The organism is Streptomyces sp. NBC_00078 (genome assembly GCF_026343335.1).
In the GTDB taxonomy this organism is placed as follows: Bacteria; Actinomycetota; Actinomycetes; order Streptomycetales; family Streptomycetaceae; genus Streptomyces.
On record NZ_JAPELX010000001.1, the window covers coordinates 8777419 to 9100912 of the forward strand.

General features: G+C 69.1%; 241 protein-coding genes and 39 pseudogenes (1 of these 280 cut by a window edge). 132 read left to right on the forward strand and 148 right to left on the reverse strand.

All coding sequences use genetic code 11. The features are described from left to right. Nucleotides 1–211, forward strand: the 3' end of a protein-coding gene (locus OOK07_RS40870; RefSeq protein WP_266801638.1) for an ATP-binding protein. It extends 428 nt beyond the left edge of the window; the window shows 211 of its 639 coding nt (coding positions 429–639); the start codon falls outside the window, past its left edge; its stop codon occupies nt 209–211. 180 nt (nt 212–391) lie between these two features. Here OOK07_RS40870 and OOK07_RS40875 read toward each other — a convergent pair whose 3' ends face one another. Next, nucleotides 392–826 (reverse strand): VOC family protein, encoded by a 435-nt coding sequence (locus OOK07_RS40875; RefSeq protein ID WP_266801639.1) that lies wholly within the window; start codon nt 824–826, stop codon nt 392–394. A 166-nt stretch (nt 827–992) separates the two neighbouring features. Between OOK07_RS40875 and OOK07_RS40880 the strand changes: the two genes are divergently transcribed. From OOK07_RS40880 to OOK07_RS40890, 3 genes are all read left to right on the forward strand, one after another. Beyond that, entirely contained in the window at nt 993–1820 is an 828-nt protein-coding gene (locus OOK07_RS40880) for an SCO6745 family protein (RefSeq protein ID WP_266801640.1), read from the forward strand. Nucleotides 1821–1989: 169 nt separating this feature from the next. Continuing rightward, the gene (locus tag OOK07_RS40885) at nt 1990–2367 is read left to right on the forward strand and encodes a VOC family protein (RefSeq protein ID WP_266801641.1); all 378 of its coding nucleotides are present in this window, start codon (nt 1990–1992) and stop codon (nt 2365–2367) included. 486 nt (nt 2368–2853) lie between these two features. After that, on the forward strand, nt 2854–3576 hold the full coding sequence (locus OOK07_RS40890; RefSeq protein WP_266801642.1) for a dienelactone hydrolase family protein: 723 nt from the start codon (nt 2854–2856) through the stop codon (nt 3574–3576). A 261-nt stretch (nt 3577–3837) separates the two neighbouring features. Here OOK07_RS40890 and OOK07_RS40895 read toward each other — a convergent pair whose 3' ends face one another. Further along, nucleotides 3838–7536 carry a LamG-like jellyroll fold domain-containing protein gene (locus OOK07_RS40895; RefSeq protein WP_266801643.1) on the reverse strand — a complete coding sequence of 1233 codons (3699 nt, stop codon included), beginning with the start codon at nt 7534–7536 and terminating at the stop codon, nt 3838–3840. Between the two features lie 409 nt (nt 7537–7945). On the opposite strand from OOK07_RS40895, the gene OOK07_RS40900 reads away from it, so the two are divergent. From OOK07_RS40900 to OOK07_RS40930, 7 genes are all read left to right on the forward strand, one after another. After that, nucleotides 7946–8968, forward strand: a complete 1023-nt coding sequence (locus OOK07_RS40900; protein ID WP_266801644.1) for a LacI family DNA-binding transcriptional regulator — start codon at nt 7946–7948, stop codon at nt 8966–8968. Between the two features lie 162 nt (nt 8969–9130). Further along, complete coding sequence (locus OOK07_RS40905) at nt 9131–10378, forward strand: sugar ABC transporter substrate-binding protein (protein WP_266801645.1); 1248 nt, start codon at nt 9131–9133, stop codon at nt 10376–10378. A 10-nt stretch (nt 10379–10388) separates the two neighbouring features. Beyond that, the gene (locus OOK07_RS40910) at nt 10389–11372 is read left to right on the forward strand and encodes a carbohydrate ABC transporter permease (protein WP_266801646.1); all 984 of its coding nucleotides are present in this window, start codon (nt 10389–10391) and stop codon (nt 11370–11372) included. After that, nucleotides 11369–12214 (forward strand): carbohydrate ABC transporter permease, encoded by an 846-nt coding sequence (locus tag OOK07_RS40915; protein WP_266801647.1) that lies wholly within the window; start codon nt 11369–11371, stop codon nt 12212–12214. Before OOK07_RS40910 ends, OOK07_RS40915 begins: the two co-directional genes overlap by 4 nt. An 80-nt stretch (nt 12215–12294) precedes the next feature. Further along, on the forward strand, nt 12295–14031 hold the full coding sequence (locus OOK07_RS40920) for a glucosylglycerate hydrolase family protein (RefSeq protein ID WP_266801648.1): 1737 nt from the start codon (nt 12295–12297) through the stop codon (nt 14029–14031). Between the two features lie 73 nt (nt 14032–14104). Then, nucleotides 14105–15958 carry an RICIN domain-containing protein gene (locus OOK07_RS40925; protein WP_266801649.1) on the forward strand — a complete coding sequence of 618 codons (1854 nt, stop codon included), beginning with the start codon at nt 14105–14107 and terminating at the stop codon, nt 15956–15958. Nucleotides 15959–16306: 348 nt separating this feature from the next. Beyond that, nucleotides 16307–18154 carry an RICIN domain-containing protein gene (locus tag OOK07_RS40930; protein ID WP_266801650.1) on the forward strand — a complete coding sequence of 616 codons (1848 nt, stop codon included), beginning with the start codon at nt 16307–16309 and terminating at the stop codon, nt 18152–18154. A 44-nt stretch (nt 18155–18198) separates the two neighbouring features. Here OOK07_RS40930 and OOK07_RS40935 read toward each other — a convergent pair whose 3' ends face one another. Beyond that, on the reverse strand, nt 18199–18483 hold the full coding sequence (locus OOK07_RS40935; RefSeq protein WP_266801651.1) for a hypothetical protein: 285 nt from the start codon (nt 18481–18483) through the stop codon (nt 18199–18201). A gap of 771 nt (nt 18484–19254) precedes the next feature. Between OOK07_RS40935 and OOK07_RS40940 the strand changes: the two genes are divergently transcribed. The 13 genes and pseudogenes from OOK07_RS40940 to OOK07_RS41000 all read left to right on the forward strand — a co-directional run bounded on the left by OOK07_RS40940 (nt 19255) and on the right by OOK07_RS41000 (nt 41990). Continuing rightward, on the forward strand, nt 19255–20385 hold the full coding sequence (locus OOK07_RS40940; RefSeq protein ID WP_266801652.1) for a glycoside hydrolase family 12 protein: 1131 nt from the start codon (nt 19255–19257) through the stop codon (nt 20383–20385). A 182-nt stretch (nt 20386–20567) separates the two neighbouring features. Further along, nucleotides 20568–21590, forward strand: a complete 1023-nt coding sequence (locus OOK07_RS40945) for a LacI family DNA-binding transcriptional regulator (RefSeq protein ID WP_266801653.1) — start codon at nt 20568–20570, stop codon at nt 21588–21590. 649 nt (nt 21591–22239) lie between these two features. Then, complete coding sequence (locus OOK07_RS40950; RefSeq protein ID WP_266801654.1) at nt 22240–23811, forward strand: arabinofuranosidase catalytic domain-containing protein; 1572 nt, start codon at nt 22240–22242, stop codon at nt 23809–23811. A gap of 66 nt (nt 23812–23877) precedes the next feature. Next, on the forward strand, nt 23878–26328 hold the full coding sequence (locus OOK07_RS40955) for an RICIN domain-containing protein (RefSeq protein ID WP_266801655.1): 2451 nt from the start codon (nt 23878–23880) through the stop codon (nt 26326–26328). Between the two features lie 83 nt (nt 26329–26411). After that, nucleotides 26412–27551 carry a ricin-type beta-trefoil lectin domain protein gene (locus OOK07_RS40960; RefSeq protein ID WP_266801656.1) on the forward strand — a complete coding sequence of 380 codons (1140 nt, stop codon included), beginning with the start codon at nt 26412–26414 and terminating at the stop codon, nt 27549–27551. A gap of 84 nt (nt 27552–27635) precedes the next feature. Then, nucleotides 27636–29108: pseudogene (locus tag OOK07_RS40965) on the forward strand (endo-1,4-beta-xylanase); the annotation flags it as partial. A gap of 402 nt (nt 29109–29510) precedes the next feature. Further along, a complete protein-coding gene (locus OOK07_RS40970) occupies nt 29511–30932 on the forward strand; it encodes an arabinofuranosidase catalytic domain-containing protein (protein ID WP_266801657.1) in 1422 nt (473 codons plus the stop codon). A gap of 43 nt (nt 30933–30975) precedes the next feature. Further along, on the forward strand, nt 30976–32625 hold the full coding sequence (locus tag OOK07_RS40975) for a glycoside hydrolase family 27 protein (RefSeq protein ID WP_266801658.1): 1650 nt from the start codon (nt 30976–30978) through the stop codon (nt 32623–32625). Nucleotides 32626–32696: 71 nt separating this feature from the next. Further along, nucleotides 32697–34232, forward strand: a complete 1536-nt coding sequence (locus OOK07_RS40980; protein WP_266801659.1) for an arabinofuranosidase catalytic domain-containing protein — start codon at nt 32697–32699, stop codon at nt 34230–34232. Nucleotides 34233–34269: 37 nt separating this feature from the next. Beyond that, nucleotides 34270–36102 (forward strand): RICIN domain-containing protein, encoded by a 1833-nt coding sequence (locus OOK07_RS40985; protein ID WP_266801660.1) that lies wholly within the window; start codon nt 34270–34272, stop codon nt 36100–36102. Nucleotides 36103–36152: 50 nt separating this feature from the next. Next, the gene (locus tag OOK07_RS40990) at nt 36153–38561 is read left to right on the forward strand and encodes a ricin-type beta-trefoil lectin domain protein (protein WP_266801661.1); all 2409 of its coding nucleotides are present in this window, start codon (nt 36153–36155) and stop codon (nt 38559–38561) included. A gap of 51 nt (nt 38562–38612) precedes the next feature. Then, nucleotides 38613–40595, forward strand: a complete 1983-nt coding sequence (locus OOK07_RS40995) for an alpha-L-fucosidase (protein WP_266801662.1) — start codon at nt 38613–38615, stop codon at nt 40593–40595. Between the two features lie 63 nt (nt 40596–40658). Next, nucleotides 40659–41990, forward strand: coding sequence for a ricin-type beta-trefoil lectin domain protein (locus OOK07_RS41000; RefSeq protein ID WP_266801663.1), 1332 nt, complete (start codon nt 40659–40661; stop codon nt 41988–41990). Between the two features lie 117 nt (nt 41991–42107). Here the strand turns inward: OOK07_RS41000 and infA are convergent, their stop codons facing one another. From infA to OOK07_RS41020, 4 genes are all read right to left on the reverse strand, one after another. Next, on the reverse strand, nt 42108–42332 hold the full coding sequence (gene infA, locus OOK07_RS41005; protein ID WP_266801664.1) for a translation initiation factor IF-1: 225 nt from the start codon (nt 42330–42332) through the stop codon (nt 42108–42110). Beyond that, the gene (locus tag OOK07_RS41010) at nt 42329–43120 is read right to left on the reverse strand and encodes a GNAT family N-acetyltransferase (protein WP_266801665.1); all 792 of its coding nucleotides are present in this window, start codon (nt 43118–43120) and stop codon (nt 42329–42331) included. Before OOK07_RS41010 ends, infA begins: the two co-directional genes overlap by 4 nt. A gap of 193 nt (nt 43121–43313) precedes the next feature. Further along, nucleotides 43314–44936, reverse strand: a complete 1623-nt coding sequence (locus OOK07_RS41015; protein ID WP_266801666.1) for an alpha/beta fold hydrolase — start codon at nt 44934–44936, stop codon at nt 43314–43316. A gap of 126 nt (nt 44937–45062) precedes the next feature. After that, nucleotides 45063–45485 carry an ATP-binding protein gene (locus OOK07_RS41020; protein WP_266801667.1) on the reverse strand — a complete coding sequence of 141 codons (423 nt, stop codon included), beginning with the start codon at nt 45483–45485 and terminating at the stop codon, nt 45063–45065. Between the two features lie 149 nt (nt 45486–45634). Between OOK07_RS41020 and OOK07_RS41025 the strand changes: the two genes are divergently transcribed. From OOK07_RS41025 to OOK07_RS41065, 9 genes are all read left to right on the forward strand, one after another. Next, the gene (locus OOK07_RS41025) at nt 45635–46402 is read left to right on the forward strand and encodes an IclR family transcriptional regulator (RefSeq protein ID WP_266801668.1); all 768 of its coding nucleotides are present in this window, start codon (nt 45635–45637) and stop codon (nt 46400–46402) included. Nucleotides 46403–46443: 41 nt separating this feature from the next. Next, nucleotides 46444–47958 carry a glycerol kinase GlpK gene (gene glpK / locus OOK07_RS41030; protein WP_266801669.1) on the forward strand — a complete coding sequence of 505 codons (1515 nt, stop codon included), beginning with the start codon at nt 46444–46446 and terminating at the stop codon, nt 47956–47958. 339 nt (nt 47959–48297) lie between these two features. Further along, on the forward strand, nt 48298–49305 hold the full coding sequence (locus OOK07_RS41035) for an NADP-dependent oxidoreductase (RefSeq protein WP_266801670.1): 1008 nt from the start codon (nt 48298–48300) through the stop codon (nt 49303–49305). Beyond that, complete coding sequence (locus OOK07_RS41040) at nt 49302–50108, forward strand: SDR family NAD(P)-dependent oxidoreductase (RefSeq protein ID WP_266801671.1); 807 nt, start codon at nt 49302–49304, stop codon at nt 50106–50108. Before OOK07_RS41035 ends, OOK07_RS41040 begins: the two co-directional genes overlap by 4 nt. Nucleotides 50109–50633: 525 nt before the next feature. Next, nucleotides 50634–51623 (forward strand): aldo/keto reductase, encoded by a 990-nt coding sequence (locus OOK07_RS41045; RefSeq protein ID WP_266801672.1) that lies wholly within the window; start codon nt 50634–50636, stop codon nt 51621–51623. Between the two features lie 425 nt (nt 51624–52048). After that, on the forward strand, nt 52049–53071 hold the full coding sequence (gene denD / locus OOK07_RS41050; RefSeq protein ID WP_266801673.1) for a D-erythronate dehydrogenase: 1023 nt from the start codon (nt 52049–52051) through the stop codon (nt 53069–53071). Nucleotides 53072–53319: 248 nt separating this feature from the next. Further along, complete coding sequence (locus OOK07_RS41055) at nt 53320–54255, forward strand: sigma-70 family RNA polymerase sigma factor (RefSeq protein WP_266802297.1); 936 nt, start codon at nt 53320–53322, stop codon at nt 54253–54255. A gap of 261 nt (nt 54256–54516) precedes the next feature. Next, the gene (locus tag OOK07_RS41060) at nt 54517–58692 is read left to right on the forward strand and encodes a beta-galactosidase (RefSeq protein ID WP_266801674.1); all 4176 of its coding nucleotides are present in this window, start codon (nt 54517–54519) and stop codon (nt 58690–58692) included. Between the two features lie 89 nt (nt 58693–58781). After that, nucleotides 58782–59423, forward strand: coding sequence for a hypothetical protein (locus tag OOK07_RS41065; RefSeq protein WP_266795180.1), 642 nt, complete (start codon nt 58782–58784; stop codon nt 59421–59423). A gap of 28 nt (nt 59424–59451) precedes the next feature. Here OOK07_RS41065 and OOK07_RS41070 read toward each other — a convergent pair whose 3' ends face one another. The 4 genes from OOK07_RS41070 to OOK07_RS41085 form a co-directional block, all read right to left on the reverse strand. After that, nucleotides 59452–60573, reverse strand: a complete 1122-nt coding sequence (locus tag OOK07_RS41070; RefSeq protein WP_323183025.1) for an IS630 family transposase — start codon at nt 60571–60573, stop codon at nt 59452–59454. A 363-nt stretch (nt 60574–60936) separates the two neighbouring features. Then, nucleotides 60937–61332: a DUF2267 domain-containing protein gene (locus OOK07_RS41075; RefSeq protein WP_266802299.1), complete on the reverse strand. Its 396-nt coding sequence runs from the start codon at nt 61330–61332 to the stop codon at nt 60937–60939. 112 nt (nt 61333–61444) lie between these two features. After that, nucleotides 61445–61840 (reverse strand): DUF2267 domain-containing protein, encoded by a 396-nt coding sequence (locus OOK07_RS41080; protein ID WP_266801676.1) that lies wholly within the window; start codon nt 61838–61840, stop codon nt 61445–61447. A gap of 102 nt (nt 61841–61942) precedes the next feature. Further along, nucleotides 61943–62374: an Hsp20/alpha crystallin family protein gene (locus OOK07_RS41085; protein WP_266801677.1), complete on the reverse strand. Its 432-nt coding sequence runs from the start codon at nt 62372–62374 to the stop codon at nt 61943–61945. A gap of 128 nt (nt 62375–62502) precedes the next feature. On the opposite strand from OOK07_RS41085, the gene OOK07_RS41090 reads away from it, so the two are divergent. Both OOK07_RS41090 and OOK07_RS41095 read left to right on the forward strand, forming a co-directional pair. Beyond that, nucleotides 62503–63135, forward strand: a complete 633-nt coding sequence (locus tag OOK07_RS41090; RefSeq protein WP_266801678.1) for a type III effector protein — start codon at nt 62503–62505, stop codon at nt 63133–63135. Between the two features lie 383 nt (nt 63136–63518). Then, nucleotides 63519–64171, forward strand: a pseudogene (locus OOK07_RS41095) (class I SAM-dependent methyltransferase). Between the two features lie 4 nt (nt 64172–64175). Here the strand turns inward: OOK07_RS41095 and OOK07_RS41100 are convergent. After that, on the reverse strand, nt 64176–66284 hold the full coding sequence (locus OOK07_RS41100) for a SpoIIE family protein phosphatase (RefSeq protein ID WP_406313175.1): 2109 nt from the start codon (nt 66282–66284) through the stop codon (nt 64176–64178). A 490-nt stretch (nt 66285–66774) separates the two neighbouring features. On the opposite strand from OOK07_RS41100, the gene OOK07_RS41105 reads away from it, so the two are divergent. Beyond that, a complete protein-coding gene (locus OOK07_RS41105; protein WP_266801679.1) occupies nt 66775–68007 on the forward strand; it encodes an AI-2E family transporter in 1233 nt (410 codons plus the stop codon). A 473-nt stretch (nt 68008–68480) separates the two neighbouring features. Here the strand turns inward: OOK07_RS41105 and OOK07_RS41110 are convergent, their stop codons facing one another. Further along, nucleotides 68481–69539, reverse strand: a complete 1059-nt coding sequence (locus OOK07_RS41110; protein ID WP_266801680.1) for a sugar ABC transporter substrate-binding protein — start codon at nt 69537–69539, stop codon at nt 68481–68483. A 493-nt stretch (nt 69540–70032) separates the two neighbouring features. Between OOK07_RS41110 and OOK07_RS41115 the strand changes: the two genes are divergently transcribed. The 3 genes and pseudogenes from OOK07_RS41115 to OOK07_RS41125 all read left to right on the forward strand — a co-directional run. Beyond that, nucleotides 70033–70713, forward strand: a complete 681-nt coding sequence (locus OOK07_RS41115; RefSeq protein ID WP_266801681.1) for a class I SAM-dependent methyltransferase — start codon at nt 70033–70035, stop codon at nt 70711–70713. A 485-nt stretch (nt 70714–71198) separates the two neighbouring features. Continuing rightward, nucleotides 71199–71894: a DUF4232 domain-containing protein gene (locus tag OOK07_RS41120; protein WP_266801682.1), complete on the forward strand. Its 696-nt coding sequence runs from the start codon at nt 71199–71201 to the stop codon at nt 71892–71894. A gap of 18 nt (nt 71895–71912) precedes the next feature. Next, nucleotides 71913–72269, forward strand: a pseudogene (locus OOK07_RS41125) (MmyB family transcriptional regulator); the annotation flags it as partial. A gap of 175 nt (nt 72270–72444) precedes the next feature. Here the strand turns inward: OOK07_RS41125 and OOK07_RS41130 are convergent. Further along, the gene (locus tag OOK07_RS41130; protein ID WP_266801683.1) at nt 72445–72858 is read right to left on the reverse strand and encodes a VOC family protein; all 414 of its coding nucleotides are present in this window, start codon (nt 72856–72858) and stop codon (nt 72445–72447) included. Continuing rightward, a complete protein-coding gene (locus OOK07_RS41135; protein ID WP_266802303.1) occupies nt 72855–73439 on the reverse strand; it encodes a dihydrofolate reductase family protein in 585 nt (194 codons plus the stop codon). The genes OOK07_RS41130 and OOK07_RS41135 overlap by 4 nt, the downstream gene beginning before the upstream one ends. A gap of 275 nt (nt 73440–73714) precedes the next feature. On the opposite strand from OOK07_RS41135, the pseudogene OOK07_RS41140 reads away from it, so the two are divergent. Then, nucleotides 73715–73879 (forward strand): annotated as a pseudogene (locus OOK07_RS41140) (IS5/IS1182 family transposase); the annotation flags it as partial. Nucleotides 73880–73975: 96 nt separating this feature from the next. Here OOK07_RS41140 and OOK07_RS41145 read toward each other — a convergent pair. From OOK07_RS41145 to OOK07_RS41185, 9 genes and pseudogenes are all read right to left on the reverse strand, one after another. Continuing rightward, the gene (locus OOK07_RS41145; RefSeq protein ID WP_266801684.1) at nt 73976–74611 is read right to left on the reverse strand and encodes a class I SAM-dependent methyltransferase; all 636 of its coding nucleotides are present in this window, start codon (nt 74609–74611) and stop codon (nt 73976–73978) included. A 99-nt stretch (nt 74612–74710) separates the two neighbouring features. Next, nucleotides 74711–74888 (reverse strand): annotated as a pseudogene (locus OOK07_RS43885) (IS256 family transposase); the annotation flags it as partial. 97 nt (nt 74889–74985) lie between these two features. Then, nucleotides 74986–77976, reverse strand: a complete 2991-nt coding sequence (locus OOK07_RS41155) for an aminotransferase (RefSeq protein WP_266801685.1) — start codon at nt 77974–77976, stop codon at nt 74986–74988. 59 nt (nt 77977–78035) lie between these two features. Then, nucleotides 78036–78476, reverse strand: coding sequence for an Lrp/AsnC family transcriptional regulator (locus OOK07_RS41160; RefSeq protein WP_266801686.1), 441 nt, complete (start codon nt 78474–78476; stop codon nt 78036–78038). A 668-nt stretch (nt 78477–79144) separates the two neighbouring features. After that, nucleotides 79145–79426: a zinc-binding dehydrogenase gene (locus tag OOK07_RS41165; protein WP_266802305.1), complete on the reverse strand. Its 282-nt coding sequence runs from the start codon at nt 79424–79426 to the stop codon at nt 79145–79147. After that, a complete protein-coding gene (locus OOK07_RS41170) occupies nt 79360–80058 on the reverse strand; it encodes an alcohol dehydrogenase catalytic domain-containing protein (RefSeq protein ID WP_266801687.1) in 699 nt (232 codons plus the stop codon). Before OOK07_RS41170 ends, OOK07_RS41165 begins: the two co-directional genes overlap by 67 nt. A gap of 138 nt (nt 80059–80196) precedes the next feature. Further along, a pseudogene (locus tag OOK07_RS41175) lies at nt 80197–80367 on the reverse strand (integrase core domain-containing protein); the annotation flags it as partial. Nucleotides 80368–80473: 106 nt separating this feature from the next. Then, complete coding sequence (locus OOK07_RS41180) at nt 80474–82276, reverse strand: reverse transcriptase/maturase family protein (RefSeq protein WP_266794913.1); 1803 nt, start codon at nt 82274–82276, stop codon at nt 80474–80476. Nucleotides 82277–82814: 538 nt separating this feature from the next. Continuing rightward, nucleotides 82815–83594 (reverse strand): annotated as a pseudogene (locus tag OOK07_RS41185) (IS481 family transposase); the annotation flags it as partial. A 179-nt stretch (nt 83595–83773) separates the two neighbouring features. Here OOK07_RS41185 and OOK07_RS41190 point away from each other — a divergent pair. After that, nucleotides 83774–84768, forward strand: a pseudogene (locus OOK07_RS41190) (IS5 family transposase). Between the two features lie 381 nt (nt 84769–85149). Further along, on the forward strand, nt 85150–86514 hold the full coding sequence (gene gad, locus OOK07_RS41195) for a glutamate decarboxylase (RefSeq protein WP_266801688.1): 1365 nt from the start codon (nt 85150–85152) through the stop codon (nt 86512–86514). A gap of 370 nt (nt 86515–86884) precedes the next feature. Here the strand turns inward: gad and OOK07_RS41200 are convergent, their stop codons facing one another. From OOK07_RS41200 to OOK07_RS41215, 4 genes are all read right to left on the reverse strand, one after another. After that, entirely contained in the window at nt 86885–87529 is a 645-nt protein-coding gene (locus OOK07_RS41200; RefSeq protein ID WP_266801689.1) for a GAP family protein, read from the reverse strand. A 272-nt stretch (nt 87530–87801) separates the two neighbouring features. Next, nucleotides 87802–89082: an MFS transporter gene (locus OOK07_RS41205; RefSeq protein WP_266801690.1), complete on the reverse strand. Its 1281-nt coding sequence runs from the start codon at nt 89080–89082 to the stop codon at nt 87802–87804. A 17-nt stretch (nt 89083–89099) separates the two neighbouring features. Continuing rightward, complete coding sequence (locus OOK07_RS41210; RefSeq protein ID WP_266801691.1) at nt 89100–89639, reverse strand: ArsR/SmtB family transcription factor; 540 nt, start codon at nt 89637–89639, stop codon at nt 89100–89102. A gap of 78 nt (nt 89640–89717) precedes the next feature. Continuing rightward, complete coding sequence (locus OOK07_RS41215; protein WP_266801692.1) at nt 89718–89951, reverse strand: WD40 repeat domain-containing protein; 234 nt, start codon at nt 89949–89951, stop codon at nt 89718–89720. A 297-nt stretch (nt 89952–90248) separates the two neighbouring features. On the opposite strand from OOK07_RS41215, the gene OOK07_RS41220 reads away from it, so the two are divergent. Both OOK07_RS41220 and OOK07_RS41225 read left to right on the forward strand, forming a co-directional pair. Next, nucleotides 90249–90524, forward strand: a complete 276-nt coding sequence (locus OOK07_RS41220) for a hypothetical protein (RefSeq protein ID WP_266801693.1) — start codon at nt 90249–90251, stop codon at nt 90522–90524. 55 nt (nt 90525–90579) lie between these two features. After that, entirely contained in the window at nt 90580–91017 is a 438-nt protein-coding gene (locus OOK07_RS41225; RefSeq protein ID WP_266801694.1) for an SDR family oxidoreductase, read from the forward strand. A 7-nt stretch (nt 91018–91024) separates the two neighbouring features. Here the strand turns inward: OOK07_RS41225 and OOK07_RS41230 are convergent, their stop codons facing one another. Beyond that, entirely contained in the window at nt 91025–91756 is a 732-nt protein-coding gene (locus tag OOK07_RS41230) for an HAD family hydrolase (protein ID WP_266794683.1), read from the reverse strand. A 71-nt stretch (nt 91757–91827) separates the two neighbouring features. Next, nucleotides 91828–93081 carry an IS256 family transposase gene (locus OOK07_RS41235; protein WP_266794684.1) on the reverse strand — a complete coding sequence of 418 codons (1254 nt, stop codon included), beginning with the start codon at nt 93079–93081 and terminating at the stop codon, nt 91828–91830. A gap of 392 nt (nt 93082–93473) precedes the next feature. Here OOK07_RS41235 and OOK07_RS41240 point away from each other — a divergent pair, with 392 nt between their 5' ends. Then, nucleotides 93474–93842 carry a nuclear transport factor 2 family protein gene (locus OOK07_RS41240; protein ID WP_266801695.1) on the forward strand — a complete coding sequence of 123 codons (369 nt, stop codon included), beginning with the start codon at nt 93474–93476 and terminating at the stop codon, nt 93840–93842. A gap of 89 nt (nt 93843–93931) precedes the next feature. On the opposite strand, the pseudogene OOK07_RS43890 reads toward OOK07_RS41240, so the two are convergent. The 5 genes and pseudogenes from OOK07_RS43890 to OOK07_RS41260 all read right to left on the reverse strand — a co-directional run. Continuing rightward, nucleotides 93932–94084, reverse strand: a pseudogene (locus OOK07_RS43890) (IS5-like element IS4811 family transposase); the annotation flags it as partial. A gap of 15 nt (nt 94085–94099) precedes the next feature. Continuing rightward, entirely contained in the window at nt 94100–95530 is a 1431-nt protein-coding gene (locus tag OOK07_RS41245; RefSeq protein ID WP_266801696.1) for an FAD-dependent monooxygenase, read from the reverse strand. Between the two features lie 32 nt (nt 95531–95562). Beyond that, on the reverse strand, nt 95563–96714 hold the full coding sequence (locus tag OOK07_RS41250) for an MAB_1171c family putative transporter (RefSeq protein WP_323183029.1): 1152 nt from the start codon (nt 96712–96714) through the stop codon (nt 95563–95565). A gap of 52 nt (nt 96715–96766) precedes the next feature. After that, complete coding sequence (locus OOK07_RS41255; RefSeq protein WP_266801698.1) at nt 96767–97963, reverse strand: hypothetical protein; 1197 nt, start codon at nt 97961–97963, stop codon at nt 96767–96769. Then, nucleotides 97960–98511, reverse strand: coding sequence for a toxin (locus tag OOK07_RS41260; RefSeq protein WP_266801699.1), 552 nt, complete (start codon nt 98509–98511; stop codon nt 97960–97962). Before OOK07_RS41260 ends, OOK07_RS41255 begins: the two co-directional genes overlap by 4 nt. A 1298-nt stretch (nt 98512–99809) precedes the next feature. On the opposite strand from OOK07_RS41260, the gene OOK07_RS41270 reads away from it, so the two are divergent. Then, complete coding sequence (locus tag OOK07_RS41270) at nt 99810–99965, forward strand: hypothetical protein (protein WP_266801700.1); 156 nt, start codon at nt 99810–99812, stop codon at nt 99963–99965. Between the two features lie 114 nt (nt 99966–100079). Here OOK07_RS41270 and OOK07_RS43895 read toward each other — a convergent pair. Together OOK07_RS43895 and OOK07_RS41280 are read right to left on the reverse strand one after the other, a co-directional pair. Next, nucleotides 100080–100552, reverse strand: a pseudogene (locus tag OOK07_RS43895) (hypothetical protein). A gap of 185 nt (nt 100553–100737) precedes the next feature. Continuing rightward, nucleotides 100738–101364 carry a class I SAM-dependent methyltransferase gene (locus tag OOK07_RS41280; protein ID WP_266801701.1) on the reverse strand — a complete coding sequence of 209 codons (627 nt, stop codon included), beginning with the start codon at nt 101362–101364 and terminating at the stop codon, nt 100738–100740. 816 nt (nt 101365–102180) lie between these two features. Between OOK07_RS41280 and OOK07_RS41285 the strand changes: the two genes are divergently transcribed. From OOK07_RS41285 to hypE, 18 genes are all read left to right on the forward strand, one after another. Continuing rightward, entirely contained in the window at nt 102181–103218 is a 1038-nt protein-coding gene (locus tag OOK07_RS41285) for a LacI family DNA-binding transcriptional regulator (protein ID WP_406313185.1), read from the forward strand. A gap of 470 nt (nt 103219–103688) precedes the next feature. Further along, complete coding sequence (locus OOK07_RS41290; protein WP_266801703.1) at nt 103689–104003, forward strand: DUF6400 family protein; 315 nt, start codon at nt 103689–103691, stop codon at nt 104001–104003. After that, on the forward strand, nt 103990–104247 hold the full coding sequence (locus OOK07_RS41295) for a hypothetical protein (RefSeq protein ID WP_266801704.1): 258 nt from the start codon (nt 103990–103992) through the stop codon (nt 104245–104247). The genes OOK07_RS41290 and OOK07_RS41295 overlap by 14 nt, the downstream gene beginning before the upstream one ends. Nucleotides 104248–104441: 194 nt before the next feature. Beyond that, nucleotides 104442–106223, forward strand: coding sequence for an enoyl-CoA hydratase-related protein (locus tag OOK07_RS41300; protein ID WP_266801705.1), 1782 nt, complete (start codon nt 104442–104444; stop codon nt 106221–106223). A gap of 63 nt (nt 106224–106286) precedes the next feature. After that, nucleotides 106287–107375, forward strand: a complete 1089-nt coding sequence (locus OOK07_RS41305; protein WP_266801706.1) for an NADH-quinone oxidoreductase subunit B family protein — start codon at nt 106287–106289, stop codon at nt 107373–107375. A gap of 79 nt (nt 107376–107454) precedes the next feature. Continuing rightward, nucleotides 107455–109239 carry a nickel-dependent hydrogenase large subunit gene (locus OOK07_RS41310; protein ID WP_266801707.1) on the forward strand — a complete coding sequence of 595 codons (1785 nt, stop codon included), beginning with the start codon at nt 107455–107457 and terminating at the stop codon, nt 109237–109239. Further along, on the forward strand, nt 109236–109769 hold the full coding sequence (locus tag OOK07_RS41315) for a NifU-related iron-sulfur-binding protein (RefSeq protein ID WP_266801708.1): 534 nt from the start codon (nt 109236–109238) through the stop codon (nt 109767–109769). The genes OOK07_RS41310 and OOK07_RS41315 overlap by 4 nt, the downstream gene beginning before the upstream one ends. Further along, the gene (locus OOK07_RS41320; RefSeq protein ID WP_266801709.1) at nt 109766–110407 is read left to right on the forward strand and encodes a DUF5947 family protein; all 642 of its coding nucleotides are present in this window, start codon (nt 109766–109768) and stop codon (nt 110405–110407) included. The genes OOK07_RS41315 and OOK07_RS41320 overlap by 4 nt, the downstream gene beginning before the upstream one ends. After that, the gene (locus OOK07_RS41325) at nt 110404–111093 is read left to right on the forward strand and encodes a DUF6084 family protein (protein WP_266801710.1); all 690 of its coding nucleotides are present in this window, start codon (nt 110404–110406) and stop codon (nt 111091–111093) included. Before OOK07_RS41320 ends, OOK07_RS41325 begins: the two co-directional genes overlap by 4 nt. After that, nucleotides 111090–112520: a hypothetical protein gene (locus tag OOK07_RS41330; RefSeq protein WP_266801711.1), complete on the forward strand. Its 1431-nt coding sequence runs from the start codon at nt 111090–111092 to the stop codon at nt 112518–112520. Before OOK07_RS41325 ends, OOK07_RS41330 begins: the two co-directional genes overlap by 4 nt. Continuing rightward, entirely contained in the window at nt 112517–113059 is a 543-nt protein-coding gene (locus OOK07_RS41335; protein ID WP_266801712.1) for a hydrogenase maturation protease, read from the forward strand. Before OOK07_RS41330 ends, OOK07_RS41335 begins: the two co-directional genes overlap by 4 nt. A gap of 11 nt (nt 113060–113070) precedes the next feature. Beyond that, entirely contained in the window at nt 113071–113175 is a 105-nt protein-coding gene (locus OOK07_RS43900) for a DUF6893 family small protein (protein WP_405669917.1), read from the forward strand. 143 nt (nt 113176–113318) lie between these two features. Next, nucleotides 113319–113717 carry a hydrogenase maturation nickel metallochaperone HypA/HybF gene (locus OOK07_RS41340; RefSeq protein ID WP_266801713.1) on the forward strand — a complete coding sequence of 133 codons (399 nt, stop codon included), beginning with the start codon at nt 113319–113321 and terminating at the stop codon, nt 113715–113717. A gap of 3 nt (nt 113718–113720) precedes the next feature. Next, entirely contained in the window at nt 113721–114473 is a 753-nt protein-coding gene (gene hypB, locus OOK07_RS41345; protein WP_266801714.1) for a hydrogenase nickel incorporation protein HypB, read from the forward strand. Next, complete coding sequence (gene hypF / locus OOK07_RS41350; RefSeq protein ID WP_266801715.1) at nt 114470–116863, forward strand: carbamoyltransferase HypF; 2394 nt, start codon at nt 114470–114472, stop codon at nt 116861–116863. Before hypB ends, hypF begins: the two co-directional genes overlap by 4 nt. Nucleotides 116864–116895: 32 nt before the next feature. After that, on the forward strand, nt 116896–117201 hold the full coding sequence (locus OOK07_RS41355; RefSeq protein WP_266801716.1) for a HypC/HybG/HupF family hydrogenase formation chaperone: 306 nt from the start codon (nt 116896–116898) through the stop codon (nt 117199–117201). Next, nucleotides 117201–118328, forward strand: a complete 1128-nt coding sequence (hypD, locus tag OOK07_RS41360) for a hydrogenase formation protein HypD (protein WP_266801717.1) — start codon at nt 117201–117203, stop codon at nt 118326–118328. The genes OOK07_RS41355 and hypD overlap by 1 nt, the downstream gene beginning before the upstream one ends. Next, nucleotides 118321–119400 (forward strand): hydrogenase expression/formation protein HypE, encoded by a 1080-nt coding sequence (hypE, locus tag OOK07_RS41365; protein ID WP_323183030.1) that lies wholly within the window; start codon nt 118321–118323, stop codon nt 119398–119400. The genes hypD and hypE overlap by 8 nt, the downstream gene beginning before the upstream one ends. 51 nt (nt 119401–119451) lie before the next feature. Here the strand turns inward: hypE and OOK07_RS41370 are convergent, their stop codons facing one another. Next, entirely contained in the window at nt 119452–119838 is a 387-nt protein-coding gene (locus tag OOK07_RS41370; RefSeq protein ID WP_266801718.1) for a hypothetical protein, read from the reverse strand. Between the two features lie 589 nt (nt 119839–120427). Between OOK07_RS41370 and OOK07_RS41375 the strand changes: the two genes are divergently transcribed. Continuing rightward, nucleotides 120428–123667: an ABC transporter permease gene (locus OOK07_RS41375; protein ID WP_266801719.1), complete on the forward strand. Its 3240-nt coding sequence runs from the start codon at nt 120428–120430 to the stop codon at nt 123665–123667. Between the two features lie 35 nt (nt 123668–123702). Continuing rightward, the gene (locus tag OOK07_RS41380) at nt 123703–126537 is read left to right on the forward strand and encodes a hypothetical protein (RefSeq protein WP_266801720.1); all 2835 of its coding nucleotides are present in this window, start codon (nt 123703–123705) and stop codon (nt 126535–126537) included. A 39-nt stretch (nt 126538–126576) separates the two neighbouring features. Here the strand turns inward: OOK07_RS41380 and OOK07_RS41385 are convergent, their stop codons facing one another. Then, complete coding sequence (locus OOK07_RS41385) at nt 126577–127542, reverse strand: ABC transporter ATP-binding protein (RefSeq protein WP_266801721.1); 966 nt, start codon at nt 127540–127542, stop codon at nt 126577–126579. A 156-nt stretch (nt 127543–127698) separates the two neighbouring features. Next, nucleotides 127699–127806, reverse strand: a pseudogene (locus OOK07_RS41390) (ABC transporter ATP-binding protein); the annotation flags it as partial. A gap of 136 nt (nt 127807–127942) precedes the next feature. On the opposite strand from OOK07_RS41390, the gene OOK07_RS41395 reads away from it, so the two are divergent. The 3 genes and pseudogenes from OOK07_RS41395 to OOK07_RS43905 all read left to right on the forward strand — a co-directional run. Next, entirely contained in the window at nt 127943–128494 is a 552-nt protein-coding gene (locus tag OOK07_RS41395; RefSeq protein WP_266801722.1) for a SigE family RNA polymerase sigma factor, read from the forward strand. Beyond that, entirely contained in the window at nt 128491–129195 is a 705-nt protein-coding gene (locus OOK07_RS41400; RefSeq protein ID WP_266801723.1) for a SecDF P1 head subdomain-containing protein, read from the forward strand. Before OOK07_RS41395 ends, OOK07_RS41400 begins: the two co-directional genes overlap by 4 nt. A 591-nt stretch (nt 129196–129786) precedes the next feature. Next, nucleotides 129787–130071, forward strand: a pseudogene (locus OOK07_RS43905) (hypothetical protein); the annotation flags it as partial. Nucleotides 130072–130092: 21 nt separating this feature from the next. Here the strand turns inward: OOK07_RS43905 and OOK07_RS41405 are convergent. Further along, the gene (locus OOK07_RS41405; protein ID WP_266801724.1) at nt 130093–131391 is read right to left on the reverse strand and encodes an MFS transporter; all 1299 of its coding nucleotides are present in this window, start codon (nt 131389–131391) and stop codon (nt 130093–130095) included. 116 nt (nt 131392–131507) lie between these two features. Then, nucleotides 131508–133844, reverse strand: a complete 2337-nt coding sequence (locus OOK07_RS41410) for an alpha-L-fucosidase (RefSeq protein WP_266801725.1) — start codon at nt 133842–133844, stop codon at nt 131508–131510. A 447-nt stretch (nt 133845–134291) separates the two neighbouring features. Here OOK07_RS41410 and OOK07_RS41415 point away from each other — a divergent pair, with 447 nt between their 5' ends. From OOK07_RS41415 to OOK07_RS41430, 3 genes are all read left to right on the forward strand, one after another. Continuing rightward, nucleotides 134292–135731, forward strand: coding sequence for an RICIN domain-containing protein (locus tag OOK07_RS41415; protein ID WP_266801726.1), 1440 nt, complete (start codon nt 134292–134294; stop codon nt 135729–135731). 1044 nt (nt 135732–136775) lie between these two features. Then, nucleotides 136776–139577, forward strand: coding sequence for an RICIN domain-containing protein (locus OOK07_RS41425; RefSeq protein WP_266801727.1), 2802 nt, complete (start codon nt 136776–136778; stop codon nt 139575–139577). Nucleotides 139578–139824: 247 nt separating this feature from the next. After that, nucleotides 139825–141051: an IS110 family RNA-guided transposase gene (locus OOK07_RS41430; RefSeq protein ID WP_266801861.1), complete on the forward strand. Its 1227-nt coding sequence runs from the start codon at nt 139825–139827 to the stop codon at nt 141049–141051. 630 nt (nt 141052–141681) lie between these two features. Here OOK07_RS41430 and OOK07_RS41435 read toward each other — a convergent pair. The 6 genes and pseudogenes from OOK07_RS41435 to OOK07_RS41460 form a co-directional block, all read right to left on the reverse strand. Next, nucleotides 141682–142420, reverse strand: a pseudogene (locus OOK07_RS41435) ((Fe-S)-binding protein). Between the two features lie 77 nt (nt 142421–142497). Next, nucleotides 142498–142584: pseudogene (locus tag OOK07_RS41440) on the reverse strand (L-rhamnose mutarotase); the annotation flags it as partial. A gap of 49 nt (nt 142585–142633) precedes the next feature. Then, nucleotides 142634–143629, reverse strand: a complete 996-nt coding sequence (locus tag OOK07_RS41445; RefSeq protein ID WP_266801728.1) for an aldo/keto reductase — start codon at nt 143627–143629, stop codon at nt 142634–142636. Continuing rightward, nucleotides 143626–144384, reverse strand: a complete 759-nt coding sequence (locus OOK07_RS41450; protein WP_266801729.1) for an SDR family NAD(P)-dependent oxidoreductase — start codon at nt 144382–144384, stop codon at nt 143626–143628. Before OOK07_RS41450 ends, OOK07_RS41445 begins: the two co-directional genes overlap by 4 nt. Further along, nucleotides 144381–145718 carry an L-fuconate dehydratase gene (locus tag OOK07_RS41455; RefSeq protein ID WP_266801730.1) on the reverse strand — a complete coding sequence of 446 codons (1338 nt, stop codon included), beginning with the start codon at nt 145716–145718 and terminating at the stop codon, nt 144381–144383. The genes OOK07_RS41450 and OOK07_RS41455 overlap by 4 nt, the downstream gene beginning before the upstream one ends. A gap of 14 nt (nt 145719–145732) precedes the next feature. Continuing rightward, entirely contained in the window at nt 145733–146584 is an 852-nt protein-coding gene (locus OOK07_RS41460) for a fumarylacetoacetate hydrolase family protein (protein ID WP_266801731.1), read from the reverse strand. A gap of 860 nt (nt 146585–147444) precedes the next feature. On the opposite strand from OOK07_RS41460, the gene OOK07_RS41465 reads away from it, so the two are divergent. The 4 genes from OOK07_RS41465 (at nt 147445) to OOK07_RS41480 (ending at nt 152079) form a co-directional block, all read left to right on the forward strand. Then, complete coding sequence (locus OOK07_RS41465; protein WP_266801732.1) at nt 147445–148494, forward strand: sugar ABC transporter substrate-binding protein; 1050 nt, start codon at nt 147445–147447, stop codon at nt 148492–148494. A gap of 135 nt (nt 148495–148629) precedes the next feature. Beyond that, the gene (locus OOK07_RS41470; RefSeq protein WP_266801733.1) at nt 148630–150243 is read left to right on the forward strand and encodes a sugar ABC transporter ATP-binding protein; all 1614 of its coding nucleotides are present in this window, start codon (nt 148630–148632) and stop codon (nt 150241–150243) included. Nucleotides 150244–150245: 2 nt separating this feature from the next. Next, the gene (locus OOK07_RS41475) at nt 150246–151289 is read left to right on the forward strand and encodes an ABC transporter permease (RefSeq protein ID WP_266801734.1); all 1044 of its coding nucleotides are present in this window, start codon (nt 150246–150248) and stop codon (nt 151287–151289) included. An 88-nt stretch (nt 151290–151377) separates the two neighbouring features. Further along, on the forward strand, nt 151378–152079 hold the full coding sequence (locus OOK07_RS41480; protein WP_266801735.1) for a FadR/GntR family transcriptional regulator: 702 nt from the start codon (nt 151378–151380) through the stop codon (nt 152077–152079). Between the two features lie 555 nt (nt 152080–152634). Here OOK07_RS41480 and OOK07_RS41490 read toward each other — a convergent pair. The 4 genes and pseudogenes from OOK07_RS41490 to OOK07_RS41505 all read right to left on the reverse strand — a co-directional run. Then, a complete protein-coding gene (locus tag OOK07_RS41490) occupies nt 152635–153693 on the reverse strand; it encodes an LLM class flavin-dependent oxidoreductase (protein WP_266801736.1) in 1059 nt (352 codons plus the stop codon). Then, on the reverse strand, nt 153693–154217 hold the full coding sequence (locus OOK07_RS41495; RefSeq protein WP_266801737.1) for an SRPBCC family protein: 525 nt from the start codon (nt 154215–154217) through the stop codon (nt 153693–153695). Before OOK07_RS41495 ends, OOK07_RS41490 begins: the two co-directional genes overlap by 1 nt. A 116-nt stretch (nt 154218–154333) precedes the next feature. Continuing rightward, nucleotides 154334–154831 (reverse strand): winged helix-turn-helix transcriptional regulator, encoded by a 498-nt coding sequence (locus OOK07_RS41500; RefSeq protein WP_266801738.1) that lies wholly within the window; start codon nt 154829–154831, stop codon nt 154334–154336. Nucleotides 154832–155320: 489 nt separating this feature from the next. Beyond that, nucleotides 155321–155869 (reverse strand): annotated as a pseudogene (locus tag OOK07_RS41505) (helix-turn-helix transcriptional regulator); the annotation flags it as partial. A 339-nt stretch (nt 155870–156208) separates the two neighbouring features. Between OOK07_RS41505 and OOK07_RS41510 the strand changes: the two are divergent. Further along, the gene (locus OOK07_RS41510) at nt 156209–156679 is read left to right on the forward strand and encodes a helix-turn-helix domain-containing protein (protein ID WP_266675650.1); all 471 of its coding nucleotides are present in this window, start codon (nt 156209–156211) and stop codon (nt 156677–156679) included. After that, nucleotides 156676–157350 carry an IS630 family transposase gene (locus OOK07_RS41515; protein WP_266675648.1) on the forward strand — a complete coding sequence of 225 codons (675 nt, stop codon included), beginning with the start codon at nt 156676–156678 and terminating at the stop codon, nt 157348–157350. The genes OOK07_RS41510 and OOK07_RS41515 overlap by 4 nt, the downstream gene beginning before the upstream one ends. A gap of 131 nt (nt 157351–157481) precedes the next feature. Here OOK07_RS41515 and OOK07_RS41520 read toward each other — a convergent pair whose 3' ends face one another. Next, entirely contained in the window at nt 157482–158480 is a 999-nt protein-coding gene (locus OOK07_RS41520) for a substrate-binding domain-containing protein (RefSeq protein ID WP_266801739.1), read from the reverse strand. A 107-nt stretch (nt 158481–158587) separates the two neighbouring features. On the opposite strand from OOK07_RS41520, the gene OOK07_RS41525 reads away from it, so the two are divergent. Then, complete coding sequence (locus OOK07_RS41525; protein WP_266801740.1) at nt 158588–159415, forward strand: LysR family transcriptional regulator; 828 nt, start codon at nt 158588–158590, stop codon at nt 159413–159415. 166 nt (nt 159416–159581) lie between these two features. Further along, on the forward strand, nt 159582–159776 hold the full coding sequence (locus OOK07_RS41530; RefSeq protein ID WP_266801741.1) for a hypothetical protein: 195 nt from the start codon (nt 159582–159584) through the stop codon (nt 159774–159776). A 28-nt stretch (nt 159777–159804) separates the two neighbouring features. On the opposite strand, the gene OOK07_RS41535 is transcribed toward OOK07_RS41530, so the two are convergent. Then, a complete protein-coding gene (locus OOK07_RS41535; protein ID WP_266801742.1) occupies nt 159805–160701 on the reverse strand; it encodes a phosphotransferase in 897 nt (298 codons plus the stop codon). A 231-nt stretch (nt 160702–160932) separates the two neighbouring features. On the opposite strand from OOK07_RS41535, the gene OOK07_RS41540 reads away from it, so the two are divergent. From OOK07_RS41540 to OOK07_RS41555, 3 genes are all read left to right on the forward strand, one after another. Then, on the forward strand, nt 160933–161739 hold the full coding sequence (locus OOK07_RS41540) for an SDR family oxidoreductase (RefSeq protein ID WP_266801743.1): 807 nt from the start codon (nt 160933–160935) through the stop codon (nt 161737–161739). A gap of 27 nt (nt 161740–161766) precedes the next feature. After that, nucleotides 161767–162660, forward strand: a complete 894-nt coding sequence (locus OOK07_RS41545) for a helix-turn-helix transcriptional regulator (protein WP_266801744.1) — start codon at nt 161767–161769, stop codon at nt 162658–162660. 578 nt (nt 162661–163238) lie between these two features. Continuing rightward, nucleotides 163239–163709: a WD40 repeat domain-containing protein gene (locus OOK07_RS41555; RefSeq protein WP_266801746.1), complete on the forward strand. Its 471-nt coding sequence runs from the start codon at nt 163239–163241 to the stop codon at nt 163707–163709. Here the strand turns inward: OOK07_RS41555 and OOK07_RS41560 are convergent. The 5 genes and pseudogenes from OOK07_RS41560 to OOK07_RS41580 form a co-directional block, all read right to left on the reverse strand. Next, nucleotides 163640–164461: a hypothetical protein gene (locus tag OOK07_RS41560; protein WP_266801747.1), complete on the reverse strand. Its 822-nt coding sequence runs from the start codon at nt 164459–164461 to the stop codon at nt 163640–163642. The genes OOK07_RS41555 and OOK07_RS41560 overlap by 70 nt on opposite strands. A gap of 319 nt (nt 164462–164780) precedes the next feature. Continuing rightward, nucleotides 164781–165020 carry a hypothetical protein gene (locus OOK07_RS41565; protein WP_266801748.1) on the reverse strand — a complete coding sequence of 80 codons (240 nt, stop codon included), beginning with the start codon at nt 165018–165020 and terminating at the stop codon, nt 164781–164783. A 163-nt stretch (nt 165021–165183) separates the two neighbouring features. Then, nucleotides 165184–166035, reverse strand: a complete 852-nt coding sequence (locus tag OOK07_RS41570) for a class I SAM-dependent methyltransferase (RefSeq protein WP_323183032.1) — start codon at nt 166033–166035, stop codon at nt 165184–165186. A gap of 251 nt (nt 166036–166286) precedes the next feature. After that, nucleotides 166287–166667, reverse strand: a pseudogene (locus OOK07_RS41575) (helix-turn-helix domain-containing protein); the annotation flags it as partial. 280 nt (nt 166668–166947) lie between these two features. Further along, a complete protein-coding gene (locus OOK07_RS41580; protein ID WP_266801749.1) occupies nt 166948–169485 on the reverse strand; it encodes a helix-turn-helix domain-containing protein in 2538 nt (845 codons plus the stop codon). 107 nt (nt 169486–169592) lie between these two features. Here OOK07_RS41580 and OOK07_RS41585 point away from each other — a divergent pair, with 107 nt between their 5' ends. Beyond that, nucleotides 169593–169892, forward strand: a complete 300-nt coding sequence (locus OOK07_RS41585; protein ID WP_266801750.1) for a hypothetical protein — start codon at nt 169593–169595, stop codon at nt 169890–169892. Nucleotides 169893–170424: 532 nt separating this feature from the next. On the opposite strand, the gene OOK07_RS41590 is transcribed toward OOK07_RS41585, so the two are convergent. Together OOK07_RS41590 and OOK07_RS41595 are read right to left on the reverse strand one after the other, a co-directional pair. Continuing rightward, on the reverse strand, nt 170425–171651 hold the full coding sequence (locus tag OOK07_RS41590; RefSeq protein ID WP_266802171.1) for an IS110 family RNA-guided transposase: 1227 nt from the start codon (nt 171649–171651) through the stop codon (nt 170425–170427). A gap of 239 nt (nt 171652–171890) precedes the next feature. Further along, nucleotides 171891–172280: a TIR domain-containing protein gene (locus OOK07_RS41595; protein ID WP_266801751.1), complete on the reverse strand. Its 390-nt coding sequence runs from the start codon at nt 172278–172280 to the stop codon at nt 171891–171893. A 70-nt stretch (nt 172281–172350) separates the two neighbouring features. Between OOK07_RS41595 and OOK07_RS41600 the strand changes: the two are divergent. Continuing rightward, nucleotides 172351–172753: pseudogene (locus tag OOK07_RS41600) on the forward strand (IS982 family transposase); the annotation flags it as partial. A 242-nt stretch (nt 172754–172995) separates the two neighbouring features. Further along, nucleotides 172996–173688, forward strand: coding sequence for an SDR family oxidoreductase (locus tag OOK07_RS41605; RefSeq protein WP_266801752.1), 693 nt, complete (start codon nt 172996–172998; stop codon nt 173686–173688). 1264 nt (nt 173689–174952) lie between these two features. Here the strand turns inward: OOK07_RS41605 and OOK07_RS41610 are convergent. Further along, nucleotides 174953–175696 (reverse strand): SDR family oxidoreductase, encoded by a 744-nt coding sequence (locus tag OOK07_RS41610; RefSeq protein ID WP_266801753.1) that lies wholly within the window; start codon nt 175694–175696, stop codon nt 174953–174955. Between the two features lie 94 nt (nt 175697–175790). Here OOK07_RS41610 and OOK07_RS41615 point away from each other — a divergent pair, with 94 nt between their 5' ends. From OOK07_RS41615 to OOK07_RS41630, 4 genes are all read left to right on the forward strand, one after another. Continuing rightward, entirely contained in the window at nt 175791–176351 is a 561-nt protein-coding gene (locus OOK07_RS41615) for a TetR/AcrR family transcriptional regulator (RefSeq protein WP_266802310.1), read from the forward strand. A 695-nt stretch (nt 176352–177046) separates the two neighbouring features. After that, nucleotides 177047–178036 carry an ornithine cyclodeaminase family protein gene (locus OOK07_RS41620; protein ID WP_266801754.1) on the forward strand — a complete coding sequence of 330 codons (990 nt, stop codon included), beginning with the start codon at nt 177047–177049 and terminating at the stop codon, nt 178034–178036. Nucleotides 178037–178179: 143 nt separating this feature from the next. Next, nucleotides 178180–178953, forward strand: coding sequence for a hypothetical protein (locus OOK07_RS41625; RefSeq protein ID WP_266801755.1), 774 nt, complete (start codon nt 178180–178182; stop codon nt 178951–178953). Between the two features lie 134 nt (nt 178954–179087). After that, complete coding sequence (locus OOK07_RS41630; RefSeq protein WP_266801756.1) at nt 179088–179594, forward strand: hypothetical protein; 507 nt, start codon at nt 179088–179090, stop codon at nt 179592–179594. A gap of 184 nt (nt 179595–179778) precedes the next feature. Here OOK07_RS41630 and OOK07_RS41635 read toward each other — a convergent pair whose 3' ends face one another. The 10 genes and pseudogenes from OOK07_RS41635 to OOK07_RS41680 all read right to left on the reverse strand — a co-directional run bounded on the left by OOK07_RS41635 (nt 179779) and on the right by OOK07_RS41680 (nt 194128). Beyond that, on the reverse strand, nt 179779–181221 hold the full coding sequence (locus tag OOK07_RS41635) for a non-reducing end alpha-L-arabinofuranosidase family hydrolase (RefSeq protein ID WP_266801757.1): 1443 nt from the start codon (nt 181219–181221) through the stop codon (nt 179779–179781). Nucleotides 181222–181669: 448 nt separating this feature from the next. Further along, nucleotides 181670–181788: pseudogene (locus OOK07_RS43910) on the reverse strand (IS6 family transposase); the annotation flags it as partial. Between the two features lie 91 nt (nt 181789–181879). Next, on the reverse strand, nt 181880–182305 hold the full coding sequence (locus OOK07_RS41645) for an adenylyl-sulfate kinase (RefSeq protein ID WP_266801758.1): 426 nt from the start codon (nt 182303–182305) through the stop codon (nt 181880–181882). 40 nt (nt 182306–182345) lie between these two features. After that, nucleotides 182346–183638, reverse strand: coding sequence for an MFS transporter (locus OOK07_RS41650; protein WP_266801759.1), 1293 nt, complete (start codon nt 183636–183638; stop codon nt 182346–182348). Next, nucleotides 183622–184596: a glycosyltransferase family 2 protein gene (locus OOK07_RS41655; protein WP_266801760.1), complete on the reverse strand. Its 975-nt coding sequence runs from the start codon at nt 184594–184596 to the stop codon at nt 183622–183624. Before OOK07_RS41655 ends, OOK07_RS41650 begins: the two co-directional genes overlap by 17 nt. 11 nt (nt 184597–184607) lie before the next feature. Then, complete coding sequence (locus tag OOK07_RS41660) at nt 184608–185579, reverse strand: dimethylarginine dimethylaminohydrolase family protein (RefSeq protein WP_266801761.1); 972 nt, start codon at nt 185577–185579, stop codon at nt 184608–184610. After that, a complete protein-coding gene (locus OOK07_RS41665) occupies nt 185570–186898 on the reverse strand; it encodes a sulfotransferase (protein ID WP_266801762.1) in 1329 nt (442 codons plus the stop codon). Before OOK07_RS41665 ends, OOK07_RS41660 begins: the two co-directional genes overlap by 10 nt. Next, on the reverse strand, nt 186898–188775 hold the full coding sequence (locus tag OOK07_RS41670; protein ID WP_266801763.1) for an alpha-galactosidase: 1878 nt from the start codon (nt 188773–188775) through the stop codon (nt 186898–186900). Before OOK07_RS41670 ends, OOK07_RS41665 begins: the two co-directional genes overlap by 1 nt. Nucleotides 188776–190166: 1391 nt before the next feature. Next, the gene (locus OOK07_RS41675) at nt 190167–191201 is read right to left on the reverse strand and encodes a ricin-type beta-trefoil lectin domain protein (protein WP_266801764.1); all 1035 of its coding nucleotides are present in this window, start codon (nt 191199–191201) and stop codon (nt 190167–190169) included. A gap of 236 nt (nt 191202–191437) precedes the next feature. Further along, on the reverse strand, nt 191438–194128 hold the full coding sequence (locus OOK07_RS41680) for an RICIN domain-containing protein (RefSeq protein WP_266801765.1): 2691 nt from the start codon (nt 194126–194128) through the stop codon (nt 191438–191440). Between the two features lie 752 nt (nt 194129–194880). Between OOK07_RS41680 and OOK07_RS41685 the strand changes: the two are divergent. Together OOK07_RS41685 and OOK07_RS41690 are read left to right on the forward strand one after the other, a co-directional pair. Next, nucleotides 194881–195276, forward strand: a pseudogene (locus OOK07_RS41685) (glycoside hydrolase family 5 protein); the annotation flags it as partial. 208 nt (nt 195277–195484) lie between these two features. Continuing rightward, entirely contained in the window at nt 195485–195754 is a 270-nt protein-coding gene (locus tag OOK07_RS41690) for a hypothetical protein (protein WP_266801766.1), read from the forward strand. Between the two features lie 442 nt (nt 195755–196196). On the opposite strand, the gene OOK07_RS41695 is transcribed toward OOK07_RS41690, so the two are convergent. From OOK07_RS41695 to OOK07_RS41730, 8 genes are all read right to left on the reverse strand, one after another. Then, nucleotides 196197–199226 (reverse strand): glycoside hydrolase family 2 TIM barrel-domain containing protein, encoded by a 3030-nt coding sequence (locus OOK07_RS41695; protein WP_266801767.1) that lies wholly within the window; start codon nt 199224–199226, stop codon nt 196197–196199. A 225-nt stretch (nt 199227–199451) separates the two neighbouring features. Further along, nucleotides 199452–200048 carry a glycoside hydrolase family 36 protein gene (locus OOK07_RS41700; protein WP_266802311.1) on the reverse strand — a complete coding sequence of 199 codons (597 nt, stop codon included), beginning with the start codon at nt 200046–200048 and terminating at the stop codon, nt 199452–199454. After that, nucleotides 199960–200940 (reverse strand): hypothetical protein, encoded by a 981-nt coding sequence (locus tag OOK07_RS41705; protein ID WP_266801768.1) that lies wholly within the window; start codon nt 200938–200940, stop codon nt 199960–199962. The genes OOK07_RS41700 and OOK07_RS41705 overlap by 89 nt, the downstream gene beginning before the upstream one ends. A gap of 411 nt (nt 200941–201351) precedes the next feature. Then, entirely contained in the window at nt 201352–201726 is a 375-nt protein-coding gene (locus OOK07_RS41710; protein ID WP_266802313.1) for a nuclear transport factor 2 family protein, read from the reverse strand. 41 nt (nt 201727–201767) lie between these two features. Continuing rightward, nucleotides 201768–202178, reverse strand: a complete 411-nt coding sequence (locus OOK07_RS41715; protein WP_266801769.1) for a nuclear transport factor 2 family protein — start codon at nt 202176–202178, stop codon at nt 201768–201770. A 2-nt stretch (nt 202179–202180) separates the two neighbouring features. Further along, entirely contained in the window at nt 202181–202987 is an 807-nt protein-coding gene (locus tag OOK07_RS41720; protein WP_266801770.1) for an MBL fold metallo-hydrolase, read from the reverse strand. A gap of 32 nt (nt 202988–203019) precedes the next feature. Continuing rightward, nucleotides 203020–203643: a DsbA family protein gene (locus OOK07_RS41725; protein WP_266801771.1), complete on the reverse strand. Its 624-nt coding sequence runs from the start codon at nt 203641–203643 to the stop codon at nt 203020–203022. A gap of 154 nt (nt 203644–203797) precedes the next feature. Next, on the reverse strand, nt 203798–204292 hold the full coding sequence (locus tag OOK07_RS41730; RefSeq protein WP_266801772.1) for a MarR family winged helix-turn-helix transcriptional regulator: 495 nt from the start codon (nt 204290–204292) through the stop codon (nt 203798–203800). A gap of 398 nt (nt 204293–204690) precedes the next feature. On the opposite strand from OOK07_RS41730, the pseudogene OOK07_RS43915 reads away from it, so the two are divergent. Continuing rightward, nucleotides 204691–205154, forward strand: a pseudogene (locus OOK07_RS43915) (transposase family protein); the annotation flags it as partial. Nucleotides 205155–205262: 108 nt separating this feature from the next. Here the strand turns inward: OOK07_RS43915 and OOK07_RS41740 are convergent. From OOK07_RS41740 to OOK07_RS41750, 3 genes and pseudogenes are all read right to left on the reverse strand, one after another. Then, nucleotides 205263–205766 (reverse strand): annotated as a pseudogene (locus OOK07_RS41740) (transposase); the annotation flags it as partial. A 291-nt stretch (nt 205767–206057) separates the two neighbouring features. Next, entirely contained in the window at nt 206058–206504 is a 447-nt protein-coding gene (locus OOK07_RS41745) for an NUDIX domain-containing protein (RefSeq protein ID WP_266529994.1), read from the reverse strand. A gap of 222 nt (nt 206505–206726) precedes the next feature. Further along, on the reverse strand, nt 206727–208109 hold the full coding sequence (locus OOK07_RS41750) for a condensation domain-containing protein (RefSeq protein ID WP_266801773.1): 1383 nt from the start codon (nt 208107–208109) through the stop codon (nt 206727–206729). A 791-nt stretch (nt 208110–208900) separates the two neighbouring features. Between OOK07_RS41750 and OOK07_RS41755 the strand changes: the two genes are divergently transcribed. Then, nucleotides 208901–211243, forward strand: a complete 2343-nt coding sequence (locus tag OOK07_RS41755) for a sialidase family protein (RefSeq protein ID WP_266801774.1) — start codon at nt 208901–208903, stop codon at nt 211241–211243. 70 nt (nt 211244–211313) lie between these two features. After that, nucleotides 211314–211766 (forward strand): annotated as a pseudogene (locus OOK07_RS41760) (tryptophan 2,3-dioxygenase family protein); the annotation flags it as partial. Between the two features lie 472 nt (nt 211767–212238). Here the strand turns inward: OOK07_RS41760 and OOK07_RS41765 are convergent. The 4 genes and pseudogenes from OOK07_RS41765 to OOK07_RS41780 form a co-directional block, all read right to left on the reverse strand. Beyond that, entirely contained in the window at nt 212239–212931 is a 693-nt protein-coding gene (locus OOK07_RS41765) for a hypothetical protein (protein ID WP_266801775.1), read from the reverse strand. Continuing rightward, nucleotides 212895–213383, reverse strand: coding sequence for an NsdA family TPR-like regulatory protein (locus OOK07_RS41770; RefSeq protein ID WP_266801776.1), 489 nt, complete (start codon nt 213381–213383; stop codon nt 212895–212897). Before OOK07_RS41770 ends, OOK07_RS41765 begins: the two co-directional genes overlap by 37 nt. Further along, nucleotides 213380–213811, reverse strand: coding sequence for a hypothetical protein (locus OOK07_RS41775; protein WP_266801777.1), 432 nt, complete (start codon nt 213809–213811; stop codon nt 213380–213382). Before OOK07_RS41775 ends, OOK07_RS41770 begins: the two co-directional genes overlap by 4 nt. Nucleotides 213812–214278: 467 nt before the next feature. Then, nucleotides 214279–215292: pseudogene (locus tag OOK07_RS41780) on the reverse strand (TIM-barrel domain-containing protein); the annotation flags it as partial. 83 nt (nt 215293–215375) lie between these two features. Here OOK07_RS41780 and OOK07_RS41785 point away from each other — a divergent pair. Next, nucleotides 215376–215690, forward strand: a pseudogene (locus tag OOK07_RS41785) (substrate-binding domain-containing protein); the annotation flags it as partial. Here OOK07_RS41785 and OOK07_RS41790 read toward each other — a convergent pair. After that, complete coding sequence (locus OOK07_RS41790) at nt 215687–217183, reverse strand: glycoside hydrolase family 43 protein (protein WP_266801778.1); 1497 nt, start codon at nt 217181–217183, stop codon at nt 215687–215689. The pseudogene OOK07_RS41785 and the gene OOK07_RS41790 overlap by 4 nt on opposite strands. Before the next feature lie 50 nt (nt 217184–217233). After that, the gene (locus OOK07_RS41795; protein WP_266801779.1) at nt 217234–220092 is read right to left on the reverse strand and encodes a glycoside hydrolase family 3 protein; all 2859 of its coding nucleotides are present in this window, start codon (nt 220090–220092) and stop codon (nt 217234–217236) included. 333 nt (nt 220093–220425) lie between these two features. Here OOK07_RS41795 and OOK07_RS41800 point away from each other — a divergent pair, with 333 nt between their 5' ends. From OOK07_RS41800 to OOK07_RS41850, 11 genes and pseudogenes are all read left to right on the forward strand, one after another. Next, nucleotides 220426–222099, forward strand: coding sequence for a type 2 periplasmic-binding domain-containing protein (locus OOK07_RS41800; protein WP_266801780.1), 1674 nt, complete (start codon nt 220426–220428; stop codon nt 222097–222099). Between the two features lie 42 nt (nt 222100–222141). Continuing rightward, nucleotides 222142–223152 (forward strand): ABC transporter permease, encoded by a 1011-nt coding sequence (locus OOK07_RS41805; protein WP_405673689.1) that lies wholly within the window; start codon nt 222142–222144, stop codon nt 223150–223152. Further along, nucleotides 223149–224105, forward strand: a complete 957-nt coding sequence (locus tag OOK07_RS41810) for a carbohydrate ABC transporter permease (protein WP_266801782.1) — start codon at nt 223149–223151, stop codon at nt 224103–224105. The genes OOK07_RS41805 and OOK07_RS41810 overlap by 4 nt, the downstream gene beginning before the upstream one ends. Before the next feature lie 5 nt (nt 224106–224110). Beyond that, nucleotides 224111–225160: pseudogene (locus tag OOK07_RS41815) on the forward strand (LacI family DNA-binding transcriptional regulator). After that, nucleotides 225157–227142, forward strand: a complete 1986-nt coding sequence (locus OOK07_RS41820; protein WP_266801783.1) for a beta-galactosidase — start codon at nt 225157–225159, stop codon at nt 227140–227142. Before OOK07_RS41815 ends, OOK07_RS41820 begins: the two are co-directional and overlap by 4 nt. 53 nt (nt 227143–227195) lie before the next feature. Continuing rightward, nucleotides 227196–228200: an acetylxylan esterase gene (locus OOK07_RS41825; protein WP_266801784.1), complete on the forward strand. Its 1005-nt coding sequence runs from the start codon at nt 227196–227198 to the stop codon at nt 228198–228200. A 47-nt stretch (nt 228201–228247) separates the two neighbouring features. Next, a complete protein-coding gene (locus OOK07_RS41830) occupies nt 228248–230305 on the forward strand; it encodes an alpha-galactosidase (RefSeq protein WP_266802315.1) in 2058 nt (685 codons plus the stop codon). Nucleotides 230306–230351: 46 nt separating this feature from the next. Continuing rightward, on the forward strand, nt 230352–232109 hold the full coding sequence (locus tag OOK07_RS41835; RefSeq protein WP_266801785.1) for a cellulase family glycosylhydrolase: 1758 nt from the start codon (nt 230352–230354) through the stop codon (nt 232107–232109). A 132-nt stretch (nt 232110–232241) separates the two neighbouring features. Further along, on the forward strand, nt 232242–234002 hold the full coding sequence (locus OOK07_RS41840; protein WP_266801786.1) for a cellulase family glycosylhydrolase: 1761 nt from the start codon (nt 232242–232244) through the stop codon (nt 234000–234002). Between the two features lie 120 nt (nt 234003–234122). After that, entirely contained in the window at nt 234123–235655 is a 1533-nt protein-coding gene (locus tag OOK07_RS41845; protein ID WP_266801787.1) for an alpha-N-arabinofuranosidase, read from the forward strand. 44 nt (nt 235656–235699) lie between these two features. Beyond that, a complete protein-coding gene (locus tag OOK07_RS41850; RefSeq protein WP_266801788.1) occupies nt 235700–236707 on the forward strand; it encodes a LacI family DNA-binding transcriptional regulator in 1008 nt (335 codons plus the stop codon). A 74-nt stretch (nt 236708–236781) separates the two neighbouring features. Here the strand turns inward: OOK07_RS41850 and OOK07_RS41855 are convergent, their stop codons facing one another. The 4 genes from OOK07_RS41855 to OOK07_RS41870 all read right to left on the reverse strand — a co-directional run bounded on the left by OOK07_RS41855 (nt 236782) and on the right by OOK07_RS41870 (nt 241039). Next, nucleotides 236782–237819, reverse strand: a complete 1038-nt coding sequence (locus OOK07_RS41855; protein WP_266801789.1) for a LacI family DNA-binding transcriptional regulator — start codon at nt 237817–237819, stop codon at nt 236782–236784. Then, on the reverse strand, nt 237816–238859 hold the full coding sequence (locus tag OOK07_RS41860; RefSeq protein ID WP_266801790.1) for a substrate-binding domain-containing protein: 1044 nt from the start codon (nt 238857–238859) through the stop codon (nt 237816–237818). The genes OOK07_RS41855 and OOK07_RS41860 overlap by 4 nt, the downstream gene beginning before the upstream one ends. A gap of 237 nt (nt 238860–239096) precedes the next feature. After that, nucleotides 239097–239336, reverse strand: coding sequence for a hypothetical protein (locus OOK07_RS41865; protein ID WP_266801791.1), 240 nt, complete (start codon nt 239334–239336; stop codon nt 239097–239099). 83 nt (nt 239337–239419) lie between these two features. Next, the gene (locus OOK07_RS41870) at nt 239420–241039 is read right to left on the reverse strand and encodes an ISAzo13 family transposase (protein WP_266794579.1); all 1620 of its coding nucleotides are present in this window, start codon (nt 241037–241039) and stop codon (nt 239420–239422) included. A 404-nt stretch (nt 241040–241443) separates the two neighbouring features. Between OOK07_RS41870 and OOK07_RS41875 the strand changes: the two are divergent. Further along, nucleotides 241444–241836: pseudogene (locus OOK07_RS41875) on the forward strand (transposase family protein); the annotation flags it as partial. Nucleotides 241837–241874: 38 nt separating this feature from the next. Here the strand turns inward: OOK07_RS41875 and OOK07_RS41880 are convergent. The 8 genes and pseudogenes from OOK07_RS41880 to OOK07_RS41910 all read right to left on the reverse strand — a co-directional run. After that, nucleotides 241875–242603 (reverse strand): annotated as a pseudogene (locus tag OOK07_RS41880) (IS701 family transposase); the annotation flags it as partial. 395 nt (nt 242604–242998) lie between these two features. Then, nucleotides 242999–245131: an alpha-galactosidase gene (locus OOK07_RS41885; RefSeq protein ID WP_266801792.1), complete on the reverse strand. Its 2133-nt coding sequence runs from the start codon at nt 245129–245131 to the stop codon at nt 242999–243001. Between the two features lie 27 nt (nt 245132–245158). Beyond that, nucleotides 245159–246301, reverse strand: coding sequence for a Gfo/Idh/MocA family protein (locus tag OOK07_RS41890; protein WP_266801793.1), 1143 nt, complete (start codon nt 246299–246301; stop codon nt 245159–245161). After that, a complete protein-coding gene (locus OOK07_RS41895; protein WP_266801794.1) occupies nt 246286–246948 on the reverse strand; it encodes a ThuA domain-containing protein in 663 nt (220 codons plus the stop codon). The genes OOK07_RS41890 and OOK07_RS41895 overlap by 16 nt, the downstream gene beginning before the upstream one ends. After that, nucleotides 246945–247073 (reverse strand): hypothetical protein, encoded by a 129-nt coding sequence (locus OOK07_RS41900; RefSeq protein ID WP_266801795.1) that lies wholly within the window; start codon nt 247071–247073, stop codon nt 246945–246947. Before OOK07_RS41900 ends, OOK07_RS41895 begins: the two co-directional genes overlap by 4 nt. A gap of 369 nt (nt 247074–247442) precedes the next feature. Continuing rightward, nucleotides 247443–247640: pseudogene (locus OOK07_RS43920) on the reverse strand (LacI family transcriptional regulator); the annotation flags it as partial. A gap of 62 nt (nt 247641–247702) precedes the next feature. Beyond that, a pseudogene (locus tag OOK07_RS43925) lies at nt 247703–247780 on the reverse strand (LacI family DNA-binding transcriptional regulator); the annotation flags it as partial. Nucleotides 247781–248070: 290 nt separating this feature from the next. Continuing rightward, nucleotides 248071–248520: a hypothetical protein gene (locus OOK07_RS41910; protein ID WP_266801796.1), complete on the reverse strand. Its 450-nt coding sequence runs from the start codon at nt 248518–248520 to the stop codon at nt 248071–248073. Between the two features lie 27 nt (nt 248521–248547). Between OOK07_RS41910 and OOK07_RS41915 the strand changes: the two are divergent. Beyond that, a pseudogene (locus OOK07_RS41915) lies at nt 248548–249013 on the forward strand (integrase); the annotation flags it as partial. Between the two features lie 61 nt (nt 249014–249074). Here the strand turns inward: OOK07_RS41915 and OOK07_RS41920 are convergent. Next, nucleotides 249075–249530, reverse strand: a pseudogene (locus OOK07_RS41920) (twin-arginine translocation signal domain-containing protein); the annotation flags it as partial. 119 nt (nt 249531–249649) lie between these two features. Then, a complete protein-coding gene (locus tag OOK07_RS41925) occupies nt 249650–250042 on the reverse strand; it encodes a hypothetical protein (RefSeq protein ID WP_266802352.1) in 393 nt (130 codons plus the stop codon). On the opposite strand from OOK07_RS41925, the pseudogene OOK07_RS41930 reads away from it, so the two are divergent. From OOK07_RS41930 to OOK07_RS41940, 3 genes and pseudogenes are all read left to right on the forward strand, one after another. Further along, a pseudogene (locus tag OOK07_RS41930) lies at nt 249962–250540 on the forward strand (glycoside hydrolase family 3 N-terminal domain-containing protein); the annotation flags it as partial. The gene OOK07_RS41925 and the pseudogene OOK07_RS41930 overlap by 81 nt on opposite strands. 319 nt (nt 250541–250859) lie before the next feature. Then, nucleotides 250860–252386, forward strand: coding sequence for an alpha-N-arabinofuranosidase (locus OOK07_RS41935; RefSeq protein ID WP_266801797.1), 1527 nt, complete (start codon nt 250860–250862; stop codon nt 252384–252386). A gap of 9 nt (nt 252387–252395) precedes the next feature. Beyond that, on the forward strand, nt 252396–252542 hold the full coding sequence (locus OOK07_RS41940; protein WP_181867906.1) for a hypothetical protein: 147 nt from the start codon (nt 252396–252398) through the stop codon (nt 252540–252542). Between the two features lie 206 nt (nt 252543–252748). Here the strand turns inward: OOK07_RS41940 and OOK07_RS41945 are convergent, their stop codons facing one another. Next, nucleotides 252749–254191, reverse strand: coding sequence for an NF041680 family putative transposase (locus OOK07_RS41945; RefSeq protein WP_323183051.1), 1443 nt, complete (start codon nt 254189–254191; stop codon nt 252749–252751). A 676-nt stretch (nt 254192–254867) separates the two neighbouring features. Between OOK07_RS41945 and OOK07_RS41950 the strand changes: the two genes are divergently transcribed. Then, nucleotides 254868–255074 carry a hypothetical protein gene (locus tag OOK07_RS41950; RefSeq protein WP_266801799.1) on the forward strand — a complete coding sequence of 69 codons (207 nt, stop codon included), beginning with the start codon at nt 254868–254870 and terminating at the stop codon, nt 255072–255074. A gap of 57 nt (nt 255075–255131) precedes the next feature. Here OOK07_RS41950 and OOK07_RS41955 read toward each other — a convergent pair whose 3' ends face one another. The 3 genes and pseudogenes from OOK07_RS41955 to OOK07_RS41965 form a co-directional block, all read right to left on the reverse strand. Further along, entirely contained in the window at nt 255132–256295 is a 1164-nt protein-coding gene (locus tag OOK07_RS41955) for a serine hydrolase domain-containing protein (RefSeq protein WP_266801800.1), read from the reverse strand. Between the two features lie 481 nt (nt 256296–256776). After that, complete coding sequence (locus OOK07_RS41960) at nt 256777–257037, reverse strand: beta-L-arabinofuranosidase domain-containing protein (RefSeq protein WP_266801801.1); 261 nt, start codon at nt 257035–257037, stop codon at nt 256777–256779. Between the two features lie 34 nt (nt 257038–257071). Then, a pseudogene (locus tag OOK07_RS41965) lies at nt 257072–257548 on the reverse strand (TIM-barrel domain-containing protein); the annotation flags it as partial. Between the two features lie 465 nt (nt 257549–258013). Here OOK07_RS41965 and OOK07_RS41970 point away from each other — a divergent pair. Together OOK07_RS41970 and OOK07_RS41975 are read left to right on the forward strand one after the other, a co-directional pair. Next, complete coding sequence (locus OOK07_RS41970; RefSeq protein ID WP_266801802.1) at nt 258014–259543, forward strand: DUF5605 domain-containing protein; 1530 nt, start codon at nt 258014–258016, stop codon at nt 259541–259543. A 59-nt stretch (nt 259544–259602) separates the two neighbouring features. Beyond that, nucleotides 259603–260157, forward strand: a complete 555-nt coding sequence (locus tag OOK07_RS41975; protein ID WP_266801803.1) for a hypothetical protein — start codon at nt 259603–259605, stop codon at nt 260155–260157. A 442-nt stretch (nt 260158–260599) separates the two neighbouring features. On the opposite strand, the pseudogene OOK07_RS41980 reads toward OOK07_RS41975, so the two are convergent. From OOK07_RS41980 to OOK07_RS41995, 4 genes and pseudogenes are all read right to left on the reverse strand, one after another. After that, nucleotides 260600–260764, reverse strand: a pseudogene (locus OOK07_RS41980) (IS256 family transposase); the annotation flags it as partial. A 258-nt stretch (nt 260765–261022) separates the two neighbouring features. Next, entirely contained in the window at nt 261023–262582 is a 1560-nt protein-coding gene (locus OOK07_RS41985) for an alpha-L-arabinofuranosidase B (RefSeq protein WP_266801804.1), read from the reverse strand. An 85-nt stretch (nt 262583–262667) separates the two neighbouring features. Continuing rightward, on the reverse strand, nt 262668–264224 hold the full coding sequence (locus tag OOK07_RS41990) for an alpha-L-arabinofuranosidase B (RefSeq protein ID WP_266801805.1): 1557 nt from the start codon (nt 264222–264224) through the stop codon (nt 262668–262670). 1087 nt (nt 264225–265311) lie between these two features. Beyond that, a pseudogene (locus OOK07_RS41995) lies at nt 265312–265651 on the reverse strand (alcohol dehydrogenase catalytic domain-containing protein); the annotation flags it as partial. A 173-nt stretch (nt 265652–265824) separates the two neighbouring features. On the opposite strand from OOK07_RS41995, the gene OOK07_RS42000 reads away from it, so the two are divergent. Next, complete coding sequence (locus tag OOK07_RS42000) at nt 265825–266565, forward strand: phosphotransferase (protein WP_266801806.1); 741 nt, start codon at nt 265825–265827, stop codon at nt 266563–266565. A 336-nt stretch (nt 266566–266901) separates the two neighbouring features. On the opposite strand, the gene OOK07_RS42005 is transcribed toward OOK07_RS42000, so the two are convergent. The 5 genes from OOK07_RS42005 to OOK07_RS42025 form a co-directional block, all read right to left on the reverse strand. Next, entirely contained in the window at nt 266902–267522 is a 621-nt protein-coding gene (locus OOK07_RS42005) for a sigma-70 family RNA polymerase sigma factor (RefSeq protein ID WP_266801807.1), read from the reverse strand. A gap of 290 nt (nt 267523–267812) precedes the next feature. Beyond that, the gene (locus OOK07_RS42010) at nt 267813–268523 is read right to left on the reverse strand and encodes a YcnI family copper-binding membrane protein (RefSeq protein ID WP_266801808.1); all 711 of its coding nucleotides are present in this window, start codon (nt 268521–268523) and stop codon (nt 267813–267815) included. Between the two features lie 651 nt (nt 268524–269174). Further along, on the reverse strand, nt 269175–271100 hold the full coding sequence (locus tag OOK07_RS42015) for a copper resistance CopC/CopD family protein (RefSeq protein WP_266801809.1): 1926 nt from the start codon (nt 271098–271100) through the stop codon (nt 269175–269177). Between the two features lie 477 nt (nt 271101–271577). Then, on the reverse strand, nt 271578–272087 hold the full coding sequence (locus OOK07_RS42020; RefSeq protein WP_266801810.1) for a hypothetical protein: 510 nt from the start codon (nt 272085–272087) through the stop codon (nt 271578–271580). 15 nt (nt 272088–272102) lie between these two features. Further along, a complete protein-coding gene (locus tag OOK07_RS42025) occupies nt 272103–272636 on the reverse strand; it encodes a hypothetical protein (RefSeq protein WP_266801811.1) in 534 nt (177 codons plus the stop codon). A 116-nt stretch (nt 272637–272752) separates the two neighbouring features. On the opposite strand from OOK07_RS42025, the gene OOK07_RS42030 reads away from it, so the two are divergent. From OOK07_RS42030 to OOK07_RS42040, 3 genes are read left to right on the forward strand one after another with little or no spacing between them, the layout of a single operon-like run. Continuing rightward, on the forward strand, nt 272753–273277 hold the full coding sequence (locus OOK07_RS42030) for a PadR family transcriptional regulator (protein WP_266801812.1): 525 nt from the start codon (nt 272753–272755) through the stop codon (nt 273275–273277). Continuing rightward, nucleotides 273274–273969, forward strand: coding sequence for an ABC transporter ATP-binding protein (locus OOK07_RS42035; protein WP_266801813.1), 696 nt, complete (start codon nt 273274–273276; stop codon nt 273967–273969). Before OOK07_RS42030 ends, OOK07_RS42035 begins: the two co-directional genes overlap by 4 nt. Beyond that, a complete protein-coding gene (locus tag OOK07_RS42040) occupies nt 273966–276308 on the forward strand; it encodes an ABC transporter permease (protein WP_406313224.1) in 2343 nt (780 codons plus the stop codon). The genes OOK07_RS42035 and OOK07_RS42040 overlap by 4 nt, the downstream gene beginning before the upstream one ends. 373 nt (nt 276309–276681) lie before the next feature. Here the strand turns inward: OOK07_RS42040 and tnpA are convergent. The 7 genes and pseudogenes from tnpA to OOK07_RS42080 form a co-directional block, all read right to left on the reverse strand. Continuing rightward, nucleotides 276682–277136 (reverse strand): annotated as a pseudogene (gene tnpA, locus OOK07_RS42045) (IS200/IS605 family transposase). After that, nucleotides 277091–277997 (reverse strand): annotated as a pseudogene (locus tag OOK07_RS43930) (IS630 family transposase); the annotation flags it as partial. The pseudogenes tnpA and OOK07_RS43930, both read right to left, overlap by 46 nt. A 550-nt stretch (nt 277998–278547) precedes the next feature. Next, the gene (locus OOK07_RS42060; protein ID WP_266530313.1) at nt 278548–279195 is read right to left on the reverse strand and encodes a response regulator; all 648 of its coding nucleotides are present in this window, start codon (nt 279193–279195) and stop codon (nt 278548–278550) included. Continuing rightward, nucleotides 279192–280451, reverse strand: coding sequence for a sensor histidine kinase (locus OOK07_RS42065; protein ID WP_266801816.1), 1260 nt, complete (start codon nt 280449–280451; stop codon nt 279192–279194). Before OOK07_RS42065 ends, OOK07_RS42060 begins: the two co-directional genes overlap by 4 nt. A 136-nt stretch (nt 280452–280587) precedes the next feature. Continuing rightward, nucleotides 280588–281733, reverse strand: a complete 1146-nt coding sequence (locus OOK07_RS42070; protein ID WP_266801817.1) for an ABC transporter substrate-binding protein — start codon at nt 281731–281733, stop codon at nt 280588–280590. Between the two features lie 423 nt (nt 281734–282156). Beyond that, nucleotides 282157–282567, reverse strand: coding sequence for a hypothetical protein (locus OOK07_RS42075; protein ID WP_266801818.1), 411 nt, complete (start codon nt 282565–282567; stop codon nt 282157–282159). 597 nt (nt 282568–283164) lie between these two features. Continuing rightward, complete coding sequence (locus OOK07_RS42080) at nt 283165–283359, reverse strand: hypothetical protein (protein WP_266801819.1); 195 nt, start codon at nt 283357–283359, stop codon at nt 283165–283167. 338 nt (nt 283360–283697) lie between these two features. Here OOK07_RS42080 and OOK07_RS42085 point away from each other — a divergent pair, with 338 nt between their 5' ends. From OOK07_RS42085 to OOK07_RS42100, 4 genes are all read left to right on the forward strand, one after another. Further along, nucleotides 283698–285761, forward strand: coding sequence for an alpha-L-fucosidase (locus OOK07_RS42085; RefSeq protein WP_266801820.1), 2064 nt, complete (start codon nt 283698–283700; stop codon nt 285759–285761). A gap of 166 nt (nt 285762–285927) precedes the next feature. Next, nucleotides 285928–287571: a GDSL-type esterase/lipase family protein gene (locus OOK07_RS42090; RefSeq protein ID WP_266801821.1), complete on the forward strand. Its 1644-nt coding sequence runs from the start codon at nt 285928–285930 to the stop codon at nt 287569–287571. Nucleotides 287572–287704: 133 nt separating this feature from the next. Further along, nucleotides 287705–288022 (forward strand): hypothetical protein, encoded by a 318-nt coding sequence (locus OOK07_RS42095; RefSeq protein WP_266801822.1) that lies wholly within the window; start codon nt 287705–287707, stop codon nt 288020–288022. A 688-nt stretch (nt 288023–288710) separates the two neighbouring features. Continuing rightward, nucleotides 288711–289757 (forward strand): SGNH/GDSL hydrolase family protein, encoded by a 1047-nt coding sequence (locus OOK07_RS42100; RefSeq protein ID WP_266801823.1) that lies wholly within the window; start codon nt 288711–288713, stop codon nt 289755–289757. Nucleotides 289758–289943: 186 nt separating this feature from the next. Here the strand turns inward: OOK07_RS42100 and OOK07_RS42105 are convergent, their stop codons facing one another. The 5 genes and pseudogenes from OOK07_RS42105 to OOK07_RS43385 form a co-directional block, all read right to left on the reverse strand. Next, nucleotides 289944–290723, reverse strand: a complete 780-nt coding sequence (locus OOK07_RS42105) for an electron transfer flavoprotein subunit beta/FixA family protein (protein ID WP_406313427.1) — start codon at nt 290721–290723, stop codon at nt 289944–289946. Between the two features lie 2 nt (nt 290724–290725). Then, entirely contained in the window at nt 290726–291814 is a 1089-nt protein-coding gene (locus OOK07_RS42110) for an amidohydrolase family protein (protein WP_266801825.1), read from the reverse strand. After that, on the reverse strand, nt 291807–292613 hold the full coding sequence (locus OOK07_RS42115; protein WP_266801826.1) for a CocE/NonD family hydrolase: 807 nt from the start codon (nt 292611–292613) through the stop codon (nt 291807–291809). The genes OOK07_RS42110 and OOK07_RS42115 overlap by 8 nt, the downstream gene beginning before the upstream one ends. Before the next feature lie 14 nt (nt 292614–292627). Further along, a pseudogene (locus tag OOK07_RS42120) lies at nt 292628–292831 on the reverse strand (hypothetical protein); the annotation flags it as partial. Nucleotides 292832–292919: 88 nt separating this feature from the next. Beyond that, a pseudogene (locus OOK07_RS43385) lies at nt 292920–293438 on the reverse strand (hypothetical protein); the annotation flags it as partial. Here OOK07_RS43385 and OOK07_RS42130 point away from each other — a divergent pair. Then, nucleotides 293413–294477 (forward strand): DODA-type extradiol aromatic ring-opening family dioxygenase, encoded by a 1065-nt coding sequence (locus tag OOK07_RS42130; protein ID WP_266801827.1) that lies wholly within the window; start codon nt 293413–293415, stop codon nt 294475–294477. The pseudogene OOK07_RS43385 and the gene OOK07_RS42130 sit on opposite strands and share 26 nt — an antisense overlap. A 36-nt stretch (nt 294478–294513) precedes the next feature. On the opposite strand, the gene OOK07_RS42135 is transcribed toward OOK07_RS42130, so the two are convergent. Then, the gene (locus OOK07_RS42135) at nt 294514–295293 is read right to left on the reverse strand and encodes an IclR family transcriptional regulator (protein WP_165340144.1); all 780 of its coding nucleotides are present in this window, start codon (nt 295291–295293) and stop codon (nt 294514–294516) included. Nucleotides 295294–295500: 207 nt separating this feature from the next. On the opposite strand from OOK07_RS42135, the gene OOK07_RS42140 reads away from it, so the two are divergent. Beyond that, nucleotides 295501–296685: an FAD-dependent oxidoreductase gene (locus tag OOK07_RS42140; RefSeq protein WP_266801828.1), complete on the forward strand. Its 1185-nt coding sequence runs from the start codon at nt 295501–295503 to the stop codon at nt 296683–296685. A 78-nt stretch (nt 296686–296763) separates the two neighbouring features. Here OOK07_RS42140 and OOK07_RS42145 read toward each other — a convergent pair whose 3' ends face one another. From OOK07_RS42145 to OOK07_RS42190, 10 genes are all read right to left on the reverse strand, one after another. Next, nucleotides 296764–297078: a non-heme iron oxygenase ferredoxin subunit gene (locus OOK07_RS42145; RefSeq protein ID WP_165340142.1), complete on the reverse strand. Its 315-nt coding sequence runs from the start codon at nt 297076–297078 to the stop codon at nt 296764–296766. Continuing rightward, nucleotides 297075–297899 carry an SDR family NAD(P)-dependent oxidoreductase gene (locus tag OOK07_RS42150; RefSeq protein WP_266801829.1) on the reverse strand — a complete coding sequence of 275 codons (825 nt, stop codon included), beginning with the start codon at nt 297897–297899 and terminating at the stop codon, nt 297075–297077. Before OOK07_RS42150 ends, OOK07_RS42145 begins: the two co-directional genes overlap by 4 nt. Continuing rightward, nucleotides 297896–298423, reverse strand: a complete 528-nt coding sequence (locus OOK07_RS42155) for an aromatic-ring-hydroxylating dioxygenase subunit beta (protein WP_266801830.1) — start codon at nt 298421–298423, stop codon at nt 297896–297898. Before OOK07_RS42155 ends, OOK07_RS42150 begins: the two co-directional genes overlap by 4 nt. Nucleotides 298424–298454: 31 nt before the next feature. Continuing rightward, complete coding sequence (locus OOK07_RS42160; RefSeq protein ID WP_266801831.1) at nt 298455–299228, reverse strand: acyl-CoA dehydrogenase family protein; 774 nt, start codon at nt 299226–299228, stop codon at nt 298455–298457. Continuing rightward, nucleotides 299189–299650, reverse strand: coding sequence for an acyl-CoA dehydrogenase family protein (locus tag OOK07_RS42165; RefSeq protein WP_266801832.1), 462 nt, complete (start codon nt 299648–299650; stop codon nt 299189–299191). Before OOK07_RS42165 ends, OOK07_RS42160 begins: the two co-directional genes overlap by 40 nt. Before the next feature lie 36 nt (nt 299651–299686). Further along, on the reverse strand, nt 299687–300790 hold the full coding sequence (locus OOK07_RS42170; protein WP_266801833.1) for an acyl-CoA dehydrogenase family protein: 1104 nt from the start codon (nt 300788–300790) through the stop codon (nt 299687–299689). Between the two features lie 29 nt (nt 300791–300819). Next, a complete protein-coding gene (locus tag OOK07_RS42175) occupies nt 300820–302139 on the reverse strand; it encodes an aromatic ring-hydroxylating oxygenase subunit alpha (protein ID WP_266801834.1) in 1320 nt (439 codons plus the stop codon). Between the two features lie 113 nt (nt 302140–302252). Beyond that, entirely contained in the window at nt 302253–302936 is a 684-nt protein-coding gene (locus tag OOK07_RS42180; RefSeq protein WP_266801835.1) for a dienelactone hydrolase family protein, read from the reverse strand. 106 nt (nt 302937–303042) lie between these two features. Beyond that, nucleotides 303043–304572 carry an AMP-binding protein gene (locus OOK07_RS42185; protein WP_266801836.1) on the reverse strand — a complete coding sequence of 510 codons (1530 nt, stop codon included), beginning with the start codon at nt 304570–304572 and terminating at the stop codon, nt 303043–303045. Continuing rightward, nucleotides 304569–306785: a CaiB/BaiF CoA-transferase family protein gene (locus OOK07_RS42190; RefSeq protein ID WP_323183035.1), complete on the reverse strand. Its 2217-nt coding sequence runs from the start codon at nt 306783–306785 to the stop codon at nt 304569–304571. Before OOK07_RS42190 ends, OOK07_RS42185 begins: the two co-directional genes overlap by 4 nt. A gap of 172 nt (nt 306786–306957) precedes the next feature. On the opposite strand from OOK07_RS42190, the gene OOK07_RS42195 reads away from it, so the two are divergent. Beyond that, nucleotides 306958–308556 carry an IS1634 family transposase gene (locus tag OOK07_RS42195; RefSeq protein WP_266679595.1) on the forward strand — a complete coding sequence of 533 codons (1599 nt, stop codon included), beginning with the start codon at nt 306958–306960 and terminating at the stop codon, nt 308554–308556. 111 nt (nt 308557–308667) lie between these two features. Further along, a complete protein-coding gene (locus OOK07_RS42200) occupies nt 308668–309789 on the forward strand; it encodes an IS630 family transposase (RefSeq protein ID WP_323182926.1) in 1122 nt (373 codons plus the stop codon). A gap of 28 nt (nt 309790–309817) precedes the next feature. Here the strand turns inward: OOK07_RS42200 and OOK07_RS42205 are convergent, their stop codons facing one another. Continuing rightward, nucleotides 309818–310459, reverse strand: a complete 642-nt coding sequence (locus OOK07_RS42205) for a hypothetical protein (protein WP_266795180.1) — start codon at nt 310457–310459, stop codon at nt 309818–309820. A 564-nt stretch (nt 310460–311023) separates the two neighbouring features. Here OOK07_RS42205 and OOK07_RS42210 point away from each other — a divergent pair. After that, nucleotides 311024–312361 (forward strand): glycosyltransferase family 4 protein, encoded by a 1338-nt coding sequence (locus OOK07_RS42210; RefSeq protein ID WP_266801837.1) that lies wholly within the window; start codon nt 311024–311026, stop codon nt 312359–312361. A gap of 177 nt (nt 312362–312538) precedes the next feature. On the opposite strand, the gene OOK07_RS42215 is transcribed toward OOK07_RS42210, so the two are convergent. From OOK07_RS42215 to OOK07_RS42230, 4 genes are all read right to left on the reverse strand, one after another. Continuing rightward, complete coding sequence (locus OOK07_RS42215) at nt 312539–313999, reverse strand: UvrD-helicase domain-containing protein (protein ID WP_266801838.1); 1461 nt, start codon at nt 313997–313999, stop codon at nt 312539–312541. Continuing rightward, on the reverse strand, nt 313996–314478 hold the full coding sequence (locus OOK07_RS42220) for a hypothetical protein (protein WP_266801839.1): 483 nt from the start codon (nt 314476–314478) through the stop codon (nt 313996–313998). The genes OOK07_RS42215 and OOK07_RS42220 overlap by 4 nt, the downstream gene beginning before the upstream one ends. After that, nucleotides 314475–315338, reverse strand: coding sequence for a DUF6083 domain-containing protein (locus tag OOK07_RS42225; RefSeq protein WP_266801840.1), 864 nt, complete (start codon nt 315336–315338; stop codon nt 314475–314477). The genes OOK07_RS42220 and OOK07_RS42225 overlap by 4 nt, the downstream gene beginning before the upstream one ends. Before the next feature lie 169 nt (nt 315339–315507). Next, nucleotides 315508–315771 (reverse strand): helix-turn-helix transcriptional regulator, encoded by a 264-nt coding sequence (locus OOK07_RS42230; protein ID WP_266801841.1) that lies wholly within the window; start codon nt 315769–315771, stop codon nt 315508–315510. 179 nt (nt 315772–315950) lie between these two features. On the opposite strand from OOK07_RS42230, the gene OOK07_RS42235 reads away from it, so the two are divergent. From OOK07_RS42235 to OOK07_RS42250, 4 genes are all read left to right on the forward strand, one after another. Further along, nucleotides 315951–317015, forward strand: a complete 1065-nt coding sequence (locus tag OOK07_RS42235) for a hypothetical protein (RefSeq protein ID WP_266801842.1) — start codon at nt 315951–315953, stop codon at nt 317013–317015. A 122-nt stretch (nt 317016–317137) separates the two neighbouring features. Next, on the forward strand, nt 317138–317794 hold the full coding sequence (locus OOK07_RS42240) for a zinc-ribbon domain-containing protein (RefSeq protein ID WP_266802319.1): 657 nt from the start codon (nt 317138–317140) through the stop codon (nt 317792–317794). A gap of 37 nt (nt 317795–317831) precedes the next feature. Beyond that, nucleotides 317832–318692 (forward strand): helicase associated domain-containing protein, encoded by an 861-nt coding sequence (locus OOK07_RS42245; RefSeq protein ID WP_266802321.1) that lies wholly within the window; start codon nt 317832–317834, stop codon nt 318690–318692. A gap of 205 nt (nt 318693–318897) precedes the next feature. After that, nucleotides 318898–319287: a hypothetical protein gene (locus tag OOK07_RS42250; protein ID WP_266801843.1), complete on the forward strand. Its 390-nt coding sequence runs from the start codon at nt 318898–318900 to the stop codon at nt 319285–319287. 76 nt (nt 319288–319363) lie between these two features. Here the strand turns inward: OOK07_RS42250 and tpg are convergent, their stop codons facing one another. From tpg to OOK07_RS42270, 4 genes are all read right to left on the reverse strand, one after another. Next, the gene (gene tpg / locus OOK07_RS42255; protein ID WP_266801844.1) at nt 319364–319918 is read right to left on the reverse strand and encodes a telomere-protecting terminal protein Tpg; all 555 of its coding nucleotides are present in this window, start codon (nt 319916–319918) and stop codon (nt 319364–319366) included. Nucleotides 319919–319924: 6 nt separating this feature from the next. Further along, entirely contained in the window at nt 319925–321973 is a 2049-nt protein-coding gene (tap, locus tag OOK07_RS42260; RefSeq protein WP_266801845.1) for a telomere-associated protein Tap, read from the reverse strand. A 16-nt stretch (nt 321974–321989) separates the two neighbouring features. After that, a complete protein-coding gene (locus OOK07_RS42265) occupies nt 321990–322376 on the reverse strand; it encodes a hypothetical protein (protein ID WP_266593270.1) in 387 nt (128 codons plus the stop codon). A gap of 65 nt (nt 322377–322441) precedes the next feature. After that, nucleotides 322442–323014: a hypothetical protein gene (locus OOK07_RS42270; protein ID WP_266801846.1), complete on the reverse strand. Its 573-nt coding sequence runs from the start codon at nt 323012–323014 to the stop codon at nt 322442–322444. Nucleotides 323015–323494: the final 480 nt, after the last annotated feature.

Genomic DNA, 323494 nt, shown 5'->3' on the forward strand with positions numbered 1-323494 from the left:
GACGCAGCGCTATGAGCATGGGGTTCCTGCGACTGGCCTGGAGCCTGTCGGGGCCGATGGGACCACCGGAACGCTCGTCTGTTTTCAGCCGGTTGAGTTGCTCCGCTCGCAAGCGCCGTTGACTGCAGGCGACCTGACACGGTGGATCGCCCACTGGTCCGACCTGGAGGTTCGCGTCGACGACCGACGTGACAGCGTTGGGATCAGCTGATCAAGGGAGTCTCGCGGGCGACGCTGTCAGATGAGGAGAAGCCCGGCGGCCAACGCACCGGCCAGTGTCCCGGCGGCAGCCGAGCGGACGGCGGACCAGGTGGCGGTGATCCGGCACCCCGGTCAGACAGCAGGTGCTCGGCATCGCCGGACTCCACAACCTCGCCGTCTCGGAGGATGTTCAGTCGAGACAGAACTCGTTGCCCTCGATGTCCTGCATCACGATGCACGACTCATTGACGCCATCGGCGCGCAGAAGTCGTTCGCGGACCGCACCGAGCGCGACCAGTCGTGCGCATTCGGCCTCGAGTGTGGCGAGGCGCTCATCGCCCACGAGCCCCGTGCCGGCCCGCACGCAAAGATGAACCCGATTCTTGACGACCTTGCCTTCGGGGACACGCTGGAAGTACATGCGCGGGCCGACACCTGAGGGATCCATGCAGACAAACCCCGCACCCTGGCGCTCGGGCGACAGCGAGCTGTTGAAATCGTCCCAACTGGCAAACCCCTCCGGGGGCGGCGGTACGACGTACCCCAACACCTCGCACCAGAAACGAGCGAGGCGCTCGGGTTCCGCGCAGTCGAAGGTGACTTGGAACTGCTTGATCGATGACATCGGCGCACCCTAGCAGGGGCTTCCCTTGCTCATATCCCGCTGTGGATCCGCAAGTCGTCGGGGGGACGAGCTCCGGGAGGGGCGGGAGTTCGACTGCCGCACCCAGGGGGCTTGTCCAGCGGCCTGTAGCCGCCTCCACGAGGCGGCTACAGGCATGATGTGGGCCATGACTCACGTCGCCCGCCGCATGTTCGAGCTCTTGGAGCCGATCTGCTTGGTCACCTTCTTCGCCGACGAGTGCAACGAGGAGCTGGCAGCGCTCGGCCACCGCACCTACTGGGACGGCTACTTCGCCAGCCGCGCCGCGCCGCTGGGGCGGGTGCCGGCGCAGGTCGTGCACGCGGCCTTCTACAGCTTCGCCGACGGGGAGGCCGCGCGGCACATCCCGAGTGCGTGGGAGACGATCCCGCCCGAGGCGTCCGTCGCCGCGCGGGAGCGGGGCAGCGCGGCCTCCCTACGGCGGATCCTCGGCGAGAAGTCGGCCGACTCCCCGGGCCTGGTGCGCGCCGCCGACCTCACCACCAAAGCCGCGACGAAAGCGCCCACAGAAGGCCGGGTGATGTACGCGGGGATGCGTACCCTTCCGGTGCCGAGCGACCCGGTCGCCCGACTGTGGCATTCCGCGACCATGCTGCGCGAGCACCGTGGTGACGGGCACGTCGCCGCTCTCGTCGGCGCGCGCATCGGCGGCACGGAGGCCCACGTGCTCAGCGCACTGGCGATGGGCATCCACCCGCCGGAGTCGTTCGGGCGCATCCACCACCTGCCGAAGGAGCGGCTGGCCGCGGTCATGGACGGCTTGCGCGAGCGCGGACTCGTCGACACCGGCGGCCACTTCACCGACGCCGGTCGCGAGACCAAGCAACGCATCGAAGCCCTTACCGACGAACTCGCCGCCCCGCCGTACGACGCCCTGTCTCCCGCTGAGCTCGACGAGCTGGTCGCCGAGCTCGAACCCATCACCGCGACGCTGGTGGCCGCGGGGTCGCGATGACGAGGAGCGACTGACGGGACGAGGAGTCCGCCCTCCGTCGGCGAGTTCTCGGCCCGGTATTCACGCCCGAGGTGCTCGATCCAACCGTCGACTTCCTGGCGGCATGTCCATGCCGACGAGTTGGTTCGACGAGCCGCGCGAGCCCGGCGCCGTTCTTTAGGATGATCGCATGCTCACGTTCACCGATGTAATCCTTGACTGTCCCGACCCCTGGAAGCTGGCCGAGTTCTACGCCGAGCTGCTGGGCTGGGAGATCAACACCGATATCAGCACCGAGCACTGGGTCAACCTGCGCAACGACGGCGTCGAGTTGTCGTTTCAGCGGGTGGAGAACTACAAGCGGCCCAGCTGGCCGGACCAGGAGCATCCGCAGCAGTTCCACCTCGACTTCGAAGTGGACGAGTTCGAGCCCGAGCACCGCCGCGTGATCAAGCTGGGCGCCACCCTCCAGAAGAGCTTCGTCGGCGAGTCCGGCTACGGCTGGCAGGTCTACGTCGACCCGGCCGGGCATCCGTTCTGCCTGTGCCGCAACCGTCCCCAGTCCTGACCGCGCACGGCGAGCAGCCGCCGCGGCTCTGAACGGCGCCGGGGCCCGGCAGATCCGCGGTCGGTCGCGGGCGCTCACCACGGCCACCAGGACGGCATGGAGGGCGAGTTCGGCGCCTTGGGCCTTGTCCTCAACGCGCTCGTGCTGTTCGACACCGGTACTTGGACGCAGGTGAACCAGCTGCGGCGACCCCCGGCCCGCCGACGACTGGTCGTTTCGTCACTGCTTGTCCTGACGATGACGACGACCACGGCCCGTAATCAGGAGGCACTGACCAACGCCGGCAGACACGCGGCGGGTCCCGGGGGCTTCGCAAAAACCCGTTGGCGGACCACGGCTGCCACTGCTACGTTTCCGGAGGCCGTGCGAAAGAGCGAGGAGGTGGTACCCGTGAACATATCGACGTGGGTGCTCCCCTCCGGGGTCGCGGTCGGGCGATAGGTCGTCCGGGAGCGCCGTTCATGCGCACTCCCGAAAGGCACGACCATGCAGTTCACCTCCCAACAGCGCCTCGACGACGGCGTCCTCGAACGCGAATTCACCCTCGGTGAGATCCCCGGCATCCTGTGGACGTCCGGATCCGCACCTGCTCCGCTGATACTGATCGGCCACAACGGCGGCTTGCACAAGCGGGAATCGCGGCTGGTGGCCCGGGCCCGGCACTGCGCGGCGGAGTACGGCTACGCGGTGGCCGCCATCGACCACCCCGGGCACGGCGACCGGCCCCGTTCCGCCGTCGATGAGCAGGCTCGCGCCGTCCTCCGCCGGGCGATGGCGGCCGGCGAGCCGGTCGACGAGATCTTCGAGTCCTTCATCGTCCCGCTGGTCGAAAAGGCGGTCCCGGAATGGCGGACCACGCTGGACGCCCTCCTTTCGCTGCCCGAGATCGGTGGCCCGGTGGGGTACTCGGGGATGACCGCCATCGGCATCCGCCTTGCGGTGGTCGAACCGCGCATTGCGGCCGCCGGTTTCTTCGCCGGGGGTTACGTGCCCCGCGCCCAGCGCGAGGAGGCCCGACAGGTCGCCATTCCGCTGCTGTTCCTGCTGCAGTGGGACGACGAAGGCAACCCCAGGCAGCGCGCACTGGACCTGTTCGACGCCTTCGGCACCAAGGAGAAGACGCTGCACGCCAATATGGGCGGGCACGCCGGCACCCCGTGGTTCGAGGTGGACGACGGGAACCGGTTCTTCGGCCGGCACCTGAAGTGAGGACGGGCCGTCAGGCCGGCAGCGGACGGTGGGCGGCGTCGGCCAGGATGCCCCCCCATCAGTGACAGGTCCCGACCGGGCAGTCCGTACGCCGGTCGCGCCTGACGGCCTCTCCTCGGCCGGAGCCAGCCTCGAAAGGCAGAGCGCCCGGGTCCGCCGACTGTGACGGACCCGGGCGCGAGGCTCCGCTTGCGGCTACTGGCGGCACGGGTGGGTGTGCGCCTTTCGCCGGCAGCCGTTACCTCATCTACCTCATCTACCTCATCGCGTCTCCCGCGCCTCGTGCGTCTTCCGTGTCTCCCGCGCGTACGGTGCGACGGTGATCCGGTCGATCAGGGGTGCGAAGCGGGAGCGGAGCAGCACGCCGGGGAAGGTGTCCGAGGCGTAGGTGGTGCCGTCGAAGTTCGGCAGCTCCTCCGAGCGGAAGGTGATCGTGTTCGGGCCCTTCTTGAGGCGGACGGGGACGGTCAGTTCCCAGAAGTTGTTCTGGTGGAAGGTGTGGGGGAAGCTGACCCGCTGCGTCGCGCCGCCGCCCACGGTGATGTCGGCGTGGCGGGCGAGTGGGTCCGGGTTGTAGTGGGTGGCCTCGGACTGTTCCGGGTTGGAGTAGCGGATGCGCAGCGCGTACAGGCCGGCCGTGTCCGCGGCGACCGTGAACGTCGCCGTGTTGCCGTTGCCCGGGTCGCCGCCGATCCCGGTGATCGCTGTGCCGTCGGTGGCAAGGGACAGCGGCGTCAGCGTGGCCGAGCCCGCGAGCTTGGCGTCCTGCGCCTCGTAGGTACGCCCCTTGAGCGTGCCGTCGGTGGGCGTGACCGTCAGACGATCTACAAGGGTGGCGGTCGAACCAGGAGCCGAACCACCGGTCACCGTCACCTTGTTGACACCGCCCGAGAGGGAGACGGCCACCTCGTGCCGGCCCTTGGTCACGTGCAGTACGTCGTGACCGTTGACGGACAGCCGAGCGTCCGCGCCTCCGAGGGTGTCGACTTCGAGCGTGGCCTCCCGGTCGGCGGGGGAGTAGACCCAGAACGTGGCCGTCTGGTTCCTCGCGAGGCGGACCGCGCCCGAGCCGGTGGCGGGGGTTGCGGTGTGCTTCGGCAGGTCGTAGACGGGCAGTGCGCCACCGCCCGTCCAGGCCAGTTCGCCCTCGTAGACCTCGGTGGCCGCCGACGCCTTCGGCAAGGACAGGGTGAGGCGGTCGACGATGGCGTCGCCCTTGGTGGCGCTCTTGCCGTCCAGGCTCTTCGCGGCGAGCGTCAGGGTGTGCCTTCCCTTGGTGAGGTGGACCTTGGTGTCGGTGTGGTCCCACACCACCCACTTGTAGCCGAGTGGCAGGTACAGCTCCTGCTCGCTGTCCGCCTTGCCGTCCACCCGCAGGAAGACGTTGGTGGGCCCCTGCTCCTTGACCTTGTCAAAGGTGTTGAGGGAGTTGGCGAAGGTGCTCAGGTCGTAGGTTCCGTCCTCGGGCACGTCCACGGCGAAATCGAGCGAGACGTCCGAGCCGGTGCGCAGACCGCCCACGTCGTAGCCGCCGGAGGTGTAGAACTTCGACACGTCGCCGGTCGAGCCCTCCGGGCCGTTCTTGGTGTAGCCGGACCCGGTGTGGGCGGCGTCCTCCGCCTCGTACGACCCCTGCCAGCGTACGGGCGGGGACTGCGTGCCCTTCGCCTTGCCGGCCGGGCTCAGGACGATCTCGTACGCCGAGGATTCCTTGAGATTCGGCAGCCCGCCGTCGCCGAAGTCGACGACGACCTGGCCGTTGTCACCGACCCTCAGGTTCGTCTCCGTCAGCAGCTTCGGGCCGGAGTTGTCGCCGACCTGCCCGCTCCACTCGATCTCGCGCACCCAGGCGTGGACCTGGTCCCCGAAGACCTTCTTGGGGACGCCTGCGAAAGTGATGTGGCCCTTGCCGGTGGAACCGCCGAAGATCAGCCGGGCCTGTTTCTTCTTCTCGTCGAGCGTGGCGACGCCCTGCATGGTGTAGTTCTGGCCGGGGAAGGGCGGGGCCACGTCCACCGTGTGGCCGCTCATCGAGGCGTATGAGTGCAGAAGCCACCACTGGCCGTTGCCGCGGTTGGACTGCACGGCGGAGTCGGAGAGGTTGCCGTCGATGTTCCAGTACGCGATGTCGGCGTCCACCTTGGACTCCTCGATCGCGGACACCCACTGGATCATCTGGCCGGGGACGGAGGTGTGGTAGTTGAAGGCGTACTCGTTGATGTTGACGGGGAGTTGGGTGCCCTCGTGGTCGGTGCCCTTGAACAACTCCTTCTCCCACACCCGGTACTTGGCGACGCTCTCACGCACAGCTTCCGGGTGGCTCAGCTCGTGCCAGGTGATCACGTCCGGGAGGGTGCCGGCGGCCAGGGTGTGAGTGAGGAAGCCCTTCACCTGGTCGTACAGGACGCTGGTGTTGGGGCCCGCGATGCGGGCGTGCGGCATCCTGCCCTTGATGAGTTTGTAGGCCTCGTCCCAGGCGGCGAAGTAGTCGGCGGGGTCGTTGAGCCAGCTGACCTTGTTGTAGCTCCACTCGCCGGTGCCGAACATGTTGCCCTCGGGCTCGTTGAACGGCACGAAGACGATGTTGTCCTGGTACTGCTTCGGCAGCTGCAGAACCTGGTCGACCTGTTTGGCGAGCTTCTCCTCGTAGAGCTTGAGCTTCTGCGCGGGAGTGTCGCCCGGCCACTCGTACGGGAAGCCGCGGTGGATGTCGGTCATGTAGATGTACACGTCACCGTCAGTGGAGTCGGCCAGCGGCTTCACCACGTCCAGCGCGTCGGCTCCGGGGTGCTGCGGGCCGTCCTGGGCCTTGGTGGAAACCGTGCGCAGGCCCATACCCTCGATGAGGTTGTTGGTGGGGACGCCGGGCCCGTACACGCCGTAGAGGGTGCCGGAGGCTCCGCCGTGGAAGGCGCCGGTGTCGGAGCCGAGGTCGACGGTCAGCTGTCCCTCGCGAACCACGGTGACGGTCGCCTTCACCGTGCGCCCGGCCGCGGTTCCGGCCACCTCGAACGTCCCCGGCCGGGCGTACTTCTCAGGCGGTACGTCGTCCCAGGTGACGGGGGTGTCGCGGTCGTAGCCGTCGGAGAACGAGGCGCGGACCGCCGCGGGGAGGGACGGGGCGGTCCCGGCGGTCGCACGGACCTCGAACGACGTCCGCGAGAGTTGCTGGAGGGTGGGGAGGTTCCCGACCGTGCCGGCCACCTGTTCGGGGCTGAGCGCCGAGTGCCAGACCTTGAAGTCGTCGATCGCGCCCTTGAGCAGCGGGTCCTGGTAGAAGGACTTGCCGATGTAGCCGGCGGCCGTGGCCGAACCGTCCAGCAGGTCCTTGGCCTTGACGGTCGTCGCGGCGGAGGAGACCGCCAAGCCGTCGAGATAGGTGGTGACCCGGTGAGCGGAGGTGTCGAGGGTGACGGTGACGGTCCGCCAACCGTCGGCGGGCAGGGGCGCGTAGCCCAGGACCTGTGCCTCCGCGCCGCCTCCGCCGGTGGTCACCGCGGTGCGCAGCACACTGCCGTTGGAGGGCGTGGTGAACAGGTACCTGGTGGTGTCGGTGCCCAGGTCGAAGATCCGTTGCCAGGACGACTTGTCGTCGCTCCACTTCACGCGGGCCGAGACCGTCAAGTCGGTCGCCGCGTTGAGTACTTCGCGGGGGAGACGGACATAGGCCCCGTCGGAGGTGGGCGCTCCGCCCGGCAGGGCGAGCGCCCGGCCGCCGTCGGTGCCGGTGACGGACTGGGCGGTCGAGCCGTTCACCAGGGTCGCCGTCAGACCGTTGCCGGAACTGTCGGTGATCTTGCCGGAGGCGAGATCGTCCTGGTCGAAGGTGTAGTGGGCGGCGGGCTGGGGCGTATCGGCTGCCTGCGCCGGGACGGCGGGCGCGGCCAGCAGGCCCCCGCCGAGCGCCAGTGCCACGGCGGCCGGGACACGGCGCCGGGCGGATCTGTCAGCGGATGGCATGGATTGCGTCCTCAATCCTTGATGTCGATGTGCGTCGAACCGGTTCGATGATGTGCGGCACGAGGGAACGGGGGAACATCTGAGGTGTGGGGGTGGCGGGCCCTGCGCGCCTTGGGGAAGGTCGGATCGGGGCCTTGGCTGTCGGAGGGATCTACGTCATCGAACCGGTTCGGGGAAGCTAGCATCGGTGCCTCCAGCCAGCAATCCCTTGTGCATATGGTTTTTGCGGCCGTATTACGGGTCGGAAAATTCCGACCAAGAGTGTTGACAGGTGCGGGGGCAGTTCCTACGTTCACTTCACGCGAACCGGTTCGACACACGGTCCGCGTTTCTCGTCCCACACCACGCCCTCACGACCGCGGGCGCCTCCTCCACCGAGGTGTCGAACCGGTTCGAGCAAGGAGTCGCCGTGAACATCGGTGAGATCGCCCGGCGGGCCGGTGTCTCGCGGAGCACCGTGTCCTATGCGCTGAGCGGCAAGCGCCCTGTCTCGGACGACACGCGCCGGAAGATCCAGGAGGTCATCGACGAGCTGGGCTACCGCCCGAACGCCAGCGCTCGCGCCCTGGCCAACGGCCGGACCAGCACCATCGGCCTCGTGTTCCCGCCGGCCGGCAACCACTACACCGGGATGCAGCTGGACTTCATCGGCAGCGTGGTGGAGGCCGCCGCGGCCCACGACTACGACGTGCTGCTCTCGCCGAGCGGTGTGGACAGGGACCGCTCCTTCCAGCGGTTGCTGGGGGAGCGGCGGGTCGACGGCGCCATCCTCATGGAGATCAGGCTGGAGGACGACCGGGTCGATCACCTGGCCGCCCTCGGCTTCCCCTCCGTCGCCATCGGCCGCACCGCCCACCCCGAGCGCGGCTGGTGGGTGGGCCTGGACCACACCGCGCTGGCGACGGCGTGCGTCCACCACCTGGCGGACCTCGGCCACCGCCGGGTCGCCTTCGTCAACCGTCCCGAGCAGCTGCTGCGGGCCGGATACGAGTCCGCGCAGCGAGGCCTCGACGGCTTCACCAAGGCTGTCGCCGAACGCGGGCTGACCGGACGGACCTACTGCTGCGGGGACGACGCCGCCTCGGGCCAGGCATGCCTGGAACGGATCCTGCACGACGACCCCGCCACCACCGCCCTGGTCACCCTGAACGAGGCCGCCCTGGGTGGCCTCTACCGGGGGCTCGCCCAGGCCGGCCGCCATGTACCGCGCGACTTCTCCGTCACGGGCGTCGTGGCCGGCCGCTGGGCGGAGACGGTGACCCCGCAGCTCACCGCCGCGGACGTGCCGGCGGAGGAGATGGGCCGACGCGCCGTCGACCTGCTGGTGGAGCGGCTCGACCATCCCGACGCGCCGCCCCGGCACCATCTCCTCGCGCCCCCGATCTCCCTAAGGGCCAGCACCGGTCCCGTCGGAGCCGGTACGGCGTCCTGACCGCACCGACGTAACCCTCCCGACCTCACGTAGATCTCCTCACTCACCGGACGCTCGAACCGCTCGGCAACGCCGTTCGCACCGCCTGTCCCTCCTCTTCACCCGTGCCCGCGGCACCCCCTGCCTCGGCACCCGTATGCCCTGAACAAAGGAACTCCTGCCATGAACAGCTCCTCCAGACAGCGCCGTCTGACCGCCGCGGCCCTGACCGCCCTGGCTGTCGCCGTCAGTGCCACCGCCTGCTCCTCCGGCTCGGGCAGCACCGACACCAAGGGCGCCGGCAGCGGCACCTACACCATCTGGGACCCCTACCCGCAGTTCGACAAGACCTCGTCCTGGGCGAAGCTGCTGGACCAGTGCGGCACCAAGGCCGGAGTGAAGATCAAGCGGACCGCCTTCGACACCAGCGACCTGGCCAACAAGTCGCTGCTGGCGGCACAGCAGGGCAACTCCGCGGACGTCCTCATCGTCGACAACCCGGTGGTGTCGACGCTGGCCGAGGCGGGCGTGCTCACCACGACCGACGACAGCAACCTGGACACCTCGAAGGTCGACCCCAACCTGCTCGCGGCCGGCCAGTCGGGCGGCAAGACCTACGGCATGCCGATCGGCGCCAACACTCTCGCCCTCTACTACAACAAGAAGGTGCTGAAGGCGGCCGGGGTGGACATCTCCTCGGTCAAGGACTGGACGTCGCTGACGGCGGCGCTGGCGAAGGTCAAGAGCGCCGGCAAGAAGGGCATCACCTTCTCGGCGATCGGCACCGAGGAGGGCAGCTTCCAGTTCCTGCCCTGGCTCTGGGGATCGGGCGCCAAGCTGACCGAACTCGACTCCTCCCAGGCCGTGTCCGCGCTGTCCCTGTGGAAGGACTGGCTGAAGCAGGGCTACGCCCCGAACTCGGTGATCAACAACACCCAGACCACCAGCTGGCAGGAGTTCGCCGGCGGCGACTACGCGTTCAGCGAGAACGGCACCTGGCAGCTCGCCAACGCCAAGAAGGCCGGCCTCGACTACGGGGTGCTGCCCATCCCGACGGCCACGGGCGGCAACGCCGCGGCTCCCACCGGCGGCGAGTTCGTGACCCTTCCGGTCCAGAAGGACACCGGCCGCTACGCCACTTCCCAGAAGCTGGTGACCTGCCTGACCAGCACCGACAACCTCAACAACACCGACACCGCCCTGTCCTACGTGGCTCCCACGAGCGAAGTCCAGGACAAGCAGGTGGCCGCGAACCCCGAGCTGAAGCCGTGGGTGGAGGCGGTCAAGGCGGCCAAGGGACGCACCAGTGACGACCTGGGCACCAAGTACCCCAAGATCTCCGAGCAGCTGTGGAAGGCCGTCCAGTCCGCCCTCAGCGGATCCAAGTCGCCCAAGGACGCGCTCAGTTCGGCGCAGGCCGCGGCCAAGTGACGAGAGCCCGATGAAGCACACGACACTTCCGACGGACCACCGGTCCACGGGCGTCCGGAACGGGGCGGCCATCGCCGCCCCGCCCCGGGACCGCCGCAGGAAACGCCGCCGTCCCGCCTCCCAGCAGTGGGCCGCCTGGGGATTCCTCGCCCCGGTCACCCTCTACCTGGCGCTCTTCTACGCGTATCCGCTCTACCGCAACCTCGATTTGAGCCTGCGCAACTACACCGTCCGCTCGTTCGTCCAGGGCGACGCCCCGTTCACGGGCCTGGCCAACTACCGCACCGTCTTCGACAACCCGACGTTCGCCCCGGCCCTGCTGCACACCGCGGTCTTCACCGCCGCCTGTCTGGTCTTCCAGTACGCCATCGGGCTCGCGCTCGCGGTCTTCTTCAACCAGCACTTCCGGCTGTCGGCCACGCTGCGCGCCCTGTTCCTCGTACCGTGGCTGCTGCCGCTGATCGTGTCGGCGTCCACCTGGTCGTGGATGCTCAACAGCGACTCCGGCATCGTCAACGCCACCCTGCACGCCATCGGTATCGGCCCGGTGAACTGGCTGACCTCACCCTCCTGGTCCCTGACCTCGGTGATCATCGCCAACATCTGGATCGGTGTCCCCTTCAACCTGGTCGTCCTCTACAGCGGCCTGCAGTCCATCCCCACCAGCCTGTACGAGGCCGCCGCCCTGGACGGCGCGGGCGCCTGGCGACGCTTCTGGAGCATCACCTTCCCGCTGCTGCGCCCGGTGTCCGCGATCACCCTCCTGCTGGGCCTGGTCTACACGCTCAAGGTCTTCGACATCATCTGGATCATGACCAAGGGCGGCCCGGCCGACTCCTCCACCACCTTCGCCACCTGGTCCTACCAACTCGGCTTCGGCAACCTGCTGCCCGCCTTCGGCCCCGGCGCGGCCGTCGGCAACCTGCTCGTCGTCGCCGCCCTGGTCTTCGGCCTGATCTACCTGAAGGTCCAGCGAAAGCAGGCGCTGTCATGACCACAAACGCCATCAGCACCCCGCAGCGCCGCAACCGCAGCTGGGTCAAGACGACCGTCGGCGTCCTGCTCACCGCGGTCATGCTCTTCCCGGTCTACTGGATGCTCAACGTGTCCTTCACCCGCGACCAGGACATGCGCAAGAGCCCGCCCAGCCTGTTCCCCGCCCACGGCACTCTGGAGGGCTACCGCGCCGTCCTCGACCAGCAGTTGCCCTACCTCGGCACCAGCCTCGTCATCGGCCTGGGCACCGTCGTGCTGACCGTGGCGCTGGCCGCGCCCGCCGGCTACGCGCTGGCGAAACTGCGCCCACGCGGCGGCGGCGTGCTCAGCTTCCTCCTCCTGGTCGCCCAGATGGTCCCCGGCATCATCATGGCGATGGGCTTCTACGCCATCTACCTCAGCCTGGGCCTGCTGCAGTCCGTCCCCGGCCTGATCGTCGCCGACTCCACCCTCGCCGTCCCGTTCGCGGTCCTGATCTTCACCGCGTTCATGTCCGGCATCCCCGGCGAGCTGATCCAGGCAGCGCAGATGGACGGCGCAAGGGCCCTGCGCACCTTCTGGTCGATCATCCTGCCGATGAGCCGAAACTCGATCGTCACGGTGTCACTGTTCGCGTTCCTGTGGTCCTGGTCCGACTTCATCTTCGCCAGCACCCTCGCCAACGGCGGCGCACACGAGCCGATCACCCTCGGCATCTACCACTACATCGGCAACAACAACCAGCAGTGGAACGCCATCATGGCCACCGCCGTCGTGGCCTCACTGCCCGCCACGGTGATCCTGGTCCTCGCCCAGCGCTACGTCGCCGCCGGCGTGACCGCCGGCGCCGTCAAGGACTGAGTCCCCCACTCCGCCCGGCAGCCGAAGCGTCCGTGCGTCAGCCGACCGCTGCCTCCTGCTCCAGAAACGAGTCACGCCCCATGACCGCCGCCTCGTCCGGCCCGGCCTTCTCCGTCCACGACATACCGTTCAGCACCTACGGATCCTGGTTCGACATCTCGCCCGTGGTCGCGGAAAAGACGTACGCCGAGGACCTCCACCTCGTCTCGCACCAGAACGGCATGCACGCCGTCCTGCGCCTGATCCCCGTGGACCCGGCCACCGGAGACCGGGCCGTCACCCGTGTGGACGCGACCCCCGGCCTGCTCAGCTGGATCGGTGAGAGCGGGCGCACGGACCTCGCCTACGAGTCGCCCGACACCGTACGCCTGCGGGGGAGCGGCCTGGATGTCGGCGTGTCCGCCGCCGCGCACACCCTGACCCCGTTCAGCGGAACGTACTTCTTCCACGATCCGGCGGCGGACGCCTACGTGTTCACGTCGTACGAGACCGGCCGCCGTTACCGCGTCACCGTGCTGTCCGGCACGATCACCGGCACGGCCGGAGCCCAGGCCCTGGGCAGCAGCGACCGCGGTCTCACCGTGACCGCCCAGTCGGACGGAGCCTGGGAGATAGCGATCGAGGAACTCGAAACCTCCCGCCCGCCGTACGTGCCCACGGCGACGTTCGACGACGTCGTGGAGTCCGTTCGGGGTGCGTTCGCGGACTTCGTCGATGCGGTGGCCCCTTGGCGCTCGTCCGCCACGCCGGCCGCCGAACTCGCCGCCTACGTGGTGTGGTCGGCGACCGTACGGCCGGCGGGCCTGGTCACCCGGCCCGCCGTGCTGATGTCCAAGCACTGGATGGACAAGGTCTGGAGCTGGGACCACTGCTTCAACGCCCTTGCCCTGGCTCCCGGTTGCCCCCAACTCGCCCTGGACCAGTACCACCTGCCCTTCGACCACCAGGACGACAGCGGCGCCCTGCCCGACTCGGTCACCCACTCCGAGGTCCTGCACAACTTCGTCAAACCCCCCATTCACGGCTGGACCTTCGGCCACCTGCGCCACCGTCTGCCGACCCCTCCCAGCCGGGCCCAACTGGCTGAGACCTACGTCCGGTTGGAGCGCTGGACCGAGTTCTGGCTCACCGTACGAAGAGCCCCCGCCGCCGAGCTGCCCCACTACCAGCACGGCAACGACAGCGGCTGGGACAACGCCACCACCTTCGACCCCGAGCGCGTGGTCGTCACCGCCGACCTCGCCGCCTTCCTCGTCCTCCAGCTGCACGAACTCGCCGCCCTGGCTGATGAGTTGGGCAAGCCGGACGAGGCACACAGGTGGACGGCGACAGCCGAGGAGACCCAGACGGCGCTGCTCGACCAGCTCTGGACCGGCGACAGGTTCGTCGCCCGGTCGGCCGCCACCGGGGACACCTGGAGCAGTTCCAGCCTCCTCGACCTGATGGCCATCGTCCTGGGCGAACACCTGCCCGGCGAGGTCAGCAGCGCACTGGCCGACCACATCAAGGCCCACCTGACCCCGTACGGCCTCGCCACCGAACTGACCACGTCACCGCACTACCTCGCAGACGGTTACTGGCGCGGCCCGATCTGGGCACCCGCCACCGTCCTCGTGGAGGACGGCCTGCGCCGCGCCGGTCACCAGCGGCTCGCGGACGACATCAGCGCCCGCTTCCGCGCTCTGTGCGAGACCCACGGCTTCGCCGAGAACTTCGACGCCCTGACCGGAACGGGTCTGCGCGACCGCGCCTACACCTGGACCGCCAGCAGCTACCTCCTGCTGGCCGAAGCGCACGCCCACCGAGAGAGCAGCTGAGGGCCGCCTCCCACCAGCCCCGGGACCGTAACGAGCCCCGGTTCCTCCTCCGTCCCCCTTCAGGAGCCGCACCATGTACTCACCCGCCACTCTGCCCCGACCAGCGAACCGCACCGGACGCCGAGCCATCTGGTCCGCCGCCGTCCTCGTGACCTCCCTGGCCGCGACCCTGATACCCGCCGCCCCCTCCCGGGCCGCGGACACCAGCGTCACCGTCGACTTCGCCAACGCCGGAGGCGCCCCCACCTACCGCGCCTCCGGAATGATCTACGGGATGACGCCGAACGGCTCACTCCCGCAGGACCACTTCTTCAAGGACATCAAGTGGCACTTCATGCGGGCCGGCGGCGCCCAGCTCAACAGCGGCGGCTATGCCACCAGCCTCGCCGAGTACCAGACCCGCTGGAACTCGACCCTGGCGCAGTACAGGCGCACCGCCGCCCTCGGCGGGACCTTCGTGATCCTGCCGCACGACCTGTGGGGCGCCGACAGCACCACCCACGTGGGCTGGCCCGGTGACAACGGAAACTGGACGCAGTTCGACAACTTCGTCACCCAGCTCATAGGCGACGTCAAAGCCAACAACATGACGGTCCAGTGGGACCTGTGGAACGAGCCCGACGGCAGCGGCTTCTGGGGCGCCTCGCAGGCGCAGTACCTGCAGATGTGGTCGCGGTTCTACGCCCGGGTCCGGGCGGCGTTCCCGGACCAGCTCATCGTGGGCCCCAGCATCGCCGGCCAGCCCACCTCCTCCAACAGCTGGTGGACCACGTATCTCAACTACGTCAAGGCCAACAACGTCGCCCCCGACATCTACAGCTGGCACGACGAACCCGCCGACCCCGTCCCGGGTGTCGCGAGCGCCAACTCCACCCTCGCCGCCGCGGGGCTGACCAACACCCGCCCCTACCAGATCAACGAGTACGCTGCGCTCTCCCAGCAGAACCCCGGCGGCGGAGCCTGGTTCATCGGCCGCCTGGAGCGGGCCGGCGCCGACGGCCTGCGGGGCAACTGGGCCTCCGGCACCGCCCTGCACGACGACGAGGCGAACCTGCTCACCAAGAACAGCGCCGGCCAGTACCTGCCGCTGGGCGAGTGGTTCATGTACCGCTACTACGGCTCCCAGACCGGCAACATCGTCAACCTCGTCCCCGGCTCCGGCACCGACGGCCTCGCCACCAAGGACAACACCGCGAAGAACGCCAAGATCCTGCTCGGCAGCAACGGCAACACCGGCAACGTCACCGTCAACCTCACCGGCCTGGCCAGCACCTCGGTGGTGGAGAGCGGCAAGGTCCGCGCGGTCGTCCAGCGCGTCCCCTACAACAACGGCGCCGCGGTGGCAGGCCCGGAGACGATCTCCGACACCACCCTGACGGTCAGCAACAACGCGGCCTCGGTCAGCCTGCCCTGGAGCAACGCCAAGGACGGCTACACCGTCACCCTGCTCCCGCCGTCCAACACGACGGTCTCCACGGTCGCGGTCAGCGAGAACAGCGGCCAGTGCCTGGACGACACCAACCTGAGCACCGCCAACGGCACCCAGTACCAGCAGTGGAACTGCGAGGGCGGCTACCAGCAGATGCTCGACCTCAAGCCGGTCAGCGGAAAGACCAATACCTACACCGTGGTCAACGAGCTCAGCGGCAAGTGCCTCGACGTCTCGGGGGCGTCCACCGCCGACGGGGCCGGCGTCATCCAGTACACCTGCAGCGGCGCCACCAACCAGCAGTTCACCCTCGATCCGGTCACCGCGCTGGGCAACAGCAAGGACTACCAGCTGGTCGCCGTCCACAGCGGCAAGTGCGTGGATGTCAGCAACGTCTCGACCACGGCAGGCGCGCTGATCCACCAGTGGACCTGTGACCCGGCGAGCGCGCTGAACAACAAGAGGAACCAGATCTGGCGCCTCCAGGGCATGGGCTGACTCGGCGGCGTGGGCTCCCAGCACGGCAGGGAGCACACGCCCGGGCCAGCCGGACTGACGCGCCGGACGGATTCCGACTCGATGCCGGGAGGCCGTCCTGGTTCGGGCGACCGATGAACCGTTCGCCGTCCCACAGCCCGTGACGGCCCGATCCCGGATGCGCCCCCGCCTCCGCCCTCGTCACCGGAACGGGCCGCCTGCGCGACCGCGCCTACACCTGGACCGCCAGCAGCTCCCTCCTCCTGGCCGAAGCACACGCCCACCGAGAGAGCCGCTGACCGGCCGCCTCCCCGCAGCCCTGGGACCCTTCCCGCCCCGGACTCCCCCCGAAAATGCAGGAGCCGCACCATGAAATCCCCCTGGACACGTCCCAGACCCGCCGCCCGCACCGGACGCCGGGCGACAGCGTCCGCAGTCGTCCTCCTGGCCGCGCTCGCCACGACCCTGATACCGGCTGCCTCCTCCCAGGCCGCGGACACCAGCGTCACCGTCGACTTCGCCAACGCCGGAGGCGCCCCCACCTACCGCGCCTCCGGCACCCTGTACGGGATGAGCCCCGACGGCTCGCTGCCGCAGGACCACTTCTACAAGGACATCAAGTGGAACTCCGAGCGGGCCGGCGGTGCCCAGCTCAACAACGGCGGCTACGGCACCAGCCTCGCCGCCTACCAGACCCGCTGGAACGCCACGCTCGCCCAGTACAAGCGCACCGCCGCCCTCGGCGGCACCTTCATCCTCCTCCCGCACGACCTGTGGGGCGCCGACAGCACCACCAGCCAGGCCTTCCCCGGCGACAACGGCGACTGGACCAAGTTCGACGCCTTCGTCAACCAGCTCTTCTCCGACGTCAAGGCCAACCACATGACGGTCCAGTGGGACCTCTGGAACGAGCCCAACGGCCAGGGGTTCTGGCCCCGGCCGGAGACCCAGTACCTCCAGATGTGGTCCCGCTTCTACGCCGCCGTCCGCGCCAACTTCCCCGGCCAGCTCATCGTCGGCCCCAGCTACTCCCAGCACCCCGAGAACAACACCTGGTGGCAGGCGTTCCTGCCCTACGTCAAGACCAACAACGTCGTCCCCGACATCTGGAGCTGGCACGCCGAGGCCGGTGACCCCGTCGCCGACGCCGGCGCCATGGACGGCCTGCTCTCCTCCTACGGCCTCACCAACACCCGCCCCTACCAGATCAACGAGTACGCCACGCTCGCCCAGCAGAACCCCGGCGGCGGCGCCTGGTACATCAGCCGCCTGGAACGCGCCGGCGCCGACGGTCTGCGCGGCAACTGGGCCTCCGGCACCAACCTGCACGACGACGAGGCCAACCTCCTCACCAAGAACAGCGTCGGCCAGTACCTGCCGCTGGGCGAGTGGTTCATGTACCGCTACTACGGCTCCCAGACCGGCAACGTCGTCAACCTCGTCCCCGGCTCCGGCGTCGACGGCCTGGCCACCAAGGACAACACCGCGAAGAACGCCAAGGTGCTGCTCGGCAGCAACGGCAACACCGGCAACGTCACCGTCAACCTCACCGGCCTGAACACCACCTCGGTCGTGGAGAGCGGCAAGGTCCGCGCCGTCGTCCAGCGCGTGCCCGGCGTCAACGGCGCCGTCACCGGGCCCACCACCATCTCCGACACCACCCTGACCGTCAGCAACAACGCCGCCTCGGTGACGATCCCCTACACCAACGCCAAGGACGGCTACACCGTCACCCTCCTGCCGCCGTCCAACACCACCGTCTCCACGGTCGCCGTCAGCGAGAACAGCGGTCAGTGCCTGGACGACACCAACCTGAGCACCGCCAACGGCACCCAGTACCAGCAGTACTACTGCGAGGGCGGCTACCAGCAGATGCTCGACCTCAAGCCGGTCAGCGGCAAGACCAACACATACACGGTGGTCAACGAACTCAGCGGCAAGTGCCTCGACGTCTCCGGGGGCTCCACCGCCGACGACGCCGCCGTCATCCAGTACACCTGCAGCGGCGCCACCAACCAGCAGTTCACCCTCAACCCCGTCACTGCCCTCAGCAACAGCCAGGACTACCAACTCGTCGCCGTCCACAGCGGCAAGTGCGTCGACGTCAGCGATGTCTCGAAGACGGCCGGAGCCAAGATCCACCAGTGGACCTGTGACCCCGCCAGCGCACTGAGCACCAAGAAGAACCAGATCTGGCGCCTCCAGGGCAAGGGCTGACACCGTCCGCCCCGGGAGCTTCCCGGCAGGGCGGCCGTACGGCATCACTGCCGTACGGCCGCCCTTCGCTTGTGCCCGGCCGGCTTCACGACGTGGCCGCAGACGGTGCAGACCACGCCCAGGACGAGGAGGTCCCCGGAGTAGGTGAGCAGGCTTGCGACCTGGACCAGGAGGCCGAGCCCCCACAGTCGGGGGTTGCGCACGATGCGGCGCAGCAGTCGGCCGGGCACACGGTTGCCGGTGAAGGCATAGATGCCCAGTGAGCCCACGCACAGCGAGACGAGGGCGACAAGGCCCAGGCTGAGCAACATCATTGAGCCGTACGACATGAGACACCCCCCAGATTGTTCTGTACGGGACAATATCCCCGGCCAGGAGCCCCATGTTCACCGGGTCAGCATCCAGCACTGCTGAGGGGTGTGCGGCCACGACCGGGAGGCGCGGCCTTTCCGGTGGCGGCTAAAAGTACTGAATGCGGGGGTGTCGCATCAGCGGCTCCCTGCCGCTCGGCAGGCGGTGACGTACGCGTCGGCTGATGGAATCGCTCCCACTGGTGCAACGGACGGTAGCGCCAACACGACTGGAAGCACAGGGGTGTTGCCCAACTTTTCTCGACTCGTCCAGATCCAGCGATTCAACTTCTTGACGTCTTGACCGAGCGCACACCTGTCCCCACTATTGGGAGCGCTCCCACTGGTTCAAGTCTTGACCCCCTCGAGCCGCACTCCGCAAGGAGGAACCAGAACCATGGATCCCGGACGCAAGAGCACGGCCACGCACCAGACGTCGCTCACAGAGGCCGCGCCGCACCGCCCCTCGCCCCGCACCGCTTCTGGGCCCGTGCGCACAACGCCCTGGTCGTGAACCCGGCCGCGGTGAACTCGTACGCGAGCGCCCCAGCCACCCCTTGAAGTTCCGCGTGCCGCACTCCGTCGCAGCCTGACGGGGTCACCAGCCGGGCGGCCCTCAGTCCCCAGAGGGCTGCCCGGCGTTGTCGCCAGGAACAAGATCGACCCACCCGTCCCGGCGAACCCCCAGGGGAGCGCTCCCGAACCGAGGACGCTCCGCCGCTTCCCCTCACACCCCCGCGGAGGATCCGCATGCAACTCCCACTCCCCAACCCCAGGAGCAGAGCACAGGCCGTGCTCGGAGCCCTGCTCACGGCACTGCTCACCCTCACGGCGCTGCTCACCGCCGCTCCGCCGTCACACGCCGACTCGACCATCTGCGAGCAGTTCGGCTCGACCACGATCCAGGGCCGTTACGTCGTCCAGAACAACCGCTGGGGCACCGACGCCACCCAGTGCGTCACCGCCACGGCCTCCGGCTTCAGGGTCGCCCAGGCCGACGGCGCGGTTCCGACGAACGGCGGCCCGAAGTCCTACCCGTCCGTCTTCTACGGCTGTCACTACACCAACTGCTCACCCGGTACGAACCTCCCGGCCCGGCTGAGTTCGATCTCGAACGCGCCCACGAGCATCTCCTACAACTATGTCAGCGGCGCGGTCTACGACGCCGCGTACGACATATGGCTGGACCCGACACCCCGCACCGACGGTGTGAACCGCACCGAGATCATGATCTGGTTCAACCGCGTGGGGGGCGTGCAGCCGGTCGGCTCGCAGACCGGCACCACCTCCGTGGCCGGCCGTTCATGGCAGGTGTGGAGCGGCAACAACGGCACCAACGACGTGCTGACCTTCGTCGCACCGTCTGCCATCAACAGCTGGAACTTCGACGTGATGGACTTCCTCCGCCAGGCCGTCTCCCGGGGACTCGCGCAGGACAACTGGTACCTGACGAGCATTCAGGCAGGGTTCGAGCCCTGGCAGAACGGGGCGGGACTGGCGGTGACGTCGTTCTCCTCGACCGTGAACCTCGGCGGAGGCACCCCCGGCGGTCCGGGTGGCTCGTCGGCGTGCAAGGTGGCCTACGGAACGAACGTGTGGCAGGGAGGCTTCACCGCCGAGGTCACCGTGACCAATACCGGTTCCTCTCCCGTCAACGGCTGGAGTCTCGCGTTCACACTGCCGTCAGGCCAGAAGACAACGAGTGTGTGGAACGCCAACCTCTCCCCGTCATCGGGGGCGGTGACCGCCGGCGGTCAGCAGTACAACGGGGACATCGCCCCCGGCGGGCAGGTGTCCTTCGGGTTCCAGGGCACCTACGGCGGCACCTTCGCCAAACCGGCGGGCTTCAGCCTGAACGGCACGGCCTGTACCGCCGCGTGAAATCGGCCGGCCCACCCTGCCTGACCCGCCCATCGCAACGCCCTCCCAACGCAAGCTCGGCGCCCACACGGGCCACGCGCATGGCCAACTCTGCCTATCCGGGGCCGAGTTGTCAGCCACCGATGTTGCTGCGCCGCGGTGCCTTCCGCCGTAAGATCGGTGATCTCGTGGGGGAGGTGGTCATGGGCAGGCGACGCCCTGGGGCGCCCACGCTGGAAGAGGTGGCCGCCCACGCCGGGGTGGGGCGAGGCACGGTCTCCCGCGTCGTCAACAACGCGGCCGGCGTGGCCGATTCGACACGCCGGGCCGTACAGCGAGCCATCGAGGAACTGGGTTACGTGCCCAATCTCGCCGCCCGGTCCCTGGCCGGGCAGCGGGCCGACGCCGTGGCCCTCGTCCTGACGGAACCGGACTGGAGGCAGTTCGCGGAGCCGTTCTTCTCGGAAATCGTGAGTTCGATCGGCGACGGGCTGGCCGACACCGGCATGCAACTGATGCTGACTCTGGTCCGCTCGAAGTCCGAGCGACAGCGCTTTTTGGAGTACGCGCGCGGCGGCCGGGTCGACGGCGCCCTGCTGATGTCCGTGCACGCGGGCGATCGGCTGCCGGACATGCTCGCCGAGGCGCGGTTGCCGACCGTGCTGCTGGGGCGTCGCTCGGCCGACGAGTACGTCAGCCACGTGGACGCGGACAACCTGGGCGGCGCCCGCAGTGCCGTCTCCTACCTGCTGAAACAGGGCCGTCGAGCGATCGCCACCATTACGGGACCGCTGGACATGTACGTCGCGCAGGCAAGGCTTCAGGGTTACCGCAACGCCCTGGAGCTGACCGGTCTGAAGAGTCCGCACTCCCTGGTTGCCGAAGGCGATTTCTCGCAGGACAGCGGTCGCCGTGCCATGACGGAGCTCCTGGAACGGCACCCGGAGATCGACGGCGTCCTCGCCGCGTCGGACACCACGGCGGCCGGGGCGCTGCAGGCGCTGCGGGCCGCGGGACGGCGCGTTCCCCAGGACGTCGCCGTGATCGGCTTCGACGACTTTCCGCTGGCCCAGCGCACCGAGCCGCGCCTGACCACAGTGCGCCAGCCGTTGGAGGAGATAGGACGAGCCATGATCAGGCTGCTGCTGGAGGAGATCGAGGAGCCGTACGTGGCCTGGCGCCACGTCATCCTGCATACGGAGCTGGTCGTTCGTGAATCGGCGTGACGAGCGGGGCGCGGGCGGCGGGTACAGGACGCGGTCTGCCGGAGTCTCATAAGCCCGGTGCAACGGCGCCGAGTTGCCCGAACCGGTATACGTTCCGGTCTTCCGAAATACCGGCAGGAATGGAGCGAATCGGTTCGACGTAAGCGCTTCGACAGGACGGCGCGACCGGCCGCGTGTGGGTTCGATGGCGTTCCGGGAGCTGAATGTGTCACCGACATCTGGTGGGGGTCCGGCCCGGTCGGCCAGTGCCCTCGATGTCGGCCCTCCCGGGTCCGATCCGATCGGCTGCGCTCCTGTTCAGCGGCATGATGGTGGGTCACACGGATGGTCCGGATCCTGCCGCCGGTCGCTGCTGGCCTTCCGTCGGTTTCCGCGCGGCAAGCGGTGGCGGCGCGGTGCGCCTGTTTCGGACCGCAACTTTTCGACGGTGCTGACGGCTTGCGTAACACGGGAATCAGCAGTCGAATCGATTCCGCAACAAGGTGCGCAGCAGAGGCCTGTGCACTCTTGGCAGCCCCGAGGCACCGGGAGCACCGGCTCCCGCAGAACCTCTCTGCATCCCACTGCACAACGGCACGTTCAAGCGCTTCGGTATGCAACAGCGCCACCACAACCCGACAGGGTTGCGCCGGCACGGTAGGGAGACCAGATGGGAACCACACGTACAAGACGCCGTCCGCTGTCCGGGCGCGGCGGCGTCGCGCGGTTGTTCGCGGTGGCATGTGACAGGTCGGCCGACGTGCCTTCGCCGACCCGCTCAGCACGCTCTCGTTGGAAGACGCTCGCCCGGGCGGCGGCCGCGGCCGCGCTCGTCGGCGGAGCCCTGGCCGGTGCGACGGCCACAGCCGGTACGGCCCGGGCCGCCACGTCCGGTCCGTGCGACATCTACGCGGCCGGCAACACCCCCTGCGTGGCGGCGCACAGCACGACGCGGGCGCTGTATGCCTCGTACAACGGACCGCTCTACCAGGTTCGGCGCGCCTCGGACAACACGACCCGGAACGTCGGTGTCCTGGAGGCGGGCGGGTACGCCGACGCCGCCGCCCAGGACTCGTTCTGCTCGGGCACGACCTGCCTGATCACGATCATCTACGACCAGTCGGGCCGCGGCAACAACCTCACCCAGGCACCCGGCGGCGGTGCCGCGGGCGGCCCCGACAACCTCGCCAACGCGACCGCCGCGCCCACCACGGTGGGAGGTCACAAGGCCTACGGCGTCTTCGTGGCGCCCGGCACCGGCTACCGCAACAACCACACCAATGGCGTCGCCACCGGGGACAACCCCGAGGGCATGTACGCGATCCTCGACGGCACGCACTACAACGGCGGCTGCTGCTTCGACTACGGCAACGCCGAGACGGACAGCAACGACGACGGCAACGGCACCATGGAGGCCATCTACTTCGGCAACATCAAGGTCTGGGGCTACGGTTCGGGCAACGGCCCGTGGATCATGGCCGACCTGGAGAACGGTCTGTTCTCCGGAGTGAACCAGCACTACAACGCCAACGATCCGACCATCAACCACCGGTACACGACCGCCGTCATCAAGGGCGGTGCCAACCACTGGGCGATCCGTGGCGGCAACGCGCAGTCCGGTGGCCTGTCGACCTTCTACGACGGTCCGCGCCCCAACGTCGCGGGATACAACCCGATGCGCAAGCAGGGCGCCATCATCCTGGGCACCGGTGGCGACAACAGCAAGGGCGCCCAGGGCACCTTCTACGAAGGGGTGATGACCTCCGGCTATCCGTCGGACGCCACCGAGAACGCCGTCCAGGCCAACATCACCGCGGCCGGGTACAGCAACTCCACCGGCGGGACGGGCACCGGGGCTCTGCACGCGGTGGGCGCGGGCAAGTGCCTGGACGTGCCGAACTCGTCCACCACGGCCGGCACGCAGCTGCAGATCTGGGCCTGCAGCGGCGGAGCCAACCAGACCTGGACCCGTACGTCCTCGGGCCAGCTGACCGTCTACAGCGGCGGCAGCCAGATGTGCCTCGACGCCTACGACAACCAGACGTCCGCCGGCACCAAGGTGGTGACCTGGCCGTGCAACGGCGGCGCCAACCAGCAGTGGCAGGTGAACTCCGACGGCACCGTCACGGGGACTCAGTCCGGGCTCTGCCTCGACGTCACGGGAGCCGCCACGGCCAACGGCGCCCTGGCGGAACTGTGGCCGTGCAACGGCGGATCCAACCAGCGATGGAGCCTCAGCTGACCTGGACGGCCCCGCTGCGCGCCCTGCTCACCACAGAACCCCACGTGACACCACCGGAGGATGACCATGTCCAGAGCCAGAGCGCTCCGTGGCCTGTGGGCCGCCCCCGTAGCTCTGCTCGCCCTGCTCGGCGGAAGTCTGCCCCTGGCAGGGTCCGCCTTCGCCGTACCGGCCGGGCGCCAGGCGTCGGCCGCCGACCTGTACGTGACGCCGGGTGCGGCTCCTGGCGGGACCGGCACCGCCGACCAGCCGTTCGCGACGATCGACCAGGCGCAGCAGCCCGCGCACCGGCTCTCGGCCGATTCTGACGTCGTGGTCCACCTGGCCGGCGGCACCTACCGGCAGTCCAAACCGCTGACCTTCGGCTCCGGCGACGGCGGTCAGAACGGCCACACCATCACCTACCAGGCCGTGTCCGGGCAGCACCCGGTCGTGAGCGGCGCCCAGCAGATATCGGGTTGGCAGGTGCATGATCAAACCAGCAATATCTGGTCGGTCCACGTCGGCACTGGTGTGAACACGCGTCAGCTGTACGTCGACGGCAAGCAGGCACCGCGGGCGGCGATCCAGGTGCCCCGCTCCAGCCTCACCTTCACCCAGACCGGCCTGACCATCAACGACTCCTCCCTCGACTACCTGGCCGGCCTCTCGGACCAGAAGCACATGGAAGTCGAGAGCCTCAACTCCTTCACCGACCGCTATGCGCCGGTCCAGTCGATCAGCGGCAGGACCATCACGATGCAGCAGCCCGCATGGAACAACAACTCCTGGGGCTACGACACCATCAACGCGCCGTTCGCCGGCGGGACCATGTACCTGGAGAACAACTACGCCTTCCTGAAGCAGGCCGGGCAGTGGTACCTCGACTCGTCCTCCGGCGACCTGTACTACCGGGCCCAGGCGGGCCAGAACCCGAACAGCCTCGACGTCGAACTGCCGCGACTGCAGAGCCTGCTGGGCATCAGCGGCAGCTACGGCTCGCCCGCGGCCGGACTGGGATTCACCGGCATACAGTTCACCGGCACCTCCTGGCTCGGCCCGAGCGGACCCGACGGTTACGCGGACCAGCAGAGCGGCGCACACATCACCGGTGCCTTCGCGATGCCCGCCAACTGGCTGAGCACCTGCAAGTCGGGCTGCACGCAGTTCGAGGCCACCCGCAACCACTGGGAGCAGATGCCCGCTGCCGTACAGGTCTCCGCCGCCACCGGCATCACGTTCTCCGGCAACACGTTCTCCGAACTCGGGCAGGCCGGACTGGGCGTGGGCAACGACGGTGTCGCCACCGCCTCCGGCACCGGACTCGGAGCAAGCGGTGTCACCATCACCGGCAACACCTTCACCGACATCGCCGGCAGCGGCATCCAGGTCGGCGGGATCCTGCCGGACGCGCACCACCCCAGCAACCCGCAGATGACCAACCAGAACATCACCATCAGCAACAACAAGGTCAGCGGCGTGGGCACCGACTACAAGGAGACCGCGGGAATCCTGTCGACCTACGTCACGAACGCGACGATCACCCACAACCAGTGCGACCACCTGCCCTACGACGGGATCGACATCGGCTGGGGCTGGGGGATGAACGACCCCGGCGGCAGCCAGGACTACGCCAACCGGGGCACGTACAACTACCAGCCCGTCTACAGCACTCCCACGACCCTGAAGAACAACACCGTCACCCACAACCTGGTCTTCGACACCAAGAACGCGATGTTCGACGGCGGCAGCATCTACAGCCTGTCCGCGAACCCCGGCTCGGTGATCTCCGACAACTACATGTACGACAACAACCACACCACCGCGCTGTACCTCGACGAGGGCTCCCGGTACCTGAAGGTGTCCAACAACGTGGTGCAGGACGCGAGCAACTGGGCGCTCACCAACGCCAACGCGAACAACCACACCGACGACAGCACGTTCTCCGGCAACTGGTACAACGGCGGCAACACGTACGTGGCCACCGGTCCTCCGCACAACAACGTCCTCACCGGCAACGTCCAGGTGAGCGGCACCAACTGGCCTCAGGGCGCCAAGCAGGTCATCCAGCAGGCGGGCCTCCAGTCGTCGGGCGGCGGGGGCGGCTTCCCCACCGGCCGTCACCAACTGGTGATCAGCAGCAACAGCCTGTGCCTGGACGTCTACGGCAACTCGGGCAGCGCGGGCGCCGCGATCGACCAGTGGACCTGCAACGGGCAGAGCAACCAGCAGTTCGAGTTCGTGCCGGTCTCGGGCGGCTACGGGCAACTGCGCGCGCAGAACTCCGGACAGGTCGTGACGGTGTCGGGCGGCTCCACGGCCGCCGGTACGCCGAACATCGTGCAGCAGGCCGCCGGCGGAGCGTCCAGCAGTCTGTGGCTGCCGGTACAGCAGTCCGACGGCTCGTACTCCTTCCGGAACCAGAACAGCGGTCTGTGCCTGGACGCCTACGGCGGCGGCAGCAACCCGGGCCAGCAACTGGACCAGTGGCAGTGCAAGAACGCACCCGGCACCAACCAGGACTTCACGCCCCGCTGACCGGCTCGTGCCTCCGAAACACCCGCACGGACCGGCAGTGCGTTCGCCCCCACCCGCTGTCCCGCACCCAGTGAGGAACGCTGATGAAGAAGTACTGGGCACCCTTGGCCGTGGCGCTGACGGCCTCCCTCGGGATGTGCGCCGCATGGCCCGCCGCGGCCGCCACCAGCGCCGAGGCGCCGCCCTCCGCGACGCGGGCCGCCGCCGCACCCGCGTCCCTGCGGCTGATGCCGTTGGGCGACTCGATCACCTGGGGCGTCGGCAGCCCGTCCGGGAACAGCTACCGCGACTTCGTGGGGAACCAACTGGCCGCCGATGGGCACGCTTTGGACTTCGTCGGTTCGGGCCGCAACGGCACCATGTCCGACCCTGACAACGAAGGGCACTCCGGCTGGCGGATCGACCAGATAGCCGGGATCGCGGACTCCGTGCTGGCCCGTTATCGCCCGAACGTGGTCACTCTGGAGATCGGTACCAACGACCTGAACGGCAACTACCAGGTCCCGACCGCCCCCGACCGGCTCCGCGCACTCATCGACCAGATCACCCGCGACGCCCCGGACGCGACCGTCCTCGTCGGCACCGTGATCGTCTCCACCAGCGGCAGCGAAGAGCCCCACCGGCCCGCGTTCAACGCCAAGATCCCCGGCATCGTCCAGGACGCACAGGCCGCCGGCAAACACGTACGTCTCGTGGACATGAGCGCGCTGACCGCCGCGGACCTCTCCGACGCCCTGCACCCCAACGACAACGGCTTCCGCAAGATGGCGGACGCCTTCCACGCGGGAGTGCAGGCCGCCGACGCGGCAGGCTGGATCAAGCCGCCGGTCTCCGTGGGCGGGCCGGTGCGCTCCGGGGTCGCGGGGAAGTGCCTGGACGTCAACGGCGGCAAGAGCGCCAACGGGACCGCCGCGCAGATCTGGTCCTGCAACGGCGCCGACGCGCAGTCGTGGTCCGCACGCTCGGACGGCACCTTGCGGGCGCTCGGGAAGTGCCTCGACGCCACCGGCTTCGGTACCGCCAGCGGCACCAAGATCGAGGTCTGGGACTGCAACGGCGGAACCAACCAGCAATGGCAGGCATACAACGGCGGCTACCGCAACCCGGTCTCCGGCCGCTGCCTCGACGACCCCGGCGCATCCACCACCGACGGCACGCAACTGGTCCTGTGGGACTGCAACGGAGCAACCAACCAGCAGTGGACCGCCCTGCCGGTCTCCTGAGCTCGTGACCCCAATCCACCGCGGCACCGTCTCGTGGCCGGTGCCCACCCCCCTCACGTCCCCACCCAAGGAGGCTGATCCTTCATGTCCTGGCTCAACAAGGAGCCCCTGCTCCGCAAAGCCCTGGTCTCGGCCACCGGCTTGTTGGCCGGCACGGCACTGGCCCTGACCGGGCCGGCGAGCCTCGCCGCACACGCGGCATCCGGCACGCTCGGCGCGGCCGCCGCCGACAGCGGCCGCTATTTCGGTACGGCCGTGGCCGGCGGGAAACTCGGCAACTCGACGTACTCCACGATCCTCGACCGGGAATTCAACATGATCACCCCGGAGAACGAGATGAAGTGGGACACCACCGAGCCGTCCCGCGGCAACTTCAACTTCGGCCCGGCCGACCAGATCGTCAGTCACGCCACCGGGCACGGGCAGCGGATGCGCGGCCACACCCTGGTGTGGCACTCGCAGCTGCCCGGCTGGGTCAGCTCCATCGGTGACGCGAACACCCTGCGCAGCGTGATGAACAACCACATCACCACGGAGATGAACCACTTCAAGGGCAAGATCTACGCCTGGGACGTGGTCAACGAGGCGTTCGCCGACGGCGGCAGCGGCCAGCACCGCAGCTCGGTCTTCCAGAACGTGCTCGGCAACGGCTTCATCGAGGAGGCGTTCCGCACCGCCCGGGCCACCGACTCCTCGGCCAAGCTCTGCTACAACGACTACAACATCGAGAACTGGTCGGACGCCAAGACACAGGGCGTCTACAACATGGTCAAGGACTTCAAGGCGCGCGGTGTGCCCATCGACTGCGTCGGATTCCAGAGCCACTTCGGCGCCGGAGGCCCGCCCGCCAGTTTCCAGACCACCCTGTCCAACTTCGCCGCCCTCGGCGTCGACGTCCAGATCACCGAACTCGACATCGCCCAGGCGTCGTCGACCGCGTACGGGAACACGGTCAGGGCGTGCATGAGCGTCGCCCGCTGCACCGGCATCACCGTGTGGGGGATCAGGGACAGCGACTCCTGGCGGACGGGGGAGAACCCGCTGCTGTTCGACAACAACGGCAACAAGAAGCCGGCCTACGACGCGTCCCTCTCCGCGCTCGGCGGAGGCACGGGGAACCCGGGCGGCGGCATCGTCTCGGGCCAGGTGTACTCGCTCACCGATGTCGCCGCGGGCCGGGTGCTGGACGTGCCGGGTGGACAGACGGCGAACGGCACCTCCTTGCAGGTCTGGGACGCCAACGGCACTGCTGCGAACCAGCAGTGGCGGGCGAGCCAGAACAGCGACGGCTCCTACACGCTGACCAACGTCGGCAGCGGACGCGTTCTGGACGAGCCGGGCGGACAGACGGGGAACGGAACGCGGATGGAGATCTGGGACTCCAACGGCGGCGCCAACCAGCACTGGAGGGCGAGCCAGAACGGCGACGGCTCGTACACCCTGACCAACGTCGCATCCGGCCGGGCGCTGGAGGTCCCCAGCGGGCAGACCGGCAACGGGTCCCCGGTCCAGATCTGGGACGTCAACGGCGGCGCCAACCAGCACTGGAGCTTCAGGTGAGGTGACCCGCGCCCAGCGCGCGGACCTGCACCCTGACGAACACCCGCGTCCGGTACGACGGCCGTCGCCGGACGCGGGTTCGGCATGCCCTCAGAACGTCCTGACCAGGAAAAACATGGGATGGATCGGATCCGAAATCGCGAAGACAGGTCTATTGACAGTGGGTTACGCCTGTGGGATCACTGTGCGACATGGGATGTATGAGTGTCCTCGTGAGCGTTCCACTGCGCGCGCTGACGGGAGCGGTCGGCACCCCTTCGAACCCTTTCGGACAGGCACGGCACTCTCCGTCCCCCTCCCCCGCATATCCGAGGACACAGGATGCAGCCTCTATGCGCTCCGCCCCGCGGCCCCGCGGCTCGTGCACCACGCCTGCCGGCGCAGGCCGCCCTATGCGTGATGGCACTGCTGGCCATGTTCCTGACCGCCGCGCCGGCATGGTCGGCGCCGACGGCCGGTGCACCCCTGGTGAGTTCGGCGTCGGGGCGGTGCCTCGACGTCAAGGGCAACGTCGACACATCGGGTACGGGGCTGCAGATCTGGGACTGCAACGGCCAGGCCAACCAGGCGTTCGCGTTCACGGCGGCCGGTGAGCTGAGGACGATGAACGGCACCCGGTGCGTGGACGCCTACGACACCCGTACCGCTCCGGGGGCCGCGGTGGTCATCCGGCCGTGCGACGCACGGGCGACCCAGATGTGGCGACAGAACTCCGACGGGAGCGTCACCGCTGCCGCCTCCGGATTCTGTCTGGACGTGAGCGGGGCGGGCACGGCCGACGGCACCGCGGTCATCGTGTGGACCTGCAACGGCGGAAGCAACCAGAAGTGGACCGCGCCGGCGCCTCCGGCGAGCGGGTCGCGCCCGTGCGACATCTACGCCGCGGGCGCAACGCCGTGCGTGGCCGCGCACAGCACGGTGCGCGCGCTCTACGGCTCGTACAACGGCCCCCTCTACCAGGTCAGGCGCGCCTCCGACAACGCAACCAGGGACATCGGGGTACTGGCGTCCGGCGGCTTCGCCGACGCCGCGGCGCAGGACTCGTTCTGCGCGGGCACCACATGTGTGATCACGGTCGTCCGCGACCAGTCCGGACACGGCAACGACCTCTGGTACCAGGGCTCGGCCCAGGTCCCGGGCTCGACTCAGAGCAGTCCCGCGAAGGCGACCTCCGAGTCGCTCACCGCCGGGGGCACCAAGGCCTACTCGCTGTACATCAACCCCGGCAACAGCTACTGGCGGGACGGCCACCTGACGGGCGTGCCGACCGGTGCCGCACCCGAAGGGGCGTACATGGTGACCAGCGGCACCCATGTCAACGGCGGCTGCTGCTTCGACTACGGCAACAGCGAGACGACGCGGAAGGCCGACGCGGCCGGGGCGATGGACGCGATCAACTTCGGCACCGAGTGCTGGTTCGGCGGCTGCTCCGGCAGCGGTCCCTGGGTGCAGGCCGATCTCGAATGGGGCCTGTACTCCGGCGGCAGCCAGTCCTGGAACCCGGCCCAGCGCGCGTACCCGAACAAGTTCGTCACCGCGATGCTCAAGAACAACGGCACGTCGAGGTTCGCCCTCAAGGGCGGCAACGCCCAGTCGGGTGGCCTGAAAACCCTGTGGGACGGCGGCCTACCCGGCGGATACAGCCCCATGAAGAAACAAGGGGCCATCGTCCTGGGCAGCGGCGGCGACTGCTGCAAGCCGGGCGGCGGCGCCAACCTGAGCGCCGGCACCTTCTACGAGGGCGCCGTCGTCGCGGGCTACCCCTCCGACGCGACCGACAGCGCGGTGCAGGCCGACATCGCGGCCGCAGGCTACCGCTGAGCCCTCTCAGCTTGTCCCCACTCGTCTCAGGAGTCGATGAGGTATGCCCACAACCACCGCGAGTGCCTGGCGTCTTCGGCCGCTGCCGCCGCTGCCGTCCCTGCGCAGAACCCTGGCGCTCGCCTTCTCGGCCGTGCTGCTCCTCGCGGCGGCCCCCCTCCTGGCGCTCGGCACGGCGCCACCCGCCGCAGCACTCGGCAACGGGCTCGCGCCGACCCCGCAGATGGGCTTCAACGACTGGAACGCGTACGGCTGCAGCGTCTCCGAGTCGCTGATCAAGTCCACCGCCCAGGCGATGCACACCAACGGCATGCAGGCGGCCGGTTACTCGTACGTCAACATCGACGACTGCTGGATGACCCACAACCGCGACTCGGGCGGCCACCTGGTGCCGGATCCCGCGAAGTTCCCCGACGGCATCAAGGGCACCGCGGACTACGTGCACTCACTGGGGCTGAAGCTGGGAATCTACGAGGACGCGGGCACCGCGACCTGCGCGGGCTACCCGGGCAGCCTCGGCCACGAGAGCACGGACGCGCAGTCGTTCGCGTCGTGGGGCGTGGACTACCTGAAGTACGACAACTGCAACAACACCGGCGTGCCGGCACGGACCCGGTACACCGCGATGCGGGACGCCCTGGCGGCCACCGGCCGGCCGATCCTGTACAGCCTGTGCAACTGGGGCCAGGACAACGTGTGGACGTGGGGCGCGGACGTGGGCAACAGCTGGCGCACCACGGGCGACATCAGCCCGAGCTTCTCCAGCATGCTGTCGATCTTCCACAGCAACGTCGGGCTGGCCTCCTACGCCGGCCCCGGCCACTGGAACGACCCGGACATGCTGGAGGTCGGCAACGGCTCGATGACGGCCACCGAGAGCCGCAGTGAGTTCAGTCTGTGGGCGGAGATGGCCGCACCGCTGATCGCGGGCACCAACATCCCCTCGGCCAGTGCCGACACCCTGTCCGTCCTGACCAACTCCCGGGTGATCGCGGTCGACCAGGACCCCCTGGGCAAGCAGGGCAGCATGGTGTCCTCCTCGGGCGGCCTCGACGTGCTGGCCAAGCCGCTCGCCAACGGGGACGTGTCGGTGGCCCTGTTCAACGAGACGAACTCCACGGCGGCCATCACCACCAGCGCGGCCGCGATCGGCAAGACAGGGGCGTCCGCCTACACCCTCACCGACCTGTGGTCGGGCGCGTCCTCGACCACCTCCGGCACCATCAGCGCCTCGGTGCCGGCCCACGGCACCGTGATGTACCGGGTCGCCGGCGGCACCGGCGGAGGCGGCACCGGCGTGACCGGTGCACTGCACGCGGTCGGCGCGGACAAGTGCCTGGACGTGCCGAACTCCACCACGACCGCCGGTACCCAGGCGGAGATCTGGAGCTGCAACGGCGGGGCCAACCAGACCTGGACGCATTCCGCCTCCGGCTCGCTCACCGTCTACTCCGGCAGCCGCCAGATGTGCCTGGACGCCTACAACAACCAGACCACGCCGGGGACGAAGGTGGAGATCTGGAACTGCAACGGCCAGAGCAACCAGCAGTGGACGCTGAACGCCAACGGCACCATCACCGGCGTCCAGTCCGGCCTGTGCCTGAACGTCACCGGAGGGGCCACCGCTGACGGAAGTCTCGCCGAGCTGTGGACCTGCAACGGCAGCAGCAGTCAGCGATGGACGCTGGGATGACTCACCCCTCCCTCCGGCCACCGGCAACTTCGGTGCCGCCTTACGGCGGCACCGCCACGAAGGAGGTTTCCATGCCCGGATCAGCAACCGATCGCCGGCGCAGACGTTTCCCGGCGGTCCTCCTGATCGCCCTGGCGATGGCCCTGGCCGCGTTGGGGACACCCTCGTTCGCCACATCCGCGCGGACCGGCACACCTGCCGTCGGCCACGCGCAGGCGCCCGCGCCCGCGGCGGACGCGTCGCTTCCCTGCGACCTCTACGCGGCGGGCGGAACGCCGTGCGTGACGGCGCACGCCACGACCAGGGCGCTCTTCGCGGCGTACAACGGGCCGCTGTACCAGATCCAGCGGTCCTCCGACCACAGCTACCGCGACATCGGGGTGCTCGCCGCGGGCGGGTACGCCGACGCGGCGTCCCAGGTGTCGTTCTGCGCGGGCACGTCGTGCACGATCACGAAGATCTACGACCAGACCACCCGGCACAACGACATGCCGATCTCTTGGGGCGGCTACTGGAAGGGGCCCGGTCCAGGCGGATCGGACGTGGGAGCCGACGCCATGGCCCTGCCGGTGACCGCGGCCGGCCACCAGGTCTTCGGTGTCAAGGTCACCCAGGGTGTCGGGTACCGCATCGACCACGCGAGCGGCGTGGCCACGGGCTCCCAGCCCGAAGGCATCTACATGGTGACGTCGTCGAACTACACCAACCAGTGGTGCTGCTTCGACTACGGCAGCGGCGAGAACTCCCACACCGACACCGGCAACGCCACCATGAACGCCATCTACTGGGGCAACGCCTGCTGGTTCAACGGCTGCACCGGCAGCGGCCCGTGGGTCGAGGCCGACCTGGAGAACGGCATGTTCCACACCAACACCGGCTCCAACAAGGACCCGAACAACCAGGGTGTGCACTACCCGTTCGTCAGCGCGTGGCTGAAGAACAACGGAACCAGCAACTTCACACTCAAGTACGGCAACGGAGCCGGGGGAGGCCTGACCACCACCTTCTCCGGCCCCCTGCCCAACGGATACTCCCCGATGAAGGTCGACAGCTCCGTCCTCCTCGGCACCGGCGGCGACAACAGCGTCTCGGGACAAGGCGAGTTCTTCGAAGGCGCGATCACGGCGGGCTACCCCTCCGACGCCACCGAGAACGCCGTCCAGGGCGCCATCACCGCCGCCGGCTACGGAACGGGAAGCGGCGGGGGCGGCACGACCGGTGCGCTGCACGCGGTGGGTGCGGGCAAGTGCCTGGAGGTGCCGGGCGCTTCGACGACTCCGGGCACGCAGACACAGATCAGGGACTGCTCCGGCGCGGCGAACCAGACCTGGTCCCAGAGCGCCTCGCACGAGCTGGCCGTCTCCGTGGGTGGCAGCCGCCTGTGCCTTGACGCCAACGAACGGGGCACCAGCCCCGGCACCAAGGTCATCACCTGGACCTGCAACGGCCAGAGCAACCAGCAGTGGACGCTCAACACCAACGGCACGGTCACCAGCACCCTGTCCGGGCTGTGCCTGGACGTCTCGGGTGCCGCCACCGCCAACGGAACCCCCGTACAGCTGTGGACCTGCAACGGCCAGTCCAACCAGAAATGGACGCTGAGCTGACCCGGTGAGGCACAGCACCCGATCTCAGGAGGATCTGATGAGGACGAGAGCGAGACCCGGCGGTCTGGCACTGGTGAGCGGTGTCGTCCTGGCACTCGTGCTGGCGCTGTTGTCGACGGCCCCGAGCCGGGCCGCCTCGGGCACGTCGCTGAGCGTCGACCTGGCGTCGGCCCGGGGACCGTCGACCGGCGTGGGGGAGGGATTCCTCTACGGCATCAACCAAGACGGCAGCCAGCCCGCCGACCAGTTCCTCCAGCCGCTGGGGATCAACGCGTTCCGCGGCGGCGGATGGTTCTCCGGCGGCTGGATCAAGGACGGCTACCAGAACGGCCCGGCCACGCGGGCCGACCTCGACTCGATCATCTCGCAGGCGAAACGGCTCACCCGGCCGCCCTACCACGCGCAGTACCAGGTACTGGTCAGCGACATCTACGGTGCGAACGGCGGCCAGCCCTCGAACACGAGGTACCCGTGCGACAACGGCGACTGCTCCAACTGGATCAGCTTCATCGACTCCACGGTGGGAGCGCTCCAGGCCTCGGGACTGACGTTCTCCTACGACATCTGGAACGAGCCTGACATCTCCGTCTTCTGGACCCGGGGTGTCAACAGCGCCCAGTACTTCCAGATGTGGGACACCGCCTACCGGGAGATCCGGCGTATCGCCCCCGGTACGCAGATCGTGGGGCCGTCCCTCGCGTTCACACCGCAGAGCAACCCGGGCGAATGGCGGACCTGGCTCGCGCACGTGAAGGCGGCGGGGACGGTGCCGGACATGATCGCCAACCACAACGAGGGCGACGTCGACGACCCGGTCACCGTCGCGCAGAGCCTGCGCAACGCACTGAGCGCGGCGGGCATCGGTCCGCTGCCGCTGTCCTCGAACGAGTACCAGCCGGCCGACCGGCAGAGCGCCGGGGTGACGGCCTGGTACCTGGCGCGGTTCGCGCAGTCGGGGTACGCCAACGCGATGCGCGGCAACTGGGTGTGCTGTGTCACCCCGAACCTGACGGGAGTGCTCACCCAGAGCGGGGGCACCTGGCAGCCGACCGGCAACTGGTGGGCGCTTCGGGACTACGCCGACATGACCGGAACCCTCGTCGACACCTCCGGCCAGGTCGGCTCGACGGCCATCGCCGCCGCCGAGGACGCCGTCGGCAAACGCGCGGTGGCCGTGATCGGCGACTCCAACGGCTACACCGGCGCCGCGTCGGTGACCTTCAAGGGGCTGTCGTCCGTGCCCTGGCTGACAAACGCCGGCAGTGTGCACGTCAGCGTGCGCCGCATCCCGGACCAGGCGCCGCTGGCTGCGCCACAGACCGTGTACGACCAGAACGTGAGCGCCTCCGGCGGCTCTGTCACCGTGCCCTTCACGTTCCAGGGCTCGCACGACGCGTTCGCCGTCTATCTGACCCCGGCGTCGTCCGGCGGCGAAGGCTTCCCGGACGGCTACCACCAACTCGTGGCCGCCCACGACGACTTGTGCCTGGACGTGTACGGCAACTCCACCGGCGCGGGCGCCGTGATCGACCAGTGGACCTGCAACGGGCAGGGCAACCAGCAGTTCCGGTTCATGCCGGCCTCGGGCGGCTACGGCGAACTGCGCGCCCAAAGCTCCGGCCAGGACGTGGCGGTCGCCGGCAGCTCCACGGCGGCCGGCACCCCGGACATCGTCCAGCAGGCCCCCGGCACGGCGGCCAACGCCCTGTGGCTGCCCGTGCCCCAGTCCGACGGCACGTATGCCTTCCAAAACCGCAACAGCGGTCTGTGCCTGGACGTCTACGGCGCCGCCAGCAACGCGGGACAGCAACTTGACCAGTGGCAGTGCAAGAACGCGCCGGGCACCAACCAGGACTTCGCCGTCCGCTGATACCGCACCCGACGCGGACCCCCCACCAACCTGCGAAAGGAACCCCCACCGTGTCAGCATTCAGACGGCTGCTGCGGCGCCTGCGCGCCTCGACGGCCGTGCTCACGGGCCTCATCCTGGCCGCCGGCGGCCTCGTCGGCACGGTCGCCTCTCCGGCCCATGCCGCGACCTCCATCACCATCAACGGCGCCTCCGGCGGACGGACCTTCGACGGCGTCGGCGCGATCAGCGGCGGGGGCGGCAACAGCAGACTCCTGACCGACTATCCCGAGCCCCAGCGCGGCCAGATCCTCGACTACCTCTTCCGGCCCGGCTACGGGGCCTCCCTGCAGATGCTCAAGGCCGAGATCGGCGGGGACACCAACTCCACCTCGGGCGCCGAGCCCAGCCACCAGCACACGCGCTCCGACCTGAACTGCGACCGGGGCTACGAATGGTGGCTGATGGAGCAGGCCAAGGCGCGCAACCCGAACATCAAGCTGTACGGGCTCGCCTGGGGCGCCCCGGGCTGGATCGGCAACGGGAACTTCTGGTCCACCGACATGGTCAACTACCTGGTCTCGTGGCTGGGCTGCGCCAAGCAGCATGGGCTGAGCATCGACTACCTCGGCGGATGGAACGAGCGAGGCTACAACGTCTCCTGGTACCAGCAGCTGCGGAGCGCGCTCAACAGCAACGGCTACGGCAGCGTCAAGATCATCGCGGCCGACTCGGACTGGTCCGTGGCGAACGACGTCAACTCCAACCCGGCGTTCGCCTCCGCGGTGAGCGCCATCGGCACGCACTACCCCTGCGGATACCGCTCCTCCCAGTCCAACTGCTCGGTGCCGTCGGCCGCCATGTCCTCCGGCAAGCCGTTGTGGGCGAGCGAGAACGGCTCGGACGACTACAACGGGGGAGCGCAGGCCATGGCCCGCGGCATCAACCGCGGATACATCGACGGCCGGATGACCGCGTACCTCAACTGGCCGGTCGTCGCGGCCATCACACCGAACCTGCCGTACCCCACCATGGGTCTCGCCCTTGCCTCGCAGCCGTGGTCCGGCCACTACGCGATCGGCAAGAACACCTGGGTGATGGCGCACACCAGCCAGTTCACCGCCCCGGGCTGGAAGTACCTCGACTCCTCCAGCGGCTACATCGGCGGCAACCGGAACAACGGCAGCTACGTCTCGCTGAAGTCCACCAACAACTCCGACTACTCCACCGTCATCGAGACGATGGACGCCGGGAGTGCCCAGACCCTGAACTTCAACGTCACCGGAGGCCTGTCCGACGGAACCGTCCACGTCTGGTCGACCGACGTCAACTCCGCCAATCCGGCCGACTACTTCGTGCACACCACTGACATCACCCCGTCCGGCGGCGCCGTCAGCCTGACCCTGCAGCCCCATCGCCTCTACACCCTGACCACCACGACCGGTCAGGGCAAGGGCACCGCGACCGCTCCCGCCCAGGGCGCCATGAGCCTGCCGTACAGCGACTCCTTCGACGGCAACGCCACCGGCACCGAGGCGAAGTACCTCATGGACTGGCAGGGCGCCTTCGAGGTCGCGGGCTGCGGCGGCGGGCGCAGCGGCAAGTGCGTACGCCAGATGAGCCCCCAGAAACCGATCACCTGGGACGCCTTGTCCGATCCGCACGCCCTGCTCGGTGACGTGAGCTGGAGCAACTACACGGTCTCCTCCGACGTGCTGCTCGAACAGCCGGGGTACGCCGAACTGATAGGACGCGCGAACGGGCAGGACTACAGCAGCACCGGCGGACTCAACGCATACCACCTGCGCGTGAGCGACACCGGAGCCTGGTCGATCCTGAACTCCGGCACCAACGGCACCGTCTCCACCCTCGCCCACGGCACGACCGCGGCCCTGGGCACCAACCGGTGGCACACGCTCGCGCTCACCTTCTCCGGAACCACCGTCACCGCTGTCATCGACGGTGTCACGGCCGGCTCCGCCAACGACCGCACCTGGGCGGGCGGACAGGTCGGCTACGCGACCAGCCAGGGTGAGACGGCGCAGTTCGACAACCTTTCCCTCACCCCCGGCAGCGGCGGATCCGGCGGCGGCACGACCGCCCCGATCGTCGGGGCCGCCTCCGGCCGGTGCGTGGACGTACCGAACCAGTCCCAGACGTCCGGCACCCAGGTGGAGCTGTGGGACTGCAACGGCGGCAGCAACCAGCAGTGGACGAGCACCTCGACGGGTGAACTGCGCGTCTACGGCAGCGTCTGCCTGGACGCCTCGGGGAGCGGCACCAGCCCCGGCACCAAGGTCGACATCCGGCCCTGCGAGGGCGGCGGCAACCAGAAGTGGACGCTCAACGCCGACGGCACGATCACCGGCGCCCAGTCCGGTCTGTGCCTGGACGCCACCGGCGCGGGAACAGCCAACGGCACCCTGCTGGAGCTGTGGACCTGCAGCGGGGCCGGCAACCAGAAGTGGACACGCGAATGATCCGGCGCCGGCCGCCATCACCCATCCCGTCCATGACGTGAGAGGCCCAGCATGACTTCCTCCCCCCTCCCCATCAGCCGACGCCGGCTGCTGGCGGCGACCGGCGCGGCCACGGCCTACGGCCTGCTGCGGTTCGCCCCCGAGGCCGCCGCCACCGACGGCCCCGCGAGCTACTCCGCGAGCTGGTCCTCCGTCGACCAGCACCCGCCGGCGCCGGCCTGGTTCCAGGACGCCAAGTTCGGCATCTACTACCACTGGGGCGTCTTCAGCGTTCCCGCGTTCGGCAACGAGTGGTATCCGCGCAACATGTACATCGGCGGCTCGGCCGAGAACAACCACCACAAGGCCACCTACGGCGACCCCTCGGCATGGCCGTACAACAACTTCATCGACGGCGCCCGCGACAAGGCGGGCAACTTCGTCCAGTTCGCTCCCAAGCTGGCCTCCCAGGGCGGCAATTGGGACCCGGATGCCTGGGCCCGGCTGTTCAAGTCCGCGGGCGCCAGATTCGCCGGCCCGGTCGCCGAACACCACGACGGCTTCTCCATGTGGAACAGCCGCGCCAACCCGTGGAACTCCGTCCAGCACGGCCCCCGGCTCGACCTCGTGGGGCTGCACGCTCAGGCCATCCGCGGTCAGGGGCTGAAGTTCATGGCCTCCCTGCACCACGCCTACCACTTCAACGGCTTCTACGACCATGTGCCGTCCCAGTCGGATCCGGCGCTCCGCGTTCTCTACGGCCAGCAGGGCTCGGACGCGGAGAACAAGCTCTGGTACGACAAGCTGATCGAGGTCATCGACGGCTACCGGCCGGACCTGCTCTGGCAGGACTTCGACCTGGGCCTGGTCCGGGAGTCCTACCGGCTCCAGTTCCTCGCGCACTACTACAACCAGGCGGTCTCCTGGAACAAGGACGTGGCCGCGACCTACAAGGACGGGCTCAACAACAAGGGCGAGGTCTTCGACTTCGAGCGCGGCGGCCCGGCCGGACTGCTCACCCCCTACTGGCTGACCGACGACAGCATCTCCTCCTCCAGCTGGTGCTACACGGCGGGCATCGGCTACTACTCGACGCAGGCGATGCTGCACTCGCTGATCGACCGGGTCAGCAAGGGCGGCACCATGCTGCTGAACATCGCCCCCATGGCCGACGGCACCATCCCCGCCGGGCAGCAGTCGATCCTGCTCGCCATGGGGGACTGGCTCGGCCGCTTCGGAGAGGCCGTCTACGGCACCCGCTCCTGGGCCAGTTACGGCGAGGGCCCCACCAAGATGGGCGGAGGCTCGTTCAGCGGACCGGTGGCCGGCAAACCCCAGGACGTCCGGTTCACCCGCAGCCAGGACAACAAGGTCCTCTACGTCACCGCGCTGGGCTGGCAGGGCGGCACCATGACCGTCACCACGCTGAACTCGAACCAGATCAACCTCAGCAGCCTGACCGGCGCCCAACTGCTGAACAACACCGCCGGCACCTACGTCAACCTGCCCACCCCGACCCAGGACGCGTCCGGCCTGCACCTGGCCATGCCTTCGTCGAACCCGCCGTTCAGCGCCCTGGCCTACACGGTCAAGCTCACCTTCTCCGGTGACATTCCCGTCCTGGGCGCGCCGGGCGGCTCCACCACGTGGGTCAAGATCGCCAACGTGACCAGCGGGCTGGTGCTGGACAGCGGGGGCAACGTCGCCTCCGGCTCCAACCTCAAGCAGTGGAGCTACGACGGCAGCGCCAACCTGCAGTGGCAGCTCATCGACCTGGGCAACGGCTACCTCCGCATCATGAACCGCGCCAACGGTATGGCCGCCGACAGCTGGGGCAACTCCGCCAACGGCGCTCCCGCCCGGCAGGAGGCCTGGAACGGCGGCAACAACCAGCAGTGGTCGCTCACCAGCCTGGGCGGCAACCGCTACCAGATCGTCAACCGGGGCACCGGAACCGCCCTCGACGGCAGCGGCAGCACCGCGGTGGGCTCGACCGCGGTGCTGTGGACGCCGAACTCGAACACCAACAACGAATGGACCGTCACCGGCGTGTGAACCGCCCCCGGGTGGCCGACCGACGCTCCCCGTCCATTCCCCCCACCAAGGAAGCAGGAGCGCATGAAACGCACACCGCTCTTTTTGACCATCGCGGCGGCGCTACTTCTCGTCCTGTCCGCTGCGGGCATCTCGTCAGGCAGCGGTCTCGGCGCGCACGCGTCGGGCACCACCGGCGCCGCCGCGGCGACCGCCGGCTGCGGCAAGGCCCCGGCCCTGACGAGTGGCACCCACACGATCCAGAGCGGCGGCCAGACACGCAGTTACATCCTGCGGGTCCCCGCCGGCTACGACAGCAACCACCCCTACCGGCTGGTCTTCGGCTTCCACTGGCGTGGCGGCACGGCCAACGACGTCGACTCGGGCGGAACGGACGGATACAACTGGTCCTACTACGGCCTGAGGCGCCTGGCGGACAACGCGAACAACAGCACGATCTTCGTCGCCCCCCAGGGCAACGGCAACGGCTGGGCCAACCCCGGCGGCCAGGACGTGGCCTTCGTCGACGCCATGGTCAGCCAGATCGAAGCAGGTCTGTGCGTCGACACCACCCAGTTGTTCTCGGCCGGCTTCAGCTACGGCGCCGCGATGTCGTACGCCCTCGCCTGCTCACGGGCGACGGTCTTCCGCGCTGTCGCGGTCTACTCCGGTGCGAACCTCAGTGGGTGCAACGGCGGCAACCAGCCCATCGCCTACATGGGTCTGCACGGCCTCAGGGACAACGTGCTGCCCATCGCGCTGGGACGGGAACTGCGCGACACGTTCGTCCGGACCAACGGCTGCACACCGCAGAACCCGCCCGAGCCGGCCAACGGAAGCCTGACGCACATCATCACCACCTACTCCGGATGCAAGTCCGGATATCCCGTCGTATGGGCCGCGTTCGACGGAGCGGGCCACGACCCCGGCCCGATAGACGGTTCCACCGGTGACGGCTGGCGCACCTGGACGTCGGCAGCGGTGTGGCAGTTCTTCACCCAGTTCGGCTCGAACCAGCCGCCGCCGCCCTCCGGCAACCAGGAGATCATCGGTCAGCAGTCGGGGCGCTGCCTCGACATCAACAACTCCACGACCGCCAACGGCACGCAGGCACAACTGTGGGACTGCAACGGCGGCTCCAACCAACGGTGGACCCACTCCACCACAAAGCAACTGGTCGTCTACGGCAACAAGTGCCTGGGCGTCGGCCAGTCCGCGGGCAACGGCACCCCGGCGGCGATCGGTGACTGCAGCGGGCAGCCAGACCAGCAATGGAACGTGAATCCCGACGGCACGATCACCGCAGCCCAGTCGGGTCTCTGCCTGGACGCGAGCGGCCAGGGCACCGCAAACGGGACGAAGGTCCAGTTGTGGAGCTGCTCGGGCGGCGCGAACCAGCACTGGCGCCTGAGCTGACCCACGGGGGCCAGGACGGCACCCCGCCGTCTCGTGCGGCCGGTGGTCAGAGCCCCGGTCACGGAAACGTCGTGACCGGGGCTCAGGATCAGCCGTCGCGGCAGCCGCCGACCGCCGCTAGTTCCGGTACCGGAACACGATCCGGCCGCGCGTCAGGTCGTACGGCGGGAGTTCCACCAGCACCCGGTCTTCCAGCATGATCTTGATGTAGTTCTTGCGGATCTTCCCGCTGATGTGCGCGAGCACCCGGTGGCCGTTCTCGAGCTCCACGGTGAACATGGCGCTGCGCAGGCACTCGACGACCTTGCCCTCGACCTCGATGACGTTCCTGTTCTTCGTCATCGCACCAGCTCCAGGTTGCTGCTCATCGGCCGGGCGCCGATGCCCTCGAACAGCGCCGAGGCCGCTTGGTTGGACTCCTGGACTTCCGTCCAGGCCGTGGCGAACCCGGAGCGGTCCAGCGTCCCCAACGCGTGGGTCAGCAATGCCCGCGCGATGCCGCGGCGCTGTTCACCGGCCCGGACCGCGACCAGCCCGATGCGCGGCCGGTTCACCGTGACCACCCGGATCAGACCCAGATAGCGGTCCGGCGCCGCGGCCACCGCGTACTTCGACGGGTCGACGATGGTGTCGCCCCCGGGGCGAGGGATCACCTCCGCGGGCATCGACTGCCACCCGACGGTCGCCTCGACTTCGTCACGGATCGCGCGGTCCGCCGCCCGCAGCAGACTCTCGTCCGCCTGACCGGCGGGCACGATCGTCACGCCCGAGGGCGCCAGGACTTCGTCGAGCCCTGTGACCTGCGGGTCGGTCGGCACGACGTACTCCCACTCGCGGCGCCGGATCGTGAAACCGGCTCGCTGCCAGCGGTCCGTCAGCTCGACGTCGGCTTCGTCGACCACCGTGTACAACGGCGCCGGCAGTTGTGCCAGCATCGCCTCGGCGAGCCGGTCGAAGGCGGTGTCGTGCCAGGCGTCAATGCTGACGAACAAGCGTCCGTCGGGCCGGTGTTGCGCATGCCCGCGGCCGACCACCAGGTCGTCGTCCAGCGCATGCCATTGCCTGTCCGCGACGCGCGTGATCATCACCGCGTTCTCGCTCAGGCCAGATGTGAAAGGTTTTGTGTTCATCGGAGTCTCCCTCCAGGAGTGCCTCGATCTCAGGCGCTCCTGGCGACACCGAACGTCAGCCGCCGGACCGTGACGGGTTGAGGGAGCACCCACGGGTAACTGTGTTCACGGGGCTCACCTCCATACGACGATTTCACGGTCCATCGCGAAAGTAGCAGCGAGGCGCCGCCTGGCTCAAACCATTTCCTGCCCGTCAGCTGTATCGCTGCAGCAGTCCGTCCACGTACGCCTCCAGCCGTGCTCCCAGCACCTCGGACGTCAGATCGAGCCGCCCCAGTTCACGCCACGGCCCGGCCAGTTTGGCCGCGTCGGGGCAGTAGTGCAGGGCGTCGAGCAGCCGCCAGTACAGGTGGTCGGGGCCGTCGGCGAGGGCGCGGCCGCCGTGTGCCTCGTACCGTTCGCGGAAGTCCAGCCCGCAGGCGGGCCCGTGCAGCAGCGCGAGCGCGGTCGAGCAGTGCGCCACGTCGAGATCAGCTGGTCCCCACGAGGTCTCGACCCAGTCCACGACACCGGTGATCCGCAGGGTGGGCCCGGCTCCCGTGAAGAGCACGTTCCCGGGGTGGAAATCGCGGTGCAGAAAGCGGCCTTCGTACGGCGGCGGGTCTCGGCGGATCACGTCCACGGCCCGCTCCCACAGAGGACCGTCGGGGGCGCGGACGCGCTCCGGGGACGTCCACGCCTGGTAGGGACGCGGTCGTTGGGCCGGTACGACGCCGTGGACGCGGACGAGTTGGGCCGCGAGCAGGTCCAGGCGCGGGTCGAGGTCGTCCCCGTCCACGCGGACGCGGCCCGGCAGCGCGGACATCAACAGGGTCGGATGGTCGCAGTGTCCGGCCGTGGCGTCCACGGCGACGAGTCCGGGCGCCGGGATGCTCTCCTGTTCGGCGAGCAGCGCAAGGACGGACGCCTCGCGGGCCAGCAGCCCAGGCCCGTGGCGGCGGAAGAACGGCTTCACGAAGGCCCGTTGCACCAGGGCCGTGCCGTCGTCAAGGGTGAGCCGGCGCATCTGGGAGCTCCAACCACCGGACAGGAGGCGCGAGTCGGCGACCGAGCGGCCATGGGGGAGCTGCTTGACCACCCATGCCTGCGTGGCCGACCAGCCACGGTCGTCGAGGCCGGTCAGCACCGCCTCCACGAACTCCCGCCGGTCGTCGCCGTGGTCGCGGAGCCACAGCCCCAGCTGGTGCTGGGCGTCCGGAAGGCCGAAGCGCGTGTACTGGGCGCGTGCTGCCAGTGCGTCCTGCACCGCCTCCGTCACCGCCGGCGGGATCACCGTGTCCGTGCCCGGAACGGCGAGCACCGCCCGGCCCTCGTACATGCGCAGTATCTCGAGCGCCGGCGCCTCCCGCCAGCTGTCCGGCCGCCGGATCATGCTGCTGAACGGGCCGTTCCCGTCCCCGAAGGGCACATCCCACGCCTTCGCGGTGTACACGGCGGGCGCGCACAGTCCCAGCGCCGCCACCCGGTCGCCGTAGTGCCGGACAAGATCGGCCACCGTCTGCCCACTCATGCTGAATCCCACCAGGACCAGCGGCCCGACCGTCCCCGCGTACGCGTCGATCACGGCTACGGCCTGCTCGAACCGCCGCCGCAGGCTCAACTCACCGAGCTTCCCGTTGCTTTCGCCGTGCCCGGAGAAGTCGAAGGCGATCCCCCGACAACCCTGGGCCACGAACTCCCGCACCAGCGGGAGCAGTCGCTCCTTGCTGCTGGTGCCGGCTCCGTGCAACACCACGGCGGTGGCCCCGGACAGTTCACCGCCGTACACACCGCTGAGCCGTTCACCGTCGTGGGCGTGCGTGAAGTCGAGGAGCATGTCCCCTATTCACTCACGCCGTTTCGTTCGCCTTCCGGGAACGTCACTGAGCCCTGAGACGTGCGACACCGAGTGGCTCGCACGGCGGATGCGGTCGGTGGCGGAGTGCCGCCGGACTCTCGGCCCTCAACCCACGGGCACCTCTGCCCAACGGCACGTTCCGCCGGAGTGCACCTGGACCCCGCATCGGGCGGACAGGGCGGTGACGATGTCGAGGCCCCGCCCGTGCTCATCCGGGTCGGGCATGGACGGCCCGGCCGGCGCTGCGGGGCCGGTGTCGTTCACTTCGACGCGGACGGCACGGCATCCGCCGTCCGCGGCCCGTGACACCCGCAACGTCGCCGGGGGCAGGGCGTGGACCACTGCGTTGGTGAGCAGCTCCGAGACCACCAGGAGGACGTCGTCGGTGCCCTCGGCGGACAGGTTCCAGCTGCTGAGGACTGCGGCTACGCGCTGGCGCACAGCCGAGACGGCCCTGGCGGCGTGCAAGAGCGGAAAGACGTGTTCGACTTCCCAGCGAAGCGCGGCGCTGGGCGGCGCTGCAGTCATGTGCCGATCTCCTCCGAGGAATGTGCTGCTGCCGGCTGGAGGCCGGGCGTCATGTGACGCTATGGAGGGATGTGCGGTCGGTCAATGAACTGCGGTCGGCATTACCGAACGGCAGTCCTGAGGGAGGCAAACGCGGCTACGATCGCCGTATGGCCGGGCCAGTCCAGTCCATAGAACGGGCGGCGGCGATCCTGCGCCTGCTGGCCGGCGGTCCCCGACGGCTCGGACTGGGCGAGGTGGCGTCGTCGCTCGGGCTGGCCAAGGGCACCGTGCACGGCATTCTGCGCACCCTGCAGCACGTGGACTTCGTGGAACAGGACGAGGCGACCGGAAAATACCAGCTCGGGGCGGCGCTGCTGCACCTCGGCACGAGCTACCTCGACGTGAACGAACTGCGGTCGCGCTCCCTGAACTGGGCCGACGCCCTGGCCGCCCGCAGCGGAGAGGCCGTCCGCCTGGGCACGCCCCTGGAAGGCAAGGTGCTCATCGTGCACCACGTCTTCCGGCCGGACGACACCCTCCAGACCCTGGACGTGGGCGCGTTCCTGCCGCTGCACGCGTCTTCCCTCGGCAAGGTTCTGCTTGCCTTCGGGGCGGCGTCCGTCGAGCCGTTGCTGGAGGCGGGGCTGGAGGCGTACACCCGGCACACCCTGGTCTTCCCGGAGGCCCTTCACCGGGCGCTCGGCGAGATCCGGGAGCTCGGCTGGGGCGCCGAGGTGCAGGAAATGGGCATGGGCGAGGCCGGAATCGCCATGCCCATCCGGGGGCACGGCGGCCTGGTGGTGGGTGCGATCGGCGTGTCCGGCCCGTTGGAGCGGCTCTGCGACACCACAGGCAGGCCTCGGCCGACCCCGGTCACCTTGCTCCGGGAGGCCGCCCGTGCGATTTCCAGAGACCTGGGCGCGGGACGCTGGTAGGTCCCCGTACCTTCGCGACGCATCGGAAGGCAGGCCCGATCATGGTTGAACGGTATGTGATGTCCATCGACCAGGGCACCACCTCCACTCGATGCATCCTGTTCGACCACGGCGGGCGGTTGGTGTCGGTCGCCCAGCGGGAACATCAGCAGTATTTCCCGCGCCCCGGCTGGGTCGAGCACGATGCCGTCGAGATCTGGCGCAATCTGCAGCGCGTCGTGCCCGAGGCACTGTCCAACGCCGGCATAGACGCCGGACAGATCGCCGCCATGGGGATCGCCAACCAGCGGGAGACGACGGTGCTCTGGGACCGGCGGACCGGTGTCCCGCTGGGCAGGGCGATCGTATGGCAGGACACGCGCACGGCTGAGTTCGTCGACGAGCTGAGACAACAGCCCGGGGACGATTTCTTCCTCGACCGCTGCGGTCTTCCGCCGTCGACCTACTTCTCCGCGCCCCGGATCCGCTGGCTGTTCGACCATGTCGACGGGCTGGGCAAGCGTGCCCAGGACGGCGACGTGTTGTTCGGCACCATGGAGAGCTGGCTGGTCTGGAACCTCACCGGCGGCACAGACGGCGGCCTCCACATCACCGACGTCACCAACGCCAGCCGCACCATGCTGATCAACATCCGGACGCTGGCCTGGGACCGTGAGCTGATGGAGTTCTTCGGCGTGCCGCGCCCGATGCTGCCGGAGATCCGATCCTCCGCGGAGGACTACGGGGAGGCTCGCACGGTGGTCCCCGGCGTCCGCATCACGGCCGCACTCGGGGACCAGCAGGCGGCCCTGTTCGGACAGACCTGCTTCTCGCCCGGAGAGGCGAAATGCACCTATGGGACCGGGAGCTTCCTGCTGATGAACACCGGTCCCGACGTCGTGCGATCCCGCCACGGACTCCTCACCACCGTCGCCTACAAGATCGCGGACCAGCCGACGGTCTACGCCCTCGAAGGCCCGATCGCGGTCACCGGCTCGCTGGTCCAGTGGTTCCGCGACCGGCTGGGCCTGATCCACAGCGCACCGGAGATCGAAACCCTGGCGCGCACCGTCGAGGACAACGGCGGCTGCTACATCGTCCCCGCGTTCTCCGGCCTCTTCGCCCCCCACTGGCGCAGCGACGCCCGCGGTGTGATCGTCGGCCTCACCTCGTACATCACCAAGGGTCACCTCGCCCGAGCCGCGTTGGAGGCCACCGGGTGGCAGACACGGGAGGTCGTCGACGCGATGAACGCTGACTCCGGTCTCGCCCTCAGACAACTGAAGGTCGACGGAGGCATGACATCCGACAACCTGCTCATGCAGCTGCTGGCCGACGTGCTGGACGTTCCCGTCGTACGGCCCCTGGTCGCCGAGACGGTGTCACTCGGCGCGGCCTACGCCGCGGGCCTCGCGGCAGGCTACTGGCCGGATCTGGCGGTCCTGCGCCGGAACTGGCACCGGGCCGCCCAATGGCTGCCGGACATGGATCCCAAAAGGCGAGAGAAGGAGTACGAGTGCTGGCAGCGCGCCGTCGAGCGGTCCGTGGGCTGGGTCCAGCCACCCAGACGCACGTGAGGATACTCGACGCGGCGGCCACGTGACGCTCGACGCGCCGCACGGCATGGGCGCCGGCTCTTCCGGTCGGACACAGCGGGCGGTGCGGGGTACTAGGGCGTGGCCCGGGCGACCGGGACGAGAGCGGACTCCCCAGCCCGAGCCCCGCCCGAGCCGTGGGTCCGCCCGAGCCCGAGCCGTGAGTTCGGCCCGGATGCCTCGCCCCGCGGGCGGAGCTGCGGATACGGTCCCAGAGGCATCGCGGCCCAGAACCGACGTACGGCGTGTGGCGAACCTCACTCCACTTACGTACCAACTGGTCGGTATGGTCGCTGGGAGCCACGAACGACAGGAGCCGCGATGCCTGCGACCAACCGCCAGATACGTCTGGCTGCCCGCCCCGTGGGTGAGGCGAAACCGGATGACTGGGAGCACTGTTCCGGGACGGTCGAGGAACCGGGCCCGGGCCGGTTCGCGGGCCGGACACGCGTCATCTCCCTGGACCCGGCCATGCGTGGCTGGCTGGACGACCGCCCCTCCTACCTGCCGCCCGTGGGCATAGGCGAGGTGATGCGCGCCGGATCGGTCATCGAGGTCACCGCATCGAACCACCCCGACTTCCAGCCCGGTGATCACGTGGCCGGCATGTTCGGCGTCCAGGAACACGTCGTCTCCGACGGCCGGGGCGCCCTGAAGATCGACACCGCCCTCGCGCCGCCTGCGACGTATCTGGGGGCGCTGGGCATGCCCGGCATGACCGCCTACTTCGGCCTGCTGGAGGTCGGGGCGCTCAAGGACGGCGAAACCGTCGTGGTGTCGGGGGCGGCCGGCGCCGTGGGCACCATGGTGGGGCAGATCGCGAAGGCCAAGGGCTGCCGGGTCGTAGGCATCGCCGGAGGCCCGGAGAAGTGCGCGCTGCTCACCGACGAGCTGGGATTCGACGCCGCGATCGACTACCGCGCCGACGACGTCAAGAAGGCGCTGCGCCAGCAGGTCCCCGACGGAATCGACGTCTACTTCGACAACGTCGGAGGGGACATCCTCGACGCCGCCCTGACCCGGCTGGCGATGCACGCGCGCGTCGTCATCTGCGGTGCGATCAGTCAGTACAACAGCGCCAGTCCGGTCAAGGGACCCTCCAACTACCTCTCCCTGCTGGTGCGCCGCGCCCGTATGGAGGGCCTCGTCGTCTTCGACTACGCCAAGCGCTACGCGGAGGCCACACAGGAGATCGCCGACTGGATCGGCGCCGGCCGCATCAAGGTCAAGGAACATGTGGTGAGAGGCGACGTGGACGACTTCCCCGAGACGCTGCAGATGCTCTTTCGCGGCGAGAACGTCGGCAAGCTCGTGCTGGAGCTGGCGTGACCGCCGCCGAGAGCGGGGCCGCGGCCCAGCGCGGAACGCAGACAAACGGCGCCGCGCTGCAGGGCAAGGTCGCGATCGTGACCGGCGGTGCCGGCGGACTGGGCCGGGCCAGCGCGCTGGCGCTCGCGAAGGCGGGAGCCCGAGTGGTCGTCGCGGACCTCGATGCGCGCGGTGGCAGGGAGGTGGCAGACATGACCGGCGGCCGCTTCCGTGCCTGTGACGTCTCCGACCTCGACGCCAACCGTGCGCTGGTCGACTTCGCCCAGGAGCAGTTCGGCGGTGTCGACATCGCGCTGCTCAACGCGGGAGTGGCGACCGGATGCGGCGTCGGTGAGGACTTCGACACCAGCCGTTACCGCCGGGCGATGGGCGCCAACCTCGACGGGGTGGTATACGGCACCCACGCCGTGCTGCCGGCGCTGCGGGCCCGCGGAGGAGGATCGATCGTGGCGACCGCGTCCCTGGCCGGCTTGGCGGCCGTACCGCTCGATCCCCTGTACGCGGCCAACAAGCATGCGGTGGTGGGTCTGGCACGCTCCCTGGGACCGGCCCTCGTGCCGGACAACGTGCGCTTCAACGCGGTCTGCCCGGGGTTCGCCGAGTCGCGGATCATCGACCACCTGCGCGACATGCTCTCCGAGCAGGAGCTGCCGGTCATCCCGGCCGAGGTCGTGGCGGACACGATTGTGCGGATCATCACCGGCGACGGCACGGGGGAGTGCTGGTTCATCCAGGCAGGCCGCGAACCGGAGCCGTTCCGCTTCCGCAATGTCCCCGGCCCGGGCAAGCCGGCCTTCGCCTGAGACCGCTCGCGACGGTGCCGTCCAGGGCCTGTGCCCAGAAGCCCGCAAGAACGAACTGGTCGGCGGCGTCGATGTGACGTGGCGTATCAAAGAACTCATCCCCAAGCCGATCATGAATGCCTCCCACCGTCCAGAGGCGGCCGGCCTCCACGCCGACCGCCTCACCAGGCGCCAGGCATGACCGATGAGGTGGCCCGCCTCCCCGGGCCCGGCCGATCCGATGGTCGTATCGTGGGGCCCGTGGGATCGTGGAATCGACTTGACCACCCACGTGATCAGCCCGGCAGCGTCCGCCCTGGCCGGGAGCCCGTTCTGCACAGTGCTCGCCCCGGCAGCCTCCGCCGCCTGAAGGGCTGACTTGCCTTGGAGTGCGCTCCAAGTCGTAGCGTCGGAGACACCGCGACGCACAAGGCCCCGCCGTCCGGTGCCCACAGGATGTCGGGCGGCGGAATCCATCGCCAGAGCGATGAGGGCCTGTTGCCGTCCGAACATCGTACGAGTGTGCAAGAAAGGCTGGGACACGGCATGCAGAAGCGCAGTCTGCGGGACCTCCAGGTATCGGCCATCGGCCTCGGATGCATGGGCATGTCCGCCTTCTACGGATCCACCGACCAGGAGGAGGGGATCGCCACCATCCGGCGCGCCCTCGACCTCGGCATCAACTTCCTCGACACCGCGCAGATGTACGGGCCGCTCACCAACGAATCACTCGTCGGCGAGGCGATCCAGGGACGTCGCGACGAGTACGTGATCGCAACGAAGTTCAACTACCGGATGGACAGCGCCGTACCCGGCGACATCAGCACGGTCGGCCCGCAGGACGGTTCGGCCGAGCACGTCCGCAGCTCGGTCCACGGCTCCCTGAAGCGTCTGGGGACCGATTACATCGACCTGTACTACCAGCACCGGGTCGACCCGAACGTGCCGATCGAGGAGACGGCCGGCGCGTTGGGCGAACTGGTCGCCGAGGGCAAGGTGCGGTACATCGGGCTGAGCGAGGCGAGCGCGGAGACCATCCGGCGTGCCCACGCCGTGCATCCGGTCACCGCCGTGCAGAGCGAGTACTCGCTCTGGTCGCGGGACGTGGAGGCCGAGGTGCTGCCCGCCTGCCGGGAGCTGGGCATCGGCTTTGTGCCGTACTCGCCGCTCGGCCGCGGCTTCCTCGCGGGTCGGTTCAGCTCGCCGGACGAGCTGGACGCGAACGACTGGCGCCGCGAGAACCCGCGCTTCCAGGACACCAACCTGGAGGCGAACCTGCGGCTGGCGGCCAAGGTGAAGGAGATCGCCGCCGAGAAGGACGTGACCCCGGCCCAACTGGCCATCGCCTGGGTGCTGGCCCAGGGGGAGGACCTGGTACCGATCCCGGGCACCAAGCGCCGTGCCTACCTGGAGCAGAACGCCGCCGCGGTCGACATCGCGTTCACCGAGGACGACCTGGGCCGCATCGACGCGGAGCTGCCGGAGGCGGCGGGGGAGCGGTATGACGAGGCGGGGATGCGAAGCGTCAATCGCTAGCCAGGGCGCGGAAGCAACTGTCAGCTTCTGCCGTGGCCGTGGCCGTGGCCGTGGGCGCGAACGGATGCGTAGTGGCCGCCGTCGCGCCTACACGGCGTCAGCCGCCTCCGCACGGCCGGTGGCCTGCGGAGGCGGCACGGGAGGAGACGCGAAACCGGCACCGTCCACTGCGGCATCACGCACATACAACTGCCGGTCCTTCGCGACGTCGCTCACGATCACCGTCCCCGCCTCGCTGGGTACCGCCGAGTGCTCGGGTGTGCGGTGTTCGCAGGCGATGCGGGAGCCTGCGTAGGCCGCGCATCGCAGCCGCCGTCGACCGACCCCGGGGCGTGTCGTTGGTGGTGCGCACGGTAGGTGGGCTGTCGGGGGCCGGTTGGGTGCGGCATCGTGGGGGCGGCAGTCGCCGTGCGAGGAGGTGCCGGGTGCGGGTTGTGATCACGGGCGCGTCGGGGTTCCTGGGAGCTCTGCTGGCGGGGAGCCTGCTGCGGGCGCGGGTGTTGGCCGGCGTGCCGATCACTCGGTTGGTGTTGGCCGACCGTGTGCCCTGGCCTGGTTCGCAGGGCGGTACCGACCCGCTCGTGGAGGTGGTGCACGGCGACCTGACCGACCGCGTCGATGAGGTGTTCGCGACGCCGGTCGATGTGCTGTTTCATCTCGCGGCGGCGGTGTCCGCCGAGTGCGAGGCCGACTTCGACCTCGGCATGCGTTCCAACGTGGATGCCACCCGCGCCGTGCTGGACGCGGCCCGGGCGCAGTTCGCCGCCGGCGGGCCGAGGACACGGGTGGTGTTTGCCAGCAGTCTCGCCGTCTACGGTTCCCCGCGGGGGACGCCCCTGCCGCTGGTGGTCGGTGAGACGACCTTGCCGCTGCCGCAGTCGAGTTATGGAACGCAGAAGCTGATGTGCGAGCACCTGGTTGCGGACATGACCCGCCGCGGTTTCATCGACGGACGTGTCGCCCGGCTGATGACCGTTGCGGTGCGGCCTGGACGGCCGAACGCGGCCGCCTCCGGCTTCGTGTCCGCCATCGTCCGCGAACCGCTCGCGGGACTGCCTGCCATCTGCCCGGTCGACCCCGGCCTGCGCGTGGCTCTGGCCTCACCCCGGCGCACCATCCACGGGATCCTCCGCATCGCCGAGGCCGAACGCGGCACCGGCGCCGGTCGCCTCGACAGCCCGCTGCCGGTGAACCTGCCCGCCCTCACCGTCTCGATCGCCGAGGTACTTGCCACGCTGCGGCAGATCGCCGGGGACGCGGTTGCCGACCTGGTGACCATCGCCCGCGACCCGGTTGTGGAGGCCATGGTCGGCTCATGGCCGGCCGACTTCGACAACCGGCGGGCCGCCGCTCTCGGCCTGCGGCCCGACCCCGGCTTTGAGACGGTGGTGCAGGACTACCTGTCTGGTCCCGGCGTTGAGCCGCCCGGACAGTCGGCTCCGATCTAAGGGCCTGCCCAGGCGCTGCACCAGGTTCGGCACCGAGTTGCCCCGAGTGCGGACGCCATGCGTTCTCCCCTCCTCAAACCCTGTCGGCATCCTGTGGTTGCGAATCGAGGCGTCGGACGAGGCGTCTGAGCGTGCCGGACAGTGAGGCTCGCAGGTGGTGCGAGAAAACACTCGCCAGTTCTGTCACAGGCGTCCGTCGGCCGCGGTCTATGAAGCAGACGCAGCGGAGCAACGGAGGCCATTGGCGCATGTATCTCGAAGAGTCCCTCACCCCACCTGTCGATCTGGACGAGGCCGTCGCCGTCTTCGTAAGGCATCGCAGGCGGCTTTTCGGGATCGCCTACCGCATGCTCGGCAGCGCGGTCGAGGCCGAGGACGTGGTGCAGGAGGTGTGGCTGCGCTGGCAGATGACCGATCGCTCGGTCGTGGTCAATCCCGTGGCCTTCCTCTCGAGTGCGACGACTCGTCTGGCCATCAACGTCGCGCAGTCGGCGCGCGTGCGTCGGGAGACGTACATCGGGCCGTGGCTGCCTGAACCCGTCGACACGAGCGCGGACCCGGAGGTCGGCGCGCAGCGCGCGGAGGCAGTAGAACTGGCGCTGTTGCTGGTGCTGGAGAGACTGAATCCCGTCGAGCGCGCCGCCTATGTACTGCGCGAGGCGTTCGACTACGCCTACGCCGAGATCGCGGACATGCTCGAGCTCAGCCTCGTCAACGTGCGGAAGATCGTCAGCCGTGCACGTCGGCACCTGCTGGACGAGCAGCGGGAGAGTGTGGACGCCGCCGAGCACCGACGTCTGCTGGACGCGTTCGTCTCGGCGGCCCGCACGGGAGACATAGCGTCACTGGAAGCCCTGCTCACTCCGGATGCCGTCAGTCTGTCCGACGGCAACGGCATGCGGGGCTGTGCTCGTGTACCTGTGCTGGGGCGGGACCGTGTGGCCAGACTGTCGACCTATCGACAGCTTTGGCGGGGAGCCGTGCCCGAACTCGTCGATGCCAACGGGGCCACGGGCGTGATGATCTCCCGGGACGGGCGGCCTCTCGCGTTCATGACGGTGGCCGCCTCGAAGGACGGCATTCACCAGGTGATGTGGGTGTTCCCCCCGAGCAAGGTCGCCGCGTTCCTCGATTCGCGTCGCCGAATCGCGGTCCTCCCCGGCGCTGTGCCGGATGGTGTGTGAGGGCGGCGCGGGTGTGCCTTTCGAGTCGGGGGGGGTGGACGGTCCACCCCAGCGGCACGGGCCCTGACCGAACAGGCCCGGTCATCACTGGAGACTGCCGGGCCCGGTGATCCAAGGGACGACCCTCAGGCCACCCCTGCCACTTCGGCGCTACCTCAGTTGTGTTCTCCCGCCCCATTGTGTTGAGCCTTGTGCCCCTTTACTGTTCGGCTTTGCCTGAGTCTGTTTGACCCTGAGTGCTCAGGCGGTATGGAGGCCGCAGTGCGGGGTAATCGGATCGGTTCAGAAGGTACGAGATCTGGTCGGCGCCGGTGGTGGAGGGCGGTTCTGGCGACCTCCGCGACCATCGCCCTGGCCCTGGGCATGACCGCGCCCGCCGTGGCGCAGGACGTCGGCGGGCAGGCGCCCGCCGCCACTCCTGCCGCCAGTGCGCGGACGCACACCGTCACTCTCGATGGCTACTCGTTCCTCGTCGACGGCAAGCGCACCTACCTCTGGTCGGGCGAGTTCCACTACTTCCGGCTCCCGAGCCCGGACCTGTGGCGGGACATCTTCCAGAAGATGAAGGCCGCCGGATTCAACTCCACCTCGCTGTACTTCGACTGGGGATACCACTCGCCGAAGCCGGGTGTGTACGACTTCAGTGGCGTGCGTGACGTCGACAAACTGCTCGACATGGCCCAGGAGGCCGGGCTGTACGTGATCGCGCGCCCTGCGCCGTACATCAACGCCGAGGTCGACAGCGGCGGCCTGCCCGGCTGGATGACCACCAAGGCCGGCCACAACCGCAGTGACGACCCGCAGTTCCTGAAGTACGCGGACGAGTGGCTGACCCAGATCGACCGGATCATCGCCCGCCACCAGCTGACCAACGGCACCGGGTCGGTCATCGCCTACCAGGTCGAGAACGAGTACTACAACGGCTCGGACGCCGGCCGCTCCTACATGAAGCACCTGGAGGACAAGGCCCGCGCCGACGGCATCACGGTACCGCTGACCGGCAACAACAACGGCACCTTCAACTCCGGTACCGGCGCCCTGGACGTCGACGGGCCGGACTCCTACCCGCAGGGTTTCGACTGCTCGAACCCCTCGAAGTGGAACGGCGTCCCCGACATCAGCTACGACCACCCGGCCGGCAAGCCGCTGTACTCGCCGGAGTTCCAGGGCGGCGCCTTCGACCCCTGGGGCGGACCGGGCTACGACAAGTGCGCCCAGCTGATCAACGACCAGTTCGCCAACGTGTTCTACAAACAGAACATAGCCGTCGGCGCCACCGCGCAGAGCTTCTACATGACCTACGGCGGCACCAACTGGGGCTGGCTGGGCATGCCGGAGAACTACACCTCGTACGACTACGGCGCGGCGATCCGCGAGAACCGCCAGCTCGATCCGAAGTACGACGAGGACAAGCTGATCGGGTACTTCACGCAGTCGGTCGCCCCGCTGACCAAGACCGAGGCGATCAGGGCCACACCGCCGGACGACTCGGCGGTCGTCGACACCGCACGGATGAACCCCGACACCAAGACGCAGTTCCACGTCCTGCGGCACGGGAACTCCACGTCCACCGCGGTCGACAAGACGCACATCTCGCTGGACCTCAACGCACAGCCGTCCACGGACACCACCTACACCTACGACGACCCCGACTCCGCGCTGCAGTACACCGGTTCGTGGTCGCACGTGGCGAACCAGAGCTACACAGGCGGCGACTACAAGCACACCGAGTCGTTCTCCAACAAGGCCGGTGACTCGCTCACCGTCCCCTTCGACGGCACCGCGGTCCGCTGGATCGGCCCGAAAACCAACAACCACGGCAACGCCGACGTCTACCTCGACGGCACCAAGGTGGCGACCGTCGACGACTCCGGCAGCGAGAACCAGGCGGTGATCTTCCAGAAGTCGGGCCTGACGGCTGGGGCGCACACACTGAAGATCGTCGTCGGCGGGAACCACAGCTCGGGGTCCACGGACAACTACGTGTCCATCGACGCCATCGACGTGCCGACGGGAGCCGCCGCCTCGCAGCCCACCTACCCCCTCGTGCCGCAGCAACCGGGCACGGCGATCACACTCGACGGACGCGACGCGCACGTGATCGTGGCCAACTACCGGCTCGGGGACGCGCAGCTGCAGTACTCGACCTCGGAGATCATGACCAGCGCGACCATCGGCAACCGGGACGTGGCCGTGCTCTACGGCGACCCGGCCAGCGACGGCGAAACAGTCCTTCGCTACGCATCCAAACCCACCGTGACCACCACCGGCGGCACGGCCACGACCACCTGGGACGCGGCCACCGGTGACCTGCGGCTGAACTACACCCACAAGGGCCTCGCCCGCATCAGCATCAGCGGCGGCGGGCAGCGCCCGCTACTCCTGCTCGTCGGCGACAAGGCCACGGCGAAGACCTTCTGGCGTCAGGACACGGCGAGCGGTCCGGTGCTCGTGCGCGGCACCCACCTGCTGCGGACGGCGACCAGCCTGAAAGACGGCCGTACCGTGGCCCTCACCGGTGACAACGCCGACGACAAGAACATCGAGGTGTTCACCTCCGCTGCCCATGTCACCTGGAACGGCAGGCCGTTGGACACTCAGGCCGCCGGCGCCGCAAGCCTCACCGGGAAGATTCCGGCGGCCGCCGCGATACACCTGCCGACTCTGACGAACTGGAAGCACGCCGAGGAATCCCCCGAAGCGGCCCCCGGTTTCGACGACTCCAGCTGGCAGGTGGCCGACAAGACAACCACCAACAGCGTCTCCGGCGCCAACTCGCTGCCGGTGCTCTACGCGGACGACTACGGCTTCCACACCGGCAACACCTGGTACCGCGGACGCTTCCGCGCCACCGGCAAGGAGACCGGCATCCACCTGGTCTCGGACTCCGGCGGAGACGCGCAGGCGTTCTCCGCCTGGCTGGGCAACACCTTCCTGGGCAGCTCCACCACAGGCCGTGCCGACTTCACCTTCCCGGCCGGTTCGGTGAAATCCAAGGGCGACAACGTCATCTCCGTACTCACCGTGAACATGGGGCACGAGGAGGACTACAACTCGACCAACGGCAACAAGACCGCGCGCGGCCTGACCAGCGCCTCTCTCCTCGGGGCGCCGCTGACCTCCGTCACCTGGCGGCTGCAGGGCGTACGGGGCGGCGAGGACCTCCAGGACACGGTGCGCGGCCCCCTCTCGACGGGCGGTCTGTACGGCGAGCGGGCCGGCTGGTCCCTGCCGGGCTACCCGGACGACAAGTGGAAGCGGGTGTCCCTGCCGACGACCGACAGCCGTCCCGGGGTGTCCTGGTACCGCACCGACGCCAACCTGGACCTGCCGCGCGGCCAGGACACCTCGCTCGGGCTGACGTTCACCGACGACCCGTCACGCAAGTACCGTGCCACGATCTTCGTGAACGGCTGGCAGGTCGGCAACTACGTCAACTACCTCGGCCCGCAGCACACCTTCCCCGTTCCCAACGGGATTCTGAACCCGAACGGCCACAACAGCATCTCCATCGCCGTGTGGAACCTGGACGGCAGCACCGGCGGGCTGGGCAAGGTCTCGCTCACCGACTACGGCAGCTATGCCTCGTCTCTGCGCGTCGCCCAGAACGACAGCCCCCGCTACGATCCCCGGACGTACGCGATGCCGAAGCGTCCGGGTGCGGATGTCAAGCTGGACGTCCCGGACACCGCTCAGTCAGGACAGCCCTTCACGGCCAAGGCGACAGTGCAGGTACCGAAGGACAAGCCCTCCGCCTCCCGGCTGACGTCCTCGCTGTCCGCGCCCGACGGCTGGAGCGTGAGTGCACCGAGCCCAACGTCCGTCAAGCGCCTGCAACCCGGCCAGTCGGCAACCTTCAGCTGGAAAGTCGAACCGCCCGCCGGGAAGCTGCCGTCCGCCTCAGCACTCACCACCACGGTGCACTACCGGCAGAACGGGCGGCAGGCCGCCGCCGGTGACGAGCGCATCGTCGGCGGGATCCCGCCCGCTCCGCCGGCCGGGAAGAGCGCCGTGAGCGACCTGCCGTTCTTGTCGTCCACCAACGGGTGGGGCCCGGTCGAGCGTGACAGCAGCGTCGGCGAGCAGGCGGCCGGTGATGGCCGTCGGATCACTGTTGACGGTGCCGACTACGCCAAGGGCCTGGGCACCAACGCGGTCAGTGACGTGGAGCTCTACCTCGCAGGAAAGTGCTCTCGGTTGACAGCGGACGTCGGTGTCGACGACGAGACAGGCGGTGCGGGAACGGTGACGTTCTCCGTGATCGCCGATGGCAAGACCTTGGTGACCACGCCGACGATCCATGGCAAACAGGCTGCGGTGCCGATCGATGTCGACGTCAGCGGCGCCCAAGTTGTCGACCTCAAGGTCGGCGACGCCGGCGACGGCAATGGCAACGACCACGGTGACTGGGGGACGCCGACGCTGACCTGCGGCTAGTGCTCTGACCGCATACCTTCGCCGGGTTGAGCGGGTGTGTGGCCATTGATGCCGGCTACCTGGCCGTGGCATCCGCCTATGCTCGGCTCGTGCAGCCGCTTTCCGACAGCAGCAATCCGTTGGTCACGGCGTTCCCAGCCGAGCTTGCAAGCGATGCCGAGGCAGTCCTGGCGGTGATGCCTGATTCTCGGTTCCCGCCGCATGCCTCGTTCTCGGTCGCTGTAGAGGGCCAGCAGGTTTTGATCCCCGGCCGCCTCTACAACGGCGAGCCGCCAACTGACGCGGTGGCGTCGCTTTCGTCGCGCCAACGGCAGCTTCTGCACTGTCTGTACTCAAGGCACTGCGACGGGGTGGTCAGACAGCGTCATCTGGAGAAGGTCGTTGGTTCCACGGACCCATGGGTCGTCCCCTTCGTCGTGCAGCTGGTTGGCGAGTACGTCTTGGAAATCCTGGTGGTCATCTGCGATGAGCTCCGTGGCCTCGCCACGCCCGGCACCTGCGGCCACCTCGCTTACGGGCAGTTCATCGTGGACAACCCGGCCTTCTTCGCACGCACGCAACGGCGGGTCGTGAGCTACTGGAACTGCTACTACCGGGGCACCTACGCGAGCTTCCGGGGCTACCCAGGGTGCACTCTTCTTGACCTCCTACGGTCCGCTGCCTCCGACAGAGCAGGGCGTCCCTGGCCCAACCTCGCTCCAGTCGGCGCCAGCGTGGACGGCTACTGCTAGGACTCGGCCGGGAAAGATATCCGGCCGGTCAAGCGGCATCGGCGAGGGGACGTCCGCCCCAACGGATGCCCTTCTCGCTGCGGATGCGAGCGCGCTCGCGGCGCTGGGCTGCCAGCACGTCGGGGTGACGGGCATTCGCGTTGCGCCAGCGCAGATAGGCGTGCAGGGCCCGGGTCTGCACGGTGTGGTTGCGGTGGTTGGAGTTCGCGACGGTGAACTGCCGCAACGGTCCGAAGTGCGCCTCGATCGGGTTGGCCCAGGACGCGTATGTCGGCGTGAAGCACAGCTCGACGCGGTTCTTCTTCGCCCAGCGGCGGATCGTCTCGCCCTTGTGGGCGGACAGGTTGTCCAGGATGACGTAGATCGGGGCGCCGTCCGGGCGGGCGGCCCGGATCGACCTGAGCGCGGCCAGGGTGTTCGCGGCCCCCTTCTTCCGGCGGTTGACGCCCCAGAGCGTGTCGTCGCCGACCGAATAGCAGCCGTGGAAGTACCTGACGCCGTGGGTGCGGTGGTAGGTCGCCGGGTGCCGCTCGGGATGACTGGCGGGAGCCCAGCACGCACCGCCGGTGGGGCGGATTCCGAGCGGGCCGAACTCGTCGAACGCGAAGACCCGGTCCGGGAAGCGGTCCAGGACCTCCTCGATCCGGTCCAGCTTTGCCTCGCGGTCGGGGTCCGGGGACTCCTTCCACGTCTTGGTGCGCTGGAAGGTGATGCCGCGGCGGGCGAGCAGACGGCGTAATGCCTCGCGACCGATGCGGATGACCCGCCCATGGACTTTCCGCAGGTAGGCGGCGAGTTTGCGGATGGACCAGCGGGTGAAGAGCTGGCCGAGCTTGGTCGGGCGGGTGGTGGCCGTCTGGACGACGAAGTCCTCGTCGTCAGGACTGAGCAGGCGGGGACGGCCTCCCGCCCACCGAGGGTCCAGACAGGCCAGGCCGATCTCGTTGAACCGGTGGATCACATCCCGGACTGTGTCCTCGTCGGCCTGCACCAGCTGGGCGATCACCGGGACCCGGTTCCCGCCAGCCGACGCCAGTAGCATCATCGCGCGTCGGAAGCGCACCGAACTGGTGCTGCCCCGGCGCACGATCTGCTGCAGCTTCTGCCCCTCCTGGTCGGTCAACCTGCGCACGCGGACAGGCTCAGCCACCGCACCCCCAGCACTCGGATCGGACGTCACCGCACATCCAACCGCCCCGACCACCAACCCGGCGAACCAATGTGGTCAGAGCACTAGGGACCGCCTGCAAGCAGGGCTTGCCCAGAACAGCGACGATGCACGACAAGACCGCCGCCTCACACGAGGCGGCGGTCTTGTCGTACCTGCGCCGCAACACCTTTCCCAGCATCCGCCGTTGCGTGAGCACGCGACCGCCCCGGGGGTAAACCCGGTGATCACGGGTGGGCGCCGCAGCACGGCCCCCGCTCGCCGGCGTACGAAGCGAGGGAGACCGTCGGTAGTCCTCGCAACGCCGCAGCACCGGGGAAACGGCGTCGGACCGGGCCGGGTGGTCTAAAGCGGTTGCGGCTCCCTCATCGGGGCGAGTTCGGGCCGGCCGAACAGCAGGGCGTAGCCGGTGGGGAGCTGTTGGAGGATGCGGGTGATCAGGTCGGGGCCGGCGTAGGCGGCGACGGCGGAGAAGACGGAGCCGGTGTCCCAGCGGGTGGTGGCCAGGGAGGCGCCGGTATGGGCTGCGAGGTCCTTGACGAACGACCAGCCGTTCAGAGGCTGGTGGTCGGGGATCTGCGCGGTCAGTACGCGTGCGGCTTTCAAGGGCAGGCAGGCGGCCAGGTCGACGCGTTCGTCGCCGGTCAGCTGGCGTCCCAGTCCGGCAAGAACCAGGCGGACGGCTTCGTCGGCTCGCTCGTGGGTGGGGTAGGCGCCCTCGTAGCGGACCTTCTCCAGCATCTGCTCGTATGCCGTCCCGTACGCCTGCTGGGACGGTGCGTGCTGGTGGGAGATCACTGGGATGATTGCCTTTCTTGCTGTGGCCGGTGTTCGGGCACCGGGTGCGGGACGGTCAGGTGGGCTGGGGGCGGCCGAAGAGCAGGTCGTAGCCGACGGGGAGCTGGAGCAGGATCTGGCCCAGCAGGTCCTCGCCGGCGGCGTCGGCGACGGTCGACAGCACGGCGCTCACGTCCCAGGCCGCGGTCTGCTCGGTGGCGCCTTCGATCCACGCGGCGGTCGCGCGGACGAACCGCTCCGGGGGCAGCGGCTCGGCACTCTGCAGCGGGTTGAGCAGGATCAGCGCGAACGCGTCAGGCAGGCGCGCCGCGAGCTGGGCGCGGACGTCGCCGACGAGGTGCGCGCCGAGGAGGGCCAGTACCACACGGGCCGCACGCTCCGCTTCCTCCGCAGAGTCGTAGCGGCCGCGTTCCATCACGTGGCCGAGGAACGCTTCGCGTCGCAGAGTCATCTCGGCTGCCGCCCCTTCTTCTTCGGACTGCCCACGGGGGGGTGCGGAGAGAGGGGTGAGGGGGAGATCAGGTGCCCGCCCTCCGCACCCGTCCGGCCGGTGTCAGCCGGAGATCTCCGTGCGGCCTGATCCGACGCCGATGGAGATCTTGCGGGGCTTGGCCCGCTCGGCGATCGGGATGCGCAGAGTGAGCACGCCCGCCTCGTAGTCGGCCTGGATGCGCTCGGTGTCGAGGGTGTCGGCGAGCACGATCTGGCGGGAGAAGACGCCCAGCGGCCGCTCGGACAGCTCCATCTGCACGTCGCCGCTCTTCGCCACCGGCCGTCGCTCGGCCTTGACGGTGAGCATATTCCGCTCGACGTCGATGTCGAGCGCGTCCGCCGTGACGCCCGGAAGGTCGAAGGCAACCACATACTCGTCGCCCTCGCGGTAGGCGTCCATCGGCATCGCTGACGGGCGGGACCAGGTCCCCGGGCCCATCAGCTGCTGCGCCAGCCGGTCCAGCTCACGGAAGGGGTCAGTGCGCATCAACATCGTGAAAACACCTCCAGCAGGTTCAGGCAGTTGCTGCCAATGCGCCTCACTGACACCGTTGTAGCATGTCATCCAATGGATGACAAACACGATGTCGTCTACATGATGACAACACGAGGGAGGTGGCCGTGACCGCAGCCGACCAGCCGTCCATGACCAGCACGAATGCCCACGGACCGGCGTCGTTCCTGGCCGCTGCGGCGGCCCTGCACGCCATAGACGACGCCCTGCGCGACGCCAAGCGAGAGTCTCAGGACACCCCGGATGCGGCCGGCCCCGGGCCGGAGCAGGCGCTGGCCTCTCTGCTGCTGCTGCGGCAGGTACGCGATCAGCTCGCCGGATGGGAGACCGGCCTGATCGAAACCGCCCGCGACGCTGGAGCCAGCTGGGCCGACCTCGCCCACCCCCTCGGCGTCGCCAGCCGCCAGGCCGCCGAACGCCGCTACCTGCGCGGCCGCCCCGGCCCCGCCGGAACCACCGGCGAACAACGCGTCCAAGCCACCCGCGAACGCCGCGCCGCCGAACGCACCAACGCCGACCGGGCCCGCCGCAACGCAGCCGAGCTGCGCCGCATCGCCGGCCAGATCACTGCCCTCACCGACCTGCCCGCCACGGCCGGCCTCCCGCTCAGCCAGCTCCACGCGGCCCTGGCCCACGACGACCCCGCCGAGCTCATCCGCCCCCTCAAAGCCACCCGCCCCCACCTGACCACCACCCACCCCGACCTCGCCGCACAGCTCGAAACCCTCACCCACCCCTGAACCCACCCGTTCCGGCGCTCTGTTCCGTTGCTGCTCGGGCCCCTGGTTGTTGGCGCATGCCCAGGTCCGCACTGGCTGTCGCGGCGGCCGGTGGGTCTGGGCGCGCTTGCTTGACCGAACTGATCCTGAACGGGCGTGTTGGCTTCGTTCGGCATGCGTTCTCGAACCCGGGCCGGCCGCGGGAACGGCAATCGGGACCATCCGCTGTCATCCGGCGTGGTCCTTCTGGCGACGGCGGGTGTGAGATCGGTCGGCGAGGACGGCCCGAGGCCCTCATGGCTCTTGGCCTTGCCCAAAGATGAAGGCCGACACTGTCTGTCCGTGGCGACCACTCCCGCGAGCTGACCGCTCGCCTCTGACCGGACCCGGATGAGAGGACCTGCATGGATGACGACGCTCTCCTGGCAGAGCAGATGGCCTACTACGGGGCCGGCGCGGCCGAATACGACCGGCCCTACGCAGAGTACGAAGACCTGCAGAGGTTGTTGGCTGTCGTCGAGGACCTCCCGATTGCCGGGGATGTGCTGGAGTGGCCTGCGGAACGGGCCAGTGGACCCCTCTGCTTGCCGCTCGGGCGCATTCGGTGACGGCTGTCGACGCGGCAACCGAAGTGTTGGCCCTCGCCCGTGCGCGCACCACATCGCCCACCGTGCGATTCCTTGAGGCCGACCTGTTCGAGTGGCAGCCCCCACGCCGCTACGACACCGTGTTCTTCGCCTTCTGGCTCTCCCATGTCCCGCCGACGCGGTTGCCCGACTTCTGGAACACCGTCGCCGCCGCGCTCGCACCTGGCGGCAAAGCGATCTTCATCGACGACGGACCCGCCGCGGCAACATACGACGAAGTCCTCGCGAACCAGTCGGCCCCGGCGGCGCTGCGCCGGCTCGATGACGGCAGCCAGTACCGCATCGTGAAGGTATTCCACGATGCCCAGACCCTCACGGACGACCTCACGGCGCTGGGGTGGTCGGTCGGCATCCGGCCCGTGGGCGGGAACTTCATCGGTATCGCAGAACCGCCGGTGACTCCGGGCTAGTTGGTCAGACTGCTTTTCGGCCCGGTGTGAAGGTGCGTGCGCGGGCGATCAGCAGCGCGACGTCGTCGTGGTTGTCGGGGTGCCGGAGTTCGTGAAGGAGCCGGTCGCAGGTTTCCTCCAGCGGGGAGTCGGGCGCCTCGAGCAGGCGGACGAGGGTGTTGAGGCGTTCGTCGATGGGGTGGTGGCGGGTTTCGACCAGTCCGTCGGTATAGAGGACGAGCTGGTCGCCGGGGGCGATGTGGATGGTGGTGGTGTCGAAGGGGATGCCGCCGATGCCGAGGGGGGTGCCGGTCGGCAGATCGAGCAGTTCGGGGTGGCTGCCGCTGTGGACGAGGACGGGAGGCAGGTGGCCGGCGTTGGCCATGTGGCACGTGCCGTCGTGCGGGTCGTAGACGGCATAGAGACAGGTGGCGATGTACGGGTCCAGTCCGGAGGTGATCGCATCGAGCTGTTCCAGGACCCGGGCAGGGCCGAGGTCGAGACCGGCGAAGGCCGCCGTGGCGGTACGCAGACGGCCCATGGTTGCGGCGGCATCGATGCCGCTGCCCATCACGTCCCCCACGACCAGCGCCGTCTTGTCCCCGCCGAGGGGGAGCACGTCGTACCAGTCGCCGCCGATCTCGTAGGCGGCCTGTGCGGGCAGGTAACGGGAGGCGACCTGCAGACCCGGCTGCTCTGGTGGGTGATCGGGCAGCAGGCTGCGCTGCAGGGTCTCGGCTGCGTTGCGCATGCTCTGGTGCGTGCGGGCGTTGTCGATGCACACCGCCGCGCGGGAGGCCAGCTCGGTGGCGATGGCCAGGTCGTCCTCGTCGAACGGCCGCGGATCTCGGGCGCGGGTTAGGCCAAGGAAGCCGAGGACGGCGCCGCGGGCGGAGAGCGGGACGGCGATGTAGGAGTGCACTCCGGCGCGGGCCAGCAGGGTGGCGGCGTGCTCGTCGCGGGCGATGTGCGTCAGGTCGTTTCCGTCGGCGTGGCGGATCAGCATGGGCCGGCCGGTGCGAACACAACGGGTGGCCAGTCGGTCGGCGTCGTATGTGGCGATCTGGCCGGCCGCATCGGCGGCCTGGAGTGCTTCGGTGGGGTAGGCGGCCTTCACCGCCAGGGCGCGGAAGAGTGCGGGCCCGACTCTGGTGGCGGGGCGGTGTTCGTCGAGGACGGAGTCGAGCACGTCGACGGTGACCACGTCGGCGAACTCGGGCACGGTCACCTCGGCCAGCTCCCGGGCGGTCTGCTCCACTTCCAGGGTGGTGCCGATGCGGGCGGAGCCGTCGGCGATCAGGGCCAGGCGCCGCCGTGTCTCGCTGGCCTCCATCGCGGACTGGTACCGGTCGGTGACGTCCACCACCAGCTCAGCCACTCCCAGCACACGGCCCTGGGTGTCCTCAAGCCGGTACACCGAGATCGACCAGGCGTGTTTGTGATCGGGGTCGGCCTGGGTGCGGCCGACGATGGGGGACCGGTCGACCAGCGGCGTTCCGTTCCTGAGGACCTGCCGTATCGCGGTCTCGGCCTCCTCGAACTCGGCGGCGCTCATGATTTCGCGGTAGCGGCGGCCGAGGTGATCGGTCGCGGGAATGCCGTGGATGCGCTCCAGTGTGGGGTTGACGGCCACGTACCTGAGATCGGTGTCGAAGATCGCCACACCGATGGGGGACTGGGAGATCAGGCGGGTGGACAGCGCGACGTTCCGCTCCAGTGTGCGCAGTGTGGGGGAGTCGGTGCCGAGGCCGAGGGCGTAGAAGTCGCCGCGGTCGTCCTGCAGCCGCATGTTGCGCAGTTCCACCGTCCGCGTGCTGCCGTCCTTGCACCTGATGGGGTACGTACCGGCCCAGCTCCGGCCGGTCTCCATGACCTCGGCGAACGTCTTGGTCACCCAGTCGATGTGGCCTTCGTCGACGAGGAGCCGGGCGGCGCCCTGCCCGAGCGCTTCGTGCGCGGTGTAGCCGAACATGGCCTCGGCCTGCGGGCTCCACAGGACGATCCGGCCGTCGGCGTCCAGCAGCACCGCCGCGACAGCGAGCAGGTCCATCAGCCCGCTCGGTGCCGAGAGCCCATCCTGTAGGCGGGGGCCCATCGGGTCGAGGTCCGCGGAAGGCATTTCGGCTTCGCTCATCGCGGCACTCCTTCCGCAGGTCGGCGCGACCAACCGCCGGCCTGGAGCGCGGCCTGTCCGCGTCGGCAGGCGCTTGGACTTCCATGGTCCCCCCGATCACCGGCCAACACACCCGTCAGTCGTTGCGTGCAGAGAAGTGGTACGGGTTCGACCTGACTGAAGGGTTTGCTCCGGCTTCCGGGTGCGGCTTCTTCGGGCGGCTGCCGCGAGGGTGGCCGGGGCCGCCCCGGCTCGGCGGCGCTGCCCGGCCGGGCAGCGGGACATGAGGGTGATGAACGCCTGTCGGACGTGGGCTTCGAGGTGGGACATGAGCCGATCCCAGAACGTCGCGCTGAGCCGGGCACGAACAGTCCACGAGGTGGCGGACCGAAGAGGCCATCGCGAACGTCGTCGCCGACGCCGACGCATCGAACTCACCGCGATTTTAGAAAGTGGCCCCTTCGGGGACACGTAGCTGCGTGGTCCCGATGAGGTGAGGCGGTGATGTCAGATGAACGACGCATCGCGTCAGCCGCGCCGCCGGCCGGACGCAGGACCCGGTAGCGGTCACGGCCGACGGCGGATGCGGTACGTCGTGCTGGGCAGTCGTCCTGCCCGCGACGTCGGGACAGTGGCCCGGGCGCGCAGGGCGCCGACGTTGGCGCGGGGAGCAGGGGACGGCGTGGCCGTGCAGCACGGGCTGAGGGTGGGTGCCGCGTATGCGTGGCGGTTGCTGGTCCTCGGGGCGGCCGTGTACGCGGGTTTCGTGATTCTGGGCCGGTTGCAGCTGGTCGCCGTGGCGCTGTTCCTCGCCCTGGTCATCACCTCCGTACTGCGTCCACTCGCCGATCTGCTGGCGCGGTGGCTTCCCAGGGCCCTGGCGGTGGTGGTGAGTGTCGTAGGAAGCCTGACGGTGGTCCTTGGGCTGCTGGCGCTGGTCGGCGAACTGGTGGCGAGCGAGTGGGACCGGCTGGGGCGGGAGTTCAGCGGGGGCATCGGGCGCATCGAACGTTGGCTGCAGGGGCCTCCCTTCCACGCGAGCCCGACCGTGATGTCGGACCTTCAGAGCAAGGTGAACACCTTCGTCTCCGAGCACCGCTCCGCACTGATCAGCAGCGCTGTGAGTGGTGCCGGACGGCTGGTGGAGGTGCTGACCGCTGTGGTGCTGGCCCTGTTCTGCTCCCTGTTCTTCATCCATTCCGGCGACCGTTTCTGGCGCTGGTTCCAGGAGTGGCTACCCCGGCGAGCGCGGGACCCCTGCAACCGCGCGGGACGTACGGCGTGGCGGACCTTCGCCGGCTACACGCGTGGCATCTTCATCGTGGCGGCCACCAACGCGGTGCTGGTCGGCATCGCGCTGTTCGTGCTGCGGGTGCCGCTGGCCCTGCCGCTGACACTGCTGGAGTTCTTCGCCGCGTTCGTCCCGCTGGTGGGATCACCCATCGCGCTGGGCGTGGCCACGGTGGTCGCCCTGGCCTCGCGGGGGCCGGTCATCGCGATCGTGGTGCTCGCACTGATCGTCGTCGTCGGCCAGATCGAAGGCCACGTGCTGCATCCGCTGGTGATGAGCTGGGCGGTCCGGCTGCACCCCGTCGTCGTGGCCCTCTCCGTCATCGCCGGCGGCATCTTGGCCGGGGTGATCGGTGCGGTCGTGGCGGTGCCGATGGTGTCGGTGGCCTGGGCGGTGCACGGCGAACTACGCACCCGACCTCGTGCGGGTGGACGCTGGCGGGCGCCAGGCTGAGGCATTAGCCCGGTAGGTGCCATCTCGGTGCTGATTCGCCTGCTCCGGCCAGCCGTCGCCACATGATCGACAGGACGTGGAATCGGCCCTGACACCCCAGCCGACAGGAAATGTCCGCAGGCGGTTCTGCCGCGAGGGCCGGGCCGTACGTCACGACGGCGCCGCCAGCGCTGATGGCCGCGCCCCGCAGCAGATGTAGGCCGGCCTCGTCGCGGATCTGGCGCGCCCGCCAGGCGAAATGGCCTTGTAACGGCCCCGTTACCCCACCGCTGGACACGCGGAAATCTATGTTTGCCAGAGTAGACATTGGGGTCGTGGCGTGGTTATTGTTTCTCTCGTAGCCCAAGGAGACAGTAGGGGTCTGGCAGAGACGAACTGCCGGCCAGGAAGTACAAGCAGTTGCAGTGCGCAGGACGGTGCGGTCGTGGAGTTGCGAAGCCAGAGCGGACGCACTCTTTGGGCGTGCTCGGCAGTCACTTTGCCGCGCGTCGGGAAGCCTTGATGCTGTTGCCCCACAGGGCCTTGTCATCGACGTTCTGTCTGGTCACCGTCGGGGCGGGGAGGCGGTCTTCGAGGAGCCCGCTGGGCAGCCTGACGACGGTGCTGCCGTGGTTCGTCGGGCCTGGCTTGAAGCTGTGGCCCGCCATTGCCTTCGTGATGTAGGAGATGGCGTATTTGGCGTAGAGGTCGACGGGCTGGGAGACGGTTGCGTCGATCTCTCCGCTGCGGATCGCGTCGAGCTCCTGCGGGCTGCCGTCGTTGGAGAAGATGACGATGTGCCTGGGGTCGCCGGCGGGGAACAGAGCGTGATGGTGCTCCAGCGTCGTCAGCGCCGGTCTCAGATAGACACCGCCTGCCTGCAGGTAGATACCCTTGATGTCCGGGTTGATGCCGTACACGGTCTCCAGGCCGGTTGCGGCCTTGTCGGACCGCCAGTCCGCGGCGATATCAAGCACCTTGATGCCCCGGTAGTTCTTCGCCATGCAGGCGCTGAAGGCTTCTGAGCGGTCTCGGCCATTGGCCGAGGCCAAGTCCCCCTGGATCTGCACCACTTTGCCGGTCTTGACGGCATCGCCGAGGTGCCGGCAGGCCTTCTGGCCGTAGGCGCGGTTGTCCGCGCGGATCACCATGGCGGCCTTCCCGCTCAGCGGCGCGACGTCAACCGCGACCACCGGCACCCCCTCGCGCTGGGCCGTACTCAGTCCGGGCCTGATCGCCCCCGAGTCCAGCGGTGCCACGATCAGACCCTTGGCCCCCTCGACGAGCAGCTTGTTGATGTCGGAGATCTGCTTGTCGGTGTCGCCGGCGGAGTTCACCGGGGGGAGCACGTTGACACCTTGTGCCTTGGCCTGCTGGAGGACGGCGGCGTTGTACGCCTGCCAGAACGGCGAACTCAGGAGTGGGAGGACCACACCGACCCGGCCCGAGGTGGCCGTGGGACCACTGCTGCTCTGGCAGGCCGTCGCCACAAGGCAGCAGGCGAGAGCGAGAACGGTCGAAGCCGCCCTCCACACCGTCGTCCGCCGACTCACTTCGACCACACCCTCATCGCCGTGTGTCCCGCGCGCCGCCGTCAGCATCTCGAGACAGTTCCCTCCGTGATCACCTCCTTTCTTAGCTTATGCGTCATTAGTCGCTGTTGTCGTACCGATCTTGGGCTTTGCTGGTCGAACGGAAGTCCTGATCGGGTGGTCGCGAAGGCCGCCGACCCAAGCCGGCTGACCTCAGCCTGGCCCGCTTCGACGGCCCGCTGCCTTCGCGGGCGGCGGGCCGCCCCATGCACTGACGTCATTTCTCGGTTCTGGCACAGAGCTTGAGGAAAGGTCGCAGAGGCCGACAGCTCCGTACCGCCTGAGCGCCTGAGCGATTGTCATCGAAGTTTGTCCGGCGACGGTTTGACTGCGCGGGTCGAGTGGCTGTGGCGAGTCTGCCGCGAGGACGTTCTGTGCGATGCCCGCCGGTCGCCGTTTGCCAGACCGGCAACAGGAGTGGCATGACCGGGGTGCGGTCGGTGACGGTGGGCGGATGAGCGACAACATCGCAGCGGGATCGACCGCCTCAGGCTTCCCCTTGCCTGCCGAAGGATATGCCGGAGACCCCGTGGTGCGGGCGGAGTGGGACAGCCGGTACGCCGACCGGCACCAGCTGTGGAGCGGCCGGCCCAACGGTGCGCTCGTGGCCGAGGTCGCCGGGCTCACGCCCGGGCGAGTGCTCGACGTCGGCTGCGGTGAGGGTGCGGATGCCGTCTGGCTCGCGCGCGGAGGCTGGGGAGTGACCGCGCTCGACGTCTCGGGCGTGGCGCTGGAGCGGGCGGCTGGGCACGCGCGGGACGCCGGCGTTGCCGTTCGCTGGGTGCATGCCGCGCTCACCGAGGCGGCGCTTCCACCGGCCTCCTTCGATCTGGTCTCCGCGCAGTACCCGGCTCTGCTGCGCACTCCGGGCGCAGAGGCCGAGCGGGCGCTGCTCGCGGCCGTCGCGCCCGGTGGCGTGCTGCTGCTCGTACATCACGCGGGGATGGACACCCAGCAGGCGCATGACGGCGGCTTCGACCCGGCTGACTACGTCTGGCCCTCGATGGTCGCCGATCTGCTCACCGATGACTGGGAGGTGGAGGTGGACGAGCAGCGGCCACGGGTGGCACCCGGCGGTGGCGCGGGCGCGCACCATGCCGACGACCTGGTGCTACGCGTACGTCGGCTGCGCTGAGGTCCTTCGGCTCGCGGCAGGCCTGGCGACCGGGCAGGCCCGATGACCACTCCACTGACAACGGGCCGCGCTGTTGTGGCTTCGCCTTTTTGGCCTGCACCGGTTGTGGTCAAGGTTCGCCGGGTTACAGGTCTGTCCCAGCCGGCTGCGACTGCGTACCGGCGCGCAACGGCGACGGGAACCCTCGTCCCGGCCCGTCAGGGGCGTGCCCCGTAGCCGCGTGGCGTACTGCGTCGGGGCTCGTTTTACGCGCCCCACGGTGGCAGGGGAGGGGTACGGCAAGGGTGCGGGAGGGGTGATGGGGGGAGGGGCGTTGCCCGGTGGTGGTGGCAGTTGTGCCTGGCTGGGCGTGTAACAGAGGTGTATTGGACGGCAGTTGGACACAACGGTCCGCCTGGCCGGGAGGCTCCTAGTGATCAGAAGCGCCCGCTCGTACCGATGCGTACGAAGCAGCCGGCACTCCCATCGATCCTGAGGAAGAAACGATGCGCGTTCACAAGCTCACCTTCGCCGCCCTGACAGTCGCTGCCGGTCTCTCCCTCACGGCCTGCCAGAACGACGACGCCGGCACGGGACACAGCGGCCCGTCGTCCGCGGCGACCGTGTCCTCAGGGGCCACCGCGTCGTCCTCGGACGGTGGTTCGGGCTCGGGCAGTTCGGGCCAGGGCGGCGCGAAGAACTCCGCCGGGGCGAGTTCCGGCGCAACCAGCTCCGGCGGGACGGGTGCGGCCCCCAAAACCGGCTCCGAGGCGCACGCCAAGGCCGGCAGGTGCCGCACCGGCCAGCTGGAGATCACGGCGAAGGACAGCACCATCGACGGTGACCCCGACGCTACCGTCGTGGTCGAGCTGACCAACCACAGCGGCGGGGACTGCACTCTCTCCGGGTACGCGGGCGTCGACCTGAAGACCAGCGCGGGAGTGCTGTCCGCGAAGCGCACCGGCCAGCAGGCCGACTCGGCCGTCCTCAGGAACGGGAAGTCGACGTACTTCCCCATCAACTACCCGTTCAACAAGTCGGGCGGCTCCGGTGTCCGTGTCACCGGGCTGGTGGTGACCCCGCCGAACGAAACGAAGTCGGTCACCCTCAACTGGCCGGGCGCCGCCACGCTGCCCGTCACGGACGGCTCCGGCTCCCCGGTGAAGGTCGGCCCGGTCGGAAGCGCCGGTCAGGGCGGCTGAACGGCTCGGAGAGCATCCGCAGGCTGTACGCGACGTTGTCGTAAGGTCGTGGCCGGACTGCGCCACGCCACGGGCCTGGACCCGCACTACCGGCGCCTGCACGACCTGGTCGCCTCCCTGAACGAGGAGAGCGAGGCGTTCGCCGCCCTGTGGTCCTCGCACGCCGTCCACGGCAAGAGCCGTGACGCCAAGGACCTCCTCCACCCCGACGTCGGGCCTCTCGCCCTGACCTACCAGACTTTCGACGTCCGCGGAGCGCCGGGCCAGCAGCTGGTGATCTACCACGCCGAACCGTTCAGCCCCAGCGGTCAGGCACTGTCTCTGCTCGGCAGCCTCCACGCCACACACCGCCGGCAATCCGCCACGGAGCAGTAGCCCCCCGGCATGCCGGCGCACCCCGCCCGCGGGCGGGAGCGCCTGCGCCAGGGCGCGGCCCGTGGCGGGGACTGAGGAGTCCACCCCCGGCATCCAGCTGGGCACTACCCCCAAGCCCGGCCCTTCAGGGCCGGGTCAGGCTGACGGCTTCGTCACTGCGCAGACCGTGGCCGCCTCAGGCGAAGTCTGCTGCGGTGATGCCGTCGGGATGTCCGGACGGCCACTCCACCAACTCGATCCGGTAACCATCCGGGTCCGTGAGCCACGACGTCTTCGGGCCGTGAGGGCCGCCCGGGTACTGGAGGGGTTCGGGCCTCAGGCCGGCTTCGGTCAGCGTCTCCAGGGTGGTGGCGAGCCTCTCCACCTGGATCGCGAGGTGGTCGAAACCGCTGCCCACGTCGACTGGTGCGTCGCCGGGGCGGTGGACCAGTTCGAGCGAGGCCGCCGGTTCGTCGGGGAACTTGAGGATCACAAGGTGAGCGCCGTCGCCGCTCTCGACCCTGCCCAGTTCGGCGTAGCCCAAGGCGGTGTAGAAACCGAGCGAGCGGTCCAGATCGGTGACGCGGTAGGAGACGAAGAGCGTCTTCATGCGGCTTCCTCGGGGCGATGCACCCGGTAACGGAGGTGCGTGACGTCTCGATCCTCGAGCCGTCGGACGAGGTCGAGTTCGATGTGATCGCCACCCACGTGGTCGAACAGCCGTCGGCCGTCCCCGAGGAGGACCGGAACCAGGTGGATCTCCATCTCGTCCAACTGCCCGGCCCGCAGAAGTGCTTGGGCCGCCCCGGCCCCGTGGACCATGACCGGCCGGTCCCCTGCGGCCGCGCGAGCCTGACGGGCGCAGTCCTCGACATCGGTGACGAAACGCGCGTGGCCGGGTGGCACGTCCTCGTCATCCACCTGGTGGGTGAGGACGAAGATCGGCACGCCGTCGTGGTGGTCGCCCTGCCAACGCCCGGCGAGCTCGAATGTCCTACGGCCTGAGATCAGCGCGCCGGTCGCCAGCGCTTCGCGATAGACGTCGCCGCTCGGACCGTCGGACTCCCGGTCGTCGAGCCAGTTGAAGAGTCGTCCACCGTCGCGTCCGAGCTCCTGCCCCGGCCGATCGTCCGGTCCGGCGATATAACCATCGAGCGACATCGACATGTACAGCCGAATCGGATTGTTCATCCTGGCCTCCATCTCTCCTCCATGACACCGGGAGCCGGCGTTTCCTGATCCACCGACGGGGCGGCCTTGTCACAAGGGGGACTTCAGGCAACGGGCGAACTCATCGGTCCGCCGCGCGGGCCTGTTGCAGGGCTGGGGGCAGGAGTCATGATAAGTGGATCAATTGCGATCGTTCAGGCCGCGTGGCTCTCGGAGCGTTCGACGAGGTGGCCGCGCTCGAAGCGGGCTCCGGCACGGACCAGGGCGACGAGGTGGGGTGCGTTCACGGCCTGCCAACGCTGCACGGGTCCGGGCCCGGCGCCGTCCGGTGGGTCGTCGAGCGGGCGAAGGCCTCGATCCACGGCTTGCGCCGTCCACGGATCCGCTGGGACATCCGCGGCGACATCCATGAAGCCTTCCTGAAGCTGGCGTGCTGTGTCATCACCTACCTGCGCGCGCTGAGTATCGAGAGCGTCGGCCCCATACCCTGGTCATCGACCGGGACCTCACCCGTTCACGGGCCGGTGTCGCCGCCCGCCGCCTTCGGCTTGCCGCTGTCATCCCAGAGAGCGCCGAGCCCAGAACAGGACGTGGCCGTTGTCGCCCTCGGGCACGAACTCCTCGTGGACCACGTCAAAACCGGCCTGCGCGAGCCATGCGCGGTTCGTTTCGGCGTCGGCGTGACTCCACCACATCGCCGCCCCACCGCCGAGCCAGTTCTCATCGGTCCCGGTCCAAGCCCGATGCCCGGTGGTGCTCAGGAACCAACCCCCAGGGCGCAACCAGGAAGCGACCTGCGTCAGCAGGGCCGGCTGTTCCTCCGCCGGAACATGGATCAGGGCATACAGGCAGACGACGGCGTCGAAGTTCCCTCGGGGAAGCTTCACGGTCGTGGCATCAGCCCGGATGAAATCGGCGCCCGGCACCAGCTTCCGGGCCCTGCGGATCTGGACCTCGCTGATGTCGACGCCCGTCACGCGGTGACCCGCCGCGATCAGGGAACGGGCTACGGGAACACCGTTGCCGCACCCGATGTCCAGGACAGCGGCTGCCTCAGGGAGCCGACCGAGCAACTCCTCGATCCACGACCCGTACTTCGTCTCGCTGCCAAACGCCCGCTCATAGTGCTCCGAGAGCACGTCATACCCGCGCCGGAGACAATTCCTTCGGATCTCCAACGTCCACGCGCGCACGCTTCGGCGCGCCTGCCGGGAGCGCGACCGCTTTTCGCTCAGGTCCGTGGCCGAACCTCCGGGTGTGTCAATTCAACCGCTGGTCTTGGTTGTTGAGTGTCAGTTGTCGCTCGGGGTAAGGCGGCCTTCGAAGGCGATCTGCAACGCGTGAGGGTGCTTTCCAGCGCATGGTCCACCTTTTGCGGCCCTTCCCTGGCGGGTTCAGGCTCATCAGCGCCATTTGGATGCACTTCAGTGCGGCGGCTTCGTTGGGGAAGTGTCCGCGGGCACGGACTGAACCGTTCCGGGTTCAGCAGGTCCATGCCGAACCCGGAACGGTTGTCAGAGCACTAGGAAGGACGCCCGTACACACCGCCGGGCCCAGGCCTACGGCGTCAACGGGAGTGGCCGAGTTGGGTGAGGGCCAGGTCGAGCATGTCGGCGAAGAAGCCGGCCGCGGTGGCGTCGATGCACAGCGGCGGCTTGATCTTGAGGATGTTGAGGTGGTCCCCGGTGGGCTGGACGATCACGCCGAGGTCGAGCATGCGGTCACAGAGTTCGGCGGTTTCTTCTGTGGCGGGTTCCAGGCTCGCGCGGTCCCGGACGAGTTCGACGCCGAGGTAGAGGCCCGAGCCGTGGACGGCGCCGATGATGCCGTAGCGGTCGGCCAGTGCCTCCAGCCGACTCTTCAGATGGCCGCCGACGCGCGCCGCGTTGCCCTGGAGGTCTTCGTCGCGCAGGGCGTCCAGGACGGTGAGGCCCACGACGCTGGAGACGGGGCTGCCGCCGGTGGAGGAGAAGAAGTAGCCCTGGTCGCGATACCGGTCCGCGACCGCCTTGGACGTGATGACGGCGCCAAGGGGGTGTCCGTTGCCCATGGCCTTGGCGACACAGACGATGTCGGGGACGACCTGCTGCTGCTCGAAGCCCCAGAACCAGTGTCCCAGGCGGCCGTATCCGACCTGGACCTCGTCGGCGACGGCCAGGCCGCCGTGACGCCGTACCGCCGCGTACACCTGGGCGAGATAGCCGTCGGGAAGAGCGACTCCTCCGGCGTTGCCGTAGAAGGTCTCGCCGATGAACGCTCCCACCGGGCGGCCGGCAGCGGCCAGTTCGTCGATCACCGCGACGGCCTCGGGTGCGTAACGCACGGCATCCGGCCCACGGTGGCGGCCGCGGTAGGAGTTGGGCGAGGCTACGGTGTGCACCCAACTCGGGCGCGTGGCCAGGGCGTTCGGGTTGTCCTGGAGCGAGGTGGAGACCGCGTCGGAGGCGTACGTCCAGCCGTGGTACGCCTCGCGCAGCGCGACGACCTCGTGCCGGCCGGAGGCCCCGATGGCAAGGCGAAGGCCCAGATCCACCGCTTCCGAACCGGAGTTGACGAGGAACACCGTGTCCATAGGGTCGGGGAGGAGGGCGGCGAGGCGCTCGGTGAACTCCACCACGGAGGCGTAGTGGAACCGTGAGTTGGTGTTGAGCCGCCGCAACTGCCGGGAGACTGCCTGCTCGACGCGGGGGTGAGCGTGGCCCAACGGGGTGACGTTGTTGACGATGTCGAGGTACGACCGGCCGTCCGTGGACAGCAGATGGTGGCGCCAACCACGTTCAATACGCGGAGGGTTGGCGTAATAGTGTCCCTGCACGGTGGCGAACACGGCGTCGCGCCGGTCGAGCAGGCCCCCCTCGCCCTTACGGTCGCTCTCGTGCGTACGGTCGGAGTCGGCCGGGAGGCCGAGGAGCGGGGCGGGGTCGGTGGTGAGCGCGAGCCAGCCGGCGGCGTACTCGGGACGGACCAGGCGCGGGACAGCGGGGCCGTCGGCGTCGCGCAGCGCGACGTGGACCGAGGCACCGGAGCCGAGGTGGGCGATGCTTTCGCCCGCCCGCACCGTCGCACTGGTGGTGACCAGGGGCTGGACCGCGCGGGGGAAGGACAGGCACAGCGTCTGCGTGCCGTACGTGAGTTCCACGTGGCCCGGTGCCGCAGCAAGGATCTTCCCCGCGGCGGGAACCTGGACCTTGGCATCCCGGCCGAGCCAGAGGTCGACTCCGGTGGGCACCGTGGCGGCGGACACCGTCGACAGCGGCGGTGTCCCAGTGAGTCGTGCATGGGCGTACCGGGTGGCGACGGCCGCCGCCCCGTCCGCGAGCGCGGAGGTGACCAGCCGGGCCTCCGTGCCGGCGTCCGTCCAGGCTCCTTGGTCCAAGGAATCGGCTTCGGTGGACAGGTCGAGGAGGGTGATGTCGTCGGCGACGAGGTCCCGCAGGAGAGGACGCACCGGGGCATCGGCCTGCGCCGTCCGAGCAGGCACACCGGCCATGCCGGTCGCGTCCCTGATGAGGCGGATCATCACCGGCAGGGGCAGGCAGGTGGCCTGTTCGAATATGCGCCATTCGCGGTCGAGCGCGGCCTTGGCGTAGGCGTTGTCCTCGTCGACGGCGGCCTGGTGCCGCCCGCTGGCCACCAGGACGGCGGCGCGCAGGACCACGATCGGCCACACCGCCTCGGCCTCCTCGGGGGAGAGCGGACGAACGGCGTGGAAGGCGCGGACGGCCGGCAGCACGTGGTGAGGCTCGATACCGTCGTGGTGGAGCATCGAGGACAGCGACACGGCGAGTTCGCCTACCGCCCAGCTGTTGGTCACGTCACCGAAGTCGATGATCCCGTCCGCCATGGGGGGACGGCTGTCGGGGCAGCGGATCAGGTTGTCGTCGGTGAGGTCCAGGTGCACGGCCTGCACCGGCAGCGTGGCGGCGAGCTTGTGGACATGGGTCCAGGCCTCGGCGGTCGCGGTCCGGACGGCGGTACGCCGTTCGGGTTCGTCGATGTGCCCGGCGAGCTTGGCGACGACGCGATCGGCGTGCCGCGGGTCCCATTGGAGCACGCGGTCGAGGCCCGGGTGTCGGAAGTCGCGCAGGGCGGTGCTGACCTTTCCGACGATCGTGCCCATGCCCGCCAGGGTGCTGGGCGACAGGTGCCGGGATCCCGAGAGCGTGCCGCCTGGCAGGTAGTGCAGCAGGCGCGCGACGGCCGGACCGGTCTCGGTGTCCACCGTCGTGCACCACGGGGAGCCGTCGGGGCGGCGCAGGACCGTGGCGATGCGCAGTTCCGGGCGGGCCGAGGCGATCAGGTCGGCTGCCGCGTCCTGGGCTTCGATCTCCACCGTGCCGAAGGCGGGGTTGGCGATCTTCAGAATCGTCGGGGGCGTCCCGTGGTCTGCGTGCAGCAGGAAGTTGGCGTCCTGCTGGCTGCCGATCGCCTGCGCGCGAGCGGTGATGCCGAGGTGTTCGGCAGCGATGAGCTCGGCCTCGGCCGGCGCCACGCGGGGTACGGGAAGGGCGTCCATGGTGAAGAAGTCGATCGTGCTGCGGTACTCGTCGGGAAGCATGCGGGGTTCCTCGGCTGGTGCGGGCGAACAGGGCTCGGACGCTCGGATGCTCGGACGCCTCAGTCGACGTGCCACAGGAAACGGTGCGTGTGAATCGCGAAGTAGGGGAAGTTCTCCACGGACGCGACGCCCTCGACGGGCCGCACGACGTCGTTGATGAAGTCCAGAAGGTCCCGAGGCTGAGGGCACACCACCTCCGCGAACAGGTCGAAGCCGCCGGATGTCAGAACCGTGTACACGACTTCGTCGTGCCGGGACAGTTCGTCGGCGACCGCCCGGGGATCGCCGTCGACGCGCAAGCCCAGGAGGGCCATCGCCTGCTGGCCCATGGTGATCGGGTCGGTCACTCCGACGACCTGGACCGCCTTGGCGTCGATCAGCCGCTGCAGCCGGAGCCTCGCGGCCGAGGGCGACAACCCCACCTTCGGCCCCAGATCGGCGTAAGGGATCCGGCCGTCGACCTGCAGCTCCCGCAGGATGGCCCGGTCGATGTCGTCCATGCGACACCTCTCTCCTGCACGAACGGCAGGCATTGTGCTTGTTTCAAGCACAATGCCTGATCCGTACGCTCGATTCAAGTGTGGGGACGATGGAATCGAGCGAATGGAGTCTGCGGGTTCCTGTGAGCGCGCCGGAGTCCTGCCGTTGATACGGCGATGAGGCAACGGCAGTGCCGCACACCGAAGTGGGCGATTGCGGAACAATGAGGATCATCAGAAGGGCCCGCAACCGCCGGCCCCCCCGTGCCGGCGCCTGCATCTGCATCTGCATCTGCATCTGCATCTGTGTCTGCGTCTACGTCTACGTCTGCGGGGAGTGCCAGTGGTGTGGGCTACGGTCCTGATGTCCTTTGTGGACTGTCTTCGGCTCTCGCCTGGCCCCCAACAGCGGCCGGGCGAGAGCCAGATGCTCGCTCCCCGGTGGTTCTCGGCACGGGAGCGGGCCCTGGCGGATGGAAGGCCGACACCAAGGGTGTCCTGCATCCGACATGAGGCGCTCGTCATCCGACGCGTTGCTGTGGCTTGCATCGCGACCCGCTCCACCGGCTGCGGCCTGGTGAAAGCCTTACGACTGCTTCTCCATCGTGCCTGTCTCGGCGTGACGACTACCAGGAGGTGCCTGGCGGGCACCGTGGTCCAGCATGGGGATCGGGCGGTGCCCGGTCGGGTCATGCCCGGGTGAGCACGATCTTCTTACCGCCGGCCCGTCCGGTAACCACCCGGGCGAACGCAGCCGGGCCCTCGCTCAGCGGCAGGGGTTCCGGCGCGAGTTTCAAGGTTCCCGCGGCGACCTGCTCCGCCAGCTGGACAAGCTGCGCGGCGTTGGGCTCGACGTACAGGTCCCAACTCGTGATGCCTCGTTCCTGCGGAGGCGCGTCCGAGGTCAGGGAGCACAGCCGGCCGCCGTCCCGCACCAAGGGCAGGGCGGCGTTCGCCGTACTGGCGGCGATGCTGAGGGCGGCGTCGAACCCGCCGCGTACCTTGGCCGACCAGTTCGAGTCGTGGTATCGACGACCTCCATCGCTCCCAGACCGAGCAGGCGCTCTGCGGCGGCAGCAGACGCGGTCGCGGTCACCTCGATGCCCTTGGCCGCGGCGAGCTGGATGGCCAGGGCTCCGGTGGCCCCGCCTCCGTTGGTGATCAAAAGCCGCTGTCCTCGGCTGAGGTCCAGCTTCTCCAGGGCCTGCAGCGCGGTGAGTCCGTTGACCGGCAGCGCCGCCGCGTGCACGGCGTCCAGCCCGGTCGGGCACGCTGCCGCGTGATCCGCATTGATCAGAACGCGTTCGGCCCAGAAGCCGCTTCCGCCGGGCAGCGGGGCCTCGTGTGCCAGCACCCGGTCACCTACGGCAAACCTGGTGATCTCCGGGCCGACGGCCAGCACCGTGCCCGCGCCCTCCACTCCCAGCGCCGCCGGTGGGCGCAGCCCCACGTCCCAGCCAGCGCCGTTCAGCAGTTCGTCCCAGGGGCCGACCCCGGCCGCCTCAACGGCCACAAGGATCTGACCGGGCCCGGGAGATGACGGTTCGGGCAACTCCAGCAGGGCGACTTCCTTCTCGGCTCCGGATACTCCGCACGCCTTCACAGCAGATCTTTGTCCTCTCACTCAGTCCGGCCGACCGGGAGGCACCGGCCGGACACCGAAAGCAGGCATCAGTCGACCTCGGGATCCGCTGCAGAGGTCGCTAGTGGTCTCAGCCGCATTGGTGTCGAGCCTATGCCGCTAGGTGTATTGACCCGCAGCGTTGTTGACGCGGGTGATGGGTGGCTGGCCGCCGAGTGCGGTGTGGCAGCGGTGGTGGTTGTAGGTGTGGAGGAAGTCTGCCAGGGCTTCGGTCCGTTCCTGGTTGCTGGTGTAGGGCCGCAGGTAGGCCCATTCGTCGAGGAGGGTGCGGGTAGGGTCGGCCGGACGGCGAGGTGCCTGCTGAGCAGGTCCTTTTCCGTCCGGCCTCCCACCGAACCGGCCATGCCCGTTTCCGGGCAGCACGGCTCTCCAGTGACTACTGCGTGCGCGTTGTACTCGGCTTCCTCCGATGGATGCGGTCGTGACAACTGCCGCAGACCACAAGGGACTTGCGGCGGCGCGCGACCATCATCTTCACCCAATCGGAGGATGCGACACCGGCCCGTTGGAGCTCGTTGAGTGACTTGACGTGGTGGGCTTCCACCTCGCCCGGCCGCTTGCAGAGCTCGCATCTATTCGCCGCAAGCCGACGGATCAGCTCTTTATGCGGATAGACCGGACCGGTCAGACGGTCGGTCAACTCCGCCGTCTTCTGCCGCTTGAGAGGAATTCCCCCGAAGCGGGCGACCAGTTCTCTCCTGCTGTCTCGCACCAAGGTGGCCTCGAAGCACGTGCGTGGCCCGTGCGGCGTCGCGATCTTAGCCTTGAAGCGGGCCGCCATCTTCGTCACCGACGAGCCGTGCTTTCTTGCCAGGGTCTTGAGCATGGAGGTCTCCATGACCCAGCGCAGCCGGTGAAGTCGTTGGACATCACCGGCCAGGAGGTAGTACTGGACGATGCCCCGGTACTCGATCCCGTATTTGCCCACGATGACATAGTCGGTCTCGTTGACCAGAGGGTTTCGGCACGCGGGTTTTCCGCGCGACAAGTACGGGGCGCTCTTGGCCTTGACCACAGAGGCAGGCACATGCAGGACTACCGCTCCGCATACTGACCGGCGATTTCGCCGATCGCTTGCCGACGGCCGTCTTGTTTTCTGATTTGTGCTTGCTACTGAGATCTCGTAGCCGAGGAACTTTGCCCTCTTGGTACGGGCATGGGTGATCAGCGTCTTCTCTTGTGACAGTTCCAGCTTGAGATCATCACGCAGGAACTTCGCGATCCGCTGTTTCACTTCCTCGGCTTCGGCCTTCGGCCCGACAAACCCGAGCAAGGTGTCATCGCAGTACCGCACGTAGCGCAGTCTCCGGTAGTTCGGATCATTCGGATCCTGGCTCGGGAGACTGTGCAGCCGACGATAGAGAGATCGCACTTCAACACGGTCACCTCGCCGGCGGGCACGTACGATCGCTTGCTCCACCTTCCGGTACTCCGGGTTGCGCGCTCGGAGCTTCGCCCGGGTGTATTCGGGGATCAGGGTTTTCTCGATGAACTCGTCCAACTTGTGCAGGTAAATATTGGAGATCACGGGGGAAACGACGCCGCCCTGCGGAGCCCCGCTGAGTGTCGCGTTCCAGACCCAGTCCTCCAGGTATCCGGCCTTGAGCATGTTGCGCACCAGCCGCAGGAAACGCTGGTCATGGACCTTCTCGCCCAGCAGTCGGAGCGTGACCTCATGGTCGAGGCTCCCGAAGCAGTCGGCGATGTCGCCCTCAATAAACCAGGTTGTTCCGGTCCAGGTGTTGGCCACTTCCCGCAGTGCGGTGTGGCAGCCTTTTCCTGGCCGGAATCCGTGGGAGCGGTCGGAGAAGGAAGGCTCGTAGTAAGCCTCCAAGAGGAGACGTATCACTTCACCTACTAATTTATCCGTCCAAGTTGGCAGACCTAGAGGCCGAGTCTTTCCGCTCTGTTTCTTCGGGATATGGACTCGCCTCACAGGGCGGAATCGATAGCGCTCGTGGCGCATCGCATCGATGATGCGGTCGATCTTCCGAGCGGACATGCCGTCCACGGTATCCTGCGTTACCCCAGGCGTCATCGCACCCTTGTTGGAGTAGATGCGCCCGTAAGCCAGCAGATACAACTGCGGGTTGAACAGCTGTCGATACAGTTCCTCACACGGCAGACCGCGCCTGCCGCGCTCACGCAGGACACCCAGCACCGTCTCGGCGCTCTGCATTTCGCATACCTCCCGACTTTGGGTGTCCGATCACCTGGGGCCCTTCGCCCGACTGCAGACGGCTTTCCCGTCCTCCCCGGCCGGTCGTTACTCCGGCGACTACTACGGCCCCTCCGTCGCCATGGGGCTCGCGCCCGTTAGGCGATCCCACGTTCGTCCCTGTCGTACGTAATAGCGTGACGTAGGCGCCCCACTCATCTCCTTAAATACCCTCACTGGGCATCGCTCCTTGTCCCGGAGGTTGCTTGGCCTTCTTTCACAGCGACCGCAGGACCGGCACCGGTTTCAGACGTTTTTTTCCGGTGGATGCGAACTTTCATCTTCTGGAGATTGGGATTCAGGCAATTCAGCTTTCGCCATATCACGCGGGTCCCCCAGAGCACCGTCCCTGACGTCTGGACCCGGCCTCTGGTTGGCTGGCATGCTACGGTCCCCTTCACCTTTCGGATCCAGGTAAGCCATCAGACCCAGGAATATCCCTCCGAATTCCTCCCGGCTATGCCGGGGATACGACCGGGCGCCTCGTGGCGCACTTGAAGCGTTCGACCTTGCCGTTGGTCTGCGGGCGGTAGGCGCGGGTGAGCTTGCCGGCCGCGTCGAGGTCGGCCAGGGCCTCACGCCAGGCGAAGCTTTTGCGGTAGGGCCAGGCGTTGTCGGTCAGGACCCGCTCGATGCGGGTGATGCCGTGCTCGGCGAAGAAGGCTGCGGCCCGGCGCAGGAAGTCGGCGCAGGTGGCGGCCTTCTCGTCCGCGTGGACCTCGCTGTAGGCGAGGCGGGAGTGATCGTCGACGGCGGAATGGACGTAGTCGAAGCCCATGCCGCTGCGGGTGGCCCGGCCGGCCTGCCGGCCCAGCACCTTGTGGCCGCCGCCGTCGGGGATGCGGCCGAGCTTCTTGACGTCGACGTGGACCAGCTCGCCGGGCCGGTCGCGTTCGTAGCGGCGGATGACCTGCCCGGTGGGCCGGTCCAGAAAGGCCAGGCGGTTGAGGCCGTGCCGGGTCAGGATGCGGTGCACGGTGGAGGCGGGCATGCCCAGGATCGGCCCGATGCGAGCCGGGCCCAGCTTGCGCTCTTGTCGCAGCCTGCAGACATGCGCTTCGGTGGCGGCTGCGGTCCGGTGCGGTGTCGTGCGGGGACGGCTGGGGCGGTCGATGAGTCCGCTCTCGCCCTCGGAGTGCCAGCGCCGGATCCACTTGTGGGCGGTGGGACGGGAGATGCCCATCTCGGCTGCGACGTGCGCGACGGGACGGCCGGAGCGCACACGGTCGACGAGCAGTCGCCTGCCGTGAACGGTCAGCCGGGCATTACGGTGGGACACGAAGGCCTCCGTGCGGTGAAGATTCGACACCTCCACTACACACGGGGGCCTTCGCCATGATCAAGCCCGGCCAGCGTTAACAACGCTCGTGATCAATACACCTAGGGCCTGTTCCAGGTTCAGATCATTGGTTTGGGGATTCGCCGGTGCCGGGCGGCTGGGCCTGGTAGTTGTCGAGGGTGGCGCGTGGTGATCTCTCGGATGCCGAGTGGGAGTTGGTCGAGCCGTTCTTGCCGGTGGGCGAGCGCGGCCCGGTCCCTGACCTGCGGCGGCTGTTCAACGCTGTGATGTGGCGGTTCAGGGCGGGTTGTCCCTGGCGGGACGTGCCTGAGGAGTACGGCTCCTGGTCGACCGTTTACGGCGCGTTCCAGCGCTGGGCGGTGGCCGGGACCTTCCGGACGCTGATGGAGGGGATGATCGCCGAGGCGGCGGGCCGTGGGCAGGTCGATCTCGACCTGGTCAGCGTGGATTCCACGGTTGCGCGCGCTCATCATCACGCGGCGGGGATGGCCGTCGACCCCGAGCTGCTGGACGAGCTGGAGAAGGCCGTCACCGAGGAAAAGGGGATTCTCGAAAGGGGCAAAGCGCACCGGTAGCTCCGCCGGGCGAGGTCGGCGACGACGTGGCGCGTGAGGAGCGGCGGCGTTTACGGCGGCGGCGCAGAGCCCGGCTCCGTGCGGCCGAACTGGGCCGCTCCCGGGGCGGGCTGACCACCAAGACCCACCTCGCGGCCGAACGCCGGTGCCGGCCGCTGTCGTTCGTCCTCACCCCGGGACAGGCCGCCGACAGCCCCCGCTTCGTCCCGGTGCTGGAGGGCATCAAGGTGCGTGGCCCGGTCGGCCGCCCGCGCACCCGGCCCGGCGCCGTCGCCGCGGACAAGGCGTACTCCTCCCGCGCCAACCGTGCCTACCTGCGGCGACGCCGCATCCGCGGTGTCATCCCGGAGAAGGCCGACCAGGCCGCCAACCGCAAGAAGAAGGGTTCTCGCGGCGGCCGCCCGGTCGGTCACGATCCGGACCTGTACAAGGACCGCAACACCGTCGAACGCTGCATCAACAAGATCAAGGAGTGGCGGGGCCTGGCCACCCGCTACGACAAGACCGCCACCAGCTACCTCGCCGGACTCCACCTACGCGGTGCCGTGATCTGGATCCGCAGCCTCCGGCCAACATGATCCGAACCTGGAACAGGCCCTAGTGCCCCGGAATCGTGGTCCATTTGAAGGGTGACTGGTACACCGTGCGGGCTGCGTAGCCTTTCAGGCAGCGCATGACCCCGCGTTCCCCCTTTCCTTCGGCGGTGCGTCGCTCCAGGTAGAGGCGAGTGCGCAGTGCGCCTCTTGGCTTCTTCAGATCCCGATATGTGATCCAGCGGTTGCCGCCAGAAGAGCGGGAACGGATCGGCGCCGTCCTCCCCGTGAAGGGGCTATTGAGGTGACCTGCCGCTCAGCTGCTGAGCCCGGGACGGATGGTGGTGAGCGGTCGTGTCCGGCGCGCAGTCTCGTCTCGGTGTGTCCCTCGCCCGCGCCAGGCTCCGGCGCTGCTTGAATCACTGTATGGCAAATCGTGACGATATGGCTCTTTTCGGTAACCGATTCCTGACCGTGCCCGCTCCCTCGGAGACCTTCCCCGAGGAAGGTATGGCCGCGACGGACGCAATGAGGCTTGTGGATGTGGATCTCGCCATGGAGGGCGACCCGCAGCGTAATCTCGCCACGTTTGTCACCACTTGGATGGAGCCGCAGGCGCAGCGGCTGATTGCCGAGAACCTCCACCGCAATTTCATCGACCATGCGGAATACCCCATTTCCGCTGAGATCGAGCAGCGTTGCGTGCGCATGCTCGCCGACCTCTTCCACGCGCCGGGCAGGACGACTGGATGTCGGACTCAGGGCTCGTCCGAGGCGATCATGCTCGGCGCGCTGTCACTGAAGTGGAAGTGGCGCGAGCGCCGCCAGTCAGCCGGCCTGTCGATCGACCGGCCCAACCTGATTTTTGGGGGAGACGTCCACGTCGTGTGGGAGAAGTTCTGCCGCTACTTCGACGTCGAGCCGCGGATCGTGCCGCTTGCCGAGGGCAAGTACACGATCGGCCCAGAGGACGTGGAGCCCCATCTCGACGAGAACACGATCGGCGTCGTCGCCGTCCTCGGCACCACGTTCACCGGGCACAAGGACGATGTTGTCGGGATCGACAAGCTCCTGCGGGACATCCGCAAAGACCGGGACCTCGACATTCCGATCCACGTCGACGGCGCCAGCGGCGCATTCGTGTGGCCCTTCCTCTACCCGGACTCGAAATGGGACTTCCGGCTCGAGCAGGTCCGTTCGATCAACGTCTCGGGACACAAGTACGGCCTGGTATACCCCGGCATCGGATGGCTGGTCTTCCGCGAGGAGTCCGACCTGGCCAAGGACCTCGTGTTCTACGAGAACTACTTGGGCAAGACCGACGCGACGTTCACGCTGAACTTCTCCACCGGTGCGGCGATGGTGCTCGCGCAGTACTACAACTTCGTCAGGCTCGGTCGCCAGGGCTACACCTACGTCATGAAGATGATGCAGGACAACGCCCGCGCGTTGGCGGACACCCTGCGTAGCAGCGGTCGCTTCGAAGTGATCGGGAGCGACCTCGAGCAGCTGCCGCTGGTCGCTTTCCGTCTCGCGGGCAAACACTCCTACGACGAGTCCGACATCGCCTGGCAGCTCTCGGCCGAGCGGGGCTGGATGGTGCCGGCATACACACTCCCGCCCAACGCGGAACGGGTGAAGATCCTTCGCGCCCTGGTCAAGGAGACCCTGAGCCGCGAGCAGATCGATCGCCTGAGCCAGGACATTGACGACGCGTGTCGAACCTTGGACGAGAAGGGGGCGGCCCACGGGATCGAGCGGACCCAGGTCAAGCGCGGCACCGGCTACTGAGGCACTGTGACAGAGCACAGGTTTCGGGCAGAGCGGGTACCACGCGACGCGACGGTGCACTCCGTCCGCACCTAGAGGCGAACGCCAGAGCGGTTCCCAAGCACATACCTTGCCGCCGTGCCCCGAACGACAATTCCGGCGGCAAGGTTTGCGGAGTCTTTCGAATTCAGGCGGGGTGGAGGTGGTCTCGGGCTCGACGGCGTCGTGCCGATGTCGCCGGTGCCGATGAGCTGGTCCCACATCATGCTGAACTGGGTGTCGGTGAGGTCTTCGCGGTTGCGCAGCAGGCGGCGCCGGGAAGGTGCTCCGGGATGTCAGCCCACCATCGGGGACACCTGCGGGGGTGCTGCCGCCGCCGGGGCCGTCCCTGTCAGGTGACCAGCTCGGCGATGCTCCGGGCTGTCAGCCACAGGCCGAGGAGCAGGGAGAGCGTGACGATCAACTGCTCCTGGTGCTGCTCCAGCCAGCTCCGCAGGGCGTTCAACCGGGCGTTCGCGACGGCGGGCGCCCGCACCATGTACAGCTCCATGACGACAAGGCTGAGTGTGGCCAGCAGACAGTAGCCGGTCAGTGCGAGCCAGTCGGCGAGGGTGGAGAGGTTCGAGTCGATGGCGGTCGCGGCGCCGGCACCGACCAGTGCCCAGGGCTGCAGCATCCATGCCAGGCCGGCTGCCGTGGCCGGGGAGGCGTTGTCGATCCGGGCGGTCCAGCGTGGTGGGCCGTGCGGGCGGGGCGGTCGGCGGTATCGGTGTGCGCTGTACAGCACCAGTGCCAGGCCGATGGCGAGTTTCGCATCGATCACGGCAGTCGAGGGCACGCTGTGACGGGCCGGGGGCTGACCGCCGGTCAGCAGCACCACACAGGCGATCACCGCCACCAGGTTGGCCAGCCACGACACTAGGAACGCAAGGCCCTGACGAACACCGCGCCGCGAGGAGAGCAGCAAGATGAAGGCGCTGTTGTGCAAAGGCCCCAGGGTGATGGCCGTAGCGATCACAACCAGGTCGAGGACCATCGGATCAGCCGCTCCTGGGGTGTCAGGGCCGTCTGCCACCTATGGAGGGGCGGATCGTCGGCAGAGTGAGGCGGCGGTGCTGCTGTGGTGCCGCATTCCGACTCTGCAGGCGACGGCCCGGCCGGTCAAGCAGGCCACGCCTGCATGGTGGCACCGGCTGCCGCGTACCCGGCGAGGGATGCCTCGCCGAGGCCGGACTGCCACCCAGCCTGACAACTGAACTGAGAGATCAGTGAGCCTCGTTCACCCCTGCAGTACAGGATGAAAGAGGCTCAGGAAATGGCACCCTCCTGAGCAGGATCCAGGGGGGCCGGGTGTTCTGGGTCATGGGTCGGTGCGGCGGCACGCAATGCGGCCTGGACCCGGCGGTTGCTGGTCATGGTCGACGTGATGGCGGTCATGGTGAGCAGGAGGCCGGCGGCGGTGTAGAGCGGGGTGCGCACGTCGTAGGTGGTGGCCAGCCAGCCGCCGAGGAAAGCGCCGAACGGGGCGGCGCACATGGCGAGCATTCGGGAGGTGGAGGCGACCCGGCCCATCAGGTGGGCGGGGACGATCGACTGTCGCAGGGACGGGCCGAGCACCATCGTGGCGCCCATGCCCGCTCCGCAGACGGCGAGCGAGAGACCGGCGACGTACGGGTTCGGGGCGGCGGCAAGGCCCAGGATGGCGAGTCCCTCTACTGCGGCCGTGCAGGTCAATGCGGTGCCGGTGCCGAGTCGTCGGCCGAGGAAGGAGGCGATGCCCGCGCCGAGCAGGCCGCCGGTGGCCTCCGCCGTGAGGAGCAGGCCGTAGCCGTAGCCGTAGCCGTAGGTGTCGATGCCGAGGCGGTCGTGCGCGAAGAGGGCGAGGATGGTCTCCACGGCGAGGAAGGCGACGTTCCCGACCGCCGGGCGTAGCGCGAGCCCGAGCAGCAACCGGTCCCGGAACACGTACGAGGCGCCGGCCCGCGCCTGCCGAAGCAGCGACTCGCGGATCTCCGGCACGGGCCGGGGCATGGCGGGCAGCGTGCGTACGAGCAGTGCGGAGAGCATGAACGACACCGCGTCGGCGAGCAGCGGAACCGCCCGCCCGAGCGCGAGCAGCGCACTGCCCGCCGGCGGCCCCACGAATCCGGACATGGCGGTCTGGGCGCCGCGCAGGCGAGAGTTGGCGCGCTCCAGGAGTGCGGGGTCGCGGCCGAGCAGATCCGGCAGATAGGCCGTGGCGGCGGTGTCGAAGAAGAGTCCGCCGAGGCCGAGCAGGAAGGCGACGGAAGCGAGCAGCGGAATGCTCAGCACGTCGAGCGCGGCAGCTGCCGCCGGTATCGCCAGCAGCACCGCACGCGCCACGTCCATGACCCACATCGTGCGCCGACGGTCCCAGCGGTCCACCAGCGCACCGCCGAGCACCCCGAAGAGCAGCCACGGCAGCGTCCCGGCGGCCGTGACGACGGCGAGCGCCATCGGATCCCGCGTCAACGTCAACGCGATCAACGGCAGCGCGGCATGCGACACCCCGTCACCGAGCGAGGACACCGTCTGCGCAGTCCACAGCCGTCCGAACCCGGTCGGCAACTTCCGAACACCTGAGGTCACTTGGTGCCCCCCTCGGCCTGCTCGCGCGGTGCCGGGTGGAACAGTGCGAAGACGAGTGACGCGTCCGGCAGCGACGGATCGGACAGCTCCCGGTACTCGTCCGCCAGTGCCTCCAGCCGCGCCCCCAGCTGCGCGAACTGCTCCTCGGTGAGCCGCAGATGCGCCATCCGTACGTGCCGCTCGCCATCCACCGGCGACGCCTCCAGGTCCGCCACCGCATGCCGCATCAGCACATCGGGCTGACCCACCCCGGGGTCCGGCAGCTGGATCGACCGTGCGGCCATCGCGTAGTACCGCTCGGTGACCCCCCGCACTTTCCGTGTCCGCACCACCTTCACCAGGCCGGCCCGCTCCAGCAGTCGCACGTGATAGCTGGAACTTCCCTTCGCGAGGCCCACACGCTCGGCGATCTGCGTAATCGTCGCCGGCTCGAAGCGGAGCACGGCCATGATCCGGTGACGGGTGAGATTGGAGACGGCGCGCAGCTGTTCGTCAGTGGTGACGTGAAAGGTCTCGGGTAGATCATCGGCAGGCATGCGAGCAATGGTCAACGATTCTTGACCATTAGGCAAGGGGGTTTGGCTCGGTCTCCGAAATCGTCGGGATCGTCGGGATCATCGGTTCGGCCACAGCCGCACCGTGCCGTCGAGGCCGGCGGAGGCCAGGGTCTTGCCGTCCGGGCTGAAGGCCACGCTGTCGGCGTGGCCGGCGGAGATCGTGAACACGACTCTGCGGGGGCCTGGGCCGTTGGCTCTCGCCTCCCGCATCACGAACGGGACGGCTGCGGCACTCGCTGCGAGCGCGGCGAACAGCAGCGTGCGGCGCCGAACCTTGGCCGGGGGCTTCACCGGCGGTCGGCGGGGGTGTGGTCCTGTCCCATGGATGGCCGCGTCGGAAGAGGCGATGTTTGAGGGTTCGTTGGAATCCTTCGGCGCACATCCAGTCCTCAGGAAGGGATCAGTGCGAGCTGGGCAACGGTGCGGTGGTACATGCGGGGCCGTACGAAGGGGAGTTGGGGCGGCAGGTTCAGATCGGCCGGACGGCCCCGGTCGCAAGGGCGGTCGCGGCGTCCGCGCAGCCCCAGGCCAGGGTGACTCCGGCGCCGCCGCGGCCGTAGTTGTGCACCGCGCCGTAGGGTTGCGGCCATGGCCAACGGAGTGGGGCGGCGACCCGGGGTGGATCTGGACAGCGGCGTCGAGGACGCGACGCTGCTTGTCCTGGAATGGCTAGGCGAGCAGGGTGTAGGCGCCATGATCCGGGTCGATGCGGAGCGCATGCGTGAGGGGCAGCCGGCCTGGACATTCGCCGCCTCTGGTGGGCCCTTGGCCGGTGGTATGAGGGCTGATGGGGCCTCAGCCGCCGAGTGCATGGGCAGGGCATTGCATGGATTGCGGGAAGCCGGGCTGGTCGTTCCCTTCTGAAGCCGTGTTCAGCGTCTGACCTGGTCGCGTTCGGCCGTGGACGGCAAGAGCCTGCGTGGCGCGGCGAAGGCGATGGGCCGGAAGATCCGCCTGCTCGCCGCGCTGGAGCACGCTGCGGGCCGACCGCTCCGGCCGGGTCAACTCGCGGTTGGGCATGGCCGGGACGCCGAACCAGACCATGTACTCCGCTGCCAGGGGCTGCCGCATCGCGCTCGCGCGCGGCGCCGCGCGCGAGCGGGCGGCCCGCAACATCCGGGTCAACGTCGTGGCGCCCGGCCTGACCGTGACAGCGGTGATCGGGGCGGCCTTCCAGCGGCGCCCCGATCCCGCGGCCTGCCGGCGCACGGGGGCGGAGACCATCCCGATCGGCCGCCTCGCCACTCCCGAAGAGGCCGCAGACGCGGTGCTCTTCCTCGCCTGCCCGGAGTCGTCGTACAACACCGGCGCCGTCCTGCCCGGAGTAATAGTCAAGACCTGTGGATCAAGTTCTTAAGAGCTGGTCAGGCGTTCGTGGGTGATAGGTGGTCGGGGAGGTCGGTGAGCCGTTCGATGCGGAGCAGCGTTTCGTCTGCCGTCGGCGATGGTCCACCGGTGATGAAGTCGATGCCGCGGTCCAGCCAGATGCCAGTGAGCCCGGCGAGGGCGGCTGCGTTCACGTCGCTTTCCAACATGTCGCCCACGTTGATCGCCTGCGCGGGGTCAGTCCGCATCCGCCGGCAGGCGGTGGCGTAGGCGACGGGCTTGGCCGCACCGAGCTCGGTTGGGGTCAGGACGGCTTCGAAGTATCCGAGGAGGCCGAAGCGGGCGAGCTTGGCGCGCTGCTGCTCGGGGTCCCCGTTGGTGAGAACAGCCAGACGCGGTCCTCGGGGAAGCCGTTTCAGGGTCTCCAGGCATGGCTGGACATCGGGATAGCACCGCCAGGACTCCTCGAACACGGTGAGGTAGCGCTCGGCGATCCAGGCGTCCAGAAGGCCGGGATCCTCAGGAACCGGCTCGCCGAGCATGGGCAGGAAGGAACGGAGCCTGCGTCGGTGGTGCTCAGCGAAGGAGCACTGACCGGCCAGGTATTCCCGCATGTGCCGCCCCTCCAGCGTCCACCACAGCGTCACCAGCTCGTCCGGTGGAGCCGTCGCGTTCGGCGCGGCCTGGACGATCTGGCCGATCGTTTCCAAGACTGCGCCTCGATGATCGACCAGGGTGCCGTCCAGATCGAAGAAAACCACATCTGCCATAGGAGGATCATCTCGTAGTGAACCGCGTGGCTCGACCCGCCATTGTCAATTCCTGCAGATCATGGGGTAGTTCAGGCAGCGTGAGGTTCGGGGCGTTCGACGAGTTGACCGCGTTCGAAGCGGGCTCCGGCGCGGACGAGGGCGACGAGGTGGGGTGCGTTCACCGCCCGCCACCGTTGTTGGGCGGACTCGACGAGCTTGAAGACCATGGCCAGGGCGGCAGCCGCGCTGCCGGCACCGCGGGTGACCTTGGTCCGCAGCCGGACCGTCGCGAAGGTCGACTCGATCGGGTTCGTGGTGCGCAAGTGGATCCAGTGCTCGGCGGGGAAGTCGTAGAACGCCAGTAGTTCCTCGACGTCGTCGGTGATCTTCTTCACGGCCTTGGGGAACTTCGCGCCGTACGCCTTCTCGAACGCCGTGACGGCCTTGAGCGCGTGGTCGCGGTCCTCGGCGTTGTAGATCTCCTGCAGGGCCTTCTTCGCGCCGGGCTGGGCGGACTTCGGCAGGGCGTTCGCAACATTGACGATCTTGTGAACCCAGCACCTTTGATGACGGGCCTCGGGGAAGACCTCCGAGAGGGCCTTCCAGAAGCCGAGTGCGCCGTCGCCGACCGCGAGGACCGGGGCGCGCATGCCCCTGCGTTGGCAGTCGCGCAGGAGATCCGCCCACGAGTCGGCGGATTCACGGTAGCCGTCGCTCATGGCGATCAGCTCTTTGGTGCCGTCCGCGCGCACGCCCATCAGCACGAGCACGCACGACTTTGCCTCGCGTAGGCGGATCCGCAGGTGGATGCCGTCGGCCCAGACATAGACGTAGTCGCTGCCCGACAGGTCGCGTTCGCCGAATGCCTGGTGATCGGCCTGCCACTGGGCCGTCAGCCGAGTCACGGTCGCCGGCGAGAGCCCGGCCGTGGAGCCGAGAAACTGCTCCAGTGCGGGCACGAAGTCCCCCGACGACAGGCCGTGCAGGTAAAGCAAGGGCAGCACCTCGCTGATCTTCGGTGACTTGCGGCACCACGGCGGCAGGATCGCCGAGCAGAACCGCTTGCGCTCACCGGTCGCCTCGTCGATGCGCTTGTCGTTCACCCGCGGGGCCTTCACCTCGACCGCGCCGGCCGCGGTCGTGACCGACCTGGGCTGGTGGTAGCCGTTGCGCACCGCCAGACGGTGGCCCTTCTTATCGCGCTGATCGGCCAAATCGGCTATGTAGGCGTCGACTTCGGCCTCCAGGGCGGCGGCGAGCATCCGCCGTGCGCCCTCACGGACGATGTCGTCGATCAGGGAGCCGGTCTCGGTCGTTCCATCGGCATTCACTACGCTCAGCACGGGCGTGCCTTCCCGACCGACGGTGCAACGTCGGCCTACTCGATGACCAGAAGTCGATCACTCGGGAAGGTACGCCCTTCGCGTCCAACCCGAGGCCGATCCACAGGTCATGAGCATTGCTCTCCTGCCCGTGGACGTAGGCCATAGGGCGTTCTGAAGGCGCACCCGGTGTGGCGACACGCGGGCAGTGCGATATCGACGAGATCTGACAGCGGCCGGCTCGCCGGACCGATGCCCGCGTCTTGCGAGCGAAGCCGCACTCGTTCACATGCAAGGAGTCCTGCGGCAGGTCACCAGCCCCTTCGTTGACCCCGGCGACAGCGCTTCCGGGCGCCGCGGTGTGGGGGAGCAATCCGCTGTTCCTTCAAGTGTGGCGTCCGTAGGGTTTCTGCATGGCGGATGACGAGTGGGAACAGGCCGTGCAAGCAGCAATTGCAGGCGAGATGCGGCTTCTCGATCCGGAGGTGCGAGCTTCCCCGGCCCGGGTCCTTGAGATCCTGGATCCGGAGTTCACCGAGATCGGCGCTTCCGGACGCAGGTGGGATGTGGAGTCGATCCTCACTGTGACGAGCAGCGGGAGTATCTCGAAGGAGTCCCCGGTCAAGGTCGGCGAACTGTCCGGAGCCGTGGTTGCCCCCGGGGTCGTTCACGTGACGTACCTCGCGGACAACCAAGGCCGTCGAGTACGGAGGAGTTCCGTGTGGCGGCTGACGGAGACGGGCTGGCGAATGTACTTCCACCAAGGCACTTTGGCCGGTTGATTCTGCGGGCCGCCACGGCCGAGGCCAGGGAAGGGCTGGCGAGGCCGTGGACCAGGGCAATGGCCAGGGCCTCTTCGGCCGCTGGCCTGGGGTCCTTTCCGGGTGAGCCTGCGGGGCATCAGGGTAATGAGTGGCCAGGTCAGGTGGGCTTCCGAGTGCTGAGGAAGTCGCTCGTAGTCGCGGACATCGCGTCGCCACTCCATGAGCCGGCCCAACGTTCGTTCGACCTTCCAATGTCGGGGCGTCACTCAGCGCCGTCAACGGGCGTCGCGCGACTCCTCCATGGCCTTCCTGAGGCGTTCAAGGATCTGCCGTTCCGACGGTTGCAGGGGTGGCTCGCTGATCCGGGGGAGGAAAGACCCGTTCAAGGCGGCCAGCAGGACTGCTGGGCGCATCACCCGTGACGGGCGGGCCTTGAGGCTGGTGATGTCCCAAAGTGCTGCCGCAGCGTTGAATGAGCCGGTCGCAGCGCGTGTCAGCCGACGTGCATACGCGGCCGTGAGACGGTCGGCGGCCGTAGGCTTGGCGCCGCGTACATCGGGATAGAGGACGTCCATCGCAACTGCGGTGGACCATGCTGTGTCGACGTGACGGACCGCTCTACGAAGAACGCGACGGGAGAGGCCAGGGCCTGCCAGGCCGCCCTGTTGCAGCGCTCGCCAGAGGTCGTGGGCGCCAAGGGCGGCCACGGACATACCCTGCCCGTAGGCTGGGTTGAAGGTCGCCAATGCGTCGCCCAGCACCAGGAACCGCTCGGGCCACTGCGGAGATTTCTCGAAGTGGCGGCGGATGTTGCTGGTGCTGCGGCTGATTACCACATCGGTGAGGGGTTCGGCGCCGGCGATGAGGTGACCGACGATCGGGTGCGGCAGGCTGAGCGCGTACTCCAGGAAGCCCTGAGGGTCGCTTGGCGGCTCACCGCCTCTGGTGCCGCCCGCGCTGACCATCCAACGGTTGCCCTCGATCGGCAGCACCATGGCGCTCCTGCCGGGCCGTCCGCTGTAGGGGTTCGCCTGGACCAGGGTCAGCGGGAACGACTCGGCACCTGCGGGAGTGCGGTAGATACGGGTTGCGTTGGTGAGGCCGGAGTCGATTTTCCTCTCTTCCACGCCGCTGACGCCTACCTCCTCGAGCCAGCGGACGCTGCGGGAACCTCGTCCGCTTGTGTCGATGACGAAGTCCGCTTCCACCTCGCCGCCGAGGGTGGAGTCGGCCCCGCTGATGCGGACACCAGTAATGCGCTGTCCGTTTCCGATCAGTCCTTCCACCGCGGCCTGATGGATCGACACCTTGGTCGTCTGTTCCATCAAGGTCTCGCGGATGACCCAGTCCAGCAGGGCGCGGGTACAGGTGATCATGCGCGTACCGTTCGACCTGTACCGGCGGAACCAGCCGGCGTCCGGCGTGAAGGTCAGCATGCCGTTGCCCATGGAGATCTCGTGGGCTCCTGCCTCGAAGAGGCGCTCACGGACACTCTCGGTGAAGAGCCACTCCATGGCCGACAACCCTCCGGCCATGAGGAGGTGGGCATGCTGGCCCTGGGGAACCCCTTTGCGGTTCTCGGGCCCGTCAGGAAGCACGTCCTTGTCGAGTAGAAGGACTTCCGCCTCGGGAACGGCCCGGGACACCGCCGCTGCGGCGAGCAGCCCGGCTATGCCTGCTCCGATCACGACGGCTCTCTGCGACACTGGTTCTCCTTGTTGCTGTACGTGTGACGTCTTCAGTGGGCCCGTACCTGATCCGGTGTCACGTCCCGAATCAGGCTCACGGCGTGTGCCAGCTCGACCAGACCAACGGTGATGCGGAACTTGTCAGGCGGATCGGCGGCGCCGTCAGCCCTGCCCGATGCCCGGAGTATGCCATTTATGATCATCGCCTTCTCCGAGGCGGTGCGGGCCTTTTCCTGGCTTTCCCCGACCTCGACTGCAGTCGCGTAGGCGGTTTCGCCGACCCGCTGGTCGAAGTGTGCTGTCAGCTGTAGCAAGGCGTCGCGGATCTGTGCTTCGAGCAAGTAGAGGCGGCTGCTCGGCAGTTGCAGCCAGAAATGCCACCATCGCGGTTCCGTCTGCGGGGTGATGGTGACGTCCTTGAGGGCCGCCCACAGAGGCATCAGTGCCCGGTAGTCGGACAGGCTCTGCTTCTCTGCGGCGGCCGATGCGAGGCGCGGGAGGACGAAGCCGGCGGAGTAGATGAGCGCGCCCAGGGAGGCAGCGGGCGGCGCCACGGTGGTCGACAGGACGTCCAGGTCGTATCCGCACCACCGGGCAACGACTGCAGTGACCTTGGTGAGTTCAAAGCCGACGACATCCAGCAGAAGGCCGGCGAGTATCAATCGCAGTCCCACACGGAGGAGGCCCGTGACCTCGTCGCGGGCCCACTTCAGGCAGACGACGCTCAGGATGATGGTGCTGGCCAGATGCCCCAGGAGGTAGAGGACGATCATCTCCCGCATGTACGGGGTGTTGGCGTAGTACGTGTCCAGGTCGGTGAGCCGCTCGGTGTCCGCATCGGCGAGCGCGAACAGTACGCAGATGGCGATGATGAGGGTCCCGTACACCGCCACAGTGATGCGGACCATGCGCCGTATCCGTTCCCTCGGGCCGCCCCTCCAGTAGATCAACAAGATGATCAGGGAGCAGCTGAAGGCGGATATCGAGCTGTACGTCAGTGGCGCACCCACGTTGGGAATCCCAGTGGCACGGTTGACCGCGGCCAACGTCGCGGGAGCCGCGCAGGTGAAGCACACGGCGCCGATGAAGGCGGTCGCGCGCGTAGGGACGGTCAGCGGCGTACGGGCAGTCCTGTGCGATCGGCGAAGCAGCATGGCAGCCACGACCAACAGCAAGGCCGCCAAATACACGACAACGCTCATAACTGGGGGCTTCCGTTCCGCTGGCGGTGGGGGACGTCGTGGGAGCCGTGTGTCATGCCGATCCCGCTCTGGCGGGGCCGGGGGCCGGCGATCGTGCCTCGCGCTCGGACCTCTTGACTGCGTCGGCGATCAGGACCAACGCCTTGGGGTCTCTCGGCAGCGGCACGGGAAGCGATTCGCTGAAGGGCTTGAGTGGCGGCAGGGCGCTACGTTGTGCGGCTGCCGCTATCGTGGCGGCCCACGCAACAGCAGCGGCTTCCTCGTACGCAGTTCGCTCGCGGCCACCTCGCGGGCCCGGTATCTGCAGCCTCTTCAACTCCGCGTCGTGGACGTCGTCATACAGTCGTTTGTCGAGGTGCGTTTCAATCTCGCGCAGGCCGTTGAGGATGGTGCTACGGCGCCAAGTGCCCCACAAGAGAGGGGAACGAGGCCGCTCGACACGCAATGCGCGCTCCCGGAGGACCGGGTCAAGCACGGAGTCGAGCGGCGCCAGGCGGACAAAGTCGCACCAGGCCGATAGTTGGTGGCCCACCATCGGCAGGAGGACCCCCACCACCGTCAGCATCGCCCCCAGGCCGGCACACAGGGGAGGAATGGACGTCCCCAGCACCGCCCAGTGCCGGCCGGACCACCGCGCCACCACGGCGATGAGTTTGGAACAGCTGTAGCCGGCACTGATGACCGTGCCGACGCCAATCGTCAACAGGCTGGCTCGCAGCCAGGGCCGCTGTCGAAGCTCCCGTTCGCGGGCCCAACGCAGCGCCCAGAGGGCACTGACTGTCACAGCGGTCAGATGGGCGAGCAGATACAGGACGACCATCTCGGCGACCCAGGGCGTCATCGCATAGTAGGTGTCGAAGTCGGTACGCCGTTCATCAGCGGCGTTCCCCAGGGCGAAGAGGACGGCGATTCCGACAAGAACAGCCACGTACCCGTAGATCCAGTTCCGTGTTGTCCGGCGCATGGAGGGGCCACCGCGCCAACAGGCGATCAGGATCAGCAGGGCCGCGCTGTATGCGGTGATCGCACCGTAGGTCAGCGGCGCGGCCAGGTTGGGAACACCGGTGACGCGGTTGATCAGCGCAACCGTGGGAGGCGCTCCGAAGAGGAAGCACAGGGAGGCGAACCCCAGCACTCCCACGATGGCGCGCAGGGACGGATCCACCCAGCGGCGGATCAAGTCGGGCAGCCTGAGCAGGAGCGCGACCCAGAGCAGGCCGCAACTTACGTAGTTGATCGCCCCACTCATCTCCGGCTCCTCTGGTAGCCGAGAGAGTCGGCGATGCGGCGGGCCGTCTCGCCGGCGATCACGTCGCGTTCCATCAGCGATCGCATCTGCTGGCCGACGAGGATCCCGAACAGTTCGGCTTCTATCTCGGGATCCTCATCGAAACCAGACCGTGCGGCGGCCGGCTGGGCACTGTGCAGATGGCCCGATCTCGTCGTGGAGCAGGCCTCGGCCGCCAGTTGTTGCGGCGTGAGGCCATCCTTCTGCCGCATGTGCCACAGCTCGTGACCGAGGATCTGCGCCTGGTGCCAGACCTCGGCCTCCGCCTCGATGATGATGTCGTCCTGGTGCGTGCGTTCCACCCACATTCCCGTGGCGAGGAACTTGCGGGGGATGGGCACCCTGTGAACCTCAAGCCTGCGATCGCCACGCCACTGCTGGGCGGACCCGACCAAGGCCTCGAAAAACGCCTCCGGATCGGGCAGAGATGCCCGCGCCGCTGGGTCGCCTTCGTCGGCGGCGAGTCGCTCCCGGATGGGCCCGATCAGCACCTCCGCGAACTGGTGCATCTCTCTGCCGCGCCGCCGGATTCTCCGCCACTGCCGTATCCAGGCCAGAGCAGTCATCGTCGGCCCATCCGGATCGAAGGGGCACACGAGCAATGTGCTGGTGCAAGACCACGACGCGCTCCACCTACGCGAGGCGACTGCACAGTACTCAACAGCCCGCCAGCCTCGCCGGTCATGACGCCGGCCCATCCTCCATCGGACGGTCCTTTGGAGGCATCGTTTGCTGGCACCGAGCATTCTCCCGAGCGCGTTGGGTGGTCAGGGCTGAACTCTGAGGGTATCGGCACCACCCCTGGGCTGGTCGGCAATGTTAGGACGTTCTGCTTCCGGGCTTCAGGTTGGCTCAGCCGTCAAGACCAGGGCACCGAGCAACAATTCGGGCCGCGAGTCGTGGGAACCGCGTCCTCTCCTCGCGGCAGTTGAACAGCCCGGCAGGGCATCACCGTTCAGTCCGGGGGCAGGGGTGCCGCCTCTCGGAGTGCGGACCCGCGCACTGCTCTGCGCCGCCTCGCCCTCGGCCTGTTCAATGCGGTCGACGCCCACCCCTGTGTCGGGGCAGAATTCGTAAACGCTCGTTTACCAACAGCTGGGGGCGGATGGGCCGCGGGGGTACACCGGGGAGTGCGCCAACTTCTCCCCAGCGAGGAAGCCGCCGCGTCCCAAATGCCCTGCTCTCCACCTGCTGTTGGCGAACTGGATCCTGGTAGACGGCGACTGGGGCCTGGTGGCGAACAAGAACGGGACGACCCGGCTCGGCTTCAGCCACTTGCTCCTCCAGGGCCTCGAAGACCGCCAATGGGGCGGCTCCTCCAGAGGCCGGCACTGCCGACGCCCGGCGACCTGCTGGCTTGCCTGACCTCAGCACTTGAAGCAACCGGCAAACCGTAAACGTGGATGGGCTTCAGAGCGGCCCGAGCCGTCGCTCGCAACCGCCGCTCCCATGGTGAAACGTGACCGCGAGGGTGGGGAATTCCGGGACCGCCGACAGGCTGTTCCCCGCCCTCGGCAAACCGTCGGTGCGGCACGGCCCCGAGATCCACGCACCCCAACTCACGCCGGCCGGTGAACCTACGTATTCGATTACGTAGTTCTACTGGCGCCTCAGGAAGGCAGCGTTGGGGAGACTTGCCGCGTGAGCCTCCTGGTGGAGTCGTGGTGTCACGCCGGGGAGCTCGCTGCCTCCCTACTGGGCAACCGTCGCCGACGGTCCAACGGGTAGCGAACGTTGTCCAGTCAATAGAGCCCAGCTGAACATGGAGAGCCCTGCGTTGGTTTCCAAGACTCGTGTCCTTCTGGGCATGCTCGTGCTCCTGGCGCTGGCCATCGGCGCCATCGCCCTGCTCGCGGCCATGAAAGCCGATGCCATTTGGTTCACGATCGTTCCTCTCGGCATCCTCTTTTTCGGCGCGTCCGTCATCCGGTCGCTCGGATGGTTCAAAAAGGCCGGTGACTGACCTGGCGGCTCGCAGGACACGCAGTTCTGCAGCGCCCTGCTCACGGGGTAACAGCAGATCCATCCGCCCGGCTCATCAGGGTGCCGTCGAGGAACCAGTCTGCAACCTTCCTGCTCAACCGATCGCGGCCACGACTGACCGCGCCGCCCATGTCGGGCGGCAGTCCATGGGGCGATAGGAGAGCTGTCCGCGCACCCACGCGCGGTCGGGGGATTGGTGTGCGGCCGGTCCGCCACGGCGACGGTCGGCACGGTCTCGCTGCCGCCGTTGACCGCCACCGCCGCCGCTCCGGCAGGACCCCGCCAGATGTCGACCCAGTGCAGCCGACGGGCGCTGCGGCCCCAGCGGATGCGCAGTCGCAGACAGTGCCGGCAGCCCGGCCGCCAGCAGACGACCGGTCGGCCGTCGGCCGTGCTGCGGCCCTCGCGCCTCCAGCGCGTCGATCGATCGCGGGAAGACCAGAGGCGAGTTCACGCCTGCGAGCAGCACGAACGCCAGAAGGAGCGCTACGGCTGCGCCGGGAGCCCCGCTGACCATAGGCCGCGCCGCGACGACCGAACCGCAGAGCACCAGAAATACGGCAGGATCCAGGCGCGGTCATGGGGGGCGAAGGCTACCGACGGGGTACTGCGGATGGGCCGTCCAGTCGCTCTGCGAGCTGACGAGCCTGTAGACGTTGTCCGCCACCCGGCTCCGACGCGAGGGTCGGGGTGGCGACCAGCAGCACCCCTTGCCGAAAGGGCTGCTGAAACCAGGTCACTCACCCGGCGAGTCACGCGGTGTGGCGGGCGTGCACGCTCACGGCGTAGCCGCCGCCTGGACGATAGGGGTCGCCGGACCAGGTGGCACAGCGTTGCCGCAACGTCAGTCCGGCCTCGGCGCACCAGTGGTCGAACTCCGTCAGCGTCACCGTCGGTTCCGGCAGTGGCAGGTGTTCCGCGTCCAGTCCCATGCCGGTGACCAGCAGGCCGCCGGGGCGCAGCACGGCGGCGAGTTGCCGCACGACAGCCGGTTCGGTCCCCGGAGCCAGCAGGGGGACGACGTTTCCGGCGGCGAGTGCCAGGTCGAACCCGGGTTCCAGGCCGAGGCCGTCCAGGTGCGCCAGGTCTGCGTGGATCCATTCCTGCGTGGGCGCGTCGCGGCGGGCGACGGCGAGCATGGAGCGGTCGACGTCCACGCCTGTGCAGAGGTGTCCCAGCTCGGCGAGTCGGATCGCCACCCGCCCGGTCCCACAGCCGGCGTCGAGGATCCGGGCGGCAGGTTTCAGCAACGCGTCGCAGAACGCGGCCTCGCCGTGGATGTCGTGGCCCGACTCGGCGAGCCGCGCGAACCGTTGGGCGTACGCCTCTCCGTCCTGTCCGCCGGTCAGTTCGGCCCAGCGGTCGCGTCGGCTGCTCATGGTCTGCGTGCCTTCCGGTAGTCAGGACGAGGACGGTGCCCACAGGCATTCTCCTTCCTCGCCGCCTCCGGCGTGGTGAGCAGCGCGACGCGGTCCGGAACCGGCTCCCCACGACGGCCGCGCGGTCTGCAGCGAACGGAGGGCGAGCCAGTTCGTCACGAAGAGCCTGATCGTCTTGGCGTGCTCTGGATCGGCGATGTCGGCCAGGTGGCCGGGAAGCCGCCGCTGGAGGGAACAGAGGTGCTTGTCGACCGGGGCAGGACTCCGTATGCCATGAGGAGTTCTTCCAGGTGAGAGGCCGCTCGCCAGGGTTGGAGTCCGTGGCAGGAACCACGGAACACCTTTCGTCAGCTCCGGCCGTCCCCACTGGGAGCAGGACAGCCCCGGAGACGGGCCGAGGACCTACTGAGTGAAGATCCACCGCTGCTCGGCTTCTGCCGCCGAACTCTCAGTCGGCGCCACCAAGGCTGGGGGTCATCCGGCTCCACAGGTGCGTCTGGCAGCGCCGAAAAGGCGCCGGCCTTTGCGTGCCAGCCGCGGAACATGCCGCGGAGCATCTGGTGGGGCTCGTGCGGTACAGGGCGTCTCAAGGAAGCCACTGTTGCTCTCCTTCCTGTCCGTTACCGTTAACGTGACCGCTAACGGAATTGTTGCTCAGGACTGGAGATCCCGTCAACGCCCGCCGCGAGACGGCTCACGATCCGCCGGTGGCGCTCTGGCCCTGCATCTCCCTCGTCGCAGTGCGGGCCGGTGCCGGCGCGGCAGGCCGGCGAACCTGATTCACTTGGACACAGGGCGGCACAGGAACAGAAGTGAGTGGGCAGCGTGGCCGGACAGCGGGAAACGGAAGACCAGCGGGCGCGGGGTGCGAAGGCCGTCAAGCGCGTCACCCTCCGGGACGTTGCTCAGGCGGCAGGCGTGTCCCATCAGACCGTCTCCCGCGCGATCAACGGCAAGGGGGAGATCGACCCGGGGACTCAGCAACGCGTGCTCGATGTCGCAAGGCAGTTGCGGTACCGGCCCAGCCGGTTCGGCCGGGGGCTGGTCCGCCCGGACGTCGTATCCGTCGGGCTCATCGTCCCCGACGTGGTCAACCCCTTCTTCCCCGAGTTCGTGGCAGGAGTGATCGCGGCCGCGGACGAGCGCGACTGGCAGGTGCTCGTGGCCAGCACCGAGAACGACCGGTCCCGGGAACTGGCCTTGGTCCGCTCACTGGGCCAACAGGTTGACGCTCTTGTCGGCTACATCAGCCAACCCGATGCGCAGCTAGAGCCGTACGTGGGCAGCGTGCCGCTGGTTGTGGTCGATCGTGGGCTGGACTCGTCGAACCACGCGTTGGTCCACATCGACACCGCGGCCGGAATGCGGGCCGGGATGCAGCACCTCATCGACCGGGGACACCGCCGGATCGGCATGATCGACTGCGAGTGCGTGAGCGCCCCGCTGGTCCGGCGCCGCACCTTCCTCGAAGTCGCCGGCGAACATGCGCTGCCCCTCGACGAGGACTGGGTTGTCATGGCTGAACAGTCCCCGGCCGGGGGCGCCGCCGCGTTCGAGGCGCTGTACGCCGCGCGCCCGGACCTCACCGCCGTGGTCGCCTTCAACGACCTGGTCGCGCTCGGCGCGCTCCGGGCCGCCCGCCGGCTCGGCGTCCAAGTACCGGACGACTGCGCACTGGTCGGCTACGACGGGCTGAGCGTCGCCGATCTGGTCGACCCGCTACTGACCACCCTCCACCTCGACAAGCGGCGGCTGGGCGAACTGGCCATCCACCAGGTCGACCAACTCCTGGCAGGCGAACTGCCACCCCCCATCGTCCTGACACCAAGCTTGAGTGTCCGCGGCACAACGTGACCCACCTTTGACCTCGATCCGTAAGAGGGGTTCGGTGGCTCGGCATCGACCAGATCGGCATCGGGCCCCCGCGCCCGGGGAGAGCGCGGGGAGCCAGGACCGGTAGCGACGCCACCGGCGGCCGGAGCCTGCGCAGACCCCGCAGCCTTGGCGAGAGGCAGGCTGCTGCGCGCCGAGCCGATCGCTCGGCGGACGGCGCAGGACCCCAGGCCACGGCGCGGCCTGTGTGCGGCAGGTCCGGTGAGATGAACCCGCGGCCTGTTGCGGGCAGTTGACTGCGGTCCGGCGCGATGCCAGGGCTGCGGTCTCTCCTCGGTGGCCCGCTTCACGTCCTCTCGCAGGGCCTGCTCGGTGCGGGCCCGCCTGGTCGGCGACGAGGGCGGCGCGGCCCTCCGGGTACGCGTGGACCTGTTGTGACTTCTCCCACCTGCTCTTGCCGGGGCGAGGATCGCTTACCTACGTTCGGTCGCATGTCGCAACATGGCCGCGCCCTTCCCGGCGAACCGGACGAACCCGCTGCAGGGGGCAGGCCTGCGCCGGACCGACCTGGCGCCCTCCCCTTGGTCGGCCTGGACGTCGACCTGAGCACACACGAGCTTCTACGGCGCGCTCACGTCCTGGACGCTCTCGGCTCCGACTGGGACCCCGTCGCCGCGCTGCGTGGCGAGGAAGCGGCGTATGAGCTGCTGTATTCCGGTCTCGACGCGGAACAGCAGCGCGTCTACGACGAACTGGTCGCGGCCGGTGTGCTGCCGCGGAGAGGGGGCGGCGATGCTGCCGCTTGACCCGCAGGCCGACATCGGGCGCCGCGCCTGGGTGGCCTGCCCGAAGTGCGACGACCACCGCGGGTGCGCCACCTGCGAGCAGGAGCGCACCTGCTCCGAGCACTGGCGCTACCTGCTCTCCAACGTCGGCAGCCTGCTCCACCTGCAGTGCAGGTCCTGCACCCACATCTGGACCCACGAGACCCACTTCGGTGCCACCCGATCCCGCTGGGAGCGCGTTACCAGCGGCCTGCGACAGCGGTGATCGTTCACCTCGGCTGACTCGGTGAGCCGGGTCGGCGGTGCGGCCGCGGGCGATGGCCGGTGAGGCCGAACGGCGGATCGGCGCGCGCTTTTCGGATGACCTGACCGCCTGTCGTCGGGGGCGGCGGGCCGTCTTGGCCGAGGATCGCGGCCGGAGGCGATACCTGCCTGCCGTTCGTCCGCCCGGAGGCAGCCGTGCACATCCTGCTCCTAGCCAGCGCGTTCAACAGCCTCACACAGCGCGCCCACGCCGGACTTCGCGACCGCGGTCACACCGTGGCGGTGGAACTCGCCCTGCCCGGCACCCCGTTGCCGGAAGCCGTGCGGCGGCATGCACCGCAGCTCATCGTGGCGCCGATGCTGAAGACGGTGATCCCTGAGGAGGTGTGGAGGGAACACACGTGCCTGATCGTCCATCCGGGGCCCGTGGGCGATCGCGGCCCGTCCTCCCTGGACTGGGCGATCCACGAGGGCGCAGAGCAATGGGGTGTCACCGTTCTGCAGGCCGACATGGAGATGGACGCCGGAGACGTGTGGGCCTCGGTACCGTGCCGGGTCCCTCCGGTGTCCAAGAGCGAGCTGTACCGCGGTGAGGTCGCCGACGCCGCGATCGAGGCGCTACTGCTCGCGGTGGAGCGCTTCGCGGGCGGAACCCACGTACCGCGCAGGCAGGACGCGGTGGGCACGCCCGGGGCCCGCCCGCGCCCGCGGCCCTACCTCGACCAGAGCGTCCGGCGGATCGACTGGGCCGAGGACTCCACACAGGACGTCCTGCGCAAGCTGAGAGCGGCGGACTCGCAGCCCGGTGTGCTGGACGTGCTGCTCGGCGGCGAGTGGTATCTGCACGGCGGCCATCCCGAGAGCGTGTTGCGGGGTCGTCCGGGCGAGCTGCTGGCCACCCGGGCCGGGGCGGTCTGCCGGGCCACGAGGGACGGCGCTGTGTGGATCCCCGAACTGCGGCCCCGGCGCGGGCCGGGGCAGCCGCCCACGTTCAAGCTGCCTGCTGTGCGGGCCCTGGGGGACCGGCTGCCGCCGCTGCCCGAGTACGCCCTGCCCGTGTTGCCCGAGCCGCAGCACCGTACCTGGTCGGACATCCGCTACCGGGAGGACGGGAACGTGGGCTTCCTGTCGTTCTCCTTCCCCGGCGGCGCCATGAGCACGGAGCAGTGCCGCCGTCTGCTGGACGCCTACCTGGAAGCGTGCGCGCGCCCCACGTCGGTGCTGGTGCTGGGCGGCGAACGGGACTTCTTCTCCAACGGGATCCACCTCAACGTCATCGAGGCCGCCGACGACTGCGCCGCCGAGTCCTGGGCGAACATCAACGCCATCGACGATCTGGTCGAGGCGGTCCTGACGTCGACGGACCGGCTGGTGATCTCGGCGGTCGCGGGCAACGCCGCCGCCGGCGGGGTGATGCTCGCCCTGGCGGCCGACGAGGTGTGGTGCCGCTCGGGCGCCGTGCTGAACCCCCACTACCGGTTGATGGGTCTGTACGGCTCGGAGTACTGGACGCACACACTGCCGCGCAGGGTGGGTTCCGCGATGGCCGAGCGGCTCATGAGTGAGGCTCTGCCGGTGAGTTCGGCGGCCGCACTGCGCCTCGGTCTCGTCGACCGAGTGGTCGACTGCGGTCCCGGCGAGTTCGCGGGGGAGGTCGGCAACCTGGCCGCGCGTCTGGCGTCCCTTCCCGCGACGGCGTCACGGATCACCGCGAAGAAGACGGAGCTGGACCGGCTGGAGAGCGCGACTCCGCTGGCCGGCTTCCGTGAGCGGGAGCTGGCCCGGATGCGCCGGACCTTCGACGACCCGGACGCCCCGTACCACGCTCTGCGTCGTTCCTTCGTCCACAAGGAGCGGCCACTGTGCACCCCGCCGCACCTCGATCCGGCCGCGGTTGCGAAAACCGGCCCGATCCCCTCTGCCGCCGGTGTCACCGGAACGGCCCTCGATGGCGTCGCACCACGGCCGAACGGCTGATACGAAGAAGAGCGACTGTCGAAATGTAGGCCTTCATCCCTTACCTCCCCAGGAGGCGGTCCCATGACTGAGGCGACGCCGGACACGGTCGGCGCTGCGGACGCAGATGGCGCGCCCGCCGACGAGACTCCCACGATCCACATTCTCTGGATCAACGCGGGGCTGAGCTGCGACGGCGACTCGGTCGCGTTGACGGCGGCCATGCAGCCCAGCATCGAGGAGATCGTGCTAGGTGTGCTGCCCGGGCTACCGAAGATCGCCGTCCACTGGCCGCTCATCGACTTCGAGTGCGGCCCGGTCGGCGGCTCGGACACGTTCATCGAGTGGTTCTTCAAGGGGGAGCGCGGCGAGATCGACCCGTTCGTCCTGGTCGTCGAGGGCTCCATCCCCAACGAGGCGATCAAGCCCGAGGGCTACTGGTGCGGCTTCGGCGACAACCCGGAGACCGGCCAGCCGATCACCACCAGCGAGTGGATCGACCGGCTCGCCCCGAAGGCGCTGGCGGTCGTCGCCATCGGCACCTGCGCCACCTACGGCGGCATTCACGCCATGGCAGGCAACCCCACGGGCGCGATGGGCGTGCCGGACTACCTCGGCTGGGACTGGAAGTCCCAGGCCGGCATCCCCATCGTGTGCGTCCCCGGCTGTCCGATCCAGCCCGACAACTTCTCCGAGACGCTCACCTATCTGCTCTACCAGGCGACCGGCGCCGCCCCGATGATCCCGCTGGACGACAAGCTGCGCCCGACCTGGCTCTTCGGGGCGACCGTGCACGAGGGCTGCGACCGCGCGGGCTACTACGAGCAGGGCCAGTTCGCCCTGTCGTACGACTCGCCGAAGTGCCTGGTCAAGCTGGGCTGCTGGGGCCCGGTCGTCAAGTGCAACGTGCCCAAGCGCGGCTGGATGAACGGGATCGGCGGCTGCCCCAACGTCGGCGGCATCTGCATCGCCTGCACCATGCCCGGGTTCCCCGACAAGTTCATGCCGTTCATGGACGAGCCCCCCGGCGCCAAAGTGTCGAGCAACGCCAGCGGAGCGTACGGCGCCGTGGTCCGCAAGCTGCGGTCGATCACGGCCAGGACGGTGGACAAGGAGCCCAAGTGGCGCCGCACCGGAGACAAGATCACCACCGGATACCGACCCCCGTGGTGAGCATCCGCCGCAAGTAATCCGCTCCCCGTTCGTGCACCCCCACACGAACCTCCCGCGCAACGAAGGGCACGGCACACAGATGGCACCGACGACGAAGGCGGCCGGCGACGGCAGCGGCCTGGTGGAGATGGCCTGGGACCCGATCACCCGGATCGTGGGCAGCCTTGGCATCCACACGAAGATCGACTTCAAGCAGAAGCGTGTCGCGGAGTGCTACAGCACCTCGTCGGTCTTCCGTGGCTACAGCGTCTTCATGCGCGGCAAGGACCCCCGCGACGCCCACTTCATCACCAGCCGCATCTGCGGCATCTGCGGCGACAACCACGCCACCTGCTCGGTGTACGCGCAGAACATGGCGTACGGCGTGAAGCCCCCGCACCTCGCCGAGTGGATCATCAACCTCGGCGAGTCCGCGGAGTACATGTTCGACCACAACATCTTCCAGGAGAACCTGGTCGGGGTCGACTACTGCGAGAAGATGGTCAAGGAGACCAACCCCGGCGTCCTCGAACTCGCCGAACGCACCGAGGCCCCGCACGCGGCCGAGCACGGCTACCGCACCATCGCCGACATCATGCGCTCGCTGAACCCCCTCGAAGGGGAGTTCTACCGTGAGGCGCTCCAGGTCAGCCGCTACACACGCGAGATGTTCTGCCTGATGGAGGGCCGCCATGTGCACCCCTCCACGCTCTACCCGGGCGGCGTCGGAACCATCGCCTCCGTGCAGCTGTTCACCGACTACCTCAGCCGCCTGATGCGCTACGTCGAGTTCATGAAGCGTGTCGTGCCCCTGCACGACGACCTGTTCGACTTCTTCTACGAGGCGCTGCCCGGATACGAGGAAGTCGGCCGCCGGCGTGTCCTGCTCGGCTGCTGGGGCGCGCTCAACGACCCCGAGTACTGCGACTTCACCTACGCCAACATGACCGACTGGGGACGGAAGATGTTCGTCACCCCGGGCGTGATCGTCGACGGCAAACTCGTCACCAACGACCTCACCGAGATCAACCTCGGCATCCGCATCCTGCTGGGCAGCTCCTACTACGAGGACTGGCAGGGCCAGGAGCAGTTCGTCACCCACGACCCGCTCGGCAACCCGGTGGACCCGCGCCACCCGTGGAACCAGCACACCATCCCCGCCCCGCAGAAGCGGAACTTCGACGACAAGTACAGCTGGGTCATGTCCCCGCGCTGGTTCGACGGCAAGGACCACCTCGCGCTGGACACCGGCGGCGGCCCCATCGCCCGCCTGTGGTCCACCGCGCTGTCCGGGCTCGTCGACATCGGGTACGTCAAGGCCACCGGCCACAGCGTGGTCATCAACCTGCCGCGCACCATGACCAAGCCGGAGACCACCTTCGAGTGGAAGATCCCGCAGTGGTCCAACGCGCTGGAGCGCAACCGCGCCCGCACCTACTTCCAGGCGTACGCCGCCGCAGTCGCACTGCACTGCGCGGAGAAGGGCCTGGCGGAGGTCCGCGCCGGACGCACCCAGACCTGGGAGAAGTTCGAGGTCCCGGACGAGGGCATCGGCGTCGGCTTCACCGAGGCGGTCCGAGGCGTCCTGTCCCACCACATGGTGATCCGCGACGGCAAGATCGCCAACTACCACCCGTACCCGCCGACCCCCTGGAACGCCAGCACCAGGGACAGCTTCGGCACGCCGGGCCCGTACGAGGACGCCGTGCAGAACACGCCCATCTTCGAGGAGAACACCCCGGAGAACTTCAAGGGCATCGACATCATGCGCGCCGTCCGCAGCTTCGACCCCTGCCTGCCCTGCGGCGTCCACATGTACGTCGGCGGCGGCAAGACGGTGAAGTCGATGCACGTGCCCACCGGCCTGAGCGGACTGGGCGGATGAGCGCGGGGACGGCGCCCGCGCCGGTGAACGCGGAGCAGACCGGACGCCGTGTCGAGGAGGTGCTGGAGCGTCTGGCCGCGAGCGGCGACCCGGCCGCGGCCGCTGCGGCCGAGGAACTCGTCCGGTCCCTCATGGACTTCTACGGCGCCGGCCTGGCCCGCATCCTCCACCTGTTGTCCTCCGCTCCCGGCCGGCCGCCGGCCGGACTGCTCGGTGACGAACTGGTCGCGAGCCTGCTCGTCCTGCACGACCTGCACCCCGAGGACCGCGACACTCGCATCGCCCGGGCCCTCGACAGCGTCCGGGAACACGCCCTGGACGTCGTGGAGTTCGACGAGGAGAGCGGCACCCTGACCCTGCGCGCCCGTGAGGCCGGCGGCTGCGGTTGCGGCTCCGGCACGGATGCCAGGGAGGCCGCCCAGGCAGCGCTCGCCTGCTTCGCACCGGAGGTCAGGGCCGTCGACGTACAGGCAGCACCGTTGGGGCCCACGCTCCTCCAGATCGGCACGGCACCGACGGGGGCCCGATGACGGCGTCCCCGGCGACGCGTACGCCCGGCCTGCGGAGGTTCCTCGCCGAGCGACCTGCGCAACCCGAACGCTGCGAGCTGTGCGCCGCGACCGTGGACGCGGACCACCGCCACCTGGTCGACACCGAGAAACGCGCCCTCGTCTGCGCCTGCGCCCCCTGCGCGCTTTTGATGGAGCAACCTGGGGCGGCCGCAGGCCGCTTCCGCACGGTCCCGGCCCGCTACCTCACCGACCCCGGACACCACCTCGACGAGAGTGCGTGGGAGGCTCTGCAGATCCCGGTCGGCGTAGCCTTCCTCTTCCGCAACGCCGCCCTCGACCGGCTCGTCGCCCTCTACCCGAGCCCGGCCGGAGCCACCGAGAGCGAACTCGAACCGGCCACGTGGACGTCAGTCCTCGGCGGCAGCCGCCTCGCCCAACTGCTTGAGCCCGACGTGGAAGCGCTGCTCCTTCGCCGCACCGACGGCAGCTTCGACTGCCACCTCGTACCGATCGACATCTGCTATGAACTCGTCGGCCGCATGCGCCTGTTGTGGCAGGGCTTCGACGGCGGAGCCGAGGCCAGGGCCGCGCTGGAGGCGTTCTTCGCGAACGTCACGCGACGCGTCCGACCCCTGGACGAGGCGGTGCGCCCGTGACGGAGTTCTCCTTCACCTGCACCGGCGTCCGCGCCGACCGGTACGCCGCCGGACCGACCCTCGTCTTCCGGCTGCGCGTCACCACCGCCGACAACGCCCGCGTGCACGCCCTCGCGCTGCGCTGCCAGATCCGCGTCGAACCCGCCCGCCGCGGCTACGGGTCCGCCGAGGCCGAAGGGCTGGCCGACCTCTTCGGCGAGCGCTCCCGCTGGGGCAGCACCCTCCAACCGGTGCAGTTCGCCCAGGTCTCGCTCATGGTGCCCGGCTTCACCGGGGAGACCGAAACCGACCTCGTCGTCCCCTGCACCTACGACATGGACATCGCCGCGACCCGCTATCTCACCGCCCTCACCGACGGCGAGGTCCCGCTGCTGATGCTCTTCTCCGGTACGGCGTTCACCGGAGACGCCGGCTTCCAGGTCGAGCCGGTCCCGTGGGACCGGGAGGCGGTCTTCCGGATGCCGGTCGCCACCTGGCGGGAGATGGTCGAGCAGCACTTCCCCGGCTGCGGCTGGATCCGGCTGCCCCGCGACACCATGGACGCCCTCCTCGCCTACCGCTCACGGCACGCCCTGCCCTCCTGGGAGGCGACCGTCCGGGCGCTGCTGGCCATGGACAGGGGCGGCCCGCCCGCTCACGACCCGCTGCGCGCTCTCACCGCCACCACCGGAAGGACCGATCCGTGACCGTGACCGCGTTCGCCCCTGAGACCGAGGAGCGGTTGGCCCTCGCCCGGCAGGTGGCCGACGCCGTCCTCTTCGAGGGCTATGTGCTCTACCCCTACCGCGCCTCGGCGGCCAAGAACCGGCTGCGCTGGCAGTTCGGGGTGCTCGTGCCGCCCGGCTGGGGCGCCGACAGCCAGGAGCACGCCTTCCAGCACACCGAATGCCTGATGGACCCGAAGGCGGGCGCGACCCTCTCGGTCGAAGTGCGCTTCCTGCACGCCCGACGGCGCACGGTGCAGCAGGCCCGCCCGGACGGCGGCTACGACACGGTGCGCGAACTCCGCCTCGACGACCGGGTGCTGGTGCCCTGGGACGAGGGGAGCGAGGAGCGCGTCGAGGTGGTCGCGTCGGTGGACGAGCTCTTCGGCGACGGCGTCACGTATCCCTTCCGACGCCCGGCCCGCGAGGACACCGCACCGGTCCTGGACGAAGCCGGCCGAACCGTCGGCCGACTGGTCCGCCGGTGCGAGGAGATCAGCGGGACGGTCCGGCTGTCGGCCCGCGAACTCGACGGCCCCTACCGGACCGCGCGGCTGAGCGCCGTCGTCGAGAACACCAGCGACTGGACACCGCCCGAGGGCCGCGGCGCCGACCGGGACGCGGCGCTTCCGCACTCCTTGGTGGCCACCCACCTCCTCATGGCCCTCAGCGCCGGATCGTTCCTGTCGATGACCGATCCCCCCGAGTGGGCCAAGGGCGCGGTCACCGCCTGCCGCAACCTGCACACCTGGCCCGTACTCGCCGGCGAACCCGGCCGCGCCGACCTCGTACTGTCCTCGCCGATCATCCTGGAGGACCATCCGGCCATCGCGCCGGAAAGCCCCGGCGCGCTCTACGACGCCACCGAGATCGACGAGATCCTCGCGCTGCGCACCGCGGCCCTCACCGACGAGGAGAAACGCGAGGCCCGGGGCACCGACGAGCGGGCGGCCGCCGTGATCGAGCTGGCGGACTCGATGCCGGCAGAGGTCCTGGAGCGTCTGCACGGGGCGGTGCGGAGCCTGCGCGAGGTGACCGGCCCGGGCCCCGCCGCCCCGGACGGCGGTTTTCCCGACGAGCACGGGGTGCAGCGGCCCGACACCCCCTGGTGGGACCCCGCGAGCGAGGCGGGATTCGACCCGGCACAGGACCGTGTGCTCGTGGACGGCCGGTCGTTGGGCAAGGGCAGCCGCGTCGCGTTGCACCCCGGCCTGCGGCGCACAGACGCGCAGGACATCTTCCTGCGGGGCCGGACCGCGAAAATCGAGGCGGTGCTGCACGACGTCGACGGCGGCGTGCACCTGGCGGTCACGGTCGAGGGCGACCCGGGCGCCGACATCCGCCGCGAGCAGGGACGGTTCCTGTACTTCCAGCCCGACGAGGTCACACCGCTGGAGGACGACGGATGAACCTTCCCCCACCGGCAGGTCCAAGGACCCTCGTCGCGGGCATCGGCAACATCCTCCTCTCGGACGACGGCTTCGGCGTGGAGACCGCACGCCGGCTCGCCGAGCGCGACCTGCCCGGACACATCGAGGTCGTGGACATCGGGGTGCGTGGCGTGCACCTCGCCTATCAGCTCCTGGACGGCTACGACACCCTCGTCCTCCTGGACGCCACGGCGCGCGGGCAAGCCCCCGGCACGCTGTACGTGATCGAACACGACATCGGCACAGACCCCACGCCCAGCAGCCCCGCGCTGGACGGCCACCGGATGACCCCTGACGCCGTCCTCGCACTGCTGGGCACCCTGTGCGCCGGTGCCGGCGGCGAGCCACCCCGCCGCGTCCTGGTCGTCGGCTGCGAACCGGCCTCCGTGGACGAGGGCATCGGTCTCAGTGCGCCGGTGTCCGAAGCCGTACCGGAGGCCGTCCGGCTGATCGAAGAACTGCTGCGGAACGGTGAGCCGTCCGTGGCGCAGGCCTCCACCACTGAGGCTTCGACATGAGGAGAGACCGGATGAAGAAGATCGTCATCGGCGGAGCGGCCCTCGCCGCCTTGGTCGCCGTCGTCGCCGAAGTGCTTCCCGATGTGCGGCGCTACCTGCGGATCCGCCGAATGTGAACCCGGCCGGACACCGGTGTGCCGGGCGGTTGCGTCGAACGGCGTACCTGCCAGCCGGCGACGGCGTGCCGGGCCCGGCGACCCGGACCCACGCGCCTCTAATGAAGGCAGTCGGGAGGCAGGCTGCGGAAGGACGGACACCCATGCATGAGATGTCGGTCGCGCTGGCAGTCGTCGACCAGGTGGCCGAGGCCGCCACGCGGGCCGGAGGCGTCACGGCGGTGCGATCGGTACGGCTCCAGGTGGGCGAACTGGCCGGCGTCGTACCCGATGCGCTCGCCTTCTCCTTCGAACTGGCCTGTGCCGGAACCCTGCTGGAAGGCGCCGAACTGGTCACCGAAGCGGTGCCGGGCCGGGCCCGCTGCGCGCCCTGCGCACACGAATGGGCCGTCGGCATGCCGCCCCGGCTGACCTGCCCGGCGTGCGGCGCGACGCGTACCGACCTGCTCGCGGGCCGGGAACTGCAGATCGTCGATGTGCACTGGGAGGACGGCGGCCCTACCTACGCCCCCACCCGCGAACCGATCTCCGAGGAGCGCTGAACCATGTGTCGTGTCGTCGACCTGCGGCAGGCCGTACTCGCGAAGAACGACGCGAGCGCCCACGAACTGCGCGCTCACCTCGCGGCCCGCGGCACCGCGGTCGTCAACCTGCTGTCCAGCCCGGGCAGCGGCAAGACCGCGCTGCTGGAACGCGAACTGCTGCTGGCACGTGAGCGGTCCGTACCGGTCGCGGCCCTGAGCGCCGATCTCGCCACCGAGAACGACGCGGCGCGCCTGGCGCGTTCGGGCGTCCCGGTCAAGCAGGTACTCACCGACGGACTGTGTCATCTGGAGGCGGGGATGCTCGCCGGGCACCTGGACGGGTGGCTGCCCGAGGACACCCGGCTGCTGTTCGTGGAGAACGTCGGCAACCTGGTCTGCCCCGCCTCCTACGACCTGGGGGAGACACTGAGGATCACTCTCGCCTCCGTGACGGAGGGCGAGGACAAGCCGCTCAAGTACCCCACCGCGTTCGGCCTCGCCCACCTGGTCGTGGTCACCAAGACCGACATCGCTCAGGCCGTCGAGTTCGACGAGGCGGCGTTCCGCGCGAACGTGGAGCAGGTCAACCCGGGAGTCGAGGTGGTCCTGACCTCGGCGCGCCGGGGGCAGGGAGTCGGCGCGCTGCTCGACCGGGCGCTGGCCGCCGTGGACGGCGCCCCCGTCCACTCGCCGGTCATGGCCCGCCCGCACCACCACGCTCACACCCACGTGCAACCGGAGGTCACCGGCACGATGGCCCACACCCACTCGTGAGCGCTCCGCTGGCCCCGGCCGCCGCCGAGGACACTCCGCGACGCCGCCGGGTCACCGTCCGGGGAGTGGTACAGGGCGTGGGCTTCAGGCCCTACGTGTACGGCCTCGCCACCGAACTCGCCCTGGCCGGACACGTGACGAACACTCCGGAGGGTGTCGTCGTGGAGGTCGAGGGGACCGCCGCGGCCGTGGCCCGGTTCTGCGACCGGATCGCCGTCCAGGCACCCCCGCTGGCCCGCGTGGAGTCCGTCCACCACAGGGAGATGCCTCCGGCCGGCGGCACCGCGTTCACCATCCTCGCCTCCCGCGCCGGGGGACCGGCCCGCACCTTGGTGTCCCCGGACTCCGCCACCTGCGCCGACTGCCTCGCCGAGCTGTCCGACCCGGCGGACCGGCGATACCGCCACCCGTTCGTCAACTGCACCCACTGCGGACCGCGCTTCACGATCGTCACCGGCGTGCCGTACGACCGGGCCCACACCACCATGGCCGGCTTCGCGATGTGCCCCGACTGCGCCCGCGAGTACGCGGACCCGGCCGACCGCCGATTCCACGCGCAGCCGGTCGCCTGCCCGGCGTGCGGGCCGCGGCTGCGTCTTCTCGTCGCCGAGGAGGCAGGGCGCACAAGTGCCGACGGGGCGGAACCGGTCACCGCGGCTCGCGCGCTGCTGGCGCGGGGCGCGATCCTCGCCGTGAAGGGCCTGGGCGGCTACCACCTGGCCTGCGATGCCACCAACCGGGCGGCCGTCGGCCTCCTGCGACGCCGCAAGGCGCGCGGCGACAAGCCGTTCGCCGTCATGGCCAGGACCGCGGACGAGGTCCGGCACCTCGTCTCGCTGAGCGCCGAGGAGCGGAACCTGCTCGAAAGCCGAGCCAGGCCGGTCGTCCTGTTGAGGCGGCGTCCGCAGCCCTCGTACGCCCCCGGGGAACCGCGGCCGGCCGAGGCTGTCGCGCCCGGCAGCCCCGACCTCGGTGTGATGCTGCCGTACACGCCCGTGCACCATCTGCTGCTCGGCCTGCCGGGCGACCCGGACGGCCCCCGGCTGCTCGTCATGACCAGCGGCAACGTGTCCGGCGAGCCGATTGTCACCGACGACGCCGAGGCGCTGGAGCGGCTCGCGCACCTGGCGGACGCCTGGCTCACGAACGACCGGCCGATCCACGTCCCGTGCGACGACTCCGTGGTCCGCGTCTGCGACGGGGAACCGCTGGTGATCCGCCGCTCGCGTGGCTACGCCCCGCTGCCCGTCTCCCTCCCGCTGCCCGTGCGGCCGGCCCTCGCCGTCGGCGGAGACCTGAAGAACGCCTTCTGTCTGGGGGCGGGCCGCCGCGCCTGGCTGTCTGCGCACATCGGCGACATGGACGACGTGGGCACGCAGCGGGCCTTCGAGCGCGCGGCGGCGCAGCTGGAGTCCATCACGGGGGTGCGGCCCGAGACGCTGGTCTCCGACCGGCATCCCGGCTACCGCTCCGCCCGGTGGGCCGACCGGAACGCGGCACACCGGCCCGTCGTGCGCGTCCAGCACCATCACGCGCACGTCGCCGCCGCGATGGCCGAGCACGGCCTCGACGGCAGCCGGGCGGTGATCGGCGTCGCCTTCGACGGCACCGGCCACGGCGACGACGGAGCCGTGTGGGGCGGGGAGTTCCTGCTCGCGGACTACGACCACTTCACCCGGTTCGGGCACCTCGCGTACGTCCCGCTGCCCGGCGGGGACGCCGCGGTGCGCAGGCCCTACCGCATGGCACTGGCCCATCTGAGGGCGGCCGGGATCGGCTGGTCCGACGACCTCGCCTGTACGGCCGCCTGCCCGCCCGACGAACTCCGAATCCTCGACCGGCAGTTGGCGCGCGGTCTGAACTGTGTCCCCACATCCAGCATGGGCCGGCTCTTCGACGCAGTCTCCTCCCTCGCCGGAGTGTGCCACCGAGCCGGATACGAGGCCCAGGCCGCCGTCGAGCTGGAGGGCGCGGCTCTGCGTGCACCCGCCGATGACACCACCGCGTACGCCTTCGCCCTTCACACGTCGCAGGAGAACGGGGGCGGCGCCGTACGGGCCGATCCGGCACCCGTGCTCGCGGCGATCGTCGGCGACCTGCGCGCGCGCGTCGAGCCGGCCCTGGTCGCGGCCCGCTTCCACCGGAGCGTGACCGTCATGGTGCACCGGATCTGCGCGAGGGCGCGAGAGCGGCACAGGCTGGACACGGTTGCCCTGACCGGAGGCGTGTTCGCCAACACGCTGCTCGCCTCGGACTGTGCCGCCACCCTGCGCGAGGACGGCTTCACGGTCCTGCGACACCACCTGGTACCACCCAATGACGGCGGCCTGGCGCTGGGCCAGCTGATGGTGGCCGCCCGCGCCACCCCCACCCCCACCCCCACCGACTGAGCAGACGCGCGACCCACAGCGAGGAGAGGCTCATGTGCCTGGCGGTACCCGGCAGAGTGCTGGACATCGAGGAAAGGGACGGCACCCGTATGGCCACCGTCGACTTCGGCGGCGTGGTCAAGGAGGTGTGCCTGGAGTACCTGCCCGACCTGGAGGTGGGTGAGTACGCCATCGTCCACGTCGGGTTCGCCCTGCAACGGCTGGACGAGGAGTCGGCGCGGCAGACGCTCGAACTGTTCGCCGAACTCGGCCTGTTGCAGGAGGAGTTCGGCGACCCCTGGGAAACGGCGGCGGCCGCGGAGACGGGCCAGGAACCGGTGAAAGAGGTGCGCAAGTAGTGAAGTACATCGACGAGTTCCAGGACCCGGAGCTGGCCCGCCGGCTCCTCGACGACATCCACGCCACGGTGACCAGGCCATGGGCCCTCATGGAGGTGTGCGGAGGCCAGACGCACAGCATCATCCGCCACGGCATCGACCAACTCCTGCCGGATCAGGTCGAGTTGATTCACGGACCCGGCTGTCCGGTGTGTGTGACCCCGCTGGAGGTCATCGACAAGGCGCTGGAGATCGCCTCCCGGCCGGAGGTGATCTTCTGTTCCTTCGGGGACATGCTGCGCGTGCCGGGCACGGGACGGGACCTGTTCCAGGTCCGCGGGGAGGGCGGTGACGTGCGTGTCGTCTACTCCCCGCTTGACGCACTGCGGATCGCGCAGCAGAACCCCGACCGCCAGGTGGTGTTCTTCGGCATCGGCTTCGAGACGACCGCACCCCCCAACGCCATGACGGTCCATCAGGCCCGGAAGCTGGGCATCGAGAACTTCAGCATGCTGGTGTCCCACGTCCGCGTACCACCCGCCATCGAAGCGATCATGTCGTCGCCGAGCTGCCGTGTGCAGGGCTTCCTCGCGGCCGGGCACGTGTGCAGCGTGATGGGTGTGGGGGAGTACCCGGAACTGGCGGAACGCTTCCGCGTTCCGATCGTCGTGACGGGCTTCGAACCGCTGGACATCCTCGAAGGCGTGCGCCGGGCCGTCCGTCAGCTGGAACGCGGTGAGCACACCGTCGACAACGCCTACGCCCGTGCCGTCCGCCCGGAGGGCAATCCGGCCGCCCGGGCCATGCTGGAGGACGTCTTCGAGGTCACCGACCGTGCCTGGCGTGGCATCGGGGTGATCCCCGACAGCGGCTGGCGGCTTTCGTCGAAGTACCGCGACCACGACGCCGAGTACCGCTTCTCGGTCGACGGGATCCGGACGGCGGAACCCGCCGAGTGCCGCAGCGGAGAGGTCCTGCAGGGCCTGCTCAAGCCGCACGAGTGCGAGGCCTTCGGCACTCGGTGCACGCCGCGTACCCCCCTGGGGGCCACCATGGTCTCCAGCGAGGGAGCCTGCGCGGCCTACTACCTCTACCGGCGTCTGGACCTGCCCACCACCACGGCCCGGGAGGCGAGCCCCGTTGTCTGACACCACCGATCTCCCCGTCCCCACCCTGGACGTCGAAGCGTGGACGTGCCCGGCACCGGTACGCGACCGGCCCCGCGTCGTGATGGGACACGGCGGTGGTGGAGTCCTCTCCGCCGAACTGGTCCAGCAGATCTTCGCCCCGGCCTTCGGCGGCGAGGTGCTGTCGCAGATGGGCGACTCCGCCGTCCTCTCCCTGGGCGGGGCCCGGATGGCGTTCTCCACCGACTCGTACGTGGTGCGGCCGCTGTTCTTCCCCGGCGGCAGCATCGGCGAACTCGCGGTCAACGGCACCGTCAACGATCTCGCCATGAGCGGTGCCCGAGCCGCCTACCTCTCCTGCGGATTCATCCTCGAGGAGGGCGTCGAGCTGGACGTGGTCACGCGAGTGTCCGAGGCACTGGGTGCGGCTGCGCGCACCGCCGGTGTGGAGGTGGCCACCGGCGACACCAAGGTGGTGGAGGCCGGCCACGGCGACGGGATCTTCATCAACACGGCGGGCATCGGGGTCGTCCCGCCGGGCGTCGATCTGCGTCCTCAGCGGGTCGTCCCCGGTGACGTGGTGATCGTCAGCGGGGCCATCGGTGTGCACGGGGTGGCGGTCATGAGCGTGCGCGAGGGCCTGGAGTTCGGCGTGGAGATCAAGAGCGACTGTGCGGCGCTCGGCGGCCTGGTCGACGCCATGCTCGCCGTCACCCCGGATCTGCATGTACTGCGTGATCCCACCCGGGGCGGCCTGGCGGCCACGCTCAACGAGATCGCGGCGGCCTCCGGCACAGGGGTGGCCATCCGGGAACGCGAGGTCCCGGTGCCGCCCGCCGTGGCCAACGCCTGCGCCATTCTCGGACTGGACCCCATGTACATCGCCAACGAGGGCAAGCTGGTCGCCTTCGTCCCGCGCGAGCACGCCGACGCCGTTCTCGAGGCGATGCGGGCCCATCCTCTGGGCGCGGACTCCGTGATCATCGGAGAGGCCGTCGAGGCGCACCCCGGCATGGTCGTGGCCCGCACCGGCCTGGGGGGAACGCGGGTGATCGATCTGCCGATCGGGGAGCAGCTGCCGCGGATCTGCTGACGGGGGGCGCTGCGCGTCCCGGGACCGGTCGTCCAGGCACCGATCTGGCCGTTAACCCGGCCGGCGCCCGGACGGCGGGTCCTTGGGGTCCACGCCGGTCGTGGCAGAAGCGTCCTTGGTGCCGCTGGGGCGCTGGGAGCGCCCCTTGCGTCCGGTGTCGCGCCTGCCTTTCTCGTCCGCGTCGCCGTACTTCTCACCGCTTGCACCGCGGCTCTCGGCGGAGTCGCCCGGCACGGACTTGGTCTCCTCAGGAGACTTCGTCCGGCCCCGGCCTCTTTCGCCGGCCTGCTCAGTCGCATGGAAGGAGCGGCGAGCGCTCGGGTTGTCCTGCTGGCGCGTCTCATCCACATCGGGCGACCAGCCGTGCTGTCCTGTGCCCTGGTGACGGCTGGGACCCTCTCCCTGCGGTGGCTCGGACGAACGTGGTTTCTTCGACATGGCCGAGTCCGCCTTTTCATGGTCAGTGGGGGACGCCGGTCATGCGCACCCACGATAGGTGAATTATCCCTCATCCCGATATTTCGGGCGCGCTATGACTTTGGCCTGGGTGGTGCTCCGCAGGTGCTCGCCTCGTCCAGTAGGCGACGTGAGGACCGGGGGCCGGTACAGGGCACGCCGGACAGAAGGAAGCTCCGTGGCCTTCTTCTTGATGTCGACCGCTTCTCGATGTCGACCGCCCGGCTGGATGAAGCCGGGTGGGCGTCTGTTGTCAGCCACGACGCGCACACACCCCGCAAACGCAACCTGCGGAACAGTGAACGAACAAGTCAGCTGTCCCACGACCACGTCGCACATGCGACCCCGTCGCACAGGTTAAAGATCAAGCTGGAGATCAGTGATTCTTGTGTGGTCATGGGGTTGCCTGGTAGGACTGTGACGCGCCGTTACCGTCACATGTTCGATTCTGCGGGGGTTACATGTGGCCGCCACGGCCTTAACGTCTTCACCTCGGCGACGCCCGGGTGCCCCGCGTCCGCTCCGGCAGCGGCTTCCCACCGTTGTCAGGCGGGCCACTCGCCACGGGCTGGTGCTGGCCGCTGTCGCGGTGACCGTGCTGCTGTGTGCGACGGCGCTGGCCGCGCTCGCGGCGCTGGCCGGGAGTTCGGTGCAGGCCGGGGCCGAGCGGCGGCTGGCCGGCAACCTCGACGCGCAGGTGAATGTCAGCGCGTCCTTCCGGGCCGGGGGGATGGCCGCCGCCGACCGAGAGGTGCGGGCCGCCGCCGAGCGGGTGTTCGCCGGGGTGCCACAGCGGACCTACGTGGGGCTGCTGGGCGTGTCGCCGGTCTCGGTGACAGGGATCGGCGAGATGGCCGCCCCGCCGCGCGGTCCCGGAGCCGGCGGCCTGCACCCGGTCGCAGTGCAGGACGGGGGCAGGTTCGGGCAGTTGGTCGCCGGGCGGTGGCCCGCCGGCACGGCCGACGCGCCGGCCGGCGCGTTCACCTCACTCCCCGATGTCCGGGTCGCCACTGGGTCCACCGCCCCGGTCGACGCGGCGCTGCCTGACGCGCTGGCCAGGCGCCTGGGCGTCGGACCCGGTACCGGCCTTCAGGTGGAGGACGCCTTCGGGCGCGCCATGACCGTGCGGATCACCGGAGTCTTCCGGGCGAGAGGTGCCATCGGGTTCTGGCCTGCCATGGCCGGGGACCTGGCCCCGGGACAAACCGCTGACCAGGGCCTGCTGGTGGTGTCGGCGTCTGCTCTCAACGGCAGCGCTGTCCTGAACGGGCAGCTGACGGCCCACTGGAGCGTGCAGCCCGACTTCTCCCGTATCGACGCGGCCAGCCTCGCCGGGCTGCACGAACGGCTGCGCGCTTTCTCGGGCAGCGAGAGCCGGGTGTCGGTGTTCGGCGGGCGACCGCCGTCGCTGGACGACCTGACGGTGGTCTCCGGTCTGCCGGGCGCGGTCGACGACCTGACGGTGCCGATGGTGGCGGCCCGGTCCTCGCTCTACCTGCCGAGCGTGATGCTGGCAGCCTTGGCCCTGGCCACCCTGGTACTGGCAGCCCGTCAGTTGACGGTGCGCCGGCGCGACGAGCTGGCCCTCCAACGGGCCAGAGGCGCCGGCACCTTGCGGTTGCTGCGCGGTGCGACGGCCGAGTGGGCGCTCACCGGCGTCCCGGCCGCCGCCGCAGCACCCTTCCTTGCCGGACTGCTGCACCCCGGCAACCGGGGCTTCGGCGCGTGGGCGGCGGTGGGCCTGACCCTGCTGGTGCACGCCGCGGCGGTGCTGCTGCCCGTACTGCCGTCGGCGCGGACACGGTCGGCCCGCGGCGCACGAGCCGCCGCCGCGCAGCGGCTGGGCGCCGACCTGGCCCTGGCGGCCGTCGCCGCTCTGGGCTATCTGGAACTGCGGCGGCACCACTCACTCCTCGCCGGCCTGGGCACCGGCAGCGCGTCCGCGGACCCGGTGCTGGTCCTGGTGCCGGCCCTGGTGGCGGGCGCCGCCGCGCTCCTGCTGCTACGACTGCTGCCGCCGGCCTCCCTTCTGCTGGACGCGTTCGGCCGTCGCAGCCGGGGCCTCATCCGCGCGCTGGCCGGGTGGCAGCTGAGCCGGCGGGCTGCGCGCAACGCCGGGCCGGTGGTGCTGATGTGCCTGGCCGTGTCGGTGAGCGCCTTCGCGACCACCGCGCTGGCCTGCCTGGGCGCCCTGGCCTCCGAGGAGGCCGCCTTCACCGTCGGCGCGGACGTACGGATCTCCCCGTCCGAAGCGGGCACCTACCCCTCCTCCGCACTGGGCGCCGCCTACCGCACGCTGCCGGCGGTGACCGCCGTGACACCGGTGACACGATCGACGGTGAACCTGCCCGGCGGCACCACCGAAGACCTGGTCGGCGCGATCGGCGGACCCGCTCCCCGGACCCCGTCACCGGTCGTCTACGGGATACGGCTCCCCGGGCGTCCGACCGCGCTGCTCCTGGACGAGCGGCTGAGCAGCGACGGCAGCCGGGCGGCGCCGACCCTGGAACTGACCGTGCAGGACGCGTCCGGCCTCGTCAGCACGGTGACAACCCACCTGCCCGCCGCCGACGGAGCCAGGCACACCGTCGTCGTCCCACTCAAGGTGGCGCTGAGCGGCGGCCACCCGCGGGAGTATCCGCTGACGGTCACCGCCGTCAACCTCCTCCCGCAGCCGAACATGCGTCCCGCGCGGCTGGACCTGGCACTGATCCGGGTGGGCGCGCGCGGCACCGCGGACACCTGGGCCACCCGGCTGCCCGGTGGGCAACGCTGGGCCAACGGCACGGACCACGCTTCCGACTCCACCACGGGGGCGTGCCAAGGAAAGCCGACCGGCAGCTACGAACCCGGCACTCCCGGGGTGTGCTCCATCGCTCCCGGCGGCTCCGAAGTGCTCCGCACCACCGTCAGCACCGGAATCCGGGCCGCCCAGGCCGTCGACGACGCCCTGGGCGGCCCGTCCGACAGCGACTACGACACCCGGCCCGGCAGCCAGGTCCGACTCGTGGCGGGCCCGGCCGGCCGGCCCGCGCCGCTGCCGGTGCGCGCCGACTCCTCGGCGCTGCGCGACGCGCGCCTGGGCGTCGGCAGCACCACGACGCTGGATCTGGGCAGCGCCCGCGTCACCGCCAAGGTCGTGGGCCGGGTCGACGCGCTGCCCGGACTGGGCCGCGGACAGGGTCATCTGATCGCCGACCAGCGCCAGCTCGCTACTGCGATGACGCGAGCCGGTGCCGACCAGGAGGATCCCGCGTTCTGGTGGCTCAGCAGCACCGACAGCGCCCGCACGGCTGTCGCCGCCGAGGCGCAGCCCGCGCTGGGCCGCGTCACCACCACGGCGCGTACCGCCGCGTCCCTGCAGGCCGACCCGTTCCGCAGTGGGCTGCGCCGGGTGCTGGAACTGGTCCGGTATCTGGCCCCCGGTTTCGCGCTCATCGCCTTCACCGTGCACGCCGTGGTCTCCACCCGGCAGCGCCGCACGGAGTTCGCCCTGCTGCGGGCGATCGGCGTCCGTGCCGGAAGCCTGTCTGCGCTGCTGGCCGCCGAGCAACTGGGGCTGGCGCTGTTCGCGGTGGTCCCAGGGGCGCTGATGGGCATGGCCCTGGCGTCGGCCGTGCTGCCACTGGTCACCGTGGACGACAGCGGCCAGGCTCCCTATCCGCCGCTGCCGTTGGTCATCCCCTGGGGACCCGTGACGCTTTTCGCGGTGGCGACCGCTGTTGCCATCAGCGCGGTCGTGCTGGCACTGGCCCGGCTGCTGTCCCGAGTGGACCTGGTGCGTGTGCTGCGAGCCGGGGAGGACCGTTGAGCCGGGTGGACGGACACGACCGGGAAGGGCGGACGGTGACGCGACCCGTGGGCGCGGGCGCGGCGGTGACGCGGCGCCTGATACGCAAGGAGGCCCGCGGCGATCTGCCGCTGCTGGCCTGCCTGTCGGTGGTCGTCCTGACGCTGACGGCGCTCTGCGCGTGGGCGCCCGCTTTCGCGGGCGGCCAGGAGGACCGGGCGCTGCGGCAGCGTGTCGACGCCTCACAGGCCCAAGCCCCCCTGATCAGCCTGAGCACCACACCCGAGGTCTTCGACACCGTGCCGCCCGCCGTGGACGCGGCCGGTCTGCTCGACCCCGGCCGCACCCTCACCGAGCAGCTCAGCGGGTCCGCCGCGCGCCATCTGACCATCACCGGCGCCAGCTACGACTACGACCAGGCGGCCCTGATCTCACCGCAGCCGCCGGGGCCGGCGAACACGAGCACCGAGCTGACGGTCAGTCATCTGCCGGCCGCGCGGGCCCATCTGCACTACGTCAGCGGCCACGCACCGGCCGACCACACGCCGTTGGGCACGGCGCCCCAGATCGGGTTGTCGCAGGCCACGGCGCACGCGCTCGGCGTCCGGGCCGGCAGTCGGCTGAACCTTGAGTTCGCCAAGACGCTGGGGGTACAGAGCGCACCGCCACGCGCGGGGCTGCTGGTGAGCGGGGTCTACCGCACCACGGCCGCGACCGACGACTTCTGGTCGGGCCGCGAGACGCTGGACCAGCCGTCCCGGTACCCGGCCGAGCACTCCGCCGGCACCGTGCTCGCCGTCCGCGGTCTCGTCGGTCTCGACGCGGCCGAGCTGCTGGCCGGTGCCGGGGTTGGCGGCCCCCGGGTGACCTGGCAGCTGCGCGCCGACCTGTCCGGCGCGGCGCTCGACCAGGCCCGCGCACTGACCGGGCCGCTGTCGCACTACAGCGCGGACCTCAGCGCCGGCCTGTGCCAGGGAACCGACCCCGTCACCGGCGACGTCAGCTGCCATGTCGGCGGCCAGGCCACCGGGGCCCTGCTGGTGATCGACTCCCTGACGCCGCTGCTCGCCACCTTCACCGCTCAGGACCAACAGGCAAGGGAGCTGGCCACGTTCGCCATTGACGCGCTGGCCGCCGTCGCACTGGCAACGGTCACCGTCGCTGTCCGGCTCCTGCTGCGCCGGAGGCAGGCGCACCTGCGGTTGCAGCGCGCGCGGGGCGCGTCCACGGTGCGGCTGGTGCTGCTGCGCTGCGCCGTGGCCTGGCCGGTGGTAGTGATCGCCGCACTGCTCGGCTGGGCGGCCGGACGGACCCTCGCTCCCACCGAGACGTCCGGATCGCCGCAACCGGTGACCGCCGCCCTCGCCGCCTCGGGGGTTGCGCTGATGGTGCCGCTGATGACCTGGCTCGCGGTCCGCGAGCCACGCAGACCCGGCCGGCTGCGGCGCACACGCCGGAACATCGCCATGGGCCGGCGCGCGGTCCTGGAGCTGACGGTACTGGTCACGACGGCGGCGGGCGTGGTCGCCCTGCGCTCGCAGGGCCCCGACGGAATTCTCGGCGCGGTGCCGGTGCTGGTGGCGCTGTGCGTCGTACTCATCCTGCTTCGGATCTCCCCGCTCGCTCTGCGCCTGGTGCTGCGGCAGGCCCGGCGCGGCCGGGGCGTGGTGGGCTTCGTCGGGGCGGCCCGGGCCTCCCACGACGCCCCGGCGACCGGACTGGCCCTGTTCGTCCTGGTCCTGACCCTGGGCACGGCCGTGTTCGGCGGCCTCGTGCACCGTACGATCGACGACGGCCTGGCGGCGGGTGCGGCCTGGACCACCGGCGCCGACGCGAGCGCGACCGTGGCCGGGACCGTGACCCCCGCACCGGACACCCGCACCACCGGAACTCGAACCGCCCTCCAGCATGTGTACACCCTCGACCTGGCAGGACAGGCCGACGGCGCGGTGATCTCCCCGGTCGCCGTGATCACCGTGGATCCCCGGCAACTGGCCGCCGTCGCCCCGAGGTCGCCGCTGGCCGACACCCTGCTGGCCCGGCTGGCCACCCCCGCCGGCACCCGGATCGGCGCCCACGCTCAGCTGCCCTCCCTGCTCTCGCCCGGCCTGCGCGCGAGAGAGCGCACCGGTGGCTTCACCGGCACGGTTGTGCCCGAAGGGCAGCGCCCGAGGGACCTGGTCTTCGAACCGGTCGGCACCCTCACCACCGCGGAACTGCGCGACCCGCTCCTCGGGCCGGTCACGGCACAGATCGCCGCCGGGGCACCGATGCTGATCACCACCGTCCAGGCCGCGCAGCTGATGCCCCCGCAGTCCTCGGGAAGCACCGTCCTGCTCCTCAGAGGCGACACTCCCGCAACCGCCGAACCCGCCGCACTGCGGTCGGCAGCGGCCAAGGCGCTCGGGCCACTGGGCCGCATCCGCGTCCGCTCCGAGACGCTGAGGGCTCTGCGCACCGACGGCCTGACGCAGGGACTCGGCACGATCTACACCACCAGCTCCATCGTGGCCGCCCTGTCAGGCCTGCTCGCGCTCGTCCTGGAACTGACCCTCACCTCCCACGAGCGCAGCCGCACCACCTCGTTCCTGCGCACACTCGGACTCGGCGGCACAGAAGCCGTCACCCTTCACTTCCTGCAACTGCTGCCACTGGCGCTCGCATCAGCGGTGGGTGGCACCCTGCTCGGGCTGCTCGAACCGCGGCTCATGGCGCGGACACTGGACCTGCGGCAGTTCACCGGCGGGCCCACCCAACCGGCGCTGCACACCGACTACTCACTGACCGTCGCCCTCGTCGCCGGTGTGACCGCACTGATCCTGGCCGCCGCGGTCACCGAAGCCGTCCTCGCCCGCCGGCGCGGGCTGGGAGCCGTACTGCGCCTCGCATGAAGCCCCGACGCCCCCTCTCACCGCCGGACCAAGGCGCGCTCAGCCTTCGGAGCCACCGCTCGCCACGTCCTGTGCCTCGGATCGTGCCCGGCGCGCGGCCTCGTCGGGCCACACACCGACGTGGTCACTCTCCAGGACCAGCCGCACCCGCTTACGCAGGTGCAGACGCTCGGTGAACTCGCCCGGCAGCTGCAGCCGCCCGCTGCGGTCCAGGACCGCGTACTCCTCAGCGGTGTGCACCTCGACGCCGTCGTCGCCGGTGGCGCCCCGGCGCAGCACCTCGGCCGAGGTGCGGCCGTCGCGGATCCGTACGGTGCGCTGCACCTGCTCGGACACCAGCGCGTCGTGGGTGACCACGATCACCGTGACGCCCAGGTCCTCGTTGGCCCGGCGCAGCGCGGCGAAGACCTCGTCGCTGGTGGCGGTGTCGAGTTCGCCGGTGGGCTCGTCGGCGAAGAGCACGCGCGGCTCGTTCGCGTTGGCGACGGCGATGGCGACCCTTTGCTGCTCGCCGCCGGAGAGCGTGTCGGGGGTACGGTCCCGGCAGTGGCCGACGGACAGAAGGTCGAGTAGTTCCTCTGCCCGCGCCCGGCGCCGGGAGCGCTTGATCCCGGTGTACGTCATCGGAAGCATCACGTTCTCGGCCGCCGAGAGGTAGGGCAGCAGATTGCGGGAGGTCTGCTGCCAGACGAAGCCCACCGTGCGGCGCCGGTAGCCGAGCCGCTCGCGGCGCTTCATCGCCAGCAGGTCGTGTCCGGCGACCTCGGCGCCACCCGCGGAGGGCACGTCCTGGCCGGAGAGTATGCCCAGCAGGGTGGACTTGCCGGAACCGGAGGCCCCGACCACCGCGATCATCTCGCCCTCGGCCACGGTCAGGTCGAGGCCCTGGAGAGCCTGAACTTCGACCCCCTCGGTCTGGTAGATCCGCACCAGGTTCTCGCAGACGACCAGCCCCGCCTCGCGTTGCGGGCCGGCGGCTGCGGCCCGTCGGCGCAGCTCGTCCAAGTCCGGTGCCCCGGACGGTTGTTCGTGAACTGGCACACGGTCCCCCGAGAAGGTGAAGCCTGCGGACAACGCTGTCAGACAGTCGCCAGGGTAATGCGGAAGTCCGTACGAGGAGCGGGATCCGCCAGGTCGGCGGCCGCACGCCGATCAGTGGGCGAGACCAGCCAGGCCGGTGCCGTCCACGCTGATGTGCCCACCGTCCGGAGTGTCGAGGCCGCCAATCAGGTTGAGCACGGCGGTCTTGCCGGAGCCGCCGGAACGGCCTGTCGCAGTCGCCGGGCGCACGCCCCCGGACGCTCCCTACGAAGAGCCTTCGGCGACGTGACCGAAAAATTCTGCTGGACAGGGCAGTCGAATCCCCTTCCCCACCCGTCTTTACGGGGGAACCAGGGAGGGCATATTGAACGCCGACGAGGAACGCCAGTTCCGCGAGTTCGTGGCGGCGCGGTCGAGATCGCTGCTGCACACGGCATATTTGCTGACCGGGGACTGGGAGCAGGGCCGGGACCTGCTCCAGACCGCGCTTGCCTCAACCGCTCGGCGTTGGTCGAAGCTGCGCGACCGGGAGCAGCCGGAGATCTATGTGCGCCGGGCGCTCTACCACGCCCAGGTGGACCGCTTCCGGCTCCTCAGCTGGGGGCGGGAGACCGTCACGGACATGCCGCCGGACAAGCCGTCCGGGCAGGGCGCCGACTGGGCCGACGCCGTGGTCCAGCGGCAGGACATCATGGCCGCGCTGCGGCGGCTGCCCAAGCGTCAGCGTGCGGTGATCGTGCTGCGTTACTTCGAGGACCGGCCGGACAACGAGATCGCCTCGATCCTGGGCGTCGCCCAGGGGACGGTTCGCAGCCAGACCCACAAGGCCCTCGCCTCGCTCCGCACCACCCTGGCCGGGGCAGGGCCGGCGGCCTCTTCCTCCACCGCCTCCTCCGGAAGGGGCCTCATCGCATGAACGACTCGACCGAACACCCCCTGCACGACACGTTGCTGCACGATGCCTTGCACGGCCATGTCCTGGAGAGCGGGGATGACGCCGGTGCCCAACTGGTCGGCCTGGCCGACGGCGCGTTGCGGGTCGCCCGGCGGCGGCAGCGGCTGGCCCGCGTGGGGGCCGGTGTCGTCACCGCCGCCGTGGTGGCCACCGCCTGGATGGCTGTCGCGGACGGCGCGACCTCGAGACCACACGTGGTGCAGCCCGCCGCAGGGGGCCACACGGGGAAGGCGGCTCCGGTCTCTCTCCTGCCGGTCTCCTCGGCAACGGAGCACGCATGCACCGATGCCAGCGGCGGCTACACCCTGCACGCGACCGCGACCCTACCGGCGATGTGCGTCCAGACCGACCGGGCCAGGGGCATGACCGACGTCCGTGTCATCTCCGCGAAGGCCGAGAAGAGCACCGTCGACGGCACCTGGCAGGTCATTGCGACCCTCAGCCCCGCCGACCGAACCCGTTTCGCCTCCCTCACCGGCTCCATCGCGTCGGCCCCGGCCCCGCGCAACGAATTCGCCATCGTCATCGACAACAAGCTCTGGGGCACCCCCTACGTGAGGGGCTCGATCACCGGCGGTCGTTTCGAGATCGTCAGGAGCTACATCGGAGACCTCACCAGCGCTACCGCCCACGACCTGGCCCAACGGCTGGATCCCGGGTGAGCAGTCGACTCCTGCTACGGCGTTGACACACCAGTACGGAGAAGCCGGGGGAGCACTGCGAGTTCTGGTGGCGCGCCGATGGTGAGGTACCCCCTTGCCGGTCTGGACAACAAGGGCGCTCCGCTCCCGCGCAGACGGCACAGCCGCCACCGAGAGCCCGATCACCATCGCCGCCTGCGCCGCGGCGCCTGCCCTGATTCGCGTACGGGCGTTCGCCAAGCTGTCTTCTTGATGTACGGAGTTCCACGTTCCTGGCCGGGCTGCCCGGTGCGGCGGACGCCCTGGGACTGGCCGAGGTGCTCGCGGCGGCACAGCTGAAACTGGTTGCGGCGCTGCCGGCCCCACTGCGGGACCGAGCAGATCGGATCCGAGAGCGTCCCACCTCGAAGCTCTCGGCTGGTACCGGGAACAGGGCTCCTCACCCGCTCTCGTAGGGCTCGTCATTGCCGTGTGGCCCAGCGGCGAATTCAGGTGCCATACCGCCGCTGGGCCGAGCCGCAGGAGGTCGAGCGCGAACTCGACCCCTACGACCTGTCCTCAAGGCGGGCGTTGGTATCTCGTCGCAGCAGTGGACGGCGCGGTGCGGAACCCATGGGGTGTCGTCGATCCTCAGCCTGGCCGTCGGGGAGGACGGCTTCGAGCGCCCCGACGGCTTCGACTGACCGCCCACTGCTGGACTACCTCACCGCTGGACTACCTCACCGCCTACGACGCCCGCAGGCTGCGGCTTCAGGCCGGCCTCCGGATTGCTCCGGCACTTCTCACGGCACTGCCGGACCGCTGGACGCGGCACTGGTCCGCGCCGTCGAAGCCTCGGTAGGCCCTCCGTGCGGCGACGGCTGGGTGACGGCGAAGGTACCGCTGGAATCGGTCGACCTGGCGGTGCCCGTACTGCTGTCACTGGGGCCGGGCATCGAGGTGCTCGCCCCCCGGGGAGCTACGCTGCAAGATCGCGGAGACGGCTGCGGCCGTGCTCGACCGATACCGGCCAGCGGACACATCAGGCCCGGCGGGGGGCGGCGGCCTCAGCAGCAGTCCGGCGGACAGGGTCGTCAGCAGCGCAAGGGTGGCAAGGAGTGCAAAGCCGTAGCGCGTGTGACTGTGGTCGGTGACCATCGCGACCAGGAACATCACCCCGACCGTGGCCGCCAGCCCGCCACCATTCGCCAGCCCGAAGGCCCTGCCCACCGAGGCTTCGTCGGCCGAGGCCATCAGCATGGTGCGGGAGGCGATCCGGGCCTGCCCGAAGAAGAACGCACCCAGTGGCACCCCGACGACGTATCCGGCGATCCCGAACTGGCTCTGCAGCACCAGGCAGACATCGCAGAGCAGAAAGCCAACGACGGCGATGCGAAGGTCCGCACTGCGTCTGCTGACGATCCGGTAGGCACCGGCGGCCCCCAGGAAACCGAGGCACCCGAGGGCGTCCACGGCACCGAACGTCCCTGCGCCCAAGTGGAGTTCACCGATCACGGCGGTGGGCAGCAGAGCGTTGAAGACCGTGACGACCACGCTCCCCTGGGCGTAGAGCAGGATGAAGCGGCGCATCCGCAGCGGCCCACGCGTAGCCGCCCGGGCAGGCGGCTGCTCCCAGGCGACGGTGGCCGTCGGCATCCGGTCCGGGCGACGTCCCACCGCAGCGACGCAGAGCGCCGAGACCATGAAAGTTCCGGCGTTGAACACCAGCAGCGGCACGGCACCGAACGTCTGGACGCACAGGCCGCCGATAGCCGCCGACAGCAGCATCCCTGCCTGGGTCCCCATCTCGTAGCGGGCGTTGAACCGCCGCAGCCTGTCCGCCGGAATGCGTTCCTTGATCAGCGCGGAGCTGGCCGGGAAGAACAGGGCACCGACCACGGCGAGCGCCATATTGGCGCTGTAGATTCCGGATCCCGGGGCACCACCGCGGGCCAGCCACAGCGGTAGCCCGAGGGCCGGCGCCGCGCTGGTGACATCGCAGCCGATCCACAGGGCTCGCCGGTCGAAGCGGTCGGCCAGCCGGCCGAAGAACGGCGACAGCAGCGCCTGTGGCCCGGCGACGGCGATGAACAGCCAGCCGACAGCCATCATGGTCCGCTGCTCCCTGATCATGAGCAGCGCCCCGACGATGAGCTGGACATTGTTGCCGAGAGCGGTGGCGAAAGCAGCGGGCACAAGCAGCCGCTCGGCGCGGCGGGCGTGGTGGCTGAGGATCATGGCACCACTATCCAGAGGTTCACTGACATCCTGTGTCAGTGAACCTCTGGATAACAGGCTCCCGTTGGGGGACGTCATCTTCACGTGGCGCCGAAGGTGCCCCGCCGGGCGGCCGGTCAGAGACTGACGATCTGCCAGTCCTGGTTGGCACCGCCGGCGATGGGCCATTGGATGATGTCGGCGTGGTCGGCGGTCGATCCGCTGTCTACGTCGGCGCACCATCCGGTGTGGACGTTGACGAGCCGGTAGTAGCCACTGGTGGTGGAGGGGACCAGTTTCCACCACTGCGCGTTGTCACCGTTGTCGATTCCCTGGGTCAGGGTTGCGCCCTGGGTGGAGTTGGGGCTCTGCAGGAGCTTGCCGCTCTTGACGTTGGACAGCCGGAAGGAGCCGTCGGCGTTCGGCAGGAGCTTCCACTGCTGGTTGGTCCCGCCGCCATAGGGCCACTGGATGAGCGGGGCGCCGTCGGCGGTGGAGGCGTCGGCGACGTCCAGCGCCTTGCCGCTGTTGCGGTTGATGAGCTTGTGCGTGCCCAGGTCCGCGGTGAAGGGCCGGTCGTAGACCTCTAGGTTGCGGATGGACGCGTATGTGGCGGAAGGCAGACCGGTGACGGTGACGCGGACGTAGCGTGCCTGCGTCCGGAACACCACCGTCTGGATCTGGCTGGTGCTGGTGGTGGCAGTGTTGTCGGCGAGCATGGTCCAAGTGCTGTTGTCGGTGGAACCCTCGATCTTGTAACGGTAGTTCCGTCCGTCCAACTCCCAGGCGATACGGGTGCCGGTCAGCGAGCGGGTGGAGCCGAGGTCGACCTTGAGCCAGTGGCCGGTCTGGCCGTCGTTGGCGCACCAGCGGGTGGCGGTGGAGCCGTCGAGGGCCTTGGCGGCGGTGTTGCCCTTGGAGGTCTCCTCGCTGTCCGCCGTCGCCGTCTTGCCGGCGGTGATGTCGGCCGGCTGCACGGAGCGGTCCAGGGTGATGCCGACGACGCTGTCCTGGGGGTGGGTGGTGCGGTCGATGCCGTTGATCGTGACCCGGCCGTCGCTCGCCACCGAGTAGGTCAGGCCGGCCCCGGAGCGTACGTCGAAGACGCGGGCGACCTGGGCGTCGCCGATGGGGAGGGTGGTGAAGGTGGTGCCGCTGTAGCCGGGCAGCAGGTGGACGTAGAAGGTGTTGTCCTTGTAGGTGAAGCCGTACTGGCCGTCGACCGGGTTCCAGGGGCCGCCGCGGGTGCCGTAGATCGACTGGCCGCAGGCGGTCATGAAGGTGCCGATCTGGCGCAGCAGGCTCGCCTGGCCCGAAGGCACGGTGCCGTGCCGGTCGGGGCCGACGTTGACCATCGCGGTCATGTTCCGGATCCAGCAGTTGACCAGGATGTTCATGGCGGTGCCGTAGGCCATGCTAGGGGAGTTGGTGTATCCCCAGGCGCCGCCGACGGTGAACACCTTCTCGACGAGTCGGCCCGTACGGATCGCCCCGCTCGGGACCGAGGGGCCTTCGTCGCTCTCGTAGTCGCCCTTCCAGCCGGAGCGTGAGGTGGCGACGATGTCGGGCTGGTGCTTGCGGACCATGCCCATGAGTCCGAGCGGCTTGCCGGACGCGTCGGTCTCGCCGTATGCGGCGTCCACCGGCCACTGGTTGGCCGTGTCGCGGTACTGGCCGGATTCCCAGAAGAACGCGCCGTCCGCGTCCGTGCCCTTCTCCGCGATCCAGCCGCCGTCCCACCACAGGTCGTCGATGACGCCGTACTGGGTGACGAGTTCCTTGATGGACTCGTACACCTCCGTTTTCATGATCCGCGCGTTCTCCTTGTGCGCGGGATCGGTGGTGTAACCCCAGGGGTTGGACGCGCAGTTGGTGCCGGTGACGTCGTAGTAGCCGGGGTAGCGCCAGTCGATCGGCGAGTAATACAGGCCCACCTTCAGTCCGGCCGCCCGTACCGCCGACACGTAGTCCTTGACGAAGTCACGGCTGAGCGGCGCCTGCCCCGAGCTCCAGGCGTTGGGGTGGTTGAGCGGCCACAGTGCGAAGCCGTCGTGGTGACGGGTGGTCAGAGTCGTGTACTTCGCGCCGAAGTCCTTCGCCAACTGCGCCCACGCTGCGGGGTCGTACGCGTCCGCAGTGAACTGCTCACTCGTGGCGTCGGTGACGTACTTCTTGTAGTTCTCCGGCGTAACAGGCCCGTTGTGCATCCACCACTCACCCCTGGCCGGGCCCGCGTACGGCCCCCAGTGGATGAACATGCCCAGCTTGGCGTCCATCAGCCACTGGATCTTGGAGTCCGGCTGCTGCTCGAGACCCAGGTCGACCTGGGGGATCCGCAGCGGAGGCAGCGGCAGGGGGGTGGGGGCAGTCGCCGCGTACGCGGGCGTCGCCAGTGCGGCGGAGCCGACCGTGGCGGCCACCGTCATGGCCGCCATTCCGGCGAGAACTGATCTGCGGGAGATGGATTCCGGCACCGTGATGTCCTGTTCGTTTCGTCCGAACCCCGCCCGGTATCGGCGACTGTGGGCAAGGGGGAGGGGCAGCGCGGCTCAGGTAGTGGGACCCGGCCCGTAAGAGTCTCGGACCAATGGCTCACTGCACTGATACATCGGATGGATTAACGAACATGAACGATGCCTCTGTCCAGCCCTGTGACACAATTCTTTGCAGGAGGCGGACAAACTGTCCGAGCGGACTCTGGTCGCTGGCTCGGACATTGGATGTATCGAGGTGTTGACGTGGTTCCTGCCGCGCCCCTACCGTGCTCCATCGGAATCGCACAGCTTCTTACATTTCCCCAAGTTCCCCTGAGCGTGGATGCCTTGGGGGCCTTCAGCGGCCTGGACGGGCCGATCGCCCTCTTCCGTGACCTCGCGCATCCCCCCGAGTGTCCGTTCGCCAAACGAAAGGTGCGGAACCCGATGCCCCGTCGTGCCTGCCTGCTTCTGTTGTCCCTACTTCTGGGGGTGGTCGGACTGCTGTCCGCCGGCGCGCCCGCGCAGGCCGCCCCGCTCACCGTGACCAACGGAATCCAGTTCACCGACACCACCGGAGCCGTCGTGCACGCCCACGGCGGTGGCGTGATCAAGGTCGGCGCGTACTACTACTGGTTCGGCGAGAACCGGAATCCGGACAACAGCTTCAAGGCGGTCTCGGCGTACCGGTCGACGGACCTCAAGACCTGGGAGTTCCGCAACAACGTCCTCACCCAGAGCAGCGCTCCCGAGCTGGCAGCCGCGAACATCGAGCGGCCGAAGGTGATCTACAACAGCACCACCGGCAAGTTCGTGATGTGGATGCACAAGGAGACCAGCACCGACTACACCCAGGCCCGGGCCGCGGTCGCGGTCTCCAGCACGGTCGACGGCACCTACACCTACCAGGGGAGCTTCCGGCCGCTCGGTGAAATGTCCCGGGACGACACCCTGTTCAAGGACGACGACGGCACGGCCTACTTCATCTCGGCCGCGAACAACAACGCCGACCTCCACATCTACAAGCTGAGCGCCGACTACACCGGCATCGACAGCCTGGTCGCCAACCCGTGGCCCGGTGCCTACCGCGAGGCGCCGGCGCTTTTCAAGCGGGGCGGCGTCTACTTCATGCTGAGCTCCACCACCAGCGGCTGGAACCCCAACCAGCAGCGCTACGCCACCGCCACCAGCCTCACCGGTCCCTGGACGGCCATGGCGGACGTCGGTGACGCGACGGCCTACGGTTCCCAGACCACCTACGTCCTCCCCGTCCAGGGCACTGCGGGCACTTCGTACCTGTACATGGGCGACCGCTGGGGCAACTCGATGGGCGGCACGGTCAACGACTCGCAGTACGTCTGGCTGCCTCTGACCTTCCCCACCAGCCGGACCATGGACCTACCCTGGTACCCGCAGGTCGCCATCGACACAGCCGCCGGCACGGTCACCGGCGTGGGCGGCGGGCCGTACTACAACCTGGTCGCACGGCACAGCGGTCGTTGTGTCGACGTCGCGGACAACGCCGCCGCCGACAGCCATGACGTGGTGCAGTGGGACTGCAACGGCGGCCTCAACCAGCAGTGGCGGCTGAAGGACGCCGGCGGCGGTTACGTCCAGGTCATCGCCGAGCACAGCGGCAAGTGCCTGGACGTCGCGAACGCCTCCACCGCGGACGGCGCCTCGGTGCAGCAGTACCACTGCACCACCGGCACCAACCAGCAGTGGCTCCTGCAGGACCAGGGCAACGGCTACTCCCACCTCGTCGCCCGGCACAGCGGCGAGTGCCTGGACGTGGAGAACGGCTCCACCGCCAACGGAGCCCGCCTCATCCAGTGGCCCTGTGGCACCGGCACCAACCAGCAGTTCCAGCAGCGCACTGCTTCTTAAGCTGCTGAGTCTCCTCACGGAACCCTGTGAACAGCTCGTTGCATGAGGAGACTGAAGCATGGAGTCACGGTCCGAACTTCGTTCGGCATCTCGACAGTTGGGCGGTCTCCACGGCCGCCGAGCTACAGGACGCCACCCTCCAGGTCGGCTACTGAGCGATCCCCGGCAGCCGTACGGCGGGGCTGCGGCGGCGCGGACCGGCCACAACCCCGCCGTGCGGGACGCCGGACGTCGCTCCAGACCGGCCGACTTCAGCCAGGACTTGGTCACGTCGAGCGGGTCCTTGTTCTCAGCTGGCCCGGGAGTCCAGGTCCGGGCAGCCTTCCGCACCGGAACGTCGCGCGTACCCGAGTGATCTGTCCGATGCCCGCTCGGAGTTGATCGAGCCGGTGCTGCCGCCTGGCGCTTCGAACGCCGGGGCCGGGCTGTGGACTTCGGCCGGTCACCTCGGCACGGCCTGCGCTGAAGTGGGCCGGGAGGGTATGCGCTGCCGGCAACTGGCCGTCGTGCTGGGCTTGGAGGTGGTCCCGGCGAAGGCCGAGGGACTGCGATCGAAAGCGAAACGCCTGGAGGGGCGAGGGTGGGCACTCCATGTGCGGCCGAGAGTGTTGGGTTCGGGTCCCCTCGGCCCGGAAGCCTCAGGTGCGGTCTTCGGCAGCCGTCAACCCGTATGCAAGGCCTTGTGATTCGGGGACTCGCGCACGGGTTCCCGTAGCAAGGCATCCAAAAATCTCGAAACCCCAGCGCCTTCCCCTGCGGTGATGCAGGGCCCGGCCGGCAGCCCAGTGCAGTCAAGTCCGGCCGGTGCGCCGCAGTCGTGCGGACTTGCGCTTCAACCATGCGAGGGCGATGCGGAAGGTTCCCGCATGCGGGCAACTCTCCACTGACCCTCTGCTCAATCATCGGATCCATTTGGCATGGCAGTCCCGGAGAGGCTGTCAAGAATCCAGTTCGTTCGACGTCTTCCTTTTAAGCCCCTCGACATACATCCTATCTATCGCTCTCCTGTTACCCGCCGCTGTTCACCGCAAGGAAGCCGCAACCATGGCTGTTCTCCGAAGAAGTACCGCATCGGGCGCCGTCGGCGTGCTGGCTCTGGCCGCTGCCCTCATCATCGCTCCGCCCGGGCCGGCCGCCCACGCCGCCGCCGGCACCACCGCCTGGCAGTCGGGCCAGTTCAACGTCGACACCCCGAACCTGGTGCGCCGCTCGAACGTGGTGCTCGGCAGGCCCAACAACGATCAGTCGCAGTTCATGCCGCTCGGCAACGGAACGCTCGGCGCGGCCGTCTGGGCGGCGGGCGGCTTCACCGCACAGCTGAACCGGTCGGACACGATGCCCGACCGGAAGTCGCCCGGATGGCTGACCATCCCGGGACTCGCCAAGCTCACCAGTGCACCCGACTACACCGCCCACCTGGACCTGTACGACGGCACGTTCACCGAGTCCGGCGGCGGCTTGACGGCGACCGTGTACGTCCGCGCCGACAAGGACGAGATGGTCGTCGACGTCACCGGCGCCGAGCCCAACACCACCCAGACCGCGCAGTTGGCCCTGTGGTCCGGCCGCTCTCCGCAGGCGCAGGCATCCGGCTCGACCGGCACGCTCGCCGAGACCTGGACGGACAGCTCCGAAGCGGGGGCCACCGGCGACACCTTCGGCTCGCTCGGCGCCGTTACCGCCGGCGGAACGGGCGTCACCGCCTCCGTCGTCGACTCCAAGACCGTGAAGGTGTCTTTCAAACCGAAATCCGACGGCAGCTTCCGGGTCGTCGCTGCCGCCCCCCACTGGACCGGAGGGAACGCCCAGTCCACCGCCACAACCCTGCTCGGCTCGGACGCGACGAGCGGCTCCTCGACCCTTCAGTCGGGGCACCTGTCCTGGTGGCACTCGTTCTGGAACCACATCGGCCTGATCAAGTACTCCTCCTCGGACGGCAGCGCCGACTACCTGGAGAGCCTGCGCTCCCTCGACCTGTACGACGCGGCGGCCGAGAGCCGGGACACCTACCCGGGCTCTCAGGCGGGGGTCGCCGACCTGTTCTCCCCCTACCAGGACAGCCACAGGTGGGACCCGGGTGCCTGGTGGCACTGGAACACCCGCATGCAGGTCCAGGCAAACCTCTCCGCCGGCGCCTTCGACCTCAACGCCCCCTACTTCCGCCTCTACCGCGACAACCTGAGCAACATCCAGGCCTGGACCAAGGCCCGCATGGGCAACCGTGCGGGCATCTGCGTCCCGGAGACGATGCGCTTCAACGGCGCCGGCTACGAGAACGGAAGCAATTACGTTGCGCTGAACTGTGACTCCGGGTCCGGCCCCACCTGGAACGCCCGCACCATCAGCACCGGCGCAGAGGTCGGCCTGTGGGTGTGGCAGCAGTACCTGATGACCCGCGACCAGTCCTTCCTGAGCGCCAACTACCCGCTGATGGCCGAGGCCGCCCGGTTCCTGCTGGCCTACTCGACCACCGGCGCGGACGGCAACCTGCACACCTTCCCGTCCAACGCACACGAGACGCAGTGGGACGTCCACGACCCGACCACCGACATCGCGGCGATGCAGGCCCTGTTCCCCGCCACTGTCCAGGCGGCACAGACCCTCGGGCAGGACGCCGACCTCGTCACCCAGCTGAACGCCGCGATCCCCAAGATCCGTCCGTTCGCCCGCACCGACGCCTCGACGCAGTCCCAAGTGCTCACCCCCGCCGACGATGCAGCCGGCAACGACGTCATCGCACCCTCCTACGACCCCACCGCCACGAAGCACAACAGTGAGAACATCGGCCTGGAGCCGGTGTGGCCCTACAACCTGATCGGCGACTCGGGCAACATGTCCGACCTGGCCAAACGCACGTACACCAACCGCCCCAACAAGCTGGCCAACGACTGGAGCAACGACCCGATCCAGGCCGCCCGCCTCGGCCTGGGCGACGAGGTCGCGTCCACCCTGACCGCACTGACCAAGAAGTACCAGAAACTCCCGTCGGGCCTGGCTACCTTCGTGGGCAGCGAGCCCTACGGCGAGCAGCTGGGCGTGGCCTCCGCCGCGCTCGGCGAGGCGCTGATCCAGGACTACGACGGACTGCTGCGCATCGCCCCCGCCCTGCCGTCCGGCTGGGACGCGGACGGCACGGTGTACGTCCAGGGCGGTCACAGGGTCTCCGTCCAGGTGCACGGCGGCACGATCACCACGGTCGGCATCAACGCCGGATCCACGGGCACCATGAACGTCCGCAATCCTTGGCCGGGCCATCAGGTCCAGGTCGTCGACGGCGGCGACGAGAGCACCGTGGTGGTCGCCGCGACCTCCGCCGCGCAGATCTCGATCCCCGTCACCAACGGCCACTCCTACCTGGTGCAGCAGCCGTCCGACCCGGTCAGCGCCCGCACCGTCGTCTCGGTGACCGGCACCCCGGCCACCCAGATGCGCACGCTCGGGTCGGCCTCGATCGGCCTGCCCGCCACCAGCAAGCTCGTCAGCGCCGCTTCCGGCCGCTGCCTGGACGACCCGGGCGCCAGCACCACGGCCGGTACCCAGGTCGACATCTGGGACTGCGACGGCGGAGCGAACCAGCAGTGGACCTACACCTCGGGCAGGGCCCTGACCACCAAGGGGCTGTGCCTGGACGCCTACCAAAGCGGCAAGACACCGGGCACGAAGGTCATCCTGTGGAACTGCTCGGGCAGCTCCAACCAGCAGTGGACACCCCAACCGGACGGCACCGTAAAGAGCGTTCAGTCGGCCCTGTGCCTGGACGTCACCAACGGCGCCACCACCAACGGCACCCTGATGGAGCTGTGGAACTGCAGCGCCTCCGCCAACCAGCGGTGGACCACCAGCTGATCGCCTAATGGGAGCTACGGAGCCGGGGAATGCTCGGGTCCGTAGCCGCCAGCAGGTGAGCGCTACCGACGCCGGAAGCATTCGACTTCTGAGGTCAGACCGTGCCCCTGCTGGTCGGCCGGGAGGCCAGACCGTTGATGGGGTGGCGTGCCCGCCGGGCAGTGGGGCGTGAGCACTGGATCCATTAGGCCGCGTGCCGTGCCTTCCGCAGGCTGCATGGAGCAAAGCACCTGACCAGGAGGACGAGTTGCTGCTGATCGGCGATGACTGGGCCGAAGACCACCACGACGTCGAGGTCCAGGACGAGGCAGGCCGAAAACTCGCCGCGGCGAGGCTGCCCGAGGGCGTGGAGGGAATCGCGAAGCTGCACGAGCTCCTGGCCAAGCACGGCGGCGAGGGCCTGGATGCCGCCGACGTGGTGGTGGGGATCGAGACCGACCGCGGCTCCTGGGTGCAGGCCCTGATCGCCTCCGGCTACCAGGTCTATGCCATCAACCCGCGGCAGGTCGCCCGGTTCAAGGAACGCTATGCCTCCTCCGGCGCCAAGAGCGACAGGGGCGACGCGCACGCGCTGGCGGACATGGTCCGCATCGACCGGGCCCAGCTGCGGCCGGTGGCCGGGGACAGCGAGCAGGCGCAGGCCGTCAAGGTCGTCGCCCGCGCCCACCAGACCTTGATCTGGGAACGCGTTCGCACGTTCCAGCGGCTGCGCAGCACGCTGCGCGAGTACTTCCCCGCCGCCCTGGCCGCCTACGCGGACCTCACCCTGACCAGCACGGACGCCCTGGAACTGCTGATCAAGGCCCCTACCCCGGCGGCCGGGGCGAAGTTGACCCGTGCCCAGATCACCGCCGTTCTGGCCCGTGCCCGCCGGCGCAACCGGGACGCGAAAGCGGCCACGATCCAGGCCGCGCTGCGCGAACGGCAGCTGGGCCTGCCCGAGCCGGTCACGACCGCCTACGCGGCCACCGTCACCGCTCACGCGAAGCTGCTGATCGCCCTGAACGAGCAGATAGCCGACCTGGAAGGGCAGGTGAGGGCCCATTTTCTCAAGCACCCAGACGCTGAGATCTACCTCTCGATGCCCGGCATCGCGGAGATCACCGGCGCCCGGGTGCTCGCCGAGTTCGGGGACGACCCCACCCGCTACGCGTCCGCCAAAGCCCGCAAGAACTACGCCGGCACCAGCCCCATCACCCGGGCCTCCGGCAAGAGCCATACCGTCCAGGCCCGCTACGTCCGCAACAACCGGCTCGCCGATGCGTTGCAGACCCAGGCGTTCTCCGCCCTGCGCGCCTCGCCCGGCGCCCGCCACTACTACGACAAACAACGCGCCCGCGAGGCCGGTTACAACCCGGCCCTGCGGCAGCTCGGCAACCGCCTCGTCGGCATCCTCCACGGATGCCTCAAGACCCGAACCCTCTACGACGAAGCGACCGCCTGGTCGCACCACGCCCACACCCCTGCCGCTTGACACCAAACGACATGGGGTGTCTGACCAGTCGCCGCCCGCGGCCCCGCCTGCACCAGCAGGCGGGGCCGCGGGCGGCAGGTGTCTCGGCTAACAAGGCGCTGGCCGCCGTCCGAGCACCGGTCGAGCCCGGCTTCGCGCAGCTGAAGAACGGGCGCGTGCTCGGCACGGTACGTCCCGACCCGATGTGGGCGACCGCCATGGTTTGGGCCCTGATGGTCCTGACGAACCGTGCCGGGCCGCCAGGAAGATCACGACCTGTCTCGTGTTCTTCGAGAGGACCCCCTGCTGCGCCCCACCCGCGTCGTCCTGCCTGTCGGCGACGCCCTGGCGGCCCTGCCCGTGGGGGACATCGGTTGGCCGTGAAACGGTGCACCACTGCTGCGGGTCAACCTCGCGGGCGAGGCTCAAGGACATGCCGCACACGGCGTGGATTCGGCGCAGCGACATCGGATGTATCAACCGGCACCGCGGTCGGCCGCGAACAACTCCAGGACCTCCGCCACTCGGCCGCCTGTCCGTGAAGACGCCGTGTCCGTCGCTACGGGGCACCAGGCCGGGTGTCGGCGAGCGCGGCGCGCGCCGCCTCGGGGAAGGCAAGGGTGCCGAGCCATACGACGTTGTCGGCGCCGCTCACAATACGTTCCCTTCCTTGGAGGCCAGGATCTCGGCCAGGTGCATCGTGCCGACACCGGTACGCAGCCGGGACAGGCCGCCGCCGATGTGCGTCAGGCAGGAGTTGTCGCCCGCGCACAGGAACTCTGCGCCGGTGTCCTGCACATGGCGCATCTTCTCGGCCAGCATGGCGTTCGACACGTCGGAGTTCTTCAGGGCGAAGGTGCCGCCGAAGCCGCAGCAGGACTCCGCGTCGGGCAGCTCGACGAGGTCGATGCCCTTCACGGCGCGCAGCAGCCTGAGCGGCCGGTCGCCCACCCGGAGCATGCGCAGCGAGTGGCAGGTCGGGTGATAGGTGACCCGGTGGGGGAAGTAGGCGCCGACGTCCGTGACGCCGAGGACGTCTACGAGGAGTTCCGACAGCTCGTACACGGTCGGGACCACGTGCTCGACCGCCTCGGTGAGGGCGGCGTCCCCGTACTGCGGGGCCACAACTCGGTGGTGGTCACGCACCATGCCCGCGCAGAACCCGGAGGGGGCGACGACGGCGTCGTAGCCGGCGAAGACCTCGGCGAAGCGGCGCACCATGGGCAAGGTCTCGGGTCGGTAGCCGGTGTTGAAGTGCATCTGGCCGCAGCAGGTCTGATCCTGGGGGAACTCCACGGTGTGGCCCAGGCGTTCCAGCAGTTCGGTCACCGCGACCGGTGCTGGGAAACATCATGTCGTTGAAGCAGGTGATGAAGAGGGCTATGCGCATGGGGTTTCCTGGGACGGGTCTGGGGGCGCGGGGGCATCCGAGGGGCGAGCTCGCCGGATGCGACGGGCGGCCTGCCGGGTGAGTTCCTCGGACACATCGCGGTGCGCGGCTTCGTACTCCGCGATGCGGTCGGCGCGGATCCTGGTGTCCAGGGCGACCCTCATGACGGCTCCCTCGACGGCATGGCTGCCGCGATCAGTGCGGCTTGCCCGGTCAACGTGGCTGAGGGACGGGGGTGCCCTGGTCCAGCAGACCCTCGGCGCGCAGCTCGTCCCACAGGGCGTGCGGGATGGGGCGTCGCAGCTGTTCCACCGTGTCGCGCACCTCCTGCGGCGACCGCGCGCCGGTCAGGACGCTCGCGACCGCGGGATGGCCGAACGGGAAGCGCAGCGCGGCGGCGTGCAGGGGCACGCCGTGGCGTTCGGAGACCGCCAGCAGCCGCAGTGCCCGGTCGAGCACCGGCTGCGGAGCGGGTGCGTAGTCGTAGGCGGCGCCGGGCCGGGGCGCGATGAGCAGTCCCGAGTTGAACACCCCGCCGATGACGACGCTACGGCCGCGTGCGGCTGCCTCCGGGAGCAGTTCGGTGAGCCCGTCCTGTTCGAGGAGGGTGTAGCGGCCGGCCAGCAGCACCACATCGATGTCGGTCTCGCGTACGAACCGGGCGGGCAGCGCCGACTGGTTCATCCCGACGCCGATCGCCCCGATCACGCCTTCGCCGCGTAGCCGCTCCAGCGCCGGGTACGCCTCGCTCAGTGCCTGCTCGGCGTGATCGTCCGGATCGTGCAGGAGAGCCACGTCGACGCGGTCGACGCCGAGACGCTCCAGGCTCGCCTCCAAGGAGCGCAGCACCCCGTCGGCACTGAAGTCCCAGACCCGGCGGTGGGTGGCCGAGACGGCGAAACCATGGGCGAGGTCGTCACGGGCGTCGCCGCCCTCCGGGTCCGGCACGAGGAGCCGGCCCACCTTGGTGGAGAGGGTGTAGGCGTCGCGGGGGCGGTGGCGGAGCGCCGCGCCGAGCCGCCGTTCCGACAGGCCGAGACCGTAGTGGGGTGCGGTGTCGAACGTGCGGATGCCGGCGTCCCAGGCCGCGTCCACCGTGGCATGGGCGGTCTCGTGGGCGACCGGGTGGTAGAGGTTGCCGAGGGCGGCACAGCCCAGCGCCAGCTCCGAGACCGGTATCGCGCTGCCGCCCAGCCCGACGGTCCTCACGACCGGTCCGCCGGGCGCAGCCGCAACCCCTGCATACCGCCGTCCACCGCGAGCGCGGTGCCGGTGACGGACGCCGCGGCCGGGCTCGCCAGGTAGACGATGGCCGCGGCGACCTCGTCCGCGGTGACCAGGCGCCCCATGGGCTGCCGGGCGTCGAGGGCGGCGCGTTCGGCGTCGGGGTCGTCCGCGGCGGCGAGGAGCCGGGAGACCCACGGCGTGTCGGCGGTGCCCGGGTTGACACAGTTGACGCGGATGCCCTCGCGTACGTGGTCCGCTGCCATGGCGAGGGTCAGGGAGAGAACGGCTCCCTTGCTGGCGCAGTACAGGGCGCGCTGCGGGAGGCCCGCCGTGGCACCGATGGAGCAGGTGTTGACGACCGCCGCGTGGGACGAGCGCCGCAGATGGGGCAGGGCGGCCCGGGTGACGCGCACGATGCCGAGGACGTTGACGTCCAGGACCCGGTGCCAGTCTTCGTCGGGGTTGTCCTCGATGGTGCCGATGGCGCCGATGCCCGCGTTGTTGACGAGGATGTCCAGGCCCCCGAGCCGCTCTGCGGCCTGTTCCACGGCAGCGCGCACCGAGGTGTCGTCCGTGACGTCGGCCCGGAGGCCGAGCAGCGGTTCGCGGACGGCGTCCGGATCGAGGTCGAGCACGGCCACCGCCGCGCCCCGCCCCGCCAGCGCGCGGGCCGTGGCGAGCCCGATGCCGGAAGCACCTCCCGTGACGACGGCTCTGAGTCCTGACAGATCGGTCATGCCGCCCCTCCCTGGACAGCGCGGTCGTTCACCCAGAACGTGCCGTCCGGGTAGGTGTACTCGGCGATGGACTCCGCCCGCATGGCGGCGGAGAACCCGGGGGTGAGCGGCGCGGTGTAGTGGCCGTCGCGCATCACGACGGGCGCGGTGAAGTGGTCGTGGAGGTGGTCGACGAACTCGATGACGCGGTTCTCGGTTGTGCCGGACAGCGTCAGGTAGTCGAACATCGACAGGTGCTGCACCAGCTCGCACAGGCCCACGCCGCCGGCGTGCGGGCACACCGGCACGCCGAACTTGGCCGCCAGGAGCAGGATCGCGAGGTTCTCGTTGACGCCCCCGACGCGGGCCGCGTCGATCTGGAGGACGTCGAGGGCGTCGGCCTGGAGGAGTTGCTTGAAGACGATGCGGTTCTGCACGTGTTCACCGGTGGCCACCTTCACGGGGCCGATCGCCCGCCGTACGGTCGCGTGTCCGAGGATGTCGTCCGGGCTGGTCGGCTCCTCGATCCAGTACGGGTCGAACTCGGTGAGCGCCTTCGTCCACTCGATGGCCTCGTCCACGTTCCAGCGCTGGTTGGCGTCGATGGCGATGCGGATGCGGTCGCCGACGGCCGCTCGGGCGGTGCGCATCCGCCGGATGTCGTCGTTCAGGTCGGCGCCGACCTTGAGCTTGATCTGGGTGAAGCCGTCGGCGACGGCCTGCTTCGCGAGCCGGGTGAGTTTCTCGTCGGAGTAGCCGAGCCAGCCGGGGGATGTCGTGTAGCCGGGGTAGCCGCGCTCCAGCAGGACCGCCTCTCGCTCGGCGAGGCCCGTCCGGCCGTCGCGCAGGAGGGTGAGGGCGTCCTCGGGGGTGAGGGCGTCGGCGATGTAGCGGAAGTCGACCTGGGAGACCAGCCATTCGGGGTCGGCGTGGGCGAGCAGCTGCCAGAGCGGCTTGTCCTCGCGCTTGGCTGCGAGATCCCACACGGCGTTGACCACCGCGCCGATCGCCATGTGCATCACGCCCTTCTCGGGGCCGAGCCAGCGTAGTTGGCTGTCGCCGATCAGGTCGCGGCTGATTGAGCCGGGGTCGGCACACAGTTCCCGGACGTCACGGCCCACGAGATGGGGCCGCAGCGCCTCGATCGCGGCGACCTGGACGTCGTTGCCGCGGCCGATGGTGAAGGTGAAGCCATGGCCTTCGTGTCCGTCTCCGGCGTCGGTGCGCAGCACGACGTAGGCGGCGGAGTAGTCGGGATCCGGGTTCATCGCGTCGGAGCCGTCCAGTTCCCGCGAGGTGGGGAAGCGGATGTCGTAGGTGTCGACGGCGGTGATCCGTACGGGTGTCGCAGTCAAGGGGGTGCTGCCTTTCACGCTTGGGCGAAGGTCTGGCGCTGCAGGCCGAGGCCGTCGACGGAGAGCTCGACGGTGTCGCCGGGGCGCAGGAAGGGAGTGCCGGGGAGGCCGAGGGCCACGCCCGCGGGCGTACCGGTGTTGATCACGTCACCGGGCTCCAGGACCATGTACTGGCTCAGGTACGACACGATGTGGTCGACCGGGAAGACCATGTCGCTCGTGTGGCCGTCCTGCCGCTTCACGCCGTTGACGCTCAGGTGCAGGCCGAGGTTCTGCGGGTCGCCGACCTCGTCGGCGGTCACCAGCCAGGGTCCGAGCGGGTTGAAGGTCTCGCAGGATTTGCCCAGGTCCCACTGCGGCGAGTACTCCAGCTGGAATTCCCGCTCCGAGACGTCATGGCTGATCGCATAGCCCGCGATCACGGCCCGCGCGGCTTCCGGACCGTCGAGGTAGCGGGCCCGGCGACCGATGACGACCGCCAGCTCGACCTCCCAGTCGGTCTTCACGGAGCCGCGGGGGATCAGCACCTCGTCGTACGGTCCGACCACCGTGCCCGGGTCCTTCATGAACACCACCGGCCGCGCGGGGATCGCCGCGCCCGTCTCGGCGGCGTGGTCGCGGTAGTTGAGACCGACGCAGATGACCTTGCCGGGGCGCGTGACGGGCGCGCCCACCCGCAGGCCGTCCTGTTCGAGCTCGGGCAGTTCTCCGGCAGCGACGGCCGCACGGGCCCGGTCGACTCCCCCGGAGGCGAGGAAAACGCCGTCGATGTCCGGAGTCACGGAGGACAGGTCCAGCAGCCGGCCGTCGTCAGTGCGGACGGCAGGCCGCTCCTCGCCGGGCGCGCCGACTCGTAGCAGTTTCACTGGGTGAGCTCCCTTGCCATGCGGGATTCGTCTGGGGGTGGTCGGCCTTGGAGCCGGAGCCGCCTGTGTGTGATGGACCGGCCCGTTCCGGCTCTCGCGCATCCACCTTGACAGCCATCGGATGTATGGCTGCACAGTGACCATAGATGCGGAGATCCGCACCTGACAAGAATTCCTCGGATGTATTTCCTCGGCTTGGTCGGTCGAGCGCTCACGTGGCCAGATCTCCTGAGGTCAAGCATGGCCACGGAGCCGATACGCGCCACGCCATCCGATGAATCCAGAATAAGGCCAGAGGGCGTTCCGCCCCTGATGGAACCGTGGCCAGCGGGCATGCCACCGGCTCCTCCGGCTGACACGCCCCCCTTGAGGCGCCCCCGCCTGCCTCGCCCCCACCGGCTCAGACCGCCACGTTGCCGAATCGTGAGGTGCCACAGCGCATCGCCCGTCCTGTACGGAGGCCACGAATGTGCAGCTCACCAGGGGTCAGCGTGACCTGACGAGGCCGGAGAGGCGACTTCCTCGGCCCGGAAACCCATGTTCCGTAAATCTCTGGCGGCGAACTCTTGTCAACCTCGGCAACGTCGTCGTAACGTCCTCAACGCCCCGAGAAACATCGGAGGAATAGTCGCATCGCCCCGTGCGGCTGTTCGGCTCGCATCCGTGCGCCGCTCGCCTTCGCATCCTCGGTCCCCCTGACTCACGCTCACCTCCGACCCAGCTGGGCATGATCCGCGCTCTTCGGCTCCGGATCGGCACCTTCCATCCGGCGCGACCTCGCCCGTCCCCCGCAGGCAGGTTCGTGCCCTCCCACCCTCGCCCTGCGGCCCTGTGCCCCTGGCTAAGGAGAGAACACGGCCATGAAGCTCGCTCGCATCCGCTCCACCGCTGCAGCCGCCACCACCGTTCTCGCGGTACTGGCCCTCGCCACCGCATGCAACCGCGAAAGCACCGCCGCGGCCTCCTCGGGCGGCGGCAAGCCCGCCATCGGTATCGACTTGCCGCGCTCCGACTCCGACTTCTGGAACTCCTACGCGCAGTACATCGACAAGGACGTCAAGTCCGACGGCATCAGGGCGCTGCCGGTCAGCAACTCCCAGAACGACGTCACCAAGCTCGTCGCCAACGTGCAGGTGTTCCAGAACACTGGCGCCAAGGCCGTCGTCATGGCCCCGCAGGACACCGGTGCCATCACCTCCACGCTCGGCACCCTCGCGGCGAAGAAGATCTCCGTGGTCAGCGTCGACACCCGGCCCGACAAGGGTGAGGTCTACATGGTGGTGCGCGCCGACAACAGGGCGTACGGCACCAAGGCCTGCGAGTTCCTCGGCAAGCAGCTGAACGGCAAGGGCAAGGTCGCCGAGCTCCAGGGAGCGCTGGACTCCATCAACGGACGTGACCGCTCCGAGGCGTTCGCCGCCTGCATGAAGGAGAAGTTCCCGAAGATCAAGGTCTTCGAGCTGCCCACCGACTGGAAGGGCGATGTCGCCTCAGCCAAGCTGCAGAGCCTGCTCGCCCAGCACCCGGACCTGAACGGCATCTACATGCAGGCGGGCGGCGTCTTCCTGCAGCCGACCCTGGCCCTGCTGGAGCAGAAGGGCCTGCTCAAGCCTGCCGGGCAGAAGGGCCACATCAGCATCGTCTCCAACGACGGCATCCCGCAGGAGTTCGACGCCATCCGCAAGGGCCAGATCGACGCCACCATCTCCCAGCCCGCCGACCTCTACGCCAAGTACGCGCTGTACTACGCCCAGGCCGCAGCCGAGGGCAAGACCTTCAAGCCGGGCAAGACCGACCACGACTCCACCATCATCAAGCTGCCCAACGGCCTGGAGGACCAACTGCCCGCGCCCCTGGTCACCAAGGACACCGTCGACGACAAGACCCTGTGGGGCAACAACGTCGGCTGACGACCGACAGCGACCGCCCGCCGCGTCGGGGAAACGGAGGTTTCCCGTCCCTGATGCGCAGCCCGCCGCACCCCGCCCGGGTGCACACCCACGCCCCCTCGGCCCAGCCTCCGCACACGAAGGACGGTATCCACCATGGCGGACACCGCGACCACGCCGCCGACCGGCCCCGGCACCCCGGCCCCGGTGGCCGAGGCGACCGGCATCAGCAAACGATTCGGCGCGACCGTCGCACTGCGCGACGCTCGTATCACCGTCGCTCCGGGGGAGTCGCACGCCCTGGTCGGACGCAACGGCGCCGGCAAGTCGACACTTGTGTCCGTCCTCACCGGCCTCCAGCAGCCCGACACCGGAGCCCTGCGCTTCTCCGGCGAGCCGGCGCCCGCCTTCGGTGACATCGACGCCTGGCGCTCCCGGGTCGCCTGTGTGTATCAGCGTTCCACCGTCATCGGTGACCTGACCGTCGCCGAGAACCTCTTCCTGAACCGGCAGAGCACCGGGGTGGTGCAGCCCATCCGCTGGAAGCAACTGCGCCGACGAGCCGAGGAGTTGCTCGCCGAGTACGGCGTGGCCGTCAACCCCACCGCGCGGGCCAAGGACCTCACCGTCGAACAGCGGCAGTTCGTCGAGATCGCCCGGGCCCTGTCCTTCGGCGCCCGCTTCATCATCCTCGACGAGCCGACCGCCAAACTCGACGCCCGCGGCATCGACCGGCTCTTCGACAAGCTCCGCGACCTCCAGCGCCAGGGTGTCGCCTTCCTGTTCATCTCCCACCACCTGCAAGAGGTCTACGACCTCTGCACCACGGTCACGGTCTACCGCGACGCGGGCCACATCCTCACCGCACCCGTCGCCGAACTCGGTCACCAGGCATTGGTGGAGGCGATGACGGGCGAGTCGGCCTCCAAGGTCGCCGCCACCGCCGGCGAGCGTCCCGCCCCACGGTCCGACTCCGCAGAACTCCTGGCGATCGACGGCCTGACACTGCCCGGTGTCTGCGAGGACATCTCCCTCTCGGTCGGCTCCGGCGAGGTCGTCGGGCTGGCCGGCGCCACGGCGAGCGGCAATGTGCAGGTGGGTGAGGCCATCGCCGGTCTGCACCGCGCCAAGGAAGGACGCATCACGGTCGGCGCCAGGACCGTACGCACCGGCAGCGTGCCCTCCGCCCTCGCCGCCGGAGTCGGTCTGGTCCCCGAGGACCGCCACCTCCAGGGGCTGGTCAACAACCGCAGCGTGGGGGAGAACGCGACGCTGACCGTCACCGACCAGCTCGGCCCGTTCGGCACCGTGCTGCCCGCCCGTACCAAGGCGTTCGCCGGACGCATGATCCGGGACCTCGACATCAAGACGCCGGGAGCCGCCACCCCGGTCTCCGCCCTCTCCGGCGGCAACCAGCAGAAGGTCGTCGTCGCCCGCGCCCTGGCCACCGACCCGCGCGTGCTGGTGGCCATCCGCCCCACCAACGGCGTGGACGTCAAGTCCAAGGAGTTCCTCCTGAACCGCATCCGGCAGGTCGCGGACGTCGGCAGGGCCGCGCTGATCGTCTCCGACGAACTGGACGACCTCAAGGTCTGCGACCGGGTCGTCGTCATGTTCCACGGACGCGTGGTCGCCGAGTTCGACCACGGCTGGAGGGACGAGGACCTCGTCGCCGCCATCGAGGGAGTCTCCGGCCAGGCGACCCCCGTCACCACGTTCCCCGAATCCGTCGTACCCGCCTCATCCGGCGCAGACGAGCACGGAAGGTAGTCATGTCCGCCACCACTGATCTCACCGAGCCCACAGTGAGCCCGGCCGAGCCGGCCGCCGCGGACGCCAGGCGCCGCCGGGTCGACCTCGGGCGCTTCCGTGAACTGTCCCTGGTCCCGGCGATCCTCGTCCTGGGCCTGATCGGGTTCATCGTCTCGCCGGCCTTCCTCACCTCCGACAACCTCATCGGCGTGCTCCAGCAGTCCACCGAACTCAGCCTGTTGGTCCTCGCCACGGCCTTCATCCTGATCAGCGGACGGATGGACCTGTCGCTCGAGTCCACCATCGGCGTGGCCCCTGTCATCGCAGTGTGGCTCGTCCTGCCGACCAGTGGCGGACGGTTCAACGGACTCGGTCTCCTCCCCGAGTGGACGGCGGTTCCGCTCTGTCTGCTGGTCGGCGCCATCATCGGCGCCGTCAACGGCTTCCTCATCCTCAAGCTGCGCCTCAATGGCTTCATCGTCACCCTCGGCGCGCTGACCATGCTCCGCGGGCTGCAGGTCGCCCTCTCCGAGGGCCAGTCCATCGTGGAGCTGCCCTCCTCCTTCACCTACCTGGGCAAGGCGTCCTGGCTGGGCATGCCCGCCGCCGTCTGGGTGTGCACGCTGCTCTTCGCCATCGGCGGCAGCGCCCTGGCATGGCTCCGGCACGGCCGGGCTCTGTACGCGATCGGCGGCAACGCGGAGGCGGCCCGCACCGCCGGCATCCGCGTCGACCGCATCGTGTGGACCGTCCTCATCCTCGGCAGCGTCCTCGCCGCCTTCGCGGGAATCCTCTACAGCGGCCACTACGGCTCCATCTCGGCCACCCAGGGCAGCGGCTGGATCTTCCAGGTCTTCGCCGCGACCGTCATCGGCGGCGTCAGCCTCAACGGAGGCAAGGGCTCGGTGTTCGGCGCCCTCACCGGCGTCCTCACCCTTCAACTGGTCGTGAACGTCATGACCCTGGCGGGCGTACCTCCGCTGTGGAACCAGTTCCTCAACGGCGCCATCATCATCGTCGCCCTGATCATCTCCCGCTTCGCCTCCGGGGAGAAGCAGGAATAGCCACGTCCCGCACGCGGCTCTGCCGGCCCCCGAGCCTGGCCCGGCAGGGCCGCCGCCCCGCTCACCCCCAGCACGGAGAGGCACGCTCGTGGCACTGACGGACGACGCGATCGACAAGATCAAGGCAATGATCGTCGCCGGCGAACTCGCCCCCGGCTCCCGGCTGCCCAAGGAGGAGATCCTCGCCGCACAGCTCGGCCTGTCCCGCAATTCCCTGCGTGAGGCCGTGCGGGCGCTGACCGCCATGCGGATCCTGATCACCCGTCAGGGCGACGGCACGTACGTCTCCAGTCTGGAGCCCCACCTGCTCCTGGAGAGCCTCTCCTTCGCCGCGGACGTCTCCCAGGGCGCCACGGCTCTGCAGCTGCTCCAGGTACGTCGACTGCTCGAACCGCAGGCGACAGGGCTGGCCGCCGCGCTGCTGAAGCCGGAGGACCTCCAGGAACTGCGCAACATCCTCGACCGGTCCCGGACCGTCGCGACCGTGGAGGAGTTCGTCGCCCACGACATCGCCTTCCACCTCAGGATCGTCGAAGCCGTCGGCAACCCCGTGTTGTCGATGCTGCTGGAAGTGCTCTCCACCCGAACCCAGCGTGTCCGCATCGTCCGCGGCAGCAGGACCCGTCACGCCCTGGACAACGCCCACCAGGACCACGAGCAGATCCTCGACGCGCTCCGGTCACGCGATGCCCTGCTGGCCGCCGCTGCCGCGACCGTCCACATCACGGCCGTGGAGCAGTGGCTGGCTGCCAGCCTGACCGACGCGCCCCTGCAAGCCACCGACGACTGACCGCCCTGGCCCTTCCCGGCCCCTCCGCGTCCCGGCCCGGACCTCTGTTTCGGTGACGCCCGGCGCGAGTGCCCTCAGCCTCAGGCCGTACGGGGTCACGTCAAGGATGGCGAGATCCGTGATGCGGTCGACCACCCCGGCGGCGTCAGCGGCAGCGTGCGGCCCACTCGCTCGGCCGCACGCTGAACGCCGGCGCGGGCACCCGGCGCTGACCCTGTGCCCACCGCGGCTGCACTGGTCCGATGTCGTCCTGTGCCCGGCGGCTCGACGCGGCTGGGGTCATGGCGCATCCCGTTCAGTGCTCTGATCCGGCGCCGGGCCGTGCTGGACCCAGTCTCCGACGCCAGGCCGTGCTGGGCCTCGGCGTTGATCTGGTCGGTACCCCCGACGGCCACCTCCCGGCCTGGCAGGGAGGTGGCCGTCGGGGGCTGCACCCAGCTGTGCCTGGTCATGGCCGCTTCCCCCGCGCCGCTCGCCACGGTCGTCAAGGCGGTGCCACTCACCCGTCGCGCTCCGGTCGTTGCCGCCTGACGTGTCTTCTGCATGCGTGGGCCGCTACGCTGCCGCGTCGCGGTCCATGTCGCGGACCAGGTCGATGGCCCGGCCGAGGTTGGTGAGCCGTGCGTCCAGCGTTTCACCGGCGGAGTAGAGACGGACGGTGTCGACTCCGGCGTCGCGCCACACCTTCAGCCGCTCGCGCACCATGTTCTCCGTGCCGATCAGCGTGGTGGCCAGCACCATGTCGTCGGTCACCAGACCGGCCGCGCCGTCACGGTCCCCGGCCTGCCAGCGTTCCCGGACCTCCGCCGCGATCTCCGCCCATCCCTGCCGGCTGTAGGCGTTGTTGTAGAAGTTCGTGGTCCCCGAACCCATCCCGCCGAGACTGAACGCTAGCTCCTTCTTGCGGCTGCCCACCATCGTGACCAGCGCGTCCTCGTCCTCCACGAAGGCCACTTCCGCGCCCTGGCAGATGTCGAAGTCGGAGCGTGACCGCCCCGACGCGGCAAGCCCCGCGTCCAGGTGGTCGAAGTACGCCTCCTTGGCGCCCTCGGGAACGAAGCTGGTGCCCAGCCAGCCGTCGGCGATCTCCCCTGTCAGACGCAGCATCTTCGGCGACAGTGTCGCCAGGTAGACCGGGATGTCGTGTTCGGCGCGGATCGCCAGCGCCATCGGCTTGCCGTCACCACCGGGCAGCGGAATCTGGAACTCCCGGCCGCTGTAGGAGATCTTGCCGCCCGCGACGGACCGGCGCACTATCTCCACCGTCTCCCGCATACGCGACAGGGGCCGGGCGAACGAAACACCGTGCAGACCCTCGATCACCTGCGGACCGGACGGGCCAAGACCCAGCAGGAAGCGGCCCTCGGAGATGTTCGACAGGGTGATCGCGGCACGGGCGATCGCCATCGGTGTGCGGGTGGCGAGCTGAATGATCGCGGAACCGAGCAGCATCCGTTCGGTACGTGCGGCCAGATACCCCAGCGGCGAGGCCGCCTCGGCGCCCCAGGCCTCGGCCACCCAGCAGATGTCCATGCCCAGCTTCTCCGCCTCGGTGACGAAGTCCACCGTCTCCGGCCAGCTACTGGATGCCTCGATCGTGGTCGACGTACGCATCACACACCCACCGTTCCGGGCTGTTCGGCCAGCTTCCTGATCGCTTCGAGAGTGGCACCGATGTTCCTCTCGAACTCGCGCATGCGCACGAAGACGATCTTCTGTTCCTTCTCCGGCATGCGGTCGATGGCATAGGAGAGACCCGAGCGGCCGGGCCCCAGCTGCATCCATTCCCTGAGCAGTGTGCCGCCGTCCTGGGGTTCGAGCGTGAACCGCCAGATCGCGGAGGGGTGTTCGGGGTCCTCGACGGCCCACGCGAAGACACGCAGGGGTTCGTATCCGACGATGTGGGAGGTGGTGGCCCACTCGCCCAGCGACTCATGCTCGCTCCTGCCCACGAACCGGGCTCCCAGTGATGGTCCCGTCTTTCCGTCCAGCCACTCCACCGACCGCAGTTCCGTGCTCAGGCTGGGCATCAGTTCGATATCGGAGATCAGCTCCCACACCCGTTCCGGCGGGGCGGCGATCCAGATCGGCAGCTCGACCGTCGGTTTGTCCACATAGCACGCACCCGTCCACTCCATGCCCACGCCCTCCTCGTCAATATGACAGCCCCCACCACGAAAGGGCCTCTGACCACTAAAGTTGTGTAGATAGACTCACTTGTCAAGCAAAGGCAGCGTCTCCCGCGGATCCTGATTCAGTCGGCGAACCGCTTTTGGACGTCCGGGCGCTCGGCCAGGCGCGGCGGATAGCCCGGCCCCATCCTGGAGTGGGTGTTGTCGGCGGTCATCGGCTCACCGCAAGCGGCACACACCACTGCGGCATGGCTGTCCTGCCCACACAGGTCATGGTGGATCACGACCGGCGGGCCCTCCTCGCCGGCCAGCCAACGGTCTCCCCAGCGGTTCATCGCCAGCAGCACCGTGTGGAAGTCACGGCCCTTCTCGGTCAGGACATAGTCGTACCGCACCGGCTCGGTCTGGTAGGGCCGCTTCTCCATCAGCCCCTCCTCCACAAGTCGCCGCAACCGGTCGGTCAGGGTGTTGCGTGCGATCCCCAGCGACTCCTGGAACTCGTCGAAGCGCTTGATCCCGTACCCGGCCTCCCGCAGCACCAGCGGCGTCCACCAGTCACCCAACAGATCCATGGTGCGAGCGATCGAGCAGGGCCAGTGCGCGAAGGAAGTACGTCTCATGACGCCAGCATACTTTTCCATCTGATAGAGCAACCCAGCAGGTAGAAGCCCTGAAGTGATAGCCAGGACAGGAACCGGGCCCCGCCGCTGCCGCGTTCAGGCTGCTCCGGAGCGAGTACCACCAGCGAGTACGACGCCGAGCGTTCCCGTCAGATGAATGTCGGCATCGTGCACCACCTCGGCCCCATCGACGGGCTCACCTTCGACCGGGTGCTGACCATGCCGACGGTGGCGGTCTTTCCGACCCGCCCCCTAGCTAGGCGGACGCCGATCGGTCCCACCGCCGTCTCCATGACCGGACGACCCGCCCTGCACTCCGCGGCTGCCGCACGTTTCCACCCCGCCCCGACGTCCGCTTCGTGCCGCTCGACGGGCCGGGCCTGCGACATAGCCGTCGCCACCCGGGAAACGGACAGCCGACCGGCCATCGAGGCCATCAGAGATCCCATGCGAAGACCGGTCCCCGGACTCAGCTCCGGAAAACCGCTCTCACTGGTGCCCTTGGTGGGTCTGCCGGAACACGCCCGGCGTCACCCCCGTGTGCCGGGTGAAGAACTTGCCGAAATTGGTGGGTTCGGGAAACCTCACGCGGCGGGCGATGGTCGCCACCGGCTCGTCGGTGTGGGCGAGAAGCCGCCGGCCCTCCAGGGCGACTCGACCGTCGATGACGTGTTTGACGGGCTGCCCGGTGGCGGCCGTGCAGGCGCGGGTGAGGGTCTTGACGGTGTAGCCGAGGCGGTGGGCGTAGTCGGCGGCGCGGCGGGTGGTGGCGTAGGAGCGCTCCAGCTCGGCTCGGAAGCGGGCGTAGACCTCACCACCCGCGTGCGGGTCGCTCCCGCCGTCGGGGTGGGGCAGTCGGTCAATCTGCAACAGCACGGTGGCCAGCCGGAGTTGGAGGATCTCCGCCGAGACGGCCGACTCCGGGCGGTCGTACTCGGCCCGCAGTTGGCCCAGCAAGGTCGACAGCACCGCGTACGCGGGGCGCGCGCCGAGTTGCCGGCACGCTGACCCGTACCACTCGTTCACCAGTCGGTCGGCCTCACCGCCGTCACCGAACTCGACCACCCGGAAGGCCAGATCAGCGTCCTGAAGCTGAGCCACGACTACACCCGCGCCCAGCTCGTGCGCAGCATTCACGGGCACGCATGCGCAGCCCCTCCACGGCGGCCGTCGACGGCCACGACCTGCTGATCGTCAACTTCCAATTCCAGATCGCCGACCCGCACCTGCCGTTCAACGTGGTGCGGGTCCACGTCTGACAGCAACCAGGCACAGCGCAGGACTAGTAGACTGTCGCGACTAAGTGTCGTGCTGGTTGGTGGAGTTGGGGTCGGGCGAGCTTCGCTTGTCGCTTCCGTTCGACTGGGCAGGGGTGCCGTGTCCTCGCAGAAGAAGTATCCGGTCGCGTTGAGCGCCGAAGATCGTCGGGCGTTGGAGCGTGTGACGACGACGGGGGTCCGCAGCGCGTCGATGATCAGGCGGGCGCGGGTACTGCTCGCGCTGGACACCTCGGTCGGTGAGGTCGATCCGCGGGCGGTGATCGCGGACCGGGTCGGGGTCTCGTGCGATTCGGTCCGCCTGATCTCGAAGCGCTACGCGGAGACCGGCGGCGATGTGTGGGCCACGGTCGGCCGGAAGGAACGCGCACTCCCGCCGGTGCCCTCTGTGGTGACCGGCGAGGTCGAGGCGAGGCTGATCGCGCTGGCCTGCTCGACGCCGCCCAAAGGACACGCCAGGTGGTCGCTGCGCCTGCTGGAGAAGCACGTCGCGCTGGTCGAGGACATCCCGGATCTGGACCACTCCACCATCGGCCGGGTGTTAAAAAAACGGAACTGCGTCCTCATGTGAAGAAGTGCTGGACCATTCCGCCGGCTGCGAATGCGGCCTTCGCCGCGGCGATGGAGGACGTCCTGGCGGTCTACCACCGACCCTTCGATCCGGCGCGCCCGGTGGTGTGCATGGACGAGAAGCCGTACCAGCTCCTCGGCCACGTCCGCGATCCGCTTCCCGCGCAGCCGGGCCGTGACCGGCGTGAGGACAACGAGTACGTCCGCTCGGGGACCTGCTCGATCTTCTGCTGGGTCGAGCCGCTGCGCGGATGGCGGCGCGTCGACGCCCGGCCCCGCCGGACCAGGGTCGACTGGGCGCACCAGGTCGAGCACCTGCTGACCGTGGACTATCCCGACGCCGCCACGGTCGTGCTGGTGATGGACAACCTCAACACCCACACCACCGCCTCGCTCTACGAAGCGTTCGACCCGGCAAAGGCCTTCGCGCTGGCCCAGCGCCTGGAGATCCACCACACCCCCAAACACGGGTCCTGGCTCAACATCGCCGAGATCGAGCTCTCCGCGCTCACCCGCCAGTGCCTGGACCGCCGCATCGACGACCTCGCCGTGCTCAACGCCGAACTCGCCGCCTGGCAGCAGCACACCAACAGCAACCAGCGCCAAGTCGACTGGCACTTCACCACCGACGACGCACGCGTGAAACTACGCCACCTCTACCCAACCACATAGCGAAATTAAGTCGCGACAGTCTACTAGTAGCAACGCCGTGTAGTTAGCGCTGGGTGTCGCACAACAGTCACCGTGACCGTTCCCCGAACGGAAACCGATGGGGCTCAGGCGCCGGAAGCGGCCGATGCGGCTTACGTGTCGAGCGATTCCGCGGCGAAGACGTCTTCGATCCGCCACTGCCGACCGGTCAGGCCCTGCTGGTGGTGATAGCGCAGGCAGGTGTCGAGGGCGGTGCGGTTGGCCGCGATGCCGTAGGGCCACCAGTCCTCGGGGAACTCTTCACCGTTGCGATCCACCAGGGCGTTCATCCAGGGAATCATGGTCTGGACCTGGTAGAGCCTGCGGTTTTGACGGTATCGGTCGGCAGCGGCGTCCTTGGCCCGGGTGAAGGCACGGTAGACGCCGTGCGCGAGTTCGGGACGGTCCCGCAGCAGTTCTTGCCGGATGACGATGGTGTGCATGATCGGGAAGATGGCGGTCCGCCGGTAGTAGTCGCGTTCCAGCGGCTCGAAGTCGGGGAACAGCCGGGTGACGTTCGGGGATCTGTCGAGCATGCACTGCGGGACGTTCGCCGAGAACAGCGCGTCGATTTCACCGGCGTCGAGCATCGCGCTCAGTGTCTTGCCCTGGGGTGCGACGCGCACGTCGACGTCGGCGGGGTGCGGATGGGGGATGAAGTCGAAGGGAGGTGCGGGGTGTTCGAGGCCGCCGATGACCCAGCGGCTCTCCTCGGGTTTGAACCCGTACTCGTCCATCAGGATCCCTTTGGCCCACACACCGGAGTCCTGACCGTAGACGCCGAACTCGCCGATGGTCCGGCCCGCGAGATCGCCCGGTTCGGTGATACCGCTGTGGGTGTTGACGAAGACGCACGAGTGGCGGAACACCCGGTTGGGGAAGACCGGAAGCGCGACGTACGGCAGTCCGGTCTCCAGCAACCGCAGGTAGAACGTGAGACCGAGTTCGGCGACGTCGAACTCCTTTCCGCGGATCAACCGGGCGAAGAGCTCCGGCAGGGTCGCTGCGGTTTTCATCGTGACGTCGACGCCGTCGGTGCTCACCGTCCCGTCGAACAGCGCCCGTGTCGTGTCGTACGGGAAGCACCCGACCGTGAGTGCAGGGGTGGCCATGGGGACTCCTCCTCGTCGGCTCTGCTGCTTCCATCGTTGGCCGACGCGCTGCCCGCTGTCCAAGACCCATGGGGAACGTCCGATACCGCACGAGTATCGTGCTCGACGTGGACCTTCGCTCGCTCCGGTATTTCGTCGCCGTCGCCGAGGAGGGGCACATCGGCCGGGCGGCGAACCGCCTGCACATGACGCAGCCGCCGCTGAGCCGCGCGATCCGGCAGCTTGAGGACGAACTCGGCGTCCTGCTGTTCGAACGCACTCCCAAGGGCGTCGCTCTCACGCCTGCTGGAGAGGTTCTGTACGGCGAAACGGGGGCGTTGTTGGGGCGGGTGGACGGGCTCCGCAGGCGAGTGGCCGCTGCGGCGGGTACCGCGCCCCTCGCCGTCGGCACCCTGGCGGATGCGGCCGAACAGGTCGGCGGCCGGCTGGTCTCGCTCTTCCGGGCCCGCTATCCGCACGTCCACGTCACCATCCACGAATCCGACCTGGGCGACCCGACGGCCGGACTCCGCGCCGGGCGGGTGGACGTGGCCATCACCCGAACTCCCTTCGACGACACGGGCATCAGCACCCACGTCCTGCGCTCGGTACCCGTCGGAGTGGTCATGCGTGGCGATGATCCGCTCGCCGGTCACTCCTCGGTCTCGTCGACCGACCTCGCCGGCCGCCGGTGGGTCCGGCTGCCGGATGACGCCGATCTGGCGTGGACGGCGTACTGGACCGGCAGTGCAGACAACGACGCGTCGCCGGTCATGCGAACGATCCAGGAGTGCCTGCAAGCGGTCCTGTGGAACAACACGTCGGCTCTCGCTCCCGTCGACCAAGCGATGCCCGACGGCCTGGTCGTCGTCCCGCTCTGTGACCGCCCGCCCAGTGATCTCGTCATGGCCTGGCCAAGGGCAGCACGCAGCCCACTGGTACGCGATGGCAACTGAACTTCCGCCCGCGTGAACCGCCAGGAAGCCGGCAGCGTTGGATATCTCCGTGGCGGGACGGGAGCGTGTGAAGAGGAGACGGCCTCCCTTCGGCATGCCGAAAAGCATCGTCCTGCTGGCGACGCCGGAAGGCTGGCGCCACAGTGTTCTCACAGAGGAGGGCGGGATGCTTTGCGGGCGTGTTGTCGACGTGCCGGCCAACACCGACCCAGCCGAGGCACGGGCCGCCGGGGCCGCCATGGTGGTGGGACTCGCACACGACTTCCACGAAGCTGACGTCGACGTGACCTGGGATCCGCCCCGCGAACCGGGGTCATGGACAGCCCAGGTCACCGTTGCCGCGACCCCGCCGAACGCCTGAAAGTCAACGACAAGCAAAGAAGCATGCATTAAACACCCTTCAGAACACGATCAAGTGCCGCCCGACCTGCAGGTCCCCAGTTCGGCTTGCCGCCGGGAAGGCCCCGATCTCCGTTCCGCCCCATGAGCATCAGGAAGAGGCTCTTCATGGCGGCCAACCCGCGGGCACGCGGGATCGCCGCCTCGTCTGCACACGCGTACATGTCGAAGAACCGTGAGGCCGTGCCCGCGGGCAGCAGCACCCATGCGGCGGCGAGGTCCCACGCCGGATCGCCGGCGAACATGTCGCCGAAGTCCACGATGCCCGCGAGCGTCCCCTCCGAGACAACGACGTTCGCGGGATGAAGGTCGCCATGCAGCCACACCCGCGGGCCCTCCCACGCCTGGGCCGCAACGGCATCGTTCCAGACAGCCCGCACGTCGGCAGCGATGTCGTCGGGGACAACGGCCTGGAAGAAGTTCTCGAAGCCCTCCGCGCAGTTCTTGGGATGGCCACCGCGGTCCGTGGCGATCGGCGCCTCGGCGGGCGCCTCCACATGGAGCGCCCGGAGGAAACCCGCCAGCGTGTCGGCCGCGTGGCCGCCGCGGCTGATCGAGCCGTGGTCCAGCGGCTCGCCGGGAACCCACGTCATCACGGTCCAGTGCTTGGGGAAACGCTCGGACGGCTCGCCGAACCGCACCGGGAGGGGTACCGGGAGCGGCAGGCGCGGGGCCAGCACGGGAAGCCACCGCCGCTCCTTGAGCTGGCGTTCCGGGGTGGGGTCCATACGCTGCATGCGCACGGCCAACTCGTCACCGAGACGCCACATTTGGTTACCCCACCCGCCCGCCACCTCGCGGATGGCCAGCCCTGCAAGATCTGGATGTTGCTCCTGCAGCAGATCGCGGACCAGGTCTGGGGTGATCTCGATCTCGGTGTCGCTCATGCGAAGTCACAGTACTGAGGTGAGTCAGCGCACCAGGCAAGGGGGCTCTCTCAGTACCTGTATCACCAGGGTCTCCCAGACGTCCCAAACGCCTGTCAACCTGGTTGAGTCGATAGCGCCGACAACGCTCCATGGACACGCACTGGAGCTTTACCCCATCAGTTCAATTCAGCTGCCCAGAATGCGCGACCGCGTCGGCGCATTCTTCCACGGCAGAAGGAACGGAGACCAGTGTCGGACAACCAATTCACCACTCACGCAGAACTTTTCGATCTGAGTGGGAAGTACGCCCTTGTCACTGGCGGCACCAGGGGCATTGGGATGATGATAGCGCGCGGCCTTCTCCAGGCGGGGGCCCGCGTCGTCATCAGCTCACGCAAGGCGGACACGTGCGCGGAGGCACAGCATCTACTGTCCGAATTCGGCGACGTTCAAGCGATCCCCGCCGACCTGTCCAGGCGCGACGAGTGTCAGCGCCTCGCTGATCTTGTCAAGGCCGACTCGGAACGCCTGGACATCCTTGTCAACAACGCGGGAGCGATGTGGCGCGAGCCGCTGGCGACGTTCCCGGACGAGGCCTGGGACGAAGTGATCGACCTCAACCTCAAGTCGCCGTTCTGGCTGGTGCAGGCGCTGCTCCCCGCACTTCGCAGGGCGGGCACCGCCGATGATCCCGCGCGGATCATCAACATCGGCAGTATCGCCGCCATCCACGTCGCCCAGGCGCCCAACTACTCCTACGCCAGCAGCAAAGCGGCACTCCATCAGCTCACCAGAGTGCTTGCCAGAGAACTGGGCCCACAGCACGTCACGGTGAACGCGGTGGCACCGGGAGTGTTCCCGTCGCAGATGATGGCGTCCACGCTCGATGCCATCGGCGACACGATCGCGGCGGCGGCCCCTCTGCGCCGGCTCGGCCGCGACGACGACATGGCGGGTATCGCCGTGTTCCTCGCCAGCCGGGCGGGGTCCTACCTCACGGGCACCATCATCCCGGTGGACGGCGGCATCGCGACGACCGCATCAGGTACCCCTTAAACTGCGGGACGGGCTTACGGTGAGGGGATGGCCACGATGGATCTACGCACCGAGATCCGGGAGTTTCTCAGCTCGCGTCGCGCCCGCATCGCACCCGGGCAGGCGGGCCTGCCCGCTTACGGCGGCAACCGTCGGGTCAAGGGGCTGCGCCGCGAGGAAGTAGCGCTACTGGCGGGAGTATCGGTCGACTACTACGTGCGCATGGAGCGCGGCAGCCTCGCCGGTGCCTCCGATGGCGTGCTCGACGCGTTGGCCTCTGCCTTGCAACTCGACGAGGCCGAGCGCGACCACCTGTTCCACCTCGCGCGCCAATCCAGGGCGCCCAGCGGCCCACGCCGGCGTAGGCCTGCCGTGTCGGTGCGCTCGACGCTGCAGCAGGTGCTCGACGCGATCTCCGATGCGCCGGCCTGGATCGGTAACGGTCGTTATGACGTGCTCGCCATGAATCAACTCGCTCGCGCGCTGTATTCACCGGTGCTGGCCGAACCGCGACGGCCCGCGAACACAGCGCGGTTCGTCTATCTGAACGCCGAGACGGCCAGAGATTTCTTTGTCGACTACGACCAAATTACCGGTGACGTGGCCGCGAAGCTACGCATGGAAGCCGGCCGCAATCCGCACGACGAGGAGCTGATCGCCCTGGTCGGCGAACTGTCAACGTGCAGTGAGCTATTTCGGCAGCGGTGGGCATCTCAGGACGTGCGGCTGCACCGGTCCGGCCGCAAGCGTGTGCGCCATCCGATCGTGGGCCGGCTCGACTTGGACGTCGAGTCCCTGGAACTGCCCGCCGAACCTGGCCTGCGCCTCAACGTCTACACCGCACCCGCGGGCACACCGACCGCTGACAATTTGGCGCTCCTGGCGTCGTGGGCGGCCACCCAACAGCCGCTGGCGACCGAGTTCGAAGCGCACAACGGATAGTCCAACCCCTTCAGCCGTACGAACGAGCCCGTGCACGGTTGGCGGTGACACGCCGAGGGGTGTGCCCTGGCCCGGTGTTCACACTCGTTCCTCGGCCGCGGGGCAACCGCTTGCAGGCGAGATGCGGTGTGGTGGGGTCACCACGCGTCCGCCGAAGGTCACCGGGTTCGATCTGGCCTTCCGCCCGCAGACGACCCTCAGCCTGCTGTGGGCCCCCGGGGGTGAGGAGACGCGACGGGTGATCGAGGCCGCGCACGAGCGGGCGGCCGCACCATGGCGGGCGCGAGCGGCGGCACCGTGCGGCTGTGGGACGTCAGCACTCCGACGCGCGCCGAGCAGCTGAGCCCACTGCCGGGGGAGAACACCGCGACCCGCGTGGCGTTCCAGCCCGGGGGCCGCCTGCTGGCGAGCCTCGGCAACGAGGGCGCCGCTGCACGACTCTGGGACGTCTCCGACCCGCGCCGTCCCCGGCCGGTCGGCACGGCCCGTACCGGCAGCACCCAACAAGGTGAGGCGCTGGCCTTCACACCCGACGGGCACGTTCTGGTCACCGGCGGCCCCCGGCACAGCCTGCAGCTGTGGACGTCACCAACCCCGCACACCCCGCCCGCCCGTTGGCCGGTCACCTCGGCTTCGTCCACTGGGCGGGCATCAGCCCGGACGGCCGTACGCTGGCCAGCACCAGCGAGGACGACAAGGTCCGGCTATGGGACATCCGCGATCCGGCACGGGCCCGGGCCCTGCCGCACATCCGCACCGGCGACACCGGCGGCACCTACTGGGGCGCGTTCAGCCCCGACGGGAGGCGGCTGGCCTCCGCAGGCACCGGCCACGACGTGCGCGTGTGGAACGTCTCCGTCCCCGCGCACGCCTCAGGCCTCGGAAGATCCCTCACAGGTCACACCGGCGCGGTGACCCGGGCAGGCTTCAGCGCAGTCCCTTCCCGCGGCGCTTTCCCGGTTGTCAGTTCCTCAGTTCCTCAGCTCTTCGGGGTGAGTTGGAATTCGGGGTGGGACGGTGTGGACAGGCCGAAGCCGGAGGACGGGTAGCCGGACGGGGCGGGGGACGCCGTGGGGACGCCGTTGTCGTCGCAGAGTCGGGGCCCGGAGGGCGCGAACACGTGGTAGTTGACCACGCGCTTGGTGGAGAAGGTGACGGTGTCGCCTAGGATCGAGTTACCTGTGTCGATCTTGGTCGGCAGTTCGCGGGACTTGAGCGGAGAGCCGACGTAGATCGCCTCCAGGAAGCCGTCGCAGGGGCTGGCCTTGGTCGAGGCGAAGCCCTTCGGCGGCTTCACGTCGTGGACCGCACGGCCGTCGATGTGCAGTTCGCTGCGCTTCAGGGTCTTCATGGCGAAGTCGTAGTTCACCTCCCTCGCAAGGGGGTCGGCGGCCGAAGTGGCGGAGGACGGCCGGTAGTTGATCCGCCAGTACTCGACCTGGACGGTGACCTTGGCACACAGGGGCCCGTCGAAACCGGGCGTGGACTTGCCGAAACGGACCTCTCCCGGGCCCAGGGCGGGCTGGCCGATCTGTCCCCAGTCGACCCAGTCCACCGCCTTCGCCGTGCTCCACTTCGCGTTCGGGTGGCAGCCGTCCGCGTTCGTGGGATACACGTCCGACGGTGAGACCACCGGGGTGGGCGAGGCGGTCGAGGGGGTGCCGTCCGGGTCCGCCGCGGTCACGGTCGTGCTCGTGGACCGGCCGGACCCGGCGTCACCCCCACCCGAGCAGCCGGCGAGCGACAGCACGGCCGCAACGAGCCCCACCCCGAGCCGAACCCGTCTGTGCGCAGCGGTCATTCCGCTTCCCCCCCGTCCGTTCGGTGGATCACCGATGCCCCCAGGGTAGGTTGCCCTTCGGCCGAACATCCGACGCTTGAGCATCTTGATCGGGTTGACATGACCTTCCACGAGGCCGGAGTTCCAGGGCAGTGTGAGGCCCGCTTGACGGCGTCGAGGTCGCGTTCGGAGGTGCCGGGCGAACCTCCGAAGGCTGGGCAGTTCGGTGGTGGAGGTAGCCGTTCGGTGGTGGAGGTAGCCGCTTCGATCCAGGTCGGCAACTGGTCGCCCTGGAGGTGAGCGACCATCCCGAACGAGCGCACGTGCTCGGCAAGTACCTTCAGCTCGTGGCAATTGGCCAGGACGGCTTTGAGCTGGAGCCGGTCGGGGAAATCGCAGGTAGGAGCCGGGTATTCCCCGACCAGCGCCCGCACCCTGGACAGGCCGCCCGGGCCGCCCGCCCTGCGGGCGTACGGGCCTCGACCCGGACGACCGTGTCGATCACCTCGACCGATTCCATCAACGCGCCCTCGACCGAGGAAAACAGCAGCTCGTTCAACTGCGGCAGCACTTCGTTCACGGCGATGGACTGTCGACCACACGAGCGTCCAGCCAGCCGATTTTCGGGCGGACTTCAGTGGTAGTGGGCGGTCAGCGCGCGCATGACTGGCCGGCCGCGCATGAAGCTAGCCCCACTCATCGGGCCCCCTTGGAATCGATCATCAAGGGAACCGGGAGGCGCTCTACCGGCGGACCGCCGAGATCAGCCCGCCGGGCCGCTCCTCGCGCTGCGGCGGGGTGCTGATCGGGCGGCCGTAGGCGGCAGCGCGCTCGCGCAGGGTGTGGCTGTCGGCCTCCCAGCCGTGCCCGGCCAGCCAGCCCACCGGGTCGTCGGGCATCTCCGACACCCACATGGACGCCGCCGATCCCGGCACGGCGTCCGCGCCGAAGCGCTCGATCACGCCGCGCGAGCCCAACGTCAGCCCCATCCGGCTGCCCGCCGCCGACTGCCTGCTGATCCGGGCCAGCAATAGCTCCACCGCATCCTCGGGCAGGTAGATCAGCAGTCCTTCGGCGATCCACACGGTCGGCTCGGTCGGGTCGTGCCCCGCGGCGGCCAGCGCGCCTGGCCAGTCCTCACGCAGATCCACCGCGACGGTGATCCGCTCGCAGCGCGCGACGGCCCGCTCCTGGCGCAGCACCGAAGCCTTGAAGTCCAGTGGCGCGGCGGTGTCGACCTCGAACAGCCGGGTGCCCTCGGGCCAGTCCATCCGGAAGGCCCGGCTGTCCATGCCGGCGCCGAGCAGCACGACCTGCCGGACCCCGGCCGCGGAGGCCCGCTGCAACAGGTCGTCGAGGAACTTCGTCCTGATGACGATGGAGAACGCCACGGCCAGCCGGCGGCGTCGCGCGGCCTCGTCATCGGGCAGCGGCGGCGAGGAGGGCCACAGGCCGCCGGCCGTGGCGAAGGCCTGTGCGAGGGGGTCGCGGAACAGCGCGTTCTCCCGCTCGCTCTCCAGCGCCCGCACCCTGGCCACCCCAACCGCCGTGGCCCACACTCCCGACGGCTCCACCCATTCCTGCTCATCAGTCACCACACCAGCCTAGGTGATCGATTCCAGGGGGCCTGATGAGTGGAGCTGGCTTCATGCGCGGCCAGACGGTCATGTACGCACTGACCGCCTGCGACCGAAAACGACCGTTAGGCGAAGATCAACAGTCACTCGCGTATGTGACCACAAGTAGTGGACCAGAGGCCGAGAATGGACACAGCAGACGTACAGCACGTTGGGAGACACGCCGCCGCACGCAGAATTCGGCCTGTCCAGCAGACACGACAGCGGTCGGCATCATCCCGGCCCGGCATCGGGCGGCCGAGGAGGAGTCCGGCCAGGCGGTTCCCGGCGAGTACGTCCAGGCGGTGGTTCATGATCAGCGCGCATGCGTCGGATACCAGATCGAGGACGCGCAGCAGCTCCGGCCGGACTCGTCCACCCGGCGCCTTCGCGCGGCGGCGGTGCTGCCGGGCGAGCCGGTAGAGGTGCCCGCGTTCGGTCTCGTCGAGGCCGAGGACCCGGGCGAGGGCGTCGAGGACCTGCTCGGAGGGCTGGGTCGCGCGGCCCTGCTCCAGGCGTACGTAGTAGTCGACGCTGACTCCGGACAGGTGCGCGACCTCTTCGCGGCGCAGCCCAGTGCGAGGGCCGTGGCGGCAGTGGCGGCCGGCCACCTGCTCTCGGCATGGGCCCCCGGCTCCGCAGCTGAAACCGGATCTGGCCCCGAGCCGTGCCTGACAGGCAGTCACGTCCGTCACCGCAATCGGGCTGCGCCGCCCTCCTTCGGGGCGGTGCACCCCCGCACCTTCAGTTCGGAGATCGGCGTGACGGCTCCCGTCCCCGGACACAAGCACGCTTGGCCCCGTCCCCGGACACAAGCACGCTTACGGGTTGGCCCGTCGGGTGCGGACAGCGTGCTCTGCGCGGTGCGCGAGACCAGCCGCTCTGCGAGGGCTAAGCGTCGGCGAGTGGGGGTTCGTTCGCCTGCTCCGGAAGCCGGACGTCGAGGTCCGGGTCCTGAAGCAATGCTTCGTACGGTTCCTCGGGTAACTGATCGCCGAGCTGTATCAACAGGTCGAGTATCGCTATGCGCAGATATGGCGGAAGCGCGGCGTTGTCGAGGAGCGCGGTGCATGCACCCTCCGCACGCGTCGGATCGAGATCGGCGAGTCTTTCTGCCGCATTCACGCGGCTCTCGCGGCTCAGGTCACGGTTGGATGCCAGCGAGACCAGCAGATCGGCCGCGTGTTCGTTGTCGTAGCTGATGACATGGCGGGCCGCGTGGATGCGCGCGCCGGCGTGCACGGTGGGGTCGGCGGCCAGGGCCGCGAACACCGGCGCGCCACGGCCGGTGTCGATGTCCGCAGCCATCTCCGCGGCTCGCAGCCGCCAGTCACTGCGGATGGTTTGGTCCTCTGCCAGCCCGATGCACAGGTCGATGGCGCTGTGGTGGTCGATGCGGGTCAGAATCTCGGCGGCTTCCAGACGCCAGTAGCCGCGCAGGGCCGGCCGTGAGGCAAGCAGAGCGCAGGTCTCGGCAGCAGCACGGGCTGCTGAGGCCGGGATCGTCGTTCCCAACTGGGCCTGTTCGGCGAGGAACCGGCAGCCTTCGATGTTCCCGTCAGCCGCCAGGCGCTGCAGGTGGAGACCTGTCGCCTCGGGATCCTGTTCCTGCGCCACATCGATCAGGAAACCGATATAGGAGCTGTCATCCCCATGGGGCGGGATCAAAAGACGCCGCGGTATCAGGCGTTTGGCAGATCCCAAGTTGTCGGCGGACCACGGCCATTGCCACCTGACATGGGTGAACGCCTTCTCCAGTGTGCGGGCACGGGATGCCGGGCTGCGACAGGCGTGGCGGGCGGCGAGATACTCGAGCAAGGTCTGGTGCAGAAAGACGAGTTCACCCGCGTGCATGGTCATCAGACCGCTGCGTTGCAGCGCGCTCTTCAGCACGGCATGCCACTCGTCACCTGGAACACCGGCCGGGCACGATGTCTCGGCCTGGACCATGACCACGGCCATGGTGGCACGGGTGTCGCCGGCGTAACGTCCGGCTGCCAGACGGGCGATCACCTCGGGGAGACGATCCAGCACATCTTCGGTGTGGGCCAGGGCATTGCTGCCGTAGCGCTGCAGCGTCACACGCGCCTGTTCACGGACCCCGGAGGCGCCGGCGGCGTGCTGCCGCTTGTACAGCAGGCTGATGAAGTCGGCGTAGATCTGGCCGCGGCCGGCGGGCAGGGGCTGGTTCGGAGCGACCGCGTGCAGCTGGCAGAGGATGGAGGCCATCAGCGGGATCCGCGCCAGGTCGGCCAGTGAGGCTGCTGTCAGCGCCCGCATGAACTTCTCCGCAACGCCGTCCGGGTCGGGCAGATCGAAGTGGCAGAACCAGTTCCGGGCCACCTGCCGCAGGTCGGCGAAGCTGAACGGCTGAAGGTCAAAGCGGCTTGCCTTGGCACCGAGAGTCGAGTCGACTTCGGCATCCGGCAGTGGACGGCTGGCGATGATGAAACGGTACTGCTCGGCGTCCTTGCCGTTGATGACGGCCGTGACCGCCCGCAAGACCTCATGGCGAGTCGAGGCCGATGTGATCTCGTCAAGGCCATCGACCAGGATCAGCCAGGGCACCCCGGGGCTGGGGGGTGCCAGGAAGAACTCCGGGCGGATCTCCTCCAGCAGCCCATGCGAGGAGAGATCGGCATTCACGGTCGCGGCGAGCGCACCGGCCAAAGGCCGGCCCGGCAGGGCTGCAGCAGGTACGAGGACCGGGGCCGCTCGGGGAGTCAGCCCTTGCAGGAAGTCGCCCACTCCGGTCTCCAACAGAGTGCGCAGCAGGCTGGACTTGCCTCCTCCCGGGCCCGCGGTCACCAGGCAGGTGCCCAGGGCCAGCAGTTCGTCGGCGCTCAGGCGCTCGTCGGCGGACACCTTTTGTGAAAGGGCCGGGTGGCCCGGTGCAGCGGGAGATCCCAGGGGGGTACGGGAGAGCGCTGGCGCCGGCTCAGGCGTGGGCGTTGTGCCGGTGGATGCGTCCTCCCACCGGTCAGCGGTATCCCATCGGGTGCCGTCTGCGCGGGCCTGGTGCCGGATTCGCTGATGCAAGTAGATCGCGGCCAGGGGCGGAGCGATGCCGGGCAGGACGCCAGGGTAGGGGTGCTCCCGCGCCGCGCGTTGGGCCGCCGACAGATAGGCGCGCAGTTGCGTCGGCAGGTCTGTTGTCGCCTCGGCCCGCAGCCGATGAAGCTCCCTCAGCGAGTCGCCTTCGATGCCCAGCACGCGGGCCAGCTGATCGAGCGTGAACTGGGAAGGAACTCCCTTGTCCGGGTTGAGGGCATTGCTGACAGTCCCCTTCGACACGTCTGCCTTCTCAGCAAGATCCGACTGCCGCATCCCCTTGTCCGCAAGGGCTCGCCGAAGTCTGTGGCTCAGCTCAGCGTTCGCCCCCGCGTCTCCAGCCGAACTCACGCCCCCGCCCCCTGCCAGGTCGTTCATCTGCGTTCACATCAACCCTCTGAACGCTGTTGAAGGTTTCCATAGTGCGGTGCCGGCCGGCATGTCTCCCCCAAAACGCGACCAAAAAGACCACGAGGGGCACTGGTATGACGCATCTGCATCCACTGCTGATCTGCGCTCCCGCAGTCCTGGCACTGCTCGTGCGCCGGTCTCGGCGCGGTGAGTCCATCGCCGCGGAACTGGCCCGCATCATCCGCGACGTGCTGACGCTGCGGATGGTCCTTCACGACTCCGAGCCGCGTGAGAGGCACCGTCTGATCACGGCGCACAGCAACTGGCGCACCGGTGCACGCGCAGGGAACAATGGCACCATCGCGTCCCAGCCGGTCTCCCGGAACACGGGCGGCGAGCCGGACAACGGCCTCGGACCCGACGTGTCGCAGTAAGACAGCCTGCACCATGACACACAGCAGCCGGTGCGAGCACCGTGCTGGGGCCCGGCCTTCGCATTCCCACGTGTGATGCACGTCGACGGACAGAGCGAAGTCCGTCCACTGGCTCTCGTTCATCGCCGAGCGCCACAGCAGGCGGTGCCGGACCAGGCATCCGGCGGGTCCCCGGAGCCTGGGAACAGCTCGGCGGCGGAGCAGCGCTCGGCGAACAGCACCGTCAAAAGCACGAGGTCGGAGCCGTACAGGACGTGGCGTGTCGTGGTGCGCAGTAGGGCGGGCCGGTAGGCCGGGTGTTGGCCATGCCCTCGTCGCGGACCTCGAACCCGTCCTCGCGCTGCTGCGTGACGGCGGCGTCCGTGTACGTCGTGTGGAACAGCACGAGCGCATCTGTCCCAGCGCGGCCGAACGGCAGCACCTCGTCGAAAACCCTCTAGATGATCAATTCCAATGGATGCCTGCGCAGGGTGTGGGGTGAGCGGCAGCCGAAGCCACCGCGAGACGGTCAGACACCCCATGTCGTTTGGTGTCAAGCGGCAGGGGTGTGGGCGTGGTGCGACCAGGCGGTCGCTTCGTCGTAGAGGGTTCGGGTCTTGAGGCATCCGTGGAGGATGCCGACGAGGCGGTTGCCGAGCTGCCGCAGGGCCGGGTTGTAACCGGCCTCGCGGGCGCGTTGTTTGTCGTAGTAGTGGCGGGCGCCGGGCGAGGCGCGCAGGGCGGAGAACGCCTGGGTCTGCAACGCATCGGCGAGCCGGTTGTTGCGGACGTATCGGGCCTGGACGGTATGGCTCTTGCCGGAGGCCCGGGTGATGGGGCTGGTGCCGGCGTAGTTCTTGCGGGCTTTGGCGGACGCGTAGCGGGTGGGGTCGTCCCCGAACTCGGCGAGCACCCGGGCGCCGGTGATCTCCGCGATGCCGGGCATCGAGAGGTAGATCTCAGCGTCTGGGTGCTTGAGAAAATGGGCCCTCACCTGCCCTTCCAGGTCGGCTATCTGCTCGTTCAGGGCGATCAGCAGCTTCGCGTGAGCGGTGACGGTGGCCGCGTAGGCGGTCGTGACCGGCTCGGGCAGGCCCAGCTGCCGTTCGCGCAGCGCGGCCTGGATCGTGGCCGCTTTCGCGTCCCGGTTGCGCCGGCGGGCACGGGCCAGAACGGCGGTGATCTGGGCACGGGTCAACTTCGCCCCGGCCGCCGGGGTAGGGGCCTTGATCAGCAGTTCCAGGGCGTCCGTGCTGGTCAGTGTGAGGTTCGCGTAGGCGGCCAGGGCGGCGGGGAAGTACTCGCGCAGCGTGCTGCGCAGCCGCTGGAACGTGCGAACGCGTTCCCAGATCAAGGTCTGGTGGGCGCGGGCGACGACCTTGACGGCCTGCGCCTGCTCGCTGTCCCCGGCCACCGGCCGCAGCTGGGCCCGGTCGATGCGGACCATGTCCGCCAGCGCGTGCGCGTCGCCCCTGTCGCTCTTGGCGCCGGAGGAGGCATAGCGTTCCTTGAACCGGGCGACCTGCCGCGGGTTGATGGCATAGACCTGGTAGCCGGAGGCGATCAGGGCCTGCACCCAGGAGCCGCGGTCGGTCTCGATCCCCACCACCACGTCGGCGGCATCCAGGCCCTCGCCGCCGTGCTTGGCCAGGAGCTCGTGCAGCTTCGCGATTCCCTCCACGCCCTCGGGCAGCCTCGCCGCGGCGAGTTTTCGGCCTGCCTCGTCCTGGACCTCGACGTCGTGGTGGTCTTCGGCCCAGTCATCGCCGATCAGCAGCAACTCGTCCTCCTGGTCAGGTGCTTTGCTCCATGCAGCCTGCGGAAGGCACGGCACGCGGCCTAATGGATCCAGTGCTCACGCCCCACTGCCCGGCGGGCACGCCACCCCATCAACGGTCTGGCCTCCCGGCCGACCAGCAGGGGCACGGTCTGACCTCAGAAGTCGAATGCTTCCGGCGTCGGTAGTGCTCACCTGCTGGCGGCTACGGACCCGAGCATTCCCCGGCTCCGTAGCTCCCATTAGGCGTCAGGGTCGACTTCGGGGTGCGTGAACCGCACGGGCTTGCCCAGCGACCGGGCGTAGGCGATTTCGGCTCGGGTGCTGTCTCCGATGTAGTCGCCGACTACGAGCACCTCATCAGCGAGCCGGATCTTCGCCCGGTGCAGATCGTCGAGTCGAACCTTCAGCGCCTCGGCCTCGGCAGGATCGGACCAAAGTTCGTGCGGCGACTTCATGTCACAGCCCGGTTTGACGACAATCTTTCCGGCTTTGGTCTCCCGCAGATCGGCCTCGTTCATCTCGGTCATGAAGCGGGTGGAGCCGCAGATCACGACGATACGGGGGAGGCTCAACAGCTTCTTCGCGTCGGCGAGCTTCTCCTCGGGGGTGAGCAGTTGCGGGTATGACACTGGTTCCTCCTGGTGGCGTGGTCCAAGGGGTGCCGGCGGAGACGAGAACGAGGGTGTCCAAGATCGTTTTGTGACGAACGACGTGGACACCCTCGCGACGGCACTCTATGCGGCGACCGACGACATGCTGAAGGAGCAGCCCGACCTGTCGCCGTGGCGCCCGCCGGTCGGCATTACGCCGCGCCTCAGCGATGCCGAACTGGTCACCCTCGCCACGATGCAGGCCATGCTCGGCTACACCTCCGAGGCCAAATGGCTCCGCCATCCCCTGCCCACCTGCGCCGCCTCTTCCCCTGCCTGCCCCAGCAGCCCGGCTGCGACAAGCGGCTGCGAAGGCCGCCGGTCTGATGCGAAGCGTCAACCGGATCCTGGCCACCACCTCGGTTTGGAGCGACGACGTATGGGTCGTGGACTCCACGCCGGTGGAATGCGGCCGTTCCCGCGATACCGTCAAACGCTCCCACCTGTCAGGTTGTGTCGGCGTACACGCCGATGTGGCTCTGGCCCTACTTTCGTAGGCGGGGATCATTTCGTCCCCGCGGCGGGCAAGAGAGCGGCCGGACCAAGGACCCGTGGGAGCGCGCACTCGCACTGGCGGCGGTCGAGCGGGCCTGGGCGGAGTCGGTACGGCGTGACAACCCCGGCAGCAGCTCACCCCACGTATAGTGCAGGCGTTTTGGGGAACTGATGACCACGTCGCCGAGGAGGCCGTTGCATGGAGCCCGTCACGCTGATCACCGGTGGATCGACGGGTATCGGTGCCGCCACCGCCTGCACCCTCCTCAAGCAGGGCCACCGTGTGGCGGTCACCGGACGTGACGCGGGCAAGCTGGCCGCCTTCGCCGCTTCGGCCGGAGCGGGTGAGCGGCTGCTGACGATCACTGGCGACGCCGCCGAGGCGGAGGACGTCGCCGCCGCCGTGCGCCGCGTGGTTGAGGCGTGGGGCCGACTGGACAACGTCATTGCCAACGCCGGTTTCTCGCTGCCCGGCAACCTGGAGAGCCACGCCCCCGAGGACATGCGGGCCATGGTCCTCACCAACGTTCTGGGCCCGGCCCTGCTGGTGCGCGAGGCCCTGCCGCAGTTGAGGGCATCCAAGGGCCGGATCGTTATCATCGGTTCCGTCGCCGGGGTGCGCAACACGCCCGGCAACCTGTACTCGGTCACCAAGTGGGCTGCGCACGCGCTGGCCGAGAACACCCGGCTGCTGGTCGGCAAGGACCGAGTCGGCGTGACCGTCGTCGCCCCCGGAGTGGTGGACACCGCGTTCTGGGCCGAGCGCGGCGGCACTCCTGAGGAGGCGATGACCCCCGAGCAGATCGCGGCCACGATCGCCTTCGCGCTCAACCAGCCTGCGGGCGTGGACATCAACCAGATCACCATGCGGCCGACCGGGCAGCTTGGCTGACGCGGGTACGGCGATCGAAGCGGAGCTGAAAGCCGTCGTCCGCGATGCCGAGGGTGTCGTGGCTCAGCTGGAGGAGGCGTACGGCCCCGGGCGCGGGGCCCTGGCAAGATTTTCGTAGCCAGAGATCATCCTGGATCAGCGGCCCGTGTACCGGCGGCGCAGGTGAGCGATCAGTACGACTCGGTGGCGGAGAATCGGGACGCCGGCACGGCGTCCCATCATGCGCTTCTGGAGCTTCACGTCGGTGATCCGGCCCTCGTTGACGCCGGAGTTGTGAGGCGTGGTGATGCCGGGGGCGACCGTGTGCTGCTCCTCGTGGGCAGGGCGGTAGTCATACCGGCGAGGGGCGCCAGCCCGCTGTTGACTGGTCGTCCGAGCCAGCCCGGCAGCGGTGTGGCCTCGCGGGCGTCGAGCATGGCGGCGACGTCCCGGACCAGGCCGTGGGTGAGCTGGAGTTCCGGGCAGTGTCCAAGCAATCGGTGCAGGCGCTCGGCGGTTTGCGGGCCCGTGCCGGCCGGGGCTGGTGATGATCCAGCGTGCGGCATCGCGTGGGGATGGTGGTCGTTCGCGGGGTTCGTCCAGGGGCAAGCCGCGTCTGAGGGGTACGCGGGCCATCTTCACGCGCTGGTAATACCCCAGGAACCCTTTGCCGACGAGTTCCTGATGGAAAATCATCGCGCTGTGTTCGCCTTCGTCCCAGCGTTGCTGCAGGTAGTCGAGGTAGGTATCCAGGGTGGACGAGCGCCGGGGAGCCCGCCGTACGACCTCCGCAAGGAGTGGGCCCGGGCGTACTTGCCTACTGTGCGGCGATCGAGGTTGAGTTCACGGGCCACGGAGCTGTGTGGCTCTATCGGTAAGTCCTGACACCGGTTGTCGATCGGCGGCGACACCGCTCGGTGTCAGCGGAGAGCGATATCGCCGAGTCTTGACACCACTTGAGGGCTTGCGGTGGGACGCTGGTAGTGCTCTGTGTGACGAGGGGGCACCGGTGCCACCAAAACCCAAAGTCGATCTGTATGCGGCGATACGCCGTGATGTGCGGGCAGGCATGTCGAACCGGGCCTTGCGGCGCAAGTACGGGGTGGGCTTTCGGACGGCGAGGGCGCCCATGGAGTCCTTCTGGCCGGAGCCGCGAAAGCAGTTGCCACCCCGCAAGACACGGCTGGACTCGTTCAAGCCGGTGATCGACCAGATGCTGCGGGCGTATCTGGACGCGCCGCGCGAGCAGCGGCACACAGGCTCGGGGAGACCGGGGTGGCAAGTGTCATGCCTGGACGGTGGGACGGACGTTGATCTCGCCGATCTCGACGTCGCTGGGCTGCTCGATGGCGAAGGCCACCGCGCGGGCGACCGCCGCCGGAGGGATACCCACCGCGTCCATGTTCTTGCGCGTCTGCTCGCGGATGTTCGGGTCTGCCATGGAGTCGGCGAGATCGGTGCGGATGTATCCCGGCGAGATGGCTGTCGTGCGCACCACCCCGTCGGTGGACTCCCTGCGCAGCCCCTCGTGGACGGTGCGCACCGCGTTCTTGGTCGCGGCGTAGACAGCCATCGAGGGGGACACGCCGGACAGGCCGGCCACGGAGACGATGCTCACCAGGTGGCCCGAGCCTTGCTCGCGGAAGGCGGGCAGCGCGGCGGCGACGCCGTTGAGCATGCCGCGAAGGTTGACATCGATCATGGCCGACCAACTCTCGGTGTCGAGGTCGGCCAGCGGGCTGATCGGGGCGATGCCGGCGTTGTTCACCAGCACATCGATACGCCCGTACTGGTCGATGGTGGTGGCGACCAGGCGCTGCAGGTCTTCGGCCTTGGTGACGTCGACGACGCACGTGGCGGCACGGCCGCCCTGCTCCCGGATGTCCTGCGCTATGGCGTCGATGCGCTCGCTGCGGCGCGCTGCGAGGACGACCGCGGCGCCGCGCCGGGCGAGCAGACGGGCCGTGGCTTCCCCGATGCCGCCACTCGCTCCGGTGATAGCGACGATCTTGCCGTGAAGAGAGAGCACTGCTGCCTCCAAGTAAAGTGGACACGTGTCCGATGCGCGCTTCACCCTACCGGACACGCGTCCACTTGTAATGGCGGAACATCAGGAGATGCCCATGAGCGCGCCAGCACGCCGCCCGGATGCGGCGCGGAACCGGACCCGCATCGTGGAGGCCGCCCGCGCAGCCCTCGCCGAGTCCCCCCACGTCCACCTCAACGAGATCGCCAAACGTGCCGGTGTAGGACAGGGAACGCTCTACCGGAACTTCCCCAACCGCGAAGCGCTCCTCGCCGAGGTCTACCGGCGCGACGTCGAAAAACTCGTGACCGCCGCCCCCGCTCTGCTGGCGGAACACGAGCCCGTGGAAGCCTTGCGCCACTGGCTCGACCGAGTGATCGACTACGCCGAGATCAAACGGGGCGTCCTGGCAGCGCTCGAGCCGACGGCGTGGCAGGACCTCGTCGCCCACAGCCACAACCCCATCGAAGGCGCCCTCGCTCACCTGTTGGATGCCGGGAAAACGGCCGGTTCCATCCGCACGGACGTGGACGCCCGCGGGGTCCTCCTGCTCATCGCCTACCTCAGCCGCCTGGAACGGAATGAATGGGAAGCAACAGCACGGCCTCTGATGAACGTCATCCTCGACGGCCTGCGGCGACAGGATGCCGACAGGTGAGGACAACAGACCACCGAGGACATCCCGAAGCGCAACCCCAAGGTCACCACACAGGAGAGGAAAGACATCGACTCCGCCACCGAGCGGTGTCAGTTCTCATCGGCATGTCACGGCTCGCTGATCGATAAGTGCTGCCCAAACCCGTCGACAAGCGGTGTCCGCTCCCACCTGCAAAGCCAGCTGTGGGAACGGCCTGTACGGGTCAGTGTGTGCAGCTTCGAACAGCAGACGCCGCACACCCAACTCGATCCGAACGGCCGACCACCGACCGTCGCATAGGCCAGCTGCCGCACGTAGCGGCTGTGGACCCACTCGCTCGCCGTCCCGCATCCGCTACACGACGCCGGGTTCCGGGACCGCGTACGGGCCTGGACCACCACGACAGGACCGGAAGCATCGACCGAGATCACGACCACGTCCGCCAAATGAGGAAGCAGCGACGCCAGTTCAGCATGATCTAGCGCGGAACTCCGGGCGTTCACGCCCGGGAGGAGCACCGTCAGTAGCTGCCCACCGCCAGGGCGAGATGATCTCTGGCTACGAAGATCTTGCCAGAGCCGCCGATGCGCTCAGTCGCGTACGGATGTACGTGCTCAGTTGTCGGGCGTGTCGTGACCGGGGCGACGGGGGCCGGTGCTCGACGCTTTGGTTGTGCGGTCGCCAGCCGAATGACCGGCAACAGGAGGTTGAGGCGCATGCTCGTGCTGAGCCGCTCACAGGTCGAGGACCTGCTCGACATGGACTCGCTGATCGATTCCCTGGCCCCGGCGATGGCAGACCTCAGTGCGGGCCGTGCCTCGGTGCCCGATCGCGTTGCCGCCCTGGTGCCCGAACATGATGGCTTTCTGGCAGCCATGCCGGGCTTCCTGGCATCGGCCGGGATCCTCATGACCAAGCTGGTGTCACTCTTCCCTCACAACGACGGGGCTCGGCTGCCGACCCATCAGGCGCTGATCGTGGCGTTCGATCCCGCCACCGGCGAGCCCGCCGCCCTGCTGGACGGTACGGCCATCACCGCAGCGCGGACCGGCGCCTGCTCCGCGCTGTCGGCGCGGCTGCTGGCCCGCGAGGACGCGTCTGTGCTGGCCGTGCTGGGCACTGGCGTGCAGGCCCGGTCCCACGCTCGCGCGATCTGCCGTGTCCGCCCGATCCGGCAGATCCGTGTAGCCGGCCGGGACCCGGCGAGAGCCGCTGCCCTGGCCGAGGAACTCTCCTCCGTCATCGAGGCCGACGTGCAGGCCGCCGGAAGCTACGCCGAGGCCCTGGACGGCGCGGACATCGCCGCAGCGACGACGCACGCCATCGAACCCGTAATCCGCCGCCCCTGGTTGACACCCGGGGTGCACATCACGTCAGTCGGCTACAACCCGGCCGGCCGCGAGATCGACGACGCCACGGTCGCCGAGGCGCTGGTCTGCGTCGAGTCCCGCCAGGCCGTGCTCGCCCCACCACCCGTGGGCAGCAACGACTTGCTGATTCCGATCCGCAATGGCGTCATCACGGCCGATCACGTGCATGCCGAGCTGGGGGAACTCATCGCAGGCAGCAAGTCGGGACGCACCGCGCCGGATCAGATGACCCTCTACAAATCGGTCGGTGTGGCCGTACAGGACGCCGCAGCCACGGCTCTGGTCGTCGCGGCCGCCCGCGAGCAATCGATCGGCGAGAATATCACTCTGCAGTGACGCCGCCACCAGCAGGGGATCGGATCGCCCCATCCAAGCGGCTACTCGATCGGCAACGCACAGCGTGTGAAGACGCCTTCGCCGCCTCGGCGGGTCTGTTCCCCGCGGCGTGTGCGGAGCTGGCGGCCCCGCAGGCGGCGTTGATGACGCACGCGCAGTTGGAGGATCTGCTGGGGGCGCGGATGCGCGAGGTCACCCGTCAGGTGTTCCAGGAGCACCTGACGCTGCGGGCCAGAAACGAGGACCGTCGCGATCAGGTCGTGGACACCGCCGCTACCGGGTGCTCCCGGACCGAGAGGGGCCGGCATCGGACGCTGGCCACGGTGTTCGGCAAGGTCACCGTCGTTCGGATCGCCTACAGCAGCATCGGTGTGGCGGACCTGCACCCGGCCGATGCGGTGCTGAACCTGCCGGACCGTATGCACTTGCACGGGCTGGCCGGGCTCGCCGCGATCGAGTCCGCCCGCGGTAGCTTCGCCGATGCCTGCGAGCGGATCAACGCCGTCACCGGCTCCGGAATTGGGCACCGGCAGGTCCAGGAACTCGCTGTCAGCGCCGCCGCGGACATCGACGCGTTCTACGACGCTCTCGTGCCCGCTCCCTGCACCGACGCCACACCGCTGATCTTGTCGGTGGACGGCACGGGCATGGTGATAAGGCCCGAAGCGCTGCGCGAGGACACCGCCAAGGCCGCCGCAGCCAAGGGCGGCAACGTGACGAAGACCCGGCTGGTATCCGGGGAGAAGCACGGCAGGAAGCGGATGGCCACCCTGGGAGCCGTCTACGATGGCGAACCCGCGCCTCGCACAGTCAACGACATCATCGCGCCGGCCCTGACAGGCAAGACGCTGTCCACGGCGCGGCGCCCGAGCGCCGCCAGGGGCCGAAGGCCGGGTCGAAATGGTTGGGTTCGGTGAACGACACCGCCGCGCGGGTGGTGGCCGCCGTGTTCGACCATGCGCGACCCCGGACACCGCCGTCCCTGGGTCGTCCTGGCCGACGGGGCCCGCCATCAGATCGACCTAATCAAGGCCGAAGCACAGCGCGCGGTGTGGAGGTCCACATCCTCGTCGACCTGATCCACGTGCCCGGATATCTGTGGCGAGCGGCATGGTGCCTGCACGACAGCGGCGATGCCTCCGCCGAGAGCTGGGTCGCCCGTCACGCCCGCGTCCTGCTGGGCGGCGGCGTGCAGCAGACCGCCGCCGCACTCGAGGAAGCCGCCCGCGCCGCCGGACTGCATGGCTCCCAGCGCAAGGCCATCGACGAGGCCGTGAACTACCTGTCCGGCAAGGCCGAGCACCTGCGCTACGACACCGCCCTTGAACGCGGCTGGCCGATCGCCACCGGAATCATCGAGGGAGCATGCCGGCACCTGGTCAAAGGCCGTCTGGACATCACCGGCGCCCGCTGGGGCCTGTCCGGAGCCGAAGCCGTGCTCAAGCTGCGTGCCGTACGCGCCAACGGCGACTTCGACACCTACTGGACGCACCAGCAGCAGGAGTTCATCCGCAACCACCAGACGCGCTACCGCGACCAGGTCATACCCACCGCCTGATCGACTGCCCCCTCGGATCTGCACCCGTCCGGGTTCTCCGCGTGCACGGGCGGGCTCGGCCTTGCACCGAGCCCGCCGCTCCAACTCCACCCGTTCCTGATCGCTTGCTGTGACGCTCACCCGGTTCGGCCTACGTCGTTGCCCGCGAGCGTCAGGAACACCAGGACCTGCGTCACGCCACCGGCTAGCGCTGCAGTGTCAGTACCCCCGGCCGGTAAGGCAGGGTGCCGTAGTCCCCGCCGTCGGTGCTGGGGTCGCGCCCCTGGTAGAGGAACTGGAGGTTGCAAGGGTCGATGGTCTTGGTCTGGTCGGGGTTGGTGCGAACCAGATCGCCGTGGCTGATGTCCTTGGTCCAGGCCGTCGCACCGCTGTTGGCACTGCCGGCGAAGGGGTTGGTCACGGTGTCGGCCTGCGGCTGAGGTGTCCACGTGCCGTTGAGGCTGGTGGCCGTGAACGAGCGGAAATAGCGACCATACCCTGTGTAATTCTGGGCCTCGACGATCATGAGGTACTGGTTCTGACCCTGGACCTTGTAGACCTCCGGCGCCTCGAACAGATTGAGCGCCGTGTCGCTCATGATCTTCGTGATCGAGCCGAAGGTGCCCGGGAAGTTGCCGATGGGCATGCTGGACCGGTAGATGTCGCCCTCGTCGTTGGCGAAGAACATGTACATGTTCGTGTCGTCGCCGATGAGGGTCACGTCGAGGGGGCCCCCCTTTGGGAGGGTGCCCGTGAACAGCTCCTGCTGCGGGCCCCAGCCGTTGGGGTCGGTGGGGTCACTTGAGGTGCGGTAGGAGAAGCTGTAGGGCCAACCCCCGTTGTAGGCAAGCACCCAGAGGTTCTTCGGGGCGAAGTAGAACAGCGTCGGCGCGATGCCATCGAAGGGAATCGTGTTCTGGGTGGCGGTGGCCATGTCGGACCAGTTCGTGAAGGGGCTGAAGGTCGTCAATCCCCAGCGCCCGTCGTTTCCTGCGAGGGTGTTGTGCGTCGTGGCATAGACGACGTGCTTGCCGTTGTAGACGACGCTGGTGAAGTCCTTGAGCGAGGCCCACCCCGCCTTCGGCTGCGCCAGCGGGCCGGTCGAGGTCCAGCGGTAGGCCGATGGAAGAGCACACGCGTTGCTCGCCCCGGACATGCCGGTCCACTTCTGGTTGGCGCCGCCTTGGCACGACCAGAGCCGCGCCTCCGTGCCGTTGGCCTTGCCCCAGCCCGAGGCTTCCAGGCACAGCCCGGACCGCACGCCGACGATCGTGCCGTCGGGGTTCACCCGCCACTGCTGGTTGTCAGTGCCGGTACACGTCCAGATCTGCACCGGGGTCCCGGCCGTGGTGCCGCCGCCCCGGGCATCCAGGCACTTGTTGCCGTACACGGTCAGCTGGCTGCTGTCCGTCAACGTCCACTGCTGGTTGATTCCACCGTGGCAGTCCCAGATGTGCACGTTCGCGCCGTCGGTCTGGCTGAAGCCCTCCACATCGAGACAGCGGCCGGAATCAACACCGCGCACGTCGCTGGTGGTGGCCGCCTGAGCCGGGCCGGCGACGAGCAGCGCCGCCAGCGCGGCCAGGGCCGCGACCACGGCGGCGAACACCACCGACGGACGTCTGCGGCTGAAACTACGTCTGGGCATAAGGACCTCGTCATCCTTGAGCAAGCGACTCCGGTTCAGCCCGTCAGAGGCTGTCCGGAGGCGGTGTGGACACGACCCCGACTGTCCGATATATCGAACAAGGGTCGAAGAGTCGAAGGGTCGAGCAACCGGATGATTAGGGTTCCGGTGATCAGCGTCAATACCTCTCGCACGCTTCGCGGGCAGAAAGGTTCGCAGGCTGAAACCAGGCGGCTTCAAGTTCCGTGGTTGTAGGTCCCTGCTCGTCCTCACAAACCGCGACGTTTCCCGGTGGCCGACGATCTTCACCGAAGTCATCCACCCGCGACCAGGCCGAGCATCCCGAACCCCTCACACGCCGGACCCGTGACCAGCAACTTCACGATGCACAGGGCGTTGTCACGTTGTTGGGTGTGTGTCTGCCTGACGGCGCGTCGGGGCAGGGTGGGCTTGGGAGCCAGGCCTGTGCTCAGGCCGCGGTGGCAAGGCCGGCGACGCCGGTGATCTGGTCCCAGATGCGAAGCGGACGGTCATCTCGGCGCGGTAGTGGTGTGCGGACGTCAGATGGCGGCGGGGTGTGATGTGAGGTCTCATGACTTCTTTGACGTGATGTTCTTGATGGCCCGGTGTGGCGTTGTGGTTTGCGGTACGGGTGTTCGCGGAGCGGGCCTGGTGCTGTTCAGGTGGTCGCGTCTGCGAAGTGTTTGTCTGTCAGTAGCTGCAGGATCAGTGTGGCCGGCTTTTGCGTGGAGGGTGTGGGTGTCTGGATGAGGAGGTCGGCGTCGTGGGGATTCCTGTGGGCTTGGGACGGGTCCGGGTCCGGGGTGGTGGTGGGCGTTGTGAGGTGTATGTGGAGGAAGTGTGTGCCGCTGTTGTTGTGGCGTTGGCGTACGGGGTGGGTGTTGTTCGTGTAGGGGGTGAGAGTGGAGGACACCAGGACGATGACGCCGTTGCGCGCGAGGACTTCGGCGGTCAGTCCGGCTCGCCGCGTGTCGTCGGTGTTGAGCACGGCCACGCGTTGCCCCGCGCCGCGCAGTCGCTCGGCCACTGTATGCGCGAGGCGCGCTGTGTGTGCTTCCGGCGGTCCGGAGAGCCACACGGTCACGCCGCAACGGCACGGCTTGAAGCCAGTCGGCATGATCGGGTCAGCCTCGTTTCGCGGTGGGTGAGGTGGTGCGGTGCGTGCTGAGGTGTCCGGACAGGGCCCACCAGAGCGTGCCGTAGGTGATGACGATGCCCGCGATGCACAAGGCGGCCTGTGGCGCGTCCATGGTCGTCGCGAGGCCCCCGGCAACCAGTTGGCTCACGCCGAGGGAGAGGGTGGAGAACATGAAGTCGGCGCTGAGGACTCGCCCGCGGATGTGGTCCGGGGTGGCCGACTGCAGGGCGAAGGATGACAGTGTGGAGTTCATGCTGCCGCCGATGTGGGCTGCGATGACCAGCAGGACGGCCAGTGGAAACCAGCTGACGGCGGAGAAGCCCGCGTAGGCGAGGCCGAACGTGAGAGTCGAGGCCAGGGTGAGAAGGCGGATCCGGCGCTCCCGGCCCGACAGAAGCCGTCGGCCCAGCACGGGTCCGATCAGTGCCCCCGCTCCGCGGGCGGCGTAGAGCAGGCCCACGCCGGCATCGCCCACGTGGAACACGGTGGCGCCGAGGGCGGGGAACAGCGCCAGTACTCCGTTGCCCAGGGCGGTTCCCGGCTTGGCCAGCAGCAGGGCGACGATGCGGCGGTCCTGGCGGGCGAACGATGCCGTCTCGCGGAGATCGTCCCGCACTGTGCTCCGCGGCTTGCTGCCCCCGCCGCCACCGCAGGGGCTCCTCACTCGCTGGACCAGGGCCGCGGAGACGCAGAAGGAGAGCACGTCGAGGGCGAAGCACCAGTGGGTGCCGAGGGTGGAGGCGAGCAGCGCGCCCAGCGAAGCTCCCACCGCGAGCATGACGCCCCAGGCGCCGCCGGTGAGGGCGTTGGCGGTGAGCAGGTCCGATTTTGGAACGAGGTTGGGGAGCACGGCGTTCGCCGCGGGACCGTAGAAGGCCTTCACGCCTGCGACACCGCCCAGCGCGATCAGTGCGATCCAGGCGGTCGACTCGGTCCGTACGAGGAACAAGGTGGCGACGAACCCGGCGGACAGCAGATCGCAGATGATCATCAGCCGGCGGCGGTCGACACGGTCGACGACCACGCCGGCGTATGGGGACATTGCGGCGATGACCAGCGTGTCGGCCGCGAGGACCAGTGCCCCCCACAGGGGGGCACTGGTCAATTCCTGGAGCAGGGCCAGAAGCGGGATCATCGCGAACCAGTCGCCGCCCAGGCTGACCAGCTGGGACAGGTAGACGCGGCGGAAGTCGGCTTCCTCGCGCAGCAGTTGGCCGGCCGGTCTCGGTCGTGGGGGAGTGGCCGGCGCGCTGTCCGTCGCGCTACTGCCCGTCAGCACGCAGTGCCTCGCGTAGCTCCTGGGACTTTCCCGCGAGGAAGAGGCCGAGCCGGTGCCGGTTCACCTCGGGCAGCCGCTCGGTCACCTGCTCGTCCACCCGGGCGAGAAAGCCTCGGCCCAGGTCCAGGGCCGTTGCCATCGCGTCATCGGTGTTCTCCAGCAGGGCGAGCATCGCGATACGCAGGTCGCCGAGGCACATGTCGCGCTCGTAGACGGGCAGCAGTTCGGGGGCGTGCTCGCGGAGGATGTCCCCGGTGACCACCATCATGCGCATGCGGGCCGCGATGTTGTCCGGCTCGTACAGGCGCTGCGTGATGGAGCGTTCCCCCGCTTCCCGGATGCGCCAGTGGTAGACGACCTGCCCGACCACGTCCACCGACCGGGCCTCGATATGGGCCCGCACGGTGACCGGCGCGTCCTCGTACTGGGGGAGGGAGAAGGCGAAGCGGTGCTGGTCCCAGAAGGACCGGCGGAACACCTTGTTCCAGATCATCCGGTCGAGGATCAGAGCGCGGTCGCGGGTGATATGGGTGCGGCTGCGCGGGGCGGCGAAGACATCGGCGTAGCGCGGATGGCGGTGTGTCCCGGCGGAGTCGAGGCGCCGGACGTCTCCGGACGCGAAGTCGGAGCTGGTGGACTCCAGGGACTGCACCAGCGCCCGGTAGGCCGTCGGCGGTACGACGTCGTCGGAGTCGGCGAAGGCCAGATAGGTGCCGGTCGCCTGCTCGGCACCGGCGTTGCGGGCGGCGCTGAGACCTTGGTTGTGCTGGGTGATGAGGGAGAACCGGTCGTCCTTGGCCACCCATGAAGAGGCGATCTGCCGGCTGGTGTCGGTCGAGCCGTCGTCGACCAGGATCACCTCGATGTCCCTGAGGTGCTGGGTGGCCAGGGACTCCAGGAGTTCAGGGAAGTAGGGGGCGACGTTGTAGAAAGGAACGACCACGCTGAGCGTCGGCATCTGGGGCTCCCTCAGTCCTGGAATGTGCGGGCGAGAATTCCCGTGGCGCAGGCGATTCCCCCTGCGCCCTTGGTGAGTTCCGGTATCGGCAGGCGGGCGACGCACTCGACCCCGTGCCGGGACAGCAGGGCCTCCGTCGCGCCCGAGCCGGTCGTCATGAGGACCGCCCTCGGCGCGACCGTGACGAAATTGAACGCCAGGTGGGTGCGGACCTCCTCGGACTCGGGGATGTCGACGACCGTGAAGCCCAGCTCGCGCAGGTTGCGGATCTCTGCGGGGTTCATGATCGAGGTGCGGGCGGCGAGCAGGTCCGCGTCGAGTACCTGAAGCACACCGAGCAGGTGCTGGATGCCGGTGGGGACGGAAAGCCGCAGGACGCGCGCGCCCTGCTGCCCGGCCTCGTCGGCGACCTGCTGTGCCCCGGCCTCGTTCGTGCGCGCGCCGAGTCCGACGGCGACCAGGTCGGAGCGCAGCCACTGGGCGTCGGCGCCCTCGAAGACGCCGTCGGCGCCGACGGTCCGGGCCACCGGGATGCCGAGCCGGGCGCAGAGCCTGAGGGTCTGGAGTTCCTCCCCGGCCCGGACGGCGCTCGCCATCCGGGGAATCACGGCGCCCGCCTTGGTCATCCACAGCAGGTCGCGCGCGTACATCGCGTTGGCGCCACGGTACGGATTCCTGCCGGGGGGCTCCGGGGCGGGCAGTTCGTGCACGGTGACGCCCAGCGTGCCGTACGCCTTTGCCAGCGCGTCCATGTCGCGGCGGAGCGCGGCGTGGTCGAGTCGTTCCAGGTGCTGGAGTGCGTCCGGCTCACCGGCGGTGAGGAGCGCGGCCGGCGGGCAGTGCAGGGCGACGTCGGTGAGCCGGTCGAAGTCGCGGCTCACTCGCAGTGGCGCCCAGTTCCCGCCGGCTGCGATGTCCTCGTCGTGCCGTCCGGCGCGGGCGCGCCAGCCCGGCCCGTGGTAGGCGGCGGCGGTCACACCCACCGGTCCTCCTCCCCCTTGCGGTAGCCGAGTTCGTCCGCGACGTCGAGGATGCCCGGCTGGTCGACAGCGGGGAGCACGAGGTGGGCCCGTTCTCTCCAGCGTGCCGGGCGGGGCCGCGCGGTCGCCATCACGACCGGGAGGCTCACCGGACGGGGCGGCTGCGGGATCCCCGCGAACGTGAAGACGGACCGGAGGGTTTGCTCCCGGGTGGCGGGATCGAGGATCTGCTCGAACGGCACGCGCAGGATGTCGTCCGCGGTGTCGGGGCCCAGTGTGTCCAGGGCGGACCGGTGCGCCCCCGCCCACTGGTTCGCGCACACCCATTCAAGCGGCTGATCGACGAGTTTCTCCCAGCCTGGGGGGATGTCGAAGTTCCACCAGCGTCGGGCGGCCGCGCCGAGTTGAGAGTATCCGTCGATCGACAGGGTGTGCCGGTCTGAGACGTCGTAGGAGAAGAATCCCCGGTCGCGCCAGCCGTCGTAGAGCCCGTTCACGCTCGCGGCGGGGTTGCGGGTGAGGTGGATCACCCGTATTCGGGCGTTGGGCATCAGCCGTCGCAGCACCGGAAGCCGGTAGGCGTCGACCGAGGACTTGATCACTACGGGGTGGCGCCGCAAGGCGCCGCGGTCGGCGGGGGTGCGGGCCCGGGGGACGACGAACGGCGGTTCCTCGATGCAGTAGCCGTCGTGGGGCGTGCGCAGGCCGTCGGCGGACGCCTTGCCCCGGAAGGCGGGCGGTACGTCGTAGAACGACGGATCGATACGGGGATGGGTCACGCGGAGGTGGTGCAGGACCGCCGTGAACAGTGTGTCCGGCTCGTCGGGTCGTGGACACGTCCCAGCGGCGTGGTCGACGGCCTCCCGCACGCTCGCGTACGCGATTTCCTCCAGCGGCCACTGCAGGGCGAGACGCCGCGTCGCTGCGGCCGCGTACAGCTGCCGGTCCGCGGCGCTGACGGGGGGACGGGCCGGGCCCGATCCGAGAAGGGACATGAAGTCCCTTGAGAACGCGGTCCAGTCGAACGCCACGTCCGGCTCCAGGACGTCGGAGCCGTCGCGGCCGCGGTCCAGCCGGTTCAGCTTGTACAGAGCGGTGTGCTCGCCGGCGATGGACAGCACGTCCGGCTGGTCGGAGAGGATCTGATGGAGAAGGCTGCTGCCGCCCCGGGACGAGGCCACGATGGCCACGGCGCTGGTGACGTGGGACAGGTCCGCGTCCGTGGCCGGCCGGTCGGGTGCCGCGCCGTCCACCTCGTCCAGCGTGTGCCGGGCGGCGGCGATCGACCGTTCGCGGGAGGGGACTTCGAAGGCAGGCACCATCAGAGCCGGCCCTCGCTTCCCGCAGCCCCTTCGAAGACGATGCCGCCGCCGGGCGGGACATCGATGGTCAGCGGGCCCCCAGGGTGCTCGCGCCCGGTGGTGAGCCGTTCGCCGGTGGGCGACAGGACGCTGAAGGAGAGCCCGTCAGCCTGCGCGTCCACCGTGAGCCGGGTGGCGTACCCGCCGTTGAGTACGACGGCCGGCCGGTGGACCCGGCACGATGTGGCGGGCTGGAGAACGAAGACGACATCGCGCGCGTCGGCCGCGGCCCGCAGGACGCTGTGCGAGGCGTTGTCAGCGCTACGGTGCTGCAGGAAGCCGCTCAGGTTGTCCGCGTAGAGCTGGTGATGCCACCGGAGCACGTCCTTGCTTTCGTCGGACAGGCGCGCGAAGTCCGAGCCGTAGGCCGGGATCCCGGCGGCCAGCATGACGATGACCGACACGGCGACGTCCGTCGGTGTGTCACCCGGGCCGAACGTCTGGTAGTCGTTGATCGAGGCGGGCGTGTAGGCCTGTACGTGCAGCGTGCGCAGGAAGTTCGTCCGCGGGTCGAACGGGGCGTCGCCGGCGCGCATACAGGTGCCGTACGGGGTGAGGAACGCCGTGCCGTAGTTCTGCTTGAGTTCGACGATGTAGTCGGGTGAGACCTCGCGGGTACGCCGGTCGGCGTCCTCCAGCATCAACTGCAGCCCTATGAGCATCGAGTCCAGATCGTGCTCGTGGTGCGGGCTTTCGCACCGCAGGTCGGGTATCCAGTTGAACAGGTCGTACTTGGCTCCGTGGAAGCCGTAGTCCTCGACGAGCCGTACGCAGACGTCGGCCATCACCCTGCGCGCCTCGGCGTTCATGAAGCACAGGGAGTAGAACTGCGTCTCGCCCAGGACGGGTTCACCACAACTCGGGGCGATGAGCAGGTGACGGCGGTCGGCGAAACAGTCGGCGGCGGGACCGACGGCGTGGGGGGCGCACCAGATGACGGCCCGTGCACCCATGGCGTCGAGACGGCGTACCAGCCCTTGCATGTCGGGGAACTTGGCGGGATCGGGCTGCCAGTCACCGATGTTCAGGGGGGTGTCGTACGCGGTGTCGAGGCCGGGGCCGAACCAGCCGTCGTCGATGATGAAGTTCCGGACACCGACATCCAGGCCGATCTTGACGTTCTCCAGGACCATGTCCGCGCTGATGTCGTCGCTCGCCCAGTCGGTCCAGCTGCACCAGAAGGGTTCGAACGACTCCCTGACGATGCGGTCCCGCAGCCCGAAGACGGTCCGGGTCCGCTCCGAGAAGTCCCGAAGGACGTTCAGCCATGGCCCGTGACCGCCTTCCGCCGGCCGGGTGAGGAGATAGACGTGTTCGGTCACGGATCCGTCGGCGGCCGGCACCGAGCGTGGCAGCGGATACTCCTTGGTGCCGCGCCGGACGCTCACCTCGACGCCACGCGTGTGTACGTTCAGGGCGCGGTTGGAGACGGGTTCCAGGAGGCGGAGATCGGTCTCGGCGAGGGCGCCGATGACCCCCATGGCCAGTTCCACGTTCCCGTCCCGGCCGGTGAACATGTAGAGCGGAACCTTCACGTCGTTGATCTTCGACTGGGCGAGCCTGCCGTACTTCCAGAAGCCCGTGACGTGCATGAGGTTCATGAACCACCGGCCACTGTCCGGCGGGACGACCTCGTCGAAGTTCCCCATCGGGGCGCGCAGCAGATACTCCAGCGAGACGATCCGCTCATCCCTCGGAGGGCGCACAGACACCTGGAAGGGTGCCGTCCTGCCGACGCTGACTTCGAAGTCGTCCTGGGTGATGTCGGCTGTTTCCCCGAGCGCGAAGGGGCCGAACTCCCTTTCCTCTCCCGATTCGAGCCGAACGATCAGTCGCATGCGTGGTAACGCGGTCATCGATTGCCCTTCTGGTGGCAGAAGGCCCACTCGGTGCGGTGAGCTTGAACTCTGTTACACGCCGTTCACGTTCGGTAGGCAACCATAAGCAAACACAACACGTCAATTTCCTGCTCAAATTCCTTACCGAATCAACAAAGTTGCATCCAAGTGAACATCCACAGTCACGCGCGCCATCGGCGAGGTGTGGCCGCTGTCCGCGCAGCCGGGATACACCGTCGCCCCCGCCGCCCGGCTGCGTACGCTGAAGCCCCCGGATCCTTAGGTTCTCGTGGTCGTTGCAACACCCCGGTTCAGGGGTGGCAACGGACTTCGGGATCCGCAGGACCGGAGCCGCAGGGACCCAGGATGCTGGTCCAGGAGCGGGAGGCATGTTTCCGGCCAACCATCAACAGGCGTGCTGGTCAGGCGTGTTGATCCTCGTTGTGCGCCCCGGCCTCCATGACGCAGCGCCTGTGGCGGCGACGTCGAGGTCTGCAGGGCGGCGGACCCAAGCCCGCCGGCTGCGGGCTGGCCGAACGGCGAGCCTGTTCCTGGGAGCCGTCACTGCGTTGTCGGCCACGCGGTCGCCGAGATCAACGGGCTCAAGGGCCGAGGACGGCGGCCGGCGGACATCGGCGCCGCGGCGCTCCCGGGGGCGCCCCATGTGGGCCAGCCTCCGGTGATCCTCGCGCGCCTGGACCACTTCCGGGCATCCGGCCAGTCCGACGACGCTGCCTCCGCTGCCAGGCACGCTCATCAGCCGGCACCGGTGGCGTGGTCAGACTCGTTGGTGCGCCGCCAGGTACACCCGGGCCTGTGCAACGCGGCCGGTCCGCGCAGCCACACAGTCCGGGCACGCCGGACCCCCGGGCGGCAACCGTCTCCACCCCGTTGCGGAGCCGCGCCGCCGGCCTCTCCTTCGACGGGTCCAGCGGCTCCTCCCGCGTCCAGGTCGGCAACGCACGCCGCAAGCCCCCTGCGGCACACGACACAGCGCCGGGCCCGGTCCCGGGCCGCGGCGTTCAAGAACACCTCACCTCGCCCTGGAGAGCCCCTACGACGTCCTGCTGGCCGGCCACGTCGGTAACCGACGACAGCGGACTCCGCACCGGCAGGGCTGTACCCCTGCGCGATCCGCCCCAGGAACGAGAACGACAGCGTCCTCTCACCCGGTAGGGGAGTCACCCGAAAGGCACCCGCGGCCAGCAACAGCTTCCCCACCCATCCCGTCGCTTGTGACAACTATCGTGCTTCGGCTCAACAGCCCCGCGCCCGACGGACGGTCCGTGGCAATGATGACGGCACCCGCGGGGGGAATTCCCGACGCCGCTGATCGACACGGGCGATCCCGGACCCGGGCCCGGAGTGGGCTCGGATCCGGGGGGCGATGGTCATCCGGCGGTCAGAGTGGTCCACTTCTGGTGGGAGCCGCCGTGGCAGGCCCAGAGGTTGCGTTGTGTGCCGTCGGTGGTGGAGACGCCGGGGATGTCGAGGCAGCGGCCGGAGGCGGGGTTGCGGTAGCCGCCGTTGTAGGGCTGCCAGATCTGGTTGGTGCCGCCGTGGCAGGCCCAGAGCTGCACCTTGGTGCCGTTGGCGGTGCCCCCGCCGGCGGCGTCGAGGCACTTGCCCATGGAGCGCAGGGTGCCGTCGGTGTAAGCGGACCAGAACTGGTTGATGCCATCGCCGCAGCTCCAGGTCTGGGCGGCGGTCCCGTCGGCGGTGCCGGCGCCGTTGACGTCCATGCACTTGCCGGCGATGCCGGATTCCACGCGTGCGGGGGCGGAAGCGGGATTGCTCAGCCAGCCGGCGCTTTCGGCGGTCTGGATGCCGCGGTGGAAGGCGTCGGCCATCTTCTGGTAGCCCGCGTCGTTGGGATGCAGGGAGTCGGCCAGGTCGGCCGTGGTCAGGCTGCTCATGTCCACGTACGCGACGTGCTTGCCCGCGGCCTGGGCATCGCTCACGATCTGGGTAACGGCCTGGTTGTACGCGGGTCGGTACTGCTCCACCGTGCCGTTGGTGGACACGATCAGGGAGGCCACGAGGACGGTCGCGTCGGGGACGGTGGCGGTGACCTGGTTGACCAGCGAGGTCAGCCGGGCGCCGGCGGTGGAGGGCTCGAAGTTTCCGTTGAAGTCGTTGGTGCCGATCTCCAGCGTCACGACATTGGGCCGGTAGCGGGTCAGCGCGGCGTCGGCGAGCGCGGCGATCTCGTGGATCTTGTGTCCGGAGTGGCCTTCGTTGTCGGGGTCGGACATCGAATCGTTCCGCCCCGTGCCGACGAAGTCCAGCGGATGGCCGTCCGCCGTGAGCTTGTCCCACAACGCACCTCGGTAGCCGTTGCCCGCGCTGCTTCCACGACCCCAGGTTATGGAGTCGCCCAACGGCGTGACCCGCAAGGGCGTGTTGGAGGCGGCGGCAGGGGTCACGCCTGCTGCCGTCACTCCGAGCGCGGCGGTGATGAGCGTGTGAGGGACAGAGTCCAGGAATTTCTCATGCAGATGTCCTCTTGTGACGAGTGATTGCTGGATCAACGGGGCTGAATCGCCGTTTCGACCCTGACCGGCGCCTCAAGCTGAGGGCCAGTGGGCGGGTGAGGCCGGAAAGCCATCGCTTTCCGGCCTCACCCGCCTGCTGCCCTACTGCCTTACGCGGGTTGACCCTGTCACTGGATGGTCCAGGCCTGGTTGGACTGGTTCAGGGCCATCCACTGTGCGATGGCGGCTCCGTTCGCCGTCGATCCGCTGCTCACCTCCAGGACCTGCCTGCTCTCGAAGTTGCGGATGAGGTATCCGCCGCTGGTCGGCTCGAAGTACCACAGCTGGTTGTTGCCACCGCCGTAGGTCCACTGCTGCGCCGCGGTCCCCTTCCAGTGGCTGGAGAAGTTCATCTCGAGGGCCTTGCCGCTGTTCCTGTTCACGATCTTGTAGAGCTGCCCGGTGACCGGAACGATGGTCCACTGCTGGTTGGCGCCACCGGTGCTCGGCCACTGGACGACGCCGCCGCCGTCGGCGGTGGACCATCCGTAGACGTCCATCATCTGACTGCTGTTGACGTTCTTGATCGTGTAGAACGTCGACGGGTTGATGGTCGGCGTACCGGTCGCGTCCTCCAGTGCCCCGCCGGCCCGCTGCACACTGAAGTCCGTGATGTAGAAGTACGCGCCGTCGGTCTTGGCGACCCGCACGTAGCGGAACTGCTGGCGGATGTCGACGTTGCTCGTGAGCGTCGCGGCGAGCGGCAGGGTGTCCGTCTGACGTCCCAGGACGGTGTAGCTGCCGAAGGACGGGTCGTTGGAGGCCCGGATCTCGAAGTTGCCGCGGGTCTCGGGCTGGTCCAGGTTCTGGCGGGTCGTCAGTGAGAACTGTCCGAGCTGGTAGGCCTGCCCCAGGTCGACCTGCCACCAGGCCGAGGTGTCGGTCCCGGTCGGCGACCAGCCGGTCGAGCCGTTGTTGTCGACGGCCTTCGAGGCCTCCGTGCCGGTGCCGTAGACCGACGAGGCGGACGCCGACTTGTTGTAGGCGAGGTTGAGCTTCGTCGCCAGCCCCTGGTATGCGGACTCAAGACCGGAGGCCTTGATCACCGAGTCGCCGGATGTCGTGTTGTTGGTGAGCGTGACGTTGGAGCCGTTGCGGTTCTGGTTGATGAATCCGTCGGTGTGCGACAGCACGTTGTTCGAAAGGGTCATGTTGTCCGACCCCTCGTCCAGGTAGACGCCGTGCACGGCGTTGCCGCAGGCGGACGGCACTCGTATCGCGTCGTGGACGTAGTTGCCGTTGATGACCGTGCCCGGGTCGTTCGAGAGGTGGTAGATACCGGCGGAGTCGCACAGCCGGTTCATCACGTTGCCGATGCGGTTGTAGCTGACGCTGTTGTTGCCCTCGGCGTTGGCCGCCGACTGCCAGCCCCAGCCGAGCGAGATGCCGGCCCACGGAGTGTCGGAGATGTCGTTGTGGTCGATGGTGGTGCTGTTGACGAAGCCCGCGTTGATGCCCGCGGTTCCCAGGTAGTCCTCACCGGTCCGGGTGATCAGGTTGTCCTTGACGGTGACGTTCTTGACCACCTCCCGGGGGTCCTCACCGGGCGGTGAGGTGGGCGGGTTGTAGACGGTGTGGTACTCCACGGTCGGGTCGGAGAACTTGCCGATCATGATTCCGTTGCCGGAGATGTCGTGGATCAGGTTGCCGGTCACGGTGCTGTCGTGCACACCGTGGTGCAGGTCGAGGGCGGTGGCGCCCATCTGGGTGAACGTGTTGCCGGTGAAGGAGAGGCGGTCGGCGTTCGCGGCCTGGACACCGGCCGGCGGACGGTCGACGTACTGGTTGTTGGAGTTGTCGGCCGAGATGTTGTAGTTGCCGCCCTGGGCGTTGAGGTAGCCGTTGTCGGTCGCTTCCATCCAGGTGGTCTGGGTGAAGGTGATCCCGGAGAAGCGCAGGTCGTGGACAGGACTGCCGAGGTTCGTGCCCTTGATGTCGACAAGCGTCTTGAGCGTCGGCGCCTGCACGGTGGCCGTGGACATGTCCTCGCCGGGACGGGGTTTGTAGTAGACGGTCTGCGCGGCCGTGTCGACGTAGAACTCGCCCGGCTCGTTGAGGAACTCGTGGGCGTTCTCGAAGTGCAGGGGAGAGCCGTCGCCGAGCCACGGGAAGGGGCGCTGGAAGAGGATGCCCGCCTCGTGGTCCTGGATGGACACGTTGGCGGTGTCGTTGCTGGAGTTGATCGACTTCAGCCGCAGGAAGCTCTCGCCCCACGACGTCTCGAGCATCATCTCGACCTGGTTGAGGTGGTCCCAGTTGGAGACCTGCGAACTGAGCACCTTCAGCAGCTTGTTGGTCTTGTCGCTGCCCTGCAACTGGAAGTCCGTGCCGATGTCGGGGAAGCGGGCCCGGGTGGCGCGGACCCCGTTGACGTACAGCTGCCGGAAGTTGAGGGTGCCCACGGACGCCTTGTACTCGCCGCCCGCGGCCGCGGTCCAGCCGGTGACGGCCTTGCCACTGGTGATCACGGGCGTCTCACCGTTGTACGCCTGGTAGACGACTGTGTGGCCGTTGGTGCCCGAGTCACTGGTGCCGAAGCTGATCGGGGTGGTGAGGGGGTAGGTGCCTCCGCGCAGGTTCACGACGATGTCGTCGGACATGTTCGTGTTGACGGCTCGGACCGCGGCCTTGGCGGCCAGGACGGTTCTGAACGCCGCGGCGGTGCTGGTTCCCGAGTTGCTGTCACTGCCGTTGACGGGGTCGATGTAGAAGTTCGTCGTGGCCGCGTAGGCGGGTTGAACGGGCAGTGCTGCCGCGAAGACGACAGTTGCCGCTGCGAGCGCCTTGACCGTCCCCGCGCCGATGCGCATGGGCCTCATCTGTGGTGTCCCTCCTCCATACCCCGCTGCTTATGAGTTGCATTTATCGGGGTAACAGGACGTCTACGTCAAGAAGATAGGCATGCTTATTTTTTCACGGGGGCAACATGCATGACATGCGGATGCATCAAGGCTCGAACCCGTGCACCCCGCCCGCAGCGAAGAAGGATCCCAGGTAGAGGCGCAATCGGCTCACGCTTGCCACGCCCACCCAACCTGTCCAGCGAAACAGCAACTGAAAATGAGTACTACTCATGTCGGGTGTTTGGTCGCTGTGTTCAAGTGCTTGGACAGCGAAGAACACCTTCTCCATGAGTGGCGGTCTGTCATGCGCTCCTTCGAGGAGCGCCTCGGGTGACCTCGCCCTCCGCCCGTCCGAGCCCAAGGCAGGTACGCCGCCGGGCACATCGATCCCGGCCCGTCGGCCCCATGAGCCGACCCAGCACCGACGGCATCCCACCACCCTGCTCCACACCTGACCCGACTCCCCGCAGAAGGAACGGACATGAGACAGGCAGTGCCCACGGCCGGATACTCACGGCGAGGCCCCTTCGGCCAGGCGGCACGGCTGCTGCTGACGTTCTTCGTCACGATCGCCCTGAGCGGCGGCAGCGCCCTCGCGGCCATCGCGCAGGACAGCGAAAGCGCCCCACCGGCCGCCAACCACACCATGAAGTTTGATGGCCGCCATGCAGCCCGGCTGGAACCTGGGCAACACCCTGGACGCCATTCCGGACGAGGAGTCCTGGGGGATGCCTCTCACCAACCGCGAGCTCCTCCGGAGGATCAAGGCGCAGGGCTTCAAGAGCGTCCGGATCCCGGTGACCTGGAGCAACCACCAGTCCGACACGGCCCCGTACACCATCGACGCCGCCTTCCTGGAGTGCGTCAAGGAGGTGACGGACTGGGCGATCGCCGAGGGCCTGTACGTCGAGATGCCCCTTCACCACGACTCCTGGCAGTGGATCTCGGCGATGTCACAGGACCACGACGCTGTCCGCGCCCGCTTCGACTCCACCTGGAAGCAGATCACCGCCACCTTCCGTAACACCTCGCAGAAGGTTCTCTTCGAGAGCGTCAACGAGCCGCAGCTCAAGGACGCCACCGACGCGCAGAAGACCGCGCTGCTCGACGAGCTCAACACCTCGTTCCACAAGATCGTGCGCGGTTCCGGCGGCAAGAACGCCACCCGCGTCCTGGTCCTGCCCGCTGGCCGGAGACCGCGCCCAGGGCGTCAACTGCCGTCTGTACGCCGACTTCTCCACCGGCGTCTCCTGGGAGTTCCGGATCATCACCGCCGCCGCTCCGACCGCCTCGGACTCCACCGGCACCACCACCGACGGCTTCAACGTCCCGATGGCCTTCCGCGGCGACCTGCTTGCCACCATGGAGGCCACGTACGCGGACGGCAAGGCCGCCGGGCCGCCCGACTGGACGACCTTCAAGGAGTACAACCGCAGCTTCGTCCCCGACTACACGGGCAACACCGTCGCCCTGCGCCCAGCCTTCTTCGAAGAGGTGCGCGACGGCGAACCCGTTACCCTGACCTTCCACTTCCGGACCGGTACGAAGGTCACGTACCGGATAACGACGAACGGCACCGCCGTCACCGGCAAGGCGGTGTGACGCCTTCCCGTCGGGTGAGCTTCGCCTCCCACGGATGAGGCGTGCTCGCCTCGGTGCGGTACTCCGGTCCGGTCGCTCTCGCGGCCGGACCGGAGTCGTCGGCCCCGGAACGGGAATCCGGCGGCAACCTTTGCGACGCCCGTGGCCATCAGGAGGTGGAAGGCCTCCGACACCGACCAGCACCCGTGCCCGTACCGCATCGTCGCGACCGGCGGCCACGGTCTCCCCGAGGGCGGTGTCCGGCGCCGCACCGCCGGCCGGGCGGATCAGGCCGGGTGCCGGCTACAAGGGTGTCGCCACCCATGACGACGCGACGGACGGCAACGGTGTCTGTCTGTTCGGTGCGAGCGACACTCGCGTCTTGACGCGTCGCAGCCCCGGACCGGGCACGGAGAGCAGGATCCGGGGCTGCGACGGTCCCCCTCCGGAGAGGGGCGGCTGCTCAGCTCTGCCACAGGGGAGTCAGGACGAAGGTGAAGTCGGCCGGTCCGAGTTCGAGCCGGTGCTGAGGCAGGACTCCGGGTCCCACGGCGGCCGTGCCGAGGCCCTGGACGGCGTGGTCGGTGTGGAGGTGGATCACCGGGCCGGGGACGAGATCGTTCTGGTGCCGTGCGGCGTCGAGCTGTCGGTCGGTCCAGCGGCGCGCGGCGAAATGGAACGGTTCCTCGCCCGCGACGCGCAGCCCGTTCCCGGCCGCGTCGGTGAAGGTGGCCCAGCGGGTGTCGGCGCGGTTGCCGTTCTCCTGGGGGCGCACGTAGGGCGTCTGCAGCTCGTCCACGGTCGCGCGGAAACGTCCGACGCGGACCGCCTGGCGCGAGTCGGGGTAGGCCTCGCCCGGGCCTGTGCCGAACCACTCCACCTGGGACCGGTCGGCGGGAATCTCCCAGTCGAGTCCGATGCGGGCCAGTGAGCGCGACTTGTCCCTGCGGGCCAGCTCCTGGTATTCCTCCGCAGGGAGTGCCGGGTCCACCAGGGGGTCGGGGAAGTCGTCGCCTCGCTCGGGCCAGTGGCCGACTGGTTCGGCGTGCACCCGCAGGCGCAGGCTGTCACCGTCGCTGTCCCAGCGGTAGGTGGTGAGGTAGCCGGAGCTGCCCGCGGCGGCGGCGCTGCGGACGACGACGGTCATGCCGTAGGCGTCAGGGGTGACGGAGACGGTGCGGTGCCGCAGTCGGTCCAGCCCGCGGTCCTTCCAGTAGGCGGCGTCGCGCTGGTGCCAGCCGCGGTCGTTGTCGGTGGGGGCGCGCCACAGGTTCAGCCGTGGTCCGCGGAGGGGGAGTTCGCCGATCCCGAGCAGACTTCCGGTGGTGCGGTCGAAGCGGCCGGGGCCGAGCAGAAGGTACTCGCCCTCGCTGTGCGCCGGGGCCGGCACCGCCGGCCGGCCGCGGCCGCTGTCGGTTGCGGGGAGCTGGAGCTGTCCCCAGGCGACCACGTGGCCTTCGGGGGCCCAGTCGGCGGGCTTGCCCAGTTCGGCCTGGACGGTGAGCCAGAGCTCGCCTGTGCCGTCCCCGCCCGGCGGGTCCAGGCGGGGCAGCGGCAGCCGTACGTGCTCCCCGGCCGCGAGTTCGGGCGTGGGCAGCACGCCGTGGTCCAGCTCGGTCCCTTCGCGGGCCAGTGACCAGGTGAACCGCAGGTGGGACAGGTCGAGGACCTCGTAGTGGTTCTCGACCGTGAGGCTGTCCGCCTCGGGGCCGGGGCCGATGCGGACGGGGGCGATCACCTTCGCGTACTCCAGGAGGCCGGGGGAGGGGGTGCGGTCGGGGAGGACCAGGCCGTCGCAGATGAAGTTGCCGTCGTGCAGGTCCTCGCCGAAGTCGCCGCCGTAGCCGAAGAACTCGTGTCCCTGGGCGTCGCGGGTGCGCAGTCCCTGGTCCATCCACTCCCAGATGTAGCCGCCCTGGACTCGCGGGTACTCGTCGCACAGCCGCAGGTATTCGGTGAGCCCGCCGGGCCCGTTCCCCATGGCGTGGGCGAACTCGGTGAGCAGGAAGGGCTTGCGGTTGCGCGGGTCGTCGGCCGGGTCGCCGGAGCCGGCGCGGGGCGGGTAGTTGACCTCGCCCGGCAGCAGCTGTCCCCGGCCGATCCGGGCGACGGCGGCGGGCGGCCGGTACATCTCGGCGTGGACGTCGGTGTACTCGCCGAGCCGGTCGCCCTCGTAGTGGATCGGGCGGGACGGGTCGCGTCGCCGGACCCACTCGGACATGGCGCGGAGGTTGCGGCCGTCCCCGGCCTCGTTGCCGAGCGACCACAGGATGACGCTCGGGTGGTTCTTGTCCCGTTCCACGGTCCGCTCGATGCGGTCCAGGCAGGCGTCGTGCCAGCGGGGGTCGTCGCAGGGGTTGCGCTGCCAGGGCTCGGGGTCGGCGTGCTCGAAGCCGTGGGTCTCGAGGTCGCATTCGGCCATCACCCACAGGCCGAGCTCGTCGCACAGGTCCAAAAACGCGGGGTGCGGCGGGTAGTGCGCGGTGCGCACGGCGTTGATGTTGTGCTGCTTCATCAGCTCCACGTCGCGGCGCATGACGTCGAGCGAGAGCGTACGGCCGTGATCGGGGTCGAACTCGTGCCGGTTCACTCCGCGCAGCACCACCCGGCGGCCGTTGGCCCGGAGCACCCCGGCCGCGTCGACGGCCACGCTGCGGAACCCGACCCGGATCCTGACCCGCTCGCTGGAGGTGGCCAGGTACGCCTCATACAGCTGCGGATCCTCCGCGCTCCAGGGCCGTACCGTCGCGAAGGTGAACTCGGCCCCGGCCTGCTGGTCGTGGATCCCGAGGGCTGGAATGTCGATCCGCACCGGCGCGTCGGCGTCGGCCTCCACCCGGAGCCGGCCCGCGCCGGTGTCCGCGTCGTAGTCGGCGTGCACGAAGACGTCCCAAATGCCGCCGGCAGGGCGGGCCAGCAGGGACACGTCCCGGAAGATGCCCGACAGCCGCCAGGTGTCCTGGTCCTCGAGGTAGGTGCCCGCGGAGAACTGGTGCACCCGGACCGCCAGCACGTTGCGGCCGGGCCGCAGCAGTTCGCTCACGTCGAACTCGGTCGGCAGCCGACTGCCGTGGGTGACGCCCAGCTCGCGGCCGTTGAACCAGACCCGGGCGCAGGAGTCCACGCCCTCGAAGCGCAGCACGGCCGGCGTGCCCGCCCAGGTGGCGGGCAGGTCGAAGATCCGGCGGTAGTCCCCGGTCTCGTTCTCGTCCGGGACATAGGGCGGGTCGACCGGTATCGGGTAGGCGATGTTGACGTAGATGGGCCGGCCGTAGCCGCGCAGCTGCCAGTGCGAGGGGACGTGCATCGTGTCCCAGGAGCCGTCGTCGAAGTCCGGGGCTTCGAATCCGTCCGGTTCCGCGCGCAGGACAGGCGAGAACCGGAACGCCCAGTCCCCGTTGAGGTCGATCCTGGGCGCGTCGGAGTCCAGAACCGCGCGCGCCGCGGCCCTGCCGCGGCCGGGTGCGTAGTCCTCGAAATAGCGTGCGGGCATGCGGAATCCTTCGCCGGTGGGGGGTGATGGGCGCGACCGTACTATCGAAGGTCGTTTACGGGAAGCGCCGCCGTCGCCGACAGGCGGCCTGTGGCGCGAGAGCGCAGTGATGGGATCACTCGTCGCCAGTCGTGAGCTGTTACGAAGCGCGTTGATGCCGACGTGAACGCCAGGCGATCGGCGGCACTTCATCCGCGTCGGCAAGGGAAACCCCTCGTCAGCGCCTCAAGGAAATCTGGGGGCGTACAGCTCCAGGTTCTGCTGGTCGCTGGTGGAGTGCAGCTGGACGCGCGAGAGCAGTGCGTAGTCCGAGCGCTTGCCGCCGGAGGCGCAGTTCTCCAGGACGAGGCCCGGGTGGCGGTCGAGTACGCCGTCCAGCCAGTCGAGGAAGGCGCGGTTGTGGCCGAGCAGGCCGTGCGCCGGGGCCCCGCCGGGGTGGCTGCTGGTGCCCGAGCCGGCGTCCACGTTGGAGTCGAGCTTGAAGTAGCCGATGCCGAAGTCGGCGACGAGCCGGTCCACCACCGAGTCCAGGTGGGCGCGGGCGGCGGGGTGGCGCAGGTCGAGGTGGAAGCGGCCGCTCGCTATGACGCGGGCGCCGTCCCGCCGGAAGAACGCCTCGTCGGGCAGGGTGTCGGCGATCGGGCTGCGCACACCCACCACCTCGGGCTCCAGCCACAGCCCCGGCACCATGCCGCGCTCCCGGATCCGGTCCATTACCTCGCCAAGGCCGCCCTCACCGGGGAAGCGGATGGTGGAGGGCTCCCAGGCGCCGATGGTTTCCCACCAGCCGCCGTTCTCGTTGTCGTACGAGCCGGCATCGATGACGAAGTACTCGGCGCCGGCGTCGGCGGCGGACTCGATGCAGCAGGCGCTCGGTGGTCGGGTCGCCCATCAGGCAGTTCATGTAGTCGTTGAAGATGACGGGAAGGTGCTGGAGGTCGGGGTGCGGGCGGCGGATCGCCCGCCGGTAGCGGGTCAGGCCGGCGAACGCCTCGTCGATGCCGCCGGTCTCGGCGAGGGCGAGCGCCACGGGAATGGTGGTGAAGCCCGCCCCCGGCTCCAACTGGTGCGACCAGCCGTGCCGGATGTTACTGGGGCCGGACAGGGACAGGAACCCCGAGTCGACGCACTCTCCGCACTCCCACATCCCGCCGCCGCCGTTGGCCTCCAGCTGCCACAGCCAGGTCCGCCCCGTGGTGCGGTCGCTGAGCGCGCCCAGCGGCAGATGACCGGCGCTGGACCAGGTACCCTTCCCGGCCAGTGTGAAGACGCTCTTGCGCCAGGGCTGGTGGACCCGGCCGTTGACGTTCGGGACGGCCTCGCGCAGCGGGCGCCGCTGCCAGCGGTATTCGGCTATCCAGACGTCGGGCACGAGGGTGTCGGTGGCGACCTGGTTGTCCACCCGGACGTCGTGGTACTTGCTGTAGTCGACGACAACCGTCAGATCGATCCCGGGAAAACGGCTCTTGAAGCCGGCGCGAAGGCCGTCCGCCTGCGTCGAGACATCGCCGCCCGCGTAGATCACGAGCTTTCCGCCCTCCGCGAGGGCGGTCAGGTAGAGCTCGTCGAGCGTGCGGGTCTCCTCGACACCTCCTGTCCTGCGGGCCTCGGTGGACGCCGCGGCGGGGGAGGCTGTGGCGGCGGCCGTACCTAAGCCGAGCGCGGCACCCGCGCCCGTGACGAGCAGACGGCGTCGGCTGGGAAAGCTGGTCATGTGGGGGAACCCTTCTGATGGGAAAACAAGGGCCGGTGCTGCGGCGCCCGGATGTTGTGCGGCGCCACAGCCGGAAACGCGGCTCAGGACGGCCGCGACCTGGTCAGATGAGCCAGGGGGGATGAGCGGCCGGAGGGGATGCTGATACCGGGCGCGGCCCGAGCGGCCCGCTCCTCCCGGACGGCCAACTGCCTGGCCGGGTCCTCGCCGGCCACGAAGGGAGAGCGGAAGGCCGACGGAAGCAACCATGTCCCAAAACGACGGGGGCGTTCGCCTGGAGCATCCTCAACTCAAGTGTGTGCCGTGCGCCGCGACATGTGCCACGACACACGGCGGGGTTGCGCAGAAGGCGACGCCGGGTCGCACGACTCGTGATGCGGACCGGACCCGGCGCGGCTGCGGTCGCGGAACTCAGAAAATGGTGTTGTCGTTGGCACTCTTCTCGGGCACCTCCTGGATCACGTCCCAGTGCTCCACGATCTTTCCGTCGGCCAGGCGCCAGAAGTCCGCGACGGCCATGCCGCGGTCGCCGCGTTCGAAGTGCAGGTTGCTGTGGGTGACGACCAAGTCCCCTTCGGCGACGGCCCTCTTGAAGTCCAGGCGCAGGTCGGGGAACTTCCCGCGCGGCCAGTGGACGTAGCCGACGAACGCCTGCGGACTGTCGTGCGCCTCCGGGTTGTGCTGGATGTAGCTGTCGCCGAGATGCGCGGCGGCGGCCTCTTCCGGCTGGTAGTCGTTGAACGCCTGCTCATAAAAACGCGATGACGAGCGCCTTGTTGTCGGCAGCGGACGTGCGCTTCTCCTGTCTTCGGGTGCCGGGGGTGCGTCTAGGCGGTCATGGCGTCGCGTACGAGCGCGGTGTCGACGAACTGCTCGAAGCGGGCGATGAGTCCACCCCGTACGACGAAGTGGTGGGCGACGCGGACGGCGATCGGCTTGCCGGTGGCCTTGTTGACGGCCGTGTAGCGGGCCAGGACGACGACGTTCTCGCCGTCGACGACGTACGTGTCGTCGTGCGCTGCCCAGTCGTCCCACTCCTTGCCGAGCTGCTCCATGACGTGGGAGGTGACGCCGTCCGGGGTCCGGTAGGTACCGGCGAGCGGGAAGCCTGCCATCTCGGTCCACTCCACGTCGGGGGCGAGGGTGGCCCGCAGCGCTTCCAGGTCGCCGGCGGCGGAGGCCAGGTACTGACGGCGTACGACGTCGGCGGGCGCGGTGGAGGTGGCGAACTCGGTCATGGTCAGCCCCACTTCATCTCGCCCTTGGCGACCTTCGCACCGATCTGCGCGGCGATCAGCATGCCGTTGTCGGGGTAGCGCTTGACGAGCGCCTCGGTGAGCGCGGCGCCGTCGGCGGCCTTGCCGAGCTCCTCCTCGAAGGCGACGAGGTAGTCGCGGGTGGCGGTGATGGCGCTGGCGTCGGCGGCGGTATCCGGGAGGCGGTGTCCGGGGACGACCAACTGCGGGTCGAGGGCGGCCATCTCGTCCAGGAGCTTGATCCAGGCAGCGCGGTCGTCGGGGGTGGGGGTGTCGGCGACCCAGACGTGCTCCTGCTGGAAGAGCAGGACGCCGCCGAGGAGGGTGCGGTGCTCGGCCTGCCACAGGTAGTGGCGGTCGGAGAGGCCCTCCGGGCCGCCCTTGAGCTCGAAGCGGTGGCCTTCGAGGGTGAGGTCACCGGTGAGCGGGGTGAGGTCGACCAGGCGGGTGGGCAGGTTCGGGCCGAGGGCCGCCCACGCCTTGAGCTTGCCCTCGTAGGAGTGCTTGATGTGCTCGATGACGAGCGGGGTGGCCACGAATGTCACGTCCGGGAACGTGTCCGCGATCACCTCGGCGCCGAAGTAGAAGTCGGGGTCGGCGTGGCTGACGAAGACGGTCTTCAGTGTCTTGCCGGAGTCGAGGATCTCGGCGGCGATGCGGTGTCCGTCGGCGCGGGTGAAGGCGGCGTCGACCAGGAGGGCCTCGGTCTCGCCCGTGACGAGGGTGGCGGTCTTGTTCTTGCTGCCGGCCGGGAAGTCGAGGTCGAGGATCTTGAAGGAGAGCGTGGTCATGCGGGGCTCCTTGCAGAGGGGTGGGCGGACGGTCAGACGGCCGCGGACGCGAGGCGTTCGTCGACCTCGTCGGCGGTGGCGTGACCGTAGGCCAGGGGAGTGACGGAGTCGCCGTCGACGGCGAGCAGGGTGGGGAAGCCGGTGACGCCGAGCTGGGCGGCGCGACGGAAGTCGGCCCTGGCCGTCGCCTGCGCCTCGGGCGCCTCGAAGGCAGTCACGACGGCGTCGGCTGCATCGGTGTCGAGCCCGACGGCCTCCGCGAGGGCGCGATAGGTGGCTGCCTCGGACAGGCTGCGCCCATCGACGTAGAAGGCGTCCTGCAGAGCCGTGGCCAGCTCCACCATCCGGTCAGGAGCGACCTGGCGCAGGGCTGCGACACCACGGGCGGCGGCCTCGGAGTCCATCACGAACGAACCGTCGGCGATCAGCCCCTCGTACGCGGGACCGAACTCGGCGCCGGTCAGCTCGGCGATCTTGGCGTTGGCGCCCTGGACATAGCCGAACTCGCGGATCGGGACCCGGCGCGGCCCGGTGAACAGACCACCGGAGACCACCTCGACCGGCAGTCCGGGGTGGCGGGAGGCGACCTCGCGGAGCGTCCCGGCGAAGCCGTGGGACCAGCCGCAGTAGGCGTCGAACACATAGACGAGCTTCATCGAAAACCTCGGCAGGGTGGGGTGCCCGCACTTCCTGCGAGCGATTCACCTGACCAAACAGTAACTGACACATCAGATATTTCTCGACTCCTGTGACCTGTGTCATACCGGGGTGGCTGACGTCGATACATCAGCGTTGCCGCAGGACCGCAGTTCAGGGCAGCCGGGGCAGCACGTCCCGGGCTGAGTGGCTGAGGATGTGAAGATCCGCTGCGAATCGCGCGCGGTCCGCAGCGGGGAGGGGCTGCACGAAGTACCGCTGGATGTTCTCCAGATGGACCCGCGACGCGCGTACGGCCGTCTCCTCACCCAGCGGAGTCAGGCGCACCAGCCGCCCGCGCCGGTCGTCGGGATCCTCCGCACGCTCGACGAGACCCGCCGCCTCCATACGGTCCACCAGCCGGGTGGCACCACCCGTGGTCAGAACCTGCTCCTGGGCGACGGCCCGCATCGACAGCCCCGGCTCACCCGCCCTGCCGAGGATCAGCAGAACCTCGAAGACCAGATGACTGATACCGCACTCCACCTCGAGCGCCCGGCCGAGGATGTACTCCAGCCGGTTGGCCGCCCCTTGCAGCCGTCCGAACGCCAGAATGAGCTCGTGGTCGGCGGCCTCCTTCGCCGTCCTGATCTCCGCTTCCTCACCCACGGCCGCGCCGCCCCCTCTGCTCGTCTCGGTACCACCGTACCGATCATGCAGCGGACGGGCGGGGCAGGATTCGACCGGACCAGTCGAGCGACAGCACCATCGTGCGGGCCGATCAGAGAGTTCACCGCATCCATCGGTCGGGCGCAAGGAACTTCGCAACGCCCTTCCCCTGGCCTTCACCCAGCCTGCGCCGCCTTGTCCTGCTGGTGCTCTTCTCCGGCCTCACCGTACGCACTCCTCGGTATAGCTCTCAGCCGTTCGGATTCGGGTCGGTGACCGCCCTCCGTGACATGTCATCACCGCGGCTGGACCAGTGGAGCTGATCTCGCCTCCCTCCGATGCTCGGGAGTGGTGCGAGGCCGACCCCGTGTACAGGAGTTCACCGAAGGGCGGCGTCACTGCCCCGTCGGCCGAGCCCTCTTTCGGGGGTGGGACGGCCCCACCTGCCCCCAGTCCCAGCCTCTCCGTGGCACACCATCCATAAACGCCATGCGCTGTGGCCGGTCGACGGCACCTGGGAGCGGCTGCTCCAGCACGTCCAGGCCGTCACCGACGCAGCTGGCGATATCGACTGGAACATCAACATCGACTCCACCTCGATCCGCGCTCACCAGCACGCAGCTGGGGCTCCGAAAGACCCGCCACCAGCACCGCCAAGTGCCTCAAAAGGGGCCGCACAAAGATCAGTTCACGTGCGCGCGTACTTGCGCCTGCGTCCGTTCCTGGCGGAGGCGGTGCGGCAGTCGAAGCACTCGGCCGCTCCCGCGGCGGACTGACCACGAAGATCCACCTGAGCGCGGACGGCAGGTGCCGCCCTCTCTCGCTGATCGTCACGCCCGGGCAGCGGGCAGACTGCACCCAGTTCGAGACGGTCATGGACAAGATCCGCGTCCCCCGGCTCGGCGCGGGCCGGCCAAGGCGGCTGCCGGACAGCGTCGGCGCCGACAAGACACCCCATGCAGCTATCCGGTCAAGCAGCTGTGGCGAATGGTGAGGGTTTCGGCGGGGCAAATGCGATCGCTTCGTCGAACCTCTGGCGGGTGGTCAGGCAGTGGTGGAGCTGGCCGAGCACGCGGTGGAAAAGGTTCCGGAGGGCCGCATAGTAGCGATCGCCGGTCTCTCTCCGACGTTTGTAGTGGTCGTGGGCTCAGATTGAGGCAGTGAGCGCGGCGAAAGCCCAGTGCCGGCCGGTTGCGGCCAGACGGCTGTTCTTGATCCGGCGGTGGCTGACGCGGCGGCTTTTGCCGGACTCGCGCGTCACGGGGGCGCTTCCGGCATAGGCCTTCAGATCGCGGGCTGTGTCGAACCGGGTGCGGTCATCGCCGATTTCGGGCAGTAGCCGAGCGCCGGTCAGCACGGCGAGGCCCGGGAAGCTTGTGATGATCTCCGCGTCGGGGTGCTGGAGGAAGAGCTCCTCGGTGGCGCGTGCCAGCTCGTCGCAGGCCTTGCAGGCCGCTTCGAGCTGGGCGAGCAAGGTCTGCGAACAACGCTGACTGGGAGCGCACGCTTCGATGGTTCATCGAGGACGTCTGGGGCCAGTTCGACGACGACCACACCCGGCCCGGTGCCCCGTTTTTCCGGCTATTGCTCCTGGGCAGCAGCGGCGCGAGCACCGCCCACTCGCCATCCGTGAGGCCCCCTGCTGAGCATGACCAGAACAACGAATCACTGGCCGCAGAGACACCTTCTCACCGAGGTGGCACGCACCAGCCCGCTCGATCCACGACGTGATGTACCAGCTGTGGAGGCGACCAAGCGACGGCGCTTATGCTTCCAGACGATCCAGCCAGGCGTCCTGACCATCCGCCAAAGGGAAGCCCAGGGGTAGCGGCTCAAAACGGCAGTGGAACGTCATGCCGTTGTCGCGCCCCGCGCCCGTCACGTGGTGGTCCCACGCATCCGGGACATCTGCGTCGCCGTCCACCTCCAGTTCGAAGAAGGTGGTGTGGCGGGGGAAGTGGCGGATCGGGTGCGGGGTGTGCTCCTCCGCGAGGGGGCGCAGCACCCGAACGCACGTCAGCCCGCACTCCTCCGTGACTTCCCGCAACACTGCCTCTTCCAGTGGCTCCTCCGGAGCCACACCCCCCGCCGGGACGTGCGTGCCGGGCGGCAGGTCCGCGTCGTGGTCGAACACGAGCAACTCCACCGACTGTCCCGCGCGCCGGCGCAGGACGTAGGCAGCCACCCGGACACGCAACGTCAACTCCCGCATTCCCGCAGCGTAGGGGGTACACCACCTCGATCACGAGAGATCCCCCAAGATCGAAGAGACAGGACCTAGCGAGCTCGGTCACAGCGGACACCTCGCGGCGTACGAAGCGCAAGCATCTGGAACTGGCGGCGCAGGGCAAGCTCCCCGGCCGGCTTCGTTCGTTCACGACCTTGCGGTCGCCACGAGAACTCAAGGCTCCCGAGGGCCTCGTTTCCACAGAGGTCACACGCCGGCGAAGGAGCCGCTCCGTGCGGCGTGCCCGCCGATCGCGGCCCTGACCAGCCGGCTCTCGAAGGACAGCAGTATGTGTTCGAGATCCGTCGCGTCGAACGACGTCGCATCCGTCCCCAGACTGACTCCGGCCGTCTCGCACACACTCCACACATCGAAGTTGACCTGTCCGGAGTACGCGTCGACGGGTTTGGGGAATCGTCCGTACCGGCTGGAGGCCATGGAGCGCTCGATTTCCTGTGCCCTGCCCGGGCGAGACCGGATCAGCGTTCCAGGCGCTACGGGCCGGATATTGGCCATGTACGGATTGTGCGCGGAGCGGCCCAGTTCGGCCGAGACCTCGTCCAAGGATTCGGCGTAGCGGTCAGGCTCTCGCAGGCTGACTGAGGCGGACCTGACGAGTGCCGCGTCGACAGCCCGGCACAGCGCCGGGAACCGGTCGCTTCCCAGGGACGTGTCGACCGGGACGAGGACCCTGCCGGCGACATGGGCCACCGCCTCGCGGGCCAACGCGCTCTGCCGGTTGGCTGTCACGGTGTTGAACATGCACTTGCCGATGCCCATGTGTTCGGCGAGTGCACACGCGTACGCGGCTTGGAGGACGGCGGCCACGGACGTCCGGTACTTCTTCGCCAGACTGGTCGATGCGAGCGCGACCGCCGTCGAGTCGAGGCATACGAGGTTGTAGACGGCGTATCCGTCGCGGCTCGAGGGCGCCTGGAGTTCGGGCATGGCGGGCTGACGGAGCATGGCCCGGTCGTGAGTGTCGACACGATGAGCGTGACGCAGCCCCGAGGGACTGGCCTCGAAGCTTGCGATCTGCCGTGGCTGCCACCCCGAGGGGAGGTCGGCGCCGGGATCGGCGGCCAGCCGGGCTATGTGTCCGGCCACGAGCCGGGCAGCCATCGTGTCCGCCGAGAAGTGGTGCAGGGACAGCATGACCCGGGTGGGTCTGCCGCCCACGGTGACGACGGCGGCCCGCAACGGCAGTTCGTCCGGGGCGAATCCGGGTTCGGCCAGCCGGAGGGTGAGGACGGCGAGCTCGTCGTCGTTCGCCGGGGCCTCGAAGGCGTACTCCGCGACGTGGAGCACCCCGGAAGCCACGACGACCGGCCGTACCTGCCCGTCCGCGTCACGTGGATACACCGTGCGCAGCGCTTCCCAGTGGGCCACGACCGCGGCGAAGGCGTGCAGCACCGCGGCCATGTCGGGCCGGCCGTCGAGTGCCCGCGCCATCCGGACGTTCCTGTTGCGGGCCCCGTCGAGATGGGGTTGACATCCTTCACGACCATGGGCCTTCTGCGACCAGGTCAGTTCGTGTTCTCCGGCGCTGCCGGCGACGAAGGCGACGTCATGGCGCGTGGTCTGTCGCATACCCGCCTCGACCCTCCTCCGGTACGTCGGTGGCGCGCCGCGTCTGGCGGGAGGCGTGCGGCAGAAAGTCGTCGGCCGGAGCGCGGGCGCCCCTGTTCACGCAGAGGATAGATCCGCGCGCACCGCGTGCGTCAAGGCATGGGAACACTGAGCCGCGACGGCGACGGGAACGTTCTGTTACGGCCTCCCACCAGCGATGGCGGCCAGGTCGACACCGCCCCGCAGTTGCCGACGCGGTCGCCTCCACGCGGACGGGCCCGGCACCCGTCACGCGTCAGAGTTGAAGCGCTTCGACAGCGCCATGACGCTGGATCGCGGGTCGTTCACGGATCAGGCGGCTGTCGCAAGCCTGTTCTCCAGCGTCGGCACTGCCCTCCGGGATTTCGCTGAAACCCAGTTCATACGGCATGAAGCTGTGCCGAAGAGGCGGAGCGCAGACACCCTCGGTCGCGCCTGTTACCGAAAAGTGACCTGGGCGACCCGTTGTCGTCCTCGGAAAAGCATCGTTAGTGTCGCCGAAACGTCGAAGCGCATCGAAACAGACTTTCTCCAGCCCTCCGGGCATCGCGCCACCGAACGACTCAGCGCCAGCCCGCCCCGCTGGTCGGATCCACGAAAACGAAGGGCGGCAGGCGCGGGTTGATGCGCGGGGTGACGTCACCCGCCCGTGGTGCGGCGGTGCTGCGCCACGGCTGACACCGTCCGCTCCTCTCCGACCACCCTCAGAGCCGCTGGGGCCGCTGCTTCTGCACAAGACCAGTACAGACCCACGCCAGAAAGGCGGGACCTCCATGTCCCCTACGCCGCACCTCTCCAGACGAGGACTGCTGGCCGCCGGCGCGGCCTCGGCCGCACTCCCCCTGCTCGCCCCCTCCGTCGCATCCGCCCGCCCGGCCGGCGAGGTCCGCCGCGCCCCCTACACGTTCCGCAACGCCGAGATAGTCGGAGGCGGCTTCGTCACCGGCATCGTCTTCAACCAGCGCGAACCCGGACTGGTGTACGCCCGCACCGACATCGGCGGCGCCTACCGCCTCGACACGGCGTCCCGGCGGTGGCTCCCCCTCACCGACTGGATCGGCTGGGACGAGTACGGACACACCGGCATCATCAGCATCGCCACCGACGAGGGCGACCCCGACCGCGTCTACCTGGCGGCGGGCACCTACACCCTTCCCGACTGGGACCCGACCATGGCGGCGATCCTGCGGTCGACCGACCGCGGCCGCACCTGGCAGACCACGCCCCTGCCGTTCCGGCTGGGCGGCAACATGCCCGGCCGGGGCATCGGCGAGCGGCTGGTGATCGACCCCAATCGCAACAGGATCCTCTACCTGGGAGTGCGCGGGGGCCACGGGCTGTGGCGGAGTACCGACTACGGCAAGACCTTCGCGAAGGTGACCAGCTTCCCCAACGCGGGCAACTTCGTCCCCGACCCCAACGACCCCAGCGGCTACTCCGGCGACAACCAAGGTGTGCTGCAAGTCCTCTTCGACAAGCGCACCGGCAGAGCGGGCAGGGCCACCCGGACCCTCTACGTCACCGTCGCCGACACCGACAACATCCTGTACCGGTCCACCGACGCGGGAGCGACCTGGGAACGCGTACCCGGGCAGCCCACCGGCTTCATCCCGCACCACGCGGTCTTCGACCACGTCGGCGGCTACCTGTACCTGGCGACCAGCAACACCGCCGGCCCCGGCGACGGGTCCAAGGGCGACGTATGGAAGCTGGACACCGCCACCGACACCTGGACCCGCATCAGCCCGGTTCCCTCCACCAGCGACGACAACCAGTACGGTTACAGCGGCCTGACCATCGACCGGCAGAACCCGGACACCCTGATGGTGTCCACCCAGATCAAGTGGTGGCCCGACTGCATCCTGTTCCGCTCCACCGACGGCGGTGCGAGCTGGACCCGCGCGTGGGACATGGACACGAACTCCGAGCGCACCCTGCGCTACGACATCGACATCTCCGCCGCCCCCTGGCTGACCTGGAACGGCTCGCCGTCGCTTCCCGAGATGGCACCGAAACTGGGCTGGATGATGGAGTCCGTCCAGATCGACCCCTTCGACTCTGGTCACTTCATGTACGGAACCGGCGCGACGATCTACGGCGCGGACAACCTGACCGACTGGGACAGCGGCGGCACGGTGCACATCTCCGTGCGAGCGCAGGGCCTGGAGGAGACCTCGATCGGCTGCGTGATCAGCCCACCCGGCGGTCCGGCACACCTCTTCTCGGGCGTGGGCGACGTCGGCGGCTTCCGGCACACGGATCTGAACAAGGCCACGAAGATGTACGACAATCCGACCTTCGGGGCCACGTCTGCCCTGGACTACGCAGAGCTGGCGCCCCACACCATCGTGCGGGTCGGCAACCCCACCGGCGGCTGGACCCAGCACTTCGGCATCTCCACCGACAGCGGCGACACCTGGACGCCCTCGCGCAGTGAGCCGTCCGGCGTCACCGGACCCGGAATCGACGACCAGGCCGTCGCCATCAGCGCCGACGGCAGGCGGATCGTCTGGTCACCGGCGGGAGCTCCGGCCAGCTGGTCCGACGACCACGGAGCCACCTGGACGGTGTCGGAGGGGCTGCCGGCCGGGGTTTCGGTGCGCTCCGACCGGGTGAACCCCGCGAAGTTCTACGCCTACGGCTCCGGCGTCTTCTACCTCAGCACGGACGGCGGCAAGAGCTTCAAGGCCACGGCGGCTACCGGTCTGCCCACTGCGGGGAACGTCCGGTTCAAGGCGGTACCGGGCCAGGAGGGCGACATCTGGCTGGCCGGCGGCACCAACAAGCCCACCACCCCCACGACGTACGGGATGTGGCGGTCGACCGACTCCGGATCGTCCTTCGCCAGGTTCGAGGCGGTGGACGAGGGCGATGTCGTCGGATTCGGCAAGGCCGCACCCGGCGCCACGTATCCCGCCGTCTACACCAGCTCCAAGATCGACGGCGTGCGCGGCATCTTCCGGTCCGACGACGCGGGCCGGACGTGGATCCGTATCAACGACGACCGCCACCAGTACGCCTGGACGGGCAACACCATCACCGGAGACCCCCGGATCTACGGCCGCATCTACTTCGGGACCAACGGACGGGGAGTCATGTACGGCGACCCGAAGTGACGTCTGACTCCGGTCACCGCGACCGAACCTGCCGTGTCCGGATGTTCCGCCGACGGCGGCCCAGACGCTGAGCCTGGGCGCCTCCTGGACGCCGCTCGCCGGGCTGACCCCCGCGCAGTTCAACTCCTACCGGTCGGCCCTCGGCGAGGGCTGCGGGTTCCAGTCCGCGATGTACCGGCGGATGGAGTTCCTGCTCGGCGAGAAGTCCGCGTCCATGCCGGTCCCGCACCGGGGCGCGCCGCGCGTGCACGCCGAGCTGGAGAAGGCGCTGCAGCAGCCGAGCCTGTACGACGAGGCGCTGCGGCTGCTGGCGCGGCGCGGGCACGCGATCCCGGCGGAGGTCCTGGAGCGGGAACTCGCGCTGCGCGACGAGCCGTCGGCCGAGGTCGAGGAGGTGTGGTCCGAGCTGTACCGCGGTGAGCAGGACGCGGAGCTCGTACGGCTCGGCGAGGCCCTCACGGACGCCGCCGAGCCGGTGTGGCGCTGGCGAAACGACCATCTCGTCGCCACCCGCAGGGCCATGCGCGAGCGGTTCCTGCTCGACGACGTTGGCTATCTGGACGGCAACTCGCTGGGTGCGCTGCCGAGCGCGGTGCCGGGGCGCGTCGAGGACGTCGTTCGCCGCCAGTGGGGCGAGCTGCGCATCCAGTCCTGGGACTGAGCCCTCCGGCCCCATGCCGATCCCGGGCGGGGGAGCACCCCGAGGCCGATGCGAAGCGCCACAGCAGAGCGCTCCAGGACGCTCAGGCGCTTCTCGAAGCGGTGGCCGAGCGGTACGACGTCTGACTTCCAAGGGCGATCCCGCGGCAGCGGCGTTCCTCGCGCCCGAGCCTCTCGTCTACGACGAGGCCGGACCGGTACCCCAGCCGCCACCAGCTCCATCGCCCTCGTACCGTGACCACGGCCAAGCTCAGTGCCGTTGTTGCGGCTAACGGTAGCGTCGGATATTGGATCTCTCGGAATGCTCGGAGTTTCGCCACAGTTCGTCCTTCCGGTCAGCTGTGCTTGCCGAGTGTCGGCAGTCCGCCCGAGACCGTTCGGACACTGCGTCCGCGCCGACTCGCCCGCTTGGCCATCAGCAGTTGACGGGCCATCGCGCTCCACTGCGCTGCCTCGTCCTGGTTCCCCGCAGCTCTCTGCTCCCGGCCGGCCGCGAGCATGGCCGCCCGGGTCTTCCCGTACAGCGGTTCCGCGATCGAGGACACGGCTCCGCTGATCCGGACCGCACCTTCCCAACCTCGCTGGCAGAGCACGAGGCGTTGGTCCGAACCGTCATCCGTCAGGCTCACGGCGTACAGGCCGGCGCGGCTGCTGCCGAGCGAGATCTTCCCGAGCTGGATCAGCGGTTCCGAGTCGCACGGCAGCAGGACTTCCTCGGGGTGGGCGTCGCGTGCGGGAGCCAGTGAGACGAGTTCGACCTGCTCGCCTTCTCGGCGGACCCACATGCGGAGCGTGGGCCAGGAGAGTTCCTGGACGCGTTCGGCGGTCGCGCAGGCCATCTCCAGTTCGCCTTGCTGGAGTTGGGAGAGCGCGGTCTGGGCGATGTAGTACGCGCGGTTGCGGTGCTGGTCCGGGCGCAGGGCCGCGAGGCAGCGGTGGGCGTGGTACTCGGCCTGTTCGCCCTGGCCGAGGCGGTAGTGGGTGATGCCGGTCAGGCCGTGGAGTTCGCCGAGGGTGTAGAAGTCCATGGACGCGGGACAGTCTGGGCGAGGTCGGCGCGACCGAAGGCGTCGGCGGCTCGTCCGATGGCGCGCTGGGCGCGGATGCGGTCGCCGGCGCTCGCGGCGGACAGGGCCAGGCGGGCGTGGCTGAGTGAGGCGTACAGCGGATCGGTGCGGTGGGCGCGGGTGTTGAGGGCGGCTTCTGCCGCGGCGACGGAGTCGGCATGGCGTCCGCGTTGGTCGGCGAGCATCGCGGCGTAGCGCCAGATCTGGTGTTGGACCTGGCCGTCGCCGGAGAGCCCGGCGAGGTGGATTGCCTCGTTGAGGTGGGTCTGGGCGTCGGTGAAGCGCCGGGAGTCGACGGCGGCCCACATGGCAGTGGCGGTGAAGGCGGCGGCGGTTGCGTACAGGCGGGAGCGGGTCTTCTGGGTGGCGCTGCCGTTCTGCTGAAGGCCCCGGGTTCTCTCGACGAGGCTCACGGCCTTGGCCTCCAGTTCGGTGCTGCCGCCGCGGTGTCGTCCATCAGCCACAGGGCGGCGAGTTCGCTGCGGAGGCTCATCACGTCGGTGGTGCCGACGGTGGGCCGGGTGGCTGCTGCTGTGGGGGCGGCAACGGCGAGGGCGGTCCCTGTGGTGGCGGTCATGAAGGTGCGTCGGAGCACGTGGGCCTCCTGTGGTGCGGGGCCGGCCGTGCTCCGTGCGGGGCGGACGAACCCTAAGTCGCTGATGGTGCGGCCGGTGACCTGTTCCAGGACCAGCTGGTACTTGCCCTGCGGCCACTGGTTCTCGCCGGACAGCCAGCGGAAGACCGTCCGCTCGGTGAGCTTGCCGCGGCGGCCGGTCACAGCTTCTAACGCGTCGTTGAGGTCCTCGGCCAGCTCTTCGGGCGCCACTTCGTTGACGTCCATGCACCGGACGCAGGTCGAAGATCGAGAAGTGCACCCCACCCGGAGGGCCACACAGTAGGCTGTGTAGCGACACATGGGCTCTCAACTCGCGTGTCTTCAGGCACCGTTGCTTACCTCAGCGGCGCCTGCTCGCGTTTCCGCACGTCAAGCCGGTACTGCTGGACCCAGCGACCGAAAAGCCATCGAGGACTTCCGATCCGGACACTCCGCCCGAGCTGGTACCTGGTCAGCGCCGCCGATCGAACGGCTGCGCCGACAGATCGCGGAGACCGGAGCCGTACGGCGGTTGCCGCGCAGGGCAAGCCGCAAGGCGCCCTACGGCTCCTGCAGTTGACCTAATCCCGGCCGGGTGTGGCTCTCCGCCGGGGCAGCTCTGAGCTGTAAGAACGCTGGTTGATGGTGTGGGCGGTGTAGGTGTCCTTCCACTGTGGCGGGTGAAGTAGGGGGCGACGATGGCGTCATTGATGGGCGCTGACTCGCAGTCCCTGGTCCTTGAGCCCGGCCAGCATGCCCTGCGGGTCGGGGAAGGCGTCGGGGTCCCAGGCGAAGTCGCACCACTGGTGGCCGCGCATCCAGAAGCAGTCGAAGTGGAAGACGCTGAGCGGATGCCGCGCTCGGTCATGCCGCCGATGAAGCGGTTGACGGTGGCCTCGTCGTAGTCGGTGGTGAAGGAGGTGGTCAGCCACAGACCCAGGGCCCACGCCGGAGGCAGGGCGGAGCGGCCGGTCAGGGCGGTGTAGCGGACCAGGATCTCCTTGGGCGTGGGGCCGTACACCACGAAGTACTCGAGCGACTGGTCCTCGACGCTGAACTGGACCTGGCCGACGGCTTCGGAGCCGACTTGGTAGCTGACGCGTCCGGTGTGGTTGACGAAGACCCCGTAGCCGCGGTTGGTCAGGTAGAAGGGGATGTCCTTGTACGCCTGTTCGCTGCTGGTGCCGCCGTCGGCCTGCCAGATGTCCACCGTCTGGCCGTTCTTGACGAAGGGGGTGAAGCGCTCGCCCAGGCCGTGGACGAGCTCGCCGACGCCGAGGGAGAGCTGGCCGAGCATGTAGTGCCGGCCCTCGGCGTCGACGACGAAGCCGGTGCCGCGTTCGCCTACGGAGGTCAGTACCTTGCCTGCGGCGGTGAACTCCAGTTGCCAGGGCCGGCTCACATCCACCCGCAGGGTCAGTTCACCGGAGCTGAGTTCGACGACGTCGCCGTGCCTGCTCACCTTTCCGGCGCCGTCCGAGGCCCCGGGCAGTGCGAACTCCTGGCCGTGCCGGACCGATCCGGCGTGGTGGGTGGTCCGTACCCCGATCACCCCCTCGGCCGGGGACCGGCACTCAGTGGTGAGCAGGGCGCTGTTGAGGGTGTCGCCGCGGTGCCGCACGTGATTGACGGGTGCGTACAGGGTCAGCCGTTGTTCGTCGGCCTGCACATCGGATACCTCGGCGGCGTAGCGGGCGGTGCAGCCAGTAGCCGTCGGTGAACTTCATCAGGAGGGTGCTCCGTTCGTACGGGGTGCGTCATGGTGCGGGCTGGAAGCGTGCGCTGACTCGTGCGGACGGAGTCGGCCGGCGAGGCCGGACGGGAGGCGGCGCTGGTGCTGCTGGGCCGCGCCGATCGGCCCACCGCCGTCCTCACCGCCAACGATCTGCGGGCCCTGGGCGGCTACCAGGCGGCTCGGGAGTTGCGGCTGACCATCCCCGGCGATCTGAGCGTGGTCGGATTCGATGACCTGCCGGTGGCTTCCTGGGTGGAGCCGCCGCTGACGACGGTTCACCAGCCCCTGGTGGAGCCGGTCGAGTGCACGTGCTACCCCTTCGGACAGGTGGGTGGGGGCCTGTGGCGGTCCGGAGGCACCGGGACCGCCACAGGTGTCTGCAGGCCCTAGCGAACCAGGGGTGCGTAGTCGAACCAGTCGAAGTGGGCGGTCCCGGTGGCGGCGTAGAGGCTGATGACGCGTCCGGTGAAGCCGCCGGCGACCTCGGTGGAGAGGTAGCGGCCGTCCAGGGTGGCCAGCTCGGTCGCCGTTCCGTCGGCGGACTCGAAGCCGAAGACCAGGGAGTCCGGGCCGGTGCGCGCGCCGTGCGGCTCGGGGGCGGGTCCGGTGCGGACGAAGAGGGTCACCGGGCCTGCCGGGAGGGTGTGTTCGGCGGTGACGGTGCGCAGCGAGCCGATCCTGGCGATGACCGAGAGTCGGCCCCCGGGGGTCGCCTCGATGCTGTAGTGGTGGAACTCGTCCAGGCGCACGGCGAGCCCGCCGCTGCCGTCGGCCGTATCGATCAGGGTGCGGGCACGGAAGGCGAGGTGCTGCTGGCGGCGGCCCAGCAGGACCACGTCGGGCTCGTCCAGGGAGGCGCCGCGGGCGCGCAGGGTCAGCCAGCTGTCGCGCTCCTTGGTGCTGACCAGCTCGGTGGGCCGGTCGCGCAGGGAGATCCAGTGGTGTGCCAGGTCGCCGGGCTCGAAGTCGTCCCGCTCCGGCTCGGGGGTGGGGGCCGGCACCGGCCAGGGCAGCTCGGCGCGCTCCACGCCGACCTCGCCGATCACGGGCCAGCCGTCCTCCCAGCTGACCGGGGCCAGGAAGGTCTCGCGGCCGAGTACGTGCCAGCCGGGGGTGCCGCCCTGGGGCCGGACGGCCAGCAGCAGCATCCACCAGCTGCCGTCGGGCGCCTGCACCAGGTCGGCGTGGCCGGTGTTCTGGACCGGCTTGTTGGTGCCGCGGTGAGTGAGGATCGGGTTGGCCGGGCACGGCTCGAAGGGGCCGCTGGGGGAGGGGCCGCGGGCGATGGAGACGCTGTGGCCGCGTTCGGTGCCGCCCTCGGCGAGCATCAGGTACCAGTGGTCGCCGATGCGGTAGAGGTGCGGCGCCTCGGGCGCGATGGAGCCGGGGGTGCCGGACCAGACGGGGTAGGGCTCGCCGAGGATTTCGCCGGTAGAGGGGTCGAGGCGGACCTGGGCGACCCCGGCGTAGGTGCACCAGCAGGTGCCGTCCTCGTCCCAGGCGAGGTCGGGGTCGATGCCGGGGACGCCGGGGACGCGGACGGGATCGGACCAGGGGCCTGCCGGGTCGGTCGCGGTGTAGACCATGTTGCCGCCGCCGGAGGCGACATTGGTGACGATCAGCCAGAAGCGACCGTCGTGGTGGCGCAGGGTAGGGGCGTAGAGGCCGCCGGAGGAGGGGGTGTCCGGAGGGAGGTCGAGCTGGCTGGGGCGGTCCAGGGCATTGCCGATCTGGGTCCAGTTGACCAGGTCGCGGCTGTGGAAGACGGGCAGGCCGGGGAAGTACTCGAAGCTGGAGCAGACGAGGTAGTAGTCCTCGCCGACCCGGCAGACGCTGGGGTCGGGATGGAAGCCCGGGATCACCGGGCTGGTGGCGGAGGTCACGGTGTGAAGTCCTTGGCGGCGTGGTGGGTGGGCGGGTGGGCGGGCGCCGTTCAGGGCGCGAACGTCAGCGCGGCGAGACGCTGTTCACCGGTGAGTACGACCGTCAGTTCGCCGACCGTGCCGTGCTGGTGGCCCAGGGCGGCGCTGACGGTGGTCCAGGTGTACCGGTCGCCGGTCGAGTCCACCGGCAGTGCAGCGAGCAGCAGTCCGTCCGCGTAGACGTCCAGGCCGGCCGGGCCGGGCGCGGTGCGGGAGACCTCGGCGGTCAGCGTGGCCGCGCCGGTGAGGTCCACATTGCGGAAGACCAGCCGCGCTGCCTGGTTCGCGGCAGGCGTCACCGCGTCCCCGTCGGTGCGGCCGGCGTCGACGATGACGGCGTCGCGGTAGTCGTCGAAGTCCACGGCATGCAGTGGCCGGCCGACGGCCCGGCGGGGAGCGGGAGCCGGTCCGTCCACGGTGAACCGGGCGGTGAGCACGGGGTCGGCGGCGCTGCGGGCGACGAGCAGTTCGTAGCGGCCGGGGTCCACCGTGAAGGCGCCGGTGGCGACGTCCCAGTGGGCCAGTGCCTGCTCGACGGGCAGCCGGAACTCCAGTTCCGTCCACTCGCCGGCCGCCAGCCGGACCTTGCGGAAGTCGGCGAGGCGCAGCAGTGGCGCCTCGTAGCGTGCGTCCAGCGCGCGGACGTAGAGCTGGACGGTCTCCATTCCGGCCCGCTCGCCCCGGTTGCCCAGGGAGACCCGGGCCGTGACCGTTCCGTCCTGGGGCAGGCGGTCGGCGTCGAGGGCGAGTCGGGAGTAGCTGAAGTCGGCGTAGGAGAGCCCGTGGCCGAAGGGGTAGAGGGCGGGGGTGCGGTGGTACTGGTAGGTCCAGCCGGCCTTGATGATGTCGTAGTCGAGGCGCTCGGGCAGTTCGTCCTCGCCCTGGTACCAGGTCTGCGGGAGGCGGCCTGACGCGTCGGCATCCCCGCGCAGCACGCGGGCGAGGGCGCGGCCGGTCTCCTGGCCGGCGTGCGAGGTCCACAGGATGGCAGGGACGTGCCCGGCTGCCCAGTCCAGCGCGTAGGGGTAGCTGGACATGACGACCAGGACGGTGTCCGGCTGGGTGGCGAGGACCGCGCGCAGCAGGCGGTCCTGGTTCGGCGGGAGGTTCAGTCCGGCCCGGTCCTGGGTCTCCCGGCCGTTGATGTGCGGGTCGTTGCCCAGGACGACGACCGCGGTGTCCGCCGCGGCTGCGGCGGCGACGGCCTCGGCGACGCCGTCACGGACGACGGTGCGGGTGAGGACTGCTGCCATCGCCGGCGACTCTCCGGACATGGTGACAACGCCGGTGGCGGCGTGGACCTGCGCGTACCGGCCGGTGAGGACGCTCCGCAGCAACTCGCCCCCGTCGCCGTCGGGTTCGAGCCGGAAGGTCTCGTGGACGTCCCACTCGCCGGGCTGGTCCCGGTCGGCGGCTACCCGGCGGTCGGCGTCGCGCAGGGAGGCGTAGCGGCCGGTGGCGGACGAGCGCAGGGTGAGCACCCCGAGATCCCAGTCGAAGAGGTCGAACTGGGCGGACGGGTCGCTGTCCTGGGCTTCCGCCACCGTCAGCAGCCCGTGAGGTCCTGCGGCGGTGAGCGCCCGGCCGTCCGCCGTGCGCAGCACGATCCGGTCCACGCCCTCCACGCCCTCCACGCCCTGGACACCGAGGCCGTCGGCGACGGTGATCCGGTAGGGGTGGCTGCCGCTGTACCAGTCCTCGAACAGGGTGCAGGCCAGTGGGCCGACGACGGCGACCCGGCGGTCGGCGGGCAGCGGGAGCAGCCCCTCGTTCTTCAGCAGCACCACGGATTCGGTGGCCGCGCGCAGGGCGAGCTCCTGGTGGGCGGGGGAGTTGACGACCTCCCAGCCGATGCCGGCGTAGGGGTCGCTCTCGGGGTCGAACTCGCCCAGGCGGAAGCGGAGGGACAGCTGCCTGCGAACCGCCCGGTCCACGTCGTCCATGGTGAGCAGGCCGCGTTCGAGGGCTTCGGTGATGCGGCCGACGGTGACGGCGGTGTCCTCGCCGTGGTCGGTGAAGGAGTCGATGCCGGCCTTGAGGGCGGCGGCGTGCGACTCGGCGTGGTCGTCGAAGTAGTGCTCGGGGTCGACCAGGTTGGAGGGGGCCTCGGCGTCGCTGACCACGAACAGCTCGTGCCCGGTGGGTTCGGCCCAGCGCCGCAGCTGCTGCTCGATCAGCGGACTGACGTGGCAGGGGCGGCCGTTGACGAGGTTGTAGGCGGCCATGACGCCGGTGGCGGCGCCGGTGGCGATGGCGAGCCTGAAGGCGGCGAGGTCGTACTCGTGCAGCACCCGGGGGCGCAGCCCGGAGGAGGTGGTGCAGCGGTCGTCCTCGTTGTTGTAGCCGAGGAAGTGCTTGAGCACGGGGGCGGTGCGCAGATGCTCCGGGTCGTCGCCGGACATGCCCCGGCAGAAGGCGTCGCCGAGCCGGGCGGAGTGCGCGGGGTCCTCGGAGTAGCCCTCTTCGTTGCGTCCCCAGCGGGGGTCGCGCAGCAGGTTCACCACCGGCGCCCAGCCCTGGAGGCTGTTGCGGCCGGTGCCGACGGCCGGCGGGCGGTGGTGGTGGAAGGCGCGCTGTTCGACCGAGACGGCCTCGGCGACCTCGCGGACCAGGCTCTCGTCCCAGCTCGCGCCGAGGCCCACGGCCTGCGGGAAGGTGGTGGCCTCGCCCAGCCAGGCGACGCCGTGCAGGGTCTCGGTGCCGGTGCGGAACTCGCCGACTCCCAGCCGGGGGATCGCCGGGGAGTACTGGTGCAGCATGGCGATCCGCTCCTCGTCCGTGAGCTGGGAGAGCAGCTCGTCGACGCGCTGGGCCAGGGGAAGCCCGGGGTCGCGGAAATGGGGCGTGGCGGACACGGCGGCGGTGCTCACAGGTGAGGATCCCTTGCAGAACGGGCAGTCGGGCCGACAGGCGCGGTCGCGCAACCCTGCCGGTGGTGAAGCCCTTCGACGCTGACAGGCGATCACACCAGCGTCAAGAGAAAGTTTCGTTTGAAGTCGCCGGAAACTTTAAGTTGTCGTTTCTCTGTGCATGCCTTGCCTCCGGGGAAAGTGGCGCTTAACCTCTCGGCAACATCGAAGCGCTTCGACGGCTTCCGGCGGACAGGCCGTCAGTTCCCTGCAAGGGTCCGGCTGCACTACAGCGCATCTGCACGACGCTCGCCTCCTCATCCCACCCTCGAAGGGCAGCCCATGAGCATCGCCATGAGTCGTAGAACTTTCGTGAACGGCGCGGTCGCTGTGGCGGGAGCAGCCGCCCTGTCCCCGGTGCTCTCCGCCTGCGGCGGGGGCAAGTCCTCCCGCAGCAAGGGCGGCGCCAACAGCAAGACCGGTCTGGCCGCGGTGCTTCCCGCCTACGTGGCGAGCACGGCGGTCAAGCCGGACATCCCCTCGGTGACCGGGGCCGCAGGTTCCTTCACCGACCCGGGCTACCTGACCTACCCGGCCCACCCGGTCGCCACCGTCTCCGGCATACCGGGCAAGGGCGGCAGCTACACCGCGGTCATCCCCATGTGGGACACCCTCCCGCCCGCGGGCAACTCGTTCTACCAGGCCATGAACAAGACGCTGGGCATCAACCTCACCATGAAGCCGGCGAACGGCAACGACTACGCGACCATCATCCCGACGATGACCGCGGCGAAGAAGCTGCCGGACTGGATCAACCTGCCCAGCTGGTGGAACAACACCTTCAACATGGGTGAGCTGGTCGGGACCCAGCTGGCGGACCTCACGCCCTACCTGTCCGGGGAGAAGATCAAGAAGTACCCCAACCTGGCGGCGATCCCGACCCTCGCCTGGCAGGTCAGCACCTGGGAGGACAAGATCTACGGCATTCCCACCTTCGCCAGCGGGATGCCGCTGTCCGGAACGGTGTTCTACCGCCGGGACATCCTGGAGGCCAAGGGGATCACCGCCGACCAGGTCAAGTCCGCCGAGGACTACATGAACCTGGGCAAGGAGCTGACCGACGCCAAGGGCGGAGTCTGGGCGTTCGACGAGGTCTGGACCTCCATGTACCAGGCATGGGGACTCCCGGACAAATACAAGGTGGTGGACGGCAAGCTGGTCCACTTCTACGAGATGCCCGAAATGCTGGAGGCCCTCGACTGGCACTACCGGCTGGCCAAGGCGGGATACGTGCACCCCGACGCGCTGGCCGGCAACACCAACAACGCCAGCACCCGCTTCTACTCGGGCAAGGCCCTGATCCAGGGCGGCGGCACCGGGGCCTGGAGCCTCAGTGACTACCAGTCCGGAACCGCCGCGAACAAGAACTACCGCCGGGACGCCTTCAACATCATCGCCGCCGACGGCAAGTCCGACCCTCAGGTCTTCCTCGGTGCCTCCACCAGCATGCTGAGCTACTTCAACGCCAAGCTCTCCGGCGACCAGATCCAGGAACTGCTCGCGGTCGCCGACTACCTGTCCGCCCCCTTCGGCTCGGCCGAGTACACGATGGCCAACTACGGCGTCGAGGGCGTCCACCACACCCTGCAGAACGGTCTGCCCACGTACACCGCCGAGGGCAAGAAGACCGCTATGCCGAAGACCTTCCCGTTCCTGGGCGCGGGTCCCTCGGTGGTGTTCAATCCGGGCGCCGAACAGGTCACCCGCGACTCCCTCGCCTGGTGCACTGCTGCGAGCAAGCACGCCTACAAGCCGGTCTTCTACGGCATGAACATCACCCTGCCGGCGCGCTTCAGCACCATCGCCAACGCCCAGTCCGTCCAGGACGTCATCAAGGACGTCACCCACGGCCTGAAGAAGGTCTCCGACTACCAGGCGGCACTGGCCAGTTGGAAGAGCAGCGGCGGTGACCAGCTCAACGCGTGGTACCAGACCGAGATCCTCGACAAGCTCGGCACGGGTCAGTAGTCCGCACCAGTAGGCGGCGCCACGCAAGGAGGAACCGTGACCGTGACATCCACCACCAAACCCAAGAAGACCCAGGGGAGCCGCAGGGCCGAGCGAGCGGCCGGCGCGCGAAGCGGCCCGGCGGACAAGAGCCTCCCGGGGACCAGGATGACCTGGCGGATCCGGCTGCGCCGGGACAAGTCACTGATCATCATGACCCTCCCGGTCGTGGCACTGCTGCTGGTCTTCAACTACGCGCCGCTGTTCGGCCTGATCACCGCCTTCGAGTACTACGACCCGCTGGTCGGGGTGATGCACAGCGACTGGGCCGGTCTCGACCAGTTCCAGCAGTTGTTCAACGACCCGGTGTTCTGGGAGGCGCTGCGCAACACCGTGTGGCTGAGCTTCGTCCAGCTGGTCCTGTTCTTCCCGGTTCCGGTCGCCCTCGCACTGATGCTCAATTCGGTGATGAGCCCCCGGATCCGCAACTTCATCCAGTCCGTGGTCTACCTGCCGCACTTCTTCTCCTGGGTGCTGGCCATCACCGTCTTCCAGCAGATGCTCGGCGGGGCCGGCGTGCTCAACCACCTGCTAGCCCAGCACAATCTGGGCAGCTGGGACATCATGACCAACCCGCGCACCTTCGCCCTGCTGATCTCCGGCGAGGCGGTCTGGAAGGAGGCGGGCTGGGGGATCATCGTCTTCCTCGCCGCGCTCGCCGCCGTGGACCAGAACCTCTACGAGGCCGCTGCGGTGGACGGCGCGGGCCGGTGGCGGCGGATGTGGCACATCACCCTGCCCGGCATGCGCGGCGTCATCGTGCTGATGCTGGTCCTGCGGCTCGGCAACGCGCTCAGCGTCGGCTTCGAGCAGTTCCTGATCCAGCGCAACGCCGTCGGTCACGACACCGCCGATGTCCTGGACACCTTCTCCTTCTACTACGGCATCGCCACCAACAACTACAGCTACGGCGCGGCGGCCGGGCTATTCAAGAGCGTGATCTCGCTCCTGCTGATCTGGGGAGCCAACAGGCTCGCACACGCCTTCGGTGAGGACGGGTTGTACCGCAAATGAGCCAGACACTCAGTGACACCCCGACCCCGGCTCTGACGCTCCGTCCTGACCGGCACCCCAACCGCCCGGTGTGGGAGGAACCCCCCACGGCCGTCGGGCAGGGCCTCAAGGGTGGCGTGCTGCTGCTGGTGCTCGCAGCGGTCTTGGTGCCGCTGTGGATCGTCGTGGTCACCAGCTTCTCCACCCCCGGCGCCATCAACCGGGCCGGCGGCCTGGTCATCTGGCCCGACGGGCTGACGGTGGCCGCCTACCACCAGATGCTCGTCGACGGGCCGGTCACCCGGGCCGTCCTGGTCAGCCTGGGCATCACCGTGGTCGGCACCCTGCTCTCCATGACGGTCTCGGTGCTGTGCGCCTACGGGCTGTCCCGCTCCCGTTCCTTCGGTCACCGCGCCATCCTGCTGGTGCTCGTCATCACCATGTTCGTCGGCGGCGGCCTCATCCCCACCTACCTGGTCGTCACCGCCCTCGGCGGCTACGGACAGTACTGGGCGCTGATCCTGCCCAGTTCGGTCTCCGTCTTCAACATCCTGGTGCTGCGCTCCTTCTATTCCGGGACCGCCTCCGACCTCATCGACGCCGCCCGCTTGGACGGCTGCACCGAGTGGCGCATCCTGTGGTCGATCGTGCTGCCGACCTCCCGCGCGGTCACCGCGGTGGTGGCGCTCTTCTACGCGGTGGGCTACTGGAACTCCTTCTTCAACGTGATGCTCTACATGCCGACCGACAGCACCAAGTGGCCACTGCAGTACGTGCTGCTCCAGTACGTCAGCAACGGGATGACCATGCCGGGCGCCACCAACGGGGGATTCGGCTCGCTGCACACCCAGACCGCGCCGCTCTCCCTGCAGATGGCGGTGGTGGTGCTGACCCTGGTGCCGATCCTGATGGTCTACCCCTTCATGCAGAAGCACTTCAAGACCGGCATGCTCACCGGCGCGATCAAGGGCTGACCGGCATGGTGACACTGGCCCAAGTGGCCGAGGCGGCAGGCGCTCCCCGAGCACCGTGAGCTACGTCCTCAGTGGCAAGCGGGCGATCTCCACCCCCACCAAGAAGCGGGCCGAGGAGGCGATCGCCCGCCTCGACTACCACCCCAACGCCGGTGCCAGGGCGCTGGCCGGACGACGCTCGCACATCCTCGCGCTGGTGGTCCCGCTGCGCACCGACATCTACGTGCCGGTGATGATGGAGATCGCCATCTCGGTCACCGGCGGCACGCCGGTTCGGCTACGACGTCCTGCTGCTCGCCAATGACGAAGGATCGGCGAGGGTGCGCAGGGTGGCCGGCAGCGGACTGGCCGACGGCGTGATCCTGATGGACGTCCAGCTCGACGACCCCCGCATCGCCGTACTGCGCGAGACCGGGGCACCGGCGGCCCTGACCGGGCTGCCCGGCGACCCCAGCGGACTCGCCTGCGCGGACCACGACTTCGCGTAAGCGGGTGCGCTCTGCGCCGAGCACCTGGCCGAGCTGGGGCATCGGGACGTCGCCTTCATCGGCTACGCGCCGGCGGTCTACCAGCGCCACTCCGGCTATGCGGAACGGACACTGGGCGGCTTCCAGGCGGCGGCGGACCGGCTCGGTCTGCGGGTGCTGCACCGTCCCTGCGAGGGCACCTCCGAATCCGTGGCCGGGGTGGTCAGCCGGATCCTGGCAGACCGTCCCGACACCACCGGATTCGTCGTCCAGAACGAGGGCGCGATCCAACCGGTGCTGTCACTGCTGCGGGCCTCCGGGCGGGTCGTCCCCGAGGACGTCTCCGTGGTGGCGCTATGCCCGGAGCCCCTGGCCGAGCAGTGCTCACCGCGGCTCACCGCGGTCACCGGTCCGGCCGGGGAGCTCGGCGAACTCGCCGTGGAACTGATCGCCGACCGGCTGGCCGGGCGGCCCACGGAGGAGGTCACCCTGCTCGCGCCGGTCCTGACGCGCCGTGAGAGCACCGGTCCGGCGCCGCGCACGTATCCCGCGGCCGGCCTCGCCCCTACCCGAAAGAGCGTGAAGTGAGCACCAGCAGACTCACCGCCCGGCTGGGCGGCCTCGCCTTCGGCGGCGACTACAACCCGGAGCAGTGGGACCAGGAGACCTGGAAGGAGGACGACGCCCTGATGAGCCGGGCGCGGGTCAACCTCGCCACCCTCGGCGTCTTCTCCTGGGCGCTGCTGGAACCCGAGGAGGGCCGGTACGCGTTCGCCTGGCTGGACCAGCAACTGGACCGGCTGCACAGCTACGGCGTCGCCGTGGACCTGGCCACCCCCACCGCCTCCCCGCCGCCCTGGTTCACCCTGGCGCACCCGGACGCGATGCCGGTCACCGCCGAGGGCGCAGGGCTCGTCCACGGCAGCAGGGACACCTACTGCCTGGCCGCTCCCGCCTACCGGCGGGCCGCGCGCGGGATCGCCACCGCCCTGGCCGCCCGCTACGGCGAGCACCCGGCGCTCGCCCTGTGGCATGTCCACAACGAGTACGCCGCGGTCTGCTACTGCGACCACGCCGCCGCCGGCTTCCGGCGCTGGCTCCGCGAGCGCCACGGCAGCCTGGAGGCGGTCAACGCGGCCTGGGGGACCGCCTTCTGGAGCCAGCGCTACGGCAGCTGGGAGGAGATCCTGCCGCCCCGGGCCACCCAGTGGCACCACAATCCGGCCCAGGTGCTCGACTTCCGCCGCTACTGGTCCGACGAGGCCCTCGCCGCCTACCGCGAGCAACGTGACGCCATCCGCGTCCACAGCGACCTGCCGGTCACCACCAACCTCATGCTGCCCGGCTACCAGAACCTGGACCTGTGGGCCTTCGGCCGTGAGCTGGACTTCGTCAGCATCGACCACTACCCGATCGCGCCGGGCGTGGACGCCGCCGCCGACACCGCCTTCGGCGGCGACCGGGCGCGTTCCTTCGGCGGCGGAAAGCCCTGGCTGCTCATGGAGCAGGGCACCTCCACGGTGTACGGGGAGAACGCCACCCTGCCCAAGGAGCCGGGCGAGATCCTGCGGCACTCGGTGCAGCACCTGGCCCACGGCGCCGACGGCGCGCTGTTCTTCCAGTGGCGCCAGTCCCGCTCGGGGGCCGAGATCTGGCACTCGGCGATGGTCCCGCACGCCGGGGCGGACTCGCGGATCTTCCGCGAGGTCTGCGAAACCGGGGAGGCGGTGGCGCGGCTGGCCGAGGTGGCAGGTTCACGGGTCGTCGCCGAGGCCGCCGTGCTGCACGACACCGACTCCTGGTGGGGGCTCGAGAGCCGGGGGCTGCCGTCGAAGGATCTCGACTACCCCGGCACTCTGCGCCGCGCCCACCGTGCGCTGTGGGACGCCGGCGTCACCGCGGACTTCGCCCACCCGGAGGCCGAGCTGTCGGCGTACCGGCTGGTCCTGGCGCCGGCGCTGCACCTGCTCTCCGACGCCGCGGCCGAGAACCTGCGCGGCTACGTCGAGCAGGGCGGCACTCTGCTGGTGCAGTACTTCAGCGGCGTCGTCGACGAGAACTACCGGGCCAGGACCGGTGGTTACCCGGCCGAGCCGCTGCGTGAGGCGCTGGGAATCCGGGTCGAGGAGCACCGCCCGCCGGCGGCGGGGGCGGTGCTGAGGCTGTCCGACGGCATGGCGGCAGGCGCCTGGAGCGAGTACCTCCGCGCCGAGGGCGCGGACACCGTCGCCGCCTACGCCGACGGACGCCCCGCACTGACCCGCGCCGCCTACGGCGAGGGCGCCGGTTGGTACCTCTCGACCAGGCTGGACGACGCCGGCTACTCCGCACTGGTGCGCCGCCTGCTGTCCGAAGCCGAGGTCCGACCCCTCGTGCCCGGCCTGCCGCCCGGCGTGGAGGCGGTCCGCCGCAGCGCCGACGACGGCCGCTCCTGGCTCTTCCTGCTCAACCACGGCCGTGAGCCCTGGCACGTCCCAGTCGTCGGCTGGGAGCTTTTGACGGATCGTCAGGCAGCGGATGGGGGCGTGACATTGTCCCCCGGAGGCGTTGCCGTGCTCCGGCTGCCGTGATGCGCAGCGACTCACACCGGCCCACCCCCGATCCAGGACGTGAGGAACACGACATGCCCCTGACTGACCTCGGCCCCGAAGACCTGGTCGGCTACCGTCCGAAGTCGCCCGCCCCCGACGACTTCGACGCCTTCTGGCAGCGCACCCTCGCCGAGGCCCGCGCCCAGGGAGGCGCGGTGAAGACCGAGCGGGTCACCGAGCAGTACGGACTGCGCACCGTCGAGGTCGACGACGTGCGCTTCCCCGGCTGGAACGGCGAGCCGGTCGCCGCCTGGCTGCTACGCCCGCGCGGGGTAGAGGGCCCGCTGCCCGTCGTCGTCACCTACCAGGGCTACAGCGGCGGCCGCGGACTGCCCACCGAGCACCTGTTCTGGTCGGCTGCCGGGTACGCCCAGCTGGTCGTCGACACCCGAGGCCAGGGCCACGACACCCCGGACCGGGGGATGGGCGACGGCACCCAGTGGTCCGAGGGCTTCATGACCAAGGGCATCGACGCGCCCGAGAACTACTACTACCGGCGGCTGATGACCGACTGCGTGCGCGCGGTGGACGCGGTCGCCGAGCTTCCCGGGATCGACGGCGGCCGGATCATCGTGGCCGGCGGCAGCCAGGGCGGCGGACTCTCCCTCGCCGTGGCCGGCCTGATGACTGATCTCATCGCCGCCGTACTCCCTGACGTGCCCTTCCTGTGCCACTTCCGCCAGGGCGCCCGGATCGCCTTCGAGGGGCCCTACCAGGAGCTCGTCATGTACCTGCGCTGGCACAGCCGGCACAAGGCGCAGCCGACCTTTGCCACCCTCGACTACTTCGACGGCGTGCATTTCGCTCAGCGGGCCACCGCCCCCGCGCTGTTCAGCGTCGGCCTGATGGACCCCATCTGCCCGCCGTCCACCGTCTACGCCGCCTTCAACCACTACGCAGGCGTGGACCGCACCATCACCGTCTGGCCGTTCGCCGACCACGGCGGCGGCTACGGCTCCACCCCCGGGATCCAGCTGGCCTGGCTGCGCGAGCGCGGCCTGGCGCCCGGCACCACCCGAGAGGACGTACCCCAGTGACGCACGGCACAGCGCAGACGATCCGCTGGGGCCACTCGGCCCTGGCCATGGAGATCGCCCTGGACGAGGACGGCGCCGCCCGACTCGTCCACCTCGGGACACCCGGGGAGGCGGTCGGCGCGAGGCGCCCCGGCGCACCGCTGCCGCTGGTCGAGGTGACGGCGGGGGGCCAGGGCCGGCACCTCATCGACACCAACCTCGCCTCGCGGCTGCGGCACCGCTCCCACCGCGCGGGCCGTGACGGCGACTGGCACACGCTGAGCGTCGAACTCCACGACCCCGGCACCGGGCTCACCGCCGAGGTGCGCTACCGCTCCCCGGACGGCCTGCCGGTGCTGCGCAGCGAGGTGGTCCTGCGCAACGAAGGGCCGGATGCGCTGCAACTGGAGTCGGTCAGCTCGCTGGTGACCGGTTGCCTCACCGAGGACGGACCGGCGGGCCTGGACTCCGCCGACCTGATGTGGGCGGATAACGAGTGGTTCACCGAGCTCCGCTGGAAGCAGGAGCAGCTGCGGGACTCCTCGCCCGCCCTCAATGGCCGGGTCATGACCGGCCGGGGCGTCCGGTCCAGCAGCCGGTTCCTCCCCATGGGCGGCCTGACCGACCGTGAATCGGGTCGCACCTGGCTGTGGCAGATCGAGCACAACGGCGGAGGCTGGCGCTCGGAGTGCGGCGTCCGCGACGAGACGGCCTACGTGGCCCTGTTCGGTCCCACCGACGCCAATCACAGCTGGCGGCACCTGCTGGAGCCGGGGGCCGAGTTCCGCACGGTGCCGGTGGCGCTCGCTCTCGCTGCGGACGGCGGCCCCGACGAGGCCTTCGCCGTGCTCACCCGATACCGCCGGATCACCCGCCGCCCGCACCGGGACCACCTCCACCTGCCGGTGATCTTCAACGACTACATGAACTGCCTGATGGGCGACCCCACCACGGCCAAGCTGCTGCCGCTGGTCGATGCTGCGGCCGAGGCGGGGTCGGAGTACTTCGTCATCGACGCCGGCTGGTACGACGACGACAACGGCCACTGGTGGAGCTCCGTCGGCACCTGGGAACCAGCCGCCACCCGCTTCCCCGGGCCGCGCGGGATCCACGAGGTCCTGGACCGCATCCGGGAGCGGGGGATGGTGCCCGGCATCTGGCTGGAACCGGAGGGGGTCGGCGTGTCCAGCCCGGTCGCCAAGTCCCTGCCGGAGGAGGCGTTCTTCTGCCGCGACGGGCAGCGTGCGGGGGATGGCGGCAACCGGTACCACCTCGACCTGCGCCATCCCGCTGCCCGGGCCCACCTCGACCAGGTCGTGGACCGTCTGGTCGGCGAGTGGGGCGTCGGCTACCTCAAGCTCGACCACAACACCGACTTCGCCCGCGGCACCAGCAGCCACCCCGGGGAGGCCCCGGCCGACGGGCTGCTGGGCCACAACCGGGCCCTGCTCGACTGGCTGGACGGCGTCCTGGACCGCTACCCGGACCTGGTGATCGAGAACTGCGCCTCGGGCGGCATGCGCGCCGACCACGCCATGCTCTCGCGGCTGCAGCTCCACTCCACCAGCGACCAGGAGGACCTGCTGCTCTATGCGCCGATCGCCGCCTCCGCGCCCACCGCCGTCACCCCCGAACAGGGTGCGGTCTGGGCCTACCCGCAGGCCAAGCACTCCCCCGACGAGGTCGCCTTCACCATGGCCAACGCCCTCCTGGGCCGTATCCACCTCTCGGGGAAGATCACCGAGCTCGGGGCCGGGGAACGAGCGCTGGTCCATGAGGGGGTGGCGGTGTACAAGTCCATCCGCGCCGACCTGCCGCAGGCCGTCCCCGCCTGGCCGCTCGGCCTGCCGGCCTGGGAGGACCCATGGATCGCCCTGGCCCTGCACACCCCGGCCACCACCTACCTCACGGTCTGGCGCCGCCCCGGAGCGGACGACACCGCAGTCCTGCGGCTGCCCCGGCTGCGGGGAGCCGATGTCAGCACCGACCTGCTCTACCCCAGCAGCGGGCGACCGCACTGCGCCTGGGATCAGGATGCGGCCGAGCTCACCGTGACCCTGCCGGCGGCACCGTCCGCCGTGCTGTTGCGCCTCCGGCAGCCGGCCCGCCCCCCACAGACTTCCTGACCAGCACTCCGCCAGAGATCCACTCATCTCGAGAAAGGCACATGGCATGAGCGACATCCAGCCACTGGCGCACCGGCGCGCCCGAGGCCGCGGCCTCGGCCGCCTGGCCGCCCTGGTGACGGCCCTGGCCGTCATGCTGAGCCTGTCCGGCACCGCCGCGTTCGGCGCCGCCGACGTCCACGGCAAGGCGCTGCACCCGGTCGTCCGCGTCCCGGCCAAGGCCATCGACGCCGTGGCGCAGATGCAGCCCAGCTGGAACCTGGGCAACTCCCTGGACGCCCCCACCGAAACCGCCTGGGGCAACCCCCTGACCACCAAGGCGATCTTCGACACCATCGCCGCGAATGGCTTCCACAGTGTCCGCATCCCGGTGACCTGGGGCACCCACCAGTCCGCCACCGCGCCGTACACCATCGACGCCACCTTCGTGGCCCGGGTCAAGCAGGTCGTGGACTGGGCGCAGGCCGACGGTCTGTACGTCGTGCTCGACGCCCACCACGACTCGGTGAATTGGGTCAACAACATAACCACGGACCATGACAATGTCATGGCCCGCTTCGCCTCCACCTGGTCGCAGATCTCCGAGGCCTTCAAGTCCGAGCCGCGCACCCTGCTCTTCGAGAGCATCAACGAACCGCGGTTCCCTGGTGCCACGGCCGCGCAGGCGACCCAGTACCTGAACGAGCTGAACGTCTCCTTCCACACCGTGGTCCGCGCCTCGGGCGGGGCGAACGCGACCAGGATGCTCGTCCTGCCCACCCAGGGCGGCGATGGCGCCCAGCCCCTCCTGGACGACCTGTCCACCACCATCAACTCCCTGCACGACAGCCAGCTGGTGGCGACGGTGCACTTCTACAGCTACTACCCGTTCAGCGCGAACCTCGCCGGCGGCACCCTGTACGGCGACGTCGCCCAGAAGTACCTGGACGACTCCTTTGCCGATATGCACGACACCTTCGTCGCCAAGGGCATCCCGGTCTACCTCGGTGAGTACGGCCTGTTGACCAGCCCCAACTACTTCCACCCCGAATCAGTCGAGCGGGGCGAGCAGCTGAAGTACTACGAGCAGCTGGGATACGCGGCGCGCAAGTACGGCGTCACCACCGCCCTGTGGGACGCCTTCAACTACCTGAACCGTGAAACGCTCCAGTGGCGTGACCCGGGCCTCTTCGCGGCGATCAAGTCGAGCTGGACCACCCGCTCGGGCACGGCCTCCTTCGACAAGGTCTTCGTCTCCAAGTCCGCCCCGATCACTGCCGAGTCGCTCACGCTGAACCTCAACGGCACCCACTTCCTGGGCGTGTGGCAGGGCAAGACCAGGCTGCTCCCGGGGCGGGACTACACCGTCTCCGGAACCACGCTGACCTTCACCGCCAGTGCGCTGACCCGCCTGGTCGGCGACCGCGCCTACGGCACCGACGCCACGGTCCAGGCCCGGTTCTCCCGCGGGGTCCCGTGGAACATCGACATCGTCACCAACGACAACCCGACGGTGGCGGCGGCCACCGGCACCACCGACGGCCTGACCATCCCCACCCAGTACCGGGGCAACAACCTGGCGACCATGCACGCCACCTACGCCGACGGCACCAACGCCGGCCCGCTCGACTGGACCCCGTACCAGACGTTCAACGAGGCGTTCTCGCCCGACTACCCCAACAGCACGATCGTGCTGACCCCCCTGTTCCTCGCCTCGCTGCGTGACGGCGTCACGGCCACGCTGGTCTTCTACTTCTACAGCGGGCAGACCGCCACCTACAAGGTCACCAAGAACGGCAGCACGGTGACCGGCACCGTCGGCTGACCATCCGTCAACCATGCCCCGGCCGTCGGAGACCTCCGACGGCCGAGGTTCCCCATGACCAGACGAGCCCTCGTGCCCGCCCAGCCCCCGCACTCCGCCAGAGATCCACTCATCTCGAGAAAGGCACATGGCATGAGCGACATCCAGCCACTGGCGCACCGGCGCGCCCGAGGCCGCGGCCTCGGCCGCCTGGCCGCCCTGGTGACGGCCCTGGCCGTCATGCTGAGCCTGTCCGGCGCCGCCGCCTTCGGCGCCGCCGACGTCCACGGCACGGCGCTGCACCCGGTCGTCCGCGTCCCGGCCAAGGCCATCGACGCCGTGGCGCAGATGCAGCCCAGCTGGAACCTGGGCAACACCCTGGACGCCATCCCCAACGAAACCGCCTGGGGCAACGCCCTGACCACCAAGGCGACCTTCGACACCATCGCCGCGGCGGGCTTCCACAGTGTCCGCATCCCGGTGACCTGGAAGGATCACCAGTCCGCCACCGCGCCGTACACCATCGACGCCACCTACATGGCCCGGGTCAAGCAGGTCGTGGACTGGGCGCAGGCCGACGGTCTGTACGTCGTGATCAACATCCACCACGACTCGGAGGTATGGGTCTCGAACATAACCACGGACCATGACAACGTCATGGCCCGCTTCGACTCCACCTGGTCGCAGATCTCCGAGGCCTTCAAGTCCGAGCCGCGCACCCTGCTCTTCGAGAGCGTCAACGAACCGCGGTTCCCTGACGTCACGGCCGCGCAGAAGACCCAGTTCCTGAACGAGCTGAACGTCTCCTTCCACACCGTGGTCCGCGCCTCGGGCGGGGCGAACGCGACCAGGATGCTCGTCCTGCCCACCCAGGGCGGCGATGGCGCCCAGCCCCTCCTGGACGACCTGTCCACCACCATCAACTCCCTGCACGACAGCCAGCTGGTGGCGACCGTGCACTTCTACAGCTACTACCCGTTCAGCATGAACCTCGCCGGCGGCACCCTGTACGGCGACGTCGCCCAGAAGTACCTGGACGACTCCTTCGCCGATATGCACGACACCTTCGTCGCCAAGGGCATCCCGGTCTACCTCGGTGAGTACGGCCTGATGACCAGCCCCAACTACTTCCACCCCGAAACCGTCGAGCGGGGCGAGGAGCTGAAGTACTACGAGCAGCTGGGATACGCGGCGCGCAAGTACGGCGTCACCACCGCCCTGTGGGACGCCTTCAACTACCTGAACCGTGAAACGCTCCAGTGGCGTGACCCGGGCCTCTTCGCGGCGATCAAGTCGAGCTGGACCACCCGCTCGGGCACGGCCTCCTTCGACAAGATCTTCGTCGCCAAGTCCGCCCCGATCACTGCCGAGTCGCTCACCCTGAACCTCAACGGCACCCACTTCCTGGGCGTGTGGCAGGGCAAGACCAGGCTGCTCCCGGGGCGGGACTACACCGTCTCCGGAACCACGCTGACCTTCACCGCCAGTGCGCTGACCCGCCTGGTCGGCGACCGCGCCTACGGCACCGACGCCACGGTCCAGGCCCGGTTCTCCCGCGGGGTGCCGTGGAACATCGACATCGTCACCAACGACAACCCGACGGTGGCGGCGGCCACCGGCACCACCGACGGCCTGACCATCCCCACCCAGTACCGGGGCAACAACCTGGCGACCATGCACGCCACCTACGCCGACGGCACCAACGCCGGCCCGCTCGACTGGACCCCGTACCAGACGTTCAACGAGGCGTTCTCGCCCGACTACCCCAACAGCACGATCGTGCTGACCCCCCTGTTCCTCGCCTCGCTGCGTGACGGCGTCACGGCCACGCTGGTCTTCTACTTCTACAGCGGCCAGACCGCCACCTACAAGGTCACCAAGAACGGCAGCACGGTGACCGGCACCGTCGGCTGACCATCCGTCAACCACGCCCCGGCCGTCGGAGACCTCCGACGGCCGAGGTTCCCCAGGCCCCGAGGAGCCCTCGTGGCCGCCCCTTCTATCGATACAAATCCCACTCCCTGGAGCCACCCCGTGCCTACCGCCACCGCCACCGCTGTCATCAACCTCGACATCGAGGGCCCGACGATCAGCCGCCACCTCTATGGCCACTTCGCCGAACACCTCGGCCGCTGTGTCTACGGCGGCTTCTGGGTCGGGGAGGACTCGCCGATACCCAACGAGGGGGGTATCCGCCTGGATGTCGTGCGGGCTCTGCGCGCGCTGAACATCCCGAACCTGCGCTGGCCGGGCGGCTGTTTCGCCGACGAGTACCACTGGAAGGACGGCATCGGCCCCCGGGACCAGCGCCCCCGTATGGTCAATACCCACTGGGGCAACGTGGAGGAGAACAACCACTTCGGCACCCACGAGTTCATGGCCCTGTGCGAGCTGCTCGGTGCGGAGCCGTACATCAGCGGCAACGTCGGCTCCGGCACGGTGCAGGAGATGAGCGATTGGGTGGAGTACCTGACCCGTGACGGCGACAGCCCGATGGTGCGGCTGCGCAAGGCCAACGGCCGGGAGGAGCCATGGCGGGTGAAGTTCTGGGGTATCGGTAACGAGACCTGGGGCTGCGGCGGCAACATGCGCGCGGAGTATTCCGCCGATCTGGCCCGCCAGTACGCCACGTACTGCCGTGACCACAGCGGCAACACGCTGTACCGCATCGCCTCCGGCGCGAACGGCGACGACTACAAGTGGACCGAGACGCTGATGCAGCAGATCGGCTGCTTCGGCTGCGAGGCCACGCCCCGCAACTTCTTCCAGGGCCTGTCCGTCCACCAGTACACGGTGATCGGCCCGTGGGAAGCGAAGGGCAGCGCCACCGACTTCGACACGGACGACTACTACCGCACGATGCTGGAGGCCAAGCGGATCGACCGTATCCTCACCGGCCATTCCACGGTCATGGACTGCTATGACCCGGGCCGCAGGGTCGGGCTGGTCCTGGACGAGTGGGGCACCTGGTGGGACACGGAGCCCGGCACCAACCCGGGCTTCCTGTTCCAGCAGAACGCCCTGCGCGACGCCCTCGTGGCCAGCACTCACTTCGACATCTTCCACCGGCACGCGGCACGCCTGTACATGGCCAACATCGCCCAGACCGTCAACGTCCTCCAAGCCATGCTGCTCACCGACGGCGACGCGCTGGTCCTGACCCCGACGTACCACGTCTTCGAAATGAACAAGGGCCATCAGGACGCCACCTCGCTCGCCGTGCACCTGCATGCCCAGGACGCCAGGCGCAGGGTGGGGGACAGCGAACTCGACACGCTCTCCGCCTCCGCCAGCATCAAGGACGGCACGGTGCTGATCTCACTGACCAACCTGGACGCCGAGGAGCCCGCCGAGGTGACACTCGACCTGCGCGGCGGCTCCGTCGGCGAGCCGACCGGCCGCCTGCTGACCGCGGACCGGCTTCAGGTCCACAACACCGCGCAGACGCCCGAGGCGGTGGCCCCGCGCCCGTTCGACGCGGTGAAGTCAACCGGCCAGGGAATGGTGCTGACGATTCCCCCGCACTCGTTCCTCACCATCCAGGCACCCGTGGCCCACCTGCGCTGAGGCACGCCGCGGGCGTCTGCGCCCACCATCGACCGAGGGTAGACGTGGCAACCATCCAGGACGTGGCGAAGGCCGCCGGGGTCTCGGCGATGACCGTCTCCAATGTCATCAATGATCACCCGAACGTGCGCAGGGCGACGCGGGAGAAGGTCCTCGAGGCGATGGCCCGGCTCGACTACCGCGTCAATCTGGCAGCCCGCAACCTGCGCAAGGGCCGGACCGGCACCATCGGTCTCGCCATTCCGGGGGTCAACAGTGCGTACTACGGCGAGTTGGCTGCCGCCATCGTCGCCGCGGCCGTGCGGTACGACCTGCGGGTGAGCATCGAGCAGACCGGTGCGCTGCGCGAGAACGAACTGGCGGCGCTGTCCCTCTCACGCAACCGGCTGTACGACGGACTCCTCCTCAGCCCCGTGGGCATGGGCTCGGCCCATGCCGAGTGGCTCAACGTCGACTACCCGGTGGTCATCCTTGGTGAGCTGATCATCGGAGGCCCGGTGGACCACGTCGCCATGCCCAATGTCGACGCATCGAGGGCGGCCACGCGCCATCTGATCGATCGGGGCTGCCGGCGCATCGCGATCCTGTGCGGGCCGGTGGGTGAAGAGGTGGACGTGTCCAGCCTGCGCCACACCGGATACCGGCAGGCACTGGAGGATGCCGGTCTGCGGGTGGATCCCGCTCTGACCCAGAGCATGGAAGCGTTCACGATGCGGGCGGGTGCACAGCGCGCCCGGGAGATGGTGGAGAGCGGGCTCGGCTTCGACGGTGCGTTCTGCGTGACGGACACCCTGGCGATGGGCGTGCAGCGCGGCCTCGCCGACGTCGAGGTGCAGGTCCCCGAGCAGGTCAAGGTGATCGGCTTCGACAACGTCGAGAGCAGCGAGTTCCTCGTCCCCTCACTGTCCACCATCGATCCGGATCACGGCGCCATGGCCGAGCGGGCGGTCGCGCTCCTCGCCCGGAGGATCGGCCAGGCCGAGCTCCCGCAGGACCGGGAGGAGTTCGTCAGCCACTTCTCCCTGGTGGTACGGGAGTCGACCGGCGGCTGACCCGGCAGCCGCCTGCCCGACACAGAGCTGCTGACCGGCCATCAGGTTTGGCTGGGAGGACCACTACGACATGCTCAGCGCTTCGGCCGGGCCGTGCTGCCGCGGACGGTGAGGGTCGTGGCGATCTCGGTGCCGCCCTGCTGGACCTCCTCGCGACGGCCGAGGGCGAGCGCCAGTTCGGTCGCGGCGGCTGCCATCTCGTTGAGGGGCTGGTGCACCGTGGTCAGCGGCGGCTCGGCCCATGAGGCGATCGGCAGGTCGTCGAAGCCGACCACGCTCAGGTCGCGGGGGACGGACAGCCCGAGTTCTCCGGCGGCCTGGTAGACGCCGAGCGCCTGCGGGTCGGAGACGGTGACGAAGGCGGTGGGCCGCTCGGGGAGGGCGAGCAGCTCGAGCGCGGCGGCCCGGCCGCCCTCGCGGGTGAAGGGGGAAACGGCCAGCAGCTCGGGATCGGGCGTCAGTCCGTCCTGGGCGAGCGCCGCGAGGAAGCCCGACTGCCGGGGCACGATGACGGGCTGGCCGGTGCCGATGATCATGGCGATGCGGCGGTGCCCCAGGTCCAGCAGGTGCCGCATCGCGGCCTGCCCGCCGCGGAAGCCGGTGGAACCCACGAACGGAACCTCGTCGGGGAGGTCGTCGAGCGGATCGATGATGACGAAGGGAATGCCCGCCGCGGTCAACTGCTCGCGTTCCTCCGGCGAGAGCCGGTTCACCGCCAGGACGCAGTTCGGCCTGCGGCCGGCTGTCTCCTCGATCGAGCGCCCCGGTGGGCCGTCACCGCGGACCTCGGCGACCATCACCACGGCCCGGTGCTTGCGCGCTGCCCGCTCAACCCCGCGGATGACCTCAACCGCCCACAGGCTGTCGAGCTCACGGAAGACCAGCTCCACGACGTTGCTGCGGTTGCCGACCGGCTTGCGGTAGCCGTGGAGGGTGATGAGTTCCTCGACGCGCGCGCGGGTCTTGTCCGAGACGCCGCCGCGCCGGTTGAGCACCTTGGACACGGTCGGAATGGAGACGCCCGCCGATTCCGCGATGTACGCGATCGTGACGGCACCCGGCTCCGCGCCCGCTTCCGCGCCCGCTTCCGCCCGGTCGTCCGTCGCCTTCATGCCGTCCCGTTCGTCGTGCCGCCGTGCTGCCGGGGAGGCGCGGTGCTCTGGCGGACCACCAGTGCGGTGGCGATCTCCACCCCGGTCTGGGGCAGTTCCCCGCCCCGGCCCAGCGCGAGCGCCAGGCCGGCGGCGGTGGCTGCCATCTCCCGCAGCGGCTGGTGCACCGTGGTCAGCGGAGGATCGAGCAGCGCCGCGACCGGCAGATCGTCAAAGCCTACGACGCTCAGATCGCCGGGAATGGACAGCCCCAGCTCCCTGGCGGCCTGGTAGACGCCGAGCGCCTGCATGTCGGAAGCGGCCAAGACCGCGGTCGGCGGGTCGGGGAGCGAGAGCAGCTGCCGTGCGGTCGCATGGCCGTCCTCGAAGGTGATGGGCGTCCAGGGCGTCAGCCCGGGCTCCGGGGACAGGCCGGCCTCGGCCAGCGCGGCGAGGTGGCCGGCCTGCCGGGCCACACAGTAGGGGTGGTCAGGACCGTTGATCATGGCGATGCGGCGGTGCCCGAGCCCCAGCAGGTGCCGCGTCGCCGCTTGGCCGCCGCGGAAGTTCGTGGCGCCGACATAGGGCGTGCCCTGCGACAGCTCGGTGATCGGGTCGTAGACGACGAAGGAGATGCCCCGTGCCGTCAGCCGCTCGAGCGCCGAGGCCGGGAGGGGCCGCACCGACAGGCAGGGGGCTCCGGCGCGCAGGGGCAGCAGCTCACCGGAACGGGCCGCGAATCCGCTCACCACAAGTCCGACCTGCTGCTCCCGCGCGACGGCTTCGATGCCGTGCAGGACCTCCTCGCTCCACATGTTCGTCAGCTCGTGGAAGACCAGCTCGACGAGCTCGCTGTTGTCACCCGGCTGGTCGGCGCCGTGGTGCCGCAGCAGCTCCTCCACGCAGGCGCGGGTGCGCTCCGGCAGGGCGTGGTGGTCGTCCGACGGCGTCGGCGGCTGCGGAGCCGGGAGGTCGGCGGGATCGGTCATGCAGGCGATCGTGATGGAGTTCAGGGTGTCGCCCGGAGCGGCCAGGTCCTCGCCCTCGCCTTTGTCCGTCACATTCGCCTCCTGGTTCACGCCGGTGCGTCCACGACCGCCGCCCTTGCCGGACAGGCCCGGCCGAGGGGCGGCCTGCCTGCCGGGGACATTGTGGCACTTCACGGCACCGGGCGGGGATTGGTTCGCCTGGGCGGGACCTTTCGGCAGGCTTCGAGGGCCGGCGCGCCCTCCTGCTGCGCACACCCGCGCGCCGGACCCGTGGACCGGGCCCGGCGCGCGGGTGTGCCTACTCGGCTGCTAGGCGATGATCGCGTCGACCAGCGAGGCCCAATTTCCCTGTGATGAAGGGTTCTTGGTTCCGGTGACGGTGACCTTGAGGGTGTGGTTCGAGGTCGGGTCGAGTCCGTCGGCGGTGAACACCGGTGCGTTCATCCCCTGGGTGGAGTTGCGGTACAGGTCCACGGAGGTGGCCGCGCCGCCGTCGACGGAGACGCTCATGATGCCCTGACCGTTGTAGGCCGTGGAGTTCAGTGCCACGTAGCTGCCCTTGAAGCTCAGGGTGGCGGTGTCGCCTGCGGTGTTGGACCTTGGCTACGGGTTGGCTAAGGGCTTGCAGATCATTAACGCGTTGTCTTGATCATGCTGCTGGTGTCGCTACTCAGGGCTCGAACCCGAGCCTGGAGCGCAGCGAGGGCAGAGGGCGGAGTGGCCGCCGGCGGGATGACGATGCTGTGCGCCTGCAGAAGCGTCCTGATCTTCAGCAGGGTGCGGTGCATAGCGGTCCGGCTGCTGTCGAACAGCACGGCGAGGGGCTCTGCGGCCAGGGCAGCCCGCAGGTGAAGGACGGCTGCCAGGACCTGGTCGGGGAAGGCGAGCCGGGGCGGGCGGCCGCGCTTGACGTCGCCGTGGAGGGCCAAAGTGTTGGTGAGATCGCTCAGTTGCTGCCGGGACATGCCGGTCAGCGCGGGGTCAGACAGGAAAGCGGGGTCCCACTCCGGGGCCGGTTTGTGCGAAGCCCGGGGTGCTGGGCAGGGCTGGGGGTGCAGGGCATAGTTCCAGTCGCCGTGGAAGGCGTGTCGGGTCAGTGGCAGGGACGCCATCTCCGCGTCGCCGACCTGGACTCCGGTGGGGTAGACGTTGGTGTCCAACTCGGCCATGACACGCAGTCCGGTGCGGGTGGTGGTCGCGGCGATGGACTGGACAATGACTTCATGGCTGGTCAGCGGGCGGCCGCGCCAGTTCATGGTGATGTGCGAGAAGAGCCGGTGCTCGATCTTGTTCCACTTCGATGTGCCCGGCGGCAGGTGGCACACGGTGATCGTCAGTCCTGTTTCGGCCGCGAGCCGGGCGAGTTCGAGCTTCCAGGCCCGGGTGCGGTAGCCGTTCGAGCCGCCCGCGTCGGCGGTGATGAGCAGTCGCGTCGCCTGCGGGTAGGCAGCCCGGCCCTGGCCGCACCACCAGCGGCGGATCGATTCCACCGCGAATGCGGCGGTGTCGTGATCAGTGCCCACGTTGACCCAGCCGGTGTTCGCCGCAAGGTCGTAGATCCCGTACGGGACGGCCTTGCCCAGCTGGGGGTCGGCGAAGTCATGGACGTTCACCGGCGCCGGATCAGCCGCAGGCCGCCACTGGCGGCCGTTGTTCTTGAACTCGCCGACGAGCTCCTTCTTCTTGGTGTCCACACTGATTACCGGCTGGCCAGCGTCCCGGTGATCACGGGCCTGCTCGTTGAGATAGCGGAACTGGGCATCTCGATCGGGATGTTGGCTTCCCTCGATGGTCTTGGCGTTGGCCTGCAGACTGAAGCCTTCCTCCCGCAGCAGGTCCGCGACGGTGTTCGCACTGACTTTGTGACCGGTCCGGGAGAGCTCTTGCGCCAACGTGCGGGTCGACTTCACCGTCCACCGCAGCGGCGACATCGGATCGCCTCGCTCGTCCGGCTCGACAAGCGCCAGGAGAGCCGGCCGTAGCCCCGGATCGAGATCTGCGACCCTCTTGCGGCCTCCGCCCGGCCGCCGCACCCGTCCCAGAGGCTCCTCGCCGGCCTCCAACTCGGACACGCCCTTGCGGACCGTGGTCTCACTCACCGAGGCCGACCGCGCGACGGCCCGAACGCCACCGTGTCCCAGCGCACGGGCCTCTGCGGCCATGAGCAGCCGTCGTTGCCGCTCATCCAGATGCGGGAACAACACCCCGAACTTCATGGTGACTTGGGCACAGATCTCGTCCGGAATGCGCATACCACATCAACGAGCCACGGAACGGGAAGCAACACCTTGATGATCTGCAAGCCCTAAGGGCGTGCAGAGAAGTAACTCGCGGGTTTTGAGACTTGACCTCGCAGGTCAGCGCGCCACGCGCCCGCATGTTGTTCTTCTGCGAGCCCTTAAGGGCTGTCCCGTAACTGATCTTCGTGCCGTCCATGAGGGGGTGGTGGGTTCATACTGATGACTTCGCCAGGAGGCCAGACGTCGCTCGTGGGCTCTCTTGAGCACCTGATCGCCGACAAGCCTGTGGAGGCCGATCCCACCGTGTGGACCGAACTGGTCGCTGCTCTGCCCGGCCCGGTGGTGTTCCATCCTCCAGCCTCGGAATCATCACTGCTCAGGTGCGCCGCAGTCCTGAGGCATCCGATGCCTGAGGCTACCGCTACTCCACCAATCACCAGGTCGTCATCGACGCCGACACCCTCCTGGTCGTCGTGATCGGCAAACCCCTGCCCGGCAACCGCAGCGACTGCAAGGCGTGGGCGGAATCCGGCGCGAAGGCCGCCGTGGGCAAGACCCTGACGATGGCTGACGGCGGCTATCCGGGCACCGGGCTCCTGATGCCCCACCGCCGAACCCCGGGCGAGGAGTTGTCCGAGTGGAAGCAGGAGCACAACCGCTCGCACAAGCAGGTCCGGGCCCGCGTCGAGCACGTCTTCGCCCGGATGAAGACATGGAAGATCCTCCGCGACTGCCGCCTCAAGGGCGACGGCGTCCATCACGCCATGTTGGGTATCGCCCGCCTGCACAACCTCAACCTCGCCGGATAAACGCCCGGTTCCCACATGAGCCGTGCGGGCTCCTGGCAGGACCGTCCCTTGAAATGGTCCAGGCCCAGGCCGTGCTTGAGTTCGCGGTAGTCGTGCTCGATGCGCCAGCGCGCCTTGGCCCGGCGGGCCAGTTCAGTGAGGGCGGTGTCAGCGGGCAGGTTCGAGAGCCAATAATCGGTGGGAGCCTCGGCGCTGTCAGGCCACTCAGCAAGGAGCCACAGATCGGGCAGCACGCCGTCCCACCAGCCCAGCTCCGAGGAGGCCCGGGATTTGAGGGGCCGCTCGATGGCTTTACCTGCCGGCCGGACGCGGATCGCGGCGAAGCGGGAACGCATCGGCCCGCGGGTCCCCTGCCGCCACGTCACTTTGGTGAACGCCCCGCATCCCAGGCCGGCCGCGTGAGCGGCCAACGAGGGCGCGGGCTGGCGGTAGCGGGGTTGCGGCCAGCAGCCGTTGATCCCTTTACGGGGCGGTGCTGTGGGGGTCGCGGTGAAAGGATGGGCCGTGATATCGGAACGGACGGACAGCACATAGTGCAGACCCCGCTCGTCGAGCGCAGTCCGGAATCGTGCGTTGGTTCCGTACGCGGCATCGGCCACGATCACCCGTGGGGTCAGGTCCCAGGCGGCGAGTTCGTCAAGGATGTCCAGGGCTAGCAGCCATTTCTCCCGGTGCCCGACGTCCTCGGGAACGCGCGCCTGGGCCCGCTGTTTTACGAGCCGTCGCAGACAGTCCTCCCGCAGGGCCCGCGCCCCGTGGGGTGGTGTCGGGGCGCTGTGGCATGAGGGTGTTCCTCGGTCTCGGTGGTGGGGCGGCTACAGGACTACGAGCAGGGCGCCGGCACCCGCACCGAGCTGCGCTGGGACGAGGCGAACGGACTTTGCCCGTCGGCCGCCCGGTGGACGACTACCCCGGGCGCCCGGTCCGTCGCGTTGTACGCGCCCGGCTGGTCGAGCCGGGCCGGGGCTGGGCCGAAGCATCGGCGTTGTGGCTCACCGCCGAGCAGCAGCAGCGCCAGGAGCTGCGGATTCCCTTGCGACCGTCGCGGTCGTCGTCGCGGCGGTCCTGACCGGGGGCGCTGTCCCGCGTCCCCCTGTCCGTACCGTGAATGAATGGCTCCGCACCTCCCCGGTGCGGAGCCGTCGTTATTTGTTCTGTCGGTTCACTCCGGGCGGGTGGAGAGACGGAGCAGCACCGCCGAAGGGGCCGACGGGAGGGAGACGTCGAGCGTCGCGGCCTCCGGGTCCCACGTGGCTTGCGCCTTGGTGGTGGAGGGGTACAGCACGTCGACGCCGACCCGGGCGCCGCGAAGGGTCGGGAACGGGAGAACGGCCGACTCGTCGGAGTCGTCACCGGGACGGCGCCACACGGTGACGTACGTGGTGTCGGGTGTGTGCAGAGCCAGGGCGATCCACGGGTCGTACCAGCCGGGGAGGCCCAGCGGCCAGGCGGGGACGGCGGTGGCCAGGTCACCGCGGATCGTCTTGTGGACGGCGACCGCCTCGTGCGCCAACGTGAGGGCATCGGGGGCGAGTTCGGGGAGGAGGCCGGAGAGGTGGATGCGGCCGAGGAGGGCGCTGGCCATGGTGAAGGCGACCTCGTCGAGGGAGTCGTCGGGCAGCGGGTAGGCCCACACCGCCCCTTGTTCCGGCGTGACCGCGGTGGGTGCGGCCGCCGCGATCGGGGCGTACAACTCCAGGTTCTGCTGGTCGCTGGTGGAGTGCAGCTGGACGCGCGAGAGAAGGGCGTAATCGGCGCGCTTGCCGCCGGAGGCGCAGCTCTCCAGGACGAGGCCCGGGTGGCGGTCCAACACGCCGTCCAGCCAGTCGAGGAAGGCGCGGTTGTGGCCGAGCAGGCCGTCCGCCGGGGCCTCACCGGGGTGACTGCTGGTGCCGGAACCCGCGTCCACGTTGTAGTCGAGCTTGAAGTAGCCGACGCCGAAGTCGGCGACGAGCCGGTCCACCACCTCGTCCAGGTGGGCGCGGGCGGCGGGGTGGCGCAGGTCGAGGTGGAAGCGGCCGTTCGCGTTGACGCGGGCGCCGTGGCGGTGGAAGAACGCCTCGTCGGGCAGGGTGTCGGCGATCGGGCTGTGCACGCCCACCACTTCGGGTTCCAGCCACAGTCCCGGCACCATGCCGCGCTCCCGGATCCGGTCCATGACCTCCCCCAGGCCGCCCTCGCCGGGAAAGCGGGAGGGGGCAGGCTCCCACGCGCCGACGGTGGTCCACCAGCCGCCGTCCCCGTCGTCGTACCAGCCGGCGTCGATGACGAAATACTCGGCGCCCGCCTCGGCGGCGGCGTCGATGTGCGGCAGCAGGCGGGCCGTGGTCGGGTCGCCCATCAGGCAGTTCATGTAGTCGTTGAAGATGACGGGAAGGTGCTGGTGGTCGGGGTGCGGGCGGCGGATCGCCCGCCGGTAGCTGGTGAGCGCGGCGAACGCCCCGTCGATGCCGCCGGTCTCGGCGAGAGCGAGCGCGACGGGAATGGTGGTGAAGCTCGCCCCCGGCTCAAGACGGTGCGACCAGCCGTGCCGGACACTGGTGGGGCCGGACAGGGACAGGAATCCCGTGTCCATGTTCTCCCCGCAATCCCACTGCCAGCCACCGCCGTTGGTCTCCAGCTGCCACAGCCACGTACAACCCGACGTGCGGTCGCTCAGCGCGCCCATCGGCAGATGACCGCCGCTGGAGCAGGAACCCTTCCCGGCGATGGTCAACGTCCCCGTGCGGTAGGACTGGTGGACGCGGCCGCTGATGTCCGGGACGGCCTCGCGCAACGGGCGCCGCTGCCAGCGGTGCTCGTCCATCCAGTCGCTCTCCGCCCACAGCAGGTCCGCGGTCACCAACTGCGCCGGGTCCATGGTGAGGACACCGAGGACAAGGGAGGTGACCGACTCCAGGTCGAGCGGGTTACTCCCCCCGTTGCGCAGCTCCACGTGTGCACGCAGGACCGGGATGCCGTCGGGCGAGCGGTAGACCACGTCGGCGGCGAGGTCCGTCTCGGGGTCGTGCAGGCGGACGGTCAGCTGGTGCCAGTCCCCGTCGCGCCGGGCGTCGTGGCTGAGGTAGCGCAGCCGTTCACCGACACTGTCGACCAGGCGCCGGCTCGACGAGTCCGGGCCCTGGGCGCCCACGACGGACCCGACCAGAGGCAGCGACTCCCTCGAACCGGCCAGCCTGGGCACGGCATCGGGGGCGCCCAGGTGACGGAGTCGCGGACGGCCGTCCTGGTCGGCGTCGATGATCAGGCGCAAGGCGTCGTGGCCCCAGTCGAGGAGGACGCGGGTGTCGATCATGATGAGTGTTCCTTCGCTTCTTCGGTGTCAGCGGCCGGTGTGCGCGGCGAACGCCCGGCCCGCCTGCGCCGGTACGGCAGCCGGCCGCACGGGGGTGCTGGTGATGTGGACCGGCTGTCCGGCTTCGGCCGCGACGAGCAGCGCCTCCATGACCTCCAGGACGTGATAGGCGAGGCAGCCGTCCGCGCGGTGCGGGGTGTCGGAGGCGTGGGCGGCTGCCAGGTCGGCGATGCCGTAGCCGCGCTCGGCGCCCGGGTAGCCGCCCCGCACGGGGACGTCCTCCCAGTCCTTGGTCTCCGCGTCGGCCAGGAAGAGGCGCACCGGGCCGTCGAAGTGGTTGGGGTCGGGGACGGACAGTGAGCCTTCCGTTCCGTAGATCTCGATGTGCGGCAGGCCCGCTGCCCAGACGTCGAACGACATCACCAGCGTCGACAGCGCCCCGCTCGCGTGCTCCAGAACGCCGGTGACGTGCGTGGCCACCTCCACCGGGAATGTGGTGCCCGCGCGCGGACCGTGGCCGACGGTGCGCTCGGACCGCGAGGCGGAGGTCATGCCGACCACCTTGCGCACCGGACCGAGCAGGGTGACGAGCGCGGTGAGGTAGTACGGCCCCATGTCGAACAGCGGGCCGCCGCCCGGCCGGTAGTAGAACTCCGGTGCCGGGTGCCAGAGTTCAGGGCCGGGGACCGTCATGAAGGCGGTCGCGGCGACGGGTGTGCCGAGTTCCCCGCCGTCCAGCACCGCGCGGGCGGTCTGCACGCCCGTGCCCAGGACGGTGTCCGGCGCGCAGCCCACCCGTACCCCCGCCGCTTCGGCCGCGTCGAGGACGGATCGGGCCTCAGCCGTGGTCGCGGCCAGGGGCTTCTCGCCGTAGACGTGTTTGCCCGCGGCGATCGCGGCATGGGCGACCTCGGCGTGGGCGGCGGGGACGGTCAGGTTGAGGACGAGGTCGACGTCGTCGGCCGCGCACAGCTCTTTGACGGTCGGGGCGCGGGCGCCGGGGACGGTGGCCGCGACGGCGCGGGCGCGGGCCGCGTCCAGGTCGGCGACGGCCGTGACCCTCAGATTCGCCAGCGTGGGGAGGGTGCGCAGATAGGCGCCGCTGATCTGTCCGGCGCCGACCAGCCCGATCCGCAGGGCTGTGGGGCGTTCCGTCAACGGGTCGCCCATGCCATGCCCTTCCGGATCATCGTGTCGACCTCGGGAACCTCCAGGTCGGCGTAGTTGTGTCCGAGGGTGGTGACGAACACCCGGCCCGCGCCCCAGTGCTTGGTCCAGGTGACCGGCACCGGCGTGCCGACGAGTTCGGGATGGTCGGGATCGGGGCCGTACCCGGCGACGGCGAGTACCTCGATCGCAGGATCCACGTGCAGGTAGTACTGCTCGGTGGTGACGGTGAAGGGTGCGATCCCGACCAGCACCGGATGATCGTCCTTTCCCGGCACCGGACGCACCTCGAAGGTCGTGAACTCCCGTGCGTGGTGCACGAACTGGCCGCCCGTCATTATCTGATAGCGGGTCTCGGCGCGGAACGCGTCGACGATGCCTCCGTGCCAGCCGGCCAGACCGGTCCCCGCCCGGACGGCCCGGCTCAGGCCCTCCGCCTGCGGGCCGGTGATCTCGCCCATCGTCCAGCACTGCACTACCAGGTCCGTGGCGGCCAGCAGCTCCTCGTCGAGGTAGCTGTCGAGCGTGCCGGAGACGGTCACTGCGTAGCCGTCCGCCTTGAGTGCCGTGACGTAGCGGTCGGTGGCGGCCACGGGGACGTGCCCGTCCCAGCCCCCGCGGACGACCAAGGCCTGCTTGACAGACGTCACAGGCTGCTCCCGGGGGCATCGGTCAGGTCCACGTCCACGGGAGCCTGGGTAACGGCGGGCACGAGCCATATGGCGAACGCGTGGGCCAGATCGCGGCCGGGCACGGTGCTGAGGGGGGCTGTCACGCTTCTTCGTCCTGACAGCTCAAATCGCCTTTGTTGCAGGGTACTTGGTGGATGCGAGCGTGACGTTCCGTGGGTGACCATGGTGTCTCCTCAAGTGCGGATGCCGTGGGGGCGCCAGGAAGTCCGGGAGAGCTCCCAGGAGATGGCGGTGTGGAAGTCGGCGCGTCAGGGGGTGGGGGAGCGCAAAAGGGAACGCTCCGCGCTGTTCGATATTACGAACTATGGTCGAAACGTCGAGCATCAAAATGATAGGAGCCCCGTGGATAACATCAACCCCTTGAGCGATGCCGTCGGGGGAGTTGGCTCGTGGGTGCTGAAACCACGGGTGGTGTCCCGGCCCAGTTCCCTGGACGGTCCCGACACGCAGGTCGCCCCCTCGTCCTGCACGACGAACCCGGTGGTTCCCGGCCGCTCGGCGAAGATGCGGTCGAGTGCCTGGGCGGTGCTCTCGTACGTGCCCTCGCAGGGGCGGTGCAGGAAGCGCAGGCCGCGCTGTCCGGCCCGCTCGGCGAACCCTGCAAGGGTGCGTTCGGCGTACCCGGCGTGCCGTTCGTAGATCCCGGGAGCCGGTGGTAGCCGAGTTCGGCCACGGAGCGCTGCACACGGCGCCGGGGCGCGTCGGACACTGAGGTCCTGCCGTTGAGCACGTAACTTACGGTGCTGGTCGAGACGCCCGCGCGCCGGGCCACGTCGGCGATGGTCACCATGGTGGTGTCTCGGCTTCCTTCCTGTCGGCCGGGGCGGCCCTTCCCCCGAGGGAGAGCGCGAGAGTGTCGAAGCGCTTCACTTCGCGATGCAAGTTAATGAGGTCTTTCCAGCGAAACAAGGGGTTGGACTAAAAGAAACCTTCTTCATCTCGGGCATTGACACCTGATCAGGGGCGATGACAGCGTCGAAGCGCTTCACCACTGTTTTCCTGTCCCACTCGTTGAGGGGTCTCTCCCGCGGGTTCTGCCTTCCTGCCCGACGCCGGCCGGCCGCCGTTCCGCGATCCCGCTCACCCGCAGGTGAAGCGCGTCGACGACCTGCTGCAACGGAAGCGGTGGTGGATGGCGCGCGAGCGGCCGGTCAGCCGGCACGCGGCGCCGATGCCGACGTGATCCTTCAACTCCTCGACCAGCTCGGCGAGATGGGGCTCGAAGAGGTCCTTCAGTCCTCGCTCTCGGAGAGCAGTCCAAGAGCTTGACCCCTTTTCCCAGCACGTCCAGCGCGGCGTCCCGCTTCTCCACCTCCTTCTCCAGCCGGGCGATCTTCCGCTTGAGCCGCTCGACCTCGGCGGCCTCCGGCGCCCGCTTCGGACGCACACCGTGGTGCGGCGGTCGGCCAGCGCGCCCAGAACTCCGGCGTCCCGCGCGGCCCGCCACTCCTTCACGTGGGAGTCGTACAGGCGCTCACGCCGCAGCACGGCGCCCTTCTCGCCCTTGGGGGCGGCGTCCGAAAATGTCATCCATGCAGATCAGGAGCGTCATCGACGGTGCGGCAGGAGCGTCGACTCCGGATACCGGTCCGGCCCGACACCGTGCTGCGCTGGCACCGCGACCTGACCAAGCGGCGTCACGCCGCACCTGCCGGCCGAAGAAGCCGGGCCGACCACCCACGGTCCGCTCGATCCGCAGACTGGTCCTGCGTCTGGTCCGTGAGAATGCATCGTGGGGGTATCGCAGGGTGCACGGCGAACTCGCCACCCTCGGCATCAAAGTCGCCGCCTCCACCGTTCGGGAGATCCTCACCTCCGAGGGCATCGACCCAGCGCCGACCGGGCCGCCATCACTTGGGCCGACTTCCTGCGCTCCCAGGCCGACGCTCAACTGGCCTGCGACTTCATTGAGACCGTCACTCTGACCGGACAGCGCCAGTACATCCTCGCCGTCATCGAGCACGCCACCCGTCGCATCCGCGTCCTCGGCACCACTGCCCACCCCACCGCAGCATGGGTCAGCTGGAACATGGAGGACGGCAAGCTCAAGTACCGCATCGAGCGGCCCAACTACCTTGAGGCGCCGCGCCGAGCTTCTCGCCGTAGGTGTTGCCGTCCTGGTTCTGCCAGGTAATGTCCGTGCCCGCGATCTTGTCGAGCTGCGTGTAGTACGCGCAGTTCCCCTTGGGCGCCGCGCCCCACAAGGGAGACATGATCTTGAGCGGGGCGCCGGTGCCCAGCTTGTCCGGCACCGAGGTGGTGAGCGCGTCGGGATCGACCTTGCTGGTGAACCCGGCGGCCGAGCCGTTCTTCGCCGGGATGTCCGGCTCAGCGACCGAGCTGGCGACGAAGGCCGGCAGCAGCTTCTTGGCCGCCTTGTCCGAGGTGGCCCCCTCCCGCTTACCGCTGTCGGAACTTCCGCAGGCGGTCAGGAACGAGGCACCACCGGCGGCCGCCGCGGCGGCGACAGTGGCGGCGGCGAGAAAGCTTCTCCGGCTGGGGGCCCGGGGACCGGGAACCGGCGACGAGTTCGGCGTCATTGTTCAACCCTTCGTGGCGCGACACTGCGGAACGAGCAGCGGGCAGGAGTACAAGGATTCGAAGCGCTTCGATAGCGCAGCGAGGTCAAGGGACCACCTGTGGGGCCACAAGACTCACGTCAACTTTCCCTGAGACCATAGGAGAGTGGGAGGTTGACGGGGTCTTCTGCGGGTCTGCGTGAGCTTGGGTGAACGCCTTGACGTCTGGGTCGGGGCGACGGAACATCGAAGCGCTTCGAACCTCGACTCATCTGCTCCCGCACCACCTCCAGCTCGACCTCCAGGTCTTCTCCCTGCTTCGCATCCTGCTTCTCCTCCTCAAGGGATCTGAGTACGTGACCGAAAGCTCGCCGCCCCTCTTCCGCGACCCCACCGCCGCCCTGGACCAGCGCGTCGACGACCTCCTCTCCAACCTCACACTCGACGAACGCATCGCATTCCTGCACCAGTTCACCCCCGCGGTGGACCGTCTCGGTCTCGCCGCCTTCCGCACCGGGCAGGAGGCACTGCACGGTGTGCCCTGGATGGGGCCCGGCGGCGGTCTTCCCGCAGGCGGTCGGCCTCGGCGCGACCTGGAACGGCGGCCTCGTCCGCCGGGTCGGCGACGCCGTCGCCCAAGAGACGCGGGCGATGCGCGCACGCGACGACCGGGTGGGGCTCAACGTGTGGGCGCCGACGGTCAGTCTGCTGCGGCACCCGCTGTGGGGCAGGAACGAGGAGGGCTACGCCGAGGACCCGCACCTGACGGCGGCGATCGCCACGGCGTACACCCGCGGCCTACGCGGCGACGACCGGCGTACTGGATGACGGCCCCCGTCCTCAAGCACTGGCCGGCCCACAACAACGAGACGGACAGGTCGACTTCGTCCTCCTCGGTACGGCCGAGGGTCCTCCACGAGTACGACATGCGCGCCTTCCGCCGCCCCGTCGAGGCCGGCGCCGTGGCCGGGGTGATGCCCGCGTACAACCTCGTCAACGGGCGGCCGAACCATGTCTCGCCGTACCTGCGCCTCGGACGGCGTGCCCATGTTCGCCAACGAGCATGTTCACAGCCTCCGCTTCCTCACCACCGAGGAGGCCGCGGCTCTGTAACCGCCGGCGCCCGGCCCCGGCGTCTTCCGCAGGCGACGAAGGGGCCGACCGCACACCTTTGACACCGGCAACGAGCGGGTCGGTCGCGTCCACCAGTTCCTCGACAGCTGTCTCGAAGGCTCCGTACGGGGAGGTGCGCAGCCTCCCTTCACCCGGGTCTCTTGACGGCCTCCCCTCCAGGTACCCCCCCCAACTCTCTTACCGATACAGAATTCTCCCGAGCCCCTTGGAGCCTCCATGTCCACCGTTACCGCCATCGTCGACCTCGACATCGAGGGCCCGACGATCAGCCGACATCTCTATGGTCACTTTGCCGAGCACCTCGGCCGCTGCATCTACGGCGGCTTCTGGGTCGGGGAGGACTCGACGATCCCGAACGAGGGCGGCATCCGCCTTGACGTCGTCCAGGCGCTGCGTGCCCTGAACATCCCCAACCTCCGCTGGCCCGGCGGCTGTTTCGCCGACGAGTACCACTGGAAGGACGGCATCGGCCCCCGCGACCGGCGCCCCCGGATGGTCAACACCCACTGGGGCGACGTCGAGGAGAACAACCACTTCGGCACCCACGAGTTCATGGCGCTGTGTGAACTCCTGGGCACCGAGCCCTACATCAGCGGCAACGTCGGCTCCGGCACCGTGCAGGAGATGAGCGAGTGGGTCGAGTATCTGACCCGAGACGGCGACAGCCCCATGGCCAGGCTGCGCAGGGCCAACGGCCGCGACCAGCCGTGGCACGTGAAGTTCTGGGGCATCGGCAACGAGACGTGGGGCTGTGGCGGCAACATGCGCGCCGAGTACTCCGCAGATCTGGCCCGGCAGTACGCCACGTACTGCCGCGACCACGGCGACAACAAGCTGTACCGCATCGCCTCGGGCGCGACCGGCGACGACTACAAGTGGACCCGCACCCTGATGGAGCAGATCAACTGCTTCGGCTGCGAGGCCACCCCGCGCACTTTCTTCCAGGGCATATCCGTCCACCACTACACGGTGCCCGGCACTTGGGAGGCGAAGGGCAGCGCCACCGACTTCGACACCGACGACTACTACCGCACCATGGCCTCGGCCCAGCGGATCGACCGTATCCTCAGCGGCCACTCCACCGTCATGGACATCTACGACCCTGGCCGCAGGGTCGGCCTGGTCCTGGACGAGTGGGGCACCTGGTGGGACGTGGAACCGGGTACCAACCCGGGCTTCCTGTTCCAGCAGAACACCATGCGCGACGCGCTGGTGGCCAGCACCCACTTCGACATCTTCCACAAGCACGCGGCACGCCTGTACATGGCGAACATCGCGCAGACCGTCAACGTCCTGCAGGCCATGATCCTCACCGACGGCGACGCGCTGGTCCTCACCCCCACCTACCACGTCTTCGAGATGAACAAGGGCCACCAGGACGCCACCTCACTCGCCGTGCACCTGCGCACCGAGGATGCCCGGCGCCGGGTGGGGGACGCCGAGCTCGACACGCTGTCCGCCTCGGCCAGCATCAAGGACGGCGCGGTGCTGATCTCAGTGTCCAATCTGGACGCCGAGGAACCGGTCGAGGTGACACTCGACCTGCGCGGGGGAGCGGTCGGCGAGCCGACCGCTCGTCTGCTGAGCGCGGACAGACTCCAGGTCCACAATTCCCCGGACTCGCCCGAGGCGGTGGTTCCGCGCCCGTTCGACGGCGTGAAGCCAACAGGTCAGGGGCTCGTTCTGACGCTGCCTCCCCACTCGTTCGTCACCGTCCAGGCCCCCGTGGCCCGCGCGCACTGAGGAGCCGTCATGACGAGCCGGACGCCCGACATCGCCGTGGGGACGGTGATCCACGGCGACACCGTGGCGTCCGGCACCGCCATCTCGCCCGACCCTTCGGGGCGTTCTTCGAGGACCTCAGCCATGCGGCGGACGGCGGCCTGTACGCCGAGCTGATCCAGCACCGTTCCTTCGCGTACAGCCGCGCCGACCGGCTTGATTGGCATGCCCTGACCGCGTGGGAGGTACGGGAGCGGGAGGGCGCCGCCGGGGCGGTCGCCGTGTCGGCTGAGGCTCCGTTGCACCCGGCCAACCCGCAGCACGCCGTCCTGCACACCACGGCCACCGGCACGGCCGCCTCGGCGCCGGGCCTTGTTCTTTATCTACCAAGATCTTCCAGGCTTGCCGATGGCCTTGAGGGTCTCCGGGCGTTTGACGGTCTTGCCGACGTCGTAGCGGGGTGCCCGGTGTTTGTTCTTGGCGCCGGGTGGCCGTCCGGGGCCTGCGCCTCTGGGTTTGGGAACTCGGGTCGGGCAGGCGAGGTGGGCGCGGATGTTCCTGAACCCCCGTCGGACCCGGGCCGGGGTGAGCCGGTAGAGGGTGGCGGGTTTCTCCCAGGGCCGGCGGAGGTCTTCGGCGAGGGGCCGGGCGAGCCGGAGCTGGGTGTGGGCGACGATCAGGAGCCAGGTCCAGCGGTCCGCAGCCTCGGGAGTACGGAGTTTCGGGGTGGTCCAGCCGAGGGTCTGTTTCGCGAAGCGGAAGGTGTGCTCCAGGTCGAAGCGGCGGAGAAATGCCTGCCAGAAACGGTCCACGTCGTCCGGGGTCGCACCGGTCTTCGAGGACCATAACCACACCGGCGGGGCGTCCCGGTCCTTCGACAGGTGCTCGACCTTCAGTCGGATCAACGTGCCCTCGACCAAGGGCAGTTCGCCGTCGTGGTCGAGCCATGAGGAGCGGTGGGTGAGCCGGGGGTGGACCCGGTCCCACGCCTGGGTTTCGGCCTTGCCGTAGTTGCTGGTGTCCGTGACCGTGGTGATCGCGGGCTCGGGCCGCGTCTCCGGCTTGGTGAAGCGGAACTCCGGGCCGTGCTTGGGTGGCCGGCCACTTGTCCCCGGTCGGCGGGGCGGCTTCGGCAACCGCATGACCCGGTCGGACCGCACTCTGCCGACCAGTTCGACGGGCAGGTCACGCAGGACCCAGGCCAGGCGGGTGACGTCGTAGCCGGCGTCGCTGACGATCACGATATGCGGGTCCCCGGTCTGCCACTGGCCCGCGGTGACGAGCCGCTCCACGACGCCCCGCAGTTGAGCGGCGGTGATCGCGGTCGCGTCGTCCGCCGGGCCGAGCCGGGCCACGTCCTGGACCGCGGTCCTGGACGTGGCGCCCGGCTCCAGCACGGCCACGAAGGAGTAGGGCCAGCCCGGAATGAACTGCGACGCCGTCTTCGCGCGGCCGTATACGTGGCAGAACAGCCGCTCGGCCGAGCACGGCGCGTCCGAACGGAGCCACGGCGAGACATCGACGGCAAGGACCAGGCGCCCGCCGTCGAAACGTGGCAGCGACAGCCGGGCCAGCACGGTCCGCAGCCGGCCGATGTCGATCCGGCCGTGGTTCAGACCGCCGTACATCGCTCCATGCCCACGACGATGCTCGGGCAGCAGCGTCAGATCCACCGGGGACTTCACCGCCCCCTCCGCACACAGCACCGCGTCGGTGAGTTCGAACAACTCGTCGCGCCGAGCGGTCAGACACTCGTGGAACTCGCCCCGGAAGCGTGACGCTTCCGCGAACGCTTCCCTCCGGACAGCATCAGGCAGCAGACTCACCCTCACGGCCTTCTTCTTGGTCACGTGCACCTTGGTCGGAGCACAGGATCAGACGAAGGCCGCCCCCACGTCCGGTGAATCCCCAGGTGAGCGACCCAGTTCGAGACACCGTTCGAGACCGGAAGAAAAAGAACAAGGTGAGTGCCCGTTTCTAAACCTCACATATGGATCTTTGGGCGGGTCTAGTCTGGGTTGGTGGCCGAGATCAACGGGCCTGTACGGAGACGGCGTTGTCCGGGTTGCGGTGACTGGCTGAGGCCGGATGCCGGGCCGCGGGCGGTGTTCTGTTCGGGGGTGTGTCGTTCCAGGCAGTGGCGCAGACTGCGGCGGGTGAAGCTTCGTACGGCCGCACTGGAGAGGGACGAGGGCCGGCGGGTGTGCCGGGTGTGCGGGGCGGTCTGGGTGGCCGGGGTGGATCACCGCAGCAACGCGGTGTACTGCTCGGCGAAGTGCCGTCGGAGAGCGTGGGTGGTTCGGAAGGAGCCGTTCGTCCAAGCGTCCGGATGAACGCTTCCGCGAACGGTTCATGTGTCCGATTTGCTTTCGAATGGTCAGTTGCTGTCATTGCTGGTGTTGGATCTCGAAGTGGGTTGACTCTGGCGGGAGTTGGGCCGGGGTGTTGTCTCCGGTGGTCCGGTCTGCCGGGCCCTTGCCCCTTGAGGGATCGTGAGGCGTCATGCCCACCGCCGTGATCGGCCACATAACCCGCGAGCGCAACGAGCAGTTCATCGGCGCCGACCGGGAGCTGGTCGGGCAGATGCAGCGCATCCAGTTCACCATCGGGGACCACGCGCTGGAGATCGAGCCGATGCAGCCGAACGGCGGCGCGCATCCGGCCGCCGGCGAGGACCTGGGCGGAGTCGATGCCTCGTTGCAGATCTAGGGGAACCGACGAAATGCTGCGCGTCAGGTGACGGAATGAGTCTGGCCGGCCGATCCCTCAACCGTTGCCGGCGGCGCAGAGCTGGTGGTCGATGAGCCTGTCCATCGCGTGGTCGGTGGCCAGCCCGTCCGGGGTGCCGTCGCCGCTGACCGCCACCACTGCGGTGCGGTGCCCGTCGGGGGTGGAGCCGTCACGAGTGGTGTAACCGGGCATGTCGCCGCCGTGGCCCCAGTAGCCGCCGCCGCAGCTCAGCGGGATCCACATCATGCCGAGGCCATAGCGGGCACCGGGCCACTCCTCGGCCAGGGCCGGGGCCGGGACGGTTGACTGCATTTCGGCGAGCTGATCCGGTGGAAGCAGCCTGCCGCCGATCAGCGCGGACCAGAAGCGGACCAGGTCACCGGTGGTGCTGACGACCGCCCCGGCCGCACCGGCTGCGGTCGGATTGAACGCCGTTGCGTCGATCGCCTCGCCCGAGCCGAAGTTGGTGTAGCCGTGCATGCGCGGCCCCGGGATACGCGGCGACGTGCCTGGCGCGATGGTGCGGTGCAGGCCCAGCGGCGCGCTGATCCGTTGCTCGACCTCGTCCTGCCAACTCCGCCCGGTGATCCGTTCGATGATCATCCCGGCCAGGATGTAGTTGGTATTGGAATACTCCCACCTGGTTCCGGGTGCAAAATCCGGGGCATGGCGCATGGCGATGGCCACGAGCTGCCCGCTGGTCCAGGTGGTGTACCGCTGGGCGAGGAAGTTCTCCTTGGTGTCCATCTCCGGGAAGTCCGACGTGTAGTTGAACAGTCCGCTGGTGTGCTGCAGCAGCTGCCGGACAGTGATCCGGGAGCCGTCGTTGCCGTTGCCGTCAACCACCCCGGGCAGCCACCGCTCAACCGTGTCGTCAAGGGTGAGCTGCCCCTCGCCGACGAGTTGGAGGAGCACCGTGGCGGTGAATGCCTTGGTCGCGCTGCCGATTCGGAACCGGTCGCCTGTCTCTACCGGCGTGCCCGCGGCGGTATCCGAGAGTCCGGCCGTAGCCTGCTCGCGCGCGTTCCGTCCGGCCACTTCGGCCAGCACCCCGACCGTCCCGGTCCGCTGCACCGAGTCCACCTGAGCATGCAGCCCTCCTGCCTGGGATGCGTCCGCCGGGTCCGAGGCCAACACGATTCCAGCCAGCACGGTGGCGGCCGACAAGGCGGCGGTTCGGCGGCAGGTCCGTATACGCATACCGAGTCTCCCTCTGCGTAGGGGCATCAGGCACCCACGCTAGGACTCCCGTCCTGCCCCCACGATGGGGCTGACCCGCCGAAGCCCATGGGGCAAACCCCCGGTCCCCGCCGGCATGCGGATGACCAGGAACTATACGAAGGGTCACAGGGAATCTCCGTGCTTCAACGCGGGATCTCGACGCGACGCAAGCCGAGTTTCAGCAGGTCAGCGAATTCCGTCGGTGCCCCATCTACTGCCGCCGCGAGCCGTCCAGCTCGCGGGCAGGCGCCGAGCGCCGCCAGGCTGGCGCTCCTGCGGCGCAACCGGCTCGGCGGCGACACGCCACCGGTAAGACTGCCGCACGGCCAAGACCGACCAGGACGGTCTGCACGCCAATGCGCAGCACGTTCGCGGTGATGCGGGGCGGGGCGAGGAGTTCGCCAAGCGGCGTGATGCAGGCGACGCGCGCTGCGTTCGCGGGGGAGAGGGCTGTCATGGTTCAGCCGCTCCGCACGGCCGAACCGGCCGATTGGACGGCGGCGGACGGTTCTACTGCCTCTTCGCTTGGATCAGGCACGCGGAGGTAGGCGGACCGCATGACGTTGCTTTGGCGATCTGGGGTGTTGGCGTGCATCCCGTCGAGGACGTCGCGGTGCTCCCGCAGCGGGCTGAGCAGGGACTGGTCGAGGAACCGCCGTGCCAGGGCGGCGTACCGGTGCGTGCCGGTGCGGTCGGCGAGGTCAGCCAGAACCTCGCACATCCCGCCGAACTCCGTGCGGAGCATGGCTTCGTGGTGGGGCCACCAGCACATCGGGTCCGAGTAGGAACTGGTCGTCGATGTCCCAGGCGTGCCCGTCGTCGGGGAAGTCGAAGAACAGCGGGCGCATCGGCGGGGCGCCGGTGCGGTGGGCGTCCTCGGACAGTCGCGTCAGGTACGGGCGCAGGCGCTCGCGCAGCGACAGGTGGTCGCGGAGGATGCCGTACGCCTCTTCGCCGTAGGACCAGACCTCGTTCGGGCCGCCGGTCGCCTCCGTGCACAAGTCGGGGTAGTGCGGCAGGCGGTCCCCGTGCAGCCGCATGACGGGGCTGAAGGTGCCGAACTGGAACCAGCGGATCAGCAGCTCGCGGTATGCGGGATCGTCCGGGTCACGCCGGAGAAACCGCCGATGTCGGTGTTCCACCAGGGGATACCGCTCATCGCGACGTTCAGTCCGGCCCTGATCTGGCGTGCGAGAGAGCCGAAAAGGGATGTCGCCGGACCACAGCGCGGCTCGACCATCGGCATCGACCCGTTCATGGCCCTGGTCGCCCAGGCCATGAGCCTTACGCGAGCGCCAAGCGGGTGCTCTGGGGCGTCGACAACGGCTCCTCCCAACGTGGAAACAAAGCCGCCGACCGCCTGACCAAGGCGTTCCCGAAACGCGGTCCTCATTCACTCCCCGGTGCACGCCTCCTGGCTGAACCAGGTGGAGATCTACTTCTCCGTTGTGTAGCGCAAGGTCGTCTCGCCCAACGACTTCACAGACCTCGTCGAGGTCCGGGAACGGCTCCGAGGGTTCGAAGACCGCTACAACGTCACAGCACAGCCGTTCCAGCGGAGGTTCACCACCTCCGACCTGGACAGTCTGGGCCAGCCTCGACGGACACACCTCGGATCACCCAGAAGAATCCTCCACCACCCCGGAAACGTGATCAACCCCGACGGACTTACGACGCAGACCACTATCGTGGGTTTTATGGATCACCATGTCGAGACCACTGCCCGCATACGTCACGACGAGCACTGCGCTCGATGGGACGTGTTCGAGATCGAGCTCGACGGACCGTCACACGGCAACCCGTTCACCGATGTCGAACTCGGCGCAACATTCAGCGACGGGCAGCGCGAGCTGCGCGTCGGCGGCTTCTACGACGGAGACGGAACGTACCGGATCCGATTCATGCCCGACATCGAGGGATCCTGGACCTTCGTCACATCGTCCACCGCACGCTCGCTTGACGGCCTCTCCGGCGACTTCCTGACCGGGCCGGCCGCTCCGGGCCTCCACGGTCCGGTGCGGGTGGCCGAGCGCCATCACTTCGCGTACGCCGACGGCACTCGGTACCTGCCGATCGGAACCACCGCGTACGCCTGGACGCACCAGGTCGAACGCCTGCGGGCCGCAACCCGGCGCACGCTGGCGGCAAGCGGCTTCACCAAGGTGCGGATGTGCCTGCTGCCCAAGGCGTATGCCTACAACACCGACGAGCCCGAGCTGTACCCGTTCCCCGGCTCTGTGGCGGCCGGCTGGGACACCACCCGCTTCGACCCCCGGTTCTTCCGCCGCTTCGAGGAAGAGGTGCGCGCGCTGCGGGAGCTGGGGATCGAGGCGGACGTCATCCTCTTCCACCCCTACGACCGGTGGGGCTTCGCCCAGCTCGGACGCGACGCCGACGACCGGCTGACGCGGTACGCCGTCCGGCGGCTGTCGGCGCTGTCGAACGTGTGGTGGTCGATGGCCAACGAGTACGACCTGGTGGAGGCCAAGAGCGAGGCCGACTGGGAGCGTCTGGCCGGCATCGTGGCCGAAGAGGACCCGCTCGGTCACCTGACCTCCATCCACAACTGCGGCCCGTTCTACGACTACGCGAAGCCGTGGATCACCCACTGCAGCATCCAGCGGGTCGACGTCTACCGCACCGCGGAGAACACCGACACCTGGCGGCAACAGTGGGGCAAGCCCATCGTGATCGACGAGTGCGGGTACGAAGGCGACATCGACCAGGGCTGGGGGAACCTCACGGGTGAGGAACTTGTGCGGCGCTGCTGGGAGGGCGCAGTGCGTGGCGGGTACGTCCAGCACGGCGAGACCTACCTCAACGACGCCGAGGAACTGTGGTGGTCCAAGGGCGGCGAGTTGGCCGGGACCAGCCCTGAACGCATCGCGTTCCTGCACCGCGTCATCCGCGAGTCCCCCACCAGCGTCTTCGACCCCCTGCCCTCCGACTGGGATGCCCCCCGCGGCGGGGTCCAAGACGCGTGCGAACTCATCTACTTCGGCTTCAACCGCCCACGGTTCCGGGACATCAGCGTGCCCGCCAACGGGCGCTACGCGATCGACGTGATCGACACGTGGGCCATGACGATCGACCGTGTCGGCGTGACGGCGGACTCCAGCGCGCGCGTGGAGCTGCCGGGTCACCCGTACATGGCCGTCCGTCTGACCCGTTTGCCGGACGACGCCGACACGGGGGAATCCGGGGAGGCACCGTCGGCGCTCACCTGACCCGTGGCGCGGGTTGGCCTTACGAAACCCGACCCATCAGGAGACCGAGAGGCACCCCCATGCCCGACAAGGATACCTGCGACGACAAGCGGATCAACGTCATCACCGACGTGGCCGCCGTCGTCTCCAGCGCGGACAGCCAGGCGCTGCCCGGCATCCATGCCCGCCTCAAGCGGCTTCGCCTGCTGCCCGGGCAGCACCTGGTCGACGGCGGCTACACCTCCGTCGCCGGTATGGACGCCGCCGCCCGCCTCCACCGCGTCACCCTGGTCGGGCCGCTTCCCTCCAGCACCTCGCCGCAGCACCGGGCCGAGGATGGCTTCGGCAGGGAGAACTTCGTCATCGACTTCGCCCAACGCGAGGTCACCTGCCCCAACGGGCAGGTCAGCGGCAACTGGCGGGACCTTCCGGTGGCGGAGCCGACATCGGTGGTGGTCCGGTTCGACGCCCGCCAGTGCTGCCGCTGCCCCGAGCAGGTCGCGTGCACCCCGGGCCCGTTTCGCAGCCCGAACCCACGGCAGGGATCATCGACCGCATTGCCCCAGGGCAGGACTCTGGCCTGCAGTTTCTGGCAGCAGCCACCTTCGGGGATCTCGACTCAGAGCAGTCCCTAACGGCGGAACCGCCAGAAGTTCTGGGTTACGGAGAACACGATCGAACTCTCGCCACTCGCAGGCGTCAGATTGCTCTGCAGGTCGTACGTCTGTGTGCTGATACCCGTGCCGACGTTGCAGGTCTGGCAGACCCGAACATCCGCGAGCAGACGCGCAAGAACATGGACGCGGTGGGCATCCCTCCGGCAGCGGTCGCCCGCGCGGTGGCCTTCGCCATCGAGCAGCCCAGCGACGTCGAGATCGGCGAGATCAACGTTCGCCCCACCGTCCAGGCGTGACACTTGCCGTCACCGGTCAAGTGACACGGCCGTCGGCCGCTTGCACAACGCCACTGTCTGGCCGGGCGTCCCGACGAGCAGAACACAACTCCGGACCTGGCTCCCGGTCTCAACGGGAGCGACGCCTCCTGGTGAAGTGAGTCCCAGAGCGGTCAGCCTGCCTTGCCGTCCTTGCCCGCCGGGTCGTGCTTGTCATAGCCGAGATGGTCGGTGACCTCGCCCTCCAGGGCGGACTCCAGAACCGCCTTGGTCAGCTGCTGCAGCAATCCTCCCCCGCCGGTCAGCTGCAGCCCCTTGCCGAAGGCCTGCGCGACGAGCTGGTCGATCAGTTTCTGCTCGACCGTCGCGGCCTCCGGCGCCGGATCCACCTGGTCGGCAGCGGCCACGAACTCGGTCACGGTGTCAGTCACTTGATGTCTCTTCCATGATCATCAATTACACCGGTGAGCGTACAGACCCGTGTTGGAGCGTCGTTGCTCGCGGGACGCATGCTGATCAAGCTTGCAGGGAGCAAGCACGGCCTCCCTGCGCTTCTGCAAGGCTGCCGTGCTCGCTGCTGGGAGGCGCTCGGAGAGTCCGGTCCCTCGTCAGCTCCAGGGAGACGCGGTGAGCCAACTGGTGTCCTCGGCCCAGGACGCCGTGGAGTCCCAGGCGTTGGACCCGCCATTGCTGGCTATGTAGCCCGTGTAGGCGTAGTGGCGGATGTACTTCGTCGGGTAGTTGACGGACTGCAAGGAGAGGCCGACCCCGCTGTTGCCATTAGTGGGGCAGAAGGTGGCGTCCTGCGCGAACAGGCTGCCGCCGTCGTCGGCGTCCAGGTAGAGCTGGAAGCCGGAGTGGCGCAGGAAGCGGCCGGGTGCATTGGCGGACTCGAAGGTCAGGCACGAGGTGTTGGCCTGGCCGGCGCGGACGATCCAGGTGGCGTCGCCCTTGTCGGTGGCCGAGCTGGAGGAGTTGATGGCGGAGATGACGACCTTGTTGTCGGCGTCGTTGTGGCGCAGGTAGTCGGAGGTGCAGCACGCGGTGGTGGCCTGCAGGGAGATCCGGGAGCCGGGGGTGGGGGCGCTGGTCGAGGCGGTGCTGTAGCCGACGGCGGTGATGTTGGCCTGTACGGCGTTCTCGGTGGCGTCCGAGGGGTAGCCCGAGGTCATGACCCCCTCATAGAAGGTGCCTGCGGAGGAGGCGCTGTTGTCGCCGCCGATGCCGAGGATGATGGCGCCTTGCTTCTGCATCGGGTTGTAGCCGGAATCGTTGGGGCGTACGCCGCTGTAGTAGGTGGACAGGCTGCCCGACTGGGCGTTGCCGCCGCGGATGGCCCACTGGTTCGGCCCGCCCTTGACGATGGCGGTCACGAACCGGTTGTTGATGCTCGGGTCGCCCGCGTTGAAGCCGCGGTTGACGCCGGAGAACAGGCCGTTCTCCAGGTCGGCCATGATCCAGGGGCCGTTGCCGCTGCCGTAGCCCCAGTCCTTGCTGTTGCCGAAGTAGATGGCCTCCATGGTGCCGTTGCCGTCGTCGATGCCGTCCGTCTCGGCGTTGCCGTAGTCGAAGCAGCAGCCGCCGTTGAAGTGCGTGCCGTCGAAGATCGCGTACATCCCCTCCGGCTGGTCGCCGGTCGCGATGCCCGAGGTGTGGTTGTTCCGGTAGCCGGTGCCAGGGGCCACGTAGACGCCGTACGCCTTGTGGCCGGCGACCGTGACCGGCGCGTCGACGGCGTTGGCCAGGTTGTCCTTCCCACCCTCGGCCGGCCCGGGCCAGTAGCCCCCGGGTGCCTGGGTGAGGTTGTTGCCCTTGCCGGACTGGTCGTAGATGACGGTGATGACGCAGCTGGTGCCCGCGCAGAAGGAATCCTGCGCGGCGGCGTCGGCGTACCCGCCGACGCTCAGCACGCCGATGTCCTTGGTCGTGTTGTCGGAGGCGCGCCTGACCTGGTACAGCGGGCCGTTGTACGCCGCGTACAGGGCGCGGGTCGTGCCGTGCGCCGCGACGCACGGCGTGCCGCCCGCCGCGTAGATGTCGCAAGGCCCCTGGGTGGCGGCCTGCGAGGTGGTGGCCGTGGCAGTGAGCAGGCCGGCGGTGAGCGCGGCGGTGGCGCCGGCCGCGAGGAACGCGCGTCTGACGCTGCGCATCCACTGTCGCTTGATCATGAAGAACTCCTTCACCGGGTGGCGGGTGATGTGAGTCCGGTGCGGATTCGGCTGGATCCGCACCGGAGTGGGGGCGGACTGCTCGTCAGCTCCAGGGGGCGGCGGCGAGCCAGCTGGTGTCCTGGTCCCACGACGACGTGGCGTCCCAGGCGTTGGTACCGCCGTTGCTCGCGATGTAGGCGGTGAAGGCGTAGTGGCGGATGTACTTGGCCGGGTAGTTGAGGGACTGCAGGGAGTAACTGGTGCCGCTGTTTCCTGGTTGCGGGCAGAAAGTGGCGTCGGCGGCGAACTGGGTGGTCCCGTCGTTGGGGTTGAGGTAGAGCTGGAACGCGGAGTGCCTGAGGTACTTGCCGGATGTGTTGGCCGACTCGAAGGAGACGCAGTTGCTGTTGGCCAGGCCGGGCCTGACGATCCAGGTGGCGTCGGCCTTGTCGGTGGCGGAACTGCCGGAGGTCACCGGCGCGATCGCGACCTTGTCGTCGCTCGCGTTGTGCTGCAGGTAGTCGGTGGTGCAGCAGGAGGTGGTGGCCTTCAGCGAGAGCCTCGCGCCCCGGGTGAAGGGGGTGGTGGTGCCGGTGACATAGCCGGCCGCGGCGATGTTGGCCTGGACCGCGGCGTCGGTGGCGTCGGAGGGGTAGCCCTGGACCATGGCGCCCTCGTAGAAGGTCCCCGCACTGTCGTTGTTGTTGGTCTGGCAGCAGTCGCCGCCGCTGCCGAGGATGATGGCGCCCTGCTTGTGCATCGGGTTGTATCCGCTGGGCAGTGCGCCGCTGTAGAGCTGGGTCAGGCTCCCGGACTGGGCGTTGGCGCCCTTGATGGCCATCTGGGTGGTGCCGTTGTTCTTGAGCATCGCGGTGACGAAGTGGCTGGTCTCGGCGACCTGGCCGGGGTTCCACGTCGTGCTGCCGCCGGAGAACAGGCCGTCCTCCAGGTCCGCCTGCACCCACGGTCCGGTTCCGCTGCAGCCGCCGAACCAGCACGAGGTGCTGAAGTTGATCGCGTCCATGGCGCCGTTGCCGTCGGCGTGGTGGTCGGTCTCGCTGTTGCCGTAGTCGAAGCAGCAGCCGTTGTTGACGTGGGCGCCGCTGGTGACCATGTACTCGCCCTCCGGCGAGCTGCCGGTCGGCACACCCGAGCCGCCGGCGAAGTAGCTGTTGCCGGGGTTGATGTACAGCGCGTAAGCCTTCTGGCCGCCTACGGTCAGCGTTTCGGTGTTCGCGGTGGCGGCCGTGTCGGCGCCGCCGGTCCCGCCGGGTCCCTGGTAGACCAGGGTGTTGCCGCTGTTGCCGGTCTGGTCGTAGACGCGGGTGATGGTGCACGTGGTGCCCGCGCAGAACGAGTCCTGCGCCGCGGCGTTGGCGACGCCTCCGGCGGACAGTACCCCGATGTTCTGCAACGCGCTGTCCGACAGCCGCTGCACCTGGTAGAGCGGGCCGTTGTAGGAGGCGAACAACGCGCGGGTGGTGCTGTGCGCCGCGACGCACGGCGTGCCGCCCGCCGCGTAGATGTCACAGGGCCCTTGTGTGGCGGCCTGCGAGGCGCCGCTGAAGGCGACAAGGCCGGCGAAGGCGAGCGCCACTGCGGCTAAGGAGACAACCAGCCCCCGGTGCAGTCGTCGGAACGTGAATGGCTCAGGCACCATAAACCCCCTTGTTCATCGATACGGGGACAGCGATCCGCGCCCCGACGCGTTGGCGGTGGACAAGCAGCAGCGGGCCCAGCAGGGCGAGCAGCGTTCTCACGGTTCGGTTCAGCTCTGTTCCTCCGGGCTCGGCCGGTCTGCTCGGCCGAGCGTCGTGGCGAGGGACCAGTGTTCGAAATGACGAACGTCGTGCGGCACTTCGAGCAGAAGATAGGTTTCTGCCATGGCTCCGTCAATGTTTCCGACAGGTTCCGCTCCGTTTGTTGTGCCGCTCCACTCCGAGGGGGCGTTTGATCTAGGTGAATTAACCCTTATTTACTGGTAAGTGCCTCGCCAGGTTGGGGTGGTCGCGTCCGATCGCGTGGCGGAGGCTGAGGCGCTGGCCAGGGTGGACGTAGAGCGGGGCGTGCGGCTACTCGAAGCTCTCGCCACCGACCCCACCCTGGATGTCGGATCCCGCGGGGAGGCGGCCAGCGCGCTGGCCAGGGTAGACCCTGTGCGGGGACATCCTCTGGTCATTGAGATCACACTCGAAATCGCGGGCGGCTACTACTAACTGAGGCGGCCGACGCTGGCCGAGAGAAAACACCCAAGTTGCTAAGGCCCTCTGCGGACAGAAGCCCGGCGACGGGAGTCTGGGTCGCACCCACCGAACTCGCCGCCCAGCCCGGCACAATGAACCGTCCGACGGACGGGTTCGTGCCCTCGGCGGTCCAGGAATCCACGAACCCGCGCGCTTCTGTGGCGGACCAACTCCATGCATGGGTGCGCGTGATGCGCGGCCACGGCCGCTACCAGCACCCGCCGGCCGACTTCCGGCGCATTCGCCGCTGCCTATACGTCGCGTCGCCCGCCCTGACCTCATGGGCGAGGGCCGGGCAGGACCTGCGACAGATCACGGCCGATCACATACAGGTCGAACTCGCTCGGCACCAGCGAAATGTAGCTCGCGGTCTCCTCAGCGTGCTGCGGAGCATCTTCCGGGCCCTGAAACAGGAATGGTTGGCTCGCCGGAAGGACGGACTCAGCCGGCCAGTGCGTGGAAGCCGCGTTGGAAGTAGACGGTCGCCGGGTCCTGTCCGAGTCGGACGAGGGTGCGCCCCGCGAGGGGGCCGAGCGCGTCGAGCCCACGCATCGCGGTCACGGACGCGAGACCGGCGCCCGCGGCCTGCTCGTCGTTCCACGTGGCGGGGGTGTGCGCCCAGGCCGAAAGGATGAGCAGCTCCGCGGTCGCGCCGGTGACGCCGCCCAGCCCGAAGACCCGGTCGCCGATGCTCACCCCCTGCACCCCGGCGCCGATCTCGTCGACCACACCGGCGCCGTCGCGCCCGGGAATTTCGGGCAGATCCAGGGGGAAGATCTGGTGCATGGCGCCCGGAGCGCAGCTTCCAGTCGATGGGATTAACGCCGGGCTCACCCTCCCCTGGAACTCCGGCGTCGTCGAAGGACACGTCAACCGGATCAAGATGCTCAAGCGCCAGATGTATGGCCGCGCCGGCTTCCAGCTCCTACGCAAACGCGTCTTGCTCACTCCGTGAGTGTGTTTCGGCGCTCAACCGGATGCCAAACGGGCCGGCCAAGAACACGAGAAGCTGGAGCCATGAACACGGGAAAGGACGAAGTACCACTGTCCGGAGGGCGGATCACTCAGGGCGTCGTCCGTGTCGGCGACACCGTCCGGCGACCCGTCACAGCCAGGTCGGCCCTCGTAGCCGAATTGCTGAACCATCTTCAACAACGCGGGTTCAACGGCGCACCGCGATATCTCGGGCTCGACGACACCGGCCGTGACACGTTCACCTACCTGCCCGGCCGAGTACCGGCCAGATTCCAGCTCTGGAGCGACGATCAGGTGGCGGCTGCCGGTACCCTTCTGCGCTCGTTGCATGAGGCCACCCGCGGCAGCCGCCTTGCCGCGGCCCATCCGGTCGTCTGCCACCACGATCCCGGCCCGAACAACGCTGTCTTCCACCAGGACCGGCCGGTGGCCTTCATCGACTTCGATACAGCCGCCCCCGGCGACCCCCTCGAAGACCTCGGATACATGGCCTGGACCTGGTGCATCTCCTCCAAGCCACAAGCCCCACCCGCCCAGGAACAGGCAACCCAGGTACGGATCCTCGCCGACGCCTACGGGCTCGACATCCCAGCACGCAGCAGCCTCGTCGACGCCATCCTTGACCGCCAAATCCGCAATGCCCTCTGGTGGCGTCAGCACCTCAACGCTCCACAGCCACACGTGGCCGACAACGAACAAGTCCATGCCCGGATCGCCTGGTCCAGGCGTGAGCACGACTACACAACCGCCAACCGCACCGTCTTCGCGAGAGCCCTGCGCTGACTTCCCTCGGCTTCGCCACAAGGGGCTCGAATACGCAGCGTCACACCCCACACAACGAGAGCCAGAGCCATCCGACATCGACAAAGCCAGAGCCCCGCACAAACCGTGCCAGACAGAGGAGCCCGACAACCGCCATCACCGCGAACGCCAGCCACCTGACCTCGGCGGAAGCCCGCATACGCATCTCCGGCGGCTGTCCCGGCATGCTCCTGTCGCCATGATGAGCCCCGCGCGACAAGGGCAGGGCGCGCGGAGGGCGCAGAACGGCACTACGCCCTCCGAGTCGCGCCTCTGGCCTTGTCGCCGAGCAGCTCCGCATCACACGGGGCGGAACGGTCAGTGGTACCCCTCGGCCACCGGAACGGCGTGCTCGGCCTCGTCCAGCCAGCCGATCAGGGAGGTACGGGCCCGGGCGACCCGGGAGCGCACCGTGCCGATCGGGCAGTCGCTGACGAGGGCCGCCTCCGCGTAGGGAAGTCCCAGCATCTGGGTGAGCACGAACGCCTCGCGGCGGTCGTCGGGGAGCGTGTTCAGCAACTCCGCGAGCGCGACGCCGTCGTCGAAGCCGGGCAGGCCGCGCGGCCGGGTGCGTTCGACGAACGACTCCCACTCGCCCGTGTTCGACAGGCGGGGGCGGGAGGAGTTGTGGCGGATGCTGTCGATGACCGCGCGGCGGGCGATGGAGAACAGCCAGGTGCGGGCCGAGGAGCGGCCTTCGAACCGGTGCAGGCTGCCCAGGGCGCGCAGGAAGGTCTCCTGGGTCAGGTCGTCGGCGCTCTCGGGGTCGGCACCAAGGTACGTCACGTAGTGGCGGACGTCTCGGTGCAAGGCGCGGACGAAGTGGTCGATGGCGTCGGGATCACCGCTGCGCGCGGCAAGCGCCCACGCCGTGATCGGGTCTTGTCTTGGGTTCGTCGTCGTCTGTTCACGCGAGGGAGGCAGGGCAGGAGTGATCACCTGGTGTCTGTCCTTCTCTGTGCCAAGGATCCGGTTTCCGGGCAGGCAGGCGCATCAGGGCAGCGGGCAGCCCGGCACCGGTGAGGGGGTGTCGGCCGGGCGCGGGCGCACGGCCGGCCCGAGGCGGGCAACCGACAGCTCGATGACTGCGGACGGGCGACTGCCTGGGCGAGCGAGGACCTGCCGGATATGGGCACCGCGGCAGCACCGTTCCTCTGCTGCGCCGGCAGTGGGGCCTTGTGGTGCGGGGTGGTATAAGCGGCCGTCCTGTACCACCCCTTCGTGCGCCGCTACCGCCGGGCGGCCCGTGCCCGGGTGACGGCGAGGCCGCCCGCGAGGAGGCCGAGGACACCGACGACGAGACCCGCGATGCCCAGGCCGCGGGCGGTGTTGTCGCTTGCCTTGGCCGACGACGAGACCGCGCTGACGTTGGCGGTGTCGGAGCCGTTCGCGGTCAGTTTCAGCACGGGTGCGGGGTTCTCGGGTTCGGCCTGGCCGGGCTGTTGCTGCTCGATCCAACGGACGATCTTGCCGTCGGAGTAGCTCTGCAGGGCCTTGAAGACCAGTTGCGCGGCGCCGGTCGGGAGCTGGCCGAAGGCCACGGTGAAGTCCTGGTACTGGCCCGGCGCGATCCTGCCGCCGGTCCAGACGATTTCGGAGACGGCGGTGGTGATGTCGCCGTCGTCGGTCTTGATGGGGGTGCGGAGTCTGGCGGTCTTCGTCTGGGCCGTCCAGCCGGTGACGGGCTGGACGAGGACGGAGGGGATCGGGTGGTCGGTGGGGAAGACGACGTCGAGCTTGACCGTGCCCGCGGTGTCCTCCTCGTTGGGAACGCGGAAGGTGATCGTGCCGTCCGTGGCGCCCTGCGGGTAGCTGTCGGGATGGACGGTGACGTGGGCGAACGCTGCGCCGGCGCTGGCGATCAGGCCGGCTGCGGTGAGCGCGGTGACCGTCAGGGCACGGCGGCCCGCACGGGAGGACACGGTGGGTGTCGCGTACATGAGGGACTCCATCGGGGGACGTGGGAGGCCATCGCGGCTGCGGTGTGCGGCGGCGGCGCGGATGGCAGGGCGCGTGCAGCCATGCGGGTGCGGTTTCGGGGCGCGGGGGTGGCAGGCCCCCGGTCCGCGGGAGGCCCGCGGCGGCTCACCGTGTGCCGCAGCAGCAGTCGCCGCGTCGACTTCTCGTGCCCTTCGCGGCGCCGGCGGCACGCCTGCGGCGGCTGTCCCTCCGGTGCTGTGGCCTCCGGCCACCGGAGCCTGGGCCTCGGGAGCAACGTGGCAGCTTGTCGCAGAAGCGACCACACGGCCGCCTCACCGCACCGTAGCCACCAGGCGGCCACCATGGCTGCCGCGAGATGAGCAGCGAACATCCGCGTGTCGTCCCGGTGGTCCGTCATCACGGCCATAGACGTTCGTGGAGTCGACGCGTCGAAGTACAGGTGGAGTCCGAGCTGCGTCACGGCCATGGCGCCGCAGATCTCAGGCAGCGAGCGTTCCCTGCCGCACAGCGGCACGGTCAGAGCGAGCACCACGGCGAAGCCGGTCCCCACCGACCAGCCGGCAGGCGGCGGATGCCCCGCCATGCGGTGGCCGGCGGCCGCCAGTGTCACGCACAGCGCCGCGAAGACGGCGGCCCGCAGAAAGCTCACGCTACTGCCCTCCCGCGGCGACCCGTACGGTCCGGGTCTCCGTCACCTCGTCGACGGCCGACGTCCGTACCGTGACGGAGAGCTGCCACGCCCCCTGCATGGGGATCTGGAACCCCTTCGCCACCCATCGGCTTCCGGAGTTCACGAGGGCCGCTTTGAGCGGGCCGATGCCTCTGCTCGGCAGCGTGAGCGCGACATCCAGTTCGGGAACGCGCTCGGGTGTGCGGCGGGGGCCTAGGACGACGGCCCGCAGGGTGTTGCCGCCCGGCCGGCCCGGCGTCAGGGTGAGGTCGACGGTGCCTCGGCCGGCGCCCCCCAACTGGCCGGTGTCGAAGGGCACGGCGAGGCTCGTCGTCCGTGCCGTCGACCTCGGCGCTGCCTCGGTGTGGGCCTCGGCGCGCGGGGGCTGGGTGTTGGTGAGGACGGTGGTCACCGCCAGCACCAGGATCCCTACGGCCGCTTCCATCGCTGCCGTTCGCCGCAGGGCCCGCCGGTAGACGTCGCCGTCGTACGGCACTTCGCCATACGGCACTTCGTCGTCGCCGCCCGTTCGCGGGGGCGGTTCGCCGTGGGCCTCCCGCAGCGAACCGCCCGCGTGCCCGACCGCCCCGACCGGTACGGGCACAGGCACGCGGGTACGCTGCGTCGTCGATCGCGCTCGGTGTCGCAGTTGGGCCGCCCATCGGCGCGAGTAGAAGGCGGCCGTCAGCATCACCAAGACGCCGTAGACCTTGAGCAGCAGCCACCTCCCATAGGCCGTCGCCACCAGCGCGTCCCAGGAGCCGGTCTGACGCCACGTCTGGTAGACCCCGGTGAGTACCAGGACCGCGACGGAGGCCAGGGCGACCGCGGAGAAACGGCTCACGGCCCGGGTGTCGGCCCGTTCCTCGGCGGGGGCGCGCCACAGCATGGTCACCAGCGCCGACAGGCCGCCCAGCCAGCAGGCCATGGCCACCAGATGCAGGATGTCGAACGGGATGGCGGCCGCCACCTGGATGCCGACCGAGGCGTGCTCGGCCAGGGCCCAGGTCGAGGCCAGGCCCACTGCCAGCACCACCGTGGCGCCCGACAGACCTGCTTCTCCCCTACGGATCCCACGCCCCGCCCGTCCCGCGGAACCCGGGCCGCAGCCTCGGGTCAGCAGCCGGAGCAGCGGATACGCCGCCGCCAAGAGCAACAGCCGTATCAGCAGGGCGATTCCCGCGGTGGTCCCGAGCGTGCCGCGGAGCACGGCGACGCTCAGCGCACGGCCGGGGCCCTGCTCCGACGCGTACGGGCCGCGGAGCGTCAGCAGAGCGACCGTGGCGAGGACCATGGACCACCACCCGACCCGCAACAGGGGCAGCAAGGACCTGCGGGCGGCGGTGCCGGGCCGGCACAGCAGCACGAAGGCACTCACCCCGACGAGCACCGCGTAGCCCGTGTAGTCGAGGTACCGGCCGCACCCGTACAGGATGCCGGCCGCGCTCGCGTTGGGTGAGGCTGCGGTGGGAGCGGCGGCATGACGGGAGGCGCTGCCGACCGAGAAGACGAACGCTCCGGCGACGGGGTGGGTGTCAGCAGAGATCACGTGCCACGCCACTGTGTAGGTGCCGTGCGGCAGGGCGCCCGCCAGCAGCACGCCCACCTCGGCCGCGTTGCCTCCCACGCGCAGCGGACGACCGTCGTCCACCCGCTCGCCGGCCGGGCCGAAGACCCGCACCGAGTCGTCGAGAAGCCCGACGCCTTCACCGAAGTCGAGGACGACCTGCCGCGCCGCGCTCGCCACCACCGCGTTCGCAGCCGGGTTCGTGGCCATGAGGGCGGCGTGAGCCGAGGCTCTGCCAGCAGTGACCAGCGCCAGTCCGAGCGCCGCGACGCAGAACGCCAGCGCCGCGACCAGCGCTCTCAGGCCCTGCTTCGCCCTGTGCGGCGAACGCGTCGTCATGCCCAGGAACGATGACCATGGGGCTTTGCGATCGCATCGCCGTACCGTTGGCCCGCCGTAAAGTCGCCCTCATTCCGGGCTGTGCGTCAGGGTGAGCGATGGGGAGATCCTGTGCGCGGGACCACTCACCACGGACCGGCAAGGCTCGCCCGGCGGGTCGTCAGCGTGCCGCAGCCACGCCCCGGGTTCGGTGCGGGCGGGTGGACCCATGGGTGACCGGACTGCCGGACCGACTCCGCCAACTCAGGACGGTGGCCCCGTTCCATCCCAACGCCGCGGAAATGCGCGCCATCGCCGATGCCGTCGTCCAGCACCTGGAGGCTTGATCACCGTTTCGCGGAGTATCCGCGGCCGGCGAGTGCTCAACCGCGCTCTCCCGGCTACGCTCGGCCCGTAACGAACCGGGGGCGAGAACATGGCCTCTGAACTACTGGAAAGTCATCGATGAGCGTTGATCGGCAAGGGCCGCCAAGATCCTCAAAGGGGGCCTGTTCCTGCCCTACTTCCGACTCCTGAATATCGGCCGCTACCAAGAGTCGGCAGCGCCGGCCCGCGCCGCTGGACCCACGCCCGCACCCGCCCGTAGCGCTCATCGACCTCGACCGGGACGCCGTGCCGCTCCGAGACGCTCCGCAGCCTCCGGCCGAGAGCGGACGCCCGGCCCACGTCGACCCGCTCCACCGAGCGCATCGCCCGCCCGCGCCGAGTCGGGTCCGCCTTCGCCACGGGCAGGATCCGCCGCACGTGGTATAGCGCCCACGGGCAGGCGAGTTCCTCCTCGAACGCGGCGAGGCCGGGCCGGTCCGCGGCCCGGCCAGGGTCGAACTGCTCCAGCAGACTGCGTCGGCCCAACAGCTTCGCCTTCGGGTTGAGGCTGACCGACGTGTACTCCAGGCGCAGGACCCGTCCGGCGATGTCCGGGTGCCGGCGCATCCGTTCCAGGTGCGCGTCCATGGCGCCCATCGACACCGGAAAACAATAGAACATGCAGTGGGACTTCTCTCACTTCACCCCGAACCTGTCGTACAGGAACGCTTCGCACCGCTCGCGCCCCCACCTCCATTCGATCAAGGGATACACGCCCTGGCGCAGGGGGTTCTTGTTCGCGGCCCCGTCCCGGAGGCTGCGGCCCACCTCATCGGCGTTGAACCCCATCACCTGCCTAAACGGTCGGTCGCCGATCTCCTCGGCGACGAGCGCGTCACCAACCTCCCCCTTGGCATGCAAGCTGCAGAGCCGGATGCCGCCCTGCTGGGGAACGGTGCCGTTGCTCTCGTACTCGTCCTCCAACGCCCAAGGGCCCCGCTTGACGATCCGCTCGGGCTGGCGGGAGTCGTCCATGACTGCGATCTCCAACGAGCGGCCGGCCCGGGAGACTTGAACGAGCCGAACCCGGTGCTCGCGCAGAAGCGGCAGCACGTACTGAGCGGCATGGGCACGGGTGGCCGGCCACTCGCTCCCGGTGAGCTCGTGCAACACCATGGTGCGGGCCGGATCGACTCCGGGGGCAGCCGGGTCCTCCAGCATCTTCACCATGTACGCGGTCGAGTCGACGCCGCAAAGGCACGCGACCCGCCAGGGCGTACCCACCCCCATCGCCTAAACACTGCGCGTATACAGGCCGCGTATACATGGTGTGTATAGTGCTGGGCATGTCCATCGGTAATACCCTTCTGGGGCTCCTGGAGTCCGGTCCGCGCCATGGCTACGGCCTGAAGCGGGCCTTCGACGAGAAGTTCGGTCATGACCGGCCGCTGCACTACGGCCAGGTCTACGCGACGATGTCCCGGCTGCTGAAGAACGGCCTCGTCGAAGTCGACGGCGTCGAGGCGGGCAGTGGGCCCGAGCGCAGGCGGTACGCGATCACGGACGCCGGGATCAGCGACGTCGAGCGCTGGCTCGCGACGCCGGAGAAGCCCGAGCCGTACCTGCAGTCGTTGCTGTACAGCAAGGTCGTCCTCGCGCTGCTGACCCGTCGCAACGCCGCCGACATCCTCGACACGCAGCGCTCCGAGCACCTGCGCAGCATGCGGATCCTGACCGACCGCAAGCGCAAGGGCGATTTCGCGGACCAGCTGATCTGCGACCACGCCCTGTTCCACCTCGAAGCGGACCTGCGCTGGCTGGAGCTGACCGCCGCGCGTCTGGACAAGCTCGCCGGGGCGGTGACCGCGTGACCCGTGTTGATCCTCCCGGTTCCCTGCTCGCCGCCCAGAACCTGCGCAAGGCGTACGGGCCGACCACCGCGCTCGACGGCGCCGACTTCTCCATCCACCCCGGCGAGGTCGTCGCCGTGATGGGCCCCTCCGGCTCGGGCAAGTCGACGCTGCTGCACTGCCTCGCCGGGATCGTGCCGCCCGACTCCGGGTCCATCACCTACAACGGGCGTGAGCTGGCCACCATGAACGACGCCCAGCGCAGCGCGCTCAGGCGCTCCGAGTTCGGCTTCGTCTTCCAGTTCGGTCAGCTGGTGCCCGAGCTGACCTGTGTGGAGAACGTGGCGTTGCCGCTGCGGCTGAACGGCACTTCCCGCAAGGAGGCCGAGAAGGCGGCCCTGACCTGGATGGAGCGGCTGGAGGTCGACGACCTGCGCAAGAAGCGGCCCGGCGAGGTCTCCGGCGGTCAGGGGCAACGGGTGGCCGTGGCCCGGGCGCTGGTCACGAGCCCCCGGGTGCTGTTCGCCGACGAGCCGACCGGCGCACTCGACTCCCTCAACGGCGAGCGTGTGATGGGGCTGCTCACCGAGGCGGCTCGCTCCACCAACGCCGCCGTCGTGCTCGTCACGCACGAGGCACGGGTCGCCGCCTACTCCGACCGCGAGGTCGTCGTACGGGACGGCAAGTCCCGGGACATGGAGCGGGTCATATGAAGACGCGCCAGTGGTCCAGGGACCTGAGTATGGGGGTCAGATTCGCTGTCGCCGGCGGGCGGGAGGGGTGGGCGCGGATGCTGCTCACCGCCGTCGGCGTGGGGCTCGGTGTGGCACTGCTCCTGCTCGCCACCGCGGTGCCGAATGCGCTGGCCGTGCGGCACGACCGGGAGGAGGCGCGTAGCGACCTCACGCACGCGTTCAGCGAGTCGCCGATGCGGAAGGCGGACAACACACTGCTGGTCCGCGACGCCGGAACGGTTTTCCGTGACAAAGAGGTGCGGGGGCGGGCGTTGCAGCCCGAGGGGCCCAAGGCGCCCCTGCCGCCGGGGGTCTCGAGGTTTCCGGGGGCAGGCGAGATGGTGGTCTCTCCCGCGCTGAAGCGGCTGTTGGAGTCTGGCGAGGGGAAGATGCTGCGGGAGCGGATGCCGGGGCGGATCGTCGGCACGATCGCCGAGCCCGGACTGATCGGTGCCCAGGAGCTCGCCTTCTACCGCGGCGCCGACGATCTCGTGTTCAAGCAGTACAGCGGCGGGGTCGAACGCATCGACCGATTCGGCGCAGGGTACCTGAACTCGGAGGAGACAGACCCCATCCTCGTCCTGCTCTCCCTCGTCGTGTTCCTGGTGCTGCTGATGCCGGTCGGCGTCTTCATCGCCGCAGCCGTGCGGTTCGGCGGCGAGCGCCGGGACCGGCGCCTCGCGGCCCTGCGGCTGGTGGGCTCGGACAGCCGGATGACCCGGCGGATCGCCGCGGGCGAGGCCCTCGCCGGCTCCGTGGCCGGCCTGGCCTTCGGCACGGTCTTCTTCCTACTCATCCGGGAGCTCTCCGGATCCGTGGACCTGTTCGACGTGAGCGTGTTCCCGAGCTATCTGATCCCCTCCCCCCTGCTCGCCCTGCTGGTCGCGGTCGCGGTCCCGGCGGCCGCCGTGCTGGTCACCCTGTTCGCGCTGCGGGGCGTGGTGATCGAGCCGCTCGGCGTGGTGCGCACCGCGAAGCCCCTGCGGCGCCGGCTGTGGTGGCGGCTGCTGCTGCCCGTGGGTGGGCTCGGCCTGCTCTACCCGATGGTCGGCAAGGACCGGTACAGCAAAGACTTCAACCAGTACCAGGTCACCGGTGGCGTCCTGCTGCTGCTCGTCGGGGTGACCGCGCTGCTGCCGTGGGTCGTGGAGACGGTCGTCGCCCGGCTCGGCTCCAGCGGGGTCGCCTGGCAACTGGCCATCCGCCGACTCCAGTTGAGCAGCGGCACGGCCGCCCGCACGGTCAACGGCATCGCGGTCGCGGTGGCGGGCGCCATCGCCCTGCAGATGCTGTTCACCGGGGTGCAGGGCCAGTACACCAAGCACACCACCAACGACCTCACCCGGGCCCAGATGAAGGTGAACCTGGAAAAAGAGGTCCCGCTCGCCCGGGCGGCGGCCGACTTCAAGGCGACCGAGGGTGTCGCGAAGATCTACGCGTTCGACGATGGCTACGTTGCCGACCGGCGCGACGACGCCGAGAACACCGCCAGCGTCACCATCGCCGACTGTGCGTCCCTGCGCGCGGTGGCTTCCCTCCCCTCCTGCAAGGACGGTGACTCCTTCGTCGTCCAGGGTGGCGCATACGGGGAGGCGACGCCCGGCATGTCCAAGCCCGGCAGCACGCTCTGGTTCGACTACTTCGACGGCGACCCCGGTGTCGTTCACAGGCCGACGCCCTGGCCCGTGCCGGCGGACGTGAAACAGGCGCGGTCGATCGCGGACCCGGCAGGGAACAAGCGTGGCGGCCTGCTGCTGACGCCGGGCGCGCTGCCCTCAGGCGCCGTACATGGTCTTCGCGGCCAGATCTACCTCGCGCTCGACCAGGGGCTGGCAGACGCGCCCGACCATGCGCGGAACACGGCCCACCGTCTCGGCCTGCCCGCCGACCCGGTGATGCTGGTGTCCAGCAAGAGCAACGACACCTACGCCTCCATCCGCACCTTCCTGTTCGTCGGCGCCACCTGCGTACTGGCGCTGATCGGCGCGAGTCTGCTGGTGTCGCAGCTGGAGCAGCTGCGCGAGCGCCGCAAGCTGCTGTCGTCGCTGATCGCCTTCGGCACCCGGCGCCGCACACTGACCCTGTCCGTGCTGTGGCAGACGGCGATCCCGATCGGGCTCGGCCTGGCGCTGGCCACGGCTGTCGGGCTGACGCTGGGCGCGGTACTGCTGAAGATGACGCACAAGGCGGTGGACGTCGACTGGGCGAGCGTACTGTCCATGACCGGTATCGGCGCCGCCGTCACCCTGCTGGTGACCGTGCTCAGCCTGCCACCACTGCTCCGGCTGATGCGCCCGGACGGCCTGCGCACCGAGTGAGCCATACGCCCCGAAGGCCCCTCTCCACCAGAACCGCCGGCCAGTGTGCTGGATCGTTCAGGCGGAGGGGGCCTCGGGTTGCTCGTCGTACGGGCCTCGACCCGGAATCTTGGACACGGGCTGTGCGGCTTGGGCCAGGGTGGTTGATGTTGTGTCGACTGCTGTCTCGTCAGCAATGGGACTGCGTTGTCGGGGGGCCAACCCCCGCTACCGGGATTCATTCGCAGTGCATCGGGCTTCAGCCCGGAGGTGAAGCGAATCTGAGGGTTGCGACGCGGAGCGTCGCAGTCTTGTCCGGCGGAGCCGGACGGCGTGCTCCTCACCCGTGGCGCGGAGCGCCACGACAGCTGGTCCCGGCGGAGCCGGGCGATGCTCACACGGGCCGGTTCTGCTGTTCGATGTACTGCCTGACCACGGAGAGCGGGGCGCCGCCGACGGTGCCGGCGAAGTAGGAACCGGACCAGAGCTTGTTGGCCCGCCAGTAGTGGCCTACCAGGTCGGGGAACTCTCCCCCAGCCTTCGGCCGGGAGGTGCCCCCAGGCGCAGACGGCGGGAGGAGACGCCCTTGAGGGAGTTGACGAGTTTGGTGACGGCGACCTGGGGCGGGAAGTTCACCAGGAGGTGGACGTGATTGTCCTCGCCGTTGAACTCCACCAGCGCGCACTCGAAGTCCGCGCACACCGACCGCATGATCTCCTCCATCCGCGTCAGATGAACATCCGTGAACCCCTTGTGCCGGAACCTGGTCACGAAGACCAAGTGGACATGCATCACGAAAGCAGGTTGAGGTCGGGCGCATAGCCGGGCAGCAGGACCACCGTCAGCCATTCCCGCTCGGCCACGAGGGCCTTCATCGCCTTGGAGACGTGGGTGTTGAGCCGGTCCCACACCACAATCAGCCGGGCCTTCAGTAACTGGTGGGCGCCGTCCAGCAGGCGGATGTAGTCGGTCTCGCTCAGCGAGCGGCGTTCGTCCTTGCGCCTCGTGTGCCGGCGCAGCCGGTAACACAGGCGGGCAGGAACGCCACGCCGGTAACACAGCAGCCCGGCCACCGACAGACGGCCACGGCCGCGGCCGGGCACCCGCACAGTAGGGGTGATCCCGCGCCGGCCTCAGGTGCGGCCCTTGGGCGGGCGGCCGGTCACACCCGCCTCGTCCTCGAAGCAGATGAACGCGCCGGTCGCCGCCCAGAGCGTTTTACCTCCCGCCAGGTCACCTCCCGCCATGCGGTGATCGCGTCCTCATCGCGTTCAACTGCGGGCCGGGCGGGCATCTGCACGCTGTAGCCCATGCGGTGCAGCAGCCGGGTGACCCCGGAGACGCTGTAGGAGAGGTGGAACTTCCGGCGGATTAGCGTGCGCACCCGGGAGGCTGTCCATACCTGGTCATCCGCCCAGCCGTGCGCGGTCGGCCCCTCGTCCAGCCAGCCGGCAAGCCTGGCCTGCAGGGGCGCGCCGAGACGGCAGTCGTAGCCGGACGGGCCCACGGAGCGCAGCGTGGCCCGGCCGCCCGACTGCCCGACTGCCAGACACGGCGCCACTGGTAGATCGACTTCTCACTCACCCGTAACTCCCGGGCGATGCACGAGACTTTCACACCTTCCTGGAAGAGGTCAGCGGCCCGCATCCGTACCTCTTCACGGCGCTTGCGTTGCTCGGCGGTCAGCCCGCCCCCATCTGGATACCGCATGCCTCTGAAGTACCAGCCCGGACAGATCGCGTCACCGGTCCCGACGCAGATCCAGACCCTAAGACGCCGAAGTCAGTAACGGCAGGTCGCCCTCGTTCTGTGGGCTGAATGCCACCGGTGACGGGCCGAGTTGGTTGGGGGAACGACAGGGCCCCCACGCCACCGCCGAGTGGTTGACCCACCACGACACGCAGGCGTGCTCGACCGTGACCGGACAGCCTGGAGCGTGGCAAAGAGCCCCGTCCAGGTCGTCGGGAATTCTCTGCGCCGGTTCGGCGTGAACAGGGTCGACCTGCTGTACCAGCACCGCGTCGACCCCGACGTGCCGATTCGAAGGGGCCCCGGGCGGCGGAGGAGTTCATCGGAGCGGGCAAGGTCAAGCACTTCTGCCGGTCCGGGACCGAGTACTTCCTGCGGTGGCGGGAGCCCGCGAAAGGGATCCTGCCGACGCTGCTTGAGCTCTGTATCGGATCTGTCCCCTTCAGCCCGCCGGCAAGGCCCAGGTGGGTTCGCGTTCTGCTCCCGCACCGCACCGCAGGGCAGCGCCACGCTAGGTGAATTCCAGCAGCCCCCGGCGGACCGCCTCGGAGACCGCCGCCGCCCTGTTGTCGACGCCGAGTTTGCGGTAGATGCGCACCAGGTGTGTCTTGACGGTCGCCTCGCTCAGATACAGGGCGTCCGCGATGGAGCGGTTGCTGTGCCCGTCGGCCATCAACCGGACGACCTGTCGCTCCCGCCCCGTCAGCTCCGGTGCCGGACTGACGACCTGCCCGACGAGGTCGCCGACCACCCCCGCCGCGAGTCCCAGGCCGCCCTCGGCGGCGCTGCGCACGGCCCGGAAGAGGTCCTCGGGCGGTCCGGCCTTGAGGACGTAGCCGCGTGCGCCGGCCGTCAGCGCGCGCACGACGTCGGCTCGCCCCGAATAGCTGGTGAGCATCACCACGGGCAGGCCCGGAGCCTGGGCGGCGAGCCGGCGGACCGCCTCGATCCCGTCGATGCCGGAGCGCATGCCCGCGAAGCGCAGGTCCATCAGCACGACATCGGGTGCCAGTGCGAGCGCCAGGCGGACGGCTTCCTCGCCACTTCCGGCCTCCGCGATCACTTCAAGGTCCGGCGCCCCCTCCAGCAGGGCCCGCACCCCGGCCCGTACGACCGGATGGTCGTCGGCGATCAGCAGGCGCCGCGTCGCGGCCGTCACTGCGCCGCCGCCGCGGAGACAGGCGCCTGCGTTCCCGGCCGCAACGAGCGGGCGGGGACGGTGGCCCGGATCCGCGTGCCCTGCCCCGGGGCGCTGTCGACTTCCAGATCGCCCCCGTCCTGGCGTAGCCGGGCCCGGGCCGAGGGCAGGCCGAAGCCCCGGCCCGACCGGACCGATCCGCCGATGCGGGCGGTGTCGAAGCCGACTCCGTTGTCGCACACGTCCAGTTCGACCCGGTCCGTGAGATGGCGCAGTGTCACTGACACGTGGGTGGCCTGCGCGTGTTCGCGGACGTTCGCCAGCGTGCTCTGCGCCACGCGGAACAAGGTGGTGGCGCTCCGTTCGTCCGGGCCGAGGGCCGGGGTGCCCACCGAGCGGAACCGCACCCGCCCGGCGCCACCCGGCTGCTGAGCCCGGGCGCACAGCAGCTGCAAAGACCCCTCCAGCCCGGCCTCGGCGACCGTGGGCGGGGTGAGGTCCTGGATGATCCTCCGGGTCTCGGCGAGCCCCGCGTCCAGGCCTTCGGCGACCGCGCGGACCCGCGTCCGGGCCATGTGGGGCCGTTCCTCCCACTCCTGGTCGGCCGCCTGCAGCAGCATGAGGTTGCCGGACAGTTCCTGGGCGAGGGTGTCGTGCAGGTCACGGGCGATGCGCGCGCGTTCCTCGAGCGTGCCGTGGCGGTGCCGTTCGTCCGCCAGTACGTCGCGGGTGCTGCGCAGTTCCTCGACCAGCCGCTGGCGTTCCGTGACGTTCCGTTGCTGGGCCCGGTACAGCGCCACGGTTCCCCAGACGGCCGCCACCGGGATCAGTACCATCTCGAGGTCGAACCCGCCTGCGGTCCGGGTGAGTTGACCGACGAGCAGGCCGGTGACGGCGCTCAGTGCCACGCCGGTGGCACGGCGGCCGAGGGTGTCCAGGACCACGCAGGCCAAGGGCACGGCGCACCAGATGTAGGCGCCGGTCAGGGGCGGCGGAGTCAGGAGGACGAGGATCGCCCACAGCAGGAGGAGGGCAGCGATCCAGGTGCGCCGGACGAGCCTGCCCAGCCTCGCCCACAGTGCCAGCCCGGCGGCATACGTCATGGCGAGCAGCCCGCTGACGGTCACGATGTCCCAGCACAACGGGATGTTCAGCCGGACGAGGCGGACCAGCGCGGCACCGACGACGAGGAAGAACAGCAGGTGCGGCAGCTGCCTCGGGTCGAACCGTCTGCGGCTGGCCGGCGCGGAAGCGTGGACGAGGCCGGGGTCGGTCACGACAAACCCCCTGGATGAATGATCCATTGGGACATGGGGGGCCGAGTCTATCCGCCGTCTGTATGACCCATGTGAAGGGTGAGGCCGCCGTTCCGCCGGTGGGAGAGCCGGGAGAGTACGGCAGCCCCACCGACGGTTAGGCCCCCGGGTGCAGTCCGAGCCAGCCCGGCGTGGGGTCGCCCTTGACCTCGCCGAAGTACAGGGCGAAGGTCTGCCTCCAGCGCTCCACCTCGGCGCGGTCGGCCATGAAGCGGGGGAAGCCGTCCACATGGGCGTTGGGGTACTCCCACATCTGCTTCAGGCCGGCCGGGGGAGTGACGTCGGTGCGCACGGACCAGCCGTTGAAGGACTGCTGCTGGTGCTCGGTGGACAGCTGCCAGTTGAGGAAGAGCTTGGCGGCCGTGGAGTTCCTGGCCCGCTTGAGGATCGCGGTGCGCTGGCCCCAGGCCATGAACGGGTGTCGCGGGTCGATGACGAACTTCACCGGGGAGGACGTCGACGGGACCGCCGAGCCGGCGGTGCCGATACCGATCGGCTTCTGCCCGCCGAAGACGGCGTCGCCGGGGGAGTTGCTGCCCCGCGCGAACTGCACGTCCTGCGCGGCAAGCCTGGCCACCCACTCCCAGCCGTACTTCTGGGCGTACAGCGTGTAGAGGTAGAGGACGGCGTCGTCGTCGTGCGGGTAGGACGAGGCGATCTTGCCCTTCCATTTCGGGTCGACCAGGTCGCGCGGCGTGAGCCGCACGCCCGAGCCGACCGCCGTCGTGCTGTACACGAGGCTGAAGGCGATCGCTCCCGTGGCCACCCACGCGCCCTGCGGGTCCTTGAACTTGTCGTAGACCTTCGAGAACCCGGCGGGCTTGTAGGGCAGCAGGCGGTCCTGCTGCTTCCAGCGGTCGAAGTCCTGGACGGTCTGGAACTGCACGACGTCCGGCACGAGGGTGTCGGTGGCGAACTGGTTGTCGACGCGCACGTCGTGGTACTTGCTGTAGTCGACGATCAGCGTCAGGTCGATGTCCGGGAAGCGGTCCTTGAAGGCGGCCTTGGTGCCGTCCTGCTGCGTCGGCGTGTCACCGCCGGCGTAGACGACGAGCTTCCCGCCCTCCGCGAGGGCGGCCTGGTAGAGCTCGTCGAGCGACCTGGTCTCCTCGCGCCCGGCCGAGCGCCCCGACAGTGCGGGAGAGGCCGAGGCCGGGAGCGCCGAGGCACCGAAGGCGCCGGCACCGAGGGCGACGCCGGCACCGGCGGTGAGGACACGTCGTCTGCTGGGGAAACTGGGCATGCGAAGAGACCTCTCTCAGGGGGGTGGCACACAAGACCCGGCGCGCGCCATGGGCGATGGCCATCCTGCCGCGGCCCACCGCGACTTCGCGTCGTCCGTACGGAGAAAAGAGACCTCCATGAGGTGGAAGCCGCGTTCAACCGATCGGTTGAACGCGGCTTGTCAGGCCCTGGTGTCGTCGGTCTACCGCGCAGGAGGGGCGGTGCTCCGGCGCGGGATGAGCGTCTCGACCACTACTGCGCGGACGGCGGCGACGAGCTGATGCCGGGCAGCCGCCAAGTCCGACGCTCGTGCCTGTGCGGTCGCCGGTGAGTTCACGGCCGGCGGGGGCGACGGACCACCGAGCGGCGGGGCGTGACCGGCGCCGGGCCGGCGTCTCCCTCACCACTCTCCACGGCATCGGGTGCGCGCCATTGGGTGCACTCAGTGGCCGGCCTCCCGACCACGGTGCCGTCCGGGCTCCGGCGGGCGGTGCGCCTGCTGGTCGTCCTGGCGCACCGGCCGCACTGCGGCGGCATCATCCTGTTCGGCGTAGCGGTCCGCGCGGGTGCGGGAGTCGTCGGCCGCTTTGGAGAACGCGTCCTGGAGGTGGCGCAGCCGCTCGTCCGTGAGATCGAGGGCTTCCACGTCCGTGCGCGACTCCCTCAAGGCCCGCAGCGCCGTCAGGTCGATCGCCTCCCGGCGTCCGGCCTCCGCCTCCTGGTCGTCGCGCTCCGAGTCGGCGGCCGCGGGCGCGAGCAGCTGCTCGGGCATCGCCGCCTGCTGGTGCGCGACGACGTCGTACGCCCGCCCCCGCGCGGCGGTGGTGGTGCGCAGCTTCTCCCGCACCACCACGCCGGCGAGGACAGCTCGCTCGTACTGCGGCGGGATGCGGGGGACTTCCCGCTCCCCCGCGTCCTGGTCCGGGGGCCGGGGTGAAGCCGGGATCGGCCGGGGGTTGCCGGTCCGGGCCGGGTGCGGGTGTGGGTGGGCGGCGCCGGGCGGGGAGGTCGGACAGCGCCCACCGGGTGGTGTAGAGGCGGTAGTCGGCCTCCAGGCCGCGCACGGTTTCGCTGATGTCCAGGCAGTAGGTGGAAACGGGGGCGGCCACGATCCGGTCGTCCAGGCCGGAGTCGCGGCGGCGGCCGCGCAGGACGAGAGCGAGGTGACGGCGGGCTTCGGCGAGCAGGTGCCGGCGGTGGAAACGGCCGCCTTCGTTCATCACGAACACCGTCGCGGCGACGTCGACGGCCGCCAGGGCGACGTCTACCACGGCGGCGACCCGGGACCGGATCGCCGCAGCCGCGGCGCGGGCGTACTCCAGGAGGGAGTTGATGATGTCGACGGCCACCTTTGGGGTGCGGATCGCGCTCTCCTTCCACTCCTTGCGCAGCTGCGCGAGCGGCCGGGTCTTCCGCTTGGGCGGACGGGTCTTGCGGGCGGCCATCTGGTTCAGCTTGGCGCGGCCCGCTCGGAGACCAGGGGCAGGAACTTCAGCTCGCCGTCGTCGACGACGGCGGTGACGTACTCATGCTCCAGATCCTCCAGGCAGGCGGCGATCTGGTCGCTGCGCCGAGCGGTCCAGCGGATCAGCTCGCGCGGCACCCCGGCAATCTCCATCACCGGCCGGCGGCGCAAACTCCTCAAGCTGACTCCGGAACTGCAGGACTTGGTGAGCAATCAGGGTTTCGCAGTGCGGTCAGGTGGCCGCGCTGCGAAGCCGTGCGCATTTCACGCATCGACCGCGATAGATCCGACCTATTTTTCGGTGTTGACCTGATCGTGGGGCAGTGACGAGGAGAAGATTCCTGATTTCCGTCCCTAGCTCTAGACAAGACGTGAGGGCGTGCCGCTTAATACATCCGATGTCCGAGAAGATGTGGCCTGAGTGGACACGAGCCGCCGTTGCCCCCGCCTTCCGGGCTGAGTCACGGACAAACGACTGTCGACACGCCCCGTGTCCTTCACCCCTTCTGGAGCCGCACATGACCTCCGCTCCCCTCAGCAGGCGCTCCCTCTTCAAGGCCGCCGCCCTCGCCGGCGGCACCGTGGCCTTCGGACTGCCGCAGGCCCTGTGGCCCACCGCCGCCGAGGCGTACTCGGTCCCCTCGAAGATGGACTGGTGGTACCAGGCCCGGTTCGGGATGTTCATCCACTTCGGGTCCTACTCCTACCTCGGCCACGGCGAGTGGGCCTTCAGCTCCGAGAGCTGGTCCAAGGCCAACTACCAGACCCAGGTGTCCGCGCACTTCAACCCCACCGCGTTCAACGCGGCAACCATCGCCCAACTGGCGGCGGACGCCGGCATGAAGTACCTGGTCATCACTGCCAAACACCATGAAGGCTTCGCCATGTGGGACTCCAACGTCCCCAGCTTCACCGACACCACCGGCACCAAGCTGTACAACCTGCACGACTACGCCGGTGTCCAGGGTGATCTGCTGGCGGCGCTCAAGACCGAGTGCGAGGCACGAGGCGTCAAGTTCGGCCTCTACTACTCGATCCTGGACTGGAACCACCCCTCCCAGACCATCCGAAGCGGCGGTGTCACCACGATGGCATCGCAGGCCGCCCGCACGGGTTATATCGCGGACATGAAAGCCCAACTGCAGGAGCTGCTGGACCGCTACGACCCGGCGCTCCTGTGGTTCGACGGCGACTGGTTCGGCGAACCCTCCAGCCCCACCCTCCAGGACTGGTGGCTCCGGTCGGACGGTGTCGACCTCTACAACTGGTTGATCTCCCGCAAGCCCGGACTCGTCGTCAACGAACGGGTCAAGCGGGACCTCGGTCTGGGCGACTACGCGGTCGCGGAGTTCGGTGTCCCCAACGCGCCGCTGGACCGCCAGTGGGAGAAATGCGACACCATGAACGGCGCCTGGGGTTACAACGCGGGCAAGGAGAACTCCTACCGCCCCGTCAGGGATTTCGTTCAGGAGCTCGTCACCTGCGTCTCGCGGGACGGCAACTTCCTGCTGAACATCGGCCCCAAGGGCGACGGCTCGGTCACCGCCGGATCCGTGACCATCCTGCGCGGCCTGGCCTCCTGGATGGCGACGTACGGCGACAGCGTGCACGGAGCCACGGCAAGCCCCTTCACCACCGACCCCACCTGGGGGAGGGCCACCAAGAAGGACGGCAAGCTGTTCGCCCACGTCTTCACCTGGCCCACGGGCGGCGTGCTGCAGATCCCGGCGATCACCAACACGATCAGCCGCGTCTACCTGATGAACAACCCCTCGGCCTCGCTCGCCTACACCGTCAGCGGCGGCCAGATCAGCGTCGCCGTGCCGGCTACCGCCCCGGATGCCAATGACTCCGTGGTCTGCGTCGAGGTCAGCGGCGTCCCCACGGCCGCCGGCGGAGCCCGGGTGACCGTGTTCCAGGACGTGAGTTACTCCTCGGCGAGCGCCGTCCTGACGCTGGGCAGCTACACCTCCTCCCAGCTGTCGGCCGCGGGGGTGGGGTCCGCGACCATCTCCTCGCTGAGGGTGCCCCAGGGCTACCGGGTGACGGGCTACTCCGGCGACAACTTCACCGGCACGGCCTGGACGTTCACCGCGGACAATCCCGACCTGCGGGTGACCGGCAACAACGACGCCATCGTCTCGCTGAAGGTCACCTTCAATCCGGCCTCGTACTTCCGTCTGATCAACGTCACGGACGGTCTGGCCCTGGACAGTGGCGGCAACGTCGCCAGCGGCTCGAACCTCAAGCAGTGGACGCCGGTCGACAGCCCCAACCTCCAGTGGCAGGCCGTGGACCTCGGCGACGGCTACTACAGGTTGGTCAACCGCGCCAACGGCATGGTCGCCGACGGCTGGGGCTCGACCAGCAACGGCGCTCCCGCCCAGCAAGCGGCCTGGAACGGCGGCCCCCACCAGCAGTGGAAGATAACCGACCGCGGCAACGGCCAGTACTCGATCGCCAACCGCACCACCGGACTCGTCCTCGACGGCGGCGGACAGGTCCCCTCCGGGTCCGTGACCAAGCAGTGGACCTGGGTCACCAGCAACAACCTGCTGTGGACCTTCCAGCCCACCTCCTGACCACCCGTCATCGCCGCGCCGCCCGAACCTCTTCTTCGGCCTCTGGCCACGACGTGCCTCCTGCGTGGCCGCTGTGCGCCGGGGGCCCTCCGGCCCGCAGTCTCCACGAAGGCACGTCCCCAGGCGGAAGAGCCGCACGTCTCCACCCGGCAAAGAAGGGCCGCACATGCACACCTCCCGAAGACTCTCCGCCAGACTCGCGGCCACGGCATCCGCCACCTGTCTGGCCGCTGTCGGACTCGCCCTCGTCCCGGCGGGAGACGCCTCGGCGGCGGGCGCGCCGCAGGGCGGCCACGTCTACTCCCTGACGGCGGCCAACAGCGGCAAGAACGCCGCCGTGCAGGGGGACTCCCTGGCCGACGGCGCGACGGTCGTGCAGAAGACCGCCTCCGGGGGCCCCGGCCAGTTGTGGGAGGCGGTCGACCACGGCGACGGCACCTTCTCGCTGGTCAACATCAACAGCGGCAAGTGCATGGACGTGCAGAACGGCTCCGTGACCGCGGGAAGCCCGATCATCCAGTGGCCCTGCACCGGCGCCAGCAACCAGAACTGGACCTTCAGCGGTTCGGAGATCGTCTCCGCCCGCAGCGGCCTGTGCCTGGACGTCTCCGACGGCTCCGCCGCGGAGGACCACCGGATCATCCAGTGGACCTGCAAGACCACGGCCAACGCCAACCAGCAGTGGAGCCTGACCGAGCGCCCGCGCTCCGGCACCTGGGGCCCGGCCATGACCAGCGGCGGCCAGAGTTTCAACGCGCAGACCCTCCGGATGGTCGTCCACAACAACACCTCCGGCGCGGGGCTGCGCATCCGGCTGTCCAACCTGCGCAGCACGACCGCCCTCTCGGTCGGTGCCGTCACGGTGGCCGTCCAGTCCAGCGGCGCCACCGCGGTCGCGGGCACCACGCACACCGTCACCTTCGGCCGGTCGGCCACGCCGGCCATCCCCGCCGGGCAGGAACTGACCAGCGACGTCATCCCGATGTCGGTCGTCGCGGAGCAGAACCTGCTGGTGAGCGTCTATCTCCCGGGCACCACCGGCGCCTCGACCTACCACTACGACGCCCACCAGACCTCGTACCTGTCCGCCGCGGGCACCGGCAACCACGCCGCCGAGGAGGCCGCGACGAACTTCACCGCCACCACGAACCACTGGTTCTACGTCGCCGGACTCGACGTCGTGTCACCCACGGCCAAGGGAACCGTCGTGGCCATCGGCGACTCCATAACCGACGGCTCCAGCGCCACCGACAACGCCAACCGGCGCTGGCCCGACTACCTCGCCCGGCGGCTGCAGGCCGAGTCCGGCGGCCAGCGCCTCGGCGTGGCCGACGCGGGCATCGGCGGCAACCGCGTGGTCCACGACAGCCCGTCCACGCAGCAGGGCATCGCGGCCGTCACCCGGTTCTCCCACGACGTCCTGACCCAGCCGGGCGTGAAGGACGTCATCCTGCTGGAGGGCATCAACGACATCAACTCCACCGCCTTCCCCACCACCGCCGACGAGATCATCGCCGGCTACCGGACCATTATCGACCAGGCACACACGGCCGGTGTCCGAATCATCGGCGGGACGATCCTGCCGGCCTCGCAGACCGCCGACAAGGCCGCCAGCCGCGCCCAGGTCAACGACTGGATCCGCACCAGCGGCGCGTTCGATGCGGTGATCGACTTCGACGCGGCGCTCCGGGACCCGGCCAACCCGGCGCAGCTGCTCCCCGCCTACGACGGCGGCGACCATGTGCACCCCAACAGCGCGGGCATGCAGGCCATGGCCAACACGGTGAACCTCGCGCTGCTCACCTCCTGAGCGGTGCCCACCTCCCGGACGCCGTAGTTCTGTTCGGCGCCCCCTCTCCGCGTACGGGGCACCGGACGGAACGGCCCGTTGCCCGTAAAGAACATGGCGGACAGCGGCGGCCGCCGCTGTCGCGGCCGCCGTTATGGCGGTTGCAACCCCGGCCGCGAACGCCGCAGGAACGACGCTCGTCCTGGATGCCCAGGAGAACTACTACCTCCCCACCGAGGACGAGGGCCCGAACCTGGACCTCGGCATCACCGCCTCGGGCGGGGACGCCTATCCGGACGTGACGGTTTCCCGTCATCCAGCTCTCCGTGCTCAGGGCGTGAATGATCCGGCCGACTGCGCGTCGTGGATGCGGTCATGGCAGGCGTCGCAGGCCGCGACGGTCATGCCGCACCAATCCAGCATGACCCGCGCCCAGTCGGACGGCGGCTGTCTGGCTTTGAAGGCGGCGTAGGCTTTCCTCACGGCAGAGCTCGACCGGTTACCAAGACGCTCGTAGCGTTCATCGACGAGTTCAAGAAGGTGTTCGGGGTCGAGCCGAACTGCCGCGGGCTATCCAACTCCGCGGAATCGGTGGACCGGATTAGCCTCCAGCGTCTACATTCCGCGATCGGCGCCATTCGGCCCGTCGAACAAGGGGCCCACTACGCTCAACACCAGCCCCCAAACCGGCAGTTGGACTTGACCTGTAGGGCATCCACTGATCCCGGAGCGGTTCAGCTCGTGCAGGTGGGCGGCCGCCCGCGAGGCGAGTTGCCACCCAGCTGATCACTCAACGAATGGTTACCAGCGAGTCTGGTGAGCAATTCCCGGCCGCTCGAGCCCTTCTGTTGATTATACGTGTCGATGTGATCGTTACGTTGTCGGACCCTCATATCCAACTCGGTGTCAGCCTTGCTAGATTGACACCCGCGTCTCCGAAGCAAAGGCGGGCAGATCCCGCAGCGTCACGGAGGCAGAAAATCCCCCTATGCCTTCACCAAGGCCTTCTTCGGGTGCCCGGAAACCGTTGCAGCTGAGTTCCGCTGCTTGTAGCCACGTCTCAGGCCAATGCCTTTCGGCACCCCACCCCCCACCAACTGGAAAGCATGTAAGTGATGAGATCCCTTCAGCGTTTCGGCCCCCCGTTGGCCGTCTCTGCCATGACGCTCGTGCTGAGCACGCCCGGACTGGCCGCCGCAGACGAGGTGACCGGCGCCAAGGACACCACGTACTACATCTCGCTCGGTGACTCCCTGGCCTCCGGCTACCAGCCGGACGTCGACAAGGACACCGATGTCGCCTACACCGACCAGCTCTTCGCGCAGCTCAAGCAGCGCACCCCCGGGCTGAAGCACATACGCCTCGGCTGCACCGCTGAGACCACCGAATCCCTGATCAACGGCGGAAAGTGCGACTACCCGCACGCCAAGTCCCAACTGGACGCCGCCCTGCAGGCCATGGCCAAGAACCACGGCAAGGTCGCCTACGTCACCCTCAGCGTGGGCGCCAACGACATCCTCCTCAACTGCGTCAGCCCGGCCGGCACCCTCGACGGGGCATGCCTGAACAGCAAGAGCCAGGCCATGGCGAAGAACCTGGCCCAGATCGCGGGCACGCTCCGCAAGGCCGGCACGGACAACACGCAGTTCGTGGGCTCGACGTACCACAACCCGTTCCTGGGGGCCTGGCTGCAGGGCGCCGCGGGGCAGCAGGCCGCCAAGGAGTCGGCACCCCTGGTCAAGGCCGCCAACACGGGGATCGCCCAGGTGTACAAGTCCACCGGCTTCAAGGTGGCGGACGTGGCCGGGGCCTTCTCCTCGGACGACTTCACCACCCAGGTGAACGTGCCCGGCGCGGGCGAGGTGCCGGCGAACGTGGCCAAGATCTGTCAGCTGACCTGGGCGTGCACGAAGAAGGACCCCCACCCCAACGCCGACGGCCACAAGGTGATCGCGGGCGCCTTCGCGGCGGTGCTCGCCGAGAGCGACGCGCCCGGTGAGGGCGCGTCCCCGACGCCCAGCGCGTCGGGCACGCCCGCGCCCGGCAAGGACACGGGGGCGAACGACCCGACCACGAACGGAGATCTCGCCGAGACCGGCGCGTCGAGCAGTAGTCCCGTCCTCGCGGGTGCCGGTCTCGCGGTCGTGGTGGCCGGAACCGCCGCGGTCTACTTCGCGCGCAGACGCCGTACGGGTGAGGAGAGCTGACGGCCAGTCAGTAGATCGGACTTGCGCAGCAGGCCGCTCGCGGTGTCGCGGGCGGCCTGCTCGGCTCGGCAAGAGGACGGCCGGGGTGCAGTTCGAGGGCCGGCTTGCGAACGCGACCGTCCGCGTGCTCGACCAGGACGAGAACCTCACCCATTGATCTACTCTCCTGAATCTCGTGGGGCCGGCTCAGATGAACTTCTGGGACGCCAGAAACTCCGCGAGGCGGGTTCCTCCGTCGCCGTCGTCCTTGACGACCGACCCCGCGGTCCGCGGCGGACGGGCGGTGGCGGTGTCGACGGCCGTCCAGGAGCCTGCCAGGCCCACGGTGGCGGCGTCGATGCCGAGGTCGTCCAGGTCGAGGTACTCCACCGGCTTCTTCTTGGCGGCCATGATGCCCTTGAAAGAGGGGTAACGAGCCTCGCCCGAGCGGTCGGTCACCGACACCACCGCCGGCAACTCCGCCTGGAGCCGCTCCGTGGCGGTGTCGCCGTCCCGCAGACCGCTGACGACGCCGTCATCGACGGCCACCTCCGAGAGCAGGGTGACCTGGGGGACGCCCAGCCGCTCGGCAAGCAGCGCCGGGACGACGCCCATGCCGCCGTCGGTCGAGGCCATACCGCAGACGACCAGGTCGAAGCCGACGTGCTGGACGAGCTCGGCCAGGACGGACGAGGTACCGAAAACGTCGGTGCCGTGAAGGTCTTCGTCGTCCATGTGGACGGCCCTGTCCGCCCCCATGGAAAGGGCTTTGCGCAACGCGTCCTTGGCGTCGGCCGGCCCCATCGTGACAACAATGACCTCGGCGTCCCCGTGCGACTCGGAGATCTGCAGTGCCTGTTCCACCGCGTACTCGTCGAGCTCCGAGAGAAGCCCGTCCACGGCGTCCCGGTCAGTCGTCATCTCCTCGGTGAACCGCCGGTCACCCGTCGCATCCGGCACGTACTTCACGAGGGCGAGGATCTTCATGCTCACGCGCTATTTCTCCTTGCTCGGTCGTCTCCGGCCTGCGGTGCATCGGCCCACAGACCCAGGAATTCGAGGGCGTTGCGGCCAAGGACACGTGCCGTCTCTGACTCGCTGAGCACGTTCTGCTCGGCTGCCCCGGTGACGGTGGTCAGGGCGGTCTCCAACGGTGCCGTCAGGAAGGGATAATCGGTGCCGAGCATCAGGTGGTCGGCACCCACACGCTCGGCCACCAGTCGCAGATGCTCCGGGTCGAAGACCAACGCGTCCGCCCACAACGAGCCAACCAGCCGGTTGAGTTGGGCGGTGCGCTCGGGATCGGGGCCGCCCCGCAGGAGCGCGTCCCCGTACGCCGTACGCGGATACGTCCAGGGGAACGCGCCGCAGCCGTGTGCCAGGGCGACCCGCAGTTCCGGAAACTCCTCCAGCACCCCGCCGAAGACCAGCGCGGTAGCCGCCAGAGCGGTGTCCGTCAGCATGCCGACACCGAACGAGTACATCGGCTCCGCACGGCGTACCGCGTGCGCGACGTCCGTAGGATGGACGAAGAGTGGCACCCCCGCCTCCTGCGCCGCCGCGAAGAACGGCCTGAGCACCGGAGCATCCAGCTCCAGATCACCGATGCGGGTGCCGATCTCCACTCCGTCCAGCCGCAGCTCCTGCTTGACGCGCAGCATTTCGGTGATGGCCGCGTCGACATCCTGCAGAGGTACGGCACCCAGACCGCGCAGCCGGCCCCCCGACGCGGACACGGCCTCGGCGAACAGGTCGTTCTGCCGGCGCAGGAACTCCGCGGCGTCCTTGCCCTCCGCCCACATCGACAAGGTCACCGGCACCGGCGAGATCACCTGCATGCCGACGCCTGCCGCATCCAGCTCGGCCAGCCGGGCCTGCATGTCCCACAGGGCGGGCTTCACACGCCGAAAGACCTCGGTGCCGCGCATGATCCGCCCCGCCCCGCCGCCCTCGTCGATGACCAGGAACGGCCAACGCGGATCGTCAGCCACCCGAGTCGGCGGACGCAGCGCGGACGGGAAGTAATGAGCGTGGATATCGACGACCGGGTGACCGTGAGCGGCCGGAAGATCAGGCATGCCCGCTATGTTCCCGCCCCCCGGACACCACGCCAACAAGCGGTTCCGGGCAGTAGAACTCCCCGTCGCCGCGGGGTCCCGAACGCACGACGCCCTGTGGTTCGGCGGCGTCGCTAAGGCTCACCAGGCCGTCGCACACGTTCCACGACCGGCCGTCCTGGTCGACGTCGCAGAGCCGCACGAACACGTCGGCGTGCGGCAGGCTGGAGGAGAACCGGATCTCGGCGCTGACCTCACCGACGACCTCGACGTCCTGGTCGAGTACCGGTGTGGTGTAGGTGAGCACGTCCGGGCGGGCCTCGAGCTCGGTGTTCTCGGCCCGTCCGGCGACGCCCACGGCCAGCCGCACGCCGCCGACCGTCGGGGTGGGGTCGGCCGGGTCGTAGCGGTAAGTGCCCACTGAGGACTCAGCGGGTGGCTCCGAAGTCAGCGCACCCGCGGCACCGAGGTGGAAACGCTGTGGCGAGTACCCGGCCGGTGGCCAGGAGTCGAACGAGCGCCACGCGTCCTCGCCCATCACGAAGATGTCGTACCAGCCGCCGACCGAGCTGGCCGGCACGGTCACGTCGGCGACCCGGTGGCTGTGGTCGATCCCGTCCCACCGCGGGGAGGTGGCGTCGTGGGTGACGATGTCCTGGATGTACGGGGAATGCTCACCGAACGCGGCGATGTCGGCCTCGGCCAGCGGAAGCGTCCACAGTGCTCGCGCGGTCCTCTTGTCCTGCGACGTCTTTCTGCGATACCGGACCCCATGAGGCCGCAGCCGACCACGCCGGGCTGGGCGGGTGACGGAATCCATGGGGGTCCTACCTTTCAGACGTTACGGCGGTACTGGCCGTCGACCTCGAAGAAGGCGTCGGTGATCTGCTGGAGCGAGCAGACCCGGGCGGCGTCCATGAGGACGGCGAAGACGTTGTCGCCGCTGACCGCCGCGTCCTTGAGGGCGGTCAGGGCCGTGTGCGCCGGCTCCTCGTGGCGGGCCTGAAAGTCCTGGACGCGCTTGAGCTGGCTGCGCTTCATGTCCGCCTGCACCGTGCCGCGCACGGTGTGCCGCCACCTGGTCACGGGCCGACTTGAGGACGGACTCGTCCCTGGCGGCAAAGGCGACACGGACTCCTTCAGCGGCAAACGCCTGGGCTGCCGCCAAGCCGATTCCACGACTCCCTCCTGCGACGATCGCCCGCCTGCCGCCGAGTCGAAGGTCCATCACTTTTCCTTTCGTCCTCGTGAGGCCGGGCTCACAGGCCCAGGAAATCAAGCTCGTTCGTCCAAGGACGCGGTCCGCCTGCGACTCGCCGAGGACATGCTGGTCGGCCGCTGCGGCGACGGTAGCGACTACGCCGGGCCGTAGATTTCCGTGCCCACCACCTTCCGGCCTCCCTGCGTCCGGCGGCCGGATGACCGTGCGCGGCCGGACGACCAGGCATGCCCCTATCCTGTGCACCGCCACGTACCCCGCCAACGAACGGTTCCGGGCAGTAGAACTCACCATCGGCGCAGGAACTGCTGACAGGTAGACCGGAGTTCGAGGCCGCGCACCGCGGCCGATACGACGGAGGTGTCCTACGCCTCCGTATGGATCTTCGGGAGGAACGACCATGGCTGAGGTGCTTGGTCTCGGCATCACGCACTATCCGATGTTGGCGGGTGCCGACACGCATATGGCGAATCTGCTCAAGAGCACCCTGAAGGATCCCGACATCCCCGCCGACCGGAAGGACGTCCGCAACTGGCCCGAGCTCGCGCAGCGTGAATGGGGAGACGACCAGGGTGTCGCCGCTGCCGCCGCCCACCGGGCCCGGTTGCTCAGCGGTCTGACCCGCTGCCGTGAGGCACTCGACGAGTTCCGTCCGGATGTCGTCGTGGTCTGGGGCGACGACCAGTACGAGAACTTCCGCGAGGAAGTCATCCCCTCATTCTGCGTGTTGGCCTACGACGACACCGAGGTCGAGGCATTCGCCGTACTGGACATGATCAAGGTGCCGAACGCCTGGGGCCTGCCCAAGGACACCACCTACCGTATGCGTGGCCTGCCGGCCTTCGCCAAGCAGCTCGCGACGGACGTGCTCACCGCAGGGGTGGACGTCGCCTACTCCTACGAGCAGCGCAAGGGCGTCCATTTCCCGCACGCGTTCGCCAACACGCAGATCTTCCTCGACTACGAGCACGTGGGAAAGGAATTCCCGTACCCGATCGTGCCCATCGCGGTGAACTGTTACGGCGAGCACGTCATCGCCCGGCAGGGCGGCATGGCCAAGTTCGCCGACATCGAGGCCGGTGAGCAGCTCGACCCGCCGGGTCCGTCGCCGGTGCGCTGCTTCGAGCTGGGCCGGGCGGTGGCGCGTTCGGTGGCGGCCGGCGACAAGCGTGTGGCGCTGGTCGCGTCGGCGAGCTGGTCCCATGCCTTCCTCAACGACAAGGACTGGCACCTGCGCCCGGACTCCGACGCCGATATCAGGCTCTACGACGCCCTCGTCGCGGGTGACTACGACACCTGGCAGAAGGTGACCACGCGAGAGGTGGTCGACGCCGGCCAGCACGAGATGCTCAACTGGTTCTGTCTGCTGGGTGCGATGTCGGAACTCGGTCTCGAACTGCAGTGGAGCGACTTCGTCCCGACGGAGATCCTCAACTCCAACAAGGTCTTCGCGCTGTACCAGTGACGACGTTCTCGCGCGACGTGTGGCCGCCACCGCGGATCATACGTCGCGCGGGAACCAGCGGGCGTGTTCCGGCAACCCCTGCTTGAGCTCCTTGGCCAGTTGCGCGGTGGTGTCCCGAAGCACGGTCCCGGTCTTGGGGTCGAGCTCCACGTCGGACGGATAGGCCACGGAGAGCGCACCCACGGCAAAGCCCCGCACCACGATCGGCGCGGCGACACAGGCCAGGCCCAGCCTGGCCTCCTCGCGTTCACGAGCCAGTTCGCCCTGGCGGATGCGCCGCAGCTCGGGGATCAGCTTGTCGACGTCTGTGATGGTGTGCGGTGTCAGGCCGGGGAGAGGGCTGGGCAGGAAGTGCTTCAGGTCTTCCAGGTTCTCGTGCGCCAGCATGGCCTTCCCCACGGCAGTGCAGCTGGCCGGCAACCGTACACCGACACCGTCCGGGTCGGACGATTTGCTGTTGCGCGCCACCTTTTCCAGGTACACGACATCGAACTGGCGCAGGACCCCCAGTTGCACGGTGTGTCCCGTCCATCGGTGAAGCCTGGCCATGTGTGGCATGGCCGCATCCCGCATGACGCCCGCCGGAGTGGTGCTGCCCAACTGGAACAGCTCGATCCCGATCCGGTACCCGGCGCGGTGGTGCTCGATCGCGCCCAGTTCGATCAACCGGGCCAGCAGCCGGTGCACGGTGGACTTGGGCAGCCCCGAGGCACGGGAGAGCTCCGTCAGGGTCATCACGCGTTCATGACTGTTGAACGCCCGCAGCACGTCGAAAGCCTTGGAGAGGATCGACGGCGGATTCTCGGCGATCAGCATCAGCCCTCCGTTCGGCCTGGCACATACGACGGACCGCACACCCAGGTTTCGTCCGCATCTCAGCAGTATGAAACCCCCACCCAGGCCGTGCGGTCCAGGTTCCAGCCACTGGAACACTCCATGTCATCCCTGGTCACCGGTCCGTAGCGTAAGTAGACGGCTTGCTCTGCGCTCGCGCAGCCGATGAGGCGGAAAGGAGAAGCCGCTATGCAGGACGCACAGGTCGTCGTCACAGGAGCCGGCCCCGTGGGGCTGCTCACCGCCCTGGGACTGGCCAGGGCAGGCCTGGACGTCACGGTGCTCGAAGCAGCGTCCGGGATCGAGCCGCGACCGTACGACATGGTCTACCACTGGGCGGTTCTGCCCGGGCTGGAGGACCTCGGCCTCCTGGAGGAGCTCTGCCAGGCCGGCGTCGTGGCACACACCAGATCCTTCGTCGTTCCGAGCACCGGTGAGCGGTTGGTCCTCGACCTGCGGTCCCTCACGGACGAGGTCGAGCATCCTTTCGAGTTGCTCGTCCCGTCCCATGGGCTGGCCAGGATCGTGGTCGACCGGCTGGCCCGCCACCCCCGGGTCAGGTTCGAATGGGGCACACGCCTGACCGATGTGTGGCAAGACTCGCATGGCGTAACCGTGACGGCAGATACCCCGCACGGCGTCTCCACCCTGCGGGCAGCGTGGCTGGTCGGTGCCGACGGGGCGCACAGCCAGGTCCGGCGGTCGCTGGGCATGGGCTTCCCCGGCGTGACCTGGCCCAAGCGGTTCGTGGCCGCCGATATCCGGTTCGACCTCGCAGGGCTCGGGATGTCTCCCTCCTCTTGGCAACTCGATCTCGACAACGGCGCGCTGATCGGTCTGGCCGACGACACGGGCCTGTGGCGGTACACCTTCGCGGAGAGCCGGCTGCTGCCGGAGGAGACGATCGCCGACCGCATGTCCGCCGTGTTCAAGGCCGTGCTGCCGCACGGGGCCGACCCGCTGCTGGAGAGCTGGGCGGCCTCCCGGGTCCATGAGCGTGCGGCCGAGAGCTTCCGGTCGGGACGGGTCGTACTCGCCGGAGACGCCGCCCACGTCACCAACCCGAGCCGTAGCTTCGGCCTGGCCTGCGGGGTCTTCGACGCCCTCGCACTCGCCCGGCTGCTGGCCTCCGTGGTGCACGGTGACGCGGAACACACGGTTCTCGACCAGTACGCGGAGGACCGCCGCAAGGTCTTCGAGGAGTCCGTGTCCCCGCTGTCGGCGCAGGCCATGCGTCTGCTGTTCCTCACCGAGAGCCCGGAGCGGTTCGCCGAGGGAGTCGAGCACTGCCGCCGTATGGCCGCCGATCCGCACCTGCTCCGCGGCCACCTCCTCGAGAGCCTGGAACTGCGCGGCACGTTGTTTCTTCCATGAGACGTTTCTGCCGTGAGACCGGCAGTGAGGCCCACAGCGTTGCGCTGTGGGCCTCACCGTCGCTGAGCCGGCTCGCGCTCAGCCGACGACGAACACCTTGCCGTCGTCGATCTCTGTCGCGTACGTCCGGAGCGCCACGGTGGCGGGGAAGCAGAGTGCCTCGCCCGTGCGGATGTCGAACCGCGCCATGTGCAGCGGGCAGGTCACCTCGCAACCCTCCAGGTCGCTGTCGGACCCGAGCGACCACTTCTCGTGGGTGCAGGTGTCGGCCGTCGCGTAGAACTCGCCTTCCTCCGTGTGGTACACGGCGATCGGCGGGTCCCCGGGCACGGTGATGGCCGTGCCCGGCGCAACGTCCTCGGCCAGGCAGGCGAAGCGGCGTTCGGTGGTCATGGCCCAAGCCGTCCTTCCTGACCCGAGCCGGAGAGCCAGGGCCAGTACTTGGCCGTGGCTCCGCCATCGACGGTGATGTTGCTTCCGGTGATCATCGAGGACTCGTCCGAGGCGAGGAACACCACCGCGGGGACGTAGTCCTGGGGAGTGGGCAGCCGGCCCATCGGGAAAAGACCCTGAAAATTCATCGGGTACTCGCTGGGCCCGGCCATCAGTCCCACGAGCTCACGGGCCCGCTCAGGGTCGTCGGGAAGGGTCACGGTGGGAGTGAAGCCGTTGACCCGGATGCCGTGCCTGGCCAGTTCCATGGCGGCGGAGCGGGTGAAGTTGATCAGCCCGCTCTTGCCGGTGGAGTAGCCGATGTTGCCCGGTTCACCCTGCCAGGCCGCCGTGGACAGGATGTTGATCACGCTACCGTGAGTGCCGGCGTCAATCATGTACATGGCGACTTCGCGGGTGAAGAGGAAGGATCCGCCAAGGATCACGTCGAGCTGCCGGCGGTAGTCCTCGACGGTCATCGTCAGCAGCCCGCGCTTGTGGAACCACACGGCGCTGTTGACCAGGATGTCCACGCGCCCCCAACGGGCCACCGCCTGCTCCACGACCTCCGGGGCGTGCGCCGGGTCGGTGACGTCGCCGATGGCGGCGATCGCCTCGCCGCCCGCCGCCTCGATGGCCGCGACGGACGGCTTGACCGACTCCTCGTCGAGCCCGGTGCACACCACCCGGGCGCCCTCGGCGGCGAGTCCCGCCGCTATGGCACCGCCGATGAGCGGGCCGGTACCGGTCACGATCGCGACCTTGTCCTGCAGGCGGTTCACAGGATCACGCTCACCTTGCCGTGCGGGTGCAGCGCGTCGAGGTCGAGTACGGACTTGCGGAGCTCGTAGCGGAAAGATCCGTCCTCGTCCTGAAGCAGGATGTGCCGGTACTCGCCGACATACGTGTCGACCGTGCCCGAACGCATCCGGTACACCGCGAAGTTGGCAGTGACGGTCAGCCGTCCGTCGGTGGCGTCGGTGACCCGCACATTGGTGATCAGGTGCCGGGTACGGGAGTGCGGGTACTCGGCGTGTGCGGCGCGGGTGAGCAGCGAGTTCACCCGCTGCTCCAGCAGAAAGCGGTCGTCCTGGATGAGGAAGAGATCCCGCGCGGGGTCGCCGTCCGGCTTGTCGGTGGACGGAACCTGGTACTGCCCGTGCGCGGCGAACAGCTCCAGCCACTCGTGCAGCCGCCATGTGTCGAGCAGCTCGGCCTCCTCGTAGAGGTAGCGTTCCACCGAGCGGACCAGGCTGTCGGGGACATTCGCCGGTGCGATCGGCGGGGTGGGGGCTTGGGTGGCCATTGCGACTCCTTGTTACGTGTCTGCGCTCGGTTCAGCCGACCAGTCGGCCCATGAGTGAGCGGCCGGCGATGATGCGCTGGATCTGGCCCGACCCCTCGAAGATGTCCATGATCTTCATGTCCCGGTACCACTTCTCCAGGAGCAGTTCCTTGCTCCAGCCCTCGGGCCCCAGGAGCTGGATGCAGCGCCGGACCACGCGCTCGCAGGACTGCGGCGCGTAGCCCTTGGCCGCGGCGGCGGCCACGGTGTCGCTGCGGTCCTTGCCGATGTCGACGAGATACTGGGCGCGCAGGACGAGTCGGCGGCCCCGCTCCAGCGTGTGCTCCATGTTCTCCAGCTCGGTCTCGATCTGGGACAACCGCTGCGGAGTGAACCCCGCCTTCTGCCCGACCAGGAGGCCCTTGGTGACATCCAGCGACGCCTGGGCCAGGGCGATGGCCATGGAGGAGATGCGAGGACGGTTGTGGACCAGAGCGGCGAACGCACCGCTGCGGCCGCTGGCCCTGGTCTCCGCTTCGCCCTCGGCCGTCCAGCCGAGCCGGTTCTCCAGCGGGACCACACAGTTGTCGAAGAACAGTTCGGACGTCACCCAGCTGCGGATGCCCAGCTTGCTCTCGCTGACCTTGGGAACGGTGAAGCCCGGCGTTCCCTTGGGCACCACGAAGGAGCTGATGCCCTTCGCGCCCAGCGACTTGTCGACCGTGGCGAACACGGTGACGTACTCACCGGTGGCTCCGTTGGTGCAGAAGATCTTGGTGCCGTTGATCACCCAGGTGTCGCCCTCGCGGGTCGCGGTGGTGGACACCAGGGAGGTGTCGGAGCCGAAGCCCGGCTCGGTGAGTGCGAAGCCCGTCGGGGCGCCCCCTCCACGACGGGGTCGTACCACTTGGCGACCTGCTCGGGCGTGCCCATGGCTTCCACGACCAGTTCGCCGATGCCGCCGCCCAGCACGGGCGGCACCCACACGTCGCCGTAGACGAGCGCTTCCGTGATCACCGCCTTGGACACATAGTCGCCCTCCTCGAAGTCCGGTACGGAACCCTCTTCGGGCTTGTCGGCGCGGCCGAGCGGGACCGGGCTGGTGTCGAGGATCTCGGCCCAGTTCGCCGGCGGGGCGTGCCGGTCGTCGGCCTCTCGCGCGTAGGGCCGGCACTCGGCGACCGACCATTCACGTACCGTATTGGCGTAGTCGGCCAGTTCCTTGCTGATCTCGAAGGGCAGGCTCATGACTCCTCGTTCTCTGTGATCGGGTCTGTGGGGCGCTCAGAGCGCGGGGGTGAAGGCCGACCGCAGCGGGTCGAAGTCGATGGCGGAGAGCGCTGCCGCACTCCGGTACCACTGCTCGACCGGGTGCTCGTCGATGAAGCCATGGCCGCCGAGTGTCTGTACGGCGGTCCGCGTCGCCTCTGCGGCCACCTCACTGGCGTAGTTCACGGCTCGGGTAACGGCGGGTGCGGCCTCGGTGTACCGCTCCGCGTCGACCAGGACAGCCGCCTCGAACACTTCAGCGCGCACTTCGTAGATCCGCATCAGCGCTTCGGCCAGCGGGAAGGCGACGCCCTGGAATCCGGCGATCGGCTTTCCAAAGGCGACACGCTCGGTGGCGTAGGCCGACGCGTACTCCACCGCGCGCGTCGCGGTGCCCACCTGAGCCGCGGCCAGGGCCAGACGCAGGCGGTGCACGGTTCCGGCGAGTTCTTCGCCGTCGATCGCCGCGGCGGCCGCCAAGGTCACGTCGAACGACACGGTGGCCAGGGCGGCGGCGTCCAGCGCGAGGCCGGGTGCCGTTCCCCGCACGCTGACTCCGGCGGCCGAGACGGGCACGAGCGAGGCGCGCAGCGCCCCGGTGTCCGCGTCGCGGCCCACCACGATCAGGGGGTCGGCCGTCTCGGCGAACGCTACGGCGACCTTGCGGCCCTTGACGCGCACGGTTCCGTCGGGCGCGGTGCTGATGGTGGTGGTGAAGTCCTCGGGGCCACGCCCGTATCCCTCGTAGAGGGCGACGGCGCCGCGGGCCTTGGGGTCCTCGCTCAGGCGGGCAAGGCCGGCGGTCTGCTCCGGCGAACCGTGACGGGACAGCAGCAGCGCGGGAGCGCCACCCCACAAGGCCGCCATCGTGATACCGGGATCGCCGTACGCCAGGTTCTCGATGGCGATCATCTGCGTCACGGTGTCCGGAATCCCCCCGCCGCCGAGTTCCTCCGACAGCGGCATGGTCAGACCGGTGTCCACCAGGGTCCGCCACACGTCGTCCGGTACGGCTCGTTCCTCCTCCGCCTTCCGCGCTGCGGGGGCCAGAACGTCGAGTCCGATGGCGCGGGTGAGTTCGGCGACGGCGAGATGCTCTTCAGTGGGCTGCAGATCCATGATCGACTCTCTGCTTTCGGTTGGAGGGGCTATTTGGCCTCTGCGGTCGCGGAGGCCGGCCGCTGCCTCTGTCCGGCGAAGAAGTCCGGAAGCGGGGCCTGCGGTTCTTCGGGGAGTGCCTCCCCCGTGACCAGCTCGTGCCAGCGGCGCCACCACGTGCGCATCTGGTATTCGCCGTTCATCCCCTTGTGAGGCGTGTGCATCCCGCGGGAGATGTCGGACCAGGGCAGCTCCCGCTGGGCCGCGTAGGACCGCTGGCACGTCTCCAGTGCCTCCACGTCGTCGGGCGAGGCGAGTCCGCCCGGACCCCAGAAGGTGAGGAAGTTGTCCAGGCGCTGCCTGTGCAGTTCCTCGCCCTCCTCCGGTGGCACCAGCTGCCAGGCACTGACTTCCATGTAGTCAGGCGTGACGGGCTCGATCCTGCGGATCAGCACGCCCATGACCAGGTCGATGACCACCAGGTTGGGGAAGATCACCAGGTTGCGGGTGCCGCCCATGCGTTCCACCCACGCGTCGCCGTGCGTCTGACGGAGCCGCTCGAAGTGTTCGGCCTTCTCGTGTTTGGCCTCCTCGGACAGCGGCCGTCCCAGCGCGGCGCCGCTCGCGGGAGTGCCGGCCATGACGGCGTGGCCACCGCCCAGGTTGACGGCTATGGAGTTCGAGGCGAAGGAGATGTCGGCCTTGCCGTGGGCGGCGGTGATCATCTCCAGATAGCGTTGGTGGGTGGAGACGAGGTGGTAGCCGTCGTAACTGTTCTCCGTCAGGAGTTTCCAGTTGGCCTTCACCGAGTACTCGTGCGTGCCCGGCAGGACCCTCATGCCGACCTGGGACTGGTCGGACACCAGGTCCAGGTACTCCTTGGCGCCCGCCAGGTAGGTGGGGAGATCGACGATGTCCGGATCGAAGCTGACGAAGACGAAACCGCGGTAGGAGCCGACCTTCGCGGGAGCCGCCAGCCCCGGTCGCTCGAAGCCGGCCCCGTAGCCCGCGTCGTCGGGGATCGAGACGACCTCGCCCGAGTTGTTGAAGCTCCAGCCGTGGTAGAAGCAGGTCATGAAGCGAGCGTTGCCCTTCGGCTCACGGCACAGCATCGCACCGCGGTGGGGGCAGGAGTTGACCCAGACCTTGACCTTCCCCTGGGCGTCCCTGGCGAAGATCAGTGGCCGGCCGGCCACGGTGCGGGTGACGTAGTCGTTGGGCTTGGCGAGTTCGGTCTCGTGACCGATGTAGAGCCAGCTGTGGTCGAAGATGCGCTCGCGTTCCACGGCGAACACAGCCGGATCCGTCATGACCTTCCGGTTCACCCTGAAGCGGGGAATTTCCTGGTCGACCTCGATGTATTCAGACACCTGTAGTCCGTCCTTTCCTGTCCCAATGGCACCGTGCCGTGGAGCTGCATGTGGCGCTCCTCCCGGTTCCGGCGGCTGGAACCGGGGCGTCGAATTCACAGAAGTGAAAGGAATTACGCGCGGGCCGCGCTTGCGACACGTCTTTGCCATTCCGCGGCCAATGGCGTGGGCCGTGGCACCACGCGCCGATCGAGCCACTCGATGGTTCGCTGCCACGCGTCGAAAGAGGCCACGTGCGCCAGGGTCTCGCGGGCGTCGCGATAGAAATCCCGGGCGACGCCCGGATAGGTGACCACTTCCGTGTGGGCCGGCGAGCCGCCCAGGTACGAGCCCAGCCTGGCCAGGACGTCCGCAGGGGCACCGGGGTCCTGCTGACCGAACAGTCCGAGCCACGGCGTCCGGACGTGCCGGGCTACTTGGGTCAGCGGCGGCAGGGCGTCGGACCATGCGTCCGCCACTCCGGACGGGGCGATGCTCACCGCCGCGCCGAGTGCGAACTCGGCGGTGGCCAAGAGTGCGGTCCGGCCCCCGAAGCCGTAGCCGACGAGGCCCACCTGCACCGGCGACCAGCCGCGTTCACCCAACCGCCCCAACAGCACGGCGACGTCGCTCACCAGATCCCGGTCGGTCGTGCCGGTCGGGTCGCCACCGGTGGGCGACAGGTCGACGGCGACGGACTCGTATCCGTGCTCGGCCAGTCCGTTCATGAACCCGGCGGCGTCCCGTTCCAGGGCGCCGGCGTCGCAGAGCACGATCGCCGCGCCTCTCGGGACACCGCCGAGCTCGATCCGGGCCACCGGCAGCGACCTACCTGATCCATGCCTGAACGAGTCCTCCGCAACACTCGGCTCGATCCGCGGAAATGCGATGTCCATGCGCATGTACCTCCATGGCGGCCACGTTCTATGGCTCACGCAACTTGCTCTTGAGTACTTTTCCCGAGGCGTTCCTCGGGAGCTGCGCCACGAAATCCACCACGGTCGGGCTCTTGTAGCCCGCGAGGTATTCCTTGGCGTACGAAATGACCTCGCCCTCTGTCAGCGAGGGCTGTGCGGGCGCCCGTACGACGACGGCCCGCACCGTCTCGCCCCACCGGCGGGAGGGGGCCCCGATCACCGCGACCTCGGCGATCCCCGGGTGAGTCGAGAGGACGTGCTCCACCTCGGTCGGGTACACGTTCTCGCCGCCCGTGATGATGACGTCCTTGAGCCGGTCGCACAGATGGAGATAGCCACCGCGCAGGAACCCGGCGTCGCCGGTGCGCAGGAACCCGTCCGGGGCGAGAACATGTGCCGTCTCCTCCGGGGCCTCCCAGTACGCGGACATCGCCGTCGGTGTCTTCGCCCAGACCTCGCCCACCACGCCTTCGGCGACGTCCTTCTCCGTCAGGGGATCGACGACCCGTACCGTCACTTCGGGAAGTGGGAGCCCGGCCGAGCCCAGTCTGCCGTCGGTGTCGGCCAGATCGTGGTCCTCGGGAGGCAGCACCGTGATGCCGATGGTCTCCGTCGAGCCGTAGAACTGGAGGAACTTGCAGCGGAAGCGGCGCAGGCAGGTCCGCAGCAGGTCGGGGTCCATGGGAGAGCCGGCATAGGCGATGGTGTCGAGGGCGGAGAGGTCGTAGTGGTCGACGTCCTCGTCCTGGAGGGCCTGCAGAACCGCGGGCACGACCATGGTCGTGGTCACCCGGTGGCGTTCCACGACTTCCAGCACCGAGCGGGGTTTGGCATCGGCGGACAGCACGCAGTGGGCCCCGACGGCCAGTGCCGCGATCGCTGTGTTCAGCCCTGCGGCGTGGAAGAGGGGAAGCGCCGCCAGCAGAACGGATTCTTGGGTGACGCCCATGACGCCGGCGGCGCTGAACGTCGCGCGCAGGGCCCGGCCGTCGAACAGCGCGGCCTTGGGCACTCCGGTCGTGCCGGAGGTGTACATCATGAACGCGGGATCGGAGTCCGTGGTCACGGCAGGGGGCTCCTGCGGGTCCCGGCAGAGAAGCCATTTCTCGTAGTCGTCGGTCTCGTCCCCGATGACCACGACGGTTTCCACCGTCGTAAGCTCGTCCCGGACGGGGGTGAGCTTGCCGACGAGATCCTCCGAGACGAACAGCACTCTGGGGCGCGCGTTGTTGACCACGAAGAGCAACTCCGGCGGGGCGAGCCGCCAGTTCGCGGCGACGCTCACCCAACCCGCCATCGACGCACCGAACAGGACCTCGAAGAACTCGGGCCTGTTGCGGCCCAGGTAGAGCACCCGCTCTCCCGCACCCGGCGCGGAACCGGCGAGCCCCTGTGCGACACGGCAACTGCGTTCGTACACCTCGCGCCAGTTCCGGGTCACACCGTCGTAGGTGAGACAGGCAGCTTCGGGTGTGCGTGTCGCCCACGTGCGGCAGATCGCCGCAAGTGCGGCCGTATCTTCGGGAATGTGCGTCATTTGTACGTGATTCCGTACGGGCTGTCGCCCACCAGACGCTTTTCGGCGAACTCCCGTATCTCCGCCTCGGTGCACCCGAGTTCGGTCAGCACGGCCTCGTTGTCCTGGCCGAACAGCGGGGCGGGGCCCACGGCCGGCGGACGGGGGGCGTGGGAGAAGCGCATGGCCGGTGCGAGGTGTCGCACCGTACCGGCGACCGCATGGTGCACCGGGAACGGCCGCTGCCGATGAACGAGTTGAGGGTGGTCGGCGAGATCCAGACCGACGGCCATGACGGCCGCGGGCACCCCCGCGGAACGAAGGGCCGCCACGATCTTTTCGGCGGGCTCCCCGGCACACGCGTGGGCAAGGCCGTCGTCGAGCTGCGCATGCCGTTCGCGGCGTCCTTCGGCCGTCGCGAACTCCGCGTCGGCGGCCCAGTCGTCGCGGCCCAGGACACGGCACAGGGCTATCCACTGGGCGTCGGTCGTGACGGAGATCGCGATCCAGTCGTCGTCGGCGCACGGGTACATCCCCTGCGGGATCGCGAGCGGGGATCTGTTACCGGCACGTGTGCGCGGCTCTCCAGTGGCCGACGCTTCGATCACCGGGCGGGCGGTCAGCTGTATGGCGACATCGCCCAGCGCCAGCTCCGCGCACACGGCCTCGCCGGTACGGCGGCGCCGCCGGATCGCCGTCAGCAGTACCAACGACGCCAGGTGCGCGGAGAACGGGTCGGTGACCGTGCCGGTGACAACCGGTTCGCCGTCCTCGTACCCGGTCATCTGGGTGACCCCTGCGGCCGCTTCGGCGGTGTAGGTGAACCCCGGGCGGTTGTGCCAGCTGCCCGTGAGCCCCCATGCGGGCATGCGGACGACGATGAGGTCCGGGTTGACCTCGCGCATACCGTCGAAGTCCAGTCCCCGGTCGTCAAGCACGCGAGGCGTGTAGTTCTCCAGCACCACGTGCGCGGTGGCGATCAACCGCTTTGCCAGGTCCAGGCCCTTGGCGCCGGAGAGGTCCAGTGTGACCTCCCGCTTGCCGATGTTGGGGCCGAGGAAGGGGCCCGCGCGCTCCCACGAGCGGTTCACGGTCATGGGATTGCCCGAGAAGCGCATGGCGTCGGGGCGGTTCACCGCCTCCACCTTGATCACCTCGGCGCCCAGGGAGGCGAGATGGGCCGTGGCCAGGGGCCCCGCCTGGAAGGTGCCGAACTCCACGACGCGCAGGCCCTTCAGAGGCTGCGCGGGGTCCGCCTCGGCAGTGGCCGCAGCGGGAGTCCGCACGCTCGGGCGCGAGATCCGGAACGGCGGTGCAGGCTGTAGGAAGCCGGCTTCCGGATGCCGTACGAAGGAGTTCCGCTCGGCGTACGGCGCCAGCTCGGCGACCGTGTCGGGCGAGGTCAGCGGGACCACGGGCACACGGTGGAGCACACCGAGCTCGGTCAGCTCCTCGACCGTGTGGCGCTCGGTGAACCGCCGGACCAACGAGGTGATCTCGGTGCCGTTGTACAGCCGGTCCGAGACCATGTCGAACCGGGAGTCGTCCAGTTCGGGCACCCTCGCCATCTCCTTGAACGCCTTCCACTGCGCGTCCGTGACGGCGACGACGCACACCCAGCCGTCCTTCGCGCGTTCGACACCGGGAACGGGGTTCTGCGGGATCGGGTAGCGCGTGTGGGGAGAGAGCTGGGAGAACAGCCAGGGGAACTGGAGCAGTCCGACCAGCGCCTCGAAACGCGAGACGTCGACGTCGATCGCCGAGGCCGCCCCGGCCTCGGTGCTCAACAGCGCTGACACCGCACCCACGGCCGCGCACGCTCCGGCCGTGAGCTCGCCAAACTCCACGCCGCTGGCGACCGGCGCACGGTCCCCTCTGGGGTGGAGCACGGTGAGGCCGGCCTCGGCCTGGAGTGTGAACTCGGTCGCCGGCAACTTGGCGAACGGGCCGTCGAGCCCGTAGTCGGAAACGGTGACCACGACCAGCCGCGGATTCTCCCTGCGCAGGGCTTCCGCCAGCGCCCGGAATCCCGGCAGGTCGTCGTCGCAGATCACGACGGCCGGGCCGGTCGCGAGTTCCGGCACCAGCCGGGCGACGGCGGTCCTGGCGTCCGCGAGTTCATCGGAGTCGCACCGCACCACGCGCTTGCCCTGGTGCAGATGACTCACGTAGGCCTCGTATCCGGCGTCCTGCGCCGTCGGCCGTTCGCCGGCACGCGGCTCAAGGCGCACCACGCGGGCGCCGACATCGGCTAGTCCCGTACTTCGCGGGTCGTTGAATCGGTTGGAGTAGAGGGTTCGGTCGTATCCGGGTCGGGGCTGTGGGCGTTAGCCGGGTGTGTCGATGATTTCCCGGTCCCCGCGGCCTCGGTCCCAGCGTCAGCGCCTTGAGTGCGTGGTGACGTCTGTGGTGGAGAAGCGTCTGGGCGCTCTGCCTGTCGCTGCCGAGTTTCTGCGCCGGCTGGACGTGGCGGGGATCGTCGACGGGTTGTGCCCGTCCGCGCCGAGCGCGCACCTGACGCACGGGCAGGTCATCGAGGCGCTGGTCGCGAACCGGCTGACCTCGCCGATACCGCTGTTCCGGGTCGGCGACTGGGCCCGGACCTGGGCGGTGGAGGAGGTCCTGGGCATCGAGGCGGGCTTGCTCAACGACGACCGCCTCGCGCGGGCACTGGATGCGATCGCCCCGAAGCTGGAGCAACTCGCGGGCACGGTCGGCGCGCGGGCGATCACCGAGTTCGGCATCGACGTGTCGCGGTTGCACTGGGACATGACGTCCATGTCCGTCCACGGGGCCTACCCGCTGGAAGATCAGGACGACGCGTTCCCGGTGATCAAGCACGGGCATCCCAAGGACCGCCGGGTGGACCTGAAGCAGGTCCAGGCCGGGCTCGCGGTCACCGGTGACGGCGGCATCCCGGTCCACGCCCGGGTCTTCGGCGGGGGCGCGGCCGAGGTGTCCCAGGTCGTCGGGGCGATGAAGGATCTGCAGAAGCTGGCCGGCGAACGGGAGTTCCTGCTGGTCGCCGATTCCAAGCTGGTTTCCTACCCGAACGTCGCCGCACTGCTGGCAGCCAGGACGGCATTCATCGCCCCGGTCCCGGCGGCTCAGGTCAAGGACGGTTTCTATGCCGCCTTGGACCTGGAGGCCGCCACTGTCGTGGACTGGGTGCCCGACCGCGACGCGGGCAAGGACCCCGCCCAGCGCGAGGTCTACCGGGTACTGGAGGACGTTCACACCCTGAACGGTCCGCGCAGGCGCGACCCGGTCCTGAGCGTTCGCCGAATCCTGGTCCACTCCACCGGCAACGCTGCGGGCCAGCAGGCCGCCCGCACCAAACGCCTCACCCGCGCGGCCGAGGACCTGGACAAGGTCCAGCACGGAGCCGGCGGCAGGTACTACAACACCGCCGAGAAGATCGCGGCCCGTATCGGCGTGATCGCCAAGACCCGGCGGGTTGCCTCCTGCCTGCGCACCGAGATCGGCGAAGACGACAACGGCAGGCCCACCCTGGCCTGGCACTTCGACCATCAGGTCCTGGACGACGAGGCGGCAGCCGACGGCTGGTACGCGCTGCTGACGGCGCTGACCCCCGAGCAGGCCGACCCGGGCCAGGTCCTGATCCAGTACAAGGGCCAGGGATCGGTCGAGCGCCGTTACGCGGACTTCAAGGGCCCCCTGGCGGTCACCCCGCTGTTCGTGCAGCACAACCACCGCGTCGCCGCCCTGATCCAGGTCATCTGCCTGGCCCTGCTGGTCTTCAGCCTGATCGAGCGCCAGGTCAGACAAGCCCTGGGCCCCGAGCAGACGATGGTCGGCCTCTACCCGGACAACCGCCGGGTGCGGCCCACCGGCCGCATGATCCTCTACCACCTGAGCGAACTCGCCCTGCGGATCGGCAACGTCACCGATCCACCCACCGTCCAGATCACCCGAGGAGTCCAACTCCACCTCCTCGACCTCCTCGGCATCGAAGTCACTCAAACCCGCTGGCCAATGACCTGAAACGGCGACCCGCGAAGTACAGGGCTAGTGCTCTGACCACATTGGTTCGCCGGGTTGGTGGTCGGGGCGGTTGGATGTGCGGTGACGTCCGATCCGAGTGCTGGGGGTGCGGTGGCTGAGCCTGTCCGCGTGCGCAGGTTGACCGACCAGGAGGGGCAGAAGCTGCAGCAGATCGTGCGCCGGGGCAGCACCAGTTCGGTGCGCTTCCGACGCGCGATGATGCTACTGGCGTCGGCTGGCGGGAACCGGGTCCCGGTGATCGCCCAGCTGGTGCAGGCCGACGAGGACACAGTCCGGGATGTGATCCACCGGTTCAACGAGATCGGCCTGGCCTGTCTGGACCCTCGGTGGGCGGGAGGCCGTCCCCGCCTGCTCAGTCCTGACGACGAGGACTTCGTCGTCCAGACGGCCACCACCCGCCCGACCAAGCTCGGCCAGCCCTTCACCCGCTGGTCCATCCGCAAACTCGCCGCCTACCTGCGGAAAGTCCATGGGCGGGTCATCCGCATCGGTCGCGAGGCATTACGCCGTCTGCTCGCCCGCCGCGGCATCACCTTCCAGCGCACCAAGACGTGGAAGGAGTCCCCGGACCCCGACCGCGAGGCAAAGCTGGACCGGATCGAGGAGGTCCTGGACCGCTTCCCGGACCGGGTCTTCGCGTTCGACGAGTTCGGCCCGCTCGGAATCCGCCCCACCGGCGGTGCGTGCTGGGCTCCCGCCAGTCATCCCGAGCGGCACCCGGCGACCTACCACCGCACCCACGGCGTCAGGTACTTCCACGGCTGCTATTCGGTCGGCGACGACACGCTCTGGGGCGTCAACCGCCGGAAGAAGGGGGCCGCGAACACCCTGGCCGCGCTCAGGTCGATCCGGGCCGCCCGCCCGGACGGCGCCCCGATCTACGTCATCCTGGACAACCTGTCCGCCCACAAGGGCGAGACGATCCGCCGCTGGGCGAAGAAGAACCGCGTCGAGCTGTGCTTCACGCCGACATACGCGTCCTGGGCCAACCCGATCGAGGCGCACTTCGGACCGTTGCGGCAGTTCACCGTCGCGAACTCCAACCACCGCAACCACACCGTGCAGACCCGGGCCCTGCACGCCTATCTGCGCTGGCGCAACGCGAATGCCCGTCACCCCGACGTGCTGGCAGCCCAGCGCCGCGAGCGCGCTCGCATCCGCAGCGAGAAGGGCATCCGTTGGGGCGGACGTCCCCTCGCCGATGCCGCTTGACCGGCCGGATATCTTTCCCGGCCGAGTCCTAGCAGTAGCCGTCCACGCTGGCGCCGACTGGAGCGAGGTTGGGCCAGGGACGCCCTGCTCTGTCGGAGGCAGCGGACCGTAGGAGGTCAAGAAGAGTGCACCCTGGGTAGCCCCGGAAGCTCGCGTAGGTGCCCCGGTAGTAGCAGTTCCAGTAGCTCACGACCCGCCGTTGCGTGCGTGCGAAGAAGGCCGGGTTGTCCACGATGAACTGCCCGTAAGCGAGGTGGCCGCAGGTGCCGGGCGTGGCGAGGCCACGGAGCTCATCGCAGATGACCACCAGGATTTCCAAGACGTACTCGCCAACCAGCTGCACGACGAAGGGGACGACCCATGGGTCCGTGGAACCAACGACCTTCTCCAGATGACGCTGTCTGACCACCCCGTCGCAGTGCCTTGAGTACAGACAGTGCAGAAGCTGCCGTTGGCGCGACGAAAGCGACGCCACCGCGTCAGTTGGCGGCTCGCCGTTGTAGAGGCGGCCGGGGATCAAAACCTGCTGGCCCTCTACAGCGACCGAGAACGAGGCATGCGGCGGGAACCGAGAATCAGGCATCACCGCCAGGACTGCCTCGGCATCGCTTGCAAGCTCGGCTGGGAACGCCGTGACCAACGGATTGCTGCTGTCGGAAAGCGGCTGCACGAGCCGAGCATAGGCGGATGCCACGGCCAGGTAGCCGGCATCAATGGCCACACACCCGCTCAACCCGGCGAAGGTATGCGGTCAGAGCACTAGCCACTGTGGCGAAGCGATCCGGTAACATAATCTCTCGCACGCTGGCGAACTGTGCCGCGCATGGACGCCACGGTTCCGCTCGTCCAAGCCCGCTGAGCGTCCACGTGCCGTCAGGCCAGCAGGGAGAGAGCCATCGACAACCCACATGAGACGACGATTGCTGGACCTCGCGATCACCAGTGAAGGAGCTGGCATGCTCTGCCTCTCCGCTTCAGTCCGTTCCCAGGCCCACGGACCATCCCAGCAGGCATCAACCCGATATATTCCTGCCTCAGCATGCCCTAGAACGGGAACCCGAGGTCTCCTTCGCGGAGAGTCTGCAATGGACCGACGAATGATTCCGAGGCCGCAGTGAGTAGCTTGGACTCCCCTTACCGCGGACGGCGCCTGATGGTATTTCAGACCCGTCCCCTGATCCCCGGCTATCTGAACGACGGTTCGCAAGCAGTCCTACTGGATCTGCTAAAACACATGAGTGACATCGGCGTGCGCACAGTGGTGTACTGCGGACAGCACCGTAGCCACGCCGACGAGTTCGAACTCTGGCCCGGCGTGACAGTCCGACCCGTGCTCCCGTTCAACATGGATGGAGGTGATCCTTATCAGGCACCTATATACCATCTTGCACGCATCATCGATATCCTACGGCGCGGAGCCGACGAGAGTGATGCCGTCTACGTCCACGACTCCAATCTCCGCTTCGAATTCATCGCAAGCGGAAAACCATTGGTGCGAGGAGTTTTTGACCTGTTCTACCCGCATACCCTGGCGGGGGTCATACAGTCGGGCGATGCCCGACTCGTGGCAAATTCGGACTATGTAGGCAACTGTATCAAAGAGGCTCTCCGTAGATTCCGAACGCTTGGCGATAATGCCTTGCGGGTCGTGAACACCGGCTTTCAGGAGCCACGCTTTCGGCCAGGCAACGTCAACCAAATGCGTGACCGGCTGCGACTACCGGAGGACGCACTGCCGATTCTCTATCCGCATCGCCCGGATCCGACGAAGGGCATCTTCGAGAGCCTGGCTGTCGTGCAACTCCTCCGCAAACGATTGCACGCAGACCAGTTCCGCTCGGTCCGGCTGCTCGTCTCAGTCTGGGAGGACTTCGAACCTGGACAGGGGATAGAGGGTTTGGGAGAGCCGTATCCGACAGTGTTTCGGCAGGCCGCCGAACTCGGCATTGCCGATAAGTTGCACCTGCACTCGTGGGTTCCGAGACACGACATGAGTAACTACTACGCGCTGGGGGCAGCGACCCTGTCTATCGGGACCTTCCCTGAGGCATTCGGACATGTACATGTTGAATCTATGCTCTCGGGGACGCCAGCGATCACCTCCCGAGTCGCCGCATACAGGACCACCGTACCGGAGGAGCTCGCGCGCAAAGTGGATCCGACCGACGTGGAAGCCGCCGCCGACCAGCTGGTCGAGGTACTCGGGCGCCGTGAACGCACGGGCGCACCCCTCCAAGATCACCTTCGCGATAAGTTCGGCTTCGAACGGATGCTGGACGGTTACAGTCACGCATTTTTCGACCATGCAGAGGCAAGAGAGGGCCCATTCACAGGCGTGTCAGTCCCCGTGGCAGCGGGCACACGACTGCGCATACCCCCGTGGGCCGCAGCACTTGATTCCGGCTACTACAACGACTACAGCGGATACGCCATGGACAAGCGGCTCGAAGAATGCCTTCCCTTTATCCTGGCCAGCACAACCGTAGAGACATTGAAGGAACGCACCAGCGTCAGCGAGAGCGATATCCTCAGGTGGCTGCGCAACGGACATCTACTGAGCTTGAACTCATGACGTCGTTGGGGGTGAGTGACAGTCCGGTCTCGGCAGGCATCTGTCGATGAGGTGACCAGGACATCGCGGTCGCCGAAGCGGGCCGACAGGCGTTGCGGGAGCACGTGAAGGACGAAACACTCTTTCGTTTCCAGTTTGCCTTTCCCTGACGCTAAAGGCGGCTTCGCCGGGGACACGTCAGGGCGTTCCGTGTGGGTGGTCGTGGATCCAGGACAGGCCTCCGAGGTCGAGGCGGGTGCGGGTGCGGGTGACGGCGACGTAGGCGAGGCGGGCCTCCCCGTCGTCGATGGGACCGGGTACGGCCTGGCCCGCGTCGTCGTGCTGGTCGGAATCTTGGGGTGGGGTGAAGTCGTCCGCGATTTTCACGCGGGGCCATTCGCGGCCTTTGGCCTTGTGGGCGGTCGAGACGGTCACCTGGGCGTGCTGCTCGGGGGCGAGTTGAGCGACGGCGGTGAGGATGGCGTCGGTGCCGTGGGTGTCGACGAGGTCGACCAGGGGCTGCAGGTCGCGGCCGGCCGGGTCGTGGGCGGCGTAGTCCTGCAGTTCGCCCCAGGACGGGAACAGGAGCAGTTCGGGGTGGGTGGTGTGGCGGCCTTCTTTGAGGTCGCGGGCGGCGAGTGCCAGGGTGCGCAGGCTGTCTCCTCCTCCGGCCAGCGCCACCCGGCATCCGGCGGTCATCAGGCCCATGACGTGGGACATGGCGCCGACGTTGGTGCGGCACAGCACCGCGTCGGGCCGGGTGAGGGGGCCGAGTTCGGTGGGGACGGTCTCGGTGCCGGTCAGGCGGAGGGGAGCGTCGGCGATGGCCAACCACCGATTGGCTTCCTCGGCGAGGTGGGGGCCGAAGCGGAATGACTTCGACAGGGCGAGCTGGGTGCCGTCGAAGCCGGTCATGATGTCCTTGGCGCCGCGCCAGTGGTAGATGGCTTGGGCGGAGTCGCCGACCATGACGAGTTGGGCGTGGTCGCGCTGGCTGAGGAAGATGTGTTCGACGACGGGGTTGGTGTCCTGGGCCTCGTCCAGCAGCAGGAAGTCGGCGTCGATCCTGGGCTGGGTGAGGGCCCACATTTTCAGGTAGTGGTCGTGGTCGAAGCGGACCGCGCCGGCGTCGGGGTTGTGCAGGTCGCTCCAGGCTTTGCGGGCGAAGGGCACGATGTGGGCGGCGAGTTGGGTGTGGAGATCGTTGTTCTCCAGGCCGCGCAGGCGGGGTACGTGGTGGCGGGTGATGGCCTCGTCGGCGGTGTGGCAGAAGCTGGCCACGGTGCGCAGCAGGGTGTGGCAGAGGGCTCTTTGGGAGATGTCGTGCTCTGCGATGCGGATGGCCTTGGTGACGCCGAGGGCCTGGCCGGTCTGCCAGGCCGGGCGGCGGGGTGCGTTCAGGCGGCGGGTGTAGCCGTGGCCGATGGCCGCGTAGGCAAGGGCGTGCGCGGTCTTGCACTGGACGGTGTTCGGGAAGCGGGTTCGTGCGTCCTGGGCGATGGCCCGGTTGAAGGCGAGGTAGCGGCCGCGGCGGGTGGTGGTGCGGGCGAGGAGGGCGAGGGTGGTGGTCTTCCCGGTGCCGGCGCCTGCCTGCAGGGCGAGGTGGTCGCCGGCGTGGAAGGCGTCGGCTGCTGCCGTCTGTTCGTCGGTCGGTTTCATGGCGTGGGCCTCTCGGAAAGCCGGGTGAGCGCGTGTCCGACGGCGGACAGCAGGTAGGCGGGGGTGGTGTGGGCCAGCAGCTGGCGTACCGCGTGGTCGAGGCGGTCGATCTCCTGGTCGGCGTGCTCGGCCAGGACGCGGTGCAGGGCCAGTTCCACGTACCGCTCCGGAGTCTGCTGCGCACGGCGGGCATCGGCTGTGAGGACAGCGTGCGTGGCGGGCGGGAAGGCGACATTGAGCAGCACCTTGTGGTCTGCGTCCGGGTAGTGCGTGGTGATCACGTCGATCGGCAGCCGTGCGCCGAGCCGGTGGCGCAGCCGGCGGGCGGCCCGGTGGGGGGTCTTGGCGGATACGAGGGTCATCAGACGGGTGGCGTCGTGGTTGGCGGCGAGCGGCAGCACGCGGGCGGCGCGGAGCAGGGCCGCCGGGGACAGGGGGCGGGTGAGCACGATTTCCAGGGCGTGATGCGGCATCGTCATCCCCTGCCGTGCCGGCGGGCCCGGGGGTGGGGCAGGCGGGTGTGGATGTGCGCCGCGTGCAGGAGGGGGTCGAAGGGCTGCCATCCGGCCAGGGCGAGGTCTGCGACGCCTGGGGCGGCGGCGTGTGTGGGACAGTGCTGGGCGCGCCAGCGCAGTTGCTCGCTGTAGGGGAAGTGGCCCAGGTCGTAGACGGCCATCAGGGTGTCGGGCAGGGCGAGTTGGCCTCGCTGGGGGCCGGTGGGCAGCAGTCTCCAGGTCCCGGCCGGGCCGGTGGGGGCAAGGACCGGATTGGCGCAGCGGTGACGGTGGCGGGTCTGGGCCACGCAGCGCAGGCTCTCGACGGGGCGCTCGGCAACGTAGCGGCACAGCAGCAACTGCACGACGGGACGGTCAGGTCCGTCGGTGTCGGCGCCGGGTGCGCTGCCGCCGGGGGGTGGGGCAGGGGTGAAGGCGCCGGTGTCGGTCAGACGGCGGGTACGGACGGCGAGTTGGCGGCGGGCCGCCTCGAGGCAGGGGCTCATCCGGCAGGTGGGGGTGCGGCGCGGGCAGAGCACGGCGTGCGGGATGCGGCACCAGGCGCCGCCGTCGCCGTGCGGGTGGGCGATACCGCCGCTCAGGTGCCAGCGACACGATTCGGGGACCTGAGCGGCGGTCAGTTCGGCGGGGTGCAGGGCGATGGGCCGCTGGTCGGTACGCGGGTAGAGGTCGATGCGGTTGCCGCAGTGGCGGCAGCGGCCGTGCTGGCCAGCGCGCAGCGGGCGGCTGGTGCTGGTGGCGGTCACCCGCAAGGAGCGGGGGTGTCGGGTGACGCGGGGGCTGCCGTCCCAGTGGCGGCCGGCAGGGGCGGGAGTGAGGCACATGGCAGGGACCGTGCCAGGCGACACGCAGGCGCGAGCAGCGTGTCGGAGGGATTTGCCACGGCCAGCCCAACGATCCCGCACGCATGAGCGCTATTGCGGATGGTTGTTCTATGCCTGATGCCTGATCGGGTGATTCATGACGTGGTGCACGACGGGACGGAGTGAGGGCTCAGGAACGGGCCGCGCCGGGCGGAATGTGGTCCTCGCACAGGGCGCCCAGGAAGTGCTCGATGGGCACATCGAAGGTGTGGGCGAGGGCGTGCCAGGTGGTAACACTGCCGGTGGTGCGGCCGTGTTCGAGGTCGATGAGGGTGCGCCGGGCCAGACCGCTGTGGTCGGCGAGTTCGTCGAAGGTCCAGCCGCGCTCGGCCCGCAGGCGCGCGAGCACAACGCGCAGCGCAGTGAGGTCGGGGTCGGGCGGCAAGATCGTCACCCCACCATCCGACGGTGCAGACCCCTGCCCCGTCAGTGCGGGTTTCTGCACTTTCGCCGGGGCGGAGCGGGTGAAGCGAGCTTCGCAGTGCGGGAAACTGCACTACGGTGCGTCCGTCTCGGGGGCCTGTCACGGTGAGCCCCCGCCACGGCGCGAACGGACAGGAGGACGACCAGCCCATGAGGCTCGGTGGCGCGCATGCCGCAGTGCGGCGCATCTGGACAGTGGAGCTGCGTCCGCGGGCGGGCGGCCCCACGCTCGTCTGCCCCTCCTGCACCGCCCACACCTCTCCCCTTACGGCCTCCTCCGCGCGGTCCGCCGCCCTGGCACATCTGGCCTGCCATGCCCGCGCCGACGCACTGCCGGCGTATCTGCGCAGCTGCCAGTGCCGGGTACAGGGCTGTTTGTGGCATCCGCGTCGCCGGGGATGCGGCGGGCCGGTGCTACTGGCCCTCACCCGCGACCGCAGCGGCCGCACCTGGCGACTGGCCGACACCTGTGCGGCCTGCGCGGCGGCGACCAGCCATACCGCCGTGGTGCCGGACACGCTGGTCAACTCTCCCCGGCCGCTTCCCTCTGCCTGCACGCCGCCGCAGCCGCTGGTCGGGCTCCGGGCGGAGTCCGACCAGCGGCTGCGGGTGCGGGAGATGCTCACCTACCTCGGCGCCGCGCTGCCCCGGTTCACCTCCCCCGCCGCCCGACTGCTGGGCCTGCAATGTGCCCTGCGCACCAACAGCCGCGGGCATGTCCGGCTGCCGACGGGTCTGCTGCGCGGCATGCGCCTGGGCGGGCACCGGGAGCTGTGGCAGGAGCTGGCCCACGCCGGCTGGCTGGAGCCGCCAGCCGTCAGGCCGGTGCCCGTGCAGGTGCGGCTGCTCGATGCCGCGGTCCTGGACCAGGCGCCCGGTCGCCGTGCCCGCTGCCGCGCCGCCCACTGGGCGCTGCGCCCCGCCCCCTTGGCCTTGCCGGCCGCGCCGCCCGCCCTGCGGCTGACCGCTCTGGTGCTGGCCGCACACACGTCCGTCGATGCCGAACACAGCGCCGATATGGACGTCCTCGCCCGCCTGTGCGGGCACAACCCGCAGCAGACCGGAGAGCTTCTCGACCGGCTGGTGACCACCCGCACACTGGGAGCCTGGCACCACAACCGGGAGACCGACGAGGTGCTTTGGCACCTGCCCCAACCTCGTGCACGAGCCCGCCCTGCGGTACGGCCCCGCCGCCACCAGGCACCGCGGTGTTGAGGCCGGCTCCGGGCAGAGGACAGGAAGATCGCGCCGCCCCTCGTCAGGGGCAGCACCTATGGTGGCCGTGGTGCGGACCGCAAAGGGACCGCTCGCGTGGAGGGCAAAGGGCGTTGGCCAGCGTGCAGATCACGGACAAGAACCGGTTGTCGACGGTGAAGCCGGACTTGGCCGCAACGCTGGACGCCGAGAAGTCGGGAATCACGGCGGATGAACTCACGGTAGGAGCCAGCCGGAAGGTCTGGTGGCGCTGCCCGGACTTCCCTGACGATCACGACGGGTGGGAAGCCGTCGTGGGCAACCGTACGGGAGGATTCCGCAAGCGCTATGGCACTGGCTGCCCGGACTGCCGCCTGGTCAAAACGTCCGCGCAGGAGTTGCGCCTGAAGGCGGAACTCAGCACTGTCCTTCCCATCGACCCCAGCCGTGGCGCCATACGTACCACCCGCGTCGAGCATGTCGACATGGTCGTCGAGGCCGACAGCCTGCGTCTCGTCCTGGAGTTCGACGGCTCCTACTTCCACGGGACCGCCAACTCACGGCGCAAGGACAGCATGAAGTCCCAGCGGCTGCGCTCCGCCGGCTGGACCGTGGTGCGTATCCGTGAGGACCCTCTCAGCCTCCTCGACAGCGCCTATGACGTCGTGGTCGGCTTCGTCGCCGAGCCCGAGGAGGCCGCAGCCGACGTCCCACCTGGCGCAGCTCGGCCTGGTCGATGCTGCTGCAGCCGAGCGCTACCGGGCCCTTGGCGCTCCGCAAGGTGCCGCGACGGCGCGTGAATGGATCCGCGAACGGATCGGCGAGCAGGCGCTGAAGATCGAGTACACGGCGCACAACGATGCCTGGGACTCCATGTTCGAGGCCCTGGTGGCCTATGCCGCCGATGCCGGCCACTGCTACCCCACCGATGATGTGGCTGTCGACGGCCGGAGTCTGGGCAGATGGAGCCGCAAGCAGAGGGGCTTGCAGCGCCAGGGACGCCTGCGGCCGGATCGGGCCGAGCGGCTGGCCACCCTCCCCACCTGGTCCAGCGGCACCGCGCACGAAGCCGGCTTCTGGTCCCGATACCGTGCCTATCTCCAGCGTGCCGAGGCCACGGATCCGGACGAGCGCGAGAACGCGATGCCGGGCCGCGAGGCCACCGTGTGGGCGAACAACCTCCGCAGTCGGCGAGAAGATCTGGTCGCGCACGGCCGCGACCTGCCGGACGACCAGCTCAAGGCCCTGGAGGGGATACCCGGTTGGTCCTGGACTCCCTTCGGTGACAGCCACACGACGAAGGTTCAGGTGATGCAGCAATTCGTCACCACCACCGGCCGGCCTGTCGCCTCCATCAAGCAACGCGAAGAGTGGAACGGCCACCCCATCGGAGTCTGGCTGAATTCCTGGCGCACCAACCGTGGCAGGCTCCCGGATGCGCATAAGGTCGATCTGGAGGCGCTGGCGGGATGGACATGGGACCAGCGCGGCGATCAGTGGGAGGCGATGTTCCAGCAGCTCACGGACTTCGGCACAGACCACGGCCACCTACGGCCAAGCCTGACCCTCGGCAGCGAGCAGGAGAAGACGCTCGCCCGGTGGAAACGCAACCAGAAAAACCGCCTTCAGGGTCGCGACGATGCCAGGGCCGACGAACTGCGCACGCTACTCGCCCGCTACGGGGAGGAACTCCCCTGAACCGGTAGCGGGGCGTACCGGCCGTCTATCACGCCCAGTTGCTTGAGCACTCAGGCGCAGATGTGTGCCGAGGCTCGGTAATTGTCACCGACGGCACCGGATAGCCTGCGAAGAAACCAGGTTGAAGCAGTCGGACTGTCACCAGAGAGGCGCTGGAGTTGTCTCACATAGCCGATCACTGGTCTTCCAGTCGCCGGCGCGCAGTGTGACTCGCGACGACCTCATCGCCATGCTCCGCGAACAGACTCCGGCATGCGGGCCTGCACGCGACGCTTTGATCGCCGGGGCTGGCTTCGTCGTCTGGGACGGCCTGGTCCCGGCCAACCGGCACGCGGGCGTCTTCCGGGGTCGAATGCACCACTCCTTGAAACGTGGCCACACGATCGACGGCCTGGCCGACAGTGTCGACATCCTTCGGCGAGCCGGGGAAGAGCCGCTTCGTATCGGATCCATCGACGCGGTGGACAGATCATCCTGGCTCACGATCTTCCTGAACTCCACGGCGACAGTAGTGGTGGCCTGCTGCGGCGGACGCCGACCCACCACCATGGAGCCGGCCGACACCCCCGACTCCGGCGCCCAACCTCGAAGGTGACAACAAGCCTGCCTATGTGACAACCATCGCGCTTTGACTCAAGATGCCGGAGCGCGCGGAAGGAGCACCGCCCCGGTCAGTAGTCGACGTCGAGGTAGTCGATGTCGGTGAAGTCCACCAGCAGGCCGTGTGCGCGCCGTCCGCGGTCCTTGAAGTAGATCTCCTGAAGTCCTTCGGCCACGATGTCCTGGAGCTGTTGCTCGGCGGCTCCGGCGGCGTGGGCGTCGAAGAGCCGTGCGGCGTAGGCAGGCGGCAGGCCTTGAGTGATGGGCCGCAGCCGCGGGTCGTCGGTGGTGCCTGGGGCTGCGGTGAACCCGAAGCGTGCCCGGGTGTCGATGACGATGCCGCCGGTCGTGGCGGCCTGCTTTTTTGCCCTCTCGCGCACCCGGGGCTGCCACCGTTTGCGGACCTCGTCGGCGAGCCGTTCCGCGAGGTCGCGGCGGGGCTGCTTGAACTGTCCGGTGAGGTAGCGCTCGACGGTGCGCTGGGTGACGCCGAGCAGGGCGGCTGCGGCCTGGGTGCCCTTGGTCTGCTTGACCAGGTACTGCATCTGCTTCTGGGCCGACTTCGGCAGGGGGCGGGTGAAGTGCGCGGCGTCGGCCTTGTCGAGGCTGTCGGCGAGGATGCCCATCGGTGCCTACTCCCCTTCGTCCTGGCCGGAGACGATGCCGGTCTTGATGTGCCGGGCGATGTTCACATCCGGGCCGTATTCCTCGAGCAGGCCCTCTGCCCACAGCACGCTCTGGGTGCCCTCGTGCTTGACCATCCCGGGTGAGACGCCGAGCCGGAAGCCGCCGGGCAGCGGCTTGCCGTCCTGGTAGGGCAGGAAGTCGAGGGGGCTGGGGCCGTCGGAAGCGTACACGGCGCAGTCGGAGAGGATCGCGACCGGGTACAGGCCGGCGTGGGTGGCGAGCTTGAGCATCTTGCGGTGCATGTTGGTGCGGGCGCTGGCGATGACGGCGGCGCGGATGTCGGGGCGCCAGGTCGGGCGGGCGAGGGCGGGCCACGCCTCGCCCGGCCGCCAGCCGCCGCTGCGGGCCCGCTCGCGCAGTTTGCCGATGCCGCCCTTGACGGTGGCCTTGACGGCGCTGAGTACCGCGGCAAGGACGGGATCGGTCTGCTGGTAGCCGGCCATCGCGGCCAGGAACTGCTCTTCGGGCATGCCCGGGGTGACGCCGAGGCCGGCCATCGTGGCGACGTAGGCGTCCCGTAGCCGGGTGTACCAGGCGTCCAGGTAGGGGCCGTGTTCGTAGCGCAGGTAGGCCTCGAGGGGGGCGACGGGGTAGCCGAGCTCGACGGCGTAGGCGACGGTCGGGGTGGCGTACCAGGCCGGGCCCTGGGGCGGCTCGCCGTGGGGGGTGAACGGGCTGGGCAGTCGCTCGTCGAGGCGGATGTGGGAGAGGTCGACCAGCCAGGAGCCGGGCAGTTTCGCGTCAAAGGCCGGGCGGTGGACGTGGACGGGGGCGGACAGGCCGACGGTCAGCCGGTTGGCGGCCGCGGCGAAGGCCATGTTGACGTCGATGCCGACGACGTAGGGCTTCATGCATTCCTCGTCTGTCAGCGGCCTCGCCCACTGGTAGGCCTCTTCGTCCAGCATCTGGTCGGGGGTGCGCTGGTGGAAGCGGGGATACAGGGCGGCGACGGCCGGATGTCCGTCGGGGGCCTCGGGCGGGGCGCACTCCACCGCTTCCGTCAGCGAGCCGGGCATCGGGCCGGACACCCAGCTGCCGGTGGCGGAGTCCTTCACCGCGCGGGTGGGCGGGCGCAGCGCGGTCATCAGTTCCAGTCCGGTGACTGCGGTGGAGCCGCACGGGGTGAGCACGCGGGTGGCGTAGGTGCCGAGCAGGCGGGCGAGTTCAGCCGGCTCCAGCTGGTCGGCTGTCCCCCAGGAACGGGCGTCGAGGGCGCCCCAGGGCAGGACGGCGAGCTGCACGCACTGGCGGCGCCCGTCCTGGGCCGGCCGGTAGATACGCGGCCAGAGGCCGAACCCACGGCGCGTCAGCTTCCACTTCGCGCGGGCGAGTTGACGCACCACGGGATGATCGTCGGGCAGGCGCAGGCCCCGGCGGTCCTCCAGCTCCGCGGGCAGGCCGAAGCGGGCAGTTGCCTGAGCGGTGAGGACGATCAGCGGGTCCGAGTCCTTGCCGTGCCGGTGCAGCCTCTCCGCGCCCAGCCCGGACTGACGCACCACCCAGTCAGCCAGCTGCGGGATCGTGGCCGCGGGGCACTCCAGCAGCACCCCGCCCAGGCAGTAGGCGGTGCCGTCCCCGTCCAGCACCGCCAGCGGCCCGTTGGGAAACCGTGCGTCGGCAGCACGCGTTGGTCCGCTCGATCGAGCAGGACGTGCCGTCGGCGCCGGTGTGTTCTGGGTCGAGGGCGCAGAAGGCGGTTTCGGTCGGGCTGCGGGCCGGCTGGAGGGCGAGGGGGCGGGATGGCGCTGAGCAAGCCCCTCGAGCAAATGGCGGTATGCCTCGCGGCGCTCCCCCGTCGGCTCGGACCGGCCGGCCTCCCACGCCTCAATGCTCGGCACCCGCGTACCGAGCGCCTGGGCGATGGCGGCCCGGGTCAGCCCGGCCGCCTCACGCAGTCTTACCCGCTCGGCCGGCAAAGGCAGCACGGTACCGTCGTCGACGGCGGCAAGCAGCGAGTCGACAGCGGCGAACAGTTCCTGCGGCTGGTCCGTCATCTGGGCTTTCCCCTTCTTACCTGACGCCCTGGCGGATCTCTTCGAGGCGGGTCATCAGCCGCTGATAACGCTGCGAAGCAGCCTGCTGCGAGTTCAGCCCCTGATGCTGCGCGATCTGACGCCAGTCCATGTCACGGCGCCTGGCTTCGATGACCACCTGGGACTCCAACCGGTCCAGCTGATGCCGCATGTCTTCGAACAAGCTAAGCGCCGCACCGAGATCATCCGGGGTCACGTCCGCCGCACGGCCGCCGGTTTGCTGGTAGTTGGCGGCAGTCATCAGCAGCCGCCCCAGCAGGACGGCATCGCGTTCCAGGCTGCGCGCCGGACCCCACTGAGCGGTTGGGCCCTCCGCGAGGGCAGACAACCGCCGCCGGGCTTCATCGCGAGCATCATGTGCCATGTGCCCAGCTTACCTCATTACTCAATGAAACAACGTATTGTTGTTTCATTGAGTATGGGTGGTGTTCAGGGGCATACACCGAGCTGCGGGACGCAGTGAAGCGTCCTCATGCCCCCGATCGTGTCGGTCACTTGGTGGTCGCAGTGCTGCAGCAGATGCCTGAGGTCCTCGGGGAGTTCGGCGTGGTGGACCAGGATGAGTGCCACCCGGGTGGTGCGGTGCAGATGGACCAGGTCGGTCCACATGCCCATGTGCATGAGATGGGTGCGCAGCAACGTCACCGTGCGGGCGGCCCGGGTCCGGGCCACGGCGTAGGCAGCCTTGTGCTCACGCTTCCCATGAACCAGTGAGGCCCCCTCGGGAGGCGGTGGCCCCTCCCCCAAGGCCTGGCTCAGCTCGTCCCACACCTGTCGCTCACGGTGGGGCTCAGCGGGATGGACCACCAGGTGACCTGCCGCCGGGTTGTAAATCTGCAGGGCAGCACGCGTGAATCCGACGTCATCACGGCTGTCGACGACCACCCTGACGGGCGGACGCCGCGGAGTACACAGCAGATCCCATGACGGTGGCTCGTGCAGGCCGGGCCCGCACACCAGAAGGTCGACGCTCGTCTCTCCCAGAGCGTTGATGGGATTCACGGCATCTGCCAGCGCCGCTGTGATACAGCTGCCCGGAATGAGCATGTGCGCTGTTCACCGGCATGTGGCACGAGGTCGCTCATGGCGCCCCCGGAGTAAGTCGTGTGACGTGATGCCGCGCTCGATCGGACTTCCATCAGCACCTCGGCTGCTTGCGGGGCACGGGCCCGTCCATCCTCAGGGCGCGGAAGAGGTCTTCGCGCAGGGTGCGTACGAGCGGAAACCGAGCCATGCCCAGATCACTTGCTCGCGTGCGGTGCTGCGGAGCGCGGCGAGTGTCCTGCTGGCGTCGGCGTCTCCATGAAGGCACGTCATACCGCCGGCCTTGATGGCGTCATCGATCGCGGTCTTGGCCGTGCTCGGTGCGGGGGTCGGCACCAGGGCGGGCTTGGTCGGGCCAGCTGCCAGGAGTACTGGCCTCTTTCCAATCGGCCGGGTACAGAAGTCATGTCAGGGATCCCTGGTGATCGGAGCAGGCTG

What these genes read in the sequence shown, in the direction of transcription:
- OOK07_RS40875 (WP_266801639.1), bottom strand. Translation starts at nt 826, where the DNA reads ATGTCATCGATCAAGCAGTTCCAAGTCACCTTCGACTGCGCGGAACCC.
- OOK07_RS40880 (WP_266801640.1), top strand. Translation starts at nt 993, where the DNA reads ATGACTCACGTCGCCCGCCGCATGTTCGAGCTCTTGGAGCCGATCTGC.
- OOK07_RS40885 (WP_266801641.1), top strand. Translation starts at nt 1,990, where the DNA reads ATGCTCACGTTCACCGATGTAATCCTTGACTGTCCCGACCCCTGGAAG.
- OOK07_RS40890 (WP_266801642.1), top strand. Translation starts at nt 2,854, where the DNA reads ATGCAGTTCACCTCCCAACAGCGCCTCGACGACGGCGTCCTCGAACGC.
- OOK07_RS40895 (WP_266801643.1), bottom strand. Translation starts at nt 7,536, where the DNA reads ATGCCATCCGCTGACAGATCCGCCCGGCGCCGTGTCCCGGCCGCCGTG.
- OOK07_RS40905 (WP_266801645.1), top strand. Translation starts at nt 9,131, where the DNA reads ATGAACAGCTCCTCCAGACAGCGCCGTCTGACCGCCGCGGCCCTGACC.
- OOK07_RS40910 (WP_266801646.1), top strand. Translation starts at nt 10,389, where the DNA reads ATGAAGCACACGACACTTCCGACGGACCACCGGTCCACGGGCGTCCGG.
- OOK07_RS40915 (WP_266801647.1), top strand. Translation starts at nt 11,369, where the DNA reads ATGACCACAAACGCCATCAGCACCCCGCAGCGCCGCAACCGCAGCTGG.
- OOK07_RS40920 (WP_266801648.1), top strand. Translation starts at nt 12,295, where the DNA reads ATGACCGCCGCCTCGTCCGGCCCGGCCTTCTCCGTCCACGACATACCG.
- OOK07_RS40925 (WP_266801649.1), top strand. Translation starts at nt 14,105, where the DNA reads ATGTACTCACCCGCCACTCTGCCCCGACCAGCGAACCGCACCGGACGC.
- OOK07_RS40930 (WP_266801650.1), top strand. Translation starts at nt 16,307, where the DNA reads ATGAAATCCCCCTGGACACGTCCCAGACCCGCCGCCCGCACCGGACGC.
- OOK07_RS40935 (WP_266801651.1), bottom strand. Translation starts at nt 18,483, where the DNA reads ATGTCGTACGGCTCAATGATGTTGCTCAGCCTGGGCCTTGTCGCCCTC.
- OOK07_RS40940 (WP_266801652.1), top strand. Translation starts at nt 19,255, where the DNA reads ATGCAACTCCCACTCCCCAACCCCAGGAGCAGAGCACAGGCCGTGCTC.
- OOK07_RS40945 (WP_266801653.1), top strand. Translation starts at nt 20,568, where the DNA reads ATGGGCAGGCGACGCCCTGGGGCGCCCACGCTGGAAGAGGTGGCCGCC.
- OOK07_RS40950 (WP_266801654.1), top strand. Translation starts at nt 22,240, where the DNA reads ATGGGAACCACACGTACAAGACGCCGTCCGCTGTCCGGGCGCGGCGGC.
- OOK07_RS40955 (WP_266801655.1), top strand. Translation starts at nt 23,878, where the DNA reads ATGTCCAGAGCCAGAGCGCTCCGTGGCCTGTGGGCCGCCCCCGTAGCT.
- OOK07_RS40960 (WP_266801656.1), top strand. Translation starts at nt 26,412, where the DNA reads ATGAAGAAGTACTGGGCACCCTTGGCCGTGGCGCTGACGGCCTCCCTC.
- OOK07_RS40970 (WP_266801657.1), top strand. Translation starts at nt 29,511, where the DNA reads ATGGCACTGCTGGCCATGTTCCTGACCGCCGCGCCGGCATGGTCGGCG.
- OOK07_RS40975 (WP_266801658.1), top strand. Translation starts at nt 30,976, where the DNA reads ATGCCCACAACCACCGCGAGTGCCTGGCGTCTTCGGCCGCTGCCGCCG.
- OOK07_RS40980 (WP_266801659.1), top strand. Translation starts at nt 32,697, where the DNA reads ATGCCCGGATCAGCAACCGATCGCCGGCGCAGACGTTTCCCGGCGGTC.
- OOK07_RS40985 (WP_266801660.1), top strand. Translation starts at nt 34,270, where the DNA reads ATGAGGACGAGAGCGAGACCCGGCGGTCTGGCACTGGTGAGCGGTGTC.
- OOK07_RS40995 (WP_266801662.1), top strand. Translation starts at nt 38,613, where the DNA reads ATGACTTCCTCCCCCCTCCCCATCAGCCGACGCCGGCTGCTGGCGGCG.
- OOK07_RS41000 (WP_266801663.1), top strand. Translation starts at nt 40,659, where the DNA reads ATGAAACGCACACCGCTCTTTTTGACCATCGCGGCGGCGCTACTTCTC.
- infA (WP_266801664.1), bottom strand. Translation starts at nt 42,332, where the DNA reads ATGACGAAGAACAGGAACGTCATCGAGGTCGAGGGCAAGGTCGTCGAG.
- OOK07_RS41010 (WP_266801665.1), bottom strand. Translation starts at nt 43,120, where the DNA reads ATGAACACAAAACCTTTCACATCTGGCCTGAGCGAGAACGCGGTGATG.
- OOK07_RS41015 (WP_266801666.1), bottom strand. Translation starts at nt 44,936, where the DNA reads ATGCTCCTCGACTTCACGCACGCCCACGACGGTGAACGGCTCAGCGGT.
- OOK07_RS41020 (WP_266801667.1), bottom strand. Translation starts at nt 45,485, where the DNA reads ATGACTGCAGCGCCGCCCAGCGCCGCGCTTCGCTGGGAAGTCGAACAC.
- OOK07_RS41025 (WP_266801668.1), top strand. Translation starts at nt 45,635, where the DNA reads ATGGCCGGGCCAGTCCAGTCCATAGAACGGGCGGCGGCGATCCTGCGC.
- glpK (WP_266801669.1), top strand. Translation starts at nt 46,444, where the DNA reads ATGGTTGAACGGTATGTGATGTCCATCGACCAGGGCACCACCTCCACT.
- OOK07_RS41035 (WP_266801670.1), top strand. Translation starts at nt 48,298, where the DNA reads ATGCCTGCGACCAACCGCCAGATACGTCTGGCTGCCCGCCCCGTGGGT.
- OOK07_RS41045 (WP_266801672.1), top strand. Translation starts at nt 50,634, where the DNA reads ATGCAGAAGCGCAGTCTGCGGGACCTCCAGGTATCGGCCATCGGCCTC.
- OOK07_RS41055 (WP_266802297.1), top strand. Translation starts at nt 53,320, where the DNA reads ATGTATCTCGAAGAGTCCCTCACCCCACCTGTCGATCTGGACGAGGCC.
- OOK07_RS41075 (WP_266802299.1), bottom strand. Translation starts at nt 61,332, where the DNA reads ATGCTGGAGAAGGTCCGCTACGAGGGCGCCTACCCCACCCACGAGCGA.
- OOK07_RS41080 (WP_266801676.1), bottom strand. Translation starts at nt 61,840, where the DNA reads ATGACTCTGCGACGCGAAGCGTTCCTCGGCCACGTGATGGAACGCGGC.
- OOK07_RS41085 (WP_266801677.1), bottom strand. Translation starts at nt 62,374, where the DNA reads ATGTTGATGCGCACTGACCCCTTCCGTGAGCTGGACCGGCTGGCGCAG.
- OOK07_RS41100 (WP_406313175.1), bottom strand. Translation starts at nt 66,284, where the DNA reads ATGAGCGAAGCCGAAATGCCTTCCGCGGACCTCGACCCGATGGGCCCC.
- OOK07_RS41105 (WP_266801679.1), top strand. Translation starts at nt 66,775, where the DNA reads ATGAACGACGCATCGCGTCAGCCGCGCCGCCGGCCGGACGCAGGACCC.
- OOK07_RS41115 (WP_266801681.1), top strand. Translation starts at nt 70,033, where the DNA reads ATGAGCGACAACATCGCAGCGGGATCGACCGCCTCAGGCTTCCCCTTG.
- OOK07_RS41120 (WP_266801682.1), top strand. Translation starts at nt 71,199, where the DNA reads ATGCGCGTTCACAAGCTCACCTTCGCCGCCCTGACAGTCGCTGCCGGT.
- OOK07_RS41130 (WP_266801683.1), bottom strand. Translation starts at nt 72,858, where the DNA reads ATGAAGACGCTCTTCGTCTCCTACCGCGTCACCGATCTGGACCGCTCG.
- OOK07_RS41135 (WP_266802303.1), bottom strand. Translation starts at nt 73,439, where the DNA reads ATGAACAATCCGATTCGGCTGTACATGTCGATGTCGCTCGATGGTTAT.
- OOK07_RS41155 (WP_266801685.1), bottom strand. Translation starts at nt 77,976, where the DNA reads ATGCTTCCCGACGAGTACCGCAGCACGATCGACTTCTTCACCATGGAC.
- OOK07_RS41160 (WP_266801686.1), bottom strand. Translation starts at nt 78,476, where the DNA reads ATGGACGACATCGACCGGGCCATCCTGCGGGAGCTGCAGGTCGACGGC.
- OOK07_RS41180 (WP_266794913.1), bottom strand. Translation starts at nt 82,276, where the DNA reads ATGCAGAGCGCCGAGACGGTGCTGGGTGTCCTGCGTGAGCGCGGCAGG.
- gad (WP_266801688.1), top strand. Translation starts at nt 85,150, where the DNA reads ATGGCAAATCGTGACGATATGGCTCTTTTCGGTAACCGATTCCTGACC.
- OOK07_RS41200 (WP_266801689.1), bottom strand. Translation starts at nt 87,529, where the DNA reads ATGGTCCTCGACCTGGTTGTGATCGCTACGGCCATCACCCTGGGGCCT.
- OOK07_RS41210 (WP_266801691.1), bottom strand. Translation starts at nt 89,639, where the DNA reads ATGCCTGCCGATGATCTACCCGAGACCTTTCACGTCACCACTGACGAA.
- OOK07_RS41220 (WP_266801693.1), top strand. Translation starts at nt 90,249, where the DNA reads ATGGCCAACGGAGTGGGGCGGCGACCCGGGGTGGATCTGGACAGCGGC.
- OOK07_RS41230 (WP_266794683.1), bottom strand. Translation starts at nt 91,756, where the DNA reads ATGGCAGATGTGGTTTTCTTCGATCTGGACGGCACCCTGGTCGATCAT.
- OOK07_RS41240 (WP_266801695.1), top strand. Translation starts at nt 93,474, where the DNA reads ATGGCGGATGACGAGTGGGAACAGGCCGTGCAAGCAGCAATTGCAGGC.
- OOK07_RS41250 (WP_323183029.1), bottom strand. Translation starts at nt 96,714, where the DNA reads ATGAGCGTTGTCGTGTATTTGGCGGCCTTGCTGTTGGTCGTGGCTGCC.
- OOK07_RS41255 (WP_266801698.1), bottom strand. Translation starts at nt 97,963, where the DNA reads ATGAGTGGGGCGATCAACTACGTAAGTTGCGGCCTGCTCTGGGTCGCG.
- OOK07_RS41260 (WP_266801699.1), bottom strand. Translation starts at nt 98,511, where the DNA reads ATGCACCAGTTCGCGGAGGTGCTGATCGGGCCCATCCGGGAGCGACTC.
- OOK07_RS41270 (WP_266801700.1), top strand. Translation starts at nt 99,810, where the DNA reads ATGCTCGTGCTCCTGGCGCTGGCCATCGGCGCCATCGCCCTGCTCGCG.
- OOK07_RS41280 (WP_266801701.1), bottom strand. Translation starts at nt 101,364, where the DNA reads ATGAGCAGCCGACGCGACCGCTGGGCCGAACTGACCGGCGGACAGGAC.
- OOK07_RS41290 (WP_266801703.1), top strand. Translation starts at nt 103,689, where the DNA reads ATGTCGCAACATGGCCGCGCCCTTCCCGGCGAACCGGACGAACCCGCT.
- OOK07_RS41295 (WP_266801704.1), top strand. Translation starts at nt 103,990, where the DNA reads ATGCTGCCGCTTGACCCGCAGGCCGACATCGGGCGCCGCGCCTGGGTG.
- OOK07_RS41305 (WP_266801706.1), top strand. Translation starts at nt 106,287, where the DNA reads ATGACTGAGGCGACGCCGGACACGGTCGGCGCTGCGGACGCAGATGGC.
- OOK07_RS41310 (WP_266801707.1), top strand. Translation starts at nt 107,455, where the DNA reads ATGGCACCGACGACGAAGGCGGCCGGCGACGGCAGCGGCCTGGTGGAG.
- OOK07_RS41315 (WP_266801708.1), top strand. Translation starts at nt 109,236, where the DNA reads ATGAGCGCGGGGACGGCGCCCGCGCCGGTGAACGCGGAGCAGACCGGA.
- OOK07_RS41320 (WP_266801709.1), top strand. Translation starts at nt 109,766, where the DNA reads ATGACGGCGTCCCCGGCGACGCGTACGCCCGGCCTGCGGAGGTTCCTC.
- OOK07_RS41335 (WP_266801712.1), top strand. Translation starts at nt 112,517, where the DNA reads ATGAACCTTCCCCCACCGGCAGGTCCAAGGACCCTCGTCGCGGGCATC.
- OOK07_RS43900 (WP_405669917.1), top strand. Translation starts at nt 113,071, where the DNA reads ATGAAGAAGATCGTCATCGGCGGAGCGGCCCTCGCCGCCTTGGTCGCC.
- OOK07_RS41340 (WP_266801713.1), top strand. Translation starts at nt 113,319, where the DNA reads ATGCATGAGATGTCGGTCGCGCTGGCAGTCGTCGACCAGGTGGCCGAG.
- hypB (WP_266801714.1), top strand. Translation starts at nt 113,721, where the DNA reads ATGTGTCGTGTCGTCGACCTGCGGCAGGCCGTACTCGCGAAGAACGAC.
- OOK07_RS41355 (WP_266801716.1), top strand. Translation starts at nt 116,896, where the DNA reads ATGTGCCTGGCGGTACCCGGCAGAGTGCTGGACATCGAGGAAAGGGAC.
- OOK07_RS41370 (WP_266801718.1), bottom strand. Translation starts at nt 119,838, where the DNA reads ATGTCGAAGAAACCACGTTCGTCCGAGCCACCGCAGGGAGAGGGTCCC.
- OOK07_RS41400 (WP_266801723.1), top strand. Translation starts at nt 128,491, where the DNA reads ATGAACGACTCGACCGAACACCCCCTGCACGACACGTTGCTGCACGAT.
- OOK07_RS41405 (WP_266801724.1), bottom strand. Translation starts at nt 131,391, where the DNA reads ATGATCCTCAGCCACCACGCCCGCCGCGCCGAGCGGCTGCTTGTGCCC.
- OOK07_RS41415 (WP_266801726.1), top strand. Translation starts at nt 134,292, where the DNA reads ATGCCCCGTCGTGCCTGCCTGCTTCTGTTGTCCCTACTTCTGGGGGTG.
- OOK07_RS41425 (WP_266801727.1), top strand. Translation starts at nt 136,776, where the DNA reads ATGGCTGTTCTCCGAAGAAGTACCGCATCGGGCGCCGTCGGCGTGCTG.
- OOK07_RS41450 (WP_266801729.1), bottom strand. Translation starts at nt 144,384, where the DNA reads ATGACCGATCTGTCAGGACTCAGAGCCGTCGTCACGGGAGGTGCTTCC.
- OOK07_RS41465 (WP_266801732.1), top strand. Translation starts at nt 147,445, where the DNA reads ATGAAGCTCGCTCGCATCCGCTCCACCGCTGCAGCCGCCACCACCGTT.
- OOK07_RS41470 (WP_266801733.1), top strand. Translation starts at nt 148,630, where the DNA reads ATGGCGGACACCGCGACCACGCCGCCGACCGGCCCCGGCACCCCGGCC.
- OOK07_RS41475 (WP_266801734.1), top strand. Translation starts at nt 150,246, where the DNA reads ATGTCCGCCACCACTGATCTCACCGAGCCCACAGTGAGCCCGGCCGAG.
- OOK07_RS41490 (WP_266801736.1), bottom strand. Translation starts at nt 153,693, where the DNA reads ATGCGTACGTCGACCACGATCGAGGCATCCAGTAGCTGGCCGGAGACG.
- OOK07_RS41495 (WP_266801737.1), bottom strand. Translation starts at nt 154,217, where the DNA reads ATGGAGTGGACGGGTGCGTGCTATGTGGACAAACCGACGGTCGAGCTG.
- OOK07_RS41500 (WP_266801738.1), bottom strand. Translation starts at nt 154,831, where the DNA reads ATGAGACGTACTTCCTTCGCGCACTGGCCCTGCTCGATCGCTCGCACC.
- OOK07_RS41520 (WP_266801739.1), bottom strand. Translation starts at nt 158,480, where the DNA reads ATGGCCACCCCTGCACTCACGGTCGGGTGCTTCCCGTACGACACGACA.
- OOK07_RS41530 (WP_266801741.1), top strand. Translation starts at nt 159,582, where the DNA reads ATGCTTTGCGGGCGTGTTGTCGACGTGCCGGCCAACACCGACCCAGCC.
- OOK07_RS41535 (WP_266801742.1), bottom strand. Translation starts at nt 160,701, where the DNA reads ATGAGCGACACCGAGATCGAGATCACCCCAGACCTGGTCCGCGATCTG.
- OOK07_RS41545 (WP_266801744.1), top strand. Translation starts at nt 161,767, where the DNA reads ATGGCCACGATGGATCTACGCACCGAGATCCGGGAGTTTCTCAGCTCG.
- OOK07_RS41560 (WP_266801747.1), bottom strand. Translation starts at nt 164,461, where the DNA reads ATGACCGCTGCGCACAGACGGGTTCGGCTCGGGGTGGGGCTCGTTGCG.
- OOK07_RS41580 (WP_266801749.1), bottom strand. Translation starts at nt 169,485, where the DNA reads ATGAACGACCTGGCAGGGGGCGGGGGCGTGAGTTCGGCTGGAGACGCG.
- OOK07_RS41585 (WP_266801750.1), top strand. Translation starts at nt 169,593, where the DNA reads ATGACGCATCTGCATCCACTGCTGATCTGCGCTCCCGCAGTCCTGGCA.
- OOK07_RS41605 (WP_266801752.1), top strand. Translation starts at nt 172,996, where the DNA reads ATGGAGCCCGTCACGCTGATCACCGGTGGATCGACGGGTATCGGTGCC.
- OOK07_RS41615 (WP_266802310.1), top strand. Translation starts at nt 175,791, where the DNA reads ATGAGCGCGCCAGCACGCCGCCCGGATGCGGCGCGGAACCGGACCCGC.
- OOK07_RS41620 (WP_266801754.1), top strand. Translation starts at nt 177,047, where the DNA reads ATGCTCGTGCTGAGCCGCTCACAGGTCGAGGACCTGCTCGACATGGAC.
- OOK07_RS41625 (WP_266801755.1), top strand. Translation starts at nt 178,180, where the DNA reads ATGACGCACGCGCAGTTGGAGGATCTGCTGGGGGCGCGGATGCGCGAG.
- OOK07_RS41635 (WP_266801757.1), bottom strand. Translation starts at nt 181,221, where the DNA reads ATGCCCAGACGTAGTTTCAGCCGCAGACGTCCGTCGGTGGTGTTCGCC.
- OOK07_RS41655 (WP_266801760.1), bottom strand. Translation starts at nt 184,596, where the DNA reads ATGCCGACGCTCAGCGTGGTCGTTCCTTTCTACAACGTCGCCCCCTAC.
- OOK07_RS41665 (WP_266801762.1), bottom strand. Translation starts at nt 186,898, where the DNA reads ATGGTGCCTGCCTTCGAAGTCCCCTCCCGCGAACGGTCGATCGCCGCC.
- OOK07_RS41670 (WP_266801763.1), bottom strand. Translation starts at nt 188,775, where the DNA reads ATGCGACTGATCGTTCGGCTCGAATCGGGAGAGGAAAGGGAGTTCGGC.
- OOK07_RS41680 (WP_266801765.1), bottom strand. Translation starts at nt 194,128, where the DNA reads ATGAGGCCCATGCGCATCGGCGCGGGGACGGTCAAGGCGCTCGCAGCG.
- OOK07_RS41690 (WP_266801766.1), top strand. Translation starts at nt 195,485, where the DNA reads ATGGCCTTCCGCGGCGACCTGCTTGCCACCATGGAGGCCACGTACGCG.
- OOK07_RS41695 (WP_266801767.1), bottom strand. Translation starts at nt 199,226, where the DNA reads ATGCCCGCACGCTATTTCGAGGACTACGCACCCGGCCGCGGCAGGGCC.
- OOK07_RS41705 (WP_266801768.1), bottom strand. Translation starts at nt 200,940, where the DNA reads ATGACCAGCTTTCCCAGCCGACGCCGTCTGCTCGTCACGGGCGCGGGT.
- OOK07_RS41715 (WP_266801769.1), bottom strand. Translation starts at nt 202,178, where the DNA reads ATGACCGAGTTCGCCACCTCCACCGCGCCCGCCGACGTCGTACGCCGT.
- OOK07_RS41720 (WP_266801770.1), bottom strand. Translation starts at nt 202,987, where the DNA reads ATGACCACGCTCTCCTTCAAGATCCTCGACCTCGACTTCCCGGCCGGC.
- OOK07_RS41725 (WP_266801771.1), bottom strand. Translation starts at nt 203,643, where the DNA reads ATGAAGCTCGTCTATGTGTTCGACGCCTACTGCGGCTGGTCCCACGGC.
- OOK07_RS41745 (WP_266529994.1), bottom strand. Translation starts at nt 206,504, where the DNA reads ATGCGGGAGTTGACGTTGCGTGTCCGGGTGGCTGCCTACGTCCTGCGC.
- OOK07_RS41750 (WP_266801773.1), bottom strand. Translation starts at nt 208,109, where the DNA reads ATGCGACAGACCACGCGCCATGACGTCGCCTTCGTCGCCGGCAGCGCC.
- OOK07_RS41755 (WP_266801774.1), top strand. Translation starts at nt 208,901, where the DNA reads ATGTCCCCTACGCCGCACCTCTCCAGACGAGGACTGCTGGCCGCCGGC.
- OOK07_RS41765 (WP_266801775.1), bottom strand. Translation starts at nt 212,931, where the DNA reads ATGGACTTCTACACCCTCGGCGAACTCCACGGCCTGACCGGCATCACC.
- OOK07_RS41775 (WP_266801777.1), bottom strand. Translation starts at nt 213,811, where the DNA reads ATGGACGTCAACGAAGTGGCGCCCGAAGAGCTGGCCGAGGACCTCAAC.
- OOK07_RS41800 (WP_266801780.1), top strand. Translation starts at nt 220,426, where the DNA reads ATGAGTCGTAGAACTTTCGTGAACGGCGCGGTCGCTGTGGCGGGAGCA.
- OOK07_RS41810 (WP_266801782.1), top strand. Translation starts at nt 223,149, where the DNA reads ATGAGCCAGACACTCAGTGACACCCCGACCCCGGCTCTGACGCTCCGT.
- OOK07_RS41825 (WP_266801784.1), top strand. Translation starts at nt 227,196, where the DNA reads ATGCCCCTGACTGACCTCGGCCCCGAAGACCTGGTCGGCTACCGTCCG.
- OOK07_RS41830 (WP_266802315.1), top strand. Translation starts at nt 228,248, where the DNA reads ATGGAGATCGCCCTGGACGAGGACGGCGCCGCCCGACTCGTCCACCTC.
- OOK07_RS41835 (WP_266801785.1), top strand. Translation starts at nt 230,352, where the DNA reads ATGAGCGACATCCAGCCACTGGCGCACCGGCGCGCCCGAGGCCGCGGC.
- OOK07_RS41840 (WP_266801786.1), top strand. Translation starts at nt 232,242, where the DNA reads ATGAGCGACATCCAGCCACTGGCGCACCGGCGCGCCCGAGGCCGCGGC.
- OOK07_RS41855 (WP_266801789.1), bottom strand. Translation starts at nt 237,819, where the DNA reads ATGAAGGCGACGGACGACCGGGCGGAAGCGGGCGCGGAAGCGGGCGCG.
- OOK07_RS41870 (WP_266794579.1), bottom strand. Translation starts at nt 241,039, where the DNA reads ATGCGCATTCCGGACGAGATCTGTGCCCAAGTCACCATGAAGTTCGGG.
- OOK07_RS41885 (WP_266801792.1), bottom strand. Translation starts at nt 245,131, where the DNA reads ATGATCGACACCCGCGTCCTCCTCGACTGGGGCCACGACGCCTTGCGC.
- OOK07_RS41890 (WP_266801793.1), bottom strand. Translation starts at nt 246,301, where the DNA reads ATGGGCGACCCGTTGACGGAACGCCCCACAGCCCTGCGGATCGGGCTG.
- OOK07_RS41910 (WP_266801796.1), bottom strand. Translation starts at nt 248,520, where the DNA reads ATGACATTTTCGGACGCCGCCCCCAAGGGCGAGAAGGGCGCCGTGCTG.
- OOK07_RS41935 (WP_266801797.1), top strand. Translation starts at nt 250,860, where the DNA reads ATGTCCACCGTTACCGCCATCGTCGACCTCGACATCGAGGGCCCGACG.
- OOK07_RS41940 (WP_181867906.1), top strand. Translation starts at nt 252,396, where the DNA reads ATGACGAGCCGGACGCCCGACATCGCCGTGGGGACGGTGATCCACGGC.
- OOK07_RS41950 (WP_266801799.1), top strand. Translation starts at nt 254,868, where the DNA reads ATGCCCACCGCCGTGATCGGCCACATAACCCGCGAGCGCAACGAGCAG.
- OOK07_RS41955 (WP_266801800.1), bottom strand. Translation starts at nt 256,295, where the DNA reads ATGCGTATACGGACCTGCCGCCGAACCGCCGCCTTGTCGGCCGCCACC.
- OOK07_RS41960 (WP_266801801.1), bottom strand. Translation starts at nt 257,037, where the DNA reads ATGTGCGAGGTTCTGGCTGACCTCGCCGACCGCACCGGCACGCACCGG.
- OOK07_RS41970 (WP_266801802.1), top strand. Translation starts at nt 258,014, where the DNA reads ATGGATCACCATGTCGAGACCACTGCCCGCATACGTCACGACGAGCAC.
- OOK07_RS41975 (WP_266801803.1), top strand. Translation starts at nt 259,603, where the DNA reads ATGCCCGACAAGGATACCTGCGACGACAAGCGGATCAACGTCATCACC.
- OOK07_RS41985 (WP_266801804.1), bottom strand. Translation starts at nt 262,582, where the DNA reads ATGATCAAGCGACAGTGGATGCGCAGCGTCAGACGCGCGTTCCTCGCG.
- OOK07_RS41990 (WP_266801805.1), bottom strand. Translation starts at nt 264,224, where the DNA reads ATGGTGCCTGAGCCATTCACGTTCCGACGACTGCACCGGGGGCTGGTT.
- OOK07_RS42000 (WP_266801806.1), top strand. Translation starts at nt 265,825, where the DNA reads ATGAACACGGGAAAGGACGAAGTACCACTGTCCGGAGGGCGGATCACT.
- OOK07_RS42010 (WP_266801808.1), bottom strand. Translation starts at nt 268,523, where the DNA reads ATGTACGCGACACCCACCGTGTCCTCCCGTGCGGGCCGCCGTGCCCTG.
- OOK07_RS42015 (WP_266801809.1), bottom strand. Translation starts at nt 271,100, where the DNA reads ATGACGACGCGTTCGCCGCACAGGGCGAAGCAGGGCCTGAGAGCGCTG.
- OOK07_RS42020 (WP_266801810.1), bottom strand. Translation starts at nt 272,087, where the DNA reads ATGTTCTATTGTTTTCCGGTGTCGATGGGCGCCATGGACGCGCACCTG.
- OOK07_RS42025 (WP_266801811.1), bottom strand. Translation starts at nt 272,636, where the DNA reads ATGGTGAAGATGCTGGAGGACCCGGCTGCCCCCGGAGTCGATCCGGCC.
- OOK07_RS42030 (WP_266801812.1), top strand. Translation starts at nt 272,753, where the DNA reads ATGTCCATCGGTAATACCCTTCTGGGGCTCCTGGAGTCCGGTCCGCGC.
- OOK07_RS42040 (WP_406313224.1), top strand. Translation starts at nt 273,966, where the DNA reads ATGAAGACGCGCCAGTGGTCCAGGGACCTGAGTATGGGGGTCAGATTC.
- OOK07_RS42070 (WP_266801817.1), bottom strand. Translation starts at nt 281,733, where the DNA reads ATGCCCAGTTTCCCCAGCAGACGACGTGTCCTCACCGCCGGTGCCGGC.
- OOK07_RS42085 (WP_266801820.1), top strand. Translation starts at nt 283,698, where the DNA reads ATGACCTCCGCTCCCCTCAGCAGGCGCTCCCTCTTCAAGGCCGCCGCC.
- OOK07_RS42090 (WP_266801821.1), top strand. Translation starts at nt 285,928, where the DNA reads ATGCACACCTCCCGAAGACTCTCCGCCAGACTCGCGGCCACGGCATCC.
- OOK07_RS42095 (WP_266801822.1), top strand. Translation starts at nt 287,705, where the DNA reads ATGGCGGTTGCAACCCCGGCCGCGAACGCCGCAGGAACGACGCTCGTC.
- OOK07_RS42100 (WP_266801823.1), top strand. Translation starts at nt 288,711, where the DNA reads ATGACGCTCGTGCTGAGCACGCCCGGACTGGCCGCCGCAGACGAGGTG.
- OOK07_RS42105 (WP_406313427.1), bottom strand. Translation starts at nt 290,723, where the DNA reads ATGAAGATCCTCGCCCTCGTGAAGTACGTGCCGGATGCGACGGGTGAC.
- OOK07_RS42110 (WP_266801825.1), bottom strand. Translation starts at nt 291,814, where the DNA reads ATGCCTGATCTTCCGGCCGCTCACGGTCACCCGGTCGTCGATATCCAC.
- OOK07_RS42115 (WP_266801826.1), bottom strand. Translation starts at nt 292,613, where the DNA reads ATGGATTCCGTCACCCGCCCAGCCCGGCGTGGTCGGCTGCGGCCTCAT.
- OOK07_RS42130 (WP_266801827.1), top strand. Translation starts at nt 293,413, where the DNA reads ATGGCTGAGGTGCTTGGTCTCGGCATCACGCACTATCCGATGTTGGCG.
- OOK07_RS42135 (WP_165340144.1), bottom strand. Translation starts at nt 295,293, where the DNA reads ATGCTGATCGCCGAGAATCCGCCGTCGATCCTCTCCAAGGCTTTCGAC.
- OOK07_RS42140 (WP_266801828.1), top strand. Translation starts at nt 295,501, where the DNA reads ATGCAGGACGCACAGGTCGTCGTCACAGGAGCCGGCCCCGTGGGGCTG.
- OOK07_RS42145 (WP_165340142.1), bottom strand. Translation starts at nt 297,078, where the DNA reads ATGACCACCGAACGCCGCTTCGCCTGCCTGGCCGAGGACGTTGCGCCG.
- OOK07_RS42155 (WP_266801830.1), bottom strand. Translation starts at nt 298,423, where the DNA reads ATGGCCACCCAAGCCCCCACCCCGCCGATCGCACCGGCGAATGTCCCC.
- OOK07_RS42165 (WP_266801832.1), bottom strand. Translation starts at nt 299,650, where the DNA reads ATGAGCCTGCCCTTCGAGATCAGCAAGGAACTGGCCGACTACGCCAAT.
- OOK07_RS42170 (WP_266801833.1), bottom strand. Translation starts at nt 300,790, where the DNA reads ATGGATCTGCAGCCCACTGAAGAGCATCTCGCCGTCGCCGAACTCACC.
- OOK07_RS42185 (WP_266801836.1), bottom strand. Translation starts at nt 304,572, where the DNA reads ATGACGCACATTCCCGAAGATACGGCCGCACTTGCGGCGATCTGCCGC.
- OOK07_RS42210 (WP_266801837.1), top strand. Translation starts at nt 311,024, where the DNA reads ATGAGTGACATCGGCGTGCGCACAGTGGTGTACTGCGGACAGCACCGT.
- OOK07_RS42215 (WP_266801838.1), bottom strand. Translation starts at nt 313,999, where the DNA reads ATGAAACCGACCGACGAACAGACGGCAGCAGCCGACGCCTTCCACGCC.
- OOK07_RS42220 (WP_266801839.1), bottom strand. Translation starts at nt 314,478, where the DNA reads ATGACGATGCCGCATCACGCCCTGGAAATCGTGCTCACCCGCCCCCTG.
- OOK07_RS42225 (WP_266801840.1), bottom strand. Translation starts at nt 315,338, where the DNA reads ATGTGCCTCACTCCCGCCCCTGCCGGCCGCCACTGGGACGGCAGCCCC.
- OOK07_RS42235 (WP_266801842.1), top strand. Translation starts at nt 315,951, where the DNA reads ATGAGGCTCGGTGGCGCGCATGCCGCAGTGCGGCGCATCTGGACAGTG.
- tpg (WP_266801844.1), bottom strand. Translation starts at nt 319,918, where the DNA reads ATGGGCATCCTCGCCGACAGCCTCGACAAGGCCGACGCCGCGCACTTC.
- tap (WP_266801845.1), bottom strand. Translation starts at nt 321,973, where the DNA reads ATGACGGACCAGCCGCAGGAACTGTTCGCCGCTGTCGACTCGCTGCTT.
- OOK07_RS42265 (WP_266593270.1), bottom strand. Translation starts at nt 322,376, where the DNA reads ATGGCACATGATGCTCGCGATGAAGCCCGGCGGCGGTTGTCTGCCCTC.